The organism is Capnocytophaga sp. H2931 (assembly GCF_002302535.1).
In the GTDB taxonomy this organism is placed as follows: Bacteria; Bacteroidota; Bacteroidia; order Flavobacteriales; family Flavobacteriaceae; genus Capnocytophaga; species Capnocytophaga canis.
Genome location: NZ_CP022381.1, coordinates 2,052,336 through 2,513,708, shown reverse-complemented (window position 1 = coordinate 2,513,708; position 461,373 = coordinate 2,052,336). Strand labels below are relative to the sequence as shown.

Genomic DNA, 461,373 nt, shown 5'->3' with positions numbered 1-461,373 from the left:
TTTTTTGAAATAACAAACGTTTTTAAAATAGAAATTTTAATATTTCTTTTAGATTTTTATCTACATTCCCTATTTTATTTTGTAAACACCTTTTTTACAAGATATTAACTTCCCAACTTCGCTCTGGATCATACCCTAAAAATCCGCTCGAAACAAAGAGAGGAGATGATATATTATTGGTATATAACGCTCCTGTACCCAACCCCTGTGGCATTTCAGTATTTAAAGTATATGTCCATTGAGCAATAGCATTAAGCCCAATATTACTCTCCAAAGCACTGGTAATCCACCAGCCTACTTTACATTCATTGGAAAGACGAATCCATTCCTCAGATGATTTATAACCTCCAACTAATGAAGGTTTTAAGATAATATATTGTGGATTAATCTGCTCTAAAAGCTGCTTTCTTGATTCATATCCAAAAACTCCGATAAGTTCTTCATCCAAAGCAATCGGCAGAGGAGTTTGTTCACATAATTTCGCCATTATCTCGCTCTGTTTTGCTTTGATAGGCTGTTCAATGGAATGCAATTCTAAATCCGCTAATTGCTTTAATTTTTCAAGAGCATCTTGAGGAGAAAAAGCTCCATTAGCATCAACTCGAATTTCAATATCTTCAACTGGAAATTCAGTACGCAATCTCTTCAATATCTGATATTCTTGCTCAAAATCAATTGCACCAATTTTCATTTTTATACACCTAAACCCTTGTTGAATCTTTTCTCTGATTTGAGATTTCATAAAATCAGCAGTTCCCATCCATATCAAACCATTAATCGGCATAAGATCCTTCCCTATCGTAAACTCAGAGGGATATAGTTGATACCAATTCTTTGATTCTACAGATAGAAACGCCTGTTCCACTCCAAATTGAATAGAGGGGAATTCTATTAATTGCGTGAGTAGTTGCTCCTTTCCTAAATGAATGTTTTCACATACCCACTGTAATTTCTGTTCATAGTCAGGACGATCGTCAACGCTAAGACCTTTGAGTAAGCCACATTCTCCTACTCCTTTTTTTTCTCCATTAGAGATAAAGAGAAAATAGGTTTCTTTTTGGGTAAGAATTCCTCTTGAAGTTCCTGAAGGACGTTTAAACTGTAAAGTATATTTTTTATAAGATGCTTTTAACATTTATGGTAATTTTTCTTGATTTTTTTTTCAGAAACGCAAATCGAAAGCGAAGCTCTGTTTATTGCATATAAAAGGAAAAACCGCCCTAATCGGACGGTTTTTTACAATTGTGCCTACGACTGGATTCGAACCAGCACGCCTTGCAGCACCACCCCCTCAAGATGGCGAGTCTACCAATTTCTCCACGTAGGCAAGGTAACATACAAAAAAAGTTAAGCCTAAACTTAACTTTTTTCTGTGACCTGGCTGGGGCTCGAACCCAGGACCCCAACATTAAAAGTGTTGTGCTCTACCAACTGAGCTACCAAGTCCTCAAAATCAAAAAAAATAAATTGTATAACCCTTGTGACCTGGCTGGGGCTCGAACCCAGGACCCCAACATTAAAAGTGTTGTGCTCTACCAACTGAGCTACCAAGTCTCCTTTAACTATTTCTTCAATGCGGGTGCAAATATATAACATTTTTTTTAGATTGCAAGAAAAAATAAAGTAAATTTGCAGACAAAAATAAACTTTTTTCACAACTATCTGAAAATAAAAGATTTAAAAATGAAAATAATTTTACTTGGATACATGGGTAGTGGTAAATCTACACTTGGAAAAATTCTGGCTGAGAGAAGAAATCTTCCATTCATTGATTTAGACTCTTATATCGAATCAAAAGAAAATAAAGAAATCAAAGAAATATTTAAAGAAAAAGGTGAGATTTACTTCCGAAAATTAGAACATGACTACCTAAAAAATTTACTACAATCAGAAAATGACTTCGTATTGGCTTTGGGAGGAGGAACGCCTTGCTTTGGAAATAATATGAATTTAATTTTGGAACATTCGCCTTATGTGTTTTACCTTCGATATAGTCCTAAAAAGTTAGCAGAACGTTTAAAATGCGAAAAAAGAAATCGTCCTTTGATAGCTGATATCGATGATGAGAATTTGGAAGATTTTATACGAAAACATATTTTTGAGCGAAATATGTTTTACAATCAAGCTCATTTCATTATCGCTTCGGATAACTTTTCAATAGATGAAAGTTTAGCTCAGATTGAAATGAATATCATTGGAAAGAGTCAATAAGTCGTATTTAATAAGCTTAACGTATAAAATAATACTTTGAACTATTATAATTTGAACTACATAGAAACAACGGGTAACTTTATGTTTTTTTACCAACTTTCAAGATGAAAAAGTGATTCAAATAAACGGATTAAAAGTTTATAATTTTCATGGCTTGACCTAACTTCATAAAGAATTGATACTTTTATGAAATATTTTTATTGAGTTCATTATTTATTTTCATACACAGTCCTTTTCCTTAGGTGACGGAGAACCAAAAGTGCGAGCCGCACGGGCATTAAAAAATAAGCAGTCGGCTTCCGACAAATTTTCCAAACTTACTTCCTGCGGTCGATTCGAACAATGGAAAATTTTCACGCTTTATTCGTTGATTTTCTTAACTCCAAATCTCCAATACCGATGAAAAGCGGTCAAAATGCTGAAAATCAGTGTTGAACCATTGAAAAATATATGCAATTAAGTACTCAACTCAATTCATTTTTTCAATTTATAAACAACTATCACAGGATTCTCATCATCGTCTAACGAATTGACAAGTTGCTCTAATTTTTTTTGTTTTTCAGGATATTTTACCTCGATACGTTCTTTATTTTCTAAAAACCGAGCTTTTAATTCATCGGGTGGAACAATTCTAATAAAATAACCATCAGAATTAGATTTCAAATACGTAACCGAATAACCTCCGTCAACATCATTTACCCAGCCACCACCTTTTAAAAATCCGTATTTATTGATGCTGTCAGGCTTCACGCTCCATACCGAAGTTTCCCCCGATTGTTTGCTGTGGACTCCGTACCAATTTTTTTTGTCATATATGAATGTTATCAGTATCTTGTCAAGCATTTCTGAAAAGGAAAGATGTCGAATAAATTTTCTTCCTTTCTCGCTTTTTTCTGATGGACTCGAGTGCATATCAGAAAAAAATTCTTGACTTACTTTGTATTTTCCAAAATTAACAACATAAGTGGGTAAAATTTCGTCCTTTGAAACGGAATATACAGTGTCATTTATACAACTCAATACACGAACCATATCATTATATTTCCATATACTTTGTTGTAAGGTTTGTCCTTTTGAATAATATGGTTTTGATTTTTTTAATTGAATAGTATCCCCCTTGCTGTCAATTATTCCTACGATACAAAGGTTGGGGTCATCTATTGGAGTTGTGTGTGGAAAGTGATGTATTACAATTCTATCATTATTTAAAACATCAATATTTAAAATTCCATCTGCAACGGGGGTCTCTTTTAGGTATTCACCATCAGTGTTATACCACAAAATCTTTCGTGTCCAATTGCTATGAATGGCAACAAGGCTGTCGTGTAGTGAAGAAGCCCGAATTCCCAAGTATTCTTTGGGTCCTTGTCCATTTTACCTATTTCTCGTAGAAATTTTCCATCTCGGGAATAACATAAAAGTCGTTCTCGAACTTGTAGTAAGAGATAATTTTCATTCAGTGCTACATCAAAAATTATATCCACTAACGAAGCGGGATATTCCGGGCGAATATATTCTATATCCTCCACAAAATCGCTTAAATTCAGTGGCTCTATAGGGTTTTCAATGGCTTTTTCTAAGTCAATTATTTTTTCTAAGGAAGAAGCACTTTTTGTACCTTGATTGGATTGTGTTTTACTGTCGGAACACGCTATCAACAACATAACCATTCCGATTAAAATTTGTGTTGTTTTCATATGATTCGTTTTTAAAATCCTATTTTCCCCTATAAATCAACCAATAAATTAACAGAATAATAAACAAACTTACCAATGTTCCCATCATCATTGTACCTATCATTGCAACCACAAGAGACCTTTGCAATTCTGAACCCAAGTTTCTTCTGAGAACAAAATAATGGTCGTGTTATAAAAATTATGATGATATAAAAAAAAATGACAATCAATGAAATGTAATAATTTTATTGAACACAAATAAGAATTATACTGTATTGTCCCGATTGTTAAAGTACAAAGATAGTAAAAAACGGAAAAATTTCTTATGAAAGCAAAATTATCTTTGCAAGGGTTGTCATCGCCAATTCATCTCCGACCATAATTTGACCTATAAAGGTTGTTTATCAATAATTTACTAAAAGATTTTGATTCCTTTGGTAAGAAAAGCAGGTATACGAGATATTGCTGAAATCGAATAAGTTAGCATTAAAAAGAAAATTGTAGTATGTCAATAGGTAATCGAAACAAGAAAACAGTTCGAAAACTTCGTAAAAAATTGAAAAGATTAGGCATAAGTTTTGGACAGATTTGCACCGATAATTGGGAGGCTTTTATTTCTGTTTTTGAAGAAGATAATCATAAAATTGGTAAAAACACACTACTCATATTGGAGAAAATAACAGGAATTTAAAGTACAGAATTTGTAGAACTGTCAGAAAAACTTGTTTTTCAAAGAGACTTGAAAATCATTTAAAGCCTTTGAAATTACCTTTTTTTACATCAATTTTGGGTATAGCTAATCAATACTTTGAAAAATACGACCGAAAAATGATAGCTAAAAGTACAAATCTGCTGTATTTTACTTTAAAAATTTAAGAAATGGGCTATCAGTAACTATATTTCACTCCTATATAAAACGTTCGTCCTGGACTGATAGATGAATAAAATCCAACGGTGTTAGCTTTGTAATTTAAAAGATTATTAACACCTGCATTTAGCACAAAACCCAAAGGCAGTTTCATTGAAGTTTGCAATCGCCAAATCCAATAAGGCTCATAAACCGAATAATACTCTTCAAAAGTATTTCTTTCTTCACTAGAAAAAAGAGTAGTTGAACTCACATATTTTCCGCTGATTATCAGGCTAGGAATGTATTTCAGACTGTCAGAGGGCGAATATTCTCCTTTGAGGGTAAATGTATGTGGTCGATGGTCGGAAAGACGTTTTTCGATATCATAAAAAGCATAGGAACTCTTCAATCGAAAGAATTTGTTCAATCGATACGCTACCGAAAACTCTGAGCTTATAATTCGTGTAGCACCTTTGAAATTGGTATAGTCAATTGAGCTATGTGAATCTGACCATACGAAATCGATTTTATCTGTCACTACGGAATATTGAGTTATAGCTGTGATATTCAGTTTTTTAGTACTGTAATCTACTGAAAAATTGAAATTATCGCTTAATTCTGGTTTAAGGGTTTCGTTCCCTTTAATTTGAAATCCTCCACCCCAAGGATGGAACCAATTGGTATAGAGCTCTTTAATCGTAGGAGAACGAAATCCACTGGAATATCCACCTCGTAAAGTAAATTCATCTATAGTGTACATTCCCGACAAACGGAACGTGAAATGTTCCTGAAATAGAGAATGATAGTCCATCCGAACTCCTGCCACGAGAGTGAAGCGATCAGACAAAATCCAATCTTGTTGAGCAAAAAGTGTATAGTTTTTGCTGTCTTTACTAGCTTCCGTACCTTTCTCGTTAAAACGCAGACTAATCAATTCATCCACAAGAACTTCAGCTCCTGCAACAAGCGTATGTTTTCCAGAAATTAGATTGTTATATTGCGTAGAGACACGTTTTAGAGTGTTTTCATAGTTTTTTTCCTGCTCATTTAAAAGGCGATAGTAGTTAAATTTACTATAACGATCAAAACTTCCTGTAAGTTTAATCGATTCATTTTGAGATAGTTCATAAGTGGATTTGAGTGATAAAGCATAGTTGTAATAACGTTCAAGTACTTTTTTAGCATTTTCAGTCCCATCATTTCGTTCACTAAAATAATAGGCAGGTTTGAGTTCTAAGTCCCACTTTGGAGAAATTTGAAAGTTTAACTTTGGATTTATTCCATAGTTTGTAAATCCAGCAATATGCAAGTAGTCATGAGGCAACTCTTTAACTCTCCCGTCAGTATAAAAAATTTTTCGTTGTTCGGTATCTTTCAGCAAGTATGGTTCTCGCATTTTGTAGAATGACCCTATTTGAAGACTTCCCCATTTTTGTTTACTTCCTATGGAAAGATTGGCTCTGTGGTCAATATTGGTATCATATAGATAACTTGAACTAACATCGAATGATTTCCGAGCATTTTTTGTAATAATGTTGATAACTCCACCAATAGCGTTGGAGCCATAAAGCGAAGATGAAGCACCTTTGATAATTTCAATTCGCTCAATGTTATCTAAGTCAATTCGTTCGTAATCAATATTTTCAAAAGTTTCTCCTGCAACACGTTCGCCGTCAATCAAAAAGAGGACATACTTTCCACTAAAACCCATCATATTGATATTCGGGCGACCACCATCATACGTAAAATTGATTCCTGAAAATTCGTTTTCTAAAAAACTTTGAAAGTCAGTAGATTGTGATTTATAAATATCTTCCTTCGTCAGTAGTTGAACTACAATAGGAACGTTTTTTAGCTTTTTTTCACTTCGTGTTGCTATAACCGTAACTTCCTCAAGTTCAATAGCTTTTTCTTCTTTCTTAGAACTATCATTCTGGCCGAAGGCATTAGCCACCAGCATTAAGAAAATCAAAGAGAAAAAAACTCGAAACATGGTTTTATGGTATATAAATAATACAGAATTGCTACACTGTTATTGGTGTAGCAATTCATGCGCATCGTCTTTAATTGTTAAAATTTCCCTTCTTTATTACTTACTTGGTATTTAAAAGAAATATAATAAGGGGCATTTTTATCGTTTGTATAGCTTGTAATTTGAATTTTCGCATATTTTCCTGTAGCAGTTTTCACTACATAAACCCAATTATTGGGAGTAAAAACAGGCACTCCTGCACCATATCCAAAGGTAAAAGGTCCATTATCGTGGATTAACTTTGTTTTCACTGTTTCACGAATAGCCTCTGGAATCTTAGCTACAATACCTTTACTTTCGATAAATCTCCAAAATCCATCTGAATACCCTAAAGATAAAACTGGTGAACTAACATTTTGATCAACAGATCTTCCAACAAAGGTAGTGCGTTGAATGTCAGGTATATACCCTGCAGTAGGAGCCTCTTTAACTTCTTCAAAAACCTTTTGTTCTGTTTTTAAAGTTCCTCGTGTTTTAACATCATATTGATTAAAAGCAATGTCCCATTCGTTATTAGTCTCAGGGTCCTTTACTATCACCTCTTTATTTTTGTCAAACGAAAAATACACAAAAGAAGTAGCATTTGTTTCTGTTACATTTAGATTAGTAACTGTTTTAACTTCTCCTACAGGTTCTGTTTTTTCAATCTCAGGTTCTGTTTTTTCATTGTCTTTTTTACAAGCCGTAAATAGAACTGTTCCTGCTAAAATAATTGATAAAAAAATTCTTTTCATTATAGTATAATTAATATGTTATTTTAGGTGCAAATATACAATTTTATTTAGAATAAAGATAAATTATTTCTTTTTTTTTATGTATTCTTGCAGAGTAAAAAGGTAAATCACGCTACTCTAACTTTTCTTGTATTTTCATCAATCCATTCAAAGGATAAAACAGCGTGTTTATCGGGAATATACGAACTTACACGCTCCGCCCACTCAATAAAACACCAATTCCCCGAGTACAGATACTCCTCAAAACCAATGTCAAAAGCCTCTTCTTGATGTTCAATTCGGTAAAAATCGAAGTGAAAAACCACATTTTCTGAGCCTTCGTAATGGTTTACCAAACCAAATGTAGGACTTGCTGTGATGTTATCAATTCCTAAGTTTTTTACCAAGGCTTTGATAAAAGTTGTCTTTCCCATTCCCATACTCCCTTGAAAAACAACTATTTTAGAAGTTAATAGAGGTAGTATTTTTTTCGCTGTTTCGTCTATTTCTGATAATGAATACGTAAATTCCATTTTCTAAGTATTATTTATTCCAAATTTCCCAAGCTTTTTCAGCTTGTAACTCCAACATTCTCAACCCATTAATTATGGTAGCGTTTTTATTTTCTCCTTCCTGTAGAAAGGCTGTTTTTGATGGATTATATATTAAATCGTACAACAAATGTTCCGATGTAATAAAGTGATAAGGAATAGGAGGGCTGTCGTTCACATTCGGAAAAGTTCCTAAAGGTGTACAATTGACGATGATTTTGTATTCTGATAAAATATCTGCTCCAAGATCGGCATATGTATACTGTCCCATTTTTGGACTTCTTGACACAAACTTGAATGAAATTCCCAACATCTTGAATGCATGTGCTATTGCACTTGATGCTCCACCTGTGCCTAAAATTAAGGCTTTTTGGTGGTGTTCTTTCAATAAGGGGCGTATGGATTCCATAAAACCCACATAATCTGTATTATATCCGATGATGTCACTATCTGTGAATTTGATTGTATTTACCGCACCAATAGTTTCGGCAGTTTCGTCCAATTTGGTGAGTAGCGATATTATTTCTTTTTTGTAAGGAATGGTAACATTTAATCCCTTAATATTCGGATTTTCAGCCAACTTTTCCGGTAATTCTGCAATGGTTTGTATGTCAAAGTTTACATACTGAGCATCTGAGATATGTTCTTTATGGAATTTTTCATTAAAATATTTTCGTGAAAATGAGTAGGATATGTTTCTTCCTACCAAACCGAATAGCCTTTTTTGCATTTTGAAAGTTTTGATTTTTGTGGTACGTCTGCCTCTGTCAAAAGAAAACCATCCCAAAAGTTGAACTAATTTTTTCCCTGAATCTGCAAAAGACACTCTAAATTATAGACTTTAAAAAAGTCAGAATTACCATTGCGGGTTGTCAGTTAGTAAAAATAACTTTTGGGACAGCTTTCTTCAAAGTATTTTAGCTATTTTGGAGGATATTTCTCTAAAATTTTATCTACAAATCTAGTGATAGCTTTCTCTTTAGCATTCATATTTCGAGGAATATATCCTAAACCTTTCCCTTGCCAAATCAGTTCTTTTTTCTTAGCATCAATGATTTCAATAAAAAGAGTTCCTTCAGCATTGGTACTTACGCTGTAATTTGAATGTCCCCAAAAAGGGCCATATCCCACTCCCCATCCCCAATAGTAGGGATTGTTGTTATACACATTAATATTTTCACGTTCTTGCGTAAAAATATTGACAAGCACATCGGGGTTTTCAGAAGTTTGCATCCCTTTTGTAGTCAAATTGTGTTCAATAGCTCGTAAAATGCGACGTTTGTCCAAATCAGAAATCGGAACTTTGTCAATACCTTCTTTGAAAAAACCGAAAGTCTTATACTCCGAAAAGTTGGCTTGTCGATCATAATCAGTCGCAACCTGAACCATTGCACACGAACTGAGCAATAGGGTAACAAACAATACAATAATAGTTGATAATTTTTTCATACTCTATAATTTTTAGTGAAACACTATTATTAAATTCATAGAACATACTACAAATTTCATACCGAATTTATAGTTCTGTCGCCCAATAATTCGTAGATATGTCCGACTCATCTATTCCAAAAAATCGTCCAAGACCTCTCGGAGTTCATACATTTGTGGAACTCCTTTGGTTCGGCTGATTCGTGCGAAAATATATAGAAAAAACCATAATGCGACCATTAACGCCATCATTATCAAATCAAAACTAAAACTATCTTTGAGAATATGATGAGAGTAGGCCAATACTAAAAAAATGACAAAAGTAGTGGCGATAGCGAAATGTAGAAACATAAAAAACGTCCAAAGGGTAGGTTCTGGGCCAAAAAGAGCTCGAATGCGTGTGCCTCCCTCTTCTTTAGGTTGAAATTCAACTTGCAGGTGCGGAGAGTAATATTTTCGCTGATTTTTATGAATATGTATCCATACCTGCCGGTCAGAAATCACCAATAGATACTTTTCTTTGAATATTTCTTTACATTCTCTGACACGATGCAATAGCTCATCAACCGGCTTCTCACTCTCGACAATAAAGCGTGGACGCAATGGAATACTTTTATTTAGATTCTTCATAATTGTAGGGTTAGTTTATAAAAATTATGAATCGAGATTTGAAAATATTAGTAAAACTGAAATTCAACAATTTATTTTTTTTTACTTCCGTATAAAAAACCATAAACCCCTCCTACGAAGATAGCTCCTCCGACAATATTTCCAAGCGTTGCAGGGATTAAATTATCTACGAAAAAAGCTGTCCAAGTTACGTTTGCACCGTGAAAAATCCCTGTGGGAATATAAAACATATTGGCGATGGAATGTTCAAATCCCATAACAACGAATGCCATCACAGGCCACCATAAACCTGCTAAACGTCCAAGCATTGTTTGAGATGAAAGTCCAAGCCAAACCGCCAAACAAACTAACCAATTGGCTCCTATTCCTCGTATAAACACCTGATGCCAAGGTAAATGTGTTTTGTATTCAGCCAACTTAGTGATGTAACTTGCATAAGGTTCGGACTGCATAATTCCTGAATGATACACAAAAATGTAATCAAAAATAATCAATCCGATGAAATTCGATATAAAAATGATTATCCAATTTTTAAGGAAATAAGTTTTTGGAATTTCGCCTTGTATTGTAGCTGGAATTAGGTTGGCATTATTTCCTGTGAAAAGTTCGCCTCCAACTAAAATGATGAGCATCAACCCCAAAGGGAATGTAGCTCCACTGATAAGTTTTGGCAGTATGGGATTTGTTTCGGCTATTCCTCCAACACCCGCTCCTGCTAATGAGGAAAGTACGCCTCCCATTCCAATGTAAAAACCTGCAAGGATGCCTAAAATGACTAATTTTCCAAAGGTGGTGTTATATTTTTTTAGAGCCATTCCTTTGGTTATTTCAATAACTTCGTGTGGTGTGTTTATCATAATTTTAATTGAACATTTTCGGTTGTATCGCCCACAAAGGTACTAAATGTAGAGGAATATAGCAAGTCAGAATCTCTGAAATTGTGAGTAGCACATTTAGTCATCAAAATCAAATTTTTGCTTAACAAAATTGGAAAGTAAATTCTTTTGACTTTTGAAAATTCAATTTGAATCAGAGAGGTTACATCGGTTGAACTAAATTTCAATAACAGTTTCTCATAATTTTAAAATATACAACTCAATGGTTAAAATTTGTTTTCATTCAACGCGTAATTTGTATTAGAACAATAGTCGAAAAAAAGTTTATTTTCGTAAATTTGTCGGAGTTTAGTAATCCAAAATATAAATTAAAATGAATAGAACTGTACTACTATTGAGTTTTCTATGCTTAGCCTGTCAGCATCCTCAAGAAGAGAGACAGGTCAAAATTTCTGATTTTGTTTCTAAAAATCAGAATGTTGAAAATTATTCTCCTATTGTTGAAGCTTTGATAAACTCATTACAACAAACGGACAATACCCAACCGACAACTATTGTTTTAGATAAAAACATCTATCATTTTCGCAGTGATGGTGCTTTTGAGAAGGAATTGTATATCTCCAATCATGACCAAGACAACCCTAAAAAAGTAGCTTTTTACTTGGAAAATATGAAAAATATTACCATCGACGGTAACGGTAGTGAGCTAATTTTTCATGGTACGATGATTCCCTTTGTGATGAAAGGTTGTGAAAACATTACCTTGAAAAATTTTTCAATAGATTTTGAATTACCACATTTGCGACAACTTCAAATTCTGGAAGTTGATGCTGAAAACAATATTTCTGTAGCTGAGATACATCCTGCAGGGAATTATAAAATTGAAAATGAAAAATTACTTCTTTTGGGTGAAGATTACCAATTACAACCTACTTGGGTAATGGCATTCGACCCTAATCGGAGATTGTCCTACAAACGAGCTGATGTTGATTTCAAAACAGAAAAAATCACTGAATTACATCCGAATGTACTAAAAATTGAAGGCTGGAGTCAAAATCTTTTGACCAAAATAGGAGAGCGATTTGCTTTACGAACTTATAACCGACCTACCCCTGGAATTGTGATAGACTACTGCAAAAATACAAATGTAGAAAATGTCAAAGTTCACTATGCTTGGGGCATGGGTTTACTCGCTCAAATGTCTGAAAACATTACTCTTAACAAATTTTCAGTATGTTTGAAAGGAGATAATGATCCTCGTTATTTTACTACTCAGGCAGATGCCACACATTTTTCAGCCTGTAAAGGAGTGATTCGTTCCGAAAATGGATTGTATGAAGGTATGGCTGACGATGCTATAAATGTACATGGAACGTATCTAAAAATCATTGATAGAGTAGATGATAAAACCATAAAAGCTAAATATATGCATCCACAAGCGTGGGGATTTTTATGGGGAGAAGTAGGGGACGATGTACAGTTTATTTCTTCTCAATCAATGGACTTAGTAGATGGAAAAACTTACAAAATAGCTTCCATTAAGGCTGTAGATAGACCAACGGAGTTTGGGGCAAAGATTTTTGAAATCTCTTTTACACAAGATATTCCTAAAGAACTCAATGGAGACCAACCCTTTGGAGTTGAGAATCTTACCTGGGTACCCGAAGTCGTTTTTAGTAACAATGTCATTCGTAATAATCGAGCCAGAGGAGCTTTGTTCAGTACTCCAAAAAAAGTGATATGTGAGAATAATTTATTTGATCATACTCACGGAACGGCAATTTTGTTATGCGGTGATTGTAACGGATGGTATGAAACAGGAGCTTGTCGTGATGTGATTATTCGTAACAATACGTTTATAAATTCTTTAACGGCTAATTATCAGTTTACAAATGCTGTGATATCTATTTACCCGGAGATACCAAATTTGGATCAGCAACAACAGTTTTTCCATTCAGGAATTGTGATTGAAAACAATGAATTCCAAACATTCGACGCTCCTATTCTCTATGCAAAATCCGTTGATAATATGATATTTAAGAATAATACAATCAAGAAAAACAACGATTTTGAGCCTTTCCATTGGAACAGACATATGTTTTTGCTTGACCGAGTGAATAACGTAAAAATTAATGAGAATAACTTTGACATACCACTTTCTCAATCCGATGTCAAAATAAACCTTTCTGAAGGAAATTCAATTGAAATTCAAAGAGATAGCCTAAAAACACAAGGAAAGTAACATTTAATTCTGAAAGATTTTCATAGTTTCATTATAGCTACTTTCAAATGCCAATAGATTTAAACCTATTGGCATTTGTTGTTTTTGAAAATAAGAAATCAGTTTTTCAGTAGGCATATTTCCTACAAGCTCATCCTTAGCCATAGGGCAACCTCCGTATCCGCGAATAGCTCCATCGAAACGCATACATCCCGATCGATAAGCATTATCCACTTTTTCGTGCCAATCGTTAGGCGAAGTGTGAAAATGAGCTCCAAATTCAACGGTAGGATATTTAGGTATAAGATATGTAAATAATTTTTTAATAGTCTCACCCTCAGCACTTCCAATGGTGTCAGAGAGCGAAATAATACGGATATCTTTTTCTATAAGTTTTTCAACCCAATGTTCTACAATTTCTTCGTTCCAAGGGTCTCCATACGGATTTCCAAACCCCATGGATACATAAACAACCAGCTCTTTGCCACTTTTTTCCGTTTTATTTTTTACATAATCCAGCGTTGTAAGACTTTCCGCTATGGTCTTGTGAGTGTTTCGCATCTGAAAATTTTCTGAAATTGAAAACGGATAGCCTAAATAGTCAATTTGTGGATACTTGGCGGCGTCATCAGCTCCTCGTTCGTTAGCAATGATGGCAAGTAGTTTACTTTTAGTATCTGATAGGTCTAATTTTTCTAATACCTGAGCGGTGTCCGCCATTTGTGGAATAGCTTTTGGCGATACAAAACTACCAAAATCAATAGTATCAAACCCGATATTCAGCAAGGATTGGATATAATCCACTTTTTTTTCGGTAGCTATAAAATCTTTCAATCCTTGCATAGCATCGCGCGGACATTCAATGATTTTGATATGTTTTTTAGAATGATTCATTGAAGAAAATAACTTGTTTAGCAATGCAAATATAGTGTTTTTTTACAATCTTGAAACACTTTACTTATGTTGAAACATTTTGAAAATGCTGTTTTTTCAGTATATTCTATTTCCCATAAGAATTCAAAACAAAAGCTCCCTCTTCAGAGGTTGCATAAAATGGGATATTTTGTTTTTCACAAGTTTCCCGCCATTTCTTCAGTAAATAAGGAGGATTTGTTCCGTTAGAAATTACATTTTTAGGCTTAATTTCCAGTAACATACGCTCAAAATTCACCTTAGGAGCATCCATTAAAATCAGATTGTCTATTACCAATCCTAAGTCTTTTGGGTATATTCCTAAACTATCAACGAATAAAATATTTTTATGTTGAAAATCAGTAATAGAAGGAATTTCTTTTGTTTTCACATCGTTTATACCTTTAGCTTTTTGGTAGTTTTCAATTAAGCGGAAATTTTGAGTTGTATCAGGTTGATATACAGTAATTTTATTGCCCTTTCGTTTTAAGAAAATATTTTGCTTGTATTTTTGAAAAACAATAAACTCTTCTGTAGTTTCAGATTGATATTTGCCGTAGAACAACACTCCTTGAAAAATTATTACAGAAATTAAAAACAGTATTATACGTTTGTACTGTACTTTATTTACTAAATATATTACAGTAATTAAAACTAAAACACTGGTAATTAGAATCTTATTATCAAAATAGATGTGCTTGATAACAAAATCCTCTTGATTAGCAATCAAACCTGCAAACGTATTTATACAGTTGATTAAAAACTCTGTGATTGAAACTAAAAACAGGGGTACTACGTTTAAAAATCCACAAATTAAAGACAAAATCCCGAATATTAAGATTGGAGCTAACAAAGGAACAATCAGTAGATTAGATATAAAAAACAAAGTAGGGAACTGACGGAAATAGTACAGACTTATTGGTAGAACAATGATTTGTGCTGCAAATCCGATAAGCAATAATCCCCAAAAGTAACTGACGATTTTGTTTTTCGGTTGCCACCAGCGTTCCATTCGTGGGTAAAACACTAAAATAGAAAATACAGAAGCATAACTCAACTGAAATCCAACTTCATACAAAAAGTTTGGTCGAATAAGTAATAAGAACAACATAGAAAGCATGAGTGAATCAAAGCGTCCACGTCTGCGATTGAGCAACGAAGCGACTCCCATAAAGCTAAACATTGTAACAGCTCGTAATACGGATGGCGACAATCCTGCAATAAAAGCAAAACTCCATAAACTGACAAGTAATATTCCAAAACGTATTGATTTCCAATGTTTTTTGTCAGGTATTTTTTTTAGTAAGTACAACAAGATGATGGTTATAATCCCCACATGAAGCCCTGAGATAGCGAGAATATGTACAGCTCCTGCGTTGATGTAATTTTGATATACTTCTTCATCTAAATCAGATCGATTTCCTAAAAGAAGCGTTTTCAATAAGGAAGTAGTTTCTTTTGAAAAATACGTTTCCAATATAGTTTCGCTGTTACGGCTTATGTTTTCAGCTACTGAAATAATGGAAAAAGAAGATTTTTCACCAGAAATGAGTGTGTAATTTGATACGTTCGCAAGTCCGAATACATCTTGTCGTTCCATATATTGTTTGTAGTCAAACTGGTATGGGTTTTTAGGAGTAGGAATGTCATTCAGTTTCGACGCAAAAATAATCACATCATTTCGTTGAAAATCAGTATTTTGAATAGCGTTTTCAGGAAAGAAGCATAAAATAGATCCACTTGTAGGTTGATGGTCAGCTGAGAGTAAGTCTGCTTTATAGGTTGTTCCAAAACTTGATTTTGAAGTTTGTTCAATAATTTTAGCTTTTAGTAAATAAGGAGTTTGTTTTTTCAATGCATTTGTGTAATGTGTTGATTTTGTCGTAGGATCATGCAGTATACTAACAAATATTCCAACTGCGATTGAAGTTAAAAAAGTAGTGAAAACAAACCCTTTACTGAAAATTGATTTTTGAAGTGATAGAAACAGATGTACACCTAATATGAAAATTGCTATAGCTATGGATATTGAACTCGTCTGTAAAGACAAAAAATCACCCTTTGGAATTGCAATACCTATTACAATTCCGATAAGAATGGTTAGTATGGCTAAATTTGTAAATTTCACATAACCCGTTTTGCTTTTCTGTATGCTTTTGACCAATATCCCTCATTAAGAGATGATACGATAACTCCTCGTGATGTTGAAGAATGTATGAATTTGACTTCACTTCCCGTTTCTACTACAATGCCTACGTGCGAAATACGATTTGTTTTCCCCGTAGCAAAGAAAAGCAAATCCCCCACTCGAATATTATTAAGTTTCACACCATTTCCTTGATTTGCCATATCAGTGGAAGAACGACTAAGAGGTACGCCTACCGTTTTGTAAACCGTACAAACAAAGCCCGAACAATCCATTCCAGAACGGGTAGTTCCACCGTAGCGATACGGCGTTCCTAAATAAGAAAAAGCAGTATCAATCACTTTTTTGGTAGTTCCTTTTGCGTTTGAGGATGCTGGAATCTCAGTGTTTGTATCTCGAATAGGATTTTCAGCTTTTGAAATATTGGTTCTCTGTTTCGTTTTTATAGGTTGTTTGGAAGTAACATATTTTGTAGTACTGTTTTTTGCTTTTTTATTTTTTTTTGTAGTTGATTTATAGGAAGTTGTAGTCCGCTTCCGTGTGCTATATCGTTCAGCACAGGAGGTTAATAACAATCCAAAAATTAGTAATAACAGTTTTATTTTCATCTTTCAAGTAGATAGAATAATCAGCAATTTCTCATCATTAAGTTTTTAACTTTTGTGCTATTTGACCTGTACGAGTTTCAATACCAACCCTTTAAGTTAATACTTACAATAGCAAAAACTTTGCCAAAGTTTTAACACCTCAGCAAAGTTAATTTGCATTTTCTGTTGAATAAATACACTATAATTTAGTTTACAACAATTTTAAGATTTTCATTTTGCTCGTCTACATCAAAATATATCGTATTTCCTTCTTTGATATGTGAAGCTACTATTTCTTCCGCCAGTATATCTTCTACATATTTTTGAATGGCACGTTTCAGCGGTCGGGCACCATATTGTTTGTCATAGCCCTTTTCAGCAATGAACTCTTTCGCTTTTTCACTCAACTCGATAGTGTAACCTAAATCCTTAATGCGTAAGTATAATTTTTTCAATTCAATATCAATGATTCGGAAAATATCCTCTTTACTCAACGGATTGAAGGTTATCACATCGTCAATGCGGTTTAGAAATTCAGGAGCGAATACCTTTTTCAGAGCATTTTCAACGATTGATTTTTCATGTGCATCTGATTGTGAGGTTTTTGCAGCGGTTCCGAACCCAATTCCTTGTCCAAATTCCTTGACCTGTCTTGCTCCAACATTTGAAGTCATAATGATGATACAGTTTCTGAAATCAATTTTTCGTCCAAGGCTGTCTGTCAAAAAACCGTCGTCAAGTACCTGTAATAACATATTAAACACATCAGGATGTGCTTTTTCAATTTCATCTAAAAGCACTACTGAATAAGGTTTGCGGCGTACCTTTTCCGTTAATTGTCCTCCTTCCTCATAGCCAACATAACCTGGAGGAGCTCCAATAAGTCGAGTGGTTGAGAATTTTTCCATGTACTCGCTCATATCAATGCGAATCATCGTGTCTTCTGAATCAAACAATTCCCGAGCTAATACTTTAGCTAACTGTGTTTTACCTACTCCTGTTTGCCCTAAAAATATAAACGAACCAATAGGCTTATTAGGATCCTTTAAACCTGTCCTGTTTCGTTTGATTGATTTGATAATCTTTTCAACAGCAACATCTTGCCCAATAATCTTTTCTTTGATAGTATCGGAAAGTGTTGAAAGTTTATTCATTTCTGTCTGAGCAATTCTACTTACAGGAATGCCACTCATCATAGATACCACATCGGCTATATGCTCTTCTGTTACAGTGTCGCGATTCAGTTTGGCATCTTCTTCCCACTTGCGATGTACCTCTTTTAATGTGGCTTCGATTCGTTTTTCGTCATCACGCAAACGAGCTGCTTCTTCAAATTGTTGACGAGCAACAGCATTATTTTTTGCTTTTACAACTTCTTCCAATTCTTCTTCCAATTCCAAAATCTTCTTAGGAACTTTCATTTGAGTGATGTGGATTCTTGCTCCAGCCTCATCCAAGGCATCTAAAGCCTTATCGGGTAAGAAACGATCAGTGAGGTATCTACTTGTTAGTTTAACACAGGCTTCAATAGCTTCATCTGTATAGATTACATTGTGGTGGTCTTCATATTTTTTCTTGATATTTTGTAATATCTGGATAGTTTCATCAATCGAAGTTGGCTCAACGATAACTTTTTGAAAACGTCTTTCCAATGCACCATCTTTTTCAATGGATTGTCGATATTCATCTAAGGTAGTTGCTCCAATACACTGTATTTCACCACGAGCTAATGCTGGTTTGAACATATTGGAAGCATCTAAACTTCCACCTGCTCCTCCTGCACCTACCATTGTGTGAATTTCATCGATAAATAAGATGATATCATCATTTTTTTCCAACTCATTCATGATAGCTTTCATACGTTCCTCAAACTGCCCACGATATTTTGTCCCTGCTACTAACGAAGCTATGTCAAGGGTAACGACGCGTTTGTTGTAAAGTACTCTTGAAACTTTCTTTTGTATGATTCGCAATGCAAGACCTTCGGCAATGGCACTTTTTCCAACGCCAGGCTCACCTATAAGTAAAGGATTATTTTTCTTACGTCGGCTCAGGATTTGAGAAACACGCTCAATTTCTTTGTCGCGTCCTACCACAGGATCCAATTGTCCTTGTTCAGCTAATAGAGTCAAATCTCTACCAAAGTTATCCAAAACAGTTAGCTTTTTGGCTCCTCGTTGTGTTCCTGATTCTTGCTGTCCTTTTCCTTTGTCGGGGGTTGGTTTGTCACTTTTGTCAAACTCTTCAAATTCATTAGAAATATTTCCACGCAAAAAATGATCGCCTTGTGTAGGTTGGAATTTTGTTTTTACAATGTCATAACTAACTCCTAAACGATTGAAAATCTTTGTTGTAGGGTCGTTTTCGTTGCGTAATATACTCAGTAACAGATGCCCACTGTTCACAGTGTCGTCTTGTGAATTTCTGGCTTCTAAATGAGATGCATGCATAGCCCTTTCCGCCTGTTGGGTAAAATGCATGGTGTTATGACTACCAGGATTTAATCCTCGCATTGAAGTTAAACCATAAATTTGCTGACGTAGGCGTTCCAAATCAGTGTTTAAACTCAGTAGAACATCTATGGCTCTTCCTTCTCCCTCTTGTAATAAAGCTAAAATAAGGTGTTCCGTCCCGACTACGGATTGCCCTAATCGAATGGCTTCATCATTGCTATAGGCGAGAATTCTTTTTACTCTCGGCGAAAAATTATCATTCATATCAATTATAATCTATAAACTTGGTATTATATGACAAAAATCATTCCTTTCATTCAAGTACTGCCCTTTTGTCATTTATTTTGAAGGTATATACAAAAAAAGAAGTTATCTTCGCATTCCTTGCATCATTTGCATCATTTTCTTACCGCCTCCTCCTTGCATCATTTTCATCATTTTACTCATCTGGGAGAATTGTTTCATGAGTTGGTTAACCTCTTGAATGTCTCTTCCACTTCCTTTGGCAATACGACGTTTTCGATTGGTATCAATGATGGATGGGTTGCTACGTTCTTTTGGAGTCATTGAATAAATAATCGCTTCGATGTGTTTGAAGGCATCATCATTAATATCCAAATCTTTAACAGCTTTTCCAACACCAGGAAGCATCCCCAAAAGGTCTTTCATGCTTCCCATGCGTTTGATTTGTTGTATTTGTTCCAAGAAATCATCAAATCCAAATTGGTTTTTAGCGATTTTCTTTTGTAATTTTCGAGCTTGTTCTTCGTCAAATTGCTCTTGAGCTCTTTCTACCAGCGAGACCACATCACCCATTCCCAAAATACGATCGGCCATACGCTCAGGATAGAAAACATCTATAGCGTCCATTTTCTCTCCCGTACCTATAAATTTGATAGGTTTATCCACCACCGATTTGATAGAAATCGCAGCACCACCTCTTGTGTCACCATCCAATTTGGTAAGGATAACACCGTCAAAATTAAGCACATCGTTAAAAGCTTTGGCGGTGTTTACGGCATCTTGTCCTGTCATTGAATCCACAACGAAAAGAGTCTCTTGAGGATTTAATGCTTTATGGATGTTCGAGATTTCGTTCATCATTTGTTCATCCACAGCCAAGCGTCCTGCCGTATCGACGATTACAACGTTGTATCCGTTGGATTTGGCATACTGAACCCCTTTTTGAGCAATATCCACAGGATTGTTGTTTCCTCTATCCGAAAAAACTTCAACTCCCACTTGTTCTCCTACAATGTGAAGCTGGTCAATTGCCGCAGGACGATATACGTCACAGGCAACTAACAGCGGTTTTTTGTTTTTTTTCTTTTTAAGGAAGTTAGCTAATTTACCAGAGAAAGTCGTTTTTCCAGAACCTTGTAAACCTGACATCAAAATCACAGAAGGGTTACCTGATAGATTGATTCCCGTAGCGTCTCCCCCCATCAATTCGGTAAGTTCGTCCTTGACGATTTTCACCATTAGTTGACCAGGTTGTAGAGATGTTAGTACGCTTTGTCCTAATGCTTTTTCTTTTACTTTCGAAGTAAAATCTTTAGCTATTTTATAGTTGACATCAGCGTCCAATAAGGCTCTACGTACCTCTTTGAGCGTTTCAGCAACGTTGATTTCCGTTATTTTTCCGTGTCCTTTAAGATTGTGTAACGCTTTCTCTAACTTATCACTTAAATTATCAAACATAATTTCCTCATATTATATTAATATGCAAAGGTAGAAAAATAATTAGAAATGCCAAAAAATAGTTTTTGGCTCATAAAGCAACGGTAGGAGATTTCGTAATTGTTTACGAGAAAGAGTTCTATAGAGAAAACCTACCCAAATCACGAGTGAGTGAAATGGGAGAATTTACCTTTCATTATCTCTAAGGAATTGATCAATTTACAGTTTCGAGTGTAATGATATTTACGATAATGTAATTTGTAATTATACTCCTTGAATATGATTGAGTTAGAAGATGTATAAGTTTGTTGTTATACTTTATGATTTACTTTACTAAGTTCATTTTTTTTGCTTTTTCAAACATGAAATCTTTCGCCGCTGTGTAATCATTCGGGATTTTACCTTCCAAGATAGCTTCTTTGATAGCATCTTTAAGAATGCCTATTTCTCGTGAAGGTTTTAAGTTGAATACTTCCATGATTTCTTCCCCTGAAATAGGAGGTTGAAAGTTGCGAATGTGGTCTTTTTCCTCTACTTCTACCACTTTTTGGCGTACTATCTGGAAATTGTCGCGATATTTTTTGATTTTTTTAGGGTTTTTCGTGGTAATATCAGCCTCACAAAGCGTCATCAAATCTTCAAAATCATCACCTGCATCAAAAACCAAGCGACGTACTGCTGAATCTGTTACGATATCCTCTGCAATTATGATAGGTCGTGAACTCATACGGACTATTTTCTGTACGTATTTCATTTTTTCGTTCAGAGGCATCCGCAGTCGTTTGAAAATTTGGTAAACCATTTTACTACCCAAAAACTCGTGTCCGTGGAATGTCCAACCAATTTTCTTGTCGAAACGCTTTGTGGGAGCCTTCCCCACATCGTGTAGTAATGCTGACCAACGTAGCCACAAATTATCGGTATTTTCGGCAATGTTGTCTACAACTTCGAGTGTATGCCAGAAATTGTCTTTATGGCGTTGCCCATCCTGTTCTTCAACCCCTTTTAAATCAATGAGTTCAGGAAGTATGTGATGTAGTAGCCCTGTTTCGTAAAGCAATTTCAGTCCTATGGAAGGTTTTGGTGAGGCTAGAATTTTGTTGAGTTCGTCTACGATACGCTCGTTGGAAATGATTCTCAAACGATCTTTGTTTCGAGCAATAGCTTGGAGAGATTCTTTTTCAATGACAAAATTCAATTGTGTTGCAAACCTAATGGCACGCATCATTCTCAGTGGGTCATCGGAATAGGTAATATCAGGGTCAAGAGGAGTTCGGATAATTTTATTTTCAAGGTCGGAAAGACCGTTAAAAGGGTCAATGAGTTCCCCGAAATTGGATTTTGAAAGTGATAAAGCCATTGCATTGATGGTAAAATCACGGCGATTTTGATCGTCTTTTAATGTACCACTTTCTACATAAGGTTTTCGAGAATTCGAGCTATAACTTTCTTTTCTTGCCCCTACAAATTCAATGTCTAGTCCGTCACATTTAATCATTGCTGTACCGAAATTTTTAAATATTGACACTTTTGGATTGTCAGGCAATTTTTCGGCTACTTTTTCCGCCAATGAAATCCCACTTCCAATAGAAACAATGTCAATATCTTTTGGAAGTTTGCGTTTGAGGATATAGTCCCTAACGAATCCACCAATGACATAACTTTCTAACGAAATTTCTTCAGAAATATCACTAATTAATGTAAAAATAGGATTTGAAAGAGCTTTTTCGTGATACATACTTATTCTTGTCGAGATTATCGACATATCTCATTTTATATTATTTTCTACTAAATTTTAGTTGCCAACTCAAGGACTTAATTGCAAACAGATACCAAGGCAGGTTAGTTTGACTACTCATTGAATGAATTGATTGTTTTTCGAATTGCTGTGAGCCTTGTTAAAAGTCCCTCAAGTAAGTCGAGGTGAAGCATATTTGCTCCGTCACTTTTAGCGTTGATAGGGTCGAAATGGGTTTCTATAAACAATCCATCAACGTTGTTTACAATAGCCGCACGAGCTATGGTTTCAATCATGTCAGGTCTGCCCCCAGTAACACCACTCGTTTGATTGGGTTGTTGTAGTGAATGTGTAACATCCATAATAACAGGTGCATAGCTTCGCATAGTTGGAATGCCTCTGAAATCAACTATCAAATCTTGATAGCCAAACATGGTTCCTCGATCAGTGATTAGAGCGTTATTATTTCCGCTGTCTTTTACTTTTTGTACGGCATGTTTCATGCTTTCAGGACTCATAAACTGTCCTTTTTTCAGATTTACGACCTTACCTGTTTTAGCGGCAGCAACTACTAAATCGGTTTGTCGAACCAAAAACGCAGGTATTTGAAGCACGTCCACATATTGAGCGGCTAATTCCGCATCGCTCACTTCATGAATGTCCGTAACTGTTGGTATTCCAAAAGTTTTACCTACCTTTTCAAGGATTCTTAACGCTTTTTCATCACCAATACCCGTGAAAGAGTCAATTCTACTGCGATTAGCTTTCTTGAAACTACCTTTAAATACATATGGTATATGTAATTTTTCTGTAATAGACACTACCTTCTCGGCAATTTTCATCGCCATATCCTCTCCCTCAATAGCACAAGGTCCTGCAAAAAGGAAGAAATTATTTTCTTTACTATTTAACTGAGCCATTTTTTTATTTTCGAATACGTTTTGCTACCAAAAATATCAACAACAGCAAAAAAGCTATCAAAGCTATTCCTGCCGAAATCAATGCAATAAAACTACGCCCCTCCAACGGATTGGAAAAATCAATCAGATAAATATTAACCCCGATGCTGATCACCGAAAGGATTAGTAGTATATAAATTAATATCCTCATTTTGAATGTTTTTAAAATAATGAAGCTACTCCCTCTGTAGCAAAGAGCCCTTTTATGTTGGTTGCAAATAATTTAACAGCAATGGCTAATAATATTACACCAAATATTTTGTGAATCACGCTGATACCTTGCTTACCTAATATTTTTTCTATCTTTTTTGAAGATTTTAGAACAAAATATACGAAAATAATATTAATAAGAATTCCTGCAATTATGTTTTCTACTTGGAATTCAGCTCGTAAGGACAAAACAGTGGTGAGAGATCCAGCACCTGCAACTAAGGGAAACGCCAACGGAACGATTGAAGCTGTTTGAGGTTCCTCGTCACGGTAAAGTGTTATTCCCAAAATCATTTCCAAAGCCAGAAAGAATAAAATAAAAGCACCCGCCACGGCAAAGGACTCTACTGTTACTCCAAAAAGGTTCAGAATCTCCTTTCCTAAAAATAAAAACAAAATTAGTAACAGTCCTGCTACAATAGCTGTTTTTTCTGATTGAATATGCCCCACTTTTTGGCGTAAATTAATGATTATCGGAATACTACCAATGATGTCAATCACAGCAAAAAGTACCATTGTAGCAGATATAATTTCTTTAATATCAAAATTCATCGGTTAATTTTTTGGCAAAAGTAGTAAAAAAAACTCTGAAGTAGAAGTGTTGTTACGTAGGATTATGGGTAAAAATTAATTTAACACTTTTATTCTTAGTTTAATTTATTGATTTTCATACAAAAAATACTTTATGTAAAGTGTTTGGTAAGTTATTTATTTTTCTATTCCACGTATGGAGAAAAGTGTAGTAAATGTCATTTTGTAGTAGGACGTTTTGTTTTTCAAAGAAAGTAACTAGTTACCTTTGCAATGTACCTGAAGTACTCGTTTATTGCAAAATAGGTTTAAGTTCATTTTCTAATTTAGTTTTTCAGTCGTTTAATTTATTTCTCATGAAAACGATAAAATACGCATACATTTTCTTGTTTTTTGTTTTTGTTTCTTGTCAGATACAAAATAGTGTAGATAAAATAGATGTTTTTTCTATTTTGGAAGAAAAAATTACGTCTATACAAGAAATAAAATCAGATTCTATTATCTTTCCTGCCGAGATTTATTCTTTCGGGTAGTGGATTGTCAGGATAAATCTTTCGAATTACTCTCAAAATATGTTTGATTTCATAAAAAATTATAAATTACAGATTATCAGTCGACACTTTCACTCAATCAAAGTCTTCTGAGATCTACTCCCATCGTAAAAAACGAAAAAACACTTTTTGACAGAGATTATTCCGCAGGATTTCAAAGATTGTCTTTTTAAATCAAATTAGTTACAAAAAGAAACATCTGAAAAGTCAAATATTTTTGGGCGAGAATGACAAACACTATCAAAAATGAACTTTTACTAGCTCTTACTTTCTAACTTTTTCTTTTTTTGCTCGTAATTTTGTCTGAAATTCCTATTTTTTCGACTACTCAACTTTTTTCGGTTGTTTTTATTATTCCAAACAACCAATACAAAAGCGACAGCCAATCCGATGGTTACATAAATAAATAATTCCATGATTAATTACATTATTTTCGGGTGTCATTATCAATAAGTCCATCTCTCAAACGAATAATTCGATGTGCATGTTGAGCTATATCCTCTTCGTGAGTTACCAAAATGACGGTGTTTCCTTTGCTATGAATTTCGTCAAACAAGGCCATGATTTCATAGGAAGTCTTAGAATCTAAATTTCCAGTAGGCTCATCAGCTAAAATAATAGAAGGAGAATTTACCAAAGCTCTAGCTACAGCTACACGCTGTCGTTGCCCTCCGGAGAGTTCATTGGGTTTGTGCATCATGCGGTCACCAAGTCCAACAAGTTGAAGTACTTCTTTGGCTCTCTCACTACGTTTTTCTTTACCTACACCAGCATATACCATCGGTAAAGCAACATTATCCAAAGCCGTGGTTCGTGGCATTAAGTTAAATGTTTGAAATACAAAACCAATTTCTTTATTACGAATATCGGCAAGTTCCGCATCCGACATTTTACTCACATCTTTCCCGTTGAGAATGTATTCTCCCGATGTAGGTGTATCCAAACAACCTAAAATATTCATCAACGTGGATTTTCCAGAACCTGAAGGCCCCATAAGAGCAACATATTCACCTTTTTCAATGATTAAATCAATCCCCTTTAGTACGTGAAGAATTTCACTACCCAATTTGAAATCACGTCTTATATCCTTTATTCTTAGTAAACTCATTAGTTAAAATTTGAAATAATAAAGCTACAGGCAAATATACTACTTTTTTTAAAAACTTTGCATAAATGAAAACAGCTTTAAAAATAAAAAAACTTCGGAAAGTTATCTAACTGAATGTTAGAAACTTCCCGAAATTGTTAATAGCTAAATCCTCTTCTGTATTCAAAAAATCAGCTAAAAAATATTTCTTATAACGTGTATGTCAATCCAAAATTAACTCCTATTGATGAGTAAGGCGCTGCAGGTGGATTTTTATCAGACCAATCGTATTCTTGTTCAATAAGTGGTAATAATGATTGGAAAGTAGCCCCAGCAGGAGTCTGAGCCATGGCTGTTGCCATTGTTTTAAATTGCTCATAAGAAATTGATTTGCCCGCAATAGTTGCTGAAAAATTATCCAATTTTGATGTTTTTCTACCTACATTGACCATTAGATATTCCCCTTCAACAAAAAGTGAAACATTATCACTGAGTTTAAGTCTGTATCCCAAACCTCCTATAAAACCAAAAGGAACTTTTCCGTGAAAATTAGTTTGGAAATCAACTTTTAAAGGGACCATAGGTATGAAAGAACTTGATGGAGTATGTGGTATTCCAGGAATTGTTGCATTTAAACTGGTAAAACTTTCTGTTTTTCCACCAATTTTGGTAACACCTCCTGCCCTTAGATATATATTTTCAGTCACATTAAATACTGCCGATAGCGAAGCTCCAAAAGCTCTTCCACGTGCTTTCATATCCACCAAAGGAGATTTGTTTGTTTTAACATCTTCTCCGTGTAGGTATCCTACAGATAACTCGACTCCCAAACGTTTTGTGAAAAAATAACCTCCTCGCAATTGTGTCTGAAGACCAGCTCCGTAGCTCCCTTTTAATTCGCTTACACCACTTGCCGTTACTTCACGTCCAACCACTTTTTTGTTGGCTTCAAATCCATAACCTCCGCTAACAGAAATATACGCTTGTCCATAAACCGCTGTCATTCCGAAAAGTAAGGTTACTACTGTTAAAAAACTTTTTCTCATTTTTGTAATATATTTTTTGCAAACATATAAAAATAAATAATATCTGCAAAATTTATGTTACAACGAAACCTACCTTTCTGTGAAAAAATATCCATTAACTGTGAAAAAAAGAAGCTAAATACCGTGCAACTCCATCTTCTTTATGATGAAATGTAACTCCATAAGCTATTTTTTTCACCTCCTGACGTGCATTTCCTACGGCAATTCCATATTTTACCCCTTGAAGCATTTCCAAATCATTATAATTATCACCAAAAGCCATTGATTCATCCAACGTAAATGGATATTTATGTTCCAAAAGCACTCGAATACCTGTCAATTTTGACACTTTTAAGTCAGAAACTTCGATATACGTATCTTTAGCACGATAAATATGTAAATTTTGTCCAAATTGTGAGTTTAATATAGTGAACATCTCCTCAATCAGCATAGCATCCCCCATTAACATAATTTTATGAGCTCCTATATTTTGTTCCTTCCAATCGGTAATAACTTGAGAATTTGAACGTATTTCTGGAGTAGTTTTCGTATTGTTTTCCTCACGTTGAGCCCAAAAATCATAGTCAGGTACATACCATAAATCATTATGATACAAACTAATATGTATCTTGCCGTTAAACTGTTGTTCATTGAGTTGGACAATTTGCTCAACCAGAGTGATATCTATTTCAGTGGAATGAAGTACCTGACCATCATCGGACAATACCAAAGCTCCATTGTACGCTATCATAGGATAATCAATGGTTTTCAACAAATTTTGTAAATAACGCATCTGCCGAGGCATTCGTGAAGAAACCAATATAAAAGGTACCGTGTCTTTCAAGCGATTAACTTCATAAATAGTTGATTCAGAAATAGTTCTTTCACCATTAAGTAGCGTTCCATCAACATCTGAAAATATAATTTTGCAATCCATTTTAGTTGTTTAATTTTTTGTATATTCTTCTTTACTATGCGATTATCTACTGTGCTTATTTGTTGCACCTTTATGGTTCATCTTCTTAATTTATTCCTATATTTTTGTGTACTATAGATAGATTCTATTTGAAATACACAAAATACACAAACCTAATTATTAACACATTACACTCCCAAAACATCACTCATAGAGAAAACTCCTTTTTTGTCTACGATCCATTCGGCAGCAAGTACGGCTCCAAGAGCAAATCCATTCCGATTATGGGCTGTGTGTTTTATTTCAATGGTATCAACTTCACTTTCATAGATTATCGTATGCGTTCCTGGTACGTTTTCAATACGTTTCGCCTTTATTGGGATCTCATTTTTTGGGGCAGCATCTAATTTCCATCCCGTTTTATCTGATTTTTCTATGATCCCTTCTGCCAGAGTAATTGCGGTACCACTGGGTGCGTCTAATTTTTGTGTATGGTGAATTTCTTCAATGGAAACAGCATACTCTTTACGTGAAGCCATCAACTTAGCCAAGGTTTTATTGAGAGCAAAGAACACGTTGACTCCCACACTAAAATTTGAAGCATATAAGAAAGTTCCTTGATTTTCAGCACACATTGCTACGGCTTTATCATAATCTTTCAACCAACCTGTGGTTCCTGCAACTACGGGAACTCGGTGCTTAATACAATTACTGATATTGTTAAATGCACTGTCAGGCGTACTAAATTCAATTGCTACATCAACAGTAGAAACATCGTAAACCGCATCCGCACTATCAATTTTCAAAACTATTTCGTGTCCTCTTTCTAAAGCTATTTTTTCAATGGTTTTTCCCATTTTACCGTATCCAAGAAGTGCTATTTTCATAATATGGTCATATTTTGGTCATTAAGATTCTGAACTACAAAAGTACACCTTTACAAATAATATCAAAAGTTTTAGAAATATATTTTAGTATATTTCCAAAATTCGCTCTTCGTCAAAGCCTCCTTCAACAGAAAAAACAATTGTATATTCTCCTTTTGGCAAATAAACCCTTCCATCAGAAGCTGTTTCTAAAGAAATACGTTTGGCAACTCGTTCAAACATCACCTTCCCTACCGATGAAATGGTCATGTCGTACGGAATGTAATTAAATCCTTTTGAGGTCTTGTAGGTAAATGATTGTAAAGTTACTTTTCCTTTCATAATTTTGATTTGCAACTTCATCTCTTTGGATGCAAAAACTTCAAAATGGGTTATTGGCAATTCAGGAGATTCCCAATCACTCCAAGTATTCCCCCAACGATTAGAATGTTCAACCCGAACTTTTTCTCGTAGCGGAAAGAAATCTTGTGCAACAATTGCAACACGAAGCGGTTGAATTACCTCAAGTGATGATTTGAATACCCCATATCCTGCCGTGGACACTAAAATATCACTCGTACCATCGTTAATAAATACATCTAAGATACCTGTCGCTGGTAAACTTCCAAATGAGTGCCAACTCTCCCCTAAATTGAAAGAAACATATAACCCACTATCAGTCCCTAAATAAATAATTTGCTCATTTTTAGGATCTTCCTTAACGATATTAATACGTCCATCGGGCAAATTACTACGAAGTTCAGTCCACGTAACTCCCTGATCTTCACTCATAAATATCAGAGGCTCTGGATTCGTTTTGTCAGGGTGAGAAAAGGTTGCAAACACACGTTTTTGATGATGTTTAGACGCAACTAAATTATTAACTTTAAATGCATTAGAGTTAGAAGCATACATGCTCTGCCATGTAGTCCCTCCATTGCTGGTTATATGAATCGTACCGTCGTCGCTACCTACATAGAGCAATCCAACACTCAAAGGCGATTCGGCAATAGCTGAAATAGTAGCATAAATATCGTTCCCTTTTTTCGAACCAATAGTCAAATCTTCAGAAATAGTACGCCAATTTTGTCCTCTATCTGATGAAAAACGCATTTTATTACTTCCTACATATAGTACATCACTGTTATGCTGAGAAACCAATAAAGGAGTCTGTTTACCAAAACGTAAAGGGGCTTTATTTTCTGAAGTATATAAAGACTTCAAGCGTAAAAAAGTATTCTTTTCTACATTATAACGATAAAAAATACCATTTCCACTGCCTACATATATATCGTTTTCAGAGCCAAAAAGCTGTCGCTGTGATGATATTTTTGTCCAAATATTATTTTTACTCATAAAAACACCTTGCTCACTGGCTAAAAACAGCGATTTTTGATTTTTATCATATCCTATCTTAGTGAATGAAACAGATTGAGGCACATTCCTAAAAATCCAATCTTTACCTTGAGTATATGAAATTGCTAAACCTTTTTTAGACGTCGCGTAAAGCGTATTATTTCGATAATAAATCTTTTCAAAACTATCGTCGAGAGAAACGTTATGTTTACTTTGCCACGACTTTCCCCCATCAAGAGATTCCAATAAAGGATAAGCCCCAATAAAAAGATGCTTATCATTATTAGGATCAACAGTAATAGCTCCAAACTGGTTTCCATTTTGATAAAAAACATCTTCCAAAAGTTGAGAATGTGTTTTTTGCCATGTTTTTCCACCATCGGAAGTTACATAAACCTCAGCTCCTATGACTTCCTGTTGACGAATTCCTAAAAAAATCATCAACCGAGCAGGTGAAGTTATTTCAGCCGAAATCATATCTTTCAGATTTTGAGCAGTATATTTTTTATCTTGCCCTATGGCATGTAAAAAAGCATTGAGTTTATTGTCATCTAAATTTAAAAAATCTGTTTTATTCATTGCTTCGAAATCGCGTTCCAATAAATGTATATTGGTTATTTTAGCAAGATTCCGAGTGGCTACAGACCTTGTTTTTGAACCTCTATTATCCACCACTGCATAGACCTTCTCATCACCATGAGCAGCTAATCCTATTTTACCGATAAAGTTGCCACTCAAAAATCCATCTGTAGACACCTTTGACCACGAAGTCCCAAAATCTTCACTCTTATAAACAGCACTCATACTTCCGTAAGGAATTGATTTCCAAGTGGTAGATTCGTCATGCCACACCGAAGCAAATAGTGTTTGCCCATTAGGAGTGTCTATAATTTGACTAACACCTGCTCTATTTCCAACAAACAAGCTATGTTGCCACGTTTTGCCTTCATCCGAAGTTTTGAAAACACCTCGTTTTTCATCTGCATCAAACGGATTTCCCAAAACTGCAACCACTACTTCATCCGTATTCCGAGGGTTTATGTGAACAGATTCAATGGTTTTAAATTCGGGCAATCCACCAAAAAACCATGAGTTACCTTTATCCTTTGAAGTAAAAAGTCCATAGGGAGTTGCCACCCAAATAATACCTTTACCCCAATGCACAGCAAAAGTTTTTATCTGTTGTGTAGGCTGATTTTGAAAGATATTTTCATAAGTAATCCCTGCATCTTTACTGAGCCATAATCCGCCCGAAGCAGGTGCCACCATCCATTCCAATGGATTATCCTTCCGAATATCAAAATGGTTGATTTGATTACCTATTTCAGGGGTATATATTCTTTCAAATGGGACATTTTTGACCCATGAATTCTGATCCAATTCATTTTTTTGTTGAACAACCAAAGGAAGAGATTCTTGTGCTAAACTACACAATGAAACGCTCAGTAATCCTATTAAAAAATATTTTTTCATCCTATAAAATTAATCCAAGTTTTTGTTTGTTACTATAAAAATATGGAGTGACCTTCAACATCGGCTGAAAGTTTTATACCGCAGAATACCACTATTAGAGGTGTTGCAAAATTAAAAATTATTTTGAGTTCCACACTTAACTACATATCAAATTCCGGTGATGAACAGGTTTCTTCTCAATCATTCGTTTGATGAGATTATTGAATATATTATCTTTCGATTGAGAACGGTTAATTCGGTATGAAAATTCAGCCAAATATCTATCCATATTGAAATCTGAAACTCGACAATAAATCGTTCTCAACCAACTTTTTACTTGGTGTATTATGGTATGTAAAATAGGAAAATTCTTCCCTTTATTACTCGGTATTTGTTTGATATTGAAATCTTTAATAGGTCTGTAACCTTTCCAATCATCAGTGGTCACTTGGGCGGATTTATCAATATGTTTATCAAAAATTGTCCGTAATGATTTGGCAGAATAATCTTCTATTTTATTGGCATAGAATCGTTTAACCTTCCCATCATCAGTTAGTTCTATGGCACAAACAATCTTTTTTTTCTTTGAATCGTAACTCCTACCTTGTTTGCCATCTTCTTTCCCTCCCACAGTAAACTCGTCCACTTGAACTTGACCATTCATTTTATGTAATTCATTGGATTTCATTGCTTCACGAACTTTGTGCATAAACAATCGAGCCGTATTTTCGGTAATTCCATAACGAACAGACATTTGTAAAGCTGATAGGTTTTTAGTGGTTGCACACATCTCAAAACAAATAAAAAAAGCCTTACGAAGCCCGAATTTTACTTTGTGAAAAAGTGTTCCTGCCGTAGGGCTTTCTGTATCAGAACAAATGTTACAAGTTCTTGAAAAATCCTTGCGGATTTGGCTTTTTGTATGCCCACATTTACGACAAACAAAGCCTTTTTCCCACTTCCAATGAGCTAAATATTCTTCACAATCTAAGTCGGTTTTGAAGCGTTCAGTGAACTCTAAAAGATTTTGACCGTTAAAAATTTCCATAACTACCTGATTTTATGAACTGCAAATATATGAAATTATATGAGGAACTCAAAAATTATTTTATTACGATAAAAAATAAATCGGTAAAAGATTGAAAGTGTGATTGAAATCACCGTATCTATACAAAAATCACAAAATTAAATGTTAAAAAGTTGGTATATTAAATTAAAAGACATATATTGCCCTCATTAATATCTTATCACATAAACAACATGCAGAAAAAGGTAAAATATGAAATGGAATTTGTCATTCAGGTTTCTCCACAAATGCTGTATCAGTATATTTCCACACCTTCTGGACTTTCGGAATGGTATGCTGACGATGTAAATTCAAGAGGTGAGATTTATACTTTTATTTGGGATGACACTCAGGAAAAAGCCCGATTACTTCGCAAAAAAATGGATGAATCAATCAAATTCCGTTGGTTAGACTGCGGTGACGATTCTTATTTTGAACTAAAAATTATGGTCGATGAATTAACTCAAGATGTTTCATTAGTCGTGGTAGATTTTGCCGAACCCAATGATTTGGAAGAATCTAAAATGTTGTGGGAAAACCAAGTAACCGAACTTCGACACGCCTTAGGTACTGCTTAGAATTAATTATAACTATATGAAAATAAACTACAACGGGACATTTCTATCTTCCGAGGAACTTATTTTGTCATGTGAAAACAGAGGTTTCAAATATGGCGATGCTGTTTTCGATACTGTTAAATATACTAATCAAAAATTAGTCTTTTGGGAGGAACACTACCTACGATTAATGGCAGGTATGCGTATCCTACGAATGGAAATTCCTATGAATTTTACTTTAGAATTTCTTGAAAATGAAATTCTAAAAACATTAAATACCAATAAATTAAACAACACCCCCACACGAGTTAGGATGACCGTATCTCGAAAAAATGGCGGACTTTACACTCCCCATACAAATGATGTTGACTACCTCATCGAAGTACATCCTATCTCGTCTATTTTCTATGAATTGCATGAAACACCCTACGAGGTAGAACTTTTTAAAGATTTTTACCTACAACCTGATTTATTAGCTAATGTAAAACACACGAATCGGATTATTAATATCATAGGAAGTGTTTTTACCAAAGAAAACGACTATCAAAATTGCATCTTACTGAACAGTAACAAGAATGTTGCAGGAGCATTGAACGGTAACTTGTTTATGGTGGAAGGTAATAAACTCAAAACCCCTCCCCTAACCGACGGTTGCATCAATGGTATTACTCGGAAAGTACTTCTTAATTTGCTAAAAAAAATCCCTGAATTTGAAGTTATTGAAACATCAATTTCTCCTTTCGAACTACAAAAAGCGGATGAACTTTTTATCACAAATAGTATCATAGGAATTCAACCTATCACAAAATATCGAAAAAAAACATACACTAACTTAGTGGCTAAAAGCCTTATCGGAAAACTCAATACAGCCGCTCGATTTGGTGTAAGTTAATAAAATTCTTTCGCAAAATGTACCAATTTAAAATAAACGGGCTGAGGGTATTAACTCTCAGCCCGTTTATGACTTCAATAAATTAGTGATGTTTATTTTTTTCTTGATAAAAGAACTATACCACCAACAAGAGCAGCTACACCAAGACCTAAATAAACGTACCCCATTGTTTTAGAGTCTTTGTCTTCAGCTTTAATTTCAAACCCTGCTAACTCTATTCCTTTTGAGCTATCATCAATTACTTGATAACCTTTATAACCGCCGAAAATACCGACAATCAATAATACAATTGCAAAAATCTTCTTCATAACATATTTTCTTACTTGTTCAGTCGCAAAGTTAAAAAGTATAAACTTAAAAAACAAACTATTTACGTTTTAATACTTTTTCTACAGCTTTTAGTACGCCATCTTTGTCAAGTCCGTATTTTTTCATTAGTTCGGAAGGTGTTCCTGATTCTCCGAATGTGTCATTCACCGCCACGAATTCTTGTGGAATAGGGAACCTTTGTGTAAGTACACGTGATATACTTTCGCCCAATCCTCCATAGTAATTGTGTTCCTCACAAGTAACGATACATTTGGTTTTCTTTACCGAATTTAAAATAATTTCCTCGTCCAAAGGTTTGATAGTATGAATGTTAATTACTTCGGCAGAAATACCTTGCTTTTCCAATTCATCAGCAGCAAGTAAGGCTTCCCAAACCAAATGTCCTGTAGCAACAATAGTTACATCTTTCCCTTCTGTGAGAAGAATACCTTTTCCGATTTCGAATTTTTGGTCTTCCGGAGTAAAATTTGCTACAGTCGGACGCCCGAAACGTAAATAAACCGGTCCTTGATAATCGGCAATGGCAATAGTGGCCGCTTTAGTTTGATTATAGTCGCACGGATTGATAACTACCATTCCGGGGAGCATTTTCATCAGACCGATGTCTTCCAAAATCTGGTGCGTTGCCCCATCTTCTCCTAAGGTAAGCCCTGCGTGTGAGGCACAAATTTTCACATTTTTGCCCGAATAAGCAATCGATTGACGGATTTGGTCATACACCCTTCCCGTTGAAAACGCGGCAAATGTACCCGTAAACGGAATTTTTCCTCCGATGGTAAGTCCCGCCGCAATACCCATCATATTGGCTTCTGCAATACCAATTTGGAAGAAACGCTCAGGGTTTTCTTCAATAAACTTCTCCATTTTGAGCGACCCGATAAGGTCAGCACAAAGTGCCACTACGTTAGGATTGGTACGCCCAAGCTCAGCCAATCCTGCCCCGAAGCCGCTTCGAGTATCTTTTTTTCCTGTGTCTGTATATTTCATAATCGTATTTTATTCATTTTTAATTAATAATTTTATTTCTTCTTTCAGTGAAGGAATGTTTTTGATGACTATCCCCCAAATGATTTCGTCCTGAATATTATCGTAAGCGTGTATAATTTGGTTGCGTAATCCAACGATATTTCTTGCATTAGTAATTTCTGTATTTGGTGCTACTTTTAATATTCGGTTTACAGCTTCGCCTATAATTTCTAAGTCTCTTTCAATGGCACGTTTCAACATTCCATTACTTGAAAAGTAATCAAAATCCTTAGGGTTTTCATCAAAATACGACTCAATTTCTTCTATAGCTGTAAGAATATCATAAAGCCATTTATTAACTTGCTTCGGCATAAATAAGTTGTTTTGTTTTATTTATTTCTTCTATAAAGTAAGGATTTTTCAAGGATTTTTCGGTAACTAAATCTACTTTCCGATTGAAAATTCCTTGCAAAACAAACAATAAATCGAAATAATTATCGGCATAATCAAGCAAATCAATAGGCTGAAATACCACTAATAAATCAATATCACTTGACTGCTTAGAAAAATCCTCTCGAGTTACTGAACCAAAGGCATATAAAGAACTTACTTTGTATTTCTTACAAGCCGCCACAATATCCTCTTGATGTTTTTGTATTTCTTTCATTGATACTTCCTTTAAAGACTACTTATTCAATAATTTTTCCGTTATTAATGTCTATTTTAATTGTTTTTGTTCCTTCTTCAAACTGTTCTTGTTTCTCATTATCTTCATACTGAAGTGTATAATTTACTATAAAAGTCCAAATATTTTCAGCTTTATTTACTTGAGTTACTCGGCTTAGAAACACTCTTTTAGCAGGAAATATTTTCTCAGAATCAATTTGCCAAACAATATTATTATCTTTAATATTTATCCTTTTAAATAGATGTTTTTCATCTCCGAACTCAATAGCTTCTTCCTGATTTAAAGTATATATCTTATCAGGATTGATTAAGAATTTTGAATTTGATTTAAACAAAAATTGCCATTTATCGCCGTAAATATAAAAATCTCTATCAGAATTTCCTGTTACTTGAACCAAAAAATTAGTTTCATTCCAAGTACGTATGTCGATAATATCCCCATTCCAATCATACGAGCTATTATCTATTTTAACAAAAGTATCCTTATGAAGCACAAAAGAGAAAAGAACATAATACGGATTTACCGAAGTACTTCCTTGCTCTGCCCAATCACGTTTTACGTCAATCCAAACGAAACCATCATCTTTTAATTGGCTTATATTGGGTGTAAAACCCTTGACTGAATATATTTTTTCTCCTTTTTTTACTTCTTTTGGAATAGACTCTTTATGTGAGGCAATTATTTTTTTATCCTTAATTTTATATAAATACAACTCAAAGTCTTTTTTTCCTGCAACAACTTCAAAATCTTTTCCTAATGAAATTCTCTCAATAGAAATATCTTGTGGAATATTTCTTTCTCGTTTAAATAGCTCAAGAAATTCTTGTCTGTTCGGTTCACTTTCTTTATTGCACGATAACATAATTATCGATAACAATATAAAAACTATTTTTCTCATTATATTGAATTTTTATTATTATACACTTTAAATATTCCTTTTGATTATTTATATGTAATAATAAAAAGAAATAAAATTAAATATTTCAATTAGAGAGTATAACTCCTACGTCTATATTTTTTTGTTGTTTTGTAAATAAGCAACTTAATATTTATGTATATATTTTTAAAAATTTATATATAAAACTTCATCAACTTGTATATATATTTTTATAAACTTATATATATATCTTCGATAAGATATATACATATGATTTTAAAAATACACTTACTCGTATATCAATGAATTGAGACTTCTTTCTGAAAATAAAATTATTTTTTGTATTTTTCGTATTTGATAACGCGTTGCATTTCCTTTAAATCCACTCCGGGTGTAAACTGAATTTTATTGCTTTTGATTAGAGCGGGATTGAATTTTTCTGCCGTTTCTGCTCCTTCGCTTGAGATGGTAATTCTGAAACTCCCGAAATCGCCCAAACGAACGATACGTCCTTCCGAAAGATGTTTTACTAATACTTTGGTTAAATCATTGAGAACCGCCAAAACATCTGTGTCCGATACGGTTGATGAACCTGTCGCAATTTCTTTAGCAAGAGCACGGAAAGATATTTCGCCGTCTGCTTTTGCACTTGCATAAAATTTAGGTTTAGCTTCTTTGTCTAAAAGGTTTTTTCTTTCTACGATATTGTATTTTACTGCCATAATAATAAGTTTTTTAAAGTTTATAATATATATAAGATGTGATGATTTTAGTTGAGATTTGAAACCAATAAGCGGAGCAAAGTCTGATTTTATGCTTTTTTTCGTTGAAAACTTTGCTCCGTTTGATTGTTGTTTTTCTATTTCAATTCGCTTAAGGCTTTCTCTAATCTTGGGAGAACGTCCTTAATATCTTGCAACGAACATCCGCCCGCCGAAGCTCTAAACCAAGGCATTGTTCGGCTATTTCCAAAGGCAGAAAACGGAACTAATGCCATTCCGGCTTCCTTAATCAGATAGAAAACCAAGTCGGTTGTATCGTTAAGTTTCTCGCCTTTCGGGGTGGTTTTTCCAACATAATCCAACTGAATGGTTAAGTACAAAGCTCCCATCGGACGAATGCTTTCCACAGCATATCCTTTTTGTTTCAATGCCTGAATGCCTTCGTGTAGGGTTTCCAAACTATGTTTAATCTTTCCTTTGAAATCATTTACGAATGCGTCAACTGCTTTAGTATCAGTAAGGAACTGAGCCATCGCCTGTTGTTCGGGTTTCGGAGCCCACGCCCCAACGTGCGTAAGTAGAGCCGCCATCTTTCCGATGATTTCCGAAGGACCAAAAGCCCAGCCCACGCGAACGCCCGTAGCCGCAAAACATTTGGAAGAACCATCGATAAATATCGTATAAGGCTTCATTTCAGGGACTAAACTCACCGGATTGAAGTGCGTTTCTCCGAAGGTAAGCATTGCATAAATCTGGTCGTACATCAAATAAAGAGGCTTTTCGTTCGCTCCTCGCTTGCGGTTTTCTTCCACAATTAACTCGCAGATTTCTTTAAGCTGTGGCTCGGAAAACATTGTTCCTGTCGGATTAAGTGGCGAACAAAGTGCTAACAGAACGGCATCTTTCAGGTGCGGACGTAGCTCTTCCGCCGTAGGTAAGAAGTTGTTTTCAGGCTTAACTTCCAGTTCTACTTTCTGAGCAGAATTCAAATACGAATAGTGATTGTTGTTCCACGAAGGTACAGGATAAATTACTTTATCGCCCTCATCTACAATAGTTTTAAAGGTTGCGTAAATCAACGGACGCGAACCTCCTGCGATAAGAATATCTTTCGCCGAGTACTCCAATGCGTAACGTTGTTTGAGGTCTTTCGAAACATTTTCCCGAAGCGAAAGGATACCACTCGCAGGAGGATAGTTCGTAAGATTGTCGACATACGCTTTTTGGATTCCGGCTTTCAGCTCGTCAGGAATGGGATAAATATTCGAATCCAAATCGCCAATAGTTAAATTTGTGATTTTTTCGCCTTTGGCTTTGAGATCGTTTACTTCGTTTCCAATCTTTACAATCTCAGAACCGATTAAATTTTGTGCTAATTTTGATACTTTCATAACGTTTTTACATTAAAATTTATTCAATGAAAACTAAGTTTTTTTTATATTTTTATGTTTCTGTTATAAACATCTAATGTTTAAAGTTGCTTTGAGTTTTCTAAGCCCGAACGGATATGAATGTCACGTTGCGGGAAAGGTATTTCGATGTCATGTTTAGCGAATTCCTCAAAAATAATGTAATACAATTCACTTTTGAGTACTACAGGTTTCTGTATGTAAGTAGATGTCCATACAACTAATTCAAAATTGAGGGAATTATCTCCATACTCTACAAACCAAAGAGCAGGAGCAGGTTCTTTAAGTACCCCATGGTGATCATTAGCTATCTTTAGAACGATATCTTTAACTTTTTGCGGATTTTCTTTGTAAGAGACCCCAATCGGATAATGAAAACGAACCAATCTATCATTGTGCGACCAATTGGTTACATTGCCATTAATAAACTGAGAATTAGGTACAATTACCGAAATATTATCATTTGTGATGATTCTGGTGGAACGCATAGAAATAGCGACTACATCTCCTGAAATATCTCCCACTTGGATTCTATCACCTACCTTTATAGGTCGTTCAAACAAAATGATGATTCCTGAAATGAAATTATTAGTTATATTCTGTAAACCAAATCCCAAACCGACCCCTAAAGCTCCTAAAAGCCAACTAAATGCTCCTAATTCAAACCCTGCTGATTTAAAAATGAATAAGAATCCAAAGACTAAAATTAAGTATCTGATAATAGTAACAATAGCCGACCGATTTCCTCTCTCAGCAATACGAGTAGCAAAAAACCTGTATTCCAAAAAATGAGTCAGCCTTTTAGCCAGAAACACGAGTAGTACACTCGACACAATCAAATACACCAAAGTTAGTAACGTGAAAGTGCTACCTTTAATATCAAAGATAACAAAGTTCATTACTCCTTTCAGTTTTTCTAAAAAATCGAATGTTGTTTCTTTCATTTCAAATAGAAGTCATATAAATTATGGTGAGGTTTTTAGTAATCCCCTAATGTTTCAGGATTTTGTGCGAGAGCTTTCGCAAGTTGTTCATCATTCGGAGCTTTTCCGTGCCAAGCGTGAGTTCCCATCATAAAATCAACACCATTACCCATTTCGGTATGTAAAAGCACACATACTGGTTTTCCCTTGCCTGTCAGGGACTTTGCTTTTTTCATTCCTTCCAAAACAGAAGTGATGTCGTTTCCTTTCTCAATATCAATTACTTGCCAACCAAAGGCTTCAAATTTAGCACGTAAATCACCTAAAGGCAGAACGTTATCCGTGCTTCCATCAATTTGCTTTTTGTTATAATCAACGGTAGCAATTAGGTTATCAACGCCTTTTCCTCCAGCATACATTGCAGCTTCCCAGATTTGTCCTTCTTGCAATTCACCATCACCGTGAAGGGTGTATACCAAATGCGTATCTCCGTTGAGCTTTTTGGTCAGTGCTGCTCCAATCCCAACTGAAAGCCCTTGCCCTAAAGATCCTGAAGCAATACGAACGCCTTCCAATCCTTCGTGTGGCGTTGGGTGTCCTTGCAAACGAGAATTTAGCAAACGAAACGTGTTTAATTCGCTAATAGGAAAATAACCTCTTCGAGCTAAAACGCTGTAAAATACAGGGGAAATATGCCCGTTTGAAAGGAAAAAGAGATCTTCATTTTTGCCATCCATCTCAAAATTGGTGTTGATTTCCATCAATTCGTTATAGAGGCAAACTAAAAATTCAGTACAACCTAACGAACCGCCGGGGTGTCCTGAATTTACCTTGTGAACCATTCTTAAAATATCTCTACGCACCTGCGTAGTAAGGTCTGTTAACTGTTGAATATTTGACATTATTTATCGTTTTTGTATTTCTCGACAAATATAGTTTTTTTCATGGTTTATGCAAAAAGATTTAGAAAATATTTGACTTCAAAAATGGAGTCCAAACCACTGTACACAGGTATTATATTTGAACTTTGATACTTATCCTCTGTCAATGGATTAAATACTTTCTAATGTGTAGCGTGAGAAATTTGAGATTAAATCTCCAAGGTTTAATGATTAAAATAAAACATTGGGAGCATAGTTTAGTTGCCTCTTTAAATTTATTACAAGAAGAATCAAATCAACCTCAAAAACAAAAATTAAAATCCGTATCTTTGCCTACAAAAAATCTATTTATGAAAAAAAATACAACCGCAATTGCGTTTACTACACTAATTTTTCTTTTTTTTGCAACCGCTTGTAAAAGCACAATAGAAGAAAAAGCAACAAAAGAGATGAAAAAAAACGAGAAAAAGGTAGTCTATCAGGTATTTACGCGTCTGTTTGGAAACACTAATACCTCCAACAAACCTTGGGGAACAAAAGAAGAAAATGGAGTTGGGAAGTTTTCTGATTTTACTGACAAAGCCTTAGAGGAAATCAGGGATTTAGGAGTTACTCACATTTGGTTTACGGGCGTCCCACATCATGCCTTAGTAAATGATTACACGGCTTTTGGAATCAGCAATGACGATCCAGAAGTAGTAAAAGGACGTGCAGGTTCGCCCTATGCTGTTAAAGACTACTACAATGTAAATCCCGACTTGGCAGAAAATCCTGAAAATCGATTACAGGAATTTAAAGATTTGGTAGAACGCACCCACAAACACGGATTGAAAGTCATTATTGACATTGTTCCTAATCACGTAGCAAGAAAATATGAAAGCGTTTCAAAACCCAAAGGCGTAAAAGGATTCGGAGAAGATGATGACACTTCGGTAGCATATCACGTAAACAATAACTTTTACTACAATCCAAACGAAACTTTCGAACTTCCAAACTATGCAACTGGCTACGAGCCTCTTGGAGGAGAAAAACATCCGTTGATTGACGGAAAATTTCATGAATTTCCTGCCAAATGGACTGGCAACGGTTCTCGAAAATCAAAACCAGATTTCAACGATTGGTATGAAACAGTAAAACTCAATTTTGGAGTTAGACCTGATGGAATTAAGGATTTTCCAGAACTTTCGGACGATTTCAACGATAAAAATCACCAAGAACATTACCAATTTTGGAAAGATAAAACGGTTCCGAATACTTGGATAAAATTTAGAGACATAGCCTTATTCTGGTTAGATTTAGGAGTGGATGGGTTCCGTTTTGACATGGCTGAAATGGTTCCTGTAGAATTCTGGAGTTATCTCAATTCAAATATCAAAAATAAAAATCCGGAAGCTTTTTTATTAGCCGAAATCTACAATCCAAAAGCATATCGTGATTATATTCATAAGGGAAAAATGGACTATCTCTATGATAAAGTTCAATTGTATGACACCCTACGGGGTATCGTTTCCTATGGCCGATCCACTGATGCTATTGCTCCTATCCAACACGAATTGGCGGACATTGCTAAAAATATGCTTCACTTTTTGGAAAACCATGACGAACAACGCATCGCATCACCAGAGTTCGCAGGTTACCCTGAAAAGGCAAAACCAGCAATGACAGTTTCAACGCTCATCAGCGATGCTCCAATTATGATTTACTTCGGACAAGAAGTAGGTGAAAAAGGAGCTGAAAAAGGTGGTTTTGGCAGTCCTTCCAGAACTTCTATTTTTGACTACGTTGGCGTACCTGCTCACCAGCGATGGATGAACAACAAACAATTTGACGGAGGACAACTATCTGACAATGAAAAACATCTGCGTGATTTCTACAAACGACTATTGCACATTCCCGTTACAGGATTTTACGCCGACATTCATAAATATAACCGCGAAAACACTGAATTCTATAACGATAAGGTCTACGCCTTTGTACGTGGCGATGAAGAAAATCAATGGATTATCATCGTTAACTTCAGTGAAAGCGATAGCTTTGGGTTCGATTTGCAAATTCCTCAGTTCATCATCGGAAGTTGGTTTTTAAATGACGGTAATTACTCCCTAACAGATGATTTATATCAAACAAAACAAACCACACTAAACGTGGCCAATGGCTTTGGAAAAATGCGGGTAGATATCGCTCCGCTGGAGTCACTTGTGTTTAAAGTGAAAAAATAATGGTTAATCCTTTTGAAAATTACATACCACCACATGAAATCATTAAGAACTATCTCGACTTTTTACTGAAAAAGAACTCTTTCGAAAGTCGAGATGGTTCTTTAAATATAAAAAAATATGGAGCAACATCCCAGAGGACATAAAAAGCTACTAAAAGCGTGGATTTTTTACGATTGGGCAAACTCGGTATATAGTTTATCCATAGTATCGTCAATTTTCCCGATTTTCTACGGCTTACTATTCAAAATTGCCAATATAACTCACATTGATTTATTCGGATTTAGTGTTAAAAACACTGCAGCAATTACTTTTGTTACAGCTTTGGCTTTTTTGATAGTTGTAGTAATTTCACCCATTTTGAGTGGTATTGCCGACTACTTAGGGAAGAAAAAAACATTCATGAAATTTTTCTGCTATTTGGGGGCTATTTCTTGTATTGGTTTGTATTGGTTTTCATTAGAAAATATTTATTTTGGATTGCTATGCTATCTGTTCGGAGTCATTGGTTTCTGGGGAAGTATCGTCTTCTACAATTCCTATTTGCCAGATATTGCTTTGCCTGAACAGTACGATGAAGTCAGTGCAAAAGGCTTCATCATGGGTTATATAGGTTCGTGTATATTGCTGATATTCAACTTAGCGATGGTCATGTTTCCTTCTGTTTTTGGAATCGAAGGCTCTGAGGAAGAAGCCACCTTAACGGCAATGAAAATTTCGTTTGTAACGGTAGGCTTTTGGTGGATTATTTTCAGTCAGTATTCTTTCGGTCATTTACCTAATTTTGAAACTGACCGCAACAAATTCAGCAAACGATTTCTGTTGAATGGCTACAAAGAATTGCAAAACGTACAACAGCAACTCAAAGAAAACAAACTCCTAAAAACATTTCTTTTAGCATTTTTCGTATATAGCATGGGCGTACAAACTGTGATGCTTGTCGCTACCTACTTCGGAGAGCAAGAAATTCAATGGAAAGATACAGAAGAACGCACCATAGGATTGATAGTCAGCATTCTGATAATTCAATTAATAGCCATTGTAGGAGCAAAATTGACAGTTTGGAGCGTAAAAAAGATGGGGCAAATCCTCACTCTCATCGTATTAAACTGTGTTTGGATTTGTATCTGTTTGATTGCATATTGCATCTATTTACCTTGGCATTTTTACGCTACAGCCACCTTAGTAGGGTTGGTCATGGGAGGCATTCAAACACTTTCACGCTCCACCTATTCCACCTATTTGCCAAAAACAAAGGATACAACTTCTTTTTTCAGTTTTTACGACGTTTCAGAAAAGATTGGTATTGTTATCGGTATGGGAATTTACGGTATGATTGACCAAATGACCAACAATATGCGAAATTCGGTGGTATTTTTAGTCCTTTTCTTTGGAATTGGAGCCTTAATTTTATTCCAAATACACAAAAAGAAGTATTTTTCTAAAAAAAGCCAGTTTTAACATTTTAAATAACATTTAAAAATTTGAATAACTAAAAAAAGAAGTAATCGAAAATCCATAGATGCAAAATTCATAACAACACTTTCGTTTGAAACACTTTTTAAACAAATATTTGTTAATTAAAAAATATTTTGTAACTTGCGAGCCATAAAATTAAAAATCAATTTCTCATAAAAAAATGTTTTGAAAAGCCTATTAGTTATTGGGATTGTAGCGGTAGGCGGTTATGGAATTAGTGAGAGTGTCAGTAAGGATACTACTGAATTGAATGAGTTAACATTAGCTAATCTGGAAGAGTTGGCTCAAAGCGAAAACGGGGAAGAAGACGATTCTGATACTCCGCCTAAAGAGTGTTATAGAAAGTATCAACTAAGTCCAGGTATATTTGGACAGCATTCATTGACACGATTTATAACGTGTGATGGATGCAAGTACGTATGGGGATATAATCCCCAGACGAATAAGTATTTGTCCTTAATAAGTAAAAGAAGCTGAGGTTTAGCCTATGCTTTATTCCTTAACTTTAAATTGAAAAACAATGAAACTCATATATGCTATAGTATTCTTGGTGTTTTTTTCCTGTCAGAAAAAAAATGACATAAATAGAATAGATGTTTTTTCTATTTCGGAAGAAAAAATAACGTCCATACAGGAAATAAAGTTGGATTCTATTATTTTTCCTACCGAAATTCATTCTTTTGGGCAATGGATTGTAGGAATAAATCTTCCAAATTATTCTAAAAATGTATTTGATTTCATAAATAAGACAACTTTGCAAAAAGATTTTTCTTGTATGAAATTTGGTAACGGAGTAAATGAATTTCAGGAGTGTAATCCTTATTTTTTTAAATGTAAAGATAATCTTATTCAGGTTAATGCTAACGTATTTGATATAAAAACTTTAAGACTTAAAAATGGTGATTTATCGGTATTAAGCTCTAAATCGTTGAGTGTAGCCCCAAACAAAATAATTGAAATAGACACAGAAAAAATTGCTTTTAAACCATTGTTTGAAAAACCTAATTACGCAATATATAATATTGGTAAACAAGAATTCGTTTCAAATTTTGGTAATTTTCCTAACGTTGAACTGTCTGAGGCAGGAGAAGATATTGATTACGCCAATTTTTTTCAAGAAACTACCGTGTTTGATTCTGAAAAAGATCAATTTTTCTCTTTTTACTCCAATATTCCTTTAATTCGTATTTACAAAAATTTTAAATTGGTAAAAGAAATTTGGACAACAGATGATTTTAATACCAATATTACCGATTTTTATGATGAAAAAACAAAAATATTTTACGGCAAACCATTGATACGTCAGGGAAAAATCTATGTTACTTATCTGAATAAAAATCCAGAGGAATTTTCTAAAAATTCAAATGTAAATTTACTAATTTGGGACACGGAAGGAGAGTTGCTTAAAAGGTACGTAATACGTAATCCGTTTCAAACCTACACGATTTCAGAAGATGGAACGGAGTTCTACGCAATAGATAATAGTAATACGGATTATAGCACTGTATTTAAGTTTAAATTGTAGGTTTAAACGTGTATTTTTGTTAAATTTATAAGTTATTCTAATTTTTTATAGCGTACGTTTGACCTTTTTGTAGTTTTAGTTTGTTATCGCTTTTTTAATTGCTATCCTAAATATTTTTTGAAGAACTGAAATAAAAATGATTTTTTTAAACTGTACACAATGAATAAATATTTTTTCTTACTCCTGTCACTGATTCTTTTTTCTTGTTCTAAAAAAGAGAGGGCTTCCGTCCTTCCTGAGGAAATTAAAGTTGAGAACATTGAAAAAGTTAAAAGAATCAAACTGAAGTCAAAAGTGTTGATTGATAGTATTTTAGGAGCTTTTAGCGTAGCTAATGACTCAAGGCATATTTTTTTGAGTACTCCTGAAAATACTGAATCCAAAAGCTTACTTCAAATTTTCAATAAAAAAGGAGTTTTAGAAGCCTCTGTATTAAATAGGGGAGGAGGCCCAAATGATGTAATCAATGCTCGAATTATTAAACAAAAAAACGAGAAAAACAGTTTATGGATAAACGATGTAACTTCTCGAAAGTTGAAATTGTTAAATGTTTCGGAATCAATATCAAATCAATCTGCAAAGATAGATCAGGTAGTTCGTTTTAACGAGGCTTCTGCCTACGCTTTTTTTATAAAAGATTCCCTTTTCGTATTGGAAACGATGAAAAATAGTAACTATTGGCTTACGTTTTTTAATCCTATAACTGAAACTACCGTTTTTGACAAACCTATATATCCAAATCCGTCAAAGCATTTTACAGTTTTATACCAAAGTATTTGGGCTGCTAAAAGTGATAAAACTTGGATAGTTGGGGTTATGGAAGCCTTAAATCAAGTAAATTTTGTTTCTTTGGTTGATGCCGAAAAATCGTTTTCAGTATCTTTGAGTTCAGCAACAGATGTTGAAAAGGCAATAGACAATGAAGGAGTGGTAAAACACGCCTATTATTGCGATGTTGCTACTACCTCCGAGTATGTATTTGCTTTAAAATTAGACCAAGTGGAGGAAGAATCTTATGAAATTGCTAAGCCTGTTACGGTCGAAGTTCTTGATTGGAACGGAAAACCACAGTATGTTTTAGAAATTGATGAATATCTTTTAGATATTTCAGTAGATGAAGAGTTTAAAAAAATATACGGACTTGGTATTGATGGTACTGTATATGAATATGAATATGAATTGAACGGTATTTTGCAACACCTAAACAACTAAAAATCAAACAAATAGATAAAAATAACAAAATAATCTACGATTATAAACAAAAAAAATCTTCAAGCAAACTTGAAGATTTTTTTCTGTGGGTCCTACTGGATTCGAACCAGTGACCCTCTGCTTGTAAGGCAGATGCTCTGAACCAGCTGAGCTAAGAACCCGATATAACGAACAAATTTTGAGATTTTAGTGGGTCCTACTGGATTCGAACCAGTGACCCTCTGCTTGTAAGGCAGATGCTCTGAACCAGCTGAGCTAAGAACCCTAAAATAACATTAAATAAATTTATGACTAAGTGGGTCCTACTGGATTCGAACCAGTGACCCTCTGCTTGTAAGGCAGATGCTCTGAACCAGCTGAGCTAAGAACCCTTAGTGCTTGAATGCGGATGCAAAAGTAGCACTTTTTCTCAAACTACCAAAAAATTATTCAACTTTTTTTTGAAAAAATTATTGTAACGATTCCTTAATTCGGCGAATCGCTTCTGTAAGTTCCTGTTCTGAAGCAGCATACGAAATACGAATACAACGTTCATCACCAAAGGCTTCACCCGTTACGGTGGCAACTCCTGCTTCTTCTAACAGGTATAACGAAAAATCAGATGCAGTTTTGATTTCTTTTCCTCGCAATGTCTTACCAAAGAAATACGAAATGTCCGGAAAAACATAAAACGCTCCTTCTGGAACATTCAATTTGAAACCTTCAATTTCGCCGAGCAAACGCAACACCAAATCTCTTCGATTTTTAAACTGATCAATCATGTATTGAATATTGCTCACAGGAGCTTTCAATGCAGCAATTGTAGCTCGTTGAGCAATTGAGTTAGCTCCGCTGGTAATTTGTCCTTGCATTTTCGTACAGGCTTTAGTTATCCATTCTGGAGCTCCTATATATCCTATTCTCCACCCTGTCATAGCATACGCTTTTGACACTCCATTCACGGTGATAGTTCGATCATATATACCTTCAATTTCAGCGAAACTAGTATGTTTACCAACAAAATTGATATATTCGTAAATTTCGTCGGACAAAATAAATATATTTGGATGTTTTCGCAACACCACAGCCAAAGCCTCCAACTCTTCACGGCTGTACACTGAACCACTTGGATTGCAAGGCGAGTTGAACCACACCATTTTAGTTTTTGGAGTAATCGCTGCCTCTAATTGCTCGGGAGTCATTTTGAAATCATTTTCAATCGTAGTATAAACCTCTACTGGCACTCCTTCCGCAATTTTCACGATGTCCTTGTAGCTTACCCAATAGGGAGCTGGGAAAATCACTTCGTCTCCCGAGTTAATCATAACCAAAGCTACATTGGCTAAACATTGTTTTGCACCCGTAGCTACAGAAATTTGCGAAGGCTTATAAATCAAATTATTATCACGCTTAAATTTTTGACAGATGGCTTCTTTCAAATCAGCATATCCATCTACAGGAGAGTATTTACTGTAATTTTGATGAATGGCTTCGATGGCGGCTTCCTTTATAAAATCAGGAATATTAAAATCAGGCTCTCCCAAACTGAGACCTATAATATCTTTGCCCTGTGCCTTCAGCTCACGCGTTTTAGCAGCCATTGCTAAAGTAGCTGAAGTTTCCATATTGATGATGCGTTCCGATAAAAATTGTTGCATAGAAATAAAATTGTTAATTACTGGCTACAAAAATACTAAAATATTTGGATGTATTAGATTAAAATCGGTCGTTTTTTCATACATTTGCCTCTGAATTTGTTATAAAAGTTTATGGAACATATTCTTACCTACTTTAAAGATTTAACTCTGCAACAGAAAGAACAATTTGCAGCACTAAAATCGGTTTACGGAAGCTGGAATACGAAAATTAATGTCATTTCACGCAAAGACATGGATTCTTTTTATGAACGTCACGTGCTGCATTCGTTAGCCATTGCTAAAGTTCAGGTCTTCAATCCCTCCTCTGACATAATGGATGTAGGCACAGGCGGTGGCTTCCCTGGAATTCCATTAGCTATTTTGTTTCCTGAAGTGAATTTTACGCTGGTAGACTCCATTGGAAAGAAAATAAAAGTGGTTAAAGAAGTTGCGAAAGAAATTGGATTAGAGAACGTTACTGCTATAAACTCTCGTGTAGAGCTGATTGATAAAAAATTCGACTTTATCGTAAGTCGAGCCGTGACCCAAATGCCTGAATTTGTAAAATGGATCAAGGGCAAAGTTAAAAAAGATGGCAAACATGAACTTCCAAACGGAATTTTATACCTAAAAGGAGGAGATTTGAGCGAAGAATTAGCTACATTCACAAACGTTCAACTGTACAACATATCCGACTTTTTTACCGAAGATTTTTTTGAAACTAAAAAGGTTGTATATTTGAGAATCAAATAAATCAAAAGATTTTGAGCATTTGCCAAAGTGTCATCTGATACAGTAAATCATTCCTTGTGCCATAATTTTGGAAGAGAAATGTTTTTCCTATCAAAAATCACGCTATCTAAATTCACTATCAAAACGAAAAAAAATAAAAAATAAAATATTAAATTTCAAACGGTTAATGTTTCAATTTATATTTTTAAAAAATTTCACGCCTTGCATTTTACAAAATAAGTTTGTTTAATTTGAGAAAAATTATACATTTGCCGTAATATAAAATGAATTTATTATGAATCAAAAACCTTCAAGTGCCTTCATTGGGGCATCGTGGATTGCATTAGGAATTGGTTTTTTAGGCTATATGATTGGTCTTTGGAGAGCCGAAATGCTTTTGAGTGAAAAGGGCTACTACTTTACGGTACTTATGTACGGACTATTTGCCGTAATTTCAGTACAAAAAAGTGTTCGCGACCGATTGGAAGGTATTCCTGTAACCGATATTTACTACGGAATAAGTTGGTTTTCAACCATTTTATCAATTGTTTTACTAGTTGTAGGGTTATGGAATGCCGACACATTATTGCCAAGCGAAAAAGGATTTTACGCATTTTCGTTTATATTGGCTATTTTTAGTGCAATTGCCGTTCAGAAAAACACTAGGGACAGTAAAAATTTTGACCTAGATTTCTCATCTCATTCCCCAAAGAAAGAGGATGATTTTCACATTAAAAACGAAAGTAATTCCTAACAATAAGAAAACACTTTCCCCTATTTGGAGAAAGTGTTTTTTAAACTTTATTTTCGATATGGTTAGTAGCTTTTCTATTCTGAATTTTTCGTTTTTGACAATCCGAAAAAACTGATTTTTCTTAAGGTATCGTACACTTTTGTACCAAATTTCAAAATAGATAAAAAAACGAACAAGAATTTACAAAAATGCAAAAACTTAACATATACAACTCCCTTACGGGCGAAAAATTATTCAAAGTGTGATTGAATTATCTTTTGCAATCAAAAAAATGCATTCCGTAATTTTTTTACGTTTTTTTTCCTATCTTTGTCGCTCAAACTAAAAGGAATAAAAATGTTAGCAAGGTTCAAAGTATCCAACTTTAAAAGTTTTGGAAAAAATTTTGAAATTGATTTTACTAAAGCTAAAAAATACGATTTCAATAAAGAATGTATCAACAATGAGTTAATAAACAACGCAATCATTTACGGAAAAAACGGAGTAGGAAAATCCAATTTGGGGTTTGCTATTTTTGATATTATTGGACACCTTACAGATAAAAACAAGAATGAGTCCAATTATGATAATTATCTCAATGCGAATAGTAGTAACAGCTATGTCGAATTTAATTATGAATTTATATTTGATAGTAATATTGTGACTTATGAGTATAAAAAATCTGACTATGAAACTATTGAATATGAAAAATTTTCTATCAATAAAAAAATATTAGCACTTATAGACAGAACAGAGACAAGAGAGAAGACTATATTGGCTTTCAAAGGCACCGAAAATCTGAAAACCGAGATTACTAATAAGAAATTATCTATTTTGAACTATGTAAGGTATAATTCAGAATTGGAAGAAGCAGAGGAAAACGACATTCTTTATATTTTTTTTGATTTTATAGAGAGAATGCTATTTTTTCGCTCTTTAGGAATGAATGAGTATATTGGTCTTGAAGTAGGAAGTACTAGTCTAGAAGAAGATATAATCAGTAAAAATCTTGTATCAGATTTTGAACGATTTCTAAATAAAGTAGGAATAGAATGTAAGTTAAAAGCCATTAGACTAGTGGGAAAAAGACAACTTTTTTTTGATTTTGGAAAAAAACAAATTCATTTTTCTGACATTGCCTCACAAGGCACCAAATCTCTTACTCTTTTTTACTTTTGGTTGCAAAAAATACGTGAAGTAAATAAAGTTTCGTTTGTCTTTATTGATGAATTTGATGCTTTTTATCATCACGAATTGTCGGAGCTTGTTGTGGAAGAATTGAAAAAAACGGGGGTTCAGTTTGTTTTAACCACGCATAACACCTCCGTTATGTCCAATGATTTGCTTCGCCCCGATTGTTATTTTATAATGAATAAAGAAAGAATTGCATCCCTACCATATCTTACGGATAAAGAATTAAGAGAGGGACATAATTTGGAAAAAATTTACAAAGCGAATGGGTTCACAATCAGAAAATAATATTTTGTTTGTTTTTGAAGGGAAGAAAACAGAACCTAATATCCACGAAAAGTTAAAGCAATATTTTTTTGATGAAAGAACAGTCATCACTTGTGTTTTCGGTACGGTTATTTATTCCATTTATAAAGATTTAGAAACCGATGGATACTTAGATACTTTTTCTCTACTTAAAAATAGAATTGAAGACTTAAAAAAATACAAGAAGAAGGATTTTTCTGAAATTTATCTGTTTTTTGATTGTGAATGTCATGCTACAAACTATAGTCCAGAGAAACTTAAGAAATTATTGAGTGTTTTTGATAATGAAACTGAAAGCGGTAAATTATACATCAGCTATCCAATGGTAGAAGCACTAAAACATTATCATTCAGGTAAAGATTTTCAAAAGCTTACAGTTCATTGTTCGCAAGATTACAAAAGGGAAGTTAATCAATATTGTGAAGCAAAATATATAGATTTCAATCAATACGACGAAAGCATTTGGAAAGAACTTATAAAACATCATCTAAGCAAAATGAATTATATTGTAGCGGATAACTACTCTTACCCATCACAAATTTATTCTCAGATAGATATCTTTAATAAACAAAAGGAAAAGTTTATCAACAAAGACGACAAAGTAAGTGTATTGAGTGCTTTCCCTATTTTTATACACGATTATTTTGGAAATGAAAAAACGAAGCAAAAAATAAAAATATGAACTATCAGCTCAAAATATACAACTCCCTTACGGGCGAAAAAGAAAACTTTGTTCCTTTGAAGGAAGGACACGTCGGGATGTACGTCTGCGGACCAACCGTTTACAGCAATGTACATTTGGGAAATTGCCGAACCTTTATGTCGTTCGACCTAATTTTCAGATACTTGAAACACATCGGATATAAGGTTCGATACGTTAGGAACATCACAGATGCTGGGCATCTTACCGACGATGGCAACGTTGAAAACGACCGCTTCGTAAAACAATCCCGATTGGAGAAGTTAGAACCAATGGAAATCGTACAAAAATATACGGTGGATTTCCATAAAGTATTGGAAATGTTCAACACATTGCCACCGACCATCGAGCCGACTGCCACGGGGCATATCCTCGAACAAATACAACTAACCGAAAAACTCATCAAGGACGGTTTCGCTTACGAAAGTAACGGTTCGGTGTATTTCGACGTGCAAGCCTACAACCAACGCGGACTAAATTACGGAGAGCTTTCACGCAGAAATATAGAGGAACTGTTCGCCAACACACGCGATTTGGACGGACAGAGTGAAAAACGCAACCCGCAGGACTTCGCCCTCTGGAAAAAAGCCTCGCCTGCTCATATTATGCGATGGGCTTCGCCTTGGGGAGATGGTTTTCCGGGCTGGCATTTGGAGTGTACCGCAATGAGCACTAAGTATTTAGGTGAGCGTTTTGACATTCACGGAGGCGGATTGGATTTGAAATTCCCACATCACGAGTGCGAAATTGCTCAGGGAAAAGCCGCCAACGGAGAAAGTCCGGTTCGTTATTGGATGCACGCCAATATGCTGACAATGAATGGGCAACGAATGAGCAAATCCACAGGAAATTACATATTGCCAATGCAGCTTGTTTCGGGAGAAAATGACTTTTTCGAAAAACCATTTAAACCATCGGTGGTGCGATTCTGCTTTATGCAAGCTCACTATCGAAGTGTTTTGGACATTTCCAACGAGGCAATGCTCGCCGCCGAAAAGGGCTTTACCCGACTTATGGAGGCGGTAAAAACACTTTCGTCCTTGCCTTCTGCTCAGAACTCTTCGTTCAATGTAAAAAGCTGGAAGAAGGAATGTTATCAAGCAATGAATGATGATTTCAATAGCCCTATTCTCATTGCACAACTTTTTGAGGGCGTTCGTGTTATTAACCTCGTAAAAGACGGGAAAGAGACGCTGACCGAAGCCGACCTTCGTGAGTTGGAAACTACTTTCAACGCCTTTGTTTTCGACGTATTAGGACTGAAAGACGAGCAACAATCCGCTGAGAATAACGATAAATTGGACGGTGTAATCCAAATGCTAATACAGATGCGTATGGAAGCTCGTGCGAATAAAGACTGGGCTTTGTCCGATAAAATCCGTGACGAACTGAAAGCCATCGGTATTCAACTCAAAGACGGAAAAGACGGAACGACGTATAGTTTGGAGTAAACAACATTGACAATAGGCTCAAAATAATCATTCCATCAGATGGTAAGTTTCAAAATGAGGCTACCTAATTACTAAAAAAGAAAACTACCTAAGGAAAAACCTTGTTCCTAGGTAGTTTTTATTTAGGAAATTACACAGCCGTCCGAAAGTTTTTTGAAAACTCATAAAATTCCTTGTCAACCCTTTATTTATAAGGGCAGACTTGTTTGTTGTGCGGAATTATCTCTGTCAAAGAGTGTGTTTTCAGGTGGTTTTTTCACTTTTTTTACGATAGGTTTCAGTTCGTTGCAAACATAATTCAGCGTCAGATAGTGCATAAGACACACCCTTATTTTCTCGCAAAAATTACTAAATGCCGTCTTTTTATCGCTATAAAATCGCTTTATCAACTCCAACAGAAGATAGCAAATCAAAGATACATAAATCTGTGATTTCACCGCATTTTCACTCGTGCCAAGAAAAGTTTTTATCTGTAAATTTTGCTTCATCGCCTTGAAAAACAACTCAATATCCCATCGTTTTTTGTACAAATCCGCAATGGTTCTCGCCGTCCAATCCATATTATTGGTGATGATTTCTATGGTTTTGTTGCCGTCTTGCTTATAAACCGTTACCAAACGTAATTTCTCTTGATCAATACCACTTTCTACCGCCTTTTTTGAGGTCAAAACGATGATTTCATCTTTGAGGATGTCGTGGTCTTTTTCATCAGGCAGGTCTCGTTCTTCAAAACTTTGGTAGAGCGTGTTGGACTTAATTCGCGTAACAAAAGTATTTTGGCAATGGATTCTGCCGAGCATCAAACTAAAATCAAAATAGCCTCTATCCTCAACAATGATGGTGTTTTTCGGATAGATATTTTGTTGTAATCCTTTGCTATCGTGTGTTTTAGCTTCGGTGATATTGACCATTTCAGGCAATCCAAGTTGATCGTCCCAAACGGTGTGAATTTTGAGTCCGCCTTTAGCTGTCCGAAATTTTGCCCAGTTGAAAAGACTTAAACACAGGCTAATGGTAGTACTGTCAATGATTTTTATTTTGTGGTTTTGGATTTCATCGATGATATGACTTTGATGTTTGGCTTTTAAAGAGTGTTTGTAATACTTTAAAAGACTAGAATACAAATCTTTAAATACTGCATAATGTCTTACTTTGTTTCCATCACTCATTGTTGATTTTGCGGGACTTTGTTTGAGTTGGAGATCGCTTAGGAAAGTGCTACTTACTGATAATCCGCAACTTATGTCGGATAGCGTATAGCATTTATTCAGCTGTCCGAAAGTTAGTGCCACCAATTGGTCGCGAGTTTTATAGGTAGACTTTCCCTTATCGGACTGATGTTTAGCGATTTCCGCTCTTAAAATATGCGCAGGAATGAGATCTAAAATTTGTCTGATTACGGGTTTATTTGTATTTTTGCTTCGCCTGAAGAGTGCCATAATTGAAAAAAAATGGGAATTTTTCAAATATACAACATTCTCAGGCAACTTTTATTTTAAAAGTTTCGGATAGTTGTGAGGAAATTACTAAAATTTTCGTGTTGGTTCTACGGAAAAGATACTGTATTTTTTGTACTCTTATCCTATTTTGAAGTATCGTAAAGAAAAACTCAAGATTTGGTATGCCTTACTAAAAATTCAATATTGTAGATTTCGCTAAAAAATAACTTTCATACAATCAAATTTGAAGAGAAACAACAAATAAAAATAGGCTGTCTTCCCGACTGCCTATTTCATTTAGAGAGATGATAAAGCCCTCATACAGAGGGATATTTTAACGGATATTTTAGGTATCGAAAAAAAACTGTAAAACTACCCTTTCTTCACCTAAACTTTATCCGGTCTATTACTATTTTGTATAACAGAATTTTCAGACTTTTTTACTGTCTATCCTCCTAACGGATAGCAAAATAAATGTTTTTTTTTGATATAAGCAAATTTTTTTCTTACTTTTATTTATTTGTTATAAAAAAAACAATTCGTGACACATAAAATATTGATTTACAAAGCATTAATTATTTTCAAAGAAAAAATACTTTCTTCACCATCTTATATTTCTAATAAAAATTTCACTCTTTTACTTTCCTGAATACTACAGCTTTATCCTTGTGGTACTTCTGTAGGAATGTGATGAAACACACAAAGAAACAAACAATATGACTGATACAATTCCTAGCGAATTTTCAAGCAAAAATTTGAGATAGTTGTATCAAATTTATTTGTTTAAATGCTTATTTTTTAGTATATTTGCCAATAAAAGATTAATTTACTATGGATATTTACGAAAAAATAAATGAAACGGCGCGTATCATTCAATCGTATATTTCGGAACATACGCCTGAGTTTGCGATTATTTTAGGATCTGGTCTGAGCCGTTTGGAAAACGAAGTGGAGGTGATTTCTGAAATCAAATATTCAAACATTCCGAATTTTCCAAAATCAACAGTAAGTGGGCATAAAGGTAAGCTCATTTACGGGAAAATAGAAGGACGCTATGTTTTGATGATGGCAGGCAGAGCTCACTACTACGAGGGCTATTCGATGCAAGAGGTAACTTTCCCTATTCGAATTTTTAAGCAGTTAGGAATTAATCGGCTTATTGTATCGAATGCATCGGGAGGGGTGAATCCTAATTTTGAGATTGGCGATGTGATGATTATTCGCGATCACATTAACATGTTCCCCGAACATCCGTTACGAGGCAAGAACTTGGATCAGTTTGGAACACGTTTCCCTGATATGAGTAAACCATACTCGTCCGCAATGATTACCGAATTAGAGAATATAGCCAAAGAAAACAACATCAAGGTTCAAAAAGGAGTGTATGTTGGTTTGCAAGGTCCTTCTTTTGAAACACCTGCTGAATACGGTATGGTACGTATCTTAGGAGGCGACGCCGTTGGAATGAGTACGGTACCTGAAGTTATTGTAGCTCGACATCAGAACATGGAAGTGTGTGCACTTTCTGTAATCACTGATTTGGGAGGGCCAGAAATAGCTCCAAACGTGTCGCATGAGGAAGTTCTAAATGCTGCAAACAAAGCAATGCCAAACGTAATTTTATTGGTGAAAAACCTTATAAAACGATACCGATAATCAGAGAATTTGCCTGAGAAAGCTGTCTGAATAATGTTTTCAGACAGCTTTTTTGTTTTAACTACTTCTTAACAGAGTTCTATTTTATTTTTCTTACCTTTGCCTCAGAGATGATGATAAATGTGGTGATGAATCGAATAATATACTTTCTTTTTTTGATACTTTTGGTATCTTGTCATAACACTGAAGAACAACAACTAACCTACATAAAAGGCTTCTTACCTAACACTAAAGAAAAGGTGGTTGTTCTCTATGAAAATGACAAAGCTATTGACTCCATAACGCTTGATGAAAACAAAAAGTTTTTACTTGAAATGGATATTAAGGAAAAAACTTTGTACAATATTGAAATAGATCATCAGTATGTTTATGTCTACGTAGAACCTAAAGATAGCTTAGTTTTTACGGGAAATATTTCTAACCTATCTGAAAGCTTATCCTTTTCAGGAAAAGGTGCTAATATCAATAATTTTATGCTTTCTCAATGGATTGAGAATGAAAAGGTAACTGCTTTTATCAAAAGAAATAATGCTCTTGAACCAATCGAATTTAAGAAAAAAATAGATTCTATCTACGAACAAAAACTGCAACATTATCAACTTTTTGTAGAAGAAAACCCTTCATTGTCTGAAAATGCAAAAAAAATTGCATTGGTAAGTGCTACTTATCCTTTATTTCGTGAAGTGGAATCTTATCCTTTTATCTATCAACGAAATAGCAATAACTCGGTAGCAAACTCATTGCCCAAAGATTTTTACAATCACCGCGATTTTATTGAGTTTGACAACAGCTCATTGGAATATTACCGTCCCTATTACAGCTACATGGTGATGTTAATCAACAATTTAACTTTTAAAAAATACAATCTAACACACAACGCTCCCGATATTAACAAAGACGAAGAGTTTCACTTGAAAAAAATACAAATCATAGACAGTCTTTTCCCTTCAGGAATGATGCGCGATAATCTGTACAGAAATGCCGCGTATGCTTATATTTTTAACATACAGAATAAACAGGATTGTCAATGCTATATGGAGGAATTTTACAAATACAATGAAAAAAACATTCATAAAGCAGAGTTAGAACAAGTGTTCATCCGAACAATTGATCTACAAAAAGGACGCACTCCACCTGAATTTGAAATCATCGACTTAGACGGAAATTACTACAAATTATCAAATATTGTTCGACCTAAAGTGACCGTCGTTTATTTCTGGTCTGTAAACCAAAGAGAAATGTCAAACCTTATTTTCAACAGAATTTTACAATTGAAGGAATTATTCCCCAATGTGGAATTTATCGGCATTGATGTTGGACAAAATGTTTCTGAATGGTGTAATACGGTATTCACATCTTCAAATCGATTAGTAGGACAGCAATTCCATTCTACAAACTTCGATGATTTATCTCGAAAATTATTAATAAACAATATTAGTAAAACACTGATAATTAGTGAGGATTACAGCATCATATCTGCTTTCGAAAACATATTCAGTCCAAACGTGGAGCGATTTTTAGTCTTAGGAGAGTAAATCTATTCCGTAAATACTATTTTTTTCATATATTTGTCCCAACAACTAAAAACACAATTGTATATGAAACGAATAGTATTTTCTTTTGTAGTTGTTTTATTACATACGGTAATGCTTCAAGCGCAAAGCATTATGGGCAAGTGGAAAACAATTGATGATGAAACAGGAAATGAAAAGTCAATTGTTGAAATATTCGAGGAAAACGGAAAAGTTTACGGAAAAATTATTGAACTTTTCGAAGAGAAAAACAAAAATGCAATTTGTTCCAACTGTTCAGGTATCAATAAAAATAAACCTTATTTGGGATTGATTATTATCAATGACCTAAAAAAAGATGGTAATGAGTGGAATGGAGGAACTATTCTGGATCCAAAAACAGGTAAAGAATATAAATGCTTAATTGCATTAGAAAGTACTAACAAACTGAAAGTTAGGGGATATGTTGGCTTTTCCCTGATAGGAAGAACCCAATATTGGCAACGTATAAAATAAAGAATAATGACAAATACAGAACAAGTTAAGGATTTAGTGAATCGCCTGGGTGCGTTAAGGAGGTATCTTTGACGTAGATGGTAAACGCATCGAAATTGCGAATGAAGAAGAGAAAACATTCGCCCCAAATTTTTGGGACAACCCAAAGGAAGCTGAAAAAATAATCAAAGAACTTCGATCTAAAAAAAAATGGGTAGAGGATTATGAGGAGTCAGAATCATTAACCTCCGAGTTGGAGATTCTCTTAGAATTTCAAAAAGAAGGAATTGCCTCTGCTGATGAAGTAGATGAGCAGTACGCTAAAGCGCTACATCATATTGAAAATTTGGAATTCCGGAATATGCTTTCTGATGAAGGTGACTCCATGAGTGCGGTTTTGCAAATCACTGCAGGAGCTGGAGGTACAGAGAGTTGTGACTGGGCTTCAATGCTATTGCGCATGTACACAATGTGGTGTAACAATCAGAAATACAGCGTAAAAACTTTAAACTTTCAAGAAGGGGATGTCGCTGGAATTAAAACAGTTACCATTGAAATTGAGGGAGAGTATGCTTTTGGGTATTTAAAAGGAGAAAATGGTGTACATCGATTGGTGCGTATTTCCCCTTTTGATAGCAATGCAAAACGACACACTTCGTTTGCTTCGGTATATGTGTATCCATTGGCAGATGATACTATCGAAATAGAAATAAACCCTTCGGATATAAGTTTTGAGACAATGCGTTCGAGTGGAGCTGGTGGACAAAATGTGAACAAAGTAGAAACCGCTGTTCGATTGCGACACCATCCCACTGGAATTATCATTGAAAATTCCGAAACGCGCAGTCAATTGGACAATAAAAACAAAGCTTTACAACTCTTAAAATCACAGCTTTACGAAATTGAATTAAAAAAACGCCAAGCAAAACGTGATGAAATCGAAGCTGGAAAAATGAAAATCGAATGGGGATCACAAATACGAAACTATGTGATGCACCCTTACAAATTAATAAAGGACGTACGCACTGCTCATGAGTCTACGGATGTTGATAGTGTCATGAATGGAGAAATAGACGCTTTTTTAAAGGCTTATTTGATGTTGATGGGACAATCGGAAGAATCTAATTAGTTAGCGACGGAGTTAATTTGTATGTATTCTGAAAAATATCAAAGAGTTTTATTAAAAGAGAACTCTTGTAAATACAAACTACAGGAGAAGAAATAGAACTGAAAATGAGGTTACATTCTGTAATTTATCTAAAAAATCAATTGTAAAAAAGTTTTAGAACTTGAAAGTTTTTAAAAATTAGAACAAAAGAATGTATAAAAATTTTATAGAACAAATCGTTAAAAATCAAGTCGTTTTCGCCTTAAAGAACAAAAAAGAGGTTGCTGTATGTCCCTCTGCGGAGTTTTTTGTTGAGGAAACGGGTGAGGCGATTGCTGTTTTCCCATTTTGGTCAGAAGAAACGATGGCTAAAAGTTGTCAAGAAGACGAATGGAGCGATTATCAAATAGAAAAAATTAAACTATCCGAATTCATGGAATTTTGGTGTTTGGGAATGTATGAAGATAGCGTTGCTGTAGGGATTAATTTTGACGCTAATTTGTCTGGAGCCGAAGAAACCCCAGACCAATTATTAAAGGACATTATCAAAGAGATAGAAAGAACGAATACACAAATAAAATTTCAAAATTTTGTATCGTTAAACCAATTACGAAATTTTTTCTTATAGTACAAAAAATAGCGATTTATATCAATATAAAAACAAAAAGGTTGTACGAAAAGTTGAATACTTATTAGTTTGAACCTACAAAAATCTTGAAGTAATTCATAGATTTACACATGTTCCTTTCGTACACTTACTATACCAAATATACAATGTTATGAAATTATTAGACGGAAAAAAAACATCAGAACAAATCAAGCAAGAAATTGCTGAAGAAGTAAAACAAATCAAAGCTAAAGGTGGTAAAGTTCCTCATTTAGCAGCGATTTTGGTAGGCAACGATGGTGCGAGTTTAACGTATGTTGGAAGCAAAGTTAAAGCTTGTGAGCAAGTCGGTTTTGAATCTACTCTAATAACCCTTCCTGCAGAAATCACTGAGGTGGAGTTATTACAAAAAATCAACGAATTAAACAAAAATCCTGAAATTGACGGATATATCGTTCAGTTACCATTACCGAAACACATCGACAGTCAAAAAATATTGTTAGCCGTTGACCCTGAGAAAGATGTTGATGGATTTCACCCTGCAAACTTCGGAAAAATAGCTTTAGATATGGAGGCTTTCATCCCTGCGACACCTTTTGGAATTATGGAACTACTCAAACGCTACAACGTAGAAACCAAAGGAAAGCATGTGGTAGTGGTTGGACGTTCACACATTGTTGGTCGTCCAATGAGTATTTTGCTTAGTCAAAAAGGAAATCCAGGAAATGCAACTGTTACTCTAACGCATAGTTATACTCCTAATATCAAGGAAATTACAAAACAAGCTGACATTATTGTAATGGCATTAGGCATTCCTGAATTTTTAAAAGGAGATATGGTTAAAGAGGGCGTAACTGTTATTGATGTAGGAATTACTCGCCTTGAAGATGCAAACGCTCCAAAAGGGTATCGTATTGTAGGAGACGTTGATTTTCAACAAGTTAAAGACAAGGCGGACTACATTACCCCAGTTCCAGGAGGTGTAGGCCCAATGACAATTGCTATGTTATTGAAAAACACGCTTTTAGCAAGAAAATGGAAGGATAAATAATTAATAAACGAATGATATATAAATTTAGAATTATACTTGATGTAAAAGAAGATGTTTTTCGAGACATCGCCATTGAAGGAGATGCCACACTGGAGGATCTTCACAACATTATCGTGCAGTCTTTTGGATTTGCAGGAGATGAGATGGCTTCGTTTTACTTGACTGATGAGGACTGGAATCAAGGTGAAGAAATTACTCTTTTTGACCTTTCAGAAAGCGGAGAAATTCGTCTGATGGAGGAAACCTCTATTGATTCTGTAGTGAGCGAAGAAGAACCTAAGTTACTCTATGTATATGACTTTTTCTCAATGTGGACATTCTTCGTAGAACTGGTTGAAATTGCGGATGAGTATGAAAATGGAGTGTCATATCCTGCATTGCTTTTCTCTCATGGAACAATTCCTGCAGAAGCTCCTGAAAAATTATTTGAAGCTGAGAATTTTAATGAATTCGATGATGAATTCAACGATTTTGATATGGATGAGGAGGATTATGAAAACTTCAGAGAGGAAGATTATTATTGATCATTGCTTCTAAACTAAAAAATAAAGCAATATTTAGCTATTTTATAACCAAATATTAATCAAAAAATCTGTTTTGTTTCAGAAAAGTATTAAAAATTTATGCTAAATCTTTACACCACTCACATTGACAGCCTTTCTATACATCGCGTTGGAAATCAAAGCAAAAATGAACCGCTATTTTTATCGGAACAACCTTATTCATTGAATGACGAAATCATCGGGTTATTAAAGGAATATTTTTTCAAGCCTTTCCGTGAGAAAGAGGAAAATTACTTCCGATTTTCACATGAAGCGGACGTGGAATTTAATGAATTGTTCCAACTTGTATCCAAAATTTTTGACAATGAAAATACAATACACCAAGTATCTAAAGAGATAGCTCAGCATTTATACAGACAATCAAGTCATCCGCATATTAAAAGCGGTGAGTTGTATGTATCTTTACTACATGACATCTATCTGGATAACCAAAAGGTAACCGCTGTTGGGATTTTCAAATCGGAGATGAAACATAGCTTTTTACAGTTTGAAGAAAATCAGAACCAATTGGATATTATTATCCAAGAGGGGGTAAATATCCACAAGTTGGATAAAGGTTGTATCATTTTCAACGTCAACAAAGAGGAAGGATATAAGGTACTTTCGGTGGATAGCAATCGTTATGACACCAAGTATTGGCTGGAAAATTTCTTAGGGGTAGATGCTCTTATCGATGAAAATTTTTACACCAAAAAATATTTGAAATTCAGCCAAGATTTTGCTAAAGATGTAATACTACCTGCCGAAGACAAGCAACAAGAGGTACTTTTCATGAATAGAGCCATCAACTATTTCGCAAAAAATGACGAGTTTGAAGAAACTGCTTTTATGAACGAAGTTCTTGACAATCCTGAGTTTATACCCGAATTTAAACATTATAAGGTGGAAAAAGGACCAAAATACAATATCGAAGACGTATCCAACTTTCCTATTGCGAATAAAGCCGTTACAGAAGCACGGAAAAAAATTAAAAACGTAATTGATCTGGATACCAACATTCAAATTCGTATGGATTTTGTGAATCCTGAATCGGCTGAAAGGTTTATCGAAAAGGGCTGGGACGAGGAAAAACAGATGTATTACTATTTGGTTTATTTTAATAAGGAGCAGAAAAATTAATTACAAACAAAGGTTATACGAGAATTCTGTATAACCTTTGTTTAATTTCATAAAATGACACTATCCCTCTAAGTGTGTAAGTTAAAAAGTTGGGGTTAAGTTTTTATAGTTTGAGTCTTTGTGCAAATATAAGCATAAATTGGTTTAAGACAATCCCCCAATTTTGGATAGGCATACTCCACTTTTTGGTAGCTTCTCTCAAAGCCAAGAAAACGGACTTTTGCACAGCTTCGTCTGTTGGGAAAGACAGCTTGTTTTTGGTGTATTTCCGAATCTTACCATTCAGATTCTCAATAAGATTGGTTGTGTAAATAATTTTTCTTATCTCTAACGGAAAATCGAAAAATACGGTCAATTCGTCCCAATTGTCATACCAAGATTTGATAGCATAGCCGTATTTTGACTCCCATTTTTGGGCAAAATCCTCCAAAGCAACCTTGGCAGCTTCCTTGTTAGGGGCAGTATAAATGTGTTTCATATCGGCTGTAAATTCTTTTCTGTCTTTGTAAACCACATACTTACAAGCATTCCTAATCTGATGAACCACACATATTTGCGTTTGTGATTGGGGAAAAACCGTGCGAATGGTTTGCGTAAATCCGTTTAAATTATCGGTGGCAGTAATGAGAATATCTTCCACTCCACGAGCCTTTAAATCAGTGAGAACGCTCATCCAAAAGGCGGAACTTTCATTCTTTCCGAGCCACATTCCTAAAACTTCCTTTTTTCCCTCTCGATTCAAGCCCACAGCAAGGTAAATGGTTTTGTTGACAACTTTTGAGTTCTCACGAACTTTAAAAACGATGCCGTCCATCCAAACAATCAGATACAGCTCGTCCAACGGGCGGTTCTGCCAAGCGACCATTTCATTGGTAACCGCATTGGTAATCCTTGATATTGTGGAAGTTGATACTTCAAAGCCGTACATTTCTTGGATTTGTTCTTCGATGTCGCTCACGCTCATTCCTTTGGCATAGAACGATACGATGATGTTTTCCAAACCATCGATAACGTTCTTGCGTTTAGGGACTAACATTGGGTTAAAACTACCGTCTCTATCCCTAGGAACTTGGATTTGTTCTTCGCCAAAGGAAGTTTTTATCTTCTTGGAAGTGTGTCCGTTACGATAATTTCCATCTTTAGTTTTGTCGTGTTTTTCGTTGTCCAAGTGAACCTCGAGTTCGGCATTGAGCATATGTTCCACCGCTTTTTTGTGGAGCTCTTTAAAGAAACCTGTCAAGTCCTCAGCAGTCTTAAATGACTTGTAAAATTCTTTGCTGTTGAGCAATTCTTCCTTGTTAATCATATCTGTTTAAATTATGGGTCAAAAATAGTTAAAAAGTTATTTCCGAAATTTTTTTTGAGCTTTTAAGGGCTCAAAAAATTTCAGAATAACTTTTCAACTTACACAGATTATGGGATACTCCTCATAAAATATTTTTTCAATCTGTTGATGAAGCAACAATGCCTATATAGATATTTTGAATTGGGTTGTAAACGGTATAAAAAAACGTTCCCCACCATTCTTTTCCTGCATCAAAAAAATTGGAAGTATCATCACTCCATTGATAAATTTCCAGTCTTTCTATATCTGTGAACAAAGTTTGACAGAAATCTAAAAAGTAACTTCCTTTCTCAAAAATATTTTTCCCTACTTGAAGAGAATGTGGCGGATTCAAAACCGCATAAGCAAAACCATCAGGTAAGTGAGTAAAAGTTTTAACGATATTTTCACTCGATTCTATAGTGTCATGAAAAAAATAATTATTTAAGAAATATTTTTGACCTCTTACAAGTAATTTTTGCGTGGTTATGTCATATTGCCATCCCATGAACTCAGCTGGAGTTATTGGGTTCCCTGAATGCTCAAGTCTTTGTAAATCAATCGTAATTTCAAAAAAATCAGAGCGTTGCCCTCCTTTTTCTAAAGCCTTTTTTTCGTAATACACATCTGATTCTTTCTTAACTTCCAAAAGAGTATGCCGAGCTACTTCCAAATGTTTTTTGTATTTCGAATAAGTAGGCATATCCACCAAAAAGATCTTGCTGATCACTACCCCAACAGTTTGTAAGTGTTTTGTTTTCTGAGTCAAAATAGAATCCGTTATAAGTTGAATATCTGCCATCCATTATTTTCTTTTTTATTAATTTTGAGGAAAATAAAAAACCAAGTAGATATGTATTTCATTACTTGGCTTTCTATTGTTTTATTATCCTAAATATGTTTTTAATATTTTACTTCTTGAAGTATGTTTGAGTCGCCGTATAGCTTTTTCTTTAATTTGTCGTACACGTTCTCGGGTAAGTTCAAAGGTTTCACCAATTTCTTCCAAAGTCATTGCATGTTGGTCTCCCAAACCAAAATAAAGACGAATAACATCTGCCTCACGAGGTGTCAATGTTTCCAATGCGCGTTCAATTTCGGTACGTAACGAATCTAAAATAAGCTCTCTGTCTGGATTTGGTGACTCATTGCTTCGCAATACATCGTACAAATTTGAGTCCTCCCCTTCAACCAAAGGAGCATCCATAGAAATGTGGCGACCTGCATTTTTCATTGATTCTTTCACATCATTCACCGACATATCCAATTCTTTGGCAATTTCCTCAGCCGATGGCACTCGCTCATGAGCTTGTTCCAAATAGGCATACATCTTATTGATTTTATTTATAGACCCTATCTTGTTCAACGGTAATCGAACGATTCTGGACTGCTCTGCCAAGGCTTGTAATATAGATTGACGAATCCACCAAACGGCATAGGAAATAAATTTAAAACCACGTGTTTCATCAAAACGTTGCGCCGCTTTAATGAGTCCCAAATTCCCTTCGTTAATCAAATCAGGAAGTGTAAGCCCTTGATTTTGATATTGTTTAGCTACAGAAACAACAAAACGCAAGTTTGCTTTGGTCAGTTTCTCCAAAGCAATTGTATCGCCTGCTTTAATGCGTTGTGCCAACTCTACTTCTTCATCGGCTGTAATCAAATCTACTTTTCCAATTTCTTGAAGATATTTATCAAGAGAGGCTGTCTCCCTATTGGTTACCTGCTTGGTGATTTTTAACTGTCTCATTCTGATTAAGGTTTAAAAAACATATCCATTTACTTCGTTATACGTAACTTTCTTTAAATAAGTTACAAAAAAAATAAACTTTAACTAACTTTAACTTTCGTACACTCCTACCCTAACCTTTTCTTCCAAAATCAGCAGGAATTTCTCCCCAAAATTTAGTTTCCCATTTCAGGATAGGATTTAGATAGGTATTTTGTTCCAACCAACATTCGGCTCGATCAATAAGTTCAAAAATCTTTTCATTTTTTGGAGTTTCTTTGAGTTTTGTTTTACATTTTTTTTGGTGAATCCATTTAATTGCTATCTGACTATCAGTGTAGATAGGCATTGTTTGATTATTTTTCTTCATCAATGCCAATGCGTGAACTATAGCGAGGAATTCTCCAATATTGTTAGTTCCGTCTTCCATTGGTGGCAATCTAAAAATTTCTTCTTTTGTAGCTGTATGAACTCCTCGGTATTCCATCACTCCTGGATTGCCACTACAGGCAGCATCCACTGAAATGGAAGGAAGTTTCGGCTTTCCAACATTTGCCATCGCTACTTGGGATACAGTTGATTTTGCCAATGTACTTTTCTTATACACTTGATACCCCATAAGAAAGGCTTGTTGAGCTAACTCTTTGGTTACAAATCCTTTATATTTAGCTTTTGGATAGTTCTCTACTGCTTTTTTACATTTATCCCATGAAGAAAAAATACCCTTCTCTCTACCTTCCCAAACTACATAAAATTTATTTTTCGACATATTACTTCTCTCTTAAATCTCAGTGTATGAATCATAATTTCCTACAAATTGGTAATATTTCATCTTTCACAATGCGATATTTTTCAATTTCGGACATACTCAATCGTTGGGCGTATCTATTTTCCTCAACCTGAAAACCAATTTTTCGCAACGTATCAAAATAATCCATGCCATAGATTCGAACATGGTCATACTGCCCAAAAATACGTGTACGTTCAACAGGATCCGTAATGCTATCATCCTGAAATGTAAGAGTTCTGTTTACATCCAACGGAATCTGAAAAATTCCCATTCCCCCTTTTTTCATTATTCTAAACAATTCATTCATAGCCTTTATGTCATCAGGAATATGCTCCAAAACATGATTACACAAAACCAAATCAAACGAATTGTCTTCAAAAGGTAAATTGCATAAATCTGCTTTCACATCAGCAAGAGGCGAGTACAAATCAGTAGTTACATAATCCCAATGTGGATTTTTTTTAAATCGTCTATAAAAAGCTTGTTCAGGAGCTACATGCAAAACTCTGATTTTCTGCTCTAAAAGATTTGTTTCATTGGTCAAATAGAGCCACAACAACCGATGTCGCTCCAATGAAAGTGTTGATGGCGAGAGCACATTAGGTCGCTGAACGCCGTAACCATAAGGTAAAAATTTACGAAATCTTTTACCGTCGATAGGATCTTTGTACCGATTGCCTCGATACCATAAACTCAAAAAAGGACGTACCCAATAACTCATTTTGATGAGCCACGGACGAGGAATTGTATTTAATATCCAAGAAATCAAAATAGTAGTTTTTTTAAATCTCTAACAAAATTATAAAAGACATTGGTTTTCACTATAAGATACTTTCTCCATTCAAATCAGTGGTTAACACTTCACTCATATAGTCAAACCACGGACGCATTGCCAAAAAAGTATCTATTACTTCGTTTAAAAAATATTCATTTTCAACATCTTCATCTGAAAAATTTCGTTTTACCACCCAATGTTTCATCCTAATAAGATCAATTGCTGGGAGGTCTTTCTCAAAACCTTTGGGAGCTGTTTTTAGAGTGTCAAAAGCTTGAATATTACCAAAATATTTTTGAAACTTCATGTCTGCTATTATTTCACGAATGGGTTGATCATCCATCTCAAATTCCTTACGAATGCGAAAAGTATCTTCTTTATTCGGATTCCAAAATCCACCTCCTACAAATGAGTTATTAGGCTCTATATGAATATAATAACCACCTCTAAGTTCAGGCTTTCTTCGAGTAAATGAAGCTCCAAAATTAGTTTTATAAGGTGATTTATCTTTTGAAAAACGTACATCTTTGTAAATTCGGAAAATATGCATATCCGTAATGTCATCATGCTGTCGCAATCGTTGTAAAATCTCTTGAAAAAAGATTTTATTATCCTTAGCAATAGCATCATATTCCGATTTATGTTCAGCAAACCACTCTCGATTGTTATTCCTTGATAAATCTTTTAAAAATTGTATTTTAACATTTTCATTCATTTAATTTTCAGTTTTTTATATTCTAATTTCATATGACCTACGATTGTATTTGCTACCAAACTGTAAAATTCAGCTTTTGCCCTACTCTTTTTCTGTAAAAGGAATTGATATATCGAAAATCTCAGCTAATAAAGCTTCTGTATATTCTTTGTAACTGTCTAATATAAAAGAGTTTATATTATAATCTTTCACATATGTTCTTCCTACTTTTTCTTTAGTATGGAACTTTATCAACCCCATATTGAGCCTCTTAAAAGAGATATTTCCTACAATCATACATTCCTGATAGCCAAAACGTTGCTGATACATGTATGCATAACTCAATAACTGAAATGCTTTGCTATACTTGAAATCAGTTACTAGCAAATGCCAATCAGCAATTCCTACAGCGTTTTCTTCTACTATACCTGTCTTATAATCAATAATATGCAACACGCCATCACGCATATCAATACGGTCAATAATTCCTTTTATATAAACAGGGAAAGGTAATTTATCACTCACAAAAGGCACTCTGATTTTTTCTTCCAAATGCAAAACAACCAATTCGGTACCTTTCTCAACTTCTTGCTGTTCAAGATCTAAAAACCGTTTCAAATAACTATGTATTACATTGAAAATCAATAAGTTTTTACCTAATTTAAAATCTTCATTTTTGTAATATTTAACGAATTTCTCTTCGATTAGAGCCTCCAATTTCGATTGCATTTCAATATAATGATGCTGTTTAAGAGGTGTATTTAAAAAAGGTTTGTACAGCGTTTCTAAAACTTCGTGAACAATATCCCCAAAAGTTCGAGCTTCGATAGTTTCTTCTACATCACGCTCTTCATAAACTTGCAGTACATTTTGTTGGTAAAATATTCGTGGGTTTAATATATAATTTGTTATAGCTGAAGGAGATAACCCTTTATCAGCCATTTCCCTCAACCGCTGAAAAACAGCTTCAGTTTTCGGTATCTGTAACATAGAACCTTTTGCGGGATACACCTCAGGAGCCTTCACCTGATATTGAATCCTGTGGTTAGGATTCCTTTCTGACAACAATTGCAGGATAAATCGGCTTTTTTCTTTACTTTTCAAACTACCATTTTCAGTGTCATAAATTAAATATATGTTTTTGGCACTCTGTAACATACGATAAAAATTATAACTATAAATAGCATCCTTATCTTTGTAGGTAGGCATCTCTAAATGAAATTTTACGTCATAAGGAATTAAGGAATTCCCACTCTTTCCCATTGGCATAACCCCTTCATTTACAGATGTTATTATAATATTATCGAAATCCAAACTACGACTTTCCAATACCCCCATCACTTGTAAACCTTCCAATGGTTCTCCTTCAAAATTTAAGGAACTTTTTTGCAATATGTCTAAATAGAAATGATACAAGGTTTTTACAGAATCTATATAGCCATATTTCCCTTGTAAAGTCTGTAACTGATTGAATAACTGATAAAAACGATAGGCGTATTCCAAACCAAGTATATTCTCATTCTTATCAGATTCTACAGCGTTCTTAATTCTGTATATTATATTTAAAGCACTGTTTATCAAATCAGTAACATAATCATCGGTTTTCTCTGGAAAAAGAACTTCCATAATTTCCTTGTCTTCATCAGGAGTGATTTCCATTAATTTTGCTTTCGACAAATATGTCAGATTTTTCTCCTTGATATGTTGAATAATTTGAGAAATTCCTTTGCCTGAAAACACTTCTTGAAGAAATGGTTGTGTAAATAGATGTAATACATCTTTGTAACGGTAACTTTTCGATAGGTGTAGCCTGAAAAAAGCGACAAACAAATCATTCAACGGTGTTTGTTGCAAGGGGTATCCCATCGTTACGTTCACTGGAATATCCGAACTAATAGACTGTAGTACAGGGATTAATAAATGTTCATCTCCAATGACTAAAGCTGTTCGTTCCATATTACTGTGAGGTATTTCTCGTAGCAATCCAGCTACCGTATGAGCCTGATTAACACTCTTAGGAACTCCTATAATTTCAATATTTTTAGACTCTTCATAACTGCTAGTGAGCCATTTAAACTCTTTCTTTCTTTGATTATAATACCTCCAGTTGTTCTTATATTTACGAATGAAATATCCTGCATCATGGTGAACATTATCCATGAAGTACTTGTCTATGTCCCAATATATCTCAGATTCGGTATCCATTAAAATGGATTGGACTACTTGCTGTTCTGCTTTTGAAAGAGCATTAAATCCAACGAAAATATGTATTTTATGGCTGTTTTCTTGTATGTATTTAGGTAATTTTTCGACTGCTTTTTTTGCAACAAAACCTGCATATCCGTGATTTCTATCGTTTAATTTTTCATTAAAAGCGAAATAATAATCGCCAAGTGTATTCCAAAAATCCAAATATTTTTGTTGCATTTCGGTTTGTTTTTCAAAACCAGACCAATGTTCTGCTTCTTTCAAAGCGTGAATATATGGGAAAATTTTCTCGGATTGTACCAAATAATGGTCAATATCACTAAAATCTTTCAATAGTGTTTGTCCCCACCCTATAAAGGTTTCAAAATCATCGGGAGTTGTTTGACAGGTATTTCGGTATGTTTCATAAAGCTCAAACAAAAGTTGCTGATTACCAACCTCTTGAACTCCTGAAATTTGCTGTAACAATTCAGCAATACTGATAAATTCTGGAGCTATTGAGACCTTTGTGGTTTGTTCAGCAAAATATTTTTTTAGAAATAATGCCGGACGCTTACCAGATGTGACGAAAATAATTCGCTCTATCACCATTGCATATTGCTCCAAAACATCAGTAATTACATTTTTTAAAAACATAGTTCCGTTGTAGTTAATTAAAATACATCAAAATAGTTCGAATTTATCAAACCTAAATGATTCCCTCTTGAATCAGATTATGTAAATGCACTACACCTATATATATATTACCTTCCGTAACTAACAATTGTGTGATTTTATTGGACTCCATAATCTCAAGAGCATCAATGGCTAAAGTATCAGCTTGAATTGTTTTTGGGTTCAAAGTCATGACATCCTGAGCTGTAAGTCCGCTTACCGTATCAGTTTTGCTGAGCATTCGGCGTATATCCCCATCAGTAACTATTCCCATAATTCGCTCATTTTCAACGACTGCAGTCACACCTAACATTTTTTCGGATATTTCAACAATCACTTTTTTGATGTCAGTAGTTGGTGACACCTGCGGTTTTTGATTGTTAACCACAATATCGGATACTTTCAAATAGAGTCGTTTGCCTAAAGCTCCACCAGGATGATATTTAGCGAAATCACTACTACCAAAGTTTTTCATTTTTAATAAACATACAGCCAAAGCATCTCCTAAAACCAATTGAGCAGTGGTACTAGTTGTAGGAGCCAAATTGTTCGGACACGCCTCTTTTTCAACATGAGCATACAAAATAGCATCTGCTTGTTGAGCTAAAATGGAAGTTTTATTTGAAGTAATCGCTATGAGTTTATTTTTCCCTCGCTTAAGCAAAGGTACAAGCACTTTGATTTCGGGTGTATTTCCACTTTTTGAAATACATATAACCACGTCATCCTCCTGAATGATTCCCAGGTCACCATGAATGGCATCGGCAGCATGCATGAATATGGCGGGAGTTCCTGTTGAGTTCATTGTTGCTACAATTTTACTGGCAATAATAGCACTTTTACCTATTCCTGTAACAACAACTCGTCCCTTTGATTTTAATATATAATCGACCGATTTTACAAAATTTTCATCTACAAAATCATATAATTTTAGAATAGATTTCGCTTCTTCTTCAATTGTTACTCGAGCGATTTCAATAATTTTATCTGTATCCATTAATTTTTTTCGTTTTTTTATTGTCAATTAAAAAAAAAGTTGTACTTTTATGTTTGCAAAGTTAGATAAAATATAGATACGATTAAATGGAATTAGCTAAAAATGATTTACAGAGTGCTCTAAAGCATTATTTTGGGTTTGATAGTTTTAAAGGACATCAACAAGAAATAATACAAAGTGTCATCAACAAAGAAAATACTTTCGTTATTATGCCCACCGGTGGTGGGAAATCTTTGTGTTATCAACTTCCTGCCTTGGTTTTAGAAGGTACAGCTATCGTAATTTCTCCTTTGATTGCATTGATGAAAAACCAAGTAGATGCCATTCGTGGAGTTTCGTCGACCGATAGTGTGGCTCACGTTCTAAATTCATCTTTAACAAAAGGCGAAATCCGAGAAGTTATGGACGACATCAGTAGCAAAAAAACTAAATTACTTTATGTTGCTCCAGAATCATTAATCAAAGACGAATATGCTAACTTCTTAAAAACCATACCAATATCTTTTGTTGCCGTGGACGAGGCTCATTGTATCTCAGAATGGGGACATGATTTCAGACCTGAATATAGAAACATACGAACCATCATTGACCGTTTAGGAAATGGCATCCCTGTAGTAGCTCTGACAGCCACCGCAACACCTAAAGTTCAGGAAGACATCTTGAAAAACTTGGGTATGTCCGAGGCAAATGTATTTAAATCATCGTTCAACCGACCTAATTTATATTACGAAGTACGTCCAAAAACCAAAAATGTGGACACTGACATTATCCGCTTTGTGAAACAAAACAGCAAAAAATCGGGAATTATTTACTGTTTGAGTAGAAAAAAAGTGGAAGAATTGGCTCAAATGCTACAAGTGAATGGTATCACCGCCGTTCCGTATCACGCAGGATTAGATGCCAAAACACGTGCCAAACATCAGGATATGTTTTTGATGGAAGAAGTGGAAGTGGTTGTCGCAACCATCGCTTTCGGTATGGGAATCGATAAACCTGATGTTCGTTTTGTGATTCACCATGACATTCCAAAAAGCATCGAAAGTTACTACCAAGAAACGGGACGTGCTGGACGTGATGGAGGCGAAGGACATTGCTTGGCTTTCTATTCCTATAAGGATGTTGAAAAATTAGAGAAATTCATGGTCGGCAAACCCATCGCTGAACAAGAAATTGGACAGGCTCTGCTGCAAGATATCGTTGCTTATGCCGAAACCTCAAGTTCAAGACGTAAATTCATACTCCATTATTTTGGGGAAGAATTTGACGAAGTAAATGGTGAAGGTGCTAATATGGATGATAACGTCCGCTATCCAAAGACTAAAATTGAGGCCAAAGATGATGTGGTTAAATTACTAAATGTTATCCTTTCTACCAAACAAAAATTCAAGGCTAAAGAATTGGTTAATGTCCTAGTTGGGAAAGTAAGCGCATTGATTAAATCTCATAAAATTGATGAACAGGCATTCTTTGGTATTGGAAAAGAAAAAGATGATCTCTACTGGATGGCTTTATTGCGACAGGTTATGGTTAATGGACTTATATACAAGGATATAGAAAGCTATGGAGTCATGTTTGTCACTGAAAAAGGAAAAGATTTTTTAAAAAACGTTCCTTCATTTATGATGACAGAAGACCATGTTTACGAGGAAGAACCTGAGGAAAATAACAATTCGAGTAGCGGAGTAGCTGACGAAGTGCTTCTGGGTATGCTCAAAGATTTGCGCAAGAAAGTAGCTAAGAAGAAAGGAGTACCTCCTTTTGTAGTATTCCAAGATCCTTCGTTAGAGGATATGGCGTTGAAATACCCTATCACAATTTCAGAACTTACTAACGTTCACGGTGTTGGAGATGGAAAAGCCAAAAAATACGGTGCTGAATTTGTAGAACTTATCGCCAGATATGTCAAAGATAACGACATCTTACGAGCTGATGACCTGATCGTTCGTACAACAGGATCCAATTCATCGCTAAAACTGTATATCATCCAAAATGTTGACCGAAAACTACCATTACCCGACATTGCAAAGGCAAAGGGCTTGGAGATGGACGAATTCCTGAAAGAATTAGAACAAATCGTTTACAGTGGCACGAAACTGGACATCAACTATTGGGTTGACGAAATCTTTGATGAAGAACAACAAGAAGAGTTGCACGACTATTTCATGGAGGCGGAATCGGATAAAATTTCGATCGCATCGAAAGAATTTGACGGTGATTATGAAGATGACGAACTACGAATCTATCGAATTAAATTTATTAGTGAAGTAGCCAATTAGTTCAGGCATGTGATTAACCCTCAATGTCGAATTACAAAAGCTATCATAAAGTTTTTTTGATGTAATTTTGCTAAAAGTTCCTGAAACTCGATATTTTTAAATTCAAATACAAAATATTTCACGGAACTTTTTACTTTTTAAAAAGATTACACAAATCCAATTTATAAAACTAAAAGCTGAATGAAAATATCAGTAGTTATTAACACATACAATGCCGAAAAACACTTACAAGCAGTTCTTGAAACTGTAAAAGATTTTGATGAAATTGTAGTTTGTGATATGTATAGTACGGACAAAACTATCGATATCGCAACAAAGTATAATTGTAAAATTGTTTATCACCAAAACACAGGTTATGCTGAACCTGCTCGGAATTTTGCTATTAGTCAAGCTAAAAACGAATGGATTTTGGTAATTGATGCTGATGAAACTGTTCCTCCTAAATTAAAGGAATATTTATACAATATCATTGAAATGCCAGATTTAGGAGGGGTTTATATTCCGTTTAAAAATTATTTCATAAACAAATGGATAAGATCGGCTTATCCTGACCATAAGCTACGTTTCTTTCGCAAAGAAGGTGCTTTTTGGCCACCTGAAGTTCATTCAACCGTAAAGGTACAAGGAAAAATTGTAAAAGTACCAAGAAACCAAACCAATTTAGCTTCAGAACATTTAGCAAATGATTCGATAACAACCATTTTACAAAAAAACAACACATATAGTACAGCCGAGATAGTACGCAAAAAAGATAAAAAAATAACTTGGTTTTTACTAATATGTTCTCCTTTATTTTGGTTTATTAAATTTTATTTTATTAAAAAAGGATTTTTAGACGGAAAAAGAGGATTTATATTTGCCGTACTAAAATCACAATATAAATTTTCATGCTTAGCAAAAGTATATGAATATCAAAAAAATAACGAGTAAAGTAACATCAAACAACTTTGCTCTTTACACAAATGTTTTTCTGCTGTTAGGAGCTTTTATTTATTATTTTATTCCTTCAGAATTTAATTTATATGCATCAGAAAAGACGTTAAATATTTTTTTTAAAATAGCTTTGGTAGGCATTATGCTTATTACTTTTGCAGATATTTGGCTCAAAAGAAAGGTTTTATTTAAAAATATTGATAAAATAAGAGTTTTTTTCTTGCTGTTTGCTTCGACTATTGTAATGATTTACCCTTACAAACACAAAATGGTCTTAGGTTTGAGCATTGTTCTTTTCTCATTAATGTTACTATACGGACTCTACAAAAGACAATACATTGGATTTCACATCATTATGAAATCGTTGCTTATTTTTATTCTTTTTGTCTTTGCAAGTATTTTTTGGGCGACCAACACATCTGAAGCATTTAAACACATTGATTATTTTGTGCTATTTTTAGCTGTTCCATTATTAAGTTGTTTTTACCGATGGAAGAGAGAAGAAATTTATATATTCATTTATCCTGTGTTCACAGCCTTCCTAAGTCTGCTTTCTTTAAATGTAATAGCTTATGTGTGTTTAGTGAAATATCACCAAAAACCTCTTTTTTCTTTTTTATCTTTTTCAAAAAGCTACTTAGCTCCTGGCACAAATCACTATGAAATTCTCAGATGGAGCGAGACCTTCCATCAAAGCATCATTGGTTGGGGGCTTTTCATTGTAGGAGTTTTAGGCTATTGGCTGTACAAAGAAAAAAAACAAAAACTCATTTCTATAGAACACATTAGCTTATATGCTGTTTTACTCGCTTGTGTTTCTTTTATGATACAAGCACGTGTAGCAATGATTGGTATTGTCTTTTTTACAGGATTATTCATTTGGGTTGAATTAATGAAAAAAATTAATTCCCGAGGTCCAATTTTTATTTACACAACCATAATCACCATTTTAGGAATATTGAGTTGTTATTGGATTTTTACTGAAACTCCTTATTTTAACGATGAGATAAGGCATACTATGAACAATGCTGCTATACAATTCTTCCCACAACATTTTTGGATAGGGGGTGGTGCTAACTATGAAATTGAAGTAATACAAAGCGTCAATTATGAATTTAATAAACTCCATAATATATTTTTGTCAGCAATGGTAAATCAAGGAATCATTGGCTTAATTTTGTTGTTATTATTTCATTTTTATGCAATATACACAGGGATTAAGTACGAGCATTTACTCGGAATATACGTCTTTCTAGCCTTTCTAATTTTTAATTTAACCGAAGACGTTTTAGGGTATCCCATCTGCGGGTTATTCTTCTTATTTACTTTAATCCCATTTGAAAAGGAACAAATAAATCAAATTCAAAAATAGATAAATATGACAAACAAAACCATCATTTTCGGAGCTCCTGCTGATTTCTTTAATCAGAAAATCATCGATAATTTGATTTTTTTAGGTTTTGAGGTTATAGATGTATCTATTTCTCTAAACTATAAATACAGTTCATTAAAAGATAAATTAAAAAATACTTTTAGAAAGGCATTTTTTAATGACAATTCTCACAAAAAAAGAGTCCGTTTTGCTTTAGTTGAACAAGAAATAAATGAAAAAATTGACGCTTTACATAGAAAAGCCGATTATGTGCTTTTAATTCGTCCCGATATCTACCCAGAACATTTTTTGCAAAATCTGAAAACCAAATCCAAAAAAATGGTTGCTTATCAATGGGACGGATTAAATGTTTTTCCCGATGTAAGAAAAGTGGTAAAATATTTTGATCGATTTTTTGTTTTTGACCCTAAGGACGTCGCAGAATCTTTTTTACCTACAACTAATTTCTATTTTGATATTCCAGAACAATTGGAAAAAATAGAAAAAAGAAGTGTTTTTTTCGTGGGCGTTTGGAAAAGAAATCGTATAAAACCAATTGGAAAACTAATTTCCAAAATCAATGAAACAAATTACATCGCTGACATTTCATTATTTACGACTAAAAAATATATTTTAAAAAAATATGAAAAATCAGTTATAAATGTAACAAATAAGAGAATTCCACTAATGGAAAATCATCAAAAAGTTTGCCAATCAGCTGTTTTAGTTGATATACTAAACACGGTGCATAATGGCTTATCATTCCGAGTGTTTGAGGCGATAAAGTATAAAAAAAAGCTTATCACGAATAATTCGCATATAAAGAAGTATGATTTCTTTAATAAAAACAACATACTTATTATAGAAAAAGATTCTGATTATGAGTATATTCCCGCGTTTTTAACGTTACCATATCTTGATTTACCTCAAGCTACGTACAAAAAATATGCTTTCACAAATTGGATAAACTATATGTTGGATATCCTTCCGCATCAGCCTATTGAATTACCTAAAAAGGATTAGTTCAAACACCAAATTATTATTAATTTCATGAAACACAAAAGCTGTCAGCTGTTCAACTTTAAAGACTTTTAGACTTTATTTTATCCTTTCATAAAATAAAAATTACACCTACTAATAACATTTAAGGAATACTTTTTTTACGTTTTATTTTGAAACAAAATAGATTTTTCTCATCTTTGCAAATGTTTTCGGTTAGTGGGTTTTTTTTTGTCCCTTTTGAAAGAAAACATTTAGAAAAATAACATCACATTTTAATAAATAACAAATGAAAAAAATTGACAAAGATGTGTACCTGAAATGGTATGAAGAAATGCTTTTTTGGAGAAAATTTGAGGACAAACTTGCCGCTGTTTACATCCAACAAAAGGTAAGAGGTTTTTTACATTTATATAATGGACAAGAGGCAATCGTTGCGGGATGCATGCACGTAATTGACCCAACGAAAGATAAAATGATTACCACGTACAGAAATCACATCCAACCCATTGCTTTGGGGGTTGATCCACGTCGTGTTATGGCGGAGCTGTTTGGAAAAGCTACGGGAACGTCACAAGGGTTGGGTGGCTCAATGCACATTTTTTCAAAAGAACATCGTTTCTATGGGGGACATGGAATCGTTGGAGGACAAATTCCGTTGGGAGCTGGCTTGGCTTTCGCCGATAAATACTTCAATAGAGATGCCGTTACCCTAACTTTTATGGGAGATGGAGCAGTACGCCAAGGAGCTTTGCACGAGACTTTCAACTTGGCAATGCTTTGGAAACTTCCTGTGGTGTTTATTGTTGAAAATAATCAGTATGCAATGGGGACATCGGTAGAAAGAACTGCTAACCACACCGACATTTGGAAACTTGGATTGGGTTATGAAATGCCATGTGCTCCCGTTGATGGAATGGATCCTGTGAAGGTTGCCGAAGCTGTTTACGAAGCCGTAGAAAGAGCCAGAAGAGGTGACGGCCCTACGTTGCTCGACATTAGAACCTACCGCTATAGAGGACACTCAATGTCCGATGCTCAGCTCTATCGCACCAAAGATGAAGTGGAAGAATACAAAAAATTAGACCCTATCACGCAGGTGTTGAATGTCATCAAAGAAAAGAACTATGCAACCGAAGCTGAAATCGAAGCTATCAACGAGCGTGTTGCTAAGTTAGTAGCTGAGTGCGAGAAATTTGCAGAAGAATCACCATTCCCTGAGAAGGAAGTGCTATACGATGTGGTGTACGAACAAGAAAACTATCCTTTTTTACCTCATAAATTATAAAAAAAATGGCAGAAATCATTAATATGCCACGTTTGAGCGACACTATGGAAGAGGGTGTTGTTGCAAAATGGCTTAAAAAAGTTGGAGATAAAATTCAAGAAGGTGATATTTTAGCCGAAATCGAAACCGATAAGGCTACTATGGAATTTGAATCGTTCTATGCGGGTACGTTGCTTCACATCGGGCTGCAAGAAGGAGAAACCGCTAAGGTAGATACGCTTTTAGCAATTGTTGGAAAAGAGGGCGAAGACATTTCAGCTCTAATTTCACAAGGTGCAGCACCTGTACAATCCGTAGAGGAAAACAAACCTGAACCTACGGAAACATCAGAATCTACGGTTTCGATTCCTGCGGGAGTTGAAATTGTCACTATGCCTCGCTTGAGCGACACTATGACTGAAGGAACCGTAGCTACATGGTTGAAAAAAGTTGGAGACAAAATACAAGAAGGTGATATTTTAGCTGAAATTGAAACCGACAAAGCTACAATGGAGTTTGAGTCGTTCTATTCAGGAACGCTTTTGCATATAGGTATAAAAGAAGGTGAATCAGCTTCTGTTGATGCTCTCTTAGCTATTATCGGGCCAGCTGGCACCGATGTAAGTGCTGTGATTGCGGGAGGAGGCTCTGCCAAACCAGCTTCAACACCTACAAAATCTGAAGTAAAAAAAGAGCAAGAAAAACCAGTGGTCAGCACCCCTGTTGTTACAACTGCTGATAATAATAGCGATCGTGTATTCGCATCTCCTTTAGCCAAGAAAATTGCACAGGATAAAGGTATAAATCTTTCGCAAGTGAAAGGTTCAGGCGAAAACGGACGTATTGTAAAGAAAGATGTAGAAAACTTCACTCCATCTGTTCAATCACAAAATGCAGAAAAACCAACTGCTACATCGGTAACTTCGTTCGTACCTGCAGGTGTGGAAAATGTTGAAGAAGTGAAAAATTCACAAATGCGTAAAACAATTGCTAAACGTTTATCCGAATCGAAATTCACAGCTCCACATTACTACCTGACTATCGAAATTGATATGGAAAATGCAATAAACTCACGCTCAGAAATTAACAAATTGCCTGACACCAAAGTATCGTTTAACGATATGGTTGTGAAAGCGTGTGCAATGGCATTGAAAAAACATCCACAGGTAAACACATCATGGAAAGGCGATGTAACGGTTTACAACCAACACGTACATATAGGAGTTGCCGTAGCTGTAGAAGACGGTTTGGTAGTTCCTGTACTTAAATTTGCTGATAGTCTATCACTTACCCAAATCGGTGGACAAGTGAAGGATTTGGCAGGACGTGCAAGAAATAAAAAATTGACTCCAGCTGAAATGGAAGGAAGCACTTTCACTGTGTCGAATTTAGGTATGTTTGGCATTGAGGAGTTTACCTCAATTATCAATCAACCGAACTCAGCGATTTTATCAGTGGGAGCTATTGTCGAAAAACCAGTAGTTAAGAACGGACAAATTGTTGTAGGTAACACAATGAAAGTAACTTTGGCTTGTGACCACCGTACCATAGACGGAGCAACAGGAGCTCAATTTTTACAAACATTAAAAACGTTTATCGAAAACCCTGTTACAATGTTAGCATAAAAACAAGACTCAAAATAAACCCATCTTTTTTTCAAAGTGCAAATCTCAAGTATGGAGGTTTGCTCTTTGTTTTATAGACTCTCCTAAAATTTCTGTGGTAGCTTTGTAAAATGTTACCTTGCGAAGTAAAAAAAAAATAGTACATTTGTGGTTTATAACTTCTCACGAGAAAATAGTTTTAGGAATATGTTGAAAAAATACGTTTATTTCATCATCTTAGTCATTTCATTATCAATACTTTGTCACTGTGCCAGACGAGGTTCACCCACAGGTGGTCCAAAAGATGAAACGCCTCCAGTTTTGTTGCAGGTAACACCTCCCTCGGGAACAACAGGATTTGATAAGAAAAAAATACGCTTAGTTTTTGATGAGCTTGTTACAATAAAGGATTTACGTAAACATCTCATTATTTCTCCTCCTATGGAAAATTTTCCCATAGTAACTCCTATGAACGCCTCAAAATCATTAGAAATCAGCATTTTAGACACACTTAAACCAAATACAACCTATGTTTTTAATTTTGGAAATAGCATCCAAGACTACAACGAAGGAAATATTTATAAAGACTTTAAATACGTTTTTTCAACAGGAAAATTCATTGATTCACTGAAAGTTACAGGAAAAATAAAAGATGCTTTAAAATCAAAACCTGATAAATCAGTCGTGGTGATGCTTTATGAATACAATGAATCTTACAAAGATTCGGTGGTTTATAAAAACAAACCTCTGTATATTGGATATGCAAACGACAGCCTTAACACTTTCGAAATCAATCATATAAGAGAAGGAAAATATATGTTAATGGCGATGCAGGATAAAAATAACAACTACCTTTTCAACCAAAAAGAAGACAAAATTGCGTTTTTAGAGCGACCCATTTTTGTGAAAAGCGATTCCATTGCCTCGTATGAGCTTACACTCTTTAAAGAGAAGTGGAATTACAAAGCGGCTCGCCCAATACAGGCATCTGAAAATCGGTTTATCTTCGGATTTGAAGGAGGTACGGACAGTGTAAAAATCGAACCAATATCAAAACAAACCGATGATTTTAAGTATATTATATCTAAAGAACCTAAAAAAGATACACTTAATTTTTGGTTTTCACCCAAACAAGATTCTTTACGGTTTACGGTGACAAAAGGTCAAAAGATAGATACATTCACCACTCGGCTACGGAAGATGAAACCCGATAGTTTACAGATTTCAAATCTATTTTCAGGAGACCTGCCCAAAGGAAAACATTTCGGTTGGAAGTCAAACATTCCAATAATGAAAATGGACTCTACAAAAGTGCAAGTGTTTGAAAAAGACTCTGTTAGCATTCCATTTAAAACAAAACTAAGCGAAGATAGGTTGGAATATAGGATTGTTTTCGATACGAAATATGGGGAATCATACCGGGTGAAAGCATTTCCTGAAGCGATGGTTGATTTTTTCGGAAAAACGAACGACACTTTGGAAGTGAAATTAAGAACCAAAAAACAGGACGAGTATTCCGTATTGAAACTTACGCTGAAAGGCGAAGTGGATTATCCTATACTAATTCAACTTACAGATGAGAAAGGAGATGTTCATCGTGAACTATACACTGAAAAACCTGAAAATCAATATATTTTTGAAGCTGTGCCTCCTAAAAAATATCGTTTACGTATCATAGAAGACAAGAATGGTAATAAAAAATGGGATACTGGTAACTTTCTAAAACGCCAACAAGCTGAAAAAATTATTCATCATCCAAAAGAAATTGAGCTACGAGCCAATTGGGACATTGAAGAAACATTTAGTTGGTAGATTTAAAACACACATTCAGATAATTATGACTAAAAAACCATTGATTTTAATCACAAATGATGACGGAATTACAGCTCCAGGAATACGCTGCTTAATAAAAATAATGAACGAAATCGGAGATGTGGTGGTGGTAGCTCCCGATTCTCCACAAAGTGGTATGGGACACGCCGTTACACTCAATTCAACCCTGTACTGCGAACCAATACACATTGATGATGGAGTCCAAAAAGAATACACATGTAGTGGTACACCCGCAGATTGTGTAAAAATAGCCAAGTACGAAGTATTAAAACGTAAACCTGACTTATGTGTTAGTGGTATCAATCATGGCTCAAATTCATCCATAAATGTAATTTATTCAGGAACGATGAGTGCTGCAGTTGAAGCGGGTATTGAAGGGATTCCTGCCATAGGTTTTTCATTACTTGATTTCAGTTGGGACGCAAACTTTGAGGAAGCTCGCGATTTTGTTAAGCAAATAGCAATCAATGTATTAAAAAATGGATTACCAAAAGGAGTAGTCCTAAATGTAAATATTCCTAAATTGAAAAAGGAAGCCATCAAAGGTATCAAAATATGTCGACAAGCCCAAGCTCGTTGGATTGAAGAATTTGACAAACGAACAAATCCACAAGGACGGAATTACTATTGGATGACTGGTAAGTTCGTGAATGAAGACGGAGGAGACGATTCTGACGAATGGGCATTGGCAAACGGATATATCTCCGTAGTTCCTATTCAATTTGATTTGACTGCATATCACGTCATTCCTCATTTAGAGAAGTGGAAAATGAAGTAAATTCTGTTAGGACGGAGAAAATATCTTGTCTAATGTACACCAGTATGGTCAGCGAAATCATATAGTAGTGAGGGAACTCTTTTTTATTTCAAAAAAAAGTAGTACATTTGCACGCAACAAAATTTCAAGTTGCTTTATGAATTTTCAAGAAAAAATAGTAGGAGAAGGATTGACCTACGATGATGTACTACTCATTCCGAACTATTCCGAAGTACTTCCGCGAGAAGTGGTTATCTCAACCAAATTCACAAAAAATATTACGCTAAACGTTCCTATCATTTCGGCTGCGATGGATACAGTTACAGAAGCTGCGATGGCTATTGCAATGGCTCGTGAAGGTGGCATTGGTGTACTTCATAAGAATATGACGATTGAAGAACAAGCTAAGCAAATTCGCAAAGTGAAAAGAGCGGAAAGCGGAATGATTATCGACCCTGTAACGCTTAATTTAGAAGCAAAAGTATCTGATGCTCAAAGGAGTATGAAAGAAAACAGCATTGGAGGAATCCCGATTGTTGATGCGGATGGTACGCTCAAAGGTATTGTTACAAATCGTGATTTACGCTTTGAACAAAACGGCAATCGCCCCATTGTAGAAGTAATGACTTCTGAAAATCTTATTACAGCAGCGGAAGGTACTTCAATGAAAGAAGCCGAAAAGATATTACAAAAACATAAAATTGAAAAACTTCCTGTTGTAGACAAAAACAACAAACTTGTAGGACTTATCACTTTCCGTGACATAGCTAACCTGCAAGAGAAATCCATATCAAACAAAGATCTATTTGGTAGATTACGTGTGGCTGCCGCATTAGGAGTTACTTCGGATGCCGTAGAACGTGCTGAAGCATTGGTCTATGCAGGAGTAGACGCAGTTATCATCGACACGGCTCATGGGCATACCCGAGGTGTGGTGTCTGTTTTGAAAGCTGTAAAAGAAAAATTCCCCGAATTGGACGTTGTTGTAGGAAATATTGCTACGGCTGAAGCTGCTCTTTATCTGGCTGAAAACGGAGCTGATGCGGTGAAGGTAGGTATTGGGCCTGGCTCTATTTGCACAACTCGTGTGGTAGCCGGTGTAGGCTATCCACAATTGTCAGCAGTTATGAACGTTGCTAATGCACTTAAAGGTACAGGAGTACCAGTGATTGCAGATGGTGGAATTCGTTACACAGGCGATATTGTCAAAGCGATTGCTGCAGGTGCTGACTGTGTAATGTTAGGTTCTCTATTGGCAGGAACCAAAGAATCTCCTGGGGAAACCATTATTTTTGAGGGAAGAAAATACAAATCATACCGAGGTATGGGATCGGTCGAAGCTATGAAACAAGGAAGTAAAGACCGTTATTTCCAAGATGTGGAAGATGATATCAAAAAATTAGTTCCTGAAGGAATTGTGGGACGTGTAGCTTACAAAGGTGAACTTCAAGAGAGTATGCACCAATTTATAGGAGGATTGCGCGCAGGTATGGGCTATTGTGGCGCAAAAGACATTAAAACTCTGAAAGAAACGGCTCGTTTTGTACGTATTACAGCAAGTGGAATCGCAGAAAGCCACCCACATAACATTACTATTACCAAAGAAGCTCCAAATTATTCAAGATAATTGGAGTGATGCATAAATAAATTATCAATTAGGAAAAAGAGACTGTCAGGAAAGACGGTCTCTTTTATTTATGGGTTTCCTGTTTTTTTTTGTAAATTCAGGTATAATGGACAAAAATTAAGTTGTGATTTTTATTTTGCCAATCCGTATTGTTCTTGGGAGCGAGGATTGAGTGAAAACACCAACAAACTTGTACGACAATATATCCGTAAAGGTACTTATTTTGAGGAAATTAGCAAAGAAAAAATAAAAGAAACTCAACATAAAATTAACCGAAGACCGAGAACTTCGAAGCTCATCACTAACACCTTAACTTTAAAAACTATAAAAAGTGAGTAATGACATTAGATTTTGAAGAACCTAAGAATTTATTTTATAAATTCGTGGCATAAAAAATTGCACTTGGGAGTTGAATCTAAGTGCATAGTTATTTACTTTTTCCTTTTTTTCGTTCAAAAAGAATACTAATAAGCACTCCTGTGATGATAAGTAACACACCGAAAATCAAATTTTTTGTGAGTAATTCTCCAAAAAGAAATACACTAATACCCACTGCTACAATCGGTTCCACAGCTCCTATAATGGCTGTGGGAGTAGAACCAATATAGTAAATCGCATAGACTAAAGTCAAAATTGAAAGCACTGTTGTAATGAGTGAAAAAGCGGTCAAGTGTATTCCCATATCAACTGTCGGAATCTCTACAAAACCATTAATAATCATAGATTTAACTAAAAAATAAATACTCGAAAACAACATCGAATAGAACGTAATTTTAATTCCTGATGCTGTTAACTTTGATTTATTGACTACTACCATATATATTCCATAAATAACAGCTCCCATCAAACCGATGAACAGTCCAAAGAAGTTAATGGAAAAAGAATCAGTGTCCTTTACGCTCAGAAATCCGACTCCTAAAACCACAATCAACAAGGAAATAACGGTAGCTAATGTGATTTTTTCCTTGAAAAATAGTCCTAGAATCAATGCTACCACAATCGGATACATGAAAAATATGGTTGAAGCTATGCCTGGCGTAAGATAGTCATACGCTGCAAATAAAAACTCGGATGACAAAGCGTACAATAAACCTAATATTTTAAAAATCAATAATTCACGAAAATTAACCTGCAATCGTTCCTTACGATATATCAAAAAACCTAAAATAAAAACACCGCCAATAGCAAACCTATAAAACAAGGCATCGTCTAACGATAAGGCACTCTGTTTTATTGGAATCATGTATAGTGGAATCATTCCATATGTAATAGCTGAAACAAGTGCTAAAATGTATCCTTTGAGTTTTAATGACATAAATATTTATATGAAAATAAAAAGAAGAAACTGTCCAAAAAGCACATATTGAGCTAATGATTTTTTGGACAGCTCCTATAAAAATATTACAATTACATTTTTTTAAATAAAGGATTCTTCCTCACGATTAGTTAATAATCGGAAACCTTCCCCATGGATGTTCAACACCTCTACTTTTTCATCTTTTTTCAAATATTTTCTCAACTTGGCGATATAAACGTCCATACTTCTTGAGGTGAAATAATTGTCGTCCTTCCAAATTTTAGCCAATGCCAACTCTCGGGGCATCAAATCATTTTCGTGTAACGCTAACAAACGAAGCAATTCGTTCTCTTTTGGTGATAATTTTTCAGGTTCTTCATCTTTATATTTGAGGAATCTCAACTTTGAGTTAAAGAAGAAATCGCCAATTTCAAATTCAAATTTCTTGCTATCAGCCACCGTTTCCACTGCTTTTCTTTGTAACATGGAACGAATTTTCATCAACAGAATTTCAGAATCGAACGGCTTATTCAAATAATCATCACCTCCAACTTTGTATCCTTTAATGATGTCCTCACGCATCGTTCTTGCTGTCAAGAATATGATTGGAATTTTCTCGTTTTTCTCGCGTATTTCTTTGGCTAAGGTAAATCCGTCTTTATAAGGCATCATAACATCCAAAATGCAAAGATCAAACATCTCCTTTCTGAATTTTTCAAAACCTTCCATACCATTTTTAGCCAATGACACATCAAAACCACTCATTACTAAGTAGTCTCTCAACACTGTTCCAAAGTTAGGGTCATCTTCCACCAAAAGGATTCTTTTGTTTGCTCCCATGGATTTGATGTCGTACCCTCTTTCTGTTTCATCTGTCATAATATTCTATTTTTAAAGGTTATACTGATTAATTTAGCTTTCTTCGTTATGTAGTTTATATATTTGTTAGAAATGAATCAAATTGTAGGCATTTTAATAAAAAAAGTACTACCCTTGCCTTTTTCACTTTCCACGTAGACGGTTCCACCATGGTGGTTAACAATACGTTTCACATAAGCAAGTCCCAATCCATGTCCTTTTACATTATGCAAATCACCTGTGTGTTCGCGATAAAACTTATGAAAAACCTGTTTCACAGCTTGTTTACTCATTCCTTGCCCTCGGTCTTTAACTTTTATAAGTATCTTATTTTTTATATTTTCAGTATAAATATCAATATCAGGTGGATTTGGTGAATACTTAATTGCATTTTCGATAATATTAATCAAAACATTGGTAAAATGCGACTCATTGGCTGAAATATCGCTATTTTCGGCTTCAAAATGAGTACGAATCATTCCGCTACGCTCGTGTAACATCATTTGTACGTGTCCTATTGCAATTTCCAATAACAGATGTACATCCAAAGGTTCTTTTGAAAGGTCAAGTTCGCCTTTATCAATCCGTGAAATTTGCAAAATATTCTCTACCTGAGAGTGCATTCGTTTATTCTCCTCCCGAAGCATATTGATATAGGTCAATATTTTCTCAGGATTATTGATAGTCATCGGATTTTTTATGGCATCTAACACCAAATTGGTGGTCGCAATGGGAGTTTTAAATTCATGCGTAATATTGTTTATAAAATCCGTCTTGATCTGAGAAATTCTCCTATGAGTCAACATTTGATTCAACGTTATGGTAAAAACTCCAATTATGATTATCATAAAAACCATTGATAATGAAGAAATTACAATAACAGATGAAAACATATAGTGTTCTCGTTGCGGAAAGGTCAATGCCAGCTCATAACGAGAATCCCCTGAGCTTGTGTTAAAAAGAGGCATTCGATATTCCTGACCTTTGGTGGAATCAAAATATTTGGATCGTATGCTGGATAATATATTTCGATTGTAGATCGCAAAATCAAACTCCATATTTAAATTTCGCTTATCTAATTCCTGTTGCACTGCATTTTGAATCTGCTCTGCAGAAACTCTATCCACCACGGACAATTTTTGAGAAATATTTTTTATGGATTCCTCCAACATCAGTTTCTCAATTTGAGGCAATCGACTCAATTTTTGGTAGGTTTCAATACTGGGTGCAATCTGATTGTCCAGCTCAGTAGCATACGTTATTTTCTGTTCCGTCTGCTGACTGATGTAGTTTTTGAATAAAACCGTATCGTTGGATGAAATACCATTAACCCCATTGGTCGGAAGATTATAATCCTCTTGTAAAATTCCATGTTTGTAAATGAACGTTTCTTTGGTATTTTTATTCTCCTGAACATACATAAACTCTCTCAAATGTGAATCCTTCAAAATTAACGTGCTGTCTTTTTCACGTAATTCAATAATTTGAGCTATATATTTATTCACTTCTTGGCTCTCCAAACTGGCAGTTACTGAACTGAGCACCTGTTGAATAGAGTGAGAAAAAGCCTCCTGTTGTTTATCAATTGCTGACTTTATCCAATACCCCTGAATAAGGATGATTCCTATCAGCGAAATGGTCATCAAAACAACGGTTATTATGTTCAATCTCTTATTCATTGTACAAAACTAATACATTTTTTTCTGCACCTCTAATTTTTAACATATATTTAACTATAAAATTTGGTTTATTGACGATTTCGCAACTTTTTTATTAATTTAGAATGTATTTCTTTGACTTTTAACAAAGATACTTGAATGTTTATGTTATCGACCACTTCATCAGACAATTTTATACGTTCTTCGTCCGTCCATTGATTTCGCATTCTCTCCCTCACCAATTTCTCTGTAACTTGGTCTCTTTCAACCACTCGGCGTATTCTTTCCTGCTCGGGAGCCGTTACCGTAATGATATAATCACATTGCTTATAGGCACCACTTTCAAAAAGAATTGCAGCTTCTTTAATAATATATAGAGATTTTTGCATATCTTTCCATCTCTGAAAATGTAGCGCTAATGCAGGATGTACAATATTGTTTAAATTTTGTAATTTATGTTTATCATTAAACACAATATCTGCTATATATCTGCGATTGTACTTTCCATCAATATACGCCAACTCGCCAAATTCTTCAATAATTCTTCGCTTGATCACAGGGTCAGTTTCAATAACTTTTTGTGCCTCAATATCAGAAATATAGACCGGAATTCCTAAATCTTGAAACATTCTTGTAATGGTAGTTTTTCCACTGCCTATACCTCCCGTTAGTCCTACAACCATCATATTTTTTTAATCAGATATTCTACTTTATTTTCGCCTAAAAACGTAATCTTGACACGCCTCAATGTTGTTTGTATGGTTAATGGTATCCTGCTATCATCCTGAACATCAAGATAATCAGCAATTATTTGTATATCATCTTGCTTGATGTTTTTCAATAAATTCAAATCACCCGAACATAACACATCAACCTCTGACGGAAAGGTTTTCACTTGACTCCCCTCTGGAATATTCGTTACTTGTATAGGTAGCTTTATAATTTGTTCACTGACCTTATCCACCATCGCTTTAACCGTAATTTTATCCGTGTTGTATTGCAAAAAATCTGATTTTTTCAGAAAATGAACTGCTTCAAAAGACTCTTTGACTTCTTTTCTTCCATCCAAAATGACCACCACCTCTTGAAGGGTATCTATAGCTGTTTTAAATCCCATAACTTCGACTGAATCAGGCATTATTTCTAAATCGGTCAACTGATATTCTCGATGATAGGAAGCGTTTAAGTTAACTTTCAAGGGTAATCTTTTGGTGTATTTCTTTTCTAAATCTACATATATGGTGTCGGAGTACGTGTTTTGTATTCTGAAGTTGTTCTTCGAAATTACATTCAATTTATTGGAAATATTTTTAGAAAGTTTGTATCGTTTGTTTCCGATATACTCCAAATCATTAAAATCCACACTAAGCACTTGTCCCTGAGAATAATACTTTAACAAAGCATATCCATTACCTTCGGCTCGTATTTTAATTTTATATTTTTGAGAAGTATTCAGAAACATGTCCTCAGGGATATTAGTAATTGCCACATCAACACTGAACTCACGATGTAGGGTTTTGGATAACCGAATTAGAGACCACAAAACTATTGATACTAACAAACAAATGACGAATGTCACTGTTCGTCGGTCAACTAAAATGAGTTGTATTTTCTTTTTTGTTGATGCCATTGATAGTGAATTTATTTTTATATTATGGACATCAAAGATACGTATAATTTGTTAAATTAGCAATTAAAAAAGGATTTTTTTCTCTATTGGATAACTAGCGGATATAATTCTTCGGGTGATAAGGGTTGTGGTAAAACTTACAGAATTTAATTTTTTACATCTGAAAAAAAGCCCAAAAAATAGATGTTTGGTTTTTGGTTGTACAACGGTTGTACAAATTGGTAAACAAAAAAAGGATAACTATTTAATTTAAAAATAGTTATCCTTTTTTATTGTGGAGTCGGAGAGAATCGAACTCTCGTCCAAATAAGCAATTCAAAGGCTTTCTACATACTTAGTTTTTGTTTGATTTTCGTCGCGTTGCTGACCAAAAACCGCCCACAACACGCTTAGTTCCCTAAAATCCGAATCTTCAGCGGAAACCATCATCCGATTCAATGTTGACTTTTATGGTGCCTCTGTACGAACCGCCGTCAACAAGGGCTTTTCAGAGACATCTCGCTTCCCTACCTTGTAGAGACTTAGCCAGAAATCCTACTAAACTTCAGATTAGGCAGCAAGAGCGTAGTTATTCTCGCCATTTAAAAGTTTGAAATAGAGATTAACGAGCATTAATTTCATAGCTCGGTATGCTTACATTTCAATTCGACTTACTGTCAAAACCGATCGACCCCATTGGGGTTCTTTGTATGAACTTGGGGCAAAGGTACTGAAAATTTACTCTCTAACAAAATTTTTAACTTTTTTAATCTACTCTCAAAAAGTCACCTCTGTAATTTGAAGTAGCATATGACATTTCCATTAAATTTGAAAATCGGTCTGAATTTATCCTTTTATTTCAGAATATGCTGGTAAATCTTTGAGGAAGATATACTTTTTTTGAACGTAATCCACCGTACAGAAATAGTGATTCAAACCGTTAGTAATCATCAGAAAATCAGACTTTAAAACCAAATTATAACGTGCTATTTGATCAAAAGTCTTTTGTGTAATCTGAACTTGTGGAGCCTTGCATTCTACCGTAAGAAGAATATCTCCGTTTTTTGAAAAAACAACTATATCGTAGCGTTTGGATATATCATTTATTTTTAATTCTTTCTCCACATTTATAAGTGATATGGGATAGCCTTTTTCCTGAATCAGATAGCGAATAACATGCTGACGCACCCACTCTTCGGGTTGTAACACCACAAATTTTCTACGGATTTCATCAAAGATAAAACGCTTAGAATCAACTTCTTTAATCCGAAATGAATAATCATTAAAATTCAGTTTTTCCATTGTACAAAGATAGTATTTTTATGATAGATAACATTTTTATGAAAATATATTTTTTATAAATCTCAAAAAATAGTAACTTTGTAGCTTAGGTTTGGAAAACTATAATGCGCGAAAAAGAAATGACGTATGTAGTAACCTATGAACAATAAACTATTAAAAATCAATATATTAACACAATGATATATAAAAGAAGTAGTGAGCTTTTTGCTCAAGCGAAAAAGGTGCTACCAGGTGGTGTGAACTCACCTGTTCGGGCGTTTAATGCAGTGGGCGGAGAGCCTATTTTTATTAAAGAAGGTAAAGGAGCTTATTTGTATGATGAGGACGGACGTAAATTGATTGACTACATAGCTTCGTGGGGTCCTCTGATTTTAGGACATGCTTATCCTCCTGTGGTTGAAGCTGTTGTCGAAAAAGCTAAAAAAGGAACTTCATTTGGAATCCCTACAGAAATCGAAATCCAAATTGCAGAATTAGCCGTTTCAATGGTGCCTAACATTGATAAGATTCGTTTTGTGAACAGCGGAACAGAGGCTTGTATGAGTGCCATTCGCTTGGCGAGAGGATATACTAAACGTGAAAAAATCATCAAATTCTCAGGTTGTTACCACGGGCATTCGGATTCGTTTTTGATCCAAGCAGGAAGCGGGGCTACAACCTTTGGAAGCCCAAATAGCCCAGGGGTAACACAAGGAACCGCCAAGGATACGCTTTTGGCAAGATATAATGATATCGAGTCGGTTAAATCCCTTTTTGAAACGAATAAAGATGAAATTGCAGGGGTAATCATTGAACCTGTTGCAGGAAATATGGGGTGTGTACCTCCAAAAGCAGGATTTATGGAAGCCTTGCGAAAACTGTGTACGGAAAATGGAGCATTACTCATTTTCGATGAGGTGATGACAGGTTTCCGTTTAGCGAAAGGAGGAGCGCAAGAAGTGCTTGATATTCAAGCTGATATTGTAACCTTTGGAAAAGTTATTGGAGGAGGGCTACCTGTGGGTGCTTTTGCTTCTCGGAATGAAATTATGAATCATTTAGCCCCTGAAGGACTTGTCTATCAAGCAGGTACACTGAGTGGGAATCCGTTGGCTATGAGTGCAGGTCTGGCTATGCTTACAGCATTAAATGACAATCCACAGGTGTTCAAAAGTTTGGAAGAAAAAACCGCATATCTACACCGCGGATTTGAAGAAGTGATGTCCAAAAGCGACATTCCTTTCCAAATAAATCGCTTTGGTTCAATGATTTCACTACATTTCAACGAAAATCCTGTTGTTGACTTTGAATCTTCGGCCAAAGGAAACATTGATCGTTTCAAAAAATATTTCCACGGAATGCTTGCTGAAGGAATTTATCTACCTCCAAGTGCTTTCGAAAGTTATTTCCTTAACGACGCTCTGAGCTATGAAGATTTAGATGTTACCATCGAAGCTCTGAACAAGTTGGTAATTAACAAAAAATTGGATTAGTTTATTTTTCACTAATGACAAAACATTTTATTTTTGACATGGATGGTGTTTTGGTGGATAGCGAACCCATGCACCAACAAATTATTTACGAAGTTTTTGAACAGTTAGGCATTCCTTTTTCAAAAGAATATATCGAAAGAGACTTAACAGGAATGTCTGCTGTTCCCATGTGGGAAAAGGTAAAACAAGATGCGAAACGTACTGAATCGGCAAATGAATTGTTAACTTTTCACCGTGAGTACTTCTATAAACGGTTTGAACAAATCGAAGTCAATGAAATTGAAGGAGTTAAATATGTTCTACAAAAACTAAAAGACAGAGGTTTTTTACTTTCCTTAGCATCCTCCTCATCACGAAAACTAATTGATTATTTCATAAAAAAAGTTGAGATAGCACATTTTTTTGATGTAATAATGAGTGGGGACGATGTACAATACAGCAAACCTTTTCCTGATATATTTTTGAAAGTAGCTGAAGCATATAACATTGATGCTCAATATTTTTGGGTATTGGAAGATAGCAAAAACGGTGTTCAAGCTGCCAAAAGTGCAGGAATGCATTGTATTGGTTTTAAAAATCCTAATTCGGGAGTACAAGACCTTTCAAAGTCGGACATTATCATCGAAAAAATGAGTGACTTTACGGATGATTTTATTACAAAAATAAGTAGTATTTACCGTAAATAGAATCTATGTAGTATATGAAAATAACAGAATCCAAATATTATCGACCTATAAAAATCCTACAATTGGATAGTGACGAACGTATCGAACTTTTTGATAAACACAACATACTATCGTTTAACAATCCATTTCGAACCTTGCTCAACAGTTTGATGGTATCGATTTATCTTGCGGATGAAGATTTGGTCATTCATCGTGAAAAATTGAAGCATTTTCAAAAATGTACAGACTACTACACGGTGGAGTACGCTTCCAAACAAAATGAACTTTTTGAATCGGAACAGTGTTATTTTCACCCTGATTTAGAAGCTTTTATATTGATTGATAAAAACTTATCAAATGAATATGACAACCAAATTTTTGAAGAGGGATTGTTCAAAGTAAGCCATGTTTATTACCAAAATACAAATCCAAAGGCAAAGCAAAATTTAGATACTCTTTTTTCTGAATATATTGAAAAACATATTTCAAAGGAATCAAAAGTTTCAATACTTTTGATGACCAAATTTGGTTTTGAAATCAGAACCCACATCATAAAACCATATCGCATTGATTTTGAAACTATGTACAACGATGATTTTATGGAGGTACATCATCGTGTAAAAAATAGTTTAACCAATGAGAACAAAGGCATTATACTATTCCACGGCATTGCAGGATCAGGCAAAACCAACTATATCAAATGGTTAACAAGTCAAATTCCAAATAAGAAGTTTATCTTCGTACCTACCACAATGATAGGAAAACTCACTGACCCTTCATTCATAGGTTTACTAATGGAAAATAACAATTCGGTGTTGGTATTGGAGGATTGTGAGAACTACATCGCTGAACGAACCACATTCAATAGCAATACGGACGTTGTTTCGTCAATTTTGAACATCGCTGATGGCATATTGTCCGATGTGCTGGAGTGTCAATTGATTGGCACATTTAATTCCGATATTTCAAAAATAGATCCTGCTCTTTTGCGAAAAGGGAGACTTATTGCTGAATATAAATTTAAGGAATTATCGGTTGAAAAGTGTAACAAATATTTAGAATCTAATGATAAAAATATCAAAGTAAATAGACCATACTCCTTAGCCGAATTGACTAATATTGATGTGAAAGAATTAAAAGAAGACTCGAACCCCACTAAAATAGGTTTTGCCAAATAAAAAACTTGTATTTTTCATAAAAATTTGTACCTTTGAAAGAAAATAACACCATATAAGTATATGACTAAATACACAACCGCTGAAGAGGCTTTGAAAATCGTTAAAAGTAATGATTTTATTTATATTCAAGGAGGAGCCGCCGTTCCAAATCGACTGGTCGATGCCTTAGTACAACGGGCTTCCGAACTGAGAAATGTAACTATTGGACATATCCATGTGGAGGGCGATGCTCCGTATGCAGACCTAAAATATAAGGATAGTTTCTTTGTAAACTCTTTCTTTTTATCAAAGAATGTACGCCACACGCTCGAAGCAGGTAATGGTTCTTACACACCTGTTTTTTTGAGTGATTTACCCTTGTTATTTGACCGAAAACACATTCCTGTAGACGTAGCCTTAATTCAAGTTTCACCTCCCGATATACACGGACATTGTTCCATTGGAGTTTCCGTAGAGGCTTGTAAAGCTGCTATGCGAAACGCTAAACGGGTTGTTGCACAAGTCAACAAATACATGCCTCGTGTTTTTGGAGATGCCTTTGTTCACATTGACGATATTGATTATTTGGTATCGCATGACGAACCAATTTTTGCAGTGTCGCCAACCACACCCGACGAAATTGAGGATCAGATAGGAAATCATATTATCGACTTAATTGAGAATGGAAGTACACTCCAATTAGGTATAGGGAACATCCCCAACGCAGTATTGTCAAAAATGGGACATCTGAAAAATTTGGGAGTCCATACAGAACTACTTACTGAGGGAATGCTCAACCTCATCAAACAAGGTGTGGTAGATGGTTCAAAAAAGAAATCGGAACGAGGCAAAGTAGTAGCTTCGTTTATGATGGGTTCACGAGATTTTTATGATTTTGTCAATGACAACCCTTCTGTAGAATTGTTAGAAGCTTCCTACACCAACAATCCTGCAGTGATTCGTCAGCAACCTAAAATGATTTCCATAAATTCTGCTATTGAAGTGGATTTAACAGGACAAGTGTGTGCCGATTCCATTGGTACAAGACTTTACTCTGGTGTCGGAGGACAAATTGATTTTGTACGAGGAGCATCACTCAGCGAAGGAGGAAAATCAATAATAGCTTTGCCTTCGATGACCAAAAAAGGAGTTAGTCGCATCACTCCATTTTTGAAGCAAGGTGCTGGAGTAGTCACCACACGTTCGCATGTACAATACGTAGTTACAGAATATGGAGTAGCTCATCTATTTGGAAAAAATATTCACGAGCGAATCAAAGCAATGATAAACATCGCACACCCCGACCATAGAGAAACTTTGGAAAGACAATATTTTGAAGTATTTAAAAAATAGAAAATGGACATCCAACAAATTATCGCTTATACATTAGTTATAATAGCCGTTTTTTTCTTGATACGTACTTTTTTCTATAAGAAAAAAAGAAAAAAAGGTTGCGGAAACGATGAGACTAATTGCAAATGCGGATAATTTAAAGAAAAAGTGATTACTATTGGGGTAATTGGAATGAAAAATATGAAAACATATGTATCAGTATTTCAGATAGTTTCAAACGTTTTAAGTAAAAAAATACGAAATTCGTATTTTTTGCATAAAAAAAATATCAAATTCATTTTATATTTCAAAAAAAATTAGTACCTTTACCTTCCGAAAAAAGGACATAAAAATCGTAATATAAACATAAAGAAATTAATTATAAACAATTTTACAAAATTCAAGAGTTATGAGTAAACCAAACACAATCTCTGTTGAAAATTACGGAATTAAAAATGCAAACGTGCGCTACCAACTTTCAGCTGACGAGTTGCACAAGGAAGCCATTGCAAAAGGTGTAGCTGAAGAGGCTAACTCTGGTGCATTGTCTATCAAAACAGGAAAATTTACAGGTCGTTCACCACAAGACCGTTTCATCGTAAAAGATGACATTACAAAAGACCGCGTATGGTGGGGAAAAGTGAATATTCCTTTTGATTCAGCTAAGTTTGATGCTCTTTACGACAAAGTAATGGCGTATCTTTCAGGAAAAGAACTATTTGTTCACGATGGATACGTTTGTGCTGACCCTAACTATCGTACAAATGTTCGTACTATTGCTGAACTTCCTTGGAGTGCACAATTCGTTTACAATATGTTCCTTCGTTTGGAAGACAGCGAAGTAGAAAACTTCAAAGAAGAGTGGTTGGTGATCAACGCACCAGGATTCTTGGCTGACCCAGCTGTTGATGGAACTCGTCAATCAAACTTTGCTATTTTGAACTTCACCAGAAAAATCGCTTTAATCGGTGGAACAGGATATCCAGGAGAAATGAAAAAAGGTATTTTCTCTGCACTTAACTTCGTACTTCCTGTATTCAAAAACACAATGCCAATGCACTGTTCTGCAAACGTTGGTAAAGATGGCGATACAGCGATTTTCTTCGGACTTTCAGGAACTGGTAAAACAACGCTTTCAGCTGACCCTAACCGTCACCTAATCGGAGATGATGAACACGGATGGACTCCTGAAAACACTGTATTTAACTTTGAAGGTGGTTGCTATGCAAAAGTAGTAGATTTGACACCTGAAAAAGAGCCTGAAATTTTCGCGGCTATCAAAAAAGGAGCGATCCTTGAAAACGTTATTATGCATAACGGAGAGGTTGATTTTGCAGATACTTCAATCACTGAAAATACACGTGTTTCGTATCCAATTCACCACATAGCTAATATTCAACCTGGTTCAATAGGTAAAAATCCTAAAAATATATTCTTCTTAACTTTTGATGCTTACGGAGTATTGCCTCCAATCTCTAAATTGACTCCAGAACAAGCTGCTTATCAGTTCGTTTCAGGATATACTTCAAAAGTTGCAGGAACAGAGGTAGGAATTACTACACCACAAAAAACATTCTCAGCTTGCTTCGGAGCAGCATTTATGCCACTTCACCCAGCTGAATACGGAAAAATGTTGGCTGAAAAAATCGAGAAATCAGGTGTTAACGTATGGTTGGTAAACACAGGTTACAACGGAAAAATGAAACGTTGCAGCTTGAAAGATACTCGTGCTTTGATTACTGCAGCTCTTACAGGAGCTTTGGACAAAGTTGAGTACAAAGAGTTACCAATTTTCGGATTTGGAGTGCCACAATCTTGCGAAGGAGTTTCTGACCAAGCTATCTTGAATCCTGAAAATACTTGGGACGATAAAGCTCAATTCGCTGCTAAATCAAAAGAATTAGCGGAAGCATTCTTACAAAATTTCAAAGATAAAGGATTTGAAGAAGGAGCTGATGCACAAGTACTTAAGGGAGCTCCAAAATTGTAATTATTTAAAAAAATAATAAAATCCAAAAGGCTACTTTTGAAAGTAGCCTTTTTTGATTAGACACTTTTGGAAGTTAAAATAGCATCTCAAACCTCACTGAAATCTACATTCAACCGATTTCTAAGTTTCTCTCTTTTACATCATTTTCAGCAATATCAAGACTCTGTTTTTATCACTTAGCACAAATCCCAAAGTCAATCGTTCTAGGGGTAAAATAACTGTAAATATTTGTTTTAACTTTGAGACAAGTAAAATTAATTCATTACTAAGCACTTTGAGTTAAAAACATATTCTTCTCCCTGTATTTTTATTTACTTCTACAAAAGGTTTCTAACTAAGAAAAGGATAATTTACTATTTTCAAAAAAAATAAAATGTTTGCTTGAAAAACAATAGTTTTGACCTCCTCCCCTATCCTTTAATAAATCATAACTTCATTTTTTCGGAGAAAGGAAATAATAGAACTAAAAAAATAGATTATAAAATAAATTTAGCTGTTTAATAAAACACTGATTATAAACACCTTAAAAATAAACTATAAAAAAAATACAAAAAAAAATATTTTTTTCTTTCAAAAATATTGCAGGATTAAAAAATTATTGTACCTTTGCAACCGCAATGAAGAAATAAGTTCACCTGCAAAAAATATTGGCCCGTTCGTCTAGGGGTTAGGACGCCAGGTTTTCATCCTGGTAACAGGGGTTCGATTCCCCTACGGGCTACTTATTCTTAGAAATACTTATAATTTATTGGCCCGTTCGTCTAGGGGTTAGGACGCCAGGTTTTCATCCTGGTAACAGGGGTTCGATTCCCCTACGGGCTACAAAATATGATGGTTAAAAAAGTTATATCATATAACAACTAATTAAGAAAATTATAATATGGCAAACCATAAATCAGCATTAAAAAGAATCAGAAGAAATGAAGCAGCTCGATTACGCAATCGCTACCAACACAAAACAGCTCGTAATGCGGTTAGAAAGTTGCGCGCAATGGAGAATCTTGAAGAAGCAAAAGAAGCTCTTCCTAAAGTTGTTTCTATGATTGATAAGTTAGCTAAGAAAAATATCATTCACGCTAACAAAGCTTCTAATTTGAAAAGTAGCTTATCAAAACATATTAATAAGTTAGCTAAATAGTCATTTAGGTTTTAGATTTATCACTAAAAGCCAGGCTTATGGATATAAGTCTGGCTTTGGTGTTTTCTTTTATATTTTACATGATTATGAAAATATTCTCATTTACCTTTGCAAAGACTGCTTTGAAATCCTTATTTTTGAAAGGAATCAAAATATATGCTATAGGATTTGTTCTTTTAATCTCATGTGATAATAGCACTGAAAAAGAGCAACTTCCGAAAGAATATCAAGTGAAAACAGTTAATTTTGAAGAATTTCGTGTAACTGATATTTCTCCGAAATCTACTCATGACCTGCAAAATTGGCAGTCATTTCAGTCTCTGATACAAGTTATCGTTAGTATGGCTCCTACAAAAATTAAAAATACCGAGAATTTAGTTTCAACAACACCTGATTCACTGCGGATTTATCAACGACTTTATCCGAAAAATACAAATGTAATTTTAAAAAACGCTTTTGTGGAACGGGATTGGCGAAGCTTGGAAAATAATACCATAGATACTATTTATCGTTTTGAAAAAGATAGTGAAAGTGAGTTTTCTTTTGTTCAATGGGATATGTTTTTGGTTAAAAATGTACCATATACTCTCTCTGTCTTTGTAAAAGGAATAAACCAAAATGAAATAGCATTACTTTTTTTAGATGAGCAAAAGGAATTACAAAAATCTAATTTTGAGCTTAATACAGAAACTCACAACAAAGCAGGACGAAAACTAAACTTATCGGATGATTGGAAAGAATTACAGTTACAATTTACCCCTGAACAAGGAGCTACGTACAGCATACAAATTCTTTTCAATGAAGATGCTAAAAAAGGAGAGAATATCATTTTTTACAGACCTACCTTGCAAGTTCCTCCTGAATATTTTTCAAAAATACATCAATTTTCTGACAAAATCGTAAATCAACAAACAAATGTAAAAAGCTCTTATTTTTCATTGTATTTGTGGTTAACGCAATTAGATGAGGAGCTAAACCAACTTTTGGCTGAAGATAAATTCCCTGAACCGATCAATTCTCTTGCCATCAAATCAAGATTTAGGTTATTTCAAACTCAGATCAAGGAACTGGCTGATAATGTAAAAAACAATTCTGATTTTGAAGAAACTGCAATCAATCAGCATATTGATAAAATTAAAAATACGTTTAACGGACTTATTACACGAATCAATAGTATCTATGAGAGTGATTTAGATGACCAAATGAAGTATATTCATTCTCAAATTGACACAATGCAATCTTTATTCCCAATGAAAGATTCATTAAGATTTGAGCATTTTACACCAATAAAAGAATGATTTTAGCGGAAAATAGGAATTAAATTGTTAAACTTCACATAAAATTACGGTTTTTGAGTCTGAAACATTGTTTACGTTAAATATATTATTACCTTTGTGCTGTTAACTGTATATAAAAAAAGATACTTATGAACAAAACAGAATTAATTGATGTAATCGCTGCTGATGCGGACATCACAAAAGCGGCTGCTAAAAAAGCTTTAGAGTCTTTTTTCTCAAATGTAGAAAAAGCCTTAAAAAATGGAGATAAAGTGGCTATCGTAGGTTTTGGTTCTTGGTCGATTGCTAAAAAGGAAGCAAGAGAAGCGAGAAATCCAAGAACTGGGGAGATGATTAAGGTTGCTGCTAAAAATGTAGTAAAATTTAAAGCAGGTTCTGAACTTTCTGATGCGATAAACTAAATAAAGTTTTATGCACAAAACAAAAAGGATTTCTAAATTTTGGAAATCCTTTTTGTTTAGATATAAGACTGTACTAAAATAATAAAACAAAAAATACTTTAGAGCTATCATAATCGCCTCAGCGTGTCAAGTTTATAGAAATAAGTCCTACAAAGCTCATTCTACAGTCACAATAGGTACACTGACTATCCTTTGGTCAAAAATACAGTGGATTTGGATATAAAAAATCGTAATCCAATTCTCGAATGACTTTTTCAGAAGTAACTATCTTACCATAAGCGGATTCAAGTGGTAAGTGAATGCCTGTTTGATGATTCATAATTTCTTGTCTTGTAGGATGTTTGGGAGCTACAATATTGTATGTTTTGAAATGCAACCCAAATGTCATTATTCGCTCAATAACTCGACAAACATCCTGATAGTGAATGTGATTTACCTTTTGATGAGGTTCCGAAACGACATATTTACTTAAATATCTATCATCCCCCATCAATCCTCCTAAACGAAGAATATTTATCTTTGGAAAATTATCTTTCAGATACTTCTCTACAAAATATAATTCGGGTTGCAAGTCTGGAATTGGAAAATTCTCATCAATAATTCCATTGACTGATGGATATATCCCCACAGAACTTGTAAAAAACAACTGTTTATTGAATCCTTCAATAAAATTGCAAATATTTTTAAGTCGATTTTGCAATATTTCGACAGATAATCTACGTCCAAAAGGTATTGCTATGATAATACTATCTAAATCGGACAAAACTTGCCACTTGCCTGGAATAAAATTATCAAAATCGACTTCTAAACAATGGTAATAGTTGTCTGTAGATAGATTTCTTTTCGTCCTGATTGTCACATACATACGATGCTTGTCTGACAAGTGACTCAACAACCGCTCCCCTAACCAACCACAACCAATGATTCCTACATTCATAATTTTTTAAATTTATTCTGTTTTTTTGAAATAGATACAAGCCTTTTGTGGTTCAAAAATAATTTGTCGCTTATTACTATCTAGATAAAGTATTGATTCGCGTTTTTTTTGGAAGTTTCAAAAATTTATTCCTCATCTTTTGGAAGGGCTTTTCTCATTATGATTCGTATCCATTGGGGAGCCAATTTTATATCGTGTTCCAAACGGTGGAGTTCTTCATTTTTCAAATATTTTAAGATGATTTTTATTTCCTAATCACGAACATTTTCCTTACCAAGTTCTTTAAGTGCCTAAATTACCAAACCACTAATTTTCCCGATGGCTGATAAATTTTTAGGACTTGCTTTTTTGAAAACTACTTTCCTGTTTCCCAAGTTGATAGTTCTTGCCGAACCATCGGTATAATACACCAAATTCAGCAGAACTTGCGTGGATAATCCCAATCGAAAATTCCAATTAGTACGATTAAAGTCTTTATATCTTTTCTATTTCCTCCTTCTATATTGGCAACTCATTGAGTTGTTTTTTTCTCAATTGCCAATGGGGGTAATACCTGTTCATTAATAAAATAAAATTTTTATTATGATTTCTTTCTTTTAAATGCACCAACTCGTGAACGACGATGTATTCAATGCATTCTTTCGGTTTTTTGGCTAATTCGATATTAAACCACAAGGTTTTGGCATTTGTATTACAACTACCCCATTTTGTTTTTACCTTTCGAATACCAAAACTTTCAGGGGAAACATTCATTTTTTCCTTATAATGCTCAATTGTTTCTAGTAAAAACGCTCGAAGTTGTTGGCGGTACCATTGGTAGAGTTTCTTTTTTATAAAGGCTTTATCGTTTTTATCTGGCACAATGATTTCTATTTTGCTATGATGAAGTACTACTTTCGATTTTTTGTCGGACTCTGTAACTTGTAATAGATAGCGTTTGCCAAAGAAATAATGACTTTCATTGGTGATATACAGATAATCAATTTCTCTTTCTTGGGAAATGATTTTCTTTTTTTCTCGGCGAATCCACCCCAACTTGGTACTGACAAACACCCTAAGATACTCTATATCCATACCTTGGGGAGCAGATAAGGTTACCTTTCCAAAAGGCGGATGCACCCTTAGGTGTAGATTTTTAATATCCTTAAAGGTAAGCACTACCTCTATATCATTGAATGTTAACAGTACCGACATCTAATAATCCAGCTTATTTTGTTCTACTATCTGATAAATTGCTTCTGTTTTTGTTTCGTCTTTAATCACTTGGTAGATAGCTTCTTTTATTTCGTTTTGTTTTTGGATATTTTCTCTAAATCCCTCTTTTTTGGAATACTGTATAGCTTGTTCGCATACGATTGTCATCTCCTCATTTTTGTTCAAATAATCATAAATAGCACGCATACCAATAGTTCGTATGGAAGAAGGGGTGTTGTCTTCTTGTCCTGCTTTTACTTTTTTAGCCAATTCAGCCATTTCGTTCAGATATTCTTTGTATTTCAAAGCTCCTTTTTTGTATTCCTCTATCAACTTTTGGAGTAATTGAGACATATTTTCAAAGAAAATAGGATTTAAAAGCTGTTTTTCAATAATTTTGGAACTTATGCTATTAGCAATGGTTTCTGCTACGGCTTCGGGGTTGGAACGAATACTTTCCGGTAATTTCTCTACCGCTTTAAAAATATCCAACGATAATAAATCTAACAAAGATATATCTTCAAACGGAGAAATAACTTTTGATTCGTCTGCTTGGATATAATTATCAATAAGATGACGCATATCAGACTCATAAGCCTTTAAATCCAATGTTTCACCACTGGCGATACGTATAGTTTCGCGCAATTTTAAATAAAAATCCAATCGCTCTTCAAAATGATTGATTTCTTTTTCGGTATAGCCTGCTAACTCTAATTCTGCTTTTATATTGGCAAAAGCTCGTATATACGAAACAATTGCTTTATACAACGCCCAGCGTTTAAACTCATTGGCTTTTAAATCGGAAGGTATTTCGGTATTTCCGCAGAAATAATGAATGTAATCCAAATCGGATTTTGGATCTTCTACCGCCTCACAAAGAAGCTCCAAGGTTTCCAACGCATTTTCAAGGCGTTCGCGAGCCATACCCAAGCGTTCTTTTAAAGTGATTTCCACATCTTCTTTTGTAAAACTTTCGGTATCCAATTCAGATGTATAGACATTGATGGCATCAGTAACATTGTCAAACAAACCCATATAATCCACAATATAGCCGAAATCCTTATCGTCTGTATCCAAACGATTTGTTCTACAAATGGCTTGAAACAAGGTGTGGTCTTGCATTTTTTTGTCGATATAAATGTACGAACAAGAAGGGGCATCAAAACCTGTCAGTAGTTTAGAAACCACTATGAGCAGTTTCATTCGTGTGGGTTGTTTGATAAACAAGTCCTTGCTGTAATCCTCGTAAGTTTCGGTTTTGGTTTTACCCGCTAAAGGCGTAATATTCGCTAAAAGTTCTTCGTAAGTTTTGTAGATATATTCTTTGTCAGTTTCCGAAAATTCGCCTGTATCTTCGGTGGTAATGTCTTTGGTTTGCGGGTTGTAAGAAGTAATCACGGCACACTTGTTTTTCAAAGGGGTTTCGTGAAACAATTTGTAATATTTACAGGCTTCATAGATACTTGATGCCACCAAAATAGCATTTCCCTTTTCTGATGACAAGCGTGGCTTTACCGAAAAATCAAAAACAATATCAGAAACAATTTTTTCCATACGAGAGCGAGAACTCAATACATTTTGCATCGTTCCCCAGCGTTTTTTTAATTCCTTTTTTTGAAAATCATTCAAACCTTTTGTTTTGGCTTCAAACCAAGCATCTACTTTTTCCTGAGAAGACAGATTTTGGTCTATATCTCTCCCCTCATACACCAAGTCTTTTACCACACCGTCTTCAACAGCCTCATTAAATTTGTAAGTGTGGATATATCTACCAAATACATCCATTGTAGTTTGCTTGTCTTCTTTCAAGAGTGGTGTACCCGTAAACCCAATAAAAACAGCTTTTTGCAAAACGGCTTTCATCGTTTCGTTGAGTTTTCCACTTTGCGTTCGGTGGCATTCATCTACAAATACAAACACATTGCCTTGTACCGGTAGTGGGTTGTTTTTTATTTCCGTGATAAAAGTTTTGTAATCGTTCTCTCCCTTATTGCCAAATTTATGAATGAGCGAAGCGATTAAGCGAGGGGTGGATTGGGTCAAAAACTGCATCAATTCTTTACCTGAGTGCGTACGAGCCACTTGCTCGCCCATATTTTCAAAATTATCAGCGATTTGCTTGTCCAATTCGGTGCGGTCGGTGAGTAAAACAACACGGGAATTGCTCACATTTTCTAAAATCCATTGGGCTACGAACATCATCAAAATACTTTTGCCCGAACCTTGGGTGTGCCAAATGATGCCCCCTTCGTTTCGTTGAATGAATTTTTGGGCTTCTTTTAGTGCAAAATACTGATGCGGACGCGGTAGTTTTTTCCTCCCAGCGTCAAAAATTACGGTATTGTGAATAATGTCTAAAAAGCGTTCTTTGGCACATAGTTTTTTCAAGTATTTATCCAATTTATAGCCCTCGTTGTCTCGCAGATTTTCTTTCCACGACAGATAGTATTTCTCAGGAGTTTCAATCGTACCGTATTTCAAACCTTGCGTATTGTTTCCTGCAAAAATAAATTGAATGGTAGTAAAGAAATTTTCGTTAAACTTTTCTTGTTGATTAGAGATATTTTGTCGGATACTTTCGGCAATATCCACTGTGCCTCGTTTGAGTTCCAAGACCCCCAAAGCAATCCCATTGACATACAAAACAATATCGGGACGGCGAGTTTTGTTTCCTTTAAGGGTAACCTCTTGGGCGATGCCAAAATGGTTGTTTTCCCAGTTTTTCCAATCAATGAGGTATATGGTTTCGTTTTGCTCACCGATATTTTCCTTTGCTTTTACGCCATAACGCAAGAGCGAATAAAAATTTTTGTTTCGTTCGTAAATATTTCCTGCATTGGTTTGTGCCAGTTCAGTGGCTTTGTCAATAGCTTTTTTGATAAGTGGTTGGGTATAGCCTTGGGCTTGTAGAAAAGCACGAAGATAATCGGCTTCTACATTGCTATTATTTTCGCGTTCTTCCCAATTGCCATAGTAGGTATAGCCCAACTCCTTAAAAAGTTGGATTACACGATTTTGGGTTACTCGTTCGGTTGGGTTGATCATGGTTTAGTTGTATAAATTATCTAATCTTTTAATGGCTATTTCAATATTTTCATCACAAAATGCAGAACGATTGAGTTTATCACGCCATTCCTCGTTTTCTCTGATAAACTGTTTAATCGAATTCAAATTTATCTCTTTATTTTCTTCTTTTAAATCCTGTATTGCCATATCCACAGTTGCTAAAAGTTCTAAATTATTATTGGTTTCATATTTAAATTGCTTGATAAAATTTAGAGCACCTTCTCCGTACCATCTATTAAAATAACCTAAAGCTTGCTCAATATTCTCTGCTTCTAAAAATCCTTCATATTCTTTTCCTTTATAAGAGCGTTTTTTTATAGCAACATATTTGTTTTCGATTGCAATTTTTTCTGCTCCTCCATACCTCGTTTTAGGATTGTAAGGTCCAGCGGCTTTTTTCAGATACTCTGTAATTTGTTCATCTTTATATCTCTTTAAAAGATAGGAAACTTTAGTGTATCTAAACCTTGTTAATGGAAAATTTTCAGAGCCAAGACACGACGCCATTACCCCAATGAGTACTGCATCATTGAAGTGATTGTTATGTTTCTTCAAAGGCTTAATCTCTTTTTTAACTTGAGATATTACCAATCGTATTTTGCCCGTAAGTAACTCCCGCATCAAGCCTTGTTTGATTTGTTGGGCTTTGGCTAACTTTTGTTCCAATATTTCTATTTCCGCATCCATATCGGATAAAATGGAAGCGATTTGGTTTTGTTCTGCGATGGGAGGTAAAGGGATTTCAATATTCTGAAATTCTCTAATCCAATGCCGCTTATGGTCACCAACTTGAAATTTTAAACTCATCATAGAGTAGGATAAATATTTTAAATTACTATCATTATTTTTTAATATAAGCATTTTCATTGCTGATGATTTTGCTTTAAATGGAAAATCAACATATTTAGAAGCTGTTGTAAAATCATCAAATATGATTGTTGGTAGATTATTAAAAATTCCTGCTGTTTCGCTTGTATAACCTAAAATAAATGTTTTTCCTGCTGTTAAAACAGGAATATTGTTGTTAGAGTTATAATCTGCTGATTTTACCAAAAAAGGAGTGGGTTGTATATAATCTAAACAATCCCCCAACTTTTTCACTTCCCAACCCTCTTTTGGTGTGAGGAGTTTTTGCATTGCCCCTTGTTTGATAAGTTGTTTTTTAGTGATGAGGTTTTCGATACTTTCTATCCAGCGGTCGGTGTCGCTCAGCACTTCGACGATGGCCTGTTGCTCAGCAAAGGGTGGGAGGGGAATTTGAAGTTTTTTAAACTCAGACATACCAATAAGATTTTTCATAGCACCACCTTGAGTATCGTCAATAATCTTATTTTGAATTTTTGTTTCATTGAAAATAAAATTAAAAAAATTATAATCAATCACATCTCTATTTAATCTGATTAAAAGTAATGCCTGATTAATAATACCTCTCTTAAAATATTTAGGAATTTTATAAATCTTACCTATCGTTCCAGAACAACTCAGAATAAAATCATCTTGTTGGATTTCAAATCTTTGTAATTCTTTAAATTTAGCTTCACTAATATAATATGAACCTAAGTCTATGTTTCTATAAATCGCATTTTTTTGTTCGTATACTTTATACCCCTCTTTGACAAAAAATTGTTTTTTTAATGCACCACCAAACGGACCTCTTATTAGTCCGTTTTTACACGATAATTCATCCAACCTAACCACTTCCCAATTTTCAGGGATTAGTCCAATATCTGTATGTTTAAATTTTGTTTTTACCATTGCCAACCCATTTTCTGTAAATGTTGTTTTACTTTGGTTTCATAGTCTTGCAGAGCGGTTTCCATTTCGGATAGAGTAACTGCGTAGCGCTCGGCAAGTTCTATAATTCGCCCTGTGAGTGCTTGGCTCATTCGTTGTTTTTCCTCGTAAAGACAAGTCGCCAAATGCTTGAGCCATTTTTTATTGATAACCAAATCCTTCACTTCACTTTCCGAGAGGTTTTGGTATTTTTCTATCACCAACTTTTCAATGACTTCCTTCTGAATTTTAATCAGTTTGGTAAAACTCGAAATGGCTTCATTCAAACGAATATAATTTTCAATCACGGCGAGTTCTTCTTTGGGTGCTTTCTCGGCTTTGCGTTGTTTTAAAAGTGCCTTTACGGAAGTAAGATTTACTTTGTCCAATTCATTGAAAATACCATTTTCGCCTTCGTTTTCCTGCTGTATTTCCTCTAATTCAGCTTTGGCGTTTTCTATTTCTGCTTCAAAATCGGTAATAGCTTCCCATTCTTTAGCAAAATATTCTTGGATTAACAAATGAGGCGGTATCAGTTTGCCAATAATTCCGTCTAATCCGTCAACGGCTTTGCCTTTTGTAGGTTTACCGTCTTTTGCTTTTTTACCTTTAACGATTTCTCTCTCCCATTGTGTACCTGCTTGCCACCCTTCTACTGCGATGGTATAAAAATCATCTTGCATCACCTCTACCCAATATGTCATCAAATATTGGTACATATTGTACGGATTTACCAAAGCATCGCCTTGAAAGGCTTGGAGAATCGCATCGCCCAATGTTACAATTTCTTTTTTAGGGTGTATACCTTTGTATAATTGCTCAAAGTAAAGTTTTTGTTGGTTTGCCCAATGGTCAAAAGTGGCTTGTAGTTGCTCTCTATAAACTACAAATTCAGGGTGATTGAAAATCGTTTTTTTGATTTCTTCGTTTGCTATTTTTAGGTCATAAAAACCTTTTCGCTGTTCTTGGAACAAACTGTTTTTCAGATTGGGAAATATTTTCCAATAGCTTTGCAATGATGCAAGGTCTTTCTCGGGGATTCCACCAAACAAATGTGCCTCAATATCTTGTGTATCCTCTTCTTCTTGTGTGTCGATATAACGAGGAATATTCAGATTGTATTCATTTTTGTCATTGGCAATTTCTTCTATTGGCACCATTCGGCTGTATTTCGGAATTTCAGTAAAATGGCGAAACACATCGGTTATTTTCCGAATATCCTTTTCTTGCAAGCGATTTTTGTTTCCGTCTTTTACAAAATCTTTACTTGCATCTATCATAAAAATACCTTTTCGTGTGTCAGCGTCCTCCTTGTCCAAAACTAAAATACAAGCCGGAATACCTGTACCATAGAACAAGTTAGCAGGTAGACCGATAATTCCTTTGATGTATCCCTTTTGAATGATTTTTTTACGAATATCGCCCTCTGCATTGCCTCGAAACAAAACCCCGTGCGGTAGTACTACTGCGGCTTTTCCTGTGGTTTTCATCGATTTGATAATGTGTAACAAAAACGCATAATCACCATTTTTTTCAGGTGGAACGCCTAAATCGAAACGGCTGTACTCATCATTGTTTACATTCACCCCATTGCTCCAATTTTTTAAGGAAAAAGGCGGATTTGCCACGATATAATCATAGGTTTTGAGTCCATCTCCATTTTCATCTTTCCAATAAGGACGCGCAAGGGTATTGTCGGCAACTATTTCAGCCGAAGGATTGCCGTGCAGTATCATATTCATACGCGCAAGGTTGGCGGTTGTCATTTCCTTTTCTTGTCCGTAGAGTGTGATACTTTTTTCGGCTTCCTCTCCCACCTTCAAAAGGAGCGACCCCGAACCACAGGTAGGGTCATAGGCCGTAGTTTGCACGGTTGAGTTTTCATTGTTGATACCAATCACTTTGGCAAGAATACGACTTACTTCAGCGGGGGTATAGAATTGACCTTTAGACTTTCCGGATTCCGTGGCAAAATGCCGCATCAAATATTCATAAGCATCCCCCAATAAGTCATCGTCATTGGCGTTATTTTGTGAAAAATCCAAATCGGGCGAATTAAAGATAAGAATCAAATTACTCAAAGTATCCACCAAATCTTTACCTTTTCCTAATTTTGTATCATCATTAAAATCAGGGAAATCGTTTAGTTTATTGGCTTCCTTAATAGGATTCAGGATTTTTTTATTGATATCATCACCGATATTTTGCGTACCTACTAATGTCACCATATCATCAAACGATGCCCCTTCTGGTATTTTTATGGCAGAAAACTTTTTGCCTTTATATTTGTCTGATATATATTTTACAAATAAGAGTGTAAGTACATAATCTTTGTATTGTGAGGCGTCCATTCCCCCTCTTAATTCATCACAACTTTTCCATAGAGAGCTATATAACTCTGATTTTTTAATTGCCATCTTTCTATAAATAAATTCTTATTTTATCATTATTTTCCAATGCAGAAATTCGCAAATATATTTCCAAGTACTTCGTCATTAGTCACTTCGCCGGAGATGGTACCAAGGTGATAGAGAGCCTCACGAATGTCGATAGCAAGAAGGTCGCCCGAAAGATTCATTTCCAAACCTTCCTGGACTTTTATAATCTCGGAAAGGGCATTAGAAAGTGCTTCGTAATGACGTGAATTACTAATGATTACATTATTTGCAGAGGACGTAAAACTTTCAGCATACGTTGCAAGTTCTGACTTCAATATGTCAATATTTATATTCTCCTTAGCGGAAATTCCCAAAATAGTGTCCGTGTATTTAGGAACAAGTTCCGACTTCAATTTTCGGTCGAAATCACCAAATTCACCACCAGATACATCTACTTTGTTATGCAAAAGAATTATCTTTAAGTCGTCTCGATATACTTCTTTCACAAAATCAATAACTTCCTCAGGTTGATTATCCAATTCATCATAAAGATATAATAAAACATTAGCTTGTGTAATCTTTTCTTTCGCTTTTTTAACACCAATCTCTTCTATTTTATCAGAAGTTTCACGAATTCCTGCTGTATCAATGAATCGGAAAGCTGTTCCGCCGATGTGTAACACTTCCTCGATGGTATCACGTGTTGTTCCCGCAATATCCGAAACAATAGCTCGTTCTTCATTTAAAAGAACATTCAAAAGCGTTGATTTCCCAGCATTGGGTTTTCCTACAATCGCTACTGGAACTCCATTTTTGATAACATTTCCCGTTGCAAATGAGTCCATCAATCGTTTAATTGTAGTCTGAATCCTTGAAAGTAGTGAACGAAATTGGTTTCTGTCAGCAAATTCTACATCTTCTTCCGAAAAATCAAGTTCTAATTCAATCAAAGAAGCAAAATTCAGCAATTCAGTACGTAGTTCCTCAATTTCAGAAGTAAAACCGCCTCGCATTTGTTTCATAGCGATAGTGTGAGCAGCTTCGCTGTCGGAGGCAATAAGGTCAGCAACAGCTTCAGCTTGTGACAAATCCATTTTTCCATTTAGAAATGCCCTCAAAGTAAATTCCCCCGCCTTTGCTAATCTACATCCTTTGGCAAGACAAACTTTTATCACTTTCTGAATGATATAACTACTTCCGTGACAAGAAAATTCTACAGTAGGTTCACCTGTATATGACTTATTTCCTTTAAAAATCGTTGCAAGACATTCATCTATTATCGTCTTATTATCAAAAAAATAGCCCAAATGTACAGTATGCGAATCAGAATTATCTAAACTTCTTCCGTGATGTGCTTTAAACACGCTATCAGCAATTGAAATAGCATCTTTTCCTGATATTCTAATGATAGCAATAGCTCCACTCCCCGAAGCTGTTGCTAATGCTATGATAGTTTCATTCATTTCTTTTTAGTTTGTTTTTACAGATTACGAGTTTTTAGAAGTTTTATAACGTTTTCTGGTACCTGATTTTGAAATTTCATTATTGCTAAATGAAAGAAAATCTACTTTAAGTACTTGGTTTACAATTTTTATGCGAACGGGCATTACTTCGAGTGAAATAACGCCCGTGTTGCACAGTTTAGTTATTACGCCTGGTTAATAATATACGTACCATTCCATAACGTAATTTTCCACGTAGGGAAACAAAGTTTATTATTCTTTACTTTTGATGTTACACAACATTTCTGTCCTTTCGTTTTTCATAAAATTCCATATATGAATCTGAAAAAAGAAACAATTACCAAATTTCCGACTTATCAAGCAATCACAACTTCTACACCTCGTTTTTCTAGCTCTTCAACAAATTCAGGATCTATTTTATTGTCGGTGATTAAAATATCTATTTTCTCAAGATAACAAATAAAACCAAAACCTCGTTTGTGCATCTTAGAAGAATCTGCTAACACAATCAACTTGTCCGCATGATCTACCATTTTACGGTTCAGATGAGCCTCTCCTGCATTGGTAGTACTAATTCCAAAATCTAAATCAAGTCCTTCTACACTCAAAAACAAGGTTGTACACAAAAAGTTGCTAAGAGTCTCTTCTGCGAAAGCCCCCACAGTAGAAGTCGAATTCTTACGAACTTCTCCTCCTAAATGTATCGTATTAATATTCTGATGTTTACAAACATCTAAAGCCACACGTAATGAAGGTGTTAAAACAGTTAAATTCTTATAATCAGGTAACTTTTGGGCTAACAAATGTATAGTTGTTCCTGACGAAAGAATAATGAAATCCCCTTCCTTGATATATTCTAAAGCCTTGGTCGTAATTCTTATTTTTTCATCGACATGTAAAGTCTCCTTTTCAGATATGGTTTGATCAAAAACGTATCGCATTTGCTTACTCGCTCCCCCGTGTGTACGATGCAAATACCCCTCCTGCTCTAAAAGAGTCAAATCCTTACGGATAGTTACCACGGAAACATTAAGCCTTTCGCTTAGGTCATTAACACTGATATGTCTTGCAGCATCTAAATACTCTACAATCTTAATTTGACGTTCATTAAGTACTTTCATAATTATATATTTTTCTCCGCCTAACCTCTCATACTCATTCGAAAAAAGGAAATTCGGTAGTTAATGTGATTTTATTTTGTTTTTTCTTCCTAAAACACTTTTTTATGAGATTCAATCATCTTAGTCAAGTGTGAATCAAATCGAAAATGAATTTTAAAACTCCGATGTAAAATGTAGCTTCACGCTCGGATATTTTTGTTTCACCATCTCAATGGAGAAAGCCGAATCGGCAAGGAAAACTCTATTCCCCTGTTTGTCACGCGCCATATATTTTTGTTTGACACGCAAGAAATCCTGAAACTCGGTATCTTTCGGATTTTCAGGTTCTTCGACCCAACAAGCCTTATGTATCGGGAAGCTCTCATAACTACATTTTGCTCCGTATTCGTGCTCCAATCGATACTGGATAACCTCGTATTGTAACGCTCCCACCGTTCCGATAACTTTTCGTCCATTAAAATCAAGTCTAAAAAGCTGTGCCACACCCTCATCCATCAGCTGGTCGATACCTTTTTCCAATTGCTTGGATTTTAGAGGATCCGCATTATTAATATAGCGGAAATGTTCAGGAGAAAAACTCGGAATTCCTTTGAATTGCAAGGTTTCGCCTTCTGTAAGTGTATCTCCAATTTTAAAATTTCCAGTATCGTGTAGTCCAACAATATCACCCGCATACGAGATATCAATCACTTCTTTTTTCTCCGCAAAAAAAGCATTCGGACTTGAAAACTTCAATTTTTTACCATGACGAACATGTAAATAGGGTTTGTTTCTCTCAAAAGTTCCCGAAACAATTTTCACAAATGCCAAACGATTACGATGATTCGGATCCATATTAGCGTGAATTTTAAATACAAATCCGCTAAACGTATTTTCATCAGGATTTACAATGCGCTCATCACTAGCCTTGGCACGAGGAGATGGAGCTATTTCTACAAAACAATCCAACAACTCTCTCACCCCAAAATTGTTCAATGCCGAACCAAAAAACACAGGCTGTTGCGTCCCATTAAGGTAAGCTTCACGATCAAATGGTGGATATACCTCATATACCAATTCCAACTCGCTACGCAAGTTTTCAGCCGATTTCTCACCAATGATTTTATCCAAATCAGGGTCGTTTACATTATCAAAAGCAATGGTTTCCTCAATATTTCTTCGACTATCACCTGAAAATAAATTGATGTTTTTTTCCCAAATATTGTAAATTCCTTTAAAATCATACCCCATTCCAATTGGGAAACTGAGTGGAGTTACCGAAAGTCCAAGTTTTTGTTCAACCTCGTCTAAAAGGTCAAAAGCATCCTTACCTTCCCTATCCAATTTATTAATAAACACAATCATCGGGATGTTTCTCATGCGACAAACTTCAACTAGCTTTTCGGTTTGTTCCTCAACCCCTTTGGCAACATCAATCACTACGATAACGCTGTCTACTGCGGTTAGAGTTCGGAAAGTATCTTCAGCAAAATCCTTGTGCCCTGGAGTATCTAATATATTGATTTTGTAATTCTTATAGTTAAAAGCTAAAACCGAAGTAGCCACAGAAATTCCTCGTTGTCGTTCAATTTCCATAAAGTCGGAGGTAGCTCCTTTTTTTATTTTATTACTCTTAACGGCTCCCGCCTCTTGAATAGCACCTCCAAAAAGTAGTAATTTTTCGGTAAGAGTGGTTTTCCCAGCATCGGGATGGGCGATAACACCAAAGGTTCTGCGCTTTTGTATTTCTTGAAGTATAGACATAACTCCCTCTAATTTACCTAATATTTTATAATGCAAAAGTAACGTATTTGATTTAGTTATACAAATGTTTTTTTTGATATAATTACCTCAGAATATATGTCTTCCTATGATAAGTTATAACAATAAAACAATCATTTTTCTTAGTTTTAAAAATATTAAAAAACAAAGAGGCTGCCCTTTTTGGACAGCCCCTTTTATTTTATTAGTCAGATAAATTTGTTTTACCTATTTCAATACAGAACCTTCTTTAGTAATATAATTAATCTTCAAAGCGTTAATGTCCTGAAGCTTTTCTCTTATATCACTCACAACACCCATGTTGGTTTCCTCATCTACCTTAAGAGCTGTAATAAACATCTCTCTTAATTCTTCACGAATCCCATCCTTGTACTGTAAGATAAAAGGAGCTATTTCCGAAACATCTGCAAATTTATCATTTATTTGGATCTTTGCATTTACACCAAATTTTTCCTGATACTTAGGAAGAGGTTTTCCTGCATAGATGTACACCACCGGATCTTTCTTATCAAGTTTTTGAACTTGATCAGCCATAGGCACCTTATTCTGAACCATCAAATCACTGTTTTTCATCTCTGTTACTGTCATAAAGAAGAACAATAGCATGAACACGATGTCTGGCAAAGATGCAGTCGAAACTGGTGGTAATTCTCCACTTTTTTTCTTTGTAAATTTAGACATTTTAATTCTGTTTTTTTAGTTTTTCTTAGGAGCCGATTCAATTAACTTTCTTGGAAACAACTCTTGAAGCTTTTTAATTTTAACTTCCAAATCGTCTTTACGTTTTTTAGGAGTTCTTGCAGCGTTGTACTCTGCATCCATCTCAGTATACGAAACCTCATTTGGAAACAAACGCTGACGCTCACGTTCACGCAAATCATTATAAGCTGCTATGAGTTCGTTTTGAACTGAAATATACGTTTTATAAGACGTTTCACGGTCGTTTCGCAATGAGATAATAGCTTTTTCAGGATTGTCAGACGACGCTTGGTTTTTAGCTCCTCGACAATGAGTGCAAGAACCATCACCCCCATTATCTAAGAAATCAACAGCCGCTTTTCTGACATCCTTCAATTCCATTACCTGATTGTTCACCAACAGCTGGTTGTTTTTGTTCACAACCACCACTAGAACGTTTTTCTCTTTTACAGCAGGTGGCTCAGGAGCATCTACCGGCTGTTTTGGAGGTAGTTTTGTGGTAATACCCGCATTGGTTTCAATCGTTGTCGTTACTAAGAAAAATATCAACAACAAGAACGCAATGTCGGCCATCGACCCAGCATTTACCTCTGGTATTCCTCTTTTTGCCATACTTCATTTTATTTTGTTAAAGCTCCTTTTACTCCTGAAATAATAAGCAAACCAACTGCCACTATCGTAAGAATATAGAACGAAATTAAACCTGCACTAACCCAAGTTTCGGTGGTTGTTTTTTCCGTAACAAACAAGAAAGGAAGAAACATAATTACAACAAAAACTCCTGTGTAGATAAGTGTCTTTTTCAAAGCCTTTGGATTGGATAAGATATTCTTTGCTCCTGAAAAAACAGCTGCCACAAGAGCAAGTCCTAAAAGGATATAAGAAATTATAAACATCCACTCCATAGGTGCATTATCAACATTTTGTGTATCAGCTGTGGTTATAAGCATTATCCAAAGAATAGCTCCTAAAACTCCCAACATCAAAACACCTATTTTTGATATTTTATACATAATTTAAAATTCTTTTAATTAGAAAATCATTTTATCTTTTTTGTCTTGCTACTAACATATCTATCAATGAAATAGATGCATCTTCCATATCATTAATTAGAGCATCAATTTTTGAAATGATGTAGTTATAGAACACTTGAAGGATAATCGCAACGATAAGTCCGAATACTGTAGTCAATAACGCTACTTTAATGTCACCTGCAATCAAAGATGCATCCAAACCTCCTGCTGCACTAATTTTGTCGAATGCTTGAATCATCCCGATTACCGTTCCCATAAACCCTAACATCGGTGCAATAGCGATAAACAAAGAAACCCAAGATACGTTTTTCTCTAACTGACCCATTTGAACTCCTCCGTAGGCAACTACTGATTTCTCAACCATTTCGATTCCCTCGTTTGAACGCTCTAATCCTTGATAGAAAATAGAAGCAACAGGCCCTTTTGTGTTACGGCAAACCTCTTTTGCAGCCTCAACTCCACCTTTGTCAAGTGCATTTTCTACTTCTGCTACTAATTTCTTAGTGTTTGTAGTTGCCATATTCAAGTAAATGATTCTCTCAATAGCAACCGCCAAACCTAAAATCAAACAGAGCAAAACAACTCCCATGAACTCAGGACCTCCTTCAATGAAACGCTCTTTCAACACTTGATGAAACCCTTTTGAAGCACCTGCATTTTCTACTTCTTGTGCGCTAACAGTAGCGACATTTAAAATTAACATAGCTACGAAAAATAGCTTCGATGACATTTTTTTCATTGTTTAATCTTTTTTAATTTGTTAGTTAATAATTTTAATGATTTTAGTACTCAATTTTTTTGTTTCTACACTATAATTATTGTAAAGCAGAGAGGAAGGGATTCGAACCCTCGATACGCTTTTGGCGTATACACACTTTCCAGGCGTGCTCCTTCGACCACTCGGACACCTCTCTTTCAGAATGCCAAATAACGAATTTTTTTTCTACTTAGAAAGAAAAATGTAAACTTTTTATTAAATTTCACCACAAATATTTTCTTCAAATCTGATTTTCAAAGAGTTATCAGAAACTATTTTTTTTAGCAAAATCATCATTTTTGTTACAGCAGCCTCCGTTGTGATATCTTTTCCATTGATTATCCCCATCCTTCTGAGGTGTTCACTTGCCTCATATTTTCCTAAAATGACGCTTCCTCCAGAACATTGTGTTACGTTGACTATATGTATTCCTTTCTGAATAGCTTTCTCAATACTATTTAAAAACCATTTCTCAGTAGGTGCATTCCCTGAACCATAGGTTTCTAAAATAACTGCTTTTAAATCAGGAATATCAAAAAATCCGTTTAATATCTTCTCTGTAATACCTGGGAACAACTTTACAACAGCTACATTTTGGTCAAACTCTTTCCACACTTTCAAAGACTGGTGACCTTCGCTTCTTAACAAATGTTGTTTGTTAACCTTCAAATGCACTCCACTTTCTGCCAAAGTCGGATAATTCATTGAAACAAAAGCTTGAAAATTTTCAGCATTTATTTTAGTTGTTCGATTTCCTCGATAGAGCTTATATTCAAAATACAATCCCACCTCTTGAATCACTGACTTTCCGTTTTCCTTTAGGGCAGCTAACTGGATGGATGTTATCAAATTTTCCTTCGCATCGGTACGTAAATCACCTATGGGAAGTTGAGACCCTGTAAAAATAACAGGCTTCGCTAAATTGTCTAACATAAAACTAAGTGCTGACGCTGAATAACTCATCGTATCGCTCCCATGTAAAACAACGAAACCATCATAAACATCATAGTTATTTTCAATAGTTTCTGCAATATTGATCCAATGTCTCGGATTCATATCCGATGAATCTATTGCTTTTTCAAAGGACACGGAGTCTATCACACAATCTAAATGTGACAACTCTGGAATACGATGATAAATATTCTCAAACTCAAAGGCTCTAAGCACTCCTGTCTCATAATCCTTTATCATTCCGATAGTACCTCCCGTATAAATGAGTAATATTTTTGAATTTTGTGTGTTCATAAATCAAACATGTTGGCTCATTTTATTTTTAACGGGATTGGCGTACATCTCCAAAAATTTTTCTTGAGAAAGAACATCATCAGATTTGCTACGATTGTGTATTCTTCGTTCAAATTGACGCAACTCCTTTTCGGTATAAAAATCCTTGTAAGTATCTGTACTATTCAATAAATCATAAGCAATATAATTAGCAGGAAACAGTTTGTACTGCAAATGAATGGATCTATCCAAAGTTTCTGCTATTGCCTGTAACTGCTTATTAACATGAGCATGTTCCTTTTCTATTTTGTCAAGTTCTCCGTTGAGGGGCTTTCCTACCGAAATATGCACACGTCCTTTCTGTCCTATCAATCCCTGTAATATGTTCTCAAAATCCTCTTTTTTTGATTTAACATATTCAACACCATAATGTTGCGCCATTAGAGCGGGGATTTTCATCATATCCGTAGGATCAAATTCATATGAAATGGACATCGGGACTATGTTGAGTGTCTTTAAATACTGCAACGGTGACACTCCCTCTGGTGCAGCTAAAGAAAGCATTTTCAACACACCTTGCTGAGTGCGATCATCCCCATTTTTAGTACGTCCTTCACGTTGAGCTATCCAAACGGATCGGTTATCTTTAGTTATACAATAATGTATATATTCCGAGACAATTTTTGAATGCTCTAACGATTCTCTCGGAGGTAAATTCCTGTAAATTATAAAATTACGATTCAGCATAGAGAGGATTTTCAAAAATTTCTTTTGAATTAAATTATTCCCTATAGCCGAAGCCGTCATTTTTAAATTATGATCATGTAACGTAACGTTAAGCAACGAAGTGTCCAAAATAATATCCCTATGATTTGAAATAAAAAGGTACGACTTTTCCTTTGTAAGTTTATCAAATCCTTCATAGGTGAACTGAGCAATACTTTTCTCCATTGCTTTCTTGACAACTCCATACATGATTTTATTCTGAAAATCAAAAATCGACTCACACGACAAAAGTTTTCCTACTCTTTCTTCAACAGAAAGATCTGGAAAACCGTAGGCTAACATAGCCTGTACTTTGGAGTGGTCTTTGACTTTTTGCAAAACCTCCGAAACCTCCTTGTCGTAGTAGGGTCGTATTGATTTAAAATAATCCACTATCGTATTTTGTTGCATATCGAAAAGCAAAGTAACGAAAAAAAAATCATAAAACAATGCTAAAAACCAAAAACTTTTATAGAATTTTTTGTGGTGATATCAGCTACTTCGTTCTCAGACACCCCGTAAATACTCGAAATTTTTTTCAAAACTTCTGTAATATAAGCACTTTCGTTTCGTTTCCCTCGATAGGGAACAGGTGCTAAATAAGGAGAATCCGTTTCTAAAACGATATGCTCCAAATCTATATTTTTGAGAAAAGTATCTATTTTTCCGTTTTTAAAAGTTACTACGCCTCCTATTCCGAGTTTTAGATTGTAGCTTATGGCTTGTTTTGCCTGTTGCTCATTACCCGAAAAACAGTGAAATATTCCGAACAAACGGTCGTCTTTTTCTGAATCCAAAATTTCGAAAATTTCGTCAAATGCCTCACGACAATGAATAACAATCGGCAATTTATGCTTTTTAGCCAAGCCTATTTGCCTACGAAAGGCTTCTTGCTGTTCCTTAAAAAAAGTCTTGTCCCAATAGAGGTCGATACCCGTTTCACCTATGGCACAGAAAGAGTGTTCTGTCATCAGTTTCTCAACATGATCCAGCTCTTCCAAGTAGTTTTCTTTCACATCACAAGGATGTAAGCCATTCATTAAGAATACATTATCCGGGTACGCCCGTTTCAAAGCAAACATACTCTCGGTGTGTGAAGAATCAATAGCTGGAATAAAAAATCGCGTCACACCCAATGCCATGGCTCGTTGCATCATTTGGTCTCTATCCTCATCAAAGACTTTGCTATAAAGGTGTGTGTGAGTATCAGTTATGATAGGAAGTGGTTGTTTCATCAGATAGTAATAAGGTTATTTTATCACTTGTGTTTTAGTTTCACTCAGATTCAAAATTTAGCACTTAACAAGCGAAAGTATTCGAAATTTTAGGAACAAAACGAGTATAAGCCCGTAAACTTATACTCGTATCATTTTGTATCCATTGAAATATTTTTGGGATAATTTTGTGTTGTATATCTGATTTTTTTTGGTTATATACCAATCTCTATTTGGAAACGAGCATACCAATCATCTTTTTTAGGTGATTGAATATAATCATTTTTACTGATTTCAAATTGCATTTTGAAAGCATGTTCCCAAATATACTTTGTAATCCCTAAAGAAAACTGATTTTGTTTAGGAACGAAAGCATACAGATCACTGTGAGAATTATTACGAGAAAAACGCCCTATAATTTCCCATTTCTGAGGAAATACGTAACTCAATTGGGTGTCATACCCATTACCTACTTGCACAAAATTGGCCTTTGCAGCATCAACTATAGGATTGTCAGCCGTACGGCTCATATAGGCCGAGGTGAACGACCAACCGTTATATTTACACACAAAATCTAAGAAAAAAGACTGTAAATCACGTTGTTGTAACAACTTGGTACCGTGCTGCCCTCGACTAAGTGTCGCCTTCTCATTATAGTGATAGGTACCTCCAAAATATAGCTTAGGCTTTTCTTCTCGCTGCAAATCACCCTCAAAAAACTCTCCTCCTTTTTTAAATTTCCCCAAAGGATAAAATTCGATACGTCCTGTGTAAGCCAATCCTTTGGTTTTTGTTGTGGAATTACGACCTTCTCCAGTTGTTAACGCTGCTTTAATATTATACCCAAAGGCGTTTTCTTTCTGCTTTGAATATACTGCCTGTAGTCCGAAATCACGATCGATATTGTACGCCTGATTATTAATAGAACGGTCTGTTAAATTCAACGCTCCTGACGAGTTAATGCGCTGTCTATTTCCCGGAAGCTTGGTTTGCCCAAAACCGAACGACCACTGATCATTGGGTTTATAAAACACAATCGCATCACGGATAATATTTAAATTTTCACCATCTCGGGTTGTTCCAATATCTTCGGGAGCAAATGCCAATTGAATAGCATACGTAAATTTAGGATCTCCAACATAACCATCAAAACGCAAACGTAAACGACGCACTTTCGCTGAATAGGTATCCTCCGTAACCTCTAATCTGTTTTTCATACGAAAACGGATATTCAATTGAAAAATGCTATCGGGTGCCGTAATTCCTAATCCTTTTCCAAAATTATAGTAAGGTAAAAAATCTGTATAGATGTTTTTTTCGTCTTTATGCTTTTGTGCAAAGACTCCTGTTCCGACCAATAGTGCTAAAAAAAGGATTATTTTTTTCATTATCATGTTTTTTTTTAAAAAAGTTGTGCAAAGGTACAAAATCAACCAAACTATGTGTTAAGATATTGTTATGAAATTTAATCACTTCAAAATTTCGACTTTCATTTTAACATCTCGTTTTGGCCATTCGCTCTGATCATCGGTTTCGACTTGACTTATTTTATCGACTACGTCCATCCCCTGAATGACTTTACCAAAAGCTGTGTACCCACCATCCAAATGGTAAGCACCTGGATCTTGAACCACAATAAAAAATTCATAAGGCGACGCGAATTTGTGCGGATTTTCAATGTCACTGCTTGGCATCGAAACCACTCCTCTGTGATGTTTAAAACCTTTTTTAGTGTCGGGAGGCAATAAATACTGTCCTATCCGATGTCGTTTTTTATGGATAGCCCAACTATCCGAATTCCCTCCTTGAATCACAAAATTTTTTACCACGCGATGGAAAACTGAACCATCGAAATATTTTTCCTTGGTCAACAAAATGAAATTTGCTCGGTGATATGGTGTTTCTACAAACAACTCAATATCAATATTCCCGTAGTCAGTAATAATACGAACGTAACGCTCTTTGTGTTTCTTTTCATATTCGAACAAAAAAGGAATTGCACTTTGGGTGGTCAACGGTTCAAATATTTCTTGTTCCTTTTCTGATTTGTCCTCTTTAACTAAGTTCTCTTCCGTGACCTCTTTATTATTTTCAACACTCTCCAACGAATTATTTGCCTTTTGAGATCTGTCGTTACACCCCAAAAGAATAAAAATGCAGAGCATACTCAGAAAACTATATCTCATAGCCTATTCTTTTGATAATATCCACAGTTTCAGTTTCATTCTCAATGTACGACATATGTCCCCCAATCAAACGATTATATGACGCTTTTGTTTTTTGAGCCAGTTCTACTAAATTCTCTGCGGGAATCAGTTCGTCATTTTCACCAATTATGATATGTTTAGGCACCTGTAATCCTTCAAAAATATGTGTTCGGTCGGGTCTATCTTTCATTCCCAAAGAAGCTGCTTTGATTCCCTCGTTAGGAATTTCCATCGCAATTTTGATAACCTTGTCCACTTTTTGCTTCATCTTGATACGATTTTCTGAACTAAACAAGTTATTTACCGCCGTACGTATGAAAAACGATTTATCTTTATCAATAACTTCCAAGACTCGAAGTCGGTTTGCTTTTTTTTCTTCCGAATCAGCGACCGTTGTTGAGTTCATCAAAATTAATCCATTAACTTTCTCAGGATATTTTTCTGCAAAAGCGAGTGATACATATCCTCCCATGGAATGCCCTACAAACAAACAAGTATCTATTTTTTCGATTTCTAGAATACGATTTACAGCTTCTGCCATCATTTCCATAGTATGAATTTCCGCTTCGACAGGAGTTTTCCCATGTCCTAACAAATCAGTGGTAATGACACAAAAATCCGACTGTAGGATTTCTGCAAAATGTTCCCAAATTTCACTACTTTCTAAAAATCCGTGGAGTAACATCAATGGTTTTCCTGAGCCTTTTTTGGTGTAAAACGGAATATTTTTCATGTTTATTTTTATACTAGAATTTACAAAATTGTTTTTTCAGAATCATCTGTATTTTCATCAATGAAAGATTTAACAAGGGGTAACTCTGAACAGAGCCGAAATTTTATGGCAAGAGCTGTATGCAAAAAAGTAAACCCTTGAATTATTTCCATCTATTTTCAGCCTTGTATTTTCCCCATAATAGGGAAGCTAAAAAAGGATTGTCTATGAAAGGATTACGATTTCCTTGAGCTTGTTCAATAACGTTATTGCGATTCTTTTCAATGGTTGAAACGGGGTCTTCAGCATTCCATTTCAGTAGTAAATCAACCCCTCCAGTTGAAATATCCTTGCCAAGACTTTCGTTATATCGCAAATTAAGGTACAGAATCATTCGAGCTACATCACCTTTCCATTCATCTCCTGGATACCAACTGCCATTGATTAATCTTGCTGAGCCACTACCTTCCGTAAATGGATAATTGCCCCGAAGTGTGTTCACTCGCGAGTCGCACACCCGTAAGTGATGTAAATCGGCGATGGCCACCAATCCTAATTTTGAACGTGGATAAACGTGTTCAGTATTGAACGTCTGAGGTTTGTATCCTTTATTCCCTTCATATTCTTTCCAAAAACGAATTTCTCCTGTGTAAAGCAACACCACTTTTTGAGGGTCATTTTCCGACTTATCGGCTTGGTATAAATATTTATGTCTGTCGTAATACTGTAAAATATTTTCGTGCTTTTGAATGGTCAAAGTAGCCAAATCGTTGTATAAATCTGAGCTTTTTTTTGAAAAATCAATATTCTTATAGTACGCCTGTAATTCCTTAGGAATATTGAATTTAACATTTTGAAAATTTGGGTCTTCTTCAGGAATCTCTGTATTTTCCTCTTTTTCAGGTAAAGGTACATTTTGTGTACTACAAGCTACGAAAAATGATACAAGTAAAAATAATATATATTTCATAATTTTGTTTTTATTTATTGTTTTTCAATCACTTACACTGATATCAAAAAAAATTCTGCCTGTTGCTTAAAAACAGAACATATAAATCTCAGCCGTGAAATATGGGTCTTTTGCCCAAATGCTTCACTAAATATCCATCAAATTTCAATTTGAAAAAAAATTGCATGATATCCATATTGTGAGCTATATGAATTATTTAGTTTATTATACTCAGAACTTTAACCTTCTGCAAATATACAAAACTTTTTACGAAAACTTCATCGATTTGGTTGGTGATATTTTTGTAACGACATAAGTAGGCACTAAAAGCATCAATAAACACAGTATCAACACCCCAATATTAAGGAAAATAACAGAGAAAACATCAATGTGAATAGGCACTTCAGTAACGTAATAAGTAGCTGGATCTAATTTGATAATACTGTATTTTTGTTGTAAAAACAGTAATAAAAACCCGAGAATATTTCCCCAAAACAATCCTTGTGTGATGATGTAGGCTGCATTATACAAAAATATACTGCGTATACTACGGTCGGAAGTGCCTAAACTTTTTAATATGCCAATCATGGGAGTTTTCTCCAAAATAAGCACTAAAATGGCAGTAATCATATTAAAACCTCCCACGACTATCATAATTCCTATGATGAGATAAATATTAAAATCAAACATCCCCAACCATTCAAAAATAAATGGATATTTCTGCATAATAGTCTGCGAATCAAGTGTCGCCATAGTTTTATCATACACCTGATCACCGACTGACTCTATCTTATCAAAGTCATCAACAAAAACTTCAAACATCCCAACTTCATCCTTTTTCCATTGATTGATGCGTTGAATTTGGCGAATATCAACAAAAACATAAGAAGCATCAAATTCCTGAAAACCACTATTATAGATACCTACAATTTTAAAATTTCGTTGATTTGGGACTTGTGAGGTTTCATCTTTAAGAAAAATAGTATGGCAATGGTCTCCCAAACGAAGTTGCAAACGATTAGCCAAATATTCCGAAATAAGAATCTCGTTACTGATTTCATCCGTCGTGAAATCGGGAATACGCCCCTCTTTAAGGAACTCATACATAACCTCCCAACGATAATCCTCCCCTACTCCTTTTGCTAAAATAGCTTCATAAGTGGTTTCCGTTCGGATAATTCCTCCTTTTGTTGCTACTGCTTGTAAATGCACAATTGAGGGTATTTCGGTAAATTGAGGATAAAAGTCTTGATGGATTGAAATTGGTTTTATTGATACTTCTGAAGCATTATTGTCATAATTATAAATTTGGATATGCCCTTGAAAAGTAACAATTTTTTCACGTATTTTTCGTTGCAACCCACCTCCTGTGGCAATAGCAATCAACATCATAACCATTCCTAAGGCAATTGCCGTAATCGCCATTTTGATAATTGGAGAAGAAATCGTACTTTTACCCGATTTTGAAAATATAATTCGTTTCGCTATGAAAAAGGGAAAATTCAATGGTCTGTTTATTTTAAGAATGGTCAAAAATACGTTTTTTTTGCTATTTTTAATCACTTCTTGTAAAAATTATAGCCAAAAAAACACAAGTAACGGAATTTCTGAAAAAGAAATTGTATTGGCAAGTAACCGTATATGGCTATATATAAACGACTTACAAAATAAAAAAATTGGTATTGTAACGAACCAAACAGGAATCATCAAAAACAAAAAAGGAGAATACACTCACCTGGTCGATTCGCTAATCAGTCGCAAAATAGACATCCACAAAATATATGTCCCTGAACACGGATTTCGTGGTGAAGCCGATGCCGGAGAAATCGTCAAAGATGGTAAAGACTCAAAAACGGGTATTCCCATCATTTCACTCTACGGAAAAAATAAAAAACCTTCTCCTGAACACCTGAAAAATATTGATGTAATTTTATTTGATTTGCAAGATGTAGGTGTCCGATTCTACACGTATATTTCAACTCTACACTACGTGATGGAGGCTTGTGCCGAACTAAATATTCCTGTAATCGTACTGGATCGACCAAACCCTAACGCACACTATATTGATGGGCCTGTTCTAGAAATGGAACAACATAGTTTTGTAGGTATGCACCCAGTTCCTGTAGTCTACGGAATGACCATTGGAGAATATGCACAAATGATAAATGGAGAAAAATGGCTTAAAAATCAAATAGTTGCAAATTTAAAAGTGATTCCTTTATCTAATTATACACACCAAACCCCATATAGTTTACCCGTAAGACCTTCGCCAAATCTACCTAACGATGTTGCCATAAATTTATATCCAAGTTTGTGTTTCTTCGAAGGTACAAATGTAAGCATGGGACGAGGAACTTCATCTCAATTTCAAATTTATGGATCTCCTTATTTAGAGAAAACTAACTTTCAGTTTACACCACAACCAAATCTGGGAGATAAAAATCCTAAATTCAAAGGAAAAGTGTGTTATGGGGAAAATTTAACCAATCATCCACGAATGTCAGCTTTGAATTTGTCTTGGTTACAAAAAGCGTTTGAGCAATCGAAAGGCGTGAAAATAGATTTTTTTAATAACTTTTTCAACAAACTCGCAGGAAATAAAAAACTTAAGGAACAAATTATCCAAGGAAAAAGCGAAACCGAAATTCGTGAAACATGGCAAAAGGATTTGGCTAAATTCAAAGAAACAAGAAATAAATATCTGATTTACAGAGATAAATAAAATAATATAATCTACATCAACCACCGAAAAGCACATCATTTGGATAGTAGAGTCTACCCCATGAGTATTTAAAAAAAGTGTCAGAACATGAGTTATTCATTTATAATACCTGTTTACAATCGCCCTATTGAAGTCGATGAATTATTAGAAACTATTGCAAATCAATCTTTTGAAGGGGATTTCGAGGTCGTAGTCATCGAAGATGGTTCAACCCTTCAATCCAAGGAGATTTGTGATAAATATGCAGATAGGCTGCATATTACCTACTTGTATAAGCCCAATTCTGGCCCTGGAGATTCTCGTAACTATGGTATGCAAAAAGCTCATTATGACTATTTTATAATTTTAGATTCCGATTGCCTACTACCCGAACATTATTTAGAATCCGTAGATGATTTTCTGAAAAGACAGTATGTAGATTGCTTTGGTGGCGCCGATGCTGCTGATGAAAGCTTTACGGACATTCAAAAAGCAATCAATTATGCCATGACCTCTTTACTCACCACGGGAGGCATTCGTGGCAATAAAAATGGAATAGGGAAATTCCAACCCCGAAGTTTCAATATGGGGCTTTCACGCAAGGCTTTTGAAAGTAGTGGGGGTTTTGGAAGAATACATCCTGGAGAAGATCCTGATTTAGTAATTCGATTATGGCAAAAAGGGTATCAAACGGCATTTATTGAAGAAGCGTTTGTCTATCACAAACGTCGTATTTCGTGGAAAAAATTCAAAGAGCAAGTCTGCAAATTCGGACAAACACGAGCTATTTTAAATCATTGGTATCCACAAACGAAGAAAATAACTTTTTGGTTACCTTTTCTATTTTCAATAGGATTAATCTTCTCTTTATCAGTTGCTTTCATAGGCAGATTGGAAGGATTGTACATCTACTGTAGTTATTTCATCATAGTTCTGCTTCACAGTTCAAGGGAAAACAAAAGCACAAAAATTGGATTTTTGACTATATGGGCGATTTTAGTACAGTTTTTTAGCTATGGATTTGGTTTTTTCAGAGCTACTACAAAATTATTTTTGTACAAAAAAGAACCTGAAAAATTATTTCCTCATTTATTTTTTCGCCGAAAATAAACTTTGTTAAAAGAAAGAGTTTATTTATCCCAAATACTACGGATGAAATTGCAAAATATCCGAAACAGGTACACTTTGATTACAGAATTTTAGCTTAAAATTTGTTATATCTTCTTTTAATTATCAGCCAATTTGGTTTGATAATAACTTGATTTATCCTAGTTTGTATCAATCAATTTTTCTTTTTTTTAACACAGAATATGGCCATAAAAAATTTGTTTCTTTCTTCTGGTTTTTGTACCTTTGTCCTTTGGAAATTAAAACCAAAAAAGAACTTTTAATGAAATATCAAGAAAAGAAAAAAGCGGTTATTTTACTTGCTGATGGCACCGCTTTCTACGGAAAAAGCGTAGGAAACGACGGTACTGTTTTTGGAGAAGTATGCTTCAACACGGGAATGACAGGCTATCAAGAAATTTTTACAGACCCCTCCTACTTTGGGCAGATCATGGTAACAGCCAACGCCCATATTGGAAACTACGGAATTAATGAGGATGAAAATGAGTCCGATGGCATCAAAATTACGGGATTGGTTTGTCGTAATTTTAGCTATGATCACTCCAGACCAAGTGCTTCTGGTTCATTGAAAGATTTTTTCGATAAAACCAACTTAGTAGCCATTTGCGATGTAGACACTCGTGCATTAGTAGCTCACATTCGTGATAATGGTTCAATGAACGCCGTTATTTCAACTCAAACCGATGATTTAGAGTTTCTTAAAGAAAAATTAAAACAAATTCCTGATATGAAAGGTTTAGAATTGGCTTCGAAAGTGTCAGTTACTGAACCTTATTTTTTTGGCAATGAGAACGCTACGTACAAGGTTGCCGCTCTTGACTTTGGAATAAAGAAAAACATTTTGAGAAATATGGCAAAACGTGATATGTATGTAAAAGTTTTTCCGTATGATAGTCCTCTGGAAGAGTTAAAGAAATGGAATCCTGATGGATATTTTCTATCAAACGGACCAGGAGACCCTGAACCACTAACAGAAGTTATTGCAAAAGTGAAACAAATGATAGCAGAGGATTTACCTTTGTTCGGGATTTGCTTAGGACATCAAATCATTGCTTTGGCAAATGACGTTCCCACATTCAAAATGCATAACGGACACAGAGGAATTAATCACCCTGTAAAAAACTTACTTACAGGAAAAGGAGAGATAACCTCTCAAAATCATGGTTTTGCGGTAGACAGAAAACAAGCAGAAGCTAATAAAAATATTGAAATTACGCACGTTCACCTCAATGATGATACCATTATGGGAATTCGTGTTAAAGGCAAAAAATGTTTCAGCGTTCAGTATCACCCTGAAGCTGGACCTGGACCAAACGATGCCACTTATCTGTTTGACCAATTTGCGGAAATGATGAAAAATAATTAACAGATAAGAATTTTGTAATGAACGATTTGAGTTAAATCATTCTTCATTGAAAATTGTTAATCAATAAAAAGAAATTTTAATTAAATAATAGAAAATATGAGTATTATTGTAGGCGTACACGCACGACAAATTTTGGATTCAAGAGGAAATCCAACAGTAGAAGTTGATGTTATAACAGAAAACGGACATCTTGGAAGAGCAGCTGTTCCTTCAGGAGCTTCAACTGGTGAATATGAGGCAGTTGAACTTCGTGATGGAGGGAAAGATTATATGGGTAAAGGTGTATTGAAAGCCGTTGCTAACGTTAACGAAATCATTGCTGAGGAAATTATTGGAATGAGTGTTTTCGAGCAAAATCTTATCGACAGAACAATGATTGAGCTTGATGGAACACCAAACAAATCAAAATTAGGAGCTAATGCAATCTTAGGGGTTTCTTTGGCTGTTGCAAAAGCTGCTGCTGCTGAATTGGATTTGCCTTTGTATCGTTATGTAGGTGGAGTTAGTGCACACACATTGCCTGTTCCTATGATGAACATCATCAATGGAGGTTCTCACTCTGATGCTCCGATTGCTTTCCAAGAGTTTATGATTATGCCTGTAAAAGCAAAAAACTTCTCTCAAGCTATCCAAATGGGAGCAGAAGTTTTCCATAACTTGAAAAAAGTATTGCACGACAGAGGATTAAGCACTGCTGTGGGTGACGAAGGAGGTTTTGCTCCAACTTTCGAAGGAACAGAAGACGCGTTAGATTCTATCAAAAAAGCAGTAGAAAATGCAGGTTACAAATGGGGCGAAGAAATTAAAATCGCTTTGGATTGTGCTTCATCAGAGTTCTACGCTGACGGAAAATACGATTATTCTAAATTTGAAGGAGCTTCAGGAAAAGTTCGTACAAGACAAGAACAAGTTGATTACTTAGCTGAATTGGTTGAAAAATATCCAATTATTTCAATCGAAGATGGTATGGACCAAAACGACTGGGAAGGTTGGAAAATGCTTACCGAAAAAATCGGACACAAAGTACAATTAGTTGGAGATGATTTGTTTGTAACAAACGTTTCTATCCTTGAGAGAGGTATTGAAAAAGGTGTTGCTAACTCTATCCTTATCAAAGTAAACCAAATCGGTACACTTTCTGAAACGATTGCAGCTGTGGAAATGGCTCACAGAGCAGGTTACACTTCGGTAATGTCACATCGTTCAGGAGAAACTGAGGATAACACTATCGCTGACTTGGCTGTTGCATTGAATACAGGACAAATCAAAACAGGTTCAGCTTCACGTTCTGACCGTATGGCAAAATACAACCAATTGATTCGCATTGAAGAAGAATTAGGATTGGTAGCGTATTTCCCACAAGAGAAAGCATTTAATGTGAAGTAATTCTTTATTTTAGCTTTATTGAACTATCCAAAAATGTTTTACGAATTGATTTTGAGTGTTTTATAAATATTCTTATCAAAAGTAAAAAACATTTTGGATAGTTTTTTATTGGATAAAATTTAGATGATACATAAAACTGAAATACCCAAATTACTACTGAAAATCAAATAAATACTTCTCTACTTTAACTACTCAATCAATCTCTCCAAAACAAAAAAGTCTGCCAATTATGACAGACTTTCCGCTTAAAACTAACTATTCACTTATGAAAGAAATAATTTGCAAACTTCTTTACATAATTTGAACTGCAAATGAAATATAAAAAACACTACTAAATTAATTCCCTTTGCAAATAACAACTACTAACAACGAGGCAAATATAATAGGTTTTTTTGAAATTACAAAATTTATTTAGATTTATTTTAAATTATTAGAGTGTATTTTTATACTTGACAAATAGATGAAGTTTATCGGAATATAAACCTTGAACTGCAAAAGGTTACTGATACACTTTTCTTATTAAACTTTTATGAACAACAAATCCAAGCTACACTCTTCACAGTAGGAAAAAATGAAACTTGGATGTATGATCTATACCGATTTTTTTAGACTCAAACAAACTATAAATCTCCAATATTAAGATAAGGTTTAACCTCCTCTATCGGTATTTTGACCTGAAATGCTCCATTAACGTACGAAGCTATTTCATAGGGATTATAAAGCAAAATTAAATATTCTTTCGTAAAGCCAATATTCTCGGGAAAAGTAAATTTATTATCATCAAACCAAAAATCATTTTCAGTTGGATTGGTGGCAGAAACGATTTTTCGCTGTTCATTGAAGTGTATTTCAGCAATTTCAGATACTTTTTCAATATCTGAAAATAAATTTTCATTGGCAATAAGTGTTTTCGTTTCGATATCAAAATTCAAAAAAATAGTTGTCAAAAGCTCATGAGCTCCTCCAGTATAGGCATATCTATCCGAAACCAAAGAAATGATTTTTTTATTCTGAAAGGAAATACTATCGTTCAAGTTCAATTCAAAAGCAGGAATATCAGGAAAATGTTCATGTAATTTATTATAATCATCGACAAAAAGCTTTACAGCTTCAGAAACTGACGAAACGTTAGTCGCCAAAGAATCTATCTGATTGCTCAATAGAAAGTTAATTACCTGTTCCTCAATTTCACGGTTGAAAAAGTCAGCAAAGGCTGTTGGTTTCTTACAAACTAAATAATTTATAGTAACAGAAAGGCAATTATCCATACAATTTTCATTAGTATGCTCAATTACTTTCTCTGTAAATTTAGGTTCAGATGAACAAGCCGTCAAAAGAATTCCTAAAATGATAGCAATATATTTTTTCATACCCGTGTAATATTGAATTTATTTTTCTTTCTGCACATACAAGTTCCTACAAACCATAGCAGAAAGGTTGATCTCTTTATTATGAATTGAAACAATCATAGAATTATCAAACTTTTCTTTACTTTTCACAATAATTTCATCGCCTAAAGTAATCGAAACTTTACTCAAATAGCGAAGAAAATCTTTAGAAGTATTTTTCACTGCTATACAGATTCCTTTTTCATTTTTATCAAGTTCACTAAGCAGTGTTTTTGTTGTTTTTTCATAGAAACCGTGTTTGTTAGGAATTGGGTCACCATGTGGATCTTTTTCTGGAAATCCTAAAAAAGCATCCAACCGTTCTATAAGTTTTTCAGATTCAATATGCTCTAATTCTTCGGCAATTTCATGAACTTCATCCCAAGAAAAATCTAATTTTTCGACCAAAAAGACTTCCCACAAACGATGTTTCCTCACTATGTAGATGGCTTTATTTCTCCCCTCTGTAGTCAAAGTAACTCCTTGGTATTTTTTATAGTTAATCAGCTTTTTATCAGCCAATTTTTTCAACATATCAGTCACAGAAGAAGCCTTTGTATTCATTACCTCGGCTATGGCATTGGTGCTCACTTCTTCTTCCTCTTCATTAAAAAGGTGGAAAATTGTTTTTAAGTAATTTTCTTCGGATAGGGTCATTGATTTTGATTTTTTATAAAAAATCCGTCCATAGCGGTTTTTAAAATATAAAAAAACCAACATGGACGGTTTAATTCTTTAAATCGATTTATTCGTTTTCTAATTCCATAAACAAGGCTTTCAGTTCAGTGGCGTCATGAGGCTTGATTTTTCCTGCAAGCACCAAACTGAGCTGTCTTCGACGTAAAGCTCCTTCATAACGAACCTGCTCAAGTTCTGTCTCTGGCTGAATTTCAGGAACCTTGGTAGGTCTTCCTTCATCGTCAATAGCTACAAATGTGTAAATAGCTTCATTGGCTTTGAGACGTGTTCCATTGTCAAAATCCTCAACCCAAACATCAATATAAACCTCCATAGAGGTGGAAAAAGCTCTTGAAATAGACGCTTCAACCGTAACAACACTACCTAATTGAATGCTGTGATTAAAAGCCACGTGGTTCACCGAAGCTGTCACCGTCGGACGAAGTGAATGCCGTTGAGCTGCAATACTCGCTGCCCTGTCCATTCGTGCTAAAAGCTCTCCTCCAAACATATGATTCAAGTGGTTAGTTTCCCCTGTGAGAACTAAATCCGTTAATATTGTACGCGATTGAGAAGGTGTTTTTTTCTGCATGTAGTTATTATGTGATGTGAAAATTATTCGTTTGTTAAAATCCAGCCTCCTTCCAATTTCTTAGTGTCTTTTTCTGCTTTGATTTGTTGTTTCAAAGCCTCTGCCTCTGCCATGCTGTCAAATCCAGCATAACTCACTTGATATAATCCTTTAGCATTGATTCCAATAACAGCAGCATTTTTAAAACCTAATTTTTTTAATTGAGCAACTTTGGTATTTGCGTTTTTCTCTTCTTTAAAAGCACCAGCTATCACTTGATATTTTTTTACTTTGGCTGATGAGTTAGCATTCGTTTTTTTAGTCGTCTCCTTAGGTGTAGTTGTTGCCACAGGAGTAGTCTCTTTCTTATTCGTTTTTACTTCTGTCTTATTCTGGTTTGTCGGCTTTGAAGTTGCAACATTTTGAGAAGCAGAAGACTGAGAAACATCATTATCTTTTGGTTTTAAAGCATCTACTTTTGTTACTTCCACAGGAATAGCTGAAAAACTCATCGGAATATTTAAAGTAGCTTCACTCAATTTTTGTTGTACTTTTTCTTCAATCTGATTTTCAGCAAGCATCATCTCTTCATTGTTTTCCAAAGGCTCTCCAAAGAAAGTGATTACACCAACAGTCAACAAAATAAGACCAACAACTGCAACTGCGGTATATTTAACGAACGAACGTTTTTTCCCTTTTTTAACAGGTTGCTGCCCTGAATCTTCAGCTTCATCTCTGTTCTCTGGCACTGTAGGTTCAATACTCGGTTTGGGCACCACAGGGTCTATCGTAGGAGATACCTGATTTTCAGCGATTTTTTTATTGGACATTTCATTAATTTCGTGCGGAACAAAAGGCGACATACCAAATGAATCCGTGAGATAATTTACATCTTCAAATGCCTCAAAGGAAACTTTTCCCTCCGGGGTTTGCCTAAAAAGACCTATATTTTTCAACGAAAGATTCTCACCACGGGTCAAAGCCTTTTTCCAAGACTCCACTGTGGAATTTACATATTCTTCAACCAATTTATAATCAACTCCTGATGTTTCTGAAATATGTTTAAGCAATAACCCATCGTTAGAGTTCAAACTTGCATTAAAAGTGAGCTCTCTTTTTGGGGGTGAAAATGTTTTATCTTCAAACAACTTTGCGGACTTTCTGTTAGAAATAAAAGCCCCAAATTTAGGAATTATAACACAAGGATGCTTGTAAAGCAATTCCTCCACGTAAATGTTAAGATCTTTCATACAAATAATATTTTAAGTGTTGAAAATAAACTAATTAGCCATATTAGAGTCCCAAAGATAAGCAAAAAAAATATTATATACAAATATAATTTTCTTTGAAAAGATTAACGTGTTTATTTTCAAATATTTAAGCGTTTTATTTTAAGTGAAAATTATGTGATTTTTATCCAAATTCAAATTGAGAAAGACGTCTCCAAACACCTAACCTCATCCTATTCAATCCCATGAAAAAGGGAACAAAGTTGCAAAAATACGAATTATTTTGGCATATACAACACCTATACCTAGGTAAAAAACAATACAAAAATGATTATGATACCGATTATATTTTTTACTTTTGCATTCATATACGTTTTTATTATGATAGTTGATTGTATCCCATTTGACCAAATCCGTTTTTTTTCTTCATTCATAAGTGACTACGTAAGTGAAAAAGAAACCTTACGTACATTGTACCACCGTTTTCCATCAGTGGAAAACTTCGAAAAACAGATTCTTGAGAAACAGCAACAATTTTCAGATGAAGCTCGAGTGCTATTGGTAAACTCCTTAAGGGAACAGTATGCTTCTCTCAAAACATCGGATAAAGTACAAAAAAACATCGCTAAATTAGGGGATAGAAACACGTTCACTATCACAACTGGACATCAATTGAGTTTATTTACAGGTCCTTTGTATTTCATTTATAAAATCATTTCCGTCATCAACACATGTGAAATACTATCAAAAAAATACCCTGACTATCATTTTGTTCCCATCTATTGGATGGCTACCGAAGACCATGATTTTGAGGAAATTAATCACTTTCATTTTAAACAGCAAACCTTTCGTTGGAATAGTTCACAAACAGGGATGACAGGAAATTTTGATACAACAACATTAGACGCTGTATTTTCATCCTTTATTTCGAATCTGGGAGTGGGTAAAAACGCTGAGTTTCTAAAACAACTTTTTGAGAATAGTTACCTAAAAAACAAGGATTTAGCATCTGCTACTCGATCTTTAGTGAATACTCTTTTTGAAAACTACGGCTTGGTGATTATCGATGGAAATGATTCAAAGTTAAAGAAATCGTTCGCTTCTTTTATGCGAAATGACATACTAAAAAACACTGCATATCAAGAAGTTAAAAAAACAATAATACAAATTCAGGAATTAGATAAAATATATCCAACACAGGTAAATCCTCGTGAAATCAATTTATTTTACCTAACAGAAAAAGGCCGTAATAGAATTGTAATAACCGAAAATGGTTATGGAGTCCACGAAACAGAAATGTACTTCACTGAAAAAGAATTACTTAATGAACTCGAAAATCATCCTGAGCGTTTTTCTCCTAATGTGATCATGCGTCCTCTGTACCAAGAGGTTATATTGCCAAATTTGGCTTATATTGGAGGAGGTGGCGAAATTGCTTACTGGTTGGAATTAAAAAGCTTTTTTGATAGTGAAAAAATTGTTTTTCCTATACTGATGTTACGAAATTCAGCTGTTTTTATAACTGATAAACAACACAATAGAATAAAAAAAGCAGAAATGAAAATTGCTGATTTATTCCTTAAATCAGAGAATCTTAAGAACATATATGTTCAAAAATTAAGCGAATTTCCAATTGATTTCTCAGAACAAAGAAAAGCACTACAAAACCAATTTGCAAATTTGTATGTACTGGCAGAAAAAACAGATAAAACTTTTTTAAACGCTGTCAAATCACAAGAAATTAAGCAATTGAAAGGATTAAATAATCTGGAAAAACGCTTGTTAAAAGCTCAAAAAAGACAACTTTCCGAAAAATTAGAGCGTTTGACAACGTTGCAAAGTGAATTGTTTCCAAATGGGTCGTTACAGGAACGTTTTACTAACTTTTCGGAACTATACTTAGAATATGGCGAATCATTTTTTGAAGTTTTAAAAAATGATTTTAATCCTTTTCATTTCGAATTTTTAGCTGTGAAATAATGTCTTCCTCTTGACTTAAACTATTCAAGAAAACTAACTTTCTTTGCGAGGTCTGCTTTTTTGTAGATTTTATTTTCTTTTCAAATGAGCTACGACCAGTTCCAATTCTTCGTACCATGCTTCTCCGAATTTACGGATGAGTGCATTTTTAACAAACTTATATACAGGAACTTGTAACTCCTTTCCTAAACTACAAGCGTCACTACAGATATGCCAACGATTGTAGTTTACCGCCGTAAACGAAGTGTATTTTTGTAATCGAATTGGATACAAATGACACGAAATTGGTTTTTTCCAGTCAATTTTACCATCGTTGTATGCCTGTTCAATGGCACATAATGCCCAGCCTTTTTCATTGCGAACCACATAAGCACAATCGGCATTGTCAATAAGAGGAGTTTCCCATTCTCCATCTTCACCTTTGATGTATACACCTTGATTCTCAATAGATTCTCGTCCCTTTTCCGTTAGATAAGGAGCTACTTCTGGGTAGATACGCTCTAAAATTTTCAATTCTTCATCCTCTATTGGAGCTCCTGCATCCCCCTCAATACAACAAGCCCCTTTACAAGTGTTCAAGTTGCAAACAAACTCATTTTCAATTATATCCTCTGATATAATGGTCTCCCCTATTTGTATCATACGTCCGAATTTTATAAAGATACTGCTTCTCAGTCGGCAAAAATAGAGAAAAGTTTTTAACTCTCGCTCTTTTAAAGTTAGTTTAGAACGTTCCCAAATTTGTCATTTATGAATTAATAATATATCTTTGTAGCTATCTAAAAAACATTCTGTATGAACAACAAACATAAAATACTGTTAGTAAGTATATTAGGAAGTATTTTTTCTTGTAATAATACTATGAAGCAAGAATCCGATTCGTTTACACTAAACGGAAAGTTACCTACAAACGTAAATGAAAAAGTATATTTATTGGAGTATAAAAACCGTGAATATACCGTTGTAGACTCGGTAGAAGCGAAAAATCAAACCTTTACGTTTAAAGGAAAGTTACAAGAACCTTTAGTACACGCTATTCGATTAGGAAATTCAGGAAAAAGGGCTAATTTTTTCTTAGAAAACGCTGACATCTCCATAACTCTCAACGATAATTGGCAAATTTCAGAAGCCTTTGGCAGTGAAAATACTGAATTATTCAAGAAGTATGATGATTTGAATGCGACAAAACGTATAAATTTGGACAGTTTACTCCAAAAAGACAACAGTTCGCCTGTTATAGCCTATTTTTTAGCAAGAAATGCCTATTTATATGACTACGAATCTTTAATTTTACTTCGAAAAAGGATAAATCAAAATTTATCAAGAAACACTTATATTGAAGAACTTGATGGAGCTATCACTCAACTGGAAAAAATACAACCTGGACAAGTTGCTCCTGAGATTGTGATGGAAGACTTAGAAGGAAACACCATTTGCTTGAGTGATTTGAGAGGGAAAGTGATACTTATCGATTTCTGGGCTTCGTGGTGTCCCGACTGTCGTAAGGAAAACCCTGAACTGGTGAAACTCTACAATCAATATAAGGACAAAAATTTTACCATATTAGGCGTGTCGTTTGACCGAAAAAAAGACCATTGGAAAACCGCGATTGCGACCGACGGACTAACGTGGACACACGGATTCGTTGAAGGTGCGTGGAAAGCAGAACCGATAAAGACATACGCTATCCGTTGGTTGCCGACAGCTATGTTAATTGACGAAAACGGAATTATCGTAGCTCGAAATATTGACCACAAAAAACTTATTCCAAATCTCGAAAATCTACTAAAATAAGCATAATGAAGGACTTATTTGGACAAGCATTATTAGACTATCAACAAGGAAATTATACGGAAGACATCAAAACGGAAACTTCTATTTCAGAGGAAGATGTATTGCCTTTGCCCTATCTATTTCGTTCTTTTTCAGAGATGCCTCCGTTAGAGAAGAAAGCTCTACAATTAGCGAAAGGAAAAGTGCTGGATATAGGATGTGGCGCAGGAACTCATGGACTCTATCTGCAAAATGAACGAGGATTGGAAGTTCATTCGGTTGATATATCACCCAAAGCCATTGAAGTCTGTAAATTACGAGGTCTACAAAATGCTTATGTTGGAGATATAATGACCTTTGAAGGGCAATTTGATACCATCTTACTACTGATGAATGGAGCAGGGATGTGTGGACGACTTCGCAAAATGGGAACTTTTTTTGCTAAAATCAAAAGCCTTTTAGCTCCAAAAGGACAAATATTGACTGATTCTTCTGACATCATATATATGTTCGACCAAAATGCGGATGGCTCCTACGACGTACCTTTAGAGTTTGATTACTACGGGGAACTAATGTATTTAGTAAAATATAAAGGCGAGAAAGAACCTCCTTTTCCGTGGTTATATGTGGATTACAACACCCTACAAAACGTTGCTCATTCTGTTGGATTGAATTGCGAACTCATTGCAAAAGGAGAAAATTTTGATTATTTAGCTCGTTTGGAGCATCATTAATCTCAAAATGTCTGTATTTATGTCATTTGTTTAATTGCATCTGATACTACACTGAAATTCTTCAAACAAAATTTGAAAGACAACTTAAACTCATAAAACACTAAAAAAATACTGAAAATAGCCGATATATATGATTATTACAGAAAATATTTGTAAAACCTACGGTTCACACATAGCATTAAATGATGTTTCACTACATGTTCCAAAAGGGAGCATTTTTGGGTTATTAGGCCCAAATGGGGCAGGTAAAACATCCTTGATTCGAATCCTTAATCAAATTACATTCCCGGATTCGGGAAAAGTTTTTTTCGATGGTGAACCGCTACAAAATAAACACATATACCAAATTGGATATTTACCCGAAGAACGAGGGCTTTACAAAACAATGAAAGTAGGCGAACAAGTGATGTATTTAGCTCAACTTAAAGGTTTATCAAAAATAGAAGCTAAGCAGAGACTTAAATTTTGGTTTGATCGGCTAAATATCGGTGATTGGTGGAATAAAAAAGTACAAGAACTCTCTAAAGGAATGGCTCAGAAAATACAATTTATGGTTACCGTACTTCACGAGCCAAAATTACTGATTTTTGACGAGCCTTTCAGTGGATTCGACCCTATCAATGCAAATATTATCAAAGACGAAATCCTATATCTACGTGAAAAAGGAGCAACTATCATTTTTTCCACTCATCGTATGGAGTCTGTAGAAGAAATATGTGATCACATCGCATTGATTAATAAATCAGAGAAGATTTTGGAAGGAAAATTAATTGATGTAAAACGAAAATTCAAAAATAACACATATGAAGTTGGTTTAAAAATCGATGAAAATCGAAAAAAAGCCGTTTTAGAAGACTTAAAACAACATTTTTCCGTTTCAGAAGCTAATTTTAAGAGCTTATACGACGACTTGAAAATCAATATACACAAGAAGGACGAACAATCCACAGGAGAGTTACTACATTTCTTACAAACAAAAGCTGAAGTAACTCATTTTGTTGAATCTATACCCTCTATGGATGAGATTTTCATTAAATCCATCAAAGAAAGAGAAGCGAGAATATCAACACCAAACTCTGATTAGTACAAATGTATCACCGCACACAAAAAATTAAACGTAGAAATATCTAATGAAACACATAGGAATTATTACCAAACGAGAATATCTCAATAAAATACGCAATAAATCATTCATCATAATGACATTTGTAAGTCCATTAATAGTGGTGGTTTTTGGAACTTTGATAGGATATCTAACAACAATCAATAGCACAAGTAACGTAAAAAAAATCACTATTTTAGATGAAAGTGGTTTTTTTATGGACAGTTTCAAAGATTCTGAAACAATAAAGTATACTTTTCTTGAAAACATAACTCTTTCGGAAGCAAAATTGAATGTTTTAACTGAAAATTCATACGGATTACTACATATCCCCTCAAAAACAACACCTAAATGGAAAGAAAACATCGAATTTTTCAGTGAAGAAACTCCAAATATTACCCTCCTTAATCAATTATCAAACACATTAGAGGATGCTCTTTTTGAATTAAATCTAACTGACAAAGGAATGAACAAAAATGAAATCGACAATGCTCGTGAAAGCATACACATTTCTTTATCAAATTTCAGTGGAGAAAAAAGTTCTGAACTGAGTAGTATCATCAAAATCGCTATCGGAGGCATCGCAGGATATTTGATTTTTATGTTTATTATCATCTATGGAAATATGATTATGCGAAGCGTCATCGAAGAGAAAAGCAATCGGATTGTGGAAATTATCATCTCTTCTGTAAAACCCTTTGAATTGATGTTAGGGAAAATTTTTGGCACTTCATTAGCGGGACTTACACAGTTTTTAATCTGGATGATTTTCGGTGGGCTTTTGATGACTATTACAACAAATTTTTTAGGTATCAGTCCATCATCAACCAACGAAATTGTGATGACGAAATCGGGAATGGACAGAATTACTTCCGAAATTCTGGTTGCATTTTTCCAATTTCCGTTTATGGAAATGTTTGGAGCTTTCCTATTATATTTCATCGGAGGATATCTTCTGTACAGTTCTATTTATGCTACCATAGGAGCTATGGTGGATAACGAAACGGACACGCAACAGTTCCTGATGCCTGTCCTTATCCCCTTGATTTTAGCAGTTTACATCGGATTTTTCAGTGTTATCGAAGAACCTCATGGCACTGTTTCAGTTGTGTTTTCGTATATTCCCTTGACCTCGCCTGTAGTCATGCTGATGCGAGTTCCCTTTGGAGTCTCGTGGTGGGAGTTACTAATTTCAGTTGTAATTCTGTATGCTACTTTCTTCCTTTTTATCGGAATTGCTGCCAAAATTTACCGTATTGGTATACTAATGTACGGCAAGAAACCTACGTACAAAGAAATTTTAAAGTGGTTAAAATATTAAATGCGATTGTACTAAAAGTCATTAACATCTGACTTTTTGGCTTAATAGACATTTTTTTATTGAAAAGTACAAAGAAATAAAAATCAAACATATTTCAATCCATTAGCAACATAAAAAAAGTAAAGACGCCCCAACGGACGTCCTTACCGATAATTTTTCAATTTCTTATGCTTTTTTGGTCACAATACCCAAAGCCTCAAGCTCCTGACTATGAGCAAATACAACTTTGGCGTAAGCTACAAACTCGCTGTACTGCGGATAAAGCTCATCGAAGAATTTGTCGCGAACTTCGGTAGCTTTTTGAGCCTCGGCGGTTTCCTTTTTCTGACTTTCTTTCAGGGCGATGACCTCTGTGAGTTTATTTTGTACGGCTTTTAAATCTTCTTCTTTGATGTTGATAGACTGCAACTTAGTTAGAAACGATGGGTTTTTAAGCAATTGCGAATAGAAGTTCCCTACTTGCACTAACCAATCGCTATATGCCGTTTTGCGTTTCCCTGCAAAGTCGAGCGAAGCACCTGCTAACGTATCGCCTTTAAAAAGGATTTTACAGAAAGCCAAATGCTTGGTATACAAATCATTGATTTCGGAAAATTTTTGGTCGAACTTCTCTGTTTCGGCATATTGCTCGGCGTATTCCGTCTTTTGGATTTGGTGTAACTCTTCCAAACGCACTACTTTGGCTAAAAGGTCATCAAGTTTTTCGGTGGTATAGCCCAATAGCCCCATCTGCTCCTGAATGTTAGGCAATTTCCCGTTAGAAAATGCCAATCGCATTCGCTGAATCCATTCCTCCATTGAAATATGTACGTTTCGCTTCTTTGGAGTTGGTGTTTGCTCGTTTTGATTCAGATTTTGGTCATTCTGATTCAAGTTTTGTTCGTTCTGATGTAAATTCTCATTCATAATAATTGTGTTTTTGGTGTTAAACTTTTAATTTTCTATTGATTTTATAGATTTTTACTTGCAGGAAATGGATTTTTACCGGTCAGAATCCATTTATTGTCAGTCAAAATTCATTTCCTATCGGTCGGAATTGATTTCCTGTTGGTCAAGATTAATTTCTTATCGGTCAGAATTCATTTCTTGTCAGTCAGAATTCATTTCCTGTTGGTAAATACTGATTTCTTGTTGGTCAGAACTTATATAATGTAGGTCAAACCTCGCTTCTTTGCCGTTAGAATGCTTTTCTGTACGGGAATTATCAAAATCCTATGGGTAAACACTCATCACTTGTAGGGAATTCTTATGATATACGCAGCAATATCCGTGCCGTAAGTGGTAAAAATTCAGCAGATTAGTATTAAAATGCTGTTAAAAAGAAAAGACGCCGTGGGGGCGTCTGTGGAGGTGGAGTTGTATTGGATGTTTTTGGGGACTTAAGATTTATTATCAATTCATCTGTAATAGCTTAGAAACATCTTCGGCGTGGATACGGCAATAGTACATTACATAAGTAATGTAAGGAACAAAAAGCAAAATACTCCACAACAAACCTTTGGCAAAGGCTTGGTAATTTGCGTTTTTCACAAAAAGATAAATCACCCATAAGATATTCAAAGTCATCACGATATGCGACATTTGGGCAAAAATATTGGCTCCGCTCCAACCAAAAGTAAACATTCCCATCGTTCCGAAATAATACATCGGCAAGAGGGCAAGAGGCAACAAAACTGCTTTTTTCTTCCATATAAACAGCAGAAAACAAAGCAAATATACCAAACTTGAAGGCGAACAAGCATTCAGCATCGCCCATTGTAACAGGCTTACTTTCAGCTCTGCAAAGAAATACCACGAACCACTGAGTGTCAGCAATAACAGCAAAAAAGCCAACACGATTCCGATTGTTTTTTCTGTTTTTGTAAGTGTCATAGCTAATTATTTTATGGGTAAATAGATTTCGGTTTTAAGTTTTTCAGGCGGTGTTTTTCGGGCATCGTTCAAATATTTTTCAAACGGAACAATACTGCGAAGCTCGTAACCGCTTTCGGGCAACCATTTTCCAAAAATGGTATCGTACACTTTCCCCAAATTGTCATACGCCCCTTGATAGTGAAAAACGGCGTATTTTCCTCCCTCAATTTCTTTCACCCCAACCTCGCCCTGAGGCTTGGCAAGTTTGTGAATCGCCAAACAGATGTCCGTCCGCTGTTTGTCGCCCTCGGTGATTTTGGGGTCATCGTGCGAGATGCAAATATGCTCAATCCCAGCCGTAAAGAGCTTGTTTTTCTTAACGAAAGCCCAAAGTTTGGCGTAAGTCTCGCCGTAATTGAGCGTTCCGTAAGTTCCCGTAAGAGCAATATAAATAACTTTTTTCGGCTCTAAATCAATGATTTTTGGAGCTTTCAGTTTGATTTCGGTGAGGAATTCTTCTTTTCTCATAATATATAATGTTTTATTATTTCTGTATTCGGTAGGACTTACACTATAAAATTTTTTAAAGGATTTGGATAAAGACGAAACCATCTCATAACCAACCTTTTCGGAAATCTGCTCAACCGATAGATTGGAATATCGGAGCAAAATCGCCGAAGCCTCTACCCGCAGACGTGTAATGTGAGCTCCAACAGATTCATTTACAAAGGCTTTGAAAATACGATGGAAATGAAACTCCGAAAAATTGGCAATTTCGGCAAGGGTTTTCAGTTCTATTTTTTCATCTAAATGATTGCCGATGTATTCGAGAACTCGGTTGATACGCTCGTGATAGTCCGCTTGTGTAGATTTTGTATTCATCAGTATTGTGTCTTTTAAATTTCTGAAACAAAGGTAATAAGGTTTAAAAGAATTTTGTTTTTCCTATCTTGCGAAATTGTTTTTTGAAAAGATTTTTTTTATCTCTGTTGCAAAAGAAATTTTGTAAAGTTTATAAACGTGTCGGAAAATTATAAAAAATAAGGGCGAAAAAATTTTCGCCCCTACTATTGCCTAATCCCTATTTTCTATTCCCTACTTACTCAAATACATTTTCCTTCTTGCATAGAGTTCATAGAATTGGTCGTCTTTGAGGTCGTCTGTGAAAATAGGTCTATGTGTGGTAAAAGTTTCACCCTTCAAAAATAATCATCCAAGAGATACCGAACTTATCTTTAAAATCTCCGAAATAACCAAAAAACTGCTCTTCCATAGGCATTTCTATTTCGCCCCCTTGGGAAAGTACGTGGAAAAGGCGGTCGGCTTCGGCTTTGCTATCTACGGAAATACTCACATAGTTGTGATTGCCCGTAACAAGTTTTTGCCCAAGCGATTCGAAAATGTCCGACCCCATCAGTTTATCGTTTTCGCCTATGGGAAGCTCAATGTACATCACGCGGTTTTTCTCATTTTCAGCCACTTCCATTGGAGTTTCATCAGAACGAACCACCATTGTAAAATCGCCCCCGAAAGCCTTTTTGTAAAAATTAAACGCTTCTTCGCAATTCCCATTAAAATTCAAATACGGATTGATTTTTGTTGCCATTTTTTTATCGTTTTTAATTATTAAAGGCAAAAATAAGCAGTTGGAACGAAAAAAATCTTGTCATAAGGCAAGATTTTAAGTTAGAAATTAACTATTTTATCATACCTTCTTTTCCTAACAATCGGCGAGCATACCCGATTTGTCCACAATGATAAATCTCGTGCAGTGACAAAAATGAAAGTTCTACGATATTGCTTTTAGGTTGATTTTCAAACTGTTCCAAACCGTCCATTAAAGGTTTATATGTTTGCTGAAAATATGATTTAAGAAGTTCAAAATCAATGAGTTTTTCTGTTACATCCTTAGCGTTGATATATCTTCCGTAGAAAGCAAAATGTTCATCGTTCCAAACGGAATTTTTACCCAAAATTTTTAAAACCAAATTGCGAGAATAAATCAAATGCCCTAAAAGCCAATTCACACAATTAGCCTCATTCTGTGGAAAAATCAACGATTCTTCGGCTGAAATTCCTTCTAAATTCTTCAAAATCAAACCAAAATTGGCTTCAAATTGCGTTTTTAATATGAGAGTGTCCATTGTTATGTTTTTATTTGGGCAAAAATAAGCAGTTGGAACGAAAAAAATCTTGCCTTATGGCAAGATTTTGAGTTATTATACTACATAGTCTTCACAATATTCAGGTGGGTAAACTATCTTGAAATTCTTTCTATTTGAAGCGTTTTTTTTAACAAAACAAATTTGAACCGCTGGATCAAGATCAAGATATTGTGGCTTATTCCGGTTAAATGAGATTATATTAGAGAATTCGGATTCTCTCTTTTTAGAGAGTTTTCCCTCAGCCCTAACCGCTTCATAGGGAAAGAGTTTATTATTTTTCAGGAATTCAATTATTCTTCTAACTGTGTTATTATTTTCATTATATAATCCCTGTTTTTTTAACTCCTCTTTAACGCCTTTAAAAAGACTGCGATGTTCTGGGTTATCATACAAATCAAGGCATTTTTCATTCAAATAAAAAGAAGACTCACAAATAAGATAGCTTTTGTAACAAGCCCCTTCTTTTCCCCACCAATGTGCATTATCGATAGAAGAATCCCAAAAATAGTACCCATTGCCAAGCCACGCATCTTTACGATTGCAAAAAAAAGGACCCAGACTTTCTACCTCATCAGGATTGTTTCTGTCCTCAAGGGTTTGATAGATTTTTCTAATCATTTTTGAGTTGTATGTTCTCTTAGTTGATTTTCCAATCCCGACAAGTTATAGGTAGGCAGAATTATCCCTGGAACATTAGCTTGTGTGGTTACTAAACTAATGTAAGCCCTTATATAAGGAAAAAGTATGGCAATGCTATTTCTGTAAAAAAAATCTGGAATTTCTTCAAAGGAACTAGCATTTTCAAAGGCAAAAAATCCTTTGCATCTTATTTTAATAAAAGGACTTTCTTTCAACGAATTACTAACGGTTACGGTTACTACAAAAGTAAGCTCAAATATTTGTTTTTGATTATCGTATATCCCTTCAGGGGTAAAATCAATTTTTAAATCTCCCTCTTGAAAAGATTCAAGATTTATTTCTACTTGATCAAATAAATAATCTTTGATTGAAAAAGAAGCTTTTTGCATAATTGTATAGATTTAATAAAAAACCCGAAGAAAACTTCGGGCTATATGAATTTGTTATATTTTCACTCGTTTTTATAACAACCGACGATGGTTGATATTTCTGGATAGAATCTAAAAAATCCTCCATGAGAACCCCTCCTTGGTCAAATTCTTCAGTTTTTGCCCAATCTTCCAAAACCTTTTCACGAGAATTATTCTCAAAATAATGCCTCAAATTTTCTAAAAAATTGTTCATAACTGTAACTTTAATAAATTCATCTTCGGTGCAAAATTACATTTTATTTTTTATCTACGAAATTTTTTTCTATTTTTTTACCAAACCTCCTTCCGAATTCTACTCAGCGAAGTATCGGTAATTCCCAAATAGGTGGCGATGTATTTTAAAGGTACGCTTTGAATCACTTGTGGCTTGTCTTTGAGGAATTGTAAATAGCGGTCTTTGGCGGGAAACGTAATCATCTCGAGGGAGCGTTGTTGGGTTTGGAAGAGTTTTTCGGTCATAAAAAGTCGCCCCCATTCAGAAACTCCCGCAATGGAATGGTACAACAGCTGAAAATCCTCGAAAGAAATTTCCCACGCTATGCAATCGGTTAATGCAACGATGTTTTCCAAACTTGGCTCTTGTTTAAAAAGCGATAATTCATTGATAACGAACTCCTGCTCACAGAAAAATCCCGTAGTAATGTCGTTTCCTTCGTAATCGTGGACAAAACTCCGAGCAATACCACTTTGCAAAGCGAAATAACTTTTGGAAACTTCGCCTTTTTGTAAAATAAAATCTCCTTTCTTGAAACTCACCTTCCGATGTGCCGCCTTAATTTGTTCAAGTTGTTCACTCGAAATCAGCGGATGGGCGTAAAGTGTGGAAAAATTGAGTGTGGTGGGATATAGTTCTTTCATTTGGACACCTTTAAAAACAACTTAATTTATTATTATTTGCGATGACAATAACCTTCCGCTTCTATATAATTCTCTATTGAAATAATAAATTTTTCTAAATGCTCTATAGTATAATCCTTGAAATGAACCAATCCAAATGATGATATTACAGTTTCATTATTCTCATTAATTGAAACTATTCCATTGTATGTAATATCTCGAGCTATATCTGAAAATGATTTTTTGCCATGCGCTAAATCATTTCTATTATTTTTTATATCAACTAATACTTTTCCGTGTAAATTTTCTCTATAATGTTCAAAAGATAAAGTAACTCCTAATTCATCTGCTACTTTTTTAATTACCTTAGCATCAATACTTCCACCATATTCTAATCTGTCTGTTATTTCTAATATTACATTCGTAACAATTTTTTCAACAATATTGTAAAACTTATCTCTTAATAATTTTTCCTCAGATATTTTTTCATCAAACTTATATATGTGTTTAGACCAATATCTTCTAATTTCATCACTCACGCTAATGTATGATAACTTTTTAATCTTAATTTCATCAAAAATAGCAATTACACAATTCAAGATAGTTGATTCAATTAGATTATAAAGGATTAGAAATCCGTTTGCTTTTAGAACTTTCAGCAACTCATCATCAATATTAAAACTTCTGTCTTTTTCATAATTGGACACTATACGATAGTCCCCATCTATTTTTGAAAGAAAATTAAAATATTTTTCAACTTCTTGTTTTCTTGAATCAAACTCTTGCTTAAAAATCATTTTTATTCATTATTATATGTCAAATCTTCTTTCTTGATTTTATTAAGTAAACAATCTCTAACAAATTCTATTCTTCCAACTAATTTATTTTTATTATTAGCTGCATCAGATGTAGTATGCTTCTTAAATTCTTCTGAGTCAATCCAATCCATGTAGATAGGTACTAAATTAGGATTTTCTTTAAGAGCTAAATTACAGCCAACCGAAATAGCTTCAAATCTTACTCTTGGGATTGCTTTAAAAGATTGGTTTTTCCTAAATCCATTAGGAAAATAAGTACCTACAAACTCTAATACAGTATCTAACTCTCTCTTTTTTTGTTCTTTTTCTTGTTCATCAAAAGATTCTTTCTTTTCATTTATGTAATTATTGATAAAATGTTTTACTGAATGAATAAAACTTTGATAATTATCAGAATACGCAAAAAACCTAGAAATTAATTCTTCTTTCTCACCTCTTAATTTTTCGTTTGGTTTTGCTGATGAAAATAATCTATTAAACGCTTCGCTTTCTGAACATTCTAATACAAAAGAGTAAAAAGAATTATTCATAAATGCTCCTTTTCTTATTTCAGATTCAGTTAATTTTTTCCCAGTTGAATTTATTCTATTATATATATCAGCTCTAACTCCAGCATTTGCTTTTTCTGAAAAAACAAATATTCTCAATCCCAAATCATTAAACTTTCTTTGTCTTGATGGATGTAAATCTTTAAATTTATATCCATTTAGAGCATCAAGAAGTTCAAGATTGGTTATTTTAAATTTGTTATTAACAAACTCTTTAATTGTTGTCAAACGCTGAACCCCATCAATCAATTCCATATTACCTGTATCATCTAAAGTAAAAGCAAATAGAGGAGGCATTGGAATACCTAACATTAAAGATTCTATAAATTTACATTTTAACTCGTGTGTCCAAACATAATCCCTCTGATATGGTGGAATAAATATAACCGAAGATGCTTCCGAATTAGAATAATCATAGTCCTTGCCTTGGAATTTTTCTAACGCAATTTCAACAGTATACTCTCTTAAGTTATAGTTGTAATCTCGTTGTAAGTCCTTTATTTGTGTTTCTAATTTTTCTAAAGATTTTTGTGTACTCATTCTCTATAATCCTTTTAAATGTTCCTTTATACTTTGAGCAATTACTTCTCCGAGCCTTACAGGAACTGCGTTACCTATTTGTCTTGCAATATTTACAACGGGTAATTTTTCTTTGGTCTCGTCGTAAAAAACATAATTTATTGGAAAAGTTTGTAATAACGACGCCTCCCTGAGTGAAATAGCTCTATCTTGCTCTGGATGCCCAAATCGTCCATTTCCATATCCCACACAATGAGTTGTCATTGTAGGGGAAGGCTCGTCCCACTTCATTCTACCATAAACACTTGGATAAGATTTTCCTGATTCTTTTTTATGGCATTCTAATTTTAAATCATCCGACCAATCTTTCCAACTTCCTCCATAAGGCGTATTTTGAATTCTTTTTTTGTTAAGCGGACTTAACTTTCTTGCATAATGCAAAGTGTCATTTTCATAAAATTCACCATCATTAATTCTAGGAAGTTTACCAATAGTGTCTTTTACAGTAACATAATTCTCTTTACTATGAGTTTTAGGAATTAGTTTAATTTCTCCCAATTTTGATGCTAACAGGACCAAGCGTTTTCTATTTTGAGGAATACCATAGTCAGGACAATTTACAATTTCATAATGAACAAAGTACCCTAATTTCTTTAAAGAATTTATAAAATCTTCAAATACAGGAGCTTTTTTAAAGTTGATTAATTGAGAAACATTTTCCATTGAAACAATATCTGGTTGTGTTTCTTCTACTAATCTTGCAAATTCGTAAAGCAACTTCCATTTTGAATTGTCTTTTTTTTCATCTTTAAATGTATAGGAAGAAAAAGGCTGACAAGGAGCACAACCAACTAATATTTTATATTTAGGATTTCCAAACAATGTATTAATCTCTGTTTTGGAAATATCAGACACACTTTTAGAAATAAAAACAGCATCGTTATTAGTTTCAAAAGAGTATTTACAAGTTTCATCAATATCTATACCTGCGACAACATTAAAGCCTTCCCTCACAAATCCGTGAGATAAACCTCCTATGCCACAGAACAAATCTATAACTGTAATATTTCTATCTTTTTTGTTCATAAAATAACCCACGAGGCAAAGTTACGACTTTTTGATAAATGTAAAAGATTGCTTATCAAAAAAAAGGGCGAAAAAAATTCGCCCTTACTATTTTCTATTTGCTAATTCCTATTGCCTATTTGGACAGATACATTTTCCTTCTTGCATAGAGTTCATAGAATTGGTCGTCTTTGAGGTCGTCTATGAAAAGGATACTTTCGCCGGTGGATTTCATTTCGGGACCTAAACGCTTATCCACGTTCGGGAACTTGTTAAACGAAAACACAGGCTGTTTGATAGCAAATCCGTCCAATTTCGGTTGGAAATCGAAATCGGTTACTTTCTTCTCACCAAGCATCACTTTGGTAGCGTAGTTCACGTACGGCTCGCCGTAGGCTTTAGCGATAAACGGAACGGTACGCGACGCCCTCGGGTTGGCTTCGATGATGTACACCGTGTCGTCCTTAATGGCAAACTGAATGTTTATCAGTCCCACCGTGTTTAAGGCTTTGGCGATTTTGTGCGTATGGTCTTTGATTTGTTGCATCACAAACTCACCAATGTTAAACGGCGGCAGTGTGGCGTTACTATCCCCCGAATGCACCCCACACGGCTCAATATGTTCCATAATCCCGATAATGTACACGTTTTCACCATCGCAAATAGCATCGGCTTCGGCTTCGATAGCTCCATCTAAATAATGGTCGAGCAAAAGTTTGTTATTCGGAATTTTACGAAGCAAATCCACCACGTGTTCTTCCAATTCGTGCTTGTTGATAACGATTTTCATTCCTTGTCCACCCAACACGTACGACGGACGCACCAAAAGCGGGAAGTCCAACTCATCGGCTAACTTTAAGGCTTCGTCGGCAGTTTCGGCAACACCAAATTTCGGATACGGAATGCCCAATTCTTTCAACAAGGTAGAAAAACGCCCTCGGTCTTCTGCCAAATCCAACGCATCAAAACTCGTTCCGATGATTTTAATGCCATATTTATGAAGTTTTTCAGCCAATTTCAAAGCGGTTTGTCCGCCTAACTGAACGATAACACCTTCGGGTTTTTCGTGACGAATGATGTCGTAAATATGTTCCCAAAAAACAGGCTCGAAGTAGAGCTTATCTGCCGTATCAAAATCCGTAGAAACCGTTTCAGGGTTACAGTTAATCATAATGGTTTCGTAACCGCATTCGGCAGCTGAAAGCACTCCGTGAACGCAACAGTAATCGAACTCAATTCCCTGCCCGATACGGTTGGGTCCAGAGCCTAACACAACTACTTTTTTGCGGTCGGAAACGATACTATCGTTCGCTGTGAAAAGATTGCCGTTCGCATCACGAATTGGAGCTTCAAACGTAGAGTAATAATACGGCGTTTGTGCTTTAAACTCGGCAGCACACGTATCTACCAACTTATATACTCGGTTGATACCCAATTCTTCACGTTTTTTATAGACTTCACTTTCCCAACACCCCAACATATGGGCGATTTGGCGGTCAGCAAAGCCTTTTTGTTTGGCTTCCAATAGTAAATCTTTCGGAAGTGTTTCTATTTTATAGGTTGAAATTTCTTTCTCAATGCTGTATAGTTCTTCGTATTGCTTCAAGAACCACATATCTATCTTAGTGATTTCGTGAATTCTCGAAAGCGGAATGCCCATCGCGATGGCGTCGTAAATCACAAAGACTCTATCCCAACTTGGGTTGGTAAGTTTGTCGATGATTTGCTCATAATTTTTGTATCCTTTGCCATCTGCTCCCAATCCATTGCGTTTGATTTCAAGTGATTGTGTAGCTTTATGAAGCGCCTCTTGGAACGAGCGACCGATACCCATTACTTCTCCTACCGATTTCATTTGCAGACCGATAGTGCGGTCAGAACCTTCAAATTTATCAAAGTTCCAACGCGGAATTTTTACGATAACATAATCCAACGTAGGCTCGAAAAGTGCCGAAGTGGATTTGGTGATTTGGTTAGAAAGTTCGTCCAAGTTATAACCGATAGCTAATTTTGTTGCAATTTTGGCAATCGGATATCCTGTTGCTTTGGAAGCCAAAGCCGAAGAACGTGACACACGCGGATTGATTTCGATAGCGATAATATCTTCTTTTTCATCAGGCGAAACCGCAAATTGCACGTTGCAACCACCAGCAAAATCGCCAATGCTTCGCATCATTTTGATTGCCATATCCCGCATCCGTTGGAAGGTGCGGTCGGAAAGGGTCATCGCCGGAGCAACGGTAATGGAGTCGCCCGTGTGAATCCCCATTGGGTCCATATTTTCGATGGTACAGATAATTACCACGTTGTCATTTTTATCGCGAAGGAGTTCCAATTCGTATTCCTTCCAGCCCATTAACGCCTTGTCTATCAACACTTCGTGAATGGGAGAAGCCTCTAAACCGCGAGTGAGAAGCGTATCGAAATCCTCTTTTTTATACACCACAGAAGCCCCTGTTCCGCCCAAGGTAAAGGACGGACGAATTACCAGCGGAAAACCAAATTTCTGAGCAATTTCTTTGCCTCGAAGGAAGGAATTTGCCGTTTCGGAAGGAGCCATCGGAATACCGATTTGGTCTAAAAGCACACGGAATTTCTCGCGGTCCTCGGTAATTTGGATAGCGTCAATATCCACCCCGATGATTTCCACCCCGAAATCTTTCCAAATGCCTTTTTCGGCGGCTTCAATACACAGATTCAGTGCGGTTTGCCCTCCCATTGTGGGCAGAACAGCATCAATATTGGGGTGTTTTTTCAGAATTTCAACGATGGATTTGGTGTTCAACGGCTTTAAATAGACGTGGTCAGCCATTGAAGGGTCGGTCATAATGGTTGCAGGGTTGCTGTTGATAAGCACGGTTTCGATGCCGTCTTCACGAAGCGAACGCAACGACTGCGAACCTGAATAGTCAAACTCACAGGCTTGTCCGATAATGATTGGTCCTGAACCAATTAACAATACACAATTTAAATCTTTACGCTTTGGCATAATATTCAGATAAGTATTATTTTTTAAAATTTTAAAAAAAGGTGTTACCTAAAAAAGATAACACCTTCATATATTATAAAAATCAACCATCGACTTATTTTTTATGTCTTGGTTCTGAAGAAACTGTTAATTTTTTTCTTCCTTTAGCTCTTCTTCTTGCTAACACTTTTCTTCCGTTTGCAGTAGCCATACGCTCTCTGAAACCGTGTTTATTTCTTCTCTTTCTTTTTGATGGTTGAAATGTTCTTTTCATTGTCCTAAATCTTTAAAAATCTTATTTTAAATAAAAACTATTTTTCTCTACCTAATAAGTGGGGCAAAGGTAGTACTTTTTTTTGAATTGACAAATTTTATAAATTGAAAAACAAAAAAAAATAGAAAATACAGATATCTAACACCTGAACATTCATTTCCTAACCCTTAAAATTTAAAAAGAAAAAATAACTTTCCTTCTTTTATCTAACTCATTATCAGATTTCTAAAGTCATAACTATAGTTTAAATACAATTATCGATTATTTAAATACTTAAAAAATACACCCCCTATAAAGCAACAGATTAAGGAAAATTATATAGTCTTATACTTGACAACACATATATCCTATTCTCAACTATGAATAGCTAATCAGCACTGTTGACAGGATATTTATTAATAATTATATCAAAATATGTTGGGTCATACATCCCTACCATAGAATAAAATACACGTTTACGCTCTTCTGGATTTTTGGGTAATACGATTAGTTTTAGATCTACGTCCAAAATTTGCCAAATCATTTCGGTGCAATACATTTTTGAAGGTTCGTCGATCTCCCCTACCCTATCGAAAGGCACTCGTTTAGCTAAATAATATTTTGCCCGTTCCACTATTTTCTTGCCCTGTACTTCAGAAGTATTTTTCGTACGGACAATCATCATCTTTTCAGGCATGGAATAGGTCAAAAATTCGCGTAGTGGTTGCTCTTGCATTCCATCTGTATCACTGGCATCTGCCGAAAGAGAATGAATTACCCACCATTCATTGCTTTTTAGGTACAAAATTCCTGAATGAGTAACATCATAGACAGAATCATTCAAGCGCTCAGCAATCAAATCACTAAAAAAACCATAGCCTCTGCGGAGAATAATATCTCCTTCTTTGATCTTAGCTATGTCTTGGCGAGTTAGTCGTGCCACTTGTCTGTTTCGTTTCACAAGTTTGACTTCCTGTTTTCGATCCACCCAAAAAAACAGATGAAACCCTCCTAAAAGAAACAACAAAAAAATCCCAAAATAAATCACTATCTTAACGGATATGTTCTTCATCTTGGGATTTATCTAAATAAAACACTAATTATCAATAATTTAATCTATTGACCTACAGCTTCCTGTACTTCTTCATTAACTTCTTCTAAAGAACTTTCTCCTAAGTCAACGTCATCCATATTTGGCATATTTTCCTTATTTGAATTTTCTTTGTTGAACGTAACTTTCCATTTACCATCTACCTTTTTAAGGTCTATACTTTTTTCTTCCTCTTCACCCTCGACTTTATAGAACGCTTTGGCATTATCACCATCTTCTTCAACCTTAGTTATTGTTACTTTCTTTTTCTCATTTCCTTTGGGAAGTTCTTTTCCCATTCCACTTAACATACCTAACATCTGTTGCATCGAATCGTCAGCATATTTTTTAGCTTCTTCAAAATCAGAATTTTCCATAGAAGTTAAAAATTTTTCAGCTACCGATTTGGGTGAATTATTTGAACAAGAGGTCACTAAAAACGCTACAAATAGCGTCGCAATAAAAAATACTTTTCTCATTGTTTTTTTATTTTTAATAATTTAACTACGCAAAGGTAGTAATAAACAGCTAAGATTCCAAAAATAATTTTACAAAAAAAACGATTGATTCACATCAATCGTTTTTTAAAATAATAAAAAAGAAAACTTAAAAATAAAAATTATGAAAAAATTAATTTTATATCTTATTTTGATAGGTAGCTCGTTATACCCAATTTCTCTAATTTCGATTCTATTTCTTTTAATTGGGCATCGGTAAGCGTCGTGTGAGGATATCTTGCTACTCCACAATCAACACCTAATAATCTCATAAAACTCTTTCCTCCACCATTAAACCCTCCGTAAGAAGCAACAATATTAACAAACTCAATTGCCTTATGTTGTAAATCAGCAGCCTCCTGATAATTACCTTTTTCAAAAAGTTCCTTAATTGTTAAATACAACTTAGCCAAATGATTATAAGTACTTCCTACCCAACCTGTTGCACCTAATGGTAAACTTGCTAAAAAAGCTTCATCTACCCCAAAAAGAACATTAAATTCCTGATTGTTACACAACTTTGCTTGAGTAAAATGAATCATATTATTCTGAGTAAATTTTAACCCTGCAAAGTTAGGTATCTCCTGTTTTGCCTTTTCCATAAACTGACACATATCAAAATTAGCTCCTGTGAGATCTGGTATGTGATAATAATAAAATGGAATATTTGGAGCAGCCTCAGCTATGGTTTTGCAGTAAGTAACTAATTTTTCTAAGTTAGGTTTAAAGTAGAAAGGAGCCAAAGTAGCTATAGCATCTACTTTATCCGCTGAATGTTTTGCCAAATCAACTGCATGATTCAAATTGATATCCCCAACATGGTTAGTGATGAAAAAATCTGGCGACTTTTGTTCTGCCCAAGCCTCTATAATTTCTTTGCGTTCTTCCACTGAAAGAGAAGCAAAATCACCTGTGGAGCCATTAGCGAAAATACCAGAAACTCCGTTTCTCTTTAAAAAATCAGCATACTTAGGAACAATCTTTGTTGATACTGCCCCTTTCGAGTCCATAGGAGCATACGTCGCAGCGATTAAACTATTCATCTCATATATGTATTACATAGGACAAAGTTATAACTTTTTTTTGAAATTCAAAAGAAAAGTTGTTTTTTTTCATTTTGTTTCGTATAAAAAAATGTTATCATAGATAAGAAACACTTATCATTTCAACACAAAACATTGTAAATCAATAGATAAATAATCTTTTATTTGGAAAATAGGTCTTGACAATATTTCCTTACCATATTACGGATGGAAACAAATCCTATTTCATCAAAGTTGATGGTATGGACTGACAACCAACGGAGAGCTTCGATCTCATCGGTTGCCGCTACCGACACTTGTGAATTGGTTAGTGGACATTCAAAAAATATGTCCATGGTTCTGTAAGGAACATTTTTGTAAAGATAATCATTTGGATGTGTTCCTATGTACTTTAATTGCGATGGCAGAACGTCTATCCCTAACTCTTCTTTTATTTCGCGACAAGCCGCCTCCTCTGCATTTTCTTTAGGATCGATAAACCCTCCTGGAAGATCTAATTTTCCTTTGTCAGGGTCAACATTTCGGACTGTGAATAATATTTTTTGTTCGTACGTAAATAGAACTGCCACGGCTGCTGCTATATTATGAAAGTAGGTGAACTGACAATCGTGACAAAAAAAACGTACGTTATTTGGAAATTCCACGTTGGTTGATGTGCAGTTCGGACAATGTTTAAATATCATTTTCAATGTTTTTAATATGGTATAAATTCAGAAACAAAATTTATTCTTGTATAAAAACAGTAAAAGGGATTAGTCTTTGAACCAACCCCTTCTACTGTACATGGAAACTATCGATACAAAGTAAAGTTTCCGTAGAATTTACGTGTATCTTCTAACGTATTGAGTTCTAAGATGTACCAATAATCTCCTGATGGCATGTGCTTTTTATCGTAAATACCATCCCATGAGTCCATAGGTGTCAAAGTTGTTATTTTTCTTCCGTTTCGGTCGAAAATATAAATCACCGCTTTTGGATAGTTTTCTATATTAATAGGCTTCCAAGTATCATTAATACCATCTCCGTCTGGAGTAAAGAAATTAGGTACTCGGATATCGTGATATACTTCCTCAATGGTTAAAGTACGTGTACAGCCTAACGCATCGACCACTTGTACATCTACTTCTTTGATTATCTGTCCAGAATCTGGGTCTACTCGTCCAGGGTCATTTATTTTCATAATATACACTGGATTCGATCCTTGTTCTCTACCATTGAAATAGTATGTATATGGTTCTACTCCACCCGTGGTTTTCACCTCAATGGTATTCAATCCTAAATTAGTAACTCGAGTAACGGTTAATGCTTGAATGTCTTCAATATCAGTCACAACATAGACTTGTTCGCATTGTTCAGTTTGTGAGCCATCGGAATGAGTATAGGTGTAGATTACCTTTAGTGTCTGCGTTTCACTGGTTCTGTCATAGTCATGGATGTAACCTATGGTAGTCACATCAGTAGTTCTTGACAATGTTCCAGAGGTAATGGCACCTGCTTGTGTTTTCAACTCATAGGTCACATTTGTTAAATCAATAGGTGTAGGGAATCGCACTTTAATAGCGTCCGTAAACACGTTTTCATCACAAGATTTTTCTTGATATACCTCACGTGGTTCTATATTCGGGAATTCTTCAACCGTAAATTTAACTGTTTGTGTTGAACAGCCGTTGACGTCTATGATTGTTACATAATATTCACCTGCTTCCAATATTGGATCGGTTACGATACTTACTGGACTGGCTATACGTGGGTCAGCAGGTACTCCTGAAACGTACGAAACTGGTGTTACACGTCGTCCATCCTTGCTATACACATCCATTTTATAGGGTTGTACACCTCCTTGAGCTGTAATAGCTACCCTTCCGTCAGCTTCTCCGTAACAAATTAATCTATCAGAACCTGATACGTCTACTGCTGCATATAGATAGTTAGGTTCCCAAACCTCAACTGTTGTTTGTGTCCAACATCCCATACCATCCGTAATTTTCAAGGTATAAATTCCTGCTTTCAAATTCTCAAACACAGGGGTTGATTGCTCTATTGCAGTAGTTGTTCCGTTATCTAACTCAAATAGGAATACTGTTGAGCCTGATCCTCCTTGTATGTTGGAGATGGTAATTTTCCCATTAGCTTCGTCCTTGCAATGTACGTCTTCAACGGTGATAGATGCTGTCAACGGATCTGGAGTTACCAACTCAGCGGTTGCAGTTCCTATAAAATCCATACAGCCCAAAGCATCTCTTACCGTAACTGAGTAAACACCTACCTCTAAATTATCAAATAATACGCGATTTCTGTTTACTGTTTTTGTGAATGTTGTCGCCAACGAACTCAAAGTAACCTCATACGGAGCTTGTCCTCCTGTTACCTCTACCATAATATTTCCTTTATCATTCAAACAACTCACTTGTGGAATTGGTGCTGGATAAGCATTTACGCTTATTTGCTCTGCCGAAACAGGTACTACGAATGAACTAGTTGCTTTACAACTATTTACAAAAGACTGTATTTCAATACTATACCTTCCTTCTTTTAATCCTGTAAGTGTTATAGATGAACTTCCCGCAACAATGGTTCCTGTGGTTGTAGCACCATTAACGAAATAGGTAACAGTGTAAGTGAATCCACTTGCAGATGTATCTCCTCCTATAGCGGGTTTTCTATCTACAACGGTAAGGGTTATCTCTCCATCATTACCTTGATAGCAGGTTGGTTGCTTCTGATTAGACATCGTAATATCATACTTATTAGTCAAATCAGCTACTTTATGTGTAGCTTTAGCTCTACCACAACTTGTAGCCATATTTTCGGCTGTTATTTCATAGTCTCCTGTACCCAAAGTAGTTGGCAAGGTATGAGTAATGTGAGTTGTAGCAATGGTTGATGAGTACACTGCGCTGGTTACGAATCCATCACTCAATCTTTTTACGGTAAACCTGATTTCCGTTCCTGGTATGTAGATTGGCGTTGCTTCAACACTAACTGCTATGGTTTCGTCCACAGCACAAGTCATTGGAGTTACCGTTGCTACTGTCATATTTGCTAATGTAAAGGCAGGATTTATGGTAACATCTGTTGTATCTGTTGCACAACCTCCTGAGCTATCTTTCACACGTACGTAATATGTCCCTCCATTAACATCGGATAACGAAACACTATTCGAATTTTCACCTATGACCGTATTGGTAGTTCTATCAATAAACTGCCACGTGTACGGTGGAACTCCTCCCGTGATTTGAGTAGCATCAAACTGCAATGAGGCAATCAACGCTGCACTTGTTGAACAAGTGAATTGCTGAGGAGTCAATGCAGTTGCTCCTACTTGCAACGGTGGCGGTGATTTAATAATTGCCTCATTATTAGTAACACTACATCCGTTAGTTCCTTCAATTTTTATTTCATAAACAATTCCTGCCTCTGAACCTAACAAACCTGTGAATCGTGCTTGATTCGACACAACAGATGTAGGTGGTATGCTGGTAGCGGTCGTTACTCCTGTTCCCAAATCTCTCATCGAAACGATAGTGAAGGTCATAGGAGCAATATCAATTGGGGTAGCTATCAGTTCGATACTTCCTTCAGATGCAGAACCACAAGAGGTATTTGTCACCTTCAACGAGCCATTGACAACTTGTGGAACCTTCTTAGGTTCTATAACAAACGGTCGTTTGATAGCATCAGAATTACAGCCCATCGTCACCATATCGGAATCCATCAACCAAAATTCGTAATTTCCTTCCATATTAATCGTTATGGTTACGGTAGTGGCTGTGGTTGTGGTTTGTGGTATGATTTGATTTTTTGAACCATCACTTTCCACACGAACCACTTCGTAGGTGTAAGTACCTGTACCTCCAGTAATATTTGGAATAACGACTTCTGCTGGGGATGTCGTTGAACAGGTTAATGCTCGGGTTACGTTAGCATTTCCTGCCTGTACAGGAGGTTTCACCTCAAAGGTCGTTGATGTTTTACAACCTCTGATATTTGAATATGTCAAGGTATAAACTCCAGGATTTAATCCTTCCAACAAAATAACGTTATACGGATATTGTTGTTGTACTGGTGTTAATCCTCCTGGTTCTAACTTATAGAAGTGGATTAAGGACGATTGACTTTGGGTTACATTCAAACGTACATTATATTGGTTATTAATTGCCTGACAAACTTGCACTTGAACGCTATTGATTTTTGGTTGTGGTGCATCCTTAATCGTTAAACTTGGACCTTGGTATTTAACAATACAATGTCCAGAATCTTTCACATACAAATCATACGTTCCTGATGTTGATACGATAATTTTTTGAGAACCTAAAGCAGAAACAAACTGTCCTGGTTGTGGGTGTGTAAAATCACCCACCGCTGGAGGTGTAGTAACTAAGGTTGGTTGCACCAAGAACAAATAGTCTGCTACTCCTCCTGAAACTCTATCTACCGTGATTTCCGCCTGGTCTCCAATGTCTGTTGTACAGTACACATACTCTTTTGTTACACTTGCTGCATGTACTACCAATGGTTCTGGCCCTCGAATAGGAATCGGTGGCGTAGCATTAACACAAGCTCCGTTATTTTCCTCAAAAACAATCACATAACGTCCTGGCAATAATCCACTTACGTTTCCATTTACAGAAGTAAGTGCTGAATTTACAGCTATATTTCCTGACATTCCTACTCCTGACACTGGGTCATAATCAGGATAGGTATACACCTTCCAAGCTATATCAGTTGTGGTAGGACTCCAATTTCCTACAGTAAATGCAATTGTTCCACTTGATGTTCCTGAACAAGCTATGGTTCCTTGCGTTGTAGTCATAGACAAGGTTGAACTCGTAGGCACAGGAATCGTAGCCCCTCCACGTAACGTACAAGCTCCTGAAGAGGTTTGAGCTGCAATGATAAATTCATACCACGCTCCTGGAATTAACCCTGTAAAGCGATATTCTAACTTCTGTCCTAAATTACCTGTACCTGGTATAGTTGCTGGTACAGGAGCAAGTGGTTGCCAAACTGGTGGAGTAAGATTATTCACATCGATGGTGGTCTTATAACGAGCTATAAAATTTCCATTAGGTGAGAATCCTTCTTCTCGGTATGACCGTACAAAAAGTTCTCCTGAATTTGGAGTACATCCTACAACTCCTGTTGCTTGTGTTACAAGAGCATCGGGGGCTAATCCTGTTTTGAACGTCTGTATATCTTGACAGGATGGCGAAGTCATATCTTGTAAGATAACTTCATACTCATCATAATGTAAATTTGACACTGTAATAGTTCTTGGCAACTGACTTGAGAGTATGTTTGTTGTACTATACACCGTTCCCGAAGCTGTTTTTACAATCAACGAGAAATTACTATTCGCATCACCTCCCGCTGAAATAACAATATTGGCTTGAGCAAGCACTCCACAGGCTATCGGTGTTGTTGTTACCGTTACTATCTGTGCCTGAGGTAATGACGGAACAACTACTGGTTGCATAGCCGTACAACCTCGTGAATCCGTAATAACAACCACATAATTCCCTGTAGCCAAAGCTGTTGGGGTCAACACTGCTCCTGTTGGATTACCTGTTCCATCATCCGCATACACATTAACCGTAAACGGAGCAACTCCTGACGATTGATTCACTATATCCGAAACTGAAGTATTAATATATCCGTTATTGATACAGTAAGCTCCTTTCACATTAAACAAAGGTGTTGCCTTGAATGCTGGTCTTGAAGCTATTCTGAATGGTTGTGAATATTCATAACTACACGTTTGTCCTCTTTCGGTGTATTTTACATCAAAGAAATAGGTTTTCCCGAAATCAGTTGAAGTAAACGTATAGGTTGACCCCACAGTAGTTACTTCGGTGTATACGTTAGCTCGGTCTGTGGTGTAAATAATAAAAGTTCTATCACCAGGCACTCCACCATGGGCCGTCAATACAAACGTTGAGTTGGGCGAAGCTACACAATCAATTGCCGATGTTTGCGAAACGGTCAAAGTTAATGGCTCGTAAATAGTAACCACCGTATTTGTTTTACATCCTGAATTATCATTCAATGTAATGGTGTACGTTCCTACTTGCAATCCTTCGAAGGTATGCACGTAGTTCGAAACAGTATGCCAAATATGAGCTGGTTCATCAGAACGATTGATCACATAACCTCCATTACCATTGAAAATATCAATAATAACATCAGTTCCACTACCATCGTTACAAGGACTATAAATTACATCAAATTCAATTTCTTTTTTATACACCTCAAATTCAGTCTCAGTTGAACAGCCTTTCACATCGGTGACCGTAATGGTGTAAGTCCCTGGAGATAAAGACATCGGCTGTGAGTAGCGACCGTTGTAAATTCCTACCACTTGTGGTGTAGGCATAGTTGCACTTTGGTACGTAAAGTGACTGTACTCTGAATTACCTCCTGCTGCCTCAAAAGTAATCGATGCTATGTTTCCTGCATCACAACGCACTGGATTAATAGGCTCTACCACTTTTAATGAAAGAGGAGCCTCAGGTTGTGTGATGACGTAGGTTGTTTCTACCTTACAAGCTTTTTTATCAATATCTCTAACATAGATAGTTCTACTTTGAGTTGCCTCTAAATTGGTTACGGTAAAAACTCCACCAGCTAAAATTGTAGGTGTCCACGTAACCCCATTATCAGTTGAATACTCAACGTTCGTTGGTGGATTATGTACGAATATGCGTAGACTTCCATCATTACCTCCGTGACAACTTACAGCAGTAGTTCCTAATACCTCTAACTCTAACTTTTTACCATCTTCTATAACTACAGGAACAGACTCTGTAGTATCGCAAAGTTTAATATCTTGCTCAATCCCTATAGCATCCAACGCAACAACACCGTTACCAGGCACATTTTTGATTAGAACAATATACTCACTTTGTGTTACTTCCACATCTGTGAAATCTGCCGATGATTGTACCCAAGTAGGTGTTCCAGTGCTCGTTACTATAATTTGTTTGGAAATACCCGATGATGCGCCTACTGGTACCAACTCAACATTGAACTGAGGAGTTGCTGTTGTAAGCATATTAAAGTGACGCACAGAAACTCGTAACGGTTCATTAGGCACCACATTTTTGATATGTTTTCTGAATACTACAGCATTTTGTACCGATGCTTGAACTACCATGTAACGTCCGTTATTGACTCCTTGTGCATCGCTTGGAACAACCCAAGTTCCTACAGGATGTGCTTGTTTAGTAATGGCATATTTACCCGCTCCCACAGCTACATTTTGTTCGCAAACCAAATCATTGATAGCGTTTGCCCCTGTAGGATACCCTAAATCACTACCACAAACATCATTACCTACACCAAAGTCTTCCTTGAACAATATATTTGGAGTAATTCCTGTTGGCTTGTAATGTACGTAAATAGTGTGAGCCCCTGGTGATAATGTAAATACCGACGCTTGTACAGCTCCCGTAGTTGTATTAACACTATATGTATAAGAATGAGTCTGCCCTGGTGGTGCAATAGCTGTAACTGACACAGTTCCAAAGCCAACACAATCATAGGTAGGTGTAGAAACATTCACTGTTGGTGCTTGTGGCGATTGCATCGTTACAGGTATTGTCAACTCACAACCTGAAAGTGAAAGATCTTTAATTTTTACAGTGACATTCCCGTCCACTTGAGCTGTCGGCTGATTTTGGTATCCTGTACCAAAATCGTACTGATAAGAACCAGAACCTCCAATTACATTATTTACCGAAACGGTATATTTCCCGTTAGTATCGCAAGTTTTATCTTTAGTTACACCAACAAAGGCACGTAACGGATTGGCTGGAGGGTTGATACTTATAGGTCTTTTTACAAAACTACATGTTTGTGAAGCTACCTGTGCTGTGTAAGCTACTTCATAATTTCCTACCTCCAAATTAGTAAATAAAGAAAGATTATTTCCTTGATAACGTGCAGGTAATATTCTGGCTCCTGTATCATCTAATTTGTACAAACTAACCTCACGCTGAATAGCCGAATTTTCGAATACTAATTGAATTTCCCCTGTTCCTGTTGCCGTTGCACAATCCAAATCGGTAACAGCAAAAGTAACGCTGTGTATTCCTACAGGTAGTATGTTAATTGGAGCTGAAAATGCTCGTTCTCCATTTTGTTGATGTCTCATCACAAACACATAGCTACCAATACGAGTAAGATTCATTAACCCTTCATAGTGAGCATCAAACTCACCTTGGTTGCCTACCCATTCTGAATCTGGAATATTCATGTGAGAACCTCCTGGAGCAAGTACCTCGCCATCTACCGACCATACAGCAAATTGATACGGAGGATTACCGCCTTCACCTTTAAATTTAATTTTCGCTCGGTTACAACTTTCCCATTCAACAAATTCCGCAGTGAATTTTAAATTTGTATTCTTTTGTATAGTTATAGTTTGCGTATATGCAAGACATGATAATAAAGCCTCAGAAGAAGTTACTTCCACTACATACGTTCCCGCTTTCAGACCTGTAAAGCGGTACTGTGTAGTATTGGTGGTCATCGCTCCTGTAGCTCCTGTAGTAAGATTTTTATACGTATAGTTATAATTAACTCCTTGTGTAGACATGTTGATATTTATATATCCATCCACATATCCCGTTTCATCTCCGTGAGTTACGGTAGCAGCAGGAGTATTACTGTCGAACACATCAAAATAATAGAAGTCATAACAATTTGCCCCTGCTACTTTCAATCGATAGCGTCCTCCTTGTGAAAGAGTGAAAGTATTTGTATTGTTACTCACTTCTTCCCAACATCCGTCAATAACCACTGGACAAGTTTCGTGACGTGGCTGACAATTCAATCCACTGGCTGATGGGTTTAATTTCTCCCATGTCAAGGTTGAATTTACAAAATTGACCGCTATCGTTTTAGATGTACCACCGCATAGATAGAAATGGCTTGTCCACGTTCTATTGTCATTTCGACAAGTCACACCCACATTTGCTGCCAATGCCTTAATTGGGTCAGCAGAACTTCCTGGTTCATGGTAGTCTATAATTTCATAGCTTACTATTGTAGCGACTCCACAGTCAAATTTATATTTTTCAACGCGATATTCCCCTTGAGTAGTAGCAACAAATGTACTTGTATTGGTTCCTATAGGCGTTCCATTGAGGAACCACTTGTACTCATCAAAACCTGGTGTCACACTCAACGTCATTGGGTTGCCCACACAATAAATCTCAGTACGTTTGTTTTCGTTAGTTTTAATTTCTACTACGGTTGATGTCTGTATTGTAGCTGTTTGGGTACGAAGCGTACAACCTGCGACTCCTCCGGTGTAAACCATTGTAGGGATTATATTTACTTGGTTCATACATGGTTGCTGAGCCAAACCATACCCACCTACTATTTTTAACGGTATTCCTATGCTTCTTTCCTCGTGACCTCCTGTAGAGGGTAATGCTGCAGAGGGATAGGTAAAGGTATATTTCTTAGCTACTGAATCATAGGTATATGTCACATTAGAAACTCCCGAATTTGTAAAGTCTATTTGTTTACTTAAATCAGGTTGTACGTTAGCATTAGAAGGCAATTGCACTTCCAAAGTTGCCGATGTTAGGGTTACAATTCCTGTATTTCTATATTTTACGATATAATAAAATTCATTTTCTACTTGCAATGAATTCAATGAATACCCTTCCGTTAATTGCATTTCCATCTTAGGATCTTGGACCGTTACAATCAAGGTTCGTGAAACGGCATTTCCGAAAGCATCGGTAAATGTATATACCACAGAATGCACCCCAACACCGAATCTTCCTTGATGTTGCGTTCCTCCATTGAAATTGGTATCAATTGAAACTGTGGAAGTAACAGCCAGTTGCACTCCACAACGAACATTTTCATCCGTTACTTTCGGTTCATTCCAAGTTACCATAACATCACACCCCCCTATACTTGGATAGTCAACCAAATCAGCTGGGAAATACGTAACTGACGGCACTCCCGTATCAATAGCAAGTACTGATGTGGAGGTAGCCGTTAGCCAAACGTTTGTTGCACATCCAAATCGGTCTTTCAACTTTACTCTTACTTCATAGGTGGTATTGGTATACACTGCCTCCCCAAAAGTTTGGGTATTAGTTGCTACCATCACTTTTGAACCATCAGGATTGATTCTGTACCACTCCGCATCAAAGGAATTTATTGAAACTCCTCTCAATCGCATTTGAGTCGTTTCCCCTGGACATAATCCATTGGGATGGTCATAATTGATAATATGAGGAGTTGGAAATACACTCGAATCGGCTATCTCCTGTACACTAACAACAGGGGATCCCGCTATACACTCATCTTTTACGTATACTTTATAGGTTCCATCGGGTAGGTTTTTAAATTCGTAGTTTCGTTGTCCACCCGTCATCGTTACGCTTGCCACCTCTGCTTCAGTAGTTCCCGAAACACTTTTCAGTACATAAGTAACATCCCCAACGATCCCAACATTAGTATCATGCGGAAGATCCACCAAAATCATAGATGTTCCGTCCGAACCGCAAGCAATGGACGTAACCACAGGATCCATAGTTTGTGAAGGAACTTGGATTTCTGTGAAATAACGTAACAAATCTGGATTGTAATTCGTTTTATGACGATTCATCATGCTGATAGATAACTTCCCAGGCCCTATCTCATTTGTAAAAGTAGATAACAATGTCCATGGAACGGTTGTTGCCACAGAAAGGTTACCATGAATCGTATATCCACCAAACTCATGGGTGTATATTTTATAGGTTTCTCCTGGCTTCAATCCTGTGAACACCCCATTTCTTCCTTGAATCCGTTTAAGTTGGACTGTTGAATAATCAACATAAGTTCCCACCAACCCTGTGAACATTCTTTGAGTAAAACCAGGGAAATTAGCATGTAATGCATCATGCGTAAACTCCAAATCGTAGTACCCACATCGTGGTACTAATTTATAGAAAGGTTGCTCGGCTTCTGTTACTCCATATCTTATTTCATTTCCCAATGTAATTGTCTTTGAAGCACTACCACACGCATCTTTGATAGTCAAAACATAGTTTCCAGGAGGCAAGTCACCAAATCCTATATGATGATTAAGATCTCCCATGTAGGTAGGTGTTACTGTGGCTGTTATCGGAAAAATAATAGTTTCTGTTTTGGTTTGTCCAAAAGGAAGCCTTGTTTGAAAGGAGACGGAAGGCTGTCCATCTGCTCGACCTAAGGAGATCGTTACTGTTGAAACCCCTGGACTGAGAGGGTCTTCGTACATAAGCTCGTTTCTTTTTTCAATACGAAATGATGTTGTTCCTTCAGCAATTCCATAGTTGGACTGCAAAGTGTTAAACATCAATGCAAAACGATCTGTCGGAGTTGGTAAATAATTTATATTTGTAGTTCGTTCAAATGCAGAAACAACAGTTCCATTGGATTTTAAAAACTCCATACGAATCTTATATCTACCTGCTCCAGAACGATGTACGTCAATGGTTCGATAATCCACTATTGTATAGTCAGTCCCTTGGGTCAATGGTGGTCCATACGAATTTGGTGCGGTTTCTTTGTAAACTTTATACTGATATGTCAACGAAGAGGTCGAAGAGGTCGCATTCCAAATATCTTCCAAATTAGATAAATACCAATTGTAATTAATTTTTAGAGTTCCTCCTTCTTGAACAGGCATAAATCTCTCTGATCTTGATAGGTGCGTTCTAATTTGCAAAAAAACAGGTGCTCCAGGGCAAACGGGAGTAGAGGGGGAAATATTATGTGAGAAACCCAATCCTTGCGTAGGTGTTTCATTATGTACATCATGTAAGCCTGTCAATGTAAACGTATTAGTAACTATATTTCCTAAACCATCATCAACAACAATTTGAACCTGATCGTTTTCTTGAAAATCAGCACCATTATATGAGTAAGCATCTCCATTGAAACTTGATGTAATATCCGCTATAGGTACTGTTCGATTTAAGATTTGAACAGTAGCTTTTGCATTAGAAGTCCCTAATCCTTTGAAATGATTCCTAGGAATATCAAGATTAGCGTGCCCTCCTATAAAACCTCCCATAACAGACTTACCATCAACACCTCTCCGTAATGGGATTGTTAAATTGAATTTACCCGTAGGTTGTTGTACGTTAGTACCTCCTACATTTCTTGTAGTCGTATGCAAATTCAACCCTAAGTACGGTAAGGTTAAGGAATACGTACCTGGCAAATAAACCGATTCTGGAATAGGTATTTGCTGTGGGTGTGATGGATAATTTCGACAATCATCATCAGAAGCTCCTGGCGGAATCTCTCTAATAAAAACACTCACATTTGGATGATCAGCATGCGAAATGCTTTTTCCCGGTTCAGGGTGGACAAAAAATAGTAGGTCTGCAGTTGCAGACGAGAAAGTTCTATCATTAACTATCACAGCCCCCGTATCAGCTGATACGACACGAACCTGAAACTTTGATTGTCCCACAGTAAATCGTTTAAGTCCAATGACAATAATTCCGTTTCCCTCATCAACATTGGCATTGGTCACAGGATCTCTACGAATGGTTGCAGGAAAAGCATAAAGGGTCTTTATCTCAAAAGGAGGATACAGATCATTGATTGTTACAGGCTTTTCACAGGACATATTTACATCGTTTTCCAATGTGAAAGTATAAGTCCCTGCTGCCAAATTGGGAATAGTCATGGATTGTCCAGCAAGAACGGTGCCTCGTAATGAAGCTGAAGTTGCTCCTGGTTTTATCCAGTAAACACTAAACTCCGTCCCTGCAGGATGTTCTGCTGAAACTGGAGGTGCATTCAATGTTATGAGACCTCGATTCTCACACTGAATATCACCCGTTACAAGCTGGAAATTGTTAATCGGCTGGGTAGAATCGCACTGTGCATATATCCATGAGGTTGTTAGCATCATGAACGAAACGAAAATAAACAACTTTTTCATAACGTATTCGTTTTTAGTTAGTTTTTCAGCTAGTACTGTTAGATTAGATTAAGATTTTTCCCTCACTAAGTTGGAAATAAAGTATACAGGCGACAAAATTAAAAAAATGCCCTCCAATAAAAAAAATAATAACATTTCTATAACTAAAAAATAACAGTTGAAACATGAAAAATATACGTTTATCGGATTTTATTTAACATTGTTTAACTTTTTTAGTATGAAATTAAATATAAAAATAGTTCCATCAGAACTCTATTTTCTGCGAAAATAAAAACACTTCTAAAAAGAATTAATCCTAATACGATGCCATCTTGTCTACTCTTACAAAACTTGACAGTTTTAAACGCTCTAAAATTTAAGACTCTTTTCCAAAATGTGGACTTATAAATCATTGAAACAACACCGAGTAAGAATCTCTTTTTGACTGACTTTTAAAATGTAAAAGAACTATGTACAGCATAGTATAGTACTCTTTAAGAAAGTTTTTCTACATAAAAATATTATATTTCGGTAAAAATTGTATTTTTGCAACCTTGAAATCATACATACATATAGTGTTATCAAACTATGAAAATTTCGTACAACTGGATTAAAAAATTCATCAAAATTGATTTACCTTCAGAACAAACTGGAGCCTTACTTACCGACTTAGGACTTGAAGTTGAAGGAATTGAATCTTTCGAAAGCATCAAAGGAGGACTGAAAGGAGTTGTTGTCGGACACGTATTGGAGTGTCAACAACACCCCAACGCTGACCGATTGAAAGTTACCAAAGTAGACATAGGTCAGGGGAACATCGTGCAAATTGTGTGCGGAGCTCCAAACGTTGCTAAAGGGCAAAAGGTACCTGTTGCGACCATTGGAACAAAACTTTTTGATAAGGACGGAAACCCATGGGAAATCAAAAAAGGAAAAATACGCGGTGAAGAAAGTTTCGGGATGATTTGTGCCGAAGATGAACTCGGCTTGGGTGAAGGACACGAAGGAATCATGGTTTTGGATGATAAGTACGAACCTGGAACCTTATGCAGTGAAATTTTTGAAGTAGAAAACGATGAAGTCTTTGAAATCGGATTAACTCCAAATCGTGCAGACGCCATGAGTCACTACGGTGTTGCGCGTGACTTACGTGCAGGATTGATACAAAGAGGTACTTCTTTGGAGTTGATAACCCCTTCGGTGACAAAATTTCACATTGACAATCGACTATCAAAAATTGATGTAGATGTTCAAAACAAAGAACTCGCACCTCGATATACGGGATTGACTATCAGCAATGTAAAAGTAGCCGAATCCCCCATGTGGTTGCAAAACAAACTGAAAGCCATCGGACTTACTCCTAAAAACAACATCGTTGATATTACCAACTATGTACTCCACGGACTGGGACAACCGTTACACGCTTTCGATGCAGATCACATCGTAGGGAAAAAAATTATCGTAAAAACGTCAGAAGCTGGTACAAAATTCAAAACCTTAGATGGTGTTGAACGTATCTTAGATGCAGAAGATCTGGTGATTTGTGATGCTGAAAAACCTTTGTGCATTGCAGGAGTTTTGGGTGGACTCAACTCGGGGGTAACCAGCAGCACTCGCAACATCTTTTTAGAAAGTGCCTATTTTAACCCTGTTTCGGTTCGAAAAAGCGCCAAACGCCATGCTATCAACTCCGATGCTTCTTTCCGCTTTGAACGAGGAATAGACATTAGCGAAGTAAAACACGCTTTAATGTACGCTGCTATCTTAATTGAGAATGTCGCAGGAGGACAGATTTCATCGGATATTATCGACTTATACCCCAAAAAACATGAGGATTTTCAGGTATTTTTAGCATTCGAACGCGTTCATAAAGTTATTGGACAAACCATTCCAAACGACACCATTAAAAGCATATTACATTCATTGGATATCAAAATCAACTCAGTTACAGAGCGCGGTTTAGGATTAGTTGTACCTTCATATCGTGTAGATGTACAACGTGAAGCGGATGTTATTGAGGAAATTTTGCGTGTCTATGGATACAATAACATTAATTTTTCAGAAAAAATTAATGCCTCAATGTCACACGCTTCAAAATTTGACGATCACAACGTTCAGAATGTAATAGCTTCCCAACTTGCCGGACAAGGGTTTTCTGAGATAATGACCAATAGCTTAGTATCTGAAAAAACAATTACTGATTTTGAAGAAGATCTTACAAAAGTGGTAAAAATTCTGAATCCTTTGAGTAGTGATTTAAATTTTATGCGTAAAAATCTCCTACCCTCTGGATTGGAGATTATTGAATACAACATTAACCGAAAGCGTTCCGATTTGAAACTATTCGAATTTGGGAAAAGTTATCACAAAATAGGTGATAATTTTGTAGAAAATAAACACCTAATGATTTATATCACAGGTAATCAACTTCCTGAAAATTGGAACATTATTCCTCAGAAAACAGATTTCTTCTTTTTGAAAGGAATTGTTGAATCCGTTTTTGAACGATTGCAACTAAAAAATATTCATACGCAACCTCTAGATAATAATCTCTTTATTCGAGAAGGATTTGAATGGATTATCAATGGAAAATTGCTTGGAAGTATAGGCGTTGTTAAAGGTAAAATATTGAAAAAATTTGGTGTCAAGCAAGAAATCTTTTTTGCCGACATCTGCTGGGATATAGTTCTTGAGAGCATTAAAAATCAGAAAAATACATTCAAAGAAATTGCTAAATTCCCAGAAGTAAGGCGTGACTTAGCATTACTCCTTGATGAAGCTGTTTCGTTCAGTGACATTCATAGAATAGCATTTGAAACCGAAAAATCTATCTTAAAAAATGTAGGCCTGTTTGATGTATACCAAGGCGAGAAACTTCCTACAGGCAAGAAAAGCTATGCAATTAGTTTCACCCTACAAGATGATTTTAAAACACTCACGGATAAACAGATAGAAAAGGTAATGTACAATTTACAAGAACGTTTCAAGGAAAAATTACAGGCATCTGTTCGCTCATAATAATTCATTAATATTCTAAAAAAATAGAAGCTGTCAAAAAAAATGTTTTTAAATAAAAGTATATTTATAAAATCTTGATTATAAATGTCTTTTAAATCTTCGAAATTAGTTTTTTTGACAGCCTCTTTTCGTTTCAAATCGTAGAGATATTCCGTTATTAATCGACTTTAACTCTCCAACCAAAAGGGTCTTCAACTTTGTTATATTGGATATTCAAAATGGCTTCTTTGATTTTTGAAGCGTATAAATCAGCTGGAGGTGTAAACGTATATTTTTTGTCTTTATAACCAAATCCTGAAATTGGACTTATAACGGCTGCCGTTCCACTACCAAAAATTTCTTGAAGAGTTCCATTTTCAGCAGCTTCAATCAACTCTTTGACTCTTACTGGACGTACCTCGGTTTTGATTCCCATTTTTTCAGCAATTGTAAGTACGCTTTTACGAGTAACACCGTCCAAAATACGTTCGCTTGCAGGGCAGGTCATCAATACATTATTGATTCTAAAAAATAGGTTCATCATTCCTGCTTCTTCTAAAAATTCATGTGTAGCATCATCTGTCCATATAACTTGCTGGTAGCCTTCTTCAATCGCTAATTGTGTTGGATAGAACTGACCTGCGTAATTTCCAGCAGCCTTGGCAGCACCAAAACCTCCATTAGCAGCACGGCTATAGTAATCTGCAATTTTCACTTTCACGTCGCCTGAATGATAGGCCTGAACTGGCGAAGTGATAATAATAAACATGTAATCCGTTGCAGGAGAGGCTTTTATTCCTGATGTGGTAGAAATCATAAAGGGGCGGATGTATAGTGAATTTCCAAATCCTTTTTGAATCCACTCGCTATCAATTTTCAACAAAGCTCTCAACCCTTGGTCAAACCAACTTTCAGGAAACTCTGGAATTGCTAACCGAACCGCTGATTTATTCATTCGTTTGTAATTCTCTTGCGGACGAAACAAAAAGATGTCTCCAGCATCATCTTTATAAGCTTTCATTCCTTCAAAAATAGCCTGTCCGTAGTGAAAAACACTTGCTGAAGGTTCTAAAGTTATAGCTGAATATGGCTTAATTTCAGGTTGTTGCCACATTCCATCGGTGTAGTGGCATACGAACATATGATCTGAAAAAATTTTTCCGAATTGTAGATTCGAAAAATCTACTTCATTAATACGACTTTCTTTCGCTTTCTGAATACGTAAATTAAATGCAAGGTTATCCATAATTTTAAATATTTTCTGCGAATGTACTATTTTTTTTCGACATTTGGAAAAAATACGAAGCTCTGTTCAGATAAAAGCAGATTTTGAAATTAATTTTCGTTTTAAAAAGACATTATGTTTTATGTAATAATAAAAAGAAGGAAAGGTCTTATGGGTTTTAAGGATAGCTAATCATTTTCAAGAAAAAAATATGTAAATTCGATTTATTTGAGATTAGCTGTATATTCCTTGATAAATATTTATTACTAACAAAAAATGAGGCTGTCCAAAAAGGTCAGCCTCATTTTCGATAATAGTTTGTTTTAATTTTGTCTAAACTTTTCCATGCACTATCTTGTGTATATTCATGAAAAAATTAGTCCCATCCAGGATTTTGTTTATACCCAACCAATTTTAACTCATCTGTTGGTATTGGATATAGATACATTTTATCATTCCACGTACGTCCGTTAGGAAATGCTGGGTAAACAATCAAATATTTCTCATTGTCCACGGGTAATTTATTGATAGCGTCTTTGTTATACTCCGCTTTCAACTCATCTGTTAATTTCATTCCTTTTATAGTTTTCGGATTGTTAAGCAGTTTTCCAGCCTTCCAACGTAAGATGTCATTAAATCGGAAACCTTCTCCTACAAGTTCTACACGACGCTCTCTGCGTATTTCGTAAAGAATGGGAGCTACGTCATACCCATAATCACTAGCGTTAGCATCTGCTACTGCATCCATCGTTAAATGGGGCATTGCAACTCTGTCTCTTATCTTGTTGATTGTTCTGTCTAAATCTGCTTGAGACAATGTTCCTAATTCATATTTAGCCTCTGCATAGTTTAACAGTACCTCTGCATATCGAAAGATAAACATATCTGTATCGCTACTGTACGCTTCTTCCTGTTTTGGATCGTTTGACATTCCTTTGATAAACCAATACCCTGTGGTAGTTACTGGTGTGCCTATTTCTGGAAGATTTACAATCACTGGCGGGGTAGAACTCGTTTTTACGAACCCTGGGGTGGCTACGGTTTGTGCATAGCGTGGATCTCTGTTTTCAGCTTCTTTACTTGGGGTGCTGTCGTCATAGGTGTAAGAGGTAGTACTAATTGGTTTTCCATCTTTAAAGAGGTAGTACTCCATAAAATCCTTGCTACATCCGTTGTTAGAGCCTTTGGCTGAACGGCTATATTCGTGTCTTCCAGTTTCAACAGCACGCAGATAATGTCTGTGGAATATAGCTTCTTTATTGCCTGCCAAATTATCCTGAATGAATAAATTGCGATAATCCTCATTTGGCTTTCCTGTGGAATAGATTTCATATCCTTTTGCCATCAGTTTTTCACTGGCATCAACGGCTGCTTCCAAAAATACACGCTCATCACCTAAATTGTGATACTTACGGAAAGTACCTTCCCAAAGTGCAATTCTTGATTTGAGAGCAAGGGCAGCATCTTTGTGTAACCTTCCTGCCTCTGCATTTGCCTTTTCGGGCAGATGCTCAATAGCAAAATTAAGGTCTTTCAAAACTTCGTCCATCACTTTTTTGTGAGGTTCTCTTGGACCGTATATTTCAGGTGAGGCATCACCTACTTTTTTGAGTATTAACGGCACATCACCAAAGCGAACTACTTTTTCCCAATAGTATAACGCCCTGAAAAAACGAACCTCTGCCGCATATTTTTCTTTGGTTGTTCCTGAAACTTTTTGGTAATTTTCTAAAAAGAAATTACAATTTCGTATGCCATTCCAAGCACCTGTGTCCCAACCTCCTCCTGATGAGGGAACTGTGTATGTCCCAAATAAAAAGTCATCAGGACTATTAGGTACCATATTATCCGACTGTACATCTCTATGTTGTAAGATGCTCAAAGGCAAGCTTCCGTAGAATCGGTTAGCAAAAAAACTCAATTCTTGTTCTGTTTTAAAATAGGAAGGCTCGGTAAACGCATCAGGAGGAAACTTGTCCAAAAAATCATCGTTTTTACAAGAAACGATTGTCAGCACAGCCGATAATCCTATTGCGATATGTTTAATTTTATTCTTCATTGTTTTGTTCTTTTTAAAATTATTAGAATCGTGCTTGTACCCCAAAGGTAAATACTCTGTTAAGTGGGTAAATCTGATTAAGCAATTCAGGGTCGTATGATTTTATGAGTTTGGTAAATTCCATTACATTTTCTCCTGTTACATAAACCCTCAAATTACTCATTCCAATGGCTTGCATTACGTCCTTAGGCAAGGTGTACCCCAATGTGATTTGTTTTACACGTAAGTAAGAAGCATCTTGCAAGTAGCGTGTAGAGGTTTGGAAGTTTCCTCCCCCGAAACGCTGTCTTGGAAAATAAGCATTTGGGTTTTCAGGTGTCCAATAATCCAATTGCTCGGTAGTAGGTACTGCCCATTGGTTGGTAAAGCCCCAAAAATAAGTGCCACCCAAAGCATAATCTCTTTTTGCCGTACCTTGTAGGAATAACGAAAAATCGAATCCTTTGTAATTAGCCCCCATATTTACCCCGAAAGTGTAACGTGAACGGTTGTTTCCTATAATGCTCATATCGCCAGGATTATCTAAGGTATTATCTCCATTATTGATTTTGCCATCAACTTTCAAATCCTCAAATTTTACGTCTCCCGCCAACCATTTGTAACCAGCCAATTTTTTCTTATCAAGTTTAGCGGCATCTTCATCGGTTTGGTACAAACCATTAGAAGTATACCCCCATATCTCGCCAATTTCAGCTCCTTCATACATAATATGACCATTTACTCGATGTCCAAGACTATTGATAGGGTTAAGATCATATTTGGTGATAAACGCCCTACTGTCCGCTAAATTGAAACTTATATTATAACTAAAATCTTCGGAAACTCGGTCTTTCCAGCCGATGGAAAACTCAAATCCTTTGGTTTCCAAATCGGCAGCATTTCGCTGTGGAGACCCTGTTCCCAACACTTTGGGCAAAGGAACTCCGTTTACCAACATTCCTTTGGTATTTCGGATGTAATAGTCAAACGAACCTGATAAGCGGTTGTTAAAGAAGCCGTAATCTACCCCTATGTTACGCGTTTCTACGGTTTCCCAAGTAAAGTTATCGCTCACTAATCCAGGAGCATTTACGTAAGGAAGTCCTGCATTGCCGAACAGATAGCCTGTTTGTGCTCCATAGCCCATTGTTGCCAAATACGGGTAATTTCCTCCCACATATTGGTTGGGTAAATCACCGTAGGACACACGGAATTTCAAATCACTTACTACTTTGGTTAGAGGCTCAAAAAATCCTTCCTTAGAAATACGCCAACCCAACGAAGCCGAAGGGCTGAATACATATCTGTTATTTTTGCTGAATTTAGAAGAACCATCATAGCGTCCGTTGATTTCTAACAGATATTTTTCAGCAAATACGTAGTTCAAACGGAAGAAAGAACCTATCAAAGCCCAGTCAGAAATTCCACTACCTACGCGAGGTTTATCATCATTGTTTAGTTTCAGGTACGGATAATCTTGATTGATAAGGTTTTTCGCACTTGCCCAAAAAGATTCGTTGTGTTTTTCTTCTTGGCTATACCCTACCATTGCTTTGAAATAGTGTTTTTCAGCAAAGGTGTTTTCATACTGTGCATAAATGTTAGCTGCTTTGTAAATGTCTTGGCTACTGCTTTCATCTACTCGGGAAGTATTGGTGTGTGCGAAGAAGCCCAAATCAGTAGCTTTTGTAGAGTCAAAAATACTAACACCATCGGTAGGTGCTCCGTATTCTTTGAAACGTTTTACGTTTGTTTTACTATTGTTTCTATACGAATTCCAAGTATAGTCCCCTACCACTTTTACGTTTTTAATGGGTTTGAATACAAAATTTCCTGTTACCCATATATCATCAGAAGCGTACTTTTCTCTTCCTCCTGTGGCAATCATCGCGAACGGATTGGCAAAAACACCTTGTCCTGAGAAATTTCCGTCAGGGTGACGCACTGGCATCAAAGGTTTTAAATCACTGGCAAAACGTTCTGTCTCAACACCATTACGCCCGTTTGAAGTCTGGTCGTTTTGTTTGCGATTTAGGCTTGTTTTAACTCCAAGAGTAAGCCACTTGGTAACATCAGTAGTTAGCCCGAGATTTAAATTGTAACGATTGAATTTTTGATTAGACACTTTGAAAAGCCCTTGTTGCTCAAACATTCCTCCAGAAGCTATATAAGTAGTTTTTTCTGAACCTCCTGAAAGAGAAATGTTGTGTTGCGATTGTGGTGCCCAACCAGGGTACATTTCCTCAATCCAATCAGTATTGCCTACATAACGGTATTTTCGCGGATCGGTAGGGTCAATATACACAGCATTTTCGGGACGTGGGTCAGCCATATATTTTTTTACTCTGTCAATGTCTTCTTGCCCAAAACCTTGACCACCTCTAGAACCACCAGAGACGGCACCTGTTTCATCTGCCAAGAGATACATTGTTAAGTATTCTAACGAATTTACTAATTTAGGCAAACGTGTTGGGCGTGTAAGCGAGTAATTTGTAGAAATGCTCACTTGAAGCGGAGTTCCTTTTTTTCCTTGTTTGGTAGTGATAAGCACTACCCCAAAAGCGGCACGCCCCCCATAGATAGCTGCCGAAGCGGCATCTTTAAGTACGGTTACATTCTCTACGTCATTCGGGTTAATTTGATTAGGATCCATTTGCACTCCATCAACAAGTACTAAGGGATTTCCGCCATTGATGGAAGTAAAACCGCGAATATTGAAATTGGCACCTGTTCCTGGACGACCATTACCCACTCCGATATTTAAGTTAGGGACTAATCCCTGTAACCCTTGTCCGATGGTAGTGAGCGGACGGCTTTCTAATACTTTTGCATCAACGGTTGCTACCGCCCCCGTTAAGTTTTCTTTTTTCTGAGTTCCATACCCAACAACTACTACATCTTCCAATTGTTGAGCTTCTTCAACAAGTAAAACGTTGATAGTCAGGTTATTACCCCCCCCCACTACTTTTTCTTGTGTTACAAAACCTAAGTAACTGAAGACAAGAACCTCGCCTCGATTCGCTTTGATTTCGTACTTCCCATCAAAATCGGTAGCGACCCCACGAGTGGTGTTTTTGATCAACACACTTACGCCTGGTAGTGGCACTTTACTCTCGTCAGTAACCGTTCCTTTTACTGACACCGTCTGTGCAGAAAGTGTCAAACACCAACTGAACACAAACGCGAACAATGTTAAAATTTTTAATTTCATAAGCTGTTTGATTAATTTAAAATTCGAGTGTAAAGGTACATCTTTTTTTTCATTTCATGAAAAAAAACTATTTTTTTTTGTGAATATATTCTTAAATAAAAATCTAAATAAAAGAGCTTCATTTGATTATACTTCGAAAAAATACAACAGTAATATTCAAATATTAAGTATATAACCTCCTATAAATTATAGCACCTGGTCATTTAACTTATGTTTAAGAACACGAGGCTGTCTCAAAAGAGTTATTTTAAGCAAAATATTAAAAATAAAACACTTATTTTCAGTAGATTAATTTTGTGAAATTGCTAAAATTTGACTTTTTGGACAACTTCATTATCAGTGGCAAGGACGGACTTACTATAAACAAAGAAGCTACCCTTTTTGGACAGCTTCTTTGTTATAAATATATAAAAGTTTACCAACCGGGATTCTGTTTCCAATTATTACCTGTTAGTGATAACATACGTAACTGAATTGGCAATAAATAATCTCTGTTGGGATTAAATCGCAATCCATTACTATATCCAGAAGGGTTGTATGGATAAATATATCTCTCGGTGTCATTTGTAGAACCTGTCAAGAAAAAATTATTTCCACTTGCTTGGTCATACTTTAAAGAGTTACCGTATTGAGGATGTCCTTGCAAATTGCTACCTACAAATAATGCTCCTGTTGGAAGTTTTCCTACAATGAGCTCTTCGGCAGCTGCCCAACGTAAGATATCTATTAGACGTACCCCCTCACAAGCTTTTTCCACACGACGCTCTCTTCGTACAGCTTGGATATATTTGTCTAAATTACGGAAGGGATAATCCATTTCTTGATTATATTCTCTATCAAAATCCATAGAAGGCATCCCAACTCTGTCACGTAGTGGTTTCAATAAAGAAATAATAGTAGCTGCATTTGCTGCACCATCAAGTTCCGCTAGGGCTTCTGCATAATTTAACAATACATCAGCATATCTGAATTGAATAGCAGGTGTTGCTCCTTTGTATTCAGCATCTAAACTTCCTGTATAGTCAATTTGAACATGTTTAAGTAAAGAGTACCCTGTTACATTTTGATGGTATGATCCACCTGTAAGTGGAGGGACAACATAGGAGCCTTCATCAGGACGTAACTTTTGCCCAGGTATACATACGGTTTGAGATAAACGAGGGTCTCGTACTGTTGGCAATAGTTCATTTCCGAAAACTGTTTTTGCGGTTTGTTTTTCCGTTCCTATGAATGGAGTTCCTGATATAGTAAGATAATCATCAACCAATGAAGCTGTAACTCCAACAGAACCACCGCCTTTGTTCAAATATCTATTTACGTTGTTACCTACTTGGTCTCCGTCATAAAGCTTAAACCATAAAACTTCCTTATTAGTTGACAGATTGGTTGTTTGAAAAAGTTTTCGATAGTCATTATTTACATCCCCCGTTGAATAGATTTGCCAAACACCTCTATCAACTACAACTTTCGCTGCAGCAACGGCTTGTTGTAGATAGCTTTTAATTTTTTCATCTGTGACCGAAGGATCATAGAATGCATTTCCTTTGGCTTTATGATACTTTTCCCAGGTTGCTTCAAAAAGAGCTACTTCACTTTTTAAGGCACGAGCAACATCTTTGTGAATCCTCATAGTAGCACTGGAGTTTTGCTCAGAAAGCAACTCAATAGCTTTATCTAAATCAGAGAGGATGTTATCAGCGATGGTAGTACGACTATCTCTAGGAAGCTTCATTTGTTCTAAATCTGGGTCTAAAGGCTTTTCAACCCACGTTAGTTGTCCGTAGTTTATAAACATTTGGTAATAATACCAAGCTCTAAAATAATACGCTTCACCAACACATTGGTTGTAAGCAACACTTCCTTTTTCTTGACTATAGTCTAAATTATTTAAAAGAAAATTTATATTTCGAATTTGTGTATAATTTCCTAAACTTTGGGCATTATTTAGTGACAATTCTCCTGCAAGACGAGTACTCGCTGAACTTGCAGCCATATTGTCACTGTGTATGTCATCTCCTGCGATTCCACCACCGCCACCTGCTGCAAAACCTTGGTGACGAACGCCCGATTCATAAAACTGGTTGATGTAGTTTTGCATTTCACTTGCCGTAGCGAACGGGGCGTCCGTTGAGAGTACTCCCTCTGGTGATTTATCTAAATCATTACATGCTAACAATAATAGAGTAATGCTCACTCCTATATATTTTGTAAGTTTCATAGTCTTCAAATTTTAAAAATTAACAATTATTCCCATTGAAACAACTTTATTCATCGGGTAGTTTTTACCACCTTCGCCTGTATACGTATTTCCTGTAAAAATAGCTTCAGGGTCGTATATATCCATTAAAGATGTGAATGTCAATAGGTTTTCTCCTGAAATAAACATTTGTACCTTTTGGAAATTAAATCTTTTAATGATCTCTTCAGATAGCGTATAACTCAATGTAACATTTTTAAGTCGGCAATAAGCTGCATTTTGTAAATATCTGTCACTCACTGCTTTGTTCTTGCTCTGGAAAGTTCTTACTCCTCCTGCAGTATGAATATAAGGTTTTGGATAATAGGCATTAGGATTCGTTTCGCTCCAATAATCTAAATGTTGTTTAAAAACATGTACTTGTGCGTAAGGCCCTGAACCCCAGAAATAAGATCCGCTTTCAGGATGCCAATCGCGCTTGCCAACTCCTTGAAGCATTACATTGAGAGCTAATCCTTTCCAACTAATTCCTCCGTTTATGGTGTATTGATATCGTGGTGTTGTATTACCTATAATGGTCATATCTCCCATATTACTGAGTTTATTATCTCCTCGATCAATTTTTTTATCATTATTTAGATCTATGTATTTTACGTCTCCAGGAGTCCATGCCTTAGGACTTAAATAGCTCATATCGTAGGTTTTATTATATTCATCAGCCTCTGCTTGGGTCTGTATTAATCCTGACGAACGATATCCCCAAATTTCACCTACAGATCGACCTTCATACCAACTATTAGCAGGTGCAGTTCCTTCAGGATTCGTATATTTCGTAACTACTGAAGTTGCGTCAGAAAGCATTCCTCCAACATTAAAGCTAATGTCTTCTGTTATTTTTCCTCGATAATTGATTTGTAGCTCCCAACCTTTGTTTCGCATATTTGCATTGTTTGTTTTAGGGGCGTCTGCTCCAAAAAAATCAGGAAAGCTGAGAGCTGTTCCCAACATATCTTTAGTATCGCGTTGAAAAACATCAAACGAACCTGTTAGTTTATTGTCGAATAAACCAAAATCAATTCCAATGTTTTTGCTTTCTACTTTTTCCCAAGTTGTGTTTAAGTCAATCACCTTAGGTGCTTGTGTATATGAATGTCTTCCATCAGAAAAAATATAACCTCCTAATCTGTTACTCAAAGGCATGGTAGCGGCAAATGTGTACAGGTCTGCACCAGCTTGGTTTCCTAACAACCCGTAAGAGGCTCGCAATTTTAAATTAGATAGAAAATTGGAAGTCGTTTCCATAAAGCTTTCTCGACTTATATTCCAACCCATTGATAACGAAGGAAAAAAGCCCCATCTGTTGGCTTTTGCAAATCGAGATGAGCCGTCGTAACGACCGTTAATTTCAAGAAGATAACGACCATCATAATCGTAGTTAATTCGCCCAAAAATTCCTCGGGTTGCCCAACCATATCGACTATCAGTGATTACTTTATCCCCTGCTCCCATCCCTACATTAGGATTTATAGTAGAATAAAGTTTTGTAGTAGAATTTTTTAGGTAGCTATACGATAAATCTTCCTCCTGATAACCTGCCATAAAAGTAAAATTATTCTTTTCGGCTAATGTAAGTAGATAATTTGTGTAAAGGTTCATTGTTTTGTATCCTTCACGAGCGTAGTAGCGAGTAAATCGCCCATCAGGGGTAACGCTCAATTCGCTTCTTACACCCTTTGAAGTAGTAACCCCATCAGCAGCATAAATATTAGGCGCAACACTTAAAGCTTCGTATTCATCATTACCTTGACGATGAGTGTAGTCAAAAAATATGAACCAGTTTTTAAGAGGTTGCAATTCTGCCCCTGCAGTAATGTTCAGAGAGTTTCTGTCTAAAGTAGTGTATGTTCCACTTTGTAAATAAGGAATCATTGTCAGTTCTGTGAAATTTCCGTTAGGGTCTATGTGTGAAACTGTAGGACGGAAACGAGCTAATGAGTGATAAAATCCTTCTGACAAACCACCATCTCCAAAAGGAGTGTTATTTTGAGAAGACAAAAATTTTGTGTTCAATTTTATTTTTAACCAGTCGATCATCTGTGAAGAAATGTTAGCAGTGAGTGTATGGCGTTTGAAATCCATTTTAGCATAGCGTAAAATACCGTCTTCCTCATAATATCCGCCCGAGAGATAATATTGAGCTTTTTTGTTTCCTCCACTCACGCTAAGATTATGGTTGATACGAACAGCATTATTCTTATAATGCAAATCAAAGTAATCAACGTTTCCTACACCTCGTTCAGAGTTTTCAAAAGCGGGATTCATAAGGCTGTTTGCAGGAAGTTCAAACCACGGATTTACGCTATTTGGATCAGTGATATACTGTTGCAATAAAGCCATTTTTTGGTCGCTGTACAGCCTTGTTGAGCCTGCATTTTTAACTCCAGCGTTCCAATATTGAGCGAATGAATAAGAATCAACCATATCAGGTAAAACGGTAGGTGAATGGAAACCCATTGTTCCTTGATAGTTTATTCTCATTTTGTCCTCCTGTCCTTTTTTTGTCGTCACCAAGATAACGCCGTAAGCTGCTCTTGCTCCATAAATTGCACTTGCCGCTGCGTCTTTCAAAACCGATATATTTTCTATGTCGTTTGGATTTACATCGGCTAAATTCATTTCAACACCATCTACTAAAACATACGGATTTGCGGTGTTACTCAAATTTCCTTGCCCCCGCAAACTGAGAGAACCATTAGCTCCAGGACGTCCTGAACCTGAATTGTTAACAAATAAACCCGAAACCATACCCTGTAAACTCTGCGTTGCGTTAGCAACAGGACGAGTTTCAAGAGTCTCTCCCTTTACAGAAGATACGGCTCCCGTTAAGTTTACTTTTTTCTGAACGCCATAGCCCACAACAACAACATCTTCCAGTTTTTCAGCATCTTCTCTTAGTGATATGTTTATTATCAAAGATTTACTGCCATCTGCAATTACATTTTTAGTTTGAGATTGATAACCTATGTAGCTGAACTCAATAATATCGCCTTGATTAGCTTCAAGCGTATAGTTACCATCAAAATCGGTAACAACTCCTTTCATAGTCCCCTTTAGTATCACATTTGCACCAGGAAGTGGACTACTTGTCTCATCAGTAACTTTTCCAGTTACCTTAACCTGTGCCGTTAACGTTATTGCTGATAACATCAACAGCACTGCCAACAAAAACTTCTTAGTCATTTTTTAAAATTTTAGTTAAACTTTACTCATTGTACTCCACAATAGAGCTATGGCAAAGATAAAATATTATCTTAATAATAACAATAAAAAGTTTTTTTTTAACATTTTAAGGGTTGTAAATTTGTTATGACTATTTAGTTCATGTATTTTATGAATTTTATGAGGTGAAATTTTAGGAATTGAAAATAAAAAAACAATCCAATCTGAATAGTTTATCTCATAATTATAAGATATAAATTATTGATATTATGAGTTTTATATTTCAAACAGAAGACCTATAATCTTTACTTTATTTTTTGTTAACAATTCACAAGTTGATGTAATTATCAATTAAACCGTATTTATTTTGCCTTCTTCATGTTAGGAAAGAAATTCTGTTAGAAAAAAATCCGTTATATTTTATAGTACGTAAAAATAAAAAATGTATTTTTGCAAATTGAAGCTATTCGTATAAAATAGCAAATGACTAAAAGACAAATACTAATCGGACAAGGTTATTTTCTAACAATATCTATTCAAAACCTTGTTTTTCAATATAATAAATAACAAAGAATGAGTTGCAATAGTTGCACAACAAAAAATAAAAAAGGTGGTGGATGCAGTGGAGGATGTAGTTCTGGAGGTTGCAATAGCGGAAAATTAGCTGTCTTTGATTGGCTATCAAATGTGCGCTTACCAGGGGGACAAGATTTTTTTGACTGCGTAGAAGTCCGCTTTAAGAATAGCCGTAAGGAATACTTTAAAAATACAGAGAAATTATCGTTACAAATAGGTGATGTAGTTGCTACGGAAGCCAGTTCAGGACATGACGTAGGAGTGGTTACCCTCACAGGTGAATTGGTTCGTTTGCAAATGAAAAAGCGAAAAATCGATTGGAATGGAGAAGGAATTCCTAAAGTCTACCGAAAAGCAAATCAGCGAGATATTGATATTTGGCAAGAATCTCGGGATAAAGAGATTGAAGTGCAAAAACGCTCGCGAGAATTAGCGATTGCTTTAGGATTGGAAATGAAAATTTCAGATGTAGAATTCCAAGGAGATGGTTCTAAGGCTACGTTTTATTATACAGCTGAAGGTCGAGTCGATTTCCGTCAATTGATTAAGGATATGGCACGAGCCTTTTCGGTACGCATTGAAATGCGACAAATAGGTTTCCGTCAGGAAGCGGCTCGATTAGGAGGGATCGGTTCATGTGGGCGTGAACTGTGTTGCTCAACATGGCTCACTGATTTTAGAACTGTAACCACTTCAGCGGCTCGTTATCAGCAACTTTCACTGAATCCACAGAAATTAGCAGGACAGTGTGGAAAGTTGAAATGCTGTCTCAATTTTGAGCTGGATTCCTACGTGGATGCTCTGCAGGATTTCCCTCGTACAGAAACTAAATTACATACGGAAAAAGGGAAAGCAAGTTGTCAAAAAATAGACATTTTCAAACGTTTGATGTGGTATTCTTATGACGAAGACCCTATAAATTGGCATAAATTGTCGGTAGAAAGTGTCAAAGAAATTATTGCCAAGAATGGTGCAGGTGACAAAGATGTCGTATTAGAAGATTATGCCATCACAGCCGAAGCAGATGGAATAGGTTCTGGAATTGGAATGACAATGATCAAGGAAAATACCGAGGATAGTCTTACTCGATTCGACAAACCCAAACGCAAGAAAAAGAAAAATGACAAGCGTTCCAAGAGTAACAAGGCAGGGAACCAAAATGGTAATGAAACAGGAAAATCAGAAAGTAAAGTAGAGATTCCTGAAAAACAGGTAGATGCAAATGTTCAACATAAAAATGAGCAGCGAAAAACAAATCAACAGGTAAAAATTAAGAAGACACAGCCCCAATCTCAAAAACACAATATTCCTATTGAAAACGAGAAGGACAAACAGAAGAATAATATCGCAAATCAGAAAAACTCAAAAAATCCAAAGCATTTGAAGGAAAAAAATCCAAATGCAAAACGAAAATCGAACCATTTTAATAAGAATAGCACCGATAATAATAAATAATGAGATTTTTAACCCTATTTTTGGCCGTCCTGATGTGGAGTAGCTGTCAGTCAAACATCGAATATAGCGAATATGTTTCACTTTCAGATGGAGAAGGTTGGCAAAAGGCATCGCCTGTGTCGTTTCAATTTCAACACTCCGATTCTATTGCTAAAAAAAACATATTCATTATGCTGAGAAATAATGAAAAGTATGAGTTTAGTAATTTATTTCTTATTACTCACATGGAATTGCCTGACAGAAGGCTCATTATAGACACTTTGGAATACGAAATGGCAACCCCAGAAGGGAAATGGTTAGGTTATGGATATTCATCTGTAAAGGAAAATAAGTTGTGGTATAAAGAAAACTTTGTGTTTTCAGCCAATGGAACATATACTATAAAGGTAGAACAAGCCATGCGAAAAATAGGAGAAACAGACGGTTTGGAACAGCTCAATGGTATTACCGAAGTCGGATTGCAAATAGAAAATATTCAGGAAAGATAATCTACTGTTAGATAAATTTTGACATTAGCTTAAAAGGAATGAAAAAAGTTTATTTGATGTTCGAATTTATTATTTAAAAATATAATTATCAAGATATTACAAAAATACATAATGAAAAAGAATACAACGAAAGAAGGAAGTAAAAACAAGTTAGTTAAACTGTTTTGGTTGGTATTTTTCGGAGGCATTGGGTTTGTGTGTCTACTTTTTGCTTTTGGCTCATGGGGTTTTTTAGGAGAGATGCCTGATTTCAAGCGATTGGAAAATCCAGAAACAAACTTGGCAACAGAGATTGTTACCGCTGACGGAAAAACATTAGGAAAATTCTATTTGGATGACAATCGAACTCCTGTAAGATATAAGGATTTGCCAAAACATTTGGTTGATGCTCTGATAGCTACGGAAGACGAGCGTTTTTATGACCATTCAGGAATTGATGTGCGAGGAACTCTTCGTGCCTTTGCTTATCTCGGAAGTAAAGGAGGAGCGTCAACAATCACGCAACAACTTGCAAAACAGTTATTTCACGGTACGAAGGCTCGTGGTTTGGAGCGATATACCCAAAAAATCAAAGAGTGGATAATTTCTACTCGCTTGGAAACACAATATACCAAGGAAGAGATTCTTACAATGTATTTTAATATATATGACTTTGGATATCAAGCAGATGGAATACGTTCGGCAGCACGTATTTTCTTTGATAAAGAACCTATGGAACTGAGCTTAGAGGAGAGTGCTGTATTGGTAGGAATGTTCAAAAATTCATCGCTCTACAATCCTGTACGAAATCCTGTAGGGGTTACTAACCGACGTAATGTAGTCTTGGCACAAATGGCAAAAAATAATTATATCACTCAGAAAGAAAAAGATTCATTGCAAAAATTGCCTTTGGAATTACGCTTTACTCCAGAAAGTCATAACGAAGGAATAGCAACTTACTTTCGTGAGTATTTACGCTCATTTATGAAAACATGGATAGACCAAAATCCCAAACCTGATGGAACGAAACATAATCTTTATTTGGACGGTTTGAAAGTTTACACCACCATTGATTCAAAAATGCAGACCTATGCTGAATTGGCGGTAGAAGAGCACATGCAACGACTGCAAAAAGTATTCGATGCTGAAAACAATCCAAAGAAAAACAAAACCTTTCCGTTTGTAGAAGTATCAAAAGATGAATTTAATTCCTTGATTAATAGAGCTATGAAACAATCGGAGCGTTGGAGAAAGATGAAATCTTTGGGCTATTCCGAAAAAGAAATAGAGCAATCGTTCAAAGAAAAAACCGAAATGCGTGTTTTCTCATGGCAAGGTGAACGAGATACGATTATGACACCTTTAGATTCGATTTTGTATTATAAAGCTTTTTTGCGAACGGGAATGATGTCAATGGAGCCTCAAACTGGGCATATCAAAGCATGGGTAGGAGGAATCAATTATAAACATTTTCAATACGACCAAGTGATTCAAGGTGCTCGACAAACAGGATCTACTTTCAAGCCCTTTGTGTACGCAACCGCCATTGACCAGTTACACTATTCACCTTGTCATGAACTTCCTGATATTCAGACATGTATTGAAGCAGGGAAATATCAAAACTTGACTGCTTGGTGCCCACGAAACTCTAACGGAAAATTTTCAGGTGACATGATGACTTTGAAGTATGCCTTAGCAAACTCAATTAACTCCATTACGGTGAACTTGATGGATAAAGTTGGGCCAGTTCCTGTGATTAATTTGGCTCGTGAATTGGGAATTTCAGCAGAAATTCCTGAGATGCCGTCCATCGCATTAGGGACAGCAGATATTACGGTTTATGAAATGGTTGGAGCTTATGGAACTTTTGCAAATGAAGGAGTATATGTGAAACCCACATTGGTAACGCGTATTGAGGATAAAAACGGAACCGTACTTTTTGAAAATACGCCTCAAACACGCGATGTGGTGAGTGCCGAAGTAGCCAGAGCTGTTGTTAACCTTATGGAAGGAGTTACACAGTATGGTTCAGGTGCCAGATTGAGAACCAAAGGAGCGGATTCTTATAACAGTATGTATAAAAACGTAATTACGGGCTATCCGTATGCTTTTACCAATCCAATAGCAGGGAAAACAGGAACTACGCAAAACAACAGTGATGGTTGGTTTATGGGCATGGTGCCAAATTTGGTCACGGGTGTTTGGGTTGGAGGTGAAGACCGAGCCGTCCACTTCAAAGGAATTACCTATGGGCAAGGAGCAACTATGGCGTTGCCTATTTGGGGAAATTACATGAAAAAATGCTATGCTGACAAAGATTTGAATGTGTCTAAATCACCGTTCCCTGCACCACAAAATATTGAAATTCCGATGGATTGTAAAAAAGTGGAAGCTTTGGAAAATGATAAAGACGACTTCGGAGACATTGATTTTTAGTATTTTGAGTAGCCTTAAATTACTATGAAAATTCAGCGAAAAATTATATCTTTGTGGACATCTAAACATACTATTTAAGGTGATGAAAAAATGTTATTTTCTTCTGTGGTTATTTCTTATACTTTCGATGAAAGCTCAAGAAAATCAAGGTATTACTCACTCCAAACAGCTTACAGGACAAGTTCCTTTTCCGAAAGAAACTTTTATAGAATTGCCAAATCCTGTGAAAGCCAACCCTCAGGAGTGGAAAAACTTCAAGGGAACAACTGCAGGTTGGGGTTCTACGGATGTCCGCTATAAAAAAGAAACTCCAGCTAAGGACTTAAAATTGGCTCAAACTTTAACCGCTTGGAAAGGAGAGCGTATTTCGGGACAAATTGTAGTAGTTAATGCCAACAAAGATGCTGAAATTTCAGTTGACATCAGTGATTTTAAGCATACGAAACTTAAAAATAACCTTAAAAAAGAACATATTTCAGCTGATTTTATTCGTTATGTGATGACGGACGAACTCAATAAGGATGGCAAAGGAGGCTGTGGTTATCGTACCGCAATTAACTTTGATTCTACTCTTGTAGCAGATGCAATTGATCACTACGCTAAAAAATTGGTCATCCCTGCACAAACCTCTCGAGGAATTTGGGTAAAGGTGCAAGTGCCTCAAAATGCAGCCTCAGGAAGCTACAAAGGATTTATTTCGGTAAAAAATAAAGGAAAAGTATTCCAAAAACTTTCGTTGGAAATAAAAATATTAGACCGAGTTTTACCCGCCTCAAAAGACTGGCACTTTCATTTAGATTTGTGGCAAAATCCGTATGCAGTATCTCGTTATCACAATCTAAGACCATGGAGTAAGGAGCATTTCGATAAATTGCGAATAGAGATGCAACCCTATGTGGAAGCGGGAGGGAAATCAATCACAGCATCAATCATGCATAAGCCATGGGGAGGACAAACTTACGACGCTTTCGGTTCCATGGTTACGTGGTTTAAAAAGCTAGATGGCTCTTGGCATTTTGATTTTGCGGTGTTCGACAAATGGGTCGAATTTATGCACGAAATGGGAATAACCAAACAAATCAATTGCTATTCGATGGTTCCTTGGAAGTTGTCTTTTCAGTATTTTGATCAAGCTACTAACCAAGTGCAAAAAATTGAAACACAACCAGGAAAACCTGAATACAACGAGGTTTGGGGAGCTATGCTCACCGCCTTTGCAAAACACTTAAAAGGTAAGGGATGGTTTGAAAAAACGTATATTTCTATGGATGAGCGTCCTATGAAAGTGATGTTAGAAACCCTGAAAGTTATTAAACAAGCTGATCCTAATTTCAAAGTATCTTTTGCTGGTGATTGGCATGAGGAAATTGAAGCCGATTTGGATGACTATTGTGTAGCTCTATGGAAAAAATTCTCCGACGATGTAAAAAACAAGCGTAGAGAGCAAGGTAAAATTTCTACTTATTATACATGTTGTACTGAACCTTACCCAAACACTTTTACGTTCAGTGAACCTGCTGAAAGTGAGTGGTTAGGTTGGTTTGTAGCCAAAGAAAACTTAGATGGATACCTACGCTGGGCATTGAATAGTTGGACAATTGAACCCCTTCTTGATAGTCGTTTTGTAAGTTGGGCGGCAGGCGACACCTATTTAACTTATCCCTTAGGTCGAAGTTCTATTCGTATGGAACGAATGATTGAAGGTATCCAAAATTATGAAAAAGTTCGTATTCTCCGTGAAGAATTTAAGAAATCGGGAAACATTCAGGCGTTGGAAAAAATAGAAGAAGTCTTACAGACCTTTGATGAATATGGTATCCCGAAAATCCCTGCTAAAGAAACAGTCAGCAAAGCAAAATATATTATAAATTCATTGTAAATTCTTGTTTATCTGTTTTTTAGGAGCTGTAATATACTCAAATTAGATACGATTGTGGAGCAAATCCATCGAATTTTATAATGTAAAAATATCGTATACTTAAAATTTAAGGCATAAAAAACTAAGATACAAATCTTTACATCTGATTTTAATATCAATTTAAGGCTTGAAACGGAGATATATTACCAACAAATTTAAAGTCTTAACCATACTAGTAATCATTTTACAAATTATTTTGTAACAAAATGAAATATTCTGATACTAACAGGAAAGATTTGTTAGTAAATATATTTTTTAACACGTATTCTTAAATATTCATAGAAATTTTTACTTTTATCATATATGAAAAACAAATTATTTGTAACAGCAATGATGCTTTCAGGAAGTTTTGCTATGGCACAACAAGTTGCCTTTGAAGAATATGACCTGCCCAATGGATTGCACGTCATTTTACATCAGGATAATTCAGCACCTGTGGTGGCTGTGGGGGTGATGTATCACGTAGGAGCGAAAGATGAGGATCGTTCTCGTACAGGGTTCGCCCATTTTTTTGAACACCTTTTGTTTGAAGGAACAGAGAATATTGAGCGAGGAAAATGGTTCGATATCGTTTCCTCACACGGTGGAAAAAACAATGCTTTCACCACACAGGATAAAACCTATTACTATGAAATATTCCCTTCAAACAATTTAGAATTAGGACTTTGGATGGAATCAGAGCGTTTATTACATCCCGTAATAAATGAAATTGGGGTGAGTACGCAAAATTCGGTGGTTAAGGAAGAGAAGAAACAACGTTTGGATAATGCTCCTTACGGAAAAATTATGTATAGAACGGGAATCAATCCACATTTATTTAAAAAACATCCGTATGGAGAGTCTGTTATCGGGCAAATTGAGCATTTAGATGCTGCAAAATTGGAAGAATTTATCGCCTTCAAAAAGAAATTTTACAATCCAAACAATGCTGTTTTGGTGGTTGCGGGAGATTTTGAGAAAACTCAAACTAAAAAATGGATTCATGATTATTTTGCTTCTATTCCAAATACAGGTGATAAAATAGTACGCACAAAAATTGAGGAAGAGCCTATTAATCAAACAATTAAAGTAACAGACTATGATCCTAATATTCAGTTGCCAATAAAAATATACGCTTATCGGACGCCAGGTATGAATGAAAAGGATGCGTATGTTTTAGACCTTATTTCTTCTATTTTGACAGGAGGAAAGAGTTCTCGTCTCTACAAGAAGATGGTAGATGAGAATAAAAGCGCTTTGCAAGTATTAGCTTTTTCCGATTCACAAGAGGATTACGGTACCTACATTATGGGGGCTTTGCCAATGGCTGGAATTTCTCTTGAAACCGTTGGAAAAGAAATGGATGAAGAAATTGAAAAATTACAAAATGGTCTTATCTCGCAACGTGAGTTTGAAAAACTACAAAATCAAATTGAAAATCGTTTTGTGAGCACCAATTCTAACATGGAAGGAATTGCGTTGTCATTGGCGAATTTTTACACTTTCTACAAAGATACAAATCTGATTAATAAGCAAATAGATATTTATCGTTCTATCACTCGTGAGGATATTCAGCGTGTGGCTAAAAAATATCTAAGTGCTAATCAGCGTTTAGATCTTGACTATTTACCAGAAAATGCAAAACAATAATTGAAAAAAGAGTACGTATGAAATCGAATATAAAATTTGTTATAACGTTAATATTTGCATCAATAATAACAATGGCAACAGCTCAAATTGACAGATCCAAAATACCCACTTCGGGAAAAACTCCTGTCATTAATTTAGGAACTCCATATACTTACAAACTATCAAATGGAATGACCCTTTTGGTGGTTGAAAACAATAAATTACCACGTGTCAGTATAAGTCTGAGTATTGACCAACCGCCTGTGCTTGAGGGGAATAAAATGGGAATAGCAGACCTTACTTCATCTTTGTTGGGTAATGGAACCACTTCTATTTCGAAAGATGCTTTCAATGAAGAAGTAGACTTTTTGGCAGCAAATATTTCATTATCAGCAGGTGGAGGATATGCATCTTCGTTGTCAAAATATTTTCCACGTGTGTTGGAGTTAATGGCTGATGCAGCTCTGAATCCAAACTTCACGCAAGAAGAATTTGAAAAAGAAAAGGCGAAATTACTCCAAGGAATTAAGTTTGGCGAAAATAGTGCTGAATCTATCGTAGGACGTGTACAAGGAGCGTTAGTTTATGGTAAAAATCACCCTTATGGGGAGTTTTCTACCGAAGAAAGTATCAACAGCATTACCTTAGATGATGTAAAAGCCTTCTACAAAGAACACTTTGTTCCTACAAATGCCTACATTGTGGTTTCAGGAAATATCAAGGTCAAAGAAGCTAAGAACTTGATTACAAAATATTTCAAAAAATGGAAACCAGGAAAATCTACTCCAAAACCTATTACTACTCCTTCGGATGTGGAATTTACCCAAATCAATTTTGTAGATCTGCCAAATGCAGTGCAATCTGAAATACGCTTTAACAATTTAGTAGATTTGAAAATATCTGACAAGGATTATTTTCCTGTATTGATTGCTAATTACATTTTAGGAGGAGGGTTCGGAAGCTATATCAATATGAATTTGCGTGAGAAAAACGGATTTACTTATGGAGCCAGTACTTCTGTAGGTGCCAATAAATGGACAAGAGGAGATTTTGAAGGTGCTACTAAAGTAGGAAACGATGTATTGGACAAAGCTATTGTTGAAATATTAAAAGAAATACAACGTATTCGTAATGAAGAAGTTGCAGATGATCTTATTGCACAAGCGAAAGCTAGCTATTTAGGTAGCTTCATCATGGCAACAGAAAACCCACAAACTATAGCTCGATACGCGATTAACATCAAAACGCAAAACCTACCTGCTGATTTCTACAAAAATTATGTAGCAAATATTAATGCCGTTACCAAAGAAGATATTAAACGAGTAGCTAATAAATATTTCAAAAACAACAATTTACGTTTCACAGTAGTAAGTAAAGGAAGTGAAGTTGCAGACAAATTAGAAGCTATTACTTTCAACGGGAAGTCAATTCCTGTGTACTACTTCGATAAGTTAGGTAATCCAACAGCTAAAGCTGTATATACTAAGGAAATTCCAGCAGGTGTGACGGCTAAAACGGTATTGGAAAATTATCTAAAATCTGTAGGGAAGACACAAAGCGTTAAAACCATTGCTATCCAAGCGAAAGGTGAGATGCAGGGAATTGCTCTTGATTTTGAAATCAAACGTAGTGGTACTGATAAATTTTTACAACTTATCACAGGAATGGGTATGACCTTGTCAAAGCAAATCGTTAATGGTAAAACAGTTTCGGTCGAGGCTCAAGGACAAAAAATACCGGTTTCAGATGACGAAGTGGCAATAGCTCAAATGGAATCAGGTGTTTTCCCAGAAGTTAATATGCTGAACAATAACAATATAAAATTAGTTGCTATTGAATCATTTAATGGAGCTGATGCCTATGTTATCGCTTTGACAGATAAAAAGAATTTGTACTATGATGTAGTTTCAGGACTTAAAGTAGGAGAGAAAACCACAGTTGAAATGGGAGGTCAAAAAATTGAAAATATCGTTATTTATGATGATTATCGTGAAGTGAAAGGAGTAAAAGTTCCATATGCGATTTCGGTTTCATCTGCAGGAATGACTTTTGAATTCAAGACTTCTGGCGTAAAGATAAATGAAGGCGTTTCTGATGCTGATTTTAAATAATCGCTGTTAACATATAAGTTAAACGAAAGGAAAATAATACCTTTAGAGCTATACCCCATAGAAACATAGAATTATTATGTTTTTATGGGGTTTAGAACTTAATTTGGGAGTTCTTTTAGGAATAGATTACGTGTTTTCTCAGAATATTCACATCATTTCATACACCATTAAAAGCCCTAAAAGACTAATGCCTATCCATAGTAAAACGGAAAAAATCAGAGGTTTTACACCTACATTTCGTAGGGTTTCATAAGAGAGTGTACTGCCTATAAGAAATAGCGTAAGATGCAATCCTGCTTTTGCTGTGAGGGTAATGGTATTTGTAATCACCTCGGGAATAGGAAGGTAAGTATTTACCAATATGGCTAACACAAAACCACCTATAAACCAAGGAATTTTTATTCGGTTACTTTTGCCCTTGAATAGCCACATCGTCAGTAAACTCAGCGGAATAATCCAAAGGGCTCGGGCTAATTTTACCGTTGTAGCGATTTTTAGGGCTTCTTCGCCATAATTATTAGCGGCACCCACCACCGAACTCGTATCGTGAATCCCTATGGCACACCATAACCCGAATTGTTCCTGACTCAGTCCAAGCAAATGCCCCACAGGAGGATAAATGAAAAGAGCAATGGAATTGAGCGTAAAAATAACCGCTAAAGCCACCGAAATTTGCTTGCCATTGGCTTTAATAATGGGCGAAATAGCTGCAATGGCACTACCCCCACAAATGGCCGTCCCCACACCGATGAGGTAGCTGAGTATCTTATCGAGTTTTAATATTTTACTCAACAATCCGCCTAGTATCAGTACAAAACCAATACTCATAATGGTAATCAAAAATCCGTTTTGCCCTGCTTTGAGTGCTTCATTGAGTTGCAATCCAAAACCTAATCCTATGATGGAAAACTTTAACAATCGATGAATAACCGGATTGATTTTAGGCAGTGGAAATGGTGTTTTCAGTGTAAAAGCAAAAGCAATTCCTAATGCCAAAGCAATGGGCGAAGACACCCAAGGAGATAATGAAAATACCGCAAGCATCAAGAAAAGGAATTTTCGCAGGGTGTTATTTTTCATAAATGAATATTTTTTTATCGGCTATATCAACGTACTAAGGATATTGAGGTGCAAATTTCAGTAGTTTTTTATTATTAACCAAATGAGGAAGAAACTATTTGTTGTGACTACATTTACCCCTTAAGTACAATTTCTTTTAACCAATCGTAAAAAGCAAAAATCACTTCTTGACTTACATCAATGACAGGGTAGAAAAAACCGCATACCTTTGCAGCGAATTTAAAAATAAACAAGATATGTCAACAGTAAAATGGTCATTAGATACCGCTCACAGTGAATTGAATTTCAGGGTAAAACACCTTATGATTTCTAACGTAAAAGGAAGTTTCAAAGATTTTTCAGTGGAAATTCTTGGCGAAGATTTTGCAACTTCAAAAGTAAATGCACAGGTAAAAACTACTTCTATTTTTACCAACAACGAAGACAGAGACAACCACTTGCGTAGTGCCGATTTCTTCGATGTAGAAAACTTCCCAGAAATGAAATTCGAAGGAACTTCTCTTACCAAAAAATCGGACGATGAGTACACTTTGGTAGGAAACCTTACTATAAAAGGTATTACCAAAGAGATAGATTTAGAAGTAGATTTTGGAGGAATTAGCAAGGATCCTTGGGGAAATGAAAAATTAGGATTTTCTGTAAGAGGACGAATCAACAGAAAGGATTTTGGACTGAACTGGAATGCCGCTTTGGAAACAGGAGGCCCAATTTAGACAATGCCAAATGAAAACCTCCTAAACCTGCAAACAAATCAATAAATTTCATTTATGATGATTTTTCTCTAAAGAGTTTTATGAACATACAAAGTTACAATAATTGTTTTTAATAAAACAAACTCTTGCATATAATCAATAAAACCTCTACATTTGCCTTGTTATACATAAATTCTGTTCTTTAAAAATAGATAGGTAATTATTTATATTTCAATACATTAGAATATTGAGAGGATAAGTTGTTTCAAAGAGTATCCTTTCTTGATTTATATCAATGTTTAGCGGTGGATGTCCGTAGTATCTTTGCATCATCAATAACAAAGTATTAAAAAATTAAATCGATGCGAAAAATTTTATTATTTTTAAGTGCAGCACTTTTGAGCAGTTGCAGTTTCGGACAAAAAACAAATTCAAACAATAAAAATAACAATCAAATGAAAGCAGTTTATCATAAAGCAGACAGCAGAGGACACGCAAACCACGGAGAATGAACTTCGGTGTTCTTCGTGTATTAAATGACGATACCGTAAAAGGTGGGATGGGCTTCGGAACACACCCACACCGAGATATGGAAATCATCAGTATTCCTTTGGAGGGCGACCTAAAACACGGCGATAGTATGGGTAATGAAGGTCTCATCCGTAAAGGAGAAATCCAAGTAATGAGTGCTGGAACAGGAATTATGCACAGCGAAATGAACGGCAACCAAGGTGAAACCGTGAAATTCTTGCAAATTTGGGTTCTTCCTCGTCAAAAAGGAGTTAAACCTCGTTACGATCAAATCAACATCGAAAAAGATAAGAAAATCAACGATTTCCAACAAATCCTATCCCCTAACCCTGATGATGCTGGTGTATGGATTCACCAAGATGCGTGGTTCAATATGGCGAACTTTACCGCAGGAAATTCAAAAACATACAAGCTAAATAAAGAAGGTAATGGGGTGTATGTATTCGTTATCAAAGGAAAAGCAAAAATAGGCGACCAAGTATTAGACCAAAGAGACGGTTACGGAATTTACGATACTTCAGAATTTGATTTAGAAGCACTTGAGGATTCACAAATTCTATTGATGGAAGTACCAATGCAGTTACCATAAAAATTAAATTACGATGAGTATATTTCAAAACAAAGATTTAGGACTTTTAATTCTTCGTCTTTCCGTAGGATTGCTAATGATTCCACACGGAATCCATAAATTACTGAATTCAGGAGCGTTGGGATACATTCAGTCGCTCTTGGAAGCCAAAGGATTACCAACGTTTATCAGCTATGGTGTTTTTGTAGGAGAAATTATTGCACCGCTCCTCATCGTAATTGGTTTCCGTACGCGTATCTCGGCATTGGTATTGGCAGCCACAGGTTTGATGATTCTGTTCTTAGGATACGACAACCTTTTTGCCCTCACACAGCACGGCGGTTGGGTGGCAGAACTTGCAGGATTGTTCCTCTTCGGAGCTTTGGCATTAGCCTTTACAGGCGGTGGGAAATACGCTGTATCTACGAATAATCAGTGGGATTAAAACAAATAAAATGATAACAAAACGCCCCTTAATTGGGGCGTTTTTTAAGTTGAAGCCTAGTTTGAAAAAATCGTGGATAAATATTCTTTTCGTTAAAAAAAACATTTTTATTTCACATCTGATATTATGAAAAACAATTTTTTAGAGTACTTAAAAACAGGTTATTGTGATAGAAAATATGATTTAAACAAACAGAAAATAGAACAATTTATAGATTCTTTTTTTCGGTTTATATTTTTCTTAGAGCCTCAAAGATGTGATTCTCAAACGGAGATTGAAAGCCGATTTGTCAGTTTTAAAAATCAGTTTAAAGAAATAATAAACGATGTAAAACAAGAAAATACCGCACAGATATGCGAAACTTTTTTTAATGAGATTCCTAGCATTTATGAAACATTAGAAAAAGACGCTCAATTTTTCTTGGAAAGTGATCCTGCTGCCACGCATATAGAGGAAATTAAAGTTTCATACCCAGGGTTTTATGCTATCGCAATTTATAGATTTGCAAATCAGCTGCACCTTCAAAAAATCCCACTAATTCCAAGAATTTGGACAGAGCTTGCCCATAGCAAAACGGGAATAGATATTCATCCAGGGGCAAATATTGGAGAATATTTCTTTATTGATCACGGCACAGGAATTGTAATAGGAGAGACCACTCAAATAGGAAATCGTGTAAAAATCTATCAGAATGTAACATTAGGGGCGTTGGCTGTATCTAAAAGCATTGCCAATACCAAAAGGCATCCTACCATAGAAGATGAAGTAACCATCTATGCAGGAGCTACTATTTTGGGCGGAAAAACCATCATTGGTAAGGGGGCTACCATCGGAGGAAATGTTTGGATTACAGAAAGTATATTCCCTTATAGTTTAGTATATTATAAAGACAAAACCATCATCAGAAGCCAAGAAAATTCACCCGAACCGATTAATTTTTCCATATAAACCTATTAAATGATATGGATACACCGATAAATTTTCCTGTAAAAAGGAAAAAATATAACAAAAAACATTCTTAATATTTAAAATCATACAGAATATGAAATTCAATAATGTATTAGAAACTATTGGGAAAACGCCGGTAGTCAGATTGAGTAAAATTTTTCCTAAACATAATGTTTGGATAAAATTAGAACGAAGCAATCCAGGGGGAAGCATCAAAGATAGAATTGCTTTAGCAATGATAGAAACCGCTGAAAAGGAAGGAAAAATCAATAGAAATACCCAAATCATAGAACCTACTTCGGGGAATACAGGAGTAGGATTAGCTATGGTTTCGGCAGTAAAAGGTTATCATTTAACATTGGTAATGCCTGAAAGTATGAGTGTTGAAAGAAGAAAACTTATGACTGCCTATGGTGCCAATATCGTATTAACACCAAGAGAATTAGGTATGAAAGGAGCCATTGAAAAAGCTCAGGAATTGGCACAGCAAAACGAAAACACTTGGATTCCACAGCAGTTTGAAAACTCCTCTAACCCTGAAATTCATCGTAATACAACTGCTCAAGAAATTCTTAATGATTTTCCAGAGGGAATTGATTACCTCATCACGGGCGTAGGCACAGGTGGACATATTACAGGAATTTCGGAGATTATAAAACAGAAATTTTCTGAGTTAAAATCTTTTGCTGTGGAGCCAGAACTTTCCCCAGTTCTCAGTGGAGGAAATCCAGGAGCACACCCTATACAAGGCATTGGTGCGGGTTTTGTACCCAAAGTTCTCAATACTGAAATTTTAGATGGAACCATTCAGGTGAGTAAAGAAAATGCCTTTGTTTATACCCAAAGACTAGCCCAAGAAGAAGGTATTTTAGCCGGAATTTCCACAGGAGCATCTCTCGCAGCCATTGCACAAAAAATAGATGAGTTGCCTGAAAACACCACCATTCTTACCATAAATTATGATACCGGCGAAAGATATTGGTCAGTGGAAGGACTTTTTTAAATTTATGAAGTGATTGGAATTTTTTCCAATCATTTATTTTATATGTGTTTGTTAAGAACGCTTTTTATTTCGTACCTTTGCTTCAAATAAAATAGAACATGATGAAAAAAAATATATTGATTATTGCATTATCTTTAGCGGCACTGTGCAGTTGTAATAAAACTACCACGCCCAAGACCGAAACCCCACAGACGGCATTAGAAAATGTCCCACAGCCTTTTATTTCCAGTATAGAATATTCTAATTTGGTAGATAAAGCCAGCCAAGAAGAAGTAAAAGAGGCAATGTTAAAGGCTGGAATTACACCTTTGGCAGTAGATACTTTTTTTGAAAATGTAAATACCTTTAACCAAACGGTTACTGATGTAGGAATGGTAGATAAAGGATTCGTCATTTCCAATGAATTAGCACCAGAATATAACGAAGCAGGTATACAGATGCAATGGGAATCCAAAAATCCAGTATTCCCTGGCTACAATTGTCGTATCACTTCGTTTGATATGTTTGCCGATTTTTTTACCGTTGATACAAAAAAAACAATCAACAACAAGAAAAATCTGTTTTTAGACGAACATGCTCTTGATAATTGTGATAAAGAAATATTTTCAGCAAAACAACGAGAGAAATTTACAATTTTTTATGCTCAAATCCCAACCGTAGAAGGTAAAGAAGTAACCAAACATGTGGAAATTGTTCAGAAATATTGGAAAGATAGAGGCATTACTTTTCTTCACAATCAAGATAAAACCAAGGCTTCTCTAATCTCGGTATTTTTCCATTCATTTTTCGATACCGAAGACAATCATTTGTTTATCGGGCATATCGGGGTATTGGTACCTTCTGAAAATGGAAAACTTATTTTCATTGAAAAATTATCTTTCCAAGAGCCTTATCAAGCACTGAAATTCAACAATCGAACGGAACTTAATGATTACCTCATGAACCGTTACGATGTGGAATGGAACCAACCTACAGCCGCACCCTTTATCTTTGAAAATAATCAACTGATAGAAGGCTATAGACCCAATCCGAATAAAAAAATAGAACAGAGTTCGTAATGTCCAAAGATATTTGTTTTGCTTTTATAATATTTTTTCAAATCTTAAAATGATTATTCGCAGTTTGTAATCCTTAAAAAATGTCTTATAGCAATATTTTTTTGATTTGTTCTGACTATCTTTGCTCAGAATAATTTAAAAACGATAAAAATGGCAACAAGAATCAATCCGTATTTGAATTTTAACGGGAATTGCGAAGAGGCGTTCAATTTTTACAAAAAGGCTTTCGGAGGCGATTTTACAATGATGGTTCGCTCTGATGAAACTCCAATGGAAGTGGCTGAAAATGAGAAAAACCGCTTGATGTACATCGAACTTCCGATAGGCGAAAACGATAAACTAATGGGTTCGGACATTTTCGAATCGCTTGGGCAGAAACTTACTACGGGCAATCACAACTATGTGAGCATAGCCGTAGATAGCAAAGCCGAAGCCGACCACCTTTTCCACGTACTTTCCGAAGGGGGCGAAATAGAAATGCCTATGGAAGAGCAGTTTTTTGGCTATTTCGGAAGTTTCCAAGATAAATTTGGTATCTCTTGGATGATTATTTTTGAAGGGTGAAACTTTTACCACACATAAACCTATTTTCATAGACGACCTCAAACATGACCAATTCTGTGAATTGTGCAGAAGAAGGAAGATGTATTCTGTCCAAATAGGCGGTAGGGTTTAGATAATAGGAAATAGTAAGGAAGCTGTTGGAGACTTTTCCAACAGCTTCTTTATTATTAAAACTATCGGATGAACCCTTATGGCTAAAAAAACTTATACTTATAGATTTTTAAAATATAAGTACCACTTTATAAAGTTCTTTTAGCCCCAAAACGAAGCCCTCTATGCAAGGTTAATTTCTTCTTGGAGATAAAAAGTTATAATAAAAAAGGCTTCACTATAACTCTTATAATCTATAAAAAACAATAATTTACAAGGTTTTTAAGCTCCATTTTTACCACATTGTCTATAAAAGAAGGCTGTCCATAAAAAATCGGACAGCCTATATTTTTCATTCTTAAAAATTATTTTTTTGAGTTCATTATTTATTTTCACACACTGTTCTTTTCCTTAGATGAAGAAGAACCAAAAGTGCGATCCGCACGGGCATTAAAAAATAAGCAGTCGGCTTCCGACAAATTTTTCCAAACCTGCTTTCTGCGGTCGCTTCGAACAATGGAAAATTTTCCACATACTAAGCTCCAAGTTTTCGCTTACTTTGTTTTATTCGTTGATTTTCCTAACGCCAAATCTTCAATGCCGATGAAAAGTGGCCAAAATACTGAAAAATCAGTGTTGAACCATTAAAAAATATATCAATTAAGTACTGAACTCAAAAAAATTAATGCCACTGGTAAGTTATACCTGCAAAAACATTGATTCCCTTGGTATTGTTTGAAAATAAATTACTTATAATGCTACTTGAACCAACTACTAATGGCCCTACACGAAGTCCTGTACCTATTGTTGTTCCTACTTGTTGTGTATTAGCTATGGGTAAATAAAATCCTATCCATCTTGATTCGTATCGAGGTGTTAGTACAAAGCTATTAGCGTAGGCAGCGTTGTAGATTTTATCTTTCTTGTCAGATGAAGCAAATTGCCCTGAAAAATCAACGAAAAATTTTCGCAAAATACGAGCATCCGCATAAATTCGCAAAGCCACGGGAAGAGATGAAGTAAAGGTTTTCCCCTTTAATGAGGTTTGGCTAACCAAATTGCTTCTATCCAGATCACGTTGCAAATTGTCTAAGTTCAATGCTACGGACGTTACTGACGAATTAATTGAGTATTTTTTTGAATTTTCAGTGGTTGTATAATTCAATCTTCCTGCATCGGTGAAAGCTAATCCAAACTTAAAGTCGTAAGGAGTCTTTTCACAATCTGGACAAGGCTCTTTTCGGTATTCGTATGCAAATCCAGCATCAAAAACAAAAGTTGAAGCACTTGATTGCAGTCTAAACTTAGAATCCGAATCTTCTCCCCAAATATTAATACCTCCGTTATTGATACTAAAATCACCTGTACCAGATACGTTTAGAATAACATCATCCTTTTTTTGCTCCAATTTAATAGCTCCAGAAAAATCATCAAAACCTGCACGCGAACTAATAATTCCTTGGATAGCTTTCAAGGTAACTCCAACTTTGATTGTATGTTTTTCATTACTAAAAACAATACTTCCCCATGAAACTCCTACTTCGGAGAAAGCATTTACCAAAATATGCTGATTATCAATTTTAATAGAAGGATAAGCTGCTAAATCCATTAAATTTGTGTCAGAAAAATAAGATTCCAAGATTTTAGCATCTATTCCTCTTGCATCGGCAATGGCACGAACTCGTGAGGTAATAGCAATCGCATTTTTATTCCCTATATTAAAGAAAGCGGAAGGACCAAGTATGTCTAGATTGAAATCCGCATCAAGGTCATTGTGAGAAAACACGGAACCTTCTCCCGTTTTTGTAAATTTTTCAAAACTATCAGACAAACCGCTGAGTGATAAAGGCACCTTATTATTGGAAAAAATTCCATCAAATGATAAAAGATTAACTCCTTTTTTGTGCATTCCACCAACAGCTTCAGCTGGGTTATTGATAATTGAATAAATACCTCCGTACGGGCTGACTCTGAACCCCGAAAAAGACTGCTGAGCTCTTATACTAAAAGTACTCAGCATCAGTAGTAAAAAAAATATTTTTTTCATGTGCTTGGTGTGTTTAATTTAGGCAAAATTAAGACCTTTTATTTACATGAAAAAAAAAGTTATACTTAAAAAAAAGTTAATATTTTCACAAAGAGTTAGTTATAACAATATTTAGAAGCTAATTTCGGTTTATCCTGAACAACCATTCGCTTACACAAATTAAGAAAATACCACTTGCCAAACTCAGTAAAAGAAAGTAATTTTCAAAAAAAGCCCAACCTAACCAAAGACAAATACCTTTGTAAGCAATTAAAAACTCAGTAGTGAGAAATCCTGCAATGTATACAAGTATTGATATTCTACTCAAATTCAAAAGATTATTTTCTTTCAAAAGATATAACAACCCAAAATTGACAACTCCTAAGAAATTAAAGTGCAAATAACTCATTATAAAGTCATTATTGTAAAAAATAATCTCTTTGAAATAAGGAATAGAAGCGAAAAACATCATACAAACCTTAGTAATAAACAAAAAGACAAACCCGTTGCTTAAAACATTTTTAAAGGGATATTTCTGTATGTAGAAATAGATGACAGCTCCTATCGAAAGCATCCAAACTAGGGAACTAATTGTAGCAATAAGATGTAAGAAAATACTATCAAAAATACTTATGTATGAAACAGCTATTGCTCCAAAAACACCAATTTGAAAGCCATAGAAAATTTTATTAATCCAAGGAGATGTAATTCTATCAGTATGATTTTTTTTAAGAAAAAGTCCCATCAGGGTTGTCAAAACCCAGCCATTATATTGAAAATCTAAGAAAAAGAAAATGGATGCTTGATACAGGTTTGAATCTTTTCCAGTGGTTGCAATCGCTACAGGAATCATCCAAATACCTACGCTTGAAAGAATTAAATAGAAAATACCCATTCGTACAAACCGGTATGAAATCAACTGCTTATGCTCTTGTGTATTTGAATTTTTAAGGAAAAAATAACTGTAGTAATATGAAAATAGAAGGAACAAGACACTAAATGAAATCGAAATAGCTCCGTATCCTTGGAAAGGGAAACTGAAAAGCATCCCCAATAGAGAGATTTGTGTCAGATAAAAAATACGACGATGTTGCTTAGCTTTTTCAAGGGGAATAAATGAGTAGCTAAGTAGGGCTGTAAGGGTTGTGTAAATCCATCCCAAAATGGCGATATGCGAGTGTGTATGTAGAACATATCGATAATTATAACTAAATAAATCAGGCACTGCATGTGTTAATCGCATGAAAGTCCCGAATCCTATAATAATTAAAAAATAGGAAAAAGACCAATACAAATCTTGCCGAATACTGATTTTCATTTAATTATTTTTTCGATGTAGCAAAGGTATAACTTTTATCGAATAAATGAAAATAGAGGCATCCGAAAAGTCAGAGTAATATCATTCTGAGAAGGGATAAATCCTTATAAGTTGTGCTTCTTTTAAAGATTTTCCCTTTTGTTGGAATGACAAAATTTTACAAATACTGACTTTTCGGATAACCTCACTGGTTTATTTTATATTCCTAAAAACCAATTGACTATTGAAAGAATCTACAAGTATCACGCTGTTGGTGGTAATATTTCCCTGTAAAATTTCTTTTGAAAGTTTGTTGAGCAGTTCTTTTTGTAATACGCGTTTTACGGGTCTTGCTCCAAACTCAGGGTCATAACCCTTTTCAGCTAAGTAATCAATTGCTTCAGGGGTAGCATCTAGCACGATATTTTCACGTGCAACGAGCCTGATGATATTTCGGAATTGCAATTGCACAATTTCTTTAATATTTGCCTTTGAAAGAGGTGTGAACATTACGATATCATCAATACGATTAATAAACTCGGGACGTACGCTTTGTTTAAGCAACTGTAAAACAGCATTTTTAGCCAATTCAGTAGCCTTTTCAATATCCTTGCTATGTTTTTCAAAACTTTCCTGAATCAGATGACTACCAATATTGGAAGTCATGATGATGATGGTATTTTTGAAATCGGCAGTACGTCCTTTGTTGTCGGTCAATCGTCCCTCATCCAGTACTTGCAATAGAATGTTGAAGGTATCAGGATGTGCTTTTTCAATTTCGTCCAACAGCACTACCGAATAAGGTCTTCGTCGTACAGCTTCAGTGAGTTGACCTCCTTCGTCATATCCCACATATCCTGGAGGAGCTCCTATCAATCGGCTAACAGAGTGACGCTCTTGGTATTCGCTCATATCAATTCGGGTCATAGCATTTTCATCATCGAACAAATATTCAGCAAGAGCTTTTGCAAGTTCGGTTTTTCCGATTCCTGTTGTCCCTAAGAAAAGGAATGATCCAATCGGTTTTTTAACATCTTGTAAACCTGCACGACTTCGGCGAATGGCATCAGAAACCACTTCGATAGCCTCTTCCTGACCAACCACACGTTTGTGAAGTTCTTCTTCCAAATGGAGTAATTTTTCACGTTCTCCTTGCATCATTTTGGTTACAGGAATGCCCGTCCATTTAGCGATGACTTCTGAAATGTTTTCGCGAGTAACTTCTTCTTTAACAAGGGCTTTATCCTTTTGGTTGTCCAGCTCTTTTTGCAGAGTTTCAAGTTTGTCCTGTTCTTCTTTTATCTTACCATAGCGAAGTTCGGCTACTTTTCCGTAATTGCCTTCACGTTCGGCTTTCTCTGCTTCCAATTTGTAATTTTCAATGTTGGTTTTTGCCTTTTGAACCTCATCTACTAAGGTTTTTTCGCTTTGCCATTGTGCAAAAATATGGTTGCGTTCTTCTTTAAAATTTGCTAAATCTGCATTGAGAGATTGAAGTTTTTCGACGTCATTTTCACGCTTAATTGCTTCAATTTCAATTTCTAATTGCATAATTTTTCTATCCAAGACATCTAACTCTTCAGGTTTAGAATTGATTTCCATACGCAATTTGGACGCAGCCTCGTCCATGAGGTCTATTGCCTTATCTGGCAGAAAACGGTTGGTGATATATCGTTCTGAGAGTTCTACCGCTGCGATTATAGCCTCGTCTTTGATACGTACTTTATGGTGGGTTTCATACTTTTCTTTAATCCCTCGGAGGATAGAAATAGCACTTTCCGTATCAGGTTCTTCTACCATAACTTTCTGGAAACGACGCTCTAAGGCTTTATCTTTCTCAAAATATTTTTGATATTCATCCAAAGTCGTAGCTCCGATGGCTCTGAGTTCGCCTCGTGCCAAGGCAGGTTTCAAAATATTGGCAGCATCCATAGCTCCCTCGCCTCCTCCAGCACCTACTAAAGTATGGATTTCGTCAATAAACAAAATGATATTGCCATCGGAAGTTGTTACTTCTTTCACAACCGACTTGAGCCTTTCTTCAAATTCTCCTTTGTATTTGGCTCCTGCAATCAAGGCTCCCATATCTAAAGAAAAAATAATCTTATCTTTCAGGTTTTCAGGAACATCACCTTGTACTATACGATGAGCCAAACCTTCGGCGATAGCCGTTTTCCCAACTCCAGGCTCACCGACTAACATAGGGTTATTTTTGGTTCTTCGCGAAAGGATTTGTAGCACACGGCGTATCTCCTCATCTCGACCAATCACAGGATCGAGTTTTCCACTATCGGCTAATTGATTTAGGTTTTTAGCATATTTATTCAGCGAATTGTAGGTTTCTTCGGCAGAAGCTGAAGTCACACGCTCTCCTTTGCGGAGTTCGAGAATAGCCTTCTCTAATTCTTTTTCCGTAATACCTTGATCTTTAATAGCTTGTGATAATTTATTTTTTGTTTTTAAAATTGCTAATAACAAATGCTCCACAGAAACGTACTCGTCGTTCATTTCCTTGACGATATTACTCGCTTTGTTCAACATTTCGGCACTTTCACGCGATAGCGACATACTACCTCCACTGACTTTAGCGTAAGAATCCAATGCTTTTTGAACGTTTTGATTCAGCATACTTACGTTTACATTCAGTTTTTTCAAGAGAAACGGAAGTACATTATTATCTACCTCTTCAATTCCTTTGAAAATATGTTCAATTTGCAAATCTTGATGCCCATAACCTTGAGCAATTTGCTGGGCTCTTTGAATAGCCTCCTGCGATTTAATGGTATAGTTGTTAAAATTCATCGTTTACATTTTTTAGATTCACTCAATTATTGTCAAGTTATATACCATTGGATAAAAAATGACTTTTTGTCAGTTTTTAAATATTAAACTAACACAAAGCATGACAAAATTTACTTATTATCAATCATTAATGCATATATTTGAATAGTTTTCAACTCTAAAAACTTGTAAAAAAACAGAAATAGAGTCACTGTAAATTAAATCTAAAACCACATAGAGACACAGCGTAAAATCTATGTTCCTATGTGGTTTGAAGGATAGTAACTCTAAAGATAATATTTCATACGTTGCCCTAACCCAATGCGTAAATATGGGTTAAGAAGACGAATCACTAAGCTCTTTTAAGTCAATGGAAAGAATTTTAGAAATTTTAATAAGTTGTTCAGCTGAAAGTTTTTGTTTTCCTGTCTCAATTTTAGCATAGGCTGATTGGGAAATACCTAATTGAAAAGCAATATCTTCTTGGGATATTTTTTTCTCCAATCGGATTTTTTTGATTTTAGTTAAGTAATTCATAGTGTCATTTTTTAGGTTTGTACGAAGATACGAAAAAAATAATGAAATAAAAAGTTATTTTTATAATTATTTTAAATTTTAATGGAATTATTCTAAATTAGAATAGTTTTATTGGAATAAACCGTATACCTTTGCTTACGGATAATTTTAATAAAAACAACATGATTCGATTTACTACCAAAATTCAATTAAAGGCAATAGCTTTGACATTATCAGCTATTTTGCTAAAAACTTCTTGTTCAATAAAAACCTGCTGGGTTTGGAGATGGCGTGGTTTTAGAAGTGGATTGTACCGAGAAGTAACTCGAATGACAAACACAGATGCTTTAGCCGATGAAGCAAGACATCATTTAGGAAAAGAATACGTAAAATGGTATGAGTTTGCAACTGCCAAATGGGCTGCTCCAAGACGTTTTACTTGCACAACCTTGGTTTGGTGGTGTTCCAAAAAAGCATACGGTGTGAATGTATCCAGTTGGTATAGCCCTTTGGTAACACCCAGTGGTCTTTTTACGGATTGTAACACTTATTTAATACGAGAGGTACGATGAAGAAGTTTTGTTTTATATTCGCATTGTTAGGTGTATTCGCTTGTTCGGAAGATAAAGATATGACGGCTGATTATTTTAAATCTCAAAAAAGAGACAGCCGTTTCTTTGGGAAATGGATATACGTTAATTCTGAAACATTTGAGGAAGTTGTCTCTACTACGTTTTATAGAGAATATACAGAAATTGGGGAACTTCTTCGCATATATCAAGAGACAGGAGAAAAAAATAAAAGGGTGGAATATTATTATACAAAAGGAGATAGACTCTATGTGTTAAACCCTGGCTCTGGCTTTAAAGTTTCTGCTTCGGTATATGAATTTCGATATGAATTTTCTGATTCGGATAACATTTTGGTTTTACAAGACTATACAAACGGAGAACTAAGTAGTTACAAAGAATTTTTCAAACGTAAATAATACTTTTATGAAAAAACTTTATTTTTTATTCGCATTATTGGGTGTATTCGCTTGTTCGGAAGATAAAGATATGACCCCTGAACATTTTAAAGCCCAACAGCGAGACAGCCGTTTCTTTGGGAAATGGGCAGTAATAAATTCTAAAACATTTGAGGAAATTGTCACTGTTACGTTTTATAGTGAATATACAAAGATTGGGGAACTTTTTCTCATACATAGAGACACTGAAGAAAAAGATAAAAGTGTGGAATATTATTATACAAAAGGAGATAGACTCTATGTATTAAACCCTGGCTCTGGTTTTAAAGTTTCCGCTTCGGTATATGAATTTCGATATGAATTTTCTGATTCGGATAACATTTTGGTTTTACAAGAATACACAAACGGAGAACTAAGTAATTATAAACGATTTCTGAAACGTAAATAATACTTTTATGAAAAAGTTTTATTTTTTATTCGCATTGTTAGGCGTATTCGCTTGTTCGGAAGATGAACATATGACGGCTGATTATTTTAAATCTCAAAAAAGAGACAGCCGTTTCTTTGGGAAATGGAAGGCTGTAAATCCTAATACCTTAGAGGAGAAAATAACATCCTTTTATAGTGAATATACCGAAGAAGGGGTGTTTGATTTGATAGACCGAGAAACAGGAGAAAAAGATGAAAGAAAGAGATATTATTACACAAAGGAGAATACATTGTATGTATTACACCCAGGTGCTGGTTTTAAAGTTTCCGCTTCGGTAAGTGAATATAAGTATAAATTCTCTGATGACAATAATATTTTAATCATTCAAACATTAGAGGAGTATCGAAAAGGCGATAAAGGAGAATTTTTCAAACGTAAATAACACTTTCATGAAAAAGTTTTATTTTATACTCGCATTATTGGGTGTATTCTCCTGTTCGGAAGATGAAAATATGACGGCTGATTATTTTAAAGCTCAACAACGGGATAGCCGTTTCTTTGGAAAATGGAATGACGTAGACATAAACACCTTAGAAGAAGTAATGACCACTGTCTATCCTGAATACTCGGAGAATGGAGAGTTGATTCATATATATCGAGAAACAGGAGAAAAAAATAAAAGAGTAGAATATTATTATACAAAAGGAGATAGACTCTATGTATTAAACCCTGGCTCTGGTTTTAAAGTTTCCGCTTCGGTAAATGAATTTCGATATGAGTTTTCTGATTCGGATAATATTTTGATTTTACAACGATATACAAACGGAGAACTGAGTAATTACAAAGACTTTTTGAAACGTAAATAACACTTTCATGAAAAAGTTTTGTTTTATATTCGCATTGTTAGGTGTATTCTCCTGTTCGGAAGATAAAGATATGACAGCTGATTATTTTAAAGCCCAACAGCGAGACAGCCGTTTCTTTGGGAAATGGAATGACGTAGATATAAACACCTTAGAAGAAGTAATGACCACTGTCTATCCTGAATATTCGGAGAATGGAGAGTTGATTCATATATATCGAGAGACAGGAGAAAAAAATAAAAGAATAGAATATTATTATACAAAAGGAGATAGACTCTATGTGTTAAACCCTGGCTCTGGTTTTAAAGTTTCCGCTTCGGTAAATGAATTTCGATATGAGTTTTCTGATTCGGATAATATCTTGATTCTACAACTATATGTAAACGGAGAACTAAGTAATTACAAAGAGTTTTTGAAACGTAAATAACACTTTTATGAAAAAGTTTTGTTTTATATTCGCATTATTGGGTGTATTCGCTTGTTCGGAAGATGAACATATGACGGCTGATTATTTTAAAGCTCAACAACGGGATAGCCGTTTCTTTGGGAAATGGGCTGTAATAAATTCTAAAACATTTGAGGAAGTTCTTACTACTACCTTTTATAGTGAATACACAAAAATTGGGGAACATCTTCGGGTAGACCGAGAAACAGGAGAAAGTAATCAAAGAGTAGAATATTATTATACAAAGGGAGATAGACTCTACGTGTTAAACCCTGGCTCTGGTTTTAAAGTTTCTGCTTCGGTATATGAATTTCGATATGAATTTTCTGATTCGGATAACATTTTGATTTTACAAGAATACACAAACGGAGAACCAAGTAATCATAAACGATTTCTGAAGCGTAAATAACACTTTTATGAAAAAGTTTTACTAAGTTGCTTATTTAATCAGATATCAAATCTGTATGGTAAACAGGTTATGTATCAATTATTCGTTTGATAATATTGTTATTTTTTTTGAATTGAGAATGATTTATTCGCATAAACATTTAGCCAAATATCTATGAATATTAAAGGCTGAAATCTTAGAATAAGTCATTCTCAATGAAGTTTTACTTTGAACGATAAATTAGCCATACCAAATATCAATTTCAAAACAAGTAAAAAAACTTCCAAATTTATCTTTTGAGTTCAGTACTTAATTACATATATTTTCTTAATGGTTAAACACTGATTTTCAGCATTTTGACCACTTTTCATCGGCTTTAAAGACAAAGTCCGCACTGCGGAATATGTGCCGTTAAAAAAATCAATGAATGTAGCCTAGAAAATCTATACTACCTGAGCGTAGCGAATTTAGAAATTTTCAGCAAAGTATGTGAGAATTGATTTTTGGTAAAGTATCCACAGCATTGAATTTTTGGTTCCACATACTAAGCTTTCGCTTACTATGTTTCAGGACAAAAGTACAAAATATGAAAATAAATAATGAACTCAAATTTATTTTTTAAAATCTTCATCATTATCTAATCTCATGAGTCGAAAAGAAATGAATTTATGTAAAAAACTCAATAAAACACATCCAAAAATAGCATAAAAACATTGAAAATAGGTTTTTTATGACAAATCTTTTTTTTGCAATATATCGCTTTTTTATATCTTTGCCACTAAAATATTTTATATGCTTACACTAAGAAAAAGTCATACCTCAATCTACGCTATTTTTGAAAAACATATTAACGCTACTACGAGTGAAGATATCGACTTTATTTTTGATTTGGTGGACTACTATCGTCAGCAGTACAATAAAAAAACAACAATTGATTTGACTGAATTGCTTTCTGAAATACGAAATGATAAAGAAAAAGCCCATTTTTTGAAAGCAAAACTCGTTTCTGTCTTCTCAGATAAAAAAAAGACCATACTCCTAACCGATGCAGGATTACTCAGTAGCACCTCATTTTTCAAAGAACTTCGACGCCGTGTGTGGCATAAATTGATTCCCGATCAGCCTTTGAACAACAGTATTCAGTACGTCCTAAACCAATTGTTTTACAAATCTTCCGACACAAATTGGTTGAGTGCTATTCCTATGGACAATTGGTTTGAATTTTTAGAAATACTTTCTTTATCAACCTTTTATGATGACACAAAAAACCGAAGAGTCACCAAGGAAATCCTTCTAGCAATTATGATTCTTTCCCAGCGTATGGGTGGTTTTGCTCTACAGACGGATGTAATGCGGATGGTTCCCGAGTATTCCTCTTTGGAAAGTCCATTTATTGCTTTGGACGATGAACTTAACGCTTTGCATCGGACTATAATGACCCAAGACAAGCCTTATTTAAGTTTAGAGGATCATCATTTAGATCTCAAACAACTGGACATCTTAGTAAAGCAGTGTGAGGATTTCGTAGAAAAAGCTGTAAACAACACTTCTAAATATGGGGTTTCATTCAATGTAAATCAAACTCTTTTGCTCATTCGTCAACAGGTACGTCGTATCCGGAAGTTATATAATTTCTTGTTTATCAGCGGTGAAGAAGAGAAAAAACGAAAAAGCATTGAATTTTACTTGAGTTTGGTACGTGTTAATTCTAAAAAGAACAATATCAGCAAATTAATTGACGATAGCGTGTATAATATCACCTATGAAATTACGAATTATACAGGCAAAACGGGAGAACATTACATAACCTCGAATGCAAAGGAATATTTTTTGATGTTCAACACCGCTTTTTGGGGAGGTATTATTGTGAGTTTCATGTGTTTAGTTAAGTTAGCACTTTCAAAAACGGAATCAAGTGAGTTTATCCATGCCTTGAATTATAGTTTGAATTATGCCATCGGATTTGTAGTCATCTATTTAATAGGGGCAACTTTAGCAACTAAGCAACCTGCAATGACGGCATCAACAATTGCTCGAACTTTAGAAAATTTAGAGTCCAAAGACACGAAAGAGAAAAATAAACGCTATTCAGAATTTTCGGCCTTGTTTGCTCGTTTGTTCCGTTCGCAATTCGTAGCCTTTGCAGGAAATGTACTGGCGGCTTTCCCAATGACGTTACTACTTATTTGGGGGCTTACTTTCTTGTTGGATGGATATAACTTGGCAGAAAGTAAACATGATAAATTATTAGCCGAGCTTGATTTCCGACAAACACCCGTTTTTTTACACGCTTGTATTGCAGGAGTATTTCTATTTCTTTCTGGAATTATTGCGGGAAATGTAGCCAGTGTAAATAATTTCAATAATTTTTACTACCGATTGTCAGAACATCCTGTCTTGAAAACCATTTTAGGCAAACAACGAATGATTAAAATTTCCAATTGGATGAAAAAGAAATGGCCCGGAGTGGTTTCCAACATATGGTTCGGATTTTTTATGGGGTGTACAGGAGTAATAGGTACCTTTTTAGGCCTAGATTTAGACATCCGACACATTACTTTCGCCAGTGGAAATTTAGCATTGGGCTTATTTGGTGCAAACTTTGACATAGGTTTAGAGCTATTGCTATGGTCAATTGCAGGAGTATTCATTATTGGATTTGGAAATTTTATAGTGAGTTTCTCACTTTCACTGTTCATCGCCTTGCGTTCAAGAGAAATCCCTGTGTTTGAACTTAAAAACCTAACCAAATCCGTTTGGATACGATTCAAACAGCGACCAATGTCATTTTTCTTTCCAAGTAGGGAATCAAAAACAGTAGAAAGTGTTTAGAATATTCCCAAGCTAACATCATTTTCTAAGACACTTAATTTTTTAAACAGATAATTTTTTAAAGTAGAAAACATATTTATAATGAAAAAATACATACTTGCATTAACCTCCCTTTTTTTTGCAATAAGTAAAGCTCAGACCCCCAATCCATTATTAGCAGAAGATGCTGAAAATCAGAAAAAATGGGTAGAAGAAACCTACGCAAAGATGACACTGGAGGAACGTATCGGTCAGTTATTTATGGTTTCCGTATTTTCAAGTCAAATTAACACCCGAAATACCGAAGTGGTAAAAGATTTTATCAAAAAATATCACATTGGAGGAATAATTTTTTCCAAAGGAGGGCCAAAAAGACAAGCAAAACTTAATAATGAGTATCAATCCCTATCAAAAGTACCACTTTTTATGGCAATGGATGCCGAATGGGGACTGGCGATGCGTTTAGATTCTACCTATGCCTACCCGTGGAATATGACTATGGGAGCTGTAAAAGACGAAAAACTTATCGAAAAAGCCGCTTTCCGCATCGGGCAACACTGCAGACACATGGGGATGCAATTCAATTTTGCACCTGATATTGATGTGAATACGAACCCTGCTAACCCAATTATTGGAAATCGTGCTTTCGGTGAAGATAAAGAAAATGTAGCTATCAAAGGGATTGCTTTTACCCATGGAATGCAATCGGCGGGTGTGTTAGGCAGTGCCAAGCATTTCCCAGGACATGGCGACACAGCCAAAGATTCACATAAAACCCTTCCGCTCATTGAATTTTCAGCTCACCGTATTGACAGCATAGACCTTTATCCATTTCGCAAATTGGTGGATAGTGGAGTAGCAAGTGTAATGGTTGGACATCTAAATATTCCTGCTTTGGAACCCAAAAAAGGACTACCCTCCTCCCTATCCTATACCATCATTACCGAGCTTTTGAAGAATAAAATGGGATTCCAAGGCCTAATTTTCACCGACGCTTTAGGTATGAAGGGAGTAGCAGAATATATGCCTGTGGGAGAAGTAGAAGTAGCAGCTTTTTTGGCAGGAAATGATATTTTGCTAATGCCTGAAAATATGGCGGTAGGTTTTGAAGCTATGAAAAAAGCCTATCAGCAAAATCGGATTACTGAGGAGCGTTTAGCATATTCAGTAAAGAAAATTTTAATGGCAAAATACAAAGTAGGATTAACCTCATTCACCCCATTGGATGAAAAGACCATATACGATAATTTACATAGCTTGGAGGATGATTTGCTTACTGAACAGATTTTTGAAAACGCCTTAACAGTAGCTAAAAATAACAATAAAACTCTACCAATCAAGGATGTAGACAAAAAAATTGCTTACGTCAAATTTGGAAACGACAGTGGGTGGACATTTTACACAACGCTTCAAAAATATACCGATATCTCTCTTATTGAACCCAAATCGATAGAACAATTACAAAAAGATATCGCATCCTTTGAAACCGTTATCATAGGGCTACACCGTCCGAATCGAACTCCATGGGATGCTTACCAATTCACCAAAGACGAGCTATTGTGGTTAGAAAATATCGCTAAGAAGAAGAAAGTGATTTTATCCATATTCACTCGCCCATATGCATTGTTGGATGTCAAAGACATTTCAAACATTGAAGCAATTATCGTTTCCTATCAAAATCACAAAGTAGCACAAGAGAAAACAGCTCAGTTAATTTTCGGTGCCATTGAAGGACAGGGGGTGCTTCCAGTATCCGCACATCCACTCCTACCTGTAAACACATCTATACAAACTCCAAAAATAGGAAGATTATCCTATGGATTACCTGAAAGTGTCGGAATTAGCTCAACTAAACTGAATCGCATTGACAGTGTGGCAAAAGAGGTATTGTCGAAAAGAATGGCTCCCGGAATGCAAATTTTAGTTGCCAAACAAGGAAAAATTATCTACCGTAAAAATTTCGGAACTTTGGACTACAACGATAAAAATAAAGTTACCGACAACACCATTTATGATTTAGCTTCACTGACCAAAATCTTAGTAACCGTACCACAATTGATGAAAATGTATTCAGAAGACAAATTCAATGTAAATGGTACATTTTCAGATATATTACCCTATTTAAAGAACACCAACAAAGGGAAAATGAAAATTTTGGACGTATTGTCTCATTACGCCCAATTTCAGTCCTGGATTCCTTTTTACATACAAACACTCGACCCCGATAAAAAACCATTATCAGAGTGGTATAGCACCCAAAAAACAAAGGATTACAACGTGCAAGTAGCAAAAGATTTATTTATGAAATCCGAGTATGTCAACATAATGTATCAACGCATCGACAGTAGCGATTTAATTAAGAAAAAACGCTATTTGTACAGTGATTTACCTTATTACTATTTTAAAAAATATATTGAAGAAACCTATAAAAAAACGTTAGACCAAGTAATTGATGAACATTTTTATGCAAAAATGGGAGCTTATCGTCTGACCTATTTTCCTTTGAAACGTTTTTCGTTGGGAAGCATAGCACCTTCTGAAGTAGATACATATTTTCGTCATCAAGAAATCCGAGGCTACGTACACGATCAAGGTGCCGCTATGCTCGGCGGAGTGGGAGGACACGCGGGACTTTTTGGTACAGCAGACGATGTAGCCAAAATGATGCAACTATTTTTACAAAATGGCTACTATGGAGGCACTTGGTTTTTACAACCTCAAGCACTCACTTTGTTCAATACATGTACATTTTGTAGCGAAAAAAACCGAAGAGGACTCGGTTTTGATAAGCCACAACTCGAAGGAGAAGGCCCTACTTGTGGATGCGTACCAATGTCGAGCTTTGGACATACAGGTTTCACCGGAACATATGCTTGGGCAGATCCTGAGAATGAGGTGATTATCGTATTTCTATCGAACAGGACATTCCCAACAGCTGAAAATAATCTACTAATCAAAGAAAACATCCGTCCAAAGATTCAACGCATTGTGTATGAAGCGTTGAAATAATAGAAAGCATATTGTATTGCTTTTGTAGAGAAGATTTACTCCATATATAAATCAATCAAGCCTTCAGGGGTTTTGACGATGATTTTTTTGTGCTGTCTATCCACCTTTTCGATAAATTCATCGTTCATGGGGATAAGTAATTCCTTTCCGTCATTTTCGACCTCAAACAGAGCTTGTGAAGTAATGTCATTCACGCCGACAATTTTTCCAACGTAACCATAATTCACATCCTCCATCGTGAAGCCTATAATTTCGTGAAAATAAAACTTATTCCCTGTCAATTTTGGCAAGAAAGACAATGGTAAATAAAGTTTTGATTTCATTAAAGCATCAGCATCTGCCTCACTTGAAACATCTTCAAATTTGATACGCAGTAAGTCTGTTTTATGCAAGGAACATTTCTCAACAAAAAAAGGAACCAGATTATTACCTAAGGCAATAAAAACTGATTCCAAATTTTCATACAATTCAGGGTCGTCTGAGTCTAATTTGACTAAAACTTCGCCTTTAAAACTGAATTTTGATACAATTGTTCCTACATAGAAGCAATCTTTCAAAGTCATAATTATGCCTCAGTTTCGTTGTTTTCAGGTGTTTCAGCGTTTTCTTCTACTTGAGCCTCAGCTACGGCAGCATTTTTACGCTTTTCACTTACCTCTTTTTCAGCTGCCAAAGACTTAGCTTTTGCCTCTGCTTTGTCTTTCGCTAATTTTTCTTCTTTAGAAGTAATTTTTCCTGATTTTTCTTCCAACCAAGCGTTGAATTTAGCCTCAACTTGCTCTAATGTTAAAGCTCCTTTGGCAACACCTCCCAACAAGTGATATTTCAACAAAGCTCCTTTGTAAGAAAGGATTCTTCGAGCTGTGTCAGTAGGTTGAGCTCCGTTTTTTAACCATTTTACCGCAGCATCAACGTTTAAGTCGATTTGAGCAGGGTTTGATACAGGATTGTAAGTTCCAATTTTTTCAAGGAATTTACCATCTCTTTTTGCACGTGAATCAGCAGCAACCACCCAATAAAATGGTTTTCCTTTTTTTCCGTGTCTTTGTAATCTAATTTTTACTGGCATAAAAGTTTAATTTTTAGAGGTTCTCGACCTCAGTTATTAATTCAAGGTGCAAATATAGACTATATTTTTGAATTATGAAGAAAAAAGTAACTTATTTTCAAAAAGCAGCTACATTTTGTCCATTCTGATGATTTTTATGACGCTAAAAGGTTTTCCTCCTCGTCCACATAAGTAGTGAAACTTGGTATGAAGATAACTTACTTTTACATGTAATCCATTGGTTTGAAACTGATTATCAAAACCATCCATAGCAAAATATATCCCATTAATTTCTATGAGCCAACCACAACCGTCCGATGCAGGATTTCCCATATCAACAATTTTTCCATTACTTATGATGACTCCTTCAGGATCATCCTCAATTTTACTACCACTACATCCGATGATCATCAACCATATAGATGCTAAAAATAAAATCTTTTTCATCACTTTATTATTTTTGAGTTCCTATTATAATGAATCTATCTCTACTTATTTTAAAAAAATAATCATTAAAAAGTAAATAAAATTAAATATAATGATTCTTTCGTTAAAAATCCATAAAAAGATTTATGCAAGAGATTTAACTTAATGATTTTCATATTTTTGGCACTTTGCCAAAGTCTTAAAAACTTTGGCAAAGTGCTTTGAGATAGTAATTTAAGCAAAATAAAAAGTCAAGACGAGTTCAATCTAAAACAAAAATACAGCACCGATTTAATCAAAAATCCGGAATATTTTCTTTCAAACACGCTTTTATTTTATAACATTTGTTATAAAATAACTCTTAACACTATCAATAGACTGCACAACACACCTACAAAGGTAATAAAAAAAGGAACTATAAACAATTTATAGCTCCTTTTTTGTAATAACCTCAAAAAATATATTAGCTTTCGCTTGTATTTTTCTTATCAAAATCTTTTTCCAAAGTATCGTAAATCATAGGTGCTGCTATGAATAGTGAAGAATAAGTACCTACAAGTACACCTACAATCATAGCGAACATAAATCCACGCAAGGATTCCCCACCAAAGATAAAGATAGTTACCAATACTGCCAAAGTAGTAATAGAGGTGTTTAACGTACGGCTAAGTGTACTGTTAAGTGCTACATTGATTTTCTCTTTGGTAAAATTAGGCTCTTTCATATACTCACGTATACGGTCATAGATAATCACCGTGTCATTGAGCGAATATCCTACCACAGTCAAGATGGCTGCAATGAAGGCTTGGTCAATCTCCATATTGAATGGCATAAAACTATATGTCAATGAGAAAATACCTAATACCAAAATCACGTCGTGTGCAGATGACACTACTGTACCCACAGAGAATTGCCATCTTCTGAATCGGAATAGGATGTAGAGAGCAATCACAATTAGTGAACCAATAACTGACCAGTAAGCACTACTCTTAATGTCTTCTGCTATTGTTGGTCCTACTTTCATTGACTGAACGATACCAATAGCATCGGTCTCTGCATTCGAAAACTCTTCGTAGCTATATCCTGCTGGTAAAAATTTTTGCAATCCTTTGTGAAGCAATTCTTGAATTTCATTATCTACCTGAGTGCTTTCTTCCTCTACCTTATATTTTGTAGAAACCTTAATCTGATTTGCTGCACCAAATGTTTTTACTTCAGTAGTTCCTAAGTACTGCTGTAATTCGGCAGCCACCTCCGAAGCTACAACTGGGTGTTCAAAACGAATCTGGTAGGTTCTACCTCCTACGAAATCAATACCTTGATTCAATCCTCGTGTAGATAAAGATATGATACTTACCAAAACAGCTATTCCAGAAACAATATATCCTATTTTACGTTTTCCTATAAAATTGATATTTACGTTTTTGAATAAGTTTTTAGTCAAATTTGTAGAGAAAGTAAGATCATGTTTTTTCTCTAAGCTATATTCAATCAAAATACGTGTGATAAAAATAGCCGTGAACAACGAAGTGATAATACCTATTAGTAAAGTAGTAGCGAAACCTTGGATAGGGCCACTTCCAAAGAATAATAAGATAATAGCAGTCAATCCTGTTGTAATATTCGCATCTAAAATGGAAGAAAGAGCATTATTGAAACCGTCTTGAACAGCTTGTGCTACTCCTTTCCCTTTAGCCAACTCTTCTTTTGCACGTTCAAAAATCAACACATTCGCATCGATAGCCATACCGATAGTCAATACGATACCCGCAATCCCAGGAAGAGTCAATACAGCCCCTAAACTTGCTAATACGCCAAAAACTAATAAGATATTCAAAATCAATGCAATATCTGCATAAACCCCTGCTCTTCCGTAATAGAAAATCATCCAAGCAAAGATAAAAATAGTAGCAATCAAAAACGAATTAAACCCGCTATCAATAGCCTCTTGTCCCAAAGATGGCCCAACTACTTCCGATTGAACGATGTCAGCTCCAGCAGGTAATTTACCTGCACGAAGTACGTTAGCCAAGTCAATTGCTTCGTTTAAAGTGAAATTTCCTGTGATTTCAGAACGACCACCCGCAATAGCTCCATTAGTAACTCCTGGTGCTGAATAAACTATGTCATCCAACACAATAGCTATATTTCCTTGTTCCTTAAATGCTTTATCAGTAAGGTTTTCCCATATTCTCGCACCTTTACCATCCATCTGCATAGATACCGCAGGTTGGTTTCTCATATCAAAGGTTTGAGAAGCATCTGTAATTACGTTTCCTGTCAAGGATGCTACATTGTCTCGGTTACCTTTCAGAGCATATAACTCAATCACATCCGTATTTTTAGCTGGTTTTCCCCAAACGAATTTTACGAATTGTAAATTTGGTGGCAACAAACGTTTTGCGTCTGTTGATTTTAAATAACTATTTACTTTTGCTGTATCCTTAATACTTGCACCGAATAGCACTGGAGAACCCTCGTAAGTAGGTACAGGTTTCAGTAAATCAAACAAAGGATTGACTTGATTTACAGAGTCTTTCTTAACATCAGTAAGTAGTGAGTCAATCGCAGAAGTGGTTTCCGTAGCCTGTGGTTTGATAGTTGCTACCAACTGTTGGTTTAAAGCCTCTAAATAAGGAAATACCTCTACGTTTTTAAATGTTTCCCAAAACTCCAGTTGAGCTGTACTTTGTAACAAAGTTTTAACACGGGTAACATCTTTGGCTCCTGGAAGCTCAATCAGAATACGCCCCGAAGTTCCTAAACGTTGAATATTAGGTTGTGAAACTCCAAACTTGTCGATACGTTTACGCAATACCTCAAAAGCTGAAGTGATAGACTCATCCACTTTGCGTTTAATTATTGGACGAACTTCATTATCAGGCATTTGTATGTTTATCTCATCGCTCAACGCTTTATTAGCGAAAACCTCAGGAGATGCCAATTTTCCACCATTATTTTGGTATGCCTCAAAAAACAAATCCAAATAAGTGCGGTCTGTTTTTACCAAAAGCTCATCAGCCTCAGCTAATGATTTGTTAAAAATAGGGTCTTTTGAATTGTTCGCCAACCCTTTTAAGATGTCTTTTACAGAAATTTGCAGGATTACGTTAATACCTCCTTTCAAGTCAAGACCTCTGTTGAGCTCTTTTTCTTTGACTTCACCGTAGGTGTATTTCGTCACACCGATGTTATACACCGATTGTCCTAACATAGAGTCTAAATACTGAGATTCAACTCTTTCGCGTTTAGAAACATAGTCCGTTTCTGAACTTAACACCTTTGCCTCAGCAAATGCTTTAGCCTTGTTCTCTACCCTATTCGCCACAAACGTAAATGAAAGCTGATACACGCTCACAAGTCCGAACAACAGTGCAAATAGTTTAATAAGTCCCTTGTTTTGCATTTTAAATATTAATTACTAATTCTTTTTTTCTTCAATCGGCAAATATATACATTTTGAGGAATATACCACCATATGTAGTTGTTAAAATTTTTAAGTTTTTTTTAGTAACAAAAGCTTTATTTTATAAACAATTGATTTTCAAAGTTTTTCAGATTCTTTTTTAAAGATATCTTCTTTAATTTAGTTTTTCATATGTATTCTTTTTCTGAAGTTTGTTAATTTTTCATCTATTCGAGACAAATTATTTTAGTTATTATATGTGTAATCTTACTTATATATTTTTGAATATCAAAAAATTATACTGATTTTACGAATCATAAATAAGTCGATGTCAAGCAAAAAAACAGACAACAGAAAAGAATAGTATTGGCTTGAAAAGATATTGCACATTACTTGATTTTTTCATACCTTTGTGCGTCCTTTATACAAAAAAATTATCCTACGTACGAAAACTTAAAAATTATAAATATATGAAAACATTTATCTTACTGCCTTTCTGTTTTTTATGGCTTTTTTCTTGTACTCCAAAAGGAGAATTGACTGCAAAAGACGCTCAGGAACTGATTATTGATCATTTGGAACAGCACCCTATTTTTGAGCAAGGTAAATTTGACACTTCAAAACAACGGATTGACTCGAAAAAACAGCGGGAACTACTCACCTCTTTAGAAAAGTTACAAGAAGAAGGATTGATTGAAATCAACAACGAAAAAACCCGAAAAAAATGGTTTACAAAAGACTCCATTTTTGTGGTAACAACAAACTTAACAAAAAAAGCATTGCCCTATGTAGTACAACAGAACAGAAACCATACGTTGGTTAAAACTATTCTATACAAACTCAATGAAAGTAAGGAAGTTGTGATTGAGAAAAAATCAGAGAAAAATGCTGTTTGTACCGTATTTTTAGATAAAGAAAAAACTCCATTTTACTACTTTGGAGATGATTCAACCCCAAAATCAGATTTTATCTCTCGAAAATTCAAACTGAAATTCAGTGAACAAGAAGGATGGAAAGTAGCTAAGTGATTAACATATTTATGATTTACGAATGAAAAATGCTATCATACTGACGCTCTTTCAAGCTATAAGTAGCCTTGTTTCAGGGATTCTTATTTCACAAATGTCTTTCCTTGGACGCGTAGGAATCAGCTTGAAATACAGAGAATATCTCGTTTTCAAAACATGGTGGAAAACTGCTTTACTGATTTTTGCTGTGCATTTGGCTATCATTTTGTTACTTTACCTCTTGCGAAAACTGATCGGCTTTTGGGGAATGAAAATTGTAGTTGCCTTATTGTTTGCCTTGGGTGTGGCGGGTGTCTACTTGACTTATCAGGACTTCACAACCACAATGCACAAGGTAATGAAACAGAAATTTCATTTTGGGTTCTACTTATTTTGGCTGAGTTGGTTTATCACTTGTTTCTATTTTCTATTGATGAAGAAACCGAAGATAAAATCATATAAGGAAAATCAACAGCTTCATACCTCTAAAGAAAGAAATCACCATACGATTGTCGAATAAAAAACAATATCAAAAAAATAATGAAATTACCCGCTATCAAACTTGCACAACATATCATCCAAGCATGTAAGACGAAAAACATACAGCACATAGTCATCTCACCAGGTTCACGTAATGCGCCTCTGACTATTGGCTTTTCCAACGATCCTTTTTTCACGTGTTACAGCATTGTTGATGAACGTTGTGCTGCGTTTTTTGCATTGGGAATTGCTCAACAGAAAAAACATCCTGTAGCAGTAGTTTGTACTTCAGGATCGGCTTTATTGAATTATTATCCTGCTGTAAGTGAGGCTTTTTACAGCAACATTCCTATGGTAGTAATTTCTGCTGACCGACCTTCAGACAAAATTGATATTGGTGACGGGCAAACCATACGCCAACAGAACGTATTGATGAACCACAGTGGCTATAACGCTAATTTATCGGATAAACAACATAGTGATGCGAGTAACATCTATGAACTGAACCGAGCTTTGAATACTGCGATTGCAGAACGATTGCCTGTACATATCAACGCTCCTTTTGAAGAGCCTCTCTATACAACCACCAACGAAATTTTTCCTTTCGAGAATTTTTCGGAGAGAGAACGTATTTATAGTACAACACCCGCTCAGAACAAAAATTTCATACAGGCGTGGAATCAGTCAAAAAAGAAAATGGTATTGGTTGGAGTTTTATCGCCAAACGAATTAGAAAATAGATATATAGAAAAATTGGCCGAAGACCCTTCTGTTCTGGTTTTAACAGAAACTACCTCGAATTTACATCACGAAAAATTTATTCCCTATATTGATAAATTACTAACTTATACGGAAAAAGATGAATCCCTAAAAGCAGATTTACAACCCGATTTTTTACTTACTTTTGGTGGATTAGTAGTATCAAAAAAGATTAAACAATTCCTCCGGAAATATCAGCCTAAATTTCATTATCATATTGATAGATACAAAGGTTATGATTCATACTTTTGTCTGACCGATCATTTAAAAACAGATATAAATTCATTTTTTACGGACATATCGCTGGAATTAAAAACCATTTCATCGAATTATCAAAAACGTTGGACTACTGTAAATACGGAAATTCACAAACGTCATCTGGAATATATTAATCAAATTCCTTATTCTGACTTGAAGGTTTACAAAAAAATATTTGAAAACATTCCTGATAATCAAATGGTTCAATTAAGTAATAGCTCTACTGTTCGCTATGCTCAGCTATTTCGCTTAAACCCTTCTTGGCAAATTTTTTGTAATCGGGGAACGAGTGGTATTGACGGAAGTACTTCAACAGCCATCGGAGCTGCCATAGGAAGCCAGCGACCGACCCTGTTGATTACGGGAGATTTGAGTTTCTTCTACGATAGTAACGGGCTATGGAATCACTACGTTCCGAAAAATTTTCGTATCATTCTGATAAATAACCAAGGAGGAGGCATTTTCAGAATTCTTCCTGGGGACAAAAACGATAAGCATTTCGAAACTTATTTTGAAACTCCACATCAACTTACAGCCATGCATCTTTGTAAAATGTACGAATGGGACTATAACCAAGCTGACAATATCACTGATTTAACAAATAAACTACATATTTTATTTGAAAAATCAGACCGACCACGCCTGTTGGAAGTACACACACCACGCACTGAAAACGATAAAGTTTTGTTAAACTACTTTCAGGTATTAAAAAAATAGACTAACTTCACACTTTAATTTATAAACATTGATTGATATGAGTAAAAGAGACGAACTTATTGAGGTTTACGCCAAAGATTTAAAAGAAAAGTGTGGAGTTACTCCCGATTTAGATTTTCTAAAAAAAGTGACCGTAGGATTAGGTCCTTCCATTTACAACGCGGATTCATCAACTGTTGCAGGTTCTGACCAAATGGAATTGGATCGCGTGAAGCAAAACTTTTTAATTAAAAAGTTAGGATTAAGCGACGGGCCTGAATTAGACAAAGCTATTGATTCAGTTATCGAAACTTACGGAAGATCCAACAAAACAAAGCATCGTGCTGTAGTTTACTATCTATTAGCGAAACACTTCAAGAAAGAATCTGTTTACAACAAGTAAACCCGATTAAATTAACGATTTTAAAAAACTGTCTTCGGGCAGTTTTTTTATTTATGTTGAGTTTTAAAAAATATTTTTTTATCATTAGACAACATTTTTTCACTGAAAATCAAGTTATTTTCTTTGCTTACAAAATATTTTTTTCAAAAAACGAATTATCTATACAAAAAATTTGTACTTTTGTCTGAATATAAATCAAAATAGACTAGTGATATGGAGTATTTAGATTTTGAACTGCCAATCAAAGAATTAGAAGAGCAAATGGAGAAATGTGCCATCATCGGTGACAAAAGCGATGTGGACATGACGGATGCTTGTAAAAAAATTGAAAAGAAACTCAACCAAGTTAAAAAAGAAATATACGGAAATTTAACCCCTTGGCAACGAGTACAGATTTCACGTCATCTGGACAGACCTTACACGCTTGATTATATCAATGCATTGTGTGGGGATTCCTTTTTAGAACTTCACGGTGATCGTACTGTAAAAGACGATAAAGCAATGATAGGAGGATTTGGAAAAATCGAAGATCAAAGTTTCTTGTTCATAGGACAACAAAAAGGGGTAAATACAAAAATGCGACAATACCGAAATTTTGGTATGGCAAATCCTGAAGGATATCGGAAAGCATTGCGTTTGATGAAATCGGCTGAAAAATTTGGCATTCCCATTGTTTGTTTGGTTGACACACCTGGAGCTTTCCCTGGAATTGAAGCTGAAGAAAGAGGACAGGGCGAGGCTATTGCCCGTAACATATTGGAAATGTCACGATTGAAAGTACCTGTTATTGTATTTATCATCGGTGAGGGAGCCTCAGGAGGTGCTTTGGGAATTGGGATTGGAGACCGTGTGTATATGCTTGAAAACACTTGGTATTCAGTAATTTCGCCTGAATCGTGTTCTTCCATTTTATGGAGAAGTTGGGAATATAAAAAAGAAGCTGCCGAAGCTCTGAAGTTAACCGCTCCTGACATGAAAAAACTTAAATTGGTCGATGAAATCATCAGAGAACCATTGGGAGGAGCTCATCGCGATAGAGAAACTACCTTTTTGGCTGTTCGCAAAGTTATTTTAGAAACCTACAACGAACTGAAAAAGTTACCAACAGACAAACTTGTTCAAAAAAGAATGGATAAGTACTTGAATATGGGGGTTTTCAAAGAATAGGGATACAAATCTATTTAAAAATAACAAAAAAGGTAAGTGTTGATAATCAATACTTACCTTTTTTTAATGAAGCTTTTCAAACTTTATCAACAGCTTATTAACAAACGATGTTCATAGATCTCTCTTCTTTGAATTGTTTTTTTTTCTAATTTCGCACTATGAAAGATTTACAACCATATACAACCATACAAGAAACTTCACCTGTTTCTTCTTCAATCATTAATTTAGAACGTGGAAAAATCCCTCCACAAGACATTAGTATTGAGCAAGTTGTACTCGGTGCTATGATGATTGACAAAAAAGGAGTAGATGACGTTATTGACAAACTCACACCTGATGTTTTCTACAAAAAACAACATCAATTTATTTACCAAGCTATTTACGACCTTTTTCAACAATCGGAACCCATTGACTTATTAACAGTAGTGGAGCAGTTGCGTAAAAATGGTAATCTGGAGGCTGTAGGGGGAGAATATTACCTAATCCAATTGACACAACGAGTGTCTTCTTCGGCACATATTGAGTTTCACGCACGAATTATCATGCAGAAATTCATCCAACGTAGGTTGATTCAAATATCATCAGAAATTATTGAGGAGGCGTATGATGAAACCACCGATGTTTTTGATTTGTTGGATTCGGCAGAGTCTAAACTTTATGAAGTAGCTCAAGGGAATTTAAAACGGTCGAGCGAATCAGCGGAAGAGTTGGTAATCAAAGCATTAAAAAAAATCCAAGATATATCAAACAAAACTGATGGATTTAGTGGCATCCCTTCGGGATTTACTAAATTGGATCAACTTACATCAGGTTGGCAGGCGAGTGATTTAATTATCGTAGCCGCCCGTCCGGGGATGGGAAAAACAGCACTTACTCTGTCGATGGCTCGAAACATTGCTGTTGGTCAAGGTATTCCCGTAGCGTTCTTCTCGTTAGAAATGTCGTCGGTACAGCTAATCACACGTTTAATATCTTCGGAGACAAGCCTTCCGTCAGAAAAATTACGTACAGGAAAATTAGAGCCTCACGAGTGGCATGTATTGAGTACGCGTGTGAAAGATCTGGAAAAAGCTCCTTTGTATATTGATGATACACCGTCCATTTCGATTTTCGATTTACGAGCGAAAGCACGTCGTTTGTCGTCACAATATGGTATCAAATTGATTATCATTGACTATTTACAGCTGATGACCGCAGGTGGAGGCTCTAAAGGTGTCGGGAATCGTGAACAAGAAATTTCGACAATCTCACGAAACCTAAAAGCATTAGCTAAGGAATTGGACATTCCTGTGATTGCTCTGTCTCAATTATCGAGAAATGTGGAGGCTCGTCCTGGACATAAGCGTCCACAACTTTCGGATTTACGTGAATCGGGAGCTATTGAGCAAGATGCTGATATTGTATCTTTTATCTATCGACCTGAATATTATAAAATCATGGAATGGGACGATGAGGCACAGTCCTCAACCAAAGATCAAGGGGAGTTTATTGTAGCTAAACACCGCAATGGAGGATTGGAAAACATACGCTTAAAATTCTTAGGTCAATTTGGTAAGTTCGACAATTTAGATGATTTCGATACGTTTGGAGGAGGAATTCCTCAGGAAATAAGTTCACGAATAAATGATATTGACACATCAAAACTTCCGTCCGTGGAACAGGCTTTTGGAACACCTCCGCAAATCCCAAATGATGAAGATATCCCGTTTTAGGAAAGAGTTTATTCAAAAAACTTCGCCAATATATTGCTTTTGAGCAGACAACTTTGGCGAAGTTTTTGTATAATTCGGATTCTTATGGTGTTTTGTACATTGGCTCCACTCCTATCGAAAATTTATAAAACAAAGAAACTATATTTGCAACATAACTTCACGGCTCTGAGTAGAGACAAGCAAAACTTAGATTAATGGAATATTGTGTTTCAAACATTCTTCCCTCATAGATTCTGGCCAAATACTTGCTTGAATTTCACCAATATGAGCTTTATGTAGCAAAAACATACATAGACGCGACTGTCCAATACCTCCTCCAATAGAAAAAGGTAATGAACCTTCAATCAATCGTTTGTGGAAATAAAGCTCCAATCGGTCTTCTTTTCCTTCCAATTTCAACTGATGTAGCAGAGCAGCTTTATCCACACGAATTCCCATTGAGGACACTTCAAACGGAAGTTCCAACACAGGATTCCATAAAATAATGTCACCATTTAATCCGGCTAATCCGTTTTCGATTGTACTCCAATCATCATAGTCTGGAGCTCGACCATCGTGTTTTTCGCCATGACTCAATTTATTACCAATACCCATAATAAATACAGCTTTGTATTCCTTTGCAATAGCTGCTTCGCGTTCTTTAGGTGTTAAATTTGGATATTTTTGTAATAATTCTTCGGAGTGAATAAAATGAATTTCAGGAGGTAAAATAGGCTTTATACTCGAAAAACTTTCGCATACTAAATACTCCGTACGTAGTAAAGTTGCATAAATTCTGCGAACAATATTTCTCAAAAAATCGGTGTTGCGTTGTCCTTCGGAAATAACCATCTCCCAGTCCCATTGGTCAACGTACAGGGAATGCAAGTTACCAAGTTCTTCATCGGCACGAATCGCATTCATGTCAGTATAGATACCGTATCCTTGTTCAATGCCGTAATCGGCTAACATTACTCTTTTCCATTTTGCTAATGAATGTACCACTTCGGCACGAACTTCATTCATATCTTTAATAGGGAAATTTACAGCTCGTTCCACACCGTTCAAATCGTCATTAAGCCCTGTACCTCGCAATACAAACAAGGGTGCTGTTACTCTACGAAGACGCAGTTCAGCCGAAAGGTTGGCTTGAAAAAAATCTTTAATTTTCTGGATTCCTAATTCCGTTTGTTGTAAATCAAGTGAAGGTCGATAGTTTGTAGGTTTAATTAAATAACTCATCAATTATTAGTTTTTATCTTATTATTTAGAAACAAAATCTAAGGCTTTTGGAAGCGATTCTTTCCAAAATTGCCAATTGTGTTTTCCTTTTCGACGAATATAATCGTGTGAAATACCTTTATTTGTAAGCATCTGGTGGAATAGATCGTTTGAATGGATAACTAAGGTATCTTCTGTACCACATTCCATTATATAGCGGGGTAGTTTTGTCAATTCCTCAGAATTTTTCTCATCTAAAATTGATTGAATAACAGGAATAGCTGTTAATAAAAAGCCTCCACTCATGGAATAAACTCCTCCAAATTTCTTGTGATGCTTAAATCCAAGATAAGTAGCCCCAAAACCTCCCATAGAAAGCCCTGCAATGTGTCTGTTGGATTTATTGTCTAAAATCCGATATTTTTTTTCGATAACGGGGATAAATTCTTCCATAAAAAAATCTTCGTATTGCATCTGTTCTGTGTTGTAGTAGAGTGAATTATATCCATTTGGACAAATAACTATCACCTCTGGAAGCCCTTCGGAAATAGCCTTATCAACAATATTTTTCAAATCACCATACGTTACCCAATGCTTATAATCTTGATTCATTCCATGCAAAAGGTACAATACAGGGTATTTTTTCGTAGTATTGGAAGCATAATGAGGAGGTAAATATACCGAATAGGGTTGCTGTCCACCTAAAATCGTACTAAATATAGACTGTGACATATCCACTTTGCTATCATTATCAATCTCAACAACAAGCTGTTCTTTTCGACACGAAACGCTGATGAATATCAACAATACGAAGTAAATGTATCTCATATCTAATAGTTTTTTCAGCTGCAAATATATCATATTTTTACTTTGTAATGAATTGCTATTTGTGAATTATTTTTTGGAAGTGTTGTAAAAAGTATGATACCTTTAATAAAGTGGATATTTCTGTCAGGCTGAGCGTAGTCGAAGCCCTGTAATTACGAGGCTTCGACTACGCTCAGCCTGACAATCAAAACTACCATCATACTTTTTATAACACAACCTATTTTTTGTTATTTGTAAAATTGTTATTTGTCAAATGAATCATAAAAAAGGCTGACCTGTTTTTTTGGTCAGCCTCTATTTTTATCTGAATAAAGTCATATTTCCGAGGAATTCACGACTATCGTCTTTATCCTCATTCAATCGGATAATGTACCAATAGTCACCCGTTGGTAGATGCTTACCTTCGTAAGTTCCATCCCAGCGTTGTCCTTTTTCCAATTGAGCTATCAATCGACCATATCGATCGTAAATTGCAATGGTCATATTCGGATAACTTCTCGGATCATTTGGCCCCCAATCGTCATTATTTCCATCTCCGTTAGGTGTAAAATAGTTCGGGATTTTGATGTCGATAAACTCTTTTTCAATGGTCAGTGTTCTCGTACATCCTAAATCGTCTAGCACCTCAACATCAATTTGCTTGATAACTTTTCCGTCAGGAGTAACATATCCTTTATCTGCTGGCATGATGTGATATTCGTTACCGTCGTCACTAATAATTCCATTGAAACGGTAAGTGTAAGGAGCTTTTCCTCCTGTTGCTTCTACCTTAATAGTATTCAATGATTTAGGATCTGTTTTATCTGTCAACATCAACGGATCGTACTCTTCAACATCGAAATACTGACCTACAGGAATGGTGTACGTACACGTTTTATAGAAAATAGTGAAGTACTGATCTTTACCCGCTGGAATATTTCGTATGATTGCTTTGTTACCTATGAACTCACTAAATGGTACAGCGTCTACTAAATTGGTACTATTCAATGCATAGAATGTGTTGCTCGCTGTCAAAATCGTATTATCGAAGAACAACTCTATGTAATTTTCACTTACTGAGGTATTATCCCAACTTTCACGACACTGATACTGAACCTTGATAGCTTTTGAATTTATCGGTTCAATATTTGGTGCTTTGCCTACTTGGATTGTAGCTGTTTTCGTACACAAGGATGCATCGTCGGAATAAAGCAATTGATATGTTCCCGGAACTAATCCTGTTTTTGATATTACTTGCCCTTGTACTATTCCTGTTGCTGATTCCACTAACGTACCATCGGGAGCTGTCAACGTATAAGCATATTGAGGTCGTCCGCCTTTGATTTCAAAGAACAACTGTCCATCATTAACTTGATAACACGTTTCGGTGACAGAACCTGTTTCTACGTATAACACATCAGGCTCGGCAAACGTAAATATTTCAGTTAGTACACAACCCAATTGATTATCACGTACGGACACTTCATAAGTTCCTGCTGGTAAGCCTCTAAAGGTTCCTGTTGTTAGGTCAAAAGTTCCTATGTTCGGTGCTATTCGATAGGTGTAACTTGCTGAACCTCCGGTCACTTGCATTACGATACTTGCATCACTCTCTCCATTGCAGGAAACTTGGGTTGTACTTGTCACAACGGTCAATGGATCGTAATGAGGTACAAATACAGTGGTTTGAGTCGTACATCCATTCGGATGAGCCACAGTAATGGTGTGTGTTCCTGACGAAACATTTGTGAATATATTATTTCGCTGTGGTGTACCTCCATCAAGAGCATAAGTTACTAACGAAGCATAGTTCGAATTTACTAAAACAATTACTTCACTGCTAATTGTATTTGCGGAAACACATTCTACTTTAGCTGTTGCCGACAATTGCAAATCAACTCCTGCATTGATGCTCGGAATGACTACATAAGTACTACATCCATTGGCATCTTTAACAAAAATGACCTGATTTTCACCGGCAGGTAAGTTGTCATAGTACACACGACCATCATTGCTTTGCGTCCATGTTGCAGAGACTGCGTTTGAATTGAAAGCTGTATGGTAAGGTGCTTTACCTCCCGAAATAGTGATAGATGCTGTTGCATCGGCTGCTCCGAAGCAAATCTCATGTGTTACAACATCCAACACAGCAGTTAAACGAGTGGCTGCTTGGATAGTTACATCAAAATCAACATAACATCCATTTTCATCACTTGCTCTTACCAAATAAGTGCCTGGTGCGTATTCCTGCTGATTAATAAATTCAGCTGTCACGGCTCTATCCAATCGTGGCGAAATAGCGTAAGTAATGCTTCCTGTTCCTCCTGTAGCCATTACTTTTATCGTTCCATTATTCTCACCAAAACATGTTTCATCGGTGCTGGTAGCTGTTCCCCAAACCAAAGCTGGAGCTTCGTTGATGATTATCGGATGGATTGTTGAGGTTACACAATCGTCACTCTTCAGCGTAACTTGATAAGTTCCTGTAGCTAAACCTACAAAAATTCCGTCAAGAGTTGTACGTGTAACGACACTTCCATCAGCTAAGGTACCTTTAAGTTCATACTGATAGTTTCCTAAACCGCCTTGGGCAGTCGCTCTAATCTCTGCTGTACTCTCTCCATTACATTTCACATATGCATCGGTAGCATCTACAGTCAATGTAAGCGGTTCTATTGGTAATATCTCAATCGTATTTGAAACTTCAGACAAACATCCGTTACTATCTTTCGCATAATAGGTATATGTTCCCATTGGCACTGATAACACGTCAGCCGCTGTAAACGTTCCTGTTGGCGATGTGTTGAATGTGTATCCAGTACCTGAACCTCCTGATGCAACCAAAGTAATTTCTGCATTTGTTAAACAAGTCAATCCTTTGGTAATAGTAGCATTCAAACGTACTGGAGTTGGTTCGGTGATAGTGATATGTACGGTTGAAACTTGGTCACAACCCCATCCGTCTATTACTTTCACTTGGTAGACTCCTGCTCCTAAATTAGTGAACGTTGGACTATCCTGAGCTCCAGATTCATAGACTTCAGTTCCAATAGTTGAAATCAACACATACTTGTAGTTACCACTTCCTCCCATGACACTTACAGCTGTGATACTGGCTGATTTATCACCGTAACAAGACACCTGAGTCACGCTCGAAGTCAAATTAAGTGTTATTGGCACTGGTGGAGCGATTGTAATAGTGGTCATGGTTGCCGTTGCAGATGCTGTAAGTTCACAACCTCCCATGTCGCGTACTTTCACTTCATAGTTTCCTACTCCTAAACCTACGAAAGTTGAGGTGGTAGTATAAGTACCGTACGTTGGGTGAGGAATTCCATTCATCCACAATTGATATTCGTAGTTACCCCATCCATATTGAGCTTGGACATCTATTACAGCGTTGTTTCCTTCACAAGTTAATGGTGCTATGATGGTTGCCGTTGCTGTCAAGGCTCTTGTAGGGCCCGATACGGATACCAACGTTGAGGTTACCGTACAGAATGGTATTCCATTTTCTGTCAATTCTACTTTATACATACCTGTCGGCAATCCACCAATATCCACACGGTGAGGCAAACTTGCCATAGTTGTCGTGGCCGTTCCTGAAGCTACCATCAATGAAGTAGCATCATCAATTACTCGATACACATAACTACCTAAATAACCTGTTGTTTCTAACGTAATAACTCCGTCAGAAGCTCCATAACAAGATGTATTTACTTTTGGTGAAACCTTGATTTCAATGTTATTATACGGATGTACGGTATATGTAGTCACAGTATAACATCCTGTATGATTATCTATTATTTTAAATTCGTACATACCCACCTCGGTAATCTCAAAAGTGGTTGTTGAAGAACCTGCTATTATGGTTCTCGTGGTTGGTGACACCACTCCTACTCCCGAAATACGATTTCCTTCGACCGTATACCCTTGATTTGCTCCACCTGTGATGGTTACAGCTATGGTCTCCGGATTCGCACAGGTAATGCGATTCGTTCCCACTACCGACACGCCTTGGATAGCAGGGAATGGCTGCACTGCTACAGTGGTTGTAGTTGCACATCCGTGCAAATCTTTAACGTACACGGTAATGGTTTGTGTGACTCCCGTGTCGGTAGTAGTGAACACTCCTGAGGTGTTAGTGAAATCTGTTCCGTCGATGCTGTAATGGTACGGTACTGTTCCACCGTTACCTACTGCTGTGATAATCACAGGTTGTGGTAAGTTACTTGGGTCACAAGCAAAAGGCGTTGTTGTCGCCGTAACCCCCACTACAGTTGGTTCGCCTATGGTTACTGTATCTGTAGTAACACAACCTCTTACGGAGGTCATCACTACGGTGTAAACCCCTGCTGATAAATCTTTAAACAAGAGAGAAGTTGGCACATTCGCTACGGTTCGGGTTTGCGTAACGAAACCTGTCGCCGTACTTGTTACTACCACTTGGTAGTCCAAATGCTGTTGTGTCTGTGGCACATCGACCGTGAACCATCCATCAGCACCTCCGTTACACTTCACATCGCTACGCGTAGTTGTAAACGTAGGTGATACTGTTGGTGTTAGTTCAAAGGTAACAGACTCTGTTGCACAACCCGTAACCATATCGTACACCTCAACCGTATAAATTCCTGCAGTAAGTAAATTCGTAAACAAACCGCTATTGATTTGTGTTACAGTTGCTCCTCCCCCTGGAGGAGTCACTGCATAACGGATGTTTGTTGAATGTCCTGCACTGTGGGTGATGGACACGGTTCCGCCTGTTGGTGTACTACATGTGATTTCTTTCATCACCATTGCATGAACGTTTGTGATAGGTGTATGCAAGGTTGTTGAAAGCGTTGCTGTTGTGATGGTCTGGCAACCCCAAACATCAGATACTTCCACATGATATGCCCCCGCATCTAAGTTTGTAAACATTACAGTGGTTGCCGTTGTGGTATTCAACACCGCATGGAAATTTCCATTTCTGAACAGTTCAAACGTGTAGCCCTCTCCTGCTCCACCGCTCACTGTTACGCTCATTACTCCACTTCCTGCCACACAGTTTTGTGAAGCAATGGTCATCGTGGCTGTCAGTGGCACTGGATTGGTAAGTACTACGGTCGCTGAAATTGTTTCTTCACATCCTGTACCTGCCTTATCACTGATTTCAACTTTATAGGTATCAGCTACCAAGCCCGTAAATCTCGGATTGGATTGCCAAGCTCCTGTTCCAATTCGGTAACGATAATCTCCCCAACCGCCCGTAGCGTTGATTACTTCAATCACACCTGTGTTAGGAGCTACGCAAGTGATAGGCTCTGTGGTTACAGAAGCCGTCAAGGCGATAGCAGGTTCAACCACTGTGAATACGTACGATTTGTCACAAGTTGGTGCGGTTTGTTGCCTTACAGTTATCGTGTATGTTCCTGCCAATAGGTTGGATAGAGAGATGTTCTGCGTTGTTGCTCCTCCCACCGTTGTTCCTACCGGTAAGGTTGTAGTTCCTGACTGTACGGTGTATTCATAAACTCCTGTATAAGTAGCATCGGTTAGCGTTATGTTCGCTGAACCTGTTCCTCCTTTACAGTCCGGATTGGTGATGACAGGTGTGTTAATCACAAAGGTATTCGGGTCTTTTACCGTATGTACCGCTGAAATCATACAACCTGTTTCAATATGTTTCACCCAGAAACGATGTGTTCCTACTGATAAGTTTGTAAATAAGGTCGATGTTGCTGTATTCCAAACAGGATCATTGACTGCTGGTGGAATATCACCTTTAATGTACCTAAATTTAGTGTCATCTCCTAAGGTTGAGGTCACAGTAACACTCACACTTTCTCCTGCAACACAAGTGATTGCATTAGTTATACTCACCGTTGCTGTTTTTAACTCGTCATACGGAGCAATGGTTACCGTTATTGGTGTTGCTGGTGGATTCTTACAACCATTAGCATCGGTAATAATTGCCTTCACAACGCCACCAATTCTGTTTGTAACAGTCATTGTTGTGCCGTTAACGGTAATATCATCGGTTGTAATTGCTGTTGTTCCGTTGTCATATACCAACTGGAAGGTGTAAGGAGGCGTTCCTCCTGTCACTTGCGTTGGGTCAAGAGTTACCACCACTGCATCGGAAGTATTGCCTGTCGTACATTTGAACGCCGTTGCGGTTAGTACTCCTGCTGCTGATGTTATCTGTGCTGGTTGCCCTACGGGAACAGTTACCGTTGTGGCACAGCCATTATTTATATCTGTCATTGTGATGTTATACGTACCCGCTGATAACCCTACAAACGCTTTTATGGCTGAATTAAACGTAGCTGGTGGTACCAGTGCTGGGGCTATCGTATACGTGTACGTACTTCCCGTTACTTGGTCGTGGATAAATATCTTACCATCATTACCTCCATGACAAGTTACCGACACTGTGGTTGTCGTAAACGAAGGTTGCACTGCTGGGGCTACCGTTACTGTATAGGTCTTAGCAGGACAGGTCGTTCCGTTGTCGTACAAATGAATTTGATACGTTCCAACAGCATTAGTAACATACGTAAACGGATTCGTTGGTAATGCCCCTCTTGTTACAGCAGCTGCTCCTGTAATTGCATAATCATAATTTCCTGAACCTGCGGTCACATCTATCTTAATTTCTGCTAAATGTGTACAACCCAACAATTTCGTCTGTTGCACAGTTGCCTGCATCATCGGATGTAAAGTAACGGCTGTTGTTCCCGTTGTTACACAACCCGTTGTTTTATCTTTAATCAATACAGTGTAGTTACCAGCCACCAAATGGGTGAAAGTTACGCTCGATTGCCATGTGCGTGGTGTTGGCCCTGCAAGTGCATACTCATAGTTTGTTCCCATTGGACTAACTGTGATTGACAACGGCTCTGAACAACTGTTTGCTGTTCCCGTTGGCACTGGCGGTGGAGCTGGCACATTGAGTGTCAAAGGTGTAGTAAGTGTTAAATCACAACCATATTGGTCTCTCACATGCACTGTCACGCTGATGTTTCCTGTTGTTACTGCATTGATATTACTACGTGGAATTTCAATAGGATTATTGCTCGTCCATGCTATTGGGTTAACAAAAGCAGGACTGGTCAATTGGTATTCGTAACCACCGCCACCACCCGAAACATTCTGTACCAAAATACGTGCTGACATATCACAAGTTACGCTTTGCACGGTCGCTGTTGCCGTTGCTTGAATCGGATCAAGTACTCTCATTTCCACATTTGCACTTGCCCACTCACAGTTAGTTACTGCTTCTTTTATAAGCATATAGTAGGTTCCAGGTGCTTGAACCGCTACAGGAGGCAAGGTTACTGACGCACCTTGTGCAGGCATCATTACTCCAGAACCTGTTGAAACTGGAGCTGTTTGTCCTATTTTATATACCTTCCAATCAAAGGTTGTTGCCGTTGTTGTTGATGAAGCCGAACGCGTTACTGTAAATTCTATTTCCCCCGTTGTTGTTCCATGACACGCGGGTTTCACTTTAGTTGCGGTAATATGCACTGGTGGTACGTAGTTATCATAAAGTTCCTGCGTATTTTCTTTAACACAATTAGCACTATCCAATACCAAGAAGCGATAGCTACGCCCTGGAACCAATCCTGTAAACCTACGCTCTTTTCCATCGGCTGACGTTGGTGGTAGCCAAAGTAATGATGTTCCTAGTGGTATTGGGTCAGAAGCGGAATGCAATATAGCAAATTTATACGGCCCTGATCCACCACTTGCTCCAACGACTACTTCCATTCCTGCTGGATCACAAGTAGCAGTGAAAGCTGTCAAATTCGTTGAAATGGTTAAATTGTGTAATGGTAACGGTACGGTCTCTGTAGGCATTTTTTCAATACAAACGGGTGGTGCTCCGTGCCCTGCTGTATTTGGTACAGTTTTAAACCAAACCGTGATTTGATCTCCTGTACCGAATCCTGCAATTGTATTTGTTGGATTCAACGGAGTCCAATTCACTCCTAAATCGGTTGAATAATACAAATCATACCCTGACAAATTATACGCTGTTATGATCGTTGGAGACACTGTTAATTCCAAAGGAACCTCATCTCCGATTTTAACACAATCAGTAGCTGTACTTTTAATGATTCCCGTAATCTGTGGTTTGCCTGTAATGGTCGCTGTGTATGTCACCACACAACCATAGCGGTCAGTAACCGTTACGGAGTACGTACCCGAAACTACATTCACAAACGTATAGTTTGTAGCAATCACATTGTTAAATGTTTGTGAAATGGTTGGTGTTACGGTATTTTTCAATGCAAATGTATATGGAGCATGTCCTGTAACGTTTGTTAATGCTACCGTTCCATTGCTTCCGAAACAAGCAGGATCATTAGCCGTAACAGTAGCTCCTACTGCTGGAGCTGTTCCAATGGATACCGTTTGTGAAATTATACAATCTGCTGATTTCAAATACACCATGTAATTTCCTGCTGTGGTTACTGCAAAGGTATTCGTTGTACCCAATGTTGGCATTGGAGCTCCCACTGGTGCAAAACCATACTCATAGTTTCCGTTTCCTCCTTGAGCGGTTACCGTAATGCGTCCATCGTTACAACTCTTATCAATTGTTTGTAGATCCATGATCAACTTCGGATGAATAACTAATGTTTGAGTCGCTGTACAGTCGTAACTGTCAAGCACACGGATAGTGTACGTACCGTTTGATAATCCTTCAAAAGCATGTGTTGTTGGGTTTGTTGGTGTTATCCACGCACCACCGTTGATGCTAAACTTATAACCTCCGTTACCATCTGTTACATTCACTTGGATCGAAGCATCATTATTCCCTGAGTAACAGTTTTGTGTAGTAGCTGTAAACGACACGGTTTTTGGAGCTACCAAATTCACTGTGGTCGTAGCTGGACAACCTTTGGCATCTTGCACCGTAAAGATTTGTGTTCCATGAGGAACACCTACAAATTCTGGTGAATTTCGTGGTGTTCCCGTTCCTAATTGGTATTGGTAAGGAGGCGTTCCCCCACCTGCTGTTAGGCGTACGGTTGCTCCCGTATTGGAACATTTCTGTGGTGTAATAAGCGTTGATGTTAAGGTCAATGCCGTTGGTTGTGTTACTTTGAATGGCACTGTAACGATACAACCGCCACCTACGTGTTCCAATGTCAAGGTGTGAGAGCCTTCCCCTAAATTAGAAATCGTTAGGGTTGAATTGGTTGTAGCAGTACTCCAAGCACCTGCGTTCAAACGATGGCGATAGCCCGTTGCAGCAAAGTTTTCGACAAAGAACTGAGCCGAACCATCGTTACCTCCATGACAGGATGGTTGTGTAATTGTACCCGCTGTAGCTCTAAATTCTTTATCCGTAGCTACTTGTACGGTTTGGGTTACTGTGAAATCACACATTTCTGGTTCTTGATATACCAAAATATCGTCAAGAGCAAAGTCATTACCCGAAGTGGTATTATGTACAGTTCTTATACGGATAATCAAACTCGTATTATTTTGTGGATCTATCGTTCCATAGGCATCGGATGAAAACTCAGCCCATGCATCCGCATTTCCTCCATTAGGCTGTACGTCTGCTGAAAGAATTTGTTGCAAAACAGTTTCTGCATGCGTCATCGGGTCTCTAACTACCACTTGAATCTGCATACTCGGATTTACTCCTGAGGCAGTGCTGTACAAATTAAATCCAAACATTTTGAATTTAATAGGTTTATTTGGTAACACATCGTGTACTTCTTTCTCATAAAGCACACCTCCTGCCGCCAACTGTGTTCCTATATCCACAGCCATATAACGTCCTCTTGGGTCTGTACCTCCTGTCGTACGGTCATTAGGGGCAAGCCATCCTGAAACACAAGTGCCTGCATTTGAAAAATCTGTTTTATTCGTTATCGAATAAAGATTGTGATTCAAACAATTAGTTCTCGTATCCACAAATGAAAATGCACTTGTCACATTTGAACTTGGCTCTGGTGTTCCTGAACCGAAATCTTCGTGAATCAAAATAACAGGATTTGGTGCAGTCACCTGTCGATACTTAATCGTAATAATATTATTCCCTGTGGGTAAATTCGTCAAAACGTTGGTGGTGGTTGGTGTACCTCCATTCACTGAATAAGTGTACGAATACGTTCCTTGGTCGTTGGTAATGGTAACCGTTCCTTTTCCATGACAGTCGTATGCCACAGCAGTTTGCGTGAACACAGGTGGTGTCAGTTTTTGTGGTACGTTCACTTTCATTTCAAATGGACATCCGTTGGCATCGCGCACCCAAACACTTTGGTTATTGCCCGCTGGCATCCAACCTTCATTTTGATTTACCCAATCGCCATCAAAACGATATTTATATGGAGGAGTTCCGCCCGTTACGTTGGTTATACGCACTTTCGCCTTATCTGCGTTAGCTCCTGTACCACAGCCTATAAATTGAGACACTCCTGCAAATCCACGAATTGCCGTAGGTTCTGTAATAGTTACCGTTTGTGTTGCATCGCAATTTTTAGCATCGCGTACGGTAACGGTGTAAGTTCCCGCAGACAAGTTATTGAAAACATTAGAAGTTTGTGGTGTTCCTCCATTCAATATATAGGTATAGCCTCCAATTCCAGTAGTTACATTAACTGTAATTGAACCTTTACCTCCGTTACACAAAGCATTCGTTTGGGCGGGGGTGAACGTTGGAGGTACGGGAGTCGTTAAGGTATGTGTCGCTTGGGTTTTACAACCTTTGGAATCGGTAATTTCAATGGTGTACGTTCCTGCTACATCGCTTTCATAAATAATAGTAGCCCCTGTTACAGCCGTTGTTCCCTGCACTGTGGTTGTTCCGCGTTTCACTACGTAGGTTTCTGAACCATAACCACCTGCTATATTCACCCGAATACGACCCCGATTGTTAGGTGCTGGGTTACAGGTAATGTCACGCTGTACAGACGAAGCCGAAACATGCAAACGCGGTGCAATTCGAATGGTTTCCGTTTTCGTACAACGATGAGCATCGGTAACCGTAACGGTATAGGTGTTCGGTTGTAGGTTCGTAAGCGTATGACTCGTAGCGTTCGTAGTCGTATGAACAGCCCCATTAACTCTGAAAACAAACGGTGGCGTTCCAGTAACATTGAGAGTAATAGAAGCTCCTGTTCCCGTTGTTACGCAATAGTTAGAAGTCGGAGCAATAGTAATGTTCACTGGCGGTGCAGGATCAACTCTAAAACTTGTAGCCACTGAACATTCATTGATGTCCTTCACGTGAATTTTATAATTACCTACACTATTAATTTCAAATGAAGGGCTACTTTGATAAGGAGTTGTTGTTATAACTCCTCCAATGTTGGATTCTAACGCGTACGTAAACACTCCTGTTCCTCCTGAAGCCACCGCCGTTACGGTCACCTTAGCAGGATTGCAGCCTAAATACTGTGTCGGAATTGGAGTAACGGTAATGGCTGGTGGTGCTTTAATTTCGAATGTATCGGTAATCTCACAATTCGTTGAAGTAGCACTATAACGGAATTTCACCGTGTGATTTCCTACTGACACATCATTCCAAACGAATGGATTCGCGGTTTCTAACGTCCACGTTCCTCCGTCTTTTGACACATAGTAACCTGTTGCGGCTGCGTTTCGTAAATTAATTTGGTATTTACCTTTGCTGTTAGGTGTTGTTGTAGTGGTTGGATGACATTTTGCATTCTGAACGACACGTGTATTCGGATTCGTAGCAAACTGCTTGTCTGGCAACACAATAGCAGTTACTTGTGCATCAAAACCACATACCTTGGGCACTTGGTATACAAAAATATCGTCAATTGCCAAGTCATTACCATTGGTTTCAGGACTCATACTTACCACCTCAATACGCAATGAAGTTACATTAGGAGCGGCTAACGTTCCTGAGAAACGTTGCCACGCTCCTCTAACCTTTCCATTAACAGGAACGTTTCCTGAATTTTGTTGCGTTCCAATGATTTGCCCCGTAGCAGTGTTTACCAAACGAATAGCAAATATTGGTGGTTTACATGAAGTACAGTGACATAGGTTGTAAACGTACATTTCAAAACGAATTTCCTGATCTGGAATTACATCGTTTACCTCTTTATAGTAAATTGGCTTGTTAAATCCTACACTTCCCACATTCATTGCTAAATACCTTCCTGTAGGATCTGATGGCGAGGTATGGTCTGTTGGAGCTGTCCAACAGCCATTAGCCAACGGACCTGAAGTAGGGTGAGTAATAGTACCCGCTGGCATAACAACATATTGCCCATCAGCTATGGTTGAGGTATATTTGTATGTATAATTAGGATGTACGTTGGGGTTAGGTGTATAACTTCCGTACCCAAAGTCTTCTTTTATCAAAATACTGGGCGTGGGAGCCGTTGGATCAGCATATTTGATAGTAATTGTATGTGTCCCTGGTGGTAATCCTGAAATGGTGGACGAAGTATATGTATTTCCGTTATATTCATAGGTATAAAGAAACCCACTTTGGTTATTGTTAACCGTAATGCTTCCTCGTCCTTCACAGTCATACGCCACAGAAGTCGTAAAATTTGGGGCTACAGGACGGTTTGGCACATTTACTTCCATAGGACCAAACTCACACTCATTGACCTTATCGCGTACAAACACATTATGTGTACCGGCTGGTAACCACGCCTCGGAAGAGGTTATCCAATTTGCTTTGTTATCGAAACTATATTCATAGTTACCTGAACCTCCTTGTACGTTGGTTACACGCACTTTGGCTTTATCCACATTCACTCCCTGACCGCAACCAATCAACTCGGTTACTCCCGCGAAGGCTGCCGTAATTTTAGCGTTGTTCACAGGTGGTAAAGTTACCGTTGAAGTGAGTGTACAAGTAGCTGAACCTGAAGAAATCAATAAAGATGGTGTATATGTACCTCCAGGTGTCAGCCCCACAAAAGCGTTTCCTATCTGTGAGGTAAGCCCTCCATCTACGCTGTAACGGATTTGGAAATTCGATGGATTGCTCGTCACATTTATCTGCAATGCTACTTTTTGTCCACAATCGGTTAATCGAGATGTGGTGGTAAATGTTGGATGTGTCAAAGCATTGACGGTAACCGATGTATTAACACTACAATTGTTAGCATCGGTTACTTTAACGTTATAAGTGCCTGTTGCCGTTACCGTAAATTCATAGAAACTGCCTGTGTAGTTATACATATAGCTATTTCCTCCGTCAATGCTATATCCATAACTTGTTCCAGGAGTACCTCCTTGTGCCTCCACTCGAATGATGGCCTCGCCACACATCAAATGACGTTTCACCGTAGCTGTGGCTTTTAATTCAGGGAGTTTATTAATTGTTATAGCTCGGCTCAATGCACAACCATCGGGAGATGTTACCTGTACGAAGTAGCTTCCATCATTCAAATTAGGTACAGTGATGTTGGTGGTATCCGTAGCATTCACTTGGTAGACTACTGCCCCTGAAGCAGATGCATTTCTTATAATATAGGTGTAAGGTGGGAACATATCCGATACGCTAATTTGCAAACTACCTTTGGAATTCTGACATGCCAACGGTGTTGCTGCTACAGCCAGATTCGGATTTTTACGTATAATTGAAGCAGGAAGCTCAAAGATACAGGGAGTGTAAGTCGATCCTGCTGGTAATGCCTGACGAATCAAGACTGTATAAGAATCTGGATTCGTAACAGTAAATTTATTTGAATTCTGATAATTAACTACAATGTTTCCATCACTACCTCGCAAAGCATATTGATAACCTGAAGTTGGATGAGTTACAGTGATTTCACCTTGTTTTGTACAAATGATGTCACGTGTGGTTACCGTAGGGGTAAGCTCCGTTTTAGTTACTCTAAAATAGAATACCTGCACACAACCTCCCGCGTAATTAATTTCAACTCGATAATCTCCCCCTTGGCTAACATTGTAAGAACTTCCTGTGTGTACTGTATTCCATGTACAGCCGTAGTTATCCCGTACGGGGCAAGTATCAGGATGCGTGGCAGGAATGGTACAATTATTGCGTTTCTGCCAATTGTAACTAACTGCTCCTGCGGTGTTTAACTGCAACAGTTTGGTCGCAGAAGTACCACAAAGATAAATTTGCGGATAGTCCGAACCGTCATTACCGCAAGTCAGCACCAAAGAAGCATACTGATTGATTGGATTGGTTGCCTGAGCATCTGAGTGCAAAACTACTTCTATTTCTTCACGCATATCAGCACAACCCGTTTTTTTCTTTAAAACCTTATAAGTACCAGTCTCTGTAACTTTTAACGTTTGTGATGTTCCAATGATTGTTGAGCTACCCCCTTTTGTCCAAGCATAGGTCGCAAAATCTGCACCTGCTACCAAATCAAGCGTTTTCTGACAGAGAGTTTCTTTTCTTTTACTCACACAAGTTCCTAAATCAGCAATGAAAATTGAAGGCCCTTCAATACCGTTTAAACATGTTCCAAAACTGCTTGAACTTTGCGCTTGAAAATCCGAAGGATTATAACTCCCTTTATAAGTTGCCTCTATAATATTTCCGATTCTATTGGAACAAGCATTTCGCAATCCGTTACAATCATTGGGAACCTTAACCTCAAATGAAATTTTATTCCATGTCGTTTGTTCTTTTTTCACAACATGATTTGGAACATTGAATTTAATAGTGTGGTTTGCAGGATTATAAACATAGTCAACCCCCGCTACAGGATTCGAATTCCACCCGAATTTAACAGATGAAATAATGTCTGTATATATTAAATTTTCAGACAGTACGTCTGTAAGCTCCAAATTTTCAGCATCATCATTTCCCGCATTCCTGAATTTGATTTCATAACGTAACTTATCGCCTAAATTAACCGTACCTCCTGTTACATCAGCCTCTCCATTGACTTTATATATTTTCTTTTCTATCAATATTTTGGGAGCAATCACATCAATCCCAAAAGCAAACATATAGGGATAGATTACATCCCACCCTGTGGTAATTCTCAATTTGGTAGCTGTTTGATTATTTGCTAATATGTCATTGTTTGGATTGTCTACCTTGAAAATACCTGCATCATATCCAAACAAGTTAGTACTATTGGGTCTTTTGTGATTATACATTCCATTAACATCGGTAATTTTACTATTAAAAAAATCATGCTGAATTGACCAAACACTACCTGTTGGTTCTCTGTCAGGAGCCGTCAATGTATGTACCTGCGTACCATTCACTATTTGGAGTACGTCCTGAGGCTTACGCTCTCCTTCTAAGGCACTAAATGCTATTTTAGCATGTACGGGGCCCGTAGGAATTGTTTTAAATCCAGAAATAGGAATATCAAGAATCCCGTTATTTTTAACTACGGAAAAGCCATCAAACAAGGTAATATGTTTACTACTAAGTGTTGAATTTTCATATACTACGTACAATGTCCAACCTCCTGCAAACCCAACTCGCCCATCAGTTCCATGAGCTGCTCTCAAGTTTGCCACTACATATTCTCCCAAAAAATTTCCTCTATCAATTTCTGTTTGCTTCAACAAATGGGTAACATCGGCAACGTAAACATAAGCTCGTTGATGATTTCCATCATTAGTGTTGCTTGACAATATATCTCCACCATCATAAACCATTTCCCCTGTAAGCGTCTGATAGCCTGCAGATGAAGGAGTTTTAAATTTCACTTCTTTAAATTTCGCTTTTTGCAACTCGGGTTGCGTTGGAGCTAATTTCTGATTCATATAAACAGCACTCCAATAGAGATATGCCTGTTTCACCTTTGAACAAGGAACAAGTCCACTTTCCAAAACTATAGAAGCTGCACTTGAACTAAACGTTGTAGGATCACTGTCTATATCTATATAGTAAAGTGGTACATTTTCGTTACTCGTTGCAGACCCCGTATAAACTTGATTTGCTTGAGTTGAATTTGTTCCATAATTCAAAATAGAATTCCCTACTACGAGCATGTCTCCATTCAGTGTAACATTATACCTGTAAGGTACAAAACTCTCATAGGACTGAGCTTGTGCAAACACTCTGTTACCACCGACTATTGCCAGTAGTAACATAAGAAAAAAAGATGAATTTCTCATATTTACAAACATTGTTTTCTGTTTATTTTTTTGAATAACCTTACACGCCTCCGAAATGTCTCACTGGTCAATTCTTTTAACCTATTTGAATCCATCAAAGGAAAACATTTCAGCCTGATAAAAGAGCGATAGTGATTACAAATCAAAATATCACACTATTTTAATTTCTAATCACTATCATCTCTCTATAATTTAATTCTTATCTTATCGTCTGACACTCAATACCCAAATGCTCTTATTAGCAAATTCTGGTCGCTTGAGCATTTCTGTCATAACCACGCCTGCTTCTCCTTTGCTATTGTACGCTTTGTTAAAGTAAACATACGTCATGCTATTTTCAGGGTGAACAAAGGTATGTACTGTCAATCCAAGAGCTTTTACATTTTGCACATACTGGTATGCTCCTCTCGGATTTCTATAAACTCCAGCAATAACATAGAATCCTTCTGAAATTTTATCATTTGCAATCTTGTGTTCCTGTACTTTCAGACGTTCTTCCAATCGTTGCATAATTGTTTTCGGTTTCTCCTCTGGCTTCGGAGGAGGCGGTGTTGTTTGAGTGGTTGGCGTCACCACCGCTGGTTTTTTCTTCTCTTCTTTGGCTCTTTCAGCAGCCTTACGTTTGTTTTCTAACTCGACCTCTTTTGCTTTTCTGTCTTTTGCTAATTTTTTAGCCCTTGCTTGACGCTCACCTCCGAAATTATAGGCAAGAGTAATCTCATAAGTCCCTCCTAAATTGCTTACATAGGTACCTATGCCTTGTTCGTAGCCAAACCCTGCACTTAGGTTAGCGTTCACATTGAACCCTAAACCTGCTGATACTCCATATTTTTGATCATATCCAGCATGTACCCAACCTAAAGTAGGCATGTCGAGCATTGCATGTCCACCCATTTGAAAATTATCTGCACTTTTTCGTCCTCTTGCTAACACGGACAAAGTAGCCTCTTCCAAAACTCCACTACCTGCTGTCATCGTATTTCGGTACATTACGTGCCCTGTAAAAGCTTTATCACTAAAAGGTACTGCCATCTCACCTCCAGCTAATGCATAATCAATCAAATTTTCAGCATTCAATCCAAAATGTATCATCCCGAAATTTATATCGAAAGCTGGGTTTATATTAAAAATCCCAGTATTGCTAAAATTCGCTAAAAAAGGATCAGATGAATCATTAGCTACAATCTTCCCTTGAGCAATACCACTCATACCAAAAGAGGCATTAATCCCTAATCTCAAATAGCTCTCATCTCCCAAACCTATCTGATGAACATAATTTCCTAAAAAACCTGTATTCTGAAACACTCCAATCTTTTTCTGAAATGCCATAACATTAATCACCTCATTATCAGACCATTTTTTACCATAAGTCCCCATAAAAATACTAAAGTTATTTTGAAAATTCATCCACTGCTGTCTGTGATACAATGCCACATGTGACTCTTTGTACCCAAAAATTGGAAAAGCTGGATTCATCAAAAACGTGTTGTATTTTACAGCTGTATGTCCTGGTAAATCATGTGCTAAATAATAGTTATTCTTTTGCTGTGCCCACGAAAACTGAACTAACAACATCAAAATAACCCATGTAACAGTATTTCTATTCATCATCTTCTTTCTCTATCTGAACAAAGTTATGGTACCTTGCTTATCTACTTTATTATCTACTTCTATTATATACATAAAGATTAAGGCTCTTTTACCCAATTCTTTGTATGTTTCAACATTAGGCCAAGTTTTATTGGTAAATCTTGTACCAGAGAAGACTGCCTTCCCTTCTTGCGAATATATGCTTACTTTAACATTATCCTTATTCAGATACTCCTCAGGAATCTCCCAAAAATCATTACTTCCATCTCCATTAGGCGTTACCACGTTGGGGATTTTAGAAATTTCAAACACTTCCGCTGAAAAACGTAACTCCACCGGTGAACAAGTACCGCCTATAGTAGCTGTCAACACGTAATCTCCTGTTTCTTTTATAATAATTTGCTGTGCGAAAACAGAATTACTTGGCGTACTCCACAGATAGTTTTCCGCTTTACTATTCCCTCCAACAACTTTGATTACCTCTCCTTTCGATGCTGTAACGCGACTGCCTGAAGGCACTTCCGAAACTTCTACTCCATCACTATTGACGCGTACTAACTTTAGTGAACTAGGATCAAATACAGAAACTTTCACGATGTTAGTCGACTGTTTGGTACAAGCTCCATTAGAAATTCGCAAATAATAATCACCAACTTCTGTTGCTTCATAGGTTGCTTCTACTGCTCCTTCGATAGGAACTGCTCCCTTATACCATTGATAAGAGAATGCCTCCGAATCTATAGGAGCTTTGATAATAGTTGAACCACCTTCGCAAATTTTAGGACTATCATCATCACTTTCCGAAACTAATGTGATATCCGGAATAGTTGAAAAAGATACATTCAATTTATTTGACGGGTCAATGATCGTTTGGTAAATTGCTAATAGCGAATAACTTCCAGTTAAGGCATCTTCTTTTGTAACAACTAATCCCGTCGGGTCAGATTGTCCCATAATTGGGGCATCGTTTCTGAGCCATTGAAAACTGAAATACTGATAATCAGTCTCATCCCCCTCATTACCTATCAAAACAACCTCACCTCCTTCTAATACAGCTTCTAACTTTTTCAGCTTCAATGTTGTTTGAGTTGCCGTACCATCACAATTTTGAGACTGGACTTCCGCAAATCCTATATTAGGTTTAAGCTCTTTTATCTCTATATAGCTCCGCAAAGGTAATACAATTTTTGAACCTGCACACCCCGAACTTGAACTTTCTACCTCAGCATGATAAGATCCCGGTTCCGTAACGGAATAGGTAGGAGCAGAAACTCCCTGAATTTCAGTCCCATTTCTAAACCATTTGATAGTTGGATTATTCATGTTGTGACTGATTGTCAACATATAGGTTTTACCAGGTATAAAAGCTCTTGGGATTTGTGGCAAAACCCAATTTGCCCTGATTTCTCTTTTAACAAGCACTAATGAATTTGACGTAGCAGGACAAGCCTCTGAAGTTCCAGACATTGCCACGTAATAAGTCCCCATTTGGGTTGCTCCATATTCGTAAACTCCTGCTCCTTCAGATACCTTAACACCATCTTTGTACCAAGTATAAGTGGCATTAACGTCAAGTGGCGAAGCCGTCAAAGTAACTGCACCTGCACAAACCTCCAAGCTCGTTTGTCCTCCGTTCAACTGTACCGCATTTGGATCTGTCAACTGTACGGGTAACGAATTAGAACGTTGTATGTTGTTCACCCCCGGGGTAGCTATTTTCAAAGAGTAATTCCCATTTTGAGTAGCCTTATTTAAGGTAAGTTCAAAACCACTGTCATCATCATCGTCATCGTTGTCATCGTCATCATCATCCAAAGCCTGATCGTCTTTATACCATTGATAAGTAAATGCACTGTAACTTGATGCCTCTAACAATACTTCTCCTGAAGGAGTGACAGCAATGATTTTTGCTAATCCTAAAGTAGCTTTATCAAACATACAAGGTTGGTAACCCGAGGACTTATATCGAATCTCCACCTTAAATTCATTCGGACTTTCAAGCAATACCTTATTAGAAGTCTGCAAAACTCCCGCACAACTTCCTCCTTGAGTTACCTCAACGGTGTACTCTCCAGGCTGTCTGGCTTGATAAGTAGCCTCCGTAGCTCCTTGTATGGGGGCTCCATTCAATTTCCATTGATATGAAGGGGATTCGGCTGTAGTAGTAGCCTCTAATTTTTTCGTCCCTCCAGGCAAAATCAGCACATCACCCTGTACCGTAGCTGAAACCGTGAAGTTTTCTCTGAATTTTATTTCAATTTCATTTGTTAATTCCTCACAAGTACTACCTGGAACAGAAATTCCTAGCTTGTAGGAACCAGCAGCCGTGTCATCGGTAGGAGCTGTATAAGTATGCATACCTGCTCCCTGTTGCACTACCGTTCCGTTACGATACCATTTATATAGATAGTTCGAATCGTTAACACTTGCTGTTAAGGTAAAAGGCTGACCTTTACAAATATTATTACCTGAAATCGAGTTGGTTATAACGACCCCGAGACTTCCTCCCATTACTACAGTCACATTGTTTGAACGTGAATTAGACGAACCCGAGCAATAATTTCCATAATCTACAACGGCATGATACGTCCCAGCCTCTGAAACTCGGAGCGTATGCTTGGTTTCACCAGGAATTAAGGTATTGTTACGATACCATTTGTAAGCTTTTTCACCTTTTTTGTTTACTGATATTTCTTGCGAATGCCCTGGACAAAGATTGATATTAGATACCCCTCCGTTTAATTCCATAGGGCTATTTACATTTACATAGTAAGCCGAAAATGGATTACTTGTAATAGAAGATGATGGATTGGTGCTACTAACACGAATCCTATACGCATCGCCATGCATGGTGTTCGGAAACTGAACGTTTACTGAGTATTCAAACTGTGTATTTTGCCCTGTCAACGTTGCTAATGTTACAGGATTTGAAAAATCACCATTCGCATCGGATAACTCAATAATATATTGATTCGTAGCATTGGGCAATGGCGGTTGCCATTTGAATGAAACTCCAAAGTTATTATATGAATCCGAAACACAAGCATCACTAAAACCCAGAGAGATAGACTCTATCCTCTGAGCGTGTACATAGCTTACGAACAAAGAGAAAATAAGCAGTACTAAATACTTGTATGAAATATCTATTTTCATTATTTCAAAATCTTTTTTCACGGTTTATTTGTATTAAACACATGTGACAGCATTGCAAAAGTAAACAAATTAATTGGATATAAAACTATCGGATGTTAGTTTTTGCGATTTCAAAAAATAAGAATTAATAATCCTAAATCGTAAATAGCAGTTATCATACAAAAATAAAATAAAAAGAAAAACATTTAACATATTTTTATTACGAAAAAAGCACAAAAACTTCCGTTTTTTCTCTTTTTTGACATTTTTATGTTTTATCTAAAAACAATGTTAATTGTGATTTCTTTAAGAGTAAGCAGTACTTTAAATATCAAAAAATCTGAAGAATTTTGATTTTTCGGTAACAGTTCAAAGCGTATAAAATACGGTAGAATCCTGAAAAGTACCTAATAACAATCAACTTTATACTGTTGTCTGTTTTGGAAATAACTCAACGGTTTTTGTAATTGTTCTTGGCATATACTTTCTAATATCTCAGCCACTCCTCGCTGCATCGCTACTGAACCGCAAATCATCACCACACCTCCACTCTTTAGGAGATTTGCAAAAAACGTAGATTGCTCTAAAACAATATCTTGTACATATTTTTTCGCCCCCATTCTGGAGTAAGCAATTTGTAGATTCGTCAATTTTCCAACTCGAAGTTGCTCTTCCAAAAATGATTTGTAAATAACCAAAGACCTGTCGTTTTTTCCGCCCCAAAATAGCGTTAACGGTTGATGGGCTTCATTGTCAGCTATCATTCCCAAAAAAGGAGCTATACCTGTTCCTGTAGCAATACAAACCACTGGTTTTCCTTTTTTGGGAAAGTGAAATTCTGGATTTTTATATATCGCCGACTTCAAAAGATCACCTGATTTTAAATTATTTAACATATTGGAAATCAACCCTTTTTCATGTCGTTTCACACTCAGTAAAATCTCATTGGAAGCCGTTTTCCCTATGGAATAGAGTCGTTCTCTACCATCAACCTCTGATGTTATACCCAATAAATCTCCTGATGTAAAACGCACATTTTCAATAGTTTGCAATCGAACTAAAAAAGTTTCATCGGATTGAATAGTTGTTTTTTCTATCACTTTGAATGTGTGTTGTTTACCTTTCTTTTTAGCCAACTTGTTAAAGGGTAAATTTAGTGAAAAACCTTGTTGCCTTGCCCATTCATTCGCCCAAAGTGAAAAAGACTCAACAGACTGATTATTAATAGTTTGCAAATATACTATTTTTTTACCTATGGAGGTTTTCGCTAATAGTTCATCTACTTCATAAGCATATTTGCAGTAGTCGGGATATGCCAAAGATCCAAACCCCACTACTGAATAGGTAAATGGTTTTTGGATCGTATTCTTTTGCCATAAAGATTTGAATTTTGTTGCATTAACAGGCTCATTTCCTTTGCCATAGGTACAAGTCATCACTATTAAATGCTCCATTTTAGGATATTCTGACAAGGAGTTCATTTCTGCTAAATACGATTTTTTTCCTTGACGGATAAGCTCATGATGTACCAAATTAGCAAATCCTAAAGTCGTGCCTCCTTCTGATCCTACCAAAATCACGTATTGACAATTATCTTTCGTGTATGGATTACGGATTTTTGATTTCCTGCGTTTCAATGTTATAACGAATCCTGAGTAGATAAAAAACAAAATACTAATACAAGATAAAAACAAAATCACAGCCCATAGCACCGTACCCCTACCGGTATGCAATATCATGCTGTAATAGGTCATTGCCTTTACAGTTGACTTAGGCGATTGTGCCAATACTTCTCCTGTAAACTGATTTATAATCAACTCACTATCAATCAATTCTAAGCGATAAGTTTCTTCTATATCTTCAAATATAGGAAAGGTGAGTTTTTTTACGTCTGAAAGTGGGATGTGAAACACCTCAAAATCTGCAATTGACCTATGAGGTTTTTCGGTAATTTGTTCGTAGTCAATATCTTCAAAATCTATTTTTGGGGAGGTAATCAACGAAAAGCCTTCCAAGGAAAGGTATATTCCTGTAAGAGTAATGACAGTTATAGGAATGAGTAACAGTCGACCTAAAAAGGTATGGTAGTGGGGAAAAAATCGTTCTTTTACCAATTTATTGAAAAAGCGTTTCCAACTTTTTTGCTTACGAACAATGAGAATCATTCCTGAAACAGCAATCAAAAACAGTAAAAATGCAGTTACAGCCATCACAATTCTCCCTACTTTTCCCATGAACAAAGAACGATGTAAAGTAGTGGTAAAACTAAATAATTCAGGTCGTTTGTAAGTTTCACCAACAGTTGCTGCCGTTTTAGGGTCTATATAAAAAATCATTGTATCGCCCTGTTCATCAACAACTTCTGTTTTAACAAACCGATTTTCATCAACCTCAAGAGATAATACTTCTGTGTATTTTTCCTTTAATTGTAATACAGTTTCGAATAGCTCAACATCTTCAAAATTAGAGCTCTTCAGAGGTTTTAATTGATTTGAAATAGGTTCAAATGCTAAAATCATCCCCGTAAGGGTAGCTATCAGAACAAAAAACGAAGCTACTAAAGCTAATACCAAATGTGCATATCTCCAAATGGACAGAGTCATTTTTACAATTGTTTTTATTAAGACTGATTATACATTTATATCAATAAAAATAAGAGTCCTAACGTATCTTCTGCGTCGTACCTCATGTCAAGACCCAAAATTTAACTAAGATTCTACATTATCAATCTAACATTGCCTGTGCAAATCTGTAAGGTTCGTTATGGTTAAGTAAACTAATTTTATTAACCCCATTTTTACGGAATTTCAAACACAGTCAACTTGATTGGGATAAAAAGCAGAAAGATATTGAATAGGAACTCTACAAATCCAAATCAAATTGTTTAATTTTCCGATAGAGTGTTCGTTCTGAAATTCCCAACTCTTTGGCTGTTTCCTTACGTTTGCCTCCATTTCTCTCTAACGATTTGATTATCAACTCTAATTCTTTATCGTGTAAGGAAAGAGATTCGTCTTTTGGAGCTTCCTCATAAACGTACTCTTCCGCATCGTCAATCACCTCGGTAGGAATTGTCGCCTCAACAGGAATGAATGAAATTTCGGGAGTTACCTCAGAAGTATGTTTCTTATTTTCACCATAAATTCGATGGATCAATCCCTTATTATCCTCTTGAACTTGTTGCGAATTTCCTTTTTGCAATAACTCCAAAGTCAATTTTTTCAGATCATTGAGATCGCTTTTCATATCGAACAACACCTTATATAATAATTCTCGTTCGTTTGAAAAATCACTTTCACTACGTGTGGTACCGACTACTGTTGGCAGATTAACTCCCTCGTCAGGCAGATAGTTACGCAAAATTGTGGCAGAAATCTCCCTTTTTTGTTCCAAAATAGAGATTCGTTCAGCTACATTACGCAACTGACGTATGTTCCCACTCCAGCGGTAGTTAACCAAAAGATGTACGCCATCATCAGTCAGTTTTATGGGCGGCATTTTGTATTTTTCAGCAAAATCAGAAGCAAACTTTCTGAAAAGCAGGTGAATATCGTCTTTTCGCTCTCGAAGTGCGGGTAAGTGAATCTCAACGGTACTCAACCGATAGTACAAATCCTCACGGAATCGTCCTTTTTTAATTGCTTCGAACATTTTCACATTGGTTGCTGCCACAATGCGTACATTTGTTTTCTGCACTACCGATGACCCTACTTTGATAAACTCTCCATTTTCGAGTACGCGAAGCAATCGCACCTGTGTGGTAAGTGGTAGTTCACCCACCTCATCCAAAAAGATTGTGCCTCCGTCCGCTTCTTCAAAATATCCGTTTCGAGTCGATGTAGCTCCTGTGAAAGCCCCTTTTTCGTGGCCGAATAGCTCGGAATCAATTGTCCCCTCGGGGATGGCTCCACAGTTCACAGCAATGTACTTACCGTGCTTACGCATTGACAATGAATGAATTATCTTCGGAATAGACTCCTTCCCTACTCCACTTTCTCCCGTAACCAATACAGAAACATTAGTGGGAGCTACTTGTGCTGCCTTTTCAACAGCTCGATTGAGTTTAGGGTCATTCCCGATGATTCCAAAACGTTGTTTTATAGTTTGTATGTTTTCCACAAGTTGCAAAATTTAACCGGTCAAATATACGAATTTTAACTCAATGTAACGTCAAAAACAATGTCTAAGATCTATCATTATCTTGTTTTCTACTCGAAAAAAATATTTCGGGCGGCAAATATATAATTTATTTTTTAAAAACAATGCTTTTATAAAATATTGAAAAACAATGATTTACAAACAAAAATATTTATAATTAACTGAAAAACTGACATTTATCATATTTTATTTTTACGAAAAATTTTATCTTAGCCGAATAAAAAAACGCTACAAAAATGACAATGATTTTTAACATTCCTCTTTACAACCACACAGCAGGTGTTTTCATCATCGGTGTCTTCGTTTTAGTTTGTATCGCCTTTGTTGTGATGACGGTTATGTTTTTCCGCAGTGGAAAAAAAAAGTAATTCATTGAATCTGAGATAAGTTGGTTTCACTGAAGGAATTTTGATGGGGACGCTGTGTATTGCGTCCCTACGCTTACGGTTCACAGTTCTGTTTCTAAAATCCGTTGAGAATGAGAATTTTTCTGCTCAAAAACGAATAAATCCGTATATTTGCCTTTGTGAAATTCACTTTCAATGTTACGATTTTTTAATTACATAACTCAAAAAATTAAGCAAAATCCTATCAAAACTTCTGTTTTTGGAGTTGTTCTATTGTTGTATTACTTTTCATTGCCAAAAGCACTGTTTCCCGACGATTATTCCACTGTGATTGAAAGTGCTGAAGGAAATTTGTTGGGTGCAAAAATCGCGAATGATGAACAATGGAGGTTTCCTGAGCTTGACAGTATACCTTATCGATTCAAAAAAGCAATTATATACTTTGAGGATGAATACTTTAGCTACCACTGGGGAGTGAATCCTATTTCGATGACTAAAGCCTTAGTAAATAATTTACAACAAGGAAAAATTGTTCGTGGAGGCAGTACAATCACGCAACAGGTCATCCGTTTATCTCGTGAAAACCAACAACGTACATATTTTGAGAAAATTACTGAATTGATTTTAGCTACACGTTTAGAATTTCGACATTCTAAGGACAAAATTCTACGGCTTTATGCCTCACACGCTCCTTTTGGCGGAAATGTTGTAGGGTTGGATATGGCAGCATGGCGTTATTTTGGGGTGTCTCCACATCAATTGTCGTGGGCAGAATGTGCAACATTAGCTGTATTACCCAATGCCCCAAGTTTAATTTTTCCAGGAAAAAATCAACAACTTTTATTACAAAAACGTAATCGACTACTCAAAAAACTGCTTAACAATCAGGTTATAGACAACGAAACATACGAACTAGCACTTGCCGAGCCTCTACCTCAAAAACCACATCCGTTACCACAGATGGCTCCTCACTTATTGGAACTCATTGCTAAAAAAAATGAAGGTCATCGCATCAAAACGACTATTGATTTCTATTTGCAAGAAAAAGTAAATCAAATTGTTCGTAACTACTATCACCATTATTCTCAATCAGAAGTTTATAATATGTCGGTACTAGTTACGGATGTGAAAACTCGGAATGTGTTAGCATATATTGGAAATACTCCTACAAATGTTGCTCACCAAAAAGATGTGGATATTGTCCATGCCCCTCGCAGTACTGGGAGCGTGTTGAAACCTCTACTGTATGCGGCTATGCTTCAAGAAGGAGATTTATTGCCTCAAATGTTAATCCCAGACATTCCTACGCATATTTCTGGATATTCTCCTCAAAATTTTAACAACACCTTCGAGGGAGCTGTTCCTGCAGATATGGCATTAGCAAAATCACTAAACATACCATTTGTATGGCTATTGCAACGCTTTGGAACGTATCGTTTTTACGATATCATCCAAAAAATTTCCCTTACGGACATAAAAAAACATCCTGATCATTATGGTTTATCTATAATTTTAGGAGGAGCTGAAAGTAATCTATGGGATTTAACAAGAGTTTACGTTAATTTAGCTTCCGAATTGAATGTTTTCAACAAACAAAGAGCCTATCGAAGTGCCGAATTTCAGGATTTAAACTATGATTTGTCTAAAAACACTATTGATTTTGGTCATTTTACCACAGAAATTCCCACATTGAGAGCAGGAGCTATATGGCAAATGTTTGAAGCCATGAAAGAAGTAAATCGCCCAACGAGCGATGTAGCGTGGCGATACTATGAGTCGGCTCGAAAAGTAGCATGGAAAACAGGAACCAGCTTCGGAAATAAAGATGCTTGGTCAATTGGTATAACTCCAGAATATGTAGTTAGCGTTTGGGTGGGTAATGCTACAGGCGAAGGTCGTCCGTCACTAACAGGTGCTTCGTTTGCTGCTCCAATTATGTTTAGTATTTTCAACACCTTGCCTAACTCAACATGGTTTCAGAAGCCTCACGAAGACCTTAGAGAACTCTCTGTGTGTGAAGTTTCTGGATTTTTAGCAAAAGAAGAATGTCCCAAAAAAACGATCTACTCAACCATTAGCAATTCCGACAACGAACAATGTAAATATCATAAAATTGTCCATTTAGACAAAAATGAACAATTTCAAATCAATGCCTCTTGCGAATCTCTTGATAAAATCGTCACAAAATCATGGTTTGTTTTGCCTCCTGTGATGGAGTGGTTTTACAAAAAACAGCATGTTAATTACCAAACTCTCCCTCCTTTTAGAGCTGATTGTCAACATAGTAACACGATAAAATCATTAGACTTTATCTATCCTAAGCACGGAAACATAATTTACACGACTAAAGGATTTGGAGGTGATTTACAACCTTTTACAGCTAAAGTAGCCCACAATGAAGGCGAAGTATTTTGGTATCTGAACAGTTCTTACTTGGGCGTTACCACGCATTTCCACGAAATGGACATCTATGCACCAAAAGGAAAAAATATATTACGGATTATCAACACTAAAGGCGAAGAGCGAGTTATTGAAGTGACTGTAAAATAATCATTTATAAATTCTATAACCTTTAAAATAAGAAATAGGATTTGTGGATGTTGTTTCTTGTCGTATATTTGCAGTTCGGATTTAGCTTCTTTTCATATCATGATTGGAAGCCTTTTTATTCGGTTTTTCACTGAAAATCAACTGATTTATTTGATTAACAAACTACATCTGTCAACATCTTTGACGTAAGACCTCGTTCGATGATTTTACCAAACATACATACCCCCCATGACCTACGTCAATTACCGAGAGAACAATTTTCTTTATTGGCGAAGGAAATACGTGACCTCATTATTGATGTGGTTTCACGACAAGGAGGACATTTGGGAGCTAGTTTAGGAGTAGTAGAACTAACAATTGCTCTGCACTATGTATTTAACACTCCTGATGATAAACTTGTTTGGGATGTAGGACATCAGTGTTACCCCCACAAAATACTTACCGACAGAAAAGAAGCATTTGAAAACATACGTCAATTTGGTGGTATCAGCGGATTTCCAAAAATTGAAGAAAGCGTGTTCGATGCTTTTGGCACAGGACATTCTTCAACTTCTATTTCGGCGGTGCTGGGTATGGCTGTAGCATCGGTTTTACAAGGAAATCGAGACCGGCAACACATTGCCGTAATTGGCGATGCCTCTATCGTCAGTGGTATGGCTTTCGAAGCTTTGAATCATGCTTCTACGACCGATGCAAATGTTATTATCATACTGAATGACAATAACATAGGTATTGACCCATCAATAGGAGCTTTAAAAAACTATTTTGAACAGCAGAAAAAGGAAAAAGGAAAAAACGAGTCTTTTTTTAAATCACTGAATATCAAATACAAAGGAATCATTGATGGACATAATATCCCTGAACTTATCACCTCTTTTGAATCTGCGAAAAAGGAAAAAGGTATCCAGCTACTCCATGTAACCACAATCAAAGGTAAAGGTTTAGAAAAAGCTGAAAATGACCAGATTACCTACCATTCTCCTCGAAAATTTGATAAAATCACGGGTGAACAGTATTCAGAAAGTGTGGAACTTCCTGCTAAATACCAAGATGTTTTTGGACTGACTTTAAAAGAGTTAGCCGAACAGAATCCAAAAATTGTAGCTATCACTCCTGCAATGCCAAGTGGAAGCTCTTTGACCCACATGCAACAATCGTTCCCAAATCAAGTTTTTGATGTAGGAATCGCTGAACAACACGCTGTTACATTCTCTGCTGGATTATCCTTACAAGGAATGATTCCGTTTTGTGTGGTCTATTCAACTTTCTTGCAACGAGCGTATGACCAAATAGTTCATGATGTGGCATTGCAAAATATACCCATAATTTTCTGTATCGACAGAGCGGGATTAGTGGGGGAAGACGGGGCAACCCACCACGGTGTTTTTGACATGGCTTTTCTACGGTCTATTCCTAATCTGATAATCGCCTCTCCACGAAATGCCACAGAGCTTCGAAACCTACTTTACACCGCTCAACTCAATGTAGGACAACCCTTTGCAATTCGATATCCACGAGGCAGATGTTCTCAAACTGATTGGCTACAGCCTTTCCAAAAAGTCGAAATCGGCAAAGGAAGACAACTCAAATCGGGAACCAAATACGCTGTTTTAAGTATCGGAAGCATTGCCGATAATGTAACAAAGGCATTGGATTTGTTAAAAAATAGTGAAGAGTATGCTCATTTTGATATAGGTTTCTTAAAACCTTTGGATGAATCACTTTTACACACTATTTTTGCAACCTATACAATCATTTTTACCGTTGAAGAGGGAATCGAAAAAGGAGGGTTTGGAAGTTCCATTGCTGAATTTGCAAACGTTTACAATTATAAAAACAAACTGAAAATCATAGGTTTACCTGACATTTTCATAACACATGGTAATGTGGAGAGATTACAAAAAATAGTCGGTTTAGATTCCTCCACCTTGGCTGAAAAATTCAGTCTACTGTAGTCAGGAGTTTGTAAGAAACAAGCTCTGCTCTACTCCCTCTCCCAAGGATTGTTCATTGTGGAAGTAAGTAAATAGTTGAAAGTGTTTTGTAAAATCAGTAAAATTGGAGATGAACCCCACCAATTTGGCTACATTCACAAAATTCTACGTACAAACTTCTTCTAAAAAAATGTGTAATCACTAAAAAACAAAACCATTAAAAGTACAATATAGAAATGAAAAAAATCTTACTTACTACCCTTTTGCTTATAAACGCTGTCTCTTTTGCTCAAATCCGAAGGGCGAAAGGAGAGATTCAACCTATAAAAACTTATCCGATCCAGATTATTAAAAATCAAAGAGCTATTGAATTTGCTATTGACCGTTTTAAAAAAGAACAAGAAAAATGGTTTAAATTCAATCGTATCAATTTAAGTATCAGCGAAATGGCTTTCTCAAATTGGAGTGCAGGAGGTGACAATTCGGTAACAGCTTTATTAAATGCTCAGTTCAGACGTCGTTTTTCTGAAACAACCTATTTTTGGGATAATGAATTAGAAATCAACTATGGAGCCAATGCTCAAAAAGGTCGAGGGCCTCGGAAAACGGACGATAAATTTTCGATTACTTCTTCCTTTGGTTATCGTGGAAATTCAAAATCACGTTGGTACTACACCGCTAAATCACAATTTCTGACGCAAATTTACAACGGATATGCCTATCCGAATACGGAAACTGCTATCTCTAAATTCATGGCTCCCGCTCACTTTACGCTGGGGATAGGATTGGAATTTGTACCAGATGCCAAACGCTTTAATATATTCATTTCACCGATAACTCATCGAACTCTTTTTGTTTTAGATAAAACCTTAGCTGATCAAGGTGCCTTTGGTGTCGATAAAGCGGAATATGATGCCAATGGAAATATGATAAAGCCTGGTAAAAAAACTAAATCACAGTTAGGTTTTTATTTATCAGGGAATTGGAGAAAAGAAATTGCTAAAAACATGCAGTTGGAAAATCGTTTCAATTTCTATGGTGACTATCTAAAAAATGTAGGAAATATTGACATAGACTGGGAATCAACCCTTAATTTGAAAGTAAATACCTATGTTCAAGCGCGTATTGGAATACATTTGAAGTATGATGATGACATTAAATTCTATTCATATAAAGGTGCTAACGGTGCTATCCATCAATACGGAGCAAGACCCCAACTAAAACAAATGTTAGCTGCTGGACTTTCTTACACTTTCTAAAAAAAAACGTATTAACTCAAAATCATGTTTTTAGAAAACACCACAAATCATTCAGAAAAATTCGGATGGATAGAGGTCATCTGTGGATCTATGTTTTCGGGGAAAACCGAAGAACTCATCCGTAGGTTGCGACGAGCTCAATTCGCTAAGCAAAAAGTAGAGATTTTCAAACCTGCTCTTGACACTCGTTATGACGAGAGTAAGGTCGTTTCACATAACGCTAACGAAATTCATTCGACCCCTGTACCAACAGCTACTCATATTTTACTACTTGCTGATGGTTGTGATGTAGTGGGAATTGATGAAGCCCAATTTTTTGACAACGAAATAGTAAATGTATGTAATGATCTAGCTAACAGAGGAGTACGGGTTATTGTTGCAGGGTTAGACATGGATTTCAAAGGCAATCCTTTTGGTCCAATGCCTGCACTGATGGCTACGGCTGAATATGTTACAAAAGTCCACGCTGTTTGTACTCGTACAGGAAATTTAGCTCACTTTAGTTTCCGAACTACTGACAATGATGGTTTATTTGTGTTAGGAGAGAAAGAAAGTTACGAACCTCTGAGCCGAGCCGCTTTTTTTAAGGCTATGAAAACAAAAAAAGACAATCTCGTTGAAAATACCGAAAAATAACTAAATTTGCCGAAAAAATTAGTATCACATACCTATGGAAATTTTATTTACCGCCGATGCTTTAATCGCATTTTTGACCCTGACATTCTTAGAAATTGTCTTAGGAATTGATAACGTGATTTTTATCTCAATCGTTACGGGAAAATTACCTGAAGAAAAACGCAAAAGAGCTACCCAAATCGGGTTGTTTTTAGCTATGTTCATGCGTATTGCCTTACTGTTTGCCATCACATGGCTTACCAAAATGAAAAGTACACTTTTTACCATTGACTGGGGGTGGTTTACTGCCCACATTAACGGACAAGCATTAATTTTACTCAGTGGGGGTATCTTCCTAATTTACAAATCAACCAAAGAAATCCATGAAAAAGTAAATCATATTGAACACATTACTGACTCAAAAGGGGCAGGACAAAAACGTTCTGTATCTTTTTCCTCTGTTATCTTTCAAATTTTAATGATTGACCTTATTTTTTCTGTGGACAGTATTTTGACCGCCGTGGGGATGACTAATGGTTTATACCCTGCAGAAGTTGAAATATGGGGAATGCGTCCTGAGTTATTCATCATGATTGCAGGAGTAATTGTTTCCGTAATTGTAATGATGAGTTTTGCTGTTCCTGTGGGTAAATTTGTCAATCGTAATCCATCAATCCAAATTTTAGCATTGTCATTCCTAATTTTGATTGGATTCATGCTAACCACGGAAGCTTTGCACCTTTCAGATGCTGTTTTGGCAGGAGAAACTATCGGAGCTGTTCCAAAAGGATATCTATATTTCGCTATTGCATTCTCTTTAGGAGTAGAGTTTCTAAATATGCGTATGCGAAAAAAAACAAGCTAATAACTGACAAATCTAAGACCAATGAACTTTGGCAAACATTTTGAGTATAGAAAAAAGATAATTTTTAATTTTTTTAATCACTATGATGGGATATTACCTTATTATTGGAGCATTAACTTTGGTTAGTTGGCTGGTTAGTTGGCAGTTAAAACGTAAATTCAAGCACTATTCCCAAGTGCATTTACGCAATAACATGTCAGGTGCGGAAATTGCCGAAAAGATGTTACACGACAATGGGATTTATGATGTGAAAGTTATTTCAACACCTGGAATGCTTACTGACCACTACAACCCAATGAACAAAACCGTAAACTTAAGTGAAGGGGTTTACAATCAACGCAATGCGGCTGCAGCGGCAGTAGCTGCTCACGAAGTGGGACATGCCGTACAACACGCTCAAGCATACAAATGGCTGACTATGCGTTCTAAGTTAGTACCCATTGCAAGTGTTTCCTCTAACTTTTCTACTTATTTGATTATGGGTGGATTAATTTTGTCCACAATGTCAAGTTTTGGAATATATGTCGCTGTTGCGGGTCTGATTATGTCGGCTTTGGCAACATTGTTTACAGTCATCACACTCCCTGTGGAATATGATGCGAGTAACCGAGCTTTGGCATGGCTGAAAAACAAGAATATGTTAGCCCCTCAAGAATATGCAGGTGCTGAAGACTCTTTAAAATGGGCTGCAAGAACCTACTTGGTAGCTGCTTTAGGGTCATTGGCTATGCTTGTTTATTGGGCCTTGAAAATCGCAGCCGCTTCAAGAGAATAAATTTTAAGAGTATTATTTAAACAATCAAATCCCGATTTTGGAAAAACCAACTTCGGGATTTGTTATTTTTTAGGAAAAAGTTTCTAATTTTCGCCACTGTTCTCGAGAAACTTTAATGGATAAGTCGTTTTCCATAAAGACATAGGGCTTTACTATTGTTTTAATAAAAACTTTATTAATAACAGATTTTCGATTATGAGCCACAAAATAGTCAATCTGAGATTCCTCTAACAAAGTAAAGATTTCTTCCCAAGTTTGTTTCAGTTCGTACGAACAATTATTCTTCAAATATAACATTTTCGAACGTGTTCCTTCCTGTTGTAAAACGGCAATAAATTCCGACATAAAAATACGTACCTTTCCCAAAGATGTGTCTATCAAAATACCCTCAGATTCTTTGCTTTCTGCTGAGCTTCCTTTTTTGGAAACCGATTTGATAGCTTGTTTTTCGGCTTCTCGAACATAGCTTTGTAGATGATTCGTTAGGTTTTCATATATGGGTTTAACGATGTATTTATTAACTATTGGAAAATCGTTGATGATTCGTTGAGGGATTTCAGGATTTTCTGACTGATATCCTGTAAAAAATATAACATAAGGATTATAATTTTCAATTGTTGAAATGTAATTCAAAATCTGATATGCATTACCTCCACGAATGCTCCAGTCTGAAAAAATCATTTCTGGAAGATGTTGCGTAATTTTTTCAATCGCATCGGTCAATTCCGATGAAAACTCCAAGGCCTCCCATTGCGGATAGCTTTGCATACGAATACGGATATTTTCCCAAACATTGGTATCGTCCTCAACGACAATATATCGAAATTTCATGATTAATATTTTTTTAATATTTTATCAATTTAATTGAGTTTTATTTATATAAAATAGCCTTTCCTTCTCTTTTTATTAGGGGGGGGGGGGAATATATTTTTAAAATTTATATCTTTTCGCATCCGAATAGAAACTATTGTACCAGGATACTCCTGGTCATCAGGATTAAATTTATTAATTGAGTTCCACACTTAACTACATATCAAATTCCGGTGATGAACAGGTTTCTTCTCAATCATTCGTTTGATGAGATTATTGAATATATTATCTTTCGATTGAGAACGGTTAATTCGGTATGAAAATTCAGCCAAATATCTATCCATATTGAAATCTGAAACTCGACAATAAATCGTTCTCAACCAACTTTTTACTTGGTGTATTATGGTATGTAAAATAGGAAAATTCTTCCCTTTATTACTCGGTATTTGTTTGATATTGAAATCTTTAATAGGTCTGTAACCTTTCCAATCATCAGTGGTCACTTGGGCGGATTTATCAATATGTTTATCAAAAATTGTCCGTAATGATTTGGCAGAATAATCTTCTATTTTATTGGCATAGAATCGTTTAACCTTCCCATCATCAGTTAGTTCTATGGCACAAACAATCTTTTTTTTCTTTGAATCGTAACTCCTACCTTGTTTGCCATCTTCTTTCCCTCCCACAGTAAACTCGTCCACTTGAACTTGACCATTCATTTTATGTAATTCATTGGATTTCATTGCTTCACGAACTTTGTGCATAAACAATCGAGCCGTATTTTCGGTAATTCCATAACGAACAGACATTTGTAAAGCTGATAGGTTTTTAGTGGTTGCACACATCTCAAAACAAATAAAAAAAGCCTTACGAAGCCCGAATTTTACTTTGTGAAAAAGTGTTCCTGCCGTAGGGCTTTCTGTATCAGAACAAATGTTACAAGTTCTTGAAAAATCCTTGCGGATTTGGCTTTTTGTATGCCCACATTTACGACAAACAAAGCCTTTTTCCCACTTCCAATGAGCTAAATATTCTTCACAATCTAAGTCGGTTTTGAAGCGTTCAGTGAACTCTAAAAGATTTTGACCGTTAAAAATTTCCATAACTACCTGATTTTATGAACTGCAAATATATGAAATTATATGAGGAACTCAATTTATTAATTCTTATGCTGAAAGCTCGTTCTATCTTGGTATTGATAATTTCTATCATTGCAGCAATATTATTCAGACCTGTACCTCTTCGTGCAAATTCATAGAATTTTTTAGAATGTTCCATCCCTACCCCATTGTCTGAAATCGTGATATAGTAGAAAAAATCATCTTCAGTAAAATCAATATTCAATAAAAATGGAGCTACTTTTCGATGCCGAACACCGTGAAGAAGTGCGTTTTCTACCACCATTTGAAGCGTCCCAATGGGCAGACGATAATCCAAGGGAACTACTTCTACATGAGAAATTTTAATATGTAATTCTTTGACATACAACTCTTTGTAGATATCAATAGTATTGAGTGCTAATTTCCATTCTTGAGCGAATGAAATACAAGGTTGATTCTCTTTTGAAAATAAGTGAATAATGTTAATATTTTCGCCTATGCGGCTAATAATTCGCTCGGCGTGAGGCTTGTCGTACAAAGACGCTCCTAAACTGTTGAGAACGTTCAACATGAAATGAGGACGAAATTGTTTACCAAGGCTAAGCATATTCAACTGAGTTATTTCCTTTTGTTGACGTTCCATTCTTTGTTGGATTCTAACCTGTTTAATTACAATCAACGTTGGGAACAAAAGCAATAAGAACCAAAACCACCACTGTTGCCAGATGAATTTAGTAATCGTGATGGGATATTCATGCACCGAATAGCTACCGTCTTGCTGACAAATTAATACTTGAAAAATATATTGTCCAGGAGATAGATTCTGAAAATTATAGTTTTTTTGTATAGCTATATCTTCTATTTTAGGAGTTTCGCCCTTCTTAACCAAGTGTGAACGCATATACCGAGGCATATTGTCCTTTCCTTGGTAGGTAACTTGAATTTCGAAGGAAGTTTTTGACGGAGAAATCTTTAATGCTTCATCCGTTTTTAAATCTATTGAGGATTCTCCTTCATGAAGTTGCACACGTGGGGTTACATGAAAAGTAGGTAATTTCAACCATTTTTCGATATCCCATTGGTAAAGCATATCGCTTGTAGCAAACCACAGCGATTGATCTCTGAAATCGGTCAATACGGTATTTTGCTCGGTCACACTTTCTATTTTACATTCCATTGGATTTAGATACCGAACTAAAACTTTCCGATCCTTATGCCAAGTAGCTATGTTGAACAAAAGTACCTTATCTTTAGCTCCCAATACTAACCAATCATTCCACTGATGGATGAAAGTAATCATCTTTCCTTTTACTAACAGAGGGTGCTCAATCCGTACAAAACTTTCAAATCTAAAATCATCTTTATGCTTTCCATTCCAGTAGAAAAGTTCCCCTTGAGAAGTTCCAAACCACAAGGTATCATAAGTATCTTTGAGCATCGCTATAGAACCAAATGGAATGTCTTTTTCCTTAGCATAAAGCGAAATAGCTTGGTTTTTATCTTCTTGAAAAACAGCTAATTGACCTCCAGCACCTGTCCAAATATTCCCGAATTTGTCCTCGGCAACCGTGAGGCACGATTGGAGTTTCATCCCTTTATCTTTACCTACAAACTTCCATTTAACAGATTTGTTTTCAAGGTCTTTCAAAGGTTTATACATCAACCCGTAATTAAAAGTCCCTGTGAAAAACATACCTTTACTACTCACAAAACTGAAATATCCACCAACAGTATCATTCAAAATAGTATATTTGTTTTCATTCTCGTAAAGGAACGTTTGTGCAGGGGCATCAACATAGACCAGCATTTTGTTTCCGACCGACATAGCTCCAGGCAAAATACGTTTTCTTTGTTTGGACTGTACTATTTTACGATCGTCAATAACAGAAAAATTATTCCCATATGACCCGACCCAAATCTTACCATCTGGAGATTGTGTGATACTGTGAATGGATTCGGAATTGTCTCCATCAAAAATACGAGGATATTTCTTGATATACGGAAAAAGCCTCCCCAAATGCTGTGGAGTCGACACATAGAAACTGTGACTTTCAGGTGAATAAGAGTTCAGATAACGCAACTTTATATCCGAGCTGACAGCCATAAGCTGTGGTGGAGTTTGTGACAAATCATAAATGCGATATGCCTCTTTCTTTTGCTCTCCATAAAACTTATTTTTTAAATAATGGTCGGACATAATTCCTTCAAAAACAGGAGTTGAAACCCCATCTTTGTAGTGATACAAAATAGTATTAGAATTTTCAAAATAAAAATCATCAGGTGAAATAATATAACCTATCGCCGAAGTAATAAATGGGTAAGTTTTTACCAATTTAAAATTGTCAATAACATCATAAATAAACGTTTTCCCTTCCTCAGAAACTATAAAATAAATGGTTTTATCATTAGATATTAAACGATTTAGGTTATTAAATTCGGTTTTTATATTTTTAAACTGTTTATTTTCAATATCATAAACGTACAACCTTATTTTATTTCGTTGAGTTATATGAATGACAGTGAAATAGATATGTTTTTCATGCTCGACTACGTGGCTAATAAGAAAATCCTCTTCAACATCAAAAGGAAGTCGCTCAATTTTTTCACCACGTTGGCTGTAAATTGATTTTTCAAAGAAAAAATAGGTCACACCATCTTTTTCGATTATACCTGAATATTCGTAGTTTCCATCGAACTTATCACTGATTGTACTAACTGTATTACTTTCCAATCGCTTCAATTTCTTGCCATAAGGGGCTAAATATACGCTTCCTTCTGAGTTTATATGTATAGGTCTAATAGCATTAATGAAATCATCACCAAAGTTATATTTATTGTAAATGAAAGTATTAGACTCACATATAGGCAATTCTTGTCCATGGATATAACACATCCCAACGAGCAAAGCGCATATTTTAATAAAGGTTTTCATTTAAACAATTTTTAGTACGACATCTTCCTTTTTTAGATGGAAGTATACAAAATCACAAAAGTAGGGGTATTAAGAATTATGTAGGGATAAACTCCGTGATGCTGAATGAAAAAACTCAATCAATCGGATTTGATTCGTTTCGTTCTTTAGTTTTTTTAATTTCCTCGACATCGTTTTCTTCAGGAGTTTTAAATGCTTCAATGGGTTTAGGAGCTATTTTCTGTGCCTCTTCACTAAAAATTTCATTCTGATGGCTGATGCGTTCTTTACCTCGCCAAATGAATTCTTTAAAAAGTCGTTCTTCTTTGGATAATTTTTCTTCAGGGTACAAATTTCCGATAGGTTGTGTGATAAATACCACTTGTGCAATCTGTTGATTTTCATCCAATCTCAATTTTATGTGACTACAGGTAAGTTTATTGATACCGACCAATTCATTTTTTTCGGTGTAGACGTACTGAATAGATTCCGTATTTTGAATGAAGTCAATTTGTTTTAATCTATTTTTTTTAAATTTCCCATATAAAACCCTACCTTTCACTTGGTTATATCCATCACCTAAACTATCTTTTTCTACTACCAAGGCATTGTTAAATACCTTGAGGGAGTCCATTTGTTGAGTTCTTTTATCAGCAATCAGATGTATGTTCTCTCCTGTTATTTGACTTTCTCCTGTCCAAGCTACTGGATTTCCAATGAGCTGTGTAAGCCCGTTTTCTTCATTCGAATGAATGGAATCACATTTGGCTTGTAGGTCAGTTTTGTAGATTCGTGCGTCGTGAAATACCCGTATGTTTCGCTTACCTTCCTTGCCTGTAACCAGTATCTTTTTTCCATGCATATACATCGAATCCCTTTCTACCAAAGTGATTATCAATGGTTTTTTAGTAATAAACATAGAATCTTTTGCCTTATGAACCTCCCCATAATGTCCCTTAACTGTGGTTTTATTAAGGCTATCCAAAATAATTATGTTGTTAGTTGCGGAAGCAAATTGTCGTTTTTTATCGAAATAAAGACTATCTCCTTTGATTGTTTTTAGGTCATAATCAATTTTAGCATTCTGCTTGAAGTACCCCTCCTCACGGCGAGTGTCATAAAACCCTTTTTCGCTATATGTTTTATAATCCTTTCCTACAATAGTGGTAGCTCCGTAAAAGTACGCATTTCCCGTGTTATGAAAATAGTCCAAGACCTGAGAATCTACCGTAAAATCCTTATTTACAATCTTCACAGCATTAGTAAACTGATTTTTTTTAGTTTCTATGAAATATTTACCAACCTTGCTCGTTAGCTCGTTTTCAATGTCAGTAATTTTACCAAAGTTGTTGTAGTAAGCCACTTGAGTATTCCTGTCGAGGAATAGCTCTTCAGTTTCTAAAGTCATTGTTTCATTTTTCAGCACCACCTCTTCCTTAGCAACTGCAGTTTTTAGGTTTCCGTTGTAAGAAATATATTTGCTGTTCATTTGTAAAGTATCACCTTGTTGCAAAAGTACATCTCCATAAGCAATAACCTCATTTCGAGCTTCATAAAGCACTGCCAAATCACACCAAACATCCAACCCTTGATGATGAAATTGCACTCGCTTACCGTCGGATTTAAAGATTGTAGCTCCTGGATATTTCACATGGTCAATGGTGAACTCCCCTCCATAAACAATCTCAATACGCCTTTTTTTTCCTTCTTCTTGTTGAGCAAAAAGACTGAAAGTTGTTACTAAAAAACTGACTATTAAACAGATATACTTTATCATTTGCAAATAATATTTTCTTTGAGTCGGTCACCCCCCGACAACTTTTCCTAACGTAGATTTGGTTATTGTACTTCCACAGAAGAACTAAAAAATATTTTATTAAAATCTGACCTGCACCGACAGACCAAATTGAGGCTGTGCAGTAAATTCATTGATCTCTATAAACGGTTCAAAGCTCAATTTCTCATCAACATTGAACTGTTTTAGATGTGCATCCACATTAGCATCGACAATATTCAGTGCATATAACCCAATGGTTATCAACAAGGAAAGTTCTTGATTTCGACGATAAAACTGTTGAGCTCTCCGCAGTCCATCAGTACTCAATCTTGGCTGTCCATCGGGACGATTACCATAAAATTCATCATCCGTAAACCCCGCGGCACGTCGTTTGTAGGCAGCTTGATAGCGGTTAAATTCGCGTGTGTTAGCGATATAAAAATAAATAGGTGTGCCGATAGCCACATAGACTATCGGCATTTTCCAGTAACTTTTATTGTAGGCTTGTCCTAATCCAGGAAGTATGGCAGCATAAAAAGCTGCTCTTGCTGGTGAAAGAGGATCCGTATTCCACGTAACCTGCCTCACTTCCTTTTTATCCTCGACAGTACTAATTTTCAGTGTATCAGATAAATTGGTTTGCTGGGCCTTGGCTACATATCCTCCCAAAAATAATAGTATCAAAAAAAATCTATTCATTCCCTATTTAATAACCGTTGAATTCGTCTGAAATCTTCTTCCGAACTGAATGGAATGATCAACGTTCCTTTACCGTTTTTGGCTACTTTTACGCTTACTTTTGTACCAAAGAAGCGATCGAACGTATCCATACTTTCAAGCACATAACTAGGAGTAGTTCCTTTGTTGTTTTCTATCTGAGGTTTAGGTATTTCTATTCCAACGATGTTATTTTCTGTGGTATTTATTTCCGGATTTTGCAATTTACGTACCAAATCCTCTGTTTCTCGAACTGATAAATTATCAGAGATAATGCGTTGATATATCTCAGCTTGGACTTCAGGATTTTCAATGGTAATAATGGCTCTTCCATGTCCCATTGAAATAAACCCATCGCGAATACCTGTTTGAATGATAGGAGCTAACTTCAACAATCTTAGATAGTTAGTAATTGTCGAGCGTTTTTTCCCTACTCGTTTACTCATTTGGTCTTGCGTTAGGTTGATTTCTTCAATCAAACGTTGATAAGACAATGCTATCTCGATAGGATCCAAATCCTGACGCTGTATGTTTTCGACCAGTGCCATGGTAAGAGATTCATTGTCGTCAGCAATACGAACATAAGCTGGAATGGTTTGCAACCCTGCTAACTTTGATGCTCTGAAACGACGCTCTCCCGACACAAGTTGGAATTTATTTACGCCAATCTTACGTACTGTAATAGGCTGAATAACACCCAACTCCTCAATAGAAGAAGCTAGTCCTTGCAATTCTTCCTCATTGAAAGATGTACGTGGTTGAAACGGATTTACCTCAATACTATCTAACTCCAACTCAATGATGTTCCCCACCACTTTCTCAGCGTTCTTATCAGCGATTGAATTAATGTCATTTTCAGGACTATTGCCGAAAATAGCAGAAACTCCTCTCCCTAACGCTTGTTTTTTAAATGCTTTTGCCATTAACGTTGTCTATGCTTTATTTTTTTCGATGATTTCTTGTGCTAAATTCAAATGGTTGGTAGCTCCTTTACTTCCTGCGTCATAGTTGATAATAGTTTCTCCGAAACTTGGTGCCTCACTCAAACGAACGTTACGTTGAATAATCGTTTTGAAAACCATATCGCTAAAGTGCTTCTGAACTTCTTCCACTACTTGATTTGACAAACGTAAACGTGCATCATACATAGTTAACAACAAGCCTTCAATGTCCAAACTTGGATTGAATACTTTTTGAACACTTTTGATGGTGTTCAACAGTTTTCCTAGTCCTTCCAAAGCGAAATACTCACACTGAATAGGAACTATTACGGAATTTGCTGCCGTTAGCGCATTTAGGGTAATCAATCCTAATGAGGGTGCACAGTCTATCAAAATATAATCGTACTGGTCTCTGATAGGCTCTAACGCTTTTTTGAGCATATACTCACGTTGCTCTTTGTCGACCAACTCAATTTCAATCGCCACTAAATCAATGTGAGCAGCAATCAAATCCAAATTCGGTGATTCAGTTTTGATGATCATATCTTTAGCAGGAATCGTATGCTCTAATAATTCATAGGTTCCGTGTTCAACAGATTCTACATCCACCCCCAATCCTGAAGTTGCATTCGCCTGAGGATCAGCGTCAATCAACAATACTTTTTTCTCGAGTACGCCCAATGAAGCTGCTAAATTTACGGAAGTTGTAGTTTTTCCAACGCCTCCCTTTTGGTTTGCAATAGCGATTATTTTGCCCATAATTATTTTTTTATGCTATATTTACCTTATTTAATTTCAATTTTCTGAGTATTTAAACGAACTTTGAGCCATTTTTCTAAAGCTTCAAGCTCCTTTTTCTTCGTACTTTCATCAACATCTTTTTCCCATTCAAAACGAAACACTGGGATAGTATCCGTTTTTTTAAAGTTACTACGCAATTCGTTAGCAAACGAAACTGAAGCTATCAAATCACTTTTAGCAGCAATCTCCTTACTAATTTGATCAAATTTCGAGGCTTCACGCATATATTTGTTTAAAGACTCTAATTTGCTTTGCAATAGTTTTATTTCTCCTTGACTTGAAGCAAGTTGTTCTTTATTGGTATTGTAAAGTTCTGCTATGTAACCACTTTGATCTTTATTTTCACTATCACTCAAAATTCGTAACTGCGTGTTTTGTAGATAGCTATAACTGTTCTTTTGATTCTCCCAAAGAACTCTGACCTCAGGTGATATGCTTACATCTCCAAAAAAAACTAACTCAATATACGGATTTCCATCATTATAATTTGCCTTTGAGAAATCTTTAAGAAAATAGCCTTTTTCACCAAAATCGTAGACTTCTATGCTATTTTTGATGAAACGATTGGCATCTATCTCAAATTTTGATTCTTTCCATACTCCATAAAACGTATATCCTGCAGGAATCATCATCAATGTGGAAACAAAATACGCCATCTGCGAAATACGTTTTCTTTTGGATGAATTGGCATAGACTACCATTGGAATTTTGATAATACGAAGTATCAAAAATGTAGCCAAAGCAATAAAAAACGTATTAATTAAGAACAAATACAACGCTCCCGAAGCTAATTTAAAATCCCCGATTGACAAAAAATAACCTACCGTACAAAGCGGTGGCATCAAGGCTGTAGCAATGGCAACCCCAAAAATAACGCTTGCCATGGTTCCTTTTTTGGCTCTCGCAATCACAAGTGCCAAACCACCAAAGAAGGCTATCAACACATCGCGTATGTCAGGTGCAGTACGTGCTAAAAGTTCAGACGAGGTATTGCTTAATGGAAAAATGTAGAAGAATGTAAAAGCAGAAACCACACTCAAAACTACCATCACTCCAAAGTTTTTCAAAGCTCTTTTCAATAAGTCGACATCGTTCATAGCCAACGCTAATGCCATCCCCAAGATAGGTCCCATCAATGGGGAAATAAGCATCGCACCGATGATAACCGCCGTTGAATTTGCATTTAATCCTAACGACGCAATAATAATGGCACAAATCAAAATCCACGAAGTATGTCCTTTCAGCGAAATATCGGCCTTAATACTTTCTATAGTAGCCTCTTTATCAGTCTGCTCGTGAATATTCATCAAATCTGCCAAAAAATCTTTTATCTGAACAAAAATACTTTTTGGACTCTCTTTAAGCGTATGTTCGTTATTTTGGTTATTTTCCATCATTTAAAATTTAGATGTATGAAACTTTTCTGTTTTTAAAACAACCCTGGTATGTTTGGCAATCCTTGCTTTGCAACAGCTGCCAACTCGGTTTCGTTAATTTGGGTAGCTTTTTCAATGGCTTTGTTCAGCGTAAGTACCAAATAATCCTCCAATTGCTCTCTGTCCTCTAAAAGACTATCGCTAATTTCCAACGATTTAATCTCCCTGTTAGCGGTAATCGTCACTTTAATACTTCCGTCGGACGAGGTCTCGTCAATCAGTACGTGATTTAATCGTTGTTTTGTTTCTTCTACTTTTTGCTGGGTTTCTTTAAGTTTGCCCATCATCCCCATAAGGTCTCCAAACATAGTTCTTATTATTATTTTTTATGTGGACAAAAGTAAGAATTTTTTTTGAAGTAGCAAGTTTAGAGATTTGTTAAAAAAGCCACCGCTAAAGTTAAGTTCTATTTTTCTTTTCGGAAGTATATTGTACGTTATTTTTAATAGCTAAATTGATAATTATATGTAGGTTAAGTAAGTTTTTGAAGTCCTGAACAAGTCAAAATCAATTATTAATCAACAAAGTACGACCTACTATGTAATAGACCTTCCTTTGAAGAAAATTAACGTAAAGGTTGATATCTATTTTTTTTAGGATTTCCTCTGTAAATCTAAGATTTTCCAAAAGGTAGCTTCTTCGGTTTTATCAATGAAGACAGTTTCGATGGGGAGATAAAAAATATCCGACAAGCGACTTTCTAAACGTACATAATCCTTTTCTGTGGTAAGTACACGAGGGGATTGTTTGAGTTTTTCGATTTCGGTTTCTGAAAAATGATGATGATCAGCAAAATTCAAATGCTCAAAAGTTGCTCCACATTTATTCAAAAAATTGAGAAGAGGAATGGGATTTGCAATGCCCGTTACCAAGAGAAAAGGTAATTTAATAAATTCTTCTAAATAAACAGATTGATTAGCTGAAATCACTTTTTCTCCATAAGCAATGGTTGCAAAAACCACGGATTGATGTTCTTTCTGGCGTATCTGCGTAGCAATTTTTTTTCGCTCCTGCTGACTGATATGGGGTGAGCATTTAGTAACTACAATGACGTCCGCCTGTTGTACTCGTGAAACAACATCTCGCAAGTTTCCAGTAGGTAAAAGCCAATCATCGGTAAATAAATTTCCATAGGCCGTCAAAACCACATTGATTTTCGCTTCTACTTTGCGATGTTGAAAAGCATCATCAAGCAGGATTACTTCGGGAGGCTGTGGTAAAGCCAACAGATGGGATATGCCTGAAGCTCTGTCTGCATTTACCACCAAACTAATTTTAGGATATTTTTTCCAAAATTGAAATGGCTCATCCCCTAAATCGTACACGGTAGAAGTAGTATCAGCCATGACTAATCCCTTTGTTTTTCTCTTGTAACCTCTACTAACTACTCCTATCTTATAGTTTTCCTGTAGATTGCGGATTAAATATTCAACCATAGGCGTTTTTCCTGTACCTCCAACACTGACATTTCCAACACAAATGGTCGGTATTTCAAATTGTACACTCTTCAGAACACGTTTATCGTATGCCAGATGGCGTACCCGCACAACGATGCCGTACAACACTGCAAACGGAAAAAGCATATACCGCAATAACTGTATCATTTTTTAATATCAAAATAAACTTGGAAAGCACAAAAGTACGCAATTCTTAGAAATTATTAGGAATTGAAAAAAAATGATTGTCCGTTTTTTTCTCGTAGAACAGTTACAAATCCTTTTTAAGATAAGGTTCATAGCTTTAATAACTGAGCAATTTACAGATAATAAAAAAACAAAAACTTGTAATAAAAGAACTAATACAGTATTTGAATCCAACAAGTTATTGGTAATGAAACATATCATTAAACAATTATTCTGAAAATTGCCACCCGACTAATGTCCTGTTTGCCCATTTCAATTTATTCCGTACCTTTGCCTCCTTATGAGTCGAAAAAACAAAAATATCATATTCGAAAACGTTGAAGTAATTGATGCAGGGGCTAAAGGAAAAAGCGTTGCAAAAGCTCCTGATGGACGCGTTATATTCTTGTCGGATGCTATTCCTGGAGATGTTGTTGATGTACAAACCACCAAGAAAAGAACTGCTTATTTTGAGGGATTTGTTATCAAGTTTCATAAAAAATCGGACAAACGCACTGAGCCGGTCTGTTCGCATTTTGGTTATTGTGGTGGATGCAAATGGCAGAATATGAGCTATCAACATCAACTATTCTACAAACAAAAGGAGGTAGAAAACAATCTGAAACGTTTAGGACGCATTGAAATTCCTGAAATGCAACCTATTTTAGGGGTTGAAAATCCGTATTTTTACCGTAATAAAATGGAATTCTCTTTTTCTGACACTCGTTGGCTGACCCCTGAAGAAATCAAAAAAGTGGAAACGATTGACAATCGCAACGGATTAGGATTTCATATCTCAGGTGCATGGGACAAAATTTTGGATATTGACACATGTTACCTGCAAGAAGACCCTTCCAATGAAATCAGACTAAAAATAAAACAGTTTGCTATTGAAAACGAGATGCCTTTTTACAGCCCTCGTCAGCAAACAGGTTTTCTGCGTTCAATGATGATTCGCATTACTTCGATTGGGGAAATTATGCTCGTTATTCAGTTTTTCGAAGAAAACAGGAAAATGCGAGAGCAATTGTTAGACTTCATAATTGAAAGTTTCCCACAAATCACCTCCTTGCAGTATATCATTAACGGAAAGCAAAACGATTCAATTTATGACCAAGAGGTGATATGCTATAAAGGTCGTGATTGCATCTACGAAGAAATGGAAGGATTGCGATTCAAAATCAATGCTAAATCGTTTTATCAGACCAATTCGAAACAGGCATATAACCTCTACAAAGTAGCACGTGATTTTGCGGAATTGAAAGGTAATGAATTGGTGTATGATTTGTACACTGGTACGGGAACCATTGCTTTGTTTGTTGCCCAAAAAGCAAAAAAAGTGATTGGTGTTGAAGCTGTTCCAGAAGCGATTGCCGACGCTAAAGATAATGCTAAAAACAACAATATCAGCAATGTTTCATTTTTTGTGGGAGATATGAAAAATGTTTTTAACGAAGCATTTATAGAGGAAAATGGCACACCCGATGTTATTATCACCGATCCACCACGTGATGGAATGCACAAAGATGTTGTTACTCAAATTTTAAGCATTGCACCTCCAAAAGTGGTGTATGTAAGTTGCAATAGTGCAACCCAAGCTCGTGATTTAGCTCTAATGGATGCAATGTACAAAGTAACTAAAGTACAAGCAGTGGATATGTTCCCTCAAACGCATCATGTTGAAAATGTGGTTCTATTGGAAAAAAGAATATAGTTTATAATTCACATACTTTTGGAGATTCGTAATTAAACCTTTATGAAAAAAAATAAAATAAGAAAATTCAGTCTATTTTACCTTGCACAAAAGTTTTCGATTATTTAATCCAATCATTAACCCGATTAGCATCCAAGCGTAGAAATATAAACAAAAGAATAGTAAATGCCCATAGCCCTGAACCTCCATAGCTGAAAAAAGGTAATGGAATGCCTATGGTAGGTATCAATCCAATCACCATACCTATATTTATACAGTAATGCATGAACAAAATTGATGCCACACAATAACCATAAATTCGGCTAAATTTGGAGCGTTGTCGTTCCGCTAAAAAAATCAAACGAAGAAGCAAAAAAGTAAAAATCACAATCACTGTGAGCGTACCTACCAGTCCCCATTCCTCGCCCAAAGTGGTAAAAATATAATCCGTATGTTGCTCTGGCACAAAACTCCCCTTAGTACGAGTACCTTCTAAAAATCCTTTTCCAAAGATTCCTCCTGAAGTAATTGCCGATTCGGACATGTAGGTATTATAGCCAAAGTCACGACGCATCTCACTGATTTTCTGAGGGTCTTGCTCCATACGTAACCATAAACTCAACCTGTTTCGGTGGTGCTGTTTCAAAACCGAATCAAATACAATCGATGTGGAAAACGATGTGAGCAAACAAACCGACAAAAGGATAAATATATTCTGAAAAGGAATTCTATTGGTTCTTCTTTTATACCAAAATCCGTAGAAACCAATCATTAATAAGCAGATGATTACAGCGAAAAGCACACCAAATTTCAAAGTTATAATAAAAACTATGGCTACCAACACCATGTAGAACAACAAAGCAACGTGCATACCTTCACGGAACAGCACAAATGTTAAGGAAAAAAAAACCAGTAAACTCCCTACATCAGGTTGCAGAAGAATTAAAATAGCGGGTAATGCCAGAATAAGTATTGCCTTAAAAAGATCTTTAAAATTCTGTATGTTAGTATGAATATCACTCAAAAACTTTGAGAAAAACAATGCTGTGGCTACTTTAGCAAACTCACTGGGCTGCACAGTGATAGACCCAATAGCATACCACGATAAAGCTCCGTTGGTTTTCTTTCCTAAAACAAATAGTCCCGCTAATAAAGCTAATGAAATAAGATAAAATACAAAAGAAAAATTTTCGTAAAATTTTGAATCTATTGCCAGAATAAAAACAATAAGCAATAGTCCAAGCCCAATAAAAAGCGTTTGTTTTCCGTAGAATTGATCAAGGTCAAAAATAGAAGTTACCTCAGCCTCATTATAAGTAGTTGAAAAAATGGCTATCCAACCAATACTAACCAATAATATATAACAAAAAACGGATAACCAATCTAAATTTTTTATAAGGCTTTGTTTCATAAAATCTAATTTGAAAGTTGTTTTGTTTTTCTAAATAATAGATTTGCGTTTTTATCGGACATACATTGAATCTGTGTCTGGTTTTATCCTATTTTTACACAAAGTAATCCGCTATATAATTGAAAAACATAAATTCACTTAGTATTTTCATCGTTACCTTTTATTTGAATTCCATATGAATACCACGATACAGTTTGCGCAAAAAAATAGAAGAATATGACTTTGATTGAAATATGAACAATATTTTCTAAAATTACCTTTATAACGATGAGGTTCCGACTACATATCCGAAAGGAATGTAATTGAAACCTCAAATTTTTAACTCTTTATATAATTACTTTTTTTTGAAAAAATAGTACAAAGCATAGTTCAGAATAAGACCAAACCAACGACTTTTTGGTTTGAAAAAGCTCCCTCCTACGTTTGAAAAAGCACTAGCCATCAAATTCTTAGGAGCTAAGCTATCCGTAAAATTTGAAGTACTGTTCTTCAACTGCAACCAGTCAATTTCTTTTTTGAGTCTCAAGATTTTTAAATCACTTTCAATTTCCTCAAAAGATTGATAAATTCTATTTCTCCTCATCCTCTTCTCCCGCTTTAAAATACACCTCTGAAAGAGTCTTCAATAAAGGTCTTTCAATCATTTTCTTTCTGAAAAGATAGGCTATACACATTACTAAACAATAAAAAAGTGCCATAACAACAAATCCTAAGGCAATGTTGCCAATCCAAATTCCTATGGCGTAGGCAAACGCGAAAGAGAGTGAAAACAATACCAATAGGCTTATCATGCCCAATACCAAAATGGATAATAGCCCATAAGAAGTCTTCGCTATAAACCTGAAAACAAATAGTTTATAGTAAGAAACATTTGTTTCTAACGCTTCATTTCCTCTATCGGGGAGTTCTTTAAAAGCCTCTTTTATGTTATTCATCAACATATTTTATTTTTGCAACTTAGCGTTTGCCTCTTTCAAAGCTGCTAATTTTTTTTCTAAAAAAGTAATCACATCTTCAGCTTTGTAACTCGATTTGGACAAGACTCTGTCCATATTTTCCTCCAAAGAACCTTTGATTTCAGTTGTTTTTAACTTCACCTCCTGCGTTAAATGATCAATTTTTTCCTTCAACTTGTGTGTTGTCTCATCTACTGAATCTTTGATTTTTTTACGAGTATTTTTCCCTTTGTCAGGTGCAAAAAGAATTCCCACTCCTGCTCCAATAGCTACTCCTGTAACTAATGCTAATAATACGTTTCCTGTTTTTGCCATAATAATTTAATTTTTTAAAGGTTTAACATTCTGTTTTTTGTGGCTTATAGCCAAATAATTGCTTTTCTTTGATGATTTCGGAAACCCCACCTGGCAGTAATTCCTCCCAATTGGGTTCGCCTTTCTCAATCATCGAGAGAATTTCTCGAGAGAATATGTTGAGATGTGCCTCATCATATCCCTCAATATCCACCACCTTTCCGTTGAATTTGAAAAACTTGTACAATTCTTTCATACGTGGATGCACACGCAAATTCTCACTGGTGATGATTTGACCTGTTTCTGGGTCTTTCATCGGGAACAAATATATTTTAATATCGCGATAAAACAATTTTCCAAATGCCTCTAAAATACCTCCACTCAAATGTCGGTAATATTTTTCATCGAAAATCGCAATCAAATTATTCACTCCCATCGCCAACCCCATTCGCATACGAGTATAATTTGAAAAATATTCTACCACTCGATAATACTCTTTAAAATTAGAAATCAATACTTTTTGACCTAAGGAACACAACAATTTGGCTCTGTCCATAAAATCTTGCTCATCAATTTCTCCTTCTGCTATCAAATTCGACAGCGTAATTTCAAAAATCACCTCAGTACGGGACGGATTGACTTTATTTTCCGCCAAAAACATCTCCAAAGATTTTTGATACATATCCATATTGACCTTAGTCACAGGTCGGAAACTCCCTCGCAGAGTCAAGACATTTTTTTTGTAAAGATGCTCCGCAGGAAGAATATTATTCCCATCAGGGCCAAACATAACCGCTTCAGTCATCCCATTTCTAATAAGTTGTAAACTCATCAATCGATTGTCCACATCCTCAAAATCAGGCCCTGAAAAATTTATCATATCAATTTCTATCAAATCCTTATCAATATGGTCATATAAATATTTCAATATTTTTTTAGGTTTTGACGTTTTATAGAAAGCTCCATAAATGAGATTCACTCCCAAAATTCCTAATGTTTCTTGCTGAGCTCTGGCTTCAGTTTGGTGAAAACGCACGTGCAAAATGATTTCGTTATACGCTCCATGAGGTTTGGTTTGGAAACGCAAACCCACCCAACCATGTCCTTTATAACGCTTTGAAAAATCAATAGTTGCGACGGTGTTGGCATAAGAGAAAAACACCTTGTTGGGGTGATTATTTCTCGTCAAACGCGTTTCGATGAGTTTGATTTCATAGTCCAACATTTTTTTAAGTCGGCTTTCAGTTACGTAACGTCCATCTTCTTCCACTCCGTACACAGCATCGCTTACCTCCTTGTCATAGGCACTCATTGCCTTAGCAATAGTCCCCGAAGCTGCTCCTGCTCTAAAAAAATGGCGTACCGTTTCCTGACCTGCTCCAATTTCAGCAAAAGTTCCGTAAATATTTTCATTCAAATTAATACGCAATGCCTTGGCTAAAGTCGAAGGTACATCTTCAATGGCTATATCCTTATCTCCTTGAATTATGACGCTCATTTTTTTATGCTTTTATTTTTTCAGGTTAATATCACCTCTATTTCCTAAATACTTTAATTTCTTTTATATAAAACACGGCACACACCCTCTTTAAAACAGAGGATTAGCCTCATTTAAAAAACTATTTGCACAAAAATAGGAAATTCTATTGAAAATTCCTATTTTTGTCGTAAATTTTTTTGCTTTGAAAATTATTTTTTTAGGAACAGGCACATCACAGGGGATTCCCGTCATTGGAAGTAATCATCCTGTAGGATTAAGTAAAAACCACAAAGACAAGCGATTACGAACTTCTGCCCTTATCTCATGGGACAATATAAATCTATTAATTGACTGCGGCCCCGATTTTCGGCAACAAATGCTCACTCACAAAATTAACCATTTGGAAGCAATTCTCTTTACGCATGAACACGCCGACCACACTGCTGGGCTTGACGACATTCGTCCGTTTGTATATCAACAAGGCGACATGCCGATTTATGCCTTACCGCGTGTGATTTCTGAACTGCGACAACGTTTTGACTATATTTTTCGCACTGAAAATCGGTATGCAGGAGCTCCGTCTGTGGCTGTCAATGAGGTAAACAATGAGTCATTTGAGTTTTATGGAAAAACTATTCAGCCAATTCATGTGATGCATGGTGATTTACCAATTTTAGGCTATAGAATTGAAAATATCGCTTATATTACGGATGCTAAAAAAATAATAAACAACGAATTAGACAAACTTCACGGACTGGATCTTTTGGTGCTAAATTGCCTACGTGAGGAAATTCACCCCACGCATTTAAACTTGGATGAAGCTTTGGAAATTATCCGTATTGTACAACCAAAAAAGACCTATTTCACCCATATCAGTCAAACGTTTGGATTTCATGACGAGGTGTCTAAAAAACTACCAGAAAACGTTTTTTTGGCCTATGACAATCTGATTTTAAACAATATATAAGTATTTAAAATCTAAAAAATCCGTCGGGAGTAGCACAGTAATCCAAAGGAATATCAGTTGAGAAAACCCCTTCAATTTTTAATTCAGGGAGAAAAAATGATAGACCTACCTTTAAAGTAGTTACAGGACAGTTTGATAAAAATCGGTCATAAAATCCACCTCCATACCCGACCCTATTCCCTTTTTGATCGTAAGCCAGTAACGGAACAAACACCACATCTATTTGAGCAGATTGCACCTCAAATCCGTTGGAAGGCTCTGTAATTCCTAAATGATTTTGTCGCAAAATAGTTTGCTCTGTGAGTAAAATATGCTTTAACCTCCCGCTTTCTTCATCTATCTTAGGTAATACGATATTTTTATCTTTTCCATGGAGAATATGTAAAATATATTCGGTGTTAATTTCAAACAATTTGGCTATCGGAAGAAAAATATGATAATTTTCCCTATCCCAAATAGGCATTTTCAATAACTGATTGGCTATTTGCAAACTTTTTTCTTCACGTTCTTCCTCTGAAAGACCTTTCCTAAGTTGTTTGTAGTGGGTTCGTAACTCTTTCTTATTCATAAAATGTTTTTTAGATGAGTAAAAACGAAAAAATTATGTGTTTTTTCACTTATTTCGTCCTATTTCTTCTGGATAAAGCTCAAAAACGGGGTCACTTTGCCAAAATTCTTTGGTATTGATATCCATCACGGTGATACGTCCTTTGAATGCTGCCCCTGTATCAACGTTCCACACATTATTGGCATACATCGGTTTATCGGTTTCAAAACGAACGGTGGGCGTGTGTCCTATAAAAATTTCAGAATAGAGTTTCAATCGATTGGGATAGCGAGATTGTTCAGGAGACATTTCCACCGAAATAGCTAATTCCCAAAGGGTTCTGTCCCAATAAAAAGCCTTGTGAAAATATTCATATTCTACGCCTCTCAAATTGGTAAATCCTGCGTGAACAAACAATCTATTTTGGTCATCTAACTGATAATTAGATAATTTTCGTAAAAAATCAATATGTTTTTGCTTTGTTTCTTCAGAAATAGACTCATAGGCTTTCTCGGTGGCATCTCCCCCGTGAAAATACCACATCTTTTCCATGGATTTCCCCGATAGAAAATCCAAACACAAATCATCGTGATTTCCTCTGAGAAAAGTGCAATCGTATTTTTTACCAAAATCTATCAGAAAATCAATAACTTGAGGTGTTTGACTCCATCCATCAGCATAATCTCCTAAAAATATGAATTTGTCTTGATCTTGAATATTCACTCGTTCAAGTACTTGAATCAATGCCTTATATGCTCCGTGAATATCACCTATTACTAATGTTCTCATCTGTGAGTATTGTATTTTAATTTACGCATAATGCGAAGTGTCCGCTTTAAAGCGGGGTAGGATTCCCTATCTATTTCTCTGTATTTGAACCGAGCTTCTTCTAATAACTCTTTGGCCTGTATGTAACCACTTAAATAACACGTCAAAAAAGTGGATGGTAGCAGTTTTAATTTATTCAAACTACTGTTATTCAAATCATTCCCCTCTATTATATTTTTAACTATGGGCATATACTCGTCCCATAAAAGAGCCGATTTTTCAAGATTATACGCAGGAGGAATAAAGACCAACTTTTGATGTATTTTGTATGTTCCATTATTAAAAAACTCGATGGTGAGTGTTTCCAATGGGTGGTATTTTTGTGAAAAATCAGTTGCTAATTCGATATATTCCGTAATTTGGAATGAATTTGCTTGAATATGGATTTCAACCAAATCCAAGGCAGAAAAAAACAGTTGTACTTGTTCGTTAATCAGCTCAATATCAACTCTTGAATAAAATAATTTTCCATCAACACGCTCTGGCTTCCCTGCGTAACATAGCACAAATTGTTCTCTGAAAACGTGATAAAAAGCCTGTAAATCCTTGTGTCGGTGATTTAAAAAATGGATTGTGGCATCAAGAGTATGTTGAATATTATTACTTGAAAGTTTTTCTATTTGCCGAACTGTTTTTAGGTTTACATCGCTTATTTTAAAGGTTTTATCAACAATTTTACTGTTACTACCCTCTCGTTTGAAAATGGTTCCTTTCGGGTATTTCCACACACCTTTTGATAAAGAACATATTTTTTGAGATGATCGTACTGTAACCAAACCAACCACTTTATTTTCAGCAATATCTGGAAAAATAATATTTTCATACATTACTGATGGGGGATTTTCTAAATAGGAATTGACCAGATTTTGAATATGGCTGTCATCGAAAAAATCCACCCCAAAAATTAAGCGTGATTCATCTTCAACACCAACAATTATAAACGCATTATTATAGGGATTCGAATTGGCTAAAGCACAAACTATTTTCAAAAACTTAGCCTTTCCTTCACGATCACTCAAATTGATGAAACGCTTACGATCATAGAAACTGTTTTCGTCGCTATGAGCTAATAGGTTCTTAATTAGTAAGCGCTTATTTATCATATTAGTGTTACTTTATTTTGAGATACTTTACAACATACTTATTTCCAAATCATTACGATCAGGAGCAAATTCTTTTAAAATTTCGATATTTCCGTTAGCCAACCAACGGTGCTTCGGCTTTTCAGTGGCATCATTTAACAATTGATTTTGACTGAGTATGTTTTTAGTTTGTCTAGCAACGGCATATCCAGAATCAATCACTTGAATATTTTCGGGGATAAGTTGCTTAATTTGAGGTAATAAATACGGATAGTGAGTACATCCCAACACCAGATAGTCTATTCCTTCTTCTACCATTGGATACAAATATTTTTTGAGCAAAATCGTCATTTCAGGACTATTAATTTTGCCTGACTCTATGAGTTTTACCAAACCTTCTCCTACCCTTTCAATAAATTCAATACCGTTATTTTGTGCTAAACTATTGCTATTTTTCTGAAATAATTCACTCGTCAACGTTCCTTGAGTAGCTAACACTCCTATTTTTTTGGTGACACTTCCTAAGGCTGCAGGTTTAATAGCTGGTTCAATACCTATGAAAGGTATATGTCTATATTTTTCACGAAGATAGGAAATAGCGTTAGTCGTACCCGTATTACAGGCTAAAACAATGATTTTCACATCATTATTGAGCAAACACTCTGTATTCCTTTCGCATAAAGCAATGATTTCGTCCTTCGTTTTTCCGCCGTAAGGAGCATTTTTATTGTCTGCTAAGAATAGGGTGTTCTCATTGGGCATCAATGCTACGACCTCTTTCCAAATGGTGGTTCCTCCAACACCCGAATCAAATAATCCAATAGGAGCTTGTTTTTTCATAACACAAAAGTAACACTTTTTACTTGAAAAACGAAATAAAGAGTTTTCGTTTTACTTATTCTCTCTTGAAAAGTAGTAGAAATCTTTAGAGGACTTTCTGTTCAGCTTCAACAGAAAACCATAATACAAAAAGATGATTCCGATCTGTTCATCATTCTTTTGCTGTTGAGTGAGACCTCTGAGTAATAGCATATTGACTGTCTCGCCTATTACGCCTTTGTGAAAAGCATGACCTTGTTTTAAAAATTCTATAATAGACTCAATTACTACTCTTTTCTTATGTACCGAATTGAATTTTATCCTTGTATAACTCTGTATCTTTTTAGAAGTATATAATAAATTTGGTATAATCGATGAACTATAAAGTCTTGAGAAAGAAAAAAGTGTTTTTTCCTTCTGAAGCAGTCCTTAATAATCTCACTAAGTTAATTATATTCCAATTATAAATGCTTTATCTCTCCTTAATTCGATTCGAAAGAATCAATTCAGCCGTTTTTTGACTTGCTCCACTTCCCCCTAATTGATTTCGTAAATCCATATAGTCTTGCAGTAACTTATCGCGATGTGTTGGAGTTAAGAGTTTATCTATTTCAAAACGTAAATTTTTGGTATTCAACTCCTCTTGAATAAGTTCTGTAACTACAGGTTTATCCATAATAAGATTTACTAACGAAATATACTTCAAATTAATCACTCGCTTTGCAATTTGATATGACAGCCAATTACCACGATAACAAACCACTTCTGGGACATTAAACAAAGCTGTTTCCAAAGTAGCTGTTCCACTGGTCACCAATGCACAAGTGGCTATGGATAATAAATCGTAAGTTTTTCCACTAACAAAATATACATTATTATTTTTGATAAATTGCTGATAAAAACCATAATCTTGTGATGGAGCTCCTGCAATAACAAACTGATAATCAGGATAACAATCCACTACTGAAAGCATCACTGAAAGCATTTTGGCGATTTCTTGTTTTCGACTTCCGGGAAGTAAAGCGATAATGGGTCGTTGGTCTAGATTATTTGCTACCTTAAACGCATGCGGATCTATTGGTTCACGATTAGCTATAGCATCCAAAAGCGGATGTCCTACAAAATGAACAGGATAAGCATGTTTTTTTTCATAGAAATCTTTTTCAAAAGGCAATATCACATACATAAAATCTATGTCGCGCTTAATGGCTTTTATACGATTTTCTTTCCACGCCCAAATTTGAGGCGAAATATAGTAATGTGTTTGAAAACCTTGCTGCTTCGCCCACGTAGCGATACGCATATTAAAACCCGGATAATCAATGAAAATCAGTACATCTGGTTGGAAATCCTGAATATCTTTTTTGCAAAAAGCAATATTCTTTAAAATAGTTTTTAGATTTGTGATAACTTCCCAAAAGCCCATGAAAGCCAAATCTCGATAGTGCTTGACAAGGGTTCCTGCAACGGATTTCATTTTATCTCCTCCCCAAAAACGTATATCGGCACTGGAGTCTTTGGCAATAAGTGCTTTCATCAGATTGGCTCCATGTAAATCACCCGATGCTTCACCTGCTATGATGTAGTATTTCATCTCTTGTTGGATTGTTGTTTACGTTTGAGGAAATCAAACAATTTATGTAATTTTTCAAATTGAAATAACCCTTTATCCGTAGTAACACGAATGGTTAGATATATTCCTAAAGGAAGTAAAATCAACGTAGAAAACCATGGTGCAATGACAGGGCTTACCGTGTTATTTTCTGCTATATTCTTAACAAACAAACTTATAAAGTAATAAGATAAAAACAGAACCATTGCCACTACAAAGGGCAAACCCAATCCTCCTTTACGAATGAATGCACCTAACGGTGCAGCCACAAAAAACAATACAAAACAAGAAAATGTCAAGGCAAATTTATCACTCAAATTCAGAATATGGAGGTTTAATGTTTTGTAACGATATTCAATGTCACGCTGCCTGAAATCTAAATTATCATACTGACTTTGAGCATTGCTAACAGCCATATCCCATATCTGCCGTTTTTTGTAAGTTTCGAATAGGTTTAGCAGTTCTGAAATATCCTCAACATTGTTATTCTCAGAAGTTTTTATATTTTTTTCAGGTAGAAAAATACCTGTACGACGCATCATACTCCCCCCATGATCAGCTATATGTTGTTTAAAGTCATTCCGCAATGAATCTATAGCGTAGTTCAATTGTCCAACATTCATCATTCGATAAGTAGTAATATTGGTTTTCTCATTAAAATCAACATTGTTCAAATGGGAAAGATCAATATTGATGACATATTTATCAAAATGTACTTTCGCAAAAGGGAAACGCTGTTGTTGGGCATAAGTTTGAGTCTTGATATCTTCGTAATAATTACCATCTTCCAAGATAAGTTGCAAAAAATCACTATTTTTAACATTTTTTAACTCGCCTCGTTCTGCAATAATTACAGTCCTGTTCACACGGTCAGGTGATTTTTTATGAATAACCACCTTTTCTAAAAATTCATCATTTTTACCTGATTTTTTATCAACTTTGATACTGATATCATCACCTATATCTGAAAAAATTCCTTCTGCAATAGCCATTGCTGGTTTCACTTTGGCAATGTTTCGACGTAGGTCAAATAATTCCGTATAGGAAACAGGAATCACCACATTGACCAAAAAAAAAGTAAATAAACTCAAAAATCCCATAAAAACCAACAAAGGTCGCATGGCTCGTTGCACCGAAATTCCTGATGCTTTCATTGCTGCAAACTCGTAATTTTCAGCAAATGCTCCAAAGGTCATAATGGAAGAAACCACCACCGCCAACGGCAAAATGATCGGAATCAATTGCGGAATGAAAAATATTAAAAACTTAGCTATAATCCACATCTCCAAACCTCTACCCGCTAAATCGTCGATATATGTCCACAAAGTATGGAACATAAATATCAGAATTAAAACGAAAAGAGTTCCTAAAAAATTCTTTAGGAACTGTGTTAAAATATATCGGTCTAATATTTTCATTATGTGTACGTTACTACTTATTTGGACATCTCACACCGTATTTGATTTCCTGAGGTGAAACTACAATTCAGAGATGTAATATCCTTCTTTTTTATATTTTTCTTTATCAAATTTAAACAAATTTGCTGGAATCGGTTGATTGGTTTTGAACGTATTGACCGTGATGGTGGTTTTCGTATTGTTTTTCCCAATTTCGATTAGATTGTAAATATGCTTTGTTTGAACATCAATCCCTAATAAAATTTGTTTTACATCTGATGTTTTTTGAGGTTTAAGTTCCACATATTGTATCTTTCTGCCCCGTACATTTTGTTCAATATCCCATTTGTAGGTGTACCCTTTTCTATAAAAGGTAAGCATTTTTGAAGGTGTGATGGACGTTTCCTCATCTGAAGTCGATTCGATTACAACTTCTTCATTTTCAGGAATTATGGTATATGATTTATTACCATCATATATTTTGGTAGCTCCCATATAATTCAAAACATACTTATCCTTAGCCAAAGTTACATTTCCTTTGATTTCTTGATTAATATTTTCGGAAATATTATCTAAATTATACCGAAACTCAATATAAATATTGTCGTAACTTGTCATTTTGTTATACACCTCATCCAATAAAGTCTTTGCTTTATTCGCGTTCTGAGCTTGAGCTACAAAACTACATAAAGTGATAATCGAAATTATTATTTTTTTCATTTTTTTGATGTTTTTCATAATTATTACTATAATGTGCATTCATACGTAAGATACTCCGAAAGAACCGTTTCATATCAAACCACAAAAAAATCTCATTAATAAATTATTAATCCTTCTCTATGGCCGAGTACAAAATTACGTAAAACGATGCTCTTTAACGACTTACTACCATGAATACCAATTTCCGTTCCAAAATTAACGTCCATTCAACAAATTTTCGAGCGATACGATGTCAGAAACAAGTACCTTTCGGGCTTTACTTCCATCAAAAGGCCCCACAATTCCTGCGTGTTCCAACTGATCAATAATACGTCCTGCTCGATTATATCCTAAACTCAATTTACGCTGTAAGAGCGATGCCGAACCTTGCTGTGCATTAACAATGATTTCAGCCGCTTCTCTAAATAATTTATCACGGTCAGCAGGATCAAAATCCAACTCCGTAGCTTCACTTTCACTACCTACATATTCAGGCAATAAGTAAGCATCTGGATAAGCCTTCTGAGCTCCAATATATTCAGTAATATGATTGATTTCAGGGGTATCTACAAAAGCACATTGGATACGAATAGGTTCATTTCCTTGGGTGTAAAGCATGTCTCCTCGCCCTATTAACTGCTCAGCCCCCGAACCATCTAAAATCGTTTTTGAATCTATCTTCGAAGTTACACGAAACGCAATTCGAGCAGGGAAATTTGCCTTAATAATCCCTGTGATAACGTTCACCGATGGACGTTGCGTTGCAATAATCAAGTGAATACCAATGGCTCGTGCCAATTGAGCCAATCGTGCAATGGGCAACTCCACTTCTTTACCTGCCGTCATAATCAAATCGGCAAACTCATCAACCACCAAGACTATATACGGCAAAAATCGGTGTCCTTCATTCGGGTTTAGTTGCCGTGCTTTGAATTTTGCGTTGTACTCTTTGATGTTACGAACCATTGCATTTTTCAACAGCTCATAACGATTGTCCATTTCAATACAAAGAGAATTCAACGTGTTGACTACCTTTTTGTTATCCGTAATAATAGCTTCCTCACTATCAGGAAGTTTTGCTAAAAAGTGGCGTTCAATAGTGTTGAACAAAGTCAGTTCTACCTTCTTCGGATCTACTAATACAAATTTCACCTCGGCAGGATGTTTCTTGTAAAGTAAAGATGTGAGTACAACATTAAGCCCCACAGATTTACCTTGCCCTGTAGCACCAGCCATCAGTAGATGGGGCATCTTAGTGAGGTCAGCTACAAAGGTTTCGTTGCTAATGGTCTTTCCGAATGCTACAGGAAGCTCCATCTCCGAGTGTTGAAACTTGGGCGAAGTAATCATGGAACGCATAAAAACAGTGGTCGGTTTCTTATTCGGAACCTCAATACCAATAGTCCCCTTTCCTGGAATCGGTGCAATAATACGAATACCCAAAGCCGCTAAGGACAAAGCTATGTCATCTTCTAAATTTTTAATTTTCGAAATGCGAATCCCCGCAGCAGGGACAATCTCATAGAGCGTAACCGTTGGACCAATGGTAGCCTTTATCTGTGATATTTCAATTTTGTAATCTCTAAGGGTCTGAACAATTGTATTTTTATTCTCCTCCAATTCCTCCTGATTGATAATAATACCACTTTCTTTGGGCTCGTTCAAAAGTTCGATGGTAGGAAAACGATAGTCACTCAAATCCAAACGTGGATCGTATTCTCCGTAGTTTTCAACCAATTTTTTAGCTAATAATTCAGGATCAACTTCCTCACTTTGCTTTGGTTTTTCTACTTGCAGATCCAACTCTTCAGAAGGAGTATTGGTTATAAAGAAATTTTCTTCATTCTCTTCATTTGTCAAGAAAGGGATTTCTTTTTTATGAGTGAATACATCTAATTTTTCGTCAGGTTTATTATTGTCAATAAAGATCTTTTCATTATTAACATCTGTTGACTTCAAAAAATCATCATTATTTTCCTCAGGATTCGCTGGAACAGCTACTTTCTTTACTAGTTTAGAGGGACTTAAAGTATCCGAGATTTTGACTTGATTGATTTTAGTGAAAACTGTCTGAAACATTTTGCTCACTTTTTCGGGCGTAAGTTCAGCTTTCAAAATAGCATAAAGTAATAGAAATAAGATGAGTAGTAACGCTGTCCCAAACACCCCAATGTAATCTTGAACAAAATGATTGATTTCGTAACCTGAAATACCTCCCAAAATACTAGCTTTGCCTGAAAAAAAACCGAAAAAAGTAGCAATAAAAATCATCCACAAAATTCCCCAAAACCATCGATTGAAAAGAGGCATTCGCAATCCGAATGAAAGTTTTAAACCTGTCAAAAAAGCCAATACTGCAGGAATAAACATCGCAATTCCAAATCCTTTATAGATAAAAAAATGTCCCAAAAAAGCTCCAATTTTACTCACCAAATTCTGAGCTTCTTGCTGTCTATCCCCTAAAGCCAACCAAACACTTTGATCGGTTTGCCAAGTAAAAAGATAAGACACAAAAGCTACAATAAGCATCAGTGAAACAAAAGTAAGGACAACACCGAAAATTAATTTCCGTTGTTTGCCTTTATCCGTCTTTGTTTTAGTTTTTTTATCGGAGTCCTTTTGTTTTTTTTGTGACATTTTTTTAGTTTAATAGGTAGCAGATTGAAAAGTTAAATCATCACGCAAAAGCCTACAAAAGCTACGTGAGATTTTTCAACTTGATGACACTTATGTTTGTTCTACATGTTATATTTAAAACTACAATTTTGCCAAAGCAGCTGCGTAATTTGGCTCGTTAGCTGTTTCTGCAACTTGTTCGTTGTGAATAACATGCCCTTTTTCATCAATAACAACGATACAACGCGAAAGCAAACCTTTGAGAGGGCCATCAGTAAATGTTACGTGATAGTTTTGAGAAAATTCACCTCTGAAATCGGAAAGCATTACCAAATCATCAATACCCTCAGCTGCACAGAATCTGCTGAAAGCAAAAGGTAAATCTTTTGAAATACAAGCTATTACAACATTATCCAATGCAGCAACCTCTTGATGAAATCTACGTGCAGAAGCGGCACAAACTCCCGTATCTATACTTGGAAATATGTTTAAAACCAGTTTTTTACCCTTAAAATCTTGTAAAGAAACCTCTGATAAGTCTGTTTTTACTGCTTTGAAATCAGGAGCTACTGCCCCTACTTGTGGAAGTTCACCTTGTGTATGAACCGCTCCTCCCTTAAAAGTGATTGTAGCCATAATAATTATTCTGTTTTTTAATCCGTAACCGCAAAGGTACGTAAAAAAAAACAAAAACCAAACTTTAATTTTAGGAGGATTAATTGGGGAAGGATTACATTATAATCAATACATTCGGATACGCAAACAGAAATTTTCACAAGAGATAATTATGTCTGTCAAAAGTAACAAAACTCTAAATCAACAAACACAAAACCTCCTAAAACGTTATTTTCAGGAGGTTTAACTATTAATATTTTAGAATTCTACAACTCTAAAGCTGCTTTTATGTTACCATTCATTAGGATTTCAACTGGATTTTCAAGAGCTTCTTTCACGGCTACTAAGAACCCTACCGATTCGCGTCCGTCAATGATTCGGTGATCATACGAAAGAGCTACATACATCACAGGAGCTACAACGATTTGTCCGTTTTTAACAACGGCTCTGTCCACCACGTTGTGCATTCCTAAAATTCCCGACTGAGGTGGATTGATTATTGGAGTAGATAACATTGATCCGAAAACGCCTCCGTTAGTAATCGTAAACGTCCCTCCAGTCATCTCATCTACAGTTATTTGCCCGTCACGAGCTCGTAATGCTAAGCGTTTTACTTCAGCCTCTACTCCTCGGAATGACAAGTTTTCAGCATTACGGATAACAGGCACCATCAGTCCTTTAGGGCCTGAAACGGCAATGGAGATATCACAAAAATCATACGTAACTTTCTCTTGTCCGTCAATCATTGAGTTTACATCAGGGAACATTTTCAACGCACGAACTACTGCCAAGGTGAAGAAAGACATAAACCCTAAATTCACATTATGCTTATCTTTAAAAGCATCTTTGTATTGGCTTCTAAGTTCGTAGATAGCCGTCATGTCCACTTCATTAAAGGTAGTAAGCATCGCAGTTTCATTTTTAGCACTCACCAAACGCTCGGCTACCTTACGGCGAAGCATCGACATCTTAGCTCTTGTTTCGGTTCGTAAACCTCCTGTAGGAGTTCCCATAGATGGTTTTGAAGCCTTAAGAGCATCTTCCTTAGTGATGCGTCCGTCTTTGCCTGTACCTTTCACAGATGAGGCAGGTATTTCTCTTTCTTGCAATATTTTACGAGCTGCTGGACTTGGTGCGTTAGTAGCGTATGTCGTTTTTTCAGCTACGGAAGCAGCCACTGGTTTAATTTCTTCTTTCTTTGGCTCCTCCTTTTTAGTTTCTGCTTTAGCAACTCCTTCGGTAGGCTTAGTAGCAGAGGTATCAATCAAACAGACTACCTGCCCTACTTTGACAGCGTCCCCTTCCTCTGCCTGAAGCGTAATAATACCACTGGCTTCGGCAGGAAGTTCAAGAGTAGCCTTATCCGAATCAACTTCAGCAATAGCTTGATCTTTAGATACATAATCTCCCGTTTTCACTAACCAACGTGCAATTTCAACTTCCGTTATGGACTCCCCCGGCGAGGGAACTTTCATCTCTAACATAGTATCTTAGTTTTAAGTATGTGTATATTAATTATTATTAAATAAATTCTTTATTTTTCCAAACAAACTGCTTGTTTCTGATTTTTGATAGATAATGTCTTGCATATCCGATTTTGAAAGTTCAACAATCATATAATGCCCGTCCAATTTCTCGATTTTTTCTTCTGGAAGTCGTTCCAAAAAGGTTTTAAAATCCATATCACCCATGACTTTATAACTATTAGGGTCGTCCTCATCACCTTCAATCGTTACTAATGAAATACGCCATCGACTGATATCCTCTTGGTTGAGTGAGATTTTGGTAATATCAATAAAGGGTGGATATTCATAGGGTAAAATGGTTGGTAAATCTTCCGTTAAAGCATACACACCAATAATACCTTCATTTTTATCTAAACTACTTTCATAGAATCGTTGTTTAGCGAAATAGGCATCCACATACTGATGAGCCTCCACCATTTCGCTGAAATACGTCGCCTTATCATCAGCAGACAATAATCTGTCTATCATTTCTCCATTCAGGCACATTGGATAATTGACCCCAAAAATATATTGCCCCTCTCTTCCTTCATAGCATTGAATACCAAACTCAATGTCTCGTAAATAATCATACGTTATACTATCGGCTTGGTATGTAGTATCCTCTTCATCAACCACTTGCACTCCTAAATATCTTGCCAAATTTACTATAAATTCAAACGCACCTTGCCAATCAGCTTTGGTACTCGGAGTAAAAACCCGCACCTGATAACTATTTAATTCGGCTTGATAACAAACTTCAAATCCTCGTCCACTCACAAACTCTTCTCCCATCAACATACTTCCGTAATGATCAATAGGTGAGTTCATTACATCTAAAAAATGCTCCTCTTCATCATGAACATCGTACTGAATAAAAGTAGGTGGCTGGAGCGACAAAATCTCATTCGGACTCATCACTCGGGGTGCTTCTGTGTTTTTAATGTAAAAACTCCTACTCATGATTAACTATTTTTTATCCTCAATTCCTGATATCTTTCTGCACGATTGTAAAATTGTTTTTTTGATCTTTACCGATTTGGACGTAAGTTCAACTTAAAGTTTTTTGTAATCTTCCTGCGAGGTTAAGTACACAGGGGACAATTATTAACATTAAAATCGTACCTAAAAACATCCAAAATAGCATTTCCGCAACAGAAAAATCACTATACTCAAAAACGACATAAAAAGCGTAAAAACAATAAGGCAACGACAAAAACGATGTAATAATAGCAGGAATATACTTCCCATAAACTATCCATTGTCCTATATGAATGAACAAATGTACAAAAAAAGCTGAAAATACTACAAACCACCATTGATAAACACCCAAATACAACGAAATAAAACTCATCAAGGATACCAAAACAAAAATGACACACACTGCAAAAGCAAACGTAGAGGTTGATAGTAGAAACATTCCTCCTTTGTCGAATCTTTTTTCTATTCTAGGAAAACGTTTTGCCAACTCTTCCCTATTGTTTTTCAACCACGATTCAAAACCTATGATTTCTTCAAAATCATGTAGCATAAACACGACAGGAAATATCGCTACTATTTTATCTAAATCACTCATTTTGAAACAGAACCCTATCAAACTAACAAATTATAGGCTCTTGAAAATCTTGTCCTACACGAAATTTCACATAATGTTGCTGAAAAATTGCTTTCAACCTTTCGATACTTTCTGGTGTAATACCTGTCAAATCCAACCTACGTACTACGTCATCGTGGCGTGTAACTCTCAGCTCTTTTTCCAAAAATTCAACCGATTTAATATCTTCAAAAGAAAACGTTCGTGAGAAAACCAGCGTATTCAACTTTAAGGTAATTCCTCTTTTATTCCACTCAACAGAATTTCTATAAAGAAAGGGAGTCAGATAATATAAGGAGAATCCCAAATATGCTGATACTCGTATGTACGGTCTCAGTATTGAATCTTCTAAAAAAAACATTTCAAGAAGAAGCATCACCATTGCGATACCTGAAAATACAAATAACCAAAAGCGAAAACTTCTCACATTACCAAAGTTAAAAAACTTTATTTCTTTCATAGTTCGAGTATTTTTAAACGAACATTTGAATATACGGTGGCATACTGTTTACCAAATTTTGTAGGGATATGTGACATCCCTACAAAATATTAAAAATTCTTTTTCGCATCCGCTTTTCTGTCGAAAACCATTGCTATAGCTTCGGCATGGCGTTTTCTATCACGGGTATGGCTTCCCGATGCAGGAGCTGAATACACCGTATTCGACGCCAAACGCCATTGAATGAAATCAAAGAACATCAACATGTAACCGTAAGCTCCCATATTTTTAGGTTCTTCCTGAGCCCAAACGTAATCATCTGCATTTTTATATTTGCTCAAAATAGCTTTAATTTGCTCTACTGGTAGCGGGAACAATTGTTCTATACGGATTAATGCAACATCGTTTCTGCCCAACTTCTCACGCTCAGCATACAAGTCATAATAGAAACGTCCTGAACAGAACACCACTGATTTTACGTTATTTACATCAGCTATTGGGTCGTCAATAACCTCTTGGAAATGTCCATTAGCTAAATCTTCAGCCTTTGAAACTACCTGTGGGTGACGTAACAAACTCTTAGGCGTAAACACCACCAACGGTTTTCTAAAATTCGTCTTCATCTGACGGCGTAACAAGTGGTAGAAATTCGCAGGGGTTGTACAGTTGGCTACATACATATTTTTGTCAGAACACAACTGCAAGTAACGTTCAATACGTGCAGAAGAATGCTCAGAACCTTGTCCTTCATACCCGTGAGGCAGTAACATAACCACACCATCTTGATTTTTCCATTTGTCCTCCGTACAACTAATGTATTGGTCAAGCATAATCTGAGCCCCATTGGAGAAATCTCCAAATTGAGCTTCCCAAATGGTTAAGGTGTTTGGACTTGCCAACGCATAGCCATACTCGAACCCTAAAACACCGTATTCGGACAACAAGGAGTTATAAATATGTAACGAACCTTTACTGAATTTATCGTGTTTTTTAAGTTCGTTGAGTAAAGTTATTTCTTCTTCCGTATCTTCCGTTTTGACTACAGCATGACGGTGCGAGAATGTTCCACGCTCCACATCTTGCCCCGTTAGACGAACGTCAAATCCTTCCGAAAGTAGAGTCGCGAATGCCAAATGCTCAGCTGTTCCCCAATCTATATTATCATTTGTATACGCTTCTTTTCTATCGGAAATAATTTTTGTGATTTTATTGATAAATTTCTTATCAGCAGGAAGTTCTGTTATAATTTTCGCTAACTCATCCAAATCTTTTCGGTCAAAAGAAGTATCGAATTTCTCTAACATTTTTTGGCGAGAAGCTATTTCAAATCCTTTCCATTCATCTTGCATAAAAGGTTTTATAACAGTCAGATTTTCCTTACGAGAATTTTCTAAATGCATGTCTAACACTGACTTATAGTCCATTTCAATTTGGGTTACAAAGTCATTGGTAATAACGCCCTCTTCAATAAGTTGCTTTGCATAAATATTTCTAGGATTGTCGTGTTTGCCGATAATTTTGTACAACTTAGGTTGGGTAAAACGAGGTTCATCTCCCTCATTATGACCATATTTACGGTATCCCAACAGGTCGATATACACATCGCTACCAAATTGCATACGGAAATCCAACGCAAAGAGAAAAGCATGTACTACTGCCTCAGCGTCATCTGAATTTACGTGTAATACGGGTGAAGAAGAAACCTTCGCTATATCAGTACAATACGTCGTAGAGCGAGAGTCTGTATAGTTGGTAGTAAACCCTACTTGGTTGTTAACCACTATATGTACTGTTCCTCCTGTTTTAAATCCGTCCAATTGGCACATTTGCATAATTTCATAAACAATCCCTTGTCCTGAAATCGCTGCATCTCCATGGATAGCGATTGGCAACACTTTACTGCGGTCTCCTGCTGTAAGTCTATCTTGTTTAGAACGAGCAATACCCTGAATAACAGCTCCTACAGTTTCCAAATGTGAAGGGTTATGAGCTAAATTTACGTTAATTTTTTTACCCGATTTGGTAACCAATTCCGAAGAAATCCCTAAGTGATATTTCACATCACCATCGAAATTATCTTCCATTTCATAGTCTTTTCCGTCAAATTCAGAGAAAATATCTTGCGGATTTTTATTGAAAATATTCGCCAACACATTCAAACGCCCACGGTGAGCCATTCCCAAAACCAGATGCTCCACTCCCTGCTCTGCAGCACTCTGAATCAGAAAATCCAATCCTGAAATTAGAGCATCGTTTCCTTCAAGAGAGAAACGTTTTTGCCCTACATATTTCGTATGTAAAAAGTTTTCAAAAGAAGTAGCTTCATTGAGTTTTTTCAAGATCTGTATTTTCTCTTCTTTTGAAAATTGGGTTTTATTGTTGTTACTGAATAGTCGAGTTTCAATCCATTTACGGATCTCAGGCTCACGGATGTAGGTGTACTCCACTCCAATGGAACGACAATAAATATCGTTTAAAGCACTGATAATATTACGCAGAGAAGTAGGTTGCAGTCCAATCTCTTTAGCCGAATCAAAAGTAGTATCTAAGTCCGCATTTGACAGACCATAGTTTTCTATGTTCAAATTCGGAACATATGCCTCACGTTCGCGAATCGGATTTATCTTAGTGAACAAATGCCCATAGGTGCGATACGCATTGATAAGGTTCAGCACTTTGAACTCTTTTTGCAACTTTTCAGAAGCTACACTATTGCCTGTATCCACGCTTTGAGCCATCACCTGTACGGTTTGGTCATAGCTACCTCCATAGTTTTCCTGTGCAAAATCAAATCCCTGGAAAAAAGCTCTCCAACTGGCCTCTACTGCATCCGGATTTTCAAGATATTTTTCGTATAATTCTCCAAAATAAGCCGTACTTGCGGCATTCAAAAAAGAATATTTGTCCATATAAAAAACGTTATTCGTAATAATGAAGTACAAAGATATAACTTACTTTCAAATTTCCGATTTTTTTTGATGACTTTTCAACAGATATTTTTTATGTTTTTTTTAGCAATTATTCAAAATTCTATATATCAACATGTTACAAAGACAGTGGTTCTTTATAAAAATTTCATTTTTTTGCTTTTTCAATTTCGTTTCATTTTGATTTTTTATAAGTAGACTAAAATTGATAAATTATTCGCAACAAGGCAAAACCTGGTAAAAGAATGTTTTTTTCAGAGCCAAACAAATAAATATTTTGCAGTTTTTCAATATTTTTTTACCTTTACCGAATTATTTTGAAAAAACTATAAAAAATTGGCACGATCGATAGATATATTCAACAGAAGAAGACTGATAACTTCCTATTTTTCAGTAACTATAAGCATAACTTTAGTACTTTTTCTACTGGGATTATTAGGATTTTTGTTATTGAGCACACAACGTTTAGCAAACTATTTTAGGGAACAAGTTTCTGTAACCATTTTTTTGAGTGATGATGCGAAAATGGCGGATATTGAGCAGTTACAACGTACTCTATCGGTAGCGGAATATGTAAAATCGCTTCAATTTATCTCGAAAGAAGAAGCCGCAGAAAGTTTTAGCGAAGAAATTGGTGAAGATTTCGTCACGTTCATTGGCGACAATCCTTTGCATAATTCGATTGACTTGAGTTTAAAAGCAGCTTTTGCTGAACCTGAAAAAATGAAGGAATTGGAGAAAGAACTGAGCCAACACTCTTTTGTTTCAGAAGTAGTATACGATAAATCGCTCATCACATTGATTCACGAAAACGTAAACCGCATAGGTCTTATTTTACTAATATTCAGCGGTTTGTTTACTTTTGTAGCAGTGCTTTTAATCAATTCATCCATCCGTTTATCAATATATTCAAAGCGGTTTATTATCAAAACTATGCAGTTAGTGGGAGCAACACGAGGTTTCATACGCCGACCGTTCATATGGACAAACGTTCGTTTGGGCATTTTGAGTGCTTTATTCGCCATGGGACTACTCTATGGGTGCTTACGATATATATACATTAAATTCCCTGAATTTCACATACTTGCCAACACAAATGACATGGTAATTGTCTTTACAAGTATATTTGCCATAGGAGTGTTAATCAGTTGGATAAGCACCTACTTTGCAGCACAACGCTTCTTGAACCTAAATACTAACGATTTGTACTATTAAAATATAAAAAATATGGAGGAAGAAAGAAAACATCATTCAGAACTTATTTTCGGGAGAAAAAACTATATCGTAATGGCTATTGGATTAGCAATCATTGCTTTAGGATTTATTTTAATGAGTGGAGGAGGTAGTAGCGACCCTAATGTGTTCGATGCTTCTATTTTTGATTCACAACGCATTCATGTAGCACCAACTTTAGTTTTAATAGGCTTTGCGGTTGAAATTTATGCTATTTTGTTAAATCCCAACAAGAAAAAGAATTAATGAGTGTCATCGAAGCCATAATCATCGCTATTATTGAAGGTTTAACGGAATATTTACCGATTTCATCAACCGCTCATATGGGTTTCACAGCCTCTCTTTTGGGAATGAACAGCGATGATGAATTTTTAAAAATGTTTCAAGTCTCTATACAATTTGGAGCTATTCTTTCGATTGTTGTGTTGTATTGGAAGAAATTTTTTGATTTTTCCAACCTTAATTTCTACATTAAACTTGGAAGTGCTGTAGTTCCAGCTTTGGTATTAGGATATCTTTTTGACGAGAAAATCGAAAGTGTTTTAGGAAATCAGCAAGTGATTTCAGCTGTATTAATTCTGGGAGGAATTGTGTTGATTTTTGTTGATCGATGGTTTAAAAATCCTGTGATTTTCGATGAAAAAGATATTTCTTTCAAAAAAGCCATCACCATAGGATTTTGGCAATGTTTGGCGATGATGCCAGGCACTTCACGGTCAGCGGCTTCCATCATTGGAGGCATGACCCAAAGGCTAAGTAGGAAAGCTGCAGCAGAATTTTCGTTTTTCTTGGCTGTACCCACGATGTTAGCCGTAACGGTCTATTCAGTATTTTTGAAAACTTGGGGCAAAAATACCGCAACCCCACAAAAAGGCTATGAAATGATATTGGCTACTGCTGAAAATACACAAGTTTTCCTATTGGGTAACCTCATCGCTTTTGTGGTTGCTTTAATCGCTGTAAAAACATTTATATCGGTTTTGACAAAATATGGGTTTAAATTTTGGGGATATTACCGCATTATCATCGGGATTGTTCTTTTTATTTATTTCACATATTATGGAAAATAATCCAATAACCTAATTTAAAGGTTATTAGAATAGCTTTCTCAATTAAAAAAGATTCTATTTTGTAACACAAAGAACACACATAGTTTTTGTCTTCAACAAAAAGTATGCACTGCCTAATCTAAAAAGAATTTAGAGTTTCGATAGATGTGTTTTTAATCGCAATTTGTAAATCAAATGACATTACTGAAATATATTTATTTTTTGGCAAAATCAACCAATCAGCATGGAGTGCATTCGCCTTTTGTTTACGATTTTATTACAAAATGCTTGTATTCAAGAAAAAAAATAGATGGAAAAGAATCCTATTCTGCAACAATAGAAGGAATTAATCCGAAACAATACAACTTACTACTGAAAAGTATGCGTTATTTCGGAGTAAAAACTGTCTTTGTGGATTCGGAAAATCTAAAAAATGCTATTTTAGGAGCAGGAATAGATGTTTCCGTAGACGTAAAACTAAAGGATAACCAAAAATACGATATTATTTTTTTACAAAATATATCACAACCTTCGAATATCACTTCACTATTGACGTATATGCACAACAATAGCGTTTTGATAATCAACAATTTGTACAAAAATACTCCTACATTGGCATGGCAAGAGTTTACATCGCATCCTCAGGTCACCGCTTGTATCAATATCTTTACACAAGGGTACATTTTTATACGTAATGAACAAGGTAAGGAGTTTTTTTACATTAGAGTTTGAAAAATTATGGCAAGAGATGAACAATTAAAATCGCGTTGGGAACATATCTGTAGAGAATTATCCAAAACCTTTGGCAATGGGGAAATTTTAGATGTAGACGACATTATATATCTTGTTGGTTTACAAGAGTTTGGAAAATTTCATCGGAAATTTAAAAAGGACGATAAAATCAATTTGATGCACATTGCTATCTGTAAACTGTTAGAGCCATACGGCTACTACCGTTTTGATTTTGTTGACCCTGATGGTTGGCCTCACTATACATTGGTGGAAGAGTTACCTCCTTTGAAAGCTGGTGAACAGTCTATTCTTATGAAAGAAGCTATCGTACATTACTTTGAGAAAAATGGATTTTTCGATTAGTCAATATGGTTTTCTACAGTCTTATTTTTTTCAAAACCATCTAAAATTTGCTTATATTCCTCAAAGCGATGTTCTCGCACAGGTCTCACAAATGGCTCTGTGCGAAAATAGAGAAGTAGGCAGGGGCTAATATTTTTGTATTTTTCAACAAATTCATATTTAATCAATTCGCCGTTATTGATGCGTTGTTTAATTTTGTTGTGATAAGGATACATAAATTACCGAATAAATACAGGTTCGTTGATGTTGGTAGTATGCTGTTGGCTAAAACGGTAGCCTTCATAGTCAAACCCTTTGAGTTCATCAAGAGTTTCTATGTTATTCTTAATCAAGTAACGCACCATCAGTCCGCGTGCTTTTTTTGCAAAAAAACTAATGACCTTCAACTCATCATTTTTCCAATCTTTGAAAATTGGCGTAATAAGTTGATTTTTAATCTGTTTAGAGTCAATCACCTTAAAATATTCATTGCTTGCCAAGTTAATAAATAATTCATTGGAACTAAGTTCTTGATTCAAGAATGTCGTCACAGACGATTTCCAATAATCGTATAAATTTTTAGCTTTTCCTATACTTATTTTGGTTCCCATCTCCAAACGATAGGGCTGAATTAAATCCAATGGTTTTAAGATACCATACTGCCCCGAAAGAATACGCAAAGATGACTGTAAGCGTTCAACTTCCTTATTATCAAAAGAATACACATCTAATCCGTCATAGACATCTCCATCAAAAACATATACCGCCTGACGGGCATTTTCCAAAGAAAAAGGCAAGGAAAAAGCCTGATTACGCTCCCAATTTAAATTTGCTAACTTATCCGATATATGCATCAAATCAGCCAATTGTTTAGGTGATAATTCCTTCAAGGTGGCATTTACAGTAGCTATTTTCTCAGGAAAAACAGGTTGAGTGTGTTCCTTAGTTGGTATGTTTCTTTCAAAATTCAGAGATTTTGCTGGAGAAATAACGATTTTCATTGTACAGTATTAATATTTAAACACTCCATATTCACTATGGATAGTCAATTTTTTGCTATCCGATTTTTCTACACGCCCTACAATTTTGGCAGGTACTCCAAAACTTTCTGATATGGCAATCAAATCATTCGCAATTTCTTTTGGTACGTAGAGTTCCATACGGTGTCCACAGTTAAACACTTGATACATTTCCTTCCAATCAGTTTTTGATTCTTGTTGAATAAGTTTAAACAAGGGCGGAATTTCAAACAAATTATCTTTGATAATGTGTAAGTTATCTACAAAATGCAATATTTTAGTCTGAGCTCCTCCACTACAATGAACCATTCCGTGAATTTGTGAAACGTCATATTTTTCGAGTATTTTTTTTATGATAGGAGCATATGTTCTTGTTGGAGAAAGCACCAATTTTCCAGCATTGATAGGTGCGTCGTCCACAGTATCAGTAAGTTTTTTAGATCCTGAATACACTAAATCAGCTGGTACAGAAGCATCAAAACTTTCAGGATAATTAGTCGCTAAATACTTTGCAAATACATCGTGACGTGCCGAGGTTAGTCCGTTGCTTCCCATACCTCCATTGTACTCCTTTTCGTAAGATGCTTGTCCGAACGAGGCCAAACCAACGATAACATCTCCTTCTTTAATATTTGCATTATCAATCACTTGGCTTCGTTTCATACGAGCCACAACCGTTGAATCAACAATTACAGTACGTACCAAATCCCCTACATCGGCAGTTTCTCCTCCGGTTGAATGTATGGTAACTCCGTGAGTTTTCAATTCTTCAATAAGCTCCTCCGTTCCATTAATAATAGCTGAAATAACTTCCCCTGAAATTAGATTTTTATTACGCCCAATGGTTGAGGAAAGCATAATATCATTTACAGCTCCTACGCAAAGTAGGTCATCAATGTTCATTATCAGAGCATCTTGGGCAATGCCTTTCCATACGGAAAGATCACCTGTTTCTTTCCAGTAAAGATATGCCAACGATGATTTTGTCCCTGCTCCATCGGCATGCATCACCAAACAATAATCGGGATCATGAGTTAAAAAGTCAGGTACTATTTTGCAAAAAGCCTTTGGAAACAAGCCTTTATCAATGTTTTTTATAGCATTATGCACGTCACCTTTTGATGCAGAAACTCCTCGTTGAGCGTATCGTTTACTTACTTCCATACTGAAAAATTAATCTAAATTTGTAGAGTGCAAAACTACATTTTTTTTTTGCATAAACCAAGTATTTTGTACGGATTACTCTCCTTAGTTTACCTCCTTTAAAAACTCAGTAAATACGATCGAAGCCTCTTAGCAATCATCGTTAAGTAAAATGTTAGAAAAGACCACTATCCGAAGTATGCACGAAATCGAAAAATGAAAAGAAAATAATTTCTGAAAAACATCGTACAAATCAAAAAATATTCAATAATTTTGCGGACAAATTTCGTAATCGCTTTTAATAAAATGACTGCTAAAAGTAAAACTATCAAGTATCTAAAATCTTTCTACGTCAAAGATTATTTGATTATCGTCTTAGGCCTTACAATTTTCACGTTGGGAATCACAGGTTTCATACTCCCAAACAAAATCGTAACGGGTGGGTTATCAGGAGTTTCGGCTATGATTAAGTACGCAACGGGTATCGAAATGTGGATAACTAACTTGGTCATCAATACGGTTCTACTGGCAATTGCTTTCAAGGCCGTTAGTAAACAATATGTTTTAAGAACACTTATTGCCGTGGGGATTCTTTCCTTGATGCTTAGTTTTGGAGAGACCTACTTACAACCTTATTTTACAGCACATCCGCCAGTAGGCGAACCTTTTCTTTCGGCCATTGTAGGAGGTTTATTCTGTGGAACAGGGTTGGGATTATGCTTTTCAGTTAATGGAAGTACTGGGGGTACAGACATTATCGGAGCTTTGGTTACGAAATACTTCAATATTCGATTAGCGAGAATACTGCTAATAGTGGATATTTCAATTGTAATTTCATCCTATTTCATTCTGGGAGGCGATAGCAAAGCATTAGAGAGAACCATCTACGGATTGATTCTACTACCACTGATGTGGCAAATGGTAGAAATGGTGATCAACGGAGCCAGACAGTCAGTTCAACTATTCATATTTTCAAAACATTACGAAGAAATAGCTAACCACATTAACTCCGAAATCAAACGCGGATGTACGATAGTAGATGGTATTGGATGGTATTCCAAAACACCGATGAAGGTTATCATCGTGATTGCCCGACGCACCGAATCTACCTCGATTTTCCGTTTGGTAGGAAGTATCGACCCTGAGGCTTTCATTACAAAATCAAACGTTATGGGAGTTTATGGAAAAGGATTCGACAAATTGAAATAAAAATAGTTAGAAAGAGTATCTACTAAACATTAGATTTTCTCATTTACTGATTTATAAATAATTACCTATTATAAATTTTGAATAAAATCCTGATTTTCTCAGTAGGTTTAAATGTAATTACTCCTAATAGTAACGTTGAATAGAAATAAAAGCAAAACAGACCTTTCCGCAGGTCTGTTTTGTTTTAGATTTTGGTAAAAAGAAAATACCTTTGAACTGAGGTTCAATATTTACGCCCGATTCATCAATTTAGCGACATATTTTCCGATGACATCGAACTCTAAGTTTACAATACTACCGATTTGAAGTTCTTTGAAAGTTGTGTGCTGTAATGTAAAGGGGATAATTGACACACTAAACTGATTTTCAATAGAATTTACAACAGTAAGACTTACGCCATCAACGGTGATTGATCCCTTTTCTATAGTAACATTTCCATTTTCGGACGAATAAGAAAAAGTGAAACGAGTGCTTCCATTTTCATCTTTAATACCAATACATTTACCCGTTTGGTCAACGTGACCTTGTACAATATGTCCATCCAATCGAGCATTGAGTAATATCCCACGTTCCAAATTCACCATGTCGCCTACTCTTAATTGACCTATGTTGGTTTTATTTAAAGTCTCCTGAATTGCTGTCACCTTATAGGTATCTCCTTGAATATCAACTACTGTTAAACATACGCCATTATGCGATACGCTCTGATCAATTTTTAATTCAGAGGTAAACCGACTCTTTACATAGAGATGTAGGTTTGACTGTTCTTGCTCTATGTGGGTGATGGTTCCTAAATCTTCAATAATTCCTGTAAACATAACATTCTCATTTTAAAGACTCTACATATTGTTCAAAATCATTTGTAATTCGATTACAGATTTCTCAATACGCTTTACAATTTTGGAATCGGTAATGTCGCGCCTGAGTTCTGGTTGTTGAAACCAAGTGGTGTCAATTCCTGCCCGACAATGACTAATCTCCAACTGTCTGTTAATCTCAACAATAAAAAAATATTCTGAAGGAAAATAAGCATCTTTCACATCAAAAAACACGATAGATTTAGGCAAATAGAAGTCGCCATATTCGTGAGTTTGATGGATGCGGTCGTTATTCCAAACAACTGCATATTTGAATCCTTTTTCATTGCGTTTCCAAGGCAAAATGGATGTCTTTTGTGGCAATTCAAAAATGTGCATTCCGTCATCAGGAATGAACGTAGTTTTTGATAGTATGTAATCAAAAAGGGGTAATGTAATTTTTTCGTTTTTGAAAGGTTTACCATTGATTTTCCTATCTCTGTAATATACCCTTGGCATGATAAAATTCGATGTTTTAATGACTGGGCAAAGATAGGTAATATCTTTCGATTTTTGGAACGCTTTTCTTTTTTGTTAATATCTTTTTTTTGCATACCTTTGAGGCGGAAAATACAGTCCAAAAATCCTTTTTAACACAATTAATCGCAGCTAATTACCATTAAATGAGCTTAAATTTGAATCGAATTGCGTTTATAAATTGTAAGTAATCCGCCTTAAAATAGTTAAAACAGGATATTGAAAAAACACACACCTTTTATATGAAAAAAATCATCATTTTCGCTTCAGGTTCAGGAAGCAATGCTGAACAAATCACAGCTTATTTCAATGAAAAAAACACAGCAAAAGTGAGTTTAATATTATCCAACAACCCAAATGCTGGGGTATTGGCTCGTGCAAAACGCCTGGAAGTACCCGCATTGACATTTGACCGTCAAGCATTTTACCATACGAATGTGGTGTTGGACATTTTGAAAAATGAAGCCCCTGACATCATTGTTCTGGCTGGTTTTTTATGGAAATTCCCTGAACATATCATCTCAGAATTTCCCGATAAAGTCGTAAACATACACCCGTCCTTATTACCGAAATACGGAGGCAAAGGAATGTACGGAAACTTTGTGCATCAGGCAGTTATCGACCATAAAGAAACGGAAAGTGGCATCACGATTCACTATGTAAATGAACATTATGACGAGGGAGCTATCATCTTTCAGGCAAAAACGGAAGTCCATACAGATGATACGGCAGAAACTTTGGCTCAAAAAATACATCTATTGGAATATGAATATTTTCCAAAAATCGTTGAGCAGTTATTGAAGTAAGGTTGTATTATAAAAAGTATGATGGTAGTTTTGATTGTCAGGCTGAGCGTAGTCGAAGCCTCGTAATTACAGGGCTTCGACTACGCTCAGCCTGACAGAAATATCCACTTTATTAAAAGTATCATACTTTTTACAACACTTCCTGAAGTAAAATAAAAACTCTGTGAGTTTCACGATGTATCAAAATCATAGGGTTTTGGTAAATTCAAAAGTAAGATAACGTAAAAAAATATAAACAATATAAAACAAATTATGAGTAATACAATCCCCTGGCAGGAACGTCCTGCTGGTTCTACTGACGTAATGTGGCGTTACAGTGAAAATCCAATTATCAATCGCTATGACATTCCAACATCGAACAGTATTTTTAACAGTGCCGTAGTTCCGTTCAAGGACGGATTTGCGGGTGTGTTTCGTTGTGATAACAAAGCCGTGCAAATGAACATTTTCGCAGGTTTCAGTAAAGACGGTATCCACTGGAAAATCAATCACGAACCTATTGAAATGAAAGCAGGAAACACAGATTTTCTACACTCCGAATACAAATACGACCCACGAGTAACTTTCATTGAAGATCGGTATTGGGTAACATGGTGCAATGGACATCACGGTCCAACAATTGGAATCGCCTACACTTTTGATTTCCAAGAATTTTTCATGTGTGAAAACGCTTTTTTACCATTTAACCGAAATGGTGTGCTGTTCCCTGAGAAAATTAATGGTAAGTACGCCATGCTGAGCCGTCCGAGCGACAATGGACACACTCCTTTTGGAGATATTTACATTAGCTACAGTCCTGATATGAAGTATTGGGGAGAACATCGTTGTGTGATGAAAGTATCTCCTTTTGTGGACAGTGCGTGGCAATGCACCAAAATTGGGGCAGGAGCTGTCCCTATTAAAACTTCTGAAGGTTGGTTGATGTTCTACCATGGAGTTATTAATACTTGCAATGGATTTCGCTACTCGATGGGGGCTGCGTTACTAGATTTGGAAAATCCGAGTGTGGTGAAATACAGAACAAAACCCTATTTATTGGCTCCTGCAACACTTTATGAAACTACAGGCGATGTGCCAAACGTGGTATTTCCTTGTGCCGCTTTGCATTCTCTTGAAGAAGATAAAGTTGCTGTGTACTACGGTGCAGCCGATACTGTGGTGGGAGTAGCTTTTGGTCGTATTTCTGAGATTATCAAATTTACGAAAGAAAACAGTCTATAGCAAAGAAATCGAAATATTTAATATTCAAAAAGAAGCTATCCGAAAATTAAATTTTAGCGATTTACCAAAAAAAATTAACACTCTAAAAATCAATAGTTTATTTTTAAAATTTCGCTAAAAACAGACTTTTTTAGATAGCTTCTTCACTTTTTTATTTAGTTAATATTTGTCAACATTGTTTTTTTTTAAATTTTTATTTCTACATTTGTGATGTATCACAATTATTCCCAAATATTTTCAAAAATAACAAAACTATACGTCCGAAAACTTAGCTGAACCACGAAATGTATTTTTCTCTACGTTTTCAGCAATCAAGTAAAAAAGGAATCGTCTATTCATCGTTTTTGTAAGATATTTTCACAAGGAAACTATAAATTACTAGAAAATGGACAATATATAGACAATTTTTGAGCCTGATATAAATTCTTTAATACAAATAGCACTATTATGAAACATCTTTTTTACAGTTTATTTTTAATTTTGACAGTGTCGTGTAGCAAAAGTGACACAAGTGACTACGCTACAGAGTCCTCTGAAAAGGGAATTATTGGGAAATGGCGTTTGGTAGAAGTGCATTCCAGTGATGGTACGCCTCAAGTGAATAAAGTTGATGTTAGTTCCGAAAATTACGTTGTAGTTTTCGATGCAAACGGAAATGTGGAATCTGTTGATTTTCCTTGCGTAGGGAAATACAACTTTGATTCTAATGCTTCAGGAAATTTAGGCAATAACCTTGTAGTAACATTCGATAAATGCAAATCAAACAAGAGTTTTTCGTATTCTATCAATGGATTGGCAAATGCGCGAATTTCGGATTATAATTACTTAATCCTAAACGTTGCAAACTGTGATGAACCTTGCACAAGAGTTTACAGAAGATTGAAATAATCCGATTTTGAAATCGATTTCACTGAGATAATAATCCTCGAATTGATTGAGCCTCATACAGGATTTGCCTCATTGAACAAATTCAAAACATTAGTAATTATCACAGTAAATTCAAATATTATTTGGTATTAAATAGGATTTAAAAACAGAAAAGGCTGTCCGATAGTTTTAGGACAGCCTTTTGTTTTATTTTTACCTGTTGTTTACTTCACAATACCGCTAATTTCGATATCAAAAATCAAATCACTATTGGGAGGAATGACACCTGGAGCTCCTGCTTCGCCATACGCCAAAGCCGAAGGAATAAACACACGTACTTTGTCTCCTACGTTCATCGTAAGCATAGCTTCTCTGAAACCTGGAATCAATCCAGCTGAGGTGTTGTAAGGCACCGGAAAAGGCTCATAACCTTTACCTCTTTCACGAGCAGGGTCATATTTTTGATATGCTTCTTCCACTGATTTAATATTGGAATCGAATAAAGTTCCATCAGTTAAATAACCTGCATAGCTAACCAAAACTTGTTCTGTGTTTTTAGGCTTTACCCCTTCTCCTTTTTTCAAACTAAAAACCTGAACACCTGAAGGATATTTCTTAGCTTCTGATTTTTGCTGAGCGATTTCAGTCAAGAATTGTGTTTTTAAAGCCTGTAAAGCTGCTTCTTTTTCTTTAGCTCTTTTTTCTAATGAAGAAAAATATTCCTCAATTGTGGCCTTTGCATCAAATTTTTTAGCATCTTTCCCATTGCGAATGAAAGTTATTTTATTGATTTTAACATCTTCTTTAGGTCTATCAGCCTGATGCGTTGGAACACTTGCGATAGTGTCTATCACCTCAAAACCTTGAACAGTTTCTCCAAAGACAGTGTGACGGCCGTCCAAATGTGGAGTTGGTACTTCGGTAATAAAAAACTGACTTCCATTAGTAGCTGGACCTGCATTTGCCATGGAAAGGATTCCTTTTTTATCATGTTTTAAATGCTCAACAAACTCATCTTCAAAACGATATCCTGGGTCTCCCATACCTGTCCCTGTTGGATCTCCTCCTTGTAACATGAAATTTTTGATAACACGATGGAAAATCGTTCCGTTATAGTAAGGTTTATTTTTGTATTCCGCTTTTACAAAGCTGTTTGTTCCTTCTGCTAAACTCACGAAATTTGCTACCGTAACAGGAGTTTGGTCATAATGTAGTTTTATAACAATATCTCCCTTACTTGTTTGAATATTAGCAAATAACCCATCACCCAATTTGGAATTTTTCTGTGATTTACAACTGAAAAATGCCAAACTTGTAAAAAACAAAGTAATTAATTTCATTGTTTGCATATAATATAATTTTAAATTAATGTTCTGTATTTTTTGGAACTATTGTTTGATTTTGCTCCATTTTTTCTTTAGCCTTTTCGATTTTGAACACCTGAATTTTGGCTATAACAGGCTGATTACTTTCTATTTTATTTTTATCTCCTCGATAGCCATACGCGGTCTCAGAAGGGAAGAAAAACACTCCACTCTCTCCCTCTTTCAAAATCTTTAGAGCGGAACGTAACCCGAAAAAAAGCTCCTCTTTCTCAACATGATACGTGTATTCACCATCCTCTTTTTCTTGATAAATTTCGTTTCCTTCAAGATCTGAGATACTGTAATCGTAGGTTACAACATCACCAAATGATGCTGTATAGTCAGATTCTGGATTTTGATTGGTATAATAAAATTTAAAGCCGTGTTGTGAATCAACATAGGTGTTTAGCGTATCTTTTTTGATTATAGAATCAATGATAGCCTCTTCCGCTTGGAGCAACAATTTGTTTTTCTTTGCCGATTCTTTCAAAAAAGTGTTAGTCGTTTTCACGGATATGGGTCTTCGAGCTTGTTTTTCGCCACAAGACACTAAAAACACAACACATATTAAGGATACATAAATGTTACGCATAAATCTGGATTATTAATAACGTTTTTTGATAATTTCAGGCAACACTTCCTTGAAGAAAGCCACTGCTTCTTCAATACTTCCATTGTATTTTCCACCCGCGGCGTTCACATGCCCCCCTCCTTTGAAATATTTTCGAGCAAAAACATTCACATCATATTGGTTTTTCGAGCGAAATGACATCTTTACATAATCTTTTTCTTGAATGAATATTACCGCTAATTTGGTATCTTTAATGGTTAATCCATAGTTTACGAATCCTTCGGTATCTCCTTTCTGAGCATCGTTTTGTGCTAACTCTTCAGCTGATAAAGTAATGTAAGCAGTGTCATAGTCTTTCAAATAAACCATATTTTTCAATGCTATGCTCAACAATTGCAATTTATTGTAAGAATTAGTGTCGAATACATTGTTATTTATCTGGCTATTATCGGCTCCTTTTTCAATAAGAAATGATGCTTTTTTGAACGTACTACTTGTTGTGGAGGCATATTTGAAATTACCTGTATCAGTCATCATTCCTGTGTAAAGACAGGTCGCAATGGTTTTATTGATAAGGTTTTGATCTCCCATAGCATCAATAAATGAACAGACCATTGAGCAAGTGGAACTTGCCTTAGGGTTGGAAAAAGCAATCTGTGCATAACCATCAGGTTCTTCATGATGGTCAATCATGACAAAGGTAGCTTTGGACGTTTCTAAAAGAGGAGTTAATGTATCCGCTCGTTTCAAAGAATTAAAATCTAATGTGAAAATGAGCTGTGATTTTTTGATTTGCTCCCTAGCTTTTTCGGGTTGATTATCATATATAAGAATAGTTTCCGCATCAGGTAACCATTTCAAATTACTCGGAAAATCATTTGGAGAAACAACTGTCACATCACAATTCTTTAATTTTAAATAGTGATACAACGCCAAACAACTTCCTATAGCATCTCCATCAGGATTTTTATGAGGGATGATACTTATTTTAGATTGCTTTTTAAGCAATAGTTTTGTGGACTCTATATCATGTATATTCATAGGGGACGAATGTACGACAATATTTTTAATTTTCGATATAGTTTATATTTTTTATAACGTTTATTTTGAAAGTAATAGGAGTGTGTTTTGTGTAATCAATGGGTAATTTAAGAGATGGAAAATACTATTTTCTTCTCTGAATTAACATTATAGCCAAATTAGAAACTAACACTTTATTTCCTTACGACCGAAAATGAGGTTTTCTAATGACTTATGGATTTTGTAAAATCTGGAATCTCAACAGGGATATTACCATTTTGTACCGAAAGTTCTGAAAGTTCCGTTATGCACGACCATAAGGCTCCATCGTAAACATTTTGATCCAACGGGAGCCCATTCTTGAGGCAATATACCAAACGATAGTCCATGATGATGTCCATTGGTTTTTGATTAGGAAGCAACTCTCTCAAATATGCTGTTTGCTTCACAAATGGATGTTCATTTTCTTGCATGTATAGCTCCATTTCATGGGTTGACAGCTGTGGCGTAGCTCTTTTATCAAAATATATTTGTGGCGTAGGATATTTCTGTACAAAACCATCAGTGCCACTTAGCAAAAAAATTCGTGAATAAGGACGTGGACTAGTAGCATCGTGTTGCAAAAGAATCGTTTTTCCTAAAGCTGTTTTGATGAGCGTCAAGTTCATGTCGCCTGTATACTGAACTTGTGCTTGTGGAGAATCCTTACCAAAGGTATTTTCAGCGTATCGTTGCATTCCAATAGCCAGTGAAGACATGGACACTAAACGCGTTAAATTATCTCCTCGCAAGATGTTCATCGCTTGGCAAATTGGTGCTATTCCATGTGTTGGATATGGATTTCCATTGTGAGTTTGGCTGTACTTCATTCGCCATTCCCCTCGAAGAGTATCGCGATCATTTTGTTGAAAATTCAAACGACGTAAATCGTGAATATACGCCCCTTCGCCGTGAACAATTTCCCCCAGTAGTCCTTTTTTAATCATCTGTAAGGTCATCAATTCAAAATTGTCATAACAAGTATTTTCAAGCATCATGCAATGTCGCTGAGTGGCTTCGGCTGTTTTTACAATTTTCCAACAATCGTCCACAGTCATGGCTAGAGGAACTTCAATGGCTACGTGTTTGCCTTGTTGCATGGCATAAACAGCCATTTCAGTATGCATCTCCCAAGGAGTAGAAATATACACCAAGTCAAGATTCGGTAGCTGACAAAGTTTTTTCCAATCTTCTTTTCCTGATAAAAAAACAGGAGCAACAGATTGTTTTTCAGTGATTTTTTTTGCTTTTTCGATATATTCGGGATAAATATCGCATATTGCCGAAATATGCACATCCAAGCACATATAACGTTTCAACGCCTCTACACCTCGAATGCCTACACCTATGAATCCGATTGAAAGATTTTCAATAGGAGCTACAGCTAAATTAAAAACACTTTTTGTCATTATTCCCCTTTTTTATATTATTATCGCTCATCCGCCATATCCACCTCTACACGTAAGTTATTGATGATAAACTCCTGTCTGTCAGGGGTATTTTTCCCCATATAAAAATCTAAAAGCTGATCAGTGTGGATGGTTTTATCCATCATTACAGGATCTAAACGAATATCCTCTCCTATGAAATGCTTAAATTCATCTGGAGAAATCTCTCCCAATCCTTTAAAGCGAGTAATTTCAGGTTTTCCTTTGAGCTTTTTGATAGCGTTTTGCTTTTCTTCCTCGCTGTAGCAATATATCTTCTGTTGTTTATCTCTAACACGAAACAAAGGGGTTTGCAAAATATACACATGTCCTTCTTTGATAAGTTCGGGAAAAAATTGCAAGAAAAACGTTATTAAAAGCAAACGAATATGCATTCCATCCACATCAGCATCAGTGGCGATGACAATGTTATTATATCGTAAATCGTCGATTGAGTCTTCAATGTTCAAGGCCGCTTGCAGTAGGTTAAACTCTTCATTTTCATACACAATACGTTTGGTCATCCCGTAAGTGTTCAACGGTTTTCCTTTCAAGCTAAACACGGCTTGTGTTTCCACATCCCTTGACTTGGTAATTGAGCCCGACGCTGAGTCTCCCTCCGTTATAAATAATGTTGTTTCTAAATTTCGTGAATTCTTTGAATCGGTCAAATGCACACGACAGTCCCGCAATTTTTTGTTGTGCAAACTTGCTTTTTTGGCATATTCCCGTGCCGTTTTTCGAATACCAGCCAACTCTTTCCGTTCACGCTCGGCTTGTTCGATTTTTTTCTTGATTTCTTCGGCTACTTCCAAATTTTTATGCAAAAAATCATCTAAATGCTTGCCTATAAAATCATTGATATATGCTCGAACTGAAGGCATTCCTTCACCCATTTCAGTTGAACCAAGCTTCGTTTTTGTCTGACTTTCAAACACAGGCTCCATAACTTTAATTGAAATGGCTGCAATTACGGACTTACGGATATCTGCTGCTTCATATGATTTGTTATAATAATCACGAAGCGTTTTCACGAAAGCCTCTCGAAATGCTGTTAAATGGGTTCCTCCTTGTGTTGTGTTTTGACCATTGACAAACGAATAATACTCCTCACTATACTGAGTGCGACTGTGAGTTATAGCAACCTCAATATCATCTCCTTTCAGATGGATAATTGGGTATAGAAAGTCCTCTTCATTATTATTATCATTCAATAAATCCTTGAGTCCATTTTCTGAATAAAACTTCTCTCCATTGAAGTGAATCGTCAGTCCTGGATTTAGATATACATAATTTTTGAGCATACGCGTAATATACTCATTCCTAAACTTATAGTTTTTAAAAATACTTTCATCGGGAATAAAAATCACGTTGGTTCCTCGCCGTTTGTTTGATTCCTCCACAGGGGACTCTTCAAGCAATATTCCTTTCTCAAAAATTGCAGATTTTGATTGGTTATCACGTACCGATTCCACTTTGAAATAAGTTGAAAGGGCGTTTACTGCCTTGGTTCCGACCCCATTCAACCCTACGGATTTTTTGAACGCTCGGGAATCATACTTTCCTCCTGTGTTCATTTTTGAAACTACATCCACTACTTTCCCCAACGGAATCCCACGACCATAATCACGTACATCCACACGATTATCGCTGATTTTCACTTCTATAGTTTTACCAGCTCCCATGACAAATTCGTCAATACAGTTATCTAAAACCTCTTTTAAGAGAATGTAGATTCCGTCATCGGAAGAGGAACCATCGCCTAATTTTCCGATATACATACCCGGACGCATACGGATATGCTCCCGCCAATCCAACGATTTGATATTATCTTCCGTATATTGTATATTCTCCATAAGTGACAAAGTATTTCAAAAACTGTGTGCGAAGATACTAAAATTTACATTTGTTCGAAAATTTGAAAATTATTTTTTTCAAATCTGACACCTCCTTACCCCTACTCCATTTCAAAACTGTGGATAATTTTTTGAATACCCTAACTATTTTTGATTGCTTATTTTGTAACTTTGTAGGCTAAAAACATTCAGACACTATGTACTTAATTTTCGATACGGAAACTACAGGTTTACCTAAACGTTGGGACGCTCCCTTTACAGATACCGACAACTGGCCACGTGCTGTGCAAATTGCATGGCAATTACACGACCGAATGGGAAATCTGGTGGAACATCAAGATTTTTTGATTGCTCCTGATGATTTTAACATTCCGTACGATGCTGAAATAGTTCACGGAATTTCCACAGAACTCGCTCAAAGTAAAGGAGTTCCGATTCAGGTTGTTTTTGAAAAATTCAACGATGCTCTGAAAAAATCACAGTATGTAGTAGGGCAAAACATAGGCTTTGATATCAACATTATGGGGGCGGAATTTCTACGTTATGGGGTAGAAAGCCCATTGACCACAATGCCTATTTTGGATACGTGTACTGAAATTACTGCCGAACTATGCAAGATACCTGGAGGACGAGGAGGGCGATTTAAATTACCTACCCTAACAGAATTACACGAATTTTTATTCGGAATCCCCTTTGCTGAAGCCCATAACGCGACGGCCGACGTGGAAGCCACCACACGCTGTTTCTTTGAGTTGATTCGCATCGAGCAAGGATTTTCAAAAGAGTTTATTACGCCAGAGTATGTTTCCGATTTTCAAAAACACAATCCTACTGAAATTCAACCTATTGGGCTTAAACACATCAATTTAAAAGAGGCCTCCGACAAAATCCGTCAATCTCAAAAAACTGAAGGTGGACTTACTGAGCAACAGATAGAAGCCAACATAGCTCTACTCGAAGATGCTCCTTTTGCCCATTTGCACAACCATACGCAATTCTCTGTTTTACAATCTACTACATCCATCTCTGATTTAGTAAAAAAAACCGCTCAAGAGAAAATGCCCGCCGTGGCTTTGACCGATAGCGGAAATATGATGGCTGCTTTTCATTTTGTAAAAGAAGTGGCAGGATATAACAAATCGGCAGAAGCTAAAAACAAACAGGCCATCGAAAATGGCGAACAACCCACTGAAATTACCATAAAACCAATTGTAGGTTGCGAATTTAATGTATGTGAAGACCATTTGGATAAATCACACCAAGATAATGGATATCAAATAGTTATACTCGCAAAAAACAAAAAAGGCTACCATAACTTAGCAAAAATGGCTTCCATAGCCTACACTCAAGGATATTACTATGTACCTCGAATTGATAAGAAAATCGTAGAACAATATAAGAGCGATTTGATGGTACTTTCGGGAGGAATGAACGGAGAGATCTCGTCCAAAGTACTGAATATCGGTCAAAAACAAGCTGAAGATGCTCTTTTGTGGTGGAAAGAACAATTTGGGGAAGATTTTTACATCGAAATCATGCGACATGGTCAGGAAGATGAAAATCGCGTAAACATAACGCTTATCGAACTCGCTAAAAAGCACCATGTAAAGCTCATTGCAACTAATAACACCTTCTATATCAACCAAAAAGATGCAAACGCACACGATATTTTGCTATGTGTAAAAGATAATGAAAAACAGGCAACTCCTATCGGTCGTGGGCGTGGTTATCGGTTTGGGATGCCTAATGAGGAGTATTATTACAAATCGACGGAGGAGATGAAAGCTTTATTTAAAGATTTACCCGAAGCGATTTTAAATATTTCCGAAGTTATCAGCAAGGTGGAACCCTACGGTTTGGGACGAGATGTTCTACTACCTAAATTCGATATTCCTGCTGAATTTACAGTGGAGGACGACCCCGATGGAAAGAAGGGAGAGAACAACTATTTGCGACATCTTACATACGTCGGTGCAGAAAAAAAATACAAGCAAGGCATCACCGACGAAATTCGAGAACGCCTTGATTTTGAATTATCTATTATAGAAAAAACCGGATATCCAGGATATTTTCTTATTGTACAGGACTTCATTGCTGCTGCTCGGAATATGGGAGTATCGGTAGGGCCAGGACGTGGCTCGGCAGCAGGTTCTGCTGTAGCTTACTGCTTAGGAATTACCAACATGGATCCAATTGAATACGACCTCCTCTTTGAGCGTTTTCTGAATCCTGACCGTGTGAGTATGCCTGATATTGATATTGATTTTGAAGATTCGGGTCGCCAACTTGTAATTGACTATGTAATAAATAAATACGGGGCAAACCAAGTAGCTCGAATCATCACCTACGGAACAATGGCCGCTAAATCATCTATCAAAGATACGGCTCGTGTTTTAGCTGTTCCCATTGAAGAATCAAACCGATTGGCTGGTTTAGTACCCGATAAAATGCCTTCGCTCAAAAAGATTTTCAATGCCGATGATAAAACCTTGAAAGAAAAAATACGCTCCGAAGACTTCCCTAAGGTCAACGAACTTAAACAGTTGTTAGAAGGCGATGATTTGAGTAGCCAAACCATCCAACAGGCAAGAGTTTTAGAAGGTTCGGTACGTAATACAGGGGTTCACGCTTGTGGAGTTATCATCACTCCAGATGATATTACTAATTTTGTACCAATTTCATTAGCAAAAGATTCGGATTTATTCGTTACCCAATTCGATAACTCGGTAGTAGAGAGTGCAGGACTTCTGAAAATGGACTTTTTGGGGCTTAGTACACTCACCCTTATCAAAGATACAGTGGAAATCATTAAATTACGTCAAGGAATTGACCTTGATCCTGAGGAGTTTCCACTGGACGATAAAAAAACTTATGAACTTTTCCAACGAGGTGAAACCGTCGGTATTTTTCAATACGAGTCCCTTGGAATGCAAAAATACATGAAGGAGTTGAAGCCTACTGTTTTCGCTGATCTCATTGCGATGAATGCTCTCTATCGACCTGGCCCGTTGGAGTATATCCCGAGTTTCATTCGCCGAAAACATGGTACGGAACCTATTGTGTATGACCTTGAAGCTATGGAGGAATACCTTAAAGAAACATACGGAATCACAGTGTATCAAGAGCAGGTAATGCTCCTTTCTCAGAAATTAGCAGGATTTACCAAAGGTGATGCAGACACTCTGCGTAAGGCAATGGGTAAAAAACAGAAGGACGTACTGGACAAGATGAAACCTAAATTCATCAGTCAGGCTGCCGAAAGAGGACATGACCCCGAAAAATTAGAAAAAATTTGGCGAGATTGGGAGGCCTTTGCAAGTTACGCCTTTAACAAATCACATTCCACATGTTACGCTTGGATTGGCTATCAAACAGCTTTTTTGAAAGCTAACTACCCCGCGGAATTTATGGCGGCCGTACTATCCAATAACATGAATGATATCAAGCAAGTTACTTTCTTTTTAGAAGAATGCAAACGAATGGGAATCAAAGTTTTAAGCCCTGATGTAAACGAATCTTTCTATAAATTTACGGTAAACAAAAACGGAGATATTCGCTTTGGGTTAGGAGCTATCAAAGGAGTAGGAAGAAATGCCGTAGACACCATAGTGGAACATCGTAAAGAAGGAATGTACACATCTATTTTTGATGTAGCAAAACGCGTTGATTATAAAAATATCAATAAAAAAGCCTTTGAGAATATTGCACTTGCAGGAGGTTTTGATTCATTTACGAAAGTACATCGAGCTCAATACTTTCACGCCGAAGCTGATGGAATTCCTTTTTTGGAAAAAGCAATCCGTTTTGGAAGTAAGTACCAAGAAAGTAAGAATTCTGCTCAGATGAGTCTATTCGGAGGCAGTAGCGAAGTAGATGTCCCTGAACCCATAGTTCCCAACTGCGAAACATGGGGTAATTTGGAGCAGCTACGCCGTGAAAAGGAAGTTATCGGGATTTATATTTCGGGGCACCCTTTGGATGAATTTAAACACGTTATTCGGCAATATTGCAACTTATCACTAAATCAACTATCTGATTTAAAACCTTTTGTAAACAGAGAAGTAAATGTTGCTGGAATGATTACGGACGTGAAACACAACACTGCTAAAAACGGAAAAGGTTGGGCTTCATTCATCATGGAAGACTATGATGGTGCGTATGAATTTCGTTTATTCAACGAAGATTATTTAAAATTCCGTAACTATTTGATCCCGTCGACATTTCTGTTTTGCAAATTCAAAGTAGAAGAAGGCTGGGTTAAAAAAGATACCAACGAACGGGGTGAACCACGCATCAAATTCATGGAAATGATTATGATGCAAGATGTTCTACAAAAGATGACAAAAAAAGTAGCTTTCGAATTTGGCGTAAATGATATTTCGGAACATACAGTTCATTTTTTTAAAGAGAATATAGCAAAATTTTCAGGAAACTGCCCTGTCATCTACAGGATAAAATCTGCCGAAGAAAAAATATCCATTAGCATGGACAATCCAAATCAAGGTGTACATATTTCGAACGAATTTTTAGATGCCTTAGACAAGGAAAAAATACGCTATCTACTAAACGAACGAGAACCTAAAAAACTCATCGACACCAAAGAAGATTCTAAAACGGTAGAAACTGAAGAGGAGGAAGAGATTCATGAATCATTAGTTGATGATAATGATTAAAGCGATAAAAAACATAACGAAACTTGTAAGAAAACAACCCTCAGTAGAATACCAGAAAGTAAAATGATTGTACTTATTAAGCATTATATAATTCTAATATGGGGAAAAAAAATAACACACTAAATCCGTAAAAACAAAGTAAAAAAGCTCGTATGGTGTCTCGTCCTGAAAAAAAATGATACAGGATTGAACAAATAAAAGGTTGTATCGTAATCCTTTAACTCACTCTGGTTTTACACACCCTTGCTATAATGCAGATACAGACATCAAAAAACTTACTTGGGCGCCTAAGGCAGATGAACGCAAACGTATTGATTTGATTTATTATAAAGGAAAAGGAATTAAAGTATTAGAAGCTAAACTTTTTGGAACGGATAGTTCTGTTTGTCGGTCGAAGCCTATTAAAGATGATTTTCAGGATACAATTATAAAACCTTTGGGGATATATCCCAGCGACCATAAAGGAGTTTGGATGAAGTTCAAAATCACCCCTTCAAAAAAATCAAGAAGATAAAAAAGTCATTATACTGTTTAGTAACAAAGGATTAAATCTTTAAAAGTTGAGGCAAACACATAAAATTTAAAATAATTTTCTGTACTCAGCATATCTACAAAGACTAATAGTAGTTTGTCATAAATTCAATACCTCAATTAGCATATTTATTTCAGCTAATTGAGGTACCTACTAACTATGAAAACTAAACCTATCTTCTTAACTATATTTTATCAAATCCTGTGTATTTTCTTAACACTTCTGGGATAACTATACCATCTTCAGTTTGGTAATTTTCTAAAATTCCAGCCAATACTCGTGGCAAGGCCAAAGAACTTCCATTGAGGGTATGAGCCAATTTATTTTTGCCTTCACTATCTTTATACCGCAATTTTAATCGGTTGGATTGGAACGTTTCAAAATTAGATACAGAACTGATTTCCAACCATTTTTGTTGTGCTGTGGAATACACCTCAAAATCATACGTCAATGCTGATGTGAAGCCCAAATCACCACCACAAAGACGTAAAATACGATATGGCAACTTCAATTCATTTAAAATTGATTTAACGTGTTCCACCATCATATCCAAGGCTTTATAGGAATTATCAGGGTGTTCTACACGCACAATTTCCACTTTATCGAACTGATGTAAGCGATTCAATCCACGAACATGAGCTCCATAACTTCCTGCCTCGCGGCGGAAACAAGGCGTATAAGCTGTACAACATATAGGCAACTCATTTTCAGATACTAACACATCTCTGAAAAAATTTGTGACAGGCACTTCTGCCGTAGGGATAAGATACAAATCATCTAAACCAACGTGATACATCTGTCCTTCTTTATCAGGCAACTGCCCTGTACCGTATCCCGATGCTTCGTTCACCACATGGGGTACTTGAAACTCTTGGTAACCTGCTTCAGTATTCTTATCTAAGAAATAGGTAATCAACGCACGTTGCAGTTTTGCTCCCTTACCCTTATAGACTGGAAAACCAGCTCCAGTAATTTTCACACCCAATTCAAAGTCTATAATATCGTACTTTTTTGCTAATTCCCAATGTGGCAAAGCTTTATCTCCTAAGTTAGGTACTTCTCCCGCTTGAAAAACTACTTCATTATCAGTATCTGACACTCCAAAGGGCACCAGCTCATTTGGTATATTCGGAATGCGGTACAACAATACATTAAGATTTTCAGAAATTTCATTCAAAGCGTCCGATAAAGTTTTAGATTTATCTTTAAGTTCACCTGTTTTGGCTTTTAGTTCATTCGCTTTTTGGGTGTCTCCTGATTTGAATAAAATTCCGATTTCTTTTGAAATATTATTTGATTCTGCTAATACCTTATCTAATTCGGCTTGGGTTGCACGTCTTTTCTCATCTAAATTGATGATGTCATCAACTAAATGTAAGTCTTTGAAATTTCGCTTTTTAAGTCCGTTTAAAACAACGTCTTTGTTCTCCCTAACAAACGTAAGTTGTAACATATTTCGTATACTTTATATTTTAGATTATTGAACTCACAAAAATACAATAATATTTCACAAAGACAAAGAATAACCTCATTTTTCTAAAAAAATTAAGTCTTATGATTTATTAATCGAAAATCATTTCTAAATTTGCGTATTAAAATATTTGAAATGGAAAACAAAGAATTACAATTCAAAACAAATCTTAATTGCGGAGGATGTGTATCAAAAGTACAGAATGAGTTAGATAACGCTTTAGGGAAAGACCAATGGAGCGTTGATACTGATAATCCTGATAAAATTCTACGTGTGAACAGCGATGTTTCTGCTGAAAAGATTATTGAAATCGTAAAAAGTAAAGGATTTAACATTGAATTTTTGGAGTCATAATCCAAAAAAACATTGTTTTTTCACTGACAGACTTTTTTAGAGCGTTGATGTTTCCTGTTTCGGAAAACATCCAACGCTCTTTCATTAGTCTCCTAAGCATAAATATATCACAGGAGTAATATCATCCTCGTAACCTTCAATTTCAAAACCTTCAAAGAAGATATTGTCGCCAAGTTCTTTGTTTTGCAAACAGTTGTGGATATTCCAAAGCAGTTCCAATGCACCAAAAGAATTATTATCTCCTGATTGAAGTTCTGCAATGATTTCCGCTTGATAAAAACCGTTTTGCTCGTTGTACTGATTAAAAATATTGTCAATCGGCTCAACGAATTCCTCAAATGGTAATAAATCTTTCTCGCTTCTAACCCATGCCTCGTAAATAACTTTCACTTTAGATGTTTTGAACAGGGTTGTAAAGGGGTTAAAATAATCTAAATCTTGTTCGATGTACTCGTTATAAGCCCGAACATCATCCCAAAATTGCATCAGCCCCACGTAATTGATTTTATTGAATGCCCATGCTACGCCATCCAAGGCAGCATGATTTTCAGATGGGACAAAATTTTCGCATACGTTCAATCGATTTACATCTACCACTGGAGGATAAGGAATTGCTTTCGCTTCGAATCGTTCAATGAGAGCTTCTGCCATATTTTGCAATTTATAAAGCATCTCTTCCTCATAGAGCGGTACTAAAGTGAAGAATTGAACTTGGCGTCCAGTAGGAAGTGTTACTAAGGCATTACTACGGTCTTTAGTTTCGCTTCCTATGAGCATCAAACAAGTGAACGGAGTATCAGGTAAAGGTTCTCCTGTTGGAATAGTATGCCCCCAATCTAAAAAAGTTTGTTGTTCAATAGGTAGCCGTGCTAAGGTTTTGAGCCATCTGATCGGCCAAAAATCTTTTTCATCATTTCCGTAAACATTCCAATCGGGAGGAAGGTTAATCATTAATTCGGCATTAGTACTCCCTTCATGATCTTGGGGAACGAGCATATCAAAGGCTCCCATTCCTCCTGTTATTAGGGTGTAGTAATTCCGTTCAGGCGTAGGCTTGATGATGTAAATATCACAGCGAATGTCAGATGAAATAAGTTCAGGGAATACATCATCAATTTGACCTATGTTTTCAGAAATATAATTCTTTAAAGTATCTAACTCATCTTCAGTGTAATAAACAGCAGAAAAGTCATCTGTGGTAGTAAACATTAGGGAATTGAGTTTCTCGTCATAGACAACAAATCCTTCTTCAATATTTTTAGTAGTGGTATAGAGCCACGACCAAATGTTGGGACTAACATAATCTACGTAATAACTTTGGAGCTTATCCGAAAGGGAAATACTGATCAGCTGCCCAAAGTCTTCTTCATTGATGCTATCAAAATCAAAACACAAATATTCTTCGTTTCCTTGCTCATTATGTTGCATCAAAAACGGAATCCAACGTTGGCTAAACAATTGATTTTTGATAATGTCGTCATCAAAAAAATCATCGGACGAAAATGTTAAATCTTGCCAATTTTTCCCATAGTTGTTTACAACAAATGAGAGCCATCGCTTTTGTAGTTCTTCTACTTCTTGAATGGAAATAAAACGTTGTGCATTATTAAGGAAAAAAACATTGTTATCCGTTTGTCCATCAAAAGTTTTATAAAAATAACGTACGTCTTCAGGCAAATTAATGCCCATTCTTTGCTCAAAAGCATCCAATGTTGTATCTGAAGCTCCTTTGCCAAGTACAGAAACTAAAGCAGGTGCTTTTTCTTGAATAAGTGCTATGAATTTTTCGAACAGAAATTCAAATTTCAAAGCTCCTTGTGGAGCAACTTCAGTGGGTTTCAATCCTTTTTGTTCAGCAATTTTGAGAAATTCCAGTAAATCTTTTCCATTACCCTCAGAGGCATGTGAAAGATGTTCTTTCGCTTTCTCTATATTATCTAAAAAGAAATAGGCATAGCCAATGCGATAGTGCCATATTTGGGAAGGTATATCATCTTTGACGTAGTTAAAGACACTCACAGCCTTTTGCAAGTAAGCACGATTCTCTTCAGAGGGCATCAGCCAATAAAAATTATTGTACGCACGGCCTAATTCACTTAAAACTTGCGATGTTTTTTGTTGTACAGGAAGGTTTTCAATAAATTCAATAATGGCGGATACTTTGTTGTCTTTATCCCACTTTTCTATCTTTGCTAAGATTTGTTTTTCAGTCATAAAAGTTATTTTACCAGAAAAATATATTCTAAGCGACAAAAGTAAATCAAAAAGATAGAACCCGAAAATATTTCAAATAAAACTATTGTGGTATTTTATAAAAGTAGTATCTTTGGCTCTCATAATATGATTTGATATAACCATGGAATATAATTTTGACGAAATCAACGACCGCAGTAAGAGCGATGCTCTCAAATTAGAAGCACTTCAACCACGTTGGGGAAGAACGGATTTATTAGCAATGTGGATTGCTGATATGGATTTTAAAACACCTCCTTTTATAGTGAACGCTTTGAAAAAACGGATGGAATGCGAAATTTTTGGATATACGGCTAAACCACAACAATGGTATGACGCTATTATCAATTGGCAACAAAAACGTTTTGGTTGGAATATCAGTCAAGAGATGATTTCTTTCACCCCGGGGGTTGTACCTGCCCTAGCAATGGTTGTACAGGCTTTTACGGAAAAAGGTGACAAAGTCTTGATTCAACAGCCTGTGTACTATCCATTTTCATTGGTAGTGGAGAACAACAACAGAGTTTTGGTAAACAGTCCTTTGGAACTGATTGACGGTCAATACCAGATCAATTTTGATAGATTGGAAAAAGATATCAAAGGATGTAAGGTATTTCTATTCTGTCATCCTCACAATCCAGGAGGTCGAGTTTGGCGACGTGATGATCTGGAACGTGTAGCAGACATTTGTCATAGAAACAATGTGGTACTGGTATCCGATGAAATTCATGCTGATTTAACTTTACCTCCGCATAAACATATCCCATTAGGTAGCGTAAGTGATCAAGCTCGTCAAATGAGTATTACGTTCGCATCACCCAGCAAGGCTTTCAATATGGCAGGATTTACAACCTCCTATGCCGTAATTCAAAATCCTGAATTGCGAGAGAAATTCCAAAGCTATGTAGAAGGAAACATGCTCGGCGACGGAAACGTATTTGCTTATCAAACGGTAATCGCTGCTTACACAGAAGGAGAGGAATGGTTAAACAAGCTATTGAAATATATTCAGAAAAACATTGACTTTGTAGTGGACTATGTGGAAAAGAACATTCCAAAAGTGAAATGTATCGTTCCAGAGGCTTCCTATCTGGTGTTTTTAGACTTCCGAGGGTTGGAAATCTGTCAAGAGAGTTTAGTTCATCTGTGTGTTGATGGAGCTAAATTGGCATTAAACGACGGAGCTATGTACGGCAAAGAAGGTGAAGGATTCATGCGTATTAATTTAGCTTGTCCTCAAAGCATTATTGCTCAAGCACTTCATCAGTTGAAAGATGCTATTGAAAAACAAGAAGAATGTGTTTAAAAAGTAGATCCACAATAATGTTCCACCTGATGTAAATTCCCTTGAGGGTGGAACGCTTTTTCTTGCTATCGTATGAAAATTTTGCACAATTTTCCTATTAGGAATAAGGTTAAGTTAATGGTAATTAAATTAATCCTTAGCTAAATTTTTACCCAGACTCCTTTTTTGAGAAAAGAAAAAATTTGTGTGAAGCCTAATGATTAATGTTTATAGAATGATAAAAAGTAAGATTTACACCTTTGTTCTGTTTTGTTTGTTGCCCTTGTGTAGTTACGCACAGGAAGATGAGGATGACGGAATGATTCAAAGTCCTTCCAAAGTGGATAAAAAAAATAGAGACTATGGAGTGAAATATTTGGAAGACCAATTTTATTTGGGACTAACATACAATATTCTAAGCTCAAAAGCATCAAGAGTAGTCCAACACGGTCTTTCCCATGGCATTCATACGGGTATCATGCGTGACATCCCGCTAAACGAACGTCGCAACGTAGGAATCGCCGTAGGGATGGGGTATGCCTATGATCTGGTATATAGTAACATTGTCGTTTTCAGCGAAAATGGTGTGCGAACCTATCAAATTCCCGACGGGATCAAGTCCTTGAATTTGAACAAAAATAACTTTTCATTACATACATTAGAGATTCCTCTGGAGTTCCGATGGCGAACCTCAACAGCGGAAGATCATAAGTTCTGGCGAATTTACACAGGAATGAAATTTGGTTATGTCCTAAAATCCAAAAGTTTTTACGAGCATAACGAGTTGAGTACTTCCTTCTCTAATCTCGAATTAAAAGGAAAATTTCACACAAAACTCTACGCTGCATTAGGCTACAACGCCGTAAACTTTTACGTGCAATACAGCTTGACTCCCCTGTTCAAAAATGTCAACACCATTGAAGGGACTTCCTTGAAAGCTAATATCCTTCAATTAGGAGTGATGTTCTATATTTTGTAAAAAGGTAAATTTAGAAAAGAATTTCACCTTTTAAAATTCAGTAAGAAAGTCTTAAATTAAGAAAATATACCTAATATGAAAATAATAGCCATGATACCAGCTCGTTACGGAGCAACACGTTTTCCAGGTAAACTCATGAAAGACTTGGGAGGAAAACCTGTAATTGTTCAAACTTTTGAAGCTGTACGTGCCACACAACTCTTTGAAGATGTGTACGTGGTAACCGACGATGACCGCATTGAACAGGCTATTATTGAAGTTGGCGGCAAAGTCATTCGTAGTAAAAGAGAATATCAGAGCGGAAGTGACCGATTAGCTGAGGCTTGTGAGTCTATGAATGTAGATGTAGTGGTAAACATTCAAGGAGACGAACCATTTACAGCTAAAAAAAACTTAGAGATGCTCATTGAGATTTTTAAAAAAGACACTGACAATCAAGTTGATGTAGCTACTTTAATGGAAGAGTTATATGATTTTGAAGATATAAAAAATCCAAACAACGTGAAGGTAGTTACAAACAACTCGGGAGATGCTCTCTATTTTTCGAGAGCTTGTATTCCTTTTCCTCGCGATGAAAAATCGTTAGGTAACTATTTTAAACATATCGGAATTTACGCATATCGCAAACCTGCATTGATACAATTTTCTCAATTGGAAGAGTCAATGTTAGAAACTACAGAAAAATTAGAACAGCTCCGTTATTTAGAAAATGGATTTAAAATTCGTGTAGCCAAAACAGATATCCCTACCATTGGCATCGATACAGAAAGCGACTTGGAAAAAGCTCGAAAAATTTGGAATAGTTTATAAAAACAGAGAAGAAATATTAAATGAAGAAAGGTTACTTAACAGAATGTCAAGTAACCTTTTTTCAAGAAATTAACTATGGAATTTAATTGGGCATCATTCGTACGTAACGGATGTATCCCTTGCCTTCAACCTTGCTTTTCAAACTCTGCGAAGTAAGTTCAAACTCTACATCAGTAGCGTAATATTTTTGGTCTTCCACCGCAGTTTCAAAACGGATTTTGTAGCCTTTATCAATTTTATCATCCTCTATTTCAATCACTTTCACAGCTCGTTGTCCTCCACTAATAGTTTCCCCCGTGATGGCATCGATGGTCTCTCGTTTTCCGTAGAACTTCCACCACTCCGGTAAATCACTATACCACTCTGGATCATCACCCAACACCTGCAAAGTCTTTTCATATTTACCCTCGGGATTCAACAAAGAAACCACAATATAAGCCCCTTCTCCATCGTAATTCGTAAGTTGAATCATACATTTATATTTAGAACTTGGTTGCTGTTTTGTGAATGAAAAAGTCACTAATACAAGTGCTAAAATCCCAATTAATTGTTTGATTTTCATAGTAAATTATTTTAAAAAATTAATATTCAATCCATTTAAGGCCTCATTTTCTTGTGCCAAATCATAAGCCGATTCACCAAAATCTGTGGTTACGGTTTTATCAGCCCCTTTTTCAAGTAAAAAGTTAATTATGTCCAAATTTTTAGCCGTCATAATAGCTTGATGCAATGGAGTAAGCCCTTCTTCATTTTTAGTATCAACGCTCACACTTGCTGAACTCGCCTTTTGTAACAAATCTAAATTCCCTTTCTGAACAGCTAAATGATAGATCGTATTACCATTAGCCTGAAGTTGAGCCATGTCCAATCCTTTTTCAAGCAAAATATCCCATTTTTTCTTAAAATCTTCTTGGTTACGCGGACTATAGCCATCCACCAAATAGTAAACTAAGGAATTTCCTTTATCATCTTTCACATTCACATCAGCTCCCTTACCAATTAAAAAATCAACTACTTCAGCTGAATTTCGGTGAACAGCTAACGTCAAAGCTGACTGTTTATGATTGTTAACGGCATTGATATTTTGCGTTTTATCCGCCAAGAGGGTAACAATGGGGAGTACATTCGAAGAGGCAGCATTCATCAACGGACTTTGACCAGAAGCGTTTGTTTGATTCACATCATTTCCTTTTTCAATAAAATATGACAATACCTCTACATCTCTATGTCTGAACGAAAGTATAAATAGAGGTGTTAAACCCTCTTTATCTTTTTGATTTGGATTAATACCTAAACTTTCAACATACTTGAAAAAAGATATATCGTTTGATTTACCTCGTCCTCCTTCAGCAGCTGCAAAAGCTATGTTTTGTCCCTTTTTATTGACAGCCTTTACATCTATTTTTTTCTTAATCAACTGATTGATAATATCTTGATTACCATAACGAGCCGCATAAAAAATGGAATTATCACCTTTATTATCAACATCTTTCAATGACAAACCTTTTTTGATAAAATAATCAACCTCTTTCAAATCTTTAAGGTGTGGAATCAGCAAGAGCAAAGCTGTAGCCCCATTTTCGTTTCTATCCTTAACATTGGCTCCATATTTTATAAGCATCTCGTAAAATTCAATGGATTTGTTTCCTCTAACAGCTGAAAACAAAAGCGGTGAATACAGATGAGAATCACGAACGTCCGTTTTAGCTCCTTTGTCAAGCAAATATTTAGCTACATCCAAACGATTTTGGAATGCTGCCCAAAAAATGTAAGTACGCTTGTCATGAGTTAGTTTATCAACTTCATTGCCTTTGAGCGAAAGTAAATAAACGATAATCTCAAATGAAGCTCCGTTATTTATAGCCAATGAAGTCGCATCATAAGCTCTTTCATTTAGAGCTACAGGGTCATTACCTTCAGCAATTTTTTGCTTTACCTGTTCCACTGAGGGCTTTGATTTCCAAAAATCCGCACTAAAAAAAACATTATTCTGTGCTGATATACAAGTTGTTATAAACACAAATAAAGATACAAGTTTTTTCTTCATATTAATTCTAATTAAAAACAATTGTGCAAATATAACTATTTAGATTTAATTTAGATAACATAAAGTCACTTTTTTTAAAATATTTTCTGAATATCCAAATTGTTGGTATTTGCAAATTACCAACACAATTCATATCTTTGGCAAAACTTTTAAAATCTATGATAGCAGAAGCATCTTTAATGGGTTTTTTGAGAACCCTTCTGATTGTTTTACTTGTAATTTTAGGACTTCGGATTCTTATTAGGATTCTAATGCCTTTTGTGTTGCGTTATTTTTTTAAGAAAGTAGAAAAAAAGATATATAACCAATTTCAACAAACTCAAAATCAATATCAAAGACAAACCGACAGTCGTCAAACCATTATGAATGACGATGCTCGGTCAAAAGAATCAACTTCGAGAAAGAAAAAAGTAGGAGAATATATTGATTTTGAAGAAATTAAATAATTTAGTTTCGAATCAGAAACATTGCGTCAACACAAAATTTTTGCGTATCAATTCTTCATCCATTCCTTTGTAGTATTCCTTTCGATTAAAATCCATTAAATAAATATATTTTATGTAACGACTCAATTGACAATAAACCAATGATTTATGGTTAAAATCTCCGATTACATACAACGGAATACGCTCGGAATCAATTCCTAATTGTTCGATACAGTAAAGCGTGTAAAACAAAAAATCTTCTGTGGTTTCGTAATAAAATCGATTGAAGTGATAAAGTTTTTTATCTTTAAATACTACAAAATAAAAGGAACTTTGTTCCGTATAGGCATACATAATTTGATAGGAATGCGAAGCATAATGCTTAAGCAACATACGCAAAAGGGAAGATGAAAAGTGGTTGTAGTCCACCATTCCATAGTGTTCAATTAAGATATTATTAATCAGAACATCAGGAACATAGACATTTACGATATCAATAGGAATAATTTTATCAACTTCGATGAATTTTTCTTTTAGCCCAGAGGTGTCAATGCTATATTTCAAATAATTAACAGCTTCTTTTTCGTCAGAAAAAAGAGCTTGTGGAACAAGGGTGTAAGCTGGTGTGTTGTGTAACACCTTGATATTGTTAAAATCCTGCCTTAAATCTTCTTCGGATTGTAAAATAGTATAGACTTGTTTTTCTATTTCCTGATTGCTTTTATTGAAATTTACAGAAAAATTGTAAATTGACTCAACGTAGTTCAACACAGGATTGAAAACACAAAAAGAAAGTCCATCCAAGTTAATTTGAATGGACAATTCTTTAAAATAAGGTTCTAATATATTATTTTCTTGCAGTTTTTGCATCGTATGAAGTTGGCCAGTTACCATTAATTGTGATATCGTCTAATGAACCTACTTTGATTAAATCACCCTTAACTTCTTCTACTGAATTTCTTGCTATTTCAACTTGAACATCATTTTCATCTTGATCCCATAGAACTACTTTCTTAGGCACATACGCCTCAAAAACAGAGGCTTGAACCCCATTTCTATCCAACATAGCTGTATTCATTACGAACTGTTCTTCTTTGCTTTTAGCGTGTGGTACATAACGTAAATTCTTATAGCGATCAGAATTTTTGAACAAGGAATCTTTCACAGCTACATAACCTAAGGTATCAACAACAACACCTTGTTTCAACATGTCAATTTTATAGACTTTGTCGTATTCAACCCAACTTGTGTCACGCTGTGAAGTGATAGTGAATTTAGCTGTTTCGATAAATGAAGTCAATTCATCAAAATTAGCTGCATACTTTCCTTTAACAACTCGGTGAGCTTCCTGTGCATCACGAATGTCTTTGAGTTTGCGGATTACTTCTGTGTAACGCTCTGTTTTAATTTTTTTAAACTGAATAGGACCTGTAACTGATTTGTAAATCATGAAGCAGAAAAATAGACCTACTGCCCAAAGTGCGATTTGTAAAACTTTTTTCATTTTTTAAAATATTATTTTATTCAAATTTCTTGACTGGTTAATGCAAAGCTACAATTTTTTTTTGTTATAAAAAGTTTTTTCGCAAAAAAAATTATATTTTTGAGGTCTATTTTTGACATGTATGGATAAAACAACTTTTTACAACGCCCTTTTAGAGGCTTTTAACCACTCCCCTACCCCTCTACAAAATATTGCTTTACAACAACTTAGTATTTTTTTACTTGACACAAAAACAAACAATAAACTTTTTCTACTAAAAGGTTTTGCGGGTACGGGAAAAACATCCATCACCAATAGTCTGATTCAAAATCTTCCAAAAATTAAACACAGAGCTGTGCTGTTAGCTCCCACAGGACGAGCAGCTAAAGTCATGTCTCATTTCGCAAAACAACAAGCATATACAATTCACAAACATATTTATTACCCCAAAAATCAAAACGGTAGTTTTTCTTATAATTTAAAACCTAATAAGTTCAAAAACACTTTATTCATTGTAGATGAGGCTTCAATGATTGCTGATAATGATGGGCAGTTTTTTGAGCGAAACTCTTTATTAGATGATCTGATGCTATACGTTTATTCGGGGGAAGGTTGTCGATTATTACTGATGGGAGATACAGCTCAGTTGCCTCCCGTAAATTCTCTGTATAGCCCTGCTTTAGATATCCGAAATTTAGAATCTCGCTACCAAAAGGATGTCTCGCATATTGAACTTACAGAAGTAGTCCGACAAGAAAAAAAGTCAGGAATTTTATACAACGCTACTAAGCTAAGAGAGTCGCTAAATCAAACTTTTTATAGCAATTTTGAGTTTCAAACCAAAGGTTTTAAGGACATCATCCGATTAAGAGAAAGTTCTGAAATTCAAGAAGCTATAGAAGACGCTTATAATGACTACGGAACAGAACACACCTCCATCATCGTGCGATCAAATAAACGTGCGGTACTGTACAATAAACAAATTCGAAAGGTAATTTTAAACAACGAGGATGAACTTACGGCAGGTGATTTACTGATGGTTGTCAAAAACAACTACTTTTGGTTAAAAGATTCATCGGAAGTCAGTTTTATTGCCAATGGTGACACTTTGGAAATACTTCGGATTTATGCCTTCCGTGAATATTACGGTTTTCGATTTGCTGAAGTCTCTGTACAACTGATTGATTATCCGAACCAACCTCCATTTGATACTGTCTTACTCTTAAACACTTTGGAATCGGAACAAGCCTCCCTTTCGCACCAAGATAGCCAACGCCTTTACGAGGAAGTACTATTAGACTATGAAGAGGAAACTTCTTCCTACAAAAAGTATCAAAAAGTGAAAGAAAACCCATATTTTAACGCCTTACAGGTAAAATTCTCATATGCAATTACCTGCCACAAAAGCCAAGGTGGACAGTGGAATGTCATTTTTATCGAAAAACCATATCTACCTAATGGTGCCGATGAGGAATACTATCGTTGGTTGTACACAGCATTGACACGTTCCACTAAAAAAGTATATTTACTGAATTTTAAAGATGAGGATTTCAAATCATAACTAATTAACCGCATTTTGAATTATTTAAAGTCAAAAAAAAACGATTTTTTTATCCTTAAAAATTCTCTATTTGAAAAAAAATATCGTTCTTTGCCTTAAATTACGCTGAAAGCGATAAAATTACATAGACTTATGAAAAAAATTACAAGTATTATTAAATTTTTAGTAGTCCCTATGATTATGTTCATTGGGTGCGACAAACCTGAAACTCCGCAACAAGCAGAGGAAATTGACGAAAACGGAATCGTTTTATCTAACGATTTCTACATCAAAGCTAAAGTTGATGGAGAGTGGGTAGTTGTTAAAGGTGACCGATGCACCTACACAATTAACAAGGATGGTAGTATACAAATCGAATCCTATCGTTCGGGAAATGATGCTACTGATAAAACGTTCTCTTTTTCGATAAGTTCAACTACTTTGGGAAATCATAAATTTGGTGATGAAAAAAATGGAGGAACTGGTCTTTACATCGTAAACAAACAACAGTATCTTACCATAGATGACGGAAATGTTGAAATTACAAAATTAGACTCTTCCAAAAACATCATTGAAGGACGCTTTCAGATGAATGTGAAAAAAAATGGAATCGGGGATATGAAAAAAATCACGGAAGGCGTTTTTCGCTGTAAACAAAAATAATCTATACATAATTTTAGTATTATTTTTAAACTTATTTAATATCATAATTTTATTTTAAAATACATATACTTGTACTTATGGTAAAAAAAATATTTTTAACTTTATGTTTGTTAGCAACTATAAACATCCACGCACAACAAATTAACAAACAGAAAGACAATCGATTAGAATGGTTTGAAAAAGCCAAATTAGGGATATTCATTCATTGGGGATACTACGGAGTGAATGGAATTACGGAGTCGTGGTCTATGTATCACAAACGGATTTCACACGCTGATTATTTAGCTCAAGGAAAGGAATTTACTGCTTCAAATTATAATCCTGATGCATGGTTAGACCTTTTTGAAAAAGTAGGTGCTAAATATGTAGTATTAACAACGAAACATCATGATGGTGTAGCTCTATGGGATACGAAATACAGCACATTGAGTACCGTAAAACACGCTGCTGCCAAAAAGGATTTGCTCACACCTTTCGTGAAAGCCGTTCGTAAAAAGAACATGAAATTAGGACTTTACTATTCGTTATGCGATTGGTCACATCCTGATTATAAACCTGTTACTTTTGAGCGTATCAAAACTACAAATAAATTTTATCCACAAAAGGGACAACAAAAATTATCTCCATGGGAACGTTTTGTCAAATTCAACTTCGATCAATTAGAGGAACTAAACGCATACAAACCTGATCTTTATTGGTTTGATGGCGATTGGGAACATAAAGCTGAAGAATGGAAATCAGCTGAAATCAAACAAAGTTTATTGAAATCGAATCCACAAGTAATTGTCAATTCACGACTCAATGAATATGGAGACTACAAAACTCCTGAACAAGGAGTCCCTATCGTTCGTCCTGAAGGAGCGTGGGAATTTTGCATGACAATGAACGACAATTGGGGTTATTTCCCATCGGATACAAACTACAAACCGATTTCACAAATCGTACGTACATTTGTTGAAGTAATTTCCACAGGAGGAAATCTTCTATTGAATATCGGACCAAAACCAGATGGAAGCATCGCTCCCGAACAAGTTGAACGTTTGGAAGCTCTTGGCAAATGGATTCAAAAGCACAAAACTGCAGTATACGACTCCGAAGCAGGACTACCCTACGGGCATTTCTTTGGACCTACCATGCTTAGTCATGACCATAAAAAAATATACTTATGCTTGTTCGACGCACCTAAAAACTACATTCAGTTAAAAGGAATTCAAACTAAAATAAAATCTATTAAGGTTTTAGGAAGTGGAGAAAATCTTTCTTTTGAACGCAACGGAGGGGCTGCCTGGAACAATATCCCAGGAATATTACGAATTTCCGTACCTTCCGAAAATTCTCTTGATCCTTACGTAACTGTTTTAGAAGTAGAATTAGAGGATAAACTCGTTCTCTATCGGGGACATGGAAACGCAGTGGAACTGAATATGTAGTAAAATATTCACAAACAATTTAACTTATTTTAAAAGTAAAAGAGGCTATTCCCAATATGTGGAATGGCCTTCTTGGTATCTATTTGATTTTTCAGCACATACATTTTCTTCTCTGCTTAACTAAATTTACGGAATCCATAGCAACTGACAAGTTTTTTTGTATATTTGCCCTTCACATATAAATGAATATTTACACTGATGAAAAACATACGCAATTTTTGCATTATCGCACACATCGACCACGGAAAAAGTACCCTTGCTGACCGACTTTTGGACTTTACCAAAACCGTTACCGAACGCGAAAAACAAGACCAACTCCTTGATAATATGGATTTAGAGCGTGAACGAGGGATTACCATCAAATCTCACGCTATCCAAATGGAATACGAGTACAAGTGCGAAACTTACATTCTGAATCTTATCGACACCCCTGGTCACGTGGATTTCTCGTACGAAGTGTCGCGTTCTATCGCTGCGTGTGAGGGAGCTTTGCTGATTGTTGATGCTGCACAAAGTATTCAGGCTCAGACTATTTCCAATCTTTATTTGGCTCTGGAAAATGATTTAGAAATTATCCCCATCTTAAATAAAATAGACCTTCCTTCGGCAAATCCTGAGGAAGTAAAAGACGATATTGTTGATTTGCTTGGCTGTGACCCTGATGATATTATCCCTGCTTCTGGGAAAACAGGTTTGGGCGTGGAGCAAATCCTCGAAGCTATCATCGAACGCATTCCTGCCCCAAAAGGCGACCCTGATGCACCGCTTCAAGCACTGATTTTCGATTCGGTGTACAATCCGTTTCGTGGTGTGGAGACTTACTTCCGTGTGATGAATGGAGAAATCCGTAAAGGTCAGAAAATCAAATTTATGTCTACCGGAAAAACGTATGATGCTGACGAAGTAGGGACGCTCAAACTCAATCAAGTAGCCAAGCAATCTGTAAAAACGGGCGATGTGGGTTACCTAATCACTGGGATAAAAGATGCTCGTGAGGTAAAGGTGGGCGATACGATTACTTCGGCAGTAAATGGCTGTTCTGAAATCATTGATGGATTTGAAGACGTAAAACCGATGGTATTTGCTGGAATTTATCCTGTTGATACTGAGGATTATGAGGAACTTCGAGCTTCGATGGAAAAATTACAACTCAATGATGCTTCGCTAGTTTTCACTCCTGAAAGTTCAGCAGCATTGGGCTTTGGCTTCCGTTGTGGTTTTTTAGGAATGTTGCACTTGGAAATCATTCAAGAGCGATTGGAACGCGAGTTTGATATGACGGTAATTACTACCGTTCCGAACGTTAGTTACTTGGCTTACACGAAGAAAGACCCTGAAACGCCTATCGTAGTAAATAATCCGTCCGACCTTCCCGACCCATCGAAATTGGACCGAGTGGAAGAGCCATACATCAAAGCATCGGTGATTACCAAAGCGGATTTTGTGGGGCAAGTGATGTCGCTTTGTATCGAAAAACGCGGACAAATTACCAATCAGACGTACCTTACTCCCGAACGTGTGGAACTAAATTTTGATATGCCACTGGCGGAAATCGTGTTTGATTTTTACGACCGATTAAAAACAGTATCAAAAGGTTATGCTTCATTCGATTATTCACCTATCGGAATGAGAGCTTCTAATTTGGTAAAAGTCGATGTGCTGATTAACGCCAATTCGGTAGACGCCTTATCAGCTTTGATTCACGCCGATAATGCGTATAACATCGGGAAGAAAATGTGTGAAAAGCTCCGCGAACTGATTCCGCGTCAGCAGTTTGACATTCCGATTCAGGCGGCAATTGGGGCGAAAATCATCGCTCGTGAAACTATCAAAGCTCTCCGTAAAGATGTTACCGCCAAGTGTTACGGTGGAGACATCTCACGTAAACGTAAACTCCTTGAAAAACAGAAAAAAGGAAAGAAACGTATGCGACAAATCGGAAACGTAGAAGTACCACAATCAGCGTTTATGGCAGTGTTAAAGTTGAATGATTAGCGGTGAGCCACCGGGCGGGGATTTTTAAAATAAAATTAGAAACAAGAAACGGATTATGCTAAATTTTATACCAGGCTACAGCACAGCTAAAAATGTACTGTCAGGTACAATGGGGTTAATGTTTGGGGCAGGATTAATGTCGATTATTAACTATTCCCAAAGGAGAAAAGAAAAGGAAAAAGTACAGTTTTTGGAGGAAGAAATTCAAGCCTTAAAACTTCATATCAGTCAAATAGATTTCAAAGCGCAAGAAAAAGCCATTATGAAAGTGGGTTTACTTAAACAAATGGCGTGGAAAGATGCTCAACTTCACGATAAAGAATATAAATTTATCGTTGAGTACATTATAAAAAATAAATGTATTGAACCCAACATAAAAATAATGCTGATTGATAATTTACAAGAATCACCTCCTCTTTTAGATTCTGTTTTTGAAACATTATTCAGTTTTTTAAAGAAAGAGAGTAAATTATTTTTTGAAAATGAAGAAGAGAAAATGGGGTTTATTTCCATTCTCGAACAGCTAAAAGAGGTAGATGACAGCATTCATAAAAGTGAAATTCAGTTTATAAAACGTTTAAAAAGCATAAAAGTACCATAGTATTACGGTCAATAAAGAAAAAAACAGATACACCAAATCAGTAATATTGAAGTCGGAAGGTTAAACCGTAATACAGTCGGGCGGGTTATTTATTGACTTAACGAAATCTTATTTTATGTCAGCAGGTAGAGATTTAACTAATTTTGTGAAAGAAAATGGAGGTCAATTAATAAGTAATTTATATACAGATTTAATTCAACCTTCTGCCAAGAATATAGGAAAGACATTGGGTAGTGTTGTAGAACTTATGACACTATTTCAAGTTCCAATGCAATATTTAAATGAAAAAATTAAACTTAAATATACTAAAAGATTAGAAGAGTATGCCAAAAAATTAGAAGGTATTCCAGAAGAAAAAAGATGTGAAGTTAATCCTCAAGTAGGAGTTCCTATAATGGAAAAATTAGGTTATATAACAAATGATGAAATAGCCGATTTATTTACAAATTTGCTAACAAAAGCAAGTTCTGTCGATACTGTTAATTTAGCTCACCCAAGTTTTGTGCAACTGATAGAAAGACTATCTGTTGATGAGGCAAGAATTATAAGATTTCTTGCAGATAAAGACCATATATTGAGTTTGTCAATCAAAATAACAGTTAGTGATAAGGGTGATTTTTTAGAACCAATGAGAAATAAAACTTTAATACCAGATATGATTGGGTTAGATTTTCCTGATAATGAAAATGTTTATTTAGATAATTTGGTTAGTATGGGAATATTAGATATTTCTGAAGGTAAACACATATCAAATGAAGATCTATACAACCCCCTTTTAGAAAAGTATTCTATGCGAAAAGCTGTAGGATTTGGAATTAAAAAGGTAGAATATCCAAAATCATTTTACCAAATAACAAACCTTGGAAAAGCTTTTATAAAAGCGTGTAATAATATTGATAATACTAATGATCAATCCGTTATGCATTTTGAATTTGCTTTATAATTATAATTGGTAATCAGTAACATTAAAAAAAACTAAAAATATGCCAGTAAAGTACAATGTCGTGGGACGCAAAAACCCACAAAAGCCCGAAGAGGCTCCGAAGTTTTATGCCAGTGCCAAAGCCGATGGCGAAATCACCCTAAAGGCAATCGCTAAAGAAATAGCAACGGGTTCGACTACCGTTTCGGATACCGACGTATTGGCAACGCTTAACGAACTTACCAAAGTGCTTATAAAACACCTCTCTAATGGAGAAATCGTCAAATTTGGTGATTTTGGAAGTTTCCAAATAACCATCACCAGCGAGGGTGTGGACGACGAAAAGAAATTTACCGCAGCCAACATCAAAGGAAACAAAATCCAGTTCCGCCCAGGTACTGACCTTAAAGAAATGCTTGCTACCGTAAAATACGAAAAGTACAAAAAATAAATCGCAATCCGTGAGAAACTTAAACAGGTACGCTTCCGCTGAAAAACGGGAGCGTACCTGTTGTTTAATAGGTACGTACCCATTGAACGACGGGTACGTATGTGTTAAGTAACAAATGCGCATACACTAAGCTGAACGCATTAATCTCACGAACCTATAATATAGTTTTATTAATCTGTAGACTTTAAAACCTCTGCAATATTTGGCGGAAAATAACGGGAACTTTTCATCACTTTGCCATCTTCTCGGTAGATAGGTTTTCCGTCAGCGTCAAGTTTACTCATGTTACTTCGGTGGATTTCACTAAAAATCTCGTCTATTTTGTATTGCATTCCGTGTTCGATGATGGTTCCACAAAGAATATAGAGCATATCCCCTAAAGCATCAGCTACTTCGACCATATCATTATTTCTGGCAGCTTCCAAATACTCTTGGTTTTCCTCTGCCATTAATTTAAATCGCAAGTTGATAGTTTCGGGGGTTAGCTCAGTGGTGGGTTGTTGTTTTACTCCCAATCCGAAGGCCGTATGAAACTCGGTTACGGCTTTTAATTTACTTTTCATATCCTTTTTTAGGCAACAAAAGTACATTTATTTTACTATTTTGAGCTACTTCATACCAAAAATATAAACACTTACTCCCTAAATTTTAATGGCGAGACATGGTACTTCCGTTTGAAAGCTGTGGAAAAATGTGACACATAATCATAGCCACAGGCTTCTGCAATCTCTGAAATACTCTTGTTCGTATCCAAAAGAAGTTGCTTAGCTAACTGCATCTTATGATCGAAAAGATATCCGAAAACGGTAGTACCAAATATCTCTTTAAATCCATATTTCAATTTATTTTCATTCAGACCTACACGACGAGAAAGCTCTGATAGGCTCAATGGAGCATGGAAATTATGCATTAAAAGATGACGCACTTCGTGTATTTTATCAATATCGGATTGGGTTTTGCAATGTTTTTTGGTTTTTATGTGCTGTCCCAAAAGTTGTTGCTGTAGAATAAAAAGCTCCAATATTTTGATTTCAGCATAAGTTTCACAAACATTTCCCATCAAATGACTTTGTTCTAACTGCTGAAGTATTGTATTCATCTGAGAAGTAAGCGGAAGTCCGTTTCTATCTGAAAGAATAAAATTTTTATCTCGTTGATACTGATTTAGAATGCTTTCAAATACTTCGGGATAAGTATTGGCAAGATGCAAAAAACGGTCGCTCGAAACGAAAAAACCAGAGAAAACAGTATGATCATTTTCCCTAAAGAGGTCATGCCCCTCCTCTTCCATATCGATAAATAAAACATTGAACATGCCTTGTTTCATGGTCAAATCAATTTTTTTCATTTTCATTTGCACACCGCTGTTGGACTGATTTAGAGCATAAAACCGAACAGATGGAACGGAAGCATTTCCATAAATTTGTGTAGATTCAGAAAAATGAGAATGCCATTTATAGATTGATATTTCCTTCATATTTTTTACATGAAGTTGTATGTTTCCTACTTCATTTTTCAATGAAAGATTAAAATTACCTTCATCTCTTCTTGATAAAACAACATCTTCTTCAACGATTTTATTAAAATCCATTTTTCTCATGGTAATTTCCTCCGTTAGATTAAAAAAAATATCCGTTAGATTAAACTGACAGGCAAAAATACAAACTAATTTTGCAGTCACAAATTTATTTAGAATAAAATTAAATAATCATATGTCAAAGCAATTTTTATCTGTTTTCATTTTTTTTATTTCTATTTTCATTACCTACTCACAAACTCAATTCGGCAATTTATCAGGTTTTGTATTCGACGAATCTACCAAAAAACCACTTCCTGCTACTGAGGTTTACTTCAGAGAATTTCAAAAAGGAGTGATTTCGGATAGTAAAGGATTTTTCCGGATAGAAAAAATTCCGCATGGAACGCATACCCTTATCGTATCTTACCTTGGTTATGAAACTCAAACAATAAAAATTTCCATTGAAGGAGATAAAACCATAAACGTAAGCCTGAAACCAGAGGTAGAATCTCTCAGTGAAGTGGTAGTAAAGGCTCAGAAAAATGAAGAACGTATCTTACGAAACAGTGCCATGACCGTTTCGGTGATTAATTCAAAACAATTTGAAGGTACAACAAGTTCTCTCAATGATGTATTAAACAAAACTGTAGGAGTTACCATTCGCAACACAGGAGGCGTAGGAAGTGCTTCTCGCATTTCAGTTCGAGGATTAGAGGGCAAACGTATCGGTGTTTTCTTAGACGATTCGCCCATAGGATTATTCTCTGATTATGTGTCGCTCTATGATGTACCTATTGACCTCATTGAACGTGTTGAGATTTACAAAGGCATTGTTCCCGCTCGACTCGGAGGCTCCGCAATGGGAGGTGCTGTAAATATGATTACAAAGGAATATCCACCTTTATACTATGATGTAAGCTACGAAATAGCGTCATTTAATACACACAAAATTCAAATGATGGGTAAGAGTAATCTTAAAGATGCCGGAATAGAGTTCGGAGCATCAGCAAATTACACATATTCGGACAATGATTATGAGATGGATTTGCCCCATCACCGTGGACTTCGAGTAAAACGTGACCACGATCGACATCGCAAAATGCTCATTGGAGGAGGTTTCAAAGCAACCAAATGGTGGTTCGACGAAATATCAATAGAAGCGGTTACCATCCAAACTGACCAACAAATACAGGGTATTGAAACTAACATCAAACACGCTTTCAGCAAGACTAACATGTTCGCCTTCATCAATGGATTTGAAAAAGATAACTTCCTCATCGCAGGATTGGATTTTGATATGGATACAGCCATCAGTAGTGCAGAATTCAATCTGAATGACACTTCAATGATGAGGTACAACTGGGATGGAATGTCCTATCCTTCCAGCGGAGAAATAGGATTGTATGCTTCGGACTCTTATCGGAAAAACTTCGCATTAAACAATCGATTAAATCTCAATTACATAATCAGTGAAAATCAAAATATAAACTTCAACTCACAATTAAATCACATCAAAAATTCACCTTTTGACCCTGTAAAAGAACAAATTATAGGCTATAGAACCGATTTTGATAATAAAATGATTAGCTGGGTTGCAGGAATTTCTTATGATTTAAGTAGTCGTAACAAAAAGTGGCTTAATTCTTTAACAGGAAAATACTACCATTATAAGAGCGATGCCAAACAGGCAGGTTTGTTAGGGCTTGGAGGCGTAAAAGACATTAATATTTCCGAAGGAAATTGGGGAATAAATAATGCCATACGATACAATTTTACAGATAATTTGATGATTAAAAGTTCCGTAGCCTATGACGTCCGCTTACCTTCGGACAATGAACTCTTGGGCGATGGATTTTTAACAGCTCCTGCCAGTAACCTATTGCCTGAGCGTGGAACAAATGCTAATATAGGACTACTATTTCACAAAAACACCTTAACAGACAAACGATTGGAAATAGAACTAACAGGTTTTTATTCTTATTTAACCAATATGATTCGATATACAGGTGGGCTGCTACAGTCTTTTTATGAGAATTTTGGTGAGATGCGTTCTTTTGGAGTAGAGTTTGATGCCAAAGCGGATATTTTTCCTTCTCTGTACGGATATGTGAATCTTACGTATCAAGATCTTCGAGACATGCGCGATTATGAACCAAATTCGTCCATTCCAAATGTAACTAAGGGCAAACGGATGCCCAACATTCCTTATTTTTTGAATAATATGGGATTAGAATACCACAAGGAAAATCTCTTTGGCGGACAAAATCAAAACACCCGATTGATGTTAGACAGCTCTTTTATAGAAGGATATTGGTATGATTTTGAGGTAAGTAAGCATCAAGAACGTCGCGTACCTCGTAGTTTAACATTCAATTTTGGTATTGAACACGGATTCAGAAACGGAAAAATATTGCTTTCATTCCGAATGAATAATTTAACAAACGAAAAAGTAATTTCAGAGTTTAATCGTCCGCTTCCAGGGCGTAATTTTGGTCTTAAGTTGCGATATCGAATGTAGAATTTACAAAATATTGATATGAAAAAGTCGTGTTATAAAACTAAAATCAATGTACCATCTGATCAGAAATATAATTGGTAGTGTTATAAAAAGTATGATGGTAGTTCTGATTGTCAGGCTGAGCGTAGTCGAAGCCTCGTAATTACAGGGCTTCGACTACGCTCAGCCTGACAGAAATATCCACTTTATTAAAGATATCATACTTTTTACAACACTTCCATATAATTAATTAACCTATAAAAATGAAATACAATGAAAAAAAATGCAATGTTAGTTGCTTGTTTAGCAACATTTTTCGCAGTAAGTTGCGATAAAGAGAATGAAACCCCTGATATTATATCTGGCAAAGGAGAAATTTTGATAGAAGCTACGGTAGTAAATACTGACCAATCAGGAAGTGGCTACATTCAATTGTTGGACGATATTTCTCCAAAAACGGTAAACAATAAAAACGCCTTTCCAGTTGGTCCCAGCATTCCTCCATTTGTGCATAAAAATTGGATATTTACTTTTCCGAACTTTTTTGGATCGGACGTTTCCGAATTGACAAAATTTGTTCGTGAAGATGGTGTTTTGAAAAAATCTGCAACCATGCCTTTACCTGGAAACTCACAAGCAACACACCTAACTGTCGTAAATGACACCAAGGCTTATTTAGGACTTACAGGCTTAGGTAAAATATTTATTTTCAACCCTACAACGATGGTAAAAACAGGTGAAATAGACCTAAACACCTATGGTGACCCGAATCCCGAGCCTTCGGGAATGATTGTTCGCGACAATTTACTCTTTGTAACCTTAGGACAATGGACAGCGGGTACTTGGTTTCCACAGGAGAAAGCTGTTGAAGTACTGATAATCAACACCCAAACAGATGCCATAGAAAAACATATCAAGGAAACAGCCTCAGGATTGTCCTTCCCGACCAATCCAGGTGACAGAATCTTGATGGACGAACATAAAAATATTTACCTCGTTTGTATTGGAGCTTTTGGTCAAGTAGATGGATTTGGAGGAGGATTTTTAAGAATCAAAGCCGGAGAAACTGATATTGACCCTACTTTCTCAATGAAATTTGATGACATTACAGTTGCTGATGCTCCTGGGAAAATTTCCTATTTCCTTCCCGCTCGATATATTAAAAACAACATAACCTACGGATATGTGGCTATTAAAGAATATACCCCAGACCAACAAATGAGTCCTTTAGCAGTTATGTATGCTCCTGTAAAAGTAGATTTAAGCAGCAAACAAGTAACTCTCATCAAAGGAATACCTGTTGCCAATGGTTATTCTACAGGAATGGGAATTTATAAAAACAATACATTTTTATTCGGTTCTATTAACCAAACCTCTAAGGGGTTTTACACTTACGACCTCTCTACGGGTAAAGTAAGTACTGAACCTATCATCAAAGTAGAAGGATTTCCTAAGTTTTTCTATTGGTTTGGAGAATAAATATCTTGCCCATGTACAAATAAAGTCTGTAAGGCTTAAGAATTTATACGTTTAGAATCATCGACAATTTCATAAATTTTTCACAGACATGAATATTTTCTATAAAACGTGTGGGAATTACAACATCGAAAAGCAACACTCTGACACCTTAAATATCCTTTTTCAGAAATGCAAACCGTTTCCGACTGTTTAAATAATTGAGATTGTCTTGATTATGGTAAGCTTCTCGCTCAAAAATGATGTTGTGGTATGCCTTTTGCCAATTTCGGTATTTGATATATTTAAAAAGAAAATCAAGTACGTACCACAGATAAAAGAAGACTACCAACAGTTCTTTTTGTTGTTGGAGGTGTATTTTTTCGTGATTCAAAAACTGTGGATCGTTTAAACACTCCTTTTTGGATACGAATACAAAAGGAAACAGAGTTATCCCTGAGTATCCTTTGGGAACAAGAAGACGATTAACAATGAATTTCATAGGGTTTATATAAAGAAGGCTATCGCAAAACCGATAGCCTTTTTGTATTTTTTACTCATTGTGTAAAAATTTCTTTTTTGCAGTGAGTTCCTCTTGAGTTTCCTTATTATCTTCATCTGGAACACAACAATCCACGGGACAAACTGCCGCACACTGTGGTTCTTCATGAAAACCAATACATTCGGTACATTTATCCACTACGATAAAATAGAAATCATCGCTCACGGGTTGTTGTACTTCATCCGCATCGACCTGCTTTCCGTTTGGCAAAACCACCCCTCCACTGAGTGCAGTTCCGTCACTGTAACGCCAATCATCAGCTCCTTCATAAATGGCATTATTGGGACATTCAGGCTCACAAGCTCCACAATTTATGCAATCCTCTGTAATCTTAATGGCCATAGATTTACCTATTAAATTCAAAAACTAGGGGCAAAGATACATATTTTCTATATCTCTCACGCTCATTTTTTGAAATTTAGAATGGTTTCAAATTGATTAAATATCTCGATTCATATCCCAATTTTCGAGATATTCGCCTACACGTTGCACAAACATACCTCCCAAAGCTCCATTGACAACCCGATGGTCATAGCTATGCGAAAGCATCATTTTATAACGAATACCTATCACATCTCCCTCGGGCGTTTCAATAACTGCAGGTGTTTTCCGAATAGCTCCAATTGCCAAAATTCCGACTTGAGGTTGGTTGATAATCGGTGTTCCGAAAACATTACCAAACGACCCGATATTGGTCACGGTATAGGTTCCGTCTTTGATTTCATCTGGCTTTAACTGATTGGCTCTTGCTCGTTTTGCTAAATCATTGACTACTTTAGTCATTCCTCGTAAATTCAACTGATCAGCGTTTTTGATTACTGGAACAATGAGGTTTCCATCAGGCAATGCAGTAGCCATACCAATATTAATATTTTTTTTCTTAATAATGGTCGTCCCTTCTAATGAAATATTCATCATCGGATAGTCTTTCAAAGCTTTAGCAACAGCCTCCATAAAGATAGGGGTAAACGTAAATTTCTCTCCTTCTTGGGCTTCAAATGCTTTTTTGACTTTATTACGCCAATTCCAGATACGCGTAACATCCACCTCTGTAAAACTCTGAACATGAGGTGAAGTGTGTTTACTATGTACCATATGCTCGGCGATGAGTTTGCCCATACGCGACATCTCAATGCGTTCGTCTCCTTTTTGGAAAGATGTCGCCTTTACCTCTGCTACCTTGTTTTGAGGCAACTCAGCAGACCTATTTACTGTTTGTTTCTCCCGATTTTCTAAGTAGGACAGCATATCGTTTTTAGTTACCCGATTATCTGCTCCTGTGCCTTTGATTTGATCAAGCTCTTGCAGTGAAATTCCTTCCTTTTGAGCGATACTTTTCACCAAAGGAGAATAAAATCTATCTGATTTTAAACCACTTACAACAACATCTGTTTTAGTCACATTCTGCTGTAATTGTTCAATTTCTTTTTCTATAACTTTAGCAGTGGTCTCAACCGTAGGTGTAGCAACAGCTTCTGCTAAAGCCTCCGTTTCGATGATTGCCATAACCTCACCAATTTTCACGACTTGGTCAACTTCAAAACGCAATTCAACGACTACTCCCGACACTTCCGAAGGCACTTCGGAATCGACTTTATCTGTAGCAACTTCCACAATTCCTTCATCGACCTCGACTGTATCTCCTACTTTTTTTAACCAATTCGTTACAATCGCCTCTGCAACACTCTCCCCCATTTGAGGTAGTTTTAATTCGTATTTAGCCATTTCTTGTTCTTTATTTAAAATTTAAAGATTCTTTTTTAATTTGTCGTTCAAAATATTTTTCACAAGTACCTCGACTTTCGGAAAAAAACAATCATAAAACCAAGGAGTTTAAAGAAGTAGCAAAGCCCAAATCCTATCTATTTACCTTCAAGAAATAACTTTTTCAAAAATAAATCGACTGACTCTCTACAATCCTTAATTTTTATCCTTTCAGAGCTAATTCGAACGGAATTCGTTGAGTTATACTTCGTCCCAAAGTAACCTCATCGGCATACTCCAACTCTCCCCCAACGGAAATTCCACGAGCTATAGTGGATATCACCACATCGTACTGTTCAATTTGTTTATAAATATAAAAATTTGTGGTATCACCTTCCATAGTGTTACTCAGTGCAAAAATAAGTTCTTTAATCTTACCCGACGCTACCTTTTCGACTAATGACTGAATGTGTAAACTTGACGGAGCTACGCCATCAATAGGCGAAATTTTCCCTCCCAAAACATGATATTGCCCAAAAAATTGCCCCGTATTTTCAATCGCAATCACATCTCTAAAATCTTCTACTACACATACAATACCGTTTTCCCGGCTCGAATTGTTACATATGTCACAGATTTCTACATCAGAAATATTATGGCATTTTTTACAGTACTGAATCTGTGTTCGCAAATTAATCAAAGCCGAAGCCAACATAACAGACTGTTCCTCAGGTTGTTTTAACAGATGTAAAGCTAACCGCAAAGCAGTTCGCTTTCCTATTGTAGGAAGTTGCGATATCTCATACACCGCATTTTCTAAAATTTTTGACGAAAATTCCATACCGCAAAGATATGAAAAAAGTTTTGAGCTTTGCCTTTTTAAAAATATTTCTTACAAAAAAAACATGCTATGTCATTTCTATGTAGTATCTTTGCACATTCAAAAGTTTTATAGTGATATAAAGCCTTTGTAATACATTACGGTTTCGAACGCTTTCTGGTTCTAAAACATAAAATACATCATTAAATAAATAGAGAATTTATGGAAAAAAAATATTCCAGTAACAACACTAACTCACAACGTAGCAATAATTCTTACAAAAAGAGAGAATATTCAAACAACTCATTCCAAAAGAAAGAATATGAAAACTCGGAACGCTCTTCTGACAAACCTTACTACACTAAAAAAGAGTATGGATCATCGGAGCGTACTTACAACAAAAAAGAATACAATTCAGACCGAACTAAAACAAACAGCGGTTTCAAAAAATCGTACAATCCAAACTTCAAAGACACCTCCAACGAAGGTGGATACAAAAAATCCTACAATCCAAATTTCAAAAGAAACAACAGTTATAAGAAACCGTTTATCAAAAAAAATTACAACACCGAGATTGAACAACAGGACAACACTCCAGAAACTGGGGAGATACGCCTGAATAAATATATCGCCAATGCAGGAATCTGTTCTCGCCGAAATGCTGATATCTACATTGCTGCGGGAAATGTGGAGGTAAACGGACAGGTAATGACTACATTAGGATATCGTGTACAACCTACCGATGTAGTAAAATTCGACGGAAAAGTGATTTCTTCGGAAAAGAAAGAATACATTTTATTAAACAAACCAAAAGGATTTATCACCACTACAAGTGACGAAAAAGGTCGTAAAACTGTGATGGATTTAGTTGCCAATGCTACTACGGCTCGTATTCTGCCTGTTGGACGTTTGGACAGACCTACCACAGGACTTTTATTACTAACTAATGACGGTGATTTAGCAAAAAAATTAACACATCCAACACATGGTGTACGAAAAATATATCACGTGGTTCTTGACCGTAAGTTAGACTACAAAGATTTTATAAAAATTGAAGAGGGAATTGAACTTGAGGATGGGTTTATTCAAGTAGATGAAATCAGCTATGTGAACGACAAACCTAAAAATGAAATAGGTGTTAAAATTCACAGCGGAAGAAACCGTATTGTCCGTCGTATTTTCGAACATCTGGGGTATGAAATTGAAAAATTAGACCGCGTTGTGTTCGCTGGACTTACTAAAAAAGACCTTCCTCGGGGACATTGGCGAAAATTGACTCAACAGGAAATTATTAATTTAAGAAATATAAAGTAAACATACTTATTAAAAAAATAAAACCCTCAAATTTTTATCATACCATTTTTGAAGTAATCATCAGATACTTAAACTTAAAAGACATTCAGTTTACAGTTTTGAGATATCTGGCATTCATAAAAATTTGAGGGTTCTCTCTATCTACGAAATCCACTAATTATCACCAAAGTCAGGTTTGCGTTTTTCAAAGAAAGCGAGTAAATTTTCCATTGAAGATTTATTGCTTGGTTTTATTTGATTGATAATCCATTCTCCTATATTAATTGAGGTAATCGGTAGGATTCTGAACCTGTTGGAAAGTTTTCAGAATAGAAAAACCACTTAATTTTGAATTAAATGTTTTAAAACAATATCTAAATATCTTTCATTAGAGGTCATTTCACTTTTTCTACTATTCCAACTTTTAAGTTTTTCTATGATGATCTCTTTTTCTTTTGTTTTTTCTTCTCTCATAATATAATCTACCGAAGAAAGTAATTCCAAAGCATAATCAGAATAAAATCCTTCCAGAAAATGCATGGTGTCATTAGCAATCTGCTTCAATTCTTCATTACCTTCAATGAATTTTTCCACTTCTTGAAATCCATCTCCAAGCAAATTGAGTGGTTCAAAAGGTTTTTTATTCATATCGCTATATCCCATGATATAGCTTCCGTTCAAGGCATTCAAAACAAAACGAACTTTTCCTGAATAAGGTCCATAAAAATAAGGAGTAAATTTCAATTTCAAATACTTTTCAGCTCCAAACTTTTGAAGGAAATAGCATACTTTCTCACTTGAAAATTCAGATACAAATTCTCCTTCTCGTACCAAATCGTGTAGTACATATAGTAGTAAAGCTCTACCTTGTGTCAGTTTCACCCTCTCATTTTTCAGTTGCTCTTTGATTTGGACAGAAGGTTCGTAGATGTAGATTTCCGTATCCAGATGAGAAAGTTTTCGTTCTATTATTTGCTTTACTTTATCCCAGTCCAATCCTCCATTTCCTGCCCCCAATGGCGGAATGGCAATACTCTTGATGTTCCTTTCCTTAATGATTTTTACCAAATCATCAAGTCCCCATTCTATATATTCATATTCAGAGGGCTTTTTCCAAGTGGTTTTGGTGGGAAAGTTGATGATAACTTTCTTACCAGAAGTAAGATTCTCATCTTCGGTTACAAACATTTTCCCCACTACCACACTTTTTTCTTTACAGGCTTTTTGATATTGCTTAAAGTTATTCGGGAAAGCATTTTTAAATTGGAGTGCAATACCTTTTCCCATTACCCCAACGGTATTCACCGTATTAATGAGTGCCTGTGCATCACTCTCTAATATGTTTCCTTCTAAATAAGTAATCATAGCTTTAATAATAATATTGATGAATAACTTTAATTTTTACCTCCTCTATACCAAAACTAATCAACTTTTGTTTAGCCACTTCATTATAACAACCAAAGCCGATAATAAAATCAGAAGCTATATCCGCTTTTACTAAAAATTCAGCCTCTTTTTTTCTTTTGATATCTAAATTTTCATCTCCACCCCAATCCCTTGCTTTGATGGCCTTCCAATCCAAAATAGTTTCAATTTTATTTAAAGCTGTTTTATCATACAAAACAGAAAATTTATCTGCAGCGTGTCCATCTGAAAAATATACTTCCGAATATTGGTCAGCCAATTTGCTCGGAATACAAACCAAATATACTATTTCTTCGGGATTTCTTTTAACAACATTATGAAATCCCTTTTGAATGATGTACAGCATAGGCATCCTCAACCAAAAGTAAAAAGGAATAAAATCTCCTAAACATATACGCTTTGCATCTCTATAGTCTAAAGTTCCATTAGTAACTTGAATAGTTTTACTCGCTCGAGTATCAATCAATGAATTATCTCCAATCGAAACATAGTTTACATTAGCATTAGGTGAATTTTTGTGCGTTATTCCATTTTGTAAAATATGAGGAATATTGTCTATATGTGTCATCCTAAATACTTTGATTTCAGATAAATTCATAGCTACTATTTTTAGTAAAATTATCAAGTTATTTAACTAATCCACTGATTCTCCCCAAAGTCAGGTTTTCGTTTTTCGAGGAAAGCGTTTCGTCCTTCCTTGGCTTCGTCGGTCATATAGGCAAGTCGAGTGGCTTCTCCTGCAAAGACTTGTTGCCCTACCATTCCGTCATCAGTGAGGTTCATCGCAAATTTCAGCATACGGATAGAAGTTGGCGACTTGGCAAGGATTTCCTGAGCCCATTCATACGCTTCTTGTTCCAAACGAGCGTGAGGCACTACTTTATTGACCATTCCCATTTCAAACGCCTCCTGTGCGGAGTAATTTCGCCCTAAAAAGAAAATCTCACGAGCTTTTTTCTGTCCGACCATTTTTGCTAGATATGCTGAGCCATAGCCTCCGTCAAAGCTGGTAACATCGGCATCGGTTTGTTTGAAAATGGCGTGTTCTTTACTGGCTAAGGTAAGGTCGCACACCACGTGAAGCGAGTGTCCGCCACCTACTGCCCATCCGTTTACCGCCGCGATGACCACTTTGGGCATAAATCGGATAAGTCGCTGTACTTCTAATATGTTGAGTCGGTGTCTGCCGTCTTCGCCCACATAACCTTGATGCCCACGAGCCTTTTGGTCACCACCGCTACAAAAAGCGTGTCCGCCATCTTTGGGGCTAGGTCCCTCCCCGGTGAGAATTACCACGCCTACACTCGCATCTTCGTACACGTGATAGAAAGCGTCGTAAAGCTCAGAAGTAGTTTTTGGGCGGAAAGCATTTCGTACTTCAGGTCGGTTAAAGGCGATTCGTGCCACGCCGTTACATTTTTTATAAGTAATATCTTCGTATTCTTTTATAGTTTGCCAATTCATATGTTGTAATCAATAATAAACAATTTACAATTTATTTAATGAACAATTTTGAGAGATTATACTTTATAAAATTGTTCATTATTAGTTAATTCCCTTTTTTATAATCTGCTAAAAATTGAGCTAAGCCACTATCAGTTAATGGATGTTTTAGTAGTCCCACAATTGCGGATAGCGGAGCTGTAATCACATCCGCACCTATTTTGGCACATTGCATAATATGCATCGTATGACGAACAGAAGCAGCTAAAATTTCAGTCTCAAATCCGTAATTATCATATATAAGTCGGATATCTTCAATCAGAGTAAGTCCATCGCTGGAAATATCGTCTAACCGCCCGATAAAAGGAGATACATACGTAGCTCCTGCTTTGGCTGCCAACAAAGCTTGTCCTGCCGAGAATACTAGCGTACAATTAGTTTTAACTCCTCTGTCTGAAAAATATTTGATAGCTTTGATACCATCTTTAATCATTGGTATTTTCACCACTATTTGTGGATGCAATTCTGCCAAGGCCGTACCCTCTTTGACAATACCCTCATAATCAGTAGCAATTACCTCTGCAGAAACATCTCCATCGACAATGTCACAAATATTTACATAATGCTTCAAAATGTTATTTGTGCCTGTGATACCTTCCTTTGCCATTAATGAAGGATTGGTCGTTACTCCATCTAAAACTCCTAAATCTTGAGCTTCACGGATTTGATCTAAATTTGCTGTGTCAATAAAAAATTTCATAATATTGCTTATTTGAGTTCAAAGTTTAAGGTTACCTATTCTCTACAATTCATAATGTTTCATCAACATTCGCTCGTAGGTTTTACTTGGTAAAACACGTTTAAGTACAATGGAAAACTTTTGTAAGAAGTTACCTTGTTTATAATGTACGTTAGGGTGCTTGGTTTTTATAATTTTATATATTTTTTCTGCCATTTCAATGGGATTTCCTCCCGAATCTACATGCTTATTCATCAAATCTAAAGATTTTTGATATTTTTCTCTATAAGCAGAACCTTCTTTCACAGGCGCATGATAGCGTCGAGAAGCAATATCGGTAGCGTAGTCTCCTGGTGCGATAGTTGTCACTTGGATTCCAAAATTTTTTAATTCCATTCGTAAACTTTCTGACATCAGCATTAAAGCTCCTTTACTTGCTGAATAGGCTCCCCGAAAGGGCAATCCCATATACCCTGCTATGGAAGTAACGTTGATAATCAATCCACTTTTTCGACTTCGCATTGTAGGAAGTACTTTTTGAATCAAGTAAATGGCTCCAAAAAAATTCGTAGCGAACACATTTTCAAGCTCTTCGGAAGGTAATTCTTCCACGGCTCCTGAAATTCCTACACCTGCATTATTGATCAGTATATCAACTTTACCTACTTCAGAGAGAATGCTTTGGATTGCCTTATCGACACTTTCTTTACAGCGTACATCCATAGGCAAAAGCCGAAAAGGTAGAGATTTACCTTCTACATTCCGAGCTGTTCCATAGACAGTAAATCCTTTTTCTTTAAGGAGTAACGCCGTTTCTTTGCCTATTCCCGAAGTTGCTCCGGTGATTAAAACTATTTTTCCGTTTTTCATTACTATTGTCTAATAGCCCTTACCTCTACTCTTCGAGGAGTGCGATTCGTTTCACCCTTTTTAATATGGCTGCTTTCGTTGGTTATATTCGATTTATCTCGCAGTATATCAAGAATATAATAATTTGAATATTCTCCTTTTTGAACATAATAATTTCCTTCAGCGTCTATCAGAACAAAACTCCCACAAGGATATTGTAACGGAAAGAATAAATCACGTAATGTTTTATTTTTATCCTCCAGCCAAGTGATTTTCTTTCCATAATCTTTGATTCCATCTCGTTCGTTGTAGACAAAAAACTGACTTACATCTTTCTTCTTTTGTATTTTTTTCAAATAATCTTTAATCAAAGCATAGTAGCTCGAATCTTCAGAAGAATCATTACAAGGATCCTTCCCGTGATGATAATTTACTACAATAATGTTTTTCTCGGGAACGGATTGACCAGAATATCCAGACAATTCGGTACGAATTACTGCTAACTGTTCAAGAGTTATTTTTCCTCTTTTAACTCGTTGAACCTGCACGTGCATTACTACTGAATCCAATTCATAAGTTAGGATATAGTGATTATTCGATTTTCTGTAGTCATTGAATTTCTTAGCTGAAATATATTCTAAATCATCGTTCAAATAAACATGCTTTTGCTGTGAAAATACAGGCAATGAAAACAAACACATTACGAAAATCAACCATTGTCTATTCATATCAATTTTTCTTATTATTCACTCCTGCAAATATAAAAATTAAATCCTTATTTTGCTTTTTTATTGCGGAAAAATCAGTTTCAACTGGACATACCTCGGCATATTTTTTTCTTTTTTTTGGGGTATGTTATTTAAGTTTGCCAACGATATTCCTAACAGACGAACTGAATCCTCTAAAGGTTGTTTATAGAGTAATTCTTTAGCATGATAAGATATATCCTCCTCTTTATCAACATAATGCAATAAGGTTTTACTACGGGTATTAATTGAAAAATTACCATACTTGATTTTTAGTGTTAGGGTTTTCCCCGCTATCTTTTTACGTTGTAACCGCTGACTTAATTCTTTAGCGATCACTGTTAGTTTTTCTTCCATAAACACCTCACTGGTAATATTTTTCTCAAAGGTATGTTCAACGCCTAATGACTTTGGCAATCGATATGATTTAACTTCACTCAGGTGGATACCTCGTGCTAATTCATAGAAGTAAGTTCCTCTATTACCAAAATGAAGTTCTAAGAACTCTAAAGATTTTTCTCTCAAATCTTTACCCGTGAAAATTCCATTCAGATACATTTTTTCAGCTGTGACCTTTCCTATACCATGAAATTTTTTAATGTCCAAAACATCTAAAAAACCTTGCACTTCTTCCAAAGGTACCGTTTTTTGTCCATTAGGCTTGTTAAAATCACTGGCTATTTTGGCTACAAATTTATTGACGGAGACACCTGCTGAAGCGGTAAGTCCCGTGGTTTCGAAAATACGCTGACGAATTTCTTGAGCCAAAAAAGTTGCTGAAGGATTATTCTTTTTATTGTGAGTTACATCTAAATAAGCCTCATCCAAGGATAGGGGTTCTACCAAATCGGTATATTCATAAAAAATAGAGCGAATTTGTATTGAAATTTCACGATAGCGCTCAAAACGTGGTGGCACAAAAATGAGCTGTGGACATAGTTTCTTTGCCTGAACTCCACTGATAGCACTTCGCACCCCGTATCTTCGTGCTTCATAACTGGCAGCTGCTACAACTCCTCGTTCCTTTTCGCCACCTACGGCTATGGGTTTCCCTCGCAACTGTGGAAAATCGAGCTGTTCCACCGAAGCATAAAAAGCGTCCATATCCACATGGATGATTTTTCGCAAAGGTATGTCTGTCAGAGATTCCATTTTATTTACCAAGCATTTCGGTATGCAAAAATATAAAACTTACCAAGTTCAAGCTATTTTTTCATTCTTTCGATTGTCGAATACTTTTGTTTTTAGATAAGCCTTTATGCCCGTTATAAAAACATTTGAGTTTATTAGTTATTTTGATATTCTACTTTTCCCTTAGGTTTAAAAAGAACCTTGGATTTCAAAATCGTTACATTTTCCAAACTTCAAACGTAAAAACGATACTGATACTTGGTTAGTTACGGGTGTGATTGTAGTAATTCATGTATTTTTTGTATATTACCCAGATTATAGCACGAGCCTTGATTTTTTTTCCTGCATTTGTCCGTTAAATGTCGTATAGTCACTTTCAATCCACTCTTCTTCTTCCCTTAACACCGTAAAACGAAAATATTCTGTCTTTTTTTGATTTTTCCAGTACATTCACGAGAAAGACCTACTAAATTATACAAAGAAATTTTACAAAATTAAAAAAGTACGAATAGATAAAACGGTTGAATAAACAACATCAAGAGTAAATTATTTTTCTGAAAAATTCTCTATGATTTTATCCACAATCACCTGTGCCAATTTGGTCTTACTTTCAGCAGTCCAACCTGCAATATGAGGTGTAAGTATTACATTGTCAGCTTCTAATAAATATCTAAACGAAGCAGGGAGTTCATCAGTAAAGAAATCCTCAAAGGACGTTTTCTCGTACTCTAATACGTCTAGCCCCGCTCCTTTGATTTTGCCTGACTTTAAGGCTTCAACCAAATCATCAGTTACAACGCTTTTCCCTCGTGCAGTGTTCAATAACCAGAATGGTTTTTTGAACCTGTGGATGAAATTAATATTCATCATTTTTGTTGTTAATGGAGTTTGCGGTGTGTGTAAACTCACCACATCCGATTGTTCAAAAAACTCATCCAAGGACACTTGTCGTGCGTTTTCATCGCCTACATTGGGTTTTATATCATAACAAATCACTTGACAATCAAACCCTTTCAATTTTCGAGCAAACGATTTTCCCATATTCCCGTAACCAATAATGCCTACGGTTTTATAATCTAATTCCGACCCTCGATTTTCTTCACGTAGCCACACACCTCGCTCAATTTCACGATTGGATTTTTTAAACTTATTTAACAGCGCTAATAACATTCCGAGAGTGTGTTCGCCTACCGCATTACGATTTCCTTCGGGAGAGGATATTATCATAACTCCCTTTTGCTCAGCGTATTCACAATCAATATTTTCAAGACCTGCTCCCACTCTGGCAATAAATTTTAAGCGAGTTGCCTTATCCAAAAACAACTTATCAATCGCGAACCGACTGCGAAGGATGACACCATCATATTGGTCGATTTTGCTTTCGATTTGGGATTTTGAACTTTTATAATCTTCGTGATTTTCAAATCCATGAGCAGTAAGTTGCTCTATTATTAACGGATGATTCGTGTCAATATGGAGTATTCTCATTCTTTTTCTGTAAATAATCGTATTTTTTCTTCTTCCTTTTGTCTCATTTGCTGACTTTCCGATTCGGATTTGTCCTTATAGCCACATAAATGCAATATGCCGTGAGCCATGACTCGTAATAGCTCTTCCTTAAAAGAAACCTCAAAATCATTAGCATTATCACACACTCGTTCCACAGAGATATAAATATCTCCAGCAATTTGAAAATCTTCAGTATAGTCAAAAGTAATAATATCCGTTAAGGTATCGTGGTTAAGATATTCTACATTGATTTTATGTAACTGCTCATCGTTACAAAAAATGTAGTTTACATCGCCAATTTTATGATTTTCAGTATTACAAATCATTTTTACCCACGATTTTAGATCGTTTTTCTTGTACGGAAGCTTAAATTTTGTTTCGGAAAAAAAAGAAATCATATTTTTTTATTTAAATAAGCATTAGGCTACTATTTCCATAATTTCAGTAAACATTCGATATTTACCAGTAAAAAACAAAAAACAGCATAAATTGTTTTCTGACTTGGAAAATATTACTATTTCTACCTCATTACACATAAAAAAGAAGTATACTAAATATAAATAGAAGAATAATTTACCTTTTTTAAGTGTAAGTGGTTGAAAAATTAATCAAAATATTTCACCTGACCATGGGAATTCATCACTTGCAGTCACTTTAAACCATGTAGTCTCGATACCAAAATTACTCTAATGATTTTATTACCCTACAAAGCCTGACAAAAATGATTTTGACAATAGTTTTTTTATATATAACAACATTTAGGAGGCAAAGATAGTGTTTATTTAGAATAAAATAAATACCTTTGGCGGAATTATTTTTGTTATCTAATACAATCATTTTTGAACTCAATCGCAAAAAACATATTATGAAATCAATTGAACAAATACGCAGTGATTTTCCTATCCTGAACCGACTTGTAAATAACAAACCCTTGATATATTTCGACAATGGAGCCACTTCGCAAACTCCTAATCAAGTAATTAATACCATTGTAAATTACTACACTCAACTTAACGCCAATATCCACCGCGGGGTGCATACTCTCAGCCAGGAATCTACCGATGCCTACGAACAAGCTCGTGAAAAGTTGCGAAAACATTTCAATGCCAAAAAATCATGTGAAATCATTTTTACTTCGGGAACAACAGAGTCCATTAACTTGGTTGCCAACGGATACACTTCTCTTTTGAAATCAGGAGATGAAATCATAGTATCGGCATCAGAACATCATAGCAATATCGTGCCATGGCAGTTTGTTTGCGAACGCACCGGTGCTACACTGAAAGTTATTCCGATGAACGAACAGGGGATTTGGAATATGGAATCCTTTGATAACTTATTGAATTCCAGTACAAAACTTGTATGTGTACAACATGTTTCGAATGCTTTAGGAAATATACATCCCATTGCTGAAATCATTGAAAAGGCTCATCAAAGAGGAGCTAAGGTTTTGGTTGATGGTGCTCAATCCGCGCCTCATATCCAGCCTGATGTTCAATCACTTGATGTTGATTTTTATGCTGTTTCTGCTCATAAAATGTACGGGCCAACAGGAGTGGGTATACTTTATGGAAAAGAAGAATTGTTAAATGCTATCCCTCCCTATCAAGGTGGAGGCGAAATGATAAAAGAAGTCCGTTTCGAAGGTTCAACATACGCTGATTTGCCCTATAAATTTGAAGCAGGAACGCCTAACATCTGTGGGGGTATTGCATTTGGAGCTGCAATTGATTACATACATGAATTAGGTATCGAAAATATAGCCAAACACGAACAAGCTCTGCTAAGATACGCTGTTGAAAAACTAAAAGAGCTTGAAGATATTCAACTTTATGGGAATCCTGACTTGAGTAAACGAACTGCAGTTATATCGTTCAATTTCAAAGGAATACATCCGTATGATGTAGGAAGCATACTGGATAAATTGGGTATTGCAGTTCGCACAGGACACCATTGCACTCAGCCTATTATGGATTTCTTTTGCATTCCAGGAACAATTAGAGCCAGTTTTGCGGTTTACAATACCTTTGAAGAAATTGATACTTTTGTCGAGGCTTTAAAAAAAGCTCATATGATGCTAAGTTAAAGTATCAAATCTCTTCTGTTTCTGATATAATTGTGCAAAAGACCTAGTCGATTGAATTCTGATAATCAGATTTTTATAAAAACGCCAAAAAAAAATGAAGTAAAGTATAGATTTCGATTTAGCTACAGAATTCGCTGAAAAATCAACACATCTTTAAATGTTCCGTTAGAAAAAATCCAATCTTTTTTTATGCCATGAGAAACAAAACCAAGTTTTTCAAAAAGATGTATGCTTGGAATGTTGTCCACAGGGATATATGCAATTAATTGATGTAAATGAAGATTTACTTTACTGTAATTCAATAATTTAGCAAGAGCATATTCTCCTTTACCTTGGCGTTGGTATTTTTCTAAAATGGCGATTCCAACACAAGCTCGTTTGTTCTTAGGATCAAAATCATAGAGGTCAACACATCCAAAAGGCTCTCTATCAGAGGAAGAAATGACGTAACGAAACTGTTTCGCTTCATAAATGTCCTGTGTTGCATTTTGAATGTATTCTTTCAGAAGATACCGAGAAAAAGGCAATTGTGTTTGACTAACTTCCCATAAACTTTCTTGATTTTCAAGTTCATACAAAAAGTCAATATCTTCTGGTTCTAACGCCCGTAACAAACACAACTCGTCTGAAATACAATTCATCTTTTATGTATAAATTTAAACACTTTTTTCTCTTTTACGCTTGACGAAGCTTAACTTTAATTACATTTCTACTTTACCTTCAAAAACAAAAGTAGCCTGTCCAATCAGAAATACGTTTGTATATACTCCGTTTTCAACATCAAACGAAACTCTTAAATCTCCCCCAAGGGTTTGCAGGTGTATGTCTCTCTCCTTTGTTTTTTCTTGGTGATACATGGCAATTGCAACAGCCGTAGCACCCGTACCACAAGAGTAAGTCTCGTCTTCAACCCCCCGCTCGTAGGTGCGTACAGCAAATTTTTCATTTCCTAAAGGAGTTACAAAGTTGACATTAGCTCCACCTTTATCCTTGTACAATTGTCCATAGCGAATGGACGCTCCTTCTGATTTCACATCTATATTATTAACATTTTCAGCTAATTGAACGTGATGTGGCGAACCTGTATCTAAAAAAGTATATGAGTCTTCCTTTCGAATAACATCAACGTCTTTCATCTGCAATTTCACTTGATTTTCATTATTGATTTCGGCATAATGTTCCCCATCAATAGCAATAAAAATAGTTTTATTATCGATGATTTTCAATAATTTAGCAAATGCGACAATACATCGTCCTCCGTTGCCACACATCGTACTTTCTTTTCCATCTGAGTTGTAGTAAATCATGCGAAAATCGTATTTTTCATCATTTTCTAGCAGAATTAGTCCGTCTGCACCAATACCAAAGTGCCGATGACACAATGAGGCAACTAATGAAGTATTTTCCTTGGGAAAATCTGAATTACGATTATCAATCATCACAAAGTCATTGCCTGTACCTTGAAATTTATAAAAATGTATTATCATTTAATTTTTTAGCAAGAATATGATTTTTAAGAGAAATAATATAGAATTTGCAATACAAAGAAAGCAAATGGAGAGGCAAAAATAAGACTATCCAAACGGTCTAAAAGTCCGCCGTGTCCTGGAAGAATTCGACCGCTGTCTTTCACTTTAGCAACCCGTTTGAAACTTGATTCAACCAAATCACCAACAGTTCCAGTAGTAACTAACACAATAGCCAGCACAATCCAACTCCAAATCTCTTTATTACTGTAAATTGAAATTACATAGGCGGTTAGGATAGCTCCGATGAGTCCTCCTACGAATCCTTCAACTGTTTTTTTGGGAGATATCTTTTCAAACAACTTATGTTTCCCAAAGTTTTTCCCCGTTAAATAAGCAAAACTGTCACTTGCCCAAATGATACACAAAATACCAATCATTGTCAATTGAGCCTCACCGACGGAATATGATTTTATGCACTCGTGCTTGTATATTAATGGAATAAAAACACATCCTGCACCAATATACAACATACTAATAATCAACTTATGAGAGTAAGGAGCGTAGCGTAGAGGAGTTTTTCCATAGAAGAGCATGATAGTCAAGTACACATTGGCTATAATAGTAAATAGCAACAGTATATAAATTGAGAAAACACTTACCTGCAAATGAATGAATAGCCACCAAAAAAATAAGAATATCAGATAGACGTGCAATCCTTGAAGTCGAATAAGTTTTTTAAATTCGTACATACATACTAATCCAAAAGACAAAAACAAGAAGTCAAAAGCCCCCTCATCTAACATGATTGCCGATAACAAAAAGAGTATGTAGATAATTCCTGTAGCAGTTCTTTTAAATAGTTCGTTCACAATGAGTTCCTTTTAAATTGGTAAATCTTCTAACAAGATGAGGTAGGTTTTCTTATAGCTTCCTCCATAGTTCATTACATCATTTGCTGTTCTGTTTTCGTCAAAACTACGCAAAGTGACCAACCCTGTTGGTTTTTGTTTCGGATATTTCAAATTGATACCACGCATTCCCTCATCAATGCTTTTCACCATTTGGCTGGTTTTAGCCAAGACGATAAATATTTCAGGAAGTTCACTTGTTCTTCGCTGTCTCAACTGATTGGAAGAGAGCATTATACCTCCCATCGATGTGATTAAATATTCACAGGTTGTCAGATAGACATTCGCTGTTTCAACATCATCTGTGAAAAGTGATTGATGCTCTTCAAAAAAATCTACGAGTGACTCGTTTGGCGTACTGATTTTCACATATACACCTATTTCCATTAAAATATTTCTGAAAAAATGCTGTATTTCTAATTCTGAAGTGCAATAAATGAATTTACCCCCATTTTGGGTAAAGTTGATTGCAAATTGCTCATCTGCAGGTAGGTTATCTCCCGACAGTACATTAGTAGCTACAATCTTTTCCTCACCCAAATTCGGTTCACTACTGCGTTTACCAAATATTTTCTTTAAAAAATTCATCTAAACTTATTGTATTTCAGATGTTTATTATTATTACCCAAAACTCTACCGTCGTTATTTATTAAAAAACACGACACTTAATTTCTGTATGATAGAGTTAATAAAAATCTTTCTTTATTCTTTATACATAGAATGGGGTAAAGTTACAAAAAAAACTTGATTGTTTTCAAAATAACAATCAAGTTTTTATCATTTTTTTACGAATTAAATAATTTATGTTGTCAAAGGATTTGAGTCATCTACCTTCGTCTCTGTTTTTTCAGTTAATTCCTCTTCCTTTTCATAGGCTCTTTTTCCGAAGATATCCTCCAAATCTTCCTTGAAAATGACTTCTCTTTCGAGCAATAAGTTGGCTAAACTAGTCAGCTTATCTTTATTTTCTGAAAGAATTTGAATAGCTCTTTCATATTGATTTTCAATAATTTTTGAAATCTCTTCATCAATTACATGAGCCGTTTTTTCGCTGTATGGTTTGGTAAAACCGTATTCCGATTGCCCTGATGAATCATAATAGGTCAGATTTCCTACCTTATCGTTCAATCCATAGATGGTTACCATGGCTCGAGCTTGTTTGGTTACCTTTTCCAAATCACTCAACGCTCCTGTTGAAATTTTGTCAAAAATTATCTTTTCGGCGGCACGTCCTCCCAAAGCTGCACACATTTCGTCTAAAATCTGTTCGGTTCTGATAATTTGTCGCTCTTCAGGTAAATACCAAGCAGCTCCTAACGACTGCCCTCGCGGAACGATAGTTACTTTAACTAAAGGGGCAGCATATTTCAACAACCAACTAACCGTAGCATGCCCTGCCTCGTGGAAAGCGATGGTTCTACGTTCTTCATCGGTAATCATTTTACTTTTTTTCTCTAGACCACCAACAATCCTATCAACAGCATCTAAGAAATCTTGTTTTCCCACAGCTGTTTTACCTTTACGAGCCGCAATCAAAGCTGCTTCGTTGCATACATTTGCAATGTCGGCACCTGAAAATCCTGGTGTTTGCTTAGCTAAAAAATCTATTTCTAAGGTTTCAGCTTTCTTAATTGGACGTAGATGTACTTCAAAAATCTGCTTTCGTTCGTTTAAGTTTGGTAAATCAACATAGATTTGTCGGTCAAAACGCCCTGCACGCATCAATGCTTTATCTAAGATATCAGCTCGGTTCGTTGCTGCTAACACGATTACATTGGTATGCGTTCCAAAGCCATCCATCTCCGTTAGTAATTGATTTAGAGTGTTTTCTCTTTCATCATTTGCTCCTGTAAAATTGTTTTTCCCTCGGGCACGTCCAATAGCGTCAATTTCGTCAATAAAAATAATTGCAGGTGATTTTTCTTTGGCTTGTTTGAACAGGTCACGTACTCGTGAGGCTCCCACTCCTACAAACATCTCAACGAAATCAGACCCTGAAAGTGAAAAGAACGGCACTTGAGCTTCACCCGCTACGGCTTTTGCTAAAAGGGTCTTTCCCGTACCCGGAGGCCCTACCAATAAAGCACCCTTTGGAATTTTTCCTCCCAAAGAGGTGTATTTATCTGGATTTTTAAGGAAATCAACTATTTCTTGAACCTCTTCTTTAGCACCTTCCAAACCTGCTACATCTTGGAATGTTACGCGAACTTCTCTTTTTTCATCAAAAAGACGAGCCTTTGATTTTCCGATACTGAACAATTGTCCACCTCCACCGCCTCCGGCCATTCGTCGCATAAAAAAAATCCACAACCCCACGATAAGAATAAATGGTAATAGTGTAACTAAAAAATCAGAAAACACGTTCTGTTGTGTTTTATTTTCACGAGTGGTTGTTAAATTGTTTTCTTGAACAATCTGGTCAAAACGGTTTTCAAAATTGCTCAAATCACCCAATTCAAAACGATATTGCGGACTTTCATTCTTTGCACTCGTTGTTTGTGATAGCATATTTCCTCTCGGACGTACATCCTTATGTTCTTCTTTTTTCAATGCTTCATCGGTCAAATAAACATTAGCTTCTTTGCGATTCACGATGGTTATCTTTAAAACATCTCCGTTACGCAAAAAGTCTTCAAATTTAGCCTGTGGAATTTCTTTGGGTTGCATCCAAAAACTACCTCCCGAATAGAAATTAAATCCTAATAAAATCACTATAAGTAAGGCGTATACCCAATAGGCTGAAAATTTAGGTTTGTTTGTTTTGTTCTCTGCCATATTAATAGTTAGTTTCTATATTTAAAAATTTAGCATCTCCCCACAATCCTTCAATATCGTAATGCTCACGGATTCTTTTTTGGAAGATATGTACCACAACATCTACATAGTCAATCAATATCCATTCTGCATTCATCTCTCCTTCCACATGCCATGGTTTTACATGTCCCTCAGCTTGACTTACAACTCGTTGTACCGCTCCCGAAATAGCACTCACTTGGGTGTTTGAGGAACCGTTACATAAAACGAAATAATCGCAAACAGAGTTCTCTATTTCGCGTAAATCCATAATAGTAATGTCCGTTCCTTTTACTTTTTCAATACCTTCGATAATATTACTAATTAGTTGATTAGATGTAATCTCTTTATTCTGTGTCATTTATTTTTAATAATTTCTATTACTATGAAACGGCAAATATACTGTTTTTTCGGAGATAATCACTTAAAAAAAATATAAAATTTGAATTTCTGAAAAAACACAAAAGAAATTGTTACTTATCCTTAGCTATCAGATTAAGAATGGATAAACAAGAGTTTTTTTTGAAAATTGAATTTCAATAGCACTTAAATTTTGATTGAGTTATTACGGAATCACATGTTTACACAAGTAGAATTTAGCAAATACACATGTTAAAGTTTTGTTATTTTTTTAAACAGTTCAGGTGATATTTTTGACCGTTCGTGCAAAAAAAATACCGTTCACGTTTGAATTTTGACCGTTCGCGTAAATTTTAACATTTCTATTTTTATACAAGATTTGCTGTTTTAAAAGAAAAATTATTCCTTTGTAGTGTGAAAATAAAGATAAAATTAACTAAAACGAAGTAATAAAACTAACGTTTAGGTAATTGTAGTAAGTTTTGGATTAAGTATAAAATTAATAATGAATTATATATGAAAAATAAATTAAAATTTAGCTTTATTTTGTTAACAGCAATTTTAATAGTTGTAAGCTGTAAAAAGGATGATTCAAACACTTCTGAATTCTATGTAAAAGCACAAGTAGGAGGTGTGGAACACGAAGCTTCAGGTGAATATTGTTTTTTTATTGATACAGGCTTCGGAGTTACGATAACAGGAGGTGACAAATATGCTTTCATGATTCCTTCGATGGAAGTGGGTACATATAAATTTTCTGATAACATAGTATCTTTCGGAACTGTTTATATTGATGGAGTTTATGGAGGATATACGGATTCAACCGATGGAAGTTTAATTATCACAAAATACGACAAGGACGCAAAAGTGATTGAAGGAACTTTTCAGTTTGTTGGAACGAACGGAGATATTACAAAGAAAGTTACTAACGGTTCATTTCGTTGTAAACAACAAGATGTGTCAAAGTTAAAACCGTAGTTTTAAGCTAAAAAACAATAAGTCAAATACTTGAATCTAAGAATTTTAAAAATGTTATAAATAAGTTGTTTAATTAAAAAAAAGAAGAAAATGAAAAAAGTTGCTTTAATTGTAGCCCTTGTTTTAGGGTTTGGAATGGTTGCTCAAGCACAAACTAAAATTGGTATCCACGGAGGGTTTGATGTAGAGGGAAAAAATCCCATAATCGGTGTGAATGCTGAGATTGGGATTATGGACAAACTCACGGTAGCTCCTGATGTAGGGTATCTTATGTTAGATAAAGTTGAGGGAGTAAATTCCCTTGGGTTAGAGTTCAATGCCAATGGTCATTACTACTTCTACGACAAAGATACTTTTAAGTTTTTTGGTTTAGCAGGGGTTGGATACAATTATTTTAAATCAAGTTCGGAAATCTTAGGAGTTAAATACGAGTTTAGTGGAGGGAATTTCGGAGTGAATGTTGGAGCAGGTATGTCTTACGCTTTATCCTCAAACTTGGATCTTTTCAGCACAGTGAAATACACCATTAGAACAGGGTCTTCTCTTGGAGTTCATGTAGGTCTTAGATATGCTTTTTAGTAAATTTCTCAACAAGTTCTTATAGTTAGACTAACATCTCCTTTCGGTTTTTTATCATTAAATAATAATACCTTAAGGAGATGTTTCTTAAGAAATTATGCTAAAAAGATTTAAAACACAATGTAATAAAAAAATGAAGCATATGAAAAATTATTTAAAATTTAGTTTTTTCCTACTGGCAGTAGTCGTAGCTGTTGTGGGATGTAAAAAAGATGATTCTGACAACACGGGCGAGTCTGGAAGTTCTGATTATTACGTAAAAGCAGAAGTTGACGGTAAAAAACATGAAGTTACAGGAGCAACTTTTTGTTCCTATACAGTTTCTGCGGGAAAAATTAGCGTAAATGGAGTGAAAGGTAACGAATTTGTTTTTACACTTACAGCACCTGCCAAAGAAGGTGTATTTAAATTTGGGGGAGAAGAATTAGCCTTGGGAGGCGTAACTTTTGGAAATGACAGATTTACTAGTTTGGCAGATGGAACAATAACCATCAAAAAATTCGATGAAAAAGCAAAGATAGTTGAAGGTACATTCGAATTTAACGCAAAAAGTGATGACGGTAGTGTAACCAAAAAAGTAACTAACGGTTCATTCCGATGTAAATCGTTGTTATAATTGATTTTTCTTTCATAGACAAGTCTTTATTGTTAGACTTTGATTTCCATCTCCTCATGATAACTGTTATCTGAGGAGATGTTTTTATGATGTTACACTTGAGGGTTGAATCTAAGCAATGTAACACCTTCAAAAAAAATTTGTTCAAAGCGAACCATTTACGTATATTTGCAACATTTGTAATTAAAAACTTCAAGTTATCAAAAGATTTCGTAAAATAGCGTTCCGAGTAATGTGGATAACCCTTTTATTTTTTGGGGTTCTATTACTTTTGTTGGCATTGCCAGTAACTCAAACGTTCATAGCCCAAAAGGTTGTTAACAGGCTTAACCAAGATTTTGATGTAGACATACAAATCGAGAAAATTCATCTGAAATACAATGGAGATGTAGCTGTTAAGGGGGTCTTGATTAAAGATTTTCGTGCTGATACACTTATTGCAACCAAACAGCTACAAACGTCGATTTTAAATGTTAGACAATGGATTAAAGGTGATTTGTACTTTGGTGATATTGAAGCAGATGATTTGGTTTTTCATATGAAAACCCACAAGGGAGATACTTTGTCAAATTTAGAGGTATTTGTATCAAAATTTGATTCAGGAGAACCCAGTTCAGGCGATTTTGTAATGAAGGCAAAAACCATACGGTTGAATGGGAGCCATTGCTATATTTCCGATGAAAATCAAGAAAATCCAATACTGTTCCAAGCTGAAAACCTTAATATGAAACTTAAGGATTTCCAGTTGTTAGGAGCTAATGTGTTCTTTGATATGGAACAAGGAAGTTTTATATTTGATAAATCATTGAAAGTTAGCGATCTACAAACTTCTTTTTTCTACACCGATACTTTGGTACAGGCTAAAGATATGATTCTAAAAACCGAAAAAACAACAGTTGAAGGTACATTGAAAATATATCCTCATGAAGGAGGCTTTGTTGATTTTGCTGATAAAGTGGTGTTAGATGTAGAACTTCCTAAAGCGACCATTTCGACTCGTGATTTGAATACTTTTTACGATGGATTTGTAGCAGGTAAATCATTAATAGTTAATGATTTACATTTTAAAGGAACTTTGAATAAATTTGTAATAGATCAAGGAAATATTACGTACCAGAATACGCTCATTGGAGGAAATTTATCCTTTGAAAACCTATTACGAGAAGATAAAAAAATCATTATTCAAGGCAAGGGAGTGAATTTCGAATCTATTTATAATGATTTGGCAACTCTGATGCCTGTGGAATTAGGACAAAACATGCCTGTGGAATTGCAGAATTTAGGAATGTTTTCACTTACGGGAGATTTTGTATATGGCACTTCGCATCTGGATGCTAACCTAAGGATGACTTCGCAACGAGGAAATGCAACTTTTGAAGGAAAATTAAGCAACTTGGAGCAAACGGAAAATTTAGCATATGAAGGGCGAATTTCAACACAAGCATTTAACATAGGGGCTTTAATAAAGCAACGTATTTTAGGGAATTTGTCGGCTGATTTGGTAGTTCAAGGTAAAGGAACCGACTTTAAAACCATGGAAATGAATGCGTATGGAAAGATAAATTCTTTACGATTTAATGGATATGACTATAAAAAAATTAATATTGAAGGAAAGTTAACCAAGCAATTGTTCAATGGTTTGGTAGTAGCTAATGACCCTAATTTGAATATGAAATTTGGAGGATTAGCTGATTTCTCATCTATAAAACCTACCTTTGATTTCAAAGCAGACATTCAAAAGGCGGATTTGTACCAGCTCAAGGTATCCGAAAGTGATACGATTTCAAAACTAAAAGGAAGGGTGCATATAGACATACAAGGAATTGAGGTTGATGACATTGTAGGGAAGGTTAGCTTTGAAAATGCAGTATATGAAAATTCGCATAATATTTTTACTTTCAATGATTTTGATATTACTTCTACCATTTATGATACAGGAGAGAAAGAAATCAAAATAAATTCAACTGATATTATTAGCGGAAGTATTCGTGGAAAGTACAAAATGGCGGAGATGAAAAAAATCATCCAAAATGCTTTGGGAAGTGTTTACATGCACTACAATCCATATAAAATTGATGAAAATCAGTATATAGACTTCAACTTTAGTATTTACAATAAAATTGTAGAAGTTTTTGTACCAGAGTTGAAAATTGGAAGAAATACCACTCTCAAAGGAAAAATTGTTCCAGATGATGGAAGTTTTAAAATGCAACTGAAATCGCCTGAAATTAATGCCTTTGATTATCAAGCAGATGGGTTGAAACTTACGGTAGATAACCAAAATACGCTCTATAATGCCTTTTTTGAAGTTGGAAAATTAGATTTAGGAATTTATGACATAAAGGATTTTAACCTCATTAGCCGTGTGGTCAATGATACTTTGTTTTTCCGTTCCGAATTTAACGGAGGTGAGTCAGAAAAAGACAATTATCAGTTAAATTTCTTCTATACCTTAAATGAGAAACAGGAATCGAGTATCGGATTTAAAAAGTCAGAAATCAATTTCAGAGGCAATCAATGGTTTATCAATCGCGAAAATGCTGAAGGAACAAACAAGGTGACTATCGACCGTAAAGCGGATACCATTAAGATTCATAATTTTAGAATCGCTCACCGTAACCAGCATGTTAATCTTAGTGGTGTGTTAACTGATGAGTATAAACAACTACACACAGTGGCAAACAATGTGTCGCTTGATAAGGTGTTACCCGAACTTAAAGGATTAAATCTGCAAGGAACTCTCAACGGTCACTTGTCGCTGGTGCAAAAAGGAAAACTGTATTATCCATCATCGGATGTGTTTATCCGAAATTTTCGTTTGAACGGTTATGACTATGGAGATTTAGAAGCTAGTATTTTCGGAAATGCGGATCTTTCTGTTTTCAAACTCAATGCTCATTTTGTAAATGGAAAAACACAAGGTTTCCAAATGAATGGAGATATTAAGCTTGATTCTAACAAAGGTACTTTTGTAGATGTTGATGCCCATTTTAGACAGTTCAACTTAGCTCCTTTCAATCCGTTTTTGGAGGGTATTTTCTATGATCTACGAGGAAGTTTGTTGGGAGATATAAAAATTGAAGGAAGTATTGAAAATCCTACGATGAACGGAGAACTTGCTATTGAGAAGGGAGGAGTTGGAATTACATATCTGAATTTGAATGCTGATATCAACGATAAAGCAAAAATTTTTATTAGAAATCAAACTTTCGAAATTGATGATTGGACACTTACCGATACAGCACATAAAACCCAAGCGTTACTCAATGGTAGCATACGTCATAATAAGTTGTCGGACTGGTTTTTTGATTTGAACATCAAAACATTAGGTGATAAATTCTTAGTTTTAAACACAGGCTACACCGATGATGCTCTTTTCTACGGAACAGGATTCATTAACGGAAATGCATCCATTCGTGGAGCGTTAGATGAGTTAGTGATTTCGGTCAAAGCGGTTACCCAAGAGGGGACACAGTTTAAAATTCCATTGAGTGATATGGAAAGTGTAGGGGACGATTCTTTCATTACTTTTATTGAAAAAGAAAATCCGAAGGTGAAAAAAGAACGTGTTTTGGAGTCAGTTAAAGGGCTTGAACTACGTTTTGAAATGGACGTGTTACCATCAACTGAGGTTGAAATTATTTTAGATAAAAAAACGGGAAGTAACTTAGTGGGAACAGGTGCCGGAACCTTACTTATTGAAATCAATACTAATGGTAAGTTCAACATGTGGGGTGACTTTATTACCTATTCAGGATATTACAATTTTAAATTTGAAAATCTGATTGATAAACGATTTACCGTGCTTCCTGGAGGTTCAATTTCATGGAGTGGTGATCCGCTAAAAGCCGTGTTGCGAAATTTGAAAGCTGCCTATACTTTGAATGCCAATCCAGGAGTGTTGTTGGAATCTTCACAATACAATCGAAAGATAGCTACTCAGGTCATTATCAGTCTCGAAGGAGAGTTGATGCAACCAGAACCCGTTTTTGACATTGCTTTCCCTGATAGTGGGCAAGGTTTGGTATCGGAACTTAATTATCGTTTGGAAGATAAGGACAGAAAACAACTACAAGCCTTTTCACTTTTAGCTCAAGGTTCCTTTATGAGTGAGCGGAATACGGATAATCGTTTGGTAGCCTATAACTTATTTGAAACAGCAGCGGGGCTTTTCAATCAGTTACTGTCGGATGAGGACAATAAGCTAAATTTAGGTGTTTCTTACGAAGCAGGAATGGTTGATAGTTCTTCTGACATAACCAATGACGACCGATTAGGATTTACGATTTCTACACAAATTACTGATAGAGTTCTCTTTAACGGAAAAGTAGGTATTCCTGTTGGAGGGGTGAAACGCACTGCCGTAGCAGGAAATGGAGAAGTAATATTCCAACTGAACCCCCAAGGAAATTTGACAGCTAAGGTGTTTGTACGAGAAAATGAATGGCAAGAGTACTTGGTGGACAGAATTGGGTATGTTTACGGAACAGGTATTACCTATAATGTTGATTTTAATACGTTTAAAGAGTTGATAAATAAGGTTCTCGGAAGAAAAGAAGAGGAATAGAGCAAATAAGAAAAAAAATCGTTTAGCTACAAAAACACAATAGTTCAAAAAATGAATAAAAATTTGAATCCAAATAAAGAAAACTATTCGGCTCAAGAGTTGGATATTGAACGAGCTTTACGTCCGTTGTCGTTTGACGATTTTTCGGGACAAGAAGCTATTTTGGAGAACCTTACTGTATTTGTAAAAGCAGCTAATATGCGAGGAGAGGCTCTTGATCATACTCTTTTTCACGGTCCTCCTGGCTTGGGAAAAACCACTTTGGCTCATATTTTAGCTAATGAGTTGGGTGTGGGCATCAAAATTACTTCAGGGCCTGTACTCGACAAACCAGGTGATTTGGCAGGACTTCTAACAAATTTACAAGAACGTGATGTGTTGTTCATTGACGAAATTCACCGATTGAGTCCCATAGTTGAGGAATACCTCTATTCCGCTATGGAGGATTACAAAATTGATATAATGATAGAATCAGGGCCTAATGCTCGAACAGTACAAATTAATTTGAACCCTTTTACTTTGGTAGGAGCAACCACACGTTCGGGATTACTTACCGCTCCGATGCGAGCTCGTTTTGGTATTCAAAGCCGATTGCAATACTACACTACCGAACTACTTGCTGACATCGTCCAACGAAGTGCTTCGATTTTGAAAGTGCTCATTTCAACGGAAGCTGCTATTGAATTAGCAAGTCGAAGTAGAGGAACTCCACGTATTGCCAATGCGTTGCTGCGTCGAATCCGAGATTTTGCCCAAATCAAAGGTAACGGAAAAATTGATATGGAAATCACCCGCTTTGGATTAAAAGCTCTTAATGTTGATGCTCATGGTTTGGACGAAATGGATAATAAAATACTTGCTACTCTAATAGATAAGTTCAAAGGAGGGCCTGTAGGTATAACTACCTTAGCTACAGCTGTTTCGGAAAGTCCTGAAACTATCGAAGAGGTTTATGAACCATTCCTCATTCAAGAGGGATTCATCGTGAGAACACCTCGTGGTAGAGAGGTTACCGATTTGGCATATAAACATTTAGGTAAGGTAAATCCGAATGTACAAGGAAAATTATTTTAAATTATGAGAAAAATATGAAACTAACATACGTATATGTCTTTTTGGTTTTCTTGCTATCTTTTGAACTTATGGCTCAGGAAGATAAAACAAAAAACGAAGGAATTACCTTTAAATCAATGCGTTCTGCCAAAAAGAAAGACAGTATTACTTTCACAGCAAACGACTATAAAATAATCAGCTATATGCGTGATACTATAGCCGTCGATACTACTTTATCCATAAAGAAATACTATAAAAGTAATGTTTGGCAGAAAGATATATTTGGAAAAATGCCTTTCTCAAACATGGCACAACCTTATAATACAATGGTTTACGACCATATTCAGCAGGACTATCTTGCTTCTATGGGTGCTGAAGCTAAAAAACAACTTTATCTTACTACTGAAGATATAAAATATTATCTATTACCCACCCCTTTGACCGAACTTTCTTACCGTTCGGGAATGGAACAAGGACAGATGGCAAACGCTTTATTTTCAGTAAATTTAAAACCAAATATTAATGTTTTTATTGGATACAGAGGACTGCGTTCTTTGGGAAAATATCAGCAGATTTTGGTTAGCAATGGAAATCTCAGAATAGGAGGTTCCTACATATCTCCGAATAAGAAATATACTCTCTTTGCCCATTATGCAGGACATGATATTGAAAGTCAAGAAAATGGAGGGATTACTTCCTTGGAGCAGTTCGAATCTGCCGACAAGCAATTCAGGAATAGAGCTGTAATGGATGTGAATCTGTCGGAAGCTACCAATCTACGTGAAAGTAAACGTTATTTTTTTCAACAGGATTACGCTTTTTTACGCAATCGGGATTCGTTAGCTTCCTACAAGCAGATTCGTTTGCGTCATCGGTTTTTGTACGAAACCGAATACTACAAATTTAACCAAGCCTCAGCAAGTGAGTTTTTTGGAGAATCTTATGTGTCTGCTAATATCAACGACCGAATGCAGTTACAAAAGATGATTAACACCGTGGGTGCTGAACTTGAGTTGCCTTATCTGGGAAAAACATTCGTGTACGGGAATGCTTATTTCTATAATTATTTTTTCCGTAATGCTTTTTACAAATCGGGAGTACTGCAACGCTATCAAATTAAGGATACTGATCTAAGTTTAGCCATGCAATGGAATAAAAAAGTAGCTGGATTTGTAATTGATGCTGAAGGGGAACAGACATTTGTGGGTAAAATGACGGGAACCAAATTGCACGGAAAACTATCCTATAATTTTGATAAAAAAAATGGAATCACAGCTGGAATAAGCCTCCATTCGACAATGCCTAATTTCAATTTTTTATTGTACCAAAGTGATTATAAGAACTATAATTGGGATAATTACGGTTCTTTTGGCAAAGAAAATAGGCAAAGTTTGTACGGAGATTTAAAAACTCAATGGGGAAATGCTTCCGTAAGTATTTCAAACATAAATAATTATACTTTCTTTCAACTCCAACCTGCTCAGAGAGATGAACGGGAGCAATCGGTTCCTGTACAATATTCGGGGAATATACAATATCTGAAAGTCAAATTAGAAAAAGAATTCGCTTTTAGAAAATTCCGATTGGACAATACAGTTCTTTACCAGAATGTAGTTCAGAATGACTTAGTATTGAACGTTCCTAACTTTGTTACACGCAATGCCTTCTACTACGCTTCGGATTTATTTAATAAAGCGATGTACTTAGAAACAGGTTTGGGATTAAATTACTTCACGAAATATTATTCCAATCGTTACAACCCTCTTTTAGCAGAATTTGAAGTGCAAACCACTGAAAAAACCGGAGGTTTTCCAATGGTCGATTTCTTTTTGAATGCAAAAGTGCGAACCATGCGGATATACTTTATGATAGAACATTTCAATCCCTTTTTGATGGACAGAGTTTTTAAAAACCCACAGTATAATTACTATTCAGCACCACAGCAACCCTATCGTGATGTTATTTTACGTTTGGGAATTTCGTGGAATTTATTTTCGTAAATTACCTTTGGCATCATCTTTTGACAACAGAAATTTTTTTTTAAAAAATACACTCCTTTCCAACCTCTGGAAAGGAGATTTCGTTTATATGGATAGAAAAGCAAATGAACTTATGGCGAAAACCATCAATATAGCATTCGAACAGCGACATGTCATCGAACGTGCTAAGCAAAACGACCGTTTGGCTCAAAAACAACTCTATGACGCTTATGCTCCTACTTTATTGAGCATCTGCCGACTATACATCAAAGATGAACATTTTGCTGAAGATATTTTAGTAAAAGCCTTTTTTAAAATACTTACTCATTTACATGCCTACGAAGAAAAACAACACTTTTTTGCATGGATGCGAAAAATTATTGTAAATGAATGTATTGATTTTCAAAGGAGTAAAATTCAAAAAGTAACGTATTCCGAATGGGATGATTCTTTAGATTCTTTAGATGAATTAAGTAGCAACCATCAATTTGAAGAGGAATATATTCAATCATTTATTGATGAATTGCCTGTCGGATGTCGTCTTGTTTTCAACTTGTATGTATTTGAAGATTATGATCATAAACATATTTCCAACGAGTTAGGCATTTCTGTTGGAACATCAAAATCGCAATTGGCATATGCTAAAAAGTTATTGAAAGAAAAATTAAACAAAAAAACAATTCACAATGGAAAATCATCTGAAAAAAAATATAAAAGAAACTTTTAAGAACCGAACTATCACTCCCAAACGCGATTTGTGGAGTGAATTAGAACAACAGCTTGATCAACAACAGGCATCTACTATGCGAAAAACAAGATACTATGCCCTGGCGGGTTGTTTAACGATACTAATTGCTGTAGGATTATGGTTTATGAAACCATTTTCTGAAAATCAAATTATTGAAAATCAAATTGTTAAATCAGGGGTGAAGTTAGAGAATGAGATAAAAAATCAGCCAGAAAACCTGAAAGAAACATTTGATGTAATACCTCAAAAAGCTATTGTTATTCAAGATAGTAATTCCTCCAAAAAGACTAATTCTTCTATTAAAAATCAAAGAGATAAGGAATTAGATGCTTATATAGACGAGGTGTTGAGTGATGTGTCAGCAGATAAGATGATCGCACTGCTCAATCAAGATGTATCCTTTGAGAGTAAAGTAGATAGTATCTATCAGGCGATGAACTTTCAAAATATTTCTGCCGAAGAATTGCTGTTAATTGCCTCAACAGAAATAAATATTGACCAATACGTTGAATCGAAAATCAATGTCGATACAATGTTACAAGAGTCTGATAAAGAGACTTTTAAAGATCGTATAAAACAATTTTTCGACAAAGTTTCTACCGAATATGACAAATTGAAATACGCACTTTCTAATGATTAATCTAAAAAATATATACCAATGAAAAACACAATTTTAGTAACAATTACTCTTTTATGTTTAGGGAGTTTGAAAGCTCAAAAAAAAGAAAGTCAAGCTATTGAACAAGCAAAACAAGCCATAGACTCTGTTATTACGGCTGAGAAAAAACTGTTAAAACAAAAACTTGTTTTGATTGATGATATGGTGGACAAGAAAGAAGTGTCCAAAGATGAAGGCGAACGATTGCGAAGACAAATCGCCGAAGAAAGCCGTAGGAACATACAAACTAAAACAGCCTTAGAAAGGGAGAAACTCATTACTATTTTAAGATCTAAAACCATCACAACGGATTCAATTGTAAACAGTGAAGCCTATATGAAAGCTCTTGCTAAATTAGATTCATTGATAGAAAAACCAGTGGAAGAAACCCCAAAAAAGGATACTCACGAAAAAATTGTGATAAACGATGAAATCTACTACATTAAAGCCACTGGAGAAAGAGCAGAGAAAAGTCAAATTGTAAGAATATACAACCGTTACCGTACGTCCAAAGGAGGATTTAACTTTGCTTTGGGATTCCACACGCTAAATGGTAGTGAAAACTTTGGAGGGGATAAATTCAGAGTCTGGGGGTCAAAATCGGTTGAGATTGGTTATTCTCGAAATGTTAGGGTGTTTAAAAACAGTAATTTACTTCATCTAAATTATGGTGTATCATGGGTGATGAACAAATTAAAAATGAAGAACAACGATTACTTTGTAGCCAATAGTGATGGTACAACCACCATTGAACCATTCCGAACTTCACTAAATAAATCAAAATTTAAAAACTTTTATTTGACTCTACCTGTAAATTTGGAAATTGACTTAACGCCAAGCTATGAGAAAAATGGGAAAACGTATTATCCCTATAAAAGGAACTTTCGTGCAGGAATAGGGGCATACGTAGGTGTACTTTTAAATTCCAAACAAGTGTTGTGCTACCAAGAAAATCGAGGAGTTCGTGATGTAAACAAAGGGAATTTCCATGTAAATGACTGGATATATGGAATTTCTGCTCACTTCGGTTACAGATCTTCGGTATTCTATGCTAAATATAATTTAGTTCCATTATTCCGAAACAATTCAGTGAAAGAATATCCATTATCCTTAGGCATACGTTTTGGCGGATAAAATTGTGCATACTATGTAATTTTCTCATCGAAGGAAGCGTTTTAATTCTTTTATATGTTTTCTTACAATAAAAAAATACATTTAATTTGCGAGATTCGAAAATAAGTTGCATATTTGCAACCCTAAATGAGAGGAGGTGTATAGACTATGTTAATAATACCAATTAAAGACGGAGAAAGCATTGATAAAGCTTTAAAACGCTATAAAAGAAAATTTGACAGAACAGGAGTTGTGCGTCAACTTCGTGAAAGACAACATTTTACAAAACCTTCTGTAAAAAGAAGAAGTCAATTGCAACGCGCTCAGTACATCCAACATTTGAAAGATCAAGAGGAAGTATAATGAAAAAAAAGCGTATGCTATTGTAAAATATAAAAGCAATATAATCAATTGGTTATATTGCTTTTTATATTTCTCTATCCAATTTGAAATTAATCAATGGAACTCACTTTTTTATACGAAAACACCCCTTTCCCATCAGTTGAAAAAGCGGTAGAAGGCATAGTAGCCTTTGGAGGAAATCTGACCTGTAAACGACTACTCGAAGCCTATCGCAAAGGAATTTTCCCTTGGTACAGTGACGAAGATCCCATTCTATGGTGGTCACCCGATCCACGATTCGTACTTTTCCCAAAAGAGTTACATGTTTCTAAAAACATGAGAAAGTTACTAAAAAAGAAACCTTACAAAGTGACTTACAATCAACATTTTAAAGAAATCATCACTCAATGTGCCAGTATTTCACGCAAAGGTCAAGATAGCACATGGATTCATCCTGAAATAATTGAAGCCTACATCGAACTCCACTATCAAGGGTTTGCCTATTCGGTTGAAGTTTGGGAAAATGAGGAACTTGTTGGGGGACTTTATGGCATTAAATTGAACGGGATTTTTTGTGGAGAAAGTATGTTTAGCAAACGAAACAATGCTTCTCAGTATGGCTTCATTGTCTTCTTGCAAGAACATCCCGAAATTGAATTAGTCGATTGTCAAATTCACAGTGAATACTTGGAAAAAATGGGGGCTAAAGAAATTCCACGTGCTACTTTTTTAGACATTTTGTCCAAACTAATAGAACAAGCATAATTTATAATTCATAATTAGACATATTATTCCTATATTTGCCATCTGTTTTTTGTTACTATGGAAAAAAATTATAGAATGTTAGCCAAAACTTTTTTTGGTTTTGAAGATATTTTAGCTGATGAGCTTCGGAATTTAGGAGCTACAAACGTTGAAAAAGGAGTTCGTGTAGTATCTTTTGAAGGAGATAAAGGATTCATGTACAAAGCTAATTTGTGTTTGAGAACTGCCTTAAAAGTCTTGAAGCCAATTACTAAATTTTTTATCCGAACAGAGAAAGACTACTATCAGAAACTGTATGATTTTCAATGGGAGAGATATTTCTCTGTTAATCAAACATTTGCTATTTCTGTTACCTTACAAACGGACATGTTCAATCATTCTCAATATGTTGGTCTACGAGCTAAAGATGCCATAGTAGATAGATTTCGTGAAAAAATAGGGAAACGCCCAAATGTAGACACATTACACCCTGATTTACAACTACATATACATATTCAAAAAAATGAAGTTACCGTTTCATTGGACAGTTCAGGGGCTTCGTTACACCATCGAGGTTATCGCTCGGCGACCAATATAGCCCCCATCAACGAGGTACTTGCCGCTGGAATTTTATTGTTGAGTGGTTGGCAAGGCCAATCTGATTTTCTGGATCCAATGTGCGGCAGTGGTACATTTTTAATTGAAGCAGCTATGATCGCCTGCAATATCCCTCCTAATATCCATCGTCGTGAATTCGCGTTTGAGAAATGGAACGACTATGATGCTGATTTGTTTGAAAAAATTTTCGACAGTAGCCTAAAAAAAACGAGAGAGTTCAATTACCAATTAGTTGGCTATGACAAAGCTCCATCGGCAGTGGCGAAAGCTAAGGAAAATCTAAAAAATGCGAACCTGTCGGATTATATCGAAATTCGTCAGAAAAATTTCTTTGAAACTGAAAAAGAAGATAAAAAGAGACCTTTATTTGTAGCATTCAATCCTCCGTACAATGAACGGTTACATATTGATGTACAAAAATTTTACGAATCAATTGGGAACACGCTTAAAAACAAATATCCAAACACCGACGCTTGGTTCATCACTTCAAATTTAGAAGCATTAAAATTCGTAGGATTACGTCCATCCCGAAAAATAAAGCTTTTTAATGGGAAATTAGAAAGCAAACTTCTCAATTACAAGATGTATGAAGGAAGTAAAAAGGCGAAATTCGACCTGTAGAGACACAGCTTTTGCGTCTCTACAGTTGATTTGTCTAACTATTAACTATTTTCTCTTGTCGATTGATTGACTCTTGATGGATGGCTTTGTATATTTTTGAGATAAATTCTTCACTCAATCCTCGTTGCTGTCCTTCGACAATCATCTTTCCTAAAATGGTGTACCAACGAGAGTTTTGAAGTACCGCTACGTTTTTCTCACGTTTTAACTTCCCAATACTGTCGGAAAAGGTCATACGTTTCTTGAGAAGGTCAAGCAGTTGATCGTCAATAACATCAATGTTTGATCGTAATTCGGTTAAAGTGTTTTGATAATCTTCTTCCGAGGTTGTTTTCTTGCGAACCTGCAATTGCTTAATGATTTCCGTTAGTTTTTTTGGGGTAACTTGCTGAGCCGCATCACTCCATGCTTGATCTGGAGAAATGTGTGTTTCAATCATCAACCCATCAAAGTTGAGATCTAAAGCAGTTTGCGATACATCAAAAATCATCTCACGATTCCCAGTAATATGCGAAGGGTCACAAAGTAACGGAAGATCAGGAAATTTGTTCTGCAATTCAATTGCTATTTGCCATTCTGGGATATTTCTGTATTTTGTTTTTTCGTACGTAGAAAACCCTCGATGGATAACACCTAAGTTCTTAACACCTGCGCGTTGCAAACGCTCTAAAGCTCCAATCCATAATGGTAAATCTGGATTCACTGGATTCTTAACTAAAATAATTTTATCCGTATTCCTTAACTCATCAGCAATTTCTTGAATAATGAAAGGACTTACGGTGGAACGAGCTCCTATCCAAAGCATATCAATATCATGCTCTAAGGCAAGTTTTACATGGTCTTTGTTGGCTACTTCAGTAGCTACTTTCATACCCGTTTCTTGCTTTACTCTTTGCAACCACTTCAAACCTAAAGCCCCAACTCCTTCAAACATGCCAGGACGTGTACGAGGTTTCCAAATACCTGCTCTAAAGAAAGATACTTTAGTGTTTTTCAATTCCCAAGCGATGCTTAGCACTTGCTCTTCAGTTTCAGCACTACAAGGTCCAGCAATCACCAACGGATGTGGTAACTGCAAATCATCCAACCATTTTCTGTTTTCTTCGGTTATGTTCATGTCAAGTTTTTTGTGTATAATTTCTATAAAATAAAGTAATCACCAAATAAAGTTTGGAGACTCACAATATCAAAAGAATTTTTTATTTCAAAATCTTAAGGCACAAAGATAATTAAAAAAAGCATATATGTTTACAGTCCAAATCATTATTTTGCTAAAAATCACAATTTTTCTGGTTCTATTTGTTTTTTCGAATACATGTAAATTTATAGTACTTCTTAATAGTAAAGTTAGATGTTGACAAAGATATGTTATTGATGAACAATATTTTACCCTCCTAAAAAGATGTAGCTTAAAACTTTCAGAACCATAAAGTTGTTTTTCTTTTTAGAAATTTGTAACTTTGAGGCTTTAAAAAAATATAATTATAATTCATTACATACGATGAAAACCATAGACAATTTTAATTTCAAAGACAAAAAAGCGTTGATCCGTGTGGATTTCAACGTGCCTTTAGACGAGAATTTTAAAGTAACTGATACAACGCGTATCGAGGCAGCAAAACCAACCATCGAAAAAATATTGAAAGATGGAGGTAGTGTAGTTTTAATGAGCCACTTAGGTCGTCCAAAAGGAGAAAGAAATGACAAATACTCACTCAGACATATTGTGGATGAAGTTTCTAAAGTATTAGGAAAATCTGTTCAATTTGTTGACGACTGTGTAGGTGAAAAAGTAGAAAAAGTGGTTGCAGGTCTTCCTGCTGGAAGTATTCTTTTGCTTGAAAACCTACGTTTCTATGCTGAAGAAGAAAAAGGAAACGAAGAGTTTTCTAGCAAATTAGCAAAATTGGGAGATATCTACGTAAACGACGCTTTTGGAACAGCACACCGAGCTCATGCATCGACCACAATCGTTGCAAAATTCTTTCCGAATAACAAATGCTTCGGATATTTATTAGCTAAAGAAATCGAAAGTATTGATAAAGTGATGAAATCAGGAGAAAAACCTGTAACTGCTATTTTAGGAGGTTCGAAAGTGTCTTCAAAAATAACCATCATCGAAAATATCTTGGATAAAGTAAACCACTTGATTATCGGTGGAGGTATGGCATATACATTCATTAAAGCACAAGGAGGTAAAGTAGGAAATTCTATATGCGAAGATGATAAATTGCAATTAGCATTAGATATTTTAGCAAAAGCGAAAAGCAAAGGAGTTGAAGTACATCTACCCGTAGACGTGGTTGCAGCCGATGATTTCAGCAATGATGCTAAAACACAAGAAGTGGATATTACCAACATTCCTGACGGATGGCAAGGATTAGACGCAGGTACAAAAAGTTTAGCGAATTTTAAAGAGGTTATATTAAAGTCAAAAACAATCCTTTGGAATGGGCCAGTGGGAGTTTTCGAAATGCCTACATTTGCTAAAGGAACTATCGAAATAGGTAATTTCATTGATGAGGCTACCAAAAAAGGAGCTTTCTCACTTGTGGGAGGTGGAGATTCAGTAGCAGCTGTGAAACAATTTGGTTTTGAGAACAAAGTAAGCTATGTTTCTACAGGTGGAGGTGCCATGTTAGAAAGTCTTGAAGGGTTAGTACTTCCAGGAATTCAAGCAATTTACGAGTAATCTCACTAAATAAACATAAAAAGAAACGACAATTCCCTATATAAACTATAAGGGATTGTCGTTTCTGCATTGTACTCAGATAATATAAAAATAATCCTATGAAAACTTTCAGTAGGTAGATTGCATAAATAGTTACATATTTCATATCTTTGTCCACATAAATTTTGTATATAAATGAAACTAAGAACTGTTTTGAACCTCGGACTGATTTTATTAGTTCTCGCTTTTTTCGTAACTCCTTTGGGATATGAAAGTAAGATAATCTTACAACGGATATTTTCCAGCTCGGTTGAAGTTCTTCCTACCAATGAACAATATAAAATTGACTTTGATTGGAAATTAAAAGACCGAGATAATAAAGAGTTCAACTTTTCTCAGTCAGAAGGAAAGAAACCTTCCTTTGTTTATTTCTGGTCATCGTGGCGAGTTACCAGTGTTGCCGACTTATCTGGCATACAAAAGCTCTACAATGACTACAAAGAGAAAGTTGATTTCTATATAATTACTAATGAATTGCCTTCTCCGGTAGAAGAATTAATGTCCAAGAGAGGTTATAACTTTAAAGTGACTTATTTAATCATAGGTGAGAAAATGCCTTTTGATGCAGAAAAAATACCTTCGGGATATATCATTGACAAACACGGAGTTGTCCGAGCAAAAAGCGAACGAATTGCAAATTGGAATAGTGATAAAGTTCGCAGTTTGTTAGATACCATTTCAAAGTAACTTTCAAAGAAATTCTAACTATTTTTCAACCACTTACGGATTAATAATAAGAAAATCTTATACCAACATACGTATAATTTAATTGTATATATGTTGGTATTTGAATTATATGTGCTATTTTTGCCAACAAAACCTGATATATATCATATATTTAGCTTTTTTTTAGAAAGTAATCAAAACATAAAACACAATGATTCAAGTATCTGAACAAGCAAAAAAGAAACTAATTTCCTTAATGGAAGATGATAATTTCGACCCTACAACTGATTTTGTACGTGTGGGCGTAAAAAGCGGTGGTTGTAGTGGACTTTCCTACGAACTCAAATTCGACAAAACTACTGACGCCGATGATAAAATATTTGAAAACAACGGAATACGCATTGCTGTAAACAAAAAAAGTTTTCTCTATTTAGTAGGTACAATCCTTGAATATTCAGGTGGACTTAACGGAAAAGGCTTTGTATTCAACAATCCCAACGCTAACCGAACTTGTGGCTGCGGGGAAAGTTTTTCGTTGTAAGATTATTATTCATTCAAAGATTTAAAGATTAAATAATTAAAAAAAATATGGCACAGGAGTTTGAAAGTTTTAGAGTCTATAAAGAAACTTTAGCTCTAACCCAAAAAGTCTTTGAATTGTTAAATCATCAACATTTGAAAAATGAATTTGAATTTTCTAATCAGATGAAACGTGCTGTTTTATCTATTTCAAATAATATTGCAGAAGGTTCAGAGTATAATAACAACGCACAATTTGTACGTTTTTTAAAATATGCAAAGGGAAGTTGTGCAGAAGTAAGAAATATGCTTAATATTTGTAACGAAATTTACCACATCAATACAGAAGATTTAAAAGAGCATTGCAGAGAGATATCCGTTCAGCTTTCGAAATTTATTGATTATTTAAAAAATAATGATAACAAACGAAGCAAATAATTGATTAAACCTAATACGATTGATTCTCTCCTCATTTATTTTTTTAATCTTTTAATCATTTAATTTTTTAATCAAAGAAAAATGGCAAAATACACAGAAGACGATTTACGTGACGAACTACAAACCAAGGAATATGCCTATGGTTTTTATACCGATATCGAAGCTGAAACATTCCCAAAAGGGCTCAATGAGGAAATTGTAATTGCGATTTCCAAAAAGAAAAACGAGCCTGAATGGATGACCAATTGGCGTCTCGAATCCTTCCGCATTTGGAAAGAAATGGAAGAACCTGAGTGGGCAAATGTGAAATACGAAAAACCTAATTTCCAAGACATTTCGTATTATTCCGCACCCAAGCAGAAACCTCAATACGAAAGTTTAGATGAAGTAGACCCAAAACTTCTTGAAACTTTTAACAAATTGGGTATTTCCATTGAGGAGCAGAAACGTTTAACAGGCGTTGCCCCTGTTGCGATGGACATCGTGATGGATTCCGTTTCGGTGGCGACAACTTTCAAAAAGACGTTAGCAGAAAAAGGAATCATATTCTGTTCTATCTCCGAAGCCATTCAAGAACACCCCGAATTGGTGAAAAAATACATCGGCTCTGTCGTACCTAAAACCGACAATTTCTATGCTGCCCTGAACTCGGCGGTATTTTCCGACGGCTCTTTCTGTTATGTTCCCAAAGGGGTGCGTTGTCCGATGGAACTTTCTACCTATTTCCGAATCAATCAGGCAGGTACAGGACAGTTCGAGCGTACTCTAGTAATTGCCGATGAAGGCAGCTATGTATCTTATCTTGAAGGATGTACCGCTCCGCAACGTGACGAAAACCAATTACACGCTGCCGTAGTGGAGCTCATAGCTTTGGACAATGCCGAGATAAAATACTCTACCGTTCAGAATTGGTTCCCGGGGGATAAAGATGGTAAAGGAGGGGTTTTCAATTTTGTAACCAAACGCGGACTATGTGAAAAGAACGCTAAAATATCTTGGACGCAGGTTGAGACAGGTTCCGCAGTGACGTGGAAATATCCATCGTGTGTACTCAAAGGTGATAATTCGATTGGGGAATTTTACTCCATCGCCGTAACCAATCACTTCCAACAGGCGGATACAGGAACCAAAATGATTCACTTAGGGAAAAACACTCGTTCGACTATTATTTCAAAAGGGATTTCTGCCGGACAATCGCAGAATTCTTATCGAGGATTGGTGAAAGTTAGTCCGAATGCCGAGAATGCACGAAACTTCTCGCAATGTGATTCCCTTTTGATGGGCAACGAGTGCGGAGCTCATACCTTCCCGTACATCGAAGCGAAAAACAAAACTGCTCAAATAGAACACGAAGCCACAACCTCGAAAATTGGGGAAGACCAAATTTTCTACTGCAACCAACGCGGTATCGACACGGAAAAAGCCATCGCCCTAATTGTAAACGGCTTCAGCAAGGAGGTTTTAAACAAACTCCCAATGGAATTTGCCGTAGAAGCTCAGAAATTATTAGAAATCTCTTTGGAAGGAAGCGTCGGATAGGTCGAGAGGCTCGACACCCAATAATCTTTTTCAAAAAGAAAGATGAAAAAGCCAAGTTTCAAGCTATTTTTCACAGAAAACAACCATAACAAGGCGTTAATACAGTAGGGGTGTATTGCAATACACCCTTACATCGTTTAAAATAATGTAATATAAAGCATTTCCCTATAGAGATAAAGTGTATTTCATCAAAATATTTTGTTTTTCTACAAGGGATGAGACAAATCCCTAAAGGGATGGAACATTTTTTATCAGGGATAATGTATTTCCCTAAAGGGATGAGCAATATCCTTAATGGTACAAGGCATTTCCCTAAAGGGATGAACAATATCCTTAATGGTACAAGGCATTTCCCTAAAGGGATAGAGTGTTCCCCTAAAGGGATAGAGTGTTTCCCTAAGGGGATAGAGTGTTTCCCTAAGGGGATAGAGTGTTTCCCTAAGGGGATGAACAATATCCCTAAAGAGATGGACAATATCCCTAATAGTACAAGGCATTTCCTTGTAGAGGCGAAAGATATTTCGCCCGTATATTGTGTAGGACGATATGATATAAAATATTTCCCCGTAGGGGCAAAACATCTTTTGCCCTTACATTGTGCATAGTGATGTGATATGAGATGTTTCCCCGTAGGGGCGTATTGCAATACGCCCGTACATTATGTAAAGCGATTATGATATAAGATATTTCCCGTAGGGGCGTATTGCAATACGCCCGTACATTATGCAGGACAATATGATGTAAGATATTCCCCGTAGGGGCAAAACATCTTTTGTCCTTACATTGTGCATAGTGATGTGATATGAGATGTTTCCCCGTAGGGGCGTATTGCAATACGCCCGTACATTATGTAGAGCAATTATGATATAAGATATTTTGCCCGTACATTGTATAGAGCAATGTGATATAAGGTGTTTTTTAAGCAATATAGATATAAATTAACATCAGCAGAAATACAATCCACGTTACAAAAACAAAGAGTGTTGATAAATACGTTCATAAAAAGCTGATAATAAGTAATATTTGGCTCGATATTTGCTTGTATTTTAATGGAATAGCCCAAAAACTAATGGATAACAAAGGTGGAAGGCTTAAACGGAATATTAACCATTAAAATCGAATTATTATGGCAAGGAAATCGTATGCAGAAAACATCAAATCTGTAAAGTTAATGATTGATGGGCTTAGAAATCACAAGGATAATCTACCCGCAGGGATTGATGAGGCTTTTATCGATGAGTTGGAAGCCTTAAAGAACAAAGTCGAAACCCTAAACAGCGAACAAGAGAAGCTCAAAGCCGATTTAAAATCGAAAACTGAGGAGTTCGACAAGCAACTCAAGCTGCTTACCGACAAACAATCGGTTGCTCGGAAAAGAGCCAAGATGGATTATCAGCAAAGTCAGTGGCGAGAATTCGGTATTGAGGATAAAAGATAAGTCCGCAAGGTGGTACAAAACAAAAAAATGTAGGGGCGGAAAACGTTTCGCCCGTACATTGTGTATAGCAATGTGATATGAGGTGTTTTCCTGTAGGGGCGTATTGCAATACGCCCGTACATTATGTAGAGCAATGTGATATGAAATATTTCCCCGTAGGGGCAAAACATCTTTTGCCCTTACATTGTGCATAGTGATATGATATGAGATATTTTCCCGTAGGGGCATATTGCAATACGTCCGTACACAATATTTTCCAAACAAAGAAAGGTAACATCACACCTTAAATAAAACCAAAAATAACTGACATATAACTACTATTACAAACATAACGATTTATGAAACAAGCATTTTTATTCATCACACTTTGGGCTTTGGTAAGTACATCTTGCAGCAAAGCAGAACATACTGAACCCTCAAAAGAACAAGAAATCCCTAAGCCGGAGCAAGAAGCTCCAAAAGGAAATATATCCAAAGAGAAGGTCAAACAATTTTTCGTAGAACACCTATCGGGTAAAATGACGTCTTTTCAAGAAGGGAAAACCTTGTCGCTTACTGAAATAGCCCATACGCAACAAGAAATTTGGCAAAGTTGGAAAGAAGCAAACCAAAGTTTTTCTGAAGAGAAGTTAGGAGATTTAGCTCCTCTTACCAATGCTACTCAAGGCAATCGTTGGCAACTTCCTGTTAACTTGGAGGCAAATGCTACAATGCCTTTCTATTGGGCTTCCAAAGGCAATCAACCTGAAAAAGGGTATCCGCTTTTTGTGTATATGCACGGGTCGGGCGATAAACATCAGGAGTGGGCTAACGGAAAGATTCTTGCACAACGCTTTGAAGATGCTCCATCTGCCTATTTCATTCCGCAAATTCCCAATACGGGCGAACTATATCGTTGGTGGCAAAAGTCAAAACAATTTACTTGGGAGAAACTACTCCGATTGGCTTTTCTTTCAGGGAAAGTAGACGCTAATAGAGTGTATTTCTTCGGAATATCTGAAGGAGGTTACGGAAGTCAGCGATTAGCTTCTTTTTATGCTGATTATTTAGCGGGAGCAGGTCCGATGGCAGGAGGCGAACCACTCATAAACGCTCCGGTAGAAAACTGCCGAAATATTGCTTTTTCACTGCGAACAAGGGCAAACGATAATATGTTTCATCGAGATTTATTTACTCGATATGCTAAAGAAGAATTTGAAAAGTTTAAAGCCGAAGACCCTCAGGGATTTGTACATCACATTGAGTTGATTCCTAACAAAGGACACGGAATAGACTATCGCCCTACGACACCTTGGCTAAAGCAATATACACGTAATCCGCATCCGAAAAAAGTAGTTTGGGAGGATTTCCCGATGGACGGCATCTACCGAAAAGGATTTTATAACATTGCCATCAAAGAACGTGGAGCAGAACGTGTGCGTTACACGATGAACATCATTGATAACAAAGTAAGTATCAATGTTGATGAAGTTACTTATAAGGGAATTGAAAGAAGTCCTCGTTGGAACTTATTCACGAAATATCAAAAAACGCATATTCCTTTGCAGAAAGGAAAATTTGTTGTTTATTTGAACCAAAATTTGGTGGATTTCAGCAAAGAAGTTACTGTTGTAGTGAATAATAAACAAGTTTTTAAAGGAATGCTACAATCTGATGTTCAACACCTTGTGAATAGCTGTGCTACTTTCTTTGACCCTGAAAGAGTATTCCCTGCTGCAGTGGAAGTACACCTAAATTAAAATAGAAAATAAATTAAAAAATCAATATATAAAATGTTAGAGATAAAGAACTTACACGCCTCTGTAGAGGATAAAGAAATTTTAAAAGGCATCAACCTGAATGTAAAAGCAGGTGAGGTTCACGCCATTATGGGACCTAATGGAGCAGGAAAATCCACGCTTTCGGCAGTGATTTCGGGCAATGAAAACTTCGAAGTTACTGAGGGAGACATCATTTTGGAAGGAGAAAGCATTTTGGAAGACGCTCCCGAAGAAAGAGCCCATAAGGGAATATTTATGTCCTTTCAATATCCTGTGGAAATCCCCGGAATTTCCGTTACAAACTTCATAAAAACTGCGGTAAACGAAGCGAGAAAAGCTCGTGGTGAAGAGGAAATGCCTGCGGCTGAACTTCTAAAGAAAATCCGCGAGAAAGCTGAACTTTTGGAAATCAACAAAGATTTCTTATCTCGTTCGCTCAACGAAGGTTTTTCAGGGGGAGAAAAGAAACGTAACGAAATCTTCCAAATGGCAATGCTTGAGCCAAAAGTCGCAATATTGGACGAAACAGACTCCGGATTGGATATCGACGCTCTTCGTATCGTGGCAAACGGAGTAAACAAACTAAAAAGCCAAAACAATGCGGTAATTGTTATCACACACTATCAGCGTTTGTTGGAGTACATCGTTCCGGATTATGTTCACGTACTTGCCGATGGAAAAATCGTGAAGTCGGGCGGAAAAGAACTCGCTCTCGAACTTGAAGAAAAAGGCTATGATTGGCTAAAATAAAAACAAATCAAATAACAAAAGGTTTAAAGCAAACGCTTTAAACCTTTTGCTTTTTGATAACATATTCGAGCATTAAAACAAATTGATTTGAAGAAGTGTAATTTGAAGGGGGGCATTAAAGCGAAGTTTAAATTGATAAGTATAAAAATGTTTTTGTAATTTTGGCTTTTCTGAAGATGAAGCAAAAAGAATAAAAAACGATTAAAAATAGTAATATGGCAAGGATATTAACAGGCATACAAAGCACAGGAACTCCTCACTTAGGAAATATTTAGATGTCAAGTATAAAACATCTCTATTAATTTCTACGACCTTTAAAACAATCAAACAAAACAAACAACTATGAAGAAGGTATATTTAATGATTTTGTTTTTAACTTCATTCTGCGGTTTTTCACAAACGGAGGAAGAGGTACGCAAAGAACTTGAGGAACTTTTTACCAATTGTAAAAATACAAATCCCAATGATATTCTTCCCTTTTATGTGGATAGAAAATTAGGACTTATGAATAGGAAAACGATGCAAACCCTCGTTAAGCCAATTCATACCAGTATTTACATTGAAAGTTTTTCTCCGATTAGAGGAAAAGTGATTTATAGTGCATTTGATGAGCATTATTACACATTTTCGATTGACAACAATTGGAAAATTTCAACTAAAGAAGAAATAAATTACAGTTGTGTTTTACATTCTCCTCCTTATAAAAAACCAAAATATGAATTTGTACCTTCGGATAAGTTATCAAAAGGGTTTCAGATAAAAAACAGAACTGTATTTTTCGCCAAAGAATATGAAAGCTGTAACTATTTTCGAGATAATGATGTTTTTAAGTATAAAGGAAAATACTATTTAATTGTATGTAAAAAAGTTGAAGATGGATATTTGTATGCTATCATAGACCAACAAGGCAATATTTCAGAGCATTTTAATTACAAACATTCGTGGATTGATGTAAACAAATATACTTCCAATGAAAATGACGTTTGGTTTAAAGTTCAAGACTCGGCAATGAGTAAGAATAGAGTGATGAGCTTTATCAATATGTCAGGAGAAGAAAAATTGAAGAATCAAGTTCCTGATGATATTTCTGCCTTAACGGTAATTTTCGGCTACGGAATAGCCAAAAATATTAATAAAGAAAATTATGCTGTTGTGGATTTGGTAAAAATGGAATGGGTTATTCCTCCGCAAGAGAAATTGGTTTTCAGAGACTTAATTGTGGACACCGACAAGAAAGTTAATCGGCACGATATTAAAAATCGGGCAAAATATCGTATTCTGATAAGCACAGATAGCTATTCAAAAAGTTTTTATATGGACTTCAGCGGAAAAAAAATCCTTCCGAAAGAGTTTGACAATCAAGAAGAAAACCTAACTCCAGAAACATTTGCCCAAAATAAGATAAAAGACTTCTTCAAAGACTACGATGCGAACACCATTGGCAATATTTTGTATTTCCAACGAGGATTTGACACAGGATACATTGATGCAGAAACAATGGAAGAAATCGTTCCGCCTTCAGGCAGTCCAATCTTAATACAAGGGGAGCTTTCTACTCCAAAAATAAAAGGGAATTTCTATTCTCACAACGGATTTTTTGAGTTTGAATACCACCCTACAAGTGGCTTGGAACTGAAACCTTACAAAAAATATGCTTCTCTACATCCAATTGGTGACCTAAACATAGAGGAAGTAAAAACAGAGATAAAGACCATTTATGTTGAGGGAAAACCCAAAAAAGCAACTCCCAACAACAAGAATTTTGAATATGTTGACATCATTACTCATAACGAAAACACCTATGTTTTAGCTCGAAAGTTATCAAAAGAAAATTCTATGATGGGAATTGTTAATGCAAAAGACAAACCTTTGCCTTCTTTTGAGTTTGAATACGAAACGATTGAGCAAAATACGTTTGCAAAAGATAATATTTGGTTTCTGACCAAGAAAAAAGGAGAAGAATACAGCCATTTTACGAGTATTTCGGGTGATACAAAAACTCTGTTCATCAAGGAAATAAAGAAAAAACGATTAGGATACGCCATTGCAGAATCTATAAATAATACAATGGGAGTTATTGACCTTACCACAATGCAATGGGTTATCAAACCTCAAAAGCAGTTACATTTTTTAGATTTCAGACATACCTCAAAAGAAGAAATTGACACACAAAACATTGAAAATAGAACAAAAGCAAGGCTATATATTCTCGTATATCAAGATGATTATCAATACTTCATTGATTTGAAAGGCAAAAAATATATTCCTGAAAAATATTTGAAGGAATAACTCTTAAAAATATACATGTTATAAAATTCACAGCCGTCCGAAAGTTTTTTGAAAACGACATAAAAACCCTTGTCAACCCTTTATTTATAAGGGCAGACTTGTTTTTTGTGCGGAATTATCTCTGTCAAAGAGTGTGTTTTCAGGTAGTTTTTTTGCTTTTTTTACGGTGTGTTTCAGTTCGTTGCAGACATAACTCAGCGTCAGATAGTGCATCAGACAGACCCTTATTTTCTCGTAAAAATTACTAAATGCAGTCTTTTTATCGCTATGAAATCGCTTAATCAACTCCAATAGAAGACGCAAATCAAAGCTACATAAATCTGTGATTTCACCGCATTTTCACTCGTGCCAAGAAAAGTTTTTATCTGTAAATTTTGCTTCATAGCCTTGTTTGAAGTCAAAACGATGATTTCATCTTTGAGGATGTCGTGGTCTTTTTCATCAGGCAATCCAAGTTGATCGTCCCAAACGGTGTGAATTTTGAGTCCGCCTTTAGCTGTCCGAATCAAGCGAAGCGTATCATGAACACCTTTGAAACAAATAAAATTTTGTGAATAAATTTCGCCCAGTTGAAAAGGCTTAAACACAGGCTAATGGTAGTACTGTCAATGATTTTTATTTTGTGGTTTTGGATTTCATCGATGATATGACTTTGATGTTTGGCTTTTAAAGAGTGTTTGTAGTACTTTAAAAGACTGGAATACAAATCTTTAAATACTCCATAATGTCTTACTTTGTTTCCATCACTCATTGTTGATTTTGTGGGACTTTGTTTGAGTTGGAGATCGCTTAGGAAAGTGCTACTTACTGATAATCCGCAACTTATGTCGGATAGCGTATAGCATTTATTCAGCTGTCCGAAAGTTAGTGCCTCCAATTGATCGCGAGTTTTATAGGCAGATTTTCCTTTATCTGACTGATGTTTAGCGATTTTCGCTCTTAAAATATGCGTAGGAATGAGATCTAAAATTTGTCTGATTACGGGTTTATTTGTATTTTTGCTTTGCCTGAGGAGTGTCATAATTGAAAATATTTGGGAAAATTTCAAATATACGACATTCTCAGGCAACTTTTATTTTAAAAGTTTCGGATAGTTGTGCTAAAAAATACAAGATTTCTTTGGGAGTTGAATCTAAACAACAAAAAAACAGTTTTATTTTACCTTATTTCACAAAAAAATAATTACCTTTGCGCTCAACATGGTTCGCAAAATAACAAGCATATTATTAACTATTTTCATCCTATTTTCAAATTCAGGATGGGGTTTTGATTTGCATTTTTGTCAAGAACAGCTAACTCACATTTCATTCAAATATATATACGCAACAGATAATGAGGACATATGTTCTTCTTTATCAAAAGATTGCTGTATTATCTATGATGATAATCTTTCATCAAGTGAAGATCTTCACGACGAATGTTGTGATGGCGATTTTTTCGAGTCATCGGATTATGACAACGGAAAAATTACCACAAAATCTTTTGAGTGGCATTTGTATCCATGTGTTTTAACACAAATATCAGTCGCTCAACCCCCATTTATAATAACCAAAAAAACAAAAAAAAGCATTCCTGCATTTTATGTAGATTCGAATGCTCCTCCTCTTTATAAGCTATATTGTCAGCTCGTATTTTATGCATAAATTTACTTTTTAGTATGATTGCGTCAAATTCATAAAACATTTTATCTCATTGATAATATGCTTTTTATGACTTCGTGTACATTTGATTATAATTTAAAAAGTAAAAAATACATAAAATACAAAATAATAATGAAAAAATATATATTTATGCTTTTAGGCATTTTGCCTATTGGCATTTTTTCCCAAGAGTATGTAAAAGGAAACGTTTTTGACCAAGAAAAACAACCTATGACAGGGGTAAATGTTTATTGGGAAGGAACTTCCATAGGTGTTTCTACTAATGATGAAGGTGGATTTACAATAAAACGAACTCAAAAAACGAATGTATTAATCATTAGTTACATAGGATTTGAAACAGAACGATTAACCATAACTTCATCAACCCCTTTAGAGGTTATATTAAAAGCTGAAAACAATCTAGACGAAGTGGTTGTGACTCATAAAAGAGCCACCACTATTCGTGCTAAATATCAAATTGCTAATTTACAAACCATGAGTAGTGGTGAACTTTTAAAAGCTGCTTGTTGTAACCTTTCAGAAAGTTTTTCTACAAACCCTTCTATTGACGTAAATTTTTCAGATGCCGTAACAGGAAATAAGCAAATTAAAATGCTTGGACTTACAAGTCCTTATATCTTAATGGCAGAAGAAAACATACCCACGCTTAGGGGGGCTCTACAAGCCTATGGAATGTCGTTCGTTCCTGGTACTTGGATTGAAAGTATTCAAATTACCAAAGGAGCAGGAAGTGTTATCAATGGATATGAAAGCATCTCAGGACAAATTAATTACGAATTTTTGAAACCTGCAACTGATATTCCTTTCTTTTTGAATTTATACGGCTCACAGGACAGTCGATTCGAAATTAATGCTCATTTGAATCATAAAATTTCCCCTAAATTAAGTACCTCTATCTTAACTCATGGAAATATAACCCGCCAAAAAAATGACCATAATCATGATGGTTTTCTTGATATGCCAATAGGCAATCAAATCAATGTATTAAATAGATGGCAATATACTGATAATGAGAACGGTTGGGTAAGTTTCTTAAATCTGAACTATATGAAGGATGAGCGTCAAGCTGGGCAACTAAACTTTGACCCTTCAAAAGAAAAAAAATCTAAAAAAAATTGGGGAAGCGAAATTGATTCCGAAAAGCTAAGTGTTTCAAATAAAATAGGATACGTTTTCCCTGATGCTTCGTACAAAAGTTTCGGATTCCAAAATGCGTTCTTATCCCATCGTCAAAACTCGTATTTTGGTATGAATCAATATGATATACATCAAAAAAGTTGGTATTCAAATTTATTATACAATTCGATCATCAGCAATACGAAAAACAAATTTGCTACTGGTTTCAATATTGTTTACGATGATTTTTACGAATGGATTGACTCAAATTTTGAAGCAAATTACTCTCGAATTGATAAATCAATAGGTGTTTTTTTTGAATATACGTACGACAATTTGGATAATTTGAGTTTGGTAGCTGGAGTTCGTGCCGATAGTCATAACCATTTAGGAAATTTTATCACACCTCGATTCCATTTACGATATATCCCTTGGAATGAATCAACTTTGCGAATTTCGGCAGGAAGAGGAAAACGAATGGCTAATATTTTCGCTGAAAATCAACATCTTTTCATATCAAACAGAGATTTCAATATCATTCAAAAAAATGATAAAATATACGGTTTGAACCCTGAAATCGCTTGGAACTACGGAATTAGCTTTCTTCAATCTTTCTATATATTAAACCGCAAAGCGGAATTCGTAATTGATTGGTACGGCACTTCTTTTGAAAATCAAGTCGTTATCGATTTAGATAATTCTCCTCAGCAAGTTTGGTTTTATGATTTAGAAGGGAAAAGTTTCGCCAATTCATTTCAAGCGGAATTTAGTCTTTCTCCAATACAAGGATTAGATGTTAAAAGTGCGTACAAATATTACGATGTTAAAACACAATACATTAAAAATCAAATGGAAAAACCGCTAACTCCAAAACATCGTTTCTTTGTGAATATTGGATATGAGACCGAAGAAAAGCATGAAAAAAATCATAGTAAATGGAAGTTTGACTTCACCTACAATTGGATAGGAAAACAACGACTTCCTTCTACAAAACAAAACCCAACACCTTATAGATTAGAAGATTACGCTCCTTCTTTCAGAATTTTTAATGCTCAAATAACCAAAGTTTTCTCACATAACTTCGAAATATATCTTGGAGGTGAAAACATAGGTAATTATAAACAAGATAACGGAATTTTAGCTGCTAAAGATCCTTTTGGCTCATTTTTTGATGCTACAATGCTGTATGCTCCAGCATTTGGCAGAATGATTTATGGAGGTTTACGCCTAAAAATCAGAAATTTTAAACACTAATTTAAATTTATACCCATTTATGAGAAATATTTTATTTTTAATCACAAGTTTACTCTGCTTAACTTTAGTAAACGCACAAGAAACGAAAGAAATCAACAAGAACAAAAAAGCAGAATTCCCTGTGGGTGGGAATTGCCAAATGTGTAAAAAACGTATTGAAAAAGCTGCTTATTCGGTTAAGGGGGTGAAAAGTGCAGATTGGAATGTAGATAGCGGGAACATGAAAATAGTTATTGATGAGCGTAAATGTTCTGTGGAAGATGTACAAAAAGCGATTGCTAAAATAGGGCATGATGCAGGTAAAATCAAAGCTGATGAAAAAACGTATGAAAAACTACATCATTGTTGCTTATACGAACGATTACCTGAATAATTCAGTAAAAAGTTCCATATAATAAAAATTTAAAAGTCTCGGGGTTTGAAGTAACCAAAAATATAGAATCAATTCCCGAGTACCTTTTTTATCATTGATAAAATCATCAGAGAAATGACCAATACATATATTTTAGCTATCGAATCTTCGTGTGATGATACCTCTGCAGCAGTTCTAAAAAATGATTGTGTACTCTCAAATGTTGTTGCTAATCAAGATGTTCACCGAAAGTATGGCGGTGTAGTTCCCGAATTAGCTTCTCGAGCACATTTGCAGAATATCGTACCTGTAGTAGACCGTGCGTTAAAAGAAGCCAGAATATCACAAAACGAATTATCAGCAATTGCATTCACACGAGGGCCAGGACTAATGGGATCACTATTAGTCGGCACTTCTTTTGCTAAATCCCTTTCAATGGGGCTCAACATTCCTCTTATTGAGGTGAACCATATGCAAGCTCATATTTTAGCTCATTTCATTGATGAGGGAACTAAAAAACCTGAATTTCCTTTTCTAGCGATGACTATCAGTGGTGGACATACGCAAATAGTCCGAGTTGATAGTTTTTTTTCTATGGAAGTCTTGGGTGAAACTTTAGATGATGCTGTAGGAGAGGCTTTTGATAAAACTGCTAAAATTTTAGGTCTCCCCTACCCTGGAGGACCTCTTATTGATAAATATGCAAAAGAAGGAAATCCGAAAGCCTTTTCTTTTCCAAAACCTCAAACAAATGAATTGAATTTCAGTTTTTCAGGATTAAAGACAGCTGTATTATATTTCGTCCAGAAACAGACAAAGGAAAACCCCAATTTTATTAAGGAAAACATGCCCGACATCTGTGCTTCGGTACAACATACCATTATCGACATACTAATGTCCAAGCTAAAAAAAGCAGTAAAACAGACTAATATAAAACAGATTGCCATCGGTGGCGGCGTGTCTGCCAATTCTGGTATCCGCGAAACATTACAATCTTTGGGAGAAAAATACGGTTGGGAAACCTACATTCCAAAGTTTGAATACTGTACAGATAACGCTGCTATGATTGGCATTGTTGGATACCATAAGTATAGAGAAAACCTATTTACAAGCCAAGAAGTTACAGCAAAATCCCGCTGGGAACTTGGGAATGAGCATTGATTCTCAAAATATTCAACCAAATTGTGATTGAGGTTGACTAAAAAGAGGTGTAACGCCTACTTTTATTAGGAATATTATCTTCATTCATTGAAAAGATTTATAAACAATTTCGCCAAAGTTATGATTCTTAAGAATCATAACTTTGGCAACAATTAGAATACATTTTCCAATTCAGTGATTGTTATTAGAAAAGAGTTCCTTATCTACTTCTATAAGCATTTAGTGCTTCGATAATAATCTCACAACCAATTTCGATTTCTGCTTCAGTCAATGTCAATGGAGGCGACAGACGAACGGCTCTTCGCTCAAAAAGTAACCAATAGACTATCAGTCCTTTATCTTGACAATAGTTAACTACAAAATCAGCCATTTCAGCCGATTGCAAGATTATTGCTAACATCAATCCTCGCCCGTTAACACTTTCAATAAATGGGTGTTGTAAATATTTCCGAAATAGTTTTTCTTTCTCTACAGTTTGTGCCATAAGATCGGTAGTAAGCAACTCTTTTAAGGTAGCTAAGGAAGCAGCAGCTATGACGGGATTTCCTCCAAAGGTAGTAATATGTCCCAATTTTGGGCTGTGGGATAACAACTTCATCAACTCGTTGGACGCTACAAACGCTCCGACAGGCAATCCACTCGCCATTCCCTTACCGATGGCGATGATATCAGGTACGAAACCGTAGTTTTGGAATCCAAACAACGTCCCTGTACGCCCAAAACCTGGCTGAATTTCATCAATAATAAGCAATGCTCCTACCTCTTCACAGCGTCTTTTAACTTTTACTAAATAGTCATTTTGCGGTTCTATGAATCCTGCTCCTCCTTGAATACTTTCTAAAACAACTCCTGCTGTACGGTGAGTAATTTTCTGAATATCAGATTCATTATTAAATTCAATAAAATCCACATCAGGCAATAATGGACGAAAAGGTTGCTTACGCTCTTCGTACCCCATCAAACTCATGGAACCTTGGGTATTTCCATGATAGGCATTTTTAGCTGCTATAAGTTGGGTACGTCCCGTGGCTCGTTTGGCAAGTTTCACAGAGCCTTCGATGGCTTCCGTTCCAGAATTTACTAAATAAGTAGTATTCAAATTTTCAGGCAGATGCTCTGCTAACAATTTACAAAAATCTACAGCTGGTTTTTGAACATATTCACCATAAACCATCACATGCATATAGGTTTCGCACTGTTTTTGAATTGCTTCCACTACCTTTGGATGGCAATGTCCTAAAGTACAAGCCGAAACCCCTGCTACAAAATCTAAATATTTTTTACCGTCAGTGGTGAAAATATAGTTTCCCTTGGCATGTGAAACCTCCAACAACATCGGATAGGGCGATGTAGGAGCTTGATATTTTAAAAAATCTTCTTTTTGGGATAGGTTTGACATAAAAATTCTTATCAACGCACGAAAAGATTGGGAGAAAAACTTTCTTTACCTCCCAATCCTCTGAATTAATTTATTAATTACAAAAAATCAAATAAATGAATACCAATAGATTACTTCTGTGTTTTACGCAACCATTGGTTCATATCTACTTCTTTAAATATGATATTGTGCAAATCGCTAATATTCACACGAGTTTGCTCCATAGTGTCACGATGGCGGAGAGTAACGGTATTGTCTTCCTTAGTTTGGTGATCAACCGTTACACAGAAAGGCGTTCCTGCGGCATCCTGACGGCGGTAACGACGACCTACGGCATCCTTCTCGTCATAGGCTACGTTGAAATCATATTTCAAATCATCAAAAATTTCACGGGCAATTTCTGGTAATCCGTCCTTCTTCAACAATGGTAAAATGGCTACTTTAGTAGGAGCTAACACAAATGGCAAACGCAAAACGGTTCGGGTTTCGCCTCCTTCCAACGTTTCCTCTTGCAAGGCGTTTGAAAATACTGCTAAGAACAAACGATCAAGTCCCACTGACGTTTCTAACACATAAGGAACGTAGCTCTTATTCTCCTCTGGGTCAAAATATTGCAATTTTTTACCTGAATATTTTTCGTGATTACTTAAATCAAAATCAGTACGCGAGTGAATACCTTCTAATTCTTTGAATCCGAACGGAAACTTGAATTCAATATCGCAAGCCGCATCGGCATAGTGAGCCAATTTTTCATGATCGTGAAAACGATAATTTTCTTCCCCTAAACCTAATGATAAGTGCCAATTTAAACGCGTCTCTTTCCAATAGTCATACCATTGTTGTTGCGTTCCTGGTTTGATAAAAAACTGCATTTCCATTTGTTCAAACTCTCGCATACGGAAGATAAATTGCCGTGCAACTATCTCATTTCTAAATGCTTTACCTGTTTGAGCGATTCCAAAAGGAATTTTCATACGCCCTGTTTTTTGCACATTAGAAAAGTTTACAAAAATTCCCTGTGCTGTTTCAGGACGCAGATATAGATCCATTGCAGTGTCCGTGGTAGCACCTAATTTTGTTCCAAACATCAGGTTGAATTGCTTCACTTCTGTCCAATTTTTGCTTCCCGAAATAGGACACACGATTTCCAATTCTTCTATCAAGGCTTTTACATCGGCTAAGTCTTCATTTTCAAGTGATTTTGCCAAACGCTTCAGAATACTATCCGCCTTTTCTTTATATTCAATAACTCGAGCATTAGTAGTTACAAATTGCTGTTTATCAAAAGATTCTCCAAAACGTTTTGCCGCCTTGGCTACTTCTTTTTCTATTTTATCTTCAATTTTTGCTACATAATCTTCGACCAACACATCAGCGCGATAACGTTTTTTAGAATCTTTGTTATCGATAAGAGGATCGTTAAATGCATCAACGTGTCCTGAGGCTTTCCAAGTGGTTGGATGCATAAAAATTGCTGCATCAATTCCTACTATGTTTTCGTGCATTTGCACCATTGCTTTCCACCAATACTCCCGTATGTTTTTCTTTAATTCCACTCCATTTTGAGCGTAATCATATACTGCACTGAGTCCATCATATATCTCACTTGATTGAAAAATATAGCCGTATTCCTTGGCGTGTGAAATAACTTGTTTAAATAATTCTTCTTGATTTGCCATTTGTCCTAATATATTATGGTGATAAAAAATATATTTTAACTGCAAACTTAGTAAATATATTTCAAAAATTATTATATTTGCCGTAGATAAAATAACAAAATATGTCTTTTTCAGGTTTACTATCTGTGATATTTCCTGAATACTGCTCAGGGTGTGGTCAGGTTTTAGGACATGAGGAGACATTTCTGTGTATTTATTGTAGAGGAAAACTCATTGAAACACAATTACATTTGCACAAAGACAATAGATTGTTGGAACGGTTTTACGGTCAATGTGAGTTGTTTGGAGCTACCTCTTTGTTTTATTTCCATAAGGACAGTGTGGTTCAGCATTTGATTCACCAATTAAAATACCAAAAAAAGGAATCTATTGGTGGGTGGTTAGGCGAATGGTTAGGTGAAAAAATAAAAAACGTTCCTCATTTTCAAGAAATTGATGTAGTTATACCCGTTCCGTTGCATAAAAAAAAGTTAAAAATGCGAGGATACAATCAAGTAGCTCTTTTTGGACAAAAGTTGGCTCAAATTTTGAAGGCTAACTACGTAGATGATGTACTTATAAAAGTGAAAGCCAACACTACGCAAACAAAAAAAGACTTATGGAGTCGTTTCAAGGATAGTGAAAACATTTTCTCAGTACAAAATACTGAAAAAATTGAAAATTGCAAAATTTTATTAGTCGATGATTTAATCACTACGGGGGCTACTATCGAAAGTTGTTACACCCAATTGGTCAAGGCTAAAAATGTTAATATAGGAATTGCCTCAATGGCATACTCTCTGCTTGGGCACTGAATTAAAAAAAAATAAACCTAAATAATAATATTATTAATTTAAAATTTTAGTATAAATGAAGAAAATCGTAAGAATCGCAACAGCTACATTGTTTATGTTTGCTATAACTAATGTTCAAGCTACAACTTTGGGTGAAGAAGTGAACGTGTCAATTGAAAAAACGACACAGGATCAGGATGGAGTTAAACAAGATAAAGAGAAAAAATCTTGTTGCAAAAGTGGAAAATCGAAAGATAAAGAATCTTGTTCCAAAGAGAAAAAATCTTGCTCTTCTAAAGAGAAAAAATCTTGCTCTTCTAAAGAGAAAAAATCTTGTTGTAAAAGCGGAGCAGCAAAAGACAAGGAGTCTTGCTCTAAAGAAAAAGAAGTAAAGTAATTATTTATTGAAATGTAATTTTTAAGAGGCCACCTTTTTGTAGTGTGGCTTTTTCTATACCTCAATAAAATAAAAGACAAAAAAGTATTTTATTTGAAAAATAATTGTATCTTTGCGCAAGATTAAATAAGTTAAACATGGAACTAAAAAACAAAACCATTGGAGAGATTGTAGCTGAGGACTTCCGGACAGCCGCTATTTTCAAAAAATACGGAATTGATTTTTGTTGCAAAGGCGGAAGAACTATTACAGAGGCCTGTGACAAAAAAGATTTAAATGAAAATCAACTCATCAATGACCTAAACACTATCACTAAAGAAAAAGATGATTCTTTAAAAGTAAATGATTGGTCTCTTGACCTTTTAACAGATTACATCGTCCGTAAACACCACAATTACGTTAGAGAGAAAACGCCTTACTTGTTGCAGTTTTTAGATAAACTTTGTCGAGTTCACGGCGGCAGACATCCTGAATTAATTGAAATAAACAAGCTATTCACAGAAAATACGTACGAATTAGAAAAACGTATGGAAAAAGAAGAGCAGGTTTTATTCCCTCTCATCGGAGAATTGACACATAGCCAACAAAATAATCAAGCTTTTCTAAACCTAAATTTTGAAAAAATCACAAACACAATCTCAATAATAAAAGAGATGTTTACTACGGAGGCTCATCGTTTTGAATCAATTTCACAACTAACTGACAAGTATACACCTCCTATGGATGCTTGTAGTACTTATCGTGTAGCTTTTGCAATGCTCCAAGAGTTTGAGGAAAATTTACTCCAATCTATTCATTTAGAAAACAATATACTCTTTCCGAAAATAGTTGATTTAAAAACTCAACTAAATTAAGTTCAATATTAAATCTGTTTGAGTTTCAACACTCAAGCAGATTTATTTTGCTTAATTTAAGATTTTTACTCTTGAACATTACAAATTTTCCTTTCTCTTCAATTCAAAACAGCATATAACTTTTACATTAGTAAGAACTTAATTTTTAACACTTTTCTTTTTACAGTATCGTCTATTCTCTTCTTTACAATAAGAAAAAAACTTTGTCAAAATCAAAAGATTTCAACAAAGTTTTTCTTTTCACCTATTGATATTCAATTACATATACGCTTCAATTGGAGCACATGAACAAATCAAATGACGGTCACCATGCGCTTCATTTACACGACGTACAGTAGGCCAGAATTTATTTTCTGCAATATACTCCAGAGGGAAAGCAGCTTTCTGACGGCTGTAAGGTAAATTCCAAGTATCGGCAGTAATCATTGACAAGGTGTGCGGTGCGTTTTTCAGCACATTAGCCTCATCTGTTGGTGTAGCCTCTTCAATCTCTCGACGAATAGAAATCATGGCACTGATGAAACGATCTAGTTCATTTTTACTTTCACTTTCAGTAGGTTCTACCATCAAGGTTCCTGCCACTGGGAAAGAAACCGTTGGAGCGTGGAATCCGTAGTCCATTAATCGTTTTGCAATATCAGTAGCTTCGATTCCGTTTTGTTTGAACGGACGACAGTCCAAAATCATTTCGTGGGCAGCACGTCCTTGCTCTCCCGTATAGAGGATTTCATAGTAATTTTTCAAATTTTCTTTCAAGTAGTTAGCATTCAAAATCGCATAACGTGTAGCGTTTGCTAATCCTTCTGCTCCTAACATTTTGATATAAGCATACGAAATCAAACATACGTAAGCACTTCCATAAGGAGCTGATGAAACTGCTGTGATGGCTTCATTTCCTCCTGTTGAAACAATTGGATTCGTAGGCAAGAAAGGTGCTAAGTGTTTGGCTACACAAATAGGTCCAACCCCTGGCCCTCCTCCTCCGTGAGGAATAGCGAATGTTTTGTGTAAGTTTAAGTGGCACACATCTGCTCCAATAGTTCCAGGGTTGGTAAGCCCCACTTGTGCATTCATGTTTGCTCCATCCAAATAAACCTGTCCTCCATTTTCATGGATAATATTAACAATTTCTACGATTGATGATTCAAACACTCCATGCGTTGAAGGATAAGTAATCATCACTGCAGCTAAATTATCTTTATGTTTTTCAGCTTTTTCTTTTAAATCAGCAACATCAATATTTCCGTGAGCATCCGTTTTAGTTACTACTACTTCCATACCTGCCATTACTGCTGATGCTGGATTGGTTCCGTGAGCCGATGAAGGTATTAAACAGATGTTACGATGTCCTTGTCCATTTGAGATATGATACTGACGAATGACCATTAATCCCGCGTATTCACCATTTGCTCCAGAGTTAGGTTGTAACGATGTAGCCTCGAAACCTGTGATGATGGACAAGGATTTTTCTAATTCCGTGAGCATTTCTTGATATCCAAGAGCCTGATTTTTAGGCACAAATGGATGTATGTTTGCCCACTGTCCCATACTCAAGGGCAACATTTCAGTAGCGGCATTCAGCTTCATCGTACAAGAACCTAATGAAATCATTGAGTGATTCAATGCTAAATCTTTACGCTCTAATTTCTTGATATAACGCATCATATCCGTTTCACTGTGGTATGAATTAAACACAGGAGCGGTTAAAAATTCTGAGGTACGCACTAAATCCGAAGGAATGGCGTTCGCTGTATCCAAAGTAGTTACTTCTTCTACTGATTTTCCAACTACTTCTGCAAAAACAGTAATGATTTGGTTCAACTCAGCAACTCCCGTAGCCTCATTAACAGAAATCAAAACAGTGTCTTGATTTGGATAAAAGAAATTTATTTCGTGTTTCTCCGCAATAGTTTTTACCTTTTGTGCATCTGCTTTGATAGAAATGGTGTCAAAAAATGTTTTTGTTGTAACAGTAACACCCAATTTTTCCAAACTGTTTTTCAATGTAACCGCCGTTTGGTGGATTCTTTCTGCAATAAACTGCAATCCTTTAGGACCATGGTAAACGGCATACATTCCTGCCATTACTGCTAATAACACTTGTGCTGTACAGATATTTGAAGTCGCTTTATCTCGCTTGATATGTTGCTCACGAGTTTGCAAAGCCATCCTCAACGCAGGGTTTCCATCTGCATCGATGGTAATCCCGATAATACGACCAGGTATTGAACGTTTATATTCTTCACGGGTAGCAAAATATCCTGCGTGAGGGCCTCCATATCCTAACGGAATACCGAAACGTTGGGATGTTCCAACTACAACGTCAGCACCAAACTTTGCAGGAGCTTCCAATAACACTAAACTCAACAAATCGGCAGCAACTACTACTTTAATTCCTAAATCGTGAGCTTTGTTTACGAAATCCGCATAATTAAACACCTCACCATTATTAGTGGCAGGATACTGCACAATAGCACCAAAATAAGTGTCGTCCAATGTGATAGTTTCGTGATTTCCAACCACTAACTCAATTCCGAAAGGATTGGCACGTGTTTGTAAAACAGAAAGTGTTTGTGGCAACACTGTTTCTGAAACAAAAAATTTGTTAGCGTTATTCTTTTTTTGTTCACGTGAACGCAAATCAAACACCATTGCCATTGCCTCTGCTGCCGCAGTTCCCTCATCTAAAAGAGATGCATTAGCAATCTCCATGCCTGTTAATTCAATAACTACAGTTTGATAGTTCAACAAAGCCTCCAAACGACCCTGTGCAATTTCTGCTTGGTAAGGAGTATAAGCCGTGTACCAACCTGGATTTTCAAAAATATTTCGCTTGATCACAGAAGGAGTCAATGCTTCGTGATATCCCAAACCGATATACGATTTGAAGATTTTATTTTTTTGAGCTAATTCAGTAATATGTTGTAAGAAATGATGTTCGCTAATACCTTTTGGAAGATTTAAAGCAGATTTTAAGCGAATGTCTTTGGGAATTGTCTGATCAATAAGTTGATCTAAACTTGCAGCACCAATGGTTTGTAACATTTCAGCCGCGTCTTCTTTTGAGATACCGATGTGGCGTATGCTAAAATTTTCTGTATTCATAATTATAAATAAATCTTTTGAAATTAAGCACAAAGCTACGACTAAAAATATAATTTTGCAAGAAATAGGCAATGGATTTTAAGTGCTATTCCTTGCTAACTCTGTACTAATAGTACTTTCAGAGACTCCGAGTTTCTATGGTATAAATTTTTGTGTCATTCCGCTTTCTAAATACACTTCAATTGCGTATCTCCAAAGCTAAAGGAAGTTTTTTTTCTTTTTCCCATCAGGATTTTTGGTAACCACTAATTCGTAAGTGATTTTCCCTTTTTGTTGAGCTTTTAGTCCGAATATAGGTAGAAGTATTAGTACAAAAAGAATATTTCTCATATGTTTATACATTAATTTCAACTTTAAAATAGGCTGTCCTTAAAAGTCAATTCTAAAGAAAAGTTTATATTCAACATCCTGAATATAAACACTTTATTTTCTTCAATTATCAAAACTTTACTTTTCGGACAGCCTCTTTTTGTATTACTGGTCAGCAGGGTTTGTTTCAGAATTGGGTACAAATTCAATGCTTTTATTGAGCTTTTCCAATTTGGTCTCTACCTTACTAATGTTTCGTTGTATTTTTTGCATTTTTCTTTCGCTTTTTGCCAAATTTCTATTAGCTTTTTGTGCCTTTTTCAAAGCTGTTCGTGCTCTTCGTGCTTTTTGTGCTGCATCCGAAGCGTCATCAGAATTTGAAAAAGAAGAAGTTTTCTCGTCGGCATTAGCATTTATTTTTGCTACTTCATCACGAAATCCTGCTGTTGCGATACGTTCTTTTTCTAATTCAATTTTTAAGTTATTAAGTTTGGTATTCAAAGATAAAATTTCCTCTTTGGCTTCCAAACGCTTCAATTCTGGTGATTTTGTGCTTCCACAAGCTGTTAGCATAACTAATGCTAAACCTAAAAACAAGTTTCTTTTCATAAAATGATTTTTAAATTTGTTTTACAATGATACGAAAATAATTTTATAAATTATATTTTTTACACTTATTTAACTTTTTAATTGCTCTATTTTGTATTTTATTACTAAAAATATTTGTTTTGTAGATAAGTGTTAGTATTAATGACCAATTCACCTTTTACTGATCACTGAAGGTCTACCGTCATCTGTTTCAATACAATGTGAAATCCAAGCAAAACGAAAGTAATAAAAACAAAAAATAAAATCATCAATATTTTTATTTTTCGAATTTTATTCGTATCTTTATACACGAAAAAGGAAGGATAAAAAACTAACGAGATTTATCATTCCGAATGAACTGATTATTAATGTGTAAAAACTGATGAAATGAAAAATATTCTTGTTACTACCGATTTTTCTGAGAAATCAATCGCCTCTTTGAAAGTGGCAATTGGTTTAGCGAAACGCCAAAAAGCACAAATTTTTTTGTTGCATGCTCTTGAATTACCCTTTAGATTAGTAACTCAAAGTGAGGTTTCTATTCCCGAAGCGATGTATTTTCTAAACTTATCAAAACAACGTTTCTCTGACATTAAAAAAGAAATTGGTGAGGATGTTGAAATTAAGGATATTATAGAAACACAGCCATTAACGGATTCCGTTCAAGAGGCTATTGAGAAATATAATATAGATTTGGTGTTTATGGGTTCCAACGGGGCATCTGGCTCTAAGGAGCTTTTCATTGGATCAAATGCCGAAAAGGTGATTCGTTCGGCGAGTGTTCCTGTGTTGGTAATCAAAAATCCAGAAGAAAAATTACAAATTAAGCACGTTATGTTCGCATGTGATTTTTCAAAAAAATTCTTAAAACCATTTGAGAAAGCAGTGAAGTTTGCAAAATTGTTCAACGCTAAGGTTGATTTGGTGTATGTGAACACTCCATACCAGTTTTTGACTACTACAGAAATTAACGAACGTATGAAAGAATTCCTCTCATCCACGGATAAGGTGTCGGCTAAGAAATTTGAAACACATGTTTACAACGACATTCGTGTAGAAACAGGAATTTTGAACTATGTTGCAGAAAATAACGTTGATTTGGTTTGTATGTTCCCAAGTGGACGCCGTGGTATTGCTCACTTCTTCAATGGAAGCATCAGCAGTGATTTGGTAAATCATGCAACAAAACCTGTATTAACCATTAAACTATAATACAAAAAATGTAAAAATGGCGCTTTTTTTCCGAAAAAAGCGCCATTTTTTATTTAATCATCTCATTTTACTAAAAATCAATCCTTTTAAAACAGTTCTTCCGCATCAAATTGGGATTATTTCTGTGGAGTGTTTTTCAAAATCTCTAACAAATATTTCCAGAATTTCTGTACAGAAGAGATGCTTACCTTTTCATCGGGTGAATGAGCTCCTCGGATAGTAGGCCCAAAGCTAATCATCTCCATTTCAGGATAGTTTTGCCCTAAAATTCCACATTCCAACCCAGCATGACAAGCTACTACGTTAGGTTTTTCACCAAAAAGGACTTCGTATTGCTCTTTGAGAACCTTTAATATCGAAGCATTGACATTTGGTTCCCAACCTGGATAACTCCCTGTAAAGGTTACTTCACATCCTGAAAGTTCGAAAGCTGAACGCAACGCATTTGCTAAATCGAATTTTGCTGACTCTACAGACGAACGTGTTAAGCATAACACCTTGATTTCTCCGTCCTTGATAATTACTCTTGCGATGTTATTGCTCGTTTCTACCAAATCCTCTATGGTTCGGCTCATGGCATATACTCCGTTATGGGCAGTGTAGATTGATCGCAAAATTCCTTCTTGTACTCCTAACTCCATTACCCTTTCAGGCGTAGCTATGTTTTCCAACGTGATAACAAGTTGCGGTTCAGTTACAGCAAGTTCGTGTTGAATAGTTTTAACAAGTTGTTGAAATTCAAACTGAAAAGCCTCATTTTGCACCTTATCTACTACTATGGTCGCAACACTCTCTCGCGGGATAGCGTTACGCAAACCTCCTCCATTAAGCTCGGCTATTCGAAGTCCAAAATTTTCAAATCCGTCGAAAAGTAAGCGATTCATAATCTTGTTAGCATTCCCGAACCCTTTATGAATATCCATTCCGCTATGCCCTCCTTGTAATCCTTTTACAGTTATCTTATAGGAGGTTACGTTATCAGGCGTTTGCTCTTCGTCATATTCGCGATAGGCAGTAACATCCACTCCTCCAGCACATCCTATGTCGATTTCATCATCTTCTTCAGTGTCTAAATTCAGAAGTATATCACCTTTGAGCAACCCTCCCTTGAGTCCAATCGCCCCAGTCATACCCGTTTCTTCATCAATAGTAAAGAGAGCTTCAATGGCAGGATGAGCAATATCAGTACTTTGCAGAATTGCCATAATGGCAGCCACACCAATTCCGTTATCAGCACCAAGTGTAGTTCCTTCTGCTTTAACCCAATCACCATCAATTCTCATTTTGATACCTTCCGTGTCAAAATCAAAAATAGTGTCGTTATTTTTTTGATGCACCATATCCAGATGAGATTGCAACACTACAGTTTTGCGATTTTCCATCCCTTTGGTGGCTGGTTTTTTGATAATTACGTTACCAACTTCGTCTTTTAATGTTTCGAGGTTCAGTTTTTTTCCAAAATCCATCATAAAAGCAATAACTTTCTCCTCCTTTTTTGATGGACGTGGCACTGCATTAAGATCTGCAAAATTCTCCCACAAAGCCTTTGGATCTAAATTTCGTATTTCTGTACTCATATAATGTTGTTTAATAAATTATTTTTCGTATATGCGTACAAAGTTAATCATAAAAATCTGTACTTTTGCAAAAAACAAAAGAAAAGTCACTTTTTAATACACGCAAATAAACCAGTTTATAGCGTATCGTTTCTTTGGAAATTGAGGAGTGAATTTTAGTGCTTTAGAAGTTAATTTGCTACTTGGAAGCTCCCTTAATTTGGAAAAATATTTCAAATCTATATACTAAACCTTAAAATCATCAATGAAACTCAAGTATGTTTTTTACATTTTTTTTGTGAGTATCTGGATTGTTTTTCGCAACAATTCTGAATTGACCGAATCCATTTACAGTACAGGAATATATCCATACATCGCCATCATTCAACATTATACATGGGGGTGGTTACCGTTTTCATTCGGTGACATTTTTTACACAATTTCAATAGGTTACATCCTTTATTTTATCCTGAGAAAGGGCAAGAATCTGTGGAAACGCCCACTTTGGTTTTTCGATAAATTACTTTTTTTTGTAGCGTTGGTGATGTTTGCTTTTTTCTTCCTTTGGGGGTTCAATTATTTTCGAAAACCTCTGTCCGAAACTTTACAGATAGACACAAAGTACACCGAAGAAGAGCTTTATAAAGCTACACAACTATTTGTTAATGAAGCAAATAACCTGCATAAAATCTTAGCAAAAGAGGATTCTGTTAAGGTAGATTTTACGCTTTCTCACAAAGAAATATATAAACTTGCATACCAAAGTTATCCATTAGGTTACGAAAAAATCACCGATTTTGTCAGTATAAAAAGCGTTAAACCTTCCCTGTACAGCGCCTTTTTGACCTACATGGGCTACAGCGGTTACTTGAATCCATTCACAAACGAGGCTCAAGTTAATGGAAAACTCATAGGCTACTCACTTCCAGTTACAGTCTGTCACGAAATTGCTCACCAAATGGGGTATGCCGCTGAGGATGAAGCTAATTATTTGGGATATTTATCTGCACAAAAAAGTGAAAATCAATATTTTAAATACAGTGCTTCGCTGTTTGGCTTACGTTATCTGCTGAACGAAGTCTACAAAGTAAATCCTGAAAAATACGACGAATTTACATCGAAAGTTAACAAGGGAATTTTCAAAAATTATAAAGAAGTTCGGGAATTTTGGATGCAGTACGAAAACAAAGCTGAGCCAATTTTCAAAGCCAGTTACGACGCTTTTCTAAAAGCAAACAAACAACAACACGGCATACAAAGCTATAACTTAGTGGTCGGCTTACTTATAAAAAATAAAATAAATAATTGACAAACAGAGTGTTGCATAATTCAATTACCACCACATCACACGTTAACAACGTCTATTACTATCATTAAAAATATTCTGTCTGTTAATTTCGCTTACAATTTTATTTAATATGGTTATACATTGAGACAAATCACTTTTAAACACTTAAAATGTTAAAAATCAGCGGTTAATTTCATAATAAATGACAGAAAACAAAAAAATATGTGATTTTGAATAAAAAAACATGTGATTTTTCTGTGTAATTTGAATTTAAGTAGTATATTTGCTTACAAAATTCCATTTAAAATAGATGACAACAGAAGTAAAACAAGAAGGAAAATTTTCATACATTGAAAAAGGGGAAGGAACCCCAATAATCCTCTTACATGGGCTGATGGGCGGATTAAGTAATTTTGAAGGTGTAATTTCTTTTTTTTCGAAAGCTAACTATAAAGTAGTGATTCCTCAGTTACCCTTGTTTTCAATGTCTTTACTTACCACATCTGTTAAAACTTTATCGAAATTTTTACACAAATTCATAAAGCACAAAAATTTTGAGGAAGTAATCCTGTTGGGGAACTCCTTAGGCGGACACGTTGGTTTGCTTTATACTAAATTACACCCAAATCGTGTGAAAGCCCTTATATTGACAGGAAGTTCAGGTCTTTACGAAAGTGCTATGGGCGATGGCTACCCTCGCCGAGGTGATTATGAGTTTATCAAAAAGAAGTGTGAAGAGGTGTTTTACGACCCTGCTATCGCTACCAAAGAGATTGTAGATGAAGCATTTAGAGACGTCAACGATCGAGGAAAACTCATCAAAACATTGGCTCTTGCTAAAAGTGCTATTCGCCATAATATGGCAAAAGATTTACCAAAGATGACGACTCCCGTTTGCCTAATTTGGGGCAGAAACGATATTGTAACGCCACCGCGTGTGGCTGAGGAGTTTCACGAATTATTACCCAATTCAGAATTATTCTGGATTGACAAGTGTGGACATGCCCCTATGATGGAACATCCAGATAAGTTTAACGAACTGCTAAACAGTTGGCTTATTAAACAGAATATACATTAAATTAAGAAGGAAAATCACTAAATACAGTGATTTTTCGCTTTTAATCCAATAAACTTTTAGAAAAAAATGATTATTACCAAAGCCGAATTTGTTGTCAGTAATTCCGATGTAAGTAAATGCCCTAACGAACCACTTCCAGAGTATGCCTTCATTGGAAGATCAAACGTAGGGAAATCTTCGTTGATTAATATGCTCACAAACAACAAGAATCTGGCAAAAACTTCTGGCAGACCTGGAAAAACACAACTTATCAATCATTTCAAAATCAATAATAATTGGTTTTTGGTAGACTTGCCTGGATATGGATATGCACGTGTTTCAAAAAGCACCAAAAAAGTATTTCAAAAGTTTATTACACAGTACTTTGAAAAACGCCACCAGTTGGTTTGTGCTTTTGTTTTGGTAGATGTGCGTCACGAACCTCAGAAAATCGATTTAGAATTCATGTACTGGTTAGGGGAAAATAGCATTCCGTTCGCAATTATCTTTACCAAAGCCGACAAACTAAAACCCAATGCTATTGAGCGAAATGTAGAAGCATACAGACAAACTCTACTGGAAACTTGGGAGGAATTTCCACCATATTTTGTCACTTCATCGGAGAGCAGATTGGGAAAAGAAGAGCTATTACAGTATATTGAAGATATCAATAAAAGTCTGCGATAGTACTTATGAAGAGAAGAAAACGAATTAGTCAATGTCCAAATTGCCAAACGATGCTCTCGGCACAGGATAATTTTTGCCATAATTGTGGACAAGAGAACCATTATAATGATTTCTCTATCAAAGAATTAACAAGTGATTTTTTTGGGTCGTTCATCAACTTTGACAATAAAATTTGGAACACACTCAAAACAATCTTACGCCCAGGACAAATTACCAAACAATACGTAGAAGGAAAACGTATTCGTTTTGTACCTCCTTTCAAATTGTATTTATTTTTTTCCTTCATTTTCTTTGTGATTTTGAGTTTTTCTTTTCAAAAAGCTTCACATTCGGGTTTCATGCAACGTCTGTTCACAAGTATTAATAAGTCGGTAACGTCCACGCAATTGAAAATTACGGAGGCTGAATATATGCAACTAAAAGATGCAAATTCTGACCAAATTAAATCATTTATTGACAGTATTTTCAAACATAAAAACAAATGGAATAATCTAAACAGGAAAACTTTCAACAATTGGGCGGATAAAAATATATTCTCAGATTTTCGAGTAGGAGTTTTGGATAATCAATTTAGTATAGGAAGTCAAAAAATTGCTTCCAGCTATGTAGTATTTCTCAATAAAAAACCTGAGTTTGATACTATTTGGGTGGGAAGATATCAACTTACTCTCAAAGAATTAAAAACCGTTTACGAAAATAGTTCCCAAACAGATTCCTTAATTACAACAAAATGGAAAGAGCTTGACCGTTTTGAACATATCAAGCTCCGCAATTTGATCAAGCAAGTGGGCGTTTTTACCTTCGGAACTGTAACCCAGATGACGGAGTTTACGGATACACAAATAGCGAAATACTTATCTATCACATCCTACACTATGCTTTTAATGATGCCTTTTGTGTCCCTATTGTTGCTTATTTTCTTTCGAAAAAAATACAAAAAAATGTACATACACCTAATTCATTCCTTGCATTTGCATACGGTAATCTATTTATTTACAAGCATTTTGATGGGAATATTTTTATGGAGTGGACTAAATACTTTTTTTTGGATATTGTATGTAATTTGCATGGCTGGACTGGTCACTTATTTTACAATTTCTAACAAAATTTTATATGAGGAACCCATTTCGAAAACTATATTTAAATCATTGATACTCACATTCTTGTACTTTGCAACATCTTTCTTTATTGGAATGTTAATCGGATATGTTTCAGTTGCGTATATGCAATAGCTCAATACGGCATTTTTTTGTCGTACTGAGCTATATTACAAAAGTTAAAACAACTTGATACACAGAAAATTACATGTATCAAACGTGTTTTTTGTAACTAAAACATTCCATTAACTTTATAGAGCATTTTTGATAATATCTTCGATGATTTCAGGGTTCACCAAAGTAGTTGTATCGCCTAAGTTTGACACATCATTAGAAGCTATTTTTCGTAAAATACGACGCATGATTTTTCCACTACGGGTACGAGGTAAACCAGTAACAAACTGTATTTTATCTAATTTAGCAATGGCTCCAATTTTATCAGCTATGAGTTGATTGATTTCACGACGCACATTGTCATGCACACGTGTTTCATCTTTAAGAATCACAAAACCGTAAAGAGCATTTCCTTTGATGTCGTGAGGAAAACCTACAATGGCCGACTCTGCAACAGCAGGATGTTCATTGATAGCATCTTCGATAGGAGCTGTTCCTAAATTATGACCAGAAACAATGATTACATCATCCACACGTCCCGTAATTCGGTAGTAACCAACCTCATCACGGAAAGCTCCGTCACCCGTAAAATATTTTCCTTCATATGCCGAAAAATAAGTGTCAATATATCGCTGATGATCTCCATAAACGGTTCGAGCCATTCCCGGCCAAGGAAATGCAATACACAAATGTCCTTCTCGAGAATTTTCAGTAACTTCTTCTTTATTTTCTTGCATCAGAACAGGGAAAATCCCAGGTAAAGGAAAAGTGGCGTAGGTTGGTTTGGTTGGTGTTGCAAACGGAATAGGAGCAATCATGATACCGCCTGTTTCGGTTTGCCACCACGTATCGGTAATTGGACAACGTTTTTTACCAATGTGATCGTTGTACCAGTGCCATGCCTCTTCATTGATAGGCTCTCCAACCGATCCTAAAATTTTTAATGATGACAAATCGTATTTCTGAGGAAACTCCAACGACTGCTTAGCTAAGGAACGAATTGCAGTTGGAGCTGTGTAGAATTGACTAACTTCATGTTTCTCAACAACTTCCCAAAAACGTCCAAAATCAGGGTAAGAAGGTATACCTTCAAAAATTACAGTTGTAGCTCCATTCAAAAGTGGCCCATAAACGATGTAGCTATGTCCCGTTATCCAGCCAATGTCGGCCGTACACCAATACACGTCGCCATCCGAATATTGAAAAATATTCTTAAAGGTAAAAGCTGAATAGACCATATATCCTGCGGTTGTATGTACGATTCCTTTAGGCTTGCCCGTTGACCCTGAAGTATATAGGATAAAAAGCATATCTTCCGCCTCCATTGTTTCAGCGGGACAAAATTCAGAAGCCTCTTGAAATAAAGGTACTAACCACATATCACGATTAGAGTACATTGTAACTTTTTGGTGCGTATGTTCCACCACTAACACTTTTTCAACACATTGACATTCTTTAAGAGCTTCATCAACAATATTTTTTAAAGGTATTGTTTTCTCTCCTCTCAATCCACCGTCTGCCGTGATAACCATTTTACAGTTAGCATCATTGATACGTGATGCTAATGAAGACGATGAAAACCCTGCAAAGACTACCGAATGTACAGCTCCAATTCTCGCACATGCTAACACAGCAATTGCTAGTTCTGGAATCATTGGAAGATAAATGCACACGCGGTCTCCTTTTTTTATACCTTGGGATTTCAGTACGTTTGCCATTCGGTAAACATTTCTGGCTAAGTCATTGTATGTTAACTTTCTAACAGGAGCTTTAGGATCGTTTGGTTCCCAGATAATCGCAGTTTGTTCGCCTCGATGTGCTAAATGTCGATCAATACAATTCTCGGTGATGTTGAGCGTTGCTCCTGAAAACCATTTTACCTCGCTTTTCTCTTTATCCCATTCTAACACAGAGTCCCATTTCTTACGCCATTGGAAATTGTTATTGGCAATAGTTTCCCAAAATTCAATGGGGTCATTTTGAGAAAGCCGATAAATATCGATATATCTTGCCAAGGAATTAATGTTGTAGTAACGTTCGTTCAAGGCTTTGAGCGACTCGTGGATTTTCTGTGAAGAGTTCTCTAAATTTTGAAGATTTCCGGTAGATTTTTTTTCGTATTTCATAATCAGAATCAATTTGTTTGCGATAAAAGTAAGGATATTTTTTGAAAAACCAAAAAAAAACGAAGCGAATCGAACAAAATCGAATAAATATATTCTTCTCCCAGCAACCCTACTATCACAAAAAACTTATAATTCAAATTAATTTCATATCTTTGCTCCCTAACTAAAAATATAAATAAAATTATGTATCCACCAGAGTTGGTAAAACCAATGATAGAAGAGCTAACAAATGTTGGTTTTCAAGAATTAAAAACGGTTGATGCCGTTAAGGAAGCATTGAAACAATCGGGAACAACCTTAGTTGTAGTGAATTCGGTATGTGGTTGTGCGGCACGTAACGCACGTCCAGCAGTGATTGAGAGTCTTCAAAACGCAAAAAAACCTGATCATTTAACAACCGTTTTTGCAGGAGTTGACCGTGAGGCAACGGAAGAAGCTCGTAATTTCATGTTCCCTTTCCCTCCATCATCGCCTAGCATAGCTTTATTTAAAGATGGAGAATTAGTGCATATGTTAGAGCGTCATCACATCGAAGGACGTTATGCTGAAACTATTTCGGATAATTTGAAACAGGCTTACGACGAGTTCTGTTAATCAGAAATCCACACAGGTGTTAGAAAAATCAAATTTGTATAGCACTATCATTCCGAAAGAGCGAGGAATTTTTGTAAGTCGATAATGCAAATATTCCTCGCAAATTTGGAATGAAACCAACCCTTTTGGGATAAACTGTTTTATTTTATATCCTATGAAAATAATATCCTATCCGCTTAGTGCTCTGCATTATCTCATTTTTGGGAGTTTACTTCTTATTTTCCATCCAATACAATGGATTGCGATTCACGCTTTTGGTAGAAAAACGCATAAAGCAGTAGTCGATTTTTTGAATTTCTTGTTAGTACACGTAATGTGGATGACAGGCAATCGTTCTTATTTAACATTTGAATCTCCTTTACCTGAAAACACACCGCTGATTTTTGTTGCCAACCACCAGAGTGTGTATGACATTCCTCCCTTGATTTGGTTTTTACGAAAATATGCGATTCGCTTCGTAGGTAAAAAAGAATTAGGCAATGGAACTCCAAGTATAACAATAAACCTACGCCATAATGGCTCAGTATTAATTGACCGAAGTAAGCCACAAAATGCTATACCTCAGCTAATAGAATTTGGTAAATCATTACAAGCAAACAATGATGCTGGGTTTATTTTTCCTGAAGGAACACGAAGGCGTGACGGAAAACCAAAACCTTTCAAAACCAAAGGATTAGAAGCCATTATGTCACAAATGCCTGATGGATATGTAGTGCCTTTGACAATTAACAACTCATGGAAAGTACTCAAATACGGTGCTTTTCCAATGGGATTGGGAAATAAAATAACCTTTTACGTGCATACACCCATAAAAATAGATCTAAACAATATCAATCAACAAATCATGGAGGTTGAAAAATTAGTCGTTTCGAAAATAATTTAAGTGTAGAAGCAAGTTCTAAGTTGCTTATTAAAAACAACGGTATGGAATGTAGTTGCTAATAATCTTTACTTATTCCATACTCTTTAACAATAAACAGTAGTTTTCGCATAAGAAAATATGAAAAAAGTTGTAGTTGGTTTAAGTGGTGGAGTTGACAGCAGTGTAGCTGCCTATTTGCTACAACAGCAAGGATACGAGGTTATTGGACTTTTCATGAAAAATTGGCATGATGATTCAGTAACAATCTCAGATGAATGTCCATGGTTAGAGGATAGTAATGATGCACTATTAGTGGCCGAAAAGTTAGGAATTCCGTTTCAAACGGTTGATATGAGTGAGCCTTACAAGCAACGTATCGTCGATTACATGTTCAGTGAGTATGAAAATGGACGTACTCCAAACCCTGATGTGCTGTGCAATCGAGAGATAAAATTCGATGTTTTCATGAATTTAGCCCTCAGTTTAGGTGCTGATTATGTGGCAACAGGGCATTATTGTCGTAAGGAGGAAGCGGATGTTGAAGGAAAAAAAATATACCGACTTTTAGCAGGAAAGGACAGTAACAAAGACCAATCCTATTTCTTGTGCCAATTATCTCAAAATCAACTAAGTAAAGCTCTTTTCCCAATTGGTGGGTTACAAAAATCTGAAGTTCGTGCCATCGCGTCCGCACAAGGGCTGATAACTGCTGAAAAGAAAGACTCGCAAGGCTTATGTTTTGTTGGAAAAATACGTCTTCCTGAGTTTTTACAACAACAATTACTCCCGAAAGAAGGAAAAATTATTGAAATTCCAAATGATTGGGAAGGATATACAAAACGGCTTCAACAGTTAAATTTTGAATCGTACGAAAGTGAGTTAGAATTTCGTTCAAAGCGTTTTACGTATCAGCCTACTGATGGAAAAGTAAAAGGAAAGCACCAAGGAGCTCATTTCTTTACAAAAGGGCAACGGAAAGGACTGAATGTTGGAGGTACACCTGAGCCACTTTTCGTTATAGAAACTGATGTAAATCAGAATATTATCTACGTAGGTCAAGGCAACACTCACCAAGGTCTATTCCGTTCAGCACTGTTCATCAGAGAAGAAGATATGCATTGGGTACGACCTGATTTGGCTCTAAAAACAGGAGATAGTAAGGACTTCATGGTACGCATTCGTTATCGACAACCGCTTCAAAAAGCCACTCTCCACAAGGTAGCTAACGGGCTGTACATTGATTTCAAAGAGCCACAAAGTGCTATTACTGAAGGACAATTCGCAGCGTGGTATGAAGATGACGAGCTTATTGGAAGCGGAGTAATTAATTAAAAACCAGAAAGATACGCTTATGAAATTACTTAAAAGAAATCCTTTTGGACATATTTTATGGATAAAACGTTGGGTAATTCGGGTTTTTGGATTCATCACACACCGACGCTACAACGGAATCAATCAACTAAACATACAAGGCTCGGATATCATCCGTCAATTGCCAGAAAACAATGTCTTGTTCATCTCTAATCATCAGACTTATTTTGCCGATGTGGCTGCTATGTTGCATGTTTTCAACGCAAGTTTAAAGGGACGAAAAGACTCACTCAAAGGCTTTGGTTATCTGTGGAATCCAAAACTGAACATATATTACGTAGCGGCCTCTGAAACGATGAAATCAGGCATATTACCTAAAATTTTAGCATATGCAGGAGCCATCACCGTTGACCGAACTTGGCGAGAAAAAGGTAAAGATATCCAAAGAGAAGTGAAACAAAGCGATGTTGAAAACATAGGGGTGGCACTTGATGATGGATGGGTCATCACCTTCCCTCAGGGAACAACATCTCCTTGGAAACCAATACGCAAAGGAACAGCACATATCATCAGGCAATATAAACCCATCGTTGTGCCTATTGTCATTGACGGATTTCGCAGATCGTTTGACAAAAAAGGAATAAACTTCAAGAAAAAAGGTATTCAACAATCCATGGTCATTAAAGACCCTTTACAGATTGATTACGAAAATGAAAGTGTAGAGCAAATAGTTGAAAAAATAGAATTGGCGATTGAGCAACACGAAACATTCAAAAAAATTAACTCAACAACATAGCTTTCTGAAAACGTTTTCTTCAACGTATATAAATTTAACGTATTTCTCGTTAAGATAAATTTAAGATTTACAGATATTTTTTATTCTTATTCATAAAATTATCATAAAAAATAATTTATATGAGAATGTTTTTGCAAAAAAAATTGTCTAATTAAGGTTTTTTTTAGACTTTTGCCCAGAGATGATTTTCAATTATTTTTAAATAAACAACTATGGAAGAGAAAGAATTTTTAGAAAATGAAGAAATTTTTTCAAAAGCATTAAGAGCTGGAAGAAGAACTTATTTCTTTGATGTGAGAGCTACACGTGCAAAGGATTATTATCTGACAATCACAGAAAGTAAAAAATTCACACATGAAGACGGTTCTTTCCATTACAAAAAACATAAAATCTACTTGTACAAAGAAGATTTTGAGCCATTTAAAGATATTCTCAATGAAATGACAGGCTACGTTTTCGAGGAAAAAGGTGAAGAAGTTATTTCAGAAAGACACCAAAAAAATTTCAAAACAAGAGCATTTCAAGGCTATAGTATGGATGGCTACAACTCTACCATTAATCTCAACTTTGAAGATTTACAATAATATTTTAACAAAAGTTTGTTTTCTTTTTGAAGACAAACTTTTTTAATTTTATTTCATAACTTTTTCAACTCCTGTTCCAAATTCTTAGCAAGTCCAAAGAGATATTTGAACTGTTCCAGATAGAGTTGGGTTTCACGCTTTGAAATTGGACTTTGTTTTGAAAGCTCCTGTTTTTCAATAATATTTTGAACAGATTTATGGAAATTTTCTACGAAAATTTCATAATTCTGAACATTTACAGTGAATTCGTTTGTAAGTAAAGCTAAATTCATTTCGAGCGATGTAATGAGATCATCTATCGCTTGGTTAAAAACGTCTTTTGGGAAAGTTGTTTTATGAGCTTTCAAACGAACACCCAAGGAAGCCACAGACGAAAGGAACGACTGCTGGATTACGATAATCCCGTAGGTTAGGGCTGTTTTATTTCGCTTGGATTTAGGCTCTTGCATCATCCGCTGGAAAGTAGCATTGAGATTGGAAAGTGCTAAAAATGCTTCTTTTCGAGATATTTTATACGCATTGGTAATAACTTGATCTGTATTAAAAACGGACTTCACTTGCTTCAAATAGCCAATGTTTGCGCGAATGGATTTCTGAATAGCTTCGCCATAGGTTCGGTACTCCCACGTAGGCAAAATCAGGTAGTTAGCCACGAACGCAAGTCCTACACCGATAGCCGTATCGAGTACTCGATCGTGAATCACAGCATAAACATCGGGCGAAGCTAATGCAAACATAAAAATAGCACTAATGGTGATGAAAATAGATGCGTACATATAATTCTCCTGCATCAATCCAAAAGCAATGGGCATACAAAGTACCCCAACATAAAGATGTAAAGTCGGATTCGGAAAGAGATATATTACCGCAAAAGCGACTACTCCACCTAAAATTGTTCCGTAAATTCGATTGAGCGACCGCTCTTTGGTAAGCCCAAACCCAGGACGCATAATGATGAACAAAGTTAACACAATCCAATACGCATTACTAATCGAAAAATAATCGCCTATTAGAAAAGCAATTAGAGTTGTTATTGAAATTCGAATGGAGTGTCTAAAGAAAGATGATTGTAACGAAATATGATCTTTCAGTCGTTTCCATGAATAGCTTTGGGAACTTACAAACTTTCGATAGCTCTCTTCATCACGTTTGCCTATATTACTTTGGTAATAATTTTCAAAAATAACTCGTATGTTTTCAATAGAATTATACTGATTTTCAATATAGATGTAAAAATTTCGAATAGTTAATACTTTTTCTTTGTCCGAGTCTCTATTGTTTTGCGTCTTAAACTCATTATTTTTTTGTTGTATGAGCAACAGCTTTTCTTGTAGCGAATTATCCAACTGAACACTCTTGCGAGAACCAATATAAACCGACATTTGTTGTAACTGCCGAGAAAGTTCTTCTAAAAAATCGGAATAAAATCGTAATATATCCTTATTTTCAGCAAATTCCTTGTCAATTTTTTCATATTGCACAGGATTTGCCAGAGCTAATTCAAAAATATCCACCAATTCAATGAACATTAAAAATTGTCTCTGCAAATAATCGGTTTTACCTGATTTACTACGTGAATTGAGAATAACATCACGCAATTTTTCGTAATTTTCATTCAGAAGAGTCTGTAAATCAATCATTTTTTTAAATCCCTCATCTCTGTCCTCGGACAGCAACAAACGGGCTCGTACCGAAAAAAAATCCGCTGTAAGCGAAAAACATTTACCCAACAATTGCTCACTGTATTGACGCGGTTTTATCCATAAATAGAACATAACTAGCAAGATATACCACACCCCACCGATGAATATATACAATAGATGTAAAAAAATGCCTTCGCCTTGCTCAATGTGCGATAAAGTTGATGCAATGCTGAATAATCCTGAGAAAGCTACCATGGAAGCTCGATGCCCATAAAGGGAAATATAGGCATTGAAAAACGTTAGTAAAAATATGGTTATCAACAAGATATAAAAGTATGGAAAGGCTAAATTCACGAAAAGGCAACTCATCATTGCCAAAAGTGTTGCCACGAGTAACCCTCCGATGTGATGCTTACGATTTCCAGGAATATCACTCGGTGAAATAGCAATAATGGTTAGCCCTATTGGGAGACCTACTTCCAAAGCATTAAAGTACCAACCTATTCCAATAGGTACCATAACTGCTATAGTTTTGAGTATGCCTTTGAAGAAAGAAAAACTTTTAAAAAAAGAAATGATTCCTAAATACATTTTTTTTGAGTATATTCGCCACAAAAATACGAAAGTTTCTCGTCGAAAGATCTCACAACTGAGAAAACTTCACTAAGGTTAGTTACTCCAAAAGGAAATTTGAGTAAAGCTGTGGAGAAAAGTTACGTTTTTGGAGTTATTCTATTCATGGTAAAAGTATTCAGAATCAGACGAAAATAACAATGGAAAAAGATATCAAAAAAACGGTGGAAACGCTGACTAATGGAGGAACAATACTTTATCCAACGGATACAGTTTGGGGGATTGGTTGCGATGCCACTAATGAAGCAGCAGTAACTAAAATTTTTAGTATAAAACAACGAAACGAAAGCAAAAGTTTGATCGTTTTGGTAGATTCTGAACAAATGTTACGTGATTACACAGAAGATGTTGCTGATGTAGTGTTTGATTTTATTAAAAAGAACCCTGAACCTACAACAGTAATCTATCCAAAAGCAAAAAATTTAGCAAAAAACGTTATCGCAGTAGATAATTCGATTGGAATACGTTTAGTTCAAGATGATTTTTGCCAAAAAATCATCCGACAGTTCGGAAAACCGATAGTCTCCACTTCAGCAAACATTAGTAGCAAACCTACTCCAAAGATTTTCAAAGAAATAGAAGCCGAGATTATTCATAACTGCGATTACGTGGTGCGATATCGCCAAATGGATACAAAAGTAAAGTCACCTTCTCGATTGGTGTTTTTTGATTCGAACGGAAACATAGAATTCTTAAGATAAGATTATGAACATATTGAATACCAAACAAATACGTTACGACAAAGCCTATATGCGAATGGCTATGGAATGGGCTAAATTATCACACTGTAAGCGTAAGCAAGTGGGGGCAATCATCGTTAAAGATCGAATGATTATCTCCGATGGTTATAACGGCACTCCAACAGGATTTGATAATTGTTGTGAAGACAACAATGGAGATACGAAATGGTATGTACTTCATGCTGAAGCTAATGCAATTATGAAAGTTGCGGCTTCAACCCAATCGTCAGAAGGGGCAACACTTTACATTACCATGTCGCCTTGCAAAGAATGCAGTAAACTCATCCACCAATCGGGGATTAAACGAGTTGTCTACAAAGAACTTTACAAAGATGATGAGGGAATTGATTTCCTCAAAAAGGCAGGTGTAGAATTGGTACATCTATCGGAAACCGAAGATGTTTAACCTACAATCATCCCTGCAATGGTTGCCGACAAAAGAGACGCTAACGAACCACCTAAAACGGCTTTCAATCCAAATTCTGACAATGTTTTCCGCTGTGTAGGAGCCAACGAGCCTATGCCTCCTATTTGTATGCCGATTGATGCAAAATTAGCGAATCCACAAAGCATATAGGTAGCGATGATAATGGATTTGTCGTACATTAAATGTGAAGCAGAAGCCACGTTCTTTAAATCTGCTAACTGCGTATATGCCACAAACTCAGACGATGCCAATTTAACACCTAACAATTGTCCCATTAGCATCATGTCCTCTTTAGCTACTCCAATGAGCCACATCAGAGGTGAAAATAGCACTCCAAGAATCATTTCCAATGACAGAGACTTGTAGGAAGTATTCTCACTAATGATTGTATTAAGCGAAGTAATATCGCCAATCCAACCGAAAATGTAGTTTATCATCGCAATGAAAGCTACAAAAACAAGTAGCATAGCTCCTACGTTGGCAGCTAATTTTAATCCCTCGGTAGTTCCGTTAGCGATAGCATCCAATACGTTTGAACCTACATTTTCTACCGATACTTTGGATTCATTTGAAAAATTTTCAGTTTGCGGATACAATATTTTTGAAATCACAATGGCTCCAGGAGCTGCCATTACGGATGCCGCTAGCAGATGCTTCGCAAAGATCAATCGCAACTGAGGATCGTCTCCTCCTAAAAATCCGATATAAGCAGCTAAAACACCTCCTGCAACAGTTGCCATACCACCAATCATGACCAATAGCACCTCTGATTTTGTCATTTTTTGTAAATATGCTTTAATCATTAGGGGAGCTTCTGTTTGTCCTAAAAAGATATTTCCTGCTACCGATAAACTCTCAGCTCCTGAAATTCCTAAGAATTTGGATAGCACCCATGCCATTCCTCGCACAACAATCTGAATAACACCCAAATAGAAGAGAAGCGAAGTTAGTGCAGAGAAGAAAATTATGGTAGGTAGTATTTGAAATATGAAGATAAACCCGTAAGTGGACGCGTCTAATAATCCACCAAGAAGAAATTCACTTCCCACTTTAGTAAAGTCTAAAATAAGAACAAACACCCCTCCGATTTTCTCGAAAATCGCTTGGACAAAATCAACTTTCAACACCCCAACGGCCAGAGATAATTGCAAGGCGAGTCCAATTCCAACAGTTTTCCAATTGATTTTCTTTCGGTTACTACTAAACAAATAGGCTATAGCCAATAAAACCACCATTCCAAGAACTCCTCGCCATAAACTCTCAAAGGTAAATCCTTGGCTTGGAATTGTTTGTGACATAACTTCTGAACTTTGAGCCTTTCCTATCCACGGGAAAAGAAAAAGAATTAGTATCGTTCTCATACGTATATTTTTATTATTCTACATTAGTCAAGTTTTTCAAAATTCGCTTTAATGAGTTTTCGTAGACTTTGTAACAATCGTATTGCCCCAACATATGATTATAATCATTAAAATAGTGATAAAAACTCATTTTACGCCATTCTTATTTAATAAGTGCATCTATTTTTGTATTAATCATCTGTTTCTCTTCGAGTTATCTCATCACGCAACTCTGCCGCTAATTCATAATCCTCACTCTCAATACATTCCTCAAGCATTCTCTTTAACTCACTCATTGAATGTCGTTTGAAACGAGCTCTTTTCTCTTGTATTTTTTCATCATCCTCAATGTGAAGAGTCGGAGATTGAGGTTGTGGTTCATTGGGTTCAGGAATGTAAATTCCTGCCTTCTGTAATATAAAACGGTGTGTAAAAATAGGTGCATTGAATCGTAAAGCTAATGCAATGGCGTCACTGGTACGAGCATCAATAATATGCTCCTCTCCATCTCGTTCGCAAACCATATTGGAGTAAAAAATACCGTTTTCTAATCGATTAATAACTACTTTAGTAATATTTACATTGAATTTTTTGGCGAAAATCTTAAATAAGTCATGCGTCAACGGGCGTGGAGGAACCACATTTCGTTCTAATTCCAATGCAATTGCCTGAGCCTCAAAAGCCCCGATGACGATAGGCAATTTCAAATCGGACTCTAACTCATGTAGGATCAAAACAAAAGCCTCGTTTTGGGAATGACTATATGAAATTCTCTTGATGTAAAGTCTAACAAAATCCATACGTAAATTAAAAAAATGATTCGAGGTGTAAAAGTAATACAAAAAACACAATTTCGGAAAGTTTTTTCACAAAAAAGAGAAGGAAAATTAAATAATTTTTACTAAGTGTGGCTTTTTGATTTACTTAATCATTTGGATATCTGCATAATCGAAATAGTAAAGTCAGTTATTGTTTCAGAAGTAAATAACCTCTGCATAAGAAACTGCATCGTATCCTTGAAGTTTTTAATAAACAAAAATCAATCGACTACTTTACTCGTAATCGATTGATTATTAAATGTTATATAAATTTACTGCAGTTCAATCACCATTGCTGTTTTTCCTGCTATTTGTAAGTCCTTTTGCAATGTAATATTTTTGCCTGAGATAATATCTTTTCCTCCATAGAACCCTTTTAGACTTTCATCAAAACGATTTAAATCAAGCATTTGCGTTTCTTTATTTTGGTTAATAATTACCATAACCGATTCAGTTTCTGTGTATCGGAAATAAACGTACACTTCATCCTGAGGCAGATATTGTTTAGTTTTTCCGTAGTGGATCACAGGTTTTGTTTTTCGCCAATTGAATAATTTGGACGTAAAATTAAAATATTGTTTCTGTTCTTCAGTTCGTTGAGCTGGTGTAAACGCATTTTGTTTATCATCAGCCCAACCTCCTGGGAAATCCTGACGTATGTAAGCATCTCCTTTACTTTTATCACCTCGCATTCCAATTTCGCTTCCATAATAGAGTTGAGGGATGCCTCGAGCTGTAGCTAAAAGAGTCATTATCAATTGGTAATCTTTTACATCTTGATAGATTTCATTAATACGTGATGTATCGTGATTTTCAGCAAAAATCAATAAATTATTAATATCCTTATACAAAAAATCGTTTACAAAGTTATCATAAATCTGTATCATTCCTTTATCCCACGAAGGAGTCGCGCGAAAAGCCTCTCCAATAGCGTCGTGCAACGTAAAATCCATAACAGATGGCAAATACGTATTATAACTTTGAATGGCACTGATAGGGCTATCTTTTTGCCAGTACGATATTTGTGCTTGATCGTGTAGCCATACTTCTCCTACAATATTAAAATTAGGATATTCATCCATAATAGCTTTCGTCCACCGAGCAATTGGTTCTTTATCGTTGTAGGAATAAGTATCCACTCGAAGTCCATCCAAGTCGGCATATTCTATCCACCATATTGCATTTTGTATTAAATAATTCAACACCAATGGGTTACTCTGATTTAAATCAGGCATTGATTTTACAAACCAACCACTGACACAATATTTTTTATCAAATTCAGAAGTATTTACGTCCATTTGTGTACTCATGCGGTAGTTACTTTGAGCATAACCGGGGAACTGATGAATCCAATCATACGTAGGTAAATCATCAATCATCCAATGTTTCCAACCCCAATGATTGGTTACGTAATCTTTGATGAGTTTCATTCCGCGTTTGTGCATTTCCGAAGCAAGTCGCTTGTAGTCTTCATTAGTCCCGTAACGTGCATCTATTTGGTACACATCACTTTGTCCGTAGGTGTGATAAGAATAAGTTTCATCGTTGTCCTCGCACATTGGTGTACTCCATATGGCAGTAGCTCCCAAGGATTTAATATAATCCAAATGATTTATAATTCCCTGAATATCACCTCCATGTCTTCCCCCAGGGAGTTTTCTATCGGCCTTTTCATTGAGTTTCGGATTAGAATCATTTTGCGGATTACCATTAGCAAATCGGTCGGGCATCAGCAAATAAATGACATCCGAACTATCGAACCCTTTTCGCAATGCGGAATCTTCGCGACGTTTTTTAAGTTCGTAATTGAATGTAGTTATTTTTCTTTTTGAATTAAGCAATGTGATTTTGTAATTACCCTCGGGTTTATTCTTAGTATCGACAGTAACAAAAATATAGTTTGGGTTCTCTGTTTTGGTAACATTCACTATCGGCAATTCACTTTCGACTGAAAATTGTCCGATGTTCTTACCGTAAAGCATTATTTGTAATTCACTATGGTGCATATCTGCCCACCAAAACGGAGGTTCAACTTTCTGAATCTGAGCAAAGATGGGTAAGCTAAATAAAAACAGTAACGCTCCGAAACGTTTTCTGATAAAAGATGCTGTGTTATTTTTCATTATAAACGTATTTTTAAAATTTGTGAGGCTAATTTACAAATTACAGAACCGAAATACAAACATCTCACGTCTGAATGGGTTTAAGAAAAGGTTGTAGTAAGAAAATAATAACAAAGTTTAAATCTTTTTAACAGGATGAATTATCTCCGATTTTTAATAATTCCGTTCAAAATAATTGAAAGAATCATCACTCCCGATGCAACGTAAAATATCGGATTCATGTTTTCCGATTCGCCAAAAATGAAATAGGCAAGAATAATTCCATACACAGGCTCTAAATTGACGGCTAAAATAAGCGTGAATGGAGAAATATGTCGCATCAACCGAATGGACTCAAACATTGGATAAGCAGTAAAAACACTGGCTAACAACAAGGTCCACCAGAAATCATTTACAGAAATATGCGAAACTCCTTCCAAATCTCCCGAGAAAAGGTAGTAGATGGTAAGCATGAAAAAACCTCCGAAAATTTCATAAGTAATGATGTTTGCTGAAGAGGTTTTCCCATGTACACGACCATTAAAAACACTGAATATAGCTCCAAAAATAGCACATAAAATACCATAGATAATCCCTTCCTTATAGCGCATTTCAGTTTTGAAAATGAGCAACATACAAGTAGTAATTACAATTCCCAAAACAATTTCAGTCCAATCAATACGCCTACGAAATACTAATGGCTCAATGAAAGCTGCAAACAAAGTAGCTGTAGAAATACATGACAGCGTAATTGACACATTCGACACTTTGATAGATTGAAAAAAAAGCAACCAGTGGATAGCCATCAGGCTTCCGATACCAATAAGTCGTACAGCCAAACTTCGTTCAATAAAAATACTTTGCTTTTGGAACACAGCAACAAATCCTATCAAAATTATCGAAGTAAAAAACATCCTGTACCAAACCAAATGGTAGGCATCCAAACCAATAAGTTTTCCTAAAACTGCGGTAAATCCCCAAAGGAAAACAATAAAATGTAAACGTAATTGTGGAGGCATTGCTTTACGGACAGAGATCTAATATGCTAACTCTTGTCGCAAAAATAGAAAATATCTTTATTTTACAACATAAAAAGCACTCTTTATACTATTGTATTTACTGAATGTTATTTGCTTTTTATCAACTAAATGAACCTTGTCATAAAAAAATTTCCTTTAATTCCGTACCAAACATCAGTGCTTTTTCTCCAAAAAGATTATGACTAAGCACTTGAAAATGAGGGATATCTTTTGTAATGAAATCCAACAAATCCTGGGGATGTTGAGTTTCGTGGTGTAACGCAAAAGTTACATCCGATGGAGTGTTTAATACTTTAAAAATTCGAGTATTATTGATTTTTTTTGAAGCTTCTACTTTTGGGATATAATCGGTTTTGAGCCAATTGAACCACAACTCAAAAATTTCATTACTAACTACTACGGTTAAATTATAAACGTACATATAGAAAAACATTTTACGATACGGAAAAATCATTCACATGAACAAAAAACACGTAACTTACTAAATATGAAAACATAAAATACAAGAAAATTCGTAACTTTCACTTTCTAACTAAAATCCTAACACTATCTTTGCAATTGAAAAATAGATTAGAATTCCTAAAACATCGTTACTAGTGGTGATAAAAGGTCCTGTAGCCACTGCAGGGTCGATACCTCGTTTATGTAGAAAAATCGGGATAAAAGTACCGATAATAGCTGCATTCACAATCACGGTAACCAACGCAACGGCAACAGTAGTGCTTACCATATAATCAGCTTCGAAAAGAAAATGGCTCACCAAAATCACAATAGCCGCAATAGCCAGTCCGTTGATGAGTCCCAACATGAATTCTTTTAATAATCGTCCCCAGAGTTGACTATCAATGGAGTTATTGGCCAACCCTTGCACGATAATAGCAGAGGACTGCACACCCACATTTCCAGCTGTAGCTTGTATTAAAGGAATGAAAATCAATAATATAGGAAAATTATTCATCGCATCCTGAAATCCGTTAATGATACTAGCAGCCCCCAATCCGCCAAACATTCCAATCAATAGCCATGGTAGACGGGCTTTGGTAAGTTTCCAAATACTGTCATCGGCTTCAACATCGTGGGTAATCCCTGCAGCTAATTGGTAATCTTTTTCGGCTTCCTCTTTGATAACATCGACCACATCATCAATGGTGATACGCCCGACCAAGCGTTTCATCTCATCCACTACAGGAATCGCCTCTAAGTCATACTTCGACATAATGTGAGCCACGTCCTCAGCACTGTCTGTAACATAGACGTAATCCACCTTTGGTATATAGATATCCTTCACATTGGAACGTGTGGAAGTTGTGAGCAAATCTTTGAGTGATAAACGTCCTTTCAAAACATCATTATCATCTACCACATAAATTGAATGTACTCGTTTGACAAACTCAGCCTGTTCACGCATCTCTTTTACACATTTGAGTACATTCCAATTTTCGTTTACTTTCACTAACTCCTTTGCCATCAACCCCCCTGCGGTATCTTCGTCGTATCGTAATAAATCAACGATATCTTTGGCGTGTTCCACATCTTCGATGTAAGAAATAATCTCAGTTTTTCGCTCTTCGGGAAGGTCTGAAATGATATCGGCAGCATCGTCGGTATCCAACTCAATCAACTCATCGGCAATTTCCTTGGCGGATAATTTTTCGAAAATTTTGTCACGGAACTCCTCATCTAATTCGGTGATGATATCAGCAGTTTTATCCTTACCTATCAAACGAATGATATAAATCGCTTGATCAACATCGAGTTCATTAATAATTTCAGCAATGTCTGCATAGTGCATCTCTTCGAACAAAGAAATTAACTCTCGATTGCGTTTTTCTTCAATGAACATTTCAATTTGTTCAATGATTTCATCAGTAAGTTTAAATGTTGCCATAGTTTTCTGCTTTTATAAGGATTTTTTAATGCCCAATATGTTTAAAAAATTTAGAAATTAGTCATTTTACGCTAAAATCAATCTTTAAAAAACTACCTTTCAAAATTTCAACCTTTAGTGGACAGTAAAAACGCATAAAAAAATATATTGTAAAGAATACAATAAGATAAAAACAATCTTCAGAGAACAAAGTTGTAGTCGTATAACATACCAAATAATGATAGAATTACATCCTCTTGATTGTCAAAGCACAAAGATAGTAAAAAACAGAAAAAATCCTACGCAAAGCATAATTATCTTTATGAAGAATATGAACATCTATCGTTATACACTCACAACGAACTTACACATCATCTGTTTATCAACCATTTAATAAAATATTCAAAACTCTTATAATCAAAAAAATATATTTTGAATAACTTTATGAGTGCAATCCAACTCCGTACATTTTCTTCATTTTTGGGTTTAACATTAGCTTTTTGTTTTTTTCTTCCGTACTTTTGCGATGAAACCAAAATTAATCTCTTATGAATAAAATATCTTCTTTCCTGATGATGATGTTATTGTCTTTAGTGGCGGTAGCACAAAACCAAAAACCCTTTGTAATCCCCGAACTTCGAGAATGGACGCAATCCGATGGTGCGTTTACTTTATCAGAAAAAACAACCCTTTCGGGGGATGAAAAATCAAGTGAAATCGTCAAAATTTTTGCTGATGATTTCGAAACAATGTTTGGCAAACAACTGAAAATAAAAAGTAACGACGCTAATATTCATTTCGAAATAAATCCATCCATATTGACTGATAAAGGCGAGGAAGCCTACAAAATAGAAATCGGACAAATAGTAAGAGTAAGTGCTAACTCTCCACAAGGACTTTTTTGGGCAACACGAACGCTATTGCAACTTACCGAGCAATCTGCTCAATTACCTTGCGGAACAATTATTGATTATCCAGACTACCCGATGCGTGGATTTATGCTCGATGTAGGACGTAAGTTCTTCACCTTGGATTACCTAAAATCGGTAGTAAAAACAATGGCTTACTACAAGATGAACGTATTTCAAGTGCATTTGAACGATAACGGATTTAAGCAATTTTTCAATGATGATTGGAACAAAACCTATTCAGCTTTCCGATTGGAAAGCACCACTTTCCCTGGACTTTCCGCTAAAGATGGATATTACACCAAGGAGGAGTTTCGTCAATTCCAAATAGACGCTCTAAAACAAGGGGTTACTGTAATCCCTGAGATTGATGCTCCTGCTCATACCTTGGCATTTACGCACTATTTACCTGAAATAGGAAGCGATGAATACGGTAAGGACCACGTAGATCTGTTTCACCCCAAAACCTATGAATTCTTCGACAAATTGTTCAAAGAATATTTAGAAGGGGAAAAACCTGTATTTGTAAATCCTTTGGTGCATATTGGTACGGATGAATACAGTAATAAAGACCAAAAAGTAGTTGAAAAATTCCGTTATTTCACAGATTATTATATTAAATACATAGAAAGTTTCGGCAAAAAAGTAGCTCTTTGGGGAGCTTTGACTCACGCAAAAGGAGAAACCCCTGTGAAAGTAGATGATGTTTTGATGCTTTGCTGGTACAACGGATATGCTGAACCACGTGATATGATAGCTTTGGGGTACGACGTGCTTAGCGTTCCTGATGGATGGCTGTACATTGTTCCTGCAGCAGGATATTACTATGATTATTTGAACATCAAAAACTTATATGAAAAATGGACTCCTGCCATGATTGGAAAAGAAGTATTTGAAGAAAAACATCCACGCATAAAAGGAGGTATGTTTGCCGTATGGAATGACCATGTGGGTAATGGTATCAGCCAGCAAGATGTTTACCACCGTTTATTCCCTGCTATGCAAACACTTTCAGTAAAAATGTGGGATGGCAAAAACACGACGGTTTCCTTTGAGGAATTCGACCAAAAACGTCACTTACTGAGCGAAGCTCCTGCTACAAATTTACTTGCACGACCTGCAAAATCCAAAAAAGGAGTAGTTTTCGAGGTGAAAAAACCAAAGCAGAACAAAAATCTAAACCAATCCCTAACGGATATAGGCTATGACTATCGTGTGAGTTTCGACATCTTAGTAAAAGAAAATCCAAAAAACACTCCTCTGTTCACGTCTGATCATGCTACTTTCTATTTGAGAGACAAAGACGGAAAAATAGGATTTAGCCGTGATGGATACGACTATCAGTTTAACTACATCCTGCCAACGAACAGTTTACAAAAAATAAGCATCGAAGGAACCAACAAAAGCACTTCACTTTTTGTGAACGGAAAATTAGTGCAAACTCTTGGAATCATCCCGCATAAGGACGATGCTCATCTAAAAGAAAAAGCACGAAAATGGATACAAACCTTAGTCTTTCCTCTCAAAAAACTTAACAAATTCAATGGAAAAATTCAGAATTTGAAGGTAGAATACTTGTAGAAATAATTAAAAGTGACACGGGATTCAACAAATTAGTAACAAAACCACAGTACAAACTTAGATATTTACACTGTGGTTTTATCGCTAAATTTTCCGACAACTGAATATACAAAAAGCACTTCATCGAAGTTCTTAATACTTTGATAAAGTGCTTTTTATGTAGTTTACTTAGATAAATTACCGTTTAATTTGTATATAACATTTACGAATATGAGCCTTTACTCTGAAAAACTTTTCTCAAATGTTTTTAGATCAGTAACCACAATTATCGGATTTTCTTCGTTATCTACATTCAATTTTTCTTGCTCACCTTCCGAAACTACAAAGTAGAACATATCATTTTCAAAATATCGAATCCAGCCTCTTACTTCCTCTCCGTTCACAGAGATTGGAACTCCAGGCAATTCATCAGGAGATGATATAGTGTTACGATATAAAAGCTTTTGATTTTTCACATTCCATATATCGTCATATTTTTTATTATCGTAATAATAGGAGAGAAATAAATAATCCCCCGCCAACGTAACAAAATCATTCCAAATGTATCGTTGTTTTTCATTTTTTCTACTGAGATCATAGTGAATTTCATCAGGAATCTGTAAATTTCCTTTTTCTAAAAATATTTTAGGAAACATCCCCCCATTTTTACTTTGATAAATAATCGGGGCGTTGTAAAAAAAGATGTTGTTTTTGCTTATTTGGAAACTTTTAATTACGTTAAAATCTTTTATATTAAATTTATCTTTCCTTTCAATTATAGAATCCTTAACATTCCAATTTTTATCATAAATGGTAAATTCAAAGTTCGAAAGCATATCGTTGTAAGCAATAAATCTATCCGAACTTAATTCAGTAAATGACCATAAATGAACGTTTTTCTTCTCTTCTATAAAATTCCCTGAAAAATCATATCTTTTAACAGATTTTCTGTGCAAGTCATACACATGAGCTTCTTTTTTATCAAAATCGATCCAACTATACGTATTCTCAATATACTCCTCTGGGCCATTTCCCATACGTGAAATCTTTGATAAAAATTTCCCCTGCGTATCAAAAAAAATCAAACTATTTCCATTTCTAACAACAATATATTCATCGGTAACACCCTCAATATATGCACTTTGCAAAACTGATCTTTTCGTAAACTCCAGTGGAATCATTTGAGTAGCCTCCAAAGGCTTTATAGACAATTTTTCAACCCCCATTGATTCCTTCAAATCAAGTACTGCTTCATATTCTGCTTGTTTCTCCGTATGACTTTCACAAGACACGAATATCACAAGAAAAAAATAACACAAATTAATTAAAAATCTCGTTCCCATCTTTGCTGTATTCTATAGATTCTATTTTTCCGTTTTTCAAAACAATCCTGTACGGATATATCTTCATTTCTTTAGCTGTTATCTTTATAAAATCATTATTTGTGTCAACATAAGAATTATCCAATGACAACTTAATTTTGTTTCTTAAATATTTCTCTGCCAGAATCACAACCAACGAGTAAACAGAAAAACAAATAAAAAATTATTTTTGTATATTGCATAATTCATAGTTTTTGAAAATCAACACATCTTCGGAAGATTGAACAGGAATTTTAAGACCTTCCTGATCAACATAAATGGCATATCTATAATTACTTAGACATTTGCCTACAAAGGTCTCCCCTATAATTTTAAATGTCTTATCAAGAACAATTACAGATATTTCCTTAGACCACCCAACCATTCCTTCGTAAACGGTACCCTGCTCAGCTATACGATAGTACACCTCCCGAAATGGATCAAAAATAAGCCTTGAATAACTCGGCGTTTCTGCAAAATGTCTCACTTTTGTTTCTGTATCAATCGGAAACATCTTGGGCGATTTCAGATATTTAATGGATTCGATAAACCTACTCCCTGCGTAAAACGACACCCCTTTTTCAAGATTATCTATGTCATATACGTATAGTGAATGCGAGGCTGGAAAACTGATGATGATTCTTCTTTCCTTAGAATTATAGTCGGCATATACCCAACGGAACAATCCTCCTCCGAAATTATGTTCATACTCTTTCGGATAAGCAACAAAGCAAGATAATTTCTGCGTTTCCAAGTCATATACTCCCATAACTCTTCTGTTTTCTTCATTTTCATCCGAATATTCTCCGCTGATGTTACCAAAGAAGTATACTTTGTTTTTATCTTCTATAATTGGGCTTGTTTTTGTTATGGGAAGAGGGAAATATTTTATAGTTTCCTTTATTTTTAAATCTTTCACAATTCCTCCCAACGAATCGACTTTAAAAAGCCTATTGCCGTTATAATCAACAGCCCATAAAAAACCTTCTTTACTTGAAAATGAATTTATATGGCGTTTGCGTACAGGAATCTTGTCATACAAAACATCTTTTTTGTAACGATAGACCGTATCGGAAGCATAAAAGGAAAAGATTTGTTTCTCTAAATTATAGTCGAACGCCGTCATGATATGCGAAACTGATGAACCAAGATGGTACACAACACTGTCCGTTGCTCTTAATTCAACAGTTTCAGTTATTTCACCTGATTTTATGTTTTTAATTTCCCCGTATTCACTTGTACAAGCGGTCATTACGAGTAAAACAAACACAAAACTAAAAAACGTAAAATGTCTATTGCAATACTTCTCCTTCTTCCTCATATTCTATATTTTCTTTACACAACCGCAGAACACCGAAGAATTCTCACAGAATAACTTGTCTCATCAGTTGTACAATCCCCCTTATATGTTACAAAGGTAAGCAAAAAAAAAAAAAAACGAAATTTTAACACATTATTTCTTAAGAATACATTCACATTTTAGTCTATACACGTAAAAGGAATATCGAATTTTGTAACATTTTCCTCCATAAAATTATCTTTATGAATTGAGCACACCTTTTCCTTTAAAGGCGTTTCATAGAACGATTCTTCTGTGTACCGCTATTTCAGGATAAGAGAAAAAACAAAAGACTGCCCCGGAAAACGTTAGGACAGTCCTTTTTTGTTAATCTACTGCATATTCTTCGCTTCGATACTCAGCGTAGCGTGTGGAACAGCAAGTAAGCGACGTTTGTCTATAAGTTTACCAGTTACACGACAAACCCCATAGGTTTTATTTTCAATACGAATCAAAGCGTTTTTAAGGTCACGAATAAACTTCTCTTGACGAATAGCTAATGCTGTATTTTCCTCCTTGCTGGTTACTTTGGATCCTTCTTCAAACGCTTTAAACGTAGGTGCCGTGTCCTCGGTGCCGTTGGTCGCACTGTTCATATAGGCACTCTTCAAAAGCTCTAAATCATGTTGAGCCTTTTTGATTTTTTCTTCGATAAGAGCTCTAAACTCTTCCAATTCCTTGTCGGAATATCGAACTCTAATATTTTCTTCCATAATATAATTATTTTATTTTTTATCGTATTTAACATGTTTCCTTATCTTCGGAATAATAAAAGCCCAAATCAAGGCGGTGATCACTATCATCACAGGAATTAAATCATGATCTTTATCAAAAAGGAAGGTACTCCATACCATTCCTGTTAAAAAAAAACCAAGTATTACTCCCAAATAGGCTTTTTTTCCTATCAACAAACTTCCTATTTTTAATTCTTTCATAACTTTTTTACGTCAAAAACGCACATTCATTGAGTTAATCACAAAGTTTCCAACCTTCATTGGTTTTTCTAAAACTCATTGTTCTTTTTATAGGCTCATCACTTTTAAGATCGTCTGAAAGTAATATATGAAAAGGTGTTTTATTTTCTTTTCTAAAAACGAGCTTAACTTCCGCTGTATTTGTTGATGGATTTTCGTGAATTTCTTCAACTTCAGAAAGTTTAAGTGATAAACATCTTACCCAAGTTTTATTTTTTTCGGTTCTCGTAACATACTGTTTTCCTTTTTCTGTTAGAGAAATATTGTATTTAGATTGCCCAAAAAGCATTTGGTTTGTTTTTTCAAAGTCAATCAATTTTTCATCCGATAGTTGTAAATAATTCTTTTCATTGTCACTTTTCCTAAGCATTGTAGCCAATAATTGTCCCTCTCCTAATGTTATCTCAGCATCAACAACATCCTTTTGAGGCTCTTTTTCTATACAGGCCTGAACCAAATCCTTTACTTTTGCTTCTGTTAATTTATCTGTTCCACAAGAATATAAAGCGAAAATCAATACCAAAAATAAAATCACCTTTTTCATCTAAAATCGTTTTATTATTCTTTGAAATATACTACACTTTCTCCACGGAAATTTTCGTTACAATATCATCAAACTCAATGGGTTCGCCTGAAACATTTTCAGCAAACGTAAGTTCACTAGTAAGGGTTTCGCTTTTGATGTACTCCAAATTGTCCGAAACAGCCTCTTCCACGGCTTTTTGTTTTTGAATACAGATATTGATTTTATCCGTAACATCAAAACCGCTATCTTTTCGGATATTTTGAATACGATTTACCAGCTCACGAGCGATTCCTTCTTTTCTCAACTCGTCCGTGATATGAATATCCAAAGCTACCAACATACCTCCAGAACTTGCTACAAGCCACCCTTCGATGTCTTGTGTGGTGATTTCCACATCTTCAATGCTTAAAGTTACATCTTTTTCGGCTAATTTTATAATAATTTCACGATTTTTTTCAATATTCTGAACATCTTCTTGCGTAAAATTCTGTATTTGAGCAACTACCAATTTCATATCTTTCCCGAAACGAGGTCCCAAAGTTTTGAAATTCGGTTTAATTTGCTTCACTAAAGTACCCGAAGCATCTTCTAAAAGTTCAATTTCTTTAACGTTTACTTCCGATTTTATCAAATCGGCAACTGCTTCAATTTCCCTTTTTTCAGCTTCATTTGATACAGGAATCATAATTTTTTGTAGCGGCTGACGCACCTTTATCATTTCCTTTTTACGAAGTGAAAGCACCAAAGATGAAATGTTTTGAGCTTTTTCCATTTTGCTCTCCAACGACCTATCAATAAACGATTTATCTGTTGTAGGGAAAATGGTTAAATGCACACTTTCTGCCGTTTCCTTTTGGGTTCCTGACACCAAATCTCTGTATAATACCTCTGCGTAGAACGGAGCTACCGGAGCCATTAGTTTTGCCACGTTCAGAAGACAAGTGTACAAAGTCTGATAAGCCGAAATCTTATCTTCCTCATATTCACCCTTCCAGAAACGTCTGCGACACAAACGCACATACCAGTTACTTAAATTCTCCTGAACAAAATCCGAAATTAAACGCGTAGCACGAGTAGGCTCATAGTCGGCAAAAGCCTCATCAACCTTTTGGATAAGGGTATGAAGTTCCGACAAAATCCAACGGTCAATTTCAGGGCGTTTTTCTAACGGAATTTCCTCTTCTTTGTATGTAAATCCGTCAATATTAGCATATAAAGCAAAGAATGAATACGTGTTGTAAAGCGTTCCGAAAAACTTACGACGCACTTCGGCAACGCCCTCCAAATCAAACTTTAAGTTATCCCACGGATTGGCATTGGAAATCATATACCAACGTGTGGCATCGGCTCCGTATTCTTCCAAAGTGGTGAACGGGTCGATGGCATTGCCCAAACGTTTAGACATTTTCTGTCCGTTTTTATCCAACACTAATCCGTTAGAAACCACATTTTTGTATGAAATTCCATCGAAAACTAATCCCGCAATCGCGTGAAGCGTATAAAACCACCCGCGTGTTTGGTCAACTCCTTCGGCGATGAAATCGGCTGTTTTCCAAGTATTTTCAACCATTTCTTTGTTTTCGAACGGATAGTGCCATTGTGCATAAGGCATCGCTCCCGAATCAAACCAAACGTCAATCAAATCGCTTTCGCGTTTCATCGGTTTGCCCGATGCTGAAACCAAAATGATTTTATCTACCACATTTTTATGTAAGTCGATTTTTTCGTAATTCTCGTCAGACATATTTCCTACCTGAAAATCAGCAAAAATATCTTCTTTCATCAATCCTGCAGCGATAGACTTCTGAATTTCAGCCTTTAACTCTTCAACAGAACCAATGATAATTTCTTCTTTTTTGTCTTCGGTTCGCCAAATCGGAAGTGGAATTCCCCAATAACGCGAACGCGACAAATTCCAATCGTTGGCGTTTTGTAACCAATTTCCGAAACGTCCTTCACCTGTAGCTTTGGGTTTCCAATTGATTTCTTTATTTAGGTCGAAAAGGCGGTCTTTCACGTCCGTAATTTTGATAAACCACGAATCGAGCGGATAGTACAAAACAGGTTTGTCAGTTCGCCAACAATGCGGATATGAGTGGACGTATTTTTCTACCTTAAAAGCCTTATTTTCAGTTTTTAACAGAATTGCCAACTCTACGTCCCACGATTTTTCTGGTGCATCTTGGTCGTAATATTCGTTTTTAATGTATTTTCCGCTAAATAATTCAGGAACATTTTTGCCTTTTACAAATCTGCCCTGCAAATCCACGAGCGGAACAAGATTATCGTTTTCATCTTTGATAAGCATCGGCGGAATGCCATTTTCTTTAGCAACGCGGGCGTCATCGGCACCAAAAGTCGGAGCGATGTGTACGATTCCCGTTCCGTCTTCCGTAGTTACGAAATCGCCCGTAATTACTCGGAAGGCTTGGTCGGCATTTTCCGCAGGACTAAACCACGGAATGAGTTGCTCATAGGTAGTACCCTCTAAATCAGAACCTTTGAATTCGGCAAGGATTTGGTAAGGAATATTCCCCCCTGCCCCCGAAGGGGGAGTTTTAAAATCTTCTTGTTCTGAAGTCTCAAAAAATTTCTTTCCGAATTGTTTTGAAACCAACACTTTTGCCAAAACAACATTGATTGGCTCAAACGTATATTGATTGAAAGTTTTAATCAGCACATAATCAATATCTTTACCAACAGCCAAAGCGGTATTTGACGGAAGCGTCCAAGGGGTTGTTGTCCAAGCGAGGATGGAAATTGGAAGTTTACTATAATCTGCCTCATCGTAATCCGCCCAATGCAAAGCACCACCGCAAGAAGCTCCTGCAATATCACAACTATCAAAAGGATTGGATAATTTTTCTTTGAGTTTATTACTTAATTTTTTTACACGGAATTGAGCCACAATCGTAGTATCGGAAACGTCACGATACGTACCTGGTTGATTCAATTCGTGAGAAGAAAGCCCTGTTCCTGCCTTTGGTGAATACGGCTGAATGGTGTAGCCCTTATATAGCAATCCTTTGTTGTAAATTTGCTTCAAAAGCCACCAAACCGACTCCATATATTTGGATTTGTAGGTAATGTACGGATTTTCCATATCCACCCAATACCCCATTTTTTCGGTAAGGTCGTTCCAAATGTTGGTGTAACGCATTACGGCTTCTTTACAAGCCTTGTTGTAATCTTCCACCGAAATTTTCTTTCCGATGTCCTCTTTGGTAATGCCCAATTCTTTTTCCACGCCAAGCTCCACAGGAAGTCCGTGCGTATCCCAACCTGCTTTTCGTTTTACTTGAAATCCTTTTTGAGTTTTATAACGACAGAAAATATCCTTAATCGTACGTGCCATCACGTGATGAATACCCGGAAGCCCATTTGCCGAAGGCGGACCTTCAAAAAATACAAACGGCTCTTTGCCCTCACGCGTTTCAATACTTTTTTCAAAAATATTATTTTCTTGCCAATATGTAAGTATCTCTTTGGCAACGACTGATAAATCTAAGTTTTTGTGCTCTGTGAATTTCATTTCTACTTCTAATTCGTTGTAATTGAGTAATCCTTCATTCTCAATAAAATGAGGATTATTTTAAAGTGCGAATTTACTAAAAATTCCGAAAAATGATATGTTTTTTGAAGTTTTTTTGTTGAGAGTGAATTCAACAGCCTTTTGTGGTGATAAATAGTATCAAAACCGCACCATCGTTCCAAAATAGAAAATCCGTTTTTCAAGGAGGGGATGTGATGATAATTACTTTTAAGTCAATTTAATGCTTGTTCGTATTTTTACGATTTAGAAATTTTTTATTTCATTGTAAATCTGTTATTGATTTACCCATTTCATAAAATCGTCAAAAACGGTCATAAATTCTCGACTCCACTCTTCATTTTCATTTTGGGGAGGTCTCGCAAAAGAATGATTATAATCGGGATATATTTTAAAGGTTAAGTTATCTTTACTATGTCTGATAAATTCTATTGGAATTAAAAGACTACTTTCTATAGGGACAGATTCATCTTTTCCTGCAACAGCCACGAACAGAGGTTTATTGATTTCTAATAAATTATGTATTGGAGGTTCAGCAAACTGAGCCCATCTGCGATACGAATTTTCCAACCATTGTTTTTTAGTGTTATTTGGATTCTTTTCTATATTTCTAATGGTTGTAAATAAATTATTCAAAGAGTCATTTGCTTGATTTTGTGTTAATTTACCTTTTTGAACTTCTCTTTGAATGAATAAAGCAAAATCATAATATTGGGTATTTGCACCACCCGCCCAATATCCAATGTGTGTTACTTTTTTGTTTTTGTGTCCTAATTTAGCTACTACATCAGAACCTTCCGAATGTCCAATTATTACGATTTTATCGGGATTTTTTATCCATTTTTTAGTAAGTTCATTAATTACATTCTCTCCTTGCCAAACTCTGTAATCTAAAGATTCGTTTTCATAAAAGATATTATTAGGCTTGTAAGATTCTTTGTCGGCAAAAAACGGAACACCTTTTTTTGAGATTGTTACAAAAATATATTCATCGGGAATCTTGTCCAAATCAAAAGGAACAGAAGAGTACAGATAGGTAAATCTCTGAATTTTATTATTTATAGCACCATTTTCATTAATTTTGATTGTATCCTGTTTTACTGTTTGCATAAATAGAGGATTAGCTCCAGAGCCGTGAAAAAAAATAATTATGTTTCTTTTCTTCTCTATTTCACCTTTTGAATAAATATGATAATGGATTGTATCGGATTTTGTAAGAATTCTTTTGTGCTGATATTCATCTATTTTCGGTTCATATTGACTAAACACCAAAAGTGGTGTTAATGTTAAAATAATTAATAATAATCTCATTTTTTGAATGTAATTTATGTTTGTAATGCTTTTAATGTTTTGATATTTTTTTGTTTCGTTCCAAAAATACAAAAATCATTTAAATTTTTTAGAAATAACAAAAAATGAATTGTATTAAATACCAATTCTAAAACCTTACCATCGCTCCGAAATAAAAAATCCGTTTTTGGAGGTGGTTGTAATGCAAATTCGTGTAATCCGAATTGTAATACACCGAAGCATAATTGTTGAAATTCAACAGATTATTAACCGAAACAAAGGTAATAATCGCCATTTTTTCTACAAAAAAGAGTTTGTTTGCTGAAAAATCCAAGCGTTTATAATGAGGCATTTCAGCGGAATACCAATCGCCGAAAATCGGTTGAAAATCATTGGCTTGTGGATTAAAAACTGCCGACTGCACAGGAGTAAAACGATTTCCCGGACGCGTGGCAAAAACCAACGAAGCCGTAAACCATTTCGGATTTTTGTAAATTAGTTGCGACTTGATAAAATATTTGGTCGTGTTTTAAAAAGTATGATGGTATAAAAATTTGACAATCAGGGAATAAAGTTGTATTTTTGTTGAATGCTAATAACAATTACACTCCATTGCCCCAATTGTCAAAGCACAAAGATAGTCAAAAATGGGAATAAAAAGAACAAAAAACAAAACTATCTTTGCAAAACCTGTAAACGCCAATTTATCGGCGATCATAATCTGACCTACAAAGGTTGGGCTTCGCATATTGCTGCGAAAATTCTCTTGCTTTTGGCAAGAAATGTAGGTATTCGTGATATTGCTGAAATTGAAAAAGTTAGCATCAAAAAAGTACTTTCGGTTTTGGTAAATTTCAATCGAGAAATCAAACCCAAACAAAACAAATACAAATCGTTACAAGTTGATGAACTTTGGACTTTTGTAGGAAAAAAGAAAAACAAAAAGTGGTTGATTTATGCTTATTCTGCTGAAACAAAGGAAATTGTAGCGTGGGTATGGGGCAAACGAAACATAAAAACAGCCCAAAAACTTCGTGAGAAATTGAAGAAATTGGGTGTTAGTTTTGATGAGATTTGTACAGATAATTGGGAAGCTTTTGCGTCTGTTTTTCAAGAATATACACATAAAGTAGGTAAAAAATACACTACTGATATTGAAGGAAACAACACACTTTTGAGACATCGGATACGCCGAGCGGTGAGGAAAACTTGTTGTTTTTCAAAAAAGTTTGAAAACCATATAAAAGCTTTTGAAATTGTGTTTTTCTACATCAATTTTGGATGGATTTGAGTATCATACCTTGTGTAACTCTACCAAATATTTTAAGTTTAAAGGGGTGTTATATTTTTGATTTCCAATAGCATACTTCTGATTTAGAAAAGTATTCGATATTGAAAAAGAAAATTGATGATTCAATTTAAAATCCACAGAAGCCTCACTTCCAAAGGTTTGTGTTTTATCAAATTGCTCGTAATGATTGGTTACAATATCGCCTTTATCTGCTTTGAAATATACTGATGTAGAAATGTTAAATTTCTCATTTTCAAAAGAATAATCCAAAGCAATTTGATGACTGCTCAGCGTATTGAAATTGCGAATAATATAATTTGGTGTAGTATAGCTGTGGTATTTTCCTGCACTGAAAATCAACCGATGCTCGTTATTTGGCGTGTAATTAGCTGAAAATTGGTAACTTGTAAAACTTTCGGTGTTTTTATGAAGAAATATATTTTTTCGCAAAGCCGATGAAAAATTCCATTGATTGTCAGGCGAATAATTGGCATACACATAAGGTTCTATATAGAAAAAATCAGTTGTTTTTTCATTGGTAAATGTCGGACTTTCAGGCTTTAAACTGAAATAAAATTGCGGTAAAATTTCATTGTAATGATAGCGAAATACCGAAGCATCTACACCATATTGCATACTAAATGCTCTCGAAAACTGAGTTTTAAAGCTCAAACCATTGAAAAACTGAATATTTTTCACTTTGGAATCAATATTTCCGAATTTGAATTCCGAATCGGAAAAATCCACCATCGAAGCCCAACGAATTTTCGTTTTCTGCGTAAAATAATCCAAATTATTCACCGAAAAAAAGCGTTTTTTGGAGGCTTCAACATCACCTGAAAAATTCAAAGAACGATTCAAAACCGAATATTTTTCATCAATAAAATAATTAAATGTGTTGAAAGACAGGTTTTTATTGATTTTTAGATGTGTGTTTGCTCCCAAATCGAAAGTGGAAAAATGTTGCAGTTGGTCTAAACTTTTTCTGTTCAACCCGATAATAGCATCGCTAAACTGATAATTGGCGTAAATTTGCGTAAAATTGTTTTTACCGAGTTTCTGATTTCGCATCAGTCCAATATTGGAAAGAGCCAAAGAAAGTTGCGTAAACTCGCTGATTTTCTGCGTGTTGGTTTCTATTTCCACCAATCCTGCACTTGAATTACCGAAATTCAAAGGTGGATTACTCAAATAAACATATTGTTTATCAATAAGTTCAGTATTGAAAAGTGAAAAATTTCCCAAGCCATCATTCCGACTGAAACGCACGGGATTTAACACAGGCGAACCATTGAGATAAACCCTTGACCTGTCGGGACTTCCGCCTCTAAGCGAAGGGTTAGCACTCTCATCTGTATTAGTGGAAGCAGGAAGTGTGGTTATGGCTTTGAGTGGGTCGGCATTGGAGGCAGGATTGAAATAAATATCCAACGAATTGAGTTTTTTTACCGCAAATTTTTCGGAAATCGGGTCTTTTTTCACGATGATAACCTCTTCCAATTGATTGATTTGGAGGCTGTCTTGTTGGGCTTGTACAAAACTGAAAATAAGTAAATTAAATATAAAGAGTAGTGTTTTCATAAAGTTATAAATAATATCTGTTTAAGTTTTATTTTTCAGGAAATTCTGATTGGAATTTTTTCTGCAACTCGTCAGCTTTTTCTTTCTGATTTTCAGAAGAGTACCATTTCAAAAGACTTTGATAGGCTTCCCTTTTTCCCCAAGTAGGTAAATGTTCGGAATTTTGGTTCGGTTCAGGGAGTGAAATAGCTTTTAAAAGTGAAGTTTCTGCCTTTTTACCTCCGCCGTATTGCTTGGGAATATTGGTGTCATAATTGCCTTCCACATAGTACAAACGCGGATTTTCTTTTTCTAAACGAAAGCCTTTTTGCAGATTTTCACGAATTTTGGCATCAATCTGCATCGCTTCCATCTGATTTTTCATAAAAACAAACGATAAACTCAAATTATTGGCTAATAGGGCATATTCTTCGGCGTTTTTATTTTTCTTATCTTGCAGAATATCAATGCTTTTTTGATTGTATTCACTCGCTTTTTCTTTGTTATCTGTTTTCAAATAGAAAATGGTTTGATAAAAATTCAAATAAGATTTCCAATACAAATTCCATTGGCTATTTTCCTTATTTTCAGAAAGCTGTTTTTCCAAATTTTCTAACGGAAGTCCATTTTTGGTCGTAAAAGCCTCGCCTAAAGCGGTTTCTATTTGTTGTTGAATGCCATTGAGCGAAGACTGATTTTCTATTGTCTGAATTTCAGATTGTTGTGTACTTTGAGCTTGTGTATTGATTGCAAGAAATGAGCAAACCACAGCAAAAACGATGTTTTTAAAATTTCTGTTCATTGTATTTATTGTTTATAAATTAGTTTATTTTGTAAAGTAAAATTGTAAAAAAATATTATTTTTTCTCTTTCTCCATCAACTCTTTGATTTTGCGTTCTTCCCAATTTTTTCCAAAGAAAATATTAGGGGCAAATACTTTAAAAGCGTGCGAAACCAGCCCAATACCCCAGCCGAAAATCACCCACAAACACCATAAATGATTGGGATTTTGATAGAGATTCAGTCCGACAAGGAAGGCATTGACTACGACATAAGTCGCCAAATGATAGTAGAATTTTTTGAGTTTCTTTACTCGTTTTTCTGCTTTTCTGTAAGCGTTTTGTTCTGTTGTGTTCATCATATTCAATTTTAAAATTATTTTAAATAACCTTTTAACGCCTCTACATATTCTTCAAAGGCTTGTAATCCCTTGGCAGTAAGAGCGAGTTCAGTGTTGGGATAATTATCTTTAAATGATTTAGTTACGGTAATGTATCCCGCTTTTTCGAGTTTACCAATTTGCACACTGATGTTGCCCGAAGTAGCTTGGGTAACTTCTTTCACTCGGTTGAAATCCGCTTTTTCTTCCGAAACCAAAAGCGACATTATTGCCAACCGCAACTGCGAATGTAAAAGAGGATCTAAATCTTTAAACATTTTTTCTTTTTTTATAATCGGAATATAACTGAATGCCAGGAATTAAAAATAAAAGTGCTGCTAAAACCACGGTCATCAATATAGAGTGATACCCGTAATTAATAAACAAAGTACTGTACACCAGTGCAAAAGAAATCAGCGAGGTGCTTACCCAAAGTCGATTTTTGAGTTGTAATGCCGTTGCCAGAGAAGCCATTGCAAAAGGTAGGTATATCAGTACAATAATCCACTTGGAAGATTGTGTAAATCCGCCCACCATTGCACCTATTCCCGCTACGAGCCAAAGCCAGCCCATCCAGTCGGTGCTTTTGCCTTGTTTTTCGGCTTTTATGCCTTCTCGCATTTTGGCAACAAAGGTAAAAACAAATCCCAAAGGCATCAAAATAAGCCACACGAGTCCCGATTTACTGAAATGAAAATCAAATTGATACATCAGGAAATGTATAGTTCCTGCTAACATAATGAGTATGCCCCAAAAGATGAAGAAAAATCCATTTTGTTCGTATTTTTGTTTTCGCTGATTGATAATCTCTTGAATGATTTTTAAGCTGTCATTGGGCTGTAAATGTTCCATTTTTATTTCTTTTTAGATTTATGATTCTACTTTTAAATTTAGTTTATTCTGTAAACAAAATTATCAAAAAAATAGTTACTTGACTTTTATGATGCAAATATAAATAAGTTTATTTTATAAACAAAATATTTTTCAGAAAAATAGTTCCTTTATGCTATACCCAAGACTTGACTAAAAAAAGAGAGATTACCCGTTTAGGATAATCTCTCTTTCACTTATTCTGTCAGTGGTTACTTCTTAATATACAACCAACTTCCTTTCGTATGTTTCTTGTTGTTGTTATCGGTGTATTCAATGATATAGTAATATGTACCTTGTGGCAATTTCTCAGGAGCTTCAATCGTTACTCGTCCATTTGAAATCGCTCGGAATACTCTATTAACATTATCATAGCCCTTCGTCTCAAATACCTTAACTCCCCAACGATTGTAAATACGAACCGTATTATTAGGATATCTCTCTATACCTTGAATATGAAAGTAATCATTCAATCCATCTCCATTCACAGAAATACCATTGTGAGGAATTACATCATTCAACACCGTTATCGTTACCTTAGCTATAGAACAGTTACCCATCGTATCGCAAAGCTCATACTCGAAACTGTCTACTCCTGCATAACCTCGGTTAGGTGTGTAAACAACCTCATCATCCGACGGATCATTAGTCGTTCCATTGTCATTGATAACAACCGTTCCGTTTTTAGGTTGCGTAACAATGGTCAAAGTTCCTTGCGTAGGTACATGCTCATCATTAGATACTACTTTAACCGTAACAGGTGTATCAACTACCGTCTGTTCAACATCATCTTTCGCTACTACAGGTGTCGTTGGAGTTGTTACCTCTGTAACTACTATCGTTACTGTAGCAGTATCGCATGTAATCGTTACTGATTTCGTACAGATTTCATAGCCTATAACATACGTTCCCGTTGGTGTACCTGACGGTATCGTAACATCTCCTGTTACAGGGTCTAAGTTCGGTACAACTGCTCCTGTTGGGGTTGACGTTACAGTTATCGTTACATCAGATGTTGTTGGCGTTTTTGTACCAAGCTTGTCGTTATCCAACACGTTTCCTACTGTTTGCGTGTTGGTCGAAGTCGTAGCTGTAAACGTATCCGAGTTCGCTGTAGGCGTAGCTACTTGCTTCACTGAGATGTAAACCGTCGCCGTTGCACATGCCTGCGGTGTTCCGTTATCACATACTTCATACGTATAAGATACCGTTCCTACAAAGTCTGTCGAAGGAGTAAACGTATATCTTCCGTCTGCGTTCAACACAAAGGTATGTCCTCCTACTGTATTTGTTTGTATTGTCCATACTTGCGTATCTCCCTCAGGATCTAAATCGTTCGTTCCTACACTTCCTGAAACCGGTGTATTAACATACGTATTGTTAATATCATCTTTCGCTACGGTCGTATTTGTTGGTGTTACTACCTCCGTAACTGTAATCGTTACTGTGGCTGTACTACAAGTTACTGTACCTACTTTTGTACAAATCTCATAACCAATTGTATATGTTCCCGTTGGCGTTCCTGATGGTACGGTTACGTTTCCTGTCGATGGGTCTAATATCGGTACGATTGTTCCTGTTGGAGTTTTCGTTACCGTTATTGTTACATCAGATGTCGTTGGTGTGTTCGTACCGATTTGGTCGTTGTCCAAGACATTTATTACAGTTCCACTTTGAGTGGTCGTTACAGTTACTGGGTCGTCATTAGCGATTAACACTGTTGGTGTTACTACCTCTGTAACTGTAATCGTTACTGTGGCTGTACTACAAGTTACTGTACCTACTTTTGTACAGATCTTATAACCAATTTCATACGTTCCTGATGGTGTTCCTGATGGTACGGTTACATCTCCTGTCGATGGGTCTAATATCGGCACGATTGCTCCTGTTGGAGTTTTCGTTACCGTTATCGTTACATCAGATGTCGTCGGTGTGTTCGTACCGATTCGGTCGTTGTTCAGTACGTTACCTACTGTCTGCGTATTCGTCGAGGTCGTTGCTGTAAACGTATCTGACGTCGCGGTAGGCGTAGCTACTTGCTTCACTGAGATGTAAACCGTCGCCGTTGCACATGCCTGCGGTGTTCCGTTATCACATACTTCATACGTATAAGATACCGTTCCTACAAAGTCTGTCGAAGGAGTAAACGTATATGTTCCGTCTGCGTTCAACACAAAGCTATGTCCTCCTAATGTATTTGTTTGTGTTGTCCATACTTGCGTATCTCCCTCAGGATCTAAATCGTTCGCTGCTACACTTCCTGAAACTTGAGTATTTACATAAGTAGTTCTAAAGTCATCCTTCGCTACAGTCGTATTTGTTGGTGTTACTACCTCCGTAACTGTTATTACTACAGTAGCCGTAGCACAAGTAATCGTTCCTGATTTTGTACAGATTCTATAACCTATCGTATACGTTCCTGTTGGTGTACCTGATGGTACCGTAACATTTCCTGTTACAGGGTCTAAGTTCGGTACAACTGCTCCTGTTGGGGTTGACGTTACAGTTATCGTTACATCAGATGTTGTCGGCGTTTTTGTACCAAGCCTATCATTATCCAACACGTTCACCACTGTTCCACTTTCTGTAGTCGTTACAGTTACTGGGTCGTCAGTAGCAGTGACTACTGTAGGGGTTGTTACAGCTGTAACTACTATAGTTACCATAGTGCTTGTACAGTTGCTCGTATTCACTCTATCACAAATCGTATAAGTACCTGTGTACGTACCTGATGGCGTGTTCGGTGAAATCGTTATGTTTCCGTCCGTACCCATAGTAATATTAGAATGCGTAAACACCCCTGGGGTTAAAATTACAGTTGACGTGCTTACTGATACTCCTCCTAAACTATCGTTATCAAATACGTTACCTACCGTTTGGGTCGTATCTGTTGTGGTAGCCGTATAGGTGTTCGGCAACGCTACTATCGTAGGTGCTGTTACTGTTACTGTTACCGTAGCTGTTTTGCAAGATGCTGAACCCGTAGCAATACCTTTCGGACATAATTCATACACTATCGTATAAACTCCTGCAGGGGTATTGGCAGGTACTTCTACATCTCCCGTAATGGTTGATAAAGTAGGCGTCACTCCCGCTCCAATAGGGGTCGCCGGTTGTTTAACTCCTATATTCACAAACGAAGGCAATACAGGGGTATAACCATTAATCGCGTCATTGCTCAACACATTACCCACTACCCTAGGAGTAGCAATTGTCGTAGCCGTATAGGTATCATTAGCAACTGTTAACGTAGGTGTTCCAACTACAACTTGTACTTCCGCAGTATCACAATCCGTAGAACCTCCTGACAAGCATATCTCATACGTTATCGTATAAATATTCGGTAAAGTTCCTTGAGGGATCGTGATATTTCCATTTGTATCCAAAGCAGGTACATTCGAACCCGTAGGATTTTGGATATTGCCGATAGTTACCAAAGTAGTCGTAGCCGTTTGCGTCCCTACCTTGTCATTATCCAATACGTTACCCACAGTTTGAGTTACCGTGGTATCCGTGATTGAGTAAGAATCATCCGTAGCTACTACTTTCTTAATCGTAACAGTCGCTGTAGCTGTATCGCAAATACCTGTATTTGCCTTATCACAAATAGTATACGTAAACGTATGTGTACCCGATAAAGCCGTATTTCCTATCGTTAACGTACCATCCGAATTAAGTGTTACTCCAATTGGTAAATTCGTAGATGTTACACTTACCGTAGCACTCGTTGGTGATACTCCATTCAACTTGTCATTTTCAAACACTGTCTTGGTGGTCGTTCCTACAGTTTGAACTCCAAAATCATCATCAACAGCGTCGATATTCTTAATCGTAACAGTCGCTGTAGCTGTATCGCAAATACTTGTATTTGCCTTATCACAAATAGTATACGTAAACGTATGTGTACCCGATGAAGCTGTATTTCCTATCATTAACGTACCATCCGAATTAAGTGTTACTCCAATTGGTAAATTATTTGGGGTTACACTTACCGTCGCACTCGTTGGTACTACTCCATTCAATTTGTCGTTTTCAAACACTGTCTTGGTAGTCGTTCCTACAGTTTGAACTCCAAAATCATCATCAACAGCGTCGATAGTTACTAATCTAACAAACGCCGTTTTAGTCGATGTATTACCAAAAGTATCTGTTGCTGTGATGGTTACCGTTATCGTATTACCTGTTACATTACACAAATCCATAGGCTTAACTGCAGAGTAATTGTTTGTGATAGTAGCCACCACTCCACAAGCATCAGTTACATTAACACTTGATAACCAATTACTTACCTGAGTGTCTATATTCGGTGCTTCACAACTAATCATCAAATCTGCTAAATTATCAATTACAGGAGCTTGAGTATCATCAATAGTGATGGTTACTGCAACTCTACCACTCTCACAACCCTCTGCATTTACTTGGCTTACGTATTTAGTGGTAACTGTATTAGCCGTTACATTGCGTGAAACTGTTGGTGTGGCCACCAGTTGAGTAGATGACGTAGCCGTATCATACCAACGTAACGTATGTCCTGCCGTTGGAGTTGCCACAAAGGTTACTGTATCCGTAGAAGCACAAAATACTTGATTGGTAACCACAGGAGGTGTCGGAACAGCAAGTGCTACCTTAGCTTGGAAAGGTGTAGAGGCTACTGTACAAGTTCCATTTCTAACTTCTAACGTATAACTTGTTCCGAGTACCATACCTGTAATGGTATTCCCACTTAGGGTAGCATCGTTCGGGGTTAAAGTATAAGTAAAATTGCTATCGTAGTTAGTGATTGTAGCCGTCGTGACATTTATTCCACATTGAGCATTAGCCACTTGTACTACAGGAACACTCGGTGTGGCATAGACATTTACCAACACATTAGCTTTCACACTTTCGCATTGACCCACCTGTGTTTGTGTTGCCTGATAGGTAGTTGCGTGTGTTAATGGCGTAGCATCGTTCAGTAGCATATTTCCGCTATAAACCTTAATAGTATTGAAAGCTGTAGCGTTAATACGTTTTTTCAAATCCAAAACAGTGGCTGCATCACAGAAATTTTGTGGCGTAGCTACCGTAAAGGCAGGAGAAGGCTTAACTGTTACGGTTACGGTTTGTGTAGCCTCACAGCCGTTGGTTCGTCTTACAGTTAGAGTATAAGTTACGGTAAGCGGTGCCGAAAGACTTGATCCTGAATAGGTGAAAATTGGATTCTTCACAACAGCACTTGATAAATAAGCCAAAGCTCCCGGCGTTACTGCTTCCCACTTATAATCCTCATAATCAGGAGCCTCTACGTTATAAACAATTTGTTGTCCTACTCCTTCGCAAACCTGGAAATCAGACACCAAACCTGTTATTTTAGTAGGTGCTTCGATGATTTTTTCCAAATCCTCATTACATAAACAAGGATTCGACGAACTTCTAATTGCCAAATGCAAACGGCATAATTTATCCTGTGGTAATAAAATTTGAAGCGTTTGCTGTACAGAAGTTGTGTTTGCGGGAACACTCAAATTAGTAAGCGTAAAATCCTGTACCTTTTCAGCATCAGTGACATTTCCGTTATTATCAACATCATCAAACAAGGTTACCACTAAATTTCCTGTATAAGCAACGCTAGATGTATTCTCTATCTTGTAAGTTATGTTTACTCTTTCTTTATTGCTTTCTACGGACGAAGTAAACTGAATGTCCTTAATTCTAAGTTCCGCTCGATCCATTGGAATAACCACTTCGCCACGCTGACGGGAAGTTTCAACAGTTATTGAAGGGCAATTCATTACTCCACATGGTATTCCACTTACTTTATCAACTGTATAATACTTTAACTTTTGAGTTACTGCACAATTTTCAATTACAAAATTCGCTTTTTGACGTACTTCAATAGTATAGGTAAAGAAATTTGTGTCTTGCATACCCGCAGGAATCGCAATATGTAACTCGGTTTCTCCATCTCCAACAGAGGTAATAGGAGTAGTTGCTAAAACAGGATCAGAAAAAGTAGCTCCAACATTTTTTCCTGTTGCTACAAACGTATCCGGTACGTATTCAAACCCTTTCGGGATACGTACGATCACCTCTCCACCTGATTGGGTTGCTACAAAAGATGTGGCTCCTGGCTCTCTTGTAATAACATGTTTTCCTTCAAATTTAGCAAATGAAGGAGGTGAAAGAGCCAAACCAACGCAGTAGTTAGCATTACCGCTAAGTTTTTTCAAAACATTATCTACCTTGTATTGATTGGAAACTACACCAGTTATACCTGCCGTAATCACTGTATTTTTGTCTCCCTCCACTTCATTACCACAAATATTGAATCCAGTCATGTCTACATCAAAAGACGAACCTGAAACAAAATCGCAATCGGGTTGAACATTAAAGGCTACTCCCACACGTCGGTTATTTTCAGTACCTTCAGCAATACTTCCTGGTAATATATTTCCTGCTGCTACAACTCCTGAAAGGTCATAGGTTATCAGATTACCACTTACGGAAGGTGTCAACGTATAATTATTGGAAGAACCATACGGATAGGTTACCACAAAATCCGAAATTAATAGCCCTGCTTCTTTAACAATAACCACTTTAGGTTTTTCAATGTTTCCTTCCCCCGCACTATTAATGATATATTTATAAGGTGTTTTTGAACACATTGCAATCGTATTCGAATTACCTCCCACACCTGGATTAGTGTTTTCGGGAGTAATTTGTATCACACTTTGTACCACATTGAGTGTATAAGTTACCTTGTTTTCATTACAAGTATGCTGATACCCTCTTATAGGATACTCGGAACAATTCCAACCTGCATATACATCAAAAGACGTATCGGCACAATTGGTCATTTCAAATCTGATTTTATACTTCTTCTTAGCCCCTTTAGCCAAACCAGCTTGACTCAAAAAGAACATGGACTCACCAGAAATACCCGTTTGACGGAGAACTGGTATATTAGTATTGGAATCAATTAATTCTAACACTTTAACTCCCTGTATATCCGGAATTGACAACCAAGTATAAGGAGCATCCGTCAAACTGGAATTGTTTAACTCTACCTCTACTTCTTGTTGCTTGGTGTTTACACGAAGTGTAAGGGGAGTTACAGAAGTTAATGCAACACCTGGTTTTTCAGAATAACGCAAGATTCCTTCCAATTTTTTATTTTCAACTTTTTCTCCTCCATTTGCTGCATAATGGTAATAATAATCGTAGTAATTAATCTCAGCTTTTGCTTTTTCAGTATTATCAGTTTTTGAACCACACGAAGCTTGAAGCGTAACTTTTAAAGTAGCATTATAATCATTCTCAACGGAAATTTCACCTGCGTGAAGATGTTGAGGATTATTTCTGTCAGTAGGGTTGGTAAAAGTATACACCTTATTAGTTCCATTGTCGGTTGATGAAAAATAACTTGTAATATCCTTGTAACCAGAAACTACGTGAGCGTCTTTTTGTCTAAACTCGTATTCGATTTTAACGATTTTATAAGAGCTGGGATAAGTCAGCTTAATATCTTTTATCAAACGGCCAGGGCGAAACTCTTGAGAAAAATAAGTTCCTGCTGTATTTGACCTACGTGCCATATACACTTGGTTAGCTCCGATGGCAGTTTCTACACAACCTTTTATTTCATAGGAATTTGTTCCCAACAACTCATAAGTCCCTGCTACATAAAATGTTGGTATTTGTTTCACACCACAATATTTTTTATTGGTAGCGTGCGTATAAAAGTAAGATTCGTTAGATGATTGAACATCATAAGCTGTATTTTTAGAACCTGCACCACTGGTAAGTTGATATGTAGCTACAACTTTAAATTGGTCACCATTTCTCATCTTATCAGATGGTAAGTAAGGCGTTAGATTCCATAAAAATCCAGTATCTTCGCTACTCCAATTTTCTGTCGACTTAATTGGGAATGTACTGTTCGCCTGTAAGGTTTGATTTACTATTTCAACACCTCCACGCATGATGGTAAACTTCAAACTTTTTGGCACCAAACGAGTTCCTTTTTTCACTTCCCAATGGTAGTAAAGATCATTAAAATTCCCTTGAGCTTCACCTTCGGCAGTAACTTCAATATCATCTAAATACAAGGCTCGTGATAACTCCAACTCATTGGTGTAATCGCTACGTTGCATTCGTTCATTCATTGTCCAATCTTTCCACCCATAGGAATTCTCAGCTCGTTCAGTTTTCGTGCTTACCATACGAGGTGCATTATTACAGCCAGTATCAGGACAATCATAGGCTATCTGTTTTTTACTACAAACAAACTCCATAGCGTACTGATAAGTTTTTCCGTAACTATCTATATGATATATAGTATATTCAATCTCTCCAGAATTAACACCAGTACAACTTACTAATTCCAAATCAAAAGCAATATATCCTTTTTCCCACGTAGTAGAAGTAAACGTATGAGAAAACGTTGTTCCAGCCGCCACATCTGGTAAATCAACCTTTATGGCAGGATCTGTACTATTTGTATCATCGTAAGAGTAATGCGGTTTTTTAACCAAACGCACATTTTTCATTGACAAATTGGGGGGTAATTTAACTTGATACGTGTATCCTACAGGCGTATATCCCCAATTTTTTCCTTGCTCACGCTCAGCACTACTATAAGAGTGATTTCCAAAAATTAAATACGCTGAACGTGGTTGATTCAAAGAAAGAACATCTGGCAATTTTGAAGAATCTAAAATTCCAAACATAGTCCTACTCATTGCAGCAGTCATTGTTATTTCAGGAGAGGATATGCTTTGTGCACAAGCATCCTTATAATCAAATAATGCTATTGGGTTTATAGAAAACTGACCAGATTCATGTTTTAACAAACAATTAACAGGAGCTACTTTTTTAAGTTTAAATCGAAGCGTAACCTTTGCATTTTTTGGCCAATCATCTGCATAACCATCCCCATCGATATCCGAAAGTCCAATATTTTTTCCTGCCAAAGAAGCTACATTCAATTCTGATATATCACGAAGTGGAATTTCACGTGTACGAAAAGCAGGATTATTAGCTTCATTTTTAGAAGGTAAAGGAGTAGTGGGAATAGGGATTCCAATCTCTGTTCCATCAGTAGCGACAATTCGTAAATCCGAAATTTGATGCTTGTCAAATGCTATCCACGAATACTCTCGATATTTAAATAATACATCATAAGCTGTGGCATTTCCAGAACCATTATTTAAAAATGTCACATTATATTGTCCTACTTCATTTCCTCCAAGTCCATCTATCCATGTAAAATAAGTCTCATTTCCGTTATTCATTATCGTGATATTCGGTGTTCCCGATTCGACGTTAATGGTACGTGAGTTGGAAATCGTTTGATAAAAATCATTTTGATTTTCAGAACTACCCCACATAGCAAAATACTTATTTTGACGGTTAGCAGCACAACCCGTTACTGTATAATTTTCTGTAACAAGAATACTGCCATTACGAGCCACACCAGCAGGTACATTTACCTTATACAGTTGTAAAGAAATAGACGTACCCGCAGGAGTAAAAGTTGCTACTGGAGATAAATCCATTCCTTCGTAAGAAATTGAATTACCCGTAATTCCAGCAGGATATTGCACAGCGAAATAAATATCTTTCACAATACCATCTCCCGTATTTTTAATTCTAAATTTCTGAGAGCTTGTCCCAGATGCATTTTCATGTGTAGGAAGGGCTGTAGTACTTTCCCCTTCTATTGCTAACACAGGATATTTCAATATGTAAGGATCGGTATGTGCGGGTGCAACTGCATTCCCGTCCACGCTCATTGTTATTTCATCCCTTAATCCTGAGTTAAGAGACTGCATAATTTGCGGTGTTACTTTTTTGGCAATAGAAAAAGTTGCCTCTGAAGCTCCTGTGATACCTGTGATTTTAAATACAGGTCTCCGTGTATCGGAAATATTGTACTCCTGTACAGGCAATCCACTGACTAAAGTTAAATTACCATCGTAGTGCATTCCTTGTGGGAAAGTGACAGTAATAAGTGCTTCTGAGGCAGATGTCGAAAAATTTGCTCTCACAGTCAAGATACCTGCCTTAAAACCATTTTCGGCAATTGATTGCCCTCCTGAAGTTGTTACTGGAGTACCTAAACTTTGAGCCATTCCTTGCCCTAAACCGAATAACAACAAAAATAATTTTAAAATTAGTTTTTTCATAAGTAAAACGTTACGTTTATTTTTAGCCCCAAATGTGGGTAGTGAAATGGGTACAAAATTACGACAATTATTCCATAAACGATATATATACACTCATCTTTTGCATTTTATTAACCCAAATTACAGATTCAATAAAAATACTGAAAAACTTTCCAAGATAAAATCTTAAAAATTTAACAATTAGAGATTAAATTGTTGAGAAATAATTTTGCTTATCAAAATTGTAAAAGAACTCATCTCGACTTTCTCTTTTGTTTAAATTTTCTGAGTCCTAAGACGATAAAGGCAAGGTAATTAAAACCTATCCAACTACTTACGGTAGTGTCAAAACGATTTAAAACTGAACGAAAACTATCCATCCAAGCGTTGCTTCTTTCAATGGCGTAACGCTCTTTATAGAGTTTTTTATCGAAATAATGTTCCGTTTCAGAGGGTGATTTTTGGTTTCTTTTGTTTTCACAAATATTGGCTATGATACCTTCTGAGGCGGTTATTTTCCGAAGATTTTCACTGTCAAAACCTGCATCAAAATTCACAAATAAACCTTCTGTGGAGATTTTAGCCTTTTTCAAAACGGATGTAATTTCTTGAAAATGAGTCTATATATTATACAAGTCGTGATGTTCTCCGGATATAGGCTGAGACATTGCTAACATCAAACCTTGCCTGTCGGACAAGAACAAACTATTCGTTGTTTTTGCTTTTTTACGAGCTTGATAACCGACTTCTTCGCCGCCTTTTTTTGCGGGTGTTTGGCTACCGTCAAAGTCGCAACTTGAACAATCTATTTTCGATTTGTTTTTCTTCAAAATTTCTACCCAACAAGTCTGCCAAGCACCTTCTTCACACCATTTCCGGTAATGCCCAAACACGGTTTTATAGCTCGGAACTACCTCTGAAAACAATTGTTCCATTGGTAAAAGTGCCCATTGAATACCTGTTTTCAATTTGTATAAAATACAGTTAATTATCTCACTAATAGGTGATTTTGGTTTAAACCCTCTTTTTCTTTTAGGTAAATGTGGGATAATTTCTTCTACTATCGTATCTTTGTCCAGTACTACAAACAAGGTCTTAGGTTTTTATGTTTCACACCACAAAAATCATAATTCCTTGTTTGTTTTCAAAAAGTCAAGATAGGTTCAAAGTAATAAAGCTATAACCATTCATGTTATTTATTTCTTATGTCACTTTGTAAAAATTTTATGAAGTATATTCAAAAGTGAATTAGTAGAATGTAGTAAGTCCTGCAAAACGAGGAAAACATATCAATTCTTCGGTTTCTCAAGACTTGACTAAAAAAGAGAGATTACCCGTTTAGGATAATCTCTCTTTCTCTTATTCAGTCAGCGGTTACTTCTTAATATACAACCAACTTCCTTTCGTATGTTTCTTGTTGTTGTTATCGGTGTATTCAATGATATAGTAATACGTACCTTGTGGCAATTTCTCAGCAGCTTCAATCGTTACTCGTCCGTTTGAAATCGCTCGGAATACTCTATTAACATTATCATAGCCCTTCGTCTCAAATACCTTAACTCCCCAACGATTGTAAATACGAACCGTATTATTAGGATATCTCTCTATACCTTGAATATGGAAGTAATCATTCAATCCATCTCCATTCACAGAAATAGCATTATAAGGTATAACTTCATCCAACACCGTTATCGTTACCTTAGCTATAGAACAGTTACCCATCGTATCGCAAAGCTCATACTCGAAACTGTCTACCCCTGCATAACCTCGACTAGGTGTGTAAACAACCTCATCATCCGACGGATCATTAGTCGTTCCATTGTCATTGATAACAACCGTTCCGTTTTTAGGTTGCGTAACAATAGTCAAGGTTCCTTGCGTAGGCACATGCTCATCATTAGATACTACTTTAACCGTAACAGGTGTATCAACTACCGTCTGTTCAACATCATCTTTCGCTACTACAGGTGTCGTTGGAGTTGTTACCTCTGTAACTACTATCGTTACTGTAGCAGTATCGCATGTAATCGTTACTGATTTCGTACAGATTTCATAACCTATAACATACGTTCCCGTTGGCGTACCTGATGGTACCGTAACATTTCCTGTCGATGGGTCTAAGTTCGGCACGATTGTTCCCGTTGGGGTTGACGTTACAGTTATCGTTACATCAGATGTTGTTGGTGTGTTAGTACCAAGCCTATCGTTATCCAATACGTTTCCTACTGTTCCACTTTGAGTGGTCATTACAGTGACTACATCATCAGTAGCAGTGACTACTGTAGGGGTCGTTACCGCTGTAACTGTTATTACTACAGTAGCTGTGTCGCAGGTAATCGTTCCTGATTTTGTACAGATTCTATAACCTATCGTATACGTTCCCGTTGGTGTACCTGATGGTACCGTAACATCTCCTGTTACAGGGTCTAAGTTCGGTACTATCGCTCCTGTTGGGGTTGACGTTACAGTTATCGTTACATCAGATGTTGTCGGCGTTTTTGTACCAAGCCTATCATTATCCAACACGTTCACCACTGTTCCACTTTCTATAGTCGTTACAGTTACAGGGTCGTCAGTAGCCGTGATTACCGTAGGGGTTGTTACCGAAGTAACTATTACAGTTACCGTAGCTGTGTCGCACGTAATCGTTCCTGATTTTGTACAGATGCTATAACCTATCGTATACGTTCCGGTTGGAGTACCTGACGGTACCGTAACATCTCCTGTTACAGGGTCTAAGTTCGGTACGATTGTTCCAGTTGGGGTTGACGTTACCGTTATCGTTACATCAGATGTTGTTGGTGTGTTAGTACCAAGCCTATCATTATCCAACACATTTCCTACTATTTGCGTATTGGTCGAAGTGGTAACTGTAAACGTATCGGTATTCGCAGTGATATTTAATACGCTTGGCACGACAGGAATCACAATCTCTATCGTTGAATTCGCACAATTGGAAGTAGCATTACCTACACCATCTTTCTCACAGATTGAATATGTCAA

The 461,373-nt window shown here is 35.8% G+C and carries 371 protein-coding genes, 9 tRNA genes, 1 other RNA gene and 2 pseudogenes (1 of these 383 cut by a window edge); 159 read left to right on the top strand and 224 right to left on the bottom strand.

Annotated features, from left to right (window positions below; all coding sequences use genetic code 11):
• Nucleotides 1-94: 94 nt before the first annotated feature.
• From CGC52_RS10620 to CGC52_RS10605, 4 genes are all read right to left on the bottom strand, one after another.
• Entirely contained in the window at nt 95-1,135 is a 1,041-nt protein-coding gene (locus tag CGC52_RS10620; RefSeq protein ID WP_095894348.1) for an o-succinylbenzoate synthase, read from the bottom strand.
• 110 nt (nt 1,136-1,245) lie between these two features.
• A tRNA-Leu gene (locus CGC52_RS10615) sits at nt 1,246-1,327 on the bottom strand.
• Between the two features lie 46 nt (nt 1,328-1,373).
• Nucleotides 1,374-1,446: transfer RNA gene (locus CGC52_RS10610), tRNA-Lys, on the bottom strand.
• Between the two features lie 35 nt (nt 1,447-1,481).
• Nucleotides 1,482-1,554 (bottom strand) — tRNA-Lys (locus tag CGC52_RS10605).
• Nucleotides 1,555-1,683: 129 nt separating this feature from the next.
• On the opposite strand from CGC52_RS10605, the gene CGC52_RS10600 reads away from it, so the two are divergent.
• Nucleotides 1,684-2,211 (top strand): shikimate kinase, encoded by a 528-nt coding sequence (locus CGC52_RS10600; protein ID WP_095894347.1) that lies wholly within the window; start codon nt 1,684-1,686, stop codon nt 2,209-2,211.
• Between the two features lie 474 nt (nt 2,212-2,685).
• Here CGC52_RS10600 and CGC52_RS10595 read toward each other — a convergent pair whose 3' ends face one another.
• Complete coding sequence (locus CGC52_RS10595; RefSeq protein ID WP_095894346.1) at nt 2,686-3,561, bottom strand: 6-bladed beta-propeller; 876 nt, start codon at nt 3,559-3,561, stop codon at nt 2,686-2,688.
• The gene (locus tag CGC52_RS11270) at nt 3,462-3,908 is read right to left on the bottom strand and encodes a hypothetical protein (RefSeq protein WP_157909139.1); all 447 of its coding nucleotides are present in this window, start codon (nt 3,906-3,908) and stop codon (nt 3,462-3,464) included. Before CGC52_RS11270 ends, CGC52_RS10595 begins: the two co-directional genes overlap by 100 nt.
• A 484-nt stretch (nt 3,909-4,392) precedes the next feature.
• On the opposite strand from CGC52_RS11270, the gene CGC52_RS11445 reads away from it, so the two are divergent.
• On the top strand, nt 4,393-4,578 hold the full coding sequence (locus tag CGC52_RS11445) for a hypothetical protein (RefSeq protein ID WP_052458158.1): 186 nt from the start codon (nt 4,393-4,395) through the stop codon (nt 4,576-4,578).
• Between the two features lie 196 nt (nt 4,579-4,774).
• Here the strand turns inward: CGC52_RS11445 and CGC52_RS10585 are convergent, their stop codons facing one another.
• The 7 genes from CGC52_RS10585 to CGC52_RS10555 form a co-directional block, all read right to left on the bottom strand.
• Nucleotides 4,775-6,730 carry a TonB-dependent siderophore receptor gene (locus CGC52_RS10585; RefSeq protein WP_095894345.1) on the bottom strand — a complete coding sequence of 652 codons (1,956 nt, stop codon included), beginning with the start codon at nt 6,728-6,730 and terminating at the stop codon, nt 4,775-4,777.
• A 77-nt stretch (nt 6,731-6,807) separates the two neighbouring features.
• Nucleotides 6,808-7,503 (bottom strand): HmuY family protein, encoded by a 696-nt coding sequence (locus CGC52_RS10580; protein ID WP_095894344.1) that lies wholly within the window; start codon nt 7,501-7,503, stop codon nt 6,808-6,810.
• A 107-nt stretch (nt 7,504-7,610) separates the two neighbouring features.
• A complete protein-coding gene (gene tsaE / locus CGC52_RS10575) occupies nt 7,611-8,015 on the bottom strand; it encodes a tRNA (adenosine(37)-N6)-threonylcarbamoyltransferase complex ATPase subunit type 1 TsaE (RefSeq protein WP_042005630.1) in 405 nt (134 codons plus the stop codon).
• Nucleotides 8,016-8,025: 10 nt separating this feature from the next.
• The gene (locus CGC52_RS10570; RefSeq protein WP_095894520.1) at nt 8,026-8,763 is read right to left on the bottom strand and encodes a shikimate dehydrogenase; all 738 of its coding nucleotides are present in this window, start codon (nt 8,761-8,763) and stop codon (nt 8,026-8,028) included.
• A 191-nt stretch (nt 8,764-8,954) separates the two neighbouring features.
• The gene (locus tag CGC52_RS10565) at nt 8,955-9,482 is read right to left on the bottom strand and encodes a DUF4136 domain-containing protein (protein ID WP_095894343.1); all 528 of its coding nucleotides are present in this window, start codon (nt 9,480-9,482) and stop codon (nt 8,955-8,957) included.
• Nucleotides 9,483-9,593: 111 nt separating this feature from the next.
• The gene (locus CGC52_RS10560; protein ID WP_095894342.1) at nt 9,594-10,091 is read right to left on the bottom strand and encodes a hypothetical protein; all 498 of its coding nucleotides are present in this window, start codon (nt 10,089-10,091) and stop codon (nt 9,594-9,596) included.
• Nucleotides 10,092-10,162: 71 nt separating this feature from the next.
• Nucleotides 10,163-10,948, bottom strand: coding sequence for a formate/nitrite transporter family protein (locus CGC52_RS10555; RefSeq protein WP_042005635.1), 786 nt, complete (start codon nt 10,946-10,948; stop codon nt 10,163-10,165).
• Nucleotides 10,949-11,300: 352 nt separating this feature from the next.
• Here CGC52_RS10555 and CGC52_RS10545 point away from each other — a divergent pair, with 352 nt between their 5' ends.
• Complete coding sequence (locus CGC52_RS10545) at nt 11,301-13,169, top strand: alpha-1,3-galactosidase B (protein WP_095894340.1); 1,869 nt, start codon at nt 11,301-11,303, stop codon at nt 13,167-13,169.
• Nucleotides 13,170-13,172: 3 nt separating this feature from the next.
• On the opposite strand, the gene CGC52_RS10540 is transcribed toward CGC52_RS10545, so the two are convergent.
• The 16 genes from CGC52_RS10540 to CGC52_RS10470 all read right to left on the bottom strand — a co-directional run bounded on the left by CGC52_RS10540 (nt 13,173) and on the right by CGC52_RS10470 (nt 32,665).
• Nucleotides 13,173-14,042 (bottom strand): hydroxymethylglutaryl-CoA lyase, encoded by an 870-nt coding sequence (locus tag CGC52_RS10540; RefSeq protein ID WP_095894339.1) that lies wholly within the window; start codon nt 14,040-14,042, stop codon nt 13,173-13,175.
• Between the two features lie 106 nt (nt 14,043-14,148).
• Entirely contained in the window at nt 14,149-16,188 is a 2,040-nt protein-coding gene (locus tag CGC52_RS10535) for a ComEC/Rec2 family competence protein (protein WP_095894519.1), read from the bottom strand.
• Complete coding sequence (locus CGC52_RS10530; RefSeq protein WP_042005640.1) at nt 16,185-16,814, bottom strand: C40 family peptidase; 630 nt, start codon at nt 16,812-16,814, stop codon at nt 16,185-16,187. The genes CGC52_RS10535 and CGC52_RS10530 overlap by 4 nt, the downstream gene beginning before the upstream one ends.
• Nucleotides 16,815-16,999: 185 nt before the next feature.
• Nucleotides 17,000-19,510 (bottom strand): ATP-dependent Clp protease ATP-binding subunit, encoded by a 2,511-nt coding sequence (locus tag CGC52_RS10525; protein ID WP_042344391.1) that lies wholly within the window; start codon nt 19,508-19,510, stop codon nt 17,000-17,002.
• A gap of 105 nt (nt 19,511-19,615) precedes the next feature.
• Nucleotides 19,616-20,947: a signal recognition particle protein gene (gene ffh, locus CGC52_RS10520; RefSeq protein WP_042005644.1), complete on the bottom strand. Its 1,332-nt coding sequence runs from the start codon at nt 20,945-20,947 to the stop codon at nt 19,616-19,618.
• Between the two features lie 304 nt (nt 20,948-21,251).
• Nucleotides 21,252-22,664, bottom strand: a complete 1,413-nt coding sequence (locus CGC52_RS10515; RefSeq protein ID WP_095894338.1) for a CCA tRNA nucleotidyltransferase — start codon at nt 22,662-22,664, stop codon at nt 21,252-21,254.
• A gap of 113 nt (nt 22,665-22,777) precedes the next feature.
• The gene (kdsA, locus tag CGC52_RS10510; RefSeq protein WP_095894337.1) at nt 22,778-23,584 is read right to left on the bottom strand and encodes a 3-deoxy-8-phosphooctulonate synthase; all 807 of its coding nucleotides are present in this window, start codon (nt 23,582-23,584) and stop codon (nt 22,778-22,780) included.
• Nucleotides 23,585-23,588: 4 nt separating this feature from the next.
• Complete coding sequence (locus tag CGC52_RS10505; RefSeq protein WP_042346130.1) at nt 23,589-23,774, bottom strand: hypothetical protein; 186 nt, start codon at nt 23,772-23,774, stop codon at nt 23,589-23,591.
• An 11-nt stretch (nt 23,775-23,785) separates the two neighbouring features.
• Complete coding sequence (locus CGC52_RS10500; protein ID WP_042005655.1) at nt 23,786-24,385, bottom strand: MarC family protein; 600 nt, start codon at nt 24,383-24,385, stop codon at nt 23,786-23,788.
• Nucleotides 24,386-25,172: 787 nt separating this feature from the next.
• Nucleotides 25,173-25,331 carry a hypothetical protein gene (locus CGC52_RS11305; protein ID WP_172914084.1) on the bottom strand — a complete coding sequence of 53 codons (159 nt, stop codon included), beginning with the start codon at nt 25,329-25,331 and terminating at the stop codon, nt 25,173-25,175.
• Nucleotides 25,332-25,342: 11 nt separating this feature from the next.
• Complete coding sequence (locus CGC52_RS10495) at nt 25,343-26,023, bottom strand: ABC transporter ATP-binding protein (protein WP_042005658.1); 681 nt, start codon at nt 26,021-26,023, stop codon at nt 25,343-25,345.
• A 188-nt stretch (nt 26,024-26,211) separates the two neighbouring features.
• Nucleotides 26,212-27,048, bottom strand: coding sequence for an outer membrane beta-barrel protein (locus CGC52_RS10490; protein WP_095894336.1), 837 nt, complete (start codon nt 27,046-27,048; stop codon nt 26,212-26,214).
• Between the two features lie 94 nt (nt 27,049-27,142).
• Nucleotides 27,143-27,964 (bottom strand): Cof-type HAD-IIB family hydrolase, encoded by an 822-nt coding sequence (locus CGC52_RS10485; protein WP_042005661.1) that lies wholly within the window; start codon nt 27,962-27,964, stop codon nt 27,143-27,145.
• Nucleotides 27,965-28,131: 167 nt separating this feature from the next.
• Entirely contained in the window at nt 28,132-28,830 is a 699-nt protein-coding gene (dapB, locus tag CGC52_RS10480; RefSeq protein ID WP_095894335.1) for a 4-hydroxy-tetrahydrodipicolinate reductase, read from the bottom strand.
• Nucleotides 28,831-28,914: 84 nt separating this feature from the next.
• The gene (locus CGC52_RS10475; RefSeq protein WP_095894334.1) at nt 28,915-31,638 is read right to left on the bottom strand and encodes a sialidase family protein; all 2,724 of its coding nucleotides are present in this window, start codon (nt 31,636-31,638) and stop codon (nt 28,915-28,917) included.
• A 136-nt stretch (nt 31,639-31,774) separates the two neighbouring features.
• Nucleotides 31,775-32,665, bottom strand: coding sequence for an IS1595 family transposase (locus tag CGC52_RS10470; protein WP_095894058.1), 891 nt, complete (start codon nt 32,663-32,665; stop codon nt 31,775-31,777).
• A 212-nt stretch (nt 32,666-32,877) separates the two neighbouring features.
• Here CGC52_RS10470 and CGC52_RS10465 point away from each other — a divergent pair, with 212 nt between their 5' ends.
• Together CGC52_RS10465 and CGC52_RS10460 are read left to right on the top strand one after the other, a co-directional pair.
• Complete coding sequence (locus tag CGC52_RS10465) at nt 32,878-33,261, top strand: START-like domain-containing protein (protein ID WP_042005667.1); 384 nt, start codon at nt 32,878-32,880, stop codon at nt 33,259-33,261.
• Between the two features lie 16 nt (nt 33,262-33,277).
• Nucleotides 33,278-34,132, top strand: coding sequence for an aminotransferase class IV (locus tag CGC52_RS10460; RefSeq protein WP_095894333.1), 855 nt, complete (start codon nt 33,278-33,280; stop codon nt 34,130-34,132).
• Nucleotides 34,133-34,224: 92 nt separating this feature from the next.
• Here the strand turns inward: CGC52_RS10460 and CGC52_RS10455 are convergent, their stop codons facing one another.
• The 9 genes from CGC52_RS10455 to CGC52_RS10415 all read right to left on the bottom strand — a co-directional run bounded on the left by CGC52_RS10455 (nt 34,225) and on the right by CGC52_RS10415 (nt 40,949).
• On the bottom strand, nt 34,225-34,440 hold the full coding sequence (locus CGC52_RS10455) for a hypothetical protein (RefSeq protein ID WP_042005672.1): 216 nt from the start codon (nt 34,438-34,440) through the stop codon (nt 34,225-34,227).
• Between the two features lie 58 nt (nt 34,441-34,498).
• Nucleotides 34,499-35,452, bottom strand: coding sequence for a transketolase family protein (locus CGC52_RS10450; protein WP_095894332.1), 954 nt, complete (start codon nt 35,450-35,452; stop codon nt 34,499-34,501).
• A gap of 6 nt (nt 35,453-35,458) precedes the next feature.
• Nucleotides 35,459-35,800 (bottom strand): DUF86 domain-containing protein, encoded by a 342-nt coding sequence (locus CGC52_RS10445; RefSeq protein ID WP_095894331.1) that lies wholly within the window; start codon nt 35,798-35,800, stop codon nt 35,459-35,461.
• Nucleotides 35,784-36,095 carry a nucleotidyltransferase family protein gene (locus CGC52_RS10440; protein WP_018279063.1) on the bottom strand — a complete coding sequence of 104 codons (312 nt, stop codon included), beginning with the start codon at nt 36,093-36,095 and terminating at the stop codon, nt 35,784-35,786. Before CGC52_RS10440 ends, CGC52_RS10445 begins: the two co-directional genes overlap by 17 nt.
• Before the next feature lie 22 nt (nt 36,096-36,117).
• Nucleotides 36,118-37,014: a hypothetical protein gene (locus tag CGC52_RS10435; protein WP_157909138.1), complete on the bottom strand. Its 897-nt coding sequence runs from the start codon at nt 37,012-37,014 to the stop codon at nt 36,118-36,120.
• A 311-nt stretch (nt 37,015-37,325) separates the two neighbouring features.
• Nucleotides 37,326-37,715 carry an HU family DNA-binding protein gene (locus CGC52_RS10430; RefSeq protein ID WP_095894329.1) on the bottom strand — a complete coding sequence of 130 codons (390 nt, stop codon included), beginning with the start codon at nt 37,713-37,715 and terminating at the stop codon, nt 37,326-37,328.
• A 137-nt stretch (nt 37,716-37,852) separates the two neighbouring features.
• A complete protein-coding gene (locus CGC52_RS10425; RefSeq protein ID WP_095894328.1) occupies nt 37,853-39,106 on the bottom strand; it encodes a pyridoxal phosphate-dependent aminotransferase in 1,254 nt (417 codons plus the stop codon).
• 80 nt (nt 39,107-39,186) lie between these two features.
• Nucleotides 39,187-40,068: a mechanosensitive ion channel family protein gene (locus CGC52_RS10420; protein WP_042344409.1), complete on the bottom strand. Its 882-nt coding sequence runs from the start codon at nt 40,066-40,068 to the stop codon at nt 39,187-39,189.
• Nucleotides 40,069-40,103: 35 nt separating this feature from the next.
• A complete protein-coding gene (locus tag CGC52_RS10415) occupies nt 40,104-40,949 on the bottom strand; it encodes a transketolase (RefSeq protein WP_095894327.1) in 846 nt (281 codons plus the stop codon).
• Nucleotides 40,950-41,377: 428 nt separating this feature from the next.
• On the opposite strand from CGC52_RS10415, the gene CGC52_RS10410 reads away from it, so the two are divergent.
• The 5 genes from CGC52_RS10410 to CGC52_RS10390 all read left to right on the top strand — a co-directional run bounded on the left by CGC52_RS10410 (nt 41,378) and on the right by CGC52_RS10390 (nt 47,360).
• Nucleotides 41,378-43,147: an alpha-amylase family glycosyl hydrolase gene (locus CGC52_RS10410; RefSeq protein ID WP_095894518.1), complete on the top strand. Its 1,770-nt coding sequence runs from the start codon at nt 41,378-41,380 to the stop codon at nt 43,145-43,147.
• Nucleotides 43,148-43,264: 117 nt separating this feature from the next.
• Nucleotides 43,265-44,605 (top strand): MFS transporter, encoded by a 1,341-nt coding sequence (locus CGC52_RS10405; protein ID WP_095894326.1) that lies wholly within the window; start codon nt 43,265-43,267, stop codon nt 44,603-44,605.
• Between the two features lie 183 nt (nt 44,606-44,788).
• Nucleotides 44,789-45,100 (top strand): NVEALA domain-containing protein, encoded by a 312-nt coding sequence (locus CGC52_RS10400; RefSeq protein WP_095894325.1) that lies wholly within the window; start codon nt 44,789-44,791, stop codon nt 45,098-45,100.
• A gap of 43 nt (nt 45,101-45,143) precedes the next feature.
• On the top strand, nt 45,144-46,148 hold the full coding sequence (locus tag CGC52_RS10395) for a hypothetical protein (protein ID WP_095894324.1): 1,005 nt from the start codon (nt 45,144-45,146) through the stop codon (nt 46,146-46,148).
• 159 nt (nt 46,149-46,307) lie between these two features.
• Nucleotides 46,308-47,360: a hypothetical protein gene (locus tag CGC52_RS10390; protein WP_095894323.1), complete on the top strand. Its 1,053-nt coding sequence runs from the start codon at nt 46,308-46,310 to the stop codon at nt 47,358-47,360.
• Nucleotides 47,361-47,446: 86 nt separating this feature from the next.
• On the opposite strand, the gene CGC52_RS10385 is transcribed toward CGC52_RS10390, so the two are convergent.
• From CGC52_RS10385 to CGC52_RS10370, 4 genes are all read right to left on the bottom strand, one after another.
• Nucleotides 47,447-47,521 (bottom strand) — tRNA-Val (locus CGC52_RS10385).
• Nucleotides 47,522-47,550: 29 nt separating this feature from the next.
• A tRNA-Val gene (locus CGC52_RS10380) sits at nt 47,551-47,625 on the bottom strand.
• 31 nt (nt 47,626-47,656) lie between these two features.
• Nucleotides 47,657-47,731 (bottom strand) — tRNA-Val (locus tag CGC52_RS10375).
• Between the two features lie 78 nt (nt 47,732-47,809).
• Nucleotides 47,810-48,997, bottom strand: a complete 1,188-nt coding sequence (locus tag CGC52_RS10370; RefSeq protein ID WP_095894322.1) for a pyridoxal phosphate-dependent aminotransferase — start codon at nt 48,995-48,997, stop codon at nt 47,810-47,812.
• Between the two features lie 111 nt (nt 48,998-49,108).
• On the opposite strand from CGC52_RS10370, the gene rsmG reads away from it, so the two are divergent.
• From rsmG to cysS, 5 genes are all read left to right on the top strand, one after another.
• Nucleotides 49,109-49,729 carry a 16S rRNA (guanine(527)-N(7))-methyltransferase RsmG gene (rsmG, locus tag CGC52_RS10365; protein WP_095894321.1) on the top strand — a complete coding sequence of 207 codons (621 nt, stop codon included), beginning with the start codon at nt 49,109-49,111 and terminating at the stop codon, nt 49,727-49,729.
• Nucleotides 49,730-50,003: 274 nt separating this feature from the next.
• Nucleotides 50,004-50,462 (top strand): inner membrane protein YiaA, encoded by a 459-nt coding sequence (yiaA, locus tag CGC52_RS10360; protein ID WP_042345092.1) that lies wholly within the window; start codon nt 50,004-50,006, stop codon nt 50,460-50,462.
• A gap of 336 nt (nt 50,463-50,798) precedes the next feature.
• Entirely contained in the window at nt 50,799-51,920 is a 1,122-nt protein-coding gene (locus tag CGC52_RS10355; RefSeq protein WP_095894320.1) for an ATP/GTP-binding protein, read from the top strand.
• Nucleotides 51,898-52,620, top strand: coding sequence for a hypothetical protein (locus CGC52_RS10350; RefSeq protein ID WP_095894319.1), 723 nt, complete (start codon nt 51,898-51,900; stop codon nt 52,618-52,620). The genes CGC52_RS10355 and CGC52_RS10350 overlap by 23 nt, the downstream gene beginning before the upstream one ends.
• Complete coding sequence (gene cysS / locus CGC52_RS10345; RefSeq protein WP_095894318.1) at nt 52,617-54,089, top strand: cysteine--tRNA ligase; 1,473 nt, start codon at nt 52,617-52,619, stop codon at nt 54,087-54,089. Before CGC52_RS10350 ends, cysS begins: the two co-directional genes overlap by 4 nt.
• A 188-nt stretch (nt 54,090-54,277) precedes the next feature.
• On the opposite strand, the gene CGC52_RS10340 is transcribed toward cysS, so the two are convergent.
• Entirely contained in the window at nt 54,278-55,528 is a 1,251-nt protein-coding gene (locus CGC52_RS10340; RefSeq protein ID WP_095894317.1) for an IS4 family transposase, read from the bottom strand.
• A gap of 831 nt (nt 55,529-56,359) precedes the next feature.
• Here CGC52_RS10340 and CGC52_RS10335 point away from each other — a divergent pair.
• From CGC52_RS10335 to CGC52_RS10300, 8 genes are all read left to right on the top strand, one after another.
• The gene (locus tag CGC52_RS10335) at nt 56,360-57,184 is read left to right on the top strand and encodes a purine-nucleoside phosphorylase (RefSeq protein ID WP_042007921.1); all 825 of its coding nucleotides are present in this window, start codon (nt 56,360-56,362) and stop codon (nt 57,182-57,184) included.
• Nucleotides 57,185-57,312: 128 nt separating this feature from the next.
• Entirely contained in the window at nt 57,313-58,719 is a 1,407-nt protein-coding gene (locus tag CGC52_RS10330) for a thioredoxin-like domain-containing protein (protein ID WP_232751813.1), read from the top strand.
• A gap of 63 nt (nt 58,720-58,782) precedes the next feature.
• Complete coding sequence (locus CGC52_RS10325) at nt 58,783-59,211, top strand: DUF2147 domain-containing protein (RefSeq protein WP_042346097.1); 429 nt, start codon at nt 58,783-58,785, stop codon at nt 59,209-59,211.
• A gap of 6 nt (nt 59,212-59,217) precedes the next feature.
• Nucleotides 59,218-60,319, top strand: a protein-coding gene (gene prfB / locus CGC52_RS10320; RefSeq protein WP_095894316.1) for a peptide chain release factor 2 whose coding sequence is annotated in 2 segments (ribosomal slippage) — nt 59,218-59,280 and nt 59,282-60,319 — 1,101 coding nt in all. Because the reading frame shifts where the segments join, the coding sequence is not laid out codon by codon here.
• Nucleotides 60,320-60,509: 190 nt separating this feature from the next.
• On the top strand, nt 60,510-60,926 hold the full coding sequence (locus CGC52_RS10315; RefSeq protein WP_042007927.1) for a DUF2750 domain-containing protein: 417 nt from the start codon (nt 60,510-60,512) through the stop codon (nt 60,924-60,926).
• A gap of 151 nt (nt 60,927-61,077) precedes the next feature.
• Nucleotides 61,078-61,956 carry a bifunctional methylenetetrahydrofolate dehydrogenase/methenyltetrahydrofolate cyclohydrolase FolD gene (gene folD / locus CGC52_RS10310; protein ID WP_042346091.1) on the top strand — a complete coding sequence of 293 codons (879 nt, stop codon included), beginning with the start codon at nt 61,078-61,080 and terminating at the stop codon, nt 61,954-61,956.
• A gap of 11 nt (nt 61,957-61,967) precedes the next feature.
• Complete coding sequence (locus CGC52_RS10305; RefSeq protein WP_042007930.1) at nt 61,968-62,480, top strand: hypothetical protein; 513 nt, start codon at nt 61,968-61,970, stop codon at nt 62,478-62,480.
• 99 nt (nt 62,481-62,579) lie between these two features.
• Complete coding sequence (locus CGC52_RS10300) at nt 62,580-63,638, top strand: nucleoid-associated protein (protein ID WP_042344711.1); 1,059 nt, start codon at nt 62,580-62,582, stop codon at nt 63,636-63,638.
• A gap of 103 nt (nt 63,639-63,741) precedes the next feature.
• Here CGC52_RS10300 and CGC52_RS10295 read toward each other — a convergent pair whose 3' ends face one another.
• The 8 genes from CGC52_RS10295 to CGC52_RS10260 form a co-directional block, all read right to left on the bottom strand.
• A complete protein-coding gene (locus CGC52_RS10295; RefSeq protein ID WP_095893403.1) occupies nt 63,742-64,944 on the bottom strand; it encodes an IS256 family transposase in 1,203 nt (400 codons plus the stop codon).
• Nucleotides 64,945-65,080: 136 nt separating this feature from the next.
• Nucleotides 65,081-65,764: a hypothetical protein gene (locus tag CGC52_RS10290; protein WP_095894315.1), complete on the bottom strand. Its 684-nt coding sequence runs from the start codon at nt 65,762-65,764 to the stop codon at nt 65,081-65,083.
• A gap of 84 nt (nt 65,765-65,848) precedes the next feature.
• On the bottom strand, nt 65,849-66,712 hold the full coding sequence (locus CGC52_RS10285) for an RNA polymerase sigma factor RpoD/SigA (protein ID WP_042007932.1): 864 nt from the start codon (nt 66,710-66,712) through the stop codon (nt 65,849-65,851).
• A 112-nt stretch (nt 66,713-66,824) separates the two neighbouring features.
• Entirely contained in the window at nt 66,825-67,460 is a 636-nt protein-coding gene (locus CGC52_RS10280) for a viroplasmin family protein (protein ID WP_042344712.1), read from the bottom strand.
• Between the two features lie 31 nt (nt 67,461-67,491).
• The gene (locus CGC52_RS10275) at nt 67,492-68,202 is read right to left on the bottom strand and encodes a class I SAM-dependent methyltransferase (protein WP_095894516.1); all 711 of its coding nucleotides are present in this window, start codon (nt 68,200-68,202) and stop codon (nt 67,492-67,494) included.
• Nucleotides 68,203-68,302: 100 nt separating this feature from the next.
• Entirely contained in the window at nt 68,303-68,971 is a 669-nt protein-coding gene (locus CGC52_RS10270) for a DUF2461 domain-containing protein (protein WP_042346088.1), read from the bottom strand.
• An 81-nt stretch (nt 68,972-69,052) separates the two neighbouring features.
• Complete coding sequence (locus CGC52_RS10265) at nt 69,053-71,794, bottom strand: PD-(D/E)XK nuclease family protein (RefSeq protein ID WP_095894314.1); 2,742 nt, start codon at nt 71,792-71,794, stop codon at nt 69,053-69,055.
• Nucleotides 71,795-71,846: 52 nt separating this feature from the next.
• Nucleotides 71,847-72,809: an SIS domain-containing protein gene (locus tag CGC52_RS10260; protein ID WP_042344724.1), complete on the bottom strand. Its 963-nt coding sequence runs from the start codon at nt 72,807-72,809 to the stop codon at nt 71,847-71,849.
• Nucleotides 72,810-72,895: 86 nt separating this feature from the next.
• Between CGC52_RS10260 and recQ the strand changes: the two genes are divergently transcribed.
• From recQ to guaB, 9 genes are all read left to right on the top strand, one after another.
• Nucleotides 72,896-75,085, top strand: coding sequence for a DNA helicase RecQ (gene recQ, locus CGC52_RS10255; RefSeq protein WP_095894313.1), 2,190 nt, complete (start codon nt 72,896-72,898; stop codon nt 75,083-75,085).
• A gap of 180 nt (nt 75,086-75,265) precedes the next feature.
• A complete protein-coding gene (locus tag CGC52_RS10250) occupies nt 75,266-76,015 on the top strand; it encodes a glycosyltransferase family 2 protein (protein WP_095894312.1) in 750 nt (249 codons plus the stop codon).
• Nucleotides 75,990-77,390 carry an O-antigen ligase family protein gene (locus tag CGC52_RS10245; RefSeq protein WP_095894311.1) on the top strand — a complete coding sequence of 467 codons (1,401 nt, stop codon included), beginning with the start codon at nt 75,990-75,992 and terminating at the stop codon, nt 77,388-77,390. The genes CGC52_RS10250 and CGC52_RS10245 overlap by 26 nt, the downstream gene beginning before the upstream one ends.
• A 6-nt stretch (nt 77,391-77,396) precedes the next feature.
• Nucleotides 77,397-78,413: a hypothetical protein gene (locus CGC52_RS10240; RefSeq protein WP_095894310.1), complete on the top strand. Its 1,017-nt coding sequence runs from the start codon at nt 77,397-77,399 to the stop codon at nt 78,411-78,413.
• Between the two features lie 265 nt (nt 78,414-78,678).
• Entirely contained in the window at nt 78,679-79,677 is a 999-nt protein-coding gene (gene pdhA / locus CGC52_RS10235; RefSeq protein WP_095894309.1) for a pyruvate dehydrogenase (acetyl-transferring) E1 component subunit alpha, read from the top strand.
• A gap of 5 nt (nt 79,678-79,682) precedes the next feature.
• The gene (locus CGC52_RS10230; RefSeq protein WP_095894308.1) at nt 79,683-81,281 is read left to right on the top strand and encodes a pyruvate dehydrogenase complex dihydrolipoamide acetyltransferase; all 1,599 of its coding nucleotides are present in this window, start codon (nt 79,683-79,685) and stop codon (nt 81,279-81,281) included.
• Between the two features lie 186 nt (nt 81,282-81,467).
• A complete protein-coding gene (locus CGC52_RS10225) occupies nt 81,468-83,072 on the top strand; it encodes an Ig-like domain-containing protein (protein WP_095894307.1) in 1,605 nt (534 codons plus the stop codon).
• A 25-nt stretch (nt 83,073-83,097) separates the two neighbouring features.
• A complete protein-coding gene (gene surE, locus CGC52_RS10220; RefSeq protein ID WP_042010427.1) occupies nt 83,098-83,871 on the top strand; it encodes a 5'/3'-nucleotidase SurE in 774 nt (257 codons plus the stop codon).
• 136 nt (nt 83,872-84,007) lie between these two features.
• Nucleotides 84,008-85,477, top strand: a complete 1,470-nt coding sequence (gene guaB, locus CGC52_RS10215) for an IMP dehydrogenase (RefSeq protein WP_095894306.1) — start codon at nt 84,008-84,010, stop codon at nt 85,475-85,477.
• A 427-nt stretch (nt 85,478-85,904) separates the two neighbouring features.
• On the opposite strand, the gene CGC52_RS10210 is transcribed toward guaB, so the two are convergent.
• From CGC52_RS10210 to CGC52_RS10180, 7 genes are all read right to left on the bottom strand, one after another.
• Nucleotides 85,905-86,792: a DMT family transporter gene (locus CGC52_RS10210; RefSeq protein ID WP_095894305.1), complete on the bottom strand. Its 888-nt coding sequence runs from the start codon at nt 86,790-86,792 to the stop codon at nt 85,905-85,907.
• Nucleotides 86,793-86,894: 102 nt separating this feature from the next.
• Complete coding sequence (locus CGC52_RS10205) at nt 86,895-87,653, bottom strand: response regulator transcription factor (RefSeq protein ID WP_231549989.1); 759 nt, start codon at nt 87,651-87,653, stop codon at nt 86,895-86,897.
• A gap of 77 nt (nt 87,654-87,730) precedes the next feature.
• Nucleotides 87,731-89,311 (bottom strand): sensor histidine kinase KdpD, encoded by a 1,581-nt coding sequence (locus CGC52_RS10200; protein ID WP_095894304.1) that lies wholly within the window; start codon nt 89,309-89,311, stop codon nt 87,731-87,733.
• A 68-nt stretch (nt 89,312-89,379) separates the two neighbouring features.
• Nucleotides 89,380-89,976: a dephospho-CoA kinase gene (coaE, locus tag CGC52_RS10195; RefSeq protein ID WP_095894303.1), complete on the bottom strand. Its 597-nt coding sequence runs from the start codon at nt 89,974-89,976 to the stop codon at nt 89,380-89,382.
• Nucleotides 89,973-90,920, bottom strand: coding sequence for a hypothetical protein (locus tag CGC52_RS10190; RefSeq protein WP_095894302.1), 948 nt, complete (start codon nt 90,918-90,920; stop codon nt 89,973-89,975). Before CGC52_RS10190 ends, coaE begins: the two co-directional genes overlap by 4 nt.
• A 272-nt stretch (nt 90,921-91,192) precedes the next feature.
• Nucleotides 91,193-91,594, bottom strand: a transfer-messenger RNA (tmRNA) gene (gene ssrA / locus CGC52_RS10185).
• Nucleotides 91,595-91,745: 151 nt separating this feature from the next.
• Nucleotides 91,746-92,201 (bottom strand): type I restriction enzyme HsdR N-terminal domain-containing protein, encoded by a 456-nt coding sequence (locus tag CGC52_RS10180; protein ID WP_042343349.1) that lies wholly within the window; start codon nt 92,199-92,201, stop codon nt 91,746-91,748.
• Nucleotides 92,202-92,377: 176 nt separating this feature from the next.
• Between CGC52_RS10180 and hemL the strand changes: the two genes are divergently transcribed.
• From hemL to CGC52_RS10125, 11 genes are all read left to right on the top strand, one after another.
• Nucleotides 92,378-93,673 carry a glutamate-1-semialdehyde 2,1-aminomutase gene (gene hemL / locus CGC52_RS10175; RefSeq protein ID WP_042343348.1) on the top strand — a complete coding sequence of 432 codons (1,296 nt, stop codon included), beginning with the start codon at nt 92,378-92,380 and terminating at the stop codon, nt 93,671-93,673.
• Between the two features lie 14 nt (nt 93,674-93,687).
• The gene (locus tag CGC52_RS10170; protein WP_095894301.1) at nt 93,688-94,359 is read left to right on the top strand and encodes an HAD family phosphatase; all 672 of its coding nucleotides are present in this window, start codon (nt 93,688-93,690) and stop codon (nt 94,357-94,359) included.
• 14 nt (nt 94,360-94,373) lie between these two features.
• The gene (locus CGC52_RS10165) at nt 94,374-95,516 is read left to right on the top strand and encodes an AAA family ATPase (protein WP_042343346.1); all 1,143 of its coding nucleotides are present in this window, start codon (nt 94,374-94,376) and stop codon (nt 95,514-95,516) included.
• Between the two features lie 60 nt (nt 95,517-95,576).
• Nucleotides 95,577-96,848: an acetyl-CoA hydrolase/transferase family protein gene (locus tag CGC52_RS10160; protein ID WP_095894300.1), complete on the top strand. Its 1,272-nt coding sequence runs from the start codon at nt 95,577-95,579 to the stop codon at nt 96,846-96,848.
• Nucleotides 96,849-96,851: 3 nt separating this feature from the next.
• Nucleotides 96,852-96,983, top strand: coding sequence for a FeoB-associated Cys-rich membrane protein (locus tag CGC52_RS10155; protein ID WP_095894299.1), 132 nt, complete (start codon nt 96,852-96,854; stop codon nt 96,981-96,983).
• A gap of 253 nt (nt 96,984-97,236) precedes the next feature.
• Entirely contained in the window at nt 97,237-98,817 is a 1,581-nt protein-coding gene (gene pckA / locus CGC52_RS10150) for a phosphoenolpyruvate carboxykinase (ATP) (RefSeq protein WP_042343344.1), read from the top strand.
• Nucleotides 98,818-99,466: 649 nt separating this feature from the next.
• A tRNA-Glu gene (locus CGC52_RS10145) sits at nt 99,467-99,538 on the top strand.
• A 29-nt stretch (nt 99,539-99,567) separates the two neighbouring features.
• Nucleotides 99,568-99,639 (top strand) — tRNA-Glu (locus CGC52_RS10140).
• A 58-nt stretch (nt 99,640-99,697) separates the two neighbouring features.
• Nucleotides 99,698-99,955: a 30S ribosomal protein S20 gene (gene rpsT, locus CGC52_RS10135; protein WP_042009424.1), complete on the top strand. Its 258-nt coding sequence runs from the start codon at nt 99,698-99,700 to the stop codon at nt 99,953-99,955.
• Between the two features lie 38 nt (nt 99,956-99,993).
• Nucleotides 99,994-101,253 carry a hypothetical protein gene (locus CGC52_RS10130; RefSeq protein ID WP_095894298.1) on the top strand — a complete coding sequence of 420 codons (1,260 nt, stop codon included), beginning with the start codon at nt 99,994-99,996 and terminating at the stop codon, nt 101,251-101,253.
• 128 nt (nt 101,254-101,381) lie between these two features.
• Nucleotides 101,382-101,654 (top strand): HU family DNA-binding protein, encoded by a 273-nt coding sequence (locus CGC52_RS10125; RefSeq protein ID WP_095894297.1) that lies wholly within the window; start codon nt 101,382-101,384, stop codon nt 101,652-101,654.
• A gap of 196 nt (nt 101,655-101,850) precedes the next feature.
• Here CGC52_RS10125 and CGC52_RS10120 read toward each other — a convergent pair whose 3' ends face one another.
• From CGC52_RS10120 to CGC52_RS10020, 22 genes are all read right to left on the bottom strand, one after another.
• A complete protein-coding gene (locus CGC52_RS10120) occupies nt 101,851-102,591 on the bottom strand; it encodes an epimerase (protein WP_095894296.1) in 741 nt (246 codons plus the stop codon).
• Between the two features lie 290 nt (nt 102,592-102,881).
• Nucleotides 102,882-103,034, bottom strand: a complete 153-nt coding sequence (locus tag CGC52_RS11265; RefSeq protein WP_157909036.1) for a DUF6088 family protein — start codon at nt 103,032-103,034, stop codon at nt 102,882-102,884.
• 55 nt (nt 103,035-103,089) lie between these two features.
• A complete protein-coding gene (locus CGC52_RS10115; RefSeq protein ID WP_095894295.1) occupies nt 103,090-103,785 on the bottom strand; it encodes a M48 family metallopeptidase in 696 nt (231 codons plus the stop codon).
• On the bottom strand, nt 103,786-106,830 hold the full coding sequence (locus CGC52_RS10110; RefSeq protein ID WP_095894294.1) for a type I restriction endonuclease subunit R: 3,045 nt from the start codon (nt 106,828-106,830) through the stop codon (nt 103,786-103,788). It lies immediately after the preceding gene.
• A 3-nt stretch (nt 106,831-106,833) separates the two neighbouring features.
• Nucleotides 106,834-108,606, bottom strand: a complete 1,773-nt coding sequence (locus CGC52_RS10105; protein WP_095894293.1) for a restriction endonuclease subunit S — start codon at nt 108,604-108,606, stop codon at nt 106,834-106,836.
• Entirely contained in the window at nt 108,600-111,041 is a 2,442-nt protein-coding gene (locus CGC52_RS10100) for a type I restriction-modification system subunit M (RefSeq protein ID WP_095894292.1), read from the bottom strand. Before CGC52_RS10100 ends, CGC52_RS10105 begins: the two co-directional genes overlap by 7 nt.
• 29 nt (nt 111,042-111,070) lie before the next feature.
• Nucleotides 111,071-112,465: a tRNA uridine-5-carboxymethylaminomethyl(34) synthesis GTPase MnmE gene (mnmE, locus tag CGC52_RS10095; protein WP_095894291.1), complete on the bottom strand. Its 1,395-nt coding sequence runs from the start codon at nt 112,463-112,465 to the stop codon at nt 111,071-111,073.
• A 356-nt stretch (nt 112,466-112,821) separates the two neighbouring features.
• A complete protein-coding gene (locus tag CGC52_RS10090; protein WP_042010454.1) occupies nt 112,822-113,586 on the bottom strand; it encodes a DeoR/GlpR family DNA-binding transcription regulator in 765 nt (254 codons plus the stop codon).
• A gap of 153 nt (nt 113,587-113,739) precedes the next feature.
• Nucleotides 113,740-115,329, bottom strand: coding sequence for a peptide chain release factor 3 (locus CGC52_RS10085; RefSeq protein WP_042345408.1), 1,590 nt, complete (start codon nt 115,327-115,329; stop codon nt 113,740-113,742).
• A gap of 225 nt (nt 115,330-115,554) precedes the next feature.
• Nucleotides 115,555-116,028: a biopolymer transporter ExbD gene (locus tag CGC52_RS10080; protein ID WP_042006162.1), complete on the bottom strand. Its 474-nt coding sequence runs from the start codon at nt 116,026-116,028 to the stop codon at nt 115,555-115,557.
• A gap of 15 nt (nt 116,029-116,043) precedes the next feature.
• Nucleotides 116,044-116,658: a biopolymer transporter ExbD gene (locus CGC52_RS10075; RefSeq protein WP_042345410.1), complete on the bottom strand. Its 615-nt coding sequence runs from the start codon at nt 116,656-116,658 to the stop codon at nt 116,044-116,046.
• 8 nt (nt 116,659-116,666) lie between these two features.
• The gene (locus CGC52_RS10070) at nt 116,667-117,059 is read right to left on the bottom strand and encodes a hypothetical protein (RefSeq protein WP_095894290.1); all 393 of its coding nucleotides are present in this window, start codon (nt 117,057-117,059) and stop codon (nt 116,667-116,669) included.
• 31 nt (nt 117,060-117,090) lie between these two features.
• A complete protein-coding gene (locus tag CGC52_RS10065; RefSeq protein WP_042345415.1) occupies nt 117,091-117,819 on the bottom strand; it encodes a MotA/TolQ/ExbB proton channel family protein in 729 nt (242 codons plus the stop codon).
• 87 nt (nt 117,820-117,906) lie between these two features.
• Nucleotides 117,907-117,994, bottom strand: a tRNA-Ser gene (locus CGC52_RS10060).
• A 59-nt stretch (nt 117,995-118,053) separates the two neighbouring features.
• Nucleotides 118,054-119,082 carry an asparaginase gene (locus tag CGC52_RS10055; RefSeq protein ID WP_095894289.1) on the bottom strand — a complete coding sequence of 343 codons (1,029 nt, stop codon included), beginning with the start codon at nt 119,080-119,082 and terminating at the stop codon, nt 118,054-118,056.
• Between the two features lie 3 nt (nt 119,083-119,085).
• A complete protein-coding gene (locus CGC52_RS10050; protein ID WP_095894515.1) occupies nt 119,086-120,222 on the bottom strand; it encodes a 1-acyl-sn-glycerol-3-phosphate acyltransferase in 1,137 nt (378 codons plus the stop codon).
• 56 nt (nt 120,223-120,278) lie between these two features.
• Nucleotides 120,279-121,040: a TatD family hydrolase gene (locus CGC52_RS10045; RefSeq protein WP_042347361.1), complete on the bottom strand. Its 762-nt coding sequence runs from the start codon at nt 121,038-121,040 to the stop codon at nt 120,279-120,281.
• A 215-nt stretch (nt 121,041-121,255) separates the two neighbouring features.
• The gene (locus CGC52_RS10040; protein WP_095894288.1) at nt 121,256-122,428 is read right to left on the bottom strand and encodes a porin; all 1,173 of its coding nucleotides are present in this window, start codon (nt 122,426-122,428) and stop codon (nt 121,256-121,258) included.
• Nucleotides 122,429-122,509: 81 nt separating this feature from the next.
• Nucleotides 122,510-123,226: a peptidylprolyl isomerase gene (locus CGC52_RS10035; protein WP_095894287.1), complete on the bottom strand. Its 717-nt coding sequence runs from the start codon at nt 123,224-123,226 to the stop codon at nt 122,510-122,512.
• Complete coding sequence (locus CGC52_RS10030) at nt 123,216-123,980, bottom strand: alpha/beta fold hydrolase (protein WP_095894286.1); 765 nt, start codon at nt 123,978-123,980, stop codon at nt 123,216-123,218. The genes CGC52_RS10035 and CGC52_RS10030 overlap by 11 nt, the downstream gene beginning before the upstream one ends.
• A 142-nt stretch (nt 123,981-124,122) precedes the next feature.
• Nucleotides 124,123-124,929 carry an endonuclease I family protein gene (locus tag CGC52_RS10025; RefSeq protein WP_042347333.1) on the bottom strand — a complete coding sequence of 269 codons (807 nt, stop codon included), beginning with the start codon at nt 124,927-124,929 and terminating at the stop codon, nt 124,123-124,125.
• Between the two features lie 246 nt (nt 124,930-125,175).
• Nucleotides 125,176-126,333, bottom strand: a complete 1,158-nt coding sequence (locus CGC52_RS10020) for an FtsX-like permease family protein (RefSeq protein WP_042347331.1) — start codon at nt 126,331-126,333, stop codon at nt 125,176-125,178.
• Here CGC52_RS10020 and CGC52_RS10015 point away from each other — a divergent pair.
• The 4 genes from CGC52_RS10015 to eno all read left to right on the top strand — a co-directional run bounded on the left by CGC52_RS10015 (nt 126,317) and on the right by eno (nt 131,489).
• On the top strand, nt 126,317-127,630 hold the full coding sequence (locus CGC52_RS10015) for an exo-beta-N-acetylmuramidase NamZ domain-containing protein (protein WP_232751859.1): 1,314 nt from the start codon (nt 126,317-126,319) through the stop codon (nt 127,628-127,630). The genes CGC52_RS10020 and CGC52_RS10015 overlap by 17 nt on opposite strands.
• A gap of 87 nt (nt 127,631-127,717) precedes the next feature.
• Nucleotides 127,718-128,719, top strand: coding sequence for a glycosyltransferase family 2 protein (locus tag CGC52_RS10010; protein ID WP_095894285.1), 1,002 nt, complete (start codon nt 127,718-127,720; stop codon nt 128,717-128,719).
• 280 nt (nt 128,720-128,999) lie between these two features.
• Nucleotides 129,000-130,103 carry a glutamine-hydrolyzing carbamoyl-phosphate synthase small subunit gene (gene carA, locus CGC52_RS10005; protein WP_095894513.1) on the top strand — a complete coding sequence of 368 codons (1,104 nt, stop codon included), beginning with the start codon at nt 129,000-129,002 and terminating at the stop codon, nt 130,101-130,103.
• Nucleotides 130,104-130,199: 96 nt separating this feature from the next.
• A complete protein-coding gene (eno, locus tag CGC52_RS10000) occupies nt 130,200-131,489 on the top strand; it encodes a phosphopyruvate hydratase (RefSeq protein ID WP_041994254.1) in 1,290 nt (429 codons plus the stop codon).
• Between the two features lie 620 nt (nt 131,490-132,109).
• Here the strand turns inward: eno and CGC52_RS09995 are convergent.
• From CGC52_RS09995 to CGC52_RS09980, 4 genes are all read right to left on the bottom strand, one after another.
• A complete protein-coding gene (locus CGC52_RS09995) occupies nt 132,110-132,859 on the bottom strand; it encodes a DUF3298 and DUF4163 domain-containing protein (RefSeq protein ID WP_095894284.1) in 750 nt (249 codons plus the stop codon).
• 18 nt (nt 132,860-132,877) lie between these two features.
• Entirely contained in the window at nt 132,878-133,534 is a 657-nt protein-coding gene (locus tag CGC52_RS09990; RefSeq protein WP_042009534.1) for a metal-dependent transcriptional regulator, read from the bottom strand.
• Between the two features lie 88 nt (nt 133,535-133,622).
• Nucleotides 133,623-134,147: an acyl-CoA thioesterase gene (locus CGC52_RS09985; protein ID WP_042009490.1), complete on the bottom strand. Its 525-nt coding sequence runs from the start codon at nt 134,145-134,147 to the stop codon at nt 133,623-133,625.
• Between the two features lie 23 nt (nt 134,148-134,170).
• Nucleotides 134,171-135,376 (bottom strand): SPOR domain-containing protein, encoded by a 1,206-nt coding sequence (locus CGC52_RS09980; protein ID WP_095894283.1) that lies wholly within the window; start codon nt 135,374-135,376, stop codon nt 134,171-134,173.
• 360 nt (nt 135,377-135,736) lie between these two features.
• Between CGC52_RS09980 and bshC the strand changes: the two genes are divergently transcribed.
• Nucleotides 135,737-137,335 (top strand): bacillithiol biosynthesis cysteine-adding enzyme BshC, encoded by a 1,599-nt coding sequence (gene bshC, locus CGC52_RS09975; protein ID WP_095894282.1) that lies wholly within the window; start codon nt 135,737-135,739, stop codon nt 137,333-137,335.
• A 69-nt stretch (nt 137,336-137,404) separates the two neighbouring features.
• Here bshC and CGC52_RS09970 read toward each other — a convergent pair whose 3' ends face one another.
• Entirely contained in the window at nt 137,405-137,977 is a 573-nt protein-coding gene (locus CGC52_RS09970; protein WP_095894281.1) for a DUF3109 family protein, read from the bottom strand.
• Between the two features lie 153 nt (nt 137,978-138,130).
• Between CGC52_RS09970 and CGC52_RS09965 the strand changes: the two genes are divergently transcribed.
• The 4 genes from CGC52_RS09965 to CGC52_RS09950 all read left to right on the top strand — a co-directional run bounded on the left by CGC52_RS09965 (nt 138,131) and on the right by CGC52_RS09950 (nt 142,265).
• Entirely contained in the window at nt 138,131-139,129 is a 999-nt protein-coding gene (locus CGC52_RS09965) for a TlpA disulfide reductase family protein (RefSeq protein WP_095894280.1), read from the top strand.
• A gap of 5 nt (nt 139,130-139,134) precedes the next feature.
• Complete coding sequence (locus CGC52_RS09960; RefSeq protein ID WP_095894279.1) at nt 139,135-139,842, top strand: bifunctional 2-polyprenyl-6-hydroxyphenol methylase/3-demethylubiquinol 3-O-methyltransferase UbiG; 708 nt, start codon at nt 139,135-139,137, stop codon at nt 139,840-139,842.
• Nucleotides 139,843-139,972: 130 nt separating this feature from the next.
• Entirely contained in the window at nt 139,973-140,926 is a 954-nt protein-coding gene (locus tag CGC52_RS09955) for an ABC transporter ATP-binding protein (RefSeq protein WP_095894278.1), read from the top strand.
• A 46-nt stretch (nt 140,927-140,972) separates the two neighbouring features.
• A complete protein-coding gene (locus CGC52_RS09950; protein ID WP_095894277.1) occupies nt 140,973-142,265 on the top strand; it encodes an ABC transporter permease in 1,293 nt (430 codons plus the stop codon).
• A 165-nt stretch (nt 142,266-142,430) separates the two neighbouring features.
• On the opposite strand, the gene CGC52_RS09945 is transcribed toward CGC52_RS09950, so the two are convergent.
• The 19 genes from CGC52_RS09945 to CGC52_RS09855 all read right to left on the bottom strand — a co-directional run bounded on the left by CGC52_RS09945 (nt 142,431) and on the right by CGC52_RS09855 (nt 169,941).
• Nucleotides 142,431-143,171 carry a hypothetical protein gene (locus tag CGC52_RS09945; protein WP_198540565.1) on the bottom strand — a complete coding sequence of 247 codons (741 nt, stop codon included), beginning with the start codon at nt 143,169-143,171 and terminating at the stop codon, nt 142,431-142,433.
• Between the two features lie 486 nt (nt 143,172-143,657).
• The gene (locus CGC52_RS09940) at nt 143,658-144,137 is read right to left on the bottom strand and encodes a hypothetical protein (RefSeq protein WP_095894276.1); all 480 of its coding nucleotides are present in this window, start codon (nt 144,135-144,137) and stop codon (nt 143,658-143,660) included.
• 6 nt (nt 144,138-144,143) lie between these two features.
• Complete coding sequence (locus tag CGC52_RS09935) at nt 144,144-145,001, bottom strand: GyrI-like domain-containing protein (protein WP_095894275.1); 858 nt, start codon at nt 144,999-145,001, stop codon at nt 144,144-144,146.
• A 310-nt stretch (nt 145,002-145,311) separates the two neighbouring features.
• Nucleotides 145,312-145,725, bottom strand: coding sequence for a VOC family protein (locus CGC52_RS09930; RefSeq protein ID WP_095894274.1), 414 nt, complete (start codon nt 145,723-145,725; stop codon nt 145,312-145,314).
• A gap of 91 nt (nt 145,726-145,816) precedes the next feature.
• Nucleotides 145,817-146,263, bottom strand: coding sequence for a hypothetical protein (locus tag CGC52_RS09925; RefSeq protein ID WP_018278979.1), 447 nt, complete (start codon nt 146,261-146,263; stop codon nt 145,817-145,819).
• A 75-nt stretch (nt 146,264-146,338) separates the two neighbouring features.
• Nucleotides 146,339-146,902 (bottom strand): hypothetical protein, encoded by a 564-nt coding sequence (locus CGC52_RS09920; protein ID WP_095894273.1) that lies wholly within the window; start codon nt 146,900-146,902, stop codon nt 146,339-146,341.
• The gene (locus CGC52_RS09915) at nt 146,899-147,312 is read right to left on the bottom strand and encodes a protein-export chaperone SecB (RefSeq protein ID WP_095894272.1); all 414 of its coding nucleotides are present in this window, start codon (nt 147,310-147,312) and stop codon (nt 146,899-146,901) included. The genes CGC52_RS09920 and CGC52_RS09915 overlap by 4 nt, the downstream gene beginning before the upstream one ends.
• Nucleotides 147,272-147,547 (bottom strand): hypothetical protein, encoded by a 276-nt coding sequence (locus tag CGC52_RS09910; RefSeq protein WP_095894271.1) that lies wholly within the window; start codon nt 147,545-147,547, stop codon nt 147,272-147,274. The genes CGC52_RS09915 and CGC52_RS09910 overlap by 41 nt, the downstream gene beginning before the upstream one ends.
• 77 nt (nt 147,548-147,624) lie before the next feature.
• Nucleotides 147,625-148,212, bottom strand: a complete 588-nt coding sequence (locus tag CGC52_RS09905; protein ID WP_095894270.1) for a Crp/Fnr family transcriptional regulator — start codon at nt 148,210-148,212, stop codon at nt 147,625-147,627.
• 32 nt (nt 148,213-148,244) lie between these two features.
• Nucleotides 148,245-148,988 carry an MAE_28990/MAE_18760 family HEPN-like nuclease gene (locus CGC52_RS09900; RefSeq protein WP_095894269.1) on the bottom strand — a complete coding sequence of 248 codons (744 nt, stop codon included), beginning with the start codon at nt 148,986-148,988 and terminating at the stop codon, nt 148,245-148,247.
• A 2-nt stretch (nt 148,989-148,990) separates the two neighbouring features.
• Nucleotides 148,991-150,097, bottom strand: coding sequence for a DUF262 domain-containing protein (locus tag CGC52_RS09895; protein WP_095894268.1), 1,107 nt, complete (start codon nt 150,095-150,097; stop codon nt 148,991-148,993).
• A gap of 3 nt (nt 150,098-150,100) precedes the next feature.
• A complete protein-coding gene (locus CGC52_RS09890) occupies nt 150,101-151,162 on the bottom strand; it encodes a DNA cytosine methyltransferase (protein WP_095894267.1) in 1,062 nt (353 codons plus the stop codon).
• 115 nt (nt 151,163-151,277) lie between these two features.
• Nucleotides 151,278-154,130, bottom strand: coding sequence for a carbamoyl-phosphate synthase large subunit (gene carB, locus CGC52_RS09885; protein ID WP_095894266.1), 2,853 nt, complete (start codon nt 154,128-154,130; stop codon nt 151,278-151,280).
• 94 nt (nt 154,131-154,224) lie between these two features.
• Complete coding sequence (gene rpmH, locus CGC52_RS09880; RefSeq protein ID WP_002669412.1) at nt 154,225-154,383, bottom strand: 50S ribosomal protein L34; 159 nt, start codon at nt 154,381-154,383, stop codon at nt 154,225-154,227.
• A 367-nt stretch (nt 154,384-154,750) separates the two neighbouring features.
• A complete protein-coding gene (locus CGC52_RS09875; protein ID WP_042009503.1) occupies nt 154,751-155,434 on the bottom strand; it encodes a YiiX/YebB-like N1pC/P60 family cysteine hydrolase in 684 nt (227 codons plus the stop codon).
• Nucleotides 155,435-155,478: 44 nt separating this feature from the next.
• Complete coding sequence (locus CGC52_RS09870; protein ID WP_042009505.1) at nt 155,479-155,931, bottom strand: DUF4878 domain-containing protein; 453 nt, start codon at nt 155,929-155,931, stop codon at nt 155,479-155,481.
• Nucleotides 155,932-156,095: 164 nt separating this feature from the next.
• Nucleotides 156,096-156,992, bottom strand: coding sequence for a dihydrodipicolinate synthase family protein (locus CGC52_RS09865; protein WP_095894265.1), 897 nt, complete (start codon nt 156,990-156,992; stop codon nt 156,096-156,098).
• Nucleotides 156,993-157,153: 161 nt separating this feature from the next.
• Nucleotides 157,154-157,681 carry an NUDIX domain-containing protein gene (locus tag CGC52_RS09860; protein ID WP_042009507.1) on the bottom strand — a complete coding sequence of 176 codons (528 nt, stop codon included), beginning with the start codon at nt 157,679-157,681 and terminating at the stop codon, nt 157,154-157,156.
• 101 nt (nt 157,682-157,782) lie between these two features.
• A complete protein-coding gene (locus CGC52_RS09855; RefSeq protein ID WP_157909137.1) occupies nt 157,783-169,941 on the bottom strand; it encodes a T9SS type B sorting domain-containing protein in 12,159 nt (4,052 codons plus the stop codon).
• 567 nt (nt 169,942-170,508) lie between these two features.
• On the opposite strand from CGC52_RS09855, the gene pheT reads away from it, so the two are divergent.
• Nucleotides 170,509-172,938 (top strand): phenylalanine--tRNA ligase subunit beta, encoded by a 2,430-nt coding sequence (pheT, locus tag CGC52_RS09850; RefSeq protein WP_095894263.1) that lies wholly within the window; start codon nt 170,509-170,511, stop codon nt 172,936-172,938.
• A gap of 157 nt (nt 172,939-173,095) precedes the next feature.
• Here pheT and CGC52_RS09845 read toward each other — a convergent pair whose 3' ends face one another.
• From CGC52_RS09845 to CGC52_RS09825, 5 genes are all read right to left on the bottom strand, one after another.
• Nucleotides 173,096-174,163, bottom strand: a complete 1,068-nt coding sequence (locus CGC52_RS09845; RefSeq protein ID WP_095894262.1) for a branched-chain amino acid aminotransferase — start codon at nt 174,161-174,163, stop codon at nt 173,096-173,098.
• 355 nt (nt 174,164-174,518) lie between these two features.
• Nucleotides 174,519-176,201: a RagB/SusD family nutrient uptake outer membrane protein gene (locus CGC52_RS09840; protein ID WP_095894261.1), complete on the bottom strand. Its 1,683-nt coding sequence runs from the start codon at nt 176,199-176,201 to the stop codon at nt 174,519-174,521.
• 22 nt (nt 176,202-176,223) lie between these two features.
• Nucleotides 176,224-179,391: a TonB-dependent receptor gene (locus tag CGC52_RS09835; protein ID WP_095894260.1), complete on the bottom strand. Its 3,168-nt coding sequence runs from the start codon at nt 179,389-179,391 to the stop codon at nt 176,224-176,226.
• Nucleotides 179,392-179,806: 415 nt separating this feature from the next.
• The gene (locus CGC52_RS09830; protein ID WP_095894259.1) at nt 179,807-181,609 is read right to left on the bottom strand and encodes a RagB/SusD family nutrient uptake outer membrane protein; all 1,803 of its coding nucleotides are present in this window, start codon (nt 181,607-181,609) and stop codon (nt 179,807-179,809) included.
• Nucleotides 181,610-181,621: 12 nt separating this feature from the next.
• On the bottom strand, nt 181,622-184,828 hold the full coding sequence (locus tag CGC52_RS09825; protein ID WP_095894258.1) for a TonB-dependent receptor: 3,207 nt from the start codon (nt 184,826-184,828) through the stop codon (nt 181,622-181,624).
• A 552-nt stretch (nt 184,829-185,380) separates the two neighbouring features.
• Between CGC52_RS09825 and ricT the strand changes: the two genes are divergently transcribed.
• The 6 genes from ricT (at nt 185,381) to CGC52_RS09795 (ending at nt 195,378) form a co-directional block, all read left to right on the top strand.
• Nucleotides 185,381-186,838 (top strand): regulatory iron-sulfur-containing complex subunit RicT, encoded by a 1,458-nt coding sequence (ricT, locus tag CGC52_RS09820; RefSeq protein ID WP_095894257.1) that lies wholly within the window; start codon nt 185,381-185,383, stop codon nt 186,836-186,838.
• Nucleotides 186,838-187,326, top strand: a complete 489-nt coding sequence (locus tag CGC52_RS09815) for a gliding motility lipoprotein GldH (RefSeq protein WP_042009516.1) — start codon at nt 186,838-186,840, stop codon at nt 187,324-187,326. The genes ricT and CGC52_RS09815 overlap by 1 nt, the downstream gene beginning before the upstream one ends.
• A 111-nt stretch (nt 187,327-187,437) precedes the next feature.
• Nucleotides 187,438-189,741, top strand: coding sequence for a penicillin-binding protein 1A (locus tag CGC52_RS09810; RefSeq protein WP_042009517.1), 2,304 nt, complete (start codon nt 187,438-187,440; stop codon nt 189,739-189,741).
• A gap of 82 nt (nt 189,742-189,823) precedes the next feature.
• Nucleotides 189,824-191,620 carry a DUF4091 domain-containing protein gene (locus tag CGC52_RS09805; RefSeq protein WP_095894256.1) on the top strand — a complete coding sequence of 599 codons (1,797 nt, stop codon included), beginning with the start codon at nt 189,824-189,826 and terminating at the stop codon, nt 191,618-191,620.
• Nucleotides 191,621-192,013: 393 nt separating this feature from the next.
• Nucleotides 192,014-193,288, top strand: a complete 1,275-nt coding sequence (locus CGC52_RS09800) for a pitrilysin family protein (protein ID WP_042009540.1) — start codon at nt 192,014-192,016, stop codon at nt 193,286-193,288.
• Between the two features lie 71 nt (nt 193,289-193,359).
• The gene (locus CGC52_RS09795) at nt 193,360-195,378 is read left to right on the top strand and encodes a pitrilysin family protein (protein WP_095894255.1); all 2,019 of its coding nucleotides are present in this window, start codon (nt 193,360-193,362) and stop codon (nt 195,376-195,378) included.
• A gap of 147 nt (nt 195,379-195,525) precedes the next feature.
• Here the strand turns inward: CGC52_RS09795 and CGC52_RS09790 are convergent, their stop codons facing one another.
• Nucleotides 195,526-196,458: a YeiH family protein gene (locus tag CGC52_RS09790; protein ID WP_095894254.1), complete on the bottom strand. Its 933-nt coding sequence runs from the start codon at nt 196,456-196,458 to the stop codon at nt 195,526-195,528.
• 236 nt (nt 196,459-196,694) lie between these two features.
• On the opposite strand from CGC52_RS09790, the gene CGC52_RS09785 reads away from it, so the two are divergent.
• The 7 genes and pseudogenes from CGC52_RS09785 (at nt 196,695) to CGC52_RS09755 (ending at nt 202,267) form a co-directional block, all read left to right on the top strand.
• Nucleotides 196,695-197,171: a YceI family protein gene (locus CGC52_RS09785; RefSeq protein ID WP_095894253.1), complete on the top strand. Its 477-nt coding sequence runs from the start codon at nt 196,695-196,697 to the stop codon at nt 197,169-197,171.
• A gap of 434 nt (nt 197,172-197,605) precedes the next feature.
• Nucleotides 197,606-198,270: pseudogene (locus CGC52_RS09780) on the top strand (pirin family protein).
• Between the two features lie 13 nt (nt 198,271-198,283).
• Nucleotides 198,284-198,694 (top strand): DoxX family protein, encoded by a 411-nt coding sequence (locus CGC52_RS09775; protein WP_095894252.1) that lies wholly within the window; start codon nt 198,284-198,286, stop codon nt 198,692-198,694.
• Nucleotides 198,695-198,820: 126 nt separating this feature from the next.
• A complete protein-coding gene (locus CGC52_RS09770) occupies nt 198,821-199,642 on the top strand; it encodes a serine O-acetyltransferase (protein ID WP_095894251.1) in 822 nt (273 codons plus the stop codon).
• A 94-nt stretch (nt 199,643-199,736) separates the two neighbouring features.
• Nucleotides 199,737-200,645 (top strand): cysteine synthase A, encoded by a 909-nt coding sequence (gene cysK / locus CGC52_RS09765; RefSeq protein WP_095894250.1) that lies wholly within the window; start codon nt 199,737-199,739, stop codon nt 200,643-200,645.
• Between the two features lie 101 nt (nt 200,646-200,746).
• Nucleotides 200,747-201,703, top strand: a complete 957-nt coding sequence (locus CGC52_RS09760) for a DUF4300 family protein (RefSeq protein ID WP_095894249.1) — start codon at nt 200,747-200,749, stop codon at nt 201,701-201,703.
• Nucleotides 201,704-201,853: 150 nt separating this feature from the next.
• A complete protein-coding gene (locus tag CGC52_RS09755; protein ID WP_095894248.1) occupies nt 201,854-202,267 on the top strand; it encodes a VOC family protein in 414 nt (137 codons plus the stop codon).
• A gap of 772 nt (nt 202,268-203,039) precedes the next feature.
• Here CGC52_RS09755 and CGC52_RS09750 read toward each other — a convergent pair.
• The 4 genes from CGC52_RS09750 to CGC52_RS09735 all read right to left on the bottom strand — a co-directional run bounded on the left by CGC52_RS09750 (nt 203,040) and on the right by CGC52_RS09735 (nt 208,998).
• A complete protein-coding gene (locus CGC52_RS09750) occupies nt 203,040-204,404 on the bottom strand; it encodes a hypothetical protein (RefSeq protein WP_095894247.1) in 1,365 nt (454 codons plus the stop codon).
• Nucleotides 204,405-204,522: 118 nt separating this feature from the next.
• Nucleotides 204,523-205,701 carry a hypothetical protein gene (locus CGC52_RS09745; protein ID WP_095894246.1) on the bottom strand — a complete coding sequence of 393 codons (1,179 nt, stop codon included), beginning with the start codon at nt 205,699-205,701 and terminating at the stop codon, nt 204,523-204,525.
• Between the two features lie 192 nt (nt 205,702-205,893).
• Nucleotides 205,894-208,482 (bottom strand): ATP-dependent chaperone ClpB, encoded by a 2,589-nt coding sequence (gene clpB / locus CGC52_RS09740; RefSeq protein WP_095894245.1) that lies wholly within the window; start codon nt 208,480-208,482, stop codon nt 205,894-205,896.
• 315 nt (nt 208,483-208,797) lie between these two features.
• Entirely contained in the window at nt 208,798-208,998 is a 201-nt protein-coding gene (locus CGC52_RS09735) for a helix-turn-helix domain-containing protein (RefSeq protein WP_042005567.1), read from the bottom strand.
• A gap of 161 nt (nt 208,999-209,159) precedes the next feature.
• On the opposite strand from CGC52_RS09735, the gene CGC52_RS09730 reads away from it, so the two are divergent.
• The 9 genes from CGC52_RS09730 to CGC52_RS09690 all read left to right on the top strand — a co-directional run bounded on the left by CGC52_RS09730 (nt 209,160) and on the right by CGC52_RS09690 (nt 217,890).
• Nucleotides 209,160-209,549, top strand: coding sequence for a hypothetical protein (locus CGC52_RS09730; protein WP_095894244.1), 390 nt, complete (start codon nt 209,160-209,162; stop codon nt 209,547-209,549).
• Entirely contained in the window at nt 209,546-209,965 is a 420-nt protein-coding gene (locus tag CGC52_RS09725) for a hypothetical protein (protein ID WP_095894243.1), read from the top strand. Before CGC52_RS09730 ends, CGC52_RS09725 begins: the two co-directional genes overlap by 4 nt.
• A gap of 7 nt (nt 209,966-209,972) precedes the next feature.
• Nucleotides 209,973-210,392: a hypothetical protein gene (locus CGC52_RS09720; protein ID WP_095894242.1), complete on the top strand. Its 420-nt coding sequence runs from the start codon at nt 209,973-209,975 to the stop codon at nt 210,390-210,392.
• 7 nt (nt 210,393-210,399) lie between these two features.
• Nucleotides 210,400-210,816, top strand: a complete 417-nt coding sequence (locus CGC52_RS09715) for a hypothetical protein (protein ID WP_095894241.1) — start codon at nt 210,400-210,402, stop codon at nt 210,814-210,816.
• Between the two features lie 7 nt (nt 210,817-210,823).
• Complete coding sequence (locus tag CGC52_RS09710; protein WP_095894240.1) at nt 210,824-211,240, top strand: hypothetical protein; 417 nt, start codon at nt 210,824-210,826, stop codon at nt 211,238-211,240.
• A gap of 7 nt (nt 211,241-211,247) precedes the next feature.
• Nucleotides 211,248-211,664, top strand: coding sequence for a hypothetical protein (locus CGC52_RS09705; RefSeq protein ID WP_095894239.1), 417 nt, complete (start codon nt 211,248-211,250; stop codon nt 211,662-211,664).
• Nucleotides 211,665-211,671: 7 nt separating this feature from the next.
• Nucleotides 211,672-212,091, top strand: a complete 420-nt coding sequence (locus tag CGC52_RS09700; protein ID WP_042347481.1) for a hypothetical protein — start codon at nt 211,672-211,674, stop codon at nt 212,089-212,091.
• Nucleotides 212,092-212,862: 771 nt separating this feature from the next.
• The gene (locus CGC52_RS09695; RefSeq protein ID WP_095894238.1) at nt 212,863-214,902 is read left to right on the top strand and encodes a recombinase; all 2,040 of its coding nucleotides are present in this window, start codon (nt 212,863-212,865) and stop codon (nt 214,900-214,902) included.
• Nucleotides 214,903-214,983: 81 nt separating this feature from the next.
• Complete coding sequence (locus CGC52_RS09690) at nt 214,984-217,890, top strand: glycoside hydrolase family 3 N-terminal domain-containing protein (RefSeq protein ID WP_095894237.1); 2,907 nt, start codon at nt 214,984-214,986, stop codon at nt 217,888-217,890.
• A gap of 35 nt (nt 217,891-217,925) precedes the next feature.
• On the opposite strand, the gene rimM is transcribed toward CGC52_RS09690, so the two are convergent.
• From rimM to secDF, 4 genes are all read right to left on the bottom strand, one after another.
• A complete protein-coding gene (gene rimM / locus CGC52_RS09685; RefSeq protein WP_042007057.1) occupies nt 217,926-218,453 on the bottom strand; it encodes a ribosome maturation factor RimM in 528 nt (175 codons plus the stop codon).
• Between the two features lie 2 nt (nt 218,454-218,455).
• Nucleotides 218,456-218,959, bottom strand: a complete 504-nt coding sequence (locus CGC52_RS09680; RefSeq protein ID WP_042007059.1) for a 30S ribosomal protein S16 — start codon at nt 218,957-218,959, stop codon at nt 218,456-218,458.
• 108 nt (nt 218,960-219,067) lie between these two features.
• Nucleotides 219,068-219,385 (bottom strand): hypothetical protein, encoded by a 318-nt coding sequence (locus CGC52_RS09675; protein WP_042007061.1) that lies wholly within the window; start codon nt 219,383-219,385, stop codon nt 219,068-219,070.
• Nucleotides 219,386-219,827: 442 nt separating this feature from the next.
• Complete coding sequence (gene secDF / locus CGC52_RS09670; protein WP_042007063.1) at nt 219,828-222,770, bottom strand: protein translocase subunit SecDF; 2,943 nt, start codon at nt 222,768-222,770, stop codon at nt 219,828-219,830.
• 470 nt (nt 222,771-223,240) lie between these two features.
• Between secDF and CGC52_RS09665 the strand changes: the two genes are divergently transcribed.
• The 6 genes from CGC52_RS09665 (at nt 223,241) to dnaB (ending at nt 229,252) form a co-directional block, all read left to right on the top strand.
• Nucleotides 223,241-223,798, top strand: coding sequence for a hypothetical protein (locus CGC52_RS09665; RefSeq protein ID WP_095894236.1), 558 nt, complete (start codon nt 223,241-223,243; stop codon nt 223,796-223,798).
• 22 nt (nt 223,799-223,820) lie between these two features.
• Nucleotides 223,821-224,297, top strand: a complete 477-nt coding sequence (locus CGC52_RS09660) for a hypothetical protein (RefSeq protein ID WP_042007067.1) — start codon at nt 223,821-223,823, stop codon at nt 224,295-224,297.
• A gap of 20 nt (nt 224,298-224,317) precedes the next feature.
• Nucleotides 224,318-225,991: a 2-succinyl-5-enolpyruvyl-6-hydroxy-3-cyclohexene-1-carboxylic-acid synthase gene (menD, locus tag CGC52_RS09655; RefSeq protein ID WP_095894235.1), complete on the top strand. Its 1,674-nt coding sequence runs from the start codon at nt 224,318-224,320 to the stop codon at nt 225,989-225,991.
• Nucleotides 225,992-226,028: 37 nt separating this feature from the next.
• Entirely contained in the window at nt 226,029-226,373 is a 345-nt protein-coding gene (locus CGC52_RS09650) for a DUF2853 family protein (RefSeq protein ID WP_042007071.1), read from the top strand.
• Nucleotides 226,374-226,586: 213 nt separating this feature from the next.
• Nucleotides 226,587-227,540 (top strand): acetyl-CoA carboxylase carboxyltransferase subunit alpha, encoded by a 954-nt coding sequence (locus CGC52_RS09645; RefSeq protein WP_042007074.1) that lies wholly within the window; start codon nt 226,587-226,589, stop codon nt 227,538-227,540.
• A 158-nt stretch (nt 227,541-227,698) separates the two neighbouring features.
• Nucleotides 227,699-229,252, top strand: a complete 1,554-nt coding sequence (gene dnaB / locus CGC52_RS09640) for a replicative DNA helicase (RefSeq protein WP_042007076.1) — start codon at nt 227,699-227,701, stop codon at nt 229,250-229,252.
• A 186-nt stretch (nt 229,253-229,438) separates the two neighbouring features.
• On the opposite strand, the gene asnA is transcribed toward dnaB, so the two are convergent.
• The 7 genes from asnA to CGC52_RS09605 form a co-directional block, all read right to left on the bottom strand.
• The gene (asnA, locus tag CGC52_RS09635) at nt 229,439-230,473 is read right to left on the bottom strand and encodes an aspartate--ammonia ligase (protein ID WP_042347588.1); all 1,035 of its coding nucleotides are present in this window, start codon (nt 230,471-230,473) and stop codon (nt 229,439-229,441) included.
• A 21-nt stretch (nt 230,474-230,494) separates the two neighbouring features.
• Entirely contained in the window at nt 230,495-231,280 is a 786-nt protein-coding gene (locus CGC52_RS09630; protein ID WP_095894234.1) for an esterase family protein, read from the bottom strand.
• A 300-nt stretch (nt 231,281-231,580) separates the two neighbouring features.
• Nucleotides 231,581-247,318, bottom strand: a complete 15,738-nt coding sequence (locus CGC52_RS09625; RefSeq protein WP_198540564.1) for a T9SS type B sorting domain-containing protein — start codon at nt 247,316-247,318, stop codon at nt 231,581-231,583.
• A 204-nt stretch (nt 247,319-247,522) separates the two neighbouring features.
• Nucleotides 247,523-248,929, bottom strand: a complete 1,407-nt coding sequence (locus CGC52_RS09620; RefSeq protein ID WP_095894232.1) for a PorP/SprF family type IX secretion system membrane protein — start codon at nt 248,927-248,929, stop codon at nt 247,523-247,525.
• 9 nt (nt 248,930-248,938) lie between these two features.
• Nucleotides 248,939-252,061: a gliding motility-associated C-terminal domain-containing protein gene (locus CGC52_RS09615; protein ID WP_157909136.1), complete on the bottom strand. Its 3,123-nt coding sequence runs from the start codon at nt 252,059-252,061 to the stop codon at nt 248,939-248,941.
• A gap of 386 nt (nt 252,062-252,447) precedes the next feature.
• On the bottom strand, nt 252,448-254,643 hold the full coding sequence (locus CGC52_RS09610) for a PepSY domain-containing protein (RefSeq protein ID WP_095894230.1): 2,196 nt from the start codon (nt 254,641-254,643) through the stop codon (nt 252,448-252,450).
• 259 nt (nt 254,644-254,902) lie between these two features.
• The gene (locus CGC52_RS09605) at nt 254,903-256,159 is read right to left on the bottom strand and encodes a sigma-54-dependent Fis family transcriptional regulator (RefSeq protein ID WP_042345009.1); all 1,257 of its coding nucleotides are present in this window, start codon (nt 256,157-256,159) and stop codon (nt 254,903-254,905) included.
• Nucleotides 256,160-256,434: 275 nt separating this feature from the next.
• Between CGC52_RS09605 and CGC52_RS11395 the strand changes: the two genes are divergently transcribed.
• The 7 genes from CGC52_RS11395 (at nt 256,435) to CGC52_RS09575 (ending at nt 264,543) form a co-directional block, all read left to right on the top strand.
• Nucleotides 256,435-256,566, top strand: coding sequence for a hypothetical protein (locus CGC52_RS11395; RefSeq protein WP_255395911.1), 132 nt, complete (start codon nt 256,435-256,437; stop codon nt 256,564-256,566).
• Nucleotides 256,567-256,740: 174 nt separating this feature from the next.
• Nucleotides 256,741-259,095 (top strand): penicillin-binding protein 1C, encoded by a 2,355-nt coding sequence (gene pbpC, locus CGC52_RS09600; protein WP_095894229.1) that lies wholly within the window; start codon nt 256,741-256,743, stop codon nt 259,093-259,095.
• 200 nt (nt 259,096-259,295) lie between these two features.
• Entirely contained in the window at nt 259,296-261,050 is a 1,755-nt protein-coding gene (locus CGC52_RS09595) for a 1-deoxy-D-xylulose-5-phosphate synthase (protein WP_095894228.1), read from the top strand.
• 215 nt (nt 261,051-261,265) lie between these two features.
• Nucleotides 261,266-262,288: a DUF3078 domain-containing protein gene (locus CGC52_RS09590; RefSeq protein ID WP_095894227.1), complete on the top strand. Its 1,023-nt coding sequence runs from the start codon at nt 261,266-261,268 to the stop codon at nt 262,286-262,288.
• 24 nt (nt 262,289-262,312) lie between these two features.
• A complete protein-coding gene (locus CGC52_RS09585) occupies nt 262,313-262,924 on the top strand; it encodes a thymidine kinase (protein ID WP_095894226.1) in 612 nt (203 codons plus the stop codon).
• 34 nt (nt 262,925-262,958) lie between these two features.
• Nucleotides 262,959-263,768 (top strand): TerC family protein, encoded by an 810-nt coding sequence (locus tag CGC52_RS09580; protein WP_042008825.1) that lies wholly within the window; start codon nt 262,959-262,961, stop codon nt 263,766-263,768.
• Between the two features lie 82 nt (nt 263,769-263,850).
• Nucleotides 263,851-264,543, top strand: coding sequence for a zinc metallopeptidase (locus CGC52_RS09575; RefSeq protein ID WP_095894225.1), 693 nt, complete (start codon nt 263,851-263,853; stop codon nt 264,541-264,543).
• A 69-nt stretch (nt 264,544-264,612) separates the two neighbouring features.
• Here the strand turns inward: CGC52_RS09575 and CGC52_RS09570 are convergent, their stop codons facing one another.
• The 10 genes from CGC52_RS09570 to lpxK all read right to left on the bottom strand — a co-directional run bounded on the left by CGC52_RS09570 (nt 264,613) and on the right by lpxK (nt 276,640).
• Nucleotides 264,613-265,374 (bottom strand): response regulator, encoded by a 762-nt coding sequence (locus tag CGC52_RS09570; RefSeq protein ID WP_095894224.1) that lies wholly within the window; start codon nt 265,372-265,374, stop codon nt 264,613-264,615.
• A 191-nt stretch (nt 265,375-265,565) separates the two neighbouring features.
• Nucleotides 265,566-266,456 (bottom strand): IS1595 family transposase, encoded by an 891-nt coding sequence (locus CGC52_RS09565; RefSeq protein ID WP_095894058.1) that lies wholly within the window; start codon nt 266,454-266,456, stop codon nt 265,566-265,568.
• Nucleotides 266,443-269,385 (bottom strand): two-component regulator propeller domain-containing protein, encoded by a 2,943-nt coding sequence (locus CGC52_RS09560; RefSeq protein ID WP_111966942.1) that lies wholly within the window; start codon nt 269,383-269,385, stop codon nt 266,443-266,445. The genes CGC52_RS09565 and CGC52_RS09560 overlap by 14 nt, the downstream gene beginning before the upstream one ends.
• A 115-nt stretch (nt 269,386-269,500) precedes the next feature.
• Nucleotides 269,501-271,141 carry an OstA-like protein gene (locus CGC52_RS09555; protein WP_095894222.1) on the bottom strand — a complete coding sequence of 547 codons (1,641 nt, stop codon included), beginning with the start codon at nt 271,139-271,141 and terminating at the stop codon, nt 269,501-269,503.
• Between the two features lie 99 nt (nt 271,142-271,240).
• Nucleotides 271,241-271,840, bottom strand: coding sequence for a DUF5683 domain-containing protein (locus CGC52_RS09550; RefSeq protein ID WP_042010013.1), 600 nt, complete (start codon nt 271,838-271,840; stop codon nt 271,241-271,243).
• A complete protein-coding gene (locus CGC52_RS09545) occupies nt 271,837-272,781 on the bottom strand; it encodes a ParB/RepB/Spo0J family partition protein (protein WP_095894221.1) in 945 nt (314 codons plus the stop codon). The genes CGC52_RS09550 and CGC52_RS09545 overlap by 4 nt, the downstream gene beginning before the upstream one ends.
• Before the next feature lie 9 nt (nt 272,782-272,790).
• Nucleotides 272,791-273,558, bottom strand: coding sequence for a ParA family protein (locus CGC52_RS09540; protein WP_042010018.1), 768 nt, complete (start codon nt 273,556-273,558; stop codon nt 272,791-272,793).
• Between the two features lie 26 nt (nt 273,559-273,584).
• Nucleotides 273,585-274,994 carry a DUF389 domain-containing protein gene (locus CGC52_RS09535; protein WP_232745179.1) on the bottom strand — a complete coding sequence of 470 codons (1,410 nt, stop codon included), beginning with the start codon at nt 274,992-274,994 and terminating at the stop codon, nt 273,585-273,587.
• Between the two features lie 35 nt (nt 274,995-275,029).
• On the bottom strand, nt 275,030-275,344 hold the full coding sequence (locus CGC52_RS09530) for a YbaB/EbfC family nucleoid-associated protein (protein WP_095894219.1): 315 nt from the start codon (nt 275,342-275,344) through the stop codon (nt 275,030-275,032).
• A 285-nt stretch (nt 275,345-275,629) separates the two neighbouring features.
• Nucleotides 275,630-276,640 carry a tetraacyldisaccharide 4'-kinase gene (lpxK, locus tag CGC52_RS09525; protein ID WP_042343187.1) on the bottom strand — a complete coding sequence of 337 codons (1,011 nt, stop codon included), beginning with the start codon at nt 276,638-276,640 and terminating at the stop codon, nt 275,630-275,632.
• Between the two features lie 319 nt (nt 276,641-276,959).
• On the opposite strand from lpxK, the gene rlmD reads away from it, so the two are divergent.
• Nucleotides 276,960-278,372, top strand: coding sequence for a 23S rRNA (uracil(1939)-C(5))-methyltransferase RlmD (gene rlmD, locus CGC52_RS09520; RefSeq protein ID WP_095894218.1), 1,413 nt, complete (start codon nt 276,960-276,962; stop codon nt 278,370-278,372).
• A gap of 100 nt (nt 278,373-278,472) precedes the next feature.
• On the opposite strand, the gene rodA is transcribed toward rlmD, so the two are convergent.
• From rodA to CGC52_RS09495, 5 genes are all read right to left on the bottom strand, one after another.
• Nucleotides 278,473-279,762, bottom strand: a complete 1,290-nt coding sequence (rodA, locus tag CGC52_RS09515) for a rod shape-determining protein RodA (RefSeq protein ID WP_095894217.1) — start codon at nt 279,760-279,762, stop codon at nt 278,473-278,475.
• Between the two features lie 334 nt (nt 279,763-280,096).
• Nucleotides 280,097-280,345, bottom strand: coding sequence for a DUF6327 family protein (locus CGC52_RS09510; RefSeq protein WP_042010031.1), 249 nt, complete (start codon nt 280,343-280,345; stop codon nt 280,097-280,099).
• Nucleotides 280,332-280,697, bottom strand: coding sequence for a hypothetical protein (locus CGC52_RS09505; protein WP_212895848.1), 366 nt, complete (start codon nt 280,695-280,697; stop codon nt 280,332-280,334). Before CGC52_RS09505 ends, CGC52_RS09510 begins: the two co-directional genes overlap by 14 nt.
• A gap of 9 nt (nt 280,698-280,706) precedes the next feature.
• Nucleotides 280,707-281,033: a YtxH domain-containing protein gene (locus tag CGC52_RS09500; RefSeq protein ID WP_095894216.1), complete on the bottom strand. Its 327-nt coding sequence runs from the start codon at nt 281,031-281,033 to the stop codon at nt 280,707-280,709.
• A gap of 22 nt (nt 281,034-281,055) precedes the next feature.
• Entirely contained in the window at nt 281,056-282,510 is a 1,455-nt protein-coding gene (locus CGC52_RS09495; protein WP_095894215.1) for a nicotinate-nucleotide adenylyltransferase, read from the bottom strand.
• A 184-nt stretch (nt 282,511-282,694) separates the two neighbouring features.
• On the opposite strand from CGC52_RS09495, the gene CGC52_RS09490 reads away from it, so the two are divergent.
• Nucleotides 282,695-283,459 carry an MBL fold metallo-hydrolase gene (locus CGC52_RS09490; RefSeq protein WP_095894511.1) on the top strand — a complete coding sequence of 255 codons (765 nt, stop codon included), beginning with the start codon at nt 282,695-282,697 and terminating at the stop codon, nt 283,457-283,459.
• A 4-nt stretch (nt 283,460-283,463) separates the two neighbouring features.
• On the opposite strand, the gene CGC52_RS09485 is transcribed toward CGC52_RS09490, so the two are convergent.
• The 14 genes from CGC52_RS09485 to CGC52_RS09420 form a co-directional block, all read right to left on the bottom strand.
• Nucleotides 283,464-284,027, bottom strand: a complete 564-nt coding sequence (locus CGC52_RS09485) for a 5-formyltetrahydrofolate cyclo-ligase (protein WP_095894214.1) — start codon at nt 284,025-284,027, stop codon at nt 283,464-283,466.
• Nucleotides 284,028-284,072: 45 nt separating this feature from the next.
• Complete coding sequence (locus CGC52_RS09480) at nt 284,073-284,795, bottom strand: metallophosphoesterase family protein (RefSeq protein ID WP_095894213.1); 723 nt, start codon at nt 284,793-284,795, stop codon at nt 284,073-284,075.
• A complete protein-coding gene (locus tag CGC52_RS09475) occupies nt 284,792-285,937 on the bottom strand; it encodes a DUF5929 domain-containing protein (RefSeq protein ID WP_042010044.1) in 1,146 nt (381 codons plus the stop codon). Before CGC52_RS09475 ends, CGC52_RS09480 begins: the two co-directional genes overlap by 4 nt.
• A gap of 27 nt (nt 285,938-285,964) precedes the next feature.
• Nucleotides 285,965-286,756, bottom strand: coding sequence for a glutamate racemase (gene murI / locus CGC52_RS09470; RefSeq protein WP_042010047.1), 792 nt, complete (start codon nt 286,754-286,756; stop codon nt 285,965-285,967).
• Between the two features lie 451 nt (nt 286,757-287,207).
• Nucleotides 287,208-288,329: a lipid-A-disaccharide synthase gene (lpxB, locus tag CGC52_RS09465; RefSeq protein ID WP_095894212.1), complete on the bottom strand. Its 1,122-nt coding sequence runs from the start codon at nt 288,327-288,329 to the stop codon at nt 287,208-287,210.
• Nucleotides 288,326-289,765 carry an LptF/LptG family permease gene (locus CGC52_RS09460; RefSeq protein WP_095894211.1) on the bottom strand — a complete coding sequence of 480 codons (1,440 nt, stop codon included), beginning with the start codon at nt 289,763-289,765 and terminating at the stop codon, nt 288,326-288,328. Before CGC52_RS09460 ends, lpxB begins: the two co-directional genes overlap by 4 nt.
• A 60-nt stretch (nt 289,766-289,825) precedes the next feature.
• Complete coding sequence (locus CGC52_RS09455) at nt 289,826-290,464, bottom strand: outer membrane lipoprotein carrier protein LolA (RefSeq protein WP_095894510.1); 639 nt, start codon at nt 290,462-290,464, stop codon at nt 289,826-289,828.
• 195 nt (nt 290,465-290,659) lie between these two features.
• The gene (locus CGC52_RS09450; protein WP_042010057.1) at nt 290,660-293,080 is read right to left on the bottom strand and encodes a DNA translocase FtsK; all 2,421 of its coding nucleotides are present in this window, start codon (nt 293,078-293,080) and stop codon (nt 290,660-290,662) included.
• A gap of 120 nt (nt 293,081-293,200) precedes the next feature.
• Nucleotides 293,201-293,695 (bottom strand): thiol peroxidase, encoded by a 495-nt coding sequence (gene tpx, locus CGC52_RS09445; protein WP_095894210.1) that lies wholly within the window; start codon nt 293,693-293,695, stop codon nt 293,201-293,203.
• A gap of 245 nt (nt 293,696-293,940) precedes the next feature.
• The gene (gene odhB, locus CGC52_RS09440) at nt 293,941-295,158 is read right to left on the bottom strand and encodes a 2-oxoglutarate dehydrogenase complex dihydrolipoyllysine-residue succinyltransferase (protein ID WP_095894209.1); all 1,218 of its coding nucleotides are present in this window, start codon (nt 295,156-295,158) and stop codon (nt 293,941-293,943) included.
• A gap of 27 nt (nt 295,159-295,185) precedes the next feature.
• The gene (locus tag CGC52_RS09435) at nt 295,186-296,139 is read right to left on the bottom strand and encodes a DUF4299 family protein (protein WP_095894208.1); all 954 of its coding nucleotides are present in this window, start codon (nt 296,137-296,139) and stop codon (nt 295,186-295,188) included.
• A gap of 88 nt (nt 296,140-296,227) precedes the next feature.
• A complete protein-coding gene (locus tag CGC52_RS09430; protein ID WP_095894207.1) occupies nt 296,228-296,752 on the bottom strand; it encodes an HXXEE domain-containing protein in 525 nt (174 codons plus the stop codon).
• Nucleotides 296,753-296,774: 22 nt separating this feature from the next.
• Nucleotides 296,775-297,230: a hypothetical protein gene (locus tag CGC52_RS09425; protein ID WP_095894206.1), complete on the bottom strand. Its 456-nt coding sequence runs from the start codon at nt 297,228-297,230 to the stop codon at nt 296,775-296,777.
• 89 nt (nt 297,231-297,319) lie between these two features.
• Nucleotides 297,320-300,118, bottom strand: coding sequence for a 2-oxoglutarate dehydrogenase E1 component (locus CGC52_RS09420; protein ID WP_095894205.1), 2,799 nt, complete (start codon nt 300,116-300,118; stop codon nt 297,320-297,322).
• Nucleotides 300,119-300,472: 354 nt separating this feature from the next.
• Between CGC52_RS09420 and CGC52_RS09415 the strand changes: the two genes are divergently transcribed.
• From CGC52_RS09415 to CGC52_RS09395, 5 genes are all read left to right on the top strand, one after another.
• Nucleotides 300,473-301,351, top strand: a complete 879-nt coding sequence (locus tag CGC52_RS09415) for an ABC transporter permease (protein ID WP_042007138.1) — start codon at nt 300,473-300,475, stop codon at nt 301,349-301,351.
• 12 nt (nt 301,352-301,363) lie between these two features.
• Nucleotides 301,364-301,615, top strand: a complete 252-nt coding sequence (locus CGC52_RS09410; protein WP_042007140.1) for a DUF3098 domain-containing protein — start codon at nt 301,364-301,366, stop codon at nt 301,613-301,615.
• Entirely contained in the window at nt 301,615-302,439 is an 825-nt protein-coding gene (locus CGC52_RS09405) for an undecaprenyl-diphosphate phosphatase (protein ID WP_042344831.1), read from the top strand. Before CGC52_RS09410 ends, CGC52_RS09405 begins: the two co-directional genes overlap by 1 nt.
• Nucleotides 302,440-302,613: 174 nt before the next feature.
• Nucleotides 302,614-303,150 (top strand): hypothetical protein, encoded by a 537-nt coding sequence (locus CGC52_RS09400; protein ID WP_095894204.1) that lies wholly within the window; start codon nt 302,614-302,616, stop codon nt 303,148-303,150.
• Nucleotides 303,151-303,156: 6 nt separating this feature from the next.
• Nucleotides 303,157-303,513 (top strand): hypothetical protein, encoded by a 357-nt coding sequence (locus tag CGC52_RS09395; RefSeq protein ID WP_042007146.1) that lies wholly within the window; start codon nt 303,157-303,159, stop codon nt 303,511-303,513.
• Here the strand turns inward: CGC52_RS09395 and CGC52_RS09390 are convergent.
• Genes CGC52_RS09390 through CGC52_RS09380 form a run of 3 tightly spaced genes read right to left on the bottom strand, consistent with a single transcriptional unit; the run spans nt 303,510 to nt 305,675 of the window.
• Nucleotides 303,510-303,728 (bottom strand): hypothetical protein, encoded by a 219-nt coding sequence (locus CGC52_RS09390; protein ID WP_042007148.1) that lies wholly within the window; start codon nt 303,726-303,728, stop codon nt 303,510-303,512. The two genes, CGC52_RS09395 and CGC52_RS09390, sit on opposite strands and share 4 nt — an antisense overlap.
• 3 nt (nt 303,729-303,731) lie before the next feature.
• Entirely contained in the window at nt 303,732-304,493 is a 762-nt protein-coding gene (gene yaaA / locus CGC52_RS09385; protein ID WP_095894203.1) for a peroxide stress protein YaaA, read from the bottom strand.
• Between the two features lie 9 nt (nt 304,494-304,502).
• A complete protein-coding gene (locus tag CGC52_RS09380) occupies nt 304,503-305,675 on the bottom strand; it encodes an AIR synthase related protein (protein WP_095894202.1) in 1,173 nt (390 codons plus the stop codon).
• Between the two features lie 285 nt (nt 305,676-305,960).
• On the opposite strand from CGC52_RS09380, the gene CGC52_RS09375 reads away from it, so the two are divergent.
• On the top strand, nt 305,961-306,863 hold the full coding sequence (locus CGC52_RS09375) for a YitT family protein (protein ID WP_042344834.1): 903 nt from the start codon (nt 305,961-305,963) through the stop codon (nt 306,861-306,863).
• 230 nt (nt 306,864-307,093) lie between these two features.
• Here CGC52_RS09375 and CGC52_RS09370 read toward each other — a convergent pair whose 3' ends face one another.
• Nucleotides 307,094-307,681: a riboflavin synthase gene (locus CGC52_RS09370; protein WP_095894201.1), complete on the bottom strand. Its 588-nt coding sequence runs from the start codon at nt 307,679-307,681 to the stop codon at nt 307,094-307,096.
• 21 nt (nt 307,682-307,702) lie between these two features.
• Complete coding sequence (locus tag CGC52_RS09365) at nt 307,703-308,179, bottom strand: hypothetical protein (protein WP_042007159.1); 477 nt, start codon at nt 308,177-308,179, stop codon at nt 307,703-307,705.
• Nucleotides 308,180-308,439: 260 nt separating this feature from the next.
• Here CGC52_RS09365 and CGC52_RS09360 point away from each other — a divergent pair, with 260 nt between their 5' ends.
• The 3 genes from CGC52_RS09360 to CGC52_RS09350 all read left to right on the top strand — a co-directional run bounded on the left by CGC52_RS09360 (nt 308,440) and on the right by CGC52_RS09350 (nt 311,112).
• The gene (locus CGC52_RS09360) at nt 308,440-309,003 is read left to right on the top strand and encodes a phosphoribosylglycinamide formyltransferase (RefSeq protein WP_095894200.1); all 564 of its coding nucleotides are present in this window, start codon (nt 308,440-308,442) and stop codon (nt 309,001-309,003) included.
• A 252-nt stretch (nt 309,004-309,255) separates the two neighbouring features.
• Nucleotides 309,256-310,224, top strand: a complete 969-nt coding sequence (locus CGC52_RS09355; RefSeq protein ID WP_042007163.1) for a glycoside hydrolase family 130 protein — start codon at nt 309,256-309,258, stop codon at nt 310,222-310,224.
• A gap of 447 nt (nt 310,225-310,671) precedes the next feature.
• On the top strand, nt 310,672-311,112 hold the full coding sequence (locus CGC52_RS09350) for a hypothetical protein (RefSeq protein WP_042007166.1): 441 nt from the start codon (nt 310,672-310,674) through the stop codon (nt 311,110-311,112).
• Between the two features lie 203 nt (nt 311,113-311,315).
• Here the strand turns inward: CGC52_RS09350 and CGC52_RS09345 are convergent, their stop codons facing one another.
• The 5 genes from CGC52_RS09345 to CGC52_RS09325 form a co-directional block, all read right to left on the bottom strand.
• Nucleotides 311,316-312,440, bottom strand: a complete 1,125-nt coding sequence (locus CGC52_RS09345; RefSeq protein WP_095894199.1) for a peptidylprolyl isomerase — start codon at nt 312,438-312,440, stop codon at nt 311,316-311,318.
• Between the two features lie 16 nt (nt 312,441-312,456).
• Complete coding sequence (gene gldI, locus CGC52_RS09340; protein WP_095894198.1) at nt 312,457-313,047, bottom strand: gliding motility-associated peptidyl-prolyl isomerase GldI; 591 nt, start codon at nt 313,045-313,047, stop codon at nt 312,457-312,459.
• Nucleotides 313,048-313,059: 12 nt separating this feature from the next.
• Nucleotides 313,060-314,067 carry a bifunctional oligoribonuclease/PAP phosphatase NrnA gene (locus tag CGC52_RS09335; protein WP_095894197.1) on the bottom strand — a complete coding sequence of 336 codons (1,008 nt, stop codon included), beginning with the start codon at nt 314,065-314,067 and terminating at the stop codon, nt 313,060-313,062.
• 203 nt (nt 314,068-314,270) lie between these two features.
• Entirely contained in the window at nt 314,271-315,494 is a 1,224-nt protein-coding gene (locus CGC52_RS09330) for a Gfo/Idh/MocA family protein (RefSeq protein ID WP_095894196.1), read from the bottom strand.
• Nucleotides 315,495-315,514: 20 nt separating this feature from the next.
• Nucleotides 315,515-317,368, bottom strand: a complete 1,854-nt coding sequence (locus CGC52_RS09325) for a DNA topoisomerase IV subunit B (RefSeq protein ID WP_042007175.1) — start codon at nt 317,366-317,368, stop codon at nt 315,515-315,517.
• Nucleotides 317,369-317,565: 197 nt separating this feature from the next.
• Here CGC52_RS09325 and dnaE point away from each other — a divergent pair, with 197 nt between their 5' ends.
• The gene (gene dnaE / locus CGC52_RS09320) at nt 317,566-322,041 is read left to right on the top strand and encodes a DNA polymerase III subunit alpha (RefSeq protein WP_095894195.1); all 4,476 of its coding nucleotides are present in this window, start codon (nt 317,566-317,568) and stop codon (nt 322,039-322,041) included.
• A gap of 202 nt (nt 322,042-322,243) precedes the next feature.
• Nucleotides 322,244-322,555, top strand: coding sequence for a hypothetical protein (locus CGC52_RS09315; RefSeq protein WP_095894194.1), 312 nt, complete (start codon nt 322,244-322,246; stop codon nt 322,553-322,555).
• A gap of 202 nt (nt 322,556-322,757) precedes the next feature.
• Here CGC52_RS09315 and serS read toward each other — a convergent pair whose 3' ends face one another.
• The gene (gene serS / locus CGC52_RS09310) at nt 322,758-324,026 is read right to left on the bottom strand and encodes a serine--tRNA ligase (RefSeq protein ID WP_095894193.1); all 1,269 of its coding nucleotides are present in this window, start codon (nt 324,024-324,026) and stop codon (nt 322,758-322,760) included.
• Nucleotides 324,027-324,179: 153 nt separating this feature from the next.
• Here serS and CGC52_RS09305 point away from each other — a divergent pair, with 153 nt between their 5' ends.
• The gene (locus tag CGC52_RS09305) at nt 324,180-324,398 is read left to right on the top strand and encodes a heavy-metal-associated domain-containing protein (protein WP_042009945.1); all 219 of its coding nucleotides are present in this window, start codon (nt 324,180-324,182) and stop codon (nt 324,396-324,398) included.
• An 84-nt stretch (nt 324,399-324,482) separates the two neighbouring features.
• Here CGC52_RS09305 and CGC52_RS09300 read toward each other — a convergent pair whose 3' ends face one another.
• Nucleotides 324,483-326,612 carry a suppressor of fused domain protein gene (locus CGC52_RS09300; RefSeq protein WP_095894192.1) on the bottom strand — a complete coding sequence of 710 codons (2,130 nt, stop codon included), beginning with the start codon at nt 326,610-326,612 and terminating at the stop codon, nt 324,483-324,485.
• A 142-nt stretch (nt 326,613-326,754) separates the two neighbouring features.
• Here CGC52_RS09300 and CGC52_RS09295 point away from each other — a divergent pair, with 142 nt between their 5' ends.
• From CGC52_RS09295 to kdsB, 3 genes are all read left to right on the top strand, one after another.
• Nucleotides 326,755-327,936 (top strand): MalY/PatB family protein, encoded by a 1,182-nt coding sequence (locus CGC52_RS09295; protein WP_095894191.1) that lies wholly within the window; start codon nt 326,755-326,757, stop codon nt 327,934-327,936.
• A 214-nt stretch (nt 327,937-328,150) separates the two neighbouring features.
• Nucleotides 328,151-328,894, top strand: coding sequence for a porin family protein (locus CGC52_RS09290; protein ID WP_042009937.1), 744 nt, complete (start codon nt 328,151-328,153; stop codon nt 328,892-328,894).
• Between the two features lie 75 nt (nt 328,895-328,969).
• A complete protein-coding gene (gene kdsB / locus CGC52_RS09285) occupies nt 328,970-329,704 on the top strand; it encodes a 3-deoxy-manno-octulosonate cytidylyltransferase (RefSeq protein ID WP_042344157.1) in 735 nt (244 codons plus the stop codon).
• 82 nt (nt 329,705-329,786) lie between these two features.
• Here the strand turns inward: kdsB and CGC52_RS09280 are convergent, their stop codons facing one another.
• Entirely contained in the window at nt 329,787-330,266 is a 480-nt protein-coding gene (locus CGC52_RS09280; protein WP_042009932.1) for a DUF2271 domain-containing protein, read from the bottom strand.
• A gap of 6 nt (nt 330,267-330,272) precedes the next feature.
• On the bottom strand, nt 330,273-331,751 hold the full coding sequence (locus CGC52_RS09275; RefSeq protein ID WP_095894190.1) for an ankyrin repeat domain-containing protein: 1,479 nt from the start codon (nt 331,749-331,751) through the stop codon (nt 330,273-330,275).
• A 158-nt stretch (nt 331,752-331,909) separates the two neighbouring features.
• Between CGC52_RS09275 and CGC52_RS09270 the strand changes: the two genes are divergently transcribed.
• Complete coding sequence (locus CGC52_RS09270) at nt 331,910-332,197, top strand: DUF4834 family protein (protein ID WP_042009962.1); 288 nt, start codon at nt 331,910-331,912, stop codon at nt 332,195-332,197.
• Nucleotides 332,198-332,209: 12 nt separating this feature from the next.
• On the opposite strand, the gene CGC52_RS09265 is transcribed toward CGC52_RS09270, so the two are convergent.
• Together CGC52_RS09265 and CGC52_RS09260 are read right to left on the bottom strand one after the other, a co-directional pair.
• Nucleotides 332,210-333,046 carry a DUF3822 family protein gene (locus CGC52_RS09265; protein WP_095894189.1) on the bottom strand — a complete coding sequence of 279 codons (837 nt, stop codon included), beginning with the start codon at nt 333,044-333,046 and terminating at the stop codon, nt 332,210-332,212.
• Nucleotides 333,024-333,680, bottom strand: a complete 657-nt coding sequence (locus tag CGC52_RS09260; protein ID WP_042009927.1) for a hypothetical protein — start codon at nt 333,678-333,680, stop codon at nt 333,024-333,026. The genes CGC52_RS09265 and CGC52_RS09260 overlap by 23 nt, the downstream gene beginning before the upstream one ends.
• 121 nt (nt 333,681-333,801) lie before the next feature.
• Between CGC52_RS09260 and CGC52_RS09255 the strand changes: the two genes are divergently transcribed.
• The 7 genes from CGC52_RS09255 (at nt 333,802) to CGC52_RS09225 (ending at nt 341,261) form a co-directional block, all read left to right on the top strand.
• Entirely contained in the window at nt 333,802-335,220 is a 1,419-nt protein-coding gene (locus CGC52_RS09255) for an ATP-dependent RecD-like DNA helicase (RefSeq protein WP_095894188.1), read from the top strand.
• A 132-nt stretch (nt 335,221-335,352) separates the two neighbouring features.
• Entirely contained in the window at nt 335,353-335,862 is a 510-nt protein-coding gene (locus CGC52_RS09250) for a DUF6252 family protein (RefSeq protein ID WP_042009923.1), read from the top strand.
• 77 nt (nt 335,863-335,939) lie between these two features.
• On the top strand, nt 335,940-337,292 hold the full coding sequence (locus CGC52_RS09245) for an alpha-L-fucosidase (protein ID WP_095894187.1): 1,353 nt from the start codon (nt 335,940-335,942) through the stop codon (nt 337,290-337,292).
• Nucleotides 337,293-337,490: 198 nt separating this feature from the next.
• Complete coding sequence (lepA, locus tag CGC52_RS09240) at nt 337,491-339,287, top strand: translation elongation factor 4 (protein WP_095894186.1); 1,797 nt, start codon at nt 337,491-337,493, stop codon at nt 339,285-339,287.
• 55 nt (nt 339,288-339,342) lie between these two features.
• Nucleotides 339,343-339,888, top strand: a complete 546-nt coding sequence (locus CGC52_RS09235; RefSeq protein WP_095894185.1) for a hypothetical protein — start codon at nt 339,343-339,345, stop codon at nt 339,886-339,888.
• 115 nt (nt 339,889-340,003) lie between these two features.
• Nucleotides 340,004-340,831: a DUF4393 domain-containing protein gene (locus tag CGC52_RS09230; RefSeq protein WP_095894184.1), complete on the top strand. Its 828-nt coding sequence runs from the start codon at nt 340,004-340,006 to the stop codon at nt 340,829-340,831.
• 40 nt (nt 340,832-340,871) lie between these two features.
• Nucleotides 340,872-341,261 (top strand): HU family DNA-binding protein, encoded by a 390-nt coding sequence (locus CGC52_RS09225; protein ID WP_041986250.1) that lies wholly within the window; start codon nt 340,872-340,874, stop codon nt 341,259-341,261.
• Between the two features lie 170 nt (nt 341,262-341,431).
• Here CGC52_RS09225 and CGC52_RS09220 read toward each other — a convergent pair whose 3' ends face one another.
• Together CGC52_RS09220 and CGC52_RS09215 are read right to left on the bottom strand one after the other, a co-directional pair.
• On the bottom strand, nt 341,432-341,824 hold the full coding sequence (locus CGC52_RS09220; RefSeq protein WP_042344164.1) for a nucleoside triphosphate pyrophosphohydrolase family protein: 393 nt from the start codon (nt 341,822-341,824) through the stop codon (nt 341,432-341,434).
• Between the two features lie 71 nt (nt 341,825-341,895).
• Nucleotides 341,896-342,852 carry an AraC family transcriptional regulator gene (locus CGC52_RS09215; protein ID WP_157909135.1) on the bottom strand — a complete coding sequence of 319 codons (957 nt, stop codon included), beginning with the start codon at nt 342,850-342,852 and terminating at the stop codon, nt 341,896-341,898.
• A 121-nt stretch (nt 342,853-342,973) separates the two neighbouring features.
• Here CGC52_RS09215 and CGC52_RS09210 point away from each other — a divergent pair, with 121 nt between their 5' ends.
• Complete coding sequence (locus CGC52_RS09210; RefSeq protein ID WP_095894182.1) at nt 342,974-345,298, top strand: TonB-dependent receptor; 2,325 nt, start codon at nt 342,974-342,976, stop codon at nt 345,296-345,298.
• 252 nt (nt 345,299-345,550) lie between these two features.
• Nucleotides 345,551-346,756: a hypothetical protein gene (locus tag CGC52_RS09205; protein WP_042347382.1), complete on the top strand. Its 1,206-nt coding sequence runs from the start codon at nt 345,551-345,553 to the stop codon at nt 346,754-346,756.
• A 148-nt stretch (nt 346,757-346,904) separates the two neighbouring features.
• Here the strand turns inward: CGC52_RS09205 and CGC52_RS09200 are convergent, their stop codons facing one another.
• The 4 genes from CGC52_RS09200 to recR form a co-directional block, all read right to left on the bottom strand.
• Complete coding sequence (locus tag CGC52_RS09200) at nt 346,905-347,234, bottom strand: hypothetical protein (protein WP_095894181.1); 330 nt, start codon at nt 347,232-347,234, stop codon at nt 346,905-346,907.
• Nucleotides 347,235-347,285: 51 nt separating this feature from the next.
• The gene (locus tag CGC52_RS09195; RefSeq protein WP_042009903.1) at nt 347,286-347,636 is read right to left on the bottom strand and encodes a 4Fe-4S binding protein; all 351 of its coding nucleotides are present in this window, start codon (nt 347,634-347,636) and stop codon (nt 347,286-347,288) included.
• 96 nt (nt 347,637-347,732) lie between these two features.
• Nucleotides 347,733-349,019, bottom strand: coding sequence for a dihydrolipoamide acetyltransferase family protein (locus tag CGC52_RS09190; RefSeq protein ID WP_095894180.1), 1,287 nt, complete (start codon nt 349,017-349,019; stop codon nt 347,733-347,735).
• Nucleotides 349,020-349,221: 202 nt separating this feature from the next.
• Entirely contained in the window at nt 349,222-349,839 is a 618-nt protein-coding gene (recR, locus tag CGC52_RS09185) for a recombination mediator RecR (protein ID WP_095894179.1), read from the bottom strand.
• A gap of 201 nt (nt 349,840-350,040) precedes the next feature.
• Here recR and CGC52_RS09180 point away from each other — a divergent pair, with 201 nt between their 5' ends.
• Nucleotides 350,041-351,132 (top strand): pseudouridine synthase, encoded by a 1,092-nt coding sequence (locus CGC52_RS09180; RefSeq protein ID WP_095894178.1) that lies wholly within the window; start codon nt 350,041-350,043, stop codon nt 351,130-351,132.
• A 321-nt stretch (nt 351,133-351,453) separates the two neighbouring features.
• Here CGC52_RS09180 and CGC52_RS09175 read toward each other — a convergent pair whose 3' ends face one another.
• The 9 genes from CGC52_RS09175 to ybeY all read right to left on the bottom strand — a co-directional run bounded on the left by CGC52_RS09175 (nt 351,454) and on the right by ybeY (nt 359,351).
• Nucleotides 351,454-352,476 carry a macro domain-containing protein gene (locus CGC52_RS09175; RefSeq protein WP_002663838.1) on the bottom strand — a complete coding sequence of 341 codons (1,023 nt, stop codon included), beginning with the start codon at nt 352,474-352,476 and terminating at the stop codon, nt 351,454-351,456.
• A gap of 4 nt (nt 352,477-352,480) precedes the next feature.
• Complete coding sequence (locus CGC52_RS09170) at nt 352,481-353,134, bottom strand: DUF4433 domain-containing protein (RefSeq protein ID WP_095894177.1); 654 nt, start codon at nt 353,132-353,134, stop codon at nt 352,481-352,483.
• Nucleotides 353,135-353,166: 32 nt separating this feature from the next.
• Nucleotides 353,167-354,000 (bottom strand): 1,4-dihydroxy-2-naphthoyl-CoA synthase, encoded by an 834-nt coding sequence (locus CGC52_RS09165; RefSeq protein WP_095894176.1) that lies wholly within the window; start codon nt 353,998-354,000, stop codon nt 353,167-353,169.
• An 85-nt stretch (nt 354,001-354,085) separates the two neighbouring features.
• Nucleotides 354,086-354,739: a fructose-6-phosphate aldolase gene (gene fsa, locus CGC52_RS09160; protein WP_042009890.1), complete on the bottom strand. Its 654-nt coding sequence runs from the start codon at nt 354,737-354,739 to the stop codon at nt 354,086-354,088.
• A 42-nt stretch (nt 354,740-354,781) separates the two neighbouring features.
• Nucleotides 354,782-355,588, bottom strand: a complete 807-nt coding sequence (locus CGC52_RS09155; RefSeq protein ID WP_095894175.1) for an SDR family oxidoreductase — start codon at nt 355,586-355,588, stop codon at nt 354,782-354,784.
• Nucleotides 355,589-355,590: 2 nt separating this feature from the next.
• Complete coding sequence (locus CGC52_RS09150; protein WP_095894174.1) at nt 355,591-356,295, bottom strand: hypothetical protein; 705 nt, start codon at nt 356,293-356,295, stop codon at nt 355,591-355,593.
• A 60-nt stretch (nt 356,296-356,355) separates the two neighbouring features.
• On the bottom strand, nt 356,356-357,465 hold the full coding sequence (gene dinB, locus CGC52_RS09145; RefSeq protein WP_095894173.1) for a DNA polymerase IV: 1,110 nt from the start codon (nt 357,463-357,465) through the stop codon (nt 356,356-356,358).
• A 525-nt stretch (nt 357,466-357,990) separates the two neighbouring features.
• Nucleotides 357,991-358,932, bottom strand: a complete 942-nt coding sequence (locus tag CGC52_RS09140; protein WP_095894172.1) for a 2-hydroxyacid dehydrogenase — start codon at nt 358,930-358,932, stop codon at nt 357,991-357,993.
• Nucleotides 358,929-359,351, bottom strand: coding sequence for an rRNA maturation RNase YbeY (ybeY, locus tag CGC52_RS09135; protein WP_095894171.1), 423 nt, complete (start codon nt 359,349-359,351; stop codon nt 358,929-358,931). Before ybeY ends, CGC52_RS09140 begins: the two co-directional genes overlap by 4 nt.
• 467 nt (nt 359,352-359,818) lie before the next feature.
• On the opposite strand from ybeY, the gene CGC52_RS09130 reads away from it, so the two are divergent.
• Nucleotides 359,819-361,039: an aminotransferase class V-fold PLP-dependent enzyme gene (locus CGC52_RS09130; RefSeq protein WP_095894170.1), complete on the top strand. Its 1,221-nt coding sequence runs from the start codon at nt 359,819-359,821 to the stop codon at nt 361,037-361,039.
• A 122-nt stretch (nt 361,040-361,161) separates the two neighbouring features.
• Here CGC52_RS09130 and CGC52_RS09125 read toward each other — a convergent pair whose 3' ends face one another.
• The 6 genes from CGC52_RS09125 to rsfS all read right to left on the bottom strand — a co-directional run bounded on the left by CGC52_RS09125 (nt 361,162) and on the right by rsfS (nt 366,570).
• Nucleotides 361,162-361,659, bottom strand: a complete 498-nt coding sequence (locus CGC52_RS09125) for a GNAT family N-acetyltransferase (protein ID WP_095894509.1) — start codon at nt 361,657-361,659, stop codon at nt 361,162-361,164.
• A gap of 81 nt (nt 361,660-361,740) precedes the next feature.
• Nucleotides 361,741-362,523, bottom strand: coding sequence for a diaminopimelate epimerase (dapF, locus tag CGC52_RS09120; RefSeq protein WP_172919958.1), 783 nt, complete (start codon nt 362,521-362,523; stop codon nt 361,741-361,743).
• 29 nt (nt 362,524-362,552) lie between these two features.
• Entirely contained in the window at nt 362,553-363,377 is an 825-nt protein-coding gene (locus tag CGC52_RS09115; protein WP_042009868.1) for a phosphatidate cytidylyltransferase, read from the bottom strand.
• A 12-nt stretch (nt 363,378-363,389) separates the two neighbouring features.
• Complete coding sequence (locus tag CGC52_RS09110) at nt 363,390-364,004, bottom strand: LUD domain-containing protein (protein WP_042009864.1); 615 nt, start codon at nt 364,002-364,004, stop codon at nt 363,390-363,392.
• A gap of 213 nt (nt 364,005-364,217) precedes the next feature.
• The gene (gene ftsH, locus CGC52_RS09105) at nt 364,218-366,191 is read right to left on the bottom strand and encodes an ATP-dependent zinc metalloprotease FtsH (RefSeq protein WP_095894168.1); all 1,974 of its coding nucleotides are present in this window, start codon (nt 366,189-366,191) and stop codon (nt 364,218-364,220) included.
• 1 nt (nt 366,192) lies between these two features.
• Nucleotides 366,193-366,570, bottom strand: coding sequence for a ribosome silencing factor (gene rsfS / locus CGC52_RS09100; protein ID WP_042343896.1), 378 nt, complete (start codon nt 366,568-366,570; stop codon nt 366,193-366,195).
• Between the two features lie 515 nt (nt 366,571-367,085).
• Here rsfS and CGC52_RS09095 point away from each other — a divergent pair.
• The 12 genes from CGC52_RS09095 (at nt 367,086) to CGC52_RS09040 (ending at nt 381,185) form a co-directional block, all read left to right on the top strand.
• Nucleotides 367,086-367,547, top strand: a complete 462-nt coding sequence (locus CGC52_RS09095) for a DUF6252 family protein (RefSeq protein WP_042343897.1) — start codon at nt 367,086-367,088, stop codon at nt 367,545-367,547.
• 90 nt (nt 367,548-367,637) lie between these two features.
• The gene (locus CGC52_RS09090; RefSeq protein WP_042343898.1) at nt 367,638-368,126 is read left to right on the top strand and encodes an outer membrane protein; all 489 of its coding nucleotides are present in this window, start codon (nt 367,638-367,640) and stop codon (nt 368,124-368,126) included.
• A gap of 142 nt (nt 368,127-368,268) precedes the next feature.
• Nucleotides 368,269-368,742: a DUF6252 family protein gene (locus CGC52_RS09085; protein ID WP_095894167.1), complete on the top strand. Its 474-nt coding sequence runs from the start codon at nt 368,269-368,271 to the stop codon at nt 368,740-368,742.
• A gap of 232 nt (nt 368,743-368,974) precedes the next feature.
• Nucleotides 368,975-373,309, top strand: a complete 4,335-nt coding sequence (locus CGC52_RS09080; protein ID WP_095894166.1) for a translocation/assembly module TamB — start codon at nt 368,975-368,977, stop codon at nt 373,307-373,309.
• A gap of 51 nt (nt 373,310-373,360) precedes the next feature.
• A complete protein-coding gene (gene ruvB, locus CGC52_RS09075; protein ID WP_095894165.1) occupies nt 373,361-374,383 on the top strand; it encodes a Holliday junction branch migration DNA helicase RuvB in 1,023 nt (340 codons plus the stop codon).
• Nucleotides 374,384-374,397: 14 nt separating this feature from the next.
• A complete protein-coding gene (locus tag CGC52_RS09070; protein WP_095894164.1) occupies nt 374,398-376,362 on the top strand; it encodes a putative porin in 1,965 nt (654 codons plus the stop codon).
• 112 nt (nt 376,363-376,474) lie between these two features.
• Complete coding sequence (locus CGC52_RS09065) at nt 376,475-377,068, top strand: RNA polymerase sigma factor (RefSeq protein ID WP_042347423.1); 594 nt, start codon at nt 376,475-376,477, stop codon at nt 377,066-377,068.
• Nucleotides 377,028-377,729, top strand: coding sequence for a hypothetical protein (locus tag CGC52_RS09060; RefSeq protein WP_095894163.1), 702 nt, complete (start codon nt 377,028-377,030; stop codon nt 377,727-377,729). Before CGC52_RS09065 ends, CGC52_RS09060 begins: the two co-directional genes overlap by 41 nt.
• 18 nt (nt 377,730-377,747) lie before the next feature.
• On the top strand, nt 377,748-378,881 hold the full coding sequence (locus CGC52_RS09055) for a hypothetical protein (RefSeq protein ID WP_095894162.1): 1,134 nt from the start codon (nt 377,748-377,750) through the stop codon (nt 378,879-378,881).
• 147 nt (nt 378,882-379,028) lie between these two features.
• Nucleotides 379,029-379,223 carry a 30S ribosomal protein S21 gene (gene rpsU, locus CGC52_RS09050; RefSeq protein WP_042007653.1) on the top strand — a complete coding sequence of 65 codons (195 nt, stop codon included), beginning with the start codon at nt 379,029-379,031 and terminating at the stop codon, nt 379,221-379,223.
• Nucleotides 379,224-379,319: 96 nt separating this feature from the next.
• Complete coding sequence (gene aat, locus CGC52_RS09045) at nt 379,320-379,967, top strand: leucyl/phenylalanyl-tRNA--protein transferase (protein WP_095894161.1); 648 nt, start codon at nt 379,320-379,322, stop codon at nt 379,965-379,967.
• Between the two features lie 57 nt (nt 379,968-380,024).
• Nucleotides 380,025-381,185 carry a class I SAM-dependent RNA methyltransferase gene (locus CGC52_RS09040; RefSeq protein WP_042007648.1) on the top strand — a complete coding sequence of 387 codons (1,161 nt, stop codon included), beginning with the start codon at nt 380,025-380,027 and terminating at the stop codon, nt 381,183-381,185.
• 34 nt (nt 381,186-381,219) lie between these two features.
• Here the strand turns inward: CGC52_RS09040 and CGC52_RS09035 are convergent, their stop codons facing one another.
• A complete protein-coding gene (locus CGC52_RS09035; RefSeq protein ID WP_042007646.1) occupies nt 381,220-382,302 on the bottom strand; it encodes a bifunctional 3-deoxy-7-phosphoheptulonate synthase/chorismate mutase type II in 1,083 nt (360 codons plus the stop codon).
• Nucleotides 382,303-382,686: 384 nt separating this feature from the next.
• On the opposite strand from CGC52_RS09035, the gene pgk reads away from it, so the two are divergent.
• From pgk to CGC52_RS08985, 10 genes are all read left to right on the top strand, one after another.
• Nucleotides 382,687-383,877: a phosphoglycerate kinase gene (gene pgk / locus CGC52_RS09030; RefSeq protein WP_095894160.1), complete on the top strand. Its 1,191-nt coding sequence runs from the start codon at nt 382,687-382,689 to the stop codon at nt 383,875-383,877.
• 174 nt (nt 383,878-384,051) lie between these two features.
• Entirely contained in the window at nt 384,052-384,603 is a 552-nt protein-coding gene (locus CGC52_RS09025; RefSeq protein ID WP_095894159.1) for a redoxin domain-containing protein, read from the top strand.
• A gap of 190 nt (nt 384,604-384,793) precedes the next feature.
• Complete coding sequence (locus tag CGC52_RS09020) at nt 384,794-385,123, top strand: iron-sulfur cluster assembly accessory protein (RefSeq protein ID WP_041986634.1); 330 nt, start codon at nt 384,794-384,796, stop codon at nt 385,121-385,123.
• Between the two features lie 47 nt (nt 385,124-385,170).
• Nucleotides 385,171-385,539, top strand: a complete 369-nt coding sequence (locus CGC52_RS09015) for a four helix bundle protein (protein ID WP_042007633.1) — start codon at nt 385,171-385,173, stop codon at nt 385,537-385,539.
• Between the two features lie 81 nt (nt 385,540-385,620).
• Nucleotides 385,621-387,078: a Fe-S cluster assembly protein SufB gene (gene sufB / locus CGC52_RS09010; protein WP_095894158.1), complete on the top strand. Its 1,458-nt coding sequence runs from the start codon at nt 385,621-385,623 to the stop codon at nt 387,076-387,078.
• 236 nt (nt 387,079-387,314) lie between these two features.
• Nucleotides 387,315-387,683: a hypothetical protein gene (locus tag CGC52_RS11375; RefSeq protein WP_232751812.1), complete on the top strand. Its 369-nt coding sequence runs from the start codon at nt 387,315-387,317 to the stop codon at nt 387,681-387,683.
• 521 nt (nt 387,684-388,204) lie between these two features.
• Nucleotides 388,205-388,516 carry a hypothetical protein gene (locus CGC52_RS09000; protein WP_013998037.1) on the top strand — a complete coding sequence of 104 codons (312 nt, stop codon included), beginning with the start codon at nt 388,205-388,207 and terminating at the stop codon, nt 388,514-388,516.
• Nucleotides 388,517-388,854: 338 nt separating this feature from the next.
• Nucleotides 388,855-390,255, top strand: coding sequence for a hypothetical protein (locus CGC52_RS08995; RefSeq protein WP_095894157.1), 1,401 nt, complete (start codon nt 388,855-388,857; stop codon nt 390,253-390,255).
• A 33-nt stretch (nt 390,256-390,288) separates the two neighbouring features.
• The gene (gene sufC, locus CGC52_RS08990) at nt 390,289-391,026 is read left to right on the top strand and encodes a Fe-S cluster assembly ATPase SufC (RefSeq protein WP_013998035.1); all 738 of its coding nucleotides are present in this window, start codon (nt 390,289-390,291) and stop codon (nt 391,024-391,026) included.
• A gap of 342 nt (nt 391,027-391,368) precedes the next feature.
• Nucleotides 391,369-393,315 carry a hypothetical protein gene (locus tag CGC52_RS08985; RefSeq protein WP_198540563.1) on the top strand — a complete coding sequence of 649 codons (1,947 nt, stop codon included), beginning with the start codon at nt 391,369-391,371 and terminating at the stop codon, nt 393,313-393,315.
• Between the two features lie 281 nt (nt 393,316-393,596).
• Here CGC52_RS08985 and CGC52_RS11440 read toward each other — a convergent pair whose 3' ends face one another.
• A complete protein-coding gene (locus CGC52_RS11440; RefSeq protein WP_369800762.1) occupies nt 393,597-393,824 on the bottom strand; it encodes a hypothetical protein in 228 nt (75 codons plus the stop codon).
• The gene (locus tag CGC52_RS11435) at nt 393,821-394,336 is read right to left on the bottom strand and encodes a DUF4372 domain-containing protein (RefSeq protein WP_369800721.1); all 516 of its coding nucleotides are present in this window, start codon (nt 394,334-394,336) and stop codon (nt 393,821-393,823) included. Before CGC52_RS11435 ends, CGC52_RS11440 begins: the two co-directional genes overlap by 4 nt.
• A gap of 748 nt (nt 394,337-395,084) precedes the next feature.
• Here CGC52_RS11435 and CGC52_RS08970 point away from each other — a divergent pair.
• From CGC52_RS08970 to tsaD, 3 genes are all read left to right on the top strand, one after another.
• Complete coding sequence (locus CGC52_RS08970; protein ID WP_095894506.1) at nt 395,085-397,346, top strand: TonB-dependent receptor; 2,262 nt, start codon at nt 395,085-395,087, stop codon at nt 397,344-397,346.
• Nucleotides 397,347-397,365: 19 nt separating this feature from the next.
• Nucleotides 397,366-397,719, top strand: a complete 354-nt coding sequence (locus CGC52_RS08965) for a heavy-metal-associated domain-containing protein (protein WP_042007504.1) — start codon at nt 397,366-397,368, stop codon at nt 397,717-397,719.
• Between the two features lie 114 nt (nt 397,720-397,833).
• Nucleotides 397,834-398,859, top strand: coding sequence for a tRNA (adenosine(37)-N6)-threonylcarbamoyltransferase complex transferase subunit TsaD (tsaD, locus tag CGC52_RS08960; RefSeq protein ID WP_095894155.1), 1,026 nt, complete (start codon nt 397,834-397,836; stop codon nt 398,857-398,859).
• Between the two features lie 199 nt (nt 398,860-399,058).
• Here the strand turns inward: tsaD and CGC52_RS08955 are convergent, their stop codons facing one another.
• The gene (locus CGC52_RS08955) at nt 399,059-400,258 is read right to left on the bottom strand and encodes an aspartate aminotransferase family protein (RefSeq protein WP_095894154.1); all 1,200 of its coding nucleotides are present in this window, start codon (nt 400,256-400,258) and stop codon (nt 399,059-399,061) included.
• Between the two features lie 110 nt (nt 400,259-400,368).
• On the bottom strand, nt 400,369-401,916 hold the full coding sequence (locus tag CGC52_RS08950) for a glycine--tRNA ligase (RefSeq protein ID WP_095894153.1): 1,548 nt from the start codon (nt 401,914-401,916) through the stop codon (nt 400,369-400,371).
• A gap of 101 nt (nt 401,917-402,017) precedes the next feature.
• On the opposite strand from CGC52_RS08950, the gene CGC52_RS08945 reads away from it, so the two are divergent.
• From CGC52_RS08945 to ric, 3 genes are all read left to right on the top strand, one after another.
• Nucleotides 402,018-402,710: a ComF family protein gene (locus CGC52_RS08945; protein ID WP_095894152.1), complete on the top strand. Its 693-nt coding sequence runs from the start codon at nt 402,018-402,020 to the stop codon at nt 402,708-402,710.
• 55 nt (nt 402,711-402,765) lie between these two features.
• Nucleotides 402,766-403,086 (top strand): hypothetical protein, encoded by a 321-nt coding sequence (locus tag CGC52_RS08940; protein ID WP_198540562.1) that lies wholly within the window; start codon nt 402,766-402,768, stop codon nt 403,084-403,086.
• Between the two features lie 137 nt (nt 403,087-403,223).
• Nucleotides 403,224-403,940, top strand: coding sequence for an iron-sulfur cluster repair di-iron protein (ric, locus tag CGC52_RS08935; RefSeq protein ID WP_042007513.1), 717 nt, complete (start codon nt 403,224-403,226; stop codon nt 403,938-403,940).
• A 258-nt stretch (nt 403,941-404,198) separates the two neighbouring features.
• Here the strand turns inward: ric and gcvP are convergent, their stop codons facing one another.
• The 3 genes from gcvP to CGC52_RS08925 all read right to left on the bottom strand — a co-directional run bounded on the left by gcvP (nt 404,199) and on the right by CGC52_RS08925 (nt 407,963).
• Nucleotides 404,199-407,045 (bottom strand): aminomethyl-transferring glycine dehydrogenase, encoded by a 2,847-nt coding sequence (gcvP, locus tag CGC52_RS08930; protein ID WP_042007515.1) that lies wholly within the window; start codon nt 407,043-407,045, stop codon nt 404,199-404,201.
• 198 nt (nt 407,046-407,243) lie between these two features.
• Complete coding sequence (locus tag CGC52_RS11390; protein WP_255395910.1) at nt 407,244-407,375, bottom strand: hypothetical protein; 132 nt, start codon at nt 407,373-407,375, stop codon at nt 407,244-407,246.
• A gap of 144 nt (nt 407,376-407,519) precedes the next feature.
• A complete protein-coding gene (locus CGC52_RS08925; RefSeq protein WP_095894151.1) occupies nt 407,520-407,963 on the bottom strand; it encodes a SlyB protein in 444 nt (147 codons plus the stop codon).
• A gap of 366 nt (nt 407,964-408,329) precedes the next feature.
• Between CGC52_RS08925 and CGC52_RS08920 the strand changes: the two genes are divergently transcribed.
• On the top strand, nt 408,330-409,154 hold the full coding sequence (locus CGC52_RS08920; protein ID WP_095894150.1) for a universal stress protein: 825 nt from the start codon (nt 408,330-408,332) through the stop codon (nt 409,152-409,154).
• Between the two features lie 116 nt (nt 409,155-409,270).
• On the opposite strand, the gene CGC52_RS08915 is transcribed toward CGC52_RS08920, so the two are convergent.
• Nucleotides 409,271-410,731 (bottom strand): aminoacyl-histidine dipeptidase, encoded by a 1,461-nt coding sequence (locus CGC52_RS08915; protein ID WP_095894149.1) that lies wholly within the window; start codon nt 410,729-410,731, stop codon nt 409,271-409,273.
• A 244-nt stretch (nt 410,732-410,975) separates the two neighbouring features.
• On the opposite strand from CGC52_RS08915, the gene CGC52_RS08910 reads away from it, so the two are divergent.
• The 4 genes from CGC52_RS08910 to CGC52_RS08895 all read left to right on the top strand — a co-directional run bounded on the left by CGC52_RS08910 (nt 410,976) and on the right by CGC52_RS08895 (nt 414,974).
• Nucleotides 410,976-412,019 (top strand): DUF3810 domain-containing protein, encoded by a 1,044-nt coding sequence (locus CGC52_RS08910; RefSeq protein WP_095894148.1) that lies wholly within the window; start codon nt 410,976-410,978, stop codon nt 412,017-412,019.
• Nucleotides 412,020-412,308: 289 nt separating this feature from the next.
• Nucleotides 412,309-413,076 carry an alpha/beta fold hydrolase gene (locus tag CGC52_RS08905; RefSeq protein WP_042347800.1) on the top strand — a complete coding sequence of 256 codons (768 nt, stop codon included), beginning with the start codon at nt 412,309-412,311 and terminating at the stop codon, nt 413,074-413,076.
• A 69-nt stretch (nt 413,077-413,145) separates the two neighbouring features.
• Nucleotides 413,146-413,742, top strand: a complete 597-nt coding sequence (yihA, locus tag CGC52_RS08900; RefSeq protein ID WP_095894504.1) for a ribosome biogenesis GTP-binding protein YihA/YsxC — start codon at nt 413,146-413,148, stop codon at nt 413,740-413,742.
• A gap of 5 nt (nt 413,743-413,747) precedes the next feature.
• On the top strand, nt 413,748-414,974 hold the full coding sequence (locus CGC52_RS08895; RefSeq protein WP_095894147.1) for a DUF3667 domain-containing protein: 1,227 nt from the start codon (nt 413,748-413,750) through the stop codon (nt 414,972-414,974).
• Between the two features lie 116 nt (nt 414,975-415,090).
• Here the strand turns inward: CGC52_RS08895 and acs are convergent, their stop codons facing one another.
• Nucleotides 415,091-417,079 carry an acetate--CoA ligase gene (acs, locus tag CGC52_RS08890; RefSeq protein WP_095894146.1) on the bottom strand — a complete coding sequence of 663 codons (1,989 nt, stop codon included), beginning with the start codon at nt 417,077-417,079 and terminating at the stop codon, nt 415,091-415,093.
• 183 nt (nt 417,080-417,262) lie between these two features.
• Between acs and CGC52_RS08885 the strand changes: the two genes are divergently transcribed.
• From CGC52_RS08885 to CGC52_RS08865, 5 genes are all read left to right on the top strand, one after another.
• Entirely contained in the window at nt 417,263-417,673 is a 411-nt protein-coding gene (locus CGC52_RS08885) for a BrxA/BrxB family bacilliredoxin (RefSeq protein ID WP_042007529.1), read from the top strand.
• 154 nt (nt 417,674-417,827) lie between these two features.
• On the top strand, nt 417,828-418,556 hold the full coding sequence (locus CGC52_RS08880; RefSeq protein ID WP_095894145.1) for a 1-acyl-sn-glycerol-3-phosphate acyltransferase: 729 nt from the start codon (nt 417,828-417,830) through the stop codon (nt 418,554-418,556).
• A 117-nt stretch (nt 418,557-418,673) separates the two neighbouring features.
• Entirely contained in the window at nt 418,674-419,867 is a 1,194-nt protein-coding gene (gene mnmA, locus CGC52_RS08875) for a tRNA 2-thiouridine(34) synthase MnmA (protein WP_095894144.1), read from the top strand.
• Between the two features lie 19 nt (nt 419,868-419,886).
• Nucleotides 419,887-420,642, top strand: coding sequence for a 1-acyl-sn-glycerol-3-phosphate acyltransferase (locus CGC52_RS08870; protein WP_095894143.1), 756 nt, complete (start codon nt 419,887-419,889; stop codon nt 420,640-420,642).
• A gap of 212 nt (nt 420,643-420,854) precedes the next feature.
• Nucleotides 420,855-421,226, top strand: coding sequence for a PUR family DNA/RNA-binding protein (locus tag CGC52_RS08865; RefSeq protein WP_095894142.1), 372 nt, complete (start codon nt 420,855-420,857; stop codon nt 421,224-421,226).
• A gap of 53 nt (nt 421,227-421,279) precedes the next feature.
• On the opposite strand, the gene CGC52_RS08860 is transcribed toward CGC52_RS08865, so the two are convergent.
• Entirely contained in the window at nt 421,280-423,460 is a 2,181-nt protein-coding gene (locus CGC52_RS08860; RefSeq protein ID WP_095894141.1) for an FUSC family membrane protein, read from the bottom strand.
• A gap of 182 nt (nt 423,461-423,642) precedes the next feature.
• Here CGC52_RS08860 and CGC52_RS08855 point away from each other — a divergent pair, with 182 nt between their 5' ends.
• The gene (locus CGC52_RS08855; RefSeq protein WP_095894140.1) at nt 423,643-424,203 is read left to right on the top strand and encodes an L-threonylcarbamoyladenylate synthase; all 561 of its coding nucleotides are present in this window, start codon (nt 423,643-423,645) and stop codon (nt 424,201-424,203) included.
• A gap of 4 nt (nt 424,204-424,207) precedes the next feature.
• Nucleotides 424,208-424,648 (top strand): dCMP deaminase family protein, encoded by a 441-nt coding sequence (locus CGC52_RS08850; RefSeq protein ID WP_042007540.1) that lies wholly within the window; start codon nt 424,208-424,210, stop codon nt 424,646-424,648.
• Here the strand turns inward: CGC52_RS08850 and CGC52_RS08845 are convergent.
• The 6 genes from CGC52_RS08845 to mgtE all read right to left on the bottom strand — a co-directional run bounded on the left by CGC52_RS08845 (nt 424,645) and on the right by mgtE (nt 431,857).
• A complete protein-coding gene (locus tag CGC52_RS08845) occupies nt 424,645-425,967 on the bottom strand; it encodes a NupC/NupG family nucleoside CNT transporter (RefSeq protein ID WP_369800760.1) in 1,323 nt (440 codons plus the stop codon). The two genes, CGC52_RS08850 and CGC52_RS08845, sit on opposite strands and share 4 nt — an antisense overlap.
• A 233-nt stretch (nt 425,968-426,200) precedes the next feature.
• Nucleotides 426,201-426,809, bottom strand: a complete 609-nt coding sequence (locus CGC52_RS08840) for a bifunctional nuclease family protein (protein ID WP_042345154.1) — start codon at nt 426,807-426,809, stop codon at nt 426,201-426,203.
• Nucleotides 426,810-427,099: 290 nt separating this feature from the next.
• Nucleotides 427,100-428,950, bottom strand: coding sequence for a glycoside hydrolase family 13 protein (locus CGC52_RS08835; protein WP_095894138.1), 1,851 nt, complete (start codon nt 428,948-428,950; stop codon nt 427,100-427,102).
• A gap of 140 nt (nt 428,951-429,090) precedes the next feature.
• The gene (locus CGC52_RS08830) at nt 429,091-429,948 is read right to left on the bottom strand and encodes a DMT family transporter (RefSeq protein ID WP_095894137.1); all 858 of its coding nucleotides are present in this window, start codon (nt 429,946-429,948) and stop codon (nt 429,091-429,093) included.
• Between the two features lie 139 nt (nt 429,949-430,087).
• Complete coding sequence (locus tag CGC52_RS08825) at nt 430,088-430,390, bottom strand: DUF4286 family protein (protein ID WP_042005845.1); 303 nt, start codon at nt 430,388-430,390, stop codon at nt 430,088-430,090.
• Nucleotides 430,391-430,501: 111 nt separating this feature from the next.
• Nucleotides 430,502-431,857 (bottom strand): magnesium transporter, encoded by a 1,356-nt coding sequence (gene mgtE / locus CGC52_RS08820; protein ID WP_042005838.1) that lies wholly within the window; start codon nt 431,855-431,857, stop codon nt 430,502-430,504.
• Nucleotides 431,858-432,384: 527 nt separating this feature from the next.
• Here mgtE and CGC52_RS08815 point away from each other — a divergent pair.
• The gene (locus CGC52_RS08815; RefSeq protein WP_095894136.1) at nt 432,385-434,325 is read left to right on the top strand and encodes a family 20 glycosylhydrolase; all 1,941 of its coding nucleotides are present in this window, start codon (nt 432,385-432,387) and stop codon (nt 434,323-434,325) included.
• A gap of 218 nt (nt 434,326-434,543) precedes the next feature.
• Here CGC52_RS08815 and CGC52_RS08810 read toward each other — a convergent pair whose 3' ends face one another.
• From CGC52_RS08810 to CGC52_RS08770, 8 genes are all read right to left on the bottom strand, one after another.
• The gene (locus CGC52_RS08810; protein WP_095894135.1) at nt 434,544-435,647 is read right to left on the bottom strand and encodes a 6-bladed beta-propeller; all 1,104 of its coding nucleotides are present in this window, start codon (nt 435,645-435,647) and stop codon (nt 434,544-434,546) included.
• 202 nt (nt 435,648-435,849) lie between these two features.
• The gene (locus tag CGC52_RS08800) at nt 435,850-436,986 is read right to left on the bottom strand and encodes a DUF4221 family protein (RefSeq protein ID WP_095894133.1); all 1,137 of its coding nucleotides are present in this window, start codon (nt 436,984-436,986) and stop codon (nt 435,850-435,852) included.
• A gap of 350 nt (nt 436,987-437,336) precedes the next feature.
• Complete coding sequence (locus CGC52_RS08795; RefSeq protein ID WP_042009978.1) at nt 437,337-437,717, bottom strand: TraR/DksA C4-type zinc finger protein; 381 nt, start codon at nt 437,715-437,717, stop codon at nt 437,337-437,339.
• A gap of 12 nt (nt 437,718-437,729) precedes the next feature.
• A complete protein-coding gene (locus tag CGC52_RS08790; protein WP_042345562.1) occupies nt 437,730-437,939 on the bottom strand; it encodes a hypothetical protein in 210 nt (69 codons plus the stop codon).
• Between the two features lie 34 nt (nt 437,940-437,973).
• Nucleotides 437,974-438,522: a hypothetical protein gene (locus CGC52_RS08785; protein WP_095894132.1), complete on the bottom strand. Its 549-nt coding sequence runs from the start codon at nt 438,520-438,522 to the stop codon at nt 437,974-437,976.
• Between the two features lie 31 nt (nt 438,523-438,553).
• On the bottom strand, nt 438,554-442,036 hold the full coding sequence (gene ileS, locus CGC52_RS08780) for an isoleucine--tRNA ligase (protein ID WP_095894131.1): 3,483 nt from the start codon (nt 442,034-442,036) through the stop codon (nt 438,554-438,556).
• A gap of 294 nt (nt 442,037-442,330) precedes the next feature.
• Entirely contained in the window at nt 442,331-443,365 is a 1,035-nt protein-coding gene (locus CGC52_RS08775) for a dienelactone hydrolase family protein (protein WP_232751811.1), read from the bottom strand.
• A 127-nt stretch (nt 443,366-443,492) separates the two neighbouring features.
• Nucleotides 443,493-443,807: a hypothetical protein gene (locus tag CGC52_RS08770; RefSeq protein ID WP_095894130.1), complete on the bottom strand. Its 315-nt coding sequence runs from the start codon at nt 443,805-443,807 to the stop codon at nt 443,493-443,495.
• Between the two features lie 126 nt (nt 443,808-443,933).
• Between CGC52_RS08770 and CGC52_RS08765 the strand changes: the two genes are divergently transcribed.
• Nucleotides 443,934-444,635 carry an IS1 family transposase gene (locus CGC52_RS08765; RefSeq protein WP_095893401.1) on the top strand — a complete coding sequence of 234 codons (702 nt, stop codon included), beginning with the start codon at nt 443,934-443,936 and terminating at the stop codon, nt 444,633-444,635.
• A 3-nt stretch (nt 444,636-444,638) separates the two neighbouring features.
• On the opposite strand, the gene CGC52_RS08760 is transcribed toward CGC52_RS08765, so the two are convergent.
• The 8 genes and pseudogenes from CGC52_RS08760 to CGC52_RS08725 form a co-directional block, all read right to left on the bottom strand.
• Nucleotides 444,639-446,216 carry a TonB-dependent siderophore receptor gene (locus tag CGC52_RS08760; protein WP_232751810.1) on the bottom strand — a complete coding sequence of 526 codons (1,578 nt, stop codon included), beginning with the start codon at nt 446,214-446,216 and terminating at the stop codon, nt 444,639-444,641.
• A gap of 28 nt (nt 446,217-446,244) precedes the next feature.
• Nucleotides 446,245-446,997, bottom strand: a complete 753-nt coding sequence (locus CGC52_RS08755) for a hypothetical protein (protein ID WP_095894129.1) — start codon at nt 446,995-446,997, stop codon at nt 446,245-446,247.
• 55 nt (nt 446,998-447,052) lie between these two features.
• Nucleotides 447,053-447,334 carry a 2TM domain-containing protein gene (locus CGC52_RS08750; protein ID WP_095894128.1) on the bottom strand — a complete coding sequence of 94 codons (282 nt, stop codon included), beginning with the start codon at nt 447,332-447,334 and terminating at the stop codon, nt 447,053-447,055.
• Between the two features lie 17 nt (nt 447,335-447,351).
• Nucleotides 447,352-447,633, bottom strand: a complete 282-nt coding sequence (locus CGC52_RS08745) for a transcriptional regulator (RefSeq protein WP_095894127.1) — start codon at nt 447,631-447,633, stop codon at nt 447,352-447,354.
• Entirely contained in the window at nt 447,626-448,207 is a 582-nt protein-coding gene (locus CGC52_RS08740) for a hypothetical protein (RefSeq protein ID WP_042345549.1), read from the bottom strand. The genes CGC52_RS08745 and CGC52_RS08740 overlap by 8 nt, the downstream gene beginning before the upstream one ends.
• A gap of 230 nt (nt 448,208-448,437) precedes the next feature.
• Complete coding sequence (locus CGC52_RS08735; protein ID WP_095894126.1) at nt 448,438-458,391, bottom strand: gliding motility-associated C-terminal domain-containing protein; 9,954 nt, start codon at nt 458,389-458,391, stop codon at nt 448,438-448,440.
• 233 nt (nt 458,392-458,624) lie between these two features.
• A pseudogene (locus tag CGC52_RS08730) lies at nt 458,625-459,461 on the bottom strand (IS5 family transposase).
• 283 nt (nt 459,462-459,744) lie between these two features.
• Nucleotides 459,745-461,373 carry the 3' portion of a gliding motility-associated C-terminal domain-containing protein gene (locus tag CGC52_RS08725; protein WP_157909134.1) on the bottom strand. Its footprint extends 7,410 nt past the window's final position, so the window shows 1,629 of its 9,039 coding nt (coding positions 7,411-9,039); the start codon falls outside the window, past its right edge — the gene reads right to left on this strand; the stop codon is at nt 459,745-459,747.

What these genes read in the sequence shown, in the direction of transcription:
- CGC52_RS08865 (WP_095894142.1), top strand. Translation starts at nt 420,855, where the DNA reads ATGGAAGAGAAAGAATTTTTAGAAAATGAAGAAATTTTTTCAAAAGCA.
- CGC52_RS10010 (WP_095894285.1), top strand. Translation starts at nt 127,718, where the DNA reads ATGAGTTATTCATTTATAATACCTGTTTACAATCGCCCTATTGAAGTC.
- CGC52_RS11305 (WP_172914084.1), bottom strand. Translation starts at nt 25,331, where the DNA reads ATGGAATTATTTATTTATGTAACCATCGGATTGGCTGTCGCTTTTGTA.
- CGC52_RS09215 (WP_157909135.1), bottom strand. Translation starts at nt 342,852, where the DNA reads ATGGATTTTAATAAAATCGTTGAAGAAGATGTTGTTTTATCAAGAAGA.
- CGC52_RS09270 (WP_042009962.1), top strand. Translation starts at nt 331,910, where the DNA reads ATGATAGCAGAAGCATCTTTAATGGGTTTTTTGAGAACCCTTCTGATT.
- recR (WP_095894179.1), bottom strand. Translation starts at nt 349,839, where the DNA reads ATGGAATTTTCGTCAAAAATTTTAGAAAATGCGGTGTATGAGATATCG.
- CGC52_RS10160 (WP_095894300.1), top strand. Translation starts at nt 95,577, where the DNA reads ATGACTAAATACACAACCGCTGAAGAGGCTTTGAAAATCGTTAAAAGT.
- CGC52_RS10530 (WP_042005640.1), bottom strand. Translation starts at nt 16,814, where the DNA reads ATGAAAATAAAACTGTTATTACTAATTTTTGGATTGTTATTAACCTCC.
- CGC52_RS10455 (WP_042005672.1), bottom strand. Translation starts at nt 34,440, where the DNA reads ATGAAGAAGATTTTTGCAATTGTATTATTGATTGTCGGTATTTTCGGC.
- CGC52_RS09555 (WP_095894222.1), bottom strand. Translation starts at nt 271,141, where the DNA reads ATGATAAAGTATATCTGTTTAATAGTCAGTTTTTTAGTAACAACTTTC.
- CGC52_RS09955 (WP_095894278.1), top strand. Translation starts at nt 139,973, where the DNA reads ATGATTATTACAGAAAATATTTGTAAAACCTACGGTTCACACATAGCA.
- CGC52_RS10370 (WP_095894322.1), bottom strand. Translation starts at nt 48,997, where the DNA reads ATGCAACAATTTTTATCGGAACGCATCATCAATATGGAAACTTCAGCT.
- CGC52_RS11445 (WP_052458158.1), top strand. Translation starts at nt 4,393, where the DNA reads ATGTCAATAGGTAATCGAAACAAGAAAACAGTTCGAAAACTTCGTAAA.
- CGC52_RS10240 (WP_095894310.1), top strand. Translation starts at nt 77,397, where the DNA reads ATGACAAACAAAACCATCATTTTCGGAGCTCCTGCTGATTTCTTTAAT.
- CGC52_RS10250 (WP_095894312.1), top strand. Translation starts at nt 75,266, where the DNA reads ATGAAAATATCAGTAGTTATTAACACATACAATGCCGAAAAACACTTA.
- menD (WP_095894235.1), top strand. Translation starts at nt 224,318, where the DNA reads ATGAAATTACCCGCTATCAAACTTGCACAACATATCATCCAAGCATGT.
- CGC52_RS09155 (WP_095894175.1), bottom strand. Translation starts at nt 355,588, where the DNA reads ATGAAAAACGGAAAAATAGTTTTAATCACCGGAGCAACTTCGGGAATA.
- CGC52_RS11395 (WP_255395911.1), top strand. Translation starts at nt 256,435, where the DNA reads ATGACAATGATTTTTAACATTCCTCTTTACAACCACACAGCAGGTGTT.
- CGC52_RS09080 (WP_095894166.1), top strand. Translation starts at nt 368,975, where the DNA reads ATGTGGATAACCCTTTTATTTTTTGGGGTTCTATTACTTTTGTTGGCA.
- CGC52_RS09725 (WP_095894243.1), top strand. Translation starts at nt 209,546, where the DNA reads ATGAAGAAGTTTTGTTTTATATTCGCATTGTTAGGTGTATTCGCTTGT.
- CGC52_RS09980 (WP_095894283.1), bottom strand. Translation starts at nt 135,376, where the DNA reads ATGAAAGATCTTAACATTTACGTGGAGGAATTGCTTTACAAGCATCCT.
- CGC52_RS08985 (WP_198540563.1), top strand. Translation starts at nt 391,369, where the DNA reads ATGAAGAAGGTATATTTAATGATTTTGTTTTTAACTTCATTCTGCGGT.
- CGC52_RS10025 (WP_042347333.1), bottom strand. Translation starts at nt 124,929, where the DNA reads ATGAAATATATATTATTTTTACTTGTATCATTTTTCGTAGCTTGTAGT.
- CGC52_RS09290 (WP_042009937.1), top strand. Translation starts at nt 328,151, where the DNA reads ATGATAAAAAGTAAGATTTACACCTTTGTTCTGTTTTGTTTGTTGCCC.
- CGC52_RS09745 (WP_095894246.1), bottom strand. Translation starts at nt 205,701, where the DNA reads ATGAAAATCAGTATTCGGCAAGATTTGTATTGGTCTTTTTCCTATTTT.
- CGC52_RS10565 (WP_095894343.1), bottom strand. Translation starts at nt 9,482, where the DNA reads ATGAAAAAATTATCAACTATTATTGTATTGTTTGTTACCCTATTGCTC.
- sufC (WP_013998035.1), top strand. Translation starts at nt 390,289, where the DNA reads ATGTTAGAGATAAAGAACTTACACGCCTCTGTAGAGGATAAAGAAATT.
- rsmG (WP_095894321.1), top strand. Translation starts at nt 49,109, where the DNA reads ATGGAACATATTCTTACCTACTTTAAAGATTTAACTCTGCAACAGAAA.
- CGC52_RS09055 (WP_095894162.1), top strand. Translation starts at nt 377,748, where the DNA reads ATGAAAAACACAATTTTAGTAACAATTACTCTTTTATGTTTAGGGAGT.
- CGC52_RS10495 (WP_042005658.1), bottom strand. Translation starts at nt 26,023, where the DNA reads ATGAGTTTACTAAGAATAAAGGATATAAGACGTGATTTCAAATTGGGT.
- CGC52_RS10500 (WP_042005655.1), bottom strand. Translation starts at nt 24,385, where the DNA reads ATGAATTTTGATATTAAAGAAATTATATCTGCTACAATGGTACTTTTT.
- CGC52_RS08785 (WP_095894132.1), bottom strand. Translation starts at nt 438,522, where the DNA reads ATGAAAAAGGTGATTTTATTTTTGGTATTGATTTTCGCTTTATATTCT.
- CGC52_RS09815 (WP_042009516.1), top strand. Translation starts at nt 186,838, where the DNA reads ATGAGATTTTTAACCCTATTTTTGGCCGTCCTGATGTGGAGTAGCTGT.
- CGC52_RS10020 (WP_042347331.1), bottom strand. Translation starts at nt 126,333, where the DNA reads ATGGCGATTACGGCAATTGCCTTAGGAATGGTTATGATGTTGATTGCT.
- CGC52_RS09595 (WP_095894228.1), top strand. Translation starts at nt 259,296, where the DNA reads ATGATTTTACCAAACATACATACCCCCCATGACCTACGTCAATTACCG.
- CGC52_RS09230 (WP_095894184.1), top strand. Translation starts at nt 340,004, where the DNA reads ATGTCAGCAGGTAGAGATTTAACTAATTTTGTGAAAGAAAATGGAGGT.
- asnA (WP_042347588.1), bottom strand. Translation starts at nt 230,473, where the DNA reads ATGAGTTATTTAATTAAACCTACAAACTATCGACCTTCACTTGATTTA.
- CGC52_RS09090 (WP_042343898.1), top strand. Translation starts at nt 367,638, where the DNA reads ATGAAAAAAGTTGCTTTAATTGTAGCCCTTGTTTTAGGGTTTGGAATG.
- CGC52_RS09130 (WP_095894170.1), top strand. Translation starts at nt 359,819, where the DNA reads ATGAAATCAATTGAACAAATACGCAGTGATTTTCCTATCCTGAACCGA.
- CGC52_RS09305 (WP_042009945.1), top strand. Translation starts at nt 324,180, where the DNA reads ATGGAAAACAAAGAATTACAATTCAAAACAAATCTTAATTGCGGAGGA.
- CGC52_RS09540 (WP_042010018.1), bottom strand. Translation starts at nt 273,558, where the DNA reads ATGGGCAAAATAATCGCTATTGCAAACCAAAAGGGAGGCGTTGGAAAA.
- CGC52_RS09065 (WP_042347423.1), top strand. Translation starts at nt 376,475, where the DNA reads ATGGCGAAAACCATCAATATAGCATTCGAACAGCGACATGTCATCGAA.
- CGC52_RS09620 (WP_095894232.1), bottom strand. Translation starts at nt 248,929, where the DNA reads ATGATGAATAGAAATACTGTTACATGGGTTATTTTGATGTTGTTAGTT.
- CGC52_RS11435 (WP_369800721.1), bottom strand. Translation starts at nt 394,336, where the DNA reads ATGACACTCCTCAGGCAAAGCAAAAATACAAATAAACCCGTAATCAGA.
- CGC52_RS09535 (WP_232745179.1), bottom strand. Translation starts at nt 274,994, where the DNA reads ATGGAAAATAACCAAAATAACGAACATACGCTTAAAGAGAGTCCAAAA.
- CGC52_RS10035 (WP_095894287.1), bottom strand. Translation starts at nt 123,226, where the DNA reads ATGAGATATAGTTTTCTGAGTATGCTCTGCATTTTTATTCTTTTGGGG.
- lepA (WP_095894186.1), top strand. Translation starts at nt 337,491, where the DNA reads ATGAAAAACATACGCAATTTTTGCATTATCGCACACATCGACCACGGA.
- CGC52_RS10030 (WP_095894286.1), bottom strand. Translation starts at nt 123,980, where the DNA reads ATGAAAAATATTCCGTTTTACACCAAAAAAGGCTCAGGAAAACCATTG.
- CGC52_RS09870 (WP_042009505.1), bottom strand. Translation starts at nt 155,931, where the DNA reads ATGAGAAAAGTATTTTTTATTGCGACGCTATTTGTAGCGTTTTTAGTG.
- ffh (WP_042005644.1), bottom strand. Translation starts at nt 20,947, where the DNA reads ATGTTTGATAATTTAAGTGATAAGTTAGAGAAAGCGTTACACAATCTT.
- kdsA (WP_095894337.1), bottom strand. Translation starts at nt 23,584, where the DNA reads ATGGCTCAGTTAAATAGTAAAGAAAATAATTTCTTCCTTTTTGCAGGA.
- CGC52_RS10165 (WP_042343346.1), top strand. Translation starts at nt 94,374, where the DNA reads ATGAAAATAACAGAATCCAAATATTATCGACCTATAAAAATCCTACAA.
- CGC52_RS10130 (WP_095894298.1), top strand. Translation starts at nt 99,994, where the DNA reads ATGGATATAAGTCTGGCTTTGGTGTTTTCTTTTATATTTTACATGATT.
- folD (WP_042346091.1), top strand. Translation starts at nt 61,078, where the DNA reads ATGAAATTATTAGACGGAAAAAAAACATCAGAACAAATCAAGCAAGAA.
- CGC52_RS09300 (WP_095894192.1), bottom strand. Translation starts at nt 326,612, where the DNA reads ATGACTGAAAAACAAATCTTAGCAAAGATAGAAAAGTGGGATAAAGAC.
- CGC52_RS10100 (WP_095894292.1), bottom strand. Translation starts at nt 111,041, where the DNA reads ATGGCAATTAAAAAATCAGAGTTATATAGCTCTCTATGGAAAAGTTGT.
- CGC52_RS09855 (WP_157909137.1), bottom strand. Translation starts at nt 169,941, where the DNA reads ATGAAAAAGTTGTTTATTTTCGTTTCGTTCATGATGCTAACAACCTCA.
- CGC52_RS10410 (WP_095894518.1), top strand. Translation starts at nt 41,378, where the DNA reads ATGAAAAAAAACGAGAAAAAGGTAGTCTATCAGGTATTTACGCGTCTG.
- CGC52_RS10425 (WP_095894328.1), bottom strand. Translation starts at nt 39,106, where the DNA reads ATGAAAGTATCAAAATTAGCACAAAATTTAATCGGTTCTGAGATTGTA.
- CGC52_RS09505 (WP_212895848.1), bottom strand. Translation starts at nt 280,697, where the DNA reads ATGAATAACATAAAAGAGGCTTTTAAAGAACTCCCCGATAGAGGAAAT.
- CGC52_RS09430 (WP_095894207.1), bottom strand. Translation starts at nt 296,752, where the DNA reads ATGAGTGATTTAGATAAAATAGTAGCGATATTTCCTGTCGTGTTTATG.
- CGC52_RS09755 (WP_095894248.1), top strand. Translation starts at nt 201,854, where the DNA reads ATGGCAACAAGAATCAATCCGTATTTGAATTTTAACGGGAATTGCGAA.
- CGC52_RS09325 (WP_042007175.1), bottom strand. Translation starts at nt 317,368, where the DNA reads ATGGAGAATATACAATATACGGAAGATAATATCAAATCGTTGGATTGG.
- CGC52_RS09070 (WP_095894164.1), top strand. Translation starts at nt 374,398, where the DNA reads ATGAAACTAACATACGTATATGTCTTTTTGGTTTTCTTGCTATCTTTT.
- CGC52_RS09810 (WP_042009517.1), top strand. Translation starts at nt 187,438, where the DNA reads ATGAAAAAGAATACAACGAAAGAAGGAAGTAAAAACAAGTTAGTTAAA.
- pheT (WP_095894263.1), top strand. Translation starts at nt 170,509, where the DNA reads ATGAAAATTTCGTACAACTGGATTAAAAAATTCATCAAAATTGATTTA.
- CGC52_RS10390 (WP_095894323.1), top strand. Translation starts at nt 46,308, where the DNA reads ATGAATAAATATTTTTTCTTACTCCTGTCACTGATTCTTTTTTCTTGT.
- CGC52_RS09530 (WP_095894219.1), bottom strand. Translation starts at nt 275,344, where the DNA reads ATGTTTGGAGACCTTATGGGGATGATGGGCAAACTTAAAGAAACCCAG.
- CGC52_RS08815 (WP_095894136.1), top strand. Translation starts at nt 432,385, where the DNA reads ATGAATAAAATATCTTCTTTCCTGATGATGATGTTATTGTCTTTAGTG.
- CGC52_RS10325 (WP_042346097.1), top strand. Translation starts at nt 58,783, where the DNA reads ATGAAACGAATAGTATTTTCTTTTGTAGTTGTTTTATTACATACGGTA.
- CGC52_RS09475 (WP_042010044.1), bottom strand. Translation starts at nt 285,937, where the DNA reads ATGATAAATAAGCGCTTACTAATTAAGAACCTATTAGCTCATAGCGAC.
- CGC52_RS10490 (WP_095894336.1), bottom strand. Translation starts at nt 27,048, where the DNA reads ATGAGAAAAAGTTTTTTAACAGTAGTAACCTTACTTTTCGGAATGACA.
- CGC52_RS09020 (WP_041986634.1), top strand. Translation starts at nt 384,794, where the DNA reads ATGATTCAAGTATCTGAACAAGCAAAAAAGAAACTAATTTCCTTAATG.
- ybeY (WP_095894171.1), bottom strand. Translation starts at nt 359,351, where the DNA reads ATGATTTCTTTTTTTTCCGAAACAAAATTTAAGCTTCCGTACAAGAAA.
- serS (WP_095894193.1), bottom strand. Translation starts at nt 324,026, where the DNA reads ATGTTACAACTTACGTTTGTTAGGGAGAACAAAGACGTTGTTTTAAAC.
- CGC52_RS10065 (WP_042345415.1), bottom strand. Translation starts at nt 117,819, where the DNA reads ATGAAAAAAATGTCATCGAAGCTATTTTTCGTAGCTATGTTAATTTTA.
- CGC52_RS10290 (WP_095894315.1), bottom strand. Translation starts at nt 65,764, where the DNA reads ATGGCAGATATTCAACTTATAACGGATTCTATTTTGACTCAGAAAACA.
- CGC52_RS10470 (WP_095894058.1), bottom strand. Translation starts at nt 32,665, where the DNA reads ATGGAAATTTTTAACGGTCAAAATCTTTTAGAGTTCACTGAACGCTTC.
- CGC52_RS08880 (WP_095894145.1), top strand. Translation starts at nt 417,828, where the DNA reads ATGAAAATAATATCCTATCCGCTTAGTGCTCTGCATTATCTCATTTTT.
- CGC52_RS09610 (WP_095894230.1), bottom strand. Translation starts at nt 254,643, where the DNA reads ATGACTCTGTCCATTTGGAGATATGCACATTTGGTATTAGCTTTAGTA.
- rlmD (WP_095894218.1), top strand. Translation starts at nt 276,960, where the DNA reads ATGAGTCGAAAAAACAAAAATATCATATTCGAAAACGTTGAAGTAATT.
- CGC52_RS09405 (WP_042344831.1), top strand. Translation starts at nt 301,615, where the DNA reads ATGAGTGTCATCGAAGCCATAATCATCGCTATTATTGAAGGTTTAACG.
- kdsB (WP_042344157.1), top strand. Translation starts at nt 328,970, where the DNA reads ATGAAAATAATAGCCATGATACCAGCTCGTTACGGAGCAACACGTTTT.
- CGC52_RS10545 (WP_095894340.1), top strand. Translation starts at nt 11,301, where the DNA reads ATGAATAGAACTGTACTACTATTGAGTTTTCTATGCTTAGCCTGTCAG.
- CGC52_RS10350 (WP_095894319.1), top strand. Translation starts at nt 51,898, where the DNA reads ATGGGTTCACAATCAGAAAATAATATTTTGTTTGTTTTTGAAGGGAAG.
- CGC52_RS09925 (WP_018278979.1), bottom strand. Translation starts at nt 146,263, where the DNA reads ATGGACACTCTCATATTAAAAACGCAATTTGAAGCCAATTTTGGTTTG.
- CGC52_RS08905 (WP_042347800.1), top strand. Translation starts at nt 412,309, where the DNA reads ATGACAACAGAAGTAAAACAAGAAGGAAAATTTTCATACATTGAAAAA.
- rodA (WP_095894217.1), bottom strand. Translation starts at nt 279,762, where the DNA reads ATGAAACAAAGCCTTATAAAAAATTTAGATTGGTTATCCGTTTTTTGT.
- CGC52_RS08760 (WP_232751810.1), bottom strand. Translation starts at nt 446,216, where the DNA reads ATGAAAACACTACTCTTTATATTTAATTTACTTATTTTCAGTTTTGTA.
- ftsH (WP_095894168.1), bottom strand. Translation starts at nt 366,191, where the DNA reads ATGGCAGAGAACAAAACAAACAAACCTAAATTTTCAGCCTATTGGGTA.
- CGC52_RS09690 (WP_095894237.1), top strand. Translation starts at nt 214,984, where the DNA reads ATGAAAAAATACATACTTGCATTAACCTCCCTTTTTTTTGCAATAAGT.
- CGC52_RS10295 (WP_095893403.1), bottom strand. Translation starts at nt 64,944, where the DNA reads ATGATTAACAAGGAAGAATTGCTCAACAGCAAAGAATTTTACAAGTCA.
- CGC52_RS09480 (WP_095894213.1), bottom strand. Translation starts at nt 284,795, where the DNA reads ATGAGAACATTAGTAATAGGTGATATTCACGGAGCATATAAGGCATTG.
- CGC52_RS10585 (WP_095894345.1), bottom strand. Translation starts at nt 6,730, where the DNA reads ATGTTTCGAGTTTTTTTCTCTTTGATTTTCTTAATGCTGGTGGCTAAT.
- CGC52_RS09675 (WP_042007061.1), bottom strand. Translation starts at nt 219,385, where the DNA reads ATGAAAAAGATTTTATTTTTAGCATCTATATGGTTGATGATCATCGGA.
- CGC52_RS09785 (WP_095894253.1), top strand. Translation starts at nt 196,695, where the DNA reads ATGTCAACAGTAAAATGGTCATTAGATACCGCTCACAGTGAATTGAAT.
- CGC52_RS08850 (WP_042007540.1), top strand. Translation starts at nt 424,208, where the DNA reads ATGAACATATTGAATACCAAACAAATACGTTACGACAAAGCCTATATG.
- CGC52_RS09665 (WP_095894236.1), top strand. Translation starts at nt 223,241, where the DNA reads ATGAAAACATTTATCTTACTGCCTTTCTGTTTTTTATGGCTTTTTTCT.
- CGC52_RS10230 (WP_095894308.1), top strand. Translation starts at nt 79,683, where the DNA reads ATGGCAGAAATCATTAATATGCCACGTTTGAGCGACACTATGGAAGAG.
- CGC52_RS08940 (WP_198540562.1), top strand. Translation starts at nt 402,766, where the DNA reads ATGAAGAAAATCGTAAGAATCGCAACAGCTACATTGTTTATGTTTGCT.
- lpxK (WP_042343187.1), bottom strand. Translation starts at nt 276,640, where the DNA reads ATGATACAGTTATTGCGGTATATGCTTTTTCCGTTTGCAGTGTTGTAC.
- CGC52_RS10415 (WP_095894327.1), bottom strand. Translation starts at nt 40,949, where the DNA reads ATGTCAAATATTCAACAGTTAACAGACCTTACTACGCAGGTGCGTAGA.
- CGC52_RS10395 (WP_095894324.1), top strand. Translation starts at nt 45,144, where the DNA reads ATGAAACTCATATATGCTATAGTATTCTTGGTGTTTTTTTCCTGTCAG.
- CGC52_RS09760 (WP_095894249.1), top strand. Translation starts at nt 200,747, where the DNA reads ATGAAAAAAAATATATTGATTATTGCATTATCTTTAGCGGCACTGTGC.
- CGC52_RS10260 (WP_042344724.1), bottom strand. Translation starts at nt 72,809, where the DNA reads ATGGATACAGATAAAATTATTGAAATCGCTCGAGTAACAATTGAAGAA.
- CGC52_RS09920 (WP_095894273.1), bottom strand. Translation starts at nt 146,902, where the DNA reads ATGATTAGAAAAATCTATCAAACCCTTGAGGACAGAAACAATCCTGAT.
- CGC52_RS09460 (WP_095894211.1), bottom strand. Translation starts at nt 289,765, where the DNA reads ATGAAAATATTAGACCGATATATTTTAACACAGTTCCTAAAGAATTTT.
- CGC52_RS09660 (WP_042007067.1), top strand. Translation starts at nt 223,821, where the DNA reads ATGAAAAATGCTATCATACTGACGCTCTTTCAAGCTATAAGTAGCCTT.
- coaE (WP_095894303.1), bottom strand. Translation starts at nt 89,976, where the DNA reads ATGATGGTTGTAGGACTAACGGGAGGTATAGGCAGTGGAAAAACTACC.
- CGC52_RS09335 (WP_095894197.1), bottom strand. Translation starts at nt 314,067, where the DNA reads ATGAATATACATGATATAGAGTCCACAAAACTATTGCTTAAAAAGCAA.
- CGC52_RS09915 (WP_095894272.1), bottom strand. Translation starts at nt 147,312, where the DNA reads ATGCAAAAAGCTTCTTTTTCAATCAAAGATTATTTATTTGATCAAGTA.
- CGC52_RS09710 (WP_095894240.1), top strand. Translation starts at nt 210,824, where the DNA reads ATGAAAAAGTTTTATTTTATACTCGCATTATTGGGTGTATTCTCCTGT.
- CGC52_RS10040 (WP_095894288.1), bottom strand. Translation starts at nt 122,428, where the DNA reads ATGAAAAAAATAATCCTTTTTTTAGCACTATTGGTCGGAACAGGAGTC.
- dnaE (WP_095894195.1), top strand. Translation starts at nt 317,566, where the DNA reads ATGTACTTAATTTTCGATACGGAAACTACAGGTTTACCTAAACGTTGG.
- dinB (WP_095894173.1), bottom strand. Translation starts at nt 357,465, where the DNA reads ATGGAATCTCTGACAGACATACCTTTGCGAAAAATCATCCATGTGGAT.
- CGC52_RS10080 (WP_042006162.1), bottom strand. Translation starts at nt 116,028, where the DNA reads ATGTCTAAATTTACAAAGAAAAAAAGTGGAGAATTACCACCAGTTTCG.
- CGC52_RS09040 (WP_042007648.1), top strand. Translation starts at nt 380,025, where the DNA reads ATGGAAAAAAATTATAGAATGTTAGCCAAAACTTTTTTTGGTTTTGAA.
- CGC52_RS09035 (WP_042007646.1), bottom strand. Translation starts at nt 382,302, where the DNA reads ATGAACATAACCGAAGAAAACAGAAAATGGTTGGATGATTTGCAGTTA.
- CGC52_RS09905 (WP_095894270.1), bottom strand. Translation starts at nt 148,212, where the DNA reads ATGAAAGAACTATATCCCACCACACTCAATTTTTCCACACTTTACGCC.
- CGC52_RS09165 (WP_095894176.1), bottom strand. Translation starts at nt 354,000, where the DNA reads ATGAATTGGCAAACTATAAAAGAATACGAAGATATTACTTATAAAAAA.
- CGC52_RS09350 (WP_042007166.1), top strand. Translation starts at nt 310,672, where the DNA reads ATGAAACATCTTTTTTACAGTTTATTTTTAATTTTGACAGTGTCGTGT.
- CGC52_RS08830 (WP_095894137.1), bottom strand. Translation starts at nt 429,948, where the DNA reads ATGCCTCCACAATTACGTTTACATTTTATTGTTTTCCTTTGGGGATTT.
- CGC52_RS09255 (WP_095894188.1), top strand. Translation starts at nt 333,802, where the DNA reads ATGGATAAAACAACTTTTTACAACGCCCTTTTAGAGGCTTTTAACCAC.
- CGC52_RS10190 (WP_095894302.1), bottom strand. Translation starts at nt 90,920, where the DNA reads ATGGCATCAACAAAAAAGAAAATACAACTCATTTTAGTTGACCGACGA.
- CGC52_RS10245 (WP_095894311.1), top strand. Translation starts at nt 75,990, where the DNA reads ATGAATATCAAAAAAATAACGAGTAAAGTAACATCAAACAACTTTGCT.
- CGC52_RS08950 (WP_095894153.1), bottom strand. Translation starts at nt 401,916, where the DNA reads ATGGCAAATCAAGAAGAATTATTTAAACAAGTTATTTCACACGCCAAG.
- CGC52_RS09245 (WP_095894187.1), top strand. Translation starts at nt 335,940, where the DNA reads ATGGTAAAAAAAATATTTTTAACTTTATGTTTGTTAGCAACTATAAAC.
- CGC52_RS09485 (WP_095894214.1), bottom strand. Translation starts at nt 284,027, where the DNA reads ATGAATAAGAAAGAGTTACGAACCCACTACAAACAACTTAGGAAAGGT.
- CGC52_RS10580 (WP_095894344.1), bottom strand. Translation starts at nt 7,503, where the DNA reads ATGAAAAGAATTTTTTTATCAATTATTTTAGCAGGAACAGTTCTATTT.
- CGC52_RS09265 (WP_095894189.1), bottom strand. Translation starts at nt 333,046, where the DNA reads ATGCAAAAACTGCAAGAAAATAATATATTAGAACCTTATTTTAAAGAA.
- CGC52_RS10570 (WP_095894520.1), bottom strand. Translation starts at nt 8,763, where the DNA reads ATGCAAAAAAGGCTATTCGGTTTGGTAGGAAGAAACATATCCTACTCA.
- CGC52_RS08945 (WP_095894152.1), top strand. Translation starts at nt 402,018, where the DNA reads ATGTCTTTTTCAGGTTTACTATCTGTGATATTTCCTGAATACTGCTCA.
- ric (WP_042007513.1), top strand. Translation starts at nt 403,224, where the DNA reads ATGGAACTAAAAAACAAAACCATTGGAGAGATTGTAGCTGAGGACTTC.
- CGC52_RS08775 (WP_232751811.1), bottom strand. Translation starts at nt 443,365, where the DNA reads ATGAGATTATTATTAATTATTTTAACATTAACACCACTTTTGGTGTTT.
- CGC52_RS09140 (WP_095894172.1), bottom strand. Translation starts at nt 358,932, where the DNA reads ATGAGAATACTCCATATTGACACGAATCATCCGTTAATAATAGAGCAA.
- CGC52_RS09170 (WP_095894177.1), bottom strand. Translation starts at nt 353,134, where the DNA reads ATGAATTTATCTGAAATCAAAGTATTTAGGATGACACATATAGACAAT.
- pckA (WP_042343344.1), top strand. Translation starts at nt 97,237, where the DNA reads ATGAGTAAACCAAACACAATCTCTGTTGAAAATTACGGAATTAAAAAT.
- CGC52_RS09550 (WP_042010013.1), bottom strand. Translation starts at nt 271,840, where the DNA reads ATGAATAGATTTTTTTTGATACTATTATTTTTGGGAGGATATGTAGCC.
- CGC52_RS10085 (WP_042345408.1), bottom strand. Translation starts at nt 115,329, where the DNA reads ATGTCTATACTTCAAGAAATACAAAAGCGCAGAACCTTTGGTGTTATC.
- CGC52_RS10300 (WP_042344711.1), top strand. Translation starts at nt 62,580, where the DNA reads ATGCTAAATCTTTACACCACTCACATTGACAGCCTTTCTATACATCGC.
- rsfS (WP_042343896.1), bottom strand. Translation starts at nt 366,570, where the DNA reads ATGACACAGAATAAAGAGATTACATCTAATCAACTAATTAGTAATATT.
- CGC52_RS08895 (WP_095894147.1), top strand. Translation starts at nt 413,748, where the DNA reads ATGAAGAGAAGAAAACGAATTAGTCAATGTCCAAATTGCCAAACGATG.
- CGC52_RS08870 (WP_095894143.1), top strand. Translation starts at nt 419,887, where the DNA reads ATGAAATTACTTAAAAGAAATCCTTTTGGACATATTTTATGGATAAAA.
- secDF (WP_042007063.1), bottom strand. Translation starts at nt 222,770, where the DNA reads ATGCAAAACAAGGGACTTATTAAACTATTTGCACTGTTGTTCGGACTT.
- CGC52_RS09015 (WP_042007633.1), top strand. Translation starts at nt 385,171, where the DNA reads ATGGCACAGGAGTTTGAAAGTTTTAGAGTCTATAAAGAAACTTTAGCT.
- CGC52_RS09930 (WP_095894274.1), bottom strand. Translation starts at nt 145,725, where the DNA reads ATGGCAACAAAAATCAATCCGTATTTGAATTTTAATGGGAATTGCGAA.
- CGC52_RS10200 (WP_095894304.1), bottom strand. Translation starts at nt 89,311, where the DNA reads ATGAATAAGAGATTGAACATAATAACCGTTGTTTTGATGACCATTTCG.
- gcvP (WP_042007515.1), bottom strand. Translation starts at nt 407,045, where the DNA reads ATGAATACAGAAAATTTTAGCATACGCCACATCGGTATCTCAAAAGAA.
- CGC52_RS08920 (WP_095894150.1), top strand. Translation starts at nt 408,330, where the DNA reads ATGAAAAATATTCTTGTTACTACCGATTTTTCTGAGAAATCAATCGCC.
- carA (WP_095894513.1), top strand. Translation starts at nt 129,000, where the DNA reads ATGAAATATCAAGAAAAGAAAAAAGCGGTTATTTTACTTGCTGATGGC.
- CGC52_RS09990 (WP_042009534.1), bottom strand. Translation starts at nt 133,534, where the DNA reads ATGACCCTATCCGAAGAAAATTACTTAAAAACAATTTTCCACCTTTTT.
- CGC52_RS09895 (WP_095894268.1), bottom strand. Translation starts at nt 150,097, where the DNA reads ATGAGTACACAAAAATCTTTAGAAAAATTAGAAACACAAATAAAGGAC.
- CGC52_RS09890 (WP_095894267.1), bottom strand. Translation starts at nt 151,162, where the DNA reads ATGAACAAAAAAGATAGAAATATTACAGTTATAGATTTGTTCTGTGGC.
- CGC52_RS09875 (WP_042009503.1), bottom strand. Translation starts at nt 155,434, where the DNA reads ATGAAGAACATATCCGTTAAGATAGTGATTTATTTTGGGATTTTTTTG.
- CGC52_RS09295 (WP_095894191.1), top strand. Translation starts at nt 326,755, where the DNA reads ATGGAATATAATTTTGACGAAATCAACGACCGCAGTAAGAGCGATGCT.
- CGC52_RS09180 (WP_095894178.1), top strand. Translation starts at nt 350,041, where the DNA reads ATGGAAAAAAAATATTCCAGTAACAACACTAACTCACAACGTAGCAAT.
- rpmH (WP_002669412.1), bottom strand. Translation starts at nt 154,383, where the DNA reads ATGAAAAGAACATTTCAACCATCAAAAAGAAAGAGAAGAAATAAACAC.
- CGC52_RS08825 (WP_042005845.1), bottom strand. Translation starts at nt 430,390, where the DNA reads ATGTACGTTTATAATTTAACCGTAGTAGTTAGTAATGAAATTTTTGAG.
- CGC52_RS09945 (WP_198540565.1), bottom strand. Translation starts at nt 143,171, where the DNA reads ATGAATGAGAATTTACATCAGAACGAACAAAACTTGAATCAGAATGAC.
- CGC52_RS09695 (WP_095894238.1), top strand. Translation starts at nt 212,863, where the DNA reads ATGCTTACACTAAGAAAAAGTCATACCTCAATCTACGCTATTTTTGAA.
- CGC52_RS09220 (WP_042344164.1), bottom strand. Translation starts at nt 341,824, where the DNA reads ATGAAAAGTAAATTAAAAGCCGTAACCGAGTTTCATACGGCCTTCGGA.
- CGC52_RS09110 (WP_042009864.1), bottom strand. Translation starts at nt 364,004, where the DNA reads ATGAATTTTTTAAAGAAAATATTTGGTAAACGCAGTAGTGAACCGAAT.
- CGC52_RS09580 (WP_042008825.1), top strand. Translation starts at nt 262,959, where the DNA reads ATGGAAATTTTATTTACCGCCGATGCTTTAATCGCATTTTTGACCCTG.
- CGC52_RS08965 (WP_042007504.1), top strand. Translation starts at nt 397,366, where the DNA reads ATGAGAAATATTTTATTTTTAATCACAAGTTTACTCTGCTTAACTTTA.
- murI (WP_042010047.1), bottom strand. Translation starts at nt 286,756, where the DNA reads ATGAAAAAACAAGCTCCTATTGGATTATTTGATTCGGGTGTTGGAGGA.
- CGC52_RS08810 (WP_095894135.1), bottom strand. Translation starts at nt 435,647, where the DNA reads ATGGGAACGAGATTTTTAATTAATTTGTGTTATTTTTTTCTTGTGATA.
- CGC52_RS10540 (WP_095894339.1), bottom strand. Translation starts at nt 14,042, where the DNA reads ATGAATCATTCTAAAAAACATATCAAAATCATTGAATGTCCGCGCGAT.
- cysS (WP_095894318.1), top strand. Translation starts at nt 52,617, where the DNA reads ATGAACTATCAGCTCAAAATATACAACTCCCTTACGGGCGAAAAAGAA.
- CGC52_RS09395 (WP_042007146.1), top strand. Translation starts at nt 303,157, where the DNA reads ATGGCAAGAGATGAACAATTAAAATCGCGTTGGGAACATATCTGTAGA.
- pdhA (WP_095894309.1), top strand. Translation starts at nt 78,679, where the DNA reads ATGAAAAAAATTGACAAAGATGTGTACCTGAAATGGTATGAAGAAATG.
- CGC52_RS09420 (WP_095894205.1), bottom strand. Translation starts at nt 300,118, where the DNA reads ATGGACAAATATTCTTTTTTGAATGCCGCAAGTACGGCTTATTTTGGA.
- CGC52_RS10485 (WP_042005661.1), bottom strand. Translation starts at nt 27,964, where the DNA reads ATGGATTGCAAAATTATATTTTCAGATGTTGATGGAACGCTACTTAAT.
- CGC52_RS11375 (WP_232751812.1), top strand. Translation starts at nt 387,315, where the DNA reads ATGGAACATTTTTTATCAGGGATAATGTATTTCCCTAAAGGGATGAGC.
- ileS (WP_095894131.1), bottom strand. Translation starts at nt 442,036, where the DNA reads ATGAAATTCACAGAGCACAAAAACTTAGATTTATCAGTCGTTGCCAAA.
- CGC52_RS09825 (WP_095894258.1), bottom strand. Translation starts at nt 184,828, where the DNA reads ATGACTAAGAAGTTTTTGTTGGCAGTGCTGTTGATGTTATCAGCAATA.
- CGC52_RS10405 (WP_095894326.1), top strand. Translation starts at nt 43,265, where the DNA reads ATGGAGCAACATCCCAGAGGACATAAAAAGCTACTAAAAGCGTGGATT.
- dapB (WP_095894335.1), bottom strand. Translation starts at nt 28,830, where the DNA reads ATGAAAATAGCACTTCTTGGATACGGTAAAATGGGAAAAACCATTGAA.
- CGC52_RS08955 (WP_095894154.1), bottom strand. Translation starts at nt 400,258, where the DNA reads ATGTCAAACCTATCCCAAAAAGAAGATTTTTTAAAATATCAAGCTCCT.
- CGC52_RS09060 (WP_095894163.1), top strand. Translation starts at nt 377,028, where the DNA reads ATGGAAAATCATCTGAAAAAAAATATAAAAGAAACTTTTAAGAACCGA.
- CGC52_RS09345 (WP_095894199.1), bottom strand. Translation starts at nt 312,440, where the DNA reads ATGCAAACAATGAAATTAATTACTTTGTTTTTTACAAGTTTGGCATTT.
- CGC52_RS09940 (WP_095894276.1), bottom strand. Translation starts at nt 144,137, where the DNA reads ATGACACTTACAAAAACAGAAAAAACAATCGGAATCGTGTTGGCTTTT.
- CGC52_RS09200 (WP_095894181.1), bottom strand. Translation starts at nt 347,234, where the DNA reads ATGAAATTCATTGTTAATCGTCTTCTTGTTCCCAAAGGATACTCAGGG.
- CGC52_RS09865 (WP_095894265.1), bottom strand. Translation starts at nt 156,992, where the DNA reads ATGAATAGTTTAATCGCTGCGACGTATGCTCCTATGGACTCGAAAGGG.
- CGC52_RS09195 (WP_042009903.1), bottom strand. Translation starts at nt 347,636, where the DNA reads ATGGCCATTAAGATTACAGAGGATTGCATAAATTGTGGAGCTTGTGAG.
- pbpC (WP_095894229.1), top strand. Translation starts at nt 256,741, where the DNA reads ATGTTACGATTTTTTAATTACATAACTCAAAAAATTAAGCAAAATCCT.
- CGC52_RS09560 (WP_111966942.1), bottom strand. Translation starts at nt 269,385, where the DNA reads ATGAAAACCTTTATTAAAATATGCGCTTTGCTCGTTGGGATGTGTTAT.
- odhB (WP_095894209.1), bottom strand. Translation starts at nt 295,158, where the DNA reads ATGTTAGAGATGAAAGTTCCCTCGCCGGGGGAGTCCATAACGGAAGTT.
- CGC52_RS10210 (WP_095894305.1), bottom strand. Translation starts at nt 86,792, where the DNA reads ATGTCATTAAAACTCAAAGGATACATTTTAGCACTTGTTTCAGCTATT.
- CGC52_RS09225 (WP_041986250.1), top strand. Translation starts at nt 340,872, where the DNA reads ATGCCAGTAAAGTACAATGTCGTGGGACGCAAAAACCCACAAAAGCCC.
- surE (WP_042010427.1), top strand. Translation starts at nt 83,098, where the DNA reads ATGACTAAAAAACCATTGATTTTAATCACAAATGATGACGGAATTACA.
- CGC52_RS10275 (WP_095894516.1), bottom strand. Translation starts at nt 68,202, where the DNA reads ATGAGTTATTGGGTACGTCCTTTTTTGAGTTTATGGTATCGAGGCAAT.
- CGC52_RS09625 (WP_198540564.1), bottom strand. Translation starts at nt 247,318, where the DNA reads ATGAGAAATTCATCTTTTTTTCTTATGTTACTACTGGCAATAGTCGGT.
- CGC52_RS09250 (WP_042009923.1), top strand. Translation starts at nt 335,353, where the DNA reads ATGAAAAAAATTACAAGTATTATTAAATTTTTAGTAGTCCCTATGATT.
- CGC52_RS09800 (WP_042009540.1), top strand. Translation starts at nt 192,014, where the DNA reads ATGGCACAACAAGTTGCCTTTGAAGAATATGACCTGCCCAATGGATTG.
- CGC52_RS10440 (WP_018279063.1), bottom strand. Translation starts at nt 36,095, where the DNA reads ATGAAAGAAATACAAAAACATCAAGAGGATATTGTGGCGGCTTGTAAG.
- CGC52_RS09570 (WP_095894224.1), bottom strand. Translation starts at nt 265,374, where the DNA reads ATGAAATTTCGATATATTGTCGTTGAGGACGATACCAATGTTTGGGAA.
- CGC52_RS08755 (WP_095894129.1), bottom strand. Translation starts at nt 446,997, where the DNA reads ATGAACAGAAATTTTAAAAACATCGTTTTTGCTGTGGTTTGCTCATTT.
- CGC52_RS09370 (WP_095894201.1), bottom strand. Translation starts at nt 307,681, where the DNA reads ATGTTTACAGGAATTATTGAAGATTTAGGAACCATCACCCACATAGAG.
- rpsU (WP_042007653.1), top strand. Translation starts at nt 379,029, where the DNA reads ATGTTAATAATACCAATTAAAGACGGAGAAAGCATTGATAAAGCTTTA.
- CGC52_RS09795 (WP_095894255.1), top strand. Translation starts at nt 193,360, where the DNA reads ATGGCAACAGCTCAAATTGACAGATCCAAAATACCCACTTCGGGAAAA.
- sufB (WP_095894158.1), top strand. Translation starts at nt 385,621, where the DNA reads ATGGCAAAATACACAGAAGACGATTTACGTGACGAACTACAAACCAAG.
- guaB (WP_095894306.1), top strand. Translation starts at nt 84,008, where the DNA reads ATGAATTTTCAAGAAAAAATAGTAGGAGAAGGATTGACCTACGATGAT.
- CGC52_RS09390 (WP_042007148.1), bottom strand. Translation starts at nt 303,728, where the DNA reads ATGTATCCTTATCACAACAAAATTAAACAACGCATCAATAACGGCGAA.
- CGC52_RS08790 (WP_042345562.1), bottom strand. Translation starts at nt 437,939, where the DNA reads ATGAAAGAATTAAAAATAGGAAGTTTGTTGATAGGAAAAAAAGCCTAT.
- gldI (WP_095894198.1), bottom strand. Translation starts at nt 313,047, where the DNA reads ATGCGTAACATTTATGTATCCTTAATATGTGTTGTGTTTTTAGTGTCT.
- lpxB (WP_095894212.1), bottom strand. Translation starts at nt 288,329, where the DNA reads ATGAAATACTACATCATAGCAGGTGAAGCATCGGGTGATTTACATGGA.
- CGC52_RS08860 (WP_095894141.1), bottom strand. Translation starts at nt 423,460, where the DNA reads ATGTATTTAGGAATCATTTCTTTTTTTAAAAGTTTTTCTTTCTTCAAA.
- CGC52_RS10330 (WP_232751813.1), top strand. Translation starts at nt 57,313, where the DNA reads ATGAATCGAATAATATACTTTCTTTTTTTGATACTTTTGGTATCTTGT.
- dnaB (WP_042007076.1), top strand. Translation starts at nt 227,699, where the DNA reads ATGAAAGATTTACAACCATATACAACCATACAAGAAACTTCACCTGTT.
- CGC52_RS08735 (WP_095894126.1), bottom strand. Translation starts at nt 458,391, where the DNA reads ATGAAAAAACTAATTTTAAAATTATTTTTGTTGTTATTCGGTTTAGGG.
- CGC52_RS09970 (WP_095894281.1), bottom strand. Translation starts at nt 137,977, where the DNA reads ATGATACAAATAGGGGAGACCATTATATCAGAGGATATAATTGAAAAT.
- CGC52_RS09995 (WP_095894284.1), bottom strand. Translation starts at nt 132,859, where the DNA reads ATGAAAAAATATATTGCTATCATTTTAGGAATTCTTTTGACGGCTTGT.
- CGC52_RS08910 (WP_095894148.1), top strand. Translation starts at nt 410,976, where the DNA reads ATGAAACTCAAGTATGTTTTTTACATTTTTTTTGTGAGTATCTGGATT.
- CGC52_RS09935 (WP_095894275.1), bottom strand. Translation starts at nt 145,001, where the DNA reads ATGAATACAAAATCTACACAAGCGGACTATCACGAGCGTATCAACCGA.
- CGC52_RS09235 (WP_095894185.1), top strand. Translation starts at nt 339,343, where the DNA reads ATGCTAAATTTTATACCAGGCTACAGCACAGCTAAAAATGTACTGTCA.
- CGC52_RS09435 (WP_095894208.1), bottom strand. Translation starts at nt 296,139, where the DNA reads ATGAGTAGGAGTTTTTACATTAAAAACACAGAAGCACCCCGAGTGATG.
- CGC52_RS09650 (WP_042007071.1), top strand. Translation starts at nt 226,029, where the DNA reads ATGAGTAAAAGAGACGAACTTATTGAGGTTTACGCCAAAGATTTAAAA.
- CGC52_RS08800 (WP_095894133.1), bottom strand. Translation starts at nt 436,986, where the DNA reads ATGAGGAAGAAGGAGAAGTATTGCAATAGACATTTTACGTTTTTTAGT.
- CGC52_RS09830 (WP_095894259.1), bottom strand. Translation starts at nt 181,609, where the DNA reads ATGAAACTTACAAAATATATAGGAGTGAGCATTACTCTATTATTGTTA.
- CGC52_RS09375 (WP_042344834.1), top strand. Translation starts at nt 305,961, where the DNA reads ATGACTGCTAAAAGTAAAACTATCAAGTATCTAAAATCTTTCTACGTC.
- CGC52_RS09495 (WP_095894215.1), bottom strand. Translation starts at nt 282,510, where the DNA reads ATGAGCGTCATAATTCAAGGAGATAAGGATATAGCCATTGAAGATGTA.
- CGC52_RS08745 (WP_095894127.1), bottom strand. Translation starts at nt 447,633, where the DNA reads ATGTTTAAAGATTTAGATCCTCTTTTACATTCGCAGTTGCGGTTGGCA.
- mnmA (WP_095894144.1), top strand. Translation starts at nt 418,674, where the DNA reads ATGAAAAAAGTTGTAGTTGGTTTAAGTGGTGGAGTTGACAGCAGTGTA.
- CGC52_RS09190 (WP_095894180.1), bottom strand. Translation starts at nt 349,019, where the DNA reads ATGGCTAAATACGAATTAAAACTACCTCAAATGGGGGAGAGTGTTGCA.
- CGC52_RS09630 (WP_095894234.1), bottom strand. Translation starts at nt 231,280, where the DNA reads ATGAGATACATTTACTTCGTATTGTTGATATTCATCAGCGTTTCGTGT.
- pgk (WP_095894160.1), top strand. Translation starts at nt 382,687, where the DNA reads ATGAAAACCATAGACAATTTTAATTTCAAAGACAAAAAAGCGTTGATC.
- CGC52_RS10505 (WP_042346130.1), bottom strand. Translation starts at nt 23,774, where the DNA reads ATGAGGATATTAATTTATATACTACTAATCCTTTCGGTGATCAGCATC.
- CGC52_RS09410 (WP_042007140.1), top strand. Translation starts at nt 301,364, where the DNA reads ATGGAGGAAGAAAGAAAACATCATTCAGAACTTATTTTCGGGAGAAAA.
- CGC52_RS09750 (WP_095894247.1), bottom strand. Translation starts at nt 204,404, where the DNA reads ATGAAAAAAATATTTTTTTTACTACTGATGCTGAGTACTTTTAGTATA.
- CGC52_RS08885 (WP_042007529.1), top strand. Translation starts at nt 417,263, where the DNA reads ATGTATCCACCAGAGTTGGTAAAACCAATGATAGAAGAGCTAACAAAT.
- CGC52_RS09425 (WP_095894206.1), bottom strand. Translation starts at nt 297,230, where the DNA reads ATGAAAGAAATAAAGTTTTTTAACTTTGGTAATGTGAGAAGTTTTCGC.
- CGC52_RS10170 (WP_095894301.1), top strand. Translation starts at nt 93,688, where the DNA reads ATGACAAAACATTTTATTTTTGACATGGATGGTGTTTTGGTGGATAGC.
- CGC52_RS09900 (WP_095894269.1), bottom strand. Translation starts at nt 148,988, where the DNA reads ATGATTTTTAAGCAAGAGTTTGATTCAAGAAAACAAGAAGTTGAAAAA.
- bshC (WP_095894282.1), top strand. Translation starts at nt 135,737, where the DNA reads ATGATAGTTGATTGTATCCCATTTGACCAAATCCGTTTTTTTTCTTCA.
- CGC52_RS10120 (WP_095894296.1), bottom strand. Translation starts at nt 102,591, where the DNA reads ATGAATGTAGGAATCATTGGTTGTGGTTGGTTAGGGGAGCGGTTGTTG.
- CGC52_RS08995 (WP_095894157.1), top strand. Translation starts at nt 388,855, where the DNA reads ATGAAACAAGCATTTTTATTCATCACACTTTGGGCTTTGGTAAGTACA.
- CGC52_RS10205 (WP_231549989.1), bottom strand. Translation starts at nt 87,653, where the DNA reads ATGACAGATGAAACAGAAAGAGGGTACGACATCAAATCCATGGGAGCA.
- CGC52_RS10525 (WP_042344391.1), bottom strand. Translation starts at nt 19,510, where the DNA reads ATGAATGATAATTTTTCGCCGAGAGTAAAAAGAATTCTCGCCTATAGC.
- CGC52_RS10265 (WP_095894314.1), bottom strand. Translation starts at nt 71,794, where the DNA reads ATGTTTTTAAAAAATGTAATTACTGATGTTTTGGAGCAATATGCAATG.
- CGC52_RS09085 (WP_095894167.1), top strand. Translation starts at nt 368,269, where the DNA reads ATGAAAAATTATTTAAAATTTAGTTTTTTCCTACTGGCAGTAGTCGTA.
- mgtE (WP_042005838.1), bottom strand. Translation starts at nt 431,857, where the DNA reads ATGGCAACATTTAAACTTACTGATGAAATCATTGAACAAATTGAAATG.
- CGC52_RS09450 (WP_042010057.1), bottom strand. Translation starts at nt 293,080, where the DNA reads ATGTCACAAAAAAAACAAAAGGACTCCGATAAAAAAACTAAAACAAAG.
- hemL (WP_042343348.1), top strand. Translation starts at nt 92,378, where the DNA reads ATGATATATAAAAGAAGTAGTGAGCTTTTTGCTCAAGCGAAAAAGGTG.
- cysK (WP_095894250.1), top strand. Translation starts at nt 199,737, where the DNA reads ATGAAATTCAATAATGTATTAGAAACTATTGGGAAAACGCCGGTAGTC.
- CGC52_RS10335 (WP_042007921.1), top strand. Translation starts at nt 56,360, where the DNA reads ATGGATATTTACGAAAAAATAAATGAAACGGCGCGTATCATTCAATCG.
- CGC52_RS09590 (WP_095894227.1), top strand. Translation starts at nt 261,266, where the DNA reads ATGAAAAAAATCTTACTTACTACCCTTTTGCTTATAAACGCTGTCTCT.
- CGC52_RS09380 (WP_095894202.1), bottom strand. Translation starts at nt 305,675, where the DNA reads ATGGAAGTAAGTAAACGATACGCTCAACGAGGAGTTTCTGCATCAAAA.
- CGC52_RS09730 (WP_095894244.1), top strand. Translation starts at nt 209,160, where the DNA reads ATGATTCGATTTACTACCAAAATTCAATTAAAGGCAATAGCTTTGACA.
- CGC52_RS09910 (WP_095894271.1), bottom strand. Translation starts at nt 147,547, where the DNA reads ATGAACAATTTTTTAGAAAATTTGAGGCATTATTTTGAGAATAATTCT.
- CGC52_RS08765 (WP_095893401.1), top strand. Translation starts at nt 443,934, where the DNA reads ATGCTAATAACAATTACACTCCATTGCCCCAATTGTCAAAGCACAAAG.
- CGC52_RS09835 (WP_095894260.1), bottom strand. Translation starts at nt 179,391, where the DNA reads ATGAAATTAAAAATTTTAACATTGTTCGCGTTTGTGTTCAGTTGGTGT.
- CGC52_RS08855 (WP_095894140.1), top strand. Translation starts at nt 423,643, where the DNA reads ATGGAAAAAGATATCAAAAAAACGGTGGAAACGCTGACTAATGGAGGA.
- CGC52_RS10600 (WP_095894347.1), top strand. Translation starts at nt 1,684, where the DNA reads ATGAAAATAATTTTACTTGGATACATGGGTAGTGGTAAATCTACACTT.
- CGC52_RS10620 (WP_095894348.1), bottom strand. Translation starts at nt 1,135, where the DNA reads ATGTTAAAAGCATCTTATAAAAAATATACTTTACAGTTTAAACGTCCT.
- CGC52_RS09365 (WP_042007159.1), bottom strand. Translation starts at nt 308,179, where the DNA reads ATGCCAAGGGTATATTACAGAGATAGGAAAATCAATGGTAAACCTTTC.
- CGC52_RS09275 (WP_095894190.1), bottom strand. Translation starts at nt 331,751, where the DNA reads ATGAAGAAAAAACTTGTATCTTTATTTGTGTTTATAACAACTTGTATA.
- CGC52_RS08840 (WP_042345154.1), bottom strand. Translation starts at nt 426,809, where the DNA reads ATGGATTTTGTTAGACTTTACATCAAGAGAATTTCATATAGTCATTCC.
- CGC52_RS09965 (WP_095894280.1), top strand. Translation starts at nt 138,131, where the DNA reads ATGAACAACAAACATAAAATACTGTTAGTAAGTATATTAGGAAGTATT.
- CGC52_RS09705 (WP_095894239.1), top strand. Translation starts at nt 211,248, where the DNA reads ATGAAAAAGTTTTGTTTTATATTCGCATTGTTAGGTGTATTCTCCTGT.
- eno (WP_041994254.1), top strand. Translation starts at nt 130,200, where the DNA reads ATGAGTATTATTGTAGGCGTACACGCACGACAAATTTTGGATTCAAGA.
- CGC52_RS09720 (WP_095894242.1), top strand. Translation starts at nt 209,973, where the DNA reads ATGAAAAAACTTTATTTTTTATTCGCATTATTGGGTGTATTCGCTTGT.
- CGC52_RS10070 (WP_095894290.1), bottom strand. Translation starts at nt 117,059, where the DNA reads ATGTATAAAATATCAAAAATAGGTGTTTTGATGTTGGGAGTTTTAGGA.
- ricT (WP_095894257.1), top strand. Translation starts at nt 185,381, where the DNA reads ATGAGTTGCAATAGTTGCACAACAAAAAATAAAAAAGGTGGTGGATGC.
- CGC52_RS09645 (WP_042007074.1), top strand. Translation starts at nt 226,587, where the DNA reads ATGGAGTATTTAGATTTTGAACTGCCAATCAAAGAATTAGAAGAGCAA.
- CGC52_RS09455 (WP_095894510.1), bottom strand. Translation starts at nt 290,464, where the DNA reads ATGAAAAAAATAATAATTTCGATTATCACTTTATGTAGTTTTGTAGCT.
- rimM (WP_042007057.1), bottom strand. Translation starts at nt 218,453, where the DNA reads ATGACTTTGAAAGATTGCTTCTATGTAGGAACAATTGTATCAAAATTC.
- CGC52_RS09770 (WP_095894251.1), top strand. Translation starts at nt 198,821, where the DNA reads ATGAAAAACAATTTTTTAGAGTACTTAAAAACAGGTTATTGTGATAGA.
- CGC52_RS08740 (WP_042345549.1), bottom strand. Translation starts at nt 448,207, where the DNA reads ATGGAACATTTACAGCCCAATGACAGCTTAAAAATCATTCAAGAGATT.
- CGC52_RS09500 (WP_095894216.1), bottom strand. Translation starts at nt 281,033, where the DNA reads ATGGCAAAAACAGGAAACGTATTATTAGCATTAGTTACAGGAGTAGCT.
- tpx (WP_095894210.1), bottom strand. Translation starts at nt 293,695, where the DNA reads ATGGCTACAATCACTTTTAAGGGAGGAGCGGTTCATACACAAGGTGAA.
- yiaA (WP_042345092.1), top strand. Translation starts at nt 50,004, where the DNA reads ATGAATCAAAAACCTTCAAGTGCCTTCATTGGGGCATCGTGGATTGCA.
- CGC52_RS09025 (WP_095894159.1), top strand. Translation starts at nt 384,052, where the DNA reads ATGAAACTAAGAACTGTTTTGAACCTCGGACTGATTTTATTAGTTCTC.
- CGC52_RS10075 (WP_042345410.1), bottom strand. Translation starts at nt 116,658, where the DNA reads ATGGCAAAAAGAGGAATACCAGAGGTAAATGCTGGGTCGATGGCCGAC.
- rpsT (WP_042009424.1), top strand. Translation starts at nt 99,698, where the DNA reads ATGGCAAACCATAAATCAGCATTAAAAAGAATCAGAAGAAATGAAGCA.
- CGC52_RS10465 (WP_042005667.1), top strand. Translation starts at nt 32,878, where the DNA reads ATGCAGAAAAAGGTAAAATATGAAATGGAATTTGTCATTCAGGTTTCT.
- CGC52_RS09985 (WP_042009490.1), bottom strand. Translation starts at nt 134,147, where the DNA reads ATGCAGAAAAAAACACCTTCTCAATCGCGTACAATATTAACGGATTTA.
- CGC52_RS08835 (WP_095894138.1), bottom strand. Translation starts at nt 428,950, where the DNA reads ATGAAAAATAACACAGCATCTTTTATCAGAAAACGTTTCGGAGCGTTA.
- acs (WP_095894146.1), bottom strand. Translation starts at nt 417,079, where the DNA reads ATGAAATACGAAAAAAAATCTACCGGAAATCTTCAAAATTTAGAGAAC.
- CGC52_RS10475 (WP_095894334.1), bottom strand. Translation starts at nt 31,638, where the DNA reads ATGAAAAAATATTTTTTAATAGGATTACTGAGCGTTTCATTGTGTAGT.
- CGC52_RS10280 (WP_042344712.1), bottom strand. Translation starts at nt 67,460, where the DNA reads ATGTCGAAAAATAAATTTTATGTAGTTTGGGAAGGTAGAGAGAAGGGT.
- CGC52_RS09585 (WP_095894226.1), top strand. Translation starts at nt 262,313, where the DNA reads ATGTTTTTAGAAAACACCACAAATCATTCAGAAAAATTCGGATGGATA.
- CGC52_RS10430 (WP_095894329.1), bottom strand. Translation starts at nt 37,715, where the DNA reads ATGGCAGTAAAATACAATATCGTAGAAAGAAAAAACCTTTTAGACAAA.
- CGC52_RS09355 (WP_042007163.1), top strand. Translation starts at nt 309,256, where the DNA reads ATGAGTAATACAATCCCCTGGCAGGAACGTCCTGCTGGTTCTACTGAC.
- CGC52_RS09700 (WP_042347481.1), top strand. Translation starts at nt 211,672, where the DNA reads ATGAAAAAGTTTTGTTTTATATTCGCATTATTGGGTGTATTCGCTTGT.
- CGC52_RS10055 (WP_095894289.1), bottom strand. Translation starts at nt 119,082, where the DNA reads ATGAACACACAAAATTCAAAAATATTACTCATTTATACGGGAGGTACT.
- CGC52_RS10420 (WP_042344409.1), bottom strand. Translation starts at nt 40,068, where the DNA reads ATGAAAGAAACAACATTCGATTTTTTAGAAAAACTGAAAGGAGTAATG.
- CGC52_RS10105 (WP_095894293.1), bottom strand. Translation starts at nt 108,606, where the DNA reads ATGGTAAAAACAAAATTTAAACATACAGATATTGGACTAATCCCTGAA.
- recQ (WP_095894313.1), top strand. Translation starts at nt 72,896, where the DNA reads ATGGAATTAGCTAAAAATGATTTACAGAGTGCTCTAAAGCATTATTTT.
- aat (WP_095894161.1), top strand. Translation starts at nt 379,320, where the DNA reads ATGGAACTCACTTTTTTATACGAAAACACCCCTTTCCCATCAGTTGAA.
- CGC52_RS10090 (WP_042010454.1), bottom strand. Translation starts at nt 113,586, where the DNA reads ATGAAAGTACTTAATGAACGTCAAATTAAGATTGTAGAGTATTTAGAT.
- CGC52_RS10270 (WP_042346088.1), bottom strand. Translation starts at nt 68,971, where the DNA reads ATGAATGAAAATGTTAAAATACAATTTTTAAAAGATTTATCAAGGAAT.
- CGC52_RS09175 (WP_002663838.1), bottom strand. Translation starts at nt 352,476, where the DNA reads ATGATTACTTATTTAGAAGGAAACATATTAGAGAGTGATGCACAGGCA.
- CGC52_RS09960 (WP_095894279.1), top strand. Translation starts at nt 139,135, where the DNA reads ATGAAGGACTTATTTGGACAAGCATTATTAGACTATCAACAAGGAAAT.
- tsaE (WP_042005630.1), bottom strand. Translation starts at nt 8,015, where the DNA reads ATGGAATTTACGTATTCATTATCAGAAATAGACGAAACAGCGAAAAAA.
- CGC52_RS10445 (WP_095894331.1), bottom strand. Translation starts at nt 35,800, where the DNA reads ATGCCGAAGCAAGTTAATAAATGGCTTTATGATATTCTTACAGCTATA.
- CGC52_RS08915 (WP_095894149.1), bottom strand. Translation starts at nt 410,731, where the DNA reads ATGAGTACAGAAATACGAAATTTAGATCCAAAGGCTTTGTGGGAGAAT.
- tsaD (WP_095894155.1), top strand. Translation starts at nt 397,834, where the DNA reads ATGACCAATACATATATTTTAGCTATCGAATCTTCGTGTGATGATACC.
- CGC52_RS10125 (WP_095894297.1), top strand. Translation starts at nt 101,382, where the DNA reads ATGAACAAAACAGAATTAATTGATGTAATCGCTGCTGATGCGGACATC.
- carB (WP_095894266.1), bottom strand. Translation starts at nt 154,130, where the DNA reads ATGCCAAAGCGTAAAGATTTAAATTGTGTATTGTTAATTGGTTCAGGA.
- CGC52_RS10515 (WP_095894338.1), bottom strand. Translation starts at nt 22,664, where the DNA reads ATGTATCACGAAAAAGCTCTTTCAAATCCTATTTTTACATTAATTAGT.
- fsa (WP_042009890.1), bottom strand. Translation starts at nt 354,739, where the DNA reads ATGAAATTTTTTATTGACACAGCAAATTTAGATCAAATCCGTGAAGCT.
- CGC52_RS09545 (WP_095894221.1), bottom strand. Translation starts at nt 272,781, where the DNA reads ATGGCAAAAGCATTTAAAAAACAAGCGTTAGGGAGAGGAGTTTCTGCT.
- CGC52_RS09575 (WP_095894225.1), top strand. Translation starts at nt 263,851, where the DNA reads ATGATGGGATATTACCTTATTATTGGAGCATTAACTTTGGTTAGTTGG.
- CGC52_RS09840 (WP_095894261.1), bottom strand. Translation starts at nt 176,201, where the DNA reads ATGAAGAATAAAATTAAACATATCGCAATAGGATTATCGGCTGTGCTG.
- CGC52_RS09400 (WP_095894204.1), top strand. Translation starts at nt 302,614, where the DNA reads ATGACATTACTGAAATATATTTATTTTTTGGCAAAATCAACCAATCAG.
- CGC52_RS10110 (WP_095894294.1), bottom strand. Translation starts at nt 106,830, where the DNA reads ATGATCAACCCAACCGAACGAGTAACCCAAAATCGTGTAATCCAACTT.
- CGC52_RS09950 (WP_095894277.1), top strand. Translation starts at nt 140,973, where the DNA reads ATGAAACACATAGGAATTATTACCAAACGAGAATATCTCAATAAAATA.
- CGC52_RS09360 (WP_095894200.1), top strand. Translation starts at nt 308,440, where the DNA reads ATGAAAAAAATCATCATTTTCGCTTCAGGTTCAGGAAGCAATGCTGAA.
- CGC52_RS11390 (WP_255395910.1), bottom strand. Translation starts at nt 407,375, where the DNA reads ATGAGAAATATTCTTTTTGTACTAATACTTCTACCTATATTCGGACTA.
- CGC52_RS09565 (WP_095894058.1), bottom strand. Translation starts at nt 266,456, where the DNA reads ATGGAAATTTTTAACGGTCAAAATCTTTTAGAGTTCACTGAACGCTTC.
- CGC52_RS09805 (WP_095894256.1), top strand. Translation starts at nt 189,824, where the DNA reads ATGAAAAAATGTTATTTTCTTCTGTGGTTATTTCTTATACTTTCGATG.
- CGC52_RS09150 (WP_095894174.1), bottom strand. Translation starts at nt 356,295, where the DNA reads ATGAATAGACAATGGTTGATTTTCGTAATGTGTTTGTTTTCATTGCCT.
- CGC52_RS10460 (WP_095894333.1), top strand. Translation starts at nt 33,278, where the DNA reads ATGAAAATAAACTACAACGGGACATTTCTATCTTCCGAGGAACTTATT.
- CGC52_RS10340 (WP_095894317.1), bottom strand. Translation starts at nt 55,528, where the DNA reads ATGGCACTCTTCAGGCGAAGCAAAAATACAAATAAACCCGTAATCAGA.
- CGC52_RS08845 (WP_369800760.1), bottom strand. Translation starts at nt 425,967, where the DNA reads ATGTCACAAACAATTCCAAGCCAAGGATTTACCTTTGAGAGTTTATGG.
- CGC52_RS10225 (WP_095894307.1), top strand. Translation starts at nt 81,468, where the DNA reads ATGTTGAAAAAATACGTTTATTTCATCATCTTAGTCATTTCATTATCA.
- CGC52_RS10115 (WP_095894295.1), bottom strand. Translation starts at nt 103,785, where the DNA reads ATGTCGGTACTGTTAACATTCAATGATATAGAGGTAGTGCTTACCTTT.
- CGC52_RS10285 (WP_042007932.1), bottom strand. Translation starts at nt 66,712, where the DNA reads ATGAGACAGTTAAAAATCACCAAGCAGGTAACCAATAGGGAGACAGCC.
- mnmE (WP_095894291.1), bottom strand. Translation starts at nt 112,465, where the DNA reads ATGAATGAAACTATCATAGCATTAGCAACAGCTTCGGGGAGTGGAGCT.
- CGC52_RS09000 (WP_013998037.1), top strand. Translation starts at nt 388,205, where the DNA reads ATGGCAAGGAAATCGTATGCAGAAAACATCAAATCTGTAAAGTTAATG.
- CGC52_RS08750 (WP_095894128.1), bottom strand. Translation starts at nt 447,334, where the DNA reads ATGAACACAACAGAACAAAACGCTTACAGAAAAGCAGAAAAACGAGTA.
- CGC52_RS10155 (WP_095894299.1), top strand. Translation starts at nt 96,852, where the DNA reads ATGGACATCCAACAAATTATCGCTTATACATTAGTTATAATAGCCGTT.
- CGC52_RS09280 (WP_042009932.1), bottom strand. Translation starts at nt 330,266, where the DNA reads ATGAAAATCAAACAATTAATTGGGATTTTAGCACTTGTATTAGTGACT.
- CGC52_RS11270 (WP_157909139.1), bottom strand. Translation starts at nt 3,908, where the DNA reads ATGAAAACAACACAAATTTTAATCGGAATGGTTATGTTGTTGATAGCG.
- CGC52_RS09330 (WP_095894196.1), bottom strand. Translation starts at nt 315,494, where the DNA reads ATGACAAAAAGTGTTTTTAATTTAGCTGTAGCTCCTATTGAAAATCTT.
- CGC52_RS09205 (WP_042347382.1), top strand. Translation starts at nt 345,551, where the DNA reads ATGAAAAAAAATGCAATGTTAGTTGCTTGTTTAGCAACATTTTTCGCA.
- ruvB (WP_095894165.1), top strand. Translation starts at nt 373,361, where the DNA reads ATGAATAAAAATTTGAATCCAAATAAAGAAAACTATTCGGCTCAAGAG.
- CGC52_RS10555 (WP_042005635.1), bottom strand. Translation starts at nt 10,948, where the DNA reads ATGATAAACACACCACACGAAGTTATTGAAATAACCAAAGGAATGGCT.
- CGC52_RS10305 (WP_042007930.1), top strand. Translation starts at nt 61,968, where the DNA reads ATGATATATAAATTTAGAATTATACTTGATGTAAAAGAAGATGTTTTT.
- CGC52_RS08925 (WP_095894151.1), bottom strand. Translation starts at nt 407,963, where the DNA reads ATGAAAAGAAACTTGTTTTTAGGTTTAGCATTAGTTATGCTAACAGCT.
- yaaA (WP_095894203.1), bottom strand. Translation starts at nt 304,493, where the DNA reads ATGAAAATCGTTATTTCTCCAGCAAAATCTCTGAATTTTGAAAGAAAC.
- CGC52_RS09845 (WP_095894262.1), bottom strand. Translation starts at nt 174,163, where the DNA reads ATGGATAACCTTGCATTTAATTTACGTATTCAGAAAGCGAAAGAAAGT.
- CGC52_RS09775 (WP_095894252.1), top strand. Translation starts at nt 198,284, where the DNA reads ATGAGTATATTTCAAAACAAAGATTTAGGACTTTTAATTCTTCGTCTT.
- CGC52_RS10355 (WP_095894320.1), top strand. Translation starts at nt 50,799, where the DNA reads ATGTTAGCAAGGTTCAAAGTATCCAACTTTAAAAGTTTTGGAAAAAAT.
- CGC52_RS09790 (WP_095894254.1), bottom strand. Translation starts at nt 196,458, where the DNA reads ATGAAAAATAACACCCTGCGAAAATTCCTTTTCTTGATGCTTGCGGTA.
- CGC52_RS10560 (WP_095894342.1), bottom strand. Translation starts at nt 10,091, where the DNA reads ATGAAGAATCTAAATAAAAGTATTCCATTGCGTCCACGCTTTATTGTC.
- CGC52_RS09615 (WP_157909136.1), bottom strand. Translation starts at nt 252,061, where the DNA reads ATGAAAATAGATATTTCATACAAGTATTTAGTACTGCTTATTTTCTCT.
- CGC52_RS09715 (WP_095894241.1), top strand. Translation starts at nt 210,400, where the DNA reads ATGAAAAAGTTTTATTTTTTATTCGCATTGTTAGGCGTATTCGCTTGT.
- CGC52_RS09210 (WP_095894182.1), top strand. Translation starts at nt 342,974, where the DNA reads ATGTCAAAGCAATTTTTATCTGTTTTCATTTTTTTTATTTCTATTTTC.
- CGC52_RS08795 (WP_042009978.1), bottom strand. Translation starts at nt 437,717, where the DNA reads ATGGAAGAAAATATTAGAGTTCGATATTCCGACAAGGAATTGGAAGAG.
- CGC52_RS10435 (WP_157909138.1), bottom strand. Translation starts at nt 37,014, where the DNA reads ATGAGAAAAATAGTTTTTATATTGTTATCGATAATTATGTTATCGTGC.
- CGC52_RS10315 (WP_042007927.1), top strand. Translation starts at nt 60,510, where the DNA reads ATGTATAAAAATTTTATAGAACAAATCGTTAAAAATCAAGTCGTTTTC.
- CGC52_RS10180 (WP_042343349.1), bottom strand. Translation starts at nt 92,201, where the DNA reads ATGGAAAAACTGAATTTTAATGATTATTCATTTCGGATTAAAGAAGTT.
- CGC52_RS09680 (WP_042007059.1), bottom strand. Translation starts at nt 218,959, where the DNA reads ATGCCAGTAAAAATTAGATTACAAAGACACGGAAAAAAAGGAAAACCA.
- CGC52_RS09095 (WP_042343897.1), top strand. Translation starts at nt 367,086, where the DNA reads ATGAAAAATAAATTAAAATTTAGCTTTATTTTGTTAACAGCAATTTTA.
- CGC52_RS09260 (WP_042009927.1), bottom strand. Translation starts at nt 333,680, where the DNA reads ATGAAAAAAGTTTTACAAATCGCACTTTGGGCAGTAGGTCTATTTTTC.
- clpB (WP_095894245.1), bottom strand. Translation starts at nt 208,482, where the DNA reads ATGAATTTTAACAACTATACCATTAAATCGCAGGAGGCTATTCAAAGA.
- CGC52_RS09735 (WP_042005567.1), bottom strand. Translation starts at nt 208,998, where the DNA reads ATGAATTACTTAACTAAAATCAAAAAAATCCGATTGGAGAAAAAAATA.
- CGC52_RS09510 (WP_042010031.1), bottom strand. Translation starts at nt 280,345, where the DNA reads ATGAGGAGAAATAGAATTTATCAATCTTTTGAGGAAATTGAAAGTGAT.